The sequence below is a fragment of the Streptomyces sp. B3I8 genome (genome assembly GCF_030816915.1).
Classification (GTDB): domain Bacteria; phylum Actinomycetota; class Actinomycetes; order Streptomycetales; family Streptomycetaceae; genus Streptomyces.
This window is the reverse complement of record NZ_JAUSYN010000002.1, coordinates 3604876-4066248: the sequence shown is the minus strand read 5'-3', so window position 1 is coordinate 4066248 and position 461373 is coordinate 3604876. Positions and strand designations below refer to the sequence as shown.

At 72.1% G+C, this 461373-nt stretch carries 403 protein-coding genes, 3 tRNA genes, 3 rRNA genes and 8 pseudogenes (2 of these 417 cut by a window edge); 173 read left to right on the top strand and 244 right to left on the bottom strand.

The window, feature by feature from the left end; all coding sequences use genetic code 11:
- The 7 genes in view from QFZ64_RS20220 to QFZ64_RS20190 are tightly spaced (at most 32 nt apart) and all read right to left on the bottom strand, a layout consistent with a single transcriptional unit that may run on beyond the window.
- A protein-coding gene (locus tag QFZ64_RS20220) for an NADH-quinone oxidoreductase subunit G (RefSeq protein ID WP_307067729.1) crosses the window boundary here: on the bottom strand, window positions 1-1420 show its 5' portion. The gene continues 1097 nt to the left of window position 1, outside the view; the window shows 1420 of its 2517 coding nt (coding positions 1-1420); its start codon is at window positions 1418-1420; its stop codon lies off the left edge, out of view.
- Window positions 1417-2805, bottom strand: coding sequence for an NADH-quinone oxidoreductase subunit NuoF (gene nuoF, locus QFZ64_RS20215; protein WP_373430638.1), 1389 nt, complete (start codon window positions 2803-2805; stop codon window positions 1417-1419). The genes QFZ64_RS20220 and nuoF overlap by 4 nt, the downstream gene beginning before the upstream one ends.
- Complete coding sequence (nuoE, locus tag QFZ64_RS20210; protein WP_307071784.1) at window positions 2802-3662, bottom strand: NADH-quinone oxidoreductase subunit NuoE; 861 nt, start codon at window positions 3660-3662, stop codon at window positions 2802-2804. The genes nuoF and nuoE overlap by 4 nt, the downstream gene beginning before the upstream one ends.
- A 32-nt stretch (window positions 3663-3694) precedes the next feature.
- Entirely contained in the window at window positions 3695-5017 is a 1323-nt protein-coding gene (locus tag QFZ64_RS20205; RefSeq protein ID WP_307067726.1) for an NADH-quinone oxidoreductase subunit D, read from the bottom strand.
- On the bottom strand, window positions 5014-5913 hold the full coding sequence (locus QFZ64_RS20200; RefSeq protein WP_307067724.1) for an NADH-quinone oxidoreductase subunit C: 900 nt from the start codon (window positions 5911-5913) through the stop codon (window positions 5014-5016). Before QFZ64_RS20200 ends, QFZ64_RS20205 begins: the two co-directional genes overlap by 4 nt.
- Window positions 5910-6464, bottom strand: a complete 555-nt coding sequence (locus QFZ64_RS20195) for an NADH-quinone oxidoreductase subunit B family protein (RefSeq protein WP_307067722.1) — start codon at window positions 6462-6464, stop codon at window positions 5910-5912. Before QFZ64_RS20195 ends, QFZ64_RS20200 begins: the two co-directional genes overlap by 4 nt.
- Window positions 6465-6477: 13 nt before the next feature.
- On the bottom strand, window positions 6478-6837 hold the full coding sequence (locus QFZ64_RS20190; RefSeq protein WP_030379754.1) for an NADH-quinone oxidoreductase subunit A: 360 nt from the start codon (window positions 6835-6837) through the stop codon (window positions 6478-6480).
- Between the two features lie 834 nt (window positions 6838-7671).
- Between QFZ64_RS20190 and QFZ64_RS20185 the strand changes: the two genes are divergently transcribed.
- Window positions 7672-8484, top strand: a complete 813-nt coding sequence (locus QFZ64_RS20185; protein ID WP_307067717.1) for a C40 family peptidase — start codon at window positions 7672-7674, stop codon at window positions 8482-8484.
- 224 nt (window positions 8485-8708) lie between these two features.
- On the opposite strand, the gene QFZ64_RS20180 is transcribed toward QFZ64_RS20185, so the two are convergent.
- The gene (locus QFZ64_RS20180; protein ID WP_307067715.1) at window positions 8709-9998 is read right to left on the bottom strand and encodes a geranylgeranyl reductase family protein; all 1290 of its coding nucleotides are present in this window, start codon (window positions 9996-9998) and stop codon (window positions 8709-8711) included.
- A 205-nt stretch (window positions 9999-10203) separates the two neighbouring features.
- Between QFZ64_RS20180 and QFZ64_RS20175 the strand changes: the two genes are divergently transcribed.
- Window positions 10204-10536 carry a PASTA domain-containing protein gene (locus tag QFZ64_RS20175; protein WP_307067713.1) on the top strand — a complete coding sequence of 111 codons (333 nt, stop codon included), beginning with the start codon at window positions 10204-10206 and terminating at the stop codon, window positions 10534-10536.
- A gap of 66 nt (window positions 10537-10602) precedes the next feature.
- On the opposite strand, the gene QFZ64_RS20170 is transcribed toward QFZ64_RS20175, so the two are convergent.
- Entirely contained in the window at window positions 10603-11298 is a 696-nt protein-coding gene (locus QFZ64_RS20170) for a demethylmenaquinone methyltransferase (protein ID WP_307067711.1), read from the bottom strand.
- 82 nt (window positions 11299-11380) lie between these two features.
- A pseudogene (locus tag QFZ64_RS20165) lies at window positions 11381-11647 on the bottom strand (acyltransferase); the annotation flags it as partial.
- A 409-nt stretch (window positions 11648-12056) separates the two neighbouring features.
- Here QFZ64_RS20165 and QFZ64_RS20160 point away from each other — a divergent pair.
- Window positions 12057-13127, top strand: a complete 1071-nt coding sequence (locus tag QFZ64_RS20160) for a chitinase (RefSeq protein ID WP_307067709.1) — start codon at window positions 12057-12059, stop codon at window positions 13125-13127.
- A gap of 58 nt (window positions 13128-13185) precedes the next feature.
- Here QFZ64_RS20160 and QFZ64_RS20155 read toward each other — a convergent pair whose 3' ends face one another.
- The 4 genes from QFZ64_RS20155 to QFZ64_RS20140 all read right to left on the bottom strand — a co-directional run bounded on the left by QFZ64_RS20155 (window position 13186) and on the right by QFZ64_RS20140 (window position 16670).
- Complete coding sequence (locus QFZ64_RS20155; protein WP_307067707.1) at window positions 13186-13665, bottom strand: hypothetical protein; 480 nt, start codon at window positions 13663-13665, stop codon at window positions 13186-13188.
- 22 nt (window positions 13666-13687) lie between these two features.
- Window positions 13688-14887, bottom strand: a complete 1200-nt coding sequence (mqnC, locus tag QFZ64_RS20150; RefSeq protein WP_307067705.1) for a cyclic dehypoxanthinyl futalosine synthase — start codon at window positions 14885-14887, stop codon at window positions 13688-13690.
- A 102-nt stretch (window positions 14888-14989) separates the two neighbouring features.
- Entirely contained in the window at window positions 14990-15718 is a 729-nt protein-coding gene (locus QFZ64_RS20145) for an A24 family peptidase (RefSeq protein ID WP_373430637.1), read from the bottom strand.
- Window positions 15719-15824: 106 nt separating this feature from the next.
- Entirely contained in the window at window positions 15825-16670 is an 846-nt protein-coding gene (locus QFZ64_RS20140; RefSeq protein ID WP_307067703.1) for a menaquinone biosynthetic enzyme MqnA/MqnD family protein, read from the bottom strand.
- 334 nt (window positions 16671-17004) lie between these two features.
- Between QFZ64_RS20140 and QFZ64_RS20135 the strand changes: the two genes are divergently transcribed.
- Window positions 17005-17208, top strand: coding sequence for a cold-shock protein (locus tag QFZ64_RS20135; protein ID WP_006138897.1), 204 nt, complete (start codon window positions 17005-17007; stop codon window positions 17206-17208).
- Between the two features lie 172 nt (window positions 17209-17380).
- Here the strand turns inward: QFZ64_RS20135 and QFZ64_RS20130 are convergent, their stop codons facing one another.
- Window positions 17381-19264, bottom strand: a complete 1884-nt coding sequence (locus QFZ64_RS20130) for a long-chain fatty acid--CoA ligase (RefSeq protein WP_373430761.1) — start codon at window positions 19262-19264, stop codon at window positions 17381-17383.
- A gap of 669 nt (window positions 19265-19933) precedes the next feature.
- Here QFZ64_RS20130 and QFZ64_RS20125 point away from each other — a divergent pair.
- Entirely contained in the window at window positions 19934-20755 is an 822-nt protein-coding gene (locus QFZ64_RS20125) for a MaoC/PaaZ C-terminal domain-containing protein (RefSeq protein ID WP_307071781.1), read from the top strand.
- On the opposite strand, the gene QFZ64_RS20120 is transcribed toward QFZ64_RS20125, so the two are convergent.
- The 6 genes from QFZ64_RS20120 to QFZ64_RS20095 form a co-directional block, all read right to left on the bottom strand.
- Window positions 20752-21420: a TetR/AcrR family transcriptional regulator gene (locus QFZ64_RS20120; RefSeq protein ID WP_307067700.1), complete on the bottom strand. Its 669-nt coding sequence runs from the start codon at window positions 21418-21420 to the stop codon at window positions 20752-20754. The two genes, QFZ64_RS20125 and QFZ64_RS20120, sit on opposite strands and share 4 nt — an antisense overlap.
- Before the next feature lie 57 nt (window positions 21421-21477).
- Entirely contained in the window at window positions 21478-21834 is a 357-nt protein-coding gene (locus QFZ64_RS20115) for a DUF4229 domain-containing protein (RefSeq protein ID WP_307067699.1), read from the bottom strand.
- A gap of 248 nt (window positions 21835-22082) precedes the next feature.
- Entirely contained in the window at window positions 22083-22607 is a 525-nt protein-coding gene (locus tag QFZ64_RS20110) for a GNAT family N-acetyltransferase (RefSeq protein WP_307071780.1), read from the bottom strand.
- An 8-nt stretch (window positions 22608-22615) separates the two neighbouring features.
- Window positions 22616-23779, bottom strand: a complete 1164-nt coding sequence (gene mqnE, locus QFZ64_RS20105; RefSeq protein ID WP_307067698.1) for an aminofutalosine synthase MqnE — start codon at window positions 23777-23779, stop codon at window positions 22616-22618.
- Window positions 23780-23859: 80 nt separating this feature from the next.
- Window positions 23860-24318 (bottom strand): Lrp/AsnC family transcriptional regulator, encoded by a 459-nt coding sequence (locus QFZ64_RS20100; protein WP_307067695.1) that lies wholly within the window; start codon window positions 24316-24318, stop codon window positions 23860-23862.
- Window positions 24319-24325: 7 nt separating this feature from the next.
- Window positions 24326-25069, bottom strand: a complete 744-nt coding sequence (locus tag QFZ64_RS20095; RefSeq protein ID WP_307067693.1) for a UbiX family flavin prenyltransferase — start codon at window positions 25067-25069, stop codon at window positions 24326-24328.
- A gap of 122 nt (window positions 25070-25191) precedes the next feature.
- Between QFZ64_RS20095 and QFZ64_RS20090 the strand changes: the two genes are divergently transcribed.
- On the top strand, window positions 25192-25848 hold the full coding sequence (locus QFZ64_RS20090; RefSeq protein ID WP_307067690.1) for a rhomboid family intramembrane serine protease: 657 nt from the start codon (window positions 25192-25194) through the stop codon (window positions 25846-25848).
- Here QFZ64_RS20090 and QFZ64_RS20085 read toward each other — a convergent pair.
- From QFZ64_RS20085 to QFZ64_RS20075, 3 genes are all read right to left on the bottom strand, one after another.
- Complete coding sequence (locus QFZ64_RS20085; protein WP_307067688.1) at window positions 25838-26887, bottom strand: zinc-binding alcohol dehydrogenase family protein; 1050 nt, start codon at window positions 26885-26887, stop codon at window positions 25838-25840. The two genes, QFZ64_RS20090 and QFZ64_RS20085, sit on opposite strands and share 11 nt — an antisense overlap.
- Before the next feature lie 72 nt (window positions 26888-26959).
- Window positions 26960-27865 (bottom strand): menaquinone biosynthesis prenyltransferase MqnP, encoded by a 906-nt coding sequence (gene mqnP / locus QFZ64_RS20080; RefSeq protein WP_307067686.1) that lies wholly within the window; start codon window positions 27863-27865, stop codon window positions 26960-26962.
- A complete protein-coding gene (locus QFZ64_RS20075) occupies window positions 27862-29319 on the bottom strand; it encodes a menaquinone biosynthesis decarboxylase (RefSeq protein ID WP_307067684.1) in 1458 nt (485 codons plus the stop codon). The genes mqnP and QFZ64_RS20075 overlap by 4 nt, the downstream gene beginning before the upstream one ends.
- 141 nt (window positions 29320-29460) lie before the next feature.
- Here QFZ64_RS20075 and QFZ64_RS20070 point away from each other — a divergent pair, with 141 nt between their 5' ends.
- Complete coding sequence (locus QFZ64_RS20070) at window positions 29461-29757, top strand: PLD nuclease N-terminal domain-containing protein (protein ID WP_307067682.1); 297 nt, start codon at window positions 29461-29463, stop codon at window positions 29755-29757.
- 73 nt (window positions 29758-29830) lie between these two features.
- On the opposite strand, the gene ccsB is transcribed toward QFZ64_RS20070, so the two are convergent.
- The 7 genes from ccsB to hemL form a co-directional block, all read right to left on the bottom strand.
- On the bottom strand, window positions 29831-30919 hold the full coding sequence (gene ccsB / locus QFZ64_RS20065) for a c-type cytochrome biogenesis protein CcsB (protein ID WP_307067681.1): 1089 nt from the start codon (window positions 30917-30919) through the stop codon (window positions 29831-29833).
- A complete protein-coding gene (locus QFZ64_RS20060) occupies window positions 30916-32862 on the bottom strand; it encodes a cytochrome c biogenesis protein ResB (protein WP_307067680.1) in 1947 nt (648 codons plus the stop codon). Before QFZ64_RS20060 ends, ccsB begins: the two co-directional genes overlap by 4 nt.
- A gap of 3 nt (window positions 32863-32865) precedes the next feature.
- A complete protein-coding gene (locus QFZ64_RS20055) occupies window positions 32866-33597 on the bottom strand; it encodes a cytochrome c biogenesis CcdA family protein (protein WP_307071779.1) in 732 nt (243 codons plus the stop codon).
- 34 nt (window positions 33598-33631) lie between these two features.
- Window positions 33632-34273 carry a TlpA disulfide reductase family protein gene (locus QFZ64_RS20050; protein WP_307067678.1) on the bottom strand — a complete coding sequence of 214 codons (642 nt, stop codon included), beginning with the start codon at window positions 34271-34273 and terminating at the stop codon, window positions 33632-33634.
- An 84-nt stretch (window positions 34274-34357) separates the two neighbouring features.
- Window positions 34358-35686: a hypothetical protein gene (locus QFZ64_RS20045; protein ID WP_307067676.1), complete on the bottom strand. Its 1329-nt coding sequence runs from the start codon at window positions 35684-35686 to the stop codon at window positions 34358-34360.
- A gap of 328 nt (window positions 35687-36014) precedes the next feature.
- Window positions 36015-36710 (bottom strand): histidine phosphatase family protein, encoded by a 696-nt coding sequence (locus tag QFZ64_RS20040; RefSeq protein ID WP_307067675.1) that lies wholly within the window; start codon window positions 36708-36710, stop codon window positions 36015-36017.
- Window positions 36707-38026 (bottom strand): glutamate-1-semialdehyde 2,1-aminomutase, encoded by a 1320-nt coding sequence (gene hemL / locus QFZ64_RS20035; protein ID WP_307067673.1) that lies wholly within the window; start codon window positions 38024-38026, stop codon window positions 36707-36709. Before hemL ends, QFZ64_RS20040 begins: the two co-directional genes overlap by 4 nt.
- A 418-nt stretch (window positions 38027-38444) precedes the next feature.
- Here hemL and QFZ64_RS20030 point away from each other — a divergent pair, with 418 nt between their 5' ends.
- The 3 genes from QFZ64_RS20030 to QFZ64_RS20020 all read left to right on the top strand — a co-directional run bounded on the left by QFZ64_RS20030 (window position 38445) and on the right by QFZ64_RS20020 (window position 40250).
- A complete protein-coding gene (locus QFZ64_RS20030) occupies window positions 38445-38954 on the top strand; it encodes a hypothetical protein (RefSeq protein ID WP_307067671.1) in 510 nt (169 codons plus the stop codon).
- Window positions 38955-39232: 278 nt separating this feature from the next.
- Entirely contained in the window at window positions 39233-39568 is a 336-nt protein-coding gene (locus QFZ64_RS20025) for a YnfA family protein (protein ID WP_307067669.1), read from the top strand.
- A gap of 193 nt (window positions 39569-39761) precedes the next feature.
- Entirely contained in the window at window positions 39762-40250 is a 489-nt protein-coding gene (locus QFZ64_RS20020; RefSeq protein ID WP_307071778.1) for a GNAT family N-acetyltransferase, read from the top strand.
- A gap of 37 nt (window positions 40251-40287) precedes the next feature.
- Here the strand turns inward: QFZ64_RS20020 and QFZ64_RS20015 are convergent, their stop codons facing one another.
- From QFZ64_RS20015 to QFZ64_RS20005, 3 genes are all read right to left on the bottom strand, one after another.
- Window positions 40288-40908, bottom strand: a complete 621-nt coding sequence (locus QFZ64_RS20015; RefSeq protein ID WP_307067666.1) for a DUF4232 domain-containing protein — start codon at window positions 40906-40908, stop codon at window positions 40288-40290.
- Between the two features lie 230 nt (window positions 40909-41138).
- Window positions 41139-42608, bottom strand: coding sequence for a HAMP domain-containing sensor histidine kinase (locus QFZ64_RS20010; protein ID WP_307067663.1), 1470 nt, complete (start codon window positions 42606-42608; stop codon window positions 41139-41141).
- Window positions 42609-42669: 61 nt separating this feature from the next.
- Window positions 42670-43419, bottom strand: a complete 750-nt coding sequence (locus tag QFZ64_RS20005; RefSeq protein ID WP_307067661.1) for a response regulator transcription factor — start codon at window positions 43417-43419, stop codon at window positions 42670-42672.
- 174 nt (window positions 43420-43593) lie between these two features.
- Between QFZ64_RS20005 and QFZ64_RS20000 the strand changes: the two genes are divergently transcribed.
- Window positions 43594-44985: a glycosyltransferase family 4 protein gene (locus tag QFZ64_RS20000; RefSeq protein WP_307067659.1), complete on the top strand. Its 1392-nt coding sequence runs from the start codon at window positions 43594-43596 to the stop codon at window positions 44983-44985.
- Window positions 44986-45097: 112 nt separating this feature from the next.
- On the opposite strand, the gene QFZ64_RS19995 is transcribed toward QFZ64_RS20000, so the two are convergent.
- Window positions 45098-46201 (bottom strand): LLM class flavin-dependent oxidoreductase, encoded by a 1104-nt coding sequence (locus QFZ64_RS19995; protein WP_307067657.1) that lies wholly within the window; start codon window positions 46199-46201, stop codon window positions 45098-45100.
- A gap of 249 nt (window positions 46202-46450) precedes the next feature.
- Here QFZ64_RS19995 and QFZ64_RS19990 point away from each other — a divergent pair, with 249 nt between their 5' ends.
- Window positions 46451-47215 (top strand): SDR family NAD(P)-dependent oxidoreductase, encoded by a 765-nt coding sequence (locus QFZ64_RS19990; protein ID WP_307067655.1) that lies wholly within the window; start codon window positions 46451-46453, stop codon window positions 47213-47215.
- 100 nt (window positions 47216-47315) lie between these two features.
- Here the strand turns inward: QFZ64_RS19990 and QFZ64_RS19985 are convergent, their stop codons facing one another.
- The gene (locus QFZ64_RS19985; protein ID WP_307067652.1) at window positions 47316-48509 is read right to left on the bottom strand and encodes an RtcB family protein; all 1194 of its coding nucleotides are present in this window, start codon (window positions 48507-48509) and stop codon (window positions 47316-47318) included.
- A gap of 245 nt (window positions 48510-48754) precedes the next feature.
- On the opposite strand from QFZ64_RS19985, the gene QFZ64_RS19980 reads away from it, so the two are divergent.
- From QFZ64_RS19980 to QFZ64_RS19970, 3 genes are all read left to right on the top strand, one after another.
- Window positions 48755-49639 (top strand): DUF3558 domain-containing protein, encoded by an 885-nt coding sequence (locus QFZ64_RS19980; protein WP_307071777.1) that lies wholly within the window; start codon window positions 48755-48757, stop codon window positions 49637-49639.
- Window positions 49640-49772: 133 nt separating this feature from the next.
- On the top strand, window positions 49773-50765 hold the full coding sequence (locus QFZ64_RS19975; protein ID WP_307067650.1) for a DUF3558 family protein: 993 nt from the start codon (window positions 49773-49775) through the stop codon (window positions 50763-50765).
- A gap of 177 nt (window positions 50766-50942) precedes the next feature.
- On the top strand, window positions 50943-52283 hold the full coding sequence (locus QFZ64_RS19970) for a DUF2637 domain-containing protein (RefSeq protein WP_307071776.1): 1341 nt from the start codon (window positions 50943-50945) through the stop codon (window positions 52281-52283).
- A 301-nt stretch (window positions 52284-52584) separates the two neighbouring features.
- On the opposite strand, the gene lysS is transcribed toward QFZ64_RS19970, so the two are convergent.
- Window positions 52585-54324: a lysine--tRNA ligase gene (lysS, locus tag QFZ64_RS19965; RefSeq protein WP_307071775.1), complete on the bottom strand. Its 1740-nt coding sequence runs from the start codon at window positions 54322-54324 to the stop codon at window positions 52585-52587.
- Window positions 54325-54459: 135 nt separating this feature from the next.
- Here lysS and argS point away from each other — a divergent pair, with 135 nt between their 5' ends.
- Both argS and QFZ64_RS19955 read left to right on the top strand, forming a co-directional pair.
- Window positions 54460-56247 carry an arginine--tRNA ligase gene (argS, locus tag QFZ64_RS19960; protein ID WP_307067646.1) on the top strand — a complete coding sequence of 596 codons (1788 nt, stop codon included), beginning with the start codon at window positions 54460-54462 and terminating at the stop codon, window positions 56245-56247.
- 212 nt (window positions 56248-56459) lie between these two features.
- Window positions 56460-57392 (top strand): phosphotransferase family protein, encoded by a 933-nt coding sequence (locus tag QFZ64_RS19955; RefSeq protein WP_307067644.1) that lies wholly within the window; start codon window positions 56460-56462, stop codon window positions 57390-57392.
- Between the two features lie 91 nt (window positions 57393-57483).
- Here the strand turns inward: QFZ64_RS19955 and QFZ64_RS19950 are convergent, their stop codons facing one another.
- Entirely contained in the window at window positions 57484-58902 is a 1419-nt protein-coding gene (locus tag QFZ64_RS19950; RefSeq protein ID WP_307067642.1) for a helix-turn-helix transcriptional regulator, read from the bottom strand.
- Window positions 58903-59115: 213 nt separating this feature from the next.
- On the opposite strand from QFZ64_RS19950, the gene QFZ64_RS19945 reads away from it, so the two are divergent.
- Window positions 59116-59928, top strand: a complete 813-nt coding sequence (locus QFZ64_RS19945) for a DUF4232 domain-containing protein (protein ID WP_307067640.1) — start codon at window positions 59116-59118, stop codon at window positions 59926-59928.
- A 106-nt stretch (window positions 59929-60034) separates the two neighbouring features.
- Here the strand turns inward: QFZ64_RS19945 and hemB are convergent, their stop codons facing one another.
- A complete protein-coding gene (gene hemB, locus QFZ64_RS19940; RefSeq protein WP_307067638.1) occupies window positions 60035-61027 on the bottom strand; it encodes a porphobilinogen synthase in 993 nt (330 codons plus the stop codon).
- Between the two features lie 660 nt (window positions 61028-61687).
- Window positions 61688-62167 (bottom strand): ATP-binding protein, encoded by a 480-nt coding sequence (locus QFZ64_RS19935; RefSeq protein WP_307067636.1) that lies wholly within the window; start codon window positions 62165-62167, stop codon window positions 61688-61690.
- A gap of 165 nt (window positions 62168-62332) precedes the next feature.
- On the opposite strand from QFZ64_RS19935, the gene QFZ64_RS19930 reads away from it, so the two are divergent.
- Together QFZ64_RS19930 and QFZ64_RS19925 are read left to right on the top strand one after the other, a co-directional pair.
- Complete coding sequence (locus QFZ64_RS19930; RefSeq protein WP_307067634.1) at window positions 62333-63166, top strand: helix-turn-helix transcriptional regulator; 834 nt, start codon at window positions 62333-62335, stop codon at window positions 63164-63166.
- Window positions 63163-63423, top strand: coding sequence for a DUF397 domain-containing protein (locus QFZ64_RS19925; RefSeq protein ID WP_307067632.1), 261 nt, complete (start codon window positions 63163-63165; stop codon window positions 63421-63423). The genes QFZ64_RS19930 and QFZ64_RS19925 overlap by 4 nt, the downstream gene beginning before the upstream one ends.
- Before the next feature lie 78 nt (window positions 63424-63501).
- Here the strand turns inward: QFZ64_RS19925 and QFZ64_RS19920 are convergent, their stop codons facing one another.
- The 7 genes from QFZ64_RS19920 to QFZ64_RS19890 form a co-directional block, all read right to left on the bottom strand.
- Window positions 63502-64455 carry an alpha/beta fold hydrolase gene (locus QFZ64_RS19920; protein ID WP_307067631.1) on the bottom strand — a complete coding sequence of 318 codons (954 nt, stop codon included), beginning with the start codon at window positions 64453-64455 and terminating at the stop codon, window positions 63502-63504.
- Between the two features lie 362 nt (window positions 64456-64817).
- A complete protein-coding gene (locus QFZ64_RS19915) occupies window positions 64818-65630 on the bottom strand; it encodes an SDR family NAD(P)-dependent oxidoreductase (protein ID WP_307067629.1) in 813 nt (270 codons plus the stop codon).
- A 34-nt stretch (window positions 65631-65664) separates the two neighbouring features.
- A complete protein-coding gene (locus QFZ64_RS19910; RefSeq protein ID WP_307067628.1) occupies window positions 65665-67125 on the bottom strand; it encodes a hypothetical protein in 1461 nt (486 codons plus the stop codon).
- Window positions 67126-67154: 29 nt separating this feature from the next.
- A complete protein-coding gene (locus QFZ64_RS19905) occupies window positions 67155-67757 on the bottom strand; it encodes a guanylate kinase (RefSeq protein WP_307067626.1) in 603 nt (200 codons plus the stop codon).
- Window positions 67754-68359, bottom strand: a complete 606-nt coding sequence (locus tag QFZ64_RS19900; protein WP_307067624.1) for an AAA family ATPase — start codon at window positions 68357-68359, stop codon at window positions 67754-67756. The genes QFZ64_RS19905 and QFZ64_RS19900 overlap by 4 nt, the downstream gene beginning before the upstream one ends.
- Window positions 68360-68463: 104 nt before the next feature.
- Entirely contained in the window at window positions 68464-69414 is a 951-nt protein-coding gene (locus QFZ64_RS19895) for an alpha/beta hydrolase (RefSeq protein ID WP_307067622.1), read from the bottom strand.
- 244 nt (window positions 69415-69658) lie between these two features.
- Window positions 69659-70030 carry a helix-turn-helix domain-containing protein gene (locus QFZ64_RS19890; protein ID WP_307067620.1) on the bottom strand — a complete coding sequence of 124 codons (372 nt, stop codon included), beginning with the start codon at window positions 70028-70030 and terminating at the stop codon, window positions 69659-69661.
- A gap of 95 nt (window positions 70031-70125) precedes the next feature.
- Here QFZ64_RS19890 and QFZ64_RS19885 point away from each other — a divergent pair, with 95 nt between their 5' ends.
- Window positions 70126-70965 (top strand): SDR family oxidoreductase, encoded by an 840-nt coding sequence (locus tag QFZ64_RS19885; RefSeq protein ID WP_307067617.1) that lies wholly within the window; start codon window positions 70126-70128, stop codon window positions 70963-70965.
- Between the two features lie 185 nt (window positions 70966-71150).
- On the opposite strand, the gene QFZ64_RS19880 is transcribed toward QFZ64_RS19885, so the two are convergent.
- The 5 genes from QFZ64_RS19880 to QFZ64_RS19860 form a co-directional block, all read right to left on the bottom strand.
- A complete protein-coding gene (locus QFZ64_RS19880) occupies window positions 71151-72863 on the bottom strand; it encodes a uroporphyrinogen-III synthase (protein WP_307067615.1) in 1713 nt (570 codons plus the stop codon).
- Window positions 72860-73831, bottom strand: coding sequence for a hydroxymethylbilane synthase (hemC, locus tag QFZ64_RS19875; protein ID WP_307067613.1), 972 nt, complete (start codon window positions 73829-73831; stop codon window positions 72860-72862). Before hemC ends, QFZ64_RS19880 begins: the two co-directional genes overlap by 4 nt.
- Window positions 73828-75708, bottom strand: coding sequence for a glutamyl-tRNA reductase (locus tag QFZ64_RS19870; protein ID WP_307067611.1), 1881 nt, complete (start codon window positions 75706-75708; stop codon window positions 73828-73830). The genes hemC and QFZ64_RS19870 overlap by 4 nt, the downstream gene beginning before the upstream one ends.
- Window positions 75705-76535, bottom strand: coding sequence for a redox-sensing transcriptional repressor Rex (locus QFZ64_RS19865; RefSeq protein WP_307067609.1), 831 nt, complete (start codon window positions 76533-76535; stop codon window positions 75705-75707). The genes QFZ64_RS19870 and QFZ64_RS19865 overlap by 4 nt, the downstream gene beginning before the upstream one ends.
- A gap of 311 nt (window positions 76536-76846) precedes the next feature.
- Window positions 76847-77110, bottom strand: coding sequence for a glutaredoxin family protein (locus QFZ64_RS19860; RefSeq protein WP_307067607.1), 264 nt, complete (start codon window positions 77108-77110; stop codon window positions 76847-76849).
- A 224-nt stretch (window positions 77111-77334) separates the two neighbouring features.
- Here QFZ64_RS19860 and QFZ64_RS19855 point away from each other — a divergent pair, with 224 nt between their 5' ends.
- The 3 genes from QFZ64_RS19855 to QFZ64_RS19845 all read left to right on the top strand — a co-directional run bounded on the left by QFZ64_RS19855 (window position 77335) and on the right by QFZ64_RS19845 (window position 80975).
- Window positions 77335-78270, top strand: coding sequence for an HAD family phosphatase (locus QFZ64_RS19855; protein ID WP_307067605.1), 936 nt, complete (start codon window positions 77335-77337; stop codon window positions 78268-78270).
- Between the two features lie 293 nt (window positions 78271-78563).
- Window positions 78564-79337, top strand: coding sequence for an ECF subfamily RNA polymerase sigma factor, BldN family (locus QFZ64_RS19850; protein WP_307067602.1), 774 nt, complete (start codon window positions 78564-78566; stop codon window positions 79335-79337).
- A 360-nt stretch (window positions 79338-79697) separates the two neighbouring features.
- A complete protein-coding gene (locus QFZ64_RS19845) occupies window positions 79698-80975 on the top strand; it encodes a DUF5667 domain-containing protein (protein WP_307067600.1) in 1278 nt (425 codons plus the stop codon).
- Window positions 80976-81044: 69 nt separating this feature from the next.
- On the opposite strand, the gene QFZ64_RS19840 is transcribed toward QFZ64_RS19845, so the two are convergent.
- The 12 genes from QFZ64_RS19840 to QFZ64_RS19785 form a co-directional block, all read right to left on the bottom strand.
- On the bottom strand, window positions 81045-82115 hold the full coding sequence (locus QFZ64_RS19840) for a lysophospholipid acyltransferase family protein (protein ID WP_307067598.1): 1071 nt from the start codon (window positions 82113-82115) through the stop codon (window positions 81045-81047).
- Window positions 82116-82158: 43 nt separating this feature from the next.
- Window positions 82159-83253, bottom strand: a complete 1095-nt coding sequence (locus QFZ64_RS19835; protein WP_307067596.1) for an NAD-dependent epimerase/dehydratase family protein — start codon at window positions 83251-83253, stop codon at window positions 82159-82161.
- A 289-nt stretch (window positions 83254-83542) separates the two neighbouring features.
- Window positions 83543-83641, bottom strand: coding sequence for a 30S ribosomal protein bS22 (locus tag QFZ64_RS19830; protein ID WP_003948845.1), 99 nt, complete (start codon window positions 83639-83641; stop codon window positions 83543-83545).
- A gap of 143 nt (window positions 83642-83784) precedes the next feature.
- Complete coding sequence (locus QFZ64_RS19825) at window positions 83785-83997, bottom strand: helix-turn-helix domain-containing protein (RefSeq protein ID WP_006138960.1); 213 nt, start codon at window positions 83995-83997, stop codon at window positions 83785-83787.
- Window positions 83998-84127: 130 nt separating this feature from the next.
- On the bottom strand, window positions 84128-84940 hold the full coding sequence (locus QFZ64_RS19820; protein WP_373430760.1) for a phosphatase: 813 nt from the start codon (window positions 84938-84940) through the stop codon (window positions 84128-84130).
- A gap of 172 nt (window positions 84941-85112) precedes the next feature.
- Entirely contained in the window at window positions 85113-86285 is a 1173-nt protein-coding gene (locus QFZ64_RS19815) for an acetoin utilization protein AcuC (protein ID WP_307067591.1), read from the bottom strand.
- On the bottom strand, window positions 86236-87519 hold the full coding sequence (locus QFZ64_RS19810; RefSeq protein WP_307071774.1) for an MFS transporter: 1284 nt from the start codon (window positions 87517-87519) through the stop codon (window positions 86236-86238). The genes QFZ64_RS19815 and QFZ64_RS19810 overlap by 50 nt, the downstream gene beginning before the upstream one ends.
- 100 nt (window positions 87520-87619) lie before the next feature.
- Window positions 87620-88381, bottom strand: a complete 762-nt coding sequence (locus QFZ64_RS19805) for a VC0807 family protein (RefSeq protein WP_307067589.1) — start codon at window positions 88379-88381, stop codon at window positions 87620-87622.
- Window positions 88382-88485: 104 nt separating this feature from the next.
- Window positions 88486-89130, bottom strand: coding sequence for an HAD family phosphatase (locus QFZ64_RS19800; protein WP_307067587.1), 645 nt, complete (start codon window positions 89128-89130; stop codon window positions 88486-88488).
- A gap of 61 nt (window positions 89131-89191) precedes the next feature.
- Window positions 89192-89308 (bottom strand): 5S ribosomal RNA (gene rrf / locus QFZ64_RS19795).
- A gap of 89 nt (window positions 89309-89397) precedes the next feature.
- Window positions 89398-92524: ribosomal RNA gene (locus QFZ64_RS19790) — 23S ribosomal RNA — on the bottom strand.
- A 316-nt stretch (window positions 92525-92840) separates the two neighbouring features.
- Window positions 92841-94365: ribosomal RNA gene (locus QFZ64_RS19785) — 16S ribosomal RNA — on the bottom strand.
- Together the 16S, 23S and 5S rRNA genes form the textbook arrangement of a ribosomal RNA operon.
- Before the next feature lie 864 nt (window positions 94366-95229).
- Here QFZ64_RS19785 and trpS point away from each other — a divergent pair.
- On the top strand, window positions 95230-96237 hold the full coding sequence (gene trpS, locus QFZ64_RS19780; protein WP_307067585.1) for a tryptophan--tRNA ligase: 1008 nt from the start codon (window positions 95230-95232) through the stop codon (window positions 96235-96237).
- A 59-nt stretch (window positions 96238-96296) separates the two neighbouring features.
- Here the strand turns inward: trpS and proC are convergent, their stop codons facing one another.
- From proC to QFZ64_RS19765, 3 genes are all read right to left on the bottom strand, one after another.
- Entirely contained in the window at window positions 96297-97109 is an 813-nt protein-coding gene (gene proC, locus QFZ64_RS19775; RefSeq protein WP_307067583.1) for a pyrroline-5-carboxylate reductase, read from the bottom strand.
- A gap of 134 nt (window positions 97110-97243) precedes the next feature.
- Window positions 97244-97825: an EamA/RhaT family transporter gene (locus QFZ64_RS19770; RefSeq protein ID WP_307067582.1), complete on the bottom strand. Its 582-nt coding sequence runs from the start codon at window positions 97823-97825 to the stop codon at window positions 97244-97246.
- A gap of 63 nt (window positions 97826-97888) precedes the next feature.
- Window positions 97889-98236, bottom strand: coding sequence for a peptidase (locus QFZ64_RS19765; RefSeq protein WP_307067580.1), 348 nt, complete (start codon window positions 98234-98236; stop codon window positions 97889-97891).
- Between the two features lie 144 nt (window positions 98237-98380).
- Between QFZ64_RS19765 and QFZ64_RS19760 the strand changes: the two genes are divergently transcribed.
- Entirely contained in the window at window positions 98381-100555 is a 2175-nt protein-coding gene (locus QFZ64_RS19760; RefSeq protein ID WP_307067579.1) for a serine/threonine-protein kinase, read from the top strand.
- 120 nt (window positions 100556-100675) lie between these two features.
- Here QFZ64_RS19760 and ilvD read toward each other — a convergent pair whose 3' ends face one another.
- The 3 genes from ilvD to QFZ64_RS19745 all read right to left on the bottom strand — a co-directional run bounded on the left by ilvD (window position 100676) and on the right by QFZ64_RS19745 (window position 104521).
- Window positions 100676-102529, bottom strand: a complete 1854-nt coding sequence (ilvD, locus tag QFZ64_RS19755) for a dihydroxy-acid dehydratase (RefSeq protein ID WP_307067577.1) — start codon at window positions 102527-102529, stop codon at window positions 100676-100678.
- Window positions 102530-102669: 140 nt separating this feature from the next.
- Window positions 102670-103500: a sugar phosphate isomerase/epimerase gene (locus QFZ64_RS19750; protein ID WP_307067575.1), complete on the bottom strand. Its 831-nt coding sequence runs from the start codon at window positions 103498-103500 to the stop codon at window positions 102670-102672.
- Between the two features lie 91 nt (window positions 103501-103591).
- Complete coding sequence (locus QFZ64_RS19745) at window positions 103592-104521, bottom strand: Ppx/GppA phosphatase family protein (RefSeq protein ID WP_307067573.1); 930 nt, start codon at window positions 104519-104521, stop codon at window positions 103592-103594.
- A gap of 41 nt (window positions 104522-104562) precedes the next feature.
- On the opposite strand from QFZ64_RS19745, the gene QFZ64_RS19740 reads away from it, so the two are divergent.
- Window positions 104563-105477, top strand: a complete 915-nt coding sequence (locus tag QFZ64_RS19740; protein ID WP_373430636.1) for a hypothetical protein — start codon at window positions 104563-104565, stop codon at window positions 105475-105477.
- A 73-nt stretch (window positions 105478-105550) separates the two neighbouring features.
- Here the strand turns inward: QFZ64_RS19740 and QFZ64_RS19735 are convergent, their stop codons facing one another.
- Entirely contained in the window at window positions 105551-107395 is a 1845-nt protein-coding gene (locus tag QFZ64_RS19735; RefSeq protein WP_307067571.1) for a hypothetical protein, read from the bottom strand.
- A 200-nt stretch (window positions 107396-107595) separates the two neighbouring features.
- On the opposite strand from QFZ64_RS19735, the gene radA reads away from it, so the two are divergent.
- Complete coding sequence (gene radA / locus QFZ64_RS19730; protein WP_307067568.1) at window positions 107596-109005, top strand: DNA repair protein RadA; 1410 nt, start codon at window positions 107596-107598, stop codon at window positions 109003-109005.
- A gap of 79 nt (window positions 109006-109084) precedes the next feature.
- A complete protein-coding gene (gene disA, locus QFZ64_RS19725) occupies window positions 109085-110209 on the top strand; it encodes a DNA integrity scanning diadenylate cyclase DisA (protein WP_307067567.1) in 1125 nt (374 codons plus the stop codon).
- Between the two features lie 130 nt (window positions 110210-110339).
- Here disA and QFZ64_RS19720 read toward each other — a convergent pair whose 3' ends face one another.
- Complete coding sequence (locus QFZ64_RS19720; protein WP_307067565.1) at window positions 110340-111155, bottom strand: hypothetical protein; 816 nt, start codon at window positions 111153-111155, stop codon at window positions 110340-110342.
- Between the two features lie 279 nt (window positions 111156-111434).
- Between QFZ64_RS19720 and QFZ64_RS19715 the strand changes: the two genes are divergently transcribed.
- From QFZ64_RS19715 to cseC, 5 genes are all read left to right on the top strand, one after another.
- On the top strand, window positions 111435-112421 hold the full coding sequence (locus tag QFZ64_RS19715; RefSeq protein WP_307067564.1) for an A/G-specific adenine glycosylase: 987 nt from the start codon (window positions 111435-111437) through the stop codon (window positions 112419-112421).
- 390 nt (window positions 112422-112811) lie between these two features.
- The gene (locus QFZ64_RS19710; protein WP_373430635.1) at window positions 112812-113363 is read left to right on the top strand and encodes a SigE family RNA polymerase sigma factor; all 552 of its coding nucleotides are present in this window, start codon (window positions 112812-112814) and stop codon (window positions 113361-113363) included.
- Window positions 113351-114073, top strand: a complete 723-nt coding sequence (locus QFZ64_RS19705; protein ID WP_373430634.1) for a hypothetical protein — start codon at window positions 113351-113353, stop codon at window positions 114071-114073. The genes QFZ64_RS19710 and QFZ64_RS19705 overlap by 13 nt, the downstream gene beginning before the upstream one ends.
- A 156-nt stretch (window positions 114074-114229) precedes the next feature.
- Complete coding sequence (gene cseB / locus QFZ64_RS19700) at window positions 114230-114931, top strand: two-component system response regulator CseB (protein ID WP_307067558.1); 702 nt, start codon at window positions 114230-114232, stop codon at window positions 114929-114931.
- Between the two features lie 21 nt (window positions 114932-114952).
- The gene (cseC, locus tag QFZ64_RS19695; protein ID WP_307067557.1) at window positions 114953-116521 is read left to right on the top strand and encodes a two-component system sensor histidine kinase CseC; all 1569 of its coding nucleotides are present in this window, start codon (window positions 114953-114955) and stop codon (window positions 116519-116521) included.
- Window positions 116522-116575: 54 nt separating this feature from the next.
- On the opposite strand, the gene QFZ64_RS19690 is transcribed toward cseC, so the two are convergent.
- A complete protein-coding gene (locus tag QFZ64_RS19690) occupies window positions 116576-117460 on the bottom strand; it encodes an SDR family oxidoreductase (RefSeq protein ID WP_307067555.1) in 885 nt (294 codons plus the stop codon).
- Window positions 117461-117590: 130 nt separating this feature from the next.
- Here QFZ64_RS19690 and QFZ64_RS19685 point away from each other — a divergent pair, with 130 nt between their 5' ends.
- On the top strand, window positions 117591-118169 hold the full coding sequence (locus QFZ64_RS19685) for a TetR/AcrR family transcriptional regulator (RefSeq protein WP_307067553.1): 579 nt from the start codon (window positions 117591-117593) through the stop codon (window positions 118167-118169).
- A 177-nt stretch (window positions 118170-118346) separates the two neighbouring features.
- Here QFZ64_RS19685 and QFZ64_RS19680 read toward each other — a convergent pair whose 3' ends face one another.
- The gene (locus QFZ64_RS19680; RefSeq protein ID WP_307067551.1) at window positions 118347-119969 is read right to left on the bottom strand and encodes an MDR family MFS transporter; all 1623 of its coding nucleotides are present in this window, start codon (window positions 119967-119969) and stop codon (window positions 118347-118349) included.
- 220 nt (window positions 119970-120189) lie between these two features.
- Between QFZ64_RS19680 and QFZ64_RS19675 the strand changes: the two genes are divergently transcribed.
- Window positions 120190-120765, top strand: a complete 576-nt coding sequence (locus QFZ64_RS19675; RefSeq protein ID WP_307071772.1) for a TetR/AcrR family transcriptional regulator — start codon at window positions 120190-120192, stop codon at window positions 120763-120765.
- A 96-nt stretch (window positions 120766-120861) separates the two neighbouring features.
- Here the strand turns inward: QFZ64_RS19675 and QFZ64_RS19670 are convergent, their stop codons facing one another.
- Window positions 120862-121581: a M23 family metallopeptidase gene (locus QFZ64_RS19670; RefSeq protein WP_307067548.1), complete on the bottom strand. Its 720-nt coding sequence runs from the start codon at window positions 121579-121581 to the stop codon at window positions 120862-120864.
- 1029 nt (window positions 121582-122610) lie between these two features.
- Window positions 122611-125136 (bottom strand): ATP-dependent Clp protease ATP-binding subunit, encoded by a 2526-nt coding sequence (locus QFZ64_RS19665; RefSeq protein ID WP_307067546.1) that lies wholly within the window; start codon window positions 125134-125136, stop codon window positions 122611-122613.
- A 430-nt stretch (window positions 125137-125566) separates the two neighbouring features.
- On the opposite strand from QFZ64_RS19665, the gene QFZ64_RS19660 reads away from it, so the two are divergent.
- Window positions 125567-126226 carry an SCO3374 family protein gene (locus QFZ64_RS19660; protein ID WP_307067544.1) on the top strand — a complete coding sequence of 220 codons (660 nt, stop codon included), beginning with the start codon at window positions 125567-125569 and terminating at the stop codon, window positions 126224-126226.
- Here the strand turns inward: QFZ64_RS19660 and QFZ64_RS19655 are convergent.
- The 10 genes and pseudogenes from QFZ64_RS19655 to QFZ64_RS19610 all read right to left on the bottom strand — a co-directional run.
- Window positions 126205-126543, bottom strand: coding sequence for an Lsr2 family protein (locus tag QFZ64_RS19655; RefSeq protein ID WP_307067542.1), 339 nt, complete (start codon window positions 126541-126543; stop codon window positions 126205-126207). The genes QFZ64_RS19660 and QFZ64_RS19655 overlap by 22 nt on opposite strands.
- A gap of 274 nt (window positions 126544-126817) precedes the next feature.
- Window positions 126818-127360 carry an amino-acid N-acetyltransferase gene (locus QFZ64_RS19650; protein WP_307067540.1) on the bottom strand — a complete coding sequence of 181 codons (543 nt, stop codon included), beginning with the start codon at window positions 127358-127360 and terminating at the stop codon, window positions 126818-126820.
- Between the two features lie 9 nt (window positions 127361-127369).
- On the bottom strand, window positions 127370-127840 hold the full coding sequence (locus tag QFZ64_RS19645; RefSeq protein WP_373430759.1) for a BlaI/MecI/CopY family transcriptional regulator: 471 nt from the start codon (window positions 127838-127840) through the stop codon (window positions 127370-127372).
- 181 nt (window positions 127841-128021) lie between these two features.
- Entirely contained in the window at window positions 128022-128201 is a 180-nt protein-coding gene (locus tag QFZ64_RS19640) for a hypothetical protein (protein ID WP_307067536.1), read from the bottom strand.
- A gap of 46 nt (window positions 128202-128247) precedes the next feature.
- Window positions 128248-128922, bottom strand: a complete 675-nt coding sequence (locus QFZ64_RS19635; protein ID WP_307067534.1) for a hypothetical protein — start codon at window positions 128920-128922, stop codon at window positions 128248-128250.
- 130 nt (window positions 128923-129052) lie between these two features.
- On the bottom strand, window positions 129053-129850 hold the full coding sequence (locus QFZ64_RS19630; RefSeq protein ID WP_307067532.1) for a type III pantothenate kinase: 798 nt from the start codon (window positions 129848-129850) through the stop codon (window positions 129053-129055).
- Between the two features lie 20 nt (window positions 129851-129870).
- Window positions 129871-130917, bottom strand: a complete 1047-nt coding sequence (nadC, locus tag QFZ64_RS19625) for a carboxylating nicotinate-nucleotide diphosphorylase (protein WP_307067530.1) — start codon at window positions 130915-130917, stop codon at window positions 129871-129873.
- A complete protein-coding gene (locus QFZ64_RS19620) occupies window positions 130914-132710 on the bottom strand; it encodes an L-aspartate oxidase (protein WP_307067528.1) in 1797 nt (598 codons plus the stop codon). Before QFZ64_RS19620 ends, nadC begins: the two co-directional genes overlap by 4 nt.
- Window positions 132707-133810: a pantoate--beta-alanine ligase gene (gene panC / locus QFZ64_RS19615; RefSeq protein WP_307067526.1), complete on the bottom strand. Its 1104-nt coding sequence runs from the start codon at window positions 133808-133810 to the stop codon at window positions 132707-132709. Before panC ends, QFZ64_RS19620 begins: the two co-directional genes overlap by 4 nt.
- Window positions 133811-133995: 185 nt before the next feature.
- Window positions 133996-134982: pseudogene (locus QFZ64_RS19610) on the bottom strand (Rossmann-like and DUF2520 domain-containing protein); the annotation flags it as partial.
- 215 nt (window positions 134983-135197) lie between these two features.
- Here QFZ64_RS19610 and QFZ64_RS19605 point away from each other — a divergent pair.
- The 4 genes from QFZ64_RS19605 (at window position 135198) to QFZ64_RS19590 (ending at window position 139149) form a co-directional block, all read left to right on the top strand.
- On the top strand, window positions 135198-136403 hold the full coding sequence (locus QFZ64_RS19605) for a sensor histidine kinase (protein ID WP_307067522.1): 1206 nt from the start codon (window positions 135198-135200) through the stop codon (window positions 136401-136403).
- Between the two features lie 157 nt (window positions 136404-136560).
- The gene (locus tag QFZ64_RS19600) at window positions 136561-137232 is read left to right on the top strand and encodes a response regulator transcription factor (protein ID WP_307067520.1); all 672 of its coding nucleotides are present in this window, start codon (window positions 136561-136563) and stop codon (window positions 137230-137232) included.
- A 140-nt stretch (window positions 137233-137372) separates the two neighbouring features.
- Window positions 137373-138032: an AAA family ATPase gene (locus QFZ64_RS19595; protein ID WP_307067517.1), complete on the top strand. Its 660-nt coding sequence runs from the start codon at window positions 137373-137375 to the stop codon at window positions 138030-138032.
- A gap of 76 nt (window positions 138033-138108) precedes the next feature.
- Window positions 138109-139149 carry an SAM-dependent methyltransferase gene (locus QFZ64_RS19590; protein ID WP_307067513.1) on the top strand — a complete coding sequence of 347 codons (1041 nt, stop codon included), beginning with the start codon at window positions 138109-138111 and terminating at the stop codon, window positions 139147-139149.
- Window positions 139150-139170: 21 nt separating this feature from the next.
- On the opposite strand, the gene QFZ64_RS19585 is transcribed toward QFZ64_RS19590, so the two are convergent.
- Window positions 139171-140322 carry an NADH-quinone oxidoreductase subunit D gene (locus tag QFZ64_RS19585; protein ID WP_307067511.1) on the bottom strand — a complete coding sequence of 384 codons (1152 nt, stop codon included), beginning with the start codon at window positions 140320-140322 and terminating at the stop codon, window positions 139171-139173.
- A gap of 31 nt (window positions 140323-140353) precedes the next feature.
- Here QFZ64_RS19585 and QFZ64_RS19580 point away from each other — a divergent pair, with 31 nt between their 5' ends.
- Entirely contained in the window at window positions 140354-140914 is a 561-nt protein-coding gene (locus QFZ64_RS19580) for a PH domain-containing protein (protein ID WP_307067509.1), read from the top strand.
- A 194-nt stretch (window positions 140915-141108) separates the two neighbouring features.
- Window positions 141109-142377, top strand: a complete 1269-nt coding sequence (locus QFZ64_RS19575; RefSeq protein WP_307071771.1) for a PH domain-containing protein — start codon at window positions 141109-141111, stop codon at window positions 142375-142377.
- 68 nt (window positions 142378-142445) lie between these two features.
- Here QFZ64_RS19575 and QFZ64_RS19570 read toward each other — a convergent pair whose 3' ends face one another.
- Together QFZ64_RS19570 and QFZ64_RS19565 are read right to left on the bottom strand one after the other, a co-directional pair.
- Window positions 142446-143852 carry a hypothetical protein gene (locus tag QFZ64_RS19570; RefSeq protein WP_307067507.1) on the bottom strand — a complete coding sequence of 469 codons (1407 nt, stop codon included), beginning with the start codon at window positions 143850-143852 and terminating at the stop codon, window positions 142446-142448.
- A 253-nt stretch (window positions 143853-144105) separates the two neighbouring features.
- The gene (locus QFZ64_RS19565; protein WP_307067505.1) at window positions 144106-145236 is read right to left on the bottom strand and encodes an esterase family protein; all 1131 of its coding nucleotides are present in this window, start codon (window positions 145234-145236) and stop codon (window positions 144106-144108) included.
- Between the two features lie 566 nt (window positions 145237-145802).
- Here QFZ64_RS19565 and folP point away from each other — a divergent pair.
- The 5 genes and pseudogenes from folP to QFZ64_RS19540 all read left to right on the top strand — a co-directional run bounded on the left by folP (window position 145803) and on the right by QFZ64_RS19540 (window position 149007).
- A complete protein-coding gene (gene folP, locus QFZ64_RS19560) occupies window positions 145803-146663 on the top strand; it encodes a dihydropteroate synthase (RefSeq protein ID WP_307067503.1) in 861 nt (286 codons plus the stop codon).
- On the top strand, window positions 146660-147181 hold the full coding sequence (locus QFZ64_RS19555; RefSeq protein WP_307067501.1) for a nuclear transport factor 2 family protein: 522 nt from the start codon (window positions 146660-146662) through the stop codon (window positions 147179-147181). Before folP ends, QFZ64_RS19555 begins: the two co-directional genes overlap by 4 nt.
- A gap of 309 nt (window positions 147182-147490) precedes the next feature.
- Window positions 147491-147851 (top strand): annotated as a pseudogene (gene folB / locus QFZ64_RS19550) (dihydroneopterin aldolase).
- Window positions 147848-148456 (top strand): 2-amino-4-hydroxy-6-hydroxymethyldihydropteridine diphosphokinase, encoded by a 609-nt coding sequence (gene folK, locus QFZ64_RS19545; RefSeq protein ID WP_307067499.1) that lies wholly within the window; start codon window positions 147848-147850, stop codon window positions 148454-148456. Before folB ends, folK begins: the two are co-directional and overlap by 4 nt.
- Before the next feature lie 53 nt (window positions 148457-148509).
- On the top strand, window positions 148510-149007 hold the full coding sequence (locus tag QFZ64_RS19540; RefSeq protein WP_307067497.1) for a DUF3180 domain-containing protein: 498 nt from the start codon (window positions 148510-148512) through the stop codon (window positions 149005-149007).
- A gap of 38 nt (window positions 149008-149045) precedes the next feature.
- On the opposite strand, the gene folE is transcribed toward QFZ64_RS19540, so the two are convergent.
- The 6 genes from folE to dacB all read right to left on the bottom strand — a co-directional run bounded on the left by folE (window position 149046) and on the right by dacB (window position 157096).
- Window positions 149046-149651 carry a GTP cyclohydrolase I FolE gene (gene folE / locus QFZ64_RS19535; RefSeq protein ID WP_307067494.1) on the bottom strand — a complete coding sequence of 202 codons (606 nt, stop codon included), beginning with the start codon at window positions 149649-149651 and terminating at the stop codon, window positions 149046-149048.
- Between the two features lie 201 nt (window positions 149652-149852).
- Window positions 149853-151889, bottom strand: a complete 2037-nt coding sequence (ftsH, locus tag QFZ64_RS19530; protein WP_307067492.1) for an ATP-dependent zinc metalloprotease FtsH — start codon at window positions 151887-151889, stop codon at window positions 149853-149855.
- A 200-nt stretch (window positions 151890-152089) separates the two neighbouring features.
- Window positions 152090-152650, bottom strand: coding sequence for a hypoxanthine phosphoribosyltransferase (gene hpt, locus QFZ64_RS19525; RefSeq protein ID WP_307071770.1), 561 nt, complete (start codon window positions 152648-152650; stop codon window positions 152090-152092).
- A 76-nt stretch (window positions 152651-152726) separates the two neighbouring features.
- Complete coding sequence (gene tilS, locus QFZ64_RS19520) at window positions 152727-153992, bottom strand: tRNA lysidine(34) synthetase TilS (protein ID WP_307067490.1); 1266 nt, start codon at window positions 153990-153992, stop codon at window positions 152727-152729.
- Window positions 153993-154274: 282 nt separating this feature from the next.
- The gene (locus tag QFZ64_RS19515) at window positions 154275-155411 is read right to left on the bottom strand and encodes a zinc-dependent metalloprotease (RefSeq protein WP_307067488.1); all 1137 of its coding nucleotides are present in this window, start codon (window positions 155409-155411) and stop codon (window positions 154275-154277) included.
- A 101-nt stretch (window positions 155412-155512) separates the two neighbouring features.
- Window positions 155513-157096 (bottom strand): D-alanyl-D-alanine carboxypeptidase/D-alanyl-D-alanine-endopeptidase, encoded by a 1584-nt coding sequence (dacB, locus tag QFZ64_RS19510; protein WP_307071769.1) that lies wholly within the window; start codon window positions 157094-157096, stop codon window positions 155513-155515.
- 798 nt (window positions 157097-157894) lie between these two features.
- Between dacB and QFZ64_RS19505 the strand changes: the two genes are divergently transcribed.
- Both QFZ64_RS19505 and QFZ64_RS19500 read left to right on the top strand, forming a co-directional pair.
- Window positions 157895-158386 (top strand): inorganic diphosphatase, encoded by a 492-nt coding sequence (locus QFZ64_RS19505; protein ID WP_006142076.1) that lies wholly within the window; start codon window positions 157895-157897, stop codon window positions 158384-158386.
- 154 nt (window positions 158387-158540) lie between these two features.
- Window positions 158541-160307 carry a threonine/serine exporter ThrE family protein gene (locus tag QFZ64_RS19500; RefSeq protein ID WP_307067486.1) on the top strand — a complete coding sequence of 589 codons (1767 nt, stop codon included), beginning with the start codon at window positions 158541-158543 and terminating at the stop codon, window positions 160305-160307.
- A 132-nt stretch (window positions 160308-160439) separates the two neighbouring features.
- Here the strand turns inward: QFZ64_RS19500 and QFZ64_RS19495 are convergent, their stop codons facing one another.
- A complete protein-coding gene (locus QFZ64_RS19495) occupies window positions 160440-161141 on the bottom strand; it encodes a TetR/AcrR family transcriptional regulator (protein WP_307067484.1) in 702 nt (233 codons plus the stop codon).
- Window positions 161142-161227: 86 nt separating this feature from the next.
- On the opposite strand from QFZ64_RS19495, the gene QFZ64_RS19490 reads away from it, so the two are divergent.
- Window positions 161228-162106 carry an aldo/keto reductase gene (locus tag QFZ64_RS19490; protein WP_307067482.1) on the top strand — a complete coding sequence of 293 codons (879 nt, stop codon included), beginning with the start codon at window positions 161228-161230 and terminating at the stop codon, window positions 162104-162106.
- Between the two features lie 139 nt (window positions 162107-162245).
- Window positions 162246-162496 (top strand): annotated as a pseudogene (locus tag QFZ64_RS19485) (transposase family protein); the annotation flags it as partial.
- 56 nt (window positions 162497-162552) lie between these two features.
- Here QFZ64_RS19485 and QFZ64_RS19480 read toward each other — a convergent pair.
- The 3 genes from QFZ64_RS19480 to QFZ64_RS19470 form a co-directional block, all read right to left on the bottom strand.
- Window positions 162553-163635: a DedA family protein gene (locus QFZ64_RS19480; RefSeq protein ID WP_307067480.1), complete on the bottom strand. Its 1083-nt coding sequence runs from the start codon at window positions 163633-163635 to the stop codon at window positions 162553-162555.
- A 147-nt stretch (window positions 163636-163782) separates the two neighbouring features.
- A complete protein-coding gene (locus QFZ64_RS19475; protein WP_307067478.1) occupies window positions 163783-165243 on the bottom strand; it encodes an aldehyde dehydrogenase family protein in 1461 nt (486 codons plus the stop codon).
- Between the two features lie 237 nt (window positions 165244-165480).
- Window positions 165481-166305, bottom strand: coding sequence for a helix-turn-helix transcriptional regulator (locus tag QFZ64_RS19470; protein ID WP_307071768.1), 825 nt, complete (start codon window positions 166303-166305; stop codon window positions 165481-165483).
- A gap of 392 nt (window positions 166306-166697) precedes the next feature.
- Here QFZ64_RS19470 and QFZ64_RS19465 point away from each other — a divergent pair, with 392 nt between their 5' ends.
- Window positions 166698-167210 (top strand): ATP-binding protein, encoded by a 513-nt coding sequence (locus QFZ64_RS19465; RefSeq protein ID WP_307067476.1) that lies wholly within the window; start codon window positions 166698-166700, stop codon window positions 167208-167210.
- A 247-nt stretch (window positions 167211-167457) separates the two neighbouring features.
- Here the strand turns inward: QFZ64_RS19465 and QFZ64_RS19460 are convergent, their stop codons facing one another.
- Complete coding sequence (locus QFZ64_RS19460) at window positions 167458-167715, bottom strand: DUF397 domain-containing protein (RefSeq protein ID WP_307067474.1); 258 nt, start codon at window positions 167713-167715, stop codon at window positions 167458-167460.
- A 432-nt stretch (window positions 167716-168147) separates the two neighbouring features.
- On the opposite strand from QFZ64_RS19460, the gene QFZ64_RS19455 reads away from it, so the two are divergent.
- A complete protein-coding gene (locus tag QFZ64_RS19455) occupies window positions 168148-168657 on the top strand; it encodes a hypothetical protein (RefSeq protein ID WP_307071767.1) in 510 nt (169 codons plus the stop codon).
- A 136-nt stretch (window positions 168658-168793) separates the two neighbouring features.
- Window positions 168794-169324, top strand: a complete 531-nt coding sequence (locus tag QFZ64_RS19450; protein ID WP_307067472.1) for a DUF4232 domain-containing protein — start codon at window positions 168794-168796, stop codon at window positions 169322-169324.
- 75 nt (window positions 169325-169399) lie between these two features.
- On the opposite strand, the gene QFZ64_RS19445 is transcribed toward QFZ64_RS19450, so the two are convergent.
- Complete coding sequence (locus QFZ64_RS19445) at window positions 169400-170566, bottom strand: DUF2786 domain-containing protein (protein ID WP_307067471.1); 1167 nt, start codon at window positions 170564-170566, stop codon at window positions 169400-169402.
- Between the two features lie 91 nt (window positions 170567-170657).
- Between QFZ64_RS19445 and QFZ64_RS19440 the strand changes: the two genes are divergently transcribed.
- Complete coding sequence (locus QFZ64_RS19440; RefSeq protein WP_307067468.1) at window positions 170658-171404, top strand: Clp protease N-terminal domain-containing protein; 747 nt, start codon at window positions 170658-170660, stop codon at window positions 171402-171404.
- A gap of 159 nt (window positions 171405-171563) precedes the next feature.
- Window positions 171564-173246 (top strand): bifunctional 3'-5' exonuclease/DNA polymerase, encoded by a 1683-nt coding sequence (locus QFZ64_RS19435; protein WP_307067466.1) that lies wholly within the window; start codon window positions 171564-171566, stop codon window positions 173244-173246.
- 433 nt (window positions 173247-173679) lie between these two features.
- Here QFZ64_RS19435 and argG read toward each other — a convergent pair whose 3' ends face one another.
- A complete protein-coding gene (gene argG, locus QFZ64_RS19430; protein ID WP_307067464.1) occupies window positions 173680-175128 on the bottom strand; it encodes an argininosuccinate synthase in 1449 nt (482 codons plus the stop codon).
- Window positions 175129-175362: 234 nt separating this feature from the next.
- On the opposite strand from argG, the gene QFZ64_RS19425 reads away from it, so the two are divergent.
- On the top strand, window positions 175363-176463 hold the full coding sequence (locus QFZ64_RS19425; protein WP_307067462.1) for an acyl-CoA desaturase: 1101 nt from the start codon (window positions 175363-175365) through the stop codon (window positions 176461-176463).
- A gap of 114 nt (window positions 176464-176577) precedes the next feature.
- On the opposite strand, the gene QFZ64_RS19420 is transcribed toward QFZ64_RS19425, so the two are convergent.
- Window positions 176578-177324, bottom strand: coding sequence for a TetR/AcrR family transcriptional regulator (locus QFZ64_RS19420; protein ID WP_307067460.1), 747 nt, complete (start codon window positions 177322-177324; stop codon window positions 176578-176580).
- Window positions 177325-177418: 94 nt separating this feature from the next.
- Here QFZ64_RS19420 and QFZ64_RS19415 point away from each other — a divergent pair, with 94 nt between their 5' ends.
- The 3 genes from QFZ64_RS19415 (at window position 177419) to QFZ64_RS19405 (ending at window position 182084) form a co-directional block, all read left to right on the top strand.
- Entirely contained in the window at window positions 177419-178876 is a 1458-nt protein-coding gene (locus QFZ64_RS19415; RefSeq protein WP_307067458.1) for an MFS transporter, read from the top strand.
- Between the two features lie 424 nt (window positions 178877-179300).
- Window positions 179301-181301 carry a threonine--tRNA ligase gene (gene thrS, locus QFZ64_RS19410; protein WP_307067457.1) on the top strand — a complete coding sequence of 667 codons (2001 nt, stop codon included), beginning with the start codon at window positions 179301-179303 and terminating at the stop codon, window positions 181299-181301.
- A gap of 159 nt (window positions 181302-181460) precedes the next feature.
- Entirely contained in the window at window positions 181461-182084 is a 624-nt protein-coding gene (locus tag QFZ64_RS19405; protein ID WP_307067455.1) for a histidine phosphatase family protein, read from the top strand.
- Between the two features lie 73 nt (window positions 182085-182157).
- Here QFZ64_RS19405 and QFZ64_RS19400 read toward each other — a convergent pair.
- The 11 genes from QFZ64_RS19400 to bldG form a co-directional block, all read right to left on the bottom strand.
- Window positions 182158-182234: transfer RNA gene (locus QFZ64_RS19400), tRNA-Thr, on the bottom strand.
- A gap of 130 nt (window positions 182235-182364) precedes the next feature.
- Window positions 182365-184050 (bottom strand): alpha/beta hydrolase, encoded by a 1686-nt coding sequence (locus tag QFZ64_RS19395; RefSeq protein WP_307067453.1) that lies wholly within the window; start codon window positions 184048-184050, stop codon window positions 182365-182367.
- 109 nt (window positions 184051-184159) lie between these two features.
- Complete coding sequence (locus QFZ64_RS19390; protein WP_307067451.1) at window positions 184160-185365, bottom strand: DNA polymerase III subunit delta'; 1206 nt, start codon at window positions 185363-185365, stop codon at window positions 184160-184162.
- 162 nt (window positions 185366-185527) lie between these two features.
- On the bottom strand, window positions 185528-188812 hold the full coding sequence (gene tmk, locus QFZ64_RS19385) for a dTMP kinase (protein ID WP_307067449.1): 3285 nt from the start codon (window positions 188810-188812) through the stop codon (window positions 185528-185530).
- 307 nt (window positions 188813-189119) lie between these two features.
- Complete coding sequence (topA, locus tag QFZ64_RS19380; RefSeq protein ID WP_307067447.1) at window positions 189120-191960, bottom strand: type I DNA topoisomerase; 2841 nt, start codon at window positions 191958-191960, stop codon at window positions 189120-189122.
- A 447-nt stretch (window positions 191961-192407) separates the two neighbouring features.
- Window positions 192408-192605, bottom strand: coding sequence for a hypothetical protein (locus QFZ64_RS19375; RefSeq protein ID WP_307067445.1), 198 nt, complete (start codon window positions 192603-192605; stop codon window positions 192408-192410).
- A 332-nt stretch (window positions 192606-192937) separates the two neighbouring features.
- The gene (locus QFZ64_RS19370) at window positions 192938-194473 is read right to left on the bottom strand and encodes a class I SAM-dependent methyltransferase (protein WP_307071766.1); all 1536 of its coding nucleotides are present in this window, start codon (window positions 194471-194473) and stop codon (window positions 192938-192940) included.
- Window positions 194474-194703: 230 nt separating this feature from the next.
- Window positions 194704-195300 (bottom strand): small secreted protein, encoded by a 597-nt coding sequence (locus QFZ64_RS19365; protein WP_307067443.1) that lies wholly within the window; start codon window positions 195298-195300, stop codon window positions 194704-194706.
- 218 nt (window positions 195301-195518) lie between these two features.
- Window positions 195519-197927: a sodium-translocating pyrophosphatase gene (locus tag QFZ64_RS19360; RefSeq protein ID WP_307067442.1), complete on the bottom strand. Its 2409-nt coding sequence runs from the start codon at window positions 197925-197927 to the stop codon at window positions 195519-195521.
- Window positions 197928-198424: 497 nt separating this feature from the next.
- Window positions 198425-198871: an ATP-binding protein gene (locus QFZ64_RS19355; protein ID WP_307067440.1), complete on the bottom strand. Its 447-nt coding sequence runs from the start codon at window positions 198869-198871 to the stop codon at window positions 198425-198427.
- Window positions 198872-198971: 100 nt separating this feature from the next.
- Window positions 198972-199313 carry an anti-sigma factor antagonist BldG gene (gene bldG, locus QFZ64_RS19350; protein ID WP_005475923.1) on the bottom strand — a complete coding sequence of 114 codons (342 nt, stop codon included), beginning with the start codon at window positions 199311-199313 and terminating at the stop codon, window positions 198972-198974.
- Between the two features lie 83 nt (window positions 199314-199396).
- Between bldG and QFZ64_RS19345 the strand changes: the two genes are divergently transcribed.
- A complete protein-coding gene (locus QFZ64_RS19345) occupies window positions 199397-201997 on the top strand; it encodes a DEAD/DEAH box helicase (protein WP_307067438.1) in 2601 nt (866 codons plus the stop codon).
- Window positions 201998-202065: 68 nt separating this feature from the next.
- On the opposite strand, the pseudogene QFZ64_RS19340 reads toward QFZ64_RS19345, so the two are convergent.
- From QFZ64_RS19340 to ssd, 7 genes and pseudogenes are all read right to left on the bottom strand, one after another.
- Window positions 202066-202386: pseudogene (locus QFZ64_RS19340) on the bottom strand (Rv3654c family TadE-like protein); the annotation flags it as partial.
- Window positions 202383-202742 carry a TadE family type IV pilus minor pilin gene (locus QFZ64_RS19335; protein WP_307067437.1) on the bottom strand — a complete coding sequence of 120 codons (360 nt, stop codon included), beginning with the start codon at window positions 202740-202742 and terminating at the stop codon, window positions 202383-202385. The gene QFZ64_RS19335 and the pseudogene QFZ64_RS19340, both read right to left, overlap by 4 nt.
- Window positions 202743-202794: 52 nt before the next feature.
- Window positions 202795-202998: a DUF4244 domain-containing protein gene (locus QFZ64_RS19330; protein ID WP_373430758.1), complete on the bottom strand. Its 204-nt coding sequence runs from the start codon at window positions 202996-202998 to the stop codon at window positions 202795-202797.
- A 266-nt stretch (window positions 202999-203264) separates the two neighbouring features.
- A complete protein-coding gene (locus QFZ64_RS19325; RefSeq protein ID WP_307067433.1) occupies window positions 203265-204110 on the bottom strand; it encodes a type II secretion system F family protein in 846 nt (281 codons plus the stop codon).
- A complete protein-coding gene (locus QFZ64_RS19320; protein WP_373430633.1) occupies window positions 204107-205036 on the bottom strand; it encodes a type II secretion system F family protein in 930 nt (309 codons plus the stop codon). The genes QFZ64_RS19325 and QFZ64_RS19320 overlap by 4 nt, the downstream gene beginning before the upstream one ends.
- 32 nt (window positions 205037-205068) lie before the next feature.
- Window positions 205069-206295: a TadA family conjugal transfer-associated ATPase gene (locus tag QFZ64_RS19315; protein ID WP_307071764.1), complete on the bottom strand. Its 1227-nt coding sequence runs from the start codon at window positions 206293-206295 to the stop codon at window positions 205069-205071.
- A 140-nt stretch (window positions 206296-206435) separates the two neighbouring features.
- A complete protein-coding gene (ssd, locus tag QFZ64_RS19310) occupies window positions 206436-207539 on the bottom strand; it encodes a septum site-determining protein Ssd (protein WP_307071763.1) in 1104 nt (367 codons plus the stop codon).
- Between the two features lie 515 nt (window positions 207540-208054).
- Here ssd and QFZ64_RS19305 point away from each other — a divergent pair.
- Window positions 208055-208888: an HAD family phosphatase gene (locus QFZ64_RS19305; RefSeq protein WP_307067431.1), complete on the top strand. Its 834-nt coding sequence runs from the start codon at window positions 208055-208057 to the stop codon at window positions 208886-208888.
- A 461-nt stretch (window positions 208889-209349) separates the two neighbouring features.
- On the opposite strand, the gene QFZ64_RS19300 is transcribed toward QFZ64_RS19305, so the two are convergent.
- Both QFZ64_RS19300 and QFZ64_RS19295 read right to left on the bottom strand, forming a co-directional pair.
- A complete protein-coding gene (locus QFZ64_RS19300) occupies window positions 209350-210171 on the bottom strand; it encodes an oxidoreductase (protein WP_307067429.1) in 822 nt (273 codons plus the stop codon).
- 89 nt (window positions 210172-210260) lie between these two features.
- On the bottom strand, window positions 210261-211598 hold the full coding sequence (locus tag QFZ64_RS19295; protein ID WP_307067427.1) for a hypothetical protein: 1338 nt from the start codon (window positions 211596-211598) through the stop codon (window positions 210261-210263).
- A 306-nt stretch (window positions 211599-211904) separates the two neighbouring features.
- Between QFZ64_RS19295 and QFZ64_RS19290 the strand changes: the two genes are divergently transcribed.
- From QFZ64_RS19290 to QFZ64_RS19265, 6 genes are all read left to right on the top strand, one after another.
- On the top strand, window positions 211905-214475 hold the full coding sequence (locus tag QFZ64_RS19290) for a SulP family inorganic anion transporter (RefSeq protein WP_307067426.1): 2571 nt from the start codon (window positions 211905-211907) through the stop codon (window positions 214473-214475).
- 264 nt (window positions 214476-214739) lie between these two features.
- Entirely contained in the window at window positions 214740-216701 is a 1962-nt protein-coding gene (gene acs / locus QFZ64_RS19285) for an acetate--CoA ligase (protein WP_307067424.1), read from the top strand.
- Window positions 216702-217050: 349 nt separating this feature from the next.
- Complete coding sequence (gene nhaA, locus QFZ64_RS19280) at window positions 217051-218496, top strand: Na+/H+ antiporter NhaA (RefSeq protein WP_373430632.1); 1446 nt, start codon at window positions 217051-217053, stop codon at window positions 218494-218496.
- 227 nt (window positions 218497-218723) lie between these two features.
- Entirely contained in the window at window positions 218724-219200 is a 477-nt protein-coding gene (locus QFZ64_RS19275) for a phage holin family protein (protein WP_307067422.1), read from the top strand.
- Window positions 219197-220147 (top strand): alpha/beta fold hydrolase, encoded by a 951-nt coding sequence (locus QFZ64_RS19270; RefSeq protein WP_307067420.1) that lies wholly within the window; start codon window positions 219197-219199, stop codon window positions 220145-220147. The genes QFZ64_RS19275 and QFZ64_RS19270 overlap by 4 nt, the downstream gene beginning before the upstream one ends.
- Window positions 220148-220379: 232 nt before the next feature.
- Window positions 220380-220559 (top strand): hypothetical protein, encoded by a 180-nt coding sequence (locus QFZ64_RS19265; protein ID WP_006142024.1) that lies wholly within the window; start codon window positions 220380-220382, stop codon window positions 220557-220559.
- 131 nt (window positions 220560-220690) lie between these two features.
- Here the strand turns inward: QFZ64_RS19265 and QFZ64_RS19260 are convergent, their stop codons facing one another.
- The 3 genes from QFZ64_RS19260 to nth all read right to left on the bottom strand — a co-directional run bounded on the left by QFZ64_RS19260 (window position 220691) and on the right by nth (window position 223887).
- Window positions 220691-221890 carry a MarP family serine protease gene (locus QFZ64_RS19260; RefSeq protein ID WP_307067416.1) on the bottom strand — a complete coding sequence of 400 codons (1200 nt, stop codon included), beginning with the start codon at window positions 221888-221890 and terminating at the stop codon, window positions 220691-220693.
- Between the two features lie 118 nt (window positions 221891-222008).
- A complete protein-coding gene (locus QFZ64_RS19255; protein ID WP_307071761.1) occupies window positions 222009-222707 on the bottom strand; it encodes a CoA pyrophosphatase in 699 nt (232 codons plus the stop codon).
- A 250-nt stretch (window positions 222708-222957) separates the two neighbouring features.
- Window positions 222958-223887 (bottom strand): endonuclease III, encoded by a 930-nt coding sequence (gene nth / locus QFZ64_RS19250; RefSeq protein WP_307067413.1) that lies wholly within the window; start codon window positions 223885-223887, stop codon window positions 222958-222960.
- A 263-nt stretch (window positions 223888-224150) separates the two neighbouring features.
- On the opposite strand from nth, the gene QFZ64_RS19245 reads away from it, so the two are divergent.
- Window positions 224151-224825 carry a Crp/Fnr family transcriptional regulator gene (locus tag QFZ64_RS19245; RefSeq protein ID WP_006142016.1) on the top strand — a complete coding sequence of 225 codons (675 nt, stop codon included), beginning with the start codon at window positions 224151-224153 and terminating at the stop codon, window positions 224823-224825.
- A gap of 151 nt (window positions 224826-224976) precedes the next feature.
- Here QFZ64_RS19245 and QFZ64_RS19240 read toward each other — a convergent pair whose 3' ends face one another.
- The 4 genes from QFZ64_RS19240 to QFZ64_RS19225 form a co-directional block, all read right to left on the bottom strand.
- Window positions 224977-225807 (bottom strand): MBL fold metallo-hydrolase, encoded by an 831-nt coding sequence (locus QFZ64_RS19240; RefSeq protein WP_307067411.1) that lies wholly within the window; start codon window positions 225805-225807, stop codon window positions 224977-224979.
- Between the two features lies 1 nt (window position 225808).
- Window positions 225809-226678: an NUDIX hydrolase gene (locus QFZ64_RS19235; protein WP_307067409.1), complete on the bottom strand. Its 870-nt coding sequence runs from the start codon at window positions 226676-226678 to the stop codon at window positions 225809-225811.
- A 142-nt stretch (window positions 226679-226820) separates the two neighbouring features.
- Window positions 226821-227294, bottom strand: coding sequence for a RidA family protein (locus tag QFZ64_RS19230; RefSeq protein ID WP_307067407.1), 474 nt, complete (start codon window positions 227292-227294; stop codon window positions 226821-226823).
- Complete coding sequence (locus QFZ64_RS19225; protein ID WP_009189813.1) at window positions 227291-227449, bottom strand: DUF4177 domain-containing protein; 159 nt, start codon at window positions 227447-227449, stop codon at window positions 227291-227293. The genes QFZ64_RS19230 and QFZ64_RS19225 overlap by 4 nt, the downstream gene beginning before the upstream one ends.
- 72 nt (window positions 227450-227521) lie before the next feature.
- On the opposite strand from QFZ64_RS19225, the gene QFZ64_RS19220 reads away from it, so the two are divergent.
- On the top strand, window positions 227522-228499 hold the full coding sequence (locus QFZ64_RS19220) for an ArsA-related P-loop ATPase (protein WP_307067406.1): 978 nt from the start codon (window positions 227522-227524) through the stop codon (window positions 228497-228499).
- Window positions 228496-230148, top strand: coding sequence for an ArsA family ATPase (locus tag QFZ64_RS19215; protein ID WP_307067404.1), 1653 nt, complete (start codon window positions 228496-228498; stop codon window positions 230146-230148). The genes QFZ64_RS19220 and QFZ64_RS19215 overlap by 4 nt, the downstream gene beginning before the upstream one ends.
- 106 nt (window positions 230149-230254) lie before the next feature.
- Here QFZ64_RS19215 and QFZ64_RS19210 read toward each other — a convergent pair whose 3' ends face one another.
- Entirely contained in the window at window positions 230255-230593 is a 339-nt protein-coding gene (locus tag QFZ64_RS19210; protein WP_307067402.1) for a WhiB family transcriptional regulator, read from the bottom strand.
- A 535-nt stretch (window positions 230594-231128) separates the two neighbouring features.
- On the opposite strand from QFZ64_RS19210, the gene QFZ64_RS19205 reads away from it, so the two are divergent.
- Window positions 231129-233513: a transglycosylase domain-containing protein gene (locus QFZ64_RS19205; RefSeq protein WP_307067400.1), complete on the top strand. Its 2385-nt coding sequence runs from the start codon at window positions 231129-231131 to the stop codon at window positions 233511-233513.
- Between the two features lie 123 nt (window positions 233514-233636).
- On the opposite strand, the gene QFZ64_RS19200 is transcribed toward QFZ64_RS19205, so the two are convergent.
- Window positions 233637-234104, bottom strand: a complete 468-nt coding sequence (locus QFZ64_RS19200) for a GatB/YqeY domain-containing protein (RefSeq protein WP_307067398.1) — start codon at window positions 234102-234104, stop codon at window positions 233637-233639.
- Window positions 234105-234241: 137 nt separating this feature from the next.
- On the opposite strand from QFZ64_RS19200, the gene QFZ64_RS19195 reads away from it, so the two are divergent.
- From QFZ64_RS19195 to QFZ64_RS19185, 3 genes are all read left to right on the top strand, one after another.
- Window positions 234242-235171, top strand: coding sequence for a metallophosphoesterase (locus tag QFZ64_RS19195; protein ID WP_307067396.1), 930 nt, complete (start codon window positions 234242-234244; stop codon window positions 235169-235171).
- Between the two features lie 123 nt (window positions 235172-235294).
- Window positions 235295-236077, top strand: coding sequence for a Pr6Pr family membrane protein (locus QFZ64_RS19190; protein ID WP_307067394.1), 783 nt, complete (start codon window positions 235295-235297; stop codon window positions 236075-236077).
- A gap of 32 nt (window positions 236078-236109) precedes the next feature.
- Window positions 236110-236183 (top strand) — tRNA-Pro (locus tag QFZ64_RS19185).
- Window positions 236184-236280: 97 nt separating this feature from the next.
- On the opposite strand, the gene QFZ64_RS19180 is transcribed toward QFZ64_RS19185, so the two are convergent.
- The 14 genes from QFZ64_RS19180 to QFZ64_RS19115 form a co-directional block, all read right to left on the bottom strand.
- The gene (locus QFZ64_RS19180; RefSeq protein WP_307067393.1) at window positions 236281-237450 is read right to left on the bottom strand and encodes a site-specific integrase; all 1170 of its coding nucleotides are present in this window, start codon (window positions 237448-237450) and stop codon (window positions 236281-236283) included.
- The gene (locus QFZ64_RS19175) at window positions 237450-237632 is read right to left on the bottom strand and encodes a helix-turn-helix domain-containing protein (protein ID WP_307067391.1); all 183 of its coding nucleotides are present in this window, start codon (window positions 237630-237632) and stop codon (window positions 237450-237452) included. Before QFZ64_RS19175 ends, QFZ64_RS19180 begins: the two co-directional genes overlap by 1 nt.
- Window positions 237625-238971, bottom strand: a complete 1347-nt coding sequence (locus QFZ64_RS19170; protein ID WP_307067389.1) for a replication initiator — start codon at window positions 238969-238971, stop codon at window positions 237625-237627. The genes QFZ64_RS19175 and QFZ64_RS19170 overlap by 8 nt, the downstream gene beginning before the upstream one ends.
- Before the next feature lie 124 nt (window positions 238972-239095).
- Window positions 239096-239407, bottom strand: coding sequence for a SpdD-like protein (locus QFZ64_RS19165; RefSeq protein WP_307067388.1), 312 nt, complete (start codon window positions 239405-239407; stop codon window positions 239096-239098).
- A 24-nt stretch (window positions 239408-239431) separates the two neighbouring features.
- Window positions 239432-239587 carry a hypothetical protein gene (locus tag QFZ64_RS19160; protein WP_006138372.1) on the bottom strand — a complete coding sequence of 52 codons (156 nt, stop codon included), beginning with the start codon at window positions 239585-239587 and terminating at the stop codon, window positions 239432-239434.
- Window positions 239588-239602: 15 nt separating this feature from the next.
- Window positions 239603-239782: a mobile element transfer protein gene (locus QFZ64_RS19155; RefSeq protein WP_307067386.1), complete on the bottom strand. Its 180-nt coding sequence runs from the start codon at window positions 239780-239782 to the stop codon at window positions 239603-239605.
- A gap of 13 nt (window positions 239783-239795) precedes the next feature.
- On the bottom strand, window positions 239796-240527 hold the full coding sequence (locus tag QFZ64_RS19150; protein ID WP_307067382.1) for a DUF2637 domain-containing protein: 732 nt from the start codon (window positions 240525-240527) through the stop codon (window positions 239796-239798).
- 88 nt (window positions 240528-240615) lie between these two features.
- Window positions 240616-241983, bottom strand: coding sequence for an FtsK/SpoIIIE domain-containing protein (locus tag QFZ64_RS19145; protein WP_307067380.1), 1368 nt, complete (start codon window positions 241981-241983; stop codon window positions 240616-240618).
- 5 nt (window positions 241984-241988) lie between these two features.
- Complete coding sequence (locus tag QFZ64_RS19140) at window positions 241989-242336, bottom strand: hypothetical protein (RefSeq protein WP_006138367.1); 348 nt, start codon at window positions 242334-242336, stop codon at window positions 241989-241991.
- A gap of 162 nt (window positions 242337-242498) precedes the next feature.
- Entirely contained in the window at window positions 242499-243320 is an 822-nt protein-coding gene (locus QFZ64_RS19135; RefSeq protein WP_307067376.1) for an integrase, read from the bottom strand.
- Window positions 243317-244168 carry a sigma factor-like helix-turn-helix DNA-binding protein gene (locus tag QFZ64_RS19130; protein WP_307067373.1) on the bottom strand — a complete coding sequence of 284 codons (852 nt, stop codon included), beginning with the start codon at window positions 244166-244168 and terminating at the stop codon, window positions 243317-243319. The genes QFZ64_RS19135 and QFZ64_RS19130 overlap by 4 nt, the downstream gene beginning before the upstream one ends.
- Window positions 244169-244343: 175 nt before the next feature.
- Complete coding sequence (locus tag QFZ64_RS19125) at window positions 244344-244733, bottom strand: ATP-binding protein (RefSeq protein ID WP_307067371.1); 390 nt, start codon at window positions 244731-244733, stop codon at window positions 244344-244346.
- A gap of 97 nt (window positions 244734-244830) precedes the next feature.
- Complete coding sequence (locus QFZ64_RS19120) at window positions 244831-245253, bottom strand: Scr1 family TA system antitoxin-like transcriptional regulator (protein WP_307067369.1); 423 nt, start codon at window positions 245251-245253, stop codon at window positions 244831-244833.
- Complete coding sequence (locus QFZ64_RS19115; RefSeq protein WP_307071760.1) at window positions 245207-245635, bottom strand: Scr1 family TA system antitoxin-like transcriptional regulator; 429 nt, start codon at window positions 245633-245635, stop codon at window positions 245207-245209. The genes QFZ64_RS19120 and QFZ64_RS19115 overlap by 47 nt, the downstream gene beginning before the upstream one ends.
- A gap of 441 nt (window positions 245636-246076) precedes the next feature.
- Between QFZ64_RS19115 and QFZ64_RS19110 the strand changes: the two genes are divergently transcribed.
- Complete coding sequence (locus tag QFZ64_RS19110; protein ID WP_307067367.1) at window positions 246077-247090, top strand: hypothetical protein; 1014 nt, start codon at window positions 246077-246079, stop codon at window positions 247088-247090.
- 249 nt (window positions 247091-247339) lie between these two features.
- On the opposite strand, the gene QFZ64_RS19105 is transcribed toward QFZ64_RS19110, so the two are convergent.
- Entirely contained in the window at window positions 247340-248110 is a 771-nt protein-coding gene (locus QFZ64_RS19105) for a transposase (protein WP_307067365.1), read from the bottom strand.
- 99 nt (window positions 248111-248209) lie between these two features.
- Here QFZ64_RS19105 and QFZ64_RS19100 point away from each other — a divergent pair, with 99 nt between their 5' ends.
- The gene (locus tag QFZ64_RS19100; protein WP_307067362.1) at window positions 248210-248623 is read left to right on the top strand and encodes a hypothetical protein; all 414 of its coding nucleotides are present in this window, start codon (window positions 248210-248212) and stop codon (window positions 248621-248623) included.
- A gap of 558 nt (window positions 248624-249181) precedes the next feature.
- On the opposite strand, the gene QFZ64_RS19095 is transcribed toward QFZ64_RS19100, so the two are convergent.
- A complete protein-coding gene (locus QFZ64_RS19095) occupies window positions 249182-249805 on the bottom strand; it encodes a DUF6000 family protein (RefSeq protein ID WP_307067361.1) in 624 nt (207 codons plus the stop codon).
- Between the two features lie 266 nt (window positions 249806-250071).
- On the opposite strand from QFZ64_RS19095, the gene QFZ64_RS19090 reads away from it, so the two are divergent.
- The 3 genes from QFZ64_RS19090 (at window position 250072) to QFZ64_RS19080 (ending at window position 252115) form a co-directional block, all read left to right on the top strand.
- On the top strand, window positions 250072-250473 hold the full coding sequence (locus QFZ64_RS19090) for a hypothetical protein (protein WP_307067359.1): 402 nt from the start codon (window positions 250072-250074) through the stop codon (window positions 250471-250473).
- 229 nt (window positions 250474-250702) lie between these two features.
- Entirely contained in the window at window positions 250703-251167 is a 465-nt protein-coding gene (locus QFZ64_RS19085) for a hypothetical protein (protein WP_307067356.1), read from the top strand.
- A gap of 609 nt (window positions 251168-251776) precedes the next feature.
- Entirely contained in the window at window positions 251777-252115 is a 339-nt protein-coding gene (locus tag QFZ64_RS19080; RefSeq protein ID WP_167795644.1) for a hypothetical protein, read from the top strand.
- 328 nt (window positions 252116-252443) lie between these two features.
- Here QFZ64_RS19080 and QFZ64_RS19075 read toward each other — a convergent pair whose 3' ends face one another.
- Window positions 252444-253601 carry a hypothetical protein gene (locus tag QFZ64_RS19075; protein WP_307067354.1) on the bottom strand — a complete coding sequence of 386 codons (1158 nt, stop codon included), beginning with the start codon at window positions 253599-253601 and terminating at the stop codon, window positions 252444-252446.
- A 305-nt stretch (window positions 253602-253906) separates the two neighbouring features.
- On the opposite strand from QFZ64_RS19075, the gene QFZ64_RS19070 reads away from it, so the two are divergent.
- Entirely contained in the window at window positions 253907-254155 is a 249-nt protein-coding gene (locus QFZ64_RS19070) for a hypothetical protein (protein ID WP_307067352.1), read from the top strand.
- 576 nt (window positions 254156-254731) lie between these two features.
- On the opposite strand, the gene QFZ64_RS19065 is transcribed toward QFZ64_RS19070, so the two are convergent.
- From QFZ64_RS19065 to QFZ64_RS19055, 3 genes are all read right to left on the bottom strand, one after another.
- Window positions 254732-255505 (bottom strand): hypothetical protein, encoded by a 774-nt coding sequence (locus tag QFZ64_RS19065; RefSeq protein ID WP_307067350.1) that lies wholly within the window; start codon window positions 255503-255505, stop codon window positions 254732-254734.
- 402 nt (window positions 255506-255907) lie between these two features.
- A complete protein-coding gene (locus QFZ64_RS19060) occupies window positions 255908-256102 on the bottom strand; it encodes a hypothetical protein (RefSeq protein WP_307067348.1) in 195 nt (64 codons plus the stop codon).
- 130 nt (window positions 256103-256232) lie between these two features.
- Window positions 256233-256616: a helix-turn-helix domain-containing protein gene (locus tag QFZ64_RS19055; RefSeq protein WP_307067346.1), complete on the bottom strand. Its 384-nt coding sequence runs from the start codon at window positions 256614-256616 to the stop codon at window positions 256233-256235.
- A 125-nt stretch (window positions 256617-256741) separates the two neighbouring features.
- Here QFZ64_RS19055 and QFZ64_RS19050 point away from each other — a divergent pair, with 125 nt between their 5' ends.
- Window positions 256742-257143 carry a RidA family protein gene (locus QFZ64_RS19050; protein WP_307067343.1) on the top strand — a complete coding sequence of 134 codons (402 nt, stop codon included), beginning with the start codon at window positions 256742-256744 and terminating at the stop codon, window positions 257141-257143.
- A gap of 45 nt (window positions 257144-257188) precedes the next feature.
- Window positions 257189-257668: pseudogene (locus QFZ64_RS19045) on the top strand (diadenosine tetraphosphate hydrolase).
- 99 nt (window positions 257669-257767) lie between these two features.
- Here the strand turns inward: QFZ64_RS19045 and QFZ64_RS19040 are convergent.
- Entirely contained in the window at window positions 257768-258235 is a 468-nt protein-coding gene (locus QFZ64_RS19040; RefSeq protein WP_307067341.1) for a hypothetical protein, read from the bottom strand.
- A gap of 277 nt (window positions 258236-258512) precedes the next feature.
- Between QFZ64_RS19040 and QFZ64_RS19035 the strand changes: the two genes are divergently transcribed.
- From QFZ64_RS19035 to QFZ64_RS19025, 3 genes are read left to right on the top strand one after another with little or no spacing between them, the layout of a single operon-like run.
- On the top strand, window positions 258513-260288 hold the full coding sequence (locus QFZ64_RS19035) for a phosphotransferase (protein WP_307067340.1): 1776 nt from the start codon (window positions 258513-258515) through the stop codon (window positions 260286-260288).
- On the top strand, window positions 260285-261538 hold the full coding sequence (locus QFZ64_RS19030; RefSeq protein WP_307067339.1) for a hypothetical protein: 1254 nt from the start codon (window positions 260285-260287) through the stop codon (window positions 261536-261538). Before QFZ64_RS19035 ends, QFZ64_RS19030 begins: the two co-directional genes overlap by 4 nt.
- Window positions 261535-262512 carry a hypothetical protein gene (locus QFZ64_RS19025; protein ID WP_307067336.1) on the top strand — a complete coding sequence of 326 codons (978 nt, stop codon included), beginning with the start codon at window positions 261535-261537 and terminating at the stop codon, window positions 262510-262512. Before QFZ64_RS19030 ends, QFZ64_RS19025 begins: the two co-directional genes overlap by 4 nt.
- Window positions 262513-262540: 28 nt before the next feature.
- On the opposite strand, the gene QFZ64_RS19020 is transcribed toward QFZ64_RS19025, so the two are convergent.
- Complete coding sequence (locus tag QFZ64_RS19020) at window positions 262541-263890, bottom strand: HAMP domain-containing sensor histidine kinase (protein ID WP_307067334.1); 1350 nt, start codon at window positions 263888-263890, stop codon at window positions 262541-262543.
- The gene (locus QFZ64_RS19015) at window positions 263881-264543 is read right to left on the bottom strand and encodes a response regulator transcription factor (RefSeq protein ID WP_307067332.1); all 663 of its coding nucleotides are present in this window, start codon (window positions 264541-264543) and stop codon (window positions 263881-263883) included. The genes QFZ64_RS19020 and QFZ64_RS19015 overlap by 10 nt, the downstream gene beginning before the upstream one ends.
- Window positions 264544-264675: 132 nt before the next feature.
- On the opposite strand from QFZ64_RS19015, the gene QFZ64_RS19010 reads away from it, so the two are divergent.
- From QFZ64_RS19010 to QFZ64_RS19000, 3 genes are all read left to right on the top strand, one after another.
- On the top strand, window positions 264676-265995 hold the full coding sequence (locus QFZ64_RS19010) for an ABC transporter permease (protein ID WP_307067331.1): 1320 nt from the start codon (window positions 264676-264678) through the stop codon (window positions 265993-265995).
- An 84-nt stretch (window positions 265996-266079) separates the two neighbouring features.
- Window positions 266080-267471, top strand: coding sequence for an ABC transporter permease (locus QFZ64_RS19005; RefSeq protein WP_307067329.1), 1392 nt, complete (start codon window positions 266080-266082; stop codon window positions 267469-267471).
- Window positions 267472-267478: 7 nt separating this feature from the next.
- Window positions 267479-268252 carry an ABC transporter ATP-binding protein gene (locus QFZ64_RS19000; protein ID WP_307067327.1) on the top strand — a complete coding sequence of 258 codons (774 nt, stop codon included), beginning with the start codon at window positions 267479-267481 and terminating at the stop codon, window positions 268250-268252.
- A gap of 58 nt (window positions 268253-268310) precedes the next feature.
- Here the strand turns inward: QFZ64_RS19000 and QFZ64_RS18995 are convergent, their stop codons facing one another.
- The 3 genes from QFZ64_RS18995 to QFZ64_RS18985 are packed head-to-tail and all read right to left on the bottom strand — an operon-like array spanning window position 268311 to window position 270860.
- Window positions 268311-268787, bottom strand: coding sequence for a MarR family winged helix-turn-helix transcriptional regulator (locus tag QFZ64_RS18995; RefSeq protein WP_307067325.1), 477 nt, complete (start codon window positions 268785-268787; stop codon window positions 268311-268313).
- A gap of 9 nt (window positions 268788-268796) precedes the next feature.
- Window positions 268797-269897, bottom strand: a complete 1101-nt coding sequence (locus QFZ64_RS18990; protein ID WP_307067323.1) for an alkene reductase — start codon at window positions 269895-269897, stop codon at window positions 268797-268799.
- A gap of 48 nt (window positions 269898-269945) precedes the next feature.
- Complete coding sequence (locus tag QFZ64_RS18985) at window positions 269946-270860, bottom strand: NADP-dependent oxidoreductase (protein WP_307071759.1); 915 nt, start codon at window positions 270858-270860, stop codon at window positions 269946-269948.
- A 148-nt stretch (window positions 270861-271008) separates the two neighbouring features.
- Between QFZ64_RS18985 and QFZ64_RS18980 the strand changes: the two genes are divergently transcribed.
- A complete protein-coding gene (locus QFZ64_RS18980) occupies window positions 271009-272628 on the top strand; it encodes an ATP-binding cassette domain-containing protein (protein WP_307067322.1) in 1620 nt (539 codons plus the stop codon).
- On the opposite strand, the gene QFZ64_RS18975 is transcribed toward QFZ64_RS18980, so the two are convergent.
- Window positions 272544-273173 carry an ATP-binding protein gene (locus QFZ64_RS18975; protein ID WP_307067320.1) on the bottom strand — a complete coding sequence of 210 codons (630 nt, stop codon included), beginning with the start codon at window positions 273171-273173 and terminating at the stop codon, window positions 272544-272546. The genes QFZ64_RS18980 and QFZ64_RS18975 overlap by 85 nt on opposite strands.
- A 147-nt stretch (window positions 273174-273320) precedes the next feature.
- On the opposite strand from QFZ64_RS18975, the gene QFZ64_RS18970 reads away from it, so the two are divergent.
- The 3 genes from QFZ64_RS18970 to QFZ64_RS18960 all read left to right on the top strand — a co-directional run bounded on the left by QFZ64_RS18970 (window position 273321) and on the right by QFZ64_RS18960 (window position 275536).
- Window positions 273321-274235 carry a helix-turn-helix transcriptional regulator gene (locus QFZ64_RS18970; RefSeq protein ID WP_307071758.1) on the top strand — a complete coding sequence of 305 codons (915 nt, stop codon included), beginning with the start codon at window positions 273321-273323 and terminating at the stop codon, window positions 274233-274235.
- On the top strand, window positions 274192-274314 hold the full coding sequence (locus QFZ64_RS18965; protein WP_307067318.1) for a DUF397 domain-containing protein: 123 nt from the start codon (window positions 274192-274194) through the stop codon (window positions 274312-274314). The genes QFZ64_RS18970 and QFZ64_RS18965 overlap by 44 nt, the downstream gene beginning before the upstream one ends.
- Window positions 274315-274591: 277 nt before the next feature.
- Entirely contained in the window at window positions 274592-275536 is a 945-nt protein-coding gene (locus tag QFZ64_RS18960; RefSeq protein WP_307067316.1) for a hypothetical protein, read from the top strand.
- On the opposite strand, the gene QFZ64_RS18955 is transcribed toward QFZ64_RS18960, so the two are convergent.
- Window positions 275505-275717, bottom strand: a complete 213-nt coding sequence (locus tag QFZ64_RS18955; RefSeq protein WP_307067314.1) for a twin-arginine translocase TatA/TatE family subunit — start codon at window positions 275715-275717, stop codon at window positions 275505-275507. The genes QFZ64_RS18960 and QFZ64_RS18955 overlap by 32 nt on opposite strands.
- Window positions 275718-275965: 248 nt before the next feature.
- Here QFZ64_RS18955 and QFZ64_RS18950 point away from each other — a divergent pair, with 248 nt between their 5' ends.
- The 3 genes from QFZ64_RS18950 (at window position 275966) to QFZ64_RS18940 (ending at window position 281014) form a co-directional block, all read left to right on the top strand.
- Complete coding sequence (locus tag QFZ64_RS18950) at window positions 275966-277888, top strand: NAD(P)-binding protein (RefSeq protein WP_307067311.1); 1923 nt, start codon at window positions 275966-275968, stop codon at window positions 277886-277888.
- A gap of 232 nt (window positions 277889-278120) precedes the next feature.
- Entirely contained in the window at window positions 278121-279911 is a 1791-nt protein-coding gene (locus QFZ64_RS18945) for a prolyl oligopeptidase family serine peptidase (RefSeq protein ID WP_373430757.1), read from the top strand.
- Between the two features lie 194 nt (window positions 279912-280105).
- On the top strand, window positions 280106-281014 hold the full coding sequence (locus tag QFZ64_RS18940) for an SURF1 family protein (protein WP_307067308.1): 909 nt from the start codon (window positions 280106-280108) through the stop codon (window positions 281012-281014).
- Here QFZ64_RS18940 and QFZ64_RS18935 read toward each other — a convergent pair.
- The 9 genes from QFZ64_RS18935 to QFZ64_RS18895 form a co-directional block, all read right to left on the bottom strand.
- Entirely contained in the window at window positions 280984-282405 is a 1422-nt protein-coding gene (locus tag QFZ64_RS18935; RefSeq protein WP_307067306.1) for a hypothetical protein, read from the bottom strand. The genes QFZ64_RS18940 and QFZ64_RS18935 overlap by 31 nt on opposite strands.
- Entirely contained in the window at window positions 282402-282998 is a 597-nt protein-coding gene (locus QFZ64_RS18930) for a SigE family RNA polymerase sigma factor (RefSeq protein WP_373430756.1), read from the bottom strand. Before QFZ64_RS18930 ends, QFZ64_RS18935 begins: the two co-directional genes overlap by 4 nt.
- Window positions 282999-283517: 519 nt before the next feature.
- A complete protein-coding gene (locus tag QFZ64_RS18925; protein ID WP_307067304.1) occupies window positions 283518-284666 on the bottom strand; it encodes an aspartate-semialdehyde dehydrogenase in 1149 nt (382 codons plus the stop codon).
- Window positions 284663-285967, bottom strand: coding sequence for an aspartate kinase (locus QFZ64_RS18920; RefSeq protein WP_307067301.1), 1305 nt, complete (start codon window positions 285965-285967; stop codon window positions 284663-284665). The genes QFZ64_RS18925 and QFZ64_RS18920 overlap by 4 nt, the downstream gene beginning before the upstream one ends.
- Before the next feature lie 236 nt (window positions 285968-286203).
- On the bottom strand, window positions 286204-286782 hold the full coding sequence (locus tag QFZ64_RS18915) for a Uma2 family endonuclease (protein WP_307067299.1): 579 nt from the start codon (window positions 286780-286782) through the stop codon (window positions 286204-286206).
- A gap of 80 nt (window positions 286783-286862) precedes the next feature.
- Window positions 286863-288014, bottom strand: coding sequence for a hypothetical protein (locus tag QFZ64_RS18910; protein WP_307067297.1), 1152 nt, complete (start codon window positions 288012-288014; stop codon window positions 286863-286865).
- A 422-nt stretch (window positions 288015-288436) separates the two neighbouring features.
- Complete coding sequence (locus QFZ64_RS18905; RefSeq protein WP_307067295.1) at window positions 288437-289096, bottom strand: DUF5063 domain-containing protein; 660 nt, start codon at window positions 289094-289096, stop codon at window positions 288437-288439.
- Window positions 289089-289688: a recombination mediator RecR gene (gene recR, locus QFZ64_RS18900; protein WP_307067292.1), complete on the bottom strand. Its 600-nt coding sequence runs from the start codon at window positions 289686-289688 to the stop codon at window positions 289089-289091. The genes QFZ64_RS18905 and recR overlap by 8 nt, the downstream gene beginning before the upstream one ends.
- 118 nt (window positions 289689-289806) lie before the next feature.
- A complete protein-coding gene (locus QFZ64_RS18895; protein ID WP_307067290.1) occupies window positions 289807-290148 on the bottom strand; it encodes a YbaB/EbfC family nucleoid-associated protein in 342 nt (113 codons plus the stop codon).
- A 299-nt stretch (window positions 290149-290447) separates the two neighbouring features.
- Between QFZ64_RS18895 and QFZ64_RS18890 the strand changes: the two genes are divergently transcribed.
- Window positions 290448-291191 (top strand): SLATT domain-containing protein, encoded by a 744-nt coding sequence (locus QFZ64_RS18890; protein WP_307067288.1) that lies wholly within the window; start codon window positions 290448-290450, stop codon window positions 291189-291191.
- Window positions 291192-291379: 188 nt separating this feature from the next.
- Here the strand turns inward: QFZ64_RS18890 and QFZ64_RS18885 are convergent, their stop codons facing one another.
- Window positions 291380-293041, bottom strand: coding sequence for a serine/threonine-protein kinase (locus QFZ64_RS18885; protein WP_307067286.1), 1662 nt, complete (start codon window positions 293039-293041; stop codon window positions 291380-291382).
- 415 nt (window positions 293042-293456) lie between these two features.
- On the opposite strand from QFZ64_RS18885, the gene QFZ64_RS18880 reads away from it, so the two are divergent.
- The 4 genes from QFZ64_RS18880 to QFZ64_RS18865 all read left to right on the top strand — a co-directional run bounded on the left by QFZ64_RS18880 (window position 293457) and on the right by QFZ64_RS18865 (window position 297874).
- Window positions 293457-294218 (top strand): GntR family transcriptional regulator, encoded by a 762-nt coding sequence (locus QFZ64_RS18880; RefSeq protein ID WP_307067284.1) that lies wholly within the window; start codon window positions 293457-293459, stop codon window positions 294216-294218.
- Window positions 294215-296767, top strand: coding sequence for a dolichyl-phosphate beta-glucosyltransferase (locus QFZ64_RS18875; RefSeq protein WP_307067282.1), 2553 nt, complete (start codon window positions 294215-294217; stop codon window positions 296765-296767). The genes QFZ64_RS18880 and QFZ64_RS18875 overlap by 4 nt, the downstream gene beginning before the upstream one ends.
- Before the next feature lie 106 nt (window positions 296768-296873).
- Window positions 296874-297524 carry a hypothetical protein gene (locus QFZ64_RS18870; RefSeq protein WP_307067280.1) on the top strand — a complete coding sequence of 217 codons (651 nt, stop codon included), beginning with the start codon at window positions 296874-296876 and terminating at the stop codon, window positions 297522-297524.
- Window positions 297525-297601: 77 nt separating this feature from the next.
- The gene (locus QFZ64_RS18865) at window positions 297602-297874 is read left to right on the top strand and encodes a hypothetical protein (protein ID WP_307067278.1); all 273 of its coding nucleotides are present in this window, start codon (window positions 297602-297604) and stop codon (window positions 297872-297874) included.
- Between the two features lie 104 nt (window positions 297875-297978).
- On the opposite strand, the gene QFZ64_RS18860 is transcribed toward QFZ64_RS18865, so the two are convergent.
- Complete coding sequence (locus tag QFZ64_RS18860; protein ID WP_307067277.1) at window positions 297979-299262, bottom strand: adenylosuccinate synthase; 1284 nt, start codon at window positions 299260-299262, stop codon at window positions 297979-297981.
- Window positions 299263-299451: 189 nt separating this feature from the next.
- On the opposite strand from QFZ64_RS18860, the gene QFZ64_RS18855 reads away from it, so the two are divergent.
- A complete protein-coding gene (locus tag QFZ64_RS18855) occupies window positions 299452-300411 on the top strand; it encodes a diacylglycerol kinase (protein WP_307067274.1) in 960 nt (319 codons plus the stop codon).
- Between the two features lie 21 nt (window positions 300412-300432).
- On the opposite strand, the gene QFZ64_RS18850 is transcribed toward QFZ64_RS18855, so the two are convergent.
- From QFZ64_RS18850 to QFZ64_RS18775, 16 genes are all read right to left on the bottom strand, one after another.
- A complete protein-coding gene (locus QFZ64_RS18850; protein ID WP_307067272.1) occupies window positions 300433-301656 on the bottom strand; it encodes a cytochrome P450 in 1224 nt (407 codons plus the stop codon).
- 145 nt (window positions 301657-301801) lie between these two features.
- Window positions 301802-302503 carry a response regulator gene (locus QFZ64_RS18845; protein ID WP_373430631.1) on the bottom strand — a complete coding sequence of 234 codons (702 nt, stop codon included), beginning with the start codon at window positions 302501-302503 and terminating at the stop codon, window positions 301802-301804.
- The gene (locus tag QFZ64_RS18840) at window positions 302500-303861 is read right to left on the bottom strand and encodes a sensor histidine kinase (RefSeq protein WP_373430630.1); all 1362 of its coding nucleotides are present in this window, start codon (window positions 303859-303861) and stop codon (window positions 302500-302502) included. Before QFZ64_RS18840 ends, QFZ64_RS18845 begins: the two co-directional genes overlap by 4 nt.
- 108 nt (window positions 303862-303969) lie before the next feature.
- Window positions 303970-304911, bottom strand: a complete 942-nt coding sequence (locus tag QFZ64_RS18835; RefSeq protein WP_307067270.1) for an alpha/beta hydrolase — start codon at window positions 304909-304911, stop codon at window positions 303970-303972.
- 108 nt (window positions 304912-305019) lie between these two features.
- Entirely contained in the window at window positions 305020-306420 is a 1401-nt protein-coding gene (gene kynU / locus QFZ64_RS18830; protein ID WP_307067267.1) for a kynureninase, read from the bottom strand.
- A complete protein-coding gene (locus QFZ64_RS18825; protein ID WP_307067265.1) occupies window positions 306413-307255 on the bottom strand; it encodes a tryptophan 2,3-dioxygenase family protein in 843 nt (280 codons plus the stop codon). The genes kynU and QFZ64_RS18825 overlap by 8 nt, the downstream gene beginning before the upstream one ends.
- 168 nt (window positions 307256-307423) lie before the next feature.
- Window positions 307424-307837, bottom strand: coding sequence for a DUF3151 domain-containing protein (locus QFZ64_RS18820; RefSeq protein ID WP_307067263.1), 414 nt, complete (start codon window positions 307835-307837; stop codon window positions 307424-307426).
- Between the two features lie 186 nt (window positions 307838-308023).
- The gene (locus QFZ64_RS18815) at window positions 308024-309505 is read right to left on the bottom strand and encodes an MFS transporter (protein WP_307067261.1); all 1482 of its coding nucleotides are present in this window, start codon (window positions 309503-309505) and stop codon (window positions 308024-308026) included.
- Window positions 309506-309765: 260 nt separating this feature from the next.
- Window positions 309766-309936: a hydrophobic protein gene (locus QFZ64_RS18810; RefSeq protein WP_307067259.1), complete on the bottom strand. Its 171-nt coding sequence runs from the start codon at window positions 309934-309936 to the stop codon at window positions 309766-309768.
- A 185-nt stretch (window positions 309937-310121) separates the two neighbouring features.
- Entirely contained in the window at window positions 310122-311153 is a 1032-nt protein-coding gene (gene fbaA, locus QFZ64_RS18805; protein WP_307067256.1) for a class II fructose-bisphosphate aldolase, read from the bottom strand.
- A 204-nt stretch (window positions 311154-311357) separates the two neighbouring features.
- Window positions 311358-311912, bottom strand: a complete 555-nt coding sequence (gene pyrE, locus QFZ64_RS18800; protein WP_307067254.1) for an orotate phosphoribosyltransferase — start codon at window positions 311910-311912, stop codon at window positions 311358-311360.
- A gap of 10 nt (window positions 311913-311922) precedes the next feature.
- Window positions 311923-312711: an aldose 1-epimerase gene (locus tag QFZ64_RS18795; RefSeq protein ID WP_307067252.1), complete on the bottom strand. Its 789-nt coding sequence runs from the start codon at window positions 312709-312711 to the stop codon at window positions 311923-311925.
- Between the two features lie 208 nt (window positions 312712-312919).
- Window positions 312920-313645 carry an SRPBCC family protein gene (locus QFZ64_RS18790; protein WP_307067251.1) on the bottom strand — a complete coding sequence of 242 codons (726 nt, stop codon included), beginning with the start codon at window positions 313643-313645 and terminating at the stop codon, window positions 312920-312922.
- A 65-nt stretch (window positions 313646-313710) separates the two neighbouring features.
- Window positions 313711-315351, bottom strand: a complete 1641-nt coding sequence (locus QFZ64_RS18785; protein WP_307067249.1) for a polyamine aminopropyltransferase — start codon at window positions 315349-315351, stop codon at window positions 313711-313713.
- 138 nt (window positions 315352-315489) lie between these two features.
- Window positions 315490-316080, bottom strand: a complete 591-nt coding sequence (locus tag QFZ64_RS18780; RefSeq protein WP_307067247.1) for a DUF2617 family protein — start codon at window positions 316078-316080, stop codon at window positions 315490-315492.
- Window positions 316081-316863: 783 nt separating this feature from the next.
- The gene (locus QFZ64_RS18775) at window positions 316864-317313 is read right to left on the bottom strand and encodes a VOC family protein (protein ID WP_307067245.1); all 450 of its coding nucleotides are present in this window, start codon (window positions 317311-317313) and stop codon (window positions 316864-316866) included.
- Window positions 317314-317510: 197 nt separating this feature from the next.
- Between QFZ64_RS18775 and QFZ64_RS18770 the strand changes: the two genes are divergently transcribed.
- Both QFZ64_RS18770 and QFZ64_RS18765 read left to right on the top strand, forming a co-directional pair.
- The gene (locus QFZ64_RS18770; protein ID WP_307067242.1) at window positions 317511-318722 is read left to right on the top strand and encodes a pyridoxal phosphate-dependent aminotransferase; all 1212 of its coding nucleotides are present in this window, start codon (window positions 317511-317513) and stop codon (window positions 318720-318722) included.
- A gap of 114 nt (window positions 318723-318836) precedes the next feature.
- Window positions 318837-320180 (top strand): hypothetical protein, encoded by a 1344-nt coding sequence (locus QFZ64_RS18765; protein ID WP_373430629.1) that lies wholly within the window; start codon window positions 318837-318839, stop codon window positions 320178-320180.
- A gap of 51 nt (window positions 320181-320231) precedes the next feature.
- Here QFZ64_RS18765 and QFZ64_RS18760 read toward each other — a convergent pair whose 3' ends face one another.
- From QFZ64_RS18760 to QFZ64_RS18745, 4 genes are all read right to left on the bottom strand, one after another.
- Window positions 320232-320777, bottom strand: coding sequence for a YbjN domain-containing protein (locus QFZ64_RS18760; RefSeq protein ID WP_307067240.1), 546 nt, complete (start codon window positions 320775-320777; stop codon window positions 320232-320234).
- A gap of 195 nt (window positions 320778-320972) precedes the next feature.
- Window positions 320973-323570, bottom strand: a complete 2598-nt coding sequence (gene clpB, locus QFZ64_RS18755) for an ATP-dependent chaperone ClpB (RefSeq protein WP_307067238.1) — start codon at window positions 323568-323570, stop codon at window positions 320973-320975.
- Between the two features lie 330 nt (window positions 323571-323900).
- On the bottom strand, window positions 323901-324257 hold the full coding sequence (locus tag QFZ64_RS18750) for a hypothetical protein (RefSeq protein WP_307067236.1): 357 nt from the start codon (window positions 324255-324257) through the stop codon (window positions 323901-323903).
- Entirely contained in the window at window positions 324254-324649 is a 396-nt protein-coding gene (locus tag QFZ64_RS18745) for a 5'-nucleotidase (protein WP_307067234.1), read from the bottom strand. Before QFZ64_RS18745 ends, QFZ64_RS18750 begins: the two co-directional genes overlap by 4 nt.
- Before the next feature lie 153 nt (window positions 324650-324802).
- On the opposite strand from QFZ64_RS18745, the gene QFZ64_RS18740 reads away from it, so the two are divergent.
- Complete coding sequence (locus QFZ64_RS18740) at window positions 324803-325747, top strand: helix-turn-helix transcriptional regulator (RefSeq protein WP_373430628.1); 945 nt, start codon at window positions 324803-324805, stop codon at window positions 325745-325747.
- A gap of 110 nt (window positions 325748-325857) precedes the next feature.
- Here the strand turns inward: QFZ64_RS18740 and QFZ64_RS18735 are convergent, their stop codons facing one another.
- From QFZ64_RS18735 to QFZ64_RS18705, 7 genes are all read right to left on the bottom strand, one after another.
- Window positions 325858-326892, bottom strand: a complete 1035-nt coding sequence (locus QFZ64_RS18735) for a helix-turn-helix transcriptional regulator (RefSeq protein ID WP_307067230.1) — start codon at window positions 326890-326892, stop codon at window positions 325858-325860.
- A 458-nt stretch (window positions 326893-327350) separates the two neighbouring features.
- Window positions 327351-328487 carry a sugar ABC transporter substrate-binding protein gene (locus QFZ64_RS18730; protein ID WP_307067228.1) on the bottom strand — a complete coding sequence of 379 codons (1137 nt, stop codon included), beginning with the start codon at window positions 328485-328487 and terminating at the stop codon, window positions 327351-327353.
- Between the two features lie 341 nt (window positions 328488-328828).
- Window positions 328829-329293 (bottom strand): heat shock protein transcriptional repressor HspR, encoded by a 465-nt coding sequence (locus QFZ64_RS18725; RefSeq protein ID WP_307067226.1) that lies wholly within the window; start codon window positions 329291-329293, stop codon window positions 328829-328831.
- Between the two features lie 7 nt (window positions 329294-329300).
- Complete coding sequence (dnaJ, locus tag QFZ64_RS18720; RefSeq protein ID WP_307067225.1) at window positions 329301-330494, bottom strand: molecular chaperone DnaJ; 1194 nt, start codon at window positions 330492-330494, stop codon at window positions 329301-329303.
- A 33-nt stretch (window positions 330495-330527) separates the two neighbouring features.
- Window positions 330528-331232, bottom strand: coding sequence for a nucleotide exchange factor GrpE (grpE, locus tag QFZ64_RS18715; protein ID WP_307067223.1), 705 nt, complete (start codon window positions 331230-331232; stop codon window positions 330528-330530).
- Complete coding sequence (gene dnaK / locus QFZ64_RS18710; protein WP_307067220.1) at window positions 331229-333085, bottom strand: molecular chaperone DnaK; 1857 nt, start codon at window positions 333083-333085, stop codon at window positions 331229-331231. The genes grpE and dnaK overlap by 4 nt, the downstream gene beginning before the upstream one ends.
- A 143-nt stretch (window positions 333086-333228) precedes the next feature.
- Window positions 333229-334353, bottom strand: a complete 1125-nt coding sequence (locus tag QFZ64_RS18705; RefSeq protein WP_307067219.1) for an undecaprenyl/decaprenyl-phosphate alpha-N-acetylglucosaminyl 1-phosphate transferase — start codon at window positions 334351-334353, stop codon at window positions 333229-333231.
- 246 nt (window positions 334354-334599) lie between these two features.
- On the opposite strand from QFZ64_RS18705, the gene QFZ64_RS18700 reads away from it, so the two are divergent.
- The 8 genes from QFZ64_RS18700 (at window position 334600) to QFZ64_RS18665 (ending at window position 345486) form a co-directional block, all read left to right on the top strand.
- Window positions 334600-336888: a (Fe-S)-binding protein gene (locus QFZ64_RS18700; RefSeq protein ID WP_307067217.1), complete on the top strand. Its 2289-nt coding sequence runs from the start codon at window positions 334600-334602 to the stop codon at window positions 336886-336888.
- 256 nt (window positions 336889-337144) lie between these two features.
- A complete protein-coding gene (locus QFZ64_RS18695; RefSeq protein WP_307067214.1) occupies window positions 337145-338593 on the top strand; it encodes an FG-GAP and VCBS repeat-containing protein in 1449 nt (482 codons plus the stop codon).
- Between the two features lie 142 nt (window positions 338594-338735).
- Window positions 338736-340211 (top strand): FG-GAP-like repeat-containing protein, encoded by a 1476-nt coding sequence (locus tag QFZ64_RS18690; RefSeq protein WP_307067212.1) that lies wholly within the window; start codon window positions 338736-338738, stop codon window positions 340209-340211.
- A 165-nt stretch (window positions 340212-340376) separates the two neighbouring features.
- The gene (locus QFZ64_RS18685) at window positions 340377-341726 is read left to right on the top strand and encodes an FG-GAP and VCBS repeat-containing protein (protein ID WP_307067211.1); all 1350 of its coding nucleotides are present in this window, start codon (window positions 340377-340379) and stop codon (window positions 341724-341726) included.
- Between the two features lie 126 nt (window positions 341727-341852).
- Window positions 341853-342908 carry a Yip1 family protein gene (locus tag QFZ64_RS18680; protein WP_307067209.1) on the top strand — a complete coding sequence of 352 codons (1056 nt, stop codon included), beginning with the start codon at window positions 341853-341855 and terminating at the stop codon, window positions 342906-342908.
- Window positions 342909-343532: 624 nt separating this feature from the next.
- Complete coding sequence (thyA, locus tag QFZ64_RS18675; protein ID WP_307067205.1) at window positions 343533-344429, top strand: thymidylate synthase; 897 nt, start codon at window positions 343533-343535, stop codon at window positions 344427-344429.
- Window positions 344426-344974 carry a dihydrofolate reductase gene (locus tag QFZ64_RS18670; RefSeq protein ID WP_307067203.1) on the top strand — a complete coding sequence of 183 codons (549 nt, stop codon included), beginning with the start codon at window positions 344426-344428 and terminating at the stop codon, window positions 344972-344974. Before thyA ends, QFZ64_RS18670 begins: the two co-directional genes overlap by 4 nt.
- Window positions 344971-345486 carry an HIT family protein gene (locus QFZ64_RS18665; RefSeq protein ID WP_307067201.1) on the top strand — a complete coding sequence of 172 codons (516 nt, stop codon included), beginning with the start codon at window positions 344971-344973 and terminating at the stop codon, window positions 345484-345486. Before QFZ64_RS18670 ends, QFZ64_RS18665 begins: the two co-directional genes overlap by 4 nt.
- Here the strand turns inward: QFZ64_RS18665 and QFZ64_RS18660 are convergent.
- Window positions 345461-346411, bottom strand: a complete 951-nt coding sequence (locus QFZ64_RS18660) for a deaminase (protein WP_307067200.1) — start codon at window positions 346409-346411, stop codon at window positions 345461-345463. The two genes, QFZ64_RS18665 and QFZ64_RS18660, sit on opposite strands and share 26 nt — an antisense overlap.
- 8 nt (window positions 346412-346419) lie before the next feature.
- Window positions 346420-347079: an adenylyltransferase/cytidyltransferase family protein gene (locus QFZ64_RS18655; protein ID WP_307067198.1), complete on the bottom strand. Its 660-nt coding sequence runs from the start codon at window positions 347077-347079 to the stop codon at window positions 346420-346422.
- A 312-nt stretch (window positions 347080-347391) separates the two neighbouring features.
- On the opposite strand from QFZ64_RS18655, the gene QFZ64_RS18650 reads away from it, so the two are divergent.
- Window positions 347392-347465: transfer RNA gene (locus tag QFZ64_RS18650), tRNA-Gly, on the top strand.
- A 254-nt stretch (window positions 347466-347719) separates the two neighbouring features.
- Here the strand turns inward: QFZ64_RS18650 and QFZ64_RS18645 are convergent.
- Window positions 347720-347875, bottom strand: a pseudogene (locus tag QFZ64_RS18645) (ATP-binding protein); the annotation flags it as partial.
- Between the two features lie 216 nt (window positions 347876-348091).
- Window positions 348092-348406 (bottom strand): DUF6234 family protein, encoded by a 315-nt coding sequence (locus QFZ64_RS18640; protein WP_307067196.1) that lies wholly within the window; start codon window positions 348404-348406, stop codon window positions 348092-348094.
- 348 nt (window positions 348407-348754) lie between these two features.
- Between QFZ64_RS18640 and QFZ64_RS18635 the strand changes: the two genes are divergently transcribed.
- Window positions 348755-350365 carry an alpha/beta hydrolase gene (locus tag QFZ64_RS18635; protein ID WP_307067194.1) on the top strand — a complete coding sequence of 537 codons (1611 nt, stop codon included), beginning with the start codon at window positions 348755-348757 and terminating at the stop codon, window positions 350363-350365.
- 441 nt (window positions 350366-350806) lie between these two features.
- The gene (locus QFZ64_RS18630) at window positions 350807-352156 is read left to right on the top strand and encodes a hypothetical protein (RefSeq protein WP_307067192.1); all 1350 of its coding nucleotides are present in this window, start codon (window positions 350807-350809) and stop codon (window positions 352154-352156) included.
- A 37-nt stretch (window positions 352157-352193) separates the two neighbouring features.
- On the opposite strand, the gene QFZ64_RS18625 is transcribed toward QFZ64_RS18630, so the two are convergent.
- Complete coding sequence (locus tag QFZ64_RS18625) at window positions 352194-353108, bottom strand: DUF3152 domain-containing protein (protein ID WP_307067190.1); 915 nt, start codon at window positions 353106-353108, stop codon at window positions 352194-352196.
- 165 nt (window positions 353109-353273) lie between these two features.
- On the opposite strand from QFZ64_RS18625, the gene QFZ64_RS18620 reads away from it, so the two are divergent.
- The 3 genes from QFZ64_RS18620 to QFZ64_RS18610 are packed head-to-tail and all read left to right on the top strand — an operon-like array spanning window position 353274 to window position 356145.
- Window positions 353274-353978 carry a response regulator transcription factor gene (locus QFZ64_RS18620; protein WP_307067188.1) on the top strand — a complete coding sequence of 235 codons (705 nt, stop codon included), beginning with the start codon at window positions 353274-353276 and terminating at the stop codon, window positions 353976-353978.
- Window positions 353975-355561, top strand: coding sequence for a HAMP domain-containing sensor histidine kinase (locus QFZ64_RS18615; RefSeq protein ID WP_307067185.1), 1587 nt, complete (start codon window positions 353975-353977; stop codon window positions 355559-355561). The genes QFZ64_RS18620 and QFZ64_RS18615 overlap by 4 nt, the downstream gene beginning before the upstream one ends.
- A complete protein-coding gene (locus tag QFZ64_RS18610; protein ID WP_307067183.1) occupies window positions 355558-356145 on the top strand; it encodes a hypothetical protein in 588 nt (195 codons plus the stop codon). Before QFZ64_RS18615 ends, QFZ64_RS18610 begins: the two co-directional genes overlap by 4 nt.
- 6 nt (window positions 356146-356151) lie before the next feature.
- Here the strand turns inward: QFZ64_RS18610 and QFZ64_RS18605 are convergent, their stop codons facing one another.
- Together QFZ64_RS18605 and QFZ64_RS18600 are read right to left on the bottom strand one after the other, a co-directional pair.
- The gene (locus QFZ64_RS18605) at window positions 356152-356274 is read right to left on the bottom strand and encodes a hypothetical protein (RefSeq protein ID WP_307067181.1); all 123 of its coding nucleotides are present in this window, start codon (window positions 356272-356274) and stop codon (window positions 356152-356154) included.
- Between the two features lie 165 nt (window positions 356275-356439).
- Window positions 356440-356994: a TerD family protein gene (locus QFZ64_RS18600; protein ID WP_307067179.1), complete on the bottom strand. Its 555-nt coding sequence runs from the start codon at window positions 356992-356994 to the stop codon at window positions 356440-356442.
- Window positions 356995-357390: 396 nt separating this feature from the next.
- Between QFZ64_RS18600 and QFZ64_RS18595 the strand changes: the two genes are divergently transcribed.
- From QFZ64_RS18595 to QFZ64_RS18580, 4 genes are all read left to right on the top strand, one after another.
- Entirely contained in the window at window positions 357391-358434 is a 1044-nt protein-coding gene (locus QFZ64_RS18595; RefSeq protein WP_307067177.1) for an acyl-CoA desaturase, read from the top strand.
- 66 nt (window positions 358435-358500) lie between these two features.
- Window positions 358501-358773 (top strand): hypothetical protein, encoded by a 273-nt coding sequence (locus QFZ64_RS18590; protein ID WP_307067175.1) that lies wholly within the window; start codon window positions 358501-358503, stop codon window positions 358771-358773.
- 368 nt (window positions 358774-359141) lie between these two features.
- A complete protein-coding gene (locus QFZ64_RS18585; RefSeq protein WP_307067173.1) occupies window positions 359142-360611 on the top strand; it encodes an MFS transporter in 1470 nt (489 codons plus the stop codon).
- Window positions 360608-361816 (top strand): FAD-dependent monooxygenase, encoded by a 1209-nt coding sequence (locus QFZ64_RS18580; RefSeq protein ID WP_307067171.1) that lies wholly within the window; start codon window positions 360608-360610, stop codon window positions 361814-361816. The genes QFZ64_RS18585 and QFZ64_RS18580 overlap by 4 nt, the downstream gene beginning before the upstream one ends.
- A gap of 23 nt (window positions 361817-361839) precedes the next feature.
- Here the strand turns inward: QFZ64_RS18580 and QFZ64_RS18575 are convergent, their stop codons facing one another.
- Genes QFZ64_RS18575 through QFZ64_RS18565 form a run of 3 tightly spaced genes read right to left on the bottom strand, consistent with a single transcriptional unit; the run spans window position 361840 to window position 366267 of the window.
- Window positions 361840-362556: a response regulator transcription factor gene (locus QFZ64_RS18575; RefSeq protein ID WP_307067169.1), complete on the bottom strand. Its 717-nt coding sequence runs from the start codon at window positions 362554-362556 to the stop codon at window positions 361840-361842.
- The gene (locus QFZ64_RS18570; RefSeq protein ID WP_307067167.1) at window positions 362553-363983 is read right to left on the bottom strand and encodes a sensor histidine kinase; all 1431 of its coding nucleotides are present in this window, start codon (window positions 363981-363983) and stop codon (window positions 362553-362555) included. The genes QFZ64_RS18575 and QFZ64_RS18570 overlap by 4 nt, the downstream gene beginning before the upstream one ends.
- A 7-nt stretch (window positions 363984-363990) precedes the next feature.
- A complete protein-coding gene (locus QFZ64_RS18565; RefSeq protein WP_307067165.1) occupies window positions 363991-366267 on the bottom strand; it encodes an MMPL family transporter in 2277 nt (758 codons plus the stop codon).
- A 666-nt stretch (window positions 366268-366933) separates the two neighbouring features.
- Here QFZ64_RS18565 and QFZ64_RS18560 point away from each other — a divergent pair.
- Entirely contained in the window at window positions 366934-367491 is a 558-nt protein-coding gene (locus tag QFZ64_RS18560; RefSeq protein ID WP_307067163.1) for a universal stress protein, read from the top strand.
- Window positions 367492-367557: 66 nt separating this feature from the next.
- Here QFZ64_RS18560 and QFZ64_RS18555 read toward each other — a convergent pair whose 3' ends face one another.
- Window positions 367558-368844, bottom strand: coding sequence for a serine/threonine-protein kinase (locus tag QFZ64_RS18555; protein WP_307067161.1), 1287 nt, complete (start codon window positions 368842-368844; stop codon window positions 367558-367560).
- A 414-nt stretch (window positions 368845-369258) separates the two neighbouring features.
- On the opposite strand from QFZ64_RS18555, the gene QFZ64_RS18550 reads away from it, so the two are divergent.
- The 6 genes from QFZ64_RS18550 (at window position 369259) to QFZ64_RS18525 (ending at window position 372933) form a co-directional block, all read left to right on the top strand.
- Window positions 369259-370002 (top strand): DUF4328 domain-containing protein, encoded by a 744-nt coding sequence (locus QFZ64_RS18550; RefSeq protein ID WP_307067160.1) that lies wholly within the window; start codon window positions 369259-369261, stop codon window positions 370000-370002.
- Window positions 370003-370087: 85 nt separating this feature from the next.
- Window positions 370088-370630 (top strand): GNAT family N-acetyltransferase, encoded by a 543-nt coding sequence (locus QFZ64_RS18545; protein ID WP_307067158.1) that lies wholly within the window; start codon window positions 370088-370090, stop codon window positions 370628-370630.
- Window positions 370631-370754: 124 nt separating this feature from the next.
- The gene (locus tag QFZ64_RS18540; protein WP_307067155.1) at window positions 370755-371126 is read left to right on the top strand and encodes a sortase-dependent protein; all 372 of its coding nucleotides are present in this window, start codon (window positions 370755-370757) and stop codon (window positions 371124-371126) included.
- Window positions 371126-371770 carry a class F sortase gene (locus tag QFZ64_RS18535; RefSeq protein ID WP_307067152.1) on the top strand — a complete coding sequence of 215 codons (645 nt, stop codon included), beginning with the start codon at window positions 371126-371128 and terminating at the stop codon, window positions 371768-371770. Before QFZ64_RS18540 ends, QFZ64_RS18535 begins: the two co-directional genes overlap by 1 nt.
- A gap of 79 nt (window positions 371771-371849) precedes the next feature.
- Entirely contained in the window at window positions 371850-372341 is a 492-nt protein-coding gene (locus QFZ64_RS18530) for an RNA polymerase sigma factor (RefSeq protein ID WP_307067150.1), read from the top strand.
- A complete protein-coding gene (locus tag QFZ64_RS18525; protein WP_307067148.1) occupies window positions 372325-372933 on the top strand; it encodes a hypothetical protein in 609 nt (202 codons plus the stop codon). Before QFZ64_RS18530 ends, QFZ64_RS18525 begins: the two co-directional genes overlap by 17 nt.
- A gap of 60 nt (window positions 372934-372993) precedes the next feature.
- On the opposite strand, the gene QFZ64_RS18520 is transcribed toward QFZ64_RS18525, so the two are convergent.
- Both QFZ64_RS18520 and QFZ64_RS18515 read right to left on the bottom strand, forming a co-directional pair.
- Window positions 372994-374136 carry a sugar ABC transporter substrate-binding protein gene (locus QFZ64_RS18520; protein WP_307067146.1) on the bottom strand — a complete coding sequence of 381 codons (1143 nt, stop codon included), beginning with the start codon at window positions 374134-374136 and terminating at the stop codon, window positions 372994-372996.
- 207 nt (window positions 374137-374343) lie between these two features.
- Entirely contained in the window at window positions 374344-375054 is a 711-nt protein-coding gene (locus QFZ64_RS18515) for a TetR/AcrR family transcriptional regulator (RefSeq protein WP_307067143.1), read from the bottom strand.
- 156 nt (window positions 375055-375210) lie between these two features.
- Between QFZ64_RS18515 and QFZ64_RS18510 the strand changes: the two genes are divergently transcribed.
- From QFZ64_RS18510 to QFZ64_RS18500, 3 genes are all read left to right on the top strand, one after another.
- Window positions 375211-376248: a medium chain dehydrogenase/reductase family protein gene (locus QFZ64_RS18510; protein WP_307067141.1), complete on the top strand. Its 1038-nt coding sequence runs from the start codon at window positions 375211-375213 to the stop codon at window positions 376246-376248.
- 63 nt (window positions 376249-376311) lie between these two features.
- Window positions 376312-377256, top strand: coding sequence for an RNA polymerase sigma factor SigJ (gene sigJ / locus QFZ64_RS18505; protein WP_307067139.1), 945 nt, complete (start codon window positions 376312-376314; stop codon window positions 377254-377256).
- Between the two features lie 227 nt (window positions 377257-377483).
- Window positions 377484-378725 (top strand): NAD(P)/FAD-dependent oxidoreductase, encoded by a 1242-nt coding sequence (locus QFZ64_RS18500; RefSeq protein ID WP_307067137.1) that lies wholly within the window; start codon window positions 377484-377486, stop codon window positions 378723-378725.
- A 266-nt stretch (window positions 378726-378991) separates the two neighbouring features.
- Here the strand turns inward: QFZ64_RS18500 and QFZ64_RS18495 are convergent, their stop codons facing one another.
- Both QFZ64_RS18495 and QFZ64_RS18490 read right to left on the bottom strand, forming a co-directional pair.
- Window positions 378992-379666: a class I SAM-dependent methyltransferase gene (locus QFZ64_RS18495; RefSeq protein ID WP_307067135.1), complete on the bottom strand. Its 675-nt coding sequence runs from the start codon at window positions 379664-379666 to the stop codon at window positions 378992-378994.
- Complete coding sequence (locus QFZ64_RS18490) at window positions 379632-382868, bottom strand: LuxR family transcriptional regulator (protein ID WP_307067133.1); 3237 nt, start codon at window positions 382866-382868, stop codon at window positions 379632-379634. Before QFZ64_RS18490 ends, QFZ64_RS18495 begins: the two co-directional genes overlap by 35 nt.
- 325 nt (window positions 382869-383193) lie before the next feature.
- Between QFZ64_RS18490 and QFZ64_RS18485 the strand changes: the two genes are divergently transcribed.
- From QFZ64_RS18485 to QFZ64_RS18455, 7 genes are all read left to right on the top strand, one after another.
- Entirely contained in the window at window positions 383194-383856 is a 663-nt protein-coding gene (locus tag QFZ64_RS18485) for a response regulator transcription factor (protein ID WP_307067131.1), read from the top strand.
- A gap of 182 nt (window positions 383857-384038) precedes the next feature.
- Window positions 384039-384716 (top strand): DUF4255 domain-containing protein, encoded by a 678-nt coding sequence (locus QFZ64_RS18480; protein ID WP_307067129.1) that lies wholly within the window; start codon window positions 384039-384041, stop codon window positions 384714-384716.
- Window positions 384713-386827 carry an ATP-binding protein gene (locus tag QFZ64_RS18475; RefSeq protein ID WP_307067127.1) on the top strand — a complete coding sequence of 705 codons (2115 nt, stop codon included), beginning with the start codon at window positions 384713-384715 and terminating at the stop codon, window positions 386825-386827. The genes QFZ64_RS18480 and QFZ64_RS18475 overlap by 4 nt, the downstream gene beginning before the upstream one ends.
- Before the next feature lie 418 nt (window positions 386828-387245).
- Window positions 387246-388847: a phage tail sheath subtilisin-like domain-containing protein gene (locus QFZ64_RS18470; protein ID WP_307067125.1), complete on the top strand. Its 1602-nt coding sequence runs from the start codon at window positions 387246-387248 to the stop codon at window positions 388845-388847.
- A gap of 78 nt (window positions 388848-388925) precedes the next feature.
- Entirely contained in the window at window positions 388926-389369 is a 444-nt protein-coding gene (locus QFZ64_RS18465) for a phage tail protein (RefSeq protein WP_307067123.1), read from the top strand.
- Entirely contained in the window at window positions 389366-389896 is a 531-nt protein-coding gene (locus QFZ64_RS18460) for a hypothetical protein (RefSeq protein WP_373430627.1), read from the top strand. Before QFZ64_RS18465 ends, QFZ64_RS18460 begins: the two co-directional genes overlap by 4 nt.
- Entirely contained in the window at window positions 389893-390060 is a 168-nt protein-coding gene (locus QFZ64_RS18455; RefSeq protein WP_307067118.1) for a DUF6760 family protein, read from the top strand. The genes QFZ64_RS18460 and QFZ64_RS18455 overlap by 4 nt, the downstream gene beginning before the upstream one ends.
- Before the next feature lie 600 nt (window positions 390061-390660).
- Here the strand turns inward: QFZ64_RS18455 and QFZ64_RS18450 are convergent.
- Window positions 390661-391611 carry a hypothetical protein gene (locus QFZ64_RS18450; protein WP_307067116.1) on the bottom strand — a complete coding sequence of 317 codons (951 nt, stop codon included), beginning with the start codon at window positions 391609-391611 and terminating at the stop codon, window positions 390661-390663.
- A 1696-nt stretch (window positions 391612-393307) separates the two neighbouring features.
- Here QFZ64_RS18450 and QFZ64_RS18445 point away from each other — a divergent pair.
- The 8 genes from QFZ64_RS18445 (at window position 393308) to QFZ64_RS18410 (ending at window position 401441) form a co-directional block, all read left to right on the top strand.
- Entirely contained in the window at window positions 393308-393643 is a 336-nt protein-coding gene (locus QFZ64_RS18445) for a hypothetical protein (RefSeq protein WP_307067115.1), read from the top strand.
- Window positions 393644-393728: 85 nt separating this feature from the next.
- Window positions 393729-394160, top strand: a complete 432-nt coding sequence (locus QFZ64_RS18440) for a phage tail protein (protein WP_307067113.1) — start codon at window positions 393729-393731, stop codon at window positions 394158-394160.
- Window positions 394161-394210: 50 nt separating this feature from the next.
- On the top strand, window positions 394211-394963 hold the full coding sequence (locus QFZ64_RS18435) for a LysM peptidoglycan-binding domain-containing protein (protein WP_307067110.1): 753 nt from the start codon (window positions 394211-394213) through the stop codon (window positions 394961-394963).
- The gene (locus tag QFZ64_RS18430; protein WP_307067108.1) at window positions 394963-396867 is read left to right on the top strand and encodes a VgrG-related protein; all 1905 of its coding nucleotides are present in this window, start codon (window positions 394963-394965) and stop codon (window positions 396865-396867) included. The genes QFZ64_RS18435 and QFZ64_RS18430 overlap by 1 nt, the downstream gene beginning before the upstream one ends.
- A gap of 48 nt (window positions 396868-396915) precedes the next feature.
- Entirely contained in the window at window positions 396916-397362 is a 447-nt protein-coding gene (locus QFZ64_RS18425; RefSeq protein ID WP_307067106.1) for a GPW/gp25 family protein, read from the top strand.
- The gene (locus QFZ64_RS18420) at window positions 397362-399320 is read left to right on the top strand and encodes a putative baseplate assembly protein (RefSeq protein WP_307067104.1); all 1959 of its coding nucleotides are present in this window, start codon (window positions 397362-397364) and stop codon (window positions 399318-399320) included. The genes QFZ64_RS18425 and QFZ64_RS18420 overlap by 1 nt, the downstream gene beginning before the upstream one ends.
- A 31-nt stretch (window positions 399321-399351) precedes the next feature.
- Entirely contained in the window at window positions 399352-399951 is a 600-nt protein-coding gene (locus tag QFZ64_RS18415) for a phage tail protein (RefSeq protein WP_307067102.1), read from the top strand.
- The gene (locus QFZ64_RS18410) at window positions 399948-401441 is read left to right on the top strand and encodes a zinc ribbon domain-containing protein (protein WP_307067100.1); all 1494 of its coding nucleotides are present in this window, start codon (window positions 399948-399950) and stop codon (window positions 401439-401441) included. The genes QFZ64_RS18415 and QFZ64_RS18410 overlap by 4 nt, the downstream gene beginning before the upstream one ends.
- A gap of 34 nt (window positions 401442-401475) precedes the next feature.
- Here QFZ64_RS18410 and QFZ64_RS18405 read toward each other — a convergent pair whose 3' ends face one another.
- Together QFZ64_RS18405 and QFZ64_RS18400 are read right to left on the bottom strand one after the other, a co-directional pair.
- Window positions 401476-402237 (bottom strand): DUF4142 domain-containing protein, encoded by a 762-nt coding sequence (locus QFZ64_RS18405; protein WP_307067097.1) that lies wholly within the window; start codon window positions 402235-402237, stop codon window positions 401476-401478.
- Window positions 402238-402446: 209 nt separating this feature from the next.
- Window positions 402447-403820, bottom strand: a complete 1374-nt coding sequence (locus tag QFZ64_RS18400; RefSeq protein WP_307067095.1) for a helix-turn-helix transcriptional regulator — start codon at window positions 403818-403820, stop codon at window positions 402447-402449.
- A gap of 214 nt (window positions 403821-404034) precedes the next feature.
- Between QFZ64_RS18400 and QFZ64_RS18395 the strand changes: the two genes are divergently transcribed.
- A complete protein-coding gene (locus QFZ64_RS18395) occupies window positions 404035-404199 on the top strand; it encodes a hypothetical protein (protein ID WP_307067093.1) in 165 nt (54 codons plus the stop codon).
- A gap of 399 nt (window positions 404200-404598) precedes the next feature.
- On the opposite strand, the gene QFZ64_RS18390 is transcribed toward QFZ64_RS18395, so the two are convergent.
- Window positions 404599-405681 carry a YncE family protein gene (locus QFZ64_RS18390; RefSeq protein ID WP_307067091.1) on the bottom strand — a complete coding sequence of 361 codons (1083 nt, stop codon included), beginning with the start codon at window positions 405679-405681 and terminating at the stop codon, window positions 404599-404601.
- Between the two features lie 146 nt (window positions 405682-405827).
- On the opposite strand from QFZ64_RS18390, the gene QFZ64_RS18385 reads away from it, so the two are divergent.
- Window positions 405828-406754, top strand: coding sequence for a LysR family transcriptional regulator (locus tag QFZ64_RS18385; protein WP_307067089.1), 927 nt, complete (start codon window positions 405828-405830; stop codon window positions 406752-406754).
- Between the two features lie 30 nt (window positions 406755-406784).
- Here the strand turns inward: QFZ64_RS18385 and QFZ64_RS18380 are convergent, their stop codons facing one another.
- The 4 genes from QFZ64_RS18380 to QFZ64_RS18365 form a co-directional block, all read right to left on the bottom strand.
- Window positions 406785-408245 carry an extracellular solute-binding protein gene (locus tag QFZ64_RS18380; RefSeq protein ID WP_307067087.1) on the bottom strand — a complete coding sequence of 487 codons (1461 nt, stop codon included), beginning with the start codon at window positions 408243-408245 and terminating at the stop codon, window positions 406785-406787.
- Window positions 408245-411052 carry a VWA domain-containing protein gene (locus QFZ64_RS18375; protein WP_307067085.1) on the bottom strand — a complete coding sequence of 936 codons (2808 nt, stop codon included), beginning with the start codon at window positions 411050-411052 and terminating at the stop codon, window positions 408245-408247. Before QFZ64_RS18375 ends, QFZ64_RS18380 begins: the two co-directional genes overlap by 1 nt.
- Before the next feature lie 4 nt (window positions 411053-411056).
- Window positions 411057-411428 (bottom strand): hypothetical protein, encoded by a 372-nt coding sequence (locus tag QFZ64_RS18370; protein ID WP_307067083.1) that lies wholly within the window; start codon window positions 411426-411428, stop codon window positions 411057-411059.
- A 67-nt stretch (window positions 411429-411495) separates the two neighbouring features.
- Entirely contained in the window at window positions 411496-412803 is a 1308-nt protein-coding gene (locus QFZ64_RS18365; protein WP_307067081.1) for a hypothetical protein, read from the bottom strand.
- 295 nt (window positions 412804-413098) lie between these two features.
- Between QFZ64_RS18365 and QFZ64_RS18360 the strand changes: the two genes are divergently transcribed.
- On the top strand, window positions 413099-414034 hold the full coding sequence (locus tag QFZ64_RS18360) for a hypothetical protein (protein WP_307067079.1): 936 nt from the start codon (window positions 413099-413101) through the stop codon (window positions 414032-414034).
- 49 nt (window positions 414035-414083) lie between these two features.
- Window positions 414084-414872: an alpha/beta fold hydrolase gene (locus QFZ64_RS18355; RefSeq protein ID WP_307067077.1), complete on the top strand. Its 789-nt coding sequence runs from the start codon at window positions 414084-414086 to the stop codon at window positions 414870-414872.
- 26 nt (window positions 414873-414898) lie between these two features.
- Here the strand turns inward: QFZ64_RS18355 and QFZ64_RS18350 are convergent, their stop codons facing one another.
- Window positions 414899-415855: an SDR family NAD(P)-dependent oxidoreductase gene (locus tag QFZ64_RS18350; protein WP_307067075.1), complete on the bottom strand. Its 957-nt coding sequence runs from the start codon at window positions 415853-415855 to the stop codon at window positions 414899-414901.
- Between the two features lie 103 nt (window positions 415856-415958).
- Here QFZ64_RS18350 and QFZ64_RS18345 point away from each other — a divergent pair, with 103 nt between their 5' ends.
- From QFZ64_RS18345 to metG, 3 genes are all read left to right on the top strand, one after another.
- Entirely contained in the window at window positions 415959-416801 is an 843-nt protein-coding gene (locus tag QFZ64_RS18345; RefSeq protein WP_307067073.1) for a helix-turn-helix transcriptional regulator, read from the top strand.
- Window positions 416802-417267: 466 nt separating this feature from the next.
- Window positions 417268-418779: a VWA domain-containing protein gene (locus QFZ64_RS18340; RefSeq protein ID WP_307067071.1), complete on the top strand. Its 1512-nt coding sequence runs from the start codon at window positions 417268-417270 to the stop codon at window positions 418777-418779.
- A gap of 105 nt (window positions 418780-418884) precedes the next feature.
- Window positions 418885-420501: a methionine--tRNA ligase gene (metG, locus tag QFZ64_RS18335; protein WP_307067069.1), complete on the top strand. Its 1617-nt coding sequence runs from the start codon at window positions 418885-418887 to the stop codon at window positions 420499-420501.
- 263 nt (window positions 420502-420764) lie between these two features.
- On the opposite strand, the gene QFZ64_RS18330 is transcribed toward metG, so the two are convergent.
- The 3 genes from QFZ64_RS18330 to QFZ64_RS18320 all read right to left on the bottom strand — a co-directional run bounded on the left by QFZ64_RS18330 (window position 420765) and on the right by QFZ64_RS18320 (window position 422682).
- Window positions 420765-421460, bottom strand: a complete 696-nt coding sequence (locus tag QFZ64_RS18330; RefSeq protein ID WP_307067067.1) for a hypothetical protein — start codon at window positions 421458-421460, stop codon at window positions 420765-420767.
- 375 nt (window positions 421461-421835) lie between these two features.
- Window positions 421836-422012: a DUF397 domain-containing protein gene (locus tag QFZ64_RS18325; protein ID WP_307067065.1), complete on the bottom strand. Its 177-nt coding sequence runs from the start codon at window positions 422010-422012 to the stop codon at window positions 421836-421838.
- A gap of 31 nt (window positions 422013-422043) precedes the next feature.
- Entirely contained in the window at window positions 422044-422682 is a 639-nt protein-coding gene (locus QFZ64_RS18320) for a TetR/AcrR family transcriptional regulator (protein ID WP_307067064.1), read from the bottom strand.
- Between the two features lie 119 nt (window positions 422683-422801).
- Between QFZ64_RS18320 and QFZ64_RS18315 the strand changes: the two genes are divergently transcribed.
- Window positions 422802-423317, top strand: a complete 516-nt coding sequence (locus tag QFZ64_RS18315) for a nuclear transport factor 2 family protein (protein WP_307067062.1) — start codon at window positions 422802-422804, stop codon at window positions 423315-423317.
- A 63-nt stretch (window positions 423318-423380) separates the two neighbouring features.
- Here the strand turns inward: QFZ64_RS18315 and QFZ64_RS18310 are convergent, their stop codons facing one another.
- Genes QFZ64_RS18310 through QFZ64_RS18300 form a run of 3 tightly spaced genes read right to left on the bottom strand, consistent with a single transcriptional unit; the run spans window position 423381 to window position 424619 of the window.
- Complete coding sequence (locus tag QFZ64_RS18310) at window positions 423381-423602, bottom strand: DUF397 domain-containing protein (RefSeq protein ID WP_307067060.1); 222 nt, start codon at window positions 423600-423602, stop codon at window positions 423381-423383.
- Entirely contained in the window at window positions 423574-423765 is a 192-nt protein-coding gene (locus QFZ64_RS18305; protein WP_307067058.1) for a DUF397 domain-containing protein, read from the bottom strand. The genes QFZ64_RS18310 and QFZ64_RS18305 overlap by 29 nt, the downstream gene beginning before the upstream one ends.
- Window positions 423766-423767: 2 nt before the next feature.
- A complete protein-coding gene (locus QFZ64_RS18300; protein ID WP_307067056.1) occupies window positions 423768-424619 on the bottom strand; it encodes a helix-turn-helix transcriptional regulator in 852 nt (283 codons plus the stop codon).
- 237 nt (window positions 424620-424856) lie between these two features.
- Here QFZ64_RS18300 and QFZ64_RS18295 point away from each other — a divergent pair, with 237 nt between their 5' ends.
- Entirely contained in the window at window positions 424857-425291 is a 435-nt protein-coding gene (locus tag QFZ64_RS18295) for an ATP-binding protein (RefSeq protein WP_307067054.1), read from the top strand.
- Between the two features lie 78 nt (window positions 425292-425369).
- On the top strand, window positions 425370-426263 hold the full coding sequence (locus QFZ64_RS18290; protein ID WP_307067050.1) for a hypothetical protein: 894 nt from the start codon (window positions 425370-425372) through the stop codon (window positions 426261-426263).
- A gap of 66 nt (window positions 426264-426329) precedes the next feature.
- Here the strand turns inward: QFZ64_RS18290 and QFZ64_RS18285 are convergent, their stop codons facing one another.
- Both QFZ64_RS18285 and QFZ64_RS18280 read right to left on the bottom strand, forming a co-directional pair.
- A complete protein-coding gene (locus QFZ64_RS18285) occupies window positions 426330-426707 on the bottom strand; it encodes a VOC family protein (protein WP_307067048.1) in 378 nt (125 codons plus the stop codon).
- Window positions 426708-426784: 77 nt separating this feature from the next.
- Window positions 426785-427582, bottom strand: coding sequence for an alpha/beta fold hydrolase (locus QFZ64_RS18280; protein WP_307067046.1), 798 nt, complete (start codon window positions 427580-427582; stop codon window positions 426785-426787).
- Between the two features lie 188 nt (window positions 427583-427770).
- On the opposite strand from QFZ64_RS18280, the gene QFZ64_RS18275 reads away from it, so the two are divergent.
- The 6 genes from QFZ64_RS18275 (at window position 427771) to QFZ64_RS18250 (ending at window position 433772) form a co-directional block, all read left to right on the top strand.
- Complete coding sequence (locus QFZ64_RS18275) at window positions 427771-429225, top strand: ATP-binding protein (protein WP_307067044.1); 1455 nt, start codon at window positions 427771-427773, stop codon at window positions 429223-429225.
- Between the two features lie 131 nt (window positions 429226-429356).
- Entirely contained in the window at window positions 429357-429926 is a 570-nt protein-coding gene (locus tag QFZ64_RS18270) for a hypothetical protein (protein ID WP_307067042.1), read from the top strand.
- 18 nt (window positions 429927-429944) lie between these two features.
- The gene (locus QFZ64_RS18265) at window positions 429945-431420 is read left to right on the top strand and encodes a peptidoglycan-binding protein (protein WP_307067040.1); all 1476 of its coding nucleotides are present in this window, start codon (window positions 429945-429947) and stop codon (window positions 431418-431420) included.
- A 17-nt stretch (window positions 431421-431437) separates the two neighbouring features.
- Window positions 431438-432175 carry an ABC transporter ATP-binding protein gene (locus QFZ64_RS18260; protein ID WP_307067038.1) on the top strand — a complete coding sequence of 246 codons (738 nt, stop codon included), beginning with the start codon at window positions 431438-431440 and terminating at the stop codon, window positions 432173-432175.
- On the top strand, window positions 432172-433395 hold the full coding sequence (locus tag QFZ64_RS18255) for an ABC transporter permease (RefSeq protein ID WP_307067036.1): 1224 nt from the start codon (window positions 432172-432174) through the stop codon (window positions 433393-433395). The genes QFZ64_RS18260 and QFZ64_RS18255 overlap by 4 nt, the downstream gene beginning before the upstream one ends.
- Before the next feature lie 86 nt (window positions 433396-433481).
- Window positions 433482-433772: a peptidase inhibitor family I36 protein gene (locus tag QFZ64_RS18250; protein WP_307067034.1), complete on the top strand. Its 291-nt coding sequence runs from the start codon at window positions 433482-433484 to the stop codon at window positions 433770-433772.
- A gap of 87 nt (window positions 433773-433859) precedes the next feature.
- On the opposite strand, the gene QFZ64_RS18245 is transcribed toward QFZ64_RS18250, so the two are convergent.
- Complete coding sequence (locus tag QFZ64_RS18245) at window positions 433860-435485, bottom strand: cell wall metabolism sensor histidine kinase WalK (RefSeq protein ID WP_307067032.1); 1626 nt, start codon at window positions 435483-435485, stop codon at window positions 433860-433862.
- A gap of 5 nt (window positions 435486-435490) precedes the next feature.
- Entirely contained in the window at window positions 435491-436255 is a 765-nt protein-coding gene (locus QFZ64_RS18240; RefSeq protein ID WP_307067029.1) for a response regulator transcription factor, read from the bottom strand.
- 352 nt (window positions 436256-436607) lie between these two features.
- Between QFZ64_RS18240 and QFZ64_RS18235 the strand changes: the two genes are divergently transcribed.
- A complete protein-coding gene (locus QFZ64_RS18235; RefSeq protein WP_307067027.1) occupies window positions 436608-436964 on the top strand; it encodes an SH3 domain-containing protein in 357 nt (118 codons plus the stop codon).
- Window positions 436965-437089: 125 nt separating this feature from the next.
- Here QFZ64_RS18235 and aspS read toward each other — a convergent pair whose 3' ends face one another.
- The gene (gene aspS, locus QFZ64_RS18230; RefSeq protein WP_307067025.1) at window positions 437090-438853 is read right to left on the bottom strand and encodes an aspartate--tRNA ligase; all 1764 of its coding nucleotides are present in this window, start codon (window positions 438851-438853) and stop codon (window positions 437090-437092) included.
- Between the two features lie 227 nt (window positions 438854-439080).
- Between aspS and QFZ64_RS18225 the strand changes: the two genes are divergently transcribed.
- Window positions 439081-441300, top strand: coding sequence for a SpoIIE family protein phosphatase (locus QFZ64_RS18225; RefSeq protein WP_307067023.1), 2220 nt, complete (start codon window positions 439081-439083; stop codon window positions 441298-441300).
- Between the two features lie 133 nt (window positions 441301-441433).
- Here QFZ64_RS18225 and QFZ64_RS18220 read toward each other — a convergent pair.
- The 3 genes and pseudogenes from QFZ64_RS18220 to QFZ64_RS18210 form a co-directional block, all read right to left on the bottom strand.
- Window positions 441434-442490 (bottom strand): annotated as a pseudogene (locus tag QFZ64_RS18220) (AI-2E family transporter).
- A gap of 124 nt (window positions 442491-442614) precedes the next feature.
- The gene (locus tag QFZ64_RS18215; protein WP_307067021.1) at window positions 442615-443595 is read right to left on the bottom strand and encodes a pirin family protein; all 981 of its coding nucleotides are present in this window, start codon (window positions 443593-443595) and stop codon (window positions 442615-442617) included.
- A gap of 132 nt (window positions 443596-443727) precedes the next feature.
- The gene (locus QFZ64_RS18210; RefSeq protein ID WP_006138571.1) at window positions 443728-444225 is read right to left on the bottom strand and encodes an SseB family protein; all 498 of its coding nucleotides are present in this window, start codon (window positions 444223-444225) and stop codon (window positions 443728-443730) included.
- A 197-nt stretch (window positions 444226-444422) separates the two neighbouring features.
- Here QFZ64_RS18210 and QFZ64_RS18205 point away from each other — a divergent pair, with 197 nt between their 5' ends.
- From QFZ64_RS18205 to QFZ64_RS18195, 3 genes are all read left to right on the top strand, one after another.
- The gene (locus QFZ64_RS18205) at window positions 444423-446249 is read left to right on the top strand and encodes an acyl-CoA dehydrogenase (protein ID WP_307067019.1); all 1827 of its coding nucleotides are present in this window, start codon (window positions 444423-444425) and stop codon (window positions 446247-446249) included.
- Window positions 446250-446425: 176 nt separating this feature from the next.
- The gene (locus tag QFZ64_RS18200) at window positions 446426-447748 is read left to right on the top strand and encodes a M18 family aminopeptidase (RefSeq protein ID WP_307067017.1); all 1323 of its coding nucleotides are present in this window, start codon (window positions 446426-446428) and stop codon (window positions 447746-447748) included.
- Window positions 447749-447909: 161 nt separating this feature from the next.
- Window positions 447910-448167, top strand: coding sequence for a DUF6458 family protein (locus QFZ64_RS18195; protein WP_030376873.1), 258 nt, complete (start codon window positions 447910-447912; stop codon window positions 448165-448167).
- Window positions 448168-448276: 109 nt separating this feature from the next.
- Here the strand turns inward: QFZ64_RS18195 and QFZ64_RS18190 are convergent, their stop codons facing one another.
- Entirely contained in the window at window positions 448277-450106 is a 1830-nt protein-coding gene (locus QFZ64_RS18190; protein WP_307067013.1) for an NHL domain-containing thioredoxin family protein, read from the bottom strand.
- A 175-nt stretch (window positions 450107-450281) separates the two neighbouring features.
- Between QFZ64_RS18190 and QFZ64_RS18185 the strand changes: the two genes are divergently transcribed.
- A complete protein-coding gene (locus tag QFZ64_RS18185) occupies window positions 450282-450803 on the top strand; it encodes an LURP-one-related/scramblase family protein (RefSeq protein ID WP_307067011.1) in 522 nt (173 codons plus the stop codon).
- Window positions 450804-450880: 77 nt separating this feature from the next.
- On the opposite strand, the gene QFZ64_RS18180 is transcribed toward QFZ64_RS18185, so the two are convergent.
- Window positions 450881-451717 carry a carbon-nitrogen family hydrolase gene (locus QFZ64_RS18180; protein ID WP_307067009.1) on the bottom strand — a complete coding sequence of 279 codons (837 nt, stop codon included), beginning with the start codon at window positions 451715-451717 and terminating at the stop codon, window positions 450881-450883.
- Between the two features lie 229 nt (window positions 451718-451946).
- Here QFZ64_RS18180 and QFZ64_RS18175 point away from each other — a divergent pair, with 229 nt between their 5' ends.
- The gene (locus QFZ64_RS18175) at window positions 451947-452771 is read left to right on the top strand and encodes a maleylpyruvate isomerase family mycothiol-dependent enzyme (RefSeq protein WP_307067007.1); all 825 of its coding nucleotides are present in this window, start codon (window positions 451947-451949) and stop codon (window positions 452769-452771) included.
- A gap of 136 nt (window positions 452772-452907) precedes the next feature.
- Here QFZ64_RS18175 and QFZ64_RS18170 read toward each other — a convergent pair whose 3' ends face one another.
- Window positions 452908-454248: a nitrate/nitrite transporter gene (locus QFZ64_RS18170; protein WP_307067005.1), complete on the bottom strand. Its 1341-nt coding sequence runs from the start codon at window positions 454246-454248 to the stop codon at window positions 452908-452910.
- Window positions 454245-454949 carry a GntR family transcriptional regulator gene (locus tag QFZ64_RS18165; protein WP_307067003.1) on the bottom strand — a complete coding sequence of 235 codons (705 nt, stop codon included), beginning with the start codon at window positions 454947-454949 and terminating at the stop codon, window positions 454245-454247. The genes QFZ64_RS18170 and QFZ64_RS18165 overlap by 4 nt, the downstream gene beginning before the upstream one ends.
- Before the next feature lie 192 nt (window positions 454950-455141).
- Here QFZ64_RS18165 and QFZ64_RS18160 point away from each other — a divergent pair, with 192 nt between their 5' ends.
- Window positions 455142-456080 (top strand): D-alanyl-D-alanine carboxypeptidase family protein, encoded by a 939-nt coding sequence (locus tag QFZ64_RS18160; protein WP_373430626.1) that lies wholly within the window; start codon window positions 455142-455144, stop codon window positions 456078-456080.
- 273 nt (window positions 456081-456353) lie between these two features.
- Here the strand turns inward: QFZ64_RS18160 and QFZ64_RS18155 are convergent, their stop codons facing one another.
- The 4 genes from QFZ64_RS18155 to QFZ64_RS18140 form a co-directional block, all read right to left on the bottom strand.
- A complete protein-coding gene (locus QFZ64_RS18155) occupies window positions 456354-457847 on the bottom strand; it encodes a dihydrolipoamide acetyltransferase family protein (RefSeq protein ID WP_307066998.1) in 1494 nt (497 codons plus the stop codon).
- A gap of 12 nt (window positions 457848-457859) precedes the next feature.
- Window positions 457860-458849: an alpha-ketoacid dehydrogenase subunit beta gene (locus QFZ64_RS18150; protein ID WP_307066996.1), complete on the bottom strand. Its 990-nt coding sequence runs from the start codon at window positions 458847-458849 to the stop codon at window positions 457860-457862.
- 1 nt (window position 458850) lies between these two features.
- Window positions 458851-460242 (bottom strand): pyruvate dehydrogenase (acetyl-transferring) E1 component subunit alpha, encoded by a 1392-nt coding sequence (gene pdhA / locus QFZ64_RS18145; RefSeq protein WP_307066994.1) that lies wholly within the window; start codon window positions 460240-460242, stop codon window positions 458851-458853.
- A gap of 509 nt (window positions 460243-460751) precedes the next feature.
- Window positions 460752-461373, bottom strand: the 3' end of a protein-coding gene (locus QFZ64_RS18140; protein WP_307066992.1) for a protein kinase. Its footprint extends 992 nt past the window's final position; the window shows 622 of its 1614 coding nt (coding positions 993-1614); its start codon lies off the right edge, out of view; it ends in the stop codon at window positions 460752-460754.

Genomic DNA, 461373 nt, shown 5'->3' with positions numbered 1-461373 from the left:
CGTCGCCCTCCAGGCCGACGCCGCCTGCCAGCGCGTCCAGCCACTCGGTCTCGGTGCCCGGCGCGGCCGGCAGCAGCACGCCGCCCGCCTTTTCCAGGCCCCGCGTGGAGTGCGTGGCCAGGGCGAAGACCCGCTGTCCGTGCCCGCGCCAGGCCTTGCGCAGCCGCAGGAAGACACCGGGTGCCTCCTCCTCGGCCTCGATCCCGACGAGGAGGACGGCGGGCGCCTTCTCCAGGGCCGTGTACGTGACGCCGGTACCGTCCAGGCTGTGGCCGTGCCCGGCGATCCGGGCGGCCAGGAAGTCGGCCTCCTCGGCGCTGTGCACGCGCGCGCGGAAGTCGATGTCGTTGGTGTCGAGGGCCACGCGCGCGAACTTGCTGTACGCGTAGGCGTCCTCCACCGTGAGCCGGCCGCCGGTCAGCACACCGGCGCTGCCCCGGGCGGCCCGCAGGCCGCGCGCGGCGACGTCGAGCGCCTCGGGCCAGGAGGCGGGCTCCAGAACGCCGTCGGCATTGCGCACCAGGGGGGTGCTCAGCCGGTCGGGCTGCTGTGCGTAGCGGAACGCGAAGCGCCCCTTGTCGCACATCCACTCCTCGTTGACCTCGGGGTCGTTGGCCGCCAGGCGCCGCATGACCTTGCCGCGCCGGTGGTCGGTGCGGGTGGCGCAGCCGCCGGAGCAGTGCTCGCACACCGAGGGGGAGGACACCAGGTCGAAGGGGCGGGAGCGGAATCGGTACGCCGCCGAGGTCAGCGCGCCGACCGGGCAGATCTGGATGGTGTTGCCGGAGAAGTACGACTCGAACGGGTCGTCCTCGCCGGTGCCGACCTGCTGGAGCGCGCCCCGCTCGATCAGCTCGATCATCGGGTCGCCGGCGATCTGATTCGAGAAGCGGGTGCAGCGCGCGCACAGCACGCACCGCTCGCGGTCGAGCAGCACCTGGGTGGAGATCGGCACCGGCTTCTCGTAGGTCCGCTTCTTCCCGTCGAAGCGGGAGTCGGCCTGGCCGTGCGACATGGCCTGGTTCTGCAGCGGGCACTCGCCGCCCTTGTCGCAGACGGGGCAGTCCAGCGGGTGGTTGATGAGCAGCAGCTCCATCACACCCTTCTGGGCCTTCTCGGCGACGGGGGAGGTGAGATGGGTCTTCACGACCATGCCGTCGGTGCACGTGATGGTGCAGGACGCCATCGGCTTGCGCTGGCCCTCGACCTCGACGATGCACTGGCGGCAGGCACCGGCGGGGTCGAGCAGGGGGTGGTCGCAGAAGCGGGGGATCTCGATGCCGAGCTGCTCGGCGGCGCGGATGACCAGGGTGCCCTTGGGCACGCTGAGTTCGGCGCCGTCGATCGTCAGCGTGACGAGGTCCTCCGGCGGCACCGCGGCCTCTCCCCCGCCCGAAGGGGCATTGGTGGTCACGATCATGCGTGCACCTCCGTGTGCTGGTCCGCCCAGGCCGTCGACCTGGCGGGGTCGAAGGGGCAGCCGCGGCCCGTGATGTGCTCCTCGTACTCCGCGCGGAAGTACTTCAGGGAGGAGAAGATCGGGGCGGCGGCGCCGTCGCCGAGGGCGCAGAAGGCCTTGCCGTTGATGTTGTCGGCGATGTCGTTCAGCTTGTCGAGGTCGGACATCACGCCCTTGCCGGCCTCGATGTCGCGCAGCAACTGCACGAGCCAGTAGGTCCCCTCGCGGCAGGGCGTGCACTTGCCGCAGGACTCGTGGGCGTAGAACTCGGTCCAGCGGGTGACGGCGCGCACGACGCAGGTCGTCTCGTCGAAGCACTGCAGTGCCTTGGTGCCGAGCATCGAGCCGGCGGCACCCACGCCCTCGTAGTCGAGGGGCACGTCGAGGTGTTCCTCGGTGAACATCGGCGTCGAGGAGCCGCCCGGCGTCCAGAACTTCAGCCGGTGGCCGGGGCGGATCCCGCCGCTCATGTCGAGGAGCTGGCGCAGGGTGATGCCGAGCGGGGCCTCGTACTGGCCGGGGCCGGCGACGTGGCCGCTGAGCGAGTACAGCGTGAAGCCGGGCGACTTCTCGCTGCCCATCGACCTGAACCATTCCTTGCCGTTTTTCAGGATCGCGGGAACCGATGCGATCGACTCGACGTTGTTCACCACAGTCGGGCACGCGTAGAGGCCCGCGACGGCAGGGAAGGGGGGACGCAGCCGCGGCTGGCCGCGGCGGCCTTCGAGCGAGTCGAGCAGCGCGGTCTCCTCACCGCAGATGTACGCGCCCGCACCCGCGTGCACGGTGAGTTCGAGGTCGAGTCCGCTGCCCAGGATGTTCTCGCCGAGGTAGCCGGCGGCGTACGCCTCGCGGACTGCCTCGTGCAACCGCCTCAGTACGGGGACGACTTCGCCCCGCAGATAGATGAAGGCGTGCGACGACCTGATGGCGTAGCACGCGATGACGATGCCCTCGATGAGGCTGTGCGGGTTGGCGAACAGGAGCGGGATGTCCTTGCAGGTCCCGGGCTCCGATTCGTCGGCGTTGACAACTAGATAGTGGGGCTTGCCGTCCCCCTGGGGGATGAACTGCCATTTCATCCCGGTGGGGAATCCCGCGCCGCCGCGGCCGCGCAGTCCGGATTCCTTGACGTAGGCGATGAGGTCGTCCGGCGACATGGCGAGCGCCTTGCGGAGCCCCTCGTACCCCTCGTGCCTGCGGTACGTGTCCAGCGTCCAGGACTCGTCCTCGTCCCAGAAGGCCGACAGTACGGGTGCGAGCAGCTTCTCGGGGCCCGTCTCCGGGCCGTCCTCGAACTCGTGCGGGCGGGCGGTGCCGCCGTCCTCGGCTGCCAAGGTCATCACTCCCCCTCCTCGGCGACGGGGCCCGCGGGGTGGGCCGGGTCGGATGCCGATGTGGCCTCGGGCGCGTCGTGCGAACTGAGGTGCTCGCTCGGCGACGGGTCGTGCGGTGCCGCGTTCCCGGGCGCGCGGTCCGGGGTCCGGTCCCCCGGTGTCTCGTGCGGGCCGCCGTCGCGCGGGTGGACCACGCGGGCGGGGGCGGTCTCGCCCTTGGCCAGGCGCAGGCCGGTCAGCGAGGCGTGGCCGGCGCCGCCGGAGGCCGCGACGGCGCCCTCGCGTGCGTCGGGGAAGCCCGCCAGGATGCGGGCGGTCTCCTTGAAGGTGCACAGGGGGGCGCCGCGGGTCGGGGAGACCTCGGCCCCCGCGCGCAGCTCGTCGACGAGACGCCTGGCGCTCTCCACGGTCTGGTTGTCGAAGAACTCCCAGTTGACCATCACGACCGGGGCGAAGTCGCAGGCCGCGTTGCACTCGATGTGCTCCAGGGTGACCTTGCCGTCGTCGGTGGTCTCGCCGTTGCCGACGCCGAGGTGCTCCTGGAGGGCGGAGTAGATCGCGTCGCCGCCCATGACCGCGCACAGCGTGTTGGTGCAGACGCCGACCTGGTAGTCGCCGCTCGGCCGGCGCCGGTACATGGTGTAGAAGGTCGCGACGGCGGTGACCTCGGCGGTGGTGAGGCCGAGCAGCTCGGCGCAGAACCGCATGCCGGTGCGCGTGACGTACCCCTCCTCCGACTGCACCAGGTGCAGCATCGGCAGGAGGGCGGAACGGGAGTCCGGGTAGCGGGCGACGATCTCGCGCGCGTCCCGCTCCAGCCGGGCGCGGACGTCGTCCGGGTAGGGGGGCGCGGGCAGCTCGGGCATGCCCAGGCCAACGCCCTTCGAGGGGGTGGTGGTCACCGGTCGACGCCTCCCATCACGGGGTCGATGGACGCCACGGCGACGATGACGTCGGCGACCTGGCCGCCCTCGCACATCGCCGCCATGGCCTGAAGGTTGGTGAAGGACGGGTCGCGGAAGTGGACCCGGTAGGGCCGGGTGCCTCCGTCGGAGACGACATGCGCCCCGAGCTCGCCCTTGGGTGACTCGATGGCCACGTACGCCTGTCCCGGCGGGACGCGGAACCCCTCGGTCACCAGCTTGAAGTGGTGGATCAGGGCCTCCATGGAGGTGCCCATGATGTTCTTGATGTGGTCCAGGGAGTTGCCCAGGCCGTCCGGTCCCAACGCGAGCTGGGCGGGCCAGGCGATCTTCTTGTCGGCGACCATGACCGGGCCGGGCTGCAGCCGGTCCAGGCACTGCTCGATGATCCTGAGCGACTGGCGCATTTCTTCCAGGCGGATCAGGAAGCGGCCGTAGGAGTCGCAGGTGTCGGCGGTGGGCACGTCGAAGTCGTACGTCTCGTAGCCGCAGTAGGGCTGTGCCTTGCGCAGGTCGTGCGGCAGTCCGGCGGAGCGCAGGATCGGGCCGGTGGCACCGAGCGCCATGCAGCCGGCCAGGTCGAGGTAGCCGACGTCCTGCATGCGGGCCTTGAAGATGGGGTTCCCGGTGGCGAGCTTGTCGTACTCCGGGAGGTTCTTGTGCATCTTCTTCACGAACTCGCGGATCTGGTCCACCGCGCCGGGCGGCAGGTCCTGGGCGAGTCCGCCGGGGCGGATGAACGCGTGGTTCATGCGCAGGCCGGTGACGAGTTCGTAGATGTCGAGAATGAGTTCACGATCACGGAATCCGTAGATCATGATCGTGGTCGCGCCCAGTTCCATGCCGCCGGTGGCGATGCACACCAGGTGCGAGGAGAGCCGGTTGAGCTCCATCAGGAGCACGCGGATGATCGTGGCGCGGTCGGGGATCCGGTCCTCGATGCCGAGGAGTTTCTCCACGGCGAGGCAGTACGCCGCCTCGTTGAAGAAGGGCGTCAGATAGTCCATGCGCGTCACGAACGTGGTGCCCTGGGTCCACGTCCGGTACTCGAGGTTCTTCTCGATGCCGGTGTGGAGGTAGCCGATGCCGCAGCGGGCCTCGGTGACCGTCTCGCCGTCGATCTCCAGGATGAGCCGGAGCACGCCGTGCGTGGACGGGTGCTGGGGGCCCATGTTGACGATGATGCGCTCGTCGTCGGACTTCGCGGCGCTCTGGGCGATCTCGTCCCAGTCGCCGCCGGTCACCGTGTAGACGGTGCCTTCGGTGGTCTCACGTGCTGATGCCGACTGTGTGCTCACGAGTACGACCTCCGCTGGTCCGGAGCCGGGATCTGGGCGCCCTTGTACTCGACGGGGATGCCGCCGAGGGGATAGTCCTTGCGCTGCGGATGGCCCTGCCAGTCGTCCGGCATCATGATCCGCGTCAGCGACGGGTGGCCGTCGAAGACGATGCCGAAGAAGTCGTACGCCTCCCGCTCGTGCCAGTCGTTGGTCGGGTAGACGGGGACGAGCGAGGGGATGTGCGGGTCGGCGTCGGGGGCGCTGACCTCCAGCCGGATCACCCGGTTGTGGGTGAGCGAGCGCAGGTGGTAGACGGCGTGCAGTTCGCGGCCCTTGTCGCCGGGGTAGTGCACGGCGCTCACTCCGGTGCACAGCTCGAAGCGGAGCGCCGGGTCGTCGCGCAGGGTCCTGGCGACGGTGGGCAGGAACTCGCGCTCGATGTGGAAGGTCAGTTCGCCGCGGTCGACGACCGTCCGGTCGATGACGTTGCCGGGGACCAGGCCCTGTTCCTCCAGGGCGCCCTCCAACTCGTCGGCGACCTCGTCGAAGTAGCCGTCCGGGCCGCCGTAGGGCCGGGTCGAGGCGCCGGGGAGCCGGACGGAGCGGACGAGGCCGCCGTAGCCGGAGGTGTCGCCGCCGTTGTTCGCGCCGAACATGCCGCGCTGGACGCGGATCTCCTCGCCGCCCTCGCCGCGCCTGCCGGGGAGGTTCTCGGCGGACAGGTCCTTCTCGGGGTTGGGCGCGTCCGGGGCACCGGCGGCCTTCGAACCGGCGGCGGCCTTCGCGTCGCCCGCGGCGGGCCCGGAGTCCGCGGCCGGCTTGGAGTCCGCAGCGGGCTTCACGTCGCCCGCGGCCGGCTTCGCGTCACCGGGTGCGTTCTTCGCGCCACCCTGCGTGCTGTTCGCGTCGCTCATCGCAGCAGCCCCTTCATCTCGATCGTGGGCAGGGCCTTGAGCGCCGCCTCCTCCGCCTCGCGGGCCGCCTCTTCGGCGTTCACGCCGAGCTTGGAGTGCTGGATCTTCTGGTGGAGCTTGAGGATCGCGTCCATCAGCATCTCCGGACGCGGCGGGCAGCCCGGAAGGTAGATGTCGACGGGGACGACGTGGTCGACGCCCTGGACGATCGCGTAGTTGTTGAACATGCCGCCCGAGGAGGCGCAGACGCCCATGGAGATCACCCACTTCGGGTTGGGCATCTGGTCGTAGACCTGCCGCAGCACGGGCGCCATCTTCTGGCTGACCCGGCCCGCGACGATCATCAGGTCGGCCTGGCGCGGCGAGCCGCGGAAGACCTCCATGCCGAATCGCGCCAGGTCGTAGCGGCCGGCCCCGGTGGTCATCATCTCGATGGCGCAGCAGGCCAGTCCGAAGGTCGCCGGGAAGACCGACGACTTGCGCACCCAGCCCGCGGCCTGCTCGACGGTGGTCAGCAGGAAGCCGCTCGGCAGCTTTTCTTCGAGTCCCATGTCCTATTGCCCCTCAGTCCCATTCCAGGCCGCCGCGCCGCCATACGTACGCGTACGCGACGAAGACGGTGAGCACGAAGAGCAGCATCTCCACGAGCCCGAAGATCCCCAGGGAGTCGAAGGTGACGGCCCAGGGATAGAGGAAGACGATCTCGATGTCGAAGACGATGAAGAGCATCGCCGTCAGGTAGTACTTGATGGGGAACCGCCCGCCGCCGGCCGGCGTGGGGGTCGGCTCGATCCCGCACTCGTAGGCCTCGAGCTTGGCGCGGTTGTACCGCTTCGGACCGATCAGCGTGGCCATGACCACGGAGAAGATCGCAAAGCCTGCCCCGAGGGCTCCCAGTACGAGGATGGGCGCATACGCGTTCACCGCTCCTCGCTCCTCTCAGTCGGCACTGACTGGCGGTTGCGCCGGGCCGGCGGCCCCCTCACGGTCCCCGCTCTCCCCACCTTTTCCGACGAAGATCGCGTTCATGTGAAGCAGGTCACAAGCCCAACTGCCCCGCATCCTATGCCCGAGGGTCTGTGATCTGCGACACGGGGGTCACGACGTACTTTGTGATCTCCACCACCCGGCGAACGATCATGAAGCCGGATGAGCGGTGATCTTCGTACGCGAAGCATCCAGACGATCACCAAGAGGTGACATTTCCGCTCGTCGACGCAGGTCACAGCGTCGACTCCTCTATCAAGCCGTCGCCGTCCAAAGCAAATTGGCGTGCCGCCAGATCCCTTGATAGAGGGGACTGTTCGCGCGGACGGCGAGAGAAGGCGCCCGCAATGGTGACGGAACCGGACATGTGCCCGTATTCACGAGCGGCGCGGCATCGCGGCCGGCCACCACGGGCGCGTCCGGCCGACACCGGGCCGACATCACCGGCGCCCGACCGCCGCCCGGCCGGCATCGGGCCGGGCGCCGCCCGCCGGGCCACCGCACCGGACCTCCCCACTGTGACCTGCGCCACACCGGCGACGAGCGTTCAAGAACCGGGCTTGGCCATCTGCCTCAACCGGTGGTAGGCACTGGGCAATTCGGGCGTAACAACGAAACACCATGATCACGGGCTTGATCGACTGCACCCGCTATGCCCGTTACGGCGTCAATGAGGGGCGACTCGGAGGAATTTCAGGTCTCGATTGAACAACTGTGGCGGAGCACACGTTTCTTGAAGGTATGGAGGAGCCCCTGGTACCGCTTAGACCCATGTCCCACACCGCTCACATACGAAGCCACCGGAAACCCCGCCGCAACGCGTCCTCGGTCGCGGTGCGGGCCGGAGTCGCCGGTGGTGTGCTCAGCACCCTGGCCGTGGCCGGCGCCTCGGCTCAGGCCAGTGCGGCCGAGCCTGTGACGCAGACGATGGAGCTGCCCACGCTCACGGCCGATCTCGCGCAGCAGATCGCGCAGTCCGCGGACGCCACCCAGCAGGCGGCGGCCAACTACCAGCTGCGTGCCGAGCGCGACACCGCCGCCGCGCAGGCCGCGAAGGAGGCCAAGGCCGACCTCGCCCACGCCAAGAAGGTGGCGAAGGCGAAGGACGAGGCCAAGCGCAAGGCGGAGGCCGCGCGCAAGACCGCCGAGGCCGCCTCGCGTTCCTCGGACCGCACCACCCTCGCCACGACCGTCTCGTCGGGCACCAGCACGTCCTCGTCCACGCCCACCGGGTCGGCGGCGGCGGTCATCGCCTTCGTCAAGGCTCAGGTCGGCAAGGCGTACGTCTCCGGCGCCACCGGTCCGTCGGCGTACGACTGCTCCGGCCTGGTGCAGACCGCCTTCAAGCAGGTGGGCATCACCCTGCCGCGCGTCTCGCAGGACCAGTCGACGGCCGGCACCCAGGTCTCGCTGAGCAACCTGCAGCCGGGCGACATCCTGTACTGGGGTGGCGCGGGCAGCGCGTACCACGTCGGCGTCTACGTCGGCGACGGCATGTTCGTCGGCGCGCAGAACCCGTCCAGCGGTGTCGTGGAGCGGCCGCTCTCCTACGACCCGCCGAGCGGTGCGGTGCGCGTGCTCTGAGCGGTTCGCCGCCCACACCACGCCCTCCGCGGCGCGCCACCCGGCGCGTACATGATCCATACGGTCGGAAGCCACCGCCCCTCCCACGGGCGGTGGCTTCGGCTGTGCCGACCCGGACCCCCTCGGGCGCCCCCGGCACCCGGAAGCCCTCCGGGAGCCCCTGAAGGGCCCCCGAAGGGCTTCCCGCGCCTCCTGGGGCCGGCGGTGTCCGGGGAGTTCTCCGCCTACGCCTTCGGGGCCACCTTCGACAGGCCGTTGATGATGCGGTCCATCGCGTCGCCGCCCGTGGGATCCGTGAGGTTGGCGAGGAGCTTGAGGGTGAACTTCATCAGCACCGGGTGGGTCAGGCCGCGCTGCGCGGCGATCTGCATGACCTTCGGGTTGCCGATCAGCTTCACGAAGGCCCGGCCGAGGTTGTAGTAGCCGCCGTAGGTGTCCTTCAGGACCTGCGGGTAGCGGCGCAGCGCGATCTCCCGCTGGGCGGGCGTCGCCCGGGCGTGCGCCTGGACGATGACGTCGGCGGCGATCTGCCCGGACTCCATCGCGTACGCGATGCCCTCGCCGTTGAACGGGTTGACCAGGCCACCCGCGTCGCCGACCAGCAGCAGGCCCTTGGTGTAGTGCGGCTGGCGGTTGAACGCCATGGGAAGGGCGGCGCCGCGGATCGGGCCCGTCATGTTGTCCGGGGTGTAACCCCAGTCCTCGGGCATGGAGGCGCACCAGGCCTTGAGGATCTCGCGCCAGTCGAGCTCCTTGAAGGCGGCGGAGGTGTTGAGGACGCCGAGACCGACGTTGCTCGTGCCGTCCCCCATGCCGAAGATCCAGCCGTACCCCGGCAGCAACCGGTCCTGGGGGCCGCGGCGGTCCCACAACTCCAGCCAGGACTCCAGGTAGTCGTCGTCGTGCCGGGGCGAGGTGAAGTATGTGCGGACGGCGACGCCCATCGGGCGGTCCTCGCGGCGGTGCAGGCCCATCGCCAGGGACAGCCGGGTGGAGTTGCCGTCGGCGGCGACCACGAGGGGGGCGTGGAAGGTGACTTCCTTCTTCTCCTCGCCCAGCTTGGCGTGCACGCCGGTGATGCGGCCGGTGCGGTCGTCGGTGATCGGGGCGCCCACGTTGCAGCGCTCGTACAGCCGGGCGCCGGCCTTCTGGGCCTGGCGGGCGAGCTGTTCGTCGAAGTCGTCGCGCTTGCGGACGAGTCCGTAGTCCGGGTAGCTGGCGAGGTCCGGCCAGTCCAGTTCGAGACGGACGCCGCCGCCGATGATGCGCAGGCCCCGGTTGCGGAGCCAGCCGGCCTCCTCGGAGATGTCGATGCCCATGGCGACGAGCTGCTTGGTCGCGCGGGGGGTGAGGCCGTCGCCGCAGACCTTCTCGCGGGGGAAGGCGGTCTTCTCCAGGAGCAGGACGTCGAGGCCCGCCTTGGCGAGGTAGTAGGCGGTGGTGGAACCGGCTGGTCCGGCCCCGACGACGATCACATCGGCGGTGTGCTCGGTGAGGGGCTGGGGCTCGGTCACGTGGGTCTCCCCGAGTCTCGAGGGTGGAACGCCGGGGCCCGGCGGTGGACAGGGGCAGTCTATTCAGGAGCTTCGGCCGGACCGGCCGAGGGGCGCGACCGACCCGTCGTCACTCTCCGTGGCGATCTGTCACGGTACGGCGCCGGGCACTTCCGGCCGGGCCCCACCCGTGCTTACCCTGGGCGTACCGCTGGGGGTGACAGCCGTGCGAATAACACCCGAAACGCCCGAGGTGCGGGTTCCGCGTCTCGTGGGACTGATGGCCGTGGACGCCCGTGAGAGCGCCGCCGCACAGGGAGTGCTGCTCTCCGCACCCGACCGGCCGGACTTCGCGATGACGACCGTCGTGGACCACGTGGTCCGCCAGTACCCGCCGCCCGGCACCGAGGTCCCACGCGGCACCGTGGTCACCGTCTGGTTCGAGTTCGGCGCGGGCGAGGGCGGCGGCGGTGTTCGGGAGCCGCGGCGCCCGGTCCCGCCCCCCGGCGGGATGCGGCGCGAACTGGACGAGCCGGGCGAATCCCTGTTCATCCAGTGATCCGGTGGGCCCGCGCGACGCGCTCGAAGGACGCGTTCGTCCGGTGAGCGGCCCGGCGGCGGGACCTCACTCCGCCTTGAAGCCCCGGTGCAGGGCCACCACGCCGCCCGTCAGGTTGCGCCAGGCCACCTTGGACCAGCCGGCCCCGGTCAGGCGCGCGGCCAGGGCGGGCTGGTCGGGCCAGGCGCGGATCGACTCGGCGAGGTAGACGTACGCGTCCGGGTTGGACGACACCGTCCGCGCCACCGGCGGCAGCGCCCGCATCAGGTACTCGGTGTAGACGGTGCGGAACGGCGCCCACGTCGGGTGCGAGAACTCGCAGATCACGACCCGGCCGCCGGGCTTCGTCACCCGGTGCATCTCGCGCAGCGCCGTGTCCGTGTCCTGCACGTTGCGCAGCCCGAAGGAGATCGTCACCGCGTCGAACGTGTCGTCCTTGAACGGCAGCCGTGTCGCGTCCCCCGCCGTGAACGGCAGCCAGGCGTGCCGCTGCTTGCCGACCCGCAGCATGCCGGTCGAGAAGTCGCAGGGGACGACGTACGCACCGGTCCGCGCGAACGGCAGCGACGACGTCGCCGTACCGGCGGCGAGGTCCAGCACCTTCTGCGCGGGGCGCGCGTCGACCGCCTTGGCCACCGCCTTGCGCCACACCCGGTCCTGGCCGAGCGAGAGGACGTCGTTGGTGAGGTCGTACCGCTCGGCCACGTCGTCGAACATCGAGGCGACTTCGTGCGGCTGCTTGTTCAGGGATGCGCGGGTCACCCGGCCATTGTGGCAGCACGGACCGGACCGACCCGGACTCGCCCCGGCACGGGACTCACCCCGGCACCGGACCCGGTCCGGTTCACCCCGGCAGCGGCCTCGGCCGCTTCTCCGCCACCACGTCCTCCACGTCCTCCACCCCTCCGCACAGCGGCACGAACACGGCGATCAGCAGCCGGCCGGTGCCGCACATGAACCACTGGCTCTCCAGTGGCAGGTACTTCTCGGACGCGGGTACGTTCCAGAACCGGTCGATCAGCGGCACCGCCAGGATCAGCGCGATCTCGTGCCAGAGACAGACGGTGACCGCCCGCGCGTCGAGGAGGGTCGCGATCCGGTCCTGCCATCGCCCTGCGGCCGGAGGTGTCGAGGAACACGGGTCCCTCGCCGGACCCCCCGTTGCCGCGTTCGCGACGGCGACCGCGCCCGGTGGGCACGACGGCACGGTTTTCGATGGCGGACTCGGATTGCATTCCCCGGACAGTAGAGACGCTTTATGTGCCCCGAACTCTGGACGAGTTGTGAGCCGGCCCAGAAAAATCCCCGGACCTGTCCGTTCCCTGGGTGAAGCGAGCCTTTTCTGTCATCGACGGCACAGCGGCGTGTGCTTCATTTACTCTTCCATTCTTCGGACCGCTCGGAATGCGCCTCCGTTTCCCGGAGACGAGACGGGGATCACCTTCCCCGGGACGGAAACCACCGTTCCCAGGCGGAGTTCACCACCCTGGGCGGAAATCACGAAAGGGGGTGCGTGTGTGATGAGGAGTTCTCCGAGGCCGGCCGTCGGGCTCGTCTGCCTGGTGGCGCCGGCCTGTGCCGGATGCTCCGCCGACGACGGGGCCTCCTCCTCCGGCGCGGGAGGTTCGTCTTCCGGTTCGGGAGGCTTTTCTTCCGGTTCAGGGGGCTCGTCCGCCGGTTCACGGGGCGCGGGCAGTTCGCCGGGCGGGTCCTCGACTTCCTACGAGCCGTACGTGAGTGCCACCACCGCCGTGGGCATGGACACCGCCGGTTCTCCCTCGACGTGCAACCTCGCCTTCGTCATCTCCGACGGCGACGACTGCGTTGCGAAGCGGAACGGCCAGTACACCCTCGGCAACGCGGCGGTGAAGTCCCGCATCGCGGCACTGAAGAAGTCCGGCGCCTCGGTACGGGTCTCCTTCGGCGGGTCCTCCGGGAAGGAGCTCGGGGCCACCTGCGGCAGTGCCTCCGCACTGACGAAGGCGTACGGGGCCGCGCTGGACGCGGCGGGGGCCGCGCAGGCGGACTTCGACATCGAGGGCGACGAGTTGGCCGACTCCGATTCGATCGCGTTGCGGTCCGAGGCGATCACGCTGCTGCAGAAGGAGCGCGCCGACCTGTCGGTGTCGTTCACGCTGCCCGTGATGCCGTCGGGGCTGGAGGCGGACGGTGTGGCGCTGCTGGAGTCCGCCGATGACCACGGGGTGCAGGTCTCCACGGTCGACATCATGACGATGAATTACGGCAGTTCGCACACGGGGGACATGGGCGACTACGCGATCACCTCCGCCGAGGCGGCGCACGATCAGGTGGAGGAGGTGTTCGGGTTGTCGTCGAAGGGGGCGTGGCGGGGGCCGGCACTCACGTCGATGCTGGGGGTCAACGACGTGGACGGGGAGACGTTCACCGTCGCGGACGCGGAGCGGGTGCGGGCGTTCGCGGAAGGGAAGGGGGTGGCGTGGGTGTCGATGTGGTCGGCGTTCCGGGATCAGCAGTGCGAGGACGGGGCGGCGTCCTCGGGGGATGCGGCGACGGATTGCAGTGGGGTGAAGCAGGGGGCGGGGGACTTCGCGGAGGCCTTCTCGGGGTGACGGTTCCCTCCGGGGGGTGCGCGGGCGGGCGCCCCCGCCGGGGCGCCCCCGGTTCGTGTCAGGTGCGGCGGTGGACCAGCCGGCCGGCGCAGATGGTGGCCCGGACCGGGTTCTCGTCCATGACGTTCGCGACGTCCATGACGTTCGTGAGGACCGTCAGGTCGGCCCGGTGGCCCGCGGTCAGTGGAGTCGGGGGACGTGGCGTGGGGAGGACGGTCACGCCGGTGCGGGCGGCGGCTGTGCGGAGTTCGGGGGTGGTGTGGGCGGCCGTGACCGCCACCGCGCCCCGCTTCAGCACCTCGTGGACGCGTTCGCGGGGGCTCGGGGCGTCCGGGAGCGGACCCTCGTGCGTGAGACCGGGGCCCAGCGTGCCGGACCAGCGGCGCACGCGGGCCGCCGGGTAACGGGCCGTCAGCTCCGCGCGTGTGCCGACCGCGGCGATACGGTCGCCCTCGACGGCGACCGCGCCGTCCGCCACCGGCTCCGACTCCGACTCCCAGGTACGGCGCAGCGCGTCCGCCGCGTGGATGGTCAGCACGGGTCCGCGCCCTCCCCCGGCGTCAGTTGGACGCCAGCAGCTTCAGTTCCGGGTGGGCCGTGCCGCCCGCGATCGCCGTGGACGAGATGTGCGAGACGACGCGCTCGTCGACCGGGTCGTTCGCCGGGTCGTCGTGCACGACGAGGTGCTCGTACGTCGTGGCGCGCTGCGCCGGGACGCGGCCCGCCCGGCGGATCAGATCGATGATCTCCAGGCGGTTGGAGCGGTGCTTGGCGCCGGCCGAGGAGACGACGTTCTCCTCCAGCATGATCGAGCCGAGGTCGTCCGCGCCGTAGTGCAGCGACAGTTGGCCGACCTCCTTGCCGGTGGTCAGCCAGGAGCCCTGGATGTGCCGGACGTTGTCCAGGAAGAGGCGGGCGATGGCGATCATCCGCAGGTACTCGAAGAGCGTGGCCTGGGTGCGGCCCTTCAGGTGGTTGTTCTCGGGCTGGTAGGTGTACGGGATGAACGCGCGGAAGCCTCCCGTGCGGTCCTGCACGTCACGGATCATGCGCAGGTGCTCGATCCGCTCGGCGTTGGTCTCGCCCGTGCCCATCAGCATCGTCGAGGTGGACTCCACGCCCAGCCGGTGCGCGGCCTCCATGATCTCCAGCCAGCGTTCGCCGGACTCCTTCAGCGGGGCGATCGCCTTGCGCGGCCGCTCCGGGAGCAGTTCGGCGCCGGCGCCCGCGAAGGAGTCGAGGCCGGCGGCGTGGATGCGGGTGATCGCCTCCTCGACCGTCACCCCCGAGATGCGGGCCATGTGCTCGACCTCGCTCGCCCCCAGGCTGTGGATGACGAGCTGGGGGAACTCCTTCTTGATGGCCGCGAAGTGCTTCTCGTAGTACTCGACGCCGTAGTCCGGGTGGTGGCCGCCCTGGAACATGATCTGCGTGCCGCCGAGTTCGACGGTCTCCGCGCAGCGGCGCAGGATGTCGTCGAGGTCGCGCGTCCAGCCCTTGGCGGTGTCCTTCGGGGCGGCGTAGAAGGCGCAGAACTTGCACGCCGTCACACAGACGTTCGTGTAGTTGATGTTCCGCTCGATGATGTACGTCGCGATGTGCTCGACACCGGCGTACTTGAGGCGACGGGCGGAGTCCGCGGCGGCGCCCAGGGCGTGCAGGGGTGCGTCGCGGTAGAGCGCGAGAGCCTCTTCGGGGGTGATGCGTCCACCCGCGGCCGCACGGTCGAGGACGGGCTGAAGGTCGGCCTTCTCGGTCACCGGGGGTGTCCCTTTCGTCCAGGGGTGGGGGCGGACCGGTCCAGCGTACGCCAGGGGTCCTCCGGGTTGCCCGGGCGCCCTGGGCCGGTCCTCGGGCCGGTCCTACGCCGCGTACGCCCCCATCAGCAGCCCCGCGTACGCGCCCGCGAGCAGGAACGGGCCGAAGGGGATGGCCGTGCGGCGGGTGGCCCGGCGGGCGAGGACGAGGGCGAGACCGTAGAGGCCGGCAAGGAGGAAGCCGGCGAAGGTGCCGAGCACCACCGTCCCCCAGCCGTACCAGCCGAGCACGGCACCGAGGCCCAGGGCGAGTTTGACGTCGCCGAAGCCCATGCCGTCGGGGTTGACCAGGAAGAGCAGGAAGTACCCGGCGCCCAGGACGAGCGCGCCGAGCAGCGCGGTGCGCCAGTGGCCCGCGTGCTCGGGCAGGACGGCCACCGCGCCCAGCAGGGCGGGCGCGAGGACGGCGAGCGGGAGGGTGAGCACGTCCGGCAGCCGCTGGACCCGGAAGTCGACGATCGTCAGCAGCACGCCGGCGGGGGCGAGCAGCAGCCACACGGCGAGTTCGGGGCGGGTTCCGGTGGCGAGCGCGAGCGCCGCGCACGCCAGGGCGGTCACGGCGCACACGAGGGCGCTCCCGGGACCGTACGCCCCGTCCTCCGGGCAGCGCGCCGGGCCGAGCCAGCCGCCGATGCGGTGCCCGCCCGGGCAACGGTCACGCCACGGCTCGCCCGCCGCCACCGACAGGCGGTACGCGAACCGGGGCACCAGGGCGCCCGCGCCCGCCCCCCACAGACCGGCGACAACCACGACCGCCCACCCCACGGCATCCACGCCCCACACAGTAGAGCGCCGGGCGGGGCGGCGGGCGTGGAGCGGCCGGGGGACGGGTGCCGAGGGGCGGTGGGGGCGCCGAAGTGCGGTCGGCCGGTGCGGGCGGTCAGTCGAGCAGGTCGACCTTCACGTCGGCCGGGAAGCCCGTCGTCGGGCCCACCCGGCGCGCGAACTCCGTGACCGCCTCCAGCTGCGGGCCGCCGAAGCGGAAGTCCAGCGTCGTGAAGTACCGTTCCAGCACCTCGGCGTCGAAGGCCTCCCAGCGGGCGGCCTGTTCGGCGACCTTGCCGACCTCCTCCAGGGAGAGGTTGCGGGAGGCGAGGAACGCCTGGTGCACCTGGCGGGTGAGCTCCGGCTCGCGCTCCAGGTAGTCCTTGCGGGCCGCCCATACCGCGAAGACGAACGGCAGCCCCGTCCACTCCTTCCACAGCGCGCCCAGGTCGTGCACGGCCAGGCCGTACTTCGGGCCGTCGTGGAGGTTGGCCCGCAGCGCCGCGTCGCCGATGAGGACGGCGGCGTCGGCCTCCCGCATCATCAGGGCGAGGTCGGGCGGGCAGGTGTAGTAGTCCGGCCGCACACCGAACCGCTCGGCGAGCAGGAGCTGAGCGAGCCGGACGGAGGTGCGGGAGGTGGAGCCGAGGGCGACACGGGCGCCGTCCAACTGCTCCAGCGGCACCTGGGAGACGATCACGCAGGACATCACCGGGCCGTCGCAGCCCACCGCGATGTCGGGGAACGCGACGAGGTCGTCGGCGTTCTTCAGGTACTCGACGAGGGTGACGGGACCGATGTCGAGCTCGCCCGCGACCAGCCGCTCGCTGAGCTTCTCGGGGGTGTCCTTGGTCAGCTCGAAGTCGAGGAGCGTCCCGGTTCTCGCGAGCCCCCAGTAGAGGGGCAGGCAGTTCAGGAACTGGATGTGGCCGACGCGCGGCCGGATGCGAGAATTGTCCACATCGCGAGACTAGACCCCGTCGGCCGAGGGCCGGTTCCTGGGGGTACGGCACCGGGGCCGGCCTGGTACGGGGCGAGTTTTCGGGCCCTCTCGGTCAACCCCTCTACGACACTCTTCAAACATCCGAGTGACGTGATCTTGCTCCCTGTTGCGTCCCGGTGTCTGCGTGCTAGGCTCGCAGCAAGTTGCAGTTTGGTTTCCTTGCAGTACAGAGCCTGCGGAGCATGTAACCGCAGGCTCTCGTCGTTTTCAGACGTATGCAGTTGTGCGGCATTCAGTTTTCACAATCGCAGGGTTCTGGAGCAGGGCGACCCTTTGGGCCCAAGGAGGGCTTATGGCTACCGGAACCGTGAAGTGGTTCAACGCCGAAAAGGGCTTTGGTTTCATCGCCCAGGAAGGCGGCGGCCCGGACGTCTTCGTCCACTACTCCGCGATCAACGCGAACGGCTTCCGTTCGCTTGAGGAGAACCAGGCGGTGAGCTTCGACGTCACGCAGGGTCCCAAGGGCCCGCAGGCGGAGAACGTCACCCCCATGTAAGTCCTCGGCCCGATCCGGACCCGACGAGCAGTACCCAAGGAGCCCCTCGCGCCATCGGCGCAGGGGCTCCTGCCTTTTGCCTCCGGCCGCTGGGCGGGGGCCGCGGGCCCCCGGTGCCACGTGTGGCCGGGGGGCCGCATCGGGCGGGGGCGCCCGGCCGGGGCGCACGGTGTCAGACGGCGTACAGGTCCTCGATCTCCCGGGCGTAGTCCTGGGAGATCCGCGCGCGGCGGAGTTTCATCGTCGGGGTCAGGTGGCCCGCCGCCTCCGTGAAGTCGCCGGGAAGGACGCGGAAGCGGCGGATGGATTCGGGGCGGGAGACCAGGCGGTTGGCCTCGTCGACCGCGCGTTGGAGGACCGCGTGCAGATCGGGGTCGTCCAGGAGGAGTTCCGGCGGGACGCCGTGCTTGCCGTTCATACGGCGCCAGTGGGTGATGCCGTCCCGGTCCAGGGTGAGCAGCGCGGCGACGAACGGGCGGCGGTCGCCGAGCAGCATGCACTGGGAGATCAGCGGGTGCGAGCGCAGCCAGTTCTCCAGCGGTGCCGGGGCGACGTTCTTGCCGCCCGCGGTGATCAGGATCTCCTTCTTGCGGCCGGTGATCGTCAGGTGCCCCTCGTCGTCGAGGGCGCCGAGGTCCCCGGTCGGCAGCCAGCCGTCGGAGGTGCCCGGGACGACCCCGCCGGCGTGCGGATCCCAGTAGCCGCGGAACACATGGGGGCCGGCGAGGAGGATCTCGCCGTCGGCCGCGATCCGCACCCGCGTGCCCGGCAGCGGCCAGCCGACGGTGCCGAGCCGGGGCCGCAGCGGCGGTGTCACCGTGGCCGCCCCGGTCGTCTCCGTCAGGCCGTACCCCTCGAAGATCTGGATGCCGGCGCCGGCGTAGAACGCGGCGAGCCGGCGGCCCAGCGGCGAGCCGCCGCAGATGAGGTACCGGACCCTGCCGCCCATGGCGGCGCGGATGCGGCGGTAGACCAGGGGGTCGTAGAGCGCCCGGGCCGCCCGCAGCGCCCGGCCGGGCCCGCCGGTGCCGTGCTGCCGGGCCTCCGCCGCCTCCCCGTACCGTTCGGCGACGGAGGCGGCCCGGTCGAAGGAGCCGGCCCGACCGCCCGACTCGGCCTTCGCGCGGGCCGAGTGGAACACCTTCTCCAGCATGTACGGGATGGCCAGCAGACACGTCGGCCGGAAGCCGGCCAGGTCCGCCAGCAGGTCCTCGGTGCGCAGGCTGGGCGCGTGCCCGAGGGTGACGCGGGCGCGCAGGCAGGCGACGGCGACCATCCGGCCGAAGACGTGCGACATCGGCAGGAACAGCAGGACCGACGGCTCCTCGCTGTGCTGCGCCCGGAAGACCGGGTGGAGCAGTTCCACCGCGTTGTCGACCTCCGCGAGGAAGTTGCCGTGGGTCAGGGCGCAGCCCTTGGGCCGCCCGGTGGTGCCGGAGGTGTAGACGAGGGTGGCCAGCGAGTCCGGGCCGAGGACGCCGCGCCGGACGCCGACCTCCTGGTCGGGCACGTCGCGGCCCCGCTCCGCGAGCCGGTCGAGGTGGCCCTTGTCGAGGATCCAGAGGTGGTGCAGGTCGGGGAGCCGGTCGCGTTCCGGGCCGAGGGCGGCGGCCATCGCGGCCGTCTCGGTGGCCAGGGCGACCGCGCCGGAGTCCTGGAGGATCCAGCGGGCCTGGAAGGGCGAGGAGGTGGGGTAGATCGGCACCGTGACGAGGCCCGCCGCCCAGGCGGCGAAGTCCAGCAGGGTCCACTCGTACGTCGTGCGCGCCATGACGGCGATGCGGTCGCCGGGGGCGAGTCCCTCGGCGATCAGCCCCTTCGCCACCGCGAGCACCTCGGCGGCGAAGCGCGCCGCCGGCACGTCGCTCCAGCTCCAGCCACCGGACTTGCCGTCGGCAGTCGTACGGCGCCGCAGAACGGTTTCCTCCGGGGCGGCGGAGGCGTTGTCGAAGGGGATGTCGGCCAGCGAGCCATGGGTGACCGTGGCGGCCAGCGGCGGCACCGACACCTCCCGGACGACACCGTCCAGCCGTTTGAGTGTCGGCTCCACCAGCACGGGAGCGCCACCCCGGACGCGATCGGGGTCCGGCACGGCGCCGGACGGACCGGCGTGGTCGGCGTACGGACCGGCGTGGTCGGCGTACGGATCGGTCCGGGCGGCGTACGGATCGGGGCCGACGGCGGCCGGACCGGGGTGGGCGGCGGGCACGGGTGAGACGGGGTGCGGGGTGGACACGAGCGGCTCCTGGGCGTTCGGCGACGAAACACCTCTTGCGTGTGCGGGTACGGGCCGCGGGGGCCGGTGCGTTCACCCCGCGGGACGTGCCACGGCCGGACACGGAGGCGTCACCGGCGTCACCGGCGTCGCGTTCGTGATCGTATTGCGGCGCGGTGTGGACCTTGTGGTGTTTCGGGGGGCGTCCGGCGCCGGGGGTGTGTGCGTTCCACCGTGCGCCGTCCTCTCCCTTCGGCACGCTGTTTCGCGCAAGCCCTTACCGGCGGTAACCTGACTCCTGGGCAAGCCGCCGCGCCCGCCCGCCGCCGACCCTGCCGGGAGCAGCCGGATCATGGCCGGCCGTCGTCCTGGTCGACCGTCGTCTCCCTCCCCGACGTTCCCGGAGATCCCGTGCAGACCACCGACACCGGCCACCCGGATCCCCCCGACCCGACCGGCCCCCGGCACCCCGGCACCCCCGCCGCGCGCCCGGACGTCACCCTCTCCTCCGTGCCCGCGCTCCTCCCGTCGTTCGCCCGCGGGGCGCTGCTCTCGGCGTTCCGCCGGCCCCGGCCGGGCGCCGTGCCGCCCCGGACTCGCCTGGTGGTGCCCGGGGTGCGGATCGACCTGGCCCGGCTCGCCGCGTACGAGCGGATCTGCGGGTTCGCCACCGGCTGCGACGCGTTGCCGGTGACCTACCCGCACGTGCTCGCCTTCCCGTCGGCCATGCGGCTCATGGCCGACCGCCGCTTCCCGCTGCCGCTGCTCGGCCTCGTGCACACCTCGTTCGAAGTCACCCAGCGGTGCACGCTGCGCACCGGCACGGCGTACGAACTGGCCGTGTACGCAGAGGATCTGACGCCGCACCGGCGCGGCACGGAGGTCACCGTGGCGACCGAGGCGCGGGCCGGGGGCCGCCTCGTCTGGGAGTCGCGCAGCACCTATCTGGCCCGGCACCGCACCCCCGCCGCGCCGCCGGACGCCGCCACGCGCCCCGCTCCCCCGCCCCCGCTCCCCGCCACGGCCCAGTGGCGGCTCGGCGCGGACGTGGGGCGGCGGTACGCGGCGGTCTCGGGCGACCGCAACCCGATCCATCTGCATCCGCTCACCGCCCGCCCGTTCGGCTTCCCGCGGCCTCTCGCGCACGGCATGTGGACGGTCGCCCGCTGCCTGGCCGAACAGCCCGTCGCGGAATCGGTGCGCGTACGGGCGGAGTTCAGGGCACCGGTGCCGCTCCCCGGCACGGTCACCTACGCGGGCGACACCACCGGCCGCTTCCAACTCCGCACCGGCGAACGGCTCCACGTCACGGGCACGGTCATGCCACGCTAGCCCGCCCCGACCGGCACCTGTGTCCGCTCCGGCGGGGTCCACGGGCGGCCCTCCATCAGGCCGCCGAGTCCTGCCCAGGCGAAGTTCATCAGCGTGCCGGCGGCCTGCCGGGCCGGGATGCCGGGGGTGGTGTTGGCCCAGGCCGCGAGCGACTCGGCGGCTCCGACCAGTGCCTCGGCGAGCGCGGCGGCCTCCTGCCGGGGCAGTTCCCGGTCGCGGCGGCCGGCCCGGGAGGCGTCCGCGATGAGCTGCGTGACGAACGCGACGATCTCCTCGCGCATCGCGCCCACCTCGGCGGCGAACGGCTCGCCCGTCGTACGGGCCTGGAGGTGCAGCACCGCCCAGCCGTCCGGGTTCTCCGCGGTGTGCGTGAAGAACGCCAGCAGCCCCTCCCAGAGCTGCCGGTCGGCGGGGAGCGTGGGGTCCACACCGGCGCGCACGGCGGCGGTGAGCGCCGCCGCCTCCCGGCGGATGCAGGCGGTGAAGAGGTCTTCCTTGGAGTTCAGGTACAGGTAGACCAGCGGCTTGGAGACCCCGGCGAGGTCGGCGATCTCGTCCATGGAGGCACCGCGGTAGCCACGTCGGCCGAAGGTACGGACGGCCGCGTCGAGCATCTGCCGCTCACGCACGGCCCGCGGCATCCGCTTGCTCTTCACTTCGCCCATGGCCACAGGGTAGTTGCAGAACTCGCGCAGGTGCCCGGGTGCGGCCCGGGCGGGGGTTCAGGAGGTCTGCTCCTGGGCCCGGCCGCCCGGAGCCTGGGGCTGGGCGGGGGCGGTCCGGGTGGACTGGGCGCGGGACCGTACGGCCTCGTCGGCGAGGTCCTCCTGGCTGCGGTTGGCGTCCAGGTTGGCCTTCATCCGGTCCACCCGGCGCACCACGTTCGCGGAGGCCCGGTCCCGCTCGCCCCGCAGCACCACGAAGCTGATGGGCGCGGAGATCACGAGCGCGAGCAGGGCGATCCACATGCCGTTGGAGTCGCCGAGTCCGCGCGGGACGATGCCGGACTCGACGAGACCCCAGACGACCACGAGGCAGCCCGCGAAGATCCCTAGGCGCATCAGCGTGTAGCGGAGCATCTCAACCCACTCTTCCGTTCCGACGTGTCGCGGTCTCGAAGGTGTCGGTGTGCCGGGCGGCCGACCGAACATTCCGGCGCGAACATCGCCAAAGGCGTCGTCCGTGCTCTCCAGTGAAGCACGCGCGCACCCCGGTACCGCAGGCGGGTTCGACGGGCGCCGCCCCGTCGGACAAGGGCCCCGTCGGCCGAGAGTTCCGGTCCGACAAGGGCCCCTCGGGCGAGGGGCCCCGTCGGACAGGGCCCCCGTCAGGCCAGGGCGCGGAGCATCGTGATGTCGTCGCGGTCGTCCCCCGGGCCCACCCGGATCGCGCCGGGCACCCGGCCGACCTCCTTGTAGCCGCACCCTTCGTAGAACCGTTCGAGGCCGGTGCCGCCCCGGCAGGTGAGCCGTATCGCGTCGATGCCGGGCATCCGGCGCACGGCCCGCTCGGCGGCGGCGAGCAGGTCGCGCCCGTGGCCGCGGCCCTGGTGACGCGGGTGGACCATCACCGTGTGGAGCCACACCCAGTGCCGCATCAGCGGGTGCGTGTTGCGGGCGACGAAGGCCGCCGCGACGGTCTCGCCCGCCTCGTCCCGGCCGACGAGGAGCCGGGTGTGACCCTCGGCCATGGCGACGAAGTGCCGCACCAGCGCCGGACGTATGTCCTCGGGCCCCACCGGCGGCACGAAGCCGACCGAGCCGCCCGAGTTCGACACGTCCGTCCACAGGGTGAGCAGGCCGTTGCGGAGGGCGGGCGTGACCTCCGGGTCCAGGGTGAGGTCCAGCGACACGGCCGGCCTCACACCCGCATCGGCTGGGGCTCGTCGCGGCGGGCCGGGTCGGCGCCGTCGTACTCGCGGATGATCTCGTAGCGCGTGTTGCGCTCGACCGGGCGGAACCCGGCGTCGCGGATCAGGTCGAGCAGGTCCTCGCGGGTGAGCTTGTTCGGCGTGCCGTAGTCGTCCGCGTCGTGCGTGATCTTGTACTCGACGACCGAGCCGTCCATGTCGTCCGCGCCGTGCTGGAGGGCGAGCTGCGCGGTCCGCACGCCGTGCATGACCCAGAAGACCTTGACGTGCGGGACGTTGTCGAACAGCAGCCGGGAGACCGCGAAGGTCTTCAGCGCCTCCGCGCCCGTCGCCATCCGGGTGCGTGCCTGGAGGCGGTTGCGGATCTTGCCGTCCTTCATGTCGACGAAGTCGTGCTGGTAGCGCAGCGGGATGAAGACCTGGAAGCCGCCGGTCTCGTCCTGCAGCTCGCGCAGCCGCAGCACGTGGTCCACGCGGTGGCGGGGCTCCTCGATGTGCCCGTACAGCATGGTGCACGGGGTCTTGAGCCCCTTCTCGTGCGCCAGCCGGTGGATGCGCGACCAATCCTCCCAGTGGGTGCGGTGGTCGACGATGTGCTGCCGCACCTCCCAGTCGAAGATCTCCGCGCCGCCTCCGGTGAGGGACTCCAGACCGGCGTCGATCAGCTCGTCCAGGATGTCGGAGGCGGACATTCCGGAGATCGTCTCGAAGTGGTGGATCTCGGTGGCCGTGAACGCCTTGAGGGACACGTCCGGCAGCGCGGCCTTCAACTCCCGCAGCGAGCGCGGGTAATAGCGCCACGGCAGGTTGGGGTGCAGCCCGTTGACGATGTGCAGTTCGGTGAGGTTCTCGCCCTCCATCGCCTTGGCGAGCTTCACCGCCTCCTCGATGCGCATCGTGTACGCGTCCTTCTCGCCCGGCTTGCGCTGGAAGGAGCAGTAGGCGCAGGACGCCGTGCACACGTTCGTCATGTTGAGGTGACGGTTGACGTTGAAGTGGACGACGTCGCCGTTCTTCCGCGTCCGCACCTCGTGGGCGAGCCCGCCGAGCCAGGCCAGGTCGTCCGACTCGTACAGCGCGACGCCGTCCTCGCGGGTCAGCCGTTCACCGGACCTGACCTTGTCCTCCAGCTCGCGCTTGAGCCCGACGTCCATGCGATACCTCATCTCTCCGTGCGGACTGCCGCAGTCCCGGACAACCGTACGCCCGCGCGGGCGGGCCCCCGCGCGGGACCTCAGCTCACCTCTTCGGGCAGCTCGCCCACTCTGTTCTCCCACTTCGTGGAGAGCACGATCGTGGTACGGGTCCGGGAGACGCCCTTGGTGCCGGACAGCCGCCGGATGGTCCGCTCCAGGTCGTCCACGTCCGAGGCCCGCACCTTGATCATGAAGGAGTCGTCTCCCGCGATGAACCAGCAGTCCTCGATCTCGTGCAGGTCCTTCAGCCGGGTCGCCACGTCCTCGTGGTCGACGGCGTCGGAGAGCGAGATGCCGATCAGGGCGGTGACGCCGAGCCCGAGCGAGGCGGAGTCGACGGTGGCGCGATACCCGGTGATCACGCCGGCCGCCTCCAGGCGGTTGATGCGGTCGGTGACACTGGGTCCCGACAGACCGACGAGGCGGCCCAGCTCCGCGTAGGAGGCCCGGCCGTTCTCCCGCAGGGCCTGGATGAGCTGCCTGTCCACCGCGTCCATGCGATCGCTAGCCTTCCGCTGAGTTGGGGTAGTGGGGGTGTTGCGTCGTCGTGCGGCCGCCGCCGAGGTCGCCCTCCCAACGGCGGTAGAGGGTGTGCGGAACGCCCGCCGCGTCCAGGGCCCGTCCGGCGACGAAGTCCACCAGGTCCTGGATGTGCGTCGCCCCCGCGTAGAAGGCGGGCGAGGCGGGCAGGACCGTCGCCCCGGCGTCGTCCAGGGCCACCAGGTGCCGCAGGGTCTGCCCGTTCAGCGGGGTCTCGCGGACGGTGACGACCAGGCGGCGCCCCTCCTTGAGCGTCACGCTCGCCGCGCGCTGCAGCAGGTCCTTGGAGAGCCCGAGCGCGACCCCGGCCACGCAGGCCGTCGACGCGGGCACGATCAGCATGCCCTTGGCGGGGTACGACCCCGAGGACGGGCCCGCCGCCAGGTCCCCGGCCGCCCAGTGCCGTACGGCGCCGAGAGAGGCGGTCCGGTCGGTCTCGGCGATCTCAGCGGCGAACGTGTCGGGCTTGCCGTCGGCGCCCCGGGCCAGCCAGGCCCGCAGGTCGGCCTGCCAGTGCGCGTCCCGGAAGCCGATGCCCGTCTCGTCCAGCAGGGTCAGCCGGGCGGCGCGCGACACCACGAGGTCCACGCTCTCGCCGGCGGCGAGCAGCGCACGCAGCACGGCCGCGGCATACGGGGTACCGGAAGCGCCCGACACCCCTACGATCCAAGGTGTACGCGCCGTCCTGCCTGGGTTGGCTGGGTTCACGACACCGAGCCTATCCGGCGTCGGGAGGTGGGAACCGGACGAGGGGGTCCGACCGTTGACCGGGGGGACGAGTCGGACGACTCACCCGGCGCGTCACTGGAGGATCGCCGGCAGGGGGAGCCATGCGGGGTACGGAAAGCAGGGGCGGCGAAGACGCGTTGCCCGTGTGGTCGCGGGGCGAGCGGGCGAAGGCGGCGGCCGGGCTGATGGCCGGCTGGGTGGCACTGCTGTGGCTGCTGGAGCTCGTCGACGTGGCGAGCGGCCACGCCCTCGACGGTCTCGGCATCGAACCGCGCCGCACTTCCGAGCTGGTCGACGTCGTACCGGCCGCGTTCGTCCACTTCGGCTTCGGGCACGTGGCCGCGAACAGCGTGCCGCTGCTGGTGCTCGGCTTCCTGGCGGCCCTGGGCGGGATACGCCGGTTCGCACTGGTCTGCGCGCTGATCGTCGTCGCCGACGGCCTGGGCGTATGGCTGGTGGCCCCCGCCCACACCAACACCGCGGGCGCCTCCGGCCTGATCTTCGGCCTCTTCGGCTTCCTCCTGGTCAGCGGCTTCACCGAACGCCGCCCCCTGGGCGTGGTGGCCGGCCTGCTGGTGGCCGCCGTCTGGGGCACCTCCATCCTCACCGGCCTGGCCCCCACCCAGACGGGCATCAGCTGGCAGGGCCATCTGATCGGCCTGATATCGGGACTGGCGGCGGCGTTCCTGTTCCGGCGGCGGACACCGGCCGATCAGCGGGCCGGGCGGCTCTTCCAGCGCCGTCGGCTCAGAGGGTGACGACCAGCTTCTTCGCGGACACGCCCTTCTTGAGCTGCCGCAGCGCCTCGGGGATGGCGTCCAGTCCGTGGCCGACGACACTGGCGTCGGGCGCGGCCCGGAAGACGCCGGAGGCGAGCGCGGCCGGGAGGAAATCCGCGTAGATCGCCGGTCCGATCTCATTGTCCTTGAGCGTGCCGCCCCAGATGCCGCTCACCGTGACCCCGAGGCGCGATGCCCGCCGGGCCCCCATGCGGACGAACAGGCTGGGCATGGCCGAGGCGACGCGCTTGCTGCCCGTGGTCCGTGCGGCGACCGCGATGGTGGGCTTGAGTGATCCGTTGCCGATCGCCAGAGTGCCGGCCAGTGGGCTCTCGCCGATCCGCTCCACGAGCTCCGCCACGGCAGTGGAGCTGTTGCGGTCGACGATCTCGGCCGCGCCCAGCGAGCGAACGTAGTCGAAGTTGCGCGGGGACGCGGTCGCCACGACCCGGTAACCGGCATTGCGGGCGAGCTGTACCGCGCTGGAGCCCACGCTCGTCGACGCGCCCCACACCAGCACCGTCTCCGACCGGTCGGCGGCACTCACGGTGGGCAGCGCCAGCGCGAGGTGGTCCTTCTGGAACATGCCCGTCGCCGCGGTCGACAGGGTCAGGGGTAGCACGGCCGCCTGCTCGAAGGGCAAGGTGTCGGGCAGGGGGGACAGCATGTGCTGCATCAGCACGACATAGTGCTGGAAGGCACCCTCCGCGGCCCGGTTCTGCGATTTCTCCACGCCGAACGCATGCCCCAGGACACGATCGCCGGGCTTCACGCGCGTCACGCCCGGGCCGGTCTCGACGACCTCTCCGGCCACGTCCGAGCCGATGACGGCCGGAAACGTCAGCCACGGCAGGACCAGGCGGTAGGCGAGGCCCGGTATCGCGTCGACGGGGTTCACGGCGACGGCCCGGACCCGCACGACGACCTCACCCTGCGCCGCGGGTGTGTAGGCGGCGGGGCCCACTTCGAAGCGCGTACCGCGCTTGGGGAGCCACAGAGCGCTGTTCTGCTCGGTCATCTCGGAGATCTTTCCGTTCGATGGCTGCCGGAGGCGTGCGCCGACGGCGAATGCTGCCCCGCACGCCGGCCGCTACACGGTCAGACCGCGTACCAGCAGATCGAGCAGGGCACAGAGGAAGAGGGCGATACCGATGAAACCGTTGACGCTGAAGAACGCCCGATTCAGACGGGTCAGGTCGTGGGGGCGGACCAGGGTGTGTTCGTAGACGAACGCGCCGGCGACGATCACCAGGCCGAGCCAGAAGAAGGGGCCGGCGTCGGTGGCGAGGGCGAACCAGACGAAGAGGGCGGTGGTGACGGTGTGGCAGGCCCGGGCGCCCCAGATCGCGGCGGGGATGCCGAAGCGGGCGGGCACGGACCGGACGCCGACCTCACGGTCGGTCTCCACGTCCTGGCAGGCGTAGATCAGGTCGAAGCCGCCGATCCAGATGCCGACGGCCAGGCCGAGGATCACCGCGTCCCAGGACCAGGAGCCGCTGATCGCCAGCCAGCCGCCGATCGGGCCCATCGCCTGGGCGAGGCCGAGGATGGCCTGCGGGAAGTTGGTGAACCGCTTGCCGTAGGGGTAGACCACCATCGGGATCACGGCGACGGGGGCCAGGGCCAGGCAGAGCGGGTTGAGCGCCGCGGCGGCGCCCAGGAAGACGACGAGGGCGACGAGGGCGCCGGTCCAGGCGTGCTTGACCGACATCGCGCCGGTGACGAGTTCGCGGTGGGCGGTGCGCGGGTTGCGTGCGTCGATCTCGCGGTCGATGATCCGGTTCGCGGCCATGGCGAACGTCCGCAGCCCCACCATGGCGACGGTGACGAGCAGGAGCCGGCCCCAGTGGATGTTCTCGTCCCACTCGTACATCGCGCTGAGGGAGGCGATGTAGGCGAAGGGGAGCGCGAAGACGGAGTGCTCGATCATCACCAGGCGCAGGAACGCCTTGGTGCGTCCCGGCTGCTGGGGCAGGGCGGCGGAGGCGCTGGTCACAGTCCGTACTCCTTCCACCGGCGGTCGACTCTCGCCGCCGTCTCGGGGTCCGACAGGACCATCTCGGGCCAGCCCCCGTCGCGCGTGTACCCCTCCTCGGGCCACTTGCGCGTGGCGTCGATGCCCGCCTTGCCGCCCCAGAACTGCTGGTAGGAGGCGTGGTCGAGATGGTCGACGGGGCCCTCGACGACGCTGAGGTCGCGGGCGTAGTCGGTGTTGCCGAGGGCGCGCCAGGCGACCTCGTGCAGGTCGTGGACGTCACAGTCGGCGTCGACGACCACGATCAGCTTGGTCAGCGACATCATGTGGGCGCCCCACACCGCGTGCATGACCTTCTGGGCGTGCTTGGGGTACTTCTTGTCGATCGAGACGATCGCGCAGTTGTGGAAGCCGCCGGCCTCGGGGAGGTGGTAGTCCACGATGTCCGGCACGATGATCTTGAGCAGGGGGAGGAAGAAGCGTTCCGTGGCCCTGCCCAGCGGGCCGTCCTCCGTCGGGGGGCGGCCGACCACGATCGACTGGAGCAGGGGGCGCCTGCGCATCGTCACGCAGTCGATCGTGAGCGCGGGGAACGGCTCCTGCGGGGTGTAGAAGCCGGTGTGGTCGCCGAACGGGCCCTCGGGGAGCATCCGGCCGGGCTCCAGCCAGCCCTCCAGTACGACCTCGGCCTGCGCCGGGACCTGGAGCGGAACGGATCTGCAGTCGACCATCTCGATGCGCCGGCCCGCGAGGAAGCCGGCGAACAGGTACTCGTCGATGTCGCCGGGCAGCGGGGCGGTGGCGGCGTAGGTCACGGCGGGCGGGCAGCCGAAGGCGATGGCGACGGGGAGCCGTTCGCCGCGGCGGGCGGCGACCTGGTAGTGGTTGCGGCTGTCCTTGTGGATCTGCCAGTGCATGCCGATGGTGCGCGCGTCGTGCCGCTGGAGGCGGTAGAGGCCCAGGTTGCGGATGCCCGACTCGGGGTCCTTGGTGTGGGTGAGGCCCAGGTTGAAGAAGGAGCCGCCGTCCTGGGGCCAGGTGAACAGCGCGGGCAGCGCGTTCAGGTCGACGTCGTCGCCGCGCAGCACGACCTCCTGCACGGGGGCGCTGTCGCCCTTGACCTTCTTCGGCGGGACGTGCGCCATCGCGCCGAGCTTGCCGAAGGCCTCGCGGACGCCGACGAAGCCGTGCGGCAGTTCGGGCCTGAGCAGGCCGCCGATCCGGTCGGAGATGTCTCCGAACGACTTCAGGCCGAGGGCCTTGAGGAGGCGGCGGTCGGTGCCGAACACGTTCATCGCCAGGGGCATCGCGCTGCCCTTGACGTTCTCGAAGAGGAGGGCGGGACCGCCGGACTTCTGCACCCGGTCGGCGATCTCCCCGACCTCCAGGTACGGGTCGACCTCGGCCTTGATGCGCTTGAGGTCGCCCTCGCGTTCCAGCGCCCGGAGCAGGGAGCGAAGATCGTCGTAAGCCATGCGTCCCAGTATCCGTCACCGGCTAACCTGGGCCCGTCACCGGGGCCGAGACGGTCCCGCCCGCCGCGGCCCGCCGGGTCCCGTCACCGGGGCCCGCACCGCCCCGGCACCGCCTTCGGCCCTCTGGGGGATCGCGCGACCATGCTCAGGTACCTGCCGTTGCTGCTGATGCTGGCCCTGTGGATCTACGCCTTCGTGGACTGCCTGAACACCCCCGAGGAAGAGGTACGAGGGCTGCCGAAGGTGGTCTGGGTGATCGTGATCCTGCTGTTCGGCGAGGTGCTGGTGGGACCGGTGGCGTGGCTGGTGGCGGGGAAGCGGCGGCGGGGCGCCACCGCCGGTGCCGCCGGCGGCGGCCGCTGGGTGGCCCCCGACGACAACCCCGAGTTCCTGAAGTCCCTCGGGGAGGACGGGAAGAAGCGGGACGCGGAGGGCTGAGCGAAAACCTTCGCTCCCCCTCGGGCGCCCCGGCCCGCCCCGTTCCCCGCGCCCCTCTGCCGGGGCGCGGGGCTCACACGCCGGCGTACGAGTGCTTGCCCGAGACGAAGATGTTGACGCCGTAGTAGTTGAAGAGCCAGCAGCCGAAGGCGATCAGGGCGATGTAGGCGGCCTTGCGGCCCTTCCAGCCGGCCGTGGCGCGGGCGTGCAGGTAGCACGCGTAGGCGACCCAGGTGATGAAGGACCAGGTCTCCTTGGGGTCCCAGTTCCAGTAGCGGCCCCACGCGTCGCCCGCCCAGATCGCGCCCGCGATGATCGTGAACGTCCACAGCGGGAAGACGGCCGCGTTGATCCGGTACGCGAACTTGTCCAGGGAGGCGGATGCCGGCAGGCGTTCGAGGACGGACGTGGCGAAACGGCCCGGCGTGCCGCCGTTCGCCAGCTTGTTCTCGTAGGAGTCCTTGAACAGGTAGAGGATCGTGCCGACGGCCCCGACGTAGAACACCGCGCCGCAGAAGATCGCGGTGGAGACGTGGATGTAGAGCCAGTACGAGTGCAGCGCGGGGACGAGCTGGTCGCTCGCCGTGTAGAGCACGGTGACCGCGAGCCCCAGGTCGAGCAGGACCGTGGTGATCAGCGGCAGGCCGAGCCAGCGGACGTTCTTGCGCAGCAGGAGCAGGAGCAGGAAGACGGCGACCGCGACCGTGGAGAACGTGATGTTGAACTCGTACATGTTGCCCCACGGCGCCCGTCGCACCGACAGGGCGCGGGTGAGAACGCCGCTGAACTCGATGAGGAACGAGAGCACGGTGAGCGAGACGGCGATCCTGCCGTACATGTCGCCCTGCTCGTCGCCGCCGTGGGCGCCGGGCCCGTCCGGCACGTCGCGGGAACCGGCCGCGGCGCGGACCACGACCTGCGGGCGGTCCAGGACGGCGGTGCCGCCCGCCGACCGGACGGTGACCGCCGGGCCCTGTGCGCCTGCCGCCCCGGCTCCGTCCGCGGTCAGCGCGTTGGCCGTGCGGGCCACCTTGCTGCGGCTGCCGAACAGCCATTCGGCGATGTAGGCGAAGAAGGCCAGGGTGTAGACGGCCATCGAGGAGTAGATGAGCGTATTGCTGACGCTCGCGAGGTGTTCGTTGGTGGCGGCGAGGCTGTTCACTGCTTCTCTGCCCCTTCAGTGGCGGAAACGGTGGGTCCGGCGGCGTCCGGATCCCCGTCGGAGGTGTCGGCGTCGGACGGGCCGGCGGCGGGGGTGTCGGCGGCGGAAGTGTCGGCGACGGACGTGGCGGCGGCGTCGGAGTCCTGGGCGCCCGCGTCGGGCTCGGCGGGCTCGGCGGCGCCCGGTTCGGCGTCGTCATCGGCCGGGCCGGTCCCGGGCGGCGCCGTCGGAGCCGTCGGAGCCTGCGCGTGGATGCGGGCGGCCAGGTCGCCCAGCTCCTGCGGGAGCTTCGCGGATTCGCTGCGGCCCAGGCCCGCCATCTCCACGACCGTGACGCCGTCGGCACCCCGCACGGCCCGTACCCACACCCGCCGGCGCGAGATGAACAGCGAGGCGGCCAGACCCAGGATCGCGGTGACGGCCCCGGCCAGCGCCCAGACGCTGCCGGGCTCCTGGACGATCTGGAAGCCGGCCCACTCCTTGATGTCCTTCTCGAAGGTGATCGAGCCGTTGCCGCCCGGCAGCTTCATGGTCTGTCCCGGCGCCAGCCGGTCCTTGAAGATGTCGCCGTCGGCGGTCTTGTACTGCTTCGCGTGCGAGGTGTCGAGCTGGTACACGTTCTGCGGGATGCCGGAGTCCGAGCCGAGGCTCCCGTGGTATGCCGTCAGCGCGAGCACCGGATTGTCCAGCGACGGGAACTGGGACACCATCGTGCCCTTGCCGGCGCCCGCGAAGGTCGGCACGAAGAACGCGGCGAAGCCGAGCTGCTCGCTCCTCCCCTGGGCGTTGGTGTAGCCGTCGAGCACCTTGATAGCGCCCTGCGAGGTGACGTTGGAGTCGCTCGGCAGCAGCGGCACGGCCTGGTGGAAGACGACCTTGCCCTTGGCGTCGCGCACGGTGACGACCGGGGCGTAGCCGTGGCTGACCAGGTAGACCTTGGAGTCGCCGATGTGCAGCGGGTGGTTGACCTGGACCGTGGTCTTCTTCTGCACGCCGTCGGCGCCCTCGCGGTAGGTGAGCGCCGCCTCGTACGTGCGCGGGGTGCCCCGGTTGGGGCCGGTGCGCTCGTAGGTGCCGGTGAAGCTCTTCAGGTCGAAGCTGAAGGGGACGAGGTCGTCGGAGCCGAAGAGGCTGCCGGACTTGATGTCGTCGTACTGCGTGGGCGTGTTGGCGAAGCCGTCGCCCTCGATCACCAGCTTGTCGCCGTCGGACTTGTAGAGCTGGCCCCAGGCGAAGGAGACGAGCAGCACGATCAGCGCGATGTGGAAGAGCAGGTTGCCGAGTTCGCGCACGTACCCCTTCTCGGCGGCGACCGCGTCCCCGACGACGTGGGAGCGGAAGCGGCGCCGGCGCAGCGCGTCGAGCGCGGCGGCGCGCACCGTCTCGGGCTCGGCGTCGGTGCGCCAGGTCGCGTACGCGGGCAGCCGGGTCAGCCGGCGCGGGGCGCCCGGCGGGCGGCCGCGGAGCTGGCCGACGAACTGCCAGGTGCGCGGGATGATGCAGCCGATGAGGGAGACGAAGAGCAGGATGTAGATCGCGGAGAACCACACCGAGCTGTAGACGTGGAACAGTCCGAGCCGTTCATAGACGGGCCCGAGCGTGGTGTGGGCGGCCTTGAACGACTCGACCTTGAGCGCGTCGGTGCCCGACTGCGGGATCAGCGAGCCGGGGATCGCGCCCAGGGAGAGCAGGAAGAGCAGGATCAGCGCGACCCGCATGGAGGTCAGCTGCCGCCAGAACCAGCGGGCCCAGCCGGTGATCTCGCGCAGGGTCCAGACGAGGCGGCCCTTGGCGCCGGGCCCGCGGACCCCGCCGAAGGAGCCGGGTACGACGGTGTCGGTGGGGGCGGTGGACAGCTGGGAGCCGGCGGCACCGAGGTCGTGGTCCTCACCGTCCGCGTTGGCCGGCTGCCGTGCCGCGTCGGTGGTCGTGGACTCGCTCATCGATCAGATCCCCACAGTGAAGCCGTTGGACCAGGTCTGCATCTCCTGCACCAGGTGGTCCCAGGCGCCGGTCAGCAGCAGTACCCCCGTGGCGATCATCATGCTGCCGCCGAGCCGCATGACCCACACGTAGTGCCGCTTGACCCAGCCGAAGGCGCCGAGCGCCTTGCGGAAGGCCACGGCGGCGAGCACGAACGGTACGCCCAGACCGAGGCAGTAGGCGACGGTCAGTATGGCCCCGCGGCCCGCGCTCGCCTCGTTGGAGGAGAGGGCGAGCACGGAGGCGAGGGTCGGGCCGATGCACGGCGTCCAGCCGATGCCGAACAGCGCGCCGAGGACGGGCGCGCCGATCAGCCCGGCGGTGGGGCGGCGGTGGAAGCGGAACTCGCGCTGGGTGAGCCAGGGCATCAGGCCCATGAAGAAGACGCCGAGGGCGATCATCAGGCCGCCGAGCACCTTGGAGAGGGTGCCGCTGTACTCCTGGAGCGTCTGCCCGAAGTAGCCGAAGAGCGCCCCGCCGGAGACGAACACCACGGTGAACCCGGCGACGAAGAGCGCGGCCCCGCCGGCCATCCGGCCGCGCCGGGCCTCGGCCAGATCGGTGCCGGTCACGCCGGTCACGTAGGAGAGGTAGCCGGGGACGAGCGGCAGGACGCACGGGGAGAAGAAGGAGACGAGGCCCCCGAGTACGGCGACCGGGACCGCGAGGAGCAGGGCTCCGTTGCGGACCGTCATGTTCGGGTCGGTGGCTGCGGCGAGGAGCACGGTGTCACTTCTCCGCTACGACCGGGTCGAGCATCTCGTGCAGCTTTTCCTCGCTCAGTGGCTGCAGCGTCCGCGCGGCGATCCTGCCGTCCCGGTCGAGGATCAGCGTGGAGGGGATGGCCTGCGGGTTGAGCGTGCCCTTCCGGAAGCGCAGCAGGAGCCGGCCGGCGGGGTCGTACAGGCTCGGATAGGTGATCCCGTGGGCCTTCTCGAACTCGACGGCGGGGGTGGTGCTGGTGTCCCGCGTGTTGATGCCGACGAACTGCACGCCCTTGCTCGCGCTCTCCTTGGCGACCTTGGCGAAGCTGTCGGCCTCGGCCCGGCAGGGCGAGCACCAGGAGCCCCAGACGTTCACGACGACGACCTTGCCCTTGTAGTCGGCGACGTCGAGCTGCTTGCCGTCGATGGTCCTGCCGGACAGGTCGGGCGCGGTCTGGCGGTCACCCTCGCCGGCGGTGTCGATGCCGTCCTTGCCGGCCACGAAGTTGGTGTTCCCCGATCCCCCGGACACCCCGCCGGAGCCGCAGGCGGTCAGCAGGAGTGCCGCGACGGCGGCCCCGGCGCCGGCCAGGGCGGTGCGACGACGGCTGCGACGGCGGCTCACGATGCGGTTCGGGTGCTGGGGGGCACGGCAGGCGGCGGTCATGTGAAAAGTTTCGCATGTCCGTTCCCGGGATCTTCCGCGCCCCCCTCGCGGACGGAAACCCGCATTTCAGGCAGGGTGCGCACGTCAGGCGGCGTCCTCGGAGCCCTTTCCGGTACCCGTACCAGTGCCCTTGCCCTTGCCGGTTCCTGTGCCCTTGCCCGTGCCGGTGTCGTCCTTGAGGAACTCCTTCCAGCCGCCGGCCGGCTTCTGGCCGACATCGAGCGACTGGAGCTTCTCGACGATCTCGGGGCGCTGCACGTCGAGCCAGTCCACGAACTGGCGGAAGGAGACCATGCGCACGTCGGCGCCCTTCTCCTTCTCCCGGGCGATGTGCGTGAACGCCTGCTCGACGGCGTCCATGTAGATGCCGCCGTTCCACTCCTCGAAGTGGTTGCCGATGAAGAAGGGCGCCCGGTTGGACTCGTAGGCCCGCTTGAAGCCGTTGATGTAGGCGTTCGCGGCCTGGGTGCGCCAGCCCGGGTAGTTCGACGGCGGGGCCTTGGTGGAGTTGACGGACTGGTTGGCCAGCATGTTGTAGTCCATCGAGAGGACCTCGAAGCTGTGGCCCGGGAACGGCACGCCCTGCAGGGGCAGGTCCCACACCCGGTTCCGCCGCACGGGCCAGCGCTGGCGGCCGCCGGGCGAGGAGGCGTCGTAGCGCCAGCCGAGCTCGCGCGCGGTCGGGAGCAGGTTGTCCTGGCCGAGCAGGCAGGGGGTGCGGCCGCCGACGAGCTCCTTGTCGTAGTCGAACGGGAGCGAGGGCAGGTCGGTCCAGCCGGTGTTGGTCCGCCACTCCTTGACGAAGGACTTGGCCTGGTCTATCTCGCTGTGCCACTGCTTGGGCGTCCAGTTGGCGACGGTGCCGTGGCCGGAGCAGAAGTGGCCGTTGAAGTGGGTGCCTATCTCGTGGCCGTCGAGCCATGCCTGGCGTGTGTACTTCAGCGTGAGCTTGATGTGCTCGTCGGTGAGGTAGCCGATGTCGGAGGCACCGGGCGCGTTGTTCGGCCCGTGGTACAGGCGCTTCTTCGACTCCGGGAGCAGATACAGCCCGGAGAGGAAGAACGTCATGTGCGCGTCGTGCTCCCGGGCGAGCTTCAGGAAGCGCGGGAAGAGTCCGTTGCCGACCTCGCCGGCGCCGTCCCAGGAGAAGATCACGAACTGCGGAGGGGTCTGCCCCGGCTCCAGCGGCTCGGGCTTGCCGGGCTGGTGCGGCTGGGGACCGGTGTCGGAGGTGGAGCCGTCGCCTATGGGGCGCGCGGTGGGCTTGGGGGTCCCGGACTTCTGCTTCCCGTGCCCGCCGGAACCGGCGGCGTGCCCGGAGGCGTCGTCGTTCCCGCCGCACGCGGCGAGTCCCATCGCCGCAGCGGCCCCCGCGCCGAGCCCGATCATTCCTCGCCGGCTGATGTTCCCCATGGGGCGGCCCCTCGATCTCACTGCACTCAGCTTCCGCTCAGCTGACTCCCAGCTGACACAGAGGTAGAGGGCGGGGGCGAGCCAGGGGTTCCGTTCGGGGGATGATTATCGACCAGTTGTTACGAAAATACGATCATTTGGCTCAACAGGGGACAGGGCGCAGGGCGGTGCCCCCGGCGGGGACGGCGTCCCGCCGGGAGAAGGGCGCGGGGGCGGCTCGGACAACCGGCCCTGCACCGCGCCGCCCGCCCACGCTCGACCGCCCGCGCTCGACCGCCCGGGGGCGCGCCCGGACGGTCGGGCGCGCCCCCGAAACGCTGTCACGCCGTCAGGCGCCGAACGCCTTGGTGTTCCCCTTCGCCCTGGCCCCGGCCAGAAGGTGCGGCGGAACCAGGTCGCGGGCCGGCTCGGTGTAACCCACCGAGACGATCCGGTCGCCCTGGAACGTGAACGTCGTCAACGACGCGAGCGTGCACTGCCGCTTGCGCGGATCGTGCCACAGCCTCCGCTTCTCCACGTACGACCGCAGGGTCCAGATCGGCAGCTGATGACTGACGCACACCGCCTCGTGCCCCCGCGCCGCGTCCCTCGCGGCGTGCAGCGCGCCCATCATCCGGACGACCTGGTCCACGTACGGCTCGCCCCAGGACGGCTTGAACGGGTTGACGACGTGCTTCCAGTTGGCCGGCCGCCGCAGCGCGCCGTCGCCGACGCCGAAGGTCTTGCCCTGGAAGACGTTCTCCGCCTCGATCAGCCGTTCGTCCGTGGCGAGGTCGAGGCCGTGCGCCTTGGCGATGGGTGTCGCCGTCTCCTGGGCCCGCTCCAGCGGGGAGGCCACGACATGCGTGATGTCACGGGTCGTGAGGTGCTCGGCGACCCGCTCGGCCATCTTCCGGCCCAGCTCGGAGAGGTGGTACCCGGGCAGCCGCCCGTACAGAAGGCCGTCGGGGTTCTCCACCTCGCCGTGCCGCATCACGTGCACGACGGTGATCTCACCGCTTCTGTCGTCTGTCGGGGTGCTCATGCGGCCGTGGCCTCCGCTGCTGCTCTGGCCGCCGCCGGAAGGGCGTCGGCGATCCGCTCCAGGGCCCGGTCGTCGTGCGCCGTCGACACGAACCAGGACTCGAAGGAGGAAGGGGGAAGGTGGACGCCCTGGGCGAGCATCGAGTGGAAGAACGCGGTGAAGCGGTACGACTCCTGCGCCCTGGCGTCGTCGTAGTTCCGCACCGGACGGTCGGTGAAGAAGACGGAGAACATGTTGGAGGCGTTCTGCACGGTGTGCGCGACGCCCTCCTTGGTGAGCGCCTCGGTCACCAGCGCCCGCAGTCGCTCGGAGACCGCGTCGACCGTGGCGTACGCCGCGTCGTCGAGGAGCCGCAGCTGGGCGAGGCCGGCGGCGGTGGCGACCGGGTTCCCGGAGAGGGTGCCGGCCTGGTAGACGGGGCCGGCCGGGGCGAGGTGCGCCATGACGTCGGCACGACCGCCGAACGCGGCGGCGGGGAAGCCGCCGCCCATCACCTTGCCGAAGGTCATCAGGTCGGGCTCGACGCCGTCGACGCCGTACCACCCGGCACGGCTGGTGCGGAAGCCCGTCATCACCTCGTCGGAGATGTACAGGGCGCCGTTGTCCCGGCACAGGTCGCGCAGCCCCTGGTTGAAGCCGGGCAGCGGTGGGACGACCCCCATGTTGCCGGGCGAGGCCTCGGTGATCACACAGGCGATCTCACCGGGGTGCGCGGCGAAGGCGGCGCGCACGGCGTCGAGGTCGTTGTACGGCAGCACGATCGTGTCGCCCGCCTGGGCGCCGGTGACGCCGGGGGTGTCGGGCAGGGCGAAGGTGGCGACGCCGGAGCCGGCCGCGGCGAGGAGGGAGTCGACGTGCCCGTGGTAGCACCCGGCGAACTTCACCACCTTCGCGCGCCGCGTGAACCCGCGTGCGAGACGGATGGCGGACATGGTGGCCTCGGTGCCGCTGGACACCAGCCGGACCTGCTCCAGGGGCGCGACCCGGGCGACCATCTCCTCCGCGAGCGCGACCTCGCCCTCGCCCGGGGTGCCGAAGGAGGTGCCGCGGGCGACGGCCTCCCGGACGGCCGCGATCACCTCGGGACGGGCGTGGCCGAGGATCATGGGTCCCCAGGAACACACGAGGTCCACGTATTCCCTGCCGTCGGCGTCGGTCAGATAGGGACCGGTGCCGGACACCATGAACCGGGGCGTACCGCCCACGGCGCCGAAGGCGCGCACCGGAGAGTTCACGCCGCCCGGCGTGACGGCCTCGGCGCGTCGGAAAAGAGTCTGCGAAACTGGGGCTTCGTACGGATAGCTCACATGAGCCATGGTGTCAGAGGCGTCGAAGATCCCGCGGACTGGTGTTTCACCGCACGTTTCGGCGAGCGGCCGTGGGGGAGGTCACTGACACGATGATCGGGTTGCGCGGCGGGGACCACGAGTCCTAGAAAAGCAGTCGGGTGGAGATATGCATCGCGGTGGCGGACTGGGCGAGGGGACCGATGACCGGGGTCCTCGGCGTGCCCGGCGGGGAAGGCACCGACGCGACGCGGAGGAGACGACAGACCAGCAGCAAGCACGACAGACCTCTCAGCCGCCGCAGGCATCTCAACCGTCACAGACTTCTCAACCGTCACAGGCATCCCAGCCGTCGCAGTCGGCTCGGACACAGGGTCCGGAGCCCGCACCGGCGGGGGCTTCACCGGCGGAACCTGAGCGAATCGAGCGGCTGGCGCGTATGGATGGCATGGACCATGCGAACCGTAGGGCTGACCACAGGCCGGATGGATTCGGCGCAGGAAGCGGGAATGGTGGTCGGGTGGGGGTGACGTACAAGTACTTCGGCGCGCCCGACGGCGCCACGGCGGCCCGTGTCCCGATCTCGATGCGCCCCGAGGAGCTCGGCGGGGACGAGCTCGGCATGGGCGGCATGTTCACCAAGATCAAGCCGGAGACCATGGCGGCGATGGTCCTCACCGGCATAGAGGGCGTACCGCTGCACAAGGTCCCCCCGCTCGAACTGGTGGTCCTGCACCCCGACTACGCGGTCGTGAAACTCCCGATGACGGTCGTCGACCCGCTGCGCGGCATAGGCGAGGAGGCGGTCGGCGCGGCCGCCTTCATCTGGTCCACGGTCCCCGACCGCGGCGGCCCCCGCGACGCGTTCAACGTCTACCAACTCCTCCACGAATGGCAGGACTTCAGCCACCGCCTGCACGAGGCGGGACACCAGCCGTACTGCCTGGTGTGGCCCTAGGGGCTTTCGTTCGGATCAGGCCGGCCGGGAGGCGCGGTGCGTCTTCGACCGACCCGAGCGGGGTCCGGTGCGTGCGGCGGCGAGGCGGAGAAGGACGCCAGGGCGGAGCCCCGGCAACCGACGACAACGCCGCACAGGCGCGTGCCGGACCCCGCGACGCCGGAATGATCCAAACGAGAGGCCCCAGGTTCTCGTGAGGGTGCGGGCGGGGTCTTCGGAGCCCGTCCCGGTCGGCTGCCCCGCGCCCACCCCCGTCACCTCCCGGAAAGCCCCCCGCCGTGCTCGTCGCCCGCTCCCTCGCCCTGTTCTGCGTCGCCGCGCTGTTCGAGATCGGGGGTGCCTGGCTCGTGTGGCAGGGGGTGCGTGAGCACCGGGGGTGGGTGTGGATCGGGGCGGGGGTCGTCGCGCTGGGGCTGTACGGGCTGGTGGCCACCTTCCAGAGCGACGACCACTTCGGGCGGGTCCTCGCCGCGTACGGCGGGATCTTCGTCGCCGGGTCGATCGCGTGGGGCGTGGTCGCCGACGGGTACCGCCCCGACCGTTACGACGTGATCGGCGCGCTCGTGTGCCTCGCGGGGATGGCGGTCCTCATGTACGCGCCGCGCGGCGGCTGAGGGTGCGGCTGACCGCGGGCGCGACGTACGCGGCCGGGACACAGGCGGAGCGGTGCGTCGCCGCGTCGGCGTGTGCCACCGTGGACGCATGTCGCACACGAACGACGCCGCGGCGCCGTGCCGCACGCCGCTCACGGAGCACCCCTTCACCGCCGCGGAGCGGCCCGGGACGGCCGCCGTGCGCGTCGTGCCGATGACCGTCGCGCACGCGGGCCAGGTCCTGGCGATCTACCGCGCGGGCATCGACGAGGGTGACGCCACCTTCGAGACGACCGCACCCGCCTGGCCGGCCTTCGACGCCGCCAAGCTGCCCGAACACCGGTTCGTCGCGCTGGACGGGGCGAGGACGGACGGCTCCGGGGCGGTGCTCGGGTGGGTCGCCGTGGCGCGGGTCTCCGACCGGTGCGCGTACGCCGGTGTCGTCGAGCACTCGGTGTACGTCCACCCGGGCGCCCGCGGCCGGGGCGTCGCCTCCGCGCTGCTGCGGGCGCTGATCGCGTCCACGGAGGCGGCCGGGATCTGGACCGTCCAGTCCGGGATCTTCCCGGAGAACGCCGCCAGCCTCGCCCTGCACGCACGCCTGGGCTTCCGCGTCATCGGCGTGCGCGAGCACGTCGGCCGGCACCGCGGGCGCTGGCGCGACGTCGTCCTCGTGGAGCGCCGCAGCCCGGTGGTCGGCTGAGGACCGCCGGCCACGGCCGGTCCCCCGGTGCGCATGTCTACTTGCCGGTGCCGACGGGGTCGACCGTGATCGTCGGGGTGGTGCTGTCGAAGACGCCGACGTTCAGGTGGACGGGCAGCGTCGTGGAGTGGGTCTCGCCCGGCGGGGTGACGACGAGGCGGGTGAAGGTCGTACCGCTGCCGCCGCCGGTGTTCGGCGTGAAGTGCAGGGTGAAGCGGGTCTCCTGGCCCGACGGAACGATCACGTGCGGCGTGCCGAGCTTGCTGCGGGTGGCGCTGACGGTGCCGTCCTTGCCCGCGAGGTCTACCCCGGGGAAGCCCTGCGACGTGCACGACACGGACCCGGTGTTCTTGAGGTTGACGATGAGGGTGCCCTCGCCCATGCCCCCGGACGTGCTGAAGCCGAGCCCGGAGGTCGTGCAGTTGTGACCGGACGAGCGGGACGAACCGACGGCACCGGCACCGGCGCCGGCGGCCGCGCCGCGCACGGACTTCCTGTGCGTGGTGGTCTTGTGGGTGGAGGTCCTGCTGTGGCCGCTCTTGCCGGTGCCGGAGTGCCGGGAACCGCTGTGCGAGGATCCACCGCCCTGGCAGGCGGTGAGCGACAGACCTGCCACGAGGGCCACGGTCACGACGGCGACCTGCTTCTGAGCGCGCATGTTTCTCTTCTCCTTCGAGCGCTTGCGGCACTTCGAGTGCTTTCTGCGCTTCGGCACGGGGATCACGGTTCACGGTGTCGGGAACTCGGCACGTTGGTACGTGCGTACGCATCACTGTGATGCGCGACAGCGCCGGGCAGTTCGCGTCGGCCGGTTTCTGACACGCCCTCGTGACAGACCACTGCCGGATCGCGAACCCCGGTACGGAACAGGGACGTTGCGGGCCGGCCTCACTCACCGCCCGGCGGAGCCCCCGTCACCGTGAAGCCCATGACCGAGCCGCCCCCCTCGCGCCGGTAGGCGAACGGCGCTCCCCCGTGCGACGTCGCCACTTCCCGGACGATCGACAGGCCGAGGCCCGATCCCGGCAGGCTGCGTGCGTCGGCCGTGCGGTAGAAGCGGTCGAAGATCCGGTGCAGGTCCCCTTCCGCCACGCCCGGTCCCCGGTCCAGCACCTCCACCCGGACCGCGCTCGCGCGGGGCGGCGGCGCCGCGTCCGTGCGGGTGGCCCCCCGGTGCGCCGCCCCGGCCACCGTGATGCCGATGGGGGCGGTTCCGGCGCGGTCGAACTTCACCGCGTTGTCGACCAGGTTCGACATCGCCCGCTGGAGTGCCGACGCCCGTCCGTCCACCGTCGTGTCGCCGGTGACCCGGACGTTCACCTCCCGGCCGGTGCGACGGCGGGCGATCACCGCCACGTCCTCCGCGATGTCGCCCAGCGCGACCCGTTGCACCGGTTCGGTGTCCGACTGTCCGGCCGCGAGGTCGACGAGTTCGTTGACGAGGTCCGTCAGTTCCCGGGACTCCTGCGCGAGGTCGGCGACCAGCTCCTCCCGTGCGGAGGGCGGCAGTTCGTCGATGCGGCGCAGCAGCGAGATGTTGGTCCGCAGCGAGGTCAGCGGCGTCCGCAGCTCGTGCCCCGCGTCCTGCACCAGCCGTCGCTGGTCCTCCTCCGACTGGGCCAGCCGGCCGAGCATCCGGTCGAACGAGCGGCCGAGCCGGGCCACCTCGTCGTGTCCCGTCACCGGCACCTGGATGCCGAGCCGCCGGGTGCGGGCCACGTCCTCCGCCGCCGCGGTGAGCCGGACCAGCCGCCGCGTGATCCGCCGGGCCAGCCACCAGCCGAACAGGCCGGACCCGATCACCACGGCGGCGACCAGCGAGACCGTCCGTTTCTGCAGCTCCCGCAGCAGGTCCTCGGTGTCGCTGAACTCCTGCGCCACCTGGACCGCGCCCCGGCCGCCGCCCAGCGAGACGATCGCCACGCGGTAGAAGTCCCCGGCGACCGCGATCTCGCCCTGCTCGACGAGCTGACCCGCGCTCGCGGCACCGGCCATGCGCCGGCCGGTCGCGTCGACGGGCAGCCGGGGTTTGCCGGGGTCGACGACCCCCCCGTCCGGGCCGATGACCTGGATGTCCATCCGGTTGGAGCGGAAGATCGAGGCGCGCGGGCCGTCCCGGTCGGGGTCGTCCTTGGCGAAGTCGTCGGAGTCGAAGCGCTGCTGCCGCACCTGGTTGCGCAGGTCCCCCACGCGCTCCGAGAAGACGGTCTTCTCGTCGAAGCGGACGAGCCGCGCGGCGGCGCCGTAACTGAGGAACCCGATCAGCACGGTGACGCCGGCGGCGACGGCCGCGAACGACAGGGTGAAGGTGGTGCGCAGCGACGACACCCGCCGCCACCGGCCGAGGAGCCGCTTCACCGGGGCCGCCGGTCGCGGGGCCGCCGGTCGCGGACCGGCCGCCGGTCACGGCCCGTGCCCACTAGTCCTCCCTCAGCACGTACCCCACACCCCGCACCGTGTGGATCAGCGCGGGCGCCCCCGGTTCGTCCAGCTTGCGCCGCAGGTAGCCGACGTACACGGCGAGGTTCTTCGAGCCGGGGCCGAAGTCGTAGCCCCAGATGCGGTCGTAGATCGTCGCGTGGTCGAGCACGATCCCGGCGTTGCGCGCGAGGAGTTCCAGCAGGTCGAACTCCGTGCGGGTGAGTTCCAGCTCCCGTTCCCCGCGCCACGCCCGCCGCGCCTGGACGTCCATGCGCAGCCCCGCCGCCGCGAGCTGCCCGCCGCCCCCGCGCTCCGCCCGCACCACCGGCCCGCCGTTCTGCGGGCCCTCGGGCGTGACGGGCGGCCCGCCGTATCCGACGCCGCCCGTGCGCCGCAGCAGCGCGCGCAGCCGGGCGAAGACCTCCTCCACGTCGAACGGTTTGACGACGTAGTCGTCCGCGCCCGCGTCCAGACCGGCGATCCGGTCCGCCGTCTCGACCAGCGCGGTGAGCATCAGGATGGGCGTACGGTCACCCTCCGCACGGAGTACACGGCAGACCTGCAAGCCGTCGATGCCGGGCATCATCACGTCGAGAAGCAGCACGTCGGGCGGGGTGCGGTGGGCGTGCGCGAGCGCCTCCACCCCGTCGGCCACGGCGGTCACCTCGTAACCCTCGAGTGTCAGGGCGCGTTCCAGGGCATGACGGATGGCACGGTCGTCCTCGGCCAGCAGAACTGTTTGGGTCACCCCACCAGTCTGCCAAGGCCACGGCCGGGTACCCACCGGATGGGCCGGGGTGGGGGCGGGCTTCTTACCCGCCTCTCACCGCGAGCGGCCCGGTGGTTTACCTCGCCGGGCCACCGTGTCCCGTACGTCACGCATCGCGCGGCCCCGTCAGGAAGCGCGTCGGGAAGGCACAGGATGAACCGCACGACCAGCACGACGAGCCGGGCCACGGGCACGGGTCCGGCCGCCGGCACGGAGACCCCTACGGGTGCGGGCGCCGGAACGGCAACCCGCGCGGAAACCCGTGTGGAGACCCGTACGGCGCCCCGTACGGCGCCCCGTACGGGTCCGGGCCTGGCGGCCCGGAAGGCCGCCGCCGCGCTGGCCCTCCGCCTGTGGCGCCGCCGCCGTCGGAAGATCACCTTCCTGCTGCACAACGCGTACGCCATCGGCGGCACCGTCCGCACCACCTTCAACCTCGCCGCCGCGCTCGCCGACGACCACGACGTGGAGATCGTCTCCATGTCCCGGCACCGGGACACTCCCCGCTTCGACCTCGACCCGCGCGTCCGCCTCGTCGCCCTGGTCGACATCCGCCCGGGCAGCCCCGACCTGGACGATCCCGCGTACGCCCGGCCGGCCGAGGACTTCCCCGCCACCGAGAAGCGGCACAGGCAGTACTCCCGTCTCACCGACCTGCGCGTGCGCGCCCACCTCGCGGACTGCGACGCCGACGTGCTCATCGGCACCCGGCCCGGCATCAACGTCTACCTCGCCCGCTTCGGCCCCCGCCGCGCGCTGCGCATCGCCCAGGAACACCTGCGGCACGACGCGCACGGCAAGCGGCTGCGCGCCGAACTCGCCCGCCACTACCGGTCCATGGACGCGCTGGTGACGATGACCGAGGCCGACGCACGGGTGTACCGCAGGCGGATGCCGCTGCCCGGCGTGCGGGTGGTGTCGGTGCCGAACGTCGTACCGCCGGTCGACGTGCCGCCGTCCGACGGCACCTCGAAGGTGATCGCCGCGGCCGGCCGGCTCGCCCCGGGCAAACGGTACGACCTGCTGCTGGAGGCGTTCGCCACGGTCGCGGCCAAGGAACCCGACTGGCAGTTGCGCATCTACGGCGGCGGCGACGCCCATGAGCAGCTGGAGACTTTGATCGACGACCTCGGGCTGACCGGACGGGCCCGGCTGATGGGGCCGCGCACCCCGATCGAGACGGAGTTCGCGCGGGCGTCCCTGGTGGTCAGCGCCTCGGACGCGGAATCGTTCGGGATGACGCTGGTGGAGGCGATGCGCTGCGGGGTGCCGGTGATCAGCACGGACTGCCCGCTGGGGCCCGCCGAGATCGTCACGGACGGCGTCGACGGCCGCCTCGTCCCCGTCGGCGACGCCCTCGCCCTCGCCGACGCGATCCTCGATCTCATCGCCGACGACGACCTGCGCCACCGTATGGCCGGGGCCGCCCTCGACAGCGCCCGCCGCTACGACCCCGTCCCGATCGCCGCCCGCTACGACCAGCTCTTCGCCGGCCTCCGGCTGACCCGCGCCCGCCGCGCATGGCGGCGCCGGATCACGCGCTGAGGGGCGCGGCCGAGACACCCGGGCGCGCGATCACCGCGCCGCACGCCCTCCGTCTCCCCCGCCCCGCACGCTCCTGCCCTGCCCGCTCCCGCGCCGCCCGCTCCCATACTGCCTACTCCCGCCCCGCGTCCTCCCGCACCGCGTCCTTCGCCGCCGTGACCAGCGACGCGTGGTCGGGCGCGTCCGGGACTCCCGCCGGGCGCCGGGCCGCGAACTCCTCGCGCAGCACCGGCACGACCTCCTCGCCGAGCATGTCGAGCTGCTCCAGCACGGTCTTCAGCGGCAGCCCCGCGTGGTCCATGAGGAAGAGCTGGCGCTGGTAGTCGCCCGCGTACTCGCGGAAAGCCAGCGTCTTCTCGATCACCTGCTGCGGCGAGCCCACGGTCAGCGGCGTCTGCTCGGTGAAGTCCTCCAGGGACGGCCCGTGCCCGTACACCGGCGCGTTGTCGAAGTAGGGACGGAACTCGCGCACCGCGTCCTGGGAGTTCTTCCTCATGAAGACCTGCCCGCCCAGCCCGACGATCGCCTGCTCGGGCGTGCCGTGCCCGTAGTGGGCGTACCGGCTGCGGTACAGCTCGACCATCCGCCTGGTGTGGTCGGCGGGCCAGAAGATGTTGTTGTGGAAGAAGCCGTCGCCGTAGTACGCGGCCTGTTCGGCGATCTCCGGGGAGCGGATGGAGCCGTGCCAGACGAACGGCGGCACGCCGTCCAGCGGGCGGGGCGTGGAGGTGAAGCCCTGCAGCGGCGTGCGGAACTTCCCCTCCCAGTCGACGACGTCCTCGCGCCACAGCCGGTGCAGGAGGGCGTAATGCTCCACCGCCAGGTCGATGCCCTGGCGGATGTCCTGCCCGAACCAGGGATAGACCGGGCCGGTGTTGCCGCGCCCCGTCATCAGGTCGACCCGGCCGTCGGCCAGGTGCTGGAGCATGGCGAAGTCCTCGGCGATCTTCACCGGGTCGTTGGTGGTGATCAGGGTGGTGGAGGTGGACAGGATCAGCCGCTCGGTGCGGGCGGCGACGTAGCCCAGCATCGTGGTCGGCGAGGACGGCACGAAGGGCGGGTTGTGGTGCTCGCCGGTGGCGAAGACGTCCAGGCCGACCTCCTCGGCCTTCAGCGCGACGGCGACCATGGCCTTGATCCGCTCGCGCTCGGTGGGCGTGCGCCCCGTGGTCGGGTCGGGGGTGACGTCCCCGACGCTGAAGATCCCGAACTGCATGGCCGCTCACCCTCCGGTTTGTTGACGGTTCAACCATACCTCCCCAACGATGCCGCTCTCCCCGCCATTCCACCGCCCGGCACCACCCCACATCCCCCCGAACCGGGCCGCCTATCCTGACGACGACGCACGCCCGGACCCCTGGACCCCGCACCCGTCTCTCACCACACCCGCACCCGCACCCTCGCCCGTACTCGCACCCGCACCCGACACACCCGGCCACTCGCCCCACACCGCGCAGGAGCACCCATGACCTCCACCGCCTCCCGCATCGCCGTCGTCACCGGCGCGAGCAGTGGGATCGGCGCCGCGACGGCCCGGCAGCTCGCCGCCGCCGGCTACCGCGTCGTCCTCACCGCCCGCCGCAAGGACCGCATCGAGGCACTCGCCGCGGAACTGACCGCGGCCGGTCACTCCGCGACGGCCTACCCGCTCGACGTCACCGACCGCGCGGCGGTGGACGAGTTCGCCACCGCCTTCCCCACCCTCGGCGTCCTCGTCAACAACGCCGGCGGCGCCCTCGGCGCCGACCCGGTCTCCACCGGCGACCCCGAGGACTGGCGCCGGATGTACGAGACGAACGTCCTCGGCACCCTGCACATGACCCAGGCCATGCTCCCCGCGCTCACCGCGAGCGGCGACGGCACGGTGGTCGTCGTCTCCTCCACGGCCGGCCACGGCACGTACGAGGGCGGCGCGGGCTACGTCGCCGCCAAGCACGGTGCCCACGTGCTCGCCGAGACGCTGCGCCTGGAGATCGTCGGCACCCCGGTCCGGGTGATCGAGGTCGCCCCCGGCATGGTGAAGACCGACGAGTTCGCCCTGACCCGCTTCGCGGGCGACGGGACGAGGGCCGCGAAGGTCTACGAGGGCGTCGCCGAGCCCCTCACCGCCGACGACGTCGCCGACACGATCACCTGGGCCGTCACCCGCCCGTCCCACGTCAACATCGACCTCCTGGTCGTCCGCCCCCGCGCCCAGGCCTCCAACACGAAGGTCCACCGCGAGCGGTGACGACGAGCGGCCCGCGGCCCCCCAAAAAAAGGGGGGAACCGCGGGCCGCGACCGGTCGGGCGGTCCGGTGTACGTCAGCCCTTGACGCACACCACCTGCCTCAACCCTTCACACACACCACCTGTTTGAGCTTCGCCACGACCTCCACCAGGTCGCGCTGCTGGTCGATGACCTGCTCGATCGGCTTGTACGCACCCGGGATCTCGTCCACGACGCCGGAGTCCTTGCGGCACTCCACACCCCGCGTCTGCTCCTCCAGGTCCTTCGTCGAGAAGCGACGCCTGGCCGCGTTGCGGCTCATCCGCCGGCCCGCGCCGTGCGAGGCCGAGTTGAACGCGGCCGCGTTCCCGAGACCCTTCACGATGTACGAGCCGGTTCCCATGGAACCCGGGATGATCCCGTACTCGCCGGAGCCCGCCCGGATCGCGCCCTTGCGGGTGACCAGCAGATCCATGCCCTCGTACCGCTCCTGAGCCACGTAGTTGTGGTGACAGGAGATCTCCTGCTCGAAGGTGGGCCGCGCCTTCTTGAACTCCTTGCGGACGACATCCTTCAGCAGCGCCATCATCAGCGTGCGGTTGTGCTTCGCGTACTCCTGCGCCCAGAACAGGTCGTTGCGGTACGCCGCCATCTGCGGGGTGTCCGCGACGAAGACGGCGAGGTCGCGGTCGACCAGGCCCTGGTTGTGCGGGAGCTTCTGCGCCACGCCGATGTGGTGCTCCGCCAGTTCCTTGCCGATGTTCCGGGAACCGGAGTGGAGCATCAGCCAGACAGAACCTGTCGTATCCGTACACACTTCGACGAAGTGATTTCCCCCGCCAAGCGTTCCCATCTGCTTAGTGGCACGTTCCTGACGGAATCTGACCGCTTCCGCGACTCCCCCGAACCGCGCCCAGAAGTCCCCCCATCCCGCCGTCGCCAGCCCGTGGAAGCCGGACGGGTCGACCGGGTCGTCGTGCATGCCGCGGCCGACCGGGATGGACCGCTCGATCCGCGAGCGGAGGTGGGAGAGGTCCCCGGGGAGGTCGTTGACGGTCAGGGACGTGCGCACCGCCGACATGCCGCAGCCGATGTCCACACCCACCGCCGCCGGGCACACCGCGTCCCGCATCGCGATGACCGAACCGACCGTCGCGCCCTTGCCGTAGTGGACGTCCGGCATGACCGCCAGGCCCTCGATCCACGGCAGCGTCGACACGTTGCGGAGCTGCTGCATCGCCGCGTCCTCGACCGACGCCGGGTCCGCCCACATACGGATCGGGACTCTCGCGCCCGGTACCTCGACGTACGACATGCCGTCCCCCACTCCTCGAAACTGCTCGATCCCCCGCGTTTCCCCATGAAGGACGCAGAGACACCAAAGCGCAAAAACCGTCGCCGAGTTCGGCGAACCGGACAGCCGACCGGCGCCCACGGCAGCGCGTGCGATAGACATTGTCCGCAGGGGCACCCACCGCGCGGCAACCGAATAACCGCAGGGCACGCCCCACCCCGCCCGCCGGACCCGGCCCGGGGAACCCGACGAGAGGAGCCTTGACCGTGCAGCGGAAGGCGTACGTCCCGGCCGCCGTCGCGCTCCTCGCGGCCCTGCTCGCCGCCTGCACCGGCGGCTCCGGCGACGGCTCGGCCCAGGACGACAAGGCCGGCGGCACCGCCACGTCCGCCCCGGTCGCGCAGCCCGGCAGGTACAGCACCCTCTCGGACGCCTGCACCGTGGCCGACCACGATCAACTCGACGCGCTGCTGCCGGGGTTGAAGCTGCTGACGGACGAGGAGCAGCGCGAGAAGGCGTACGACGGCACGGCGACCCTCACCTACGACAACGACCGTCGCTCCGGCTGCCGCTGGAAGGCGGAGTCCGACTCGGCCTCGGACCAGCTCTACGTCGACTTCGAACGGATCGTGTCGTACGACGCCTCGGTCAGCGACGACGACAGCGCGGCGCGGGTCTTCGGGGAGAAGGCGGACGCGGCGGACATTCCCCGCGACGGTGCCGTCACCTCCGTCGGCCCGAACACGACATCCTCCGGGAGTCCCTCACAGGGCTCCGGCGCGCCCGCCTCCGGGAAGGGCTCCAAGACATCCCAGGGGTCAAAGGGTTCCAAGGGCGCGAAGGGGACCAAGTCGCCCGAGGGGGCCGGCCACTCCGGTTCCGGCAGCCCGGACCCGTCCCCGGGCGCCACCGGTTCCGCGTCCGTGCTGCCGCGCCTGCTCGAGGGTCTGGGAGACGAGGCGTACCTCGACGACGACCTGAGCCCCACCCAGCAGCGCACCGTGACTGTGGTGTTCCGCACGTCCAACGTGATCGTGACGGTCCAGTACGAGGAGCAGCCGACGCGTACCGGCACGGTCGCGGGAAGCAAGGAAATGCAGGACAGGGCCCAGAATCTGGCGCGGCAACTGGCCGACTCCTTCGAGGGGTAGCCGCTTCACGGCGGACGTCGGGGCCCGGGGAGGAAGCGTCCGAACCGGAACCGCGGGCTGTTCCCACCGCGTACCGTGGCCCCTCGGACCTGTTCCGACCGCACGAAGCACAAGCGTCATGAGTGAAGGAACCATGCACCGACCTGCACAGCGAGACCGTCGAGAGCAGCTGCCCGCGGACGGCGCGGGGCACGAGGGGCACGGCCCGCGGGGCGGACGCCGGCCCGGCAGGCTGCTGTGGGGCGCGGCCGTCGTCGTCCCGGCGATGCTGATCGCCGCGGGCTGCTCCTCCGGCTCCTCCGACGACGGTGGCGGTGACGACGCCGCCGCCAAGAAGCCGGCGTCGAGCGCGGCCCCGTCGGACTCCGCCTCCTCGTCGCCCGACACGGTGCGCGAGGCGGCGTACGCGAAGCTGCCGGACGCGTGTGCCGTGCTGTCGAAGAAGACGTTGGAGGACCTTGTCCCGAAGGGCGTGAAGGGCAAGGCGGGCTCGTCCGACGACACGGACGCCCGTGGGAACTGCTCGTGGGACAGCCTCGACAACAACGGGGTGAAGGGCTCGCAGTTCCGCTGGCTGAACGTGGCGATGCTGCGCTTCGACTCGGACGCCTCGCGGGGCGAGGGCGACAAGCGGGCGGGGGATTACTTCACCAAGCAGGTCGCCGACGCGCAGGCGGTCGAGGGCGCGAAGCAGACGAAGACGCAGCCGGTGCCGGGCACGGGCGACGAGGCGACGCTGGTGCGGTACGACCTGAAGAAGAAGGAGGGCGCCTTCAAGCAGCAGACGGTCGTCACGCGCGTGGAGAACGTGGTCGTCACGCTCGACTACAACGGTGCGGGGCTGGCGGGCGACAAGACGCCGGACGCCGACGACCTGGTGAAGCTGGCGGAGAAGGCGGCGAAGGAGGCGGTGGCCTCGGTGACCTCGGCGAACAAGGGCGGCGGTGGGGGCTCGGACGCCGGTGCGTCGCCGGACGCGTCGAAGTCCAAGTCCACGCCGGAGTCGAAGTCGTCGTCGAAGGACCCGGGCGGGAAGGACTCCAAGGACGCGAAGGCCGCGAAGGATTCCGACGGGAAGTCGTCGCCTTCGGCCGGAGCCTCCCTCAAGTCGGCCGCCGACAGCTGAGGTTGCGCGTCTCCTCCCAGGGGCCCGGTCCGGCGCGGACCGGGCCCCTCGCGCATCGGTTCCCGGCGGCTTCCGGACCGGGCGTCCGTTCACCCGCACATGTGTGCCACTCTGTTCCGCGCAACAACACGCACAGGGAGGGGAGTCAGGGTGGCCGCGCCACTGAAGCTGACACGGATGCACCGGGTGCTGATCGGCGTGGTCGTCACCGGTGCCGTCATCATCGCCGGGATCGGCTTCGCGGGTTCGTACGCGGCCGTACGGAAGCTGGCCCTGGAGAAGGGCTTCGGTAACTTCAGTTACGTCTTCCCCATCGGCATCGACGCGGGCATCTGTGTGCTGCTCGCGCTGGACCTGCTGCTGACCTGGATCCGCATACCCTTCCCGCTGCTGCGTCAGACCGCGTGGGTGCTCACCGCGGCGACGATCGCGTTCAACGGCGCGGCGGCCTGGCCGGACCCGCTGGGCGTGGGCATGCACGCGGTGATCCCGGTGCTGTTCGTGGTGTCGGTGGAGGCGGCCCGGCACGCGGTCGGCCGGATCGCGGACATCACGGCCGACAAGCACATGGAAGGCGTGCGGCTGACCCGCTGGATGCTCTCCCCGCTGCCGACGTTCCTGCTGTGGCGGCGGATGAAGCTGTGGGAGCTGCGGTCGTACGAGCAGGTGATCAAGCTGGAGCAGGAGCGGCTGGTGTACCAGGCGCGGCTGCGGTCCCGGTTCGGCCGGGCGTGGCGGCGCAAGGCGCCGGTGGAGTCGCTGATGCCGCTGCGGCTGGCCCGGTACGGGGTGCCGCTGGCGCAGACGGCGCCGTCGGGTCTCGCGGCGGCGGGGATCGAGCCGGCGGTGCTGCCGTCGGTGTCTTTGGCGTCGTCGGCGGCGGCGTCGGTGTTGGAGCAGGGCGCGGGCGAGGGTGCCGTCGCGGGCGCGGCCCCGTCCGGCGGCCGGCGGCCCGAACTGGCGGGTGGCGCCGGGCAGAGGGGCGGTCCCGGGCAGGCGAACGGCTTCGGGCGGCCGGAACCCCGGGGGTACGAGGCGTACGAGGGGCCGGGGGGCTTCGAGGGCTACGAGGAGCAGTTGCCGCCCGATGTCCAGGGCGCCCAGAGCCCGTGGTTCCGGCCGCCGCGCGACATCGACTACCAGGGGGGCTACGACCCGTCGTACGACCCGGCGTACGGGTCCGAGGACCAGTACGAGCAGTGGTACGAGGAGCAGCAGCCCGAGCAGTTCGAGGCGCCGGCGCCGGAGGAGACGGGGAGTTTCCCGATCCCGGCGGGGCCGAACCGGACGCGGGAGCTGGGCGAGGGGGGCGCGTCGCCCGCCGCGGAACCGGACGAGGACTCGTACTACCAGGTGTTCAAGCAGTCGATCAACGGGAGCTATCCGACGCCGCGGGAGTTCGGTGACAACGTGGAGGCGGAGTTCGGCAACCGGTTGGCGGGTGAGGAGGCGAAGCGGCTGGTCACCCGCTTCACCAATCGCCATACGGCGGAGCTGGAGGACGACCACATCGCCTGAGGGCGGTTTTTCTCGCGCCCGCCGCCCCCGCCCTCTTCGTCCCTTCAAGGGGCTCCGCCCCCTTGCACCCCGAGGGAGGCCGCATCATCGGCCAACCGCCGGTGGCACACCCCGTGCGGTTCCCCGCCCCTGAGCCGGGGCTGCGCCGCGTCAGGGGCGCGGGGAGCCGCGCGGCCGGCCACGACGCGTCCGCACCCGCCCGACCCCCACAAGCCTTCGAGCTCCAGGGCGCCCCCACCCCCGGGGAGCAGGGCGCCTTCCGGGCCATGAAGCCCCCCGGAGGGGGCAACACGCCGTACCCCTACTCCCCCAGCAGCGTCCGTACCCGCTGCTGGCCCACCGCCAGGAGCAGCGTCGGGAGCCGCGGTCCCGTGTCCCGCCCGACCAGCAGCTCGTACAGCAGCGCGAAGAACGTGCGCTGGGCGGTCTTGATCTCCGCCGGGAGTTCCTTCGGCGTCGCGTCGGCCGGGAAGCCCGCCTGCACCTTCGGCACTCCGTAGACCAGGTGCGTCAGCCCGTCCAGCGACCAGTGGTCGTCCAGTCCGTCGAGCAGCAGCCGCAGCGACTGCCGGTCCCGCTCGTCGAGCGACTTCAGCCGCTCGGCGTCGGGCTCGGAGCGCACGATCGTGCGCTGGTCGGCCGGGACGTGCGTGTTGATCCACGCCTCGGCCCGGTCGTAGCGGGGCCGGGCCTCGTCCAGGGAGCGCAGCGGGTGCGCCGGGTCGAGGTCGGAGAGGATGCGCAGCGCCTGGTCCTGGTGGCCTGCGGTGACGTCGGCCACCGAGGCGAGCGTCCGGTACGGCAGCGGGCGCGGCGTCCGCGGCAGCTCACCGGCGGCGGTGCCGACGGCACGCGTGTACGCGGCGACGTCCCCCGGCAGCGCGGAGCCGTCGGCGACCTTGGCCGCCAGCCTGTCCCACTCGTCGTAGAGCCGCTGGATCTCCTGGTCGAAGGCGATCTTGAAGGACTGGTTGGGCCGGCGCCGGGCGTAGAGCCAGCGCAGCAGCTGCGGCTCCATGATCCGCAGGGCGTCGGCCGGGGTGGGCACGCCGCCCTTCGACGACGACATCTTGGCCATGCCGGAGATGCCGACGAAGGCGTACATGGGGCCGATCGGCCGCTCGCCGCCGAAGATGCCGACGATCTCCTTGCCGACCTGGAACGAGGAGCCCGGCGAGGAGTGGTCGACGCCGCTCGGCTCGAAGATCACGCCCTCGTGGGCCCAGCGCATCGGCCAGTCGACCTTCCAGACCAGCTTGCCGCGGTCGAACTCGTCGAGCCGGACGGTCTCGGTGTGCCCGCACGCCGTGCAGGTGTACGACAGCTCGGTGGTGTCGTCGTCGTACGCCGTGACGGTGGTGAGGTCCTTCTCGCAGTTGCCGCAGTACGGCTTGTACGGGAAATAGCCGGCGCTGCCGGAGCTGCCGTCGTCCTCGGCGGCGGCGCCGGAACCCTCGGCGGCCTCCAGCTCGGCCTCGTCCAGCTGCTTCTGCTGCGGCTTGGCGGGGGTCTTCTTGGTGCGGTACTGGTCGAGGATCGCGTCGATGTCGCCGCGGTGCTTCATCGCGTGCAGGATCTGCGCGCGGTAGGCGCCGGAGGTGTACTGCGCCGTCTGGCTGATCCCGTCGAACTCCACGCCGAGCTCGGCCAGCGAGGCGGTCATCGCGGCCTTGAAGTGCTCGGCCCAGTTGGGGTGCGCCGAGCCGCGCGGCGCCGGCACCGAGGTGAGCGGCCTGCCGATGTGCTCGGCCCAGGTCTCGTCGACCCCGGGGACGCCGGCCGGCACCTTGCGGTAGCGGTCGTAGTCGTCCCAGGAGATCAGGTGCCGGACCTCGTACCCGCGACGGCGGACCTCGTCGGCGACCAGGTGCGGGGTCATGACCTCGCGGAGGTTGCCCAGGTGGATGGGGCCGGACGGGGAGAGCCCGGACGCGACCACAACGGGTTTCCCGGGGGCGCGGCGCTCCGACGACGCGATGACCTCGTCCGCGAAACGGGAGACCCAGTCGGTGGTCTCGCTGCTCTGAGCCACGTTCGGCACGTCCTCTTGATTTCCGGTCCATTTGATGGGCGTCTCCATCTTCCCATCCCTGGGCGCGACCGGGAAAACCGCTTTACCCCCATGGGATACTGGGCGTGCCCATCCGATCCCTCGAGGAGAACGGCACCCCTTCCTATGACCTCGGTCACGTCCCTCAGCGACTCCGTCCAGCAGCACCTGTCGTCCGCCCTCTCGGCCGCCCTGCCCCAGGCCGCCGGCGCGGACCCGCTGCTGCGACGAAGCGACCGGGCGGACTACCAGGCCAACGGGATCCTGGCGCTCGCGAAGAAGGAGAAGGCGAACCCGCGGGAGCTGGCGACGCAGGTCGTCTCACACATCGTGACCGGCGGCGGCGAGGTGATCGCGGACGTCGAGGTCTCCGGGCCCGGCTTCCTGAACATCACGGTCACTGACGGGGCGATCGTGCGGAACCTCGCGGCACGGGCCGCCGACCCCGAGGGCCGGCTCGGCGTGCCGCGCGCGGAGCGGCCGGGCACGACGGTCGTCGACTACGCGCAGCCCAACGTGGCCAAGGAGATGCACGTCGGCCATCTGCGGTCCGCGGTGATCGGCGACTCGGTGGTCCAGTTGCTGGAGTTCACCGGCGAGAACGTCGTGCGCCGGCACCACATCGGCGACTGGGGCACCCAGTTCGGCATGCTGATCCAGTACCTGGACGAGCACCCCGGGGAGCTGGACCACCAAGCCTCCGAGGTGTCCGAGGTGTCCGAGGCGAGCGGCCAGGAGGCGATGTCCAACCTGGACCGCCTCTACAAGGCGGCGCGCGCGCTGTTCGACTCCGACAAGGAGTTCGGGACCCGCGCCCGGCGCCGGGTGGTCGACCTCCAGGCGGGGGACGCGCACACGCTCGCCACCTGGCAGAAGTTCGTCGACGAGTCGAAGATCTACTTCTTCTCCGTCTTCGACAAGCTGGACATGGAGATCCAGGACGAGGACATCGTCGGCGAGTCCGGCTACAACGACATGCTCGCCGAGACCTGCCGCCTGTTGGAGGAGTCCGGCGTCGCGGTGCGCTCGGAGGGCGCGCTGTGCGTGTTCTTCGACGACGTCAAGGGCCCGGACGGCAACCCGGTCCCGCTGATCGTGCAGAAGTCCGACGGTGGCTACGGCTACGCGGCCACCGACCTCTCGGCGATCCGCGACCGCGTCTTCCGGCTGAAGGCGAGCACGCTGCTGTACGTCGTGGACGCGCGGCAGTCGCTGCACTTCAAGATGGTCTTCGAGACCGCGCGCCGGGCCGGCTGGCTGGGCGAGGACGTCACGGCGCACCAGCTCGCGTTCGGCACGGTGCTGGGCGCGGACGGCAAGCCGTTCAAGACCCGTGAGGGCGAGACGGTGCGGCTGGTGGACCTGCTGGACGAGGCGGTGGAGCGCGCCGCGGCCGTCGTCCGGGAGAAGGCGCGGGAGCTGTCGGAGGCGGAGATCACCGAGCGGGGTGCCCAGCTGGGCATCGGCGCGGTGAAGTACGCGGACCTGTCGACGTCGGCGAACCGGGACTACAAGTTCGACCTGGACCAGATGGTGTCGCTGAACGGCGACACCAGCGTGTACCTGCAGTACGCGTACGCCCGTATCCAGTCGATCCTGCGCAAGGCGGGGGACGTGGCCCCGGCCGCGCACCCGGAGCTGGAACTGGCACCGGCGGAGCGGGCGCTCGGACTGCACGTCGACGCGTTCGCGGAGACGGTCGCCGACGCGGCGGCGGAGTACGCCCCGCACAAGCTGACCGCGTACCTGTACCAGCTCGCGTCGCTGTACACGACGTTCTACGACAAGTGCCCGGTGCTGAAGGCCGAGTCGCCGGCGCAGGTGGAGAACCGGCTCTTCCTGTGCGACGTGACGGCGCGGACGCTCCATCGGGGCATGGCGCTGCTGGGCATCCGGACGCCCGAGCGGCTCTGAGCGACACGGGGTCGCACGGTTCGTACGGGGAGGGGCGGCACCGCGGCGGTGCCGCCCCTCCGTCGTCCCGTACCCGTCGTCCTGGTGGCCTGCCCGCCGTGAGCACGGTTTCCGGCACCCGCGCAAGCGGTTCGGGCACGAACAACCCGGGCGAGCTACACAACTCTTGTTCTCTCCATACGAACGCCGCCGGGAGTCGTAAGCTGCCGCGCATGTTGCCCAAGGTGGACACATTCGACGAACTGGACGCGGTGTGCGCCGACGAGAAACTGGTGCGTGCCGCCTGCCGGGAACTGGTGCACCAACTGGGGCTCTACGGGGCGCCGGTGGTCCACTTCGAGGACGGCTCCCTGCCGGTGTTCGCGGTCGGGGACGACATGGTGTTCAAGTTCTACCCGGGCATCCAGGCCTCGAAGTCCTCCTTCGAGGCGGTCGTGCTCGACCATCTGTGGCGCCAGCTGCCCGTCGAGACGCCCCGCTTGATCACCACGAACGAGTACGTGAACGGCTGGCGCTACGTGATGATGACGCGCCTGCCCGGCATCGACATGGCCCGCGGCTGGCACCGGATCCCGCCCGCCGACAAGGACCGGCTGATCAGTGAGGCCGGCGAGGTGCTGGCCTCACTGCACAAGATGGACATCACCCCGCTGAAAGGCGCCCTCCCCCCGCTCGACTGGGAGGACTTCGTCGCCCAGCGGCGCGTGGAGGCCATGAAACTGCACAGCTCCAAGCCCGTGCCCCGGGTGTGGCTGGAGCAGATCCCCGACTTCCTGAACTCGGTACGGCTGCCCGTCACGGACGAACGCGTGCTGCTGCACACCGAGTTCATGCGCGAACACCTGACCGTCGCACCGCGCGAGAACTGGCGCCTGACGGGCCTGTTCGACTTCGAGACGGCGCTGATCGGCGACCCGGCGTACGACTTCGCCAGCGTCGGCGCGTTCGTCACGTACGGGCAGCCGCGGCAGATGCGGCGGTTCTTCCGGGCGTACGGACGCGATCCGTTCGACCCGGACCAGATGCTGGCGTACCTGCTGCTGCACCTGTACTGCGATCTGCCGTTCTACTTCAGCGAGTTGCCGACCCCCGCGGAGCCGAGGCTGGACATCCTGGCGGAGACGTGGTTCGGCACGAACGGCTGACCGGACGGGTCCGGCCGGCGGGTCAGCGGGCCGGCCGGCCGGCCGGCGGGTCAGCCTGATAACCCCTGCCGGTGCCTGCCGGTGTCGTCGCTCAGGTCGGGTCCTCCACCCGTTCCCAGCCGCCGTCACCGGTCAGCGCGTAGGCGTAGTAGGACTTCTCGCCCGCGCTCGTACGGAACGGGCGGCCGTGGTCGTCGATGCGGAGGGTGCCCTTGCGGGTGCCGCTGGACCAGTCCAGCTCCAGGTACCAGCGGACGTCGTGACCGCTGGTGTGCGCGTTGACGAAGAACACCTCGGGGTCCGACTCGCTCACCCGGTAGGGGAAGTTGCGCTGCCCCCCGATCGGCATGGCCAGCGGATTGCCCTGGTCGAGAGAGACGTCGAAGGACTTGGTGTCCACCCCGCCGCCGCAGCCGATGCCCATCGCGTACTTGGACCAGCCGAGCGGCGGGTTGCTGCTCACCACCCGCACGTGCAGCTCGCGCAGGACCACGGTCTCGTGACCCGTGCCCTGGATGGTGAGGGAGACCATCTGGCTGTCGGCGGCGACCCCGTCGAACGGGGTGATCCAGCCGACGACGTTCTGCTGCACGGGCGGCGGAGGGACGTTCTCCGGGCGGCGGTCCACCAGGAAGGACTGCTCGCAGGGCGCGTCCCAGTAGTACGGGTTGGTGGTCACCGCGAGCGGTACGCCACTGGACTCACCGGAACCGCCGGAACCGCCCGAGCCGCCCGGACCGGCGGCGCGGGACGTGGTGGCCTTCGGTGACGCCGTGTGCTTCCGGGAGGAGGTCGGCGAGGGCGAGGTGCTCGCGCTCCGGGACGCCTTGCGGGTGGCGTGCGAGGGGGAGCGCTCGGAGGAGACGGTGGCCGCGGCTCCCTTCGTGTCCCCGGTCCCCCGGCCGCCGTCGCCCGGCAGCAGGCTGACGAGCAGCGCCACGGCGGCGACGGCGGCGACCCCGCCCCCGGCGAGCAGCGCGGTCCGCCGCGGGCGGCGGGGGCGGGCGCCCGAGCCGGAGCCGGTGGGGGCGAGCCGGGTGACGGGATCGTGGAACTCGGAGACGGTGGAGTCGGCGTCAGGGTTGGCGGCGGCGTCCGCGTCCGTCCCTCCGGGGGCGGCGGTGTCGGGCACGTCCGACGCAGCCGGGGCACTCGCGGTCTTCGGAGCCTCGGCGGGGGCGGCCGCCTCCGGAGCCTTCGCGGCATCCGGCGCCGCAGAAGAAGCTGTCCCCGGACCCGGACTCGTCCCCGTCCCCGCCTCCCCCTTCACTCCGCGCAGCGCGTCCGCCCGCACCCACCGGCGGTGCAGTTCGAGGAGTTCCTCGGGCGTCGCCCGGCACACGCGGGCCAGGCGCTCGACGGGCGCGTACTCCACCGGTACGACGTCACCGTTCACATACCGGTGCAGCGTCGAGGCACTCATGTGCAGTCGTTTGCCGAGCACCCCGTAACTGAGCCCCGAACGCTCCTTCAGCGTGCGCAGCAGTTCGGCGAAATCGTCCCCCGCCACCGTTTCTCCCTCTCCTCGCGTCCCGGACGCGCATTCCAGCCGATCACTGTTCCCCCAGGTCAGGGCCACTCTTGGCGTTCCATTGTCCCGTATCCGGCGGCGGCTGTGGCCACTGGGACGACTGCTGACCCAAGCTGTGGTCATCCAAGCACGCCGCTCCCGGCACCCGGTCGAGCGGCACCCGGTTCCCCCTCGCCCTACAGGAGTTCAGCCATGTCCGCTCGTACCCGCACCGCTTCCCGCACCGCCTCCCGCGCCTCCTTCCGCACCCCCCGCACCCGGCTGCTGGCGGCCGCCACGATCGCGGTGGCCGCGTTCGCCCTGACGGCCTGTGAGGACGGCACCGGTACGCAGACCAGCTCGGCCGGCTCGACCTCGTCGGGCACCTCGTCGAACACCTCGGCGGGCAGCTCCGCCCTGCAGGACACGTCGTCCGGTACCGACGGGTCGGGGACCGACTCCGGTTCCTCCGCCTCGAAGGGTACGAGCGGTGCGAACGCCGGGAGCGGCTCCGCGAACGGAAGCGGTACCCGTGCCTCCGGCTCGGGGGGCTCCGGCAAGGGAAGTTCCGCCTCCGGACAGAGCGCCGGGCAAAGCGCCGGCAAGCAGGACAGCGGCAAGCCCGCGAAGTGCTCCTCGTCCACCGTGCGGTTCACCGCCTCGAAGGTGAACCGCCCGCTCAACCACCTGCTGCTCACCGCCACCAACCACGGCTCGAAGCCCTGCGTCCTGCCCGCCTACCCGATGGCGAGGTTCGGCGACGCCCAGTCCGTACCGCCGGTCATCAAGGCGTCCCAGCCGCAGTCGACGGTGGTGCTGGCCCCGGGCGGCTCCGGGTACGCGGCGGTCGCGCTGGCGTCCGCCGACGGCAGCGGCAGCAACGGCCACACAGTGAAGACCCTGAGCATCCCCTTCGACGACGGCACCATGGGCACCGCGACCCTGCCCTCGGGCGGCGTCTTCGTCGACGACTCGCTGAAGGTGACGTACTGGCAGAGCGAGATGAGCAACGCCCTGGAGCACTGATCAGCCCCGCACGGGCGCGGCCACCTCGGGCCGCGCCCCGGCGCGAGAACGGCATCCCCAGCCCGTCGGCCGAACCGGCCCGGCGAGCGCTTCGCTGTGTGCGCTCTCAGCGCAGCCGGTGGGCGACCTCGACCGCCCAGTACGTCAGGATGTTCCGCGCCCCCGCGCGCCTGATGCCGAGCAGGGACTCCATGATCGCCGCGTCCCGGTCGATCCAGCCCTTCTCCGCCGCGGCCTCGATCATCGAGTACTCGCCGGAGATCTGGTACGCCGCCACCGGCACGTCGCACGCCTCGGCGACCCGCGCGACGATGTCGAGGTAGGGCCCGGCCGGTTTGACCATGACCATGTCGGCGCCCTCCTCCAGATCGAGGGCCAGCTCCCGCAGGGACTCGCCGATGTTCGCCGGGTCCTGCTGGTAGGTCTTGCGGTCGCCCTTGAGGGAGGAGCCGACCGCCTCCCGGAACGGGCCGTAGAAGGCGGAGGAGTACTTCGCGGTGTAGGCGAGGACGGAGACGTCCTCGCGCCCGATCTGGTCGAGGGCGTCGCGGATGACGCCGATCTGCCCGTCCATCATGCCGCTGGGACCGACGACATGGGCTCCGGCGTCGGCCTGCACCTGGGCCATCTCGGCGTAGCGCTCGAGCGTGGCGTCGTTGTCGACGCGGCCCTCGGCGTCGAGGACACCGCAGTGGCCGTGGTCGGTGAACTCGTCCAGGCACAGGTCGGACATGACGATCAGTTCGTCACCGACCTCCGCCCGCACGTCGCGCAGCGCGACCTGGAGAACTCCGTCGGGATCGGTGCCGGCGGTGCCGACGGCGTCCTTCCTGTCCTCCTCGGGCACGCCGAACAGCATGATCCCGGAGATGCCGGCCTCCACGGCCTCGACCGCGGCCTTGCGCAGGCTGTCCCGGGTGTGCTGCACGACTCCGGGCATCGCCCGGACGGGCACGGGCTCCCGGGCACCCTCGCGCACGAACGCGGGAAGGATGAGGTCGGCCGGATGCAGCCGGGTCTCGGCGACCATGCGGCGCATGGCCGGGGTGGTACGCAGACGCCGGGGCCGCGTACCCGGAAAGGATCCGTACGTCGTCATACCATCCACGCTACGCCCGTGGGACCCGTGCCTTTACCGACGCGAAGTCGGGCGGGGCACTCCGGCGGCACCCTTCGGCGTCGCACATCCCACCGTCTCAGCGATTGCCACCCCGGATCGGCCGCGGAGCCCGCCCGTGGAGCTGAGCCCGCAGTCGAGCCAGGGCACGGCCGCGTCCGCGAGCCGGTCCACGTCCCGAAGGAAAGGACGAGCCGGTCGTCGATACGACGCAGCCGGGCGAGGAGCGTGACGGCCTCACCGTGCCGCGGGCTGCGACGGGGCGGGGCGACGGACGGGGCGGCGTCCGCCGCGACCTCGGAGGCGGCCGGGGTGCCCGGGTCGGCCGAAGAGTCCGGGGCAGCCGGGAGTTCCTCGGACCCGCAGGTCACCGGCTCGCCCGGAGCCCCATGTGAACGGTCGGTTGTGGACGGCCAGTCAGGGCCGAGACTGCCCTGCCCGCACACCCCCGCGCCAGCCACCCCGCCGCTTTCACCCACCCGAGTGACACACAGCAGGTTTGGCAGGTGGGAAGGGTTCTTTCCCCCACGTTCCTACTCCTCGACCGCCCGCGCCTCCGTCCACCACACCACCGCATCCCGCGTTTCCGGGCTCCGGTCGGCCGGGCGCCGGTCAGCTCCCCAGCGGGCGGTACTCAGTGCCTCAGCCCCTCAGATTCACCTCCGCCCACACCGTCTTCGACGGCACTGGCCCGCACCGTACGCCCCAGCGGTCGGCGAGCCCCTCGACGAGCAGCAGCCCGTAGCCCGACTCCGCCTGTGTGTCGACGGTCTCCCGGGGGCTCACGGGCAGTTGGTCGCCGCGCGCGTCCGTCACCTCGATGCGGAGCGTCGCCGGTGCGGCGAGCGTCAGCGTGAGGCGGAAGCTGCGGCCCGGCACCCGGCCGTGCAGCACCGCATTGCTCGCCAACTCCGCCACGATCAGCCGGCCCGGGTCCAACGGCAGGTCCCATTCGGCGAGTTGCTCCACCGCGAGCAGCCTCGCCAACCGGGCTCCGCGCCGTGTCGCGGACAACGGCACGGAGAAACGGCGTACCGCCGGTGCCGGTTCCGGTTCCGGTTCCGGTGCCGGTGCCGGTGCCGCCGTAGCGGAATTGCTGGTTCGGGTGATGTCATCACTCATGTCACTCAGCGTGTTCAAACGTGCTTACTCTGTGAAGAGTCGGTGGCCGTGCGGAGCGCGACCGTACGGGCCCGGTCCGGTTTCCGTCCGGTCCGTCCGTGGTGACGGACCGTGCACGGCCGCAGTTGTACACAGAGGTTCGGCGGAGGGCAGGGGCGGTGGGCGATGAGCGACTGGGATGTTGAGCCGGAGGACGACGAGTTCAACGCGGTGATGCGGGCGGTGGTGCGCCAGTTGAAGCTCTGGCGCGAGGCCGCCGGGATGACCCAGGCGGAGTTCGGGACGGCGATCGGGTACGGGCTGGAGCTGGTCTCGTCCGTGGAACGGGGCCGGCGCATCCCGCGCCCCGAGTACCTGGACGCGGCGGACGAGGTCCTGGGCGCGGGCGGCAAGATCTCCGCGATGAAGGGGGACGTGGCAGAGGCCCGCTACCCGAAGAAGGTACGGGACCTCAAAAAGCTGGAGGCCGAGGCCGTCGAGCTGTGCGCCTACAACAACTCCGTGGTGCATGGGCTGTTGCAGACGGAGGAGTACGCACGGGCCGTCTTCGGTGCACGCCGTCCGGCGTTCACCGAGGACGAGTTGGAGCAACGAGCAGCCGCTCGGCTGGGCCGTCAAGCAATCGTCAGCGGCACCACCGGACGGCCCGTATTCAGCTTCGTCCAGTGCGAATCGACGCTGCGGCGCCCCATTGGCGGCAGACTGGTCATGCGCAACCAGCTCGAACACCTGCTGGAAGTGGCCCAGTTCCGTAACGTCGACCTCCAGGTGCTCCCCTTGAGCCTGGAAGAGAATTCGGGACTGGCCGGCTCCTTCCGGCTCCTCAGGTTGAACGACGGCTCCACGGTGGGGCACGCGGAGGTTCAGCACATCAGCCGAGTGATCGCCGACCCGAAACAGGTTCAACTGCTGGAGATCCGCTATGGCAACATCCGTGCTCAGGCGCTCACGCCACGCGAGTCGCTGACCTTCGTCGAGAAAGTTTTGGAGGAGACATGACCTTGGCCCCCGCCCCCAGAGACGGGCACGGCCCCAAGTGGATAAAGAGCGGCTACAGCGGAGCCGATACCCCATCCTGCGTCGAAATCGCCTGGGTCAAGAGCAGCTACAGCACCGACGAGGGCCCCGACTGCGTCGAAGTCGCCCCCATCCGCGGCCGCATCCTCATCCGCGACTCGAAGAACCCCACCGGACCCCGGCTCGCCCTCGCCCCCACCGCTTGGACGGCCTTCCTGCCGTACGCCTCCACCCACTGACGGAGCGCACGTACGGCTGTGCCCGTGCCCCGTCGACGTGGGCACGGGCACGGGCGTGGAACCGGTGACGCGCGGTGGTCAGCGCCCCTCGTGCCCCCACCAGCCACCGTTCCGCTGCGTGACCTCGGCGGCGACCCGCTGGATCGACTTCACGGCCAGGTCCTTGCGGTCGACGTAGATGTAGTGCCCGCTGTTCGCGGCCGTACGGATCGTGCTGCGATACGAAACCCCCATCCACGCGTACTGACCCTTCGTCCAGTCGGCCTCCAACCGGGGCCCGTAGGCCGGGAACTGGGCCAGGTACTGCTGCCCGTGCCGGATGACCTCGGCCGGGATCCACCCCGCCGACCGGACCTTCCCGTCGGGGACGACGAGGTTCTCCGGGTTCTGCCCCTGCATCACGGCGATCGTCTGCGCCCGCAGATCGCCCGCGTCACCGGTGGCCGACTCCGGGATCACCCGGGTCACATCCGCCGTCGTCGTCGACGAGGTGGCATCCATCAGAACCAGACCCTTGACCTTGTCACGGTGGTCGGGAGCGTAACGGGCCGCGATCAGACCACCCAGCGAGTGACCGGCAAGCACGACAGGCGAGTCACCGGACACCCGGTCGATCACCCCGGTCAGCACCCGGCCCGTGTCCGCCATGCTCTGCGGACCCTCCGGCTTGTCACTCCCGCCCTCACCGAGCCGGTCGTAGGAGCAGACCCGGTTCTTGGCGCTCAGCGTCCTCTGCAGGTCCGCCATCGCGCCCAGGCCGTCCCCCAGACCCGCCACCAGCACCACCACCGGCTTACGGTCGCTCTGCCACCCCCCGCAGGACACGTTCACCGAATGCCCCTCCACACTGATCTTCTTCTCCCCGACGAAGGACTCCCCGCGACCGACGTGACCCGTGTGCTTGCCCCACGCCGCGCTCTCGTACGCCGCCCCGCCGCCATGCCCCTTCGCCTGCGCCACACCGGCGTAACCCGTACCGGCGACGGTGCAGCAGAGGGCGGCGACGGCGGTGGCCTTGAGCATGCGGTTCATGGAGTCCTCCGAAGACGAACAGGGAAGCTGGTAGCGAACGGCGGACCCCTTCACCAGGTCCTCGGCCCAAGCCCTGCGGCCATGACTGAACGCTATGAATTTCCCGTCCGGAAGTCGTCACCCCACCGTGGGTACTGCCCGTAGCTCTCCAGGGGGAAGGCACCACCCGTACCTCCACCCCCAGGTCCAGCCCCACCTACGCCACCCGGGGCAGCACCGCACTGCCGATCGGAACCACCGCAGGTCAGGCCGCCCCCACCAACCCCGCCGCCTTTCGCGCCCCACGCTGCCGTCGCGCCCAAGGGACGCCCGGGGGTGCGGTCAGACCCACCGAAGGTGCCGACGCAGTACCCGTTCACCTGTCACGCGGGTCCTGCTCCCGGCGTGGGACCGAGACCGGCCTGGGGCTGGCCGCCGTCCACCGGGATGTGGGCCCCGTTCACGGCGCCCGAGGCAGGTGACAGCAGAAACGTGATCACTCGGGCCACCTCCTCCGCGTTCAGGAGCCGCCCGCTCGGGTTGCGGCCCGCGTAGGCGGCGTAGGTCTCCGGATCCCGCTGACGGAGGCGGTCCCAGCTCTTCCCCGGCAGAAGGATGGATCCGGGGCTCACGGTGTTCACTCGGACCCGGTGGGGGGCCAGTTCTTGGCAGAGTGCCCCCGCCAGATAGATCTCAGCGGACTTGGCAGCCCCGTACTGTGCCGGAAAGCGGGGTTTCCAGCCGGAGATGGACGAGACGAGGACGACGGAACCGCCCGCACGGAGATGCGGCAGCCCCGCCCGTACGGCCCGCACCGCATGGCCACCGTTCAGCTCCCAGGTCGCCTGCCAGTCCTCGCGTGTGGATTCGAGCAGTCCGCCGCCCCGCTTGCCGCCGACATTGGCGACCAACCCGTCGAGCCCGCCGAGCTCACGCCCTGCCCTGTCCGTGAAGTCCTCCAACTCGTCCGGCGCGAGGACGTCCACGGCACCCGTGATCACCCTGCCGTTCTCGCTCCTCAACTCGGCTGCCGCACGCACGAGCCGGTCCGCGTCCCGTCCGCAGAGAGCGACCGAGGCACCTTCCGCCACCAGTAGACGTGCGACGGCGAACCCGAGACCCCGGCTGCCACCGGTGATCAGAAAAGTCCGGTTCCGCAGCCCGTACGTGACCGCGGGCGCGATGTTCTCCTCCATGACTCCAGCCTGTCACCCGGCCACCCGCCGCCTCTCAACGGACCAGTTTGCGGATGACGATGCCCACGATCAGTGTGGTGAACAGCAGGCCCGCCGAGGCGAACGCGACAGCGAGTGCCGTCCACTGGCTCGATTTGAGTTCCGACGGCAGGCCGGTGCCGACGTTCAGCCACAGTGCGAGGGCCAGGAGCAGGGACTTCCCCGCGGACGCCGGATCCGTCATTCCCTGGCCGGGGTCACGCAGCGGGCCGGCCACATGGAGTGCCGCGGCCGTGAGGAGGATGCCCGCCATGAGGAAGCGCGCCGGATTGCGGGCCCGTACGCCCCAGCCGAGGACGCCTCCGACAATGCCGCGGGAGACACTGCGCCGCAGCAGGGGCAGCAGGGCGGCCTCGCGTTGCCGGGTGAGGTAGTAGAGCTGATCCACCTCCCGGTTCCGATTCCGCCTGGCCAGCGCCGAGCGAACCGACTCCAGGGCGGTACCGGTCACTTCGGTGAAGGAACGTTCGAGGAAGGAGACGATCTGGCCTCCGTCCCGGAAGACCTCGCCGGCGAGTTCCATGTCACTGACGCTGGAGGCCGCGTCGAGGCTGTAGCGCGAGCCGCCACCGGGCAGCCCGAGAGTGTCGGTGACCGAGGTTCCCCGGAGGCTGATCACCATGGGCTCCCGCGAGGTCGCCGTCAGGCGCATGACCGTGCTGTTGTCGAGGGCGAGGCATGCGGTCACCTCCGCACGGTCGCGTGCGCTGCCATGGGTCTCCAGTCCCCGCACCTCCACCGGGCCACGCACCGTGCTGTCGCTGATGGTGCTGTGGTCCTCGGCAGGAATCACCAGCCCGTTCACACGTACCGACTCGCTGCACCGCAGCTCCGTCGCCCGCAGAGGCTCGTCCAGACGTACCCGTTGCAGGTTCAGTTCCTGCGCTTCCACGTCTCGCAGGTCCAGCGCGGACAGCCAGAGGTCGTCGAAGGTGATGTCCTCCCGAGCGCGCACGGCGCGGGCGACCACCCGAGGGCGGCCGAGGCGTCCCCCGGTGACCTGGCTCTTCACCGCCAAAGCCGACAGCCGGGCCTGGGTGATGTGCACGTCCCCGCGCAGCGCGTTGATCTGCAGGAGCTCCTCGACCCGCAGGCGCTCCAGCCGGGTGGCACCGCAGGAGTGGAGTGCGGCGGAGACGAGCGAGGTGTCGGTGATGATCAGCTCGCAGCCCATCGGGGTGTTACGGACGGTCAGCCGCCCGATCCTCGAATTCGCCACCAGGACGGCGTCCGCCTCCACATGGTCGATGACCAGTTCGTCGATGTGGCAGGAGCGGACGGTGAGCGTTCCGTCGATGCTGACGCGTTCGAGAGTGACCCGGGCCGCGGAGACGACGTCGAGGAGAAGGTCCGCCTCGACCTCCTCCTGACGTAAGTGAACACTGCGGTCGGCGACGGTACGTTGTCTGCCGATCCTCGCCAGTTCCTCGATGGTGCGGACAGCTCCCACAGGCATCCCCCTCCTGCTTGTGACGGCGTGTTGCGTCAGGTGACGAGGTCCACGGCCGCCCGCAGTTCGTCGGGCAGGCGAGCGGGCACGGCCGGACCGTCGAGAGCGGCCACGACCTTCCGGGCAGCCTGTTCGGGCTCCACCTCGTCGGTGCGAACCACCACATCGAAAAGGTCACGCAGGTCGGAGTCGAGGAGGTCCCGCGCGGTCTCGTCCCAGGCCTTCAGCCGTTTCGCGGTATCGGCGTCGTTGCGCAGCCTGGACCGGGTCTCGCACACCCCTCGTGGCACCCAGAGCAGCACACGCAACCACCTCGTCCCCGTGTCGGACAACAAGGTGCGCAGGTCGGTGACGTTCCCCATGTGCACCACCGGTACCTGTCCGTGCTTCTGAGGCTCCTCGAGGAGACGCCGGTCGACTGCGTAGACATTGCCGTAGCGGCGGGTCTCCACCAGGACACGGTTCTGTGCACGCAGATCGTTCAGCTCGTCCTCGGTGACGAACCGGTACCCGGCCGACCGGCCCGTGCCCTGTTTCAGCTTGGTGAGCAGCTCGAAACGGGGGTCGACGGCGGACAGCGCCGCGGTGACGGTGTCCTTCCCCGCCGTGGGCGGACCGTAGAGGGCGACGGCGGTCATGATCTCTCCCTCAGTGTCTGTGCCACGGACTCGCACTGTTCGGCCAGGGGCCGGGACGCGGTGATGCGGTTGTCGATCACATGATGAGAGACGACCGGGCGCAGATCGAGGTCCATGCCGTTCGCGTACGCCGACCAGTGAGCCAGTTTCCAGGTGTCCCGCGAGGCGTTGCGCGAGATCAGACGTTCCCGCATGGACTCCACGTCGCTGTCCACCCACAGCGCCTCGAACCGGGCACCCAGCCGACGGCACCGCCTCGCCACCCGGCCGGTCCACTGGGTGTCGGCGGCCTCGGCGAGAAAGGGTGCGACCAGGACGACGGAGATGCCGCACTCGAGGTTCTCCCAGGCCGCCTTCATCAGGCACTCGTATTCCAGTGGCCTGACATGCTCCAGATACGCGGGACTGTGCCGGTCGTCCGGGTCACCGCCCATGGCCTGCAGGAGCCGTTCCGTGAGGGGGCGGCTCAGCGTGTCCTTGTCGAGCATCGCCCACCCCGTCGCCGCCGCGAGCAACTTGCCGGCCTCCGACTTGCCCGAACCGGCATACCCCCCGACCAGCGCGAGGGTGAGCCGACTCGTATCTGCGGTTGTGATGGTCACTCGGCCCCTCCCGATAGGTCGTACGTGACGATCTTAGGAGCACGACGCATCTCCTGAGGCGTGTAAACGCCTGCAGCACGGGGGAGTTGGCCGGATCGCTCCCGTCAGCGCCCCTCGTGCCCCCACCGGCCGTTGTTCTGCTGCGTGACCTCGGCGGCGACCCGCTGGATCGACTTCACGGCCAGGTCCTTGCGGTCTACGTAGATGTAGTGGCCGCTGTTCTCCGCCACGCGGATCGTGCCGCGGTGGGACACGGTCGTCCACGTGTACTGACCCTTCGTCCAGTCGGCCTCCAACCGGGGCCCGTAGGCCGGGAACTGGGCCAGGTACTGCTGCCCGTGCCGGATGACCTCGGCCGGGATCCACCCCGCCGACCGGACCTTCCCGTCGGGGACGACGAGGTTCTCCGGGTTCTGCCCCTGCATGACCCCAATGGTCTGCGCCCGCAGATCGCCCGCGTCACCGGTGGCCGACTCCGGGATCACCCGGGTCACATCCGCCGTCGTCGTCGACGAGGTGGCATCCATCAGAACCAGACCCTTGACCTTGTCACGGTGGTCGGGAGCGTAACGGGCCGCGATCAGACCACCCAGCGAGTGACCGGCAAGCACGACAGGCGAGTCACCGGACACCCGGTCGATCACCCCGGTCAGCACCCGGCCCGTGTCCGCCATGCTCTGCGGACCCTCCGGCTTGTCACTCCCGCCCTCACCGAGCCGGTCGTAGGAGCAGACCCGGTTCTTCTCACTCAGCGTCCTCTGCAGGTCCGCCATCGCGCCCAGGCCGTCCCCCAGACCCGCCACCAGCATGACCACGGGCTTGCGCCCCGTCTGCCGCCCCGCGCAGGACACGTTCACCGAATGCCCCTCCACACTGATCTTCTTCTCCCCGACGAAGGAGTCGACCCGGCCCGTGCTGCCCGCGTGGGTCGCCCTGACAGTGCTGCCGTCCGCCCCGCCGTCGTGTCCGGCGGCCTGCGCCACACCCACGTATCCGGTTCCGGCGACGGTGCAGCACAGCGCGGCGACGGCGGTGGCCTTGAGCATGCGGTTCATGGGGTCCTCCGGGAGCGCGGGACAGCGGATCAGTGAACGGTGGGTCCCTTCACCAGGCCCTCGGCCCAGGCGTTGCGGCCATGACTGAACGCTATGTGCGCGCGCCTGAGGACGCGTCACCCCACCGTGGACACCTGCGTGTAGCTCCACCGGGGGACAGCGCCGGTGCGGCGCCGGCCCGCATCGGGCGCGGGACGGGCCCGCCCCCCGCCGTCCCACCGACCCGCACCGCCCTCCCGGCGCGTCATTCCCCGTCGCGTGCCGACAGGCGGTGCGTGATCCGGTCGAACAGCTCCGTCAGCGGCTCGCCGATCTCCCGGCCGAACCCGGTCAGCCCGTAGGTCACCTGAGGCGGTGTCGTCGGCTCGACCTTCCGCCAGACCAGGCCGTCCTGGACCAGCGTGCGCAGGGTCTGGGCGAGCATCTTCTCGCTGATGCCCTGAATGCTCTCCCGCAGCTCGTAGAAGCGGAGGTCGTTGCTCCGCAGGGAGATGAGCACCCAGACGCCCCACCTGCTCGTCACATGGTCGACCATGTCCCTCGCGAGGCAGTCCGTGTGAAACACGTCATAGCGCCTGCCCGCTCCGGCCTGTCTGTGCTGCACGCCTTCCACCATGTCATGAGCTTACCTTCAGGTATGCCCTTACCCAGAGTTAGCCCATCCTCGTAGCGTGCGGACCACATACGAGACACACCATCAAGGAGCTGGACATGATCGTGGTGACTGGGGCCACCGGAAACATCGGGCGGCCGTTGACGCGCACGCTCGCCGCGACGGGCGCGCAGGTGACGGCGGTCTCGCGGCACGCGGCGGCGGTGCCGGACGGCGTCCGCCACCTGGTGGCCGACCTCGCCGACCCGGACAGCCTCACGCCCGCGCTGACCGGCGCGAAGTCGCTCTTCCTGATGCTGTCCGGCGACCTGCACGCGACCGGGGCCGACCCGGCCGACCTCATCGCCCGGGCCGCCGGCAGCGGAGTCCGCCGCGTCGTCCTGCTCTCCACCCTCGGGGTGGTGACCAGGCCCTTCGGCACCACCCGCCTCGCGATGCGGGCGCTGGAGGACACGCTGCGGGAGTCCGGTCCGGAGTGGGCCGTCCTGCGGCCGGGCGGCTTCGCCTCCAACGCGCTGTGGTGGGCCGAGTCCGTCCGCACCCGGCGGGTCGTCGCCGCGCCCTTCGGAGACGTCGGGGTGCCGGTCGTCGACCCGGCGGACATCGCCGAGGTCGCGGCGGCCTGCCTGCTGGAAGACCGGCACACCGGCAGCTCCTACGAGCTGACCGGACCGGCGGTCATCACGCCCCGGGAACAGACGCAGGCGCTCGCCGACGCACTGGGCTCGCCCGTCGGGTTCCACGAACTGACCCGGGAGGAGGCCAGGGCCGGCATGGCACGGAGCATGCCTGCGGAGCTCGCCGACGACACGCTGGACATCCTCGGCTCCCCCAGCCCGGCCGAGCTGCACGTCAGCCCGGACGTCGAGCGGGTGCTGGGCCGCGCCCCGCGCACCTTCGCGGACTGGGCCGCCCGCCACGTCGACGTGTTCCGCTGAGCCCGGAGCCCGGCGGGTCCTCCCGCCGGGCTCGAGCGCATCCCCGCCGGCCGCCGCACCGCGCGCCCACGGCCGCGCCGCCGGCCCCGCACATGGCCGTGCCCCCGTCGTCCGGTCGAACCGGAGCGCGGGGGCACGGCCATGTCGTACTAGGCGTCAGGCGCCGAACGCCGGAGAACCGGCCGTCACGTCGTGGTCGTCGAGCGCCTCCGGCGCGACCCCGGGCGGCGTTCGCTCGGGCGGGTGACCGGGTCGCCCGCCTCCAGCGCCGCACGGCGGCGGCGGGCGCCGAAGTCCGCCAGCGCCTCGGCCAGCTTCTGCACCGACGGCTCGGGCGACATGACGTCCACCCGCAGCCCGTGCTCCTCCGCCGTCTTCGCCGTGGCCGGGCCGATGCAGGCGATGACCGTCACGTTGTGCGGCTTGCCGGCGATGCCGACCAGGTTCCGCACCGTCGAGGACGACGTGAACAGGACCGCGTCGAAGCCGCCGCCCTTGATCGCCTCACGGGTCTCCGCGGGCGGCGGCGAGGCACGCACCGTGCGGTAGGCGGTGACGTCGTCGACCTCCCAGCCCAGCTCGATCAGGCCGGCCACCAGCGTCTCGGTGGCGATGTCGGCACGCGGGAGGAAGACCCGGTCGATCGGGTCGAAGACCGGGTCGTACGGCGGCCAGTCCTCCAGCAGACCCGCGGCCGACTGCTCGCCGCTCGGCACCAGATCCGGCTTCACCCCGAAGGCGATCAGCGCGTTCGCGGTCTGCTCGCCGACCGCGGCGACCTTGATGCCCGCGAAGGCGCGCGCGTCCAGGCCGTACTCCTCGAACTTCTCCCGGACCGCCTTCACCGCGTTGACCGAGGTGAACGCGATCCACTCGTAGCGGCCGGTGACCAGGCCCTTGACCGCGCGCTCCATCTGCTGCGGCGTGCGCGGCGGTTCGACGGCGATCGTCGGGACCTCGTGCGGCACGGCACCGTAGGAGCGCAGCTGGTCGGAGAGCGACGCCGCCTGCTCCTTGGTGCGCGGCACGAGCACCCGCCAGCCGAACAGCGGCTTGGACTCGAACCAGGACAGCCGCTCGCGCTGCGCCGCGGCGGAACGCTCGCCGACGACGGCTATCACCGAACGGCCGCCCTCCGGCGAGGGCAGCACCTTGGCCTGCTTCAGCGTCTGCGCGATCGTGCCGAGCGTGGCGGTCCAGGTGCGCTGCCGCGTCGTCGTACCGCCGACCGTCACGGTCAGCGGGGTGTCCGGCTTGCGGCCCCCGGTCACCAGTTCGCCCGCGGCGGCGGCCACGGAGTCCAGCGTGGTGGAGACGACGACCGTGCAGTCGGAGGCGCCGACCTCGCTCCAGCAGCGGTCGGAGGCGGTACGGGCGTCGACGAACCTGACGTCCGTGCCCTCGGCGTCCCGCAGCGGCACACCGGCGTACGCGGGCACGCCGACGGCGGTCGCGACGCCGGGCACCACCTCGAAGGTCACACCCGCGGCGGCGCAGGCGAGCATCTCCTCGGCGGCGCACGTGTCGAGCCCGGGGTCCCCGGTCACCGCACGCACGACCCGCCTGCCGCCCCGCGCGGCCTGCATGACAAGATTGGCGGCATCCCTGGATGCGGGGACGGCAGCGGTTGTTGACGCATCGTCGACGACCGCCAGTTGAGGTGTGCCCGCGTAGGCGGCGGAGGGGACCGACGCGTCCGCCTCCGTGCGCAGCACGGTGACGCCCGGCGGAGCGTGGACACGCACGACGTCGAGCACGTCCGGCTCGGCGACGAGGACGTCCGCGTGCGCCAGCGCCTCCACGGCGCGCAGGGTCAGCAGCCCCGGGTCCCCGGGGCCGGCACCCAGGAAGGTGACGTGCCCGGATCCGTGGCCTACGGGAAGGTTGGTGGGGCTCACTGTGCTCGCTCCCCCATCAGACCGGCCGCGCCCTTGGCCAGCATCTCGGAGGCGAGTTCGCGACCGAGCGCCATTGCCTGGTCGTGCGTCTCGGGCACGGGACCGGTGGTGGACATCTGCACCAGCGTCGAGCCGTCGGTGGTGCCGACGACGCCGCGCAGGCGCATTTCCTTGTCGATCTGCCCGTCGTCCAGAAGGTCGGCGAGCGCACCCACGGGCGCACTGCAGCCGGCCTCCAGGGCGGCGAGCAGGGCTCGCTCGGCGGTGACGGCGGCCCGGGTGAACGGGTCGTCGAGCTCCGCGAGCGCGGCGGCGAGTGCGGCGTCGGCGGCGTTGCCCGCCGTCCGGCACTCGACCGCCAGGGCCCCCTGGCCGGGGGCCGGAAGCACGGTGTCGACCGACAGGAAGTCGGTCACCTCGGAGGTCCTGCCGATCCGGTTGAGCCCGGCGGCGGCCAGCACCACCGCGTCCAGCTCGCCCTTGCGGACGTATCCGATACGGGTGTCGATGTTGCCGCGGATCGGCACCGTCTCGATGCGCATCCCGTGGTCGCGGGCGTACGCGTTGAGCTGCGCCATGCGGCGCGGCGAGCCGGTGCCGACGCGGGCGCCGTCCGGCAGCTCGGCGAAGGTCAACCCGTCCCGGGCGATCAGCACGTCGCGCGGGTCCTCGCGCCGGGGCACGGCGGCCAGGGTCAGCTCGTCGGGCTGCGTGGTCGGCAGGTCCTTGAGCGAGTGCACGGCGAAGTCGACCTCGCCGCGCAGCAGCGCCTCACGCAGCGCGGCGACGAACACACCGGTGCCGCCGATCTGCGCCAGGTGCTCGCGCGAGGTGTCCCCGTACGTCGTGATCTCCACGAGCTCGACGGGCCGTCCGGTCACCTCACCGACCGCATCGGCCACCAGTCCGGACTGGGCCATGGCCAGCTTGCTGCGCCTGGTCCCCAGCCTCAGTGCCTGCTCAGTCATGCTCGCCCTCGGTTCTTGGCGTTCTCGGTGTTGTTCATGGTGCTGGTGCCGCTCCGCGCGTCCTCGGCGGTCGTGCCGGTGATCCCCGCACTTTCCGCACTCCCCGCGATCCCCGCACTCCTCAGGGCGCCGACCGCGTCGGCCGGGGGCCGGTCCGCGCCGTCCGTCCGGGAGACCCGGGCGACCGTCTCGGGGTCCAGGTCGAACAGGGTGCGCAGCGCGTCCGCGTACCCGGCGCCGCCGGGCTCGGCGGCCAGCTGCTTGACCCGTACGGTCGGGGCGTGCAGCAGTTTGTCGACGACGCGCCGCACGGTGCGGGTGATCTCGCCGCGCTGTCTGTCGTCGAGGTCCGGCAGGCGTCCGTCGAGCCGGGCGATCTCGCTCGCGACCACGTCGGCAGCCATCGTACGCAGCGCGACGACCGTCGGGGTGATGTGCGCGGCCCGCTGGGCGGCGCCGAACGCGGCGACCTCGTCGGAGACGATGCGGCGGACCTGCTCGACGTCGGCGGCCATCGGCGCGTCGGCGGAGGCCTCGGCCAGCGACTCCAGGTCGACCAGGCGCACGCCGCGCAGCCGGTGCGCGGCCGCGTCGATGTCCCTCGGCATCGCCAGGTCCAGCAGCGACAGCACGGGGGTGGGGCGCGGGATCTCGGCCACCGGCTCGGGCAGGCGGCGCTCGGGGATGCGGCCGAAGGCCTCGGCGGCGGCGGCGAGCGCGGCGATCAGTTCGGTGTCGTCCGCGGGGGTGCGGTCCGGGGCGCGGCGGCCGCCGTCGCGGCGGTCCGCGGTGCCCGTGCCCTTGTCGACCCAGACGGCGTGCTGCTCCAGCGTCGCGGCGTCCATGCCGGCGACGGCGGCCTCGCCCGCGACGGAGAACCCGCCGGTGGCACCGGTGGCACCCTGCACGGCGGACAGGTCCAGCGGGCAGTTCTCGTCACCGGCGCCACCGGTCCGCTCGCCGGTGCCGGTGGGGCGCACGCCGGTGCGCACGGATGCCGTCGCGGGGACGGCGGCCAGGACGCGCGGCGAGGGGATCCGGCCCTCGACGGCCGCGGCGATCTCCTGCGCGGTCAGCACCAGGCCGGTCGCACCCGTGCAGGACACCGCGACGTCGGCACGTGTCAGCTCGTCGGGCACCGTTTCCATCGGCACGGCCCACGCGGTGACGTCCGTGTCGTCGCCCTCGGTGAGGGTCCGCGCCAGCCGCTCGGCCCGCTCGTGGGTACGGTTGGCGATCACGACCTCGGCCACGCCGACCCGGGCGAGCGTCACCGCCGCCAGCGAGGACATGGAGCCGGCGCCGATCACCAGGGCGCGCTTGCCGCGGGCCCAGCCCTCCACCGGGGCACCGGCGGCGAGCTGTTCCAGGCCGAAGGTGACCAGGGACTGCCCGGCGCGGTCGATGCCGGTCTCGGAGTGGGCGCGCTTGCCGACCCGCAGGGCCTGCTGGAACAGGTCGTTCAGCAGCCGGCCGGCGGTGTGCAGCTCCTGCGCGGTGGCGAGGGAGTCCTTGATCTGGCCGAGGATCTGGCCCTCGCCGACGACCATCGAGTCCAGCCCGCAGGCCACCGAGAACAGGTGGTGGACGGCGCGGTCCTCGTAGTGCACATAAAGATAAGGAGTGAGCTCGTCCAGACCGACCCCGCTGTGCTGGGCGAGCAGCGTGGACAGCTCGGCGACGCCCGCGTGGAACTTGTCCACGTCGGCGTAGAGCTCTATGCGGTTGCAGGTGGCGAGCACCGCGGCCTCGGTGGCCGGTTCGGCGGCGACCGTGTCCTGGAGCAGCTTGGACTGGGCGTCCGCGTTCAGGGCGGCGCGCTCCAGGACGCTGACCGGGGCGCTGCGGTGACTCAGCCCGACGACGAGGAGACTCATGCCGGCATCACGGCGGGGACGTCCCCGTCGGGCCCCTGCTCGGGGGAGAGAGGCGTCGGCCCGGCGTCGACGGCGGGGGCCTGGTTCCTCGCGGCGCGCTTGGCGACGACCGGCGGCTCCTCCGCGGCCGGCAGGGCGCCGTCGATACCGGCTCCCGGGTTCTCCTCGCCGGCCTTGCGCTGCTCGTGGAAGGCGAGGATCTGCAGCTCGATGGAGAGGTCGACCTTGCGCACGTCGACGCCGTCGGGGACGGACAGCACGGTCGGCGCGAAGTTCAGGATGGAGGTGACACCGGCGGCGACCAGTCGCTCGCACACCTGCTGGGCGGCACCGGCGGGGGTGGCGATGACGCCGATCGACACACCGTTGTCCTCGATGATCTTCTCGAGCTCGTCGGTGTGCTGCACCGCGATGCCCGCGACCGTCCTGCCGGTCAGGGCGGGGTCGGCGTCTATCAGCGCGGCGACCCGGAAGCCGCGGGAGGCGAACCCGCCGTAATTGGCGAGCGCGGCGCCGAGGTTGCCGATGCCGACGATGACGACCGGCCAGTCCTGCGTCAGGCCCAGCTCGCGGGAGATCTGGTAGACGAGGTACTCGACGTCGTACCCCACACCCCGGGTGCCGTAGGAGCCGAGATAGGAGAAGTCCTTGCGCAGCTTGGCGGAGTTGACTCCCGCCGCGGCCGCGAGTTCCTCCGAGGAGACCGTGGGTACCGAGCGTTCCGACAGTGCGGTGAGGGCTCGGAGGTACAGCGGAAGACGGGCGACGGTGGCCTCGGGAATTCCTCGGCTGCGGGTCGCCGGTCGGTGAGTTCGGCCAGTTGCCACGGTGCTCCTGCGGGTAGAGCGGGGCTGCAGGCGGTCGTGTGTCCCCGGACCGCCCCGTCGAATGCAGGCTATGTCTTTGTGAACGCGTGCACAAAGATGGTGTCCGATTTGCCCGCCGAACGTGACCGGGCTCACGCAGGTTTCACGGGCGCGCGGGGAACCGGTGCGGGTGCACACGTGTTCCTCTCCTCCAGAGGGCAAAACCGCACACTCTCCTCGCCGAACCCGCCCCCCGAGACACGAACGCCTTCGATCCTAAGCGACGGAGGCGATGTGTTGGACTGGTCGGTCAGTCACGGGAGTGCGGCGGATCAGCCCAGGGCCTTGCGGAGGCGGTCCTCGTTCACCCGCCAGAAGGTGTGCTGTTCACCGTCGATGAGTACGACGGGGATCTGCTCCCAGTAGCGGCGGTTGAGTTCCTCGTCCTCGGTGATGTCCTTGTGTTCCCAGGGCACGTCGAGATCGGCGCACACCCTGGCGACGACGGCCTCGGCGTCGTCGCACAGATGACAGCCGGGCTTGCGCACGAGGGTGACGAGACGGGCGCGGGACGCGCGCCGCAGCAAAGGGCTCATGCCCCCATCCTCTCTCGCCCCCGCCGCCCGTACCCTTCCCGTCCCCTGGGGCTCCACCCCCGCCCCCGAAGATCGCGCGGTTCCCCGCGCCCTCGAAACGGCGCGCAGCACCCTCCAAGGAGCGCGGGGAACCGCGCAGGCCTCCGCGCCCCCGTAGGGACTCGTTCACGAGTCGGCAACCGCCACGGCGCGGAACGCACAAGTGGACTGGCTATGCTCACCGCATGGCCGCTCTCGGATGGCTCACCCCCCGTAGGCGCTCCGCCACCGCACGGAGCGTGCTGGCAGGCGAGGCCTCGGCGGAGGCCGCGCGCAAGACGTCCCAGGACGCCGGCGCCCCGACCGCCCCCGACCACGAGGAACCGGAAGCCCCGTTTCCCGTCTTCGGCGACGACCGGGCCGCCGCCTTCTTCGACCTGGACAACACCGTCATGCAGGGCGCCGCCCTGTTCCACTTCGGCCGCGGCCTGTACAAGCGGAAGTTCTTCGAGACCCGCGACCTCGCCCGCTTCGCCTGGCAGCAGGCGTGGTTCCGGCTGGCCGGTGTCGAGGACCCGGAGCACATGCAGGAGGCCCGCGACTCCGCGCTCTCCATCGTCAAGGGCCACCGCGTCGCCGAGCTGCAGTCGATCGGCGAGGAGATCTACGACGAGTACATGGCCGAGCGCATCTGGCCGGGCACCCGCGCGCTGGCCCAGGCGCACCTCGACGCCGGGCAGAAGGTGTGGCTCGTCACTGCCGCCCCCGTGGAGATCGCCACGGTGATCGCACGCCGGCTCGGCCTGACCGGCGCGCTCGGCACGGTCGCCGAGTCGGTCGACGGCGTCTACACCGGCCGCCTCGTCGGCGAGCCGCTGCACGGCCCGGCCAAGGCGGAGGCCGTACGGGCCCTGGCGACGGCGGAGGGCCTGGACCTGTCCCGCTGCGCCGCGTACAGCGACAGCCACAACGACATCCCGATGCTGTCCCTCGTCGGACATCCGTACGCGATCAACCCCGACGCGAAGCTGCGCAAGCACGCGCGCCGGCTCGACTGGCGACTGCGGGACTACCGCACCGGACGCAAGGCGGCGAAGGTCGGCATTCCCGCGGCCGCCGGCGTCGGCGCCGTGGCGGGCGGCACGGCCGCCGCGATCGCACTGACCCGTCGCCGCCGGTAACCACCCGGACGGAGAACCCGGGCGGCCGTGCGGACGGCAATTCGCGGCCGCCGCCAATACGTCGGACGTAGGCGAAACCCGATGCCGAGCGGTCACCAAGCGGTCATTCGGTGACACGCAAATGTGTGCGGAAGCGCTACAGAAGCGACGTAATCGATGATTTGAGCAACTGGGCGTAGCGCAGCCTGTACGAAGCGTTATTCTCCTCAGACGCAATCCGGTACCCCTCCACCGCTACGACGGGTGAATGGTTCCGCACTGCACGTGATGGAAGCTCTGCCTCTGGGAGTCCCGTGTACCCACACGTCGGGGTTGACGCCTCGGGCCTGGCTACGCTCCGCGCTACGGTCCTCGACCTGCTGCGCGGTCTCGTCCCCACCGCGTACGCCGTCCCGGCCTTCGCCGCCGCCGCGCCCGCCGGTCCGTGCTACGCACTGGCCGACGGCAGTGCCGCGGTCGGCGGAACACGCGGCCGACCGGGCCCCGCCACGACCGCCCGCCGTCCCGCCGCCGACAGTGACAGTGCCCGCATGATGGATCTCGTGGAACGCGCCCAGGCCGGCGAGGCCGAAGCCTTCGGGCGCCTGTACGACCAATACAGCGACACCGTCCACCGCTACATCTACTACCGCGTGAACAGCAAGGCCACGGCCGAGGACCTCACCAGCGAGACCTTTCTGCGCGCACTGCGCCGGATCGGCACCTTCACCTGGCAGGGCCGCGACTTCGGTGCCTGGCTCGTCACGATCGCCCGCAACCTCGTCGCCGACCACTTCAAGTCCAGCCGCTTCCGGCTGGAGGTCACCACCGGCGAGATGCTCGACGCCAACGAGGTCGCGCGCTCACCCGAGGACTCCGTCCTGGAGCACCTCTCCAACGCCGCCCTCCTCGACGCCGTCCGCAGACTCAACCCCCAGCAGCAGGAGTGCGTCACGCTCCGGTTCCTCCAGGGTCTCTCCGTCGCCGAGACCGCCCGGGTCATGGGCAAGAACGAAGGCGCCATCAAGACCCTCCAGTACCGCGCCGTGCGCACCCTCGCCCGCCTGCTGCCCGAAGACGCCCGCTGACCCCCGACCCCGACCGACACCCCGCACATCCGTCGACGCCCGTCGATGCGAGTCGATCCATGGACGTCGCCCGTCGACGCCCGTCGACGCCCGTCTGCTCCGTCCGACGTCGTACACCCGCCGACGCCCGCACACCGAGCGTCACCTCAACACACCTTTCGTCATCGGCCGGTTGGCCCCGCGGCCGGATCGCCCGCCGTCCGTAACCCAAGTGCCAAGCCGCTCGTTGTGCGGGATACAGGCTCCCTGTGGTCACACCTGACCGACTCTGCTCACCCTTTCGTGTGCAAGCGGTCGGAGGTGTGCAACCCTCAGGACCCCCTGGGGAGTCGACCGTCATGACGAGAGGAGGTGCCGCCAGTGATCGCGAACGTATCGGCGCACCGGCGGGCGAACGCCTTCGCCCAGGCCCTGGAGGAGCTGACCGACCGGGGCCCGGCGGCCGAGCAGCCCGACCTTCCGGACACGGCTCCGACCACGGAGGAGGGCACCGGGCAACAGCGTCTGCTCGCCCTCGCCACCGGCCTCGGCGAGCTGCCCAAACCCCAGCTCGATCCCGAGGTCAAGGTCGTGCACCGAGCCCGGCTCGTGGCCGCGATGGAGGCCATGCTGAGCGAAGGCACCGTCGGGGGCGAGGCAACGGATCCCGCGGTGCCCGAGCAGCGCGACGCCCGCGAACGCGGCGCGCACCGGGCGGGCCCGCTGGGGAGGCTGCGTCCGCGCACCCGGCTGGCCAAGGGCCTCACCGCCGGCGGACTCGGCCTCGGTGTGGCCGCCGCGTCCTTCGGCGGAGTCGCCGCCGCCAGCACGGACGCCCTGCCCGGTGACTCGCTCTACGGCCTCAAACGCGGCATCGAGGACGTCCGGCTCGACCTGGCCGACGGCGACTCGGACCGCGGCCGGGTCTACCTCGACCAGGCCTCCACCCGGCTGAGCGAGGCCCGTCGGCTGATGGAACGCGACCGCTCGGGCCCGCTGGACCACGAGTCCCTCAGCGAAGTCCGCCGCGCGCTCGACGGCATGCGGCACGACGCCTCCGAGGGCCACCGCCTGCTGCACGAGGCCTACGCGCACGACCCCGAGTCCCTGGGCCCCCTGCGCACCCTCTCCGCGTTCTCCCGCTCGCACGGCGAGGCGTGGAGCGAACTGAGCAGACGGCTGCCGGTGCAGCTCGGGGACGTCGCGAGTGAGGTGTCGGAGGTCTTCGCCGCCATAAACGACGAGGTCACCCCGCTGTTGCCGTCGGCCCCGCCGGAGGACGGCTTCGACGACGAGCAGGGCTCCGCCCCCGCCTCGCCCACCGGGTCCGCCCGCAGCGACCACCCGGAGCCCGGCACCGGCCGCGGCAGCGCGCCCGGCGGCGACGGCGGCACCGCCCACAAGCCGGAGCCGTCCTCCTCCCGGGACCGCGACCGTGACCGTGACGAGGGTCTGCTCGGCGGCAGCACCGGCGGCCTGCTCGATCCGCCGCGGCACGGCGCCGTCGCCGGCCCGTCGGCGGGCGGCAGCAAGCACCCGACCATGGAACCCGACGTCACCCTCCCGCCCCTCCTCCCGGGCCTGCTGCCCGGCCTCGGCATCGACAACGAGGGCGACAGGGGCGACGAGAACAACCAGAACACAGAGAACGCGGAGTAGAGAAGAGAGCGGTACGCGCGCGGGGCGCCCCTCGGTCGAGGGGCGCCCCCGTCGTACGTCCTCCTGGGGTCAGAAGAAGACCGACCGCCGCTGCACCAGCAGTTTGTACAGCGTGTGCTGGATCTGCTCCCTGACCTGGTCGGTCAGGTTGAACATCAGCATCGGGTCCTCGGCCGCCTCCGGCGGATAACCGTCCGTCGGGATCGGCTCGCCGAACTGGATCGTCCACTTCGTCGGCAGCGGCACCGCGCCCAGCGGCCCCAGCCACGGGAACGTCGGCGTCAGCGGGAAGTACGGGAAGCCCAGCACCCGCGCCAGCGTCCGGGAGTTGCCGATCATCGGGTAGATCTCCTCGGCCCCGACCACCGAGCAGGGAATGATCGGTGTGCCGTGCTTCAGCGCCGTCGAGACGAAGCCGCCGCGGCCGAAGCGCTGCAACTTGTACCGGTCGCCGAAGGGCTTGCCGAGCCCCTTGAACCCCTCCGGCATCACTCCGACCAGCTCCCCCCGCTCCAGCAGCCGGGCCGCGTCCTCCGCGCAGGCCAGGGTGTGGCCGAGCTTGCGGGCCAGCTCGTTGACCACCGGCAGCACGAACACCAGGTCGGCCGCGAGGAGGCGCAGGTGGCGCCCCGCCGGATGGTGGTCGTGGACGGCGACCTGCATCATCAGGCCGTCCATCGGCAGCGTCCCGGAGTGGTTGGCGACGATCAGCGCCCCGCCCTCCGACGGGATGTTCTCGACGCCCTTCACCTCGACCCGGAAGTACTTCTCGTACAGCGGCCGCAGCAGTGACATCAGGACCTGGTCGGTGAGCTCCTCGTCGTAGCCGAAGTCGTCGACCTCGTACTCGCCGGTCAGCCTGCGCCGCAGGAAGGCGAGCCCGCCGGCGATGCGCCGCTCGAGACCGCCGCCGTCGCCCGCACCGCGACCGTCGCCGAGCCCCGCACCACTGTCGGCGTCCGTCACGGGGGCGTCGCCCTGCGCCCCGTCGGGCACGGCCTTCACCCCGCGGGCCCCCGCGGCCCCGGTCCCGGGCTCCCCGCCGCGCCGGCCGGCCGTGCCTCGGCGCCGCGGCGTGCGGTGCACGGCGGGACCGCGGGACCGGTCGTCGTCGAACGGAATGACCTTGGCGTCCGCCATCGTTGCTGCGCTCCTCGGTTCGCGCTCTGCTGGGCGCTCTGCGTCAGTGGGCGTTCTCGGCGCCGCGCGCCGGGGGACCGGCCGGGGACGGAGACGGGGACCGGCCGCCGCCCAGCGCGGGCAGCGCGGCGATCCGGTCGACGACGCCCGCCACCGTCTCCGGCGGGAGCAGCCCGGGCCCCCGGCCGCGCGCGAAGTCCTCGAAGGTCCCGGCGGTCGTGTACGCGGGGGTGAAGCCCAGTGTGTCGCGCATCTGGTCCGTCGCCACCACCCGGCCATGGGTCAGCAACCGGATCTGCTCGGGCGAGAAGTCCGTCATGCCCAGCGTACGGAAGGCCGAGCCGGCCCAGGTGACCGCGGGCAGCAGCAGCGGCACGGTGGGCCGTCCCAGCCGCCGGGCGCACTGCGAGAGCAGCAGCACCCCCTCGCCCGCGATGTTGAAGGTGCCGCTGTTGAGCGTGGCCCGCCGCTCCTCGGCGGAGCCGATCCGCAGCGCCTCGATCACATCGTCCTCGTGCACGAACTGCAGCCGCGGGTCGTAGCCGAACACGGTGGGCAGCACGGGCAGCGAGAAGTACGAGGCGAGCGGCGAATCCCCGCTGGGTCCGAGGATGTTGGCGAACCGCAGCACGCACACGGCCACGTCGGGGCGGCGCCGCGCGAACCCGCGGACGTACCCCTCGACCTCGACGGTGTCCTTGGCGAAGCCACCGCTCGGCAGCGACTTCGCCGGGGTCGTCTCGGTGAAGACGGCCGGGTCGCGGGGCGCCGAGCCGTACACGTTCGTACTGGACTTCACGACCAGCCGTCTGACCGTCGGCGACTTCTGGCAGGCGCCGAGGAGCTGCATCGTGCCGATGACGTTGGTCTCCTTGACCGAGGTCCGGCTGCCGCTGCCCAGCGGGGTGCCGCTGATGTCCATGTGGACGACCGTGTCCACGCAGGTCTGGGCGAGCACCCGGGCGATGGTCGGCTGCCGGATGTCGGCCCGCACGAACTCCGCGTCGCCCAGGTCGTGCTCGGGCGTGACGGCGTCCACGGCGACGACCCGGTCGACGTCCGGGTCGCGCACCATGCGCCGCACGAACCTGCCCGCCAGCGGACGGGCCACCCCGGTCACGAGCACGACCTTTCCCAAGACCAGTGCCTTCCTTCCGCCGCCGTCGGCTCCGGTACTCCTCGCACGGTAACCCGCGCGTTCCCGCGTACCCCCGCAGGCGCCCGTACCCGCTCGGGTCATCCGATCAGAACCGGACGCCCGCTGTCACGCCCAACCACCGGATCCGGCCGACGAGTCCGGCGAGCCCGCCCGGGACCGGCGTACGGAGACGGCTGTGGCCCCCCGCCTCGGAAGGCAGGGGGCCACAGAACACGCCACGACGCGTCGCGCGCGTCACCGCATCACCACCGCGTACGGCGGATGCGGCCTACTTCTTGTTGCGACGCTGCACTCGCGTGCGCTTCAGCAGCTTGCGGTGCTTCTTCTTGGCCATCCGCTTGCGCCGCTTCTTGATAACAGAGCCCACGACTACCCTCGCTCACTTCTCATCACTCGGTGCTGGGCGCCATGGGCCCATACGACCTACGAGGGGCCAGCCTACCCGCACCGGGCGCCGAGCTTGTAATCGAGGGTTCCGAGGGGTCTCGGACGGTCCGGTCGCCTCCTCGGTCAGGCTGTCTCCACCCCCACGTAGCTGTCCTTGAGGTACTCGTGCACCGCCTGCTCCGGCACCCGGAAGGACCTGCCCACCCGGATCGCCGGCAGATGACCGCTGTGCACCAGCCGGTACACGGTCATCTTCGACACTCGCATCACCGCGGCGACTTCCGCCACGGTCAGGAACTGAACCTCGTTCAGAGGCCTCTCGCCAGCAGCAGCCATGACACACCTGAACCTTCCGCACTCGACGGCCACCGGCTTCCCCTTCCGGTGACTCTTCGTCGTTGCGTGCTCACTCCCCAGACTAGGGGCGGGTGATGCAAGTGGGGAAGAGGGGGATCTCTTCGGCGGCCTACTGTGACAGACACGCTCGATTGAGTACATAGCGAGTAAGCGGCCGGTAGTAAGAGGACCGCGCAGCGTCATCGAGGGGCACGACGACGGACACGCGCCCCTCCGCCTGCCCCACGAAGGGCGCGGGATCGTTGACGTCCGCCGGTCCGATCGCCTCGAACCCCAGCTGACCTGCGCCGCAGATCCATCCGTGGTCGCCGATCACCAGCTTCGGGAGCGGCCCGCCGGCCTCCGCGGCGGCCGCCAGGGCGAGCCGTACGGGCAGTGGTGAGTGCGTGTGCGCGCCGGGCTCACAACCGGCGGCTTCGGCGGCGGGGTCACGGACGCACCCGACTCCCCGTACGTACGCGAGGTTGTAGGTGCGTAGACCGAACCGGGTCGTTATGTCGACACGGCGACCCTGCGCCGGGGTGAGGACAGCACACCCCGCCGTCGACAACGCGTCTGCGAGCGCGACGTAGAAACCGAGGAGCCGGTGCGGGTGACCGGTGCCGAGGAGCACGGGTTCCCGGTGCCGCGCGGCCCGCGCGAGCCGGGCGGCGAAGGCGTGCAGTGCGACGACGGTACGACCGGGGTCGATCACATCGTGGCCGGATGTGCACCGAGGGTCGTCCATAACGCCGCACTTCTCGGCCATGAGCCGCAGCACGTCGCGTTCGTCCCATACCCCTTCGGGATCGATCCCGATCGTCACCCGCGGGTCCCGCACGCCGAAGAGCCGATAACTCCGCAGACTCGCCTCCCGCGACGTCCCCACGACCCCCGCAAGCCCCACCCGCACCAAATAAGCCCGCAACCCCTCGGTGACCACCACGCTACGGAATGCTACGGCTGGGGTGCGGGGATCTGCGCGACCAGCCCCCACCGGCCCGCAGCCGACAACGCACCATGGGGTGGAAGGGGCGAAGCCCCTTGAGGGACGGGAAGGGTCGAGGGCGGCGGGAGCGAAGAACTCCCGGGCGCCCCCCACCGCCATCACCGCCCTACGGCAACAACCCCCGCAACGGAAACACCGCCCGCCGCGTCGCCCGCACCGCCTGGTCCAACCGGTCCGCGGGGTCGTACCCCGCCTCCCAGTCCGCATAGGCCACCGGCCACCGCCCGTCCGTCATCCGCCCCGGCCCCAACTGCCGCGTCCGCGCGTACACCCGCTGCCGCCACCCCTGCGGGATCACCGTCTCCGGCGCGACCTCGTGCCCGGCCGCGATGCCCACCAGATGCGTCCACGACCGCGGCACCACGTCCACGACCGCGTAACCGCCCCCGCCCAGCGCGACCCACCGCCCCTCCGCGTACGTGTGCGCCAGCTCGTGGCAGGCGACCTGCACCGCCCGCTGCGCGTCCAGCGACACCGCGAGATGCGCGAGCGGATCCTCGAAATGCGTGTCCGCCCCGTGCTGCGACACCAGCACCTGCGGCCGGAACTCCGCCACCAGCTCCGGCACCACCGCGTGGAACGCCCGCAGCCAGCCCGCGTCCCCCGTCCCGGCCGGCAGCGCCACGTTCACCGCCGAGCCCTCCGCACGCCCGGCGCCGGTCTCCTGCGGCCACCCGGTCTGCGGGAACAGGGTCTGCGGATGCTCGTGCAGCGAGATCGTCAACACCCGCGGGTCCTCCCAGAACGCCGCCTGCACCCCGTCACCGTGATGCACGTCGACATCCACGTACACGACCCGCTCCGCACCCAGCTCCAGCAACCGCGCGACGGCGAGGGCCGCGTCGTTGTACACGCAGAACCCGGACGCCCCGGCCGGCATCGCATGGTGCAGCCCGCCCGAGAAGTTGACCGCGTGCAACGCCTCCCCGCGCCACACCGCCTCCGCCGCGCCCACCGACTGTCCCGCGATCAGCGCGGACACCTCGTGCATCCCGGCGAACGCGGGATCGTCCAGCGTGCCGAGCCCGTACTTCGTGTCGGCCGCCGCCGGATCCGCGGAGGCCGCCCGCACCGCGGCGATGTAGTCCTCGCGGTGCACCAGCCGCAGCGTCGAATCCCCGGCGGCCCGGGCCGCGACCACCTCCACGTGCCGGTCGAGGCCGAGGGCGTCGACGAGGTCCTTCGTCAGCGCCAGCCGGACCGGATCCATCGGATGGTCCGGCCCGAAGTCATAGCCCGTTACCCGCTCGTCCCACATCAGCCGCGCGCGCCCGCTCATGTCCGTCACCGTATCTGTCCGCGCGCGGCGCGAACGAACGGGCGTACGCGAGCGTCGCCAGCACGAGCACCATCGGCACGCACATGGCACCCCGGTAGCTCCATGCGTCCCCCAGCGCCCCCACCAGCGGGGACCCGACCAGGAAGCCCACATAGTTGAACACGTTGAGCCGTGCGATCGCCGTGTCCGACGCCTCAGCGCCACCCTGCTCGAAGGCCCGCCGCCCGGCCGCCGCGAACGTCCCCGGCACCAGCACGCACAACCCGAGCCCCAAGAGGGTGAACCCCAGCATTCCCACCCAGGCCCCCGGTGCCACGGCCACCACCGCGAACCCCACCGCCGCGACCACCGCGCCGAGACGTACGACGGTCGCGGCGCCGAGCCGCCGCACCCCCCAGTCCCCCAGCGACCGGCCCACCAGGGTCGTCACCATGTACACGTTGTACGGGACGGTCGCGAGCTGCTCGCTGCCGCCGAGCACGTCCTGGAGGTACTTCGCACTCCAGTTGGAGACGGTCGAGTCCCCGATGTACGCGAAGGTCATCACCAGGCAGAACGGCAACAGCATCCGGAAGACGAGAGAACCGCCCCCGGATCCACCCGACGCCGCCTCCGGCTCCGCCGGCGCCGATGGCGCTTCCGGTGCCGGTGCCGGCCCCCCTTCGGACCGCTCCTCGCCGGGCCGCTCCCCGTCGACGTACCACCGGCTACCCACGAACGCCGCCGGCAGCAGCACCAGCACCACCGGCGCGTACGACACCCACAGCGCGAGATGCCAGTGCGCCCCCGCCCAGGCCAGCGAGGCGCCGAGGATGCCGCCCAGGCTGTACGCGGCGTGGAAGCCGAGCATGATGCTGCGCCCGTACGCCCGCTGCAGACTCACCCCCAGCATGTTCATGGACGCGTCCAGCGCCCCGACGGACAGCCCGAACACGGCGAGCGCGACGCCGAGCACGGGCATCCGGTCCCCCGAGCCGACCCCGACCAGCGCCAGCAGCACCACCGGCTGCGACCACCGCAGCACCCGGCTCGGCCGGACCCGCCTGACCAGCTGCTCGGTGCTCACGCTGCCGACGCCCGCGAGGATCGGCACCGCGGCGAGAAAAACGGGGAGCAGCGCGTCGGAGACGCGGTAACGGTCCTGGATGGCGGGGATGCGTGTGACGAGCAGCGCGAAGGCGACGCCCTGGGCGAAGAAGCCGAACGCCAAGGAGGCCCTGCCTCGCCGCAGCATCTCTGTCATGGCGGCGAGCGTAGGGCCCCGGGCTACCGGTGGGTAGATGTGGTGATCGAAGAACTGCGCCGAAGCTCGGCGCGGTTCGACCTGCGGTACTTCACCGGGCGACGGCGGCTGCGACCGGTCCGGCAGGAGCGGCGGAGGCGACGGGAGCAGGGGCCACCGGCGCGGCCGGGGCGACCTGGTCCGTCGTCCGCTCCTCGCCGCCCGCCTCGGCGATCAGCAGGTGCGCCATCGGCTCGGCGGCCACAGCAGCGCTCACCAGGAACCCGAGGACCATCGCGGCGATCATGATCACGGAGCCCAGCCAGACCATGGTGTCCACAGGGATCGTGTACGCCCCGACCACCCGCACCACGCACTCGCCGAGCAGCACCGCGCCCCACACCAGCGAGAACCGCCGCTCGGCCCGCCGGAACGCCGGCGACCCGTCCAGCAGCCGCTCCCAGGCGGCCTCCCGTCCGGCGTCGCCCTTGACCAGCCACGGCTTGAGCGCCGCCGTCATCATCGGCCTGCCCATCCCGACGGAGACGAGGATGCCGATCCCGATCGCGCTGCTCACCCCACTGTCCTTGGCGAGCATCAGCCGCGGGTCACCGCTGAGGTAGCTGAGCAGCACCCCGACGACGTTGACGAAAAGGATCAGGCTCGACAGCCCGTTGAGCTCGCGCTTCTTCACCGCGCCCCACACGGTGCGCACAGCCGGACCGACACTGCTCCAGGCCAGCGCGGCGACCGTGCCGAGGCCGAGGGCGTCCTTGAGGAGGTAGTACGACCCGATGGGCAGGCCGACGTCGAGGAGGAGCGGCGTGAGGTTCGCGAGGGGGCTCCGGCGGGCTGCTGCGGTCTTCGTCGTCATGGGTAAAGCTTCGCGCCGGGGCCCCTTGGGCCGACAGAAACGTTCGTCCGGAGCTCCGCATGACAAATGTCAGCCCCCGACCATGGGCAGGGTCACCCTCCGGCTCATCGCAGCAGGTCGAGCAGCTCCCCCATCTCCCCGAACAGTCGCGTGGCCTCGCCGAGCCGCTCGGGCGGCGTCATCGCGGTGAACCCGTACACGTCCATCCCGGCCGCGACGGCCGCCCGCACCCCGAGCGGACTGTCCTCCACGACCGCGCACCGCTCCACCGGCACCCCCATCCGCTCGGCGGCGTACAGGAAGAGGTCCGGCGCCGGCTTCCCCCGGCCCACGTCCTGCGAGGAGAAGATCCTGCCCTCGTCGAAGAACCGGTCGAGCCCGGCCGCCCGGTGCCCCACCCGGATCCGCTCGTGACTCCCGGACGAGGCCACGCAGTACGGCACCCCGTCCGCCGCCAGCCTGCCCAGCACGGCGTCCACGCCGGCCACCGGCCGCAACTCGCGTTCGAACGCGGCGAACACGCGCGCGTGGAATACGTCGTCGAAGTCCTTGGGCAGCCGCTGCCCGGTCCGCTCCTCGACGAGGTCGTGCACCCGGTGCATCGCGGCTCCCATGTAGTCGCGCAGTGAATCCTCGTAGGTGGTGGGGTGCCCCAGCTCGGTGAGATAAGCGGCGAGAAGTGTGTTGGAAAGGGGCTCACTGTCGACGAGAACACCGTCGTTGTCGAAGATGACGAGGTCATAGCGCATGTACGCCACCCTAAACGCAGAAAACCCCGCACCATGAGGTGCGGGGTTTCCCACAATAATTGTTCGGCGGTGTCCTACTCTCCCACAGGGTCCCCCCTGCAGTACCATCGGCGCTGTAAGGCTTAGCTTCCGGGTTCGGAATGTAACCGGGCGTTTCCCCTACGCTATGACCACCGAAACACTATGAAACACACAACCAGCAACCGGTGACCAAACACGGCCTGATCGTTCGTGGTTTCAGAACCAACACAGTGGACGCGAGCAACTGAGGACAAGCCCTCGGCCTATTAGTACCGGTCACCTCCACACCTCACGGTGCTTCCAGATCCGGCCTATCAACCCAGTCGTCTACTGGGAGCCTTACCCCATCAAGTGGGTGGGAGTCCTCATCTCGAAGCAGGCTTCCCGCTTAGATGCTTTCAGCGGTTATCCCTCCCGAACGTAGCCAACCAGCCATGCCCTTGGCAGAACAACTGGCACACCAGAGGTTCGTCCGTCCCGGTCCTCTCGTACTAGGGACAGCCCTTCTCAAGACTCCTACGCGCGCAGCGGATAGGGACCGAACTGTCTCACGACGTTCTAAACCCAGCTCGCGTACCGCTTTAATGGGCGAACAGCCCAACCCTTGGGACCGACTCCAGCCCCAGGATGCGACGAGCCGACATCGAGGTGCCAAACCATCCCGTCGATATGGACTCTTGGGGAAGATCAGCCTGTTATCCCCGGGGTACCTTTTATCCGTTGAGCGACGGCGCTTCCACAAGCCACCGCCGGATCACTAGTCCCGACTTTCGTCCCTGCTCGACCCGTCGGTCTCACAGTCAAGCTCCCTTGTGCACTTACACTCACCACCTGATTACCAACCAGGCTGAGGGAACCTTTGGGCGCCTCCGTTACCCTTTAGGAGGCAACCGCCCCAGTTAAACTACCCATCAGACACTGTCCCTGATCCGGATCACGGACCCAGGTTAGACATCCAGCACGACCAGACTGGTATTTCAACGACGACTCCACCCGAACTGGCGTCCGAGCTTCACAGTCTCCCAGCTATCCTACACAAGCCGAACCGAACACCAATATCAAACTGTAGTAAAGGTCCCGGGGTCTTTCCGTCCTGCTGCGCGAAACGAGCATCTTTACTCGTAGTGCAATTTCACCGGGCCTATGGTTGAGACAGTCGAGAAGTCGTTACGCCATTCGTGCAGGTCGGAACTTACCCGACAAGGAATTTCGCTACCTTAGGATGGTTATAGTTACCACCGCCGTTTACTGGCGCTTAAGTTCTCAGCTTCGCCACCCCGAAAGATGACTAACCGGTCCCCTTAACGTTCCAGCACCGGGCAGGCGTCAGTCCGTATACATCGCCTTACGGCTTCGCACGGACCTGTGTTTTTAGTAAACAGTCGCTTCTCGCTGGTCTCTGCGGCCACACCCAGCTCAAGGAGCAAGTCCCCTCACCAGACATGGCCCCCCTTCTCCCGAAGTTACGGGGGCATTTTGCCGAGTTCCTTAACCATAGTTCACCCGAACGCCTCGGTATTCTCTACCAGACCACCTGAGTCGGTTTAGGGTACGGGCCGCCATGAAACTCGCTAGAGGCTTTTCTCGACAGCATAGGATCATCCACTTCACCACAATCGGCTCGGCATCAGGTCTCAGCCTCCATGAACGGCGGATTTACCTACCGTCCGGCCTACACCCTTACCCCGGGACAACCACCGCCCGGGATGGACTACCTTCCTGCGTCACCCCATCACTCACCTACTAACCGCTTGGGCCGGCGGCTCCACCACTCCGAGATTGTCCGAAGACGCACCCGGCGGTTTCACGGCCTTAGCATCACGATGCTCGATGTTTGACGCTTCACAGCGGGTACCGGAATATCAACCGGTTATCCATCGACTACGCCTGTCGGCCTCGCCTTAGGTCCCGACTTACCCTGGGCAGATCAGCTTGACCCAGGAACCCTTAGTCAATCGGCGCACACGTTTCCCACGTGTGAATCGCTACTCATGCCTGCATTCTCACTCGTCAACCGTCCACAACTCGCTTCCACGGCTGCTTCACCCGGCAGACGACGCTCCCCTACCCATCACAGCCTCCGTTGGGAGTACATGCTGCAATGACACGACTTCGGCGGTACGCTTGAGCCCCGCTACATTGTCGGCGCGGAATCACTAGACCAGTGAGCTATTACGCACTCTTTCAAGGGTGGCTGCTTCTAAGCCAACCTCCTGGTTGTCTCTGCGACTCCACATCCTTTCCCACTTAGCGTACGCTTAGGGGCCTTAGTCGATGCTCTGGGCTGTTTCCCTCTCGACCATGGAGCTTATCCCCCACAGTCTCACTGCCGCGCTCTCACTTACCGGCATTCGGAGTTTGGCTAAGGTCAGTAACCCGGTAGGGCCCATCGCCTATCCAGTGCTCTACCTCCGGCAAGAAACACACGACGCTGCACCTAAATGCATTTCGGGGAGAACCAGCTATCACGGAGTTTGATTGGCCTTTCACCCCTAACCACAGGTCATCCCCCAGGTTTTCAACCCTGGTGGGTTCGGTCCTCCACGACCTCTTACAGCCGCTTCAACCTGCCCATGGCTAGATCACTCCGCTTCGGGTCTTGAGCGTGCTACTCAACCGCCCTGTTCGGACTCGCTTTCGCTACGGCTACCCCACAACGGGTTAACCTCGCAACACACCGCAAACTCGCAGGCTCATTCTTCAAAAGGCACGCAGTCACGACGTTGAGTGCAAGCACTCAACGCGACGCTCCCACGGCTTGTAGGCACACGGTTTCAGGTACTATTTCACTCCGCTCCCGCGGTACTTTTCACCATTCCCTCACGGTACTATCCGCTATCGGTCACCAGGGAATATTTAGGCTTAGCGGGTGGTCCCGCCAGATTCACACGGGATTTCTCGGGCCCCGTGCTACTTGGGTGTCTCTCAAACGAGCCGCTAATGTTTCGACTACGGGGGTCTTACCCTCTACGCCGGACCTTTCGCATGTCCTTCGCCTACATCAACGGTTTCTGACTCGTCCTGTCGCCGGCAGACGACAGAAGAGAGATCCCACAACCCCCACAACGCAACCCCTGCCGGGTCTCACACGCCATAGGTTTGGCCTCATCCGGTTTCGCTCGCCACTACTCCCGGAATCACGGTTGTTTTCTCTTCCTGCGGGTACTGAGATGTTTCACTTCCCCGCGTTCCCTCCACTTGCCCTATGTGTTCAGGCAAGGGTGACAGCCCATGACGACTGCCGGGTTTCCCCATTCGGACACCCCCGGATCAAAGCCTGGTTGACGACTCCCCGGGGCCTATCGTGGCCTCCCACGTCCTTCATCGGTTCCTGGTGCCAAGGCATCCACCGTGCGCCCTTAAAAACTTGGCCACAGATGCTCGCGTCCACTGTGCAGTTCTCAAACAACGACCAACCACCCATCACCCCGGGAACAACATCCCGAGTGCACTGGGGCCGGCAACCCGAAGACCCAGCCTCACGGCCGTGCCCTCAGACACCCAACAGCATGCCCGACCAGACCCCGCCCGGAGATCACGCGTTCCACACTCCGAAGAGCAGTACTAGCAGCCTCCGACGCCGGAAACCCGGCCGAATAGTCAACGTTCCACCCATGAGCAACCAGCACCGGACGTACGCCGATGTACTGGCCTCTGGACTGCCGAAGCAGCCAAGAAGTGCTCCTTAGAAAGGAGGTGATCCAGCCGCACCTTCCGGTACGGCTACCTTGTTACGACTTCGTCCCAATCGCCAGTCCCACCTTCGACCGCTCCCTCCCTTGCGGGTTGGGCCACGGGCTTCGGGTGTTACCGACTTTCGTGACGTGACGGGCGGTGTGTACAAGGCCCGGGAACGTATTCACCGCAGCAATGCTGATCTGCGATTACTAGCAACTCCGACTTCATGGGGTCGAGTTGCAGACCCCAATCCGAACTGAGACCGGCTTTTTGAGATTCGCTCCACCTCACGGTATCGCAGCTCATTGTACCGGCCATTGTAGCACGTGTGCAGCCCAAGACATAAGGGGCATGATGACTTGACGTCGTCCCCACCTTCCTCCGAGTTGACCCCGGCGGTCTCCCGTGAGTCCCCAACACCCCGAAGGGCTTGCTGGCAACACGGGACAAGGGTTGCGCTCGTTGCGGGACTTAACCCAACATCTCACGACACGAGCTGACGACAGCCATGCACCACCTGTACACCGACCACAAGGGGGGCACTATCTCTAATGCTTTCCGGTGTATGTCAAGCCTTGGTAAGGTTCTTCGCGTTGCGTCGAATTAAGCCACATGCTCCGCTGCTTGTGCGGGCCCCCGTCAATTCCTTTGAGTTTTAGCCTTGCGGCCGTACTCCCCAGGCGGGGAACTTAATGCGTTAGCTGCGGCACCGACGACGTGGAATGTCGCCAACACCTAGTTCCCACCGTTTACGGCGTGGACTACCAGGGTATCTAATCCTGTTCGCTCCCCACGCTTTCGCTCCTCAGCGTCAGTAATGGCCCAGAGATCCGCCTTCGCCACCGGTGTTCCTCCTGATATCTGCGCATTTCACCGCTACACCAGGAATTCCGATCTCCCCTACCACACTCTAGCTAGCCCGTATCGAATGCAGACCCGGGGTTAAGCCCCGGGCTTTCACACCCGACGTGACAAGCCGCCTACGAGCTCTTTACGCCCAATAATTCCGGACAACGCTTGCGCCCTACGTATTACCGCGGCTGCTGGCACGTAGTTAGCCGGCGCTTCTTCTGCAGGTACCGTCACTTTCGCTTCTTCCCTGCTGAAAGAGGTTTACAACCCGAAGGCCGTCATCCCTCACGCGGCGTCGCTGCATCAGGCTTTCGCCCATTGTGCAATATTCCCCACTGCTGCCTCCCGTAGGAGTCTGGGCCGTGTCTCAGTCCCAGTGTGGCCGGTCGCCCTCTCAGGCCGGCTACCCGTCGTCGCCTTGGTGAGCCATTACCTCACCAACAAGCTGATAGGCCGCGGGCTCATCCTTCACCGCCGGAGCTTTTAACCACCACTCAGGAGAGTGGAAGTGTTATCCGGTATTAGACCCCGTTTCCAGGGCTTGTCCCAGAGTGAAGGGCAGATTGCCCACGTGTTACTCACCCGTTCGCCACTAATCCCCACCGAAGTGGTTCATCGTTCGACTTGCATGTGTTAAGCACGCCGCCAGCGTTCGTCCTGAGCCAGGATCAAACTCTCCGTGAATGCTTCCGGGTCATCCCGGTAACACACACGAGAGCGGAACAGCCGGGCGGAATAAGCCCAGCCGTTCACAGCGTCCTCGCTGTGTTCTTCTTCAAAGGAACCTCAACCCGATCGGAAACCGACCAGGTCGGGGTATCAACATATCTGGCGTTGACTTTTGGCACGCTGTTGAGTTCTCAAGGAACGGACGCTTCCTTTGTACTCACCCGAGAGACTCTCTCAGGCTTTCCTCCGGGCGCTTCCCTTCGGTCTTGCGTTTCCGACTCTATCAGACGTTTTCGCTGTCCGATTTCCTCGGTGCTTTCCAGGTTCCCGCTTCCGCGTTTCCCTTTCCGGCGGTTCCGACTTTATCAGATCCTTTTTCGATCCGATCCCCAGTCAGGAGGGGTTGTCTTCCCGGCCGTTGGGCCGTTCCGACTGGTGAGACCTTAGCGGATTCCCCGCTCCCGAAGCCAATCGGGGCCGGTGTCCTGTGCGGACACGGAATCCTCATTTCGCACGCACGCATACCGAAGTAATGACGACGACGCCGTGACAGCGACGTTTCGCCGAGGATCGACAGGTACTTGCGGAATGGCTGTCCGGGGACCGGCCCGAGGGCGGCGCTCACGTTCGGACAGCCCGGAGTACATTACGGATCGCCCCTGGGCCTGTCAACTCCGTGCTGTACGGGGCCATGCGGGCGCCGGTGGGCGTACTCTCGTCCTCATGACCTCGCGCACGTGTAGCCAGCTCTGGTGGGCCGCCTGACGGCGGCCGACCCACGTGCGCGAACCACGGCCGCCGCTTCGGCGGCCGTTCTCGTTTCTCCCCTCCCGGGGGTCGGCCCGCCGGTGCGGCGGCCTCGACCAGGAGGCAGGAGAGATGGCGAGGATCTTCAGCGGGGTCAAGCCGACAGGGCATCTGACACTGGGGAACTACCTGGGCGCCGTACGGCGGTGGGCCGAGGTGGATCAGCATGCGGCCGACGCGTTGTTCTGCGTCGTCGATCTGCACGCGCTGACCGTGGACCACGATCCGGCGCGGGTGCGCCGGCTCAGTCGGCAGGCGGCGACGCTGCTGCTGGCGGCGGGGCTCGACCCGGCGCTGTGCACGGTGTTCGTCCAGAGTCATGTGGATGAGCACGCCCGGCTGTCGTACCTGCTCGAATGCGTCGCGACGGACGGCGAGATGCGGCGGATGATCCAGTACAAGGAGAAGTCCGTGCGGGAGCGGGCGCGGGGCGGCAGTGTGCGGCTGTCGCTGCTGACGTACCCCGTGCTGATGGCGGCGGACATCCTGGCGTACGGGACGGACGACGTGCCGGTGGGGGACGACCAGGCGCAGCACGTCGAGCTGGCGCGGGATCTCGCGGTGCGGTTCAACCAGCGGTACGGGCACACGTTCGTGGTGCCGAGAACGGTGCGGCCACAGGTCGCCGCGCGGGTGATGAGTCTGCAGGACCCGACGGTGAAGATGGGCAAGAGCGACGACGTGGGGCCGGGTGTCGTCTATCTGCTGGACGAGCCGGAGGTCGTGCGGAAGAAGGTCGCGCGGGCGGTCACCGACAGTGGGCGGGACGTGGTGTACGACCGGGAGGAACGGCCGGGGATCGCCAATCTGCTGGAGATCCTCACGGCGTGCACGGGCGGTGCGGACGGGGAGCCGGAGAAGCTGGCGGCGGCGTACGACTCGTACGGGGCGTTGAAGCGGGATGTCGCGGAGGCGGTGGTCGAGGTGTTGCGGCCGGTGCGGGAGCGGCATCGGGAGCTGTGCGCGGATCCGGCGTACGTGGAGGGGGTGCTGCGGGTGGGGGCCGAGCGGGCCCGGGAGGTGGCCCGGCCCCGGGTCGACGCGGCGTACCGGGCGATCGGGTTGCTGCCCGCGGGGTGAACGCCCGCCCCGGACCGGTGCCGCTCGGGTACGGCACCGGTCCGGGGCGGTGGCGTCGGTCAGTTGTTGGTGCCGGAGGCCAGTTCGCGGCTGCGGTCGCGGGCGGCCTCCAGGGCCGCGATCAGGGCGGCGCGGACGCCGTGGTTCTCGAGTTCGCGGATCGCGCTGATCGTGGTGCCGGCGGGGGACGTGACGTTCTCGCGGAGCTTCACGGGGTGTTCGCCGCTGTCGCGGAGCATCGTGGCCGCGCCGATCGCGGACTGGACGATGAGGTCGTGTGCCTTGTCGCGGGGCAGGCCGAGGAGGATGCCGGCGTCCGTCATGGCCTCGACGAGGTAGAAGAAGTACGCCGGGCCGGAGCCGGAGAGGGCGGTACAGGCGTCCTGCTGCGACTCGGGTACCTGGAGGGTCTTGCCGACGGCGCCGAAGATCTCCTCGGCGTGGGCCACGTGGGCGGGGGTGGCGTGGGTGCCGGGGGAGATGACGGACATCGCCTCGTCGACCAGGGCGGGGGTGTTCGTCATGACGCGGACGACCGGGGTGCCGGGGGTGAGGCGGTCCTCGAGGGAGGCGGTGGTGATGCCGGCGGCGCCGCTGATGACCAGGCGGTCGGCGGGGGTGTGGGGGGCCAGTTCGGTGAGGAGGGTGCCCATGTCCTGCGGTTTGACCGTGAGGATGAGGGTGTCCGCGGTCTTGGCGGCTTCGGCGTTGGTGACGGGGGTGACGCCGTAACGGGTGCGGAGGTGGTCCGCGCGCTCGGTGCGGCGGGTGGTGACGAGGAGGTCCGCGGGGGTCCAGCCGGCCCGGATCATCCCGCTGAGCAGGGCTTCGCCGATCTTGCCGGTGCCGAGGACTGCGACTTTCTGGGTCATGGCGTGGGGTGCCCTCCGGGGGTGCGACGCGTCATCGTCTTCGGGGTCTTTGGGCATCTTTGCACCGGGGGTGCGGGGTGGGGGTGGGTGTCCGGTGGGCGGACGGGCGACGGCGCCCAAGGGGGCGCTCGCGCCTATGCCTTGCCCCGGCGTCTGCGGGAGGGGTTGCCGGTGCGGCGGGTCGAGCGCTTCTGGTGGCGGGCGCGGGCGGCCTCGTACTCCTCGCGGTGCAGCGACTCGCCCGGTGCTTCCTTCAGGGAGCGGACGAAGTAGGCCAGGAGGGAGCCGATGAAGCCGATGGCCAGCAAACCCCGGAGCGACGCCTGGCGGTCGGGGTCGGGGCGGCGGGTGAAGGAGCCCCAGGTGTGACCGAACGCGAGCGCGCTGCAGATCGCGAACATCACGACCATCAGCACGCTCACCAGGCTGCCGACGTCGGCGATGCGCAGGCCGTCGTAGGCGAAGCGCAGGACGAAGCTGCCGAGGGCGGCCGCCGCGAGCGAGCCGACGGACACGCCGGCGCGGCGGGCGGCGTAGCCGCGGGGGCCGGCGTCGTGGTCGACCCAGGTGGTGCCGAAGAAGCGGAGGGGCTCGGGGCGGGGGCCGCCGCCGGAGTGGGGGGTGTCTCCGCCGGTCCGGTCGTCCGGGGGTGTTCCGTCGCTCTTGCCGGCGGTCTGCCCGTGCACGCGTTCGTTCCGCCCGTTTCGTTCGCTCACCGGTCGATTATCGCTCCGCCCCTGCCCGTCCCTCGTGGTGGGAGGGGCGGGCAGGGGCCGGGCTCAGGAGCAGCGTGGGGCGACGTAGCCGTCGCTGTCCGTCTTGACGTAGGCGTCGGAGACGAACTGCGCGTTGCCGATGCAGTCCCAGATCTTCGACGTGCCGTAGTAGCCGCTCACCGAGTCGCCCGAACTCTGGCAGATGATCGGGACGCTCGAGCCGGCGCGCAGTGTCTTGACGATGCTGTAGTTCACGCCCGGTCCGCTGCGGACGTGCAGCTCGACTCCGGGGGCGATCGGGTACAACTTGGTCGCCGCCGCCGTCGACGCCACCGCCTCGCCCAAAGGTTCGACGAGGAGTTCGGGCGGCGCTGTCGGTGCGCTCTCCGGTGTGATCTCTTCCGTGGCCATGTGGCCTCCCCCGTACGTGAGTTGAGAATGTTTCACGCCAATCGCTCTGGCGCCGCCGAGGCTAGCAAGCCCCACGGGATTCGTACGTGGCATCGACTAGGCTCGGCGCGTCGTGCATGCGGACGCGAGGCACGGGGGTGACTGATGCCGCCACGGCGCAACGCCGGTACCGAACCGGAAGCGGAGCATCCGGTCTACGCCGGGCAGTACCGGCTGGAGGCGGAGCTGGGCTCCGGTGGCATGGGTGTCGTCCACCTCGCCCGGTCCGCCTCGGGGCTGCGCCTCGCGGTGAAGGTGGTGCACGCCCAGTTCGCCCAGGACCCCGAGTTCAGGGGGCGGTTCCGGCAGGAGATCGCGGCCGCGCGACGGGTCAGCGGCGCGTTCACGGCGTCCGTCGTCGACGCGGATCCGGAGGCCGAGCGGCCGTGGATGGCGACCCTCTACATCCCCGGGCCCACACTCGCCGAGCATGTGAAGCGGAACGGCGCGCTGCCCCCGGCGCGGCTGCGTCGGCTGATGGCGGGACTGGCCGAGGCGCTGCGGGACATCCACCGCGTCGGTGTCGTGCACCGCGATCTCAAGCCGAGCAACGTCCTGCTCGCCGAGGACGGGCCCAAGGTCATCGACTTCGGCATCTCCCGGCCCTCGGACAGTGAACTGCGCACGGAGACGGGCAAGTTGATCGGCACGCCGCCGTTCATGGCACCGGAGCAGTTCCGCAGGCCGCGGGAGGTGGGACCGGCCGCGGACATCTTCGCGCTGGGGTCCGTGCTGGTGCACGCGGCGACGGGCCGGGGGCCGTTCCACTCCGACAGTCCGTACCTCGTGGCATATCAAGTCGTGCACGACGAGGCAGACTTGACAGGGCTGCCGGACGACCTCGCAGGGCTCGTCGCGCGCTGCCTGGCCAAGGAGCCGGAGGACCGGCCGACGCCGGACGAGGTGATGACGGCACTGCGGTCGGTGTCCGCCTCGTACGACACGCAGGCGTTCATACCCGCGCAGCGGGAGGTGTCCGGCCTGGAGGCCGCGGGGGTCGAGCCTCTCGCCGGGGATTTCGGCGAGGACCTCGGCGAGGACCCCCTCCAGGGTTCTGCCGGGGGCCGTGCGGAGGGGCGTGGGCGATCGGCGGGGTGGTCGCGGAGGCGGTCGTGGGTGGTGGGGGGTGCCGTCGCCGTGGTGCTCGCCGTCGTCGGTGGCGGTGTCGGTGTGCTGGTCGGTTCCGGGGCCGGTGAGCACGGCGAGAGCCGGGGCACGGCCTCCGCGGCGGCCGCGGTCCGGCCGTGGGCCGTCCGGTTGCGTGCCCCCGGAGTCACGGCGAGCGGCATGGCGCACTGCGTGGCGGGAGACGGGCGGCTGTACTGCACGCGGGACGGGGTACTGGCCGCCGCCGTCGACCCCGACGACGGGCACACCCTGTGGGTGCGCGCGGGCGGGGCCGGCGCGGGCGCGGGGACCCCGGTGCTGTCCGGCGGGCTGCTGCACGTCGTCGACGCGGGTGGGAAACGGCTGACCGCCCTCGACCCCGCGACCGGCCGGACGCGCTGGAGCCGGGACACCACCCGGTACGCGGGGCGGATCGCGCACGCGGGCGGTGTCGTCCTGCTCACCGGCGACGACTCGGAGGTGACCGCGCTGGACTCGGCGACCGGAGCGGTGAAGTGGCGGCACTCGGTACCGGGGTTGTCGTTGCCCGCGTTCCGGGTGTTCGGGGACGGGCTCGCCTACGTGACACAGAGCGCGGATCCGGACGGGACGACGGTGACCGCCGTGGACCCGCGGACCGGGGCCGTGCGGGCGCGACGGCGGATGGACGGGGCGTTGACCGTCGTCGGGGCGCGGGGCGGGGTGGTGTGGTTCACCTCCACGGATGCCTCGTCGTACACGGACGCGGTGGTGCGGTACGACGGCGCGAGCGGGGATGTGCGCCGGGTGGAGTTGCGGTATCCGTTGCCCGGGGCGCAGGTGGTGGTGCACGGGGAGACGGTGTATCTACTGGCCAGTGGGGGCGCGGTGGTGGCCGTCGAGACGAAGGGGACCGGCCGGCAGAAGTGGCGGTCGGAGACGTCCGTGAGTCTGGCGTCCGCGCCCGTGGTGGCCGGGGGGCGGCTGTGCTTCATGGCGGCGGACGGGCGGCTGCTGGCGGTGGACGCGGAGCGGGGCGTCGTGCTGGGGCAGACGGGGGTGCGGATGGGGGGTGCGCGGGGGGCCCTGCCGGGGGCTTTGGCGGTGCCGGTGGTCAGTGGGGGGCGGGTGGTGGGTGCGGCGCCGGACGGGGTGGTGTTCGGGGTGGGCGTGCGGGATCCCTCCGGGTGGTGAGGGTGGGGAGGGTGGGGTTCGGGTGGGGTTTCTTCGCCCCCGCCGCCCCTACCCTTCCCGTCCCTTCAAGGGGTTCCCGTCCCTTCAAGGGCTCCCGCCCCTTGGACCCCGGGTGCCTGGTCAGCCCAGCTTGGTGACGTCGCGGACTGCGCCCTTGTCGGCGCTTGTGGCCATGGCGGCGTAGGCGCGGAGGGCTGTGGAGACCTTGCGGGTGCGGTTGCGGGGCGCGTAGGTGCCGTCGAGGGCCTCGGCGCGGCGGGCGAGTTCCGCCTCGTCGACGAGGAGTTCGATCGTGCGGCCGGGGATGTCGATGCGGATGCGGTCGCCGTCCTCGACGAGCGCGATCGTGCCGCCGGACGCCGCCTCGGGCGAGGCGTGGCCGATGGACAGGCCGGACGTGCCGCCGGAGAAGCGGCCGTCGGTGACCAGCGCGCAGGTCTTCCCCAGGCCCCGGCCCTTGAGGTACGAGGTCGGGTAGAGCATCTCCTGCATGCCGGGGCCGCCCTTGGGGCCCTCGTAGCGGATGACGACGACGTCGCCGTCCTTGATGGTCTTGGTGAGGATCTTCTCGACGGCCTCCTCCTGGGAGTCGCAGACCACCGCGGGGCCTTCGAAGGTCCAGATGGACTCGTCGACGCCTGCCGTCTTCACCACGCAGCCGTCCACCGCGAGGTTGCCGCGCAGGACCGCCAGGCCGCCGTCCTTGGAGTAGGCGTGGTCGGCGGAGCGGATGCAGCCGCCCTCGGCGTCGGTGTCCAGCGCCTCCCAGCGCTCGGACTGCGAGAAGGCCTCGGCGGAGCGGACGCAGCCGGGGGCCGCGTGCCACAGCTCGACCGCCTCGGGGGACGGGGAGCCGCCGCGCACGTCCCAGGTCTTCAGCCAGTCGGAGAGCGAGGGGCTGTGCACCGAGTGCACGTCCTCGTTGAGCAGGCCCGCGCGGTGCAGTTCGCCGAGGAGGGCGGGGATGCCGCCGGCGCGGTGCACGTCCTCCATGTAGTACGTACGGTCCTTGGCGACGTTCGGGGCGACCTTGGCCAGGCACGGCACGCGGCGCGAGACGGCGTCGATCTGCTCCAGGCCGAACTCGACGCCCGCCTCCTGGGCGGCGGCGAGCAGGTGCAGGATCGTGTTGGTGGAGCCGCCCATCGCGATGTCGAGCGCCATGGCGTTCTCGAACGCGGCGAACGTGGCGACGTTGCGCGGCAGGACCGTGTCGTCGTCCTGCTCGTAGTAGCGACGGGTGATGTCCATCACCGTGCGGGCGGCGTTCTCGTACAGCGCCTTGCGGGCCGTGTGGGTGGCGAGGACGGAGCCGTTGCCGGGGAGGGAGAGGCCGATGGCCTCGGTCAGGCAGTTCATCGAGTTGGCGGTGAACATGCCGGAACACGAGCCGCAGGTCGGACAGGCGTTCTCCTCGATACGGAGGATGTCCGCGTCGGAGATCTTGTCGTTGACGGCGTCGGAGATCGCGTCGACCAGGTCGAGCGTGCGGACCGTGCCGTCGACCAGGGTGGCGCGGCCGGACTCCATCGGGCCGCCGGAGACGAAGACCGTCGGGATGTTCAGGCGCAGTGCGGCCATCAGCATGCCCGGGGTGATCTTGTCGCAGTTGGAGATGCAGACCAGGGCGTCGGCGCAGTGCGCCTCGACCATGTACTCCACGCTGTCGGCGATCAGGTCGCGCGAGGGCAGGCTGTAGAGCATGCCGCCGTGGCCCATCGCGATGCCGTCGTCGACGGCGATCGTGTTGAACTCGCGCGGGATGCCGCCGGCCGCGCTGATCGCCTCGGAGACGATCCGGCCGACCGGCTGGAGGTGGGTGTGCCCCGGCACGAACTCCGTGAAGGAGTTGGCGACCGCGATGATCGGCTTACGGCCGATGTCCGCGCCGGGTACACCGGAGGCACGCATAAGGGCGCGGGCGCCCGCCATGTTGCGGCCGTGGGTGACTGTGCGGGACCTCAGCTCGGGCATCGTCGCTCGCTCCTTCGGAGAGTTATGACTGCGGTCGAGCGTACGCCGGTCATCCAGGTGCCGGGACGGGTTGTCCGGAATGCGGGATGCGTGTCTCGGCCACCGCACTGACCTGGAGCGTCACCCACTGCTGCGGAGCGTCACCCGCGCGGCAGGTCCGCGGTCGAGGCCAGGTGGAGGCGGGTGAAGGCCAGGGCCTCCGCCAGGTCCGCCTCGCGCTCGGCGGCGGACATGGCGCGGCGGGTGTTGACCTCGATCACGACGTGGCCGCCGAACCCGGTGCGCGCGAGGTGTTCGAGCACCTCCGCGCACGGCTGTCCGCCGCGGCCGGGCACCAGGTGCTCGTCCTTCGCCGAGCCCTTGCCGTCGGCGAGGTGGACGTGTCCGAGGCGGTCGCCCATGCGGTCGAGCATGGCCAGGGTGTCGGTGCGGGCGGTCGCGGCGTGGCTGAGGTCGATCGTGAAGTGACGGTAGTCGTCCTTGGTGACGTCCCAGTCGGGCGCGTAGGCGAGCATCTCGCGGTCGCGGTACCGCCAGGGGTACATGTTCTCGACGGCGAACCGCACATCGGTCTCGTCGGCCATGCGCCAGACGCCGTCGACGAAGTCGCGCGCGTACTGACGCTGCCAGCGGAACGGGGGGTGGACGACGACCGTGCTCGCCCCGAGTCTCTCGGCGGCGGCGCGGGCCCGCTGCAGCTTGGTCCAGGGGTCGGTGGACCACACGCGCTGCGTGATGAGCAGGCAGGGGGCGTGCACGGCGAGGATCGGTATGCGGTGGTAGTCGCTGAGTCTGCGCAGCGCCTCGATGTCCTGGCTGACCGGGTCGGTCCAGACCATGACCTCGACGCCGTCGTAGCCGAGGCGCGCGGCGATCTCGAAGGCCGTCGCCGTGGACTCCGGGTAGACGGAGGCGGTGGACAGGGCGACCTTCGTTTCCGTGTCCGGGATCTGCACGGGGGGCTCCGCCATGGGGACAGGTTACGGGGTGCGGTCGGGTGGTGTGCGGGCGCCCGCGGGGTGACGGCGCCCGCTGCGGGGCACCGTCCGGGGCGCCCTTCGTCTACGTCCCCATCTGGTCCAGGCTGCGCAGGATGACGCCCTCCCGCAGCGCCCAGGGGCAGATCTCCAGGGACTCCACGGCGAGCAGATCCATCGCGGCCTCGGCGACCAGCGCGCCGGCCACGAGCTGGTGGGCGCGGTCCTCGGCGACGCCGGGAAGCTCGGCGCGCTCCCGCGTGGTCATCGAGGCGAGCCTCGGCACGCACGCCTCCAGGGACTCCCGTTTCAGCTCGCGCTGCACGTACAGACCCTCCGCGGAGCGGGCCGCGCCGCAGATGCGGGCGAGCTGGCGGAAGGTCTTGGACGTGGCCACGACGTGGTCCGGCGGTCCGAACCGGCTGAACTCGCCGACCGTGCGCGCTATCTCCGCGCGCACGTGCTTGCGCAGCGCGCGGACGTCGTCCGGGGCGGGCGGGTCCCCCGGCAGCCGACCGGCGGTCAGCCGGCCCGCGCCCAGCGGCAGCGACACCGCGGCGTCGGGCTGCTCGTCGATGCCGTAGGCGATCTCCAGCGAGCCGCCGCCGATGTCGAGGACCAGCAGCTTCCCCGCCGACCAGCCGAACCAGCGGCGGGCGGCGAGGAACGTGAGCCGCGCCTCCTCCGCGCCGCTGAGCACCTGGAGCTCGACGCCGGTCTCCTCGCGCACCCGGGCGAGGACCTCGTCGGCATTGCGGGCCTCGCGCACCGCGGAGGTGGCGAAGGGCAACAGGTCCTCCACGCCCTTGTCCTCTGCGGCCTGGAGGGCGTCGCGGACGACGGCGACCAGACGGTCGACGCCCTCCGTACCGATCGCCCCGTCGTCGTCGAGGAGTTGGGCGAGCCGTAGCTCCGCCTTGTGCGAGTGCGCGGGCAGCGGGCGGGCGCCGGGGTGCGCGTCCACCACCAGCAGGTGGACCGTGTTCGATCCCACGTCGAGGACACCGAGTCTCATGGACGCAAACGCTACTGCCGACGGGCACTTACCCTGGAGGCGTGCCAAAGACGAAAAACGCGAAGAGCGGCAAGCGGGGCAAAAAGGCCGGGGCCGCGGTGGGCCGTGAGGCCTCTTCGCCGGTGCGCGAGGGTTCCTCCGACGAGAAGGGGCTCGACTTCGCGCGTGCGTGGGTGGAGTTCCCCGACCCGGCCGACGACGAGCAGGTCTTCCGCTGCGACCTGACGTGGCTGACCTCGCGCTGGAACTGCGTCTTCGGCGCCGGCTGCCAGGGCATCGAGGCGGGCCGCGCCGACGACGGGTGCTGCACGCTGGGGGCGCACTTCTCCGACGAGGAGGACGAGGAGCGCGTCGCCGGTCATGTGGCGAGGCTCACGCCGGACATCTGGCAGCACCACGACGAGGGGCTGCGGGGCGGCTGGGTCGCGGAGACCGGCGAGGACGGTGAGGGTTCCCGGCAGACCCGCCCGTTCCAGGGCTCGTGCATCTTCCAGAACCGTCCCGGTTTCGCGGGCGGCGCCGGCTGCTCGCTGCACATCCTGGCGCTGCGCGAGGGGCGCGAGCCGCTGGAGACCAAGCCGGACGTGTGCTGGCAGCTTCCGGTGCGGCGCACGTACGACTGGATCGACCGGCCCGACGACACCCGCGTGCTGCAGGTGTCGATCGGCGAGTACGACCGCCGGGGCTGGGGCCCGGGCGGGCACGACCTGCACTGGTGGTGCACGTCGGCGACCTCGGCGCACGGCGCGGGCGACCCGGTGTACGTGTCCTACCGGGCGGAGCTGACCGAGCTGATGGGCAAGGCCGGGTACGACCGGCTGGTCGAGCTGTGCGAGGAGCGGCTGGCCCGGGGGCTGCCGCTGGTGGCACCGCATCCGGCGGATCCGGTGTCGGTGGAGTCGGTGTCGGTGTCGGTTTCGGTGGAGTCGGCGGGCCCGGTGGACCCGGCGGTCTGAGCGCATCGCCCTGAGCTCACCCTCCTGCGCGCACCCCTGAGCCCTCCGGGTGGATGCGAGCCCCGCGCGGCGCTCACGGCGCGGGGCTCGCCCCGTCCGCGGGGTCCGTCCGGGGCGTGGGACCGCCGTCGCCGGGCGGTGTGACGGGGGCGGTGGTGCTCGGGGCCGGCGTCGGGTCGTCGGGCGTGGAGCCGGGGCCGGGGTCGGACGCGCCCGGGGTGGCGGTGGGCCGCGGGTGGTGGTGAGGGTGATGGTGGTGGTGCTGGTGGCCGCGGGGCGGCGCCGGGGGGTCGGTGGCCGGGGCTGCGGAACCGGCCGTGCCGTAGCCGTCGATGGTGACCTTCGTGCCGCCGGGGGCGAGCGTCACGCCGGCGCGCCACGGGCCGACGGGCTCGCGCAGGTGGTCGACGTACACCCGTACGGTCACGGACTCGCCGGGCGCGAGGGTGCCGGAGGAGCGGCTCGGATAGAGCCAGGGCGCGGTGGTCCTCACCGTCCAGCGCACCGGTGAGCCGCCGGCGGCCCGCAGGGTGATCAGGGTCGTCGTGCCGCTGCTCTCCGCGTCGACCGTGAGGCGGCCGGCGACGCGGGCGGCGTCCGGTCCGCCGTCCACCACGGCGACGTCCACGTCGGCCGGGCGGCGGCCGGAACGGCGCGGGCCCCGGGATTCCCGGGCTTCACGGGAGTCGCGGCTCACGCGCGCGTTGCCCGCGTTCTCGTACGTGTCCCCCGTGCCGCCGTCGGCCGCTCCCGGGTCCGGGACCTCACCGGCGGTGGCGGGGCGGCCGTCCGTGCCCTCGCCGATCAGCGGGGCGCCCCGGTAGGCGGCCCACAGCGCCAGGACGGGGGCCGCGACGACCGTGGCGACGACCGTCGTGGTGAGCGCCCGGGCGCGCAGGCGTTCGCGGCGGGCCGCGTGGTCGCCGGGGTCCATCGGGAAGCCGCGGCGGTCGAAGCGGGGACCCCTGCCGCGTACCCGCGGGTGGTGGGCCGCCGCCGCGCGCAGGGCGGCGCGGGGTGCGGGCAGGACGGGCAGTTCGTCGGGGGTGACGGTGGCGCCGGGCCAGGTGCCGGGCAGGACGCGTTCGGCGGTGCGGCGGCACCGGGGGCAGTCGTCGACGTGCCGGACGAGCTCGGTGCGCAGCGCGGTGCCGAGGACGACCCGGCGGTCGCCGGTGAGGTGGGCGACGCCGGGGCAGGTGCCGGTCTCCACCACGGCGAGGGCGGCACGGGTGCGTTCCACCTCGCAGGCGGCGGAGGCGAGCAGTTCCCGGGCGGCTGCGAGGTCCTGGCCGAGGACGGCGGCGACCTCGTGGGCGGCGAGCCGGTGGCGCACGGCCAGTTCGAGCGCCTCCCGCTGTTCGGGGGTGGTGCCGGCGGCCTCCGGCCAGGCCAGCAGCGCCAGCTCGCGGCGGCGGCGCTCGCGGGTGTCCGGTGTGAGGTCCGTCGCCCCGGGGGTCGTGGCGAGCGCGGTGGCGGCGCGCCGGTCGGCGGCGTCCCTGGCGGCGGTCGCACCCACGGCGGCGCCCTTGGCCGGGGCGCCCCGGCCGCCGGGACCGGCCGCGTGGGTCGCCGTGCGAGGAGCCGCGTGGGTCGCCGTACGGGTGGCCGCGCCACGGGGACCGGACTCCGCGAGCCGGCGCCGGCAGGCCCAGCGGGCCAGCGCGTACAGCCAGGCGCGGCGGTCGGCGGCGGCCTCCGGACCGTGCCGGCCGCGCCGGTCGGCCACGGCGAGGACGTCGCCGAGGGCGGCGATCGCCGCGTCGTGGTCGCACAGGGCCGACAGGCAGTAGGTGAACAGACCGTCCAGAGGGGGTTCGAGCCGCGTGGAGGGGCGCGCGGACGTGCGCACGCTCCCCTGCGCCTGCGCCGGGCGCGAGCCGGGGGTGTACGTGGAGGTCTCCGGGCCACTGCTCATCACCCGAGCGACCGTAGGCGCCCGCACCCTGTCCGTTCTCACCCCTTCCGCACTTTTACTCCGTACGGGTGAAACGATCCCTCATCCGAGTGCGGGGTGCCGTCCCGGCGGGTTCCTGTGCGGTCGCCGGGGTGGGGGCCGGCCGAGTTCCACCGCGCCTCCCCGGCCCCGCTGTCAGTGCCCCCCGCTACGGTTTCCGCATGGCTGCCCGTACCAAGACCACCAAGGACCGTCCCTCCTACCGCTGCACGGAGTGCGGTTGGCAGACGGCCAAGTGGCTCGGCCGCTGCCCCGAATGCCAGGCCTGGGGCACCGTCGAGGAGTACGGCACCCCCGCCGTCCGTACGACGGCGCCCGGCCGCGTCACCACCTCGGCCCTGCCCATCGCCGAGGTCGACGGCCGCCAGGCCACCGCCCGCTCCACCGGCGTCCCCGAACTCGACCGTGTGCTCGGCGGCGGCCTGGTCCCCGGCGCGGTCGTGCTCCTCGCGGGCGAACCCGGCGTCGGCAAGTCGACGCTCCTGCTGGACGTCGCGGCCAAGGCCGCCGGCCCCGAACACCGCACCCTCTACGTCACGGGCGAGGAGTCCGCGAGCCAGGTCCGGATGCGCGCCGACCGCATCAAGGCGCTCGACGACCACCTGTACCTCGCCGCCGAGACCGATCTCGCCGCCGTCCTCGGCCACTTGGACGAGGTCAAGCCGTCCCTGCTGATCGTCGACTCCGTGCAGACGGTCGCCTCTCCGGAGATCGACGGCGCGCCCGGCGGCATGGCCCAGGTCCGCGAGGTGGCCGGCGCCCTCATCCGCGCCTCCAAGGAGCGCGGCATGGCCACGCTCCTGGTGGGCCACGTCACGAAGGACGGCGCCATCGCGGGCCCCCGCCTCCTCGAACACCTCGTGGACGTGGTGCTGTCCTTCGAGGGCGACCGCCACGCCCGCCTGCGCCTCGTACGCGGCGTCAAGAACCGGTACGGCGCCACGGACGAGGTCGGCTGCTTCGAACTGCACGACGAGGGCATCGTGGGCCTGGCCGACCCCAGCGGCCTGTTCCTCACCCGGCGCGACGAACCGGTGCCCGGCACCTGCCTGACCGTCACCCTGGAGGGCCGCCGCCCGCTGGTCACCGAGGTGCAGTCGCTCACGGTCGACTCCCAGCTCCCCTCGCCCCGGCGCACCACCTCGGGGCTGGAGACCTCCCGCGTCTCGATGGTGCTCGCCGTGCTCGAACAGCGCGGCCGGATCAGCGCGCTGGGCAAGCGGGACATCTACACGGCCACGGTCGGCGGGGTGAAACTCTCGGAGCCCGCCGCCGACCTCGCCATAGCCCTCGCGCTCGCCTCCGCCGCGACCGACACCCCCCTGCCGAAGAACCTCGTCGCGATCGGCGAGGTGGGCCTGGCGGGCGAGGTGAGACGGGTCACGGGCGTGCAGCGCAGGCTGGCCGAGGCGCACCGCCTGGGCTTCACACATGCCCTGGTCCCGGGCGATCCGGGGAAGGTCCCACCGGGCATGAAGGTGCTGGAAGTGGCGGACATGGGGGACGCGCTGCGGGTGCTGCCGCGCTCCCGTGGCCGAGAGGCCCCGCAGGAGCGGGAGGACCGCCGGTAGACTTTGCCCTGGTCTCGCCCGTCCGTACGAACCGAGAGTGCGACACGGAGCGCCCCAGAACCGCGACCGGAGGAGTGCAGTGGCAGCCAACGACCGGGCGGCAGCTCCCGGAAAATCCGGTGGGAGTTCCGGTACCGACGGCCTGATGCGCGCCTCCCTGAGCGCCGTGGCGCCGGGCACGAGCCTGCGCGACGGACTGGAGCGGGTGCTGCGCGGCAACACCGGCGGACTCATCGTGCTCGGCTCCGACAAGACCGTCGAGTCGATGTGCACGGGCGGTTTCGTCCTCGACGTCGAGTTCACGGCGACGCGGCTGCGCGAGCTGTGCAAGCTCGACGGCGGCATCGTGCTCTCCTCCGACCTGTCGAAGATCCTCCGCGCGGGAGTGCAGTTGCTGCCCGACCCGACGATCCCCACGGAGGAGACCGGCACCCGGCACCGCACCGCGGACCGGGTCAGCAAGCAGGTCAAGTACCCCGTGGTCTCGGTCTCCCAGTCGATGCGCCTGATCGCGCTGTACGTCGACGGGCAGCGCCGGGTGCTGGAGGACTCGGCGGCGATCCTGTCCCGCGCCAACCAGGCGCTGGCCACGCTGGAGCGGTACAAGCTCCGCCTGGACGAGGTGGCGGGCACGCTGTCGGCGCTGGAGATCGAGGACCTGGTGACGGTCCGGGACGTCTCGGCGGTCGCGCAGCGCCTGGAGATGGTCCGCCGCATCGCCACCGAGATCGCCGAGTACGTGGTCGAGCTCGGCACCGACGGCCGTCTTCTCGCCCTCCAGCTCGACGAGTTGATCGCGGGCGTGGAACCCGAGCGCGAACTGGTCGTGCGGGACTACGTCCCCGAGCCCACCGCCAAGCGTTCCCGCACGGTCGACGAGGCCCTCGCCGAGCTCGACGCGCTGAGCCACGCGGAACTGCTGGAGCTGTCCACGGTCGCCCGCGCGCTCGGCTACACCGGCTCCCCCGAGGCGCTGGACTCCGCCGTCTCGCCGCGCGGCTTCCGGCTGCTGGCGAAGGTGCCCCGGTTGCCCGGCGCGATCATCGACCGCCTGGTCGAGCACTTCGGCGGCCTGCAGAAGCTGCTCGCCGCGAGCGTCGACGACCTGCAGACGGTCGACGGCGTCGGCGAGGCCCGCGCCCGCAGCGTCCGCGAGGGCCTGTCCCGGCTCGCGGAGTCGTCGATCCTGGAGCGGTACGTCTGAGACCGGCGCGGCACGTCCGGGGTGAGGGGCGCGGCTGCCGCCGGCCCCCGCGCCGGTACGGCCGCACGAAACCGAACGGGGCCGTGCGGGGCCGTGCCCTTCGCCGGGACGAACCGCACGAACCGTACGGTCAGTCCTTGGCCAGGACGAACGACGTCTGCGCCTTGTCGAACCCGGTGGCCTTCGCCTCCACGAGGTACGTGCCCGCCGACGCCTTGCCCGCCTTCGGCGTCGCGCAGTGCGGGGCGCTCGGCTCGCGGTCCCACTTCACCGTGTACGTCGCGCTGCCCTCGGCCGGCACCCGGAAGAGGACGCTGCCGGCGCCCTTGGGGCAGTCGTCGGAGGCCCAGAAGTCGTCGTCCTCACCCGTCTGAGTGATCGTCACCACCACGTGGCGCGGGCCGAGATCGACCTTGCAGTCACCGGCGGAGGTGTTGTGGGCCGTCAGTCGCAGGGTGGGGGTCTGCTCGGGGGCGTAGGCGTTGTGGACGCTGCTGACGGTCAACTTCACCGACCCGGCGGTGCAGTCGGGCAACGTGGAGCCGGCGGGCACCTGTTCGCCGCTGACCCCGCCGCCGCCGGCCGCGCCGCCGCCCTCCGCACCGCCGGCGGAACCGCCGCTTCCGGTGCCCGAGCCGTCGCTGTCGCCGGAGCCGGCCGAACCGTCCGAGCCACCCGAGCCGCCGTCGCTGTCGCCGCCCGACTCGTCGCGGCCGCCCGGGTGTTGGCTGATCGCGGGACCCGAGCTGGAGGGTCCCGGGGTGATCGAGGGCGCGGGATTCTTGCCGTCGCCACCGCCCTCGCTCTTCTTCCCGCCACCTCCGCCGAGGGCGACGATCCATACGACGAGGAGTGCCAGCACCCCGACTACGGCAAGGAGAACGGCCCTCCGACGCCAGTAGATGGAGGAGGGGAGCGGCCCGACCGGATTGCGCAGAGATCCCACGGCCCAAACCTTACGAGAGAACACTCGCCCAACTGGCCGTCACCCGCCGCCCGACGGCAACTTTTCCGGATCATCATCTGTTCCAACGAACCTCGGCCCGCCCGGAAGGGCCCGGACGGGCGCCGACGCGGAACTACGCGGTTGTCCGCGCCCGCGCCGAGCCGCGAGGCCGACACGGCGCCCCGTACCTCTCACCGCGATCCGGTCACGACACCCGGACACCCCGCCGGGGCGACACGCCGCACCACGCCCCCGCCCCGTGGCAGGATCGAAACCGCCATGACAGCACCCACCGCGCACACCACAGACGCCCCCACCGCCGCCTCCCCCACGACCCACCCCATCCCCACCCCCGCCGCGGACCCCACGCCCCCGGCGGCCCCCGCCGTCACCGGGGGACACCTGCACACCCCTGTCATCGCCTGGTTCGAGGCGCACGCCCGGGACCTCCCCTGGCGCCGCCCCGACGCCGGGCCCTGGGGCGTGATGGTCAGCGAGTTCATGCTCCAGCAGACCCCGGTCAACCGCGTCCTGCCGGTCTACGAGCAGTGGCTCGCGCGCTGGCCGCGCCCCGCCGACCTCGCCAAAGAGGCGCCCGGCGAGGCCGTCCGCGCCTGGGGCCGCCTCGGCTACCCCCGCCGCGCGCTGCGGTTGCACGGCGCGGCCGTCGCCATAACGGAACGGCACGGCGGTGACGTCCCCACCGACCACGCCCAGCTGCTCGCGCTGCCCGGCATCGGCGAGTACACCGCCGCGGCGGTGGCGTCGTTCGCGTACGGCCAGCGGCACGCCGTGCTGGACACCAACGTCCGCCGCGTGCTCGCCCGCGCGGTCACCGGCGTCCAGTACCCGCCGAACGCGACCACGGCCGCCGAGCGCAAGCTGGCCCGCGCCCTGCTGCCGGAGGACGAGCACACGGCCTCCCGCTGGGCGGCGGCGTCGATGGAGCTCGGCGCGCTGGTGTGCACGGCGAAGAACGAGAGCTGCCACCGCTGCCCGATCGCCGACCGGTGCGCCTGGCACGTCGCGGGCAAGCCCGCGCACGACGGCCCGCCGCGCCGCGTCCAGTCGTACGCGGGTACGGACCGTCAGGTGCGCGGCCGGCTGCTCGCCGTGCTCCGGGAGGCCGCGCACCCCGTTCCGCAGGCGGCCCTGGACCGGGTGTGGAACGAACCGGTGCAGCGCGCCCGCGCGCTGGACGGTCTGGTCTCCGACGGACTGGTCGAGCCGCTGCCCGGCGGCCGGTACCGCCTTCCCCTGAGCTGAGCCCGCGTCGCACATGAGCTGACCCCGCGTCGCACCCGGGCTCGGCCCGGGGGCGGCCCCCGCCCGGAGCCGGGCCGGTACCGCGATGCGGGCGTTGTTCTCTACCCACGCTTCCCCGTCCCACACCCCACCGACAGCGACGTCACAGTCCACCGTGACGCGGCCCGCCCGTCACCCCCACCACGGATCCCCCCATAGCGGCATTGATCACCCCCTCCCTTTAGCCCACGCTTACTTCCGTTACACAACCGACGGACAGCCGAGCGCCGTCCGCAGGCTTCCTCGGACAGCCTCGTGACAACGCCTCCGTAGTTTTCTTCTCGTACCCGGCGAGGACAGGACGGCCGGAACGGAGAACCGACGACACGTCGGCGCGGGGCGCGGGAGGCGATGGACATGACGCAGGTTCAGGGCGAGGTGCTCGAGTTCGAGGAGTACGTCCGCACACGGCAGGACGCGCTGCTGCGCAGTGCGCGCCGGCTGGTGCCCGACCCGGTCGACGCCCAGGATCTCCTGCAGACCGCGCTCGTACGGACGTACGGCCGATGGGAGGGCATCGCCGACAAGCGTCTGGCCGACGCCTATCTGCGCCGGGTCATGATCAACACCCGGACCGAGTGGTGGCGCGCCCGCAAGCTGGAGGAAGTGCCCACCGAGCAGCTCCCGGACGCCTCCGTCGACGACTCGGCCGAGCAGCACGCGGACCGCGCCCTGCTGATGGACGTCCTCAAGGTTCTCGCTCCCAAGCAACGCAGCGTCGTGGTGCTGCGACACTGGGAGCAGATGACCACGGAGGAGACCGCCGCCGCCCTCGGCATGTCGGCCGGCACGGTGAAGAGCACGCTGCACCGGGCGCTCGCCCGGCTCCGCGAGGAGCTGGAGTCCCGCGATCTGGACGCACGGGCGCTGGAGCGTGAGGAGCGGGAGCGTTGCGCGGCCTAGGACCTGTCCGGGGCAGAGGGATCGGATGGCCCGGCAGGGCCCTCAAGGCGGTGATCGCGGCAGTGGCCGTGATCGCCGCCCTCGGCCTTTTGGTCTCCGCGTGCGCCACGGGCGGGACCGGCGCCCGGGACGAGGGCCCGGCGGGCAGCGAAACACTCGCCCCGGTCTCCTCGCCGTCGCGTTCGGGTCCGGGGGCGCGGTCGGTGCCGAAGCCGGCGTCGCCCTCGGAGTCGGTGCCCGCCCCGGCCGAGCAGGAGAAGCAGCGCGGGATCGCGGTCAAGCTCGTGCTGAGCGACCCCGAGGTCAGTCCGGCGGTGAAACGCCAGCTCAAGCCGTGCGTCGCGGACGAGTACCCGGTGGACGTGTCGTACGGCGGGCTGACCCATGGATCCGCGGACGACATCGTGGTGAACGTGATGACATGTGGAGACGCGGTGGGCGTCGGCGCCTACGTGTACCGCCTGGACGATCATGGGTACGACAATGTGTTCAAGGCGGAGGATCCGCCGGTCTACGCGGAGATCGACCGGGGCGACCTGGTCGTGACCCAGCAGCTGTACCGCAAGGGGGACTCGCTGACCTACCCGTCCAGCGAGGAGGTCGTCACCTACCGCTGGTCGGCGAACCGCTTCGTCCCGCAGTCACGGGTGCGCAACGACTACAGCAACGCGGTGGACCAGGACGCGACAGCGGCGCCCAGCACCGGCTGAGGCCCGGCCACGGGCCAGAGCCCCGGGTCCGCCCGCACGCGGGTCGGGGCAGCAGCACAATGGGCCCACCCGGCCCACCAGGCGAACGCACCCGGCACCACCAGCACCACCAGCACCACCGGACACTCCCACACTTCCCTTCGACCGAGAGCACCGATGCCAGAGCAGACCCATGTCCTGTTCGTGGAGGACGACGACGTCATCCGTGAGGCCACGCAACTGGCGCTGGAGCGTGACGGCTTCGCGGTCACCGCCATGCCCGACGGGCTGTCGGGCCTGGAGTCGTTCCGCGCCCGGCGCCCCGACATCGCGCTGCTGGACGTGATGGTGCCGGGGCTCGACGGGGTGAGCCTGTGCCGGCGCATCCGGGACGAGTCGAACGTTCCGGTGATCATGCTCTCGGCACGCGCCGACTCCATCGACGTCGTCCTCGGTCTGGAGGCGGGCGCCGACGACTACGTGACCAAGCCGTTCGACGGGGCCGTGCTGGTCGCCCGGATCCGCGCGGTGCTGCGCCGCTTCGGGCACGCGGGGGGCATCCGCGGGGACGAGCCGGACGCGGTGGCCGAGGGCGGGGTGCTCACCTTCGGCGAACTGGAGGTGGACACCAGCGGCATGGAGGTGCGCCGCTCCGGGCGCCCGGTGTCGCTCACGCCGACCGAGATGCGGCTGCTGCTGGAGTTCTCCGCGGCGCCGAACACGGTGCTGTCGCGGGACAAACTGCTGGAGCGGGTGTGGGACTACGGCTGGGGCGGGGACACCCGCGTCGTCGACGTCCATGTGCAGCGGCTGCGGACGAAGATCGGCCAGGACCGGATCGAGACGGTCCGCGGCTTCGGCTACAAACTGAAGGCCTGAGCGGGGCGGGGGATGCGGAGGATGTTTCGGCGCCGAGGGCGGTCCGGCGGCGCGGCGGGGGGCGGTGTGCCGCACGCGCGCGGTGCCGCCGACGACGACGGCGTGACCGGCACTGCGGACGGGCCGTACGGTACCGGTACCGATGCGGGTGATCCGTACGTGACGTACCTCGGCGGGCCGGAGTCGCACGGCGCGGAACCGCGCGAGCCGGGCGGGTCCCGCACCGGCGTGCGCGCCCCCGGGGCGCCCGACCTGGCCGCGCCCGGGTCCGGTCCGCGCGCCCTCGGTATGCGTACGGGACTGCGGTGGAAGCTCAGCGCGGCGATCGCCCTGGTCGGCGCGCTCGTGGCGGTCGCCCTGAGCCTGGTGGTGCACAACGCGGCGCGCGTCTCGATGCTGGACAACTCACGCGATCTGGCCGACGAGCGGATCCAGGTGGCACAGCGTATGTACGAGTCCGGGCGCACCCAGGCCTTCGGGGTCAAGGTCGACGACCCGGGCATCCCCCGGGATCTGCTGATGAGGGTCAAGCAGGGCCGGCGGGCCACCTACGTGGCGGAGGGGCTGCACGGGGTGCCGGACATCTGGGCGGCCGTGCCGCTCAAGGACGGCAGGGTGCTGTCGCTGCAGACCACCTTCACGGACCGCAGCGCCAGCGTGATCGACGACCTCGACGAGGCGCTGCTGATCGGCTCGATCGCGGTCGTCCTCGGCGGTAGCGCGCTCGGCGTGCTCATCGGCGGACAGATGTCGCGCCGGCTGCGCAAGGCGGCGGCCGCGGCGAACCGGGTCGCCATGGGCGAGCGGGACGTACGGGTGCGGGACTCGATCGGCGGCGTCGTACGGGACGAGACGGACGATCTCGCGCGGGCGGTGGACGCGATGGCGGAGGCGCTGCAGCAGCGCATCGAGGCGGAGCGCCGGGTGACCGCGGACATCGCGCACGAGCTGCGCACCCCGGTGACGGGTCTGCTCACGGCGGCCGAGCTGCTGCCGCCGGGCCGGCCGACCGAGCTGGTGCTCGACCGGGCGAAGGCGATGCGGACGCTGGTCGAGGACGTGCTGGAGGTGGCCCGGCTGGACGGGGCGTCGGAGCGGGCCGAGCTCCAGGACATCCTGCTCGGGCAGTTCGTGACCCGGCGGGTGGCGGCGAAGGACGCGGACATCGAGGTGACGGTGGTGCACGAGTCGGCGGTCACCACGGACCCGCGCCGGCTGGAGCGTGTGCTGTTCAACCTGCTGGCGAACGCGGCACGGCACGGCCGGCCGCCGGTGCGGGTGGCGGTGGAGGGCCGGGTGATCCGGGTGCGGGACCACGGGCCCGGCTTCCCCGCGGAGCTGCTGGAGGAGGGGCCGAGCCGGTTCCGCACCGGCAGCCCCGACCGGGCCGGCCGGGGTCACGGCCTGGGCCTGACGATCGCGGCGGGCCAGGCGCGGGTGCTGGGCGCCCGTCTCACCTTCCGCAATGTGCGCGCCCCGGGGGCTCCCGAGACGGGCCCCGCCCAAGGGGCGATGGCGGTCCTCTGGCTCCCGGAGCACGCCCCCACCAACACCGGCAGCTACCCGATGCTGCCGCAGGAGGCCCCGTAGGGGACGCGCCGGGAGCCGGGCGGCCGCCGTACCCGCTCCCCGGAGCAGGGCACGTCAGGGCCGGAGGTTGTTCTCCAGGTCCTCCAGGAGGCCGGGGTGGGCCGGCTGCCAGCCGAGGGCCTCGCGGGTGTGGGCGCTGGAGGCCGGCTGGTCCATGGCGAAGATCGGGGCGAACGGGCCGAAGTTCTCGTCCGGGACCCGCTCGACCGGCAGGCCGAGCCGCCGGCCGATGACCGCCGCGATGTCCCGCACCGCGTCACCCTCGTCGGCGACGGCGTGCCAGGACGTGCCGGCCGGCGCCTTCTCTAGGGCCAGCCGGAACAGGACGGCCGCGTCGCGCGCGTGCACGGCCGGCCAGCGCTGGGTGCCGTCGCCCGGGTAACCGGCCACCCCCGAGCGGCGCGCCGCCTCGGTCAGCATGCCGGCGAAACCGCCGTGACCCTGGTCGTGGACCGTGCGCGGCATGCGCACGGCCGAGCTGCGCACACCGCGCGAGGCGAGGTCCAGCACCGCCGTGACCGAACGGGCCCGGCCGGCCACCGGGCCTTCGGTCGGCAGTGGATCGGCCTCGGTGGAGGCGCGGCCCGGCACCCAGGGGGTGCCCGAGACGGTGACGAACGGGCGGTCGCTGCCGAGGAGTTCCTCCCCCAGCGCGGTGACCGCGGCGCTCTCCTCGGCGATGCTGCGCGCGAGCGCGTCCGGGCTGGCGTAGTCGCGTCCGAACGCCAGGCTGATGACGCCGTCGGACTGGGCGGCGCCGGAGCGCAGCACGTCGAGATCCGCCAGCGATCCGCGCAGCACCTTGGCGCCGGCGCTCTCCAGGGCCTTCGTTGAGGCGTCCGAGCGGGCCAGCGCGAGCACGGTGTGACCGCCCGTGAGCAGTTCGGCGACGACGGCGGTACCGATGGTGCCGGTGCCGCCGGTGACGAGGACATGCATGAGTTCTCCCGGAGGAAGACGGTGGATGGGGGGCAGGAACGGCCATCAGCGATGGGACCCTTGTGCCATCACTGAGCCTACAGGGCGATGGGACTTTTGTCCCATCACTCGTCCGCCTATCCTGTCCGTCATGGCCAGATGGCAACCAGGTGCGTCCCAGCGACTCGTCGTCGCGGCCGTCGACCTGTTCACCGAGCAGGGGTACGACGCCACGACGGTGACGCAGATCGCCGAGCGGGCGGGCGTCACCAAGAGCACCTTCTTCCGGTACTTCTCCGACAAGCGGGAGCTTCTGGTCGCGGGGCAGGAGACGCTCAGCAGGCTCCTCGCGGAGGGCATCGCCGAGGCGCCGGCGGACGCGACGCCGCTGCGGGCGGTGGCGGCCGGACTGGAACGTGCCTCGGGCGCCATGGGGACGGCCAGCCGCGAACTCGGCCCCCGGCTGCGGGCGGCCGTGGCGGCCAGCACCGAACTCCAGGAGCGCGACGCCCTCAAGAGCGTCGGCCTCGCCGCCGCGATGACGGCCGCGCTGGTCGCGCGCGGCGTCCCCGAGCCGACCGCGCACCTCGCGGCCGAGCTGGGCGTCCTCGCGTTCAAACGGGGCTACGCCCACTGGTCCGAGAACAGCCGCGAGGACGCTGAGGGCCTGGCCCCCCACGCTCTGGCGGCGCTGGACGAACTGCACGCGGCCATGACGACGCTGGGCTGAGCCGGGGCCGGCGCGTCCGGTGTCCGGCTCGGTCGCGGCGGCCCGCGTGTCCGCCACGCGCGGCCCCCGGCCCGCCACCTCCGCGCAGCCCACTTCGAGCGCCCATACGCGCACCCGCACGCCGAGGCCCCCCGGGTGAACCCGGGGGGCCTCGGCAGACGGAGCTGTGGGAAACGGTCAGACGGCCTCTGCAACCGCCGGCCGCTCCCCGGCGGCGTCCCCGGCCGCCTCCTCCGCCGGCTTCGGGCCGCCGGCTCCCCGCAGCGGCACCTCCTTGACGAACACCGCCGCCACCAGCGCGACCACGGCCACGGCCGCGCCCAGCAGGAACGCCGAGTGCGTACCCGCGGACACCGCGAACTGGTACGCCTCCCGCGCCTGCGCCGGCAGCTTCGCCAGGCTCGCCGCGTCGAGCTGCGCCGACTGCTCGGTCATCTTGCCGCCGAGGTCACCCGCCCGCTCGACCATGACGTCCTGCACCCGGTGGTTGAACAGCGCGCCCATGATCGCGACACCGAACGACGAGCCGAGCGTCCGGAACAGGGTGGCGGAGGACGAGGCGACGCCCATGTCCTTCATCTCCACGCTGTTCTGCGCCACCAGCATGGTGATCTGCATCAGGCAGCCCATGCCCGCGCCGAGCACCGCCATGTAGATCCCGGAGGTCAGCCGGGTCGTCTCGACGTCCATCCGCGACAGCAGGAACAGTCCGACGATGAGCAGCGCTCCGCCGACCAGCGGGAACACCTTGTACCGGCCGCTGTTGGTGGTGACCCGTCCGGCCACCATCGAGACGACGAGCATCGCGCCGAGCATCGGCAGCAGCAGCAGCCCGGAGTTGGTGGCGGACGCGCCCTGCACCGACTGCTGGTACAGCGGCAGGAAGAGGACGGCGCCGAACATCACGAAACCGGTGATGAAGCCGATGATCGACATCAGCGAGAAGTTGCGGTTGCGGAAGATGTGCAGCGGCATGATCGGCGCGGCGGCCCTGGTCTGCCAGAACAGGAACCCGACGAGTGCGGCGACACCGATGCCGATCAGCTCCATGATGCGCGCCGAGCCCCAGGCGTACTCCGTGCCGCCCCAGGTGGTGACCAGCACGATGGAGGTGATGCCCAGCGTCAGCAGCGCGGCGCCGAGGTAGTCGATACGGGTCTCCGCCCGCTTCTTCGGCAGGTGCAGCACGACGCTGACGGCGGCGAGCGCGACCGCGCCGAGCGGCAGGTTGATGTAGAAGGACCAGCGCCAGCCGAGGTGGTCGGTGATGGTGCCGCCGACCAGCGGGCCCGCGATCATCGCGAGCGCCATCACGCCGGCCATCATGCCCTGGTACTTGCCCCGCTCACGCGGCGGGATCAGGTCGCCGATGATCGCCATGACGCCGACCATCAGACCGCCGGCGCCGAGGCCCTGCACGGCGCGGAAGCCGATGAGCTGCCCCATGTCCTGCGCCATGCCGCTGAGCGCCGACCCGATCAGGAAGATCACGATCGAGGTCATGAAGACGCCCTTGCGCCCGTACATGTCGCCGAGCTTGCCCCACAGGGGCGTCGCGGCGGCCGTGGCGAGCGTGTACGCGGTGACCACCCACGACAGGTGTTCGAGCCCGCCGAGCTCACCGACGATCGTCGGCATCGCGGTGCCGACGATCATGTTGTCCAGCATCGCGAGCAGCATCGCGATCATCAGGGCGAGCAGGACGACGCGTACGCTGCGCGGCTGTTTGCCGCCGTCCTCGGCCCCGGATTTCTCGGCCCCCACGGGCCTGTCGGCCGCTATGTCCGCGGTCTCCGCCATCGTCCCCACATCCCCTGCTTGCCACTGATTCCCTCGCACACCGCCGCGTGCGGGTGGTCTTTCGCCGAAGGCCGCTACTTACTTGCCGCCCGGCTAGTTCTTCACACTGCGAGAAGGTACCCTCGTAACTAGCCGGGCGTCAAGTAAGTTTCCCCCGGCCGCCGGACAACCGGCCGGCGGGCAGGTCCGAGGGAGTGCGAGGAGAGTCGGAATGGGCAGCATGGACGGCAACAGGCACCGGCGGCGGGGCGACACCCGTCAGCGCATCCAGGATGTTGCCCTCGACCTCTTCTCCGAGCAGGGGTACGAGAAGACCTCGCTGCGGGAGATCGCCGAGCGGCTGGACGTCACCAAGGCGGCGCTCTACTACCACTTCAAGACCAAGGAAGACATCCTCATCGGCATCTTCGGGGACCTGACCTCGCCGATCGACGAGCTCATCGCCTGGGGCCGGGAGCAGCCGCACACCCTGGCCACCAAGCAGGAGGTCATCCGCCGCTACAGCGGGGCCCTCGCCGACGCCGGGCCGCTCTTCCGCTTCATGCAGGAGAACCAGGCGACGATGCGGGAGCTGCGCATCGGCGAGCTGTTCAAGGACCGGATGCTGGAACTGAGCGGCATCATCCGGGACGACGGCGCCCCGCTGGCCGACCAGGTCCGCTGCATCACCGCGCTGTTCACGCTGCACGCGGGGATGTTCGCGCTGCGGGAGCTCGATGCCGATCCGGAGGACAAGCGGAAGGCGGTCCTGGAGGTCGCACTCGACCTGGTGACGAAGGCGCACAACGGCGGCTGACGGCACCGGCGGTGCACACGGAAACGGCGGTGCGCACGGAAACGGCGTGTGGCGGAGCACAGGGCTCCGCCACACGCCGTTTCCCGTGGGGGGAAGTCAGACGCCCGTGCCGTGCGAACGCAGGAAGGCGACCGGGTTGACCGCCGAGCCGTAGTTCGGGGTCTTGCGGATCTCGAAGTGCAGGTGGGGACCGGTCGAGTTGCCGGTGTTGCCGCTGCGGGCGATGTGCTGCCCGGTGGCGACGACCTGGCCGGGCCGCACGTCGATCCGGGAGAGGTGCGCGTACTGCGAGTACGTGCCGTTGGCGTGCTTGACGACGATCGCGTTGCCGTACGCCGGGCCGTCGCCGGCGCCGTTGCCGCCGGCCTTGACGACGGTCCCGCCGTGCGCGGCGACGACGTCCGTACCGATCGGCACCGCGAAGTCCTGCCCACTGTGCTTGTGCGCCCAGTGGCTGCCGTTCTGGTCGAAGCCGGCGCTGAGCGCGTACTTCTTGACCGGGTCGACCCAGGAGGCGGCCTTCTTGACCGCGGCGGCCTTGGCGTTCGCCTTGGCGGCCTTCGCCTTGGCCTTCGCGGCGGCGGCGGCCTGCTCGGCGTGGGTCGCGGCCTCGGCCTGCGCGGCGGCCTGCGCGCGTACGGCGGCGGCGAGGGTGCTGGACGTCGCGCTGATCGGGGTGGCGGCGACGGTGTCGGCGGCTACCGCGGCTCCCGCACCCAGGACGACCGAGGCGCCCAGGCCGACGCCGAGGACGGCGGCGCGGGTGCGGAGCGAGGACGTACGGGGGTGGCGGCGGAGCGTGGAGCGGAAGGACATCGAAACCTCAGGTGATGGGGGACAGGGCCGTAAGCAGCCACCCGGTGCGCGACGCTTCGGATGCGTCGTCCGGGTGGCTCGTCCTTGGTAACCCCGAGGTGGGCGAATGCCCAAAATCGTGATCTCTTGGGGTGAGTTAGTACGAGAGGTCGACCTCTCGGCTCATTGCCCGTTTTGCGGCTCCGGGTGGGCCCACTAGGGGTCGTAGTACCGTCCGTCGGCCCTGTGCGGGACGTCACCGCGTCGGAGGCCGCCCGGCCGCGCCGATGTGACCCCGGCTACGTGCCCTTTTCTCGCCCCCGCCGCCCCTACCCGTCCCGTCCCCACAGGGGCTCCGCCCCTGGGACCCCCCGTGAGGGCGGGGGCGCGGGAAGCGGACGGAAGAGCTCGGGCGGGCGGGGTGCGCGGGCGGGTGCGTCGTGACGTGCCGCGCAGTTCCCCGCGCCCCTGGAAACGGGGGGCCGCGCAAGACGGCACGAACCGCCGTGCGCCCCCGTGCACCCCGGCCGGGCGGGCCCGCGGGCACCGCCCGGCCCCGGGCGCGCCGCCCGGCAGGAGCGCGCGGTACGCCCCAGAGCCGCGTCGCACGCGCGACGCGGCTCTGGACGCGGCACGCCCCAAGGCGCAGCCGTACGACACAGCCCGCGGTGCGCGCCGCAGGGCGCACCGCCCGGCCCAGGACGCGGCACCCGGCCCAGGGCGGCACGACCCAGGACGCGTCGTACGACACAGCCCGCGGTGCGCGCCCCAAAGCTCGGTGTACGCCCTGGGCGGGGCGCCCGAGTCCAGGGCGTGCCACCTGGCCGGCACACGCCACCCGGCCGGAGCGCGCCGTACACCGCCGAGCGCACCGCCTCAGAGTGAGGGGTATGCCTCAGGGCGCCCTCCGTCCGCCTCGGAGCGCGCCGTACACCGTCGCGCGTGCCGTACACCGTCGCGCGTGCCATGGGGCATGCGAAAAGGGGCTGCCCCGGGACCGAAGTCCCGGGGCAGCCCCCTGTGCCGCTCAGACGGTCGTAGCCCGGAGGGCTACGCCTCCTTGCTCAGGTTCGGGCCGGCGCCGCCGGCTGCCTGCTCGATGGGCGGGGCGTCGGGCAGCGCCGCCTTCTCCTCGCCGCGGAAGGTGAAGGTCGCGGTGTCGCCCTCGCCCTCCGTGTCCACGACCACGATGTGGCCGGGCCGCAGCTCGCCGAAGAGGATCTTCTCGGACAGCGTGTCCTCGACCTCCCGCTGGATCGTCCGGCGCAGCGGCCGGGCGCCCAGCACGGGGTCGTAGCCCTTCTTGGACAGCAGCTCCTTCGCGGACTGGGAGAGCTCGAGGCCCATGTCCCGGTCCTTCAGGCGCTCGTCCACCTTGTCGATCATCAGGTCGACGATCGCGAGGATGTCCTGCTGGGTCAGCTGCGGGAAGACGACGACGTCGTCGACACGGTTGAGGAACTCGGGCCGGAAGTGCTGCTTGAGCTCGTCCGAGACCTTGTTCTTCATCCGCTCGTAGTTGGACTTCGTGTCGCCCTGGGCCGCGAAGCCGAGGTTGAAGCCCTTGGAGATGTCCCGGGTGCCGAGGTTGGTCGTCATGATGATGACCGTGTTCTTGAAGTCCACGACCCGGCCCTGGGAGTCGGTCAGGCGACCGTCCTCCAGGATCTGCAGCAGCGAGTTGAAGATGTCCGGGTGGGCCTTCTCGACCTCGTCGAAGAGGACGACCGAGAACGGCTTGCGGCGCACCTTCTCGGTGAGCTGGCCGCCCTCCTCGTAGCCCACGTAGCCGGGGGGCGAACCGAAGAGGCGCGAGACCGTGTGCTTCTCACTGAATTCCGACATGTCGAGGGAGATCAGCGCGTCCTCGTCACCGAAGAGGAACTCGGCGAGCGCCTTGGACAGCTCGGTCTTACCGACACCGGACGGGCCGGCGAAGATGAACGAGCCGCCGGGACGCTTGGGGTCCTTCAGGCCGGCACGGGTTCGGCGGATCGCCTTGGAGAGCGCCTTGACGGCGTCCTTCTGGCCGATGACCCGCTTGTGGAGCTCGTCCTCCATGCGCAGCAGGCGCGAGGACTCCTCCTCCGTGAGCTTGAAGACCGGGATGCCGGTGGCCGTGGCGAGGACCTCGGCGATCAGGTCGCCGTCGACCTCGGCGACGACGTCCATGTCGCCGGCCTTCCACTCCTTCTCCCGCTTGGTCTTGGCGGCCAGGAGCTGCTTCTCCTTGTCGCGCAGGGAGGCGGCCTTCTCGAAGTCCTGCGAGTCGATCGCGGACTCCTTGTCGCGGCGGACGCCGGCGATCTTCTCGTCGAACTCGCGGAGGTCCGGCGGCGCGGTCATCCGGCGGATGCGCATCCGGGAGCCCGCCTCGTCGATCAGGTCGATCGCCTTGTCCGGCAGGAAGCGGTCCGAGATGTAGCGGTCGGCCAGGGTGGCGGCCTGGACCAGGGCCTCGTCCGTGATGGAGACGCGGTGGTGCGCCTCGTAGCGGTCGCGCAGGCCCTTGAGGATCTCGATCGTGTGCGGCAGGGACGGCTCGGCGACCTGGATGGGCTGGAAGCGGCGCTCGAGGGCCGCGTCCTTCTCCAGGTGCTTGCGGTACTCGTCCAGCGTCGTCGCACCGATGGTCTGCAGTTCCCCGCGGGCCAGCATCGGCTTGAGGATGGAGGCCGCGTCGATCGCGCCCTCGGCGGCACCCGCACCGACCAGTGTGTGCAGCTCGTCGATGAACAGGATGATGTCGCCGCGGGTGCGGATCTCCTTGAGGACCTTCTTCAGGCGCTCCTCGAAGTCACCGCGGTAGCGGGAGCCGGCGACCAGGGCGCCGAGGTCCAGGGTGTAGAGGTGCTTGTCCTTGAGGGTCTCGGGCACCTCCCCCTTGACGATGGCCTGCGCGAGGCCCTCGACGACGGCGGTCTTGCCGACGCCGGGCTCACCGATGAGCACCGGGTTGTTCTTGGTGCGGCGGGACAGCACCTGCATGACCCGCTCGATCTCCTTCTCGCGCCCGATGACCGGGTCGAGCTTGGATTCGCGGGCGGCCTGGGTGAGGTTCCGGCCGAACTGGTCGAGGACCAGGGACGTCGAGGGCGTGCCCTCGGCAGGGCCGCCGGCGGTGGCGGTCTCCTTGCCCTGGTAGCCCGACAGCAGCTGGATGACCTGCTGGCGGACACGGTTGAGATCTGCGCCCAGCTTGACCAGGACCTGGGCGGCGACGCCCTCGCCCTCACGGATCAGGCCGAGCAGGATGTGCTCCGTGCCGATGTAGTTGTGGCCCAGCTGAAGGGCCTCGCGGAGCGACAGCTCCAGGACCTTCTTGGCACGGGGGGTGAAGGGAATGTGACCCGACGGGGCCTGCTGGCCCTGCCCGATGATCTCCTCCACCTGCTGGCGGACCGCCTCGAGCGAAATCCCGAGGCTCTCAAGGGCCTTGGCGGCGACACCCTCACCCTCGTGGATCAGGCCCAGGAGGATGTGCTCGGTGCCGATGTAGTTGTGGTTGAGCATCCGGGCTTCTTCCTGAGCCAGGACGACAACCCGCCGCGCGCGGTCGGTGAACCTCTCGAACATCGTTAATCGCTCCTCAGAGCGGTCAGGCAGTAAGGGGGCTGTCCCCTCCCTGTCCTTCCGCAGCTTAGTCCCGCAAGCGGGGACCGCTCATTCCAACTGCCGACACCGTCGATGGCCTCCTGACCCCGAACGCCGACATCTGCCACAACCCGATGGTGCGAGACGATGTTCCCGCAGGCCAGGCACTTACCCCACTCTCCAGTACGCCGATGGCGAACGTGGGGCGGCCCATTCCGCGCGTCGCCCCCTCCCACTAGGCATGTCTTACCCGCAGGTACTGACAGTCCATGCCGCGGACACCGATTCCCTCCGCTACGGGCGAACAACCTTGCGCGGCACCTCGACCCGAAAGGACGCCCGGAGCGGCACGGAACGTGTGCGCGACGACACCGAGCGTAACCCGCGGCGCCGGTCGGCTGTTGCTCCGGGCATGGCCCCCACCGCCGCCCCGGCCCCCCTTCCGCTCCCCCGCCGGCCACCGGCAGAGGAGCGCTCCGCGGGCGCCACGGGCGACGCGGGCGCCACGGGCGATGCGGGCGCCGCGGACGAAGCGGTGCGCCGGTGGTACGAGAACGAGCTGGGCTGGGCCACGGCACCGGGGCCGCCGGTGCGGCTCGTCACGGGGCTGCGGTTCGACGTCCTGGACGTCCCGCGCGGGGTGGGCGCGGCGGCCCTGCGGCGGCTGGGCCCCGCGTCCCCGGTGGCGCTGCACGGGGACCGGGTGCGGCTGCTGGTGGCCGCGGGCAGCGCGGAGGAGCTGCCGGGGCTGCTGGAGTGGCTGGAGTGGGGCTCGCTGCCCCTGGACCTGCGTGCGCTGGGCGCGGGCGGCGACATCACGGCACCGACACCGGATTCCGCCCCGACTGCCGCCCCGGTCTCCACCCCGGCCGCCGTCGGTTCGCAGGGGGCCGCCGTCTGGTTGCGGCCCCCCGTACCGGGACGCGAGGTGGAGTCGTCGCTGCCGACGCTGTCGGCCCTGGGGGGCGGTGGGGGCGCCCCCGACCTCGTACGGCTGGTGGAGACGGTGGCCACGGAATGCCACCGCGTCCGGCTGCGGCGCGCCGCCGCTCAGCCGTTGGCCTTCTCGTAGGCCTCGCGGATCGTCGCCGGGACGCGGCCGCGGTCGTTGACCTCGTAGCCGTTCTCCTTCGCCCAGGCGCGGATCTGCGCGGTGTCCTGGCTGCCGCCGGACGCCGCGGCGCGCGCCTTTCCGCGTCCGCCCGAGGCACGGCCTCCGGTGCGGCGGCCGCCCTTGACGTAGGCGTCGAGAAGGCCACGGAGTTTGTCCGCATTGGCGGTCGTGAGGTCGATCTCGTAGGTCTTGCCGTCCAGCGCGAACGTCACTGTCTCGTCCGCCTCACCGCCGTCGAGGTCGTCGACAAGAAGGACCTGAACCTTCTGCGCCACTGTATTTCCTTTCATCGAAAACTATGGGGCCGGGGGCCGGCGGCGCCGGCCGCTGTTTCGCACCCCTGTTATATGCAGTACTGCACTACGTCGGAAAGCAAACCGCTTTTGAAGGAAAAACACAAACCCTTGGGCAGGAACCGGGGCCGGGCAAGGGAACGCCGCCGCCTCCGGGTAGCACCGGAAACGCACGCGTATCGGACATAGGGCGCCTGCGCCGCACGGAACTGTGTGCGGGTGCGGAAGCGAGTGACCGGTAGAACCCGGAGAGCGATCACAGATGCAGAAGCATCCGACTGTTGCCCAAGGTGTTCGGTTTCACTCGTTCGAGACCGAGGAACTCCGCGACACCCTCGTCATAGGAGCGTGACAGCTCCGCGTAGACATCCGAGTCCACTGGTGTCTCGCCGATCTCGACGAAGCCGTGCCTGCCGAAGAACTCGACCTCGAAGGTCAGACAGAAAACGCGGCGCACACCGAGCCAGCGCGCGGTCTGCAGCAACTTCTCCAGCAACTGATGGCCCACACCGAGGCCGCGGGCCTGCGGGCCGACCGCGAGCGTACGGACTTCCGCGAGGTCTTCCCACATCACGTGCAGTGCGCCGCAGCCGACGACCTCGGCGTTGTCGTCGCGTTCCGCGACCCAGAACTCCTGGATGTCCTCGTAAAGGGTGACGGTCGCTTTGTCGAGCAGGATGCCGCGTCGCACGTAGGAGTCGAGGAGTCGGCGCACCGCCGGGACATCACTGGTCCTCGCCCGGCGGACGGTGACGGCTTTAACAGCCCCTTCGGGGCTTCCTGGGCTCTTCGCTGGCATGAACGGACGTTATCGCCCGCCGTCCGGACGCCCGGCGCCGGGGCTCTCGTCCGCGCTCTCCTCCGGATCCTCATGGACGCTCTCCCGCGAGCTCCGATCGGACGCCGGCGAATCCGCTGTTTCGGAAGGGGACCGCGATTCGGATTCCCGGGTCCGCGGTCCCTGGGCGATGCGGACGGCGTCCTGGAGGGCCTGCCGCTGTTCCTCGCTCATCATCCCGAAGAACGCGACCAGGGCGGCCGCCGGGTTGTCGCTCTGCGACCACGCGTCGTTCATCAGGGCGGCGGCGTAGGCGGCGCGGGTGGAGACCGCCTCATATCGATAGGCCCGGCCTTCCGCCTCACGGCGCACCCAGCCCTTCTGATGGAGATTGTCCAAAACGGTCATCACCGTGGTGTAGGCGATGGACCGTTCCCGCTGGAGATCTTCCAGGACTTCCCGGACGGTCACCGGGCGGTTCCACTGCCACACCCGCGTCATGACGGCGTCTTCGAGTTCTCCCAAGGGACGAGGCACACGCCGAACCCTAGTGGGGCTTTCCGTAAAAAGCGTGACAAAAAGGGCGTACGACTCGAAAGGGTGAGATTCGAGTCGTACGCCCCAGGACGAGGACGCGGAGGAGGTGACCCACCCGTGTCCGGGCGGTCACCGCGCGGGCGGGTCAGGCGCCGTCGGCGTTCTTGGCGGGCGGCGCGTTCTCGGCGCGCGCGAGCGCGGCGTCGACGGCCGCGTCCTCCTTGTACTTGTTGGCGCCGCCCTGGCTCTTGACCATCGTGACGATCACACCGACGAAGAGAGCCGCCATCACGATGGGCGGCACGAGCGCGGAGAGGTAGTCCATGGATCCAGAGTAGCCCCGGGGCTCTCGCGGGCCGGGCCGGGTGCGGTCAGCCCACGAGGGCCGGCGTGCGCCGCCCCGAGGGGGGCGGGGCGGGCCTGCGCTTCGGGGGGAAGACCTCGCCCGGGGTGGGGACCGGGCGCCGCGGGCGAGTGGCCCTCCCCGGACCGCGGGCCGGGCCGGGCGGCGGGGGTGGGGATGGAGGCGGGGGTGTCCGGACGGGGCCGGGCTTGTCGGGGGCCGGCTCGGCGGGGGCAGGCTCGTCCGGGGCCGGCTCGTCCGGGGCGGGTGCGGCGGGGGTAGGTTCGTCGGGGGCCGGGCGTTCCGCGGGGCCGGGGCCGTCCCCGGAGGCGCGGGCGGCGGGGAACCGGCAGCGGGCCAGGAGCGCGGCGGCGGTGGGATTGCCGCTCAGGGCGCCGAGCGCGGCGAGGTCGTCGCGGCAGGGACGGTGGCCGGCGCGGAGGGCGTCCCGGAGGAGGTCCAGGTAGGCGGCGGCCGTGGCGGGGAGGGCGGCGCGGTGGCGGGCGAGGTCGGCGAGGAGGAAGGCGTGCTGCCGGGCGGCCTCCCGGGTCGCCTCGTCGAGGGACGCGGCGAGGCGACGGCAGCCGTGCCGGTCCTCGGCGGGAACGGGACGGGAGTGGAGGGCGAGGGCCAGGACGCGGCGGAGAACGCGCAGCTCCTCCGCGCCGAACGCCATGCCGCGGTGACCGTGTGGCGTGGGCATGAGGTGACGGTACGCGCTCATCGGACAAAACGGGCAGAAGGGAGGTGTCTGGCGTGCCGTGGCACCGTGCCACGGCCGGAGTGCCCGCACGACCCCGCGCAATGGCGCTGCGCGGGGAAGGCGGGCCCCGTCACACCCGCGGTGTGTTGCGGGCGTGGACCAGGCGGAGGCCGATCAGGGTCAGCCAGGGCTCGTGGGCGTCGATCTCGGCCGCCTCGCCCAGGACCATCGGGGCGAGGCCCCCCGTCGCGATGACGGTCACGTCGTCCGGGTCGTCGGCCAGTTCGCGGGCCATGCGGTTGACGACGCCGTCGACCTGGCCGGCGAAACCGAAGACGATGCCCGCCTGCATCGCCTCCACCGTGTTCTTGCCGATCACCGCCCGCGGCCGGGCCAGCTCGATCTTGCGGAGCTGCGCGCCGCGCACGCCCAGCGCCTCCACCGAGATCTCGATGCCCGGGGCGATCACGCCGCCCACGTACTCCCCGCGCGCGGACACCGCGTCGAACGTCGTCGCCGTGCCGAAGTCGACGACGATCGCCGGTCCGCCGTACAGCTCCACGGCCGCGACCGCGTTGATGATGCGGTCGGCACCGACCTCCTTGGGGTTGTCCATGAGGATCGGCACGCCCGTCTTGACGCCCGGTTCGACGAGGACGGCGGGGACGTCGCCGTAGTAGCGGCGGGTCACCTCGCGCAGCTCGTGCAGGACCGACGGCACGGTGGCGCAGATGGCGATGCCGTCGATGCCGTCACCCAGGTCGTCGCCGAGCAGCGGGTGCATGCCCATCAGGCCATGGAGGAGGACGGCGAGTTCGTCGGCGGTGCGGCGCGCGTCCGTGGAGATGCGCCAGTGTTCGACGATCTCTTCGCCGTCGAACAGTCCGAGCACGGTGTGCGTGTTGCCCACGTCGATGGTCAGCAGCATGGCGTCGAAAACCTGTTCCCTTATTCCGTTTCCGCCGCGCGCAGGTCGAGGCCGATGTCGAGGATGGGCGAGGAGTGTGTGAGGGCGCCGACCGCGAGGAAGTCCACGCCGGTCTCCGCGTACGCCTTGGCGCTGCCCAGGGTGAGCCGGCCGGACGCCTCCAGGAGGGCGCGTCCGTGGACGAGGGCGACCGCCTCCGCGCACTCGTCGGGGGTGAAGTTGTCCAGCAGGATGAGGTCCGCGCCCGCGTCCACGACCTCGCGGAGCTGGTGCAGGGTGTCGACCTCGACCTCGATCGGCACCTCGGGGAACGTCTCGCGCACCGCCCGGAACGCCTGGGCGACGCCGCCCGCGGCGACCACGTGGTTGTCCTTCACCAGGGCCGCGTCCGACAGGGACATCCGGTGGTTGACGCCGCCGCCGCAGCGGACGGCGAACTTCTCCAGGGACCGCAGCCCCGGCGTGGTCTTGCGGGTGTCGCGCACGCGGGTCTTCGTACCCTCCAGCGCGTCCGCCCACGCGCGCGTGGCGCTCGCGATGCCCGACATCCGGCACAGCAGGTTGAGCGCGCTGCGCTCGGCCGTCAGCAGGTCGCGGGTGCGGGTGGTGACGGTGAGCAGCTTCTGCCCGGCCGTCACGCGGTCGCCGTCCTCGACGTGCCGTTCGACCTCGAACTCGTCGGTGCAGACGACGGACAGGACGGCCTCGGCTACGCGCAGCCCGGCCACGACGCCGTCCTCACGGGCGGTGAAGTCACCGGTGGCGCGGTCGTCCTCGGGGATGGTCGCCACCGTGGTGACGTCCACGCCGCCGTCGAGGTCCTCCATGATGGCGACGCCTGCCAGGTCCTCGACCTCGACGGGGTCGAGCCCGGCGTCGGTCAGGAGCTGGGCGAGCGCGGGGTCGAGCCCGCACTCGGCGTAGTCGTGGTCGTCGTGGTCGCCGTGCGCACCACCGGCGCCGCACGCGCAGCCGGCGCCGCAGCCGCCGCTGTCACCCCCGTCACCGACGAGGGGGAGGAGGTCGGGGGTGCCGGGGGTCTCGGGGGTGTCGCTCACGTCGGTCACTGCTCCTGGGGCTCGGTGGTCACGGGGCTCCCGGCGGCCGCCCGGGCGGGGCCCAGGGTCGGCGGGAAGTCCGCGGTGTCGGTGGTGCGGATCGCGAGGGTGCGGCCGGGGGTCAGGGTGACGACGACATGGCGCCGCCAGGCGTCGTCGTCGCGCTCGGCGTGGTCCTCGCGCCAGTGGCAGCCGCGGGTCTCCTCGCGCAGCAGCGCGGCGGCGACCAGGGCGCGGGCCACGCACAGCAGGTTGGTGGCCTCCCAGGTGTCGACGCCGGGCTCGGCCGTCTTGCCGTGCTCGTCGAACGCGGCCAGGGCACCGGTCCGCAGCCGTTCGAGCCGTTCGGCGGCCGCGCGCAGGGAGGCGGCGGAGCGCAGCACGCCCGCGCCCTCGGTCATGATCCGCTGGAGGGCGAGGCGGGCCTCGGGCGGCAGCAGCGGGTGCCCGGGACGTCCGGGCTCCGGCGCGGGAGCGGGGACGGGCACGCGCGTGAGGGGCCCGTCCGCGCCCTCGGCGGCCCGGCCCGCCGCGATGTCGGCGGCGATCCGCTCGGCGTAGACGAGGCCCTCCAGGAGGGAGTTCGAGGCGAGCCGGTTCGCGCCGTGCACGCCGGTGCACGCGACCTCCCCGCACGCGTACAGGCCGGGCACGGTGGTCCGGCCGTGGCGGTCGGTGCGCACGCCACCGGAAGCGTAGTGGGCGGCCGGGGCGACCGGGATCGGCTCGGTGACCGGGTCGATGCCGTGGGCGCGGCAGGCGGCGAGGATGGTGGGGAAGCGGCGCTCCCACATGTCCGCGCCGAAGTGCCGGGCGTCCAGGAACATGTGTTCGGCGCCCTGTTCCTGCATCCGCCGTGTGATGCCCTTGGCGACGATGTCCCGGGGCGCCAGTTCGGCCAGCTCGTGCTGACCCACCATGAAGCGCGTGCCGCCGGCGTCGACCAGGTGGGCACCCTCGCCGCGCACCGCCTCCGAGACCAGCGGCTGCTGGCCCTCCGCGCCCGCGCCGAGGAACAGCACGGTCGGGTGGAACTGGACGAACTCCAGGTCGGAGACCTCGGCGCCCGCACGGAGCGCGAGGGCGACGCCGTCGCCCGTCGACACGGACGGGTTGGTGGTGGCCGAGAAGACCTGGCCCATGCCGCCGGTGGCGAGGACCACCGCGGGCGCGTGGACGGCGCCGACGCCGTCGTGCTGGCCCTCCCCCATCACGTGCAGGGTGACACCGGCGGTGCGGCCCTCGGCGTCGGTGAGGAGGTCGAGTACGAGTGCGTTCTCGACCGTGCGCAGCCCGCGTGCGCGCACGGCCTCGACCAGCGCCCGGGAGATCTCGGCGCCGGTGGCGTCGCCGCCCGCGTGCGCGATGCGGCGGCGATGGTGGCCGCCCTCGCGGGTCAGCGCCAGGCCGCCGCGCTCGGACTCGTCGAAGTGCGCCCCGGTCCCGATCAGCCGCCGTACGGCGTCCGGGCCCTCGGTGACGAGGATCCGGACCGCCTCCTCGTCGCACAGCCCGGCGCCGGCGACCAGGGTGTCCTCAAGATGCTGCTCGGGGGTGTCGCCCTCGCCGAGGGCCGCGGCGATGCCGCCCTGCGCCCAGCGGGTGGAGCCGTCGTCGAGCCGCGCCTTGGTGACGACGACGGTGTCCAGACCGGCGGCCTCGCAGCGCAGGGCCGCGGTCAGACCGGCGACGCCGGAGCCGACGACCACCACGTCCGCGGTGAGGGACCAGCCGGGGGAGGGCGCGTGCAGTCGTATGCCTGTGCTGTTGCCTGTGCTGCTGCTTGTGCCTGTGCTGGTCACGAGGCCGCTCCGCGGTTGTCGGGGGTGCCGGGCGCTCCGGGGGCGGGGGCCTGGAAGGTGAGGGGGAGGTTGTCGATCAGCCGGGTGGCGCCGACCCGGGCGGCGACGGCGAGGACGGCCTCGCCGGTGAAGTCGTCCGGCACCTCGGTGAAGTCGGAGGGGTCGACGAGGGCCAGGTAGTCCAGGACGAGCGGCGGGTCCAGGCGGGCCGCCTCGTCCAGGACGGCGCGGGCGGCGGCGCGCACGGCGGACGGGCCGCAGGGGGTCGCGCGGGCGACGGCGTGCGCGTCGGCGGCGGCCCGGGACTCGCCCAGGGCGTCGAGCGCCTGCGCGCGCGCCGGCGTGGCGGGCACCTCGCGCGCCCGCGCACGCAGCGCCTCCTGCGCGGCGTGCCGGTCGCGGCCCGCGAACAGGGCGCGCGACAGCGCGAGCGCGGTGCGCCGCTCGGCGGCGGACAGGTAGCGGTTCCGGCTGGACAGCGCCAGCCCGTCCGCCTCGCGCACGGTGGGCACGCCGACGATCTCCACGCCGAAGTTCAGGTCGCGCGCCATGCGGCGGATCAGGGCGAGTTGCTGGGCGTCCTTCTGCCCGTAGAACGCCACGTCGGGGCGGGTGAGGTGGAGCAGCTTGGCGACGACGGTGAGCATGCCGTCGAAGTGCCCGGGGCGTACGGCACCCTCCAGGCGCCCGCCCATGGGACCGGCGCTCAGCCGTACCTGCGGCTCGCCGCCGGGGTAGACCTCCTCCGCGGAGGGCGCGAACACGAGGTCCGCGCCGGCCGCCTCGGCGACGGACAGGTCGGCGTCCAGGGTGCGCGGGTAGCGGTCGAGGTCCTCGCCCGCGCCGAACTGCAGCGGGTTGACGAAGACGGTGACCACGACGAGACCCTCGTCGCCGACGTGGGCGCGGGCGGCCCTGATGAGGGTGGCGTGCCCTTCGTGGAGGGCGCCCATGGTCATGACGACGCCGGTGGGGCGGGCGCCGGCGGTGCTGCCGGACGCCGTGCGCTCGGCGCGCAGACGTTCGAGGTCGGCGAGGGTCGGGGCGACGGCGAAGCCCTGCCCGGGGTTCCGGCCGCCGTGGCTGGTGCGGGGGCTCATCGGGGGTCCCCCTCTCCGGGGTGCTCGGGGTGCTCGGGATTCTCGGGGTGCTCGGGATTCTCGGGGTGCTCGAGGTGCTCGAGGTGTTCGGGGTGTTCGCGGTGGTCGGGGTGGTCCGGGCTCCGAGGGTCGTCAGGACCCTCGGGGGGCTCGGGGTGCTCGCGGATCTCCGGGTGCCCGGGGGTCTTCGACTCCCCCGGACCGCCGCCGTTCCCCGTCGCCCCCGGGAGGTCCGTAGGCCCTGGAAGGTCCGCCGTCCCCGGCACGTCCGTCGCCCCCGCGAGCACCTCCAGCAGGGCCTCGGCCGGTTCCGGCCTGAGCAGGCCGTGGGCCAGCGCCCGGTCGGCGGTGGTGCGGGCCATCGCGAGGTAACCCGGGACGGCCGCCGGGGCGTGCCGGCGCAACTCGGCGACATGGGCGGCGACCGTGCCCGCGTCCCCACGCGCGACGGGGCCGGTCAGGGCCGCGTCACCGGAGCGCAGGGCGTTGTCGAGGGCCGCGCCGAGCAGGGGGCCGAGCATCCGGTCGGGCGCCGCGACACCCGCGGTGCGCAGCACTTCCATCGACTGGGCGACGAGGGTGACCAGGTGGTTGGCGCCGAGGGCGAGGGCCGCGTGGTAGAGGGGGCGGCTGTCCTCGGCGATCCACTCGGGCTCACCGCCCATCTCGATCACCAGGGCCTCGGCGGCCAGTCGCAGCTCCTCGGGCGCGGTGACGCCGAAGGAGCAGCCGGCCAGCCGCTGCACGTCCACGGGGGTGCCGGTGAAGGTCATCGCCGGGTGCAGGGCGAGCGGGAGCGCGCCGGCCCGCAGGGCGGGGTCCAGCACCTTCGTGCCGTAGCGGCCGGAGGTGTGCACCAGGAGTTGCCCGGGGCGGACGGCGCCGGTCTCGGCGAGGCCCGCCACCAGCGGGGGCAGGACGTCGTCGGGCACCGTGAGCAGGACCAGCTCGGCACGCCGGAGGACCTCCTCCGGGGCGACGAGGGGGACGCCGGGCAGCAGGGCCTCGGCCCGGCGGCGGGAGGCGTCGGAGACGCCGGACGCGGCCACCGGGCGGTGACCGGCGAGTTGGAGCGAGGCGGCGAGGGCCGGGCCCACGCGGCCGGTGCCGACGACACCGACGGTGAGCCGGGCGGGGCGGTCCCGTGGGTCTGGCTGCTGGACTGTACTCACGCGAGTGGCCTTCCCGTTCCAGTCCGCGAGGGGTACCGGACGATTTCTCGTCATGCTAACGCGATCCCCGGTCCGGGGGCCGCGCCGCCGACCCCGCGGGCCCCTCTGCGATCCCTGGGGCACAGCCGTGTCCACCTTGGGGAGTACGTGCCGGGCTCACGGATCGACCCTCCGGTTGACTCCCGCATACCGCACGGTTCCCTACGCTGGGTTACGTGCAACGCCTCTACGATTTTCTCCGCCGGCACCCGACATGGGTCGACAGCTTCTGGGCCGTCGTTCTCTTCGGCCTGGCCGGTGCGAGCGTGGAGAGCACCTCCCGGCTCCAGGGACACCACGGCGGTTACGCCGAGGCGCTCGCCCTGTCCGCCGTCCTGTGCCTCGTCGTGGCCCTGCGCCGCCGTACGGCGGAGCGGATGCTGCTGCTCACCACGGCCGTCGGCCTGGCCCAGCTGGTGCTGGACGTGGAGCCGACGGCCGCCGACTTCGCCATGCTGGTGATCGTCTACACGGTGGCCGCGAACGGCGCCCGCTGGGCCTCCCGGTTCGCCCTGTCCCTCGGGCTGTGCGCGGCCGCCGTCGGGGAGATCCGCTGGCCGGAGCCGCACACGAGCGCGCTGGGTCACGTGGCCCTCGTCGTCTTCCTGACCGTGCCGTTCGCCCTCGCCTGGGTGCTCGGCGACTCCCTGCGCACCCGCCGGGCGTACTTCGCGCAGCTGGAGGAGCGCGCCGCCCGCCTGGAGAAGGAGCGCGAGGCGCAGGCCAAGGTCGCGGTCGCCGCCGAGCGCGCCCGCATCGCCCGCGAGCTGCACGACGTCGTCGCGCACAACGTCTCCGTGATGGTCGTGCAGGCCGACGGCGCCGCGTACGTCCTGGACGCGGCGCCCGACCAGGCGAAGAACGCACTGGAGACGATCTCCTCCACCGGCCGCCAGGCCCTCGCCGAGATGCGCCGCCTGCTGGGCGTGCTGCGCACCGGCGAGCACGTGGAGGGCGGTGAGTACGTGCCGCAACCGGATGTCGAACAGATAGACGAGCTGATCGAGCAGTGCCGCTCCTCCGGACTGCCCGTCGACTTCAAGGTCGAGGGCACCCCGCGCCCGCTGCCCAGCGGCGTCGAACTGACGGCGTACCGGATCGTGCAGGAGGCGCTCACCAACACGCGCAAGCACGGCGGACCCAACACGGGCGCCAGCGTGCGCCTGGTCTACTTCGACGACGGCCTCGGCCTGCTCATCGAGGACGACGGCAAGGGCGCCCCGCACGAGCTGTACGAGGAGGGCGGCTTCGACGGACAGGGGCACGGACTGATCGGCATGCGCGAGCGGGTCGGTATGGTCGGCGGAACGCTCGACGCGGGCCCGCGCCCGGGTGGCGGGTTCCGCATCAGCGCCCTGCTACCGCTCAAACCGGCCCACTGACACGTGCATGTTTCAGCCAGGGCCCCTTCGGCAGTCCGACAATCCGCCAGGCCGCGATGCGTCGGACTCCGATACGCCAGACTGCAGTGCGCCAGACCTCGACGCGTAAGACCTCAACGCGTCGGACCACCGTCAGGACAGGGGTGAGGACACCACCATGCCGATCCGCGTGATGCTCGTCGACGACCAGGAGCTGCTGCGCACCGGCTTCCGCATGGTGCTCGCCGCCCAGCCGGACATGGAGGTCGTCGCGGAGGCGGGCGACGGCGTCGCGGCGTTGCAGGCGCTGCGCGCCACCGCGGTCGACGTCGTCCTGATGGACGTCCGCATGCCGAAGCTGGACGGCGTGGAGGCCACCCGCCGGATCTGCGCCCAGGCCGACCCGCCCAAGGTCCTCATCCTCACCACGTTCGACCTGGACGAGTACGCGTTCTCCGGGCTGAAGGCGGGCGCCTCCGGCTTCATGCTCAAGGACGTCCCGCCGGGCGAACTGCTCACCGCGATCCGCTCCGTGCACAGCGGGGACGCGGTGGTGGCCCCCTCCACCACGCGCCGGCTGCTCGACCGGTTCGCGCCGATGCTGCCGGAGACGACCGCCCGGCCCCGCCACGAGGGCCTGGAACGGCTCACCGAGCGCGAACGCGAGGTGATGGTGCTGGTCGCCCAGGGCCTGTCGAACGGCGAGATCGCGGCCCGGCTGGTGCTGTCCGAGGCCACGGTGAAGACGCACGTGGGCCGCATACTCACCAAGCTGGGGCTGCGGGACCGCGTGCAGGTCGTGGTCCTCGCGTACGAGACGGGCCTGGTCCGCGCGGGCGGCAACGGCTGACGGCTGACGGCTGACGGCTGACGGCTGACGGCTGACGGCTGACGGCTGACGGCTGACGGCTGACCGTTCTCCCGGGGGTCCGGGTCACGGTTCGGCCGAACGTGGCCGTCCGCCCGGCGTCGTACCACTAGGGTCTGCGCATGCTTCTGTGGATCAACGGGCCCTTCGGGGGCGGCAAGACACAGACCGCGTACGAGATACGGCGGCGGCTGCCCGGCAGTGTCGTCTGCGACCCCGAGCACGCCGGTTTCGGGCTGCTCCGCATGCTGCCGCGCGAGCTGCGGGACGACCGCGGCGGGAAGCGGCTCATCGACGACTTCCAGGATCTGGTGTCGTGGCGGCAGGGCGTCGTGGAGGTCCTCGACGTCGTGCTCACCGGACACGCCGGCGTGGTGATCGTCCCCATGACGGTCACCGACCCGGGGTACTTCACCGAGACCGTCGGCCGGCTGCGCGAACTCGGCCACGACGTACGGCACTTCTCGCTCCTCGCCGAGCGCGAGACCGTAACTCGGAGGCTGCGCGAGCGCGGCCCCGGTCAGTTGCTGAGGCGCGCCACCGGCCGGGGCGGCGGGCCGCACCGGGAGAGCCGGGCGGTCCGGCGGCTCGACCACTGCCTCGAACGGCTGTCCGAGCCGGAGTTCGCCGAGCACCTGTGGACGGACCACTCGACCGTGCCGAAGACCGCCGACCGCATCGCCGTCCTGGCCGGCCTGACGCTCCGCCCGAACAACGAGGGCCGGCTGCGCACCCGGGTGCGCCAGGTGCGGGTCGGCCTCCCGCACGTCCGCCTCGACTGACCCGTCCCGTACGGTCGCGCGTACCGCGCCTGTACGGTCGCGCGAGCGCGCCGCAGCCCGCGCATAGCCTGGGCACGTGAGCGACGAAGCGGCGGACGAGCAGGACGGCCGAGGGGCCGGGCCCGAGTGGCGCGGGTGGCGGGAAGCGGCCCAGGAGGCCCTGTACGGGCCGGCGGGCTTCTACCGGTGTCAGGGGCCCGAGGGGCCCGCCGGGCACTTCCGTACGTCCGTGCACGCCTCGCCGCGCTACGCGGCCGCCGTGGCCCGGCTGCTCGCCCGGCTCGACGCGGCGCTGGACCGGCCCGCCGAGCTCGCCTTCGTCGACATGGCGGCCGGCCGCGGCGAGCTGGCCGCCGGGGTGCTCGCCGCGCTCCCCGGGGAACTCGCCTCCCGGACGCGCGCGTACGCCGTGGAGGTCGCCGGCCGGCCCGAAGGGCTCGACCCCCGCGTCGAGTGGCTGGCCGCGCCGCCCGGAGGCGTCACCGGGCTGCTGTTCGCCAACGAGTGGCTCGACAACGTGCCCGTGGACGTGGCCGAGGCCGACGCGGCGGGCGTACGGCGCCGGGTCCTCGTCCGGCGGGACGGCACCGAACGGCTCGGCGGGCCCGTCACGGGACCGGATGCGGACTGGCTGGAGCGGTGGTGGCCCCTCCCGGGGCCGTCGGGCGACGCCCCGCACACCGGCCTTCGCGCCGAGATAGGGCTGCCCCGGGACACCGCCTGGGCGGCCGCCGTCGGTTCGCTCGCCCGGGGTCTGGCCGTCGCCGTCGACTACGCGCACACCAGGGAGACCCGCCCGCCCTTCGGAACCCTCACCGGTTTCCGGGAGGGCCGCGAGACGCGCCCCGTGCCGGACGGGCTCCACGACCTCACCGCCCATGTCGCGCTGGACGCCTGCGCGGGCCCCGGCGCCCGGCTGCTGACCCAGCGGGACGCCCTGCGCGCCCTGGGCGTCGCCGGCGCCCGGCCGCCGCTCGCCCTCGCCACCACCGACCCGGCCCGCTACGTACGGGCCCTGGCGTCGGCCGGTGAGGCCGCCGAACTGACCGCCCCGGGCGGCCTCGGCGACTTCGGGTGGCTGCTCCAGCCGGTCGGTCTCGCGGACGTGCCCCTGTAGGGGCCCGCGCTGCCGGACGCCCTACTTGTCGATGTCGCCGACCACGAAGAACATCGACCCCAGGATGGCCACCATGTCCGCGACCAGCGTGCCCGGCAGCAGTTCGGTGAGCGCCTGGATGTTGTTGAAGGACGCCGAGCGCAGCTTGAGCCGGTACGGCGTCTTGTCGCCCTTGCTGACCAGGTAATAGCCGTTGATGCCGAGCGGGTTCTCGGTCCAGGCGTAGGTGTGGCCCTCGGGGGCCTTGAGCACCTTGGGCAGACGCTGGTTGACCGGGCCGGGCGGCAGCTCGGCGAGCCGGTCCAGGCAGGCGTCGGCGAGGTCGAGGGCGTTGTGGGTCTGCTCCAGCAGGCACTCGAAGCGGGCCAGGCAGTCGCCCTCCTCCCGGGTGACCACCTTCAGCACGTCCTGGAGCCCCCCGTACGCCAGGTACGGCTCGTCGCGCCGCAGGTCGAAGTCGACGCCGGAGGCGCGCGCGATGGGCCCGCTCACCCCGTACGCGTGCACCGCCTCGGGCGACAGGACGCCGACCCCGCGCGTACGGCCGCGGAAGATCTCGTTGCCGAGCACCAGATCGTCGTAGACGTCCATGCGGGAGCGGACGTCGGCGACGGCGCCGCGCGCCCGCGTGGTCCACCCGGCGGGCAGGTCCTCCTTGAGGCCGCCGACCCGGTTGAACATGTAGTGCAGGCGCCCGCCGGAGACCTCCTCCATCACGTGCTGGATCTCCTCGCGCTCCCGGAACGCGTAGAACATCGGCGTGATGCCGCCGAGCTCCAGCGGGTACGAGCCGAGGAACATCAGGTGGTTCAGCACCCGGTTCAGCTCCGCGAGCAGGGTGCGGAGCCACACGGCGCGGGCGGGGACCTCCATGCCGAGCATCCGTTCGACGGCGAGGACCACGCCCAGTTCGTTGGCGAAGGCCGACAGCCAGTCGTGACGGTTGGCGAGCACGATGATCTGACGGTAGTCACGCGCCTCGAACAGCTTCTCCGCGCCCCGGTGCATGTAGCCGATGACCGGCTGGGCGCTGAGGATCCGCTCGCCGTCCAGCACGAGGCGCAGCCGCAGCACGCCGTGCGTGGACGGGTGCTGGGGCCCGATGTTGAGCACCATGTCGGTGCTCTCCGCGGCGCCGCCGATACCGACCGTGGTCTCCGTCGTGGGAGTCATGGCATCAGTCTCTCGTACGTACGCTTGCGGCATGGAGCTGGGGAGCACCGCGGGCGGCGGCGCGGCGGAGGACGAGGACGGCACGGGCGGGGACGGCACAGGCGATGCGGCTGGTGCGGCCGGCCGCGGCGAGCCTGTGTGGCGCGGGCTGCCGCCCGGACTGCTGCGGATGCGGCGGCTGCTGCTGGCGCTGTGGCTCGGGTCGGCGGCCCTCGGCGCCGGGTTGCTGCCGGGGCTGCTGGCCGGGCCCGGCTGGGCGCTGTGCGCGCTGCTGCCGCTCGCCGCGCTGGCCTGGGGCTGGGTGCTGCTGGGCCGCAACTGGCGCTCCTGGCGGTACGCCGAGCGCGCCGACGACCTGCTGATCAGCCGGGGCGTGCTGTGGCGCGAGGAGACCGTGGTGCCGTACGGCAGGATGCAGCTCGTGGAAGTCACCTCCGGCCCCGTCGAACGGCGGTTCGGGCTGGCGACGGTGCAGCTGCACACGGCGGCCGCGGCGACGGACGCGACGATCCCGGGCCTCGCCCCCGCCGAGGCCGAACGCCTGCGCGACCACCTCACCCGGCTCGGCGAGGCCCGATCGGCCGGGCTGTGACGGGCGAGGGCGCACGGGAGGAGCGCGCGCCGGGTGTACGCGAGGAACGCGCGCCGAGCGTGGGGGAAGAGCGCGCGCCGGGTCTGCGGGAGGAGCGTGCGCCGAGCGTGCGGGACGATCGCCCGCCACGTGGACGGAAGCCTCTCGCGCCCGGGGCGCACGACGGGGCGGGGCACCGGCCCGGCGAGCGCAGGCTGCACCCTGTCACGCCCTTCCGCCGGGCCTGGGCACCCCTCGCCGTCGTCTTCGGCTGGGCGGTGCACGACCCCGACCAAACGCAGCGCCAGCTGGACCGGCTGGCCACCACCACCCTCCTCCTCGCCCTCGCCGTCCTCGTCCCGGCCGCCGCTCTGTACGGCTTCCTGAGCTGGTGGTTCACCCACTTCTCGGTCACCGACAGCGAGCTGCGCATCCGCACCGGACTGCTCTTCCGCCGCACCGCGCACATCCGGCTCGAACGGCTCCAGGCGGTCGACGTCACCCAGCCGCTGCTCGCCCGGGTGGCGGGCGTGGCCAAGCTGCGGCTGGACGTCATAGGCGTCGACAAGAAGGACGAGCTGGCCTACCTGGGCCAGTCGGAGGCCCGTGCCCTGCGCGCCGAACTCCTCGCCCGCGCGGCCGGGTTCGCGCCCGAGACCGCGCACGAGGTGGGCGAGGCCCCGTCCCGGGGGCTGCTGCGGGTGCCGCCCGGCATGCTCGCCGCCTCGCTCGCGCTGACCGTCACCACCTGGGCGACACTGGCCGGCGCGCTCGTCCTTCCGGCCCTGCTGTGGCTCGCCACCCACAACCTGTGGACGGTGCTGGCGACCGCGCTGCCCCTGCTCGGCGCGGCCGGCGCGGGCAGCGTGGGCCGGTTCGCCACCGAGTACGACTGGACGGTGGCCGAGTCGCCCGACGGGCTCCGCATCGACCGCGGACTGCTCGACCGCGCGCACGAGACCGTGCCGCCGGGGCGGGTGCAGACCGTACGGATCGTGCAGCCGGTGCTGTGGCGGCGGCCCGACTGGGTGCGGGTGGAGCTGTCGGTCGCCGGATCGTCCAACACGGTGCTCGTGCCGGTCGCCCCGCGCGAGATCGCCGAGGCGCTGGTGACCCGGATACTGCCCGGCGTCACCGTGCCGGCCGAACTGTCGCGCCCACCGCGCCGGGCGGGCCGCTGCCTGCCGCTGTGGTGGCGCGGCCACGGGCTCGCGGTGACGGACACGGTGTTCGCCGCCCGGCACGGGCTGCTGGGCCGCCGGCTCGCCCTGGTCCCGCACGCGAAGGTGCAGAGCGTACGGCTGACGCAGGGGCCGTGGGCCCGGCTGCACGGGCTGGCCTCGGTGCGCGTGGACAACGGCGCGGGCGGGACCGTCGCCGCCCGGCTGCGGGACGCCGGCGAGGCGGCGGAGCTGCTGCGCGCCCAGGCGGACCGTTCCGGCACCGGGCGCCGGGCCGCGCCGCCGGACCGCTGGATGGCGTGACGGGACGGCCACTGCGTCGCCGTCGCCGTCGGCCGGGGAGAGGCTGCGCCGCCGTCCGCGAGAGGGGGCTACGAGGCCGCCGAGCGCAGTCCCTCGATGTCGATCTGCTCGGTCTCGTCGTGCGCCGTCAGGTCGATGACCTGCCCGGCCCGCACCCCGGGACCGGCCGGCTTGAACCCGGACTCGGCCTCCGCCTTGTGCAGCGCGAGCGCCTCCTGGCCGACGACATCCGCGAGGTCCTCGTTCTGCACGGAGTCCGCCGTGCGCTCGGGGGCCGTCTTCTGGGTGCCGAAGAAGTCGAACCCGCCCTGGACCGATGGCCGTCGGGGGGCCTCGGCCGGTACGACGGCGACCGCCGTGGGCACGGTGAAGTGCCCGGGTCCGGTGGGCCGGCCGAGCGGGGCGCCGGCCGCGGGGGCGGGTGCCGCCGCGTCCGTCGGCCCGTGGACGGCCGTGTCCTGCGCGGGGGCGTCGGCCGTCGCGGCGGCGTCCTCGGCGGACCGCTGCCGGGGGGCGCGGGTCGGCGGGTCGTCCTGGGGACCGCGGTCGTCGTGGGAGTCGCCGTCGGTGACCGGCTCCGCGGGGTCCTCGGCGGTCGCGACCTCGGCGTCGGCGGGTGCCTGGACGGCGTCCTCGGCGGAGCCGTCGGACCCCTGGAGGGCGGTGGCCGTGTGCTCGGCGGACTCGACGGCCTCTGCGGACTCGGCGGACGCGACGGAGGCGTCAGGGGCCGCGCCCTCGGAGGTGTCGGTGTCCTTGTCGTCCTGGGTGTCCTTCGTGTGCTTGGCGTCCTTGGCGTCCTTGGTCAGGGCGCCCGCGCGCGCGAGGCGCTCCAGCGCGGAGTCGGCGCTCCGGAAGAGCGCGCCGCCGGACGGGGAGAACGCCCGGGGCCCCTCGGAAGCCGCCGGTGCCGGCGCGTCGGCCGCGCTCGTGGCCTCCGTCGCCGCCGTGGCCGTCGCCGCCTCGCGCGCGGACTCCGCGGACTCCTCCGTCTCGGACGCCGCCGCCTCGTTCTCCGGCGCCGCCTCGATCTCCAGCAGGCGGCGGCCCTCCAGCGCGCTCGCGCGCTCCGTCTCCGCCGTGGCGTACCGGCGCAGCAGCGCGGCATGCTCGTTGCGCAGCCGGGCCAGCTCGGTGCGCTTGGCCCGCAGCTTGTGCTCCATCTTCTGGCGCAGCTCGCGCGACTCCTCGACGTCGGTCTCGAGCTCCGCGACCCGCTCCTCGTGCCGCCACTCGTCACTCGCCCGCGCACGCGTGAGGTCGGCGACGCGTTTGCCGGCCGCGACGTCCCAGCGGCGCATGACGAACGTGCCGACGACCGTCGTCACCGCGGCACCCGCGGCCAGCGCACGGAGCAGCGCGGTTTCCGTGAACAACCAGGGTCCCACGGCGCAGACGACCGAGACGCCTGCGATCGCCGAGGGGGGCAACAGCCGGTGCAGAGGCGGGGAATGACGGTGACGTCCACGTGGCATGGCCAGAAACTTACCGCGCGTAGGCGAATGATGGTGCCCCGGCCGGTAAAAACACGGCCACACCGAAAGCTTCCTGATGCATCAACCGCCCCAAGGGTGCGGAACGGAAGTGCGGGCGCGGTGCGCGAACGTTCCGACAGCTCCCTCTCAAGATCATTTCTTGGGGTTTCCGTGATCGGCCCACAACGCCCATTCCCGCCCCCGGCACCCCGTGCGACCTGCGGTTCGCCTATATCCGCCTTTTCGCCGCGCATTACCGGGCGCCGAGCCGGCCGCTCATCCAGCGCAGCGTCGCCGGGATCTCCCGGCGCCAGGTGTTGAAGTTGTGGCCGCCGCTGTCCAGGATGATCGACGAGATCCTGGTGAACCCCTTGGCCTTCACCCGCCTTATGAACTCCAGCGTGTCCTTGTAGTTGTTCTCGCCCTCTCGACTGCTGCTGACGAGCAGTGAGGTGTCCGGCGCGGGCAGGTTCTCGAGGCACCACCACAGGTCGGCGCGGTGGCGCAGGTTCCGGTCGCCGCCGTACAGGTCGCCGGTGGTGCGGTCCACGGGTGCCTCGTAGTACGCGGACAGGCCCGCGCCGGCGGCGTAGGTGTCCGGGTGATGGATGGCCAGTTTCAGTGCGCAGTAGCCGCCCGTCGAGTCGCCGACGACGCCCCAGCCGCCGGGTGCGCGGTCCACCCGGTAGTGCGCCACGACGGCCTCGGGCAGGTCCGCGGCAAAGAACGACTCGGCGCGCGGGCCGCCGGGGACGTCCACGCACTCGGTGTCGCGCGGCGGTGCCACGGTGGGCCGCAGCATCACGAGCACCATCGGCCGCATCCGCCCCGCCGCGGCCAGCCGGTGGGCCGTCTGCGGGTAGCGCAGCCCCCGCACGAGCGCCTCGGCCGTGCCCGGATAGCCGGTGAGCACCACGGCGACGGGGAAGGTGCGGGCGCGGTACCGGGGCCGGAAGTACTCCGGCGGCAGATAGACCAGCGCGGGCGTGGCGATGCGGGTCGTGCGGCCGACGATCCGGACGCGCTGGATCTGTCCGTCGGCCGTGTCCGGCCCGGCGGGCCCGTCGACCCCTTCGAGGCCGACGACCCGCAGCGGTCCGTCCGCGCCGCCCGCTCCGCCCGGGGTGTACTCGACCACCACACCCTCGCCCCGTTCCCGGCCGAACAGATCCGCCCAGCTCGCGTAGAAGCCGAAGTCGCGGTTGGCGGCGAGGGCCACGCAGACGAAGAGCGCGAGCTGGGTGGCGAGCAGCAGCCCGACGCGTCCGCCGACGGTCCGCCAGGAGCCGCGGGCCAGCCGGGGCCAGCACCAGACGGTGCCGGCGAACAGCGCGGTGGCGCACAGCGTGGCGGCGATGAGGGTGGTGGTGCCGGTGAGGCCCATCGGCCTCCCTTCGCCTGTGCCGGGTCCCGGGGTGCGCGGCGGAGCGCACCGGGAGGGAACGGAGTGCATCAGGATAGAGGGGGCAAGCCGGACGCCCGCGCAAACGCGTCGGGAGCGGGCACGCGGTGCGCCGACAGGTGCGGGCTCGCCCGGCCCGCGGCACGTACCCGCGGTTGGCCGGCGGCGGCGACCGGCATGCCGCCCCGGGCCGGGGCGATGCGCGGGCGGGCTTCGTCGATACGGCCGGCCTGGCGCCGCAGGGGGAAGGGGTGGACGGACACCAGGTCGAAGGCGCCCGCCGGCGGCGCCACCGCCGCGGCGCCACCTCGACCGCCCTGTCGCAGACCACCGGCATCCCGATCAGGACCCTGTCCCGGCTCGAATCCGGGCAGCGCAGCGCACCGAGGTCGACGCCCGAGGCAGCGGGGCGGCCGATGCTCGCGAGCTCGCGGAACCCGCACGGGCGCGGGCCCGTGGGCGCCCGCGGGTGCGGGAACAGGTGGCCCTCACGCGGTACGCCGCCTACGCGGTACGTCCTCCCCCGGTACGCCGCCTACGCTGAACACATGCGCGAAGAGACCGGGCGGAGCCCCGTGGCTGGACTGCCGACATGGGACCGCTGTGCGGTCATGGGAGTCGTCAACGTGACGCCCGACTCCTTCTCCGACGGCGGCCGCTGGTTCGACACCACCGCTGCCGTCAAGCACGGCCTGGACCTCGTCGGAGAGGGCGCCGACCTGGTCGACGTCGGCGGCGAGTCCACCCGGCCCGGCGCCACCCGCGTCGACGAGGCCGAGGAACTCCGGCGGGTCGTCCCCGTGGTGCGGGGCCTCGCCTCCGAGGGGGTGGTGGTCTCCGTCGACACCATGCGGGCCCGGGTCGCCGAGCAGGCGGTGGCCGCCGGTGCCGTCCTCGTCAACGACGTCAGCGGCGGCCTGTCCGACCCGGCGATGGTCCCCGTCGTCGCCGCCTCGGGCGTCCCCTTCGTCGTCATGCACTGGCGCGGCTTCCTGGAGGGCGGCAACATCCGGGGCGTGTACGGGGACGTCGTCACCGAGGTCGTCGACGAGCTGCACGCGCGCGTGGAGGCCGTCCTGGCCGGCGGTGTCGCGCCGGACCGGATCGTCGTCGACCCGGGACTCGGCTTCTCCAAGGACGTCGACCACGACCTCGCCCTGCTGGCCCGCCTGGACCGGGTCCTCGGCCTCGGCCACCCGCTGCTGGTCGCCGCCTCGCGCAAGCGGTTCCTGGGCCGGGTGCTGGCCGGGCCGGACGGCGCCCCGCCGCCCGCCCGCGAGCGGGACGCCGCCACCGCCGCCGTCTCCGCGCTGGCGGCGCAGGCGGGCGCGTGGGCGGTGCGGGTGCACGAGGTGCGCGCGACCGCCGACGCCGTGCGCGTCGCCCGCGCCGTGGAAGGAGCCCGATGACCGCCCCCCACCTCGACGTCGAACAGGTCGAACAGGCCAACACCGCCTTCTACGAGGCGATGGAACGCGGCGACTTCGAGGAGCTGTCCTCGATCTGGCTGACCCCCTCCGACGTGGGCGTCGACGAGGAGTACCACGACCCGGCCGAGAGCGGGGTGATCTCCTGCGTCCACCCGGGCTGGCCGGTGCTCACCGGACGCGGCGAGGTGCTGCGGTCGTACGCGCTGATCATGGCGAACACCGAGTACATCCAGTTCTTCCTCACCGACGTGCACGTCTCGGTGACCGGCGACACCGCCGTGGTCACCTGCACCGAGAACATCCTCAGCGGCGGCCCCGCGCCCGAGGGCGGCGACGAGCCGGGGCCGCTCGTCGGCCAGCTCGTGGTCGCCACCAACGTCTGGCGCCGCACCCCGGACGGCTGGCGGCTGTGGTCCCACCACGCCTCCCCGGTACTGGCCGAATCCGACGGCGGGGACACCGGGGGAACCGGCGGCGACCCGGACACGACGGCCTGAACGGACACCGTCGGCCGGCCGATGCGGGGTGGATGCCGGGGCACGTCCTTCACACGTACCTTCACATGTCCGTCCACGATCCGGACGTGGGGGGAATCACGGCCCCTCGCGCGGCGGCCGGCCCGTGGGCGTCCTCGCTCGGGCGGGACGGCCGAAGCGGCCGGTTCCGGCCGTCGTCGGGCCCGTGTCCCCGGGCGGGGGTGCTGTCAGTGGGCACGGGTAGATTCGTTCGTGGCCGGTATGCCGCCCGCATATGGCCCCGGCGGCCGTCGCCCGGCCGCTCCGCACCGACCGGCAGGAGTGAGACGCGTGGACCGTGTCGCGTTGCGCGGGCTGAGGGCCCGCGGCCACCACGGCGTGTTCCCCGAGGAACGCGAACGGGGGCAGACCTTCGTCGTGGACGTCGTCCTCGGCCTGGACACCCGCCCCGCCGCCGCGGACGACGACCTGACGAAGACGGTGCACTACGGGATCGTCGCCGAGGAGGTCGTGGCACTCGTCGGGGGCGACCCCGTCGACCTGATCGAGACCCTCGCCGAGCGCATCGCCCGCCGCCTGTCTGCGGCACGAACGGGTCGAGGAGGTCGAGGTGTGCGTGCACAAGCCCGAGGCCCCCCTCACCGTGCCGTTCGACGACGTGACCGTCACCATCGCCCGGAGCCGCGTATGACAGCCTTCAGCCCCGGACCCGGCGACCCTGTGGTCCAGCCCGTGCCCGCCTCGGTGACCGCGCGGGTGGACGCCGCCGACAGCACCCTGCAGAACCCCCGGGGCGCCGTGCTCTCCCTGGGCTCCAACCTCGGCAACCGCCTGGAGACCCTCCAGGGCGCCGTCGACGCCATGGAGGACACGCCCGGCGTCCGCGTCAAGGCGGTCTCCCCCGTCTACGAGACGGAGCCGTGGGGCGTCGAACCGGGCAGCCAGCCGTCCTACTTCAACGCGGTGGTCGTGCTCAGGACGACGCTGCCGCCGTCCTCGCTGCTGGAGCGGGCGCAGGCGGTGGAGGAGGCCTTCCACCGGGTCCGGGACGAACGCTGGGGGCCGCGCACGCTCGACGTCGACATCGTGTCGTACGACGACGCCGTCTCCGACGATCCCGTGCTGACCCTCCCCCACCCGCGCGCGCACCAGCGGGCCTTCGTGCTGGCACCCTGGTACGACGTGGACCCCTCCGCGGCGTTGCCCGGGCACGGCAGGGTGGCCGACCTGCTCGCCGCGCTCACCCGGGACGGTGTGGCGCCGCGCGCGGACCTGGAACTACGGCTGCCCGAGTAGTCGTTAAGGTCTATCGAGCCGGAACGACCGCTCGACACCGACGAAGGGGCACCGTGAAAGAGCTGCGCATCAGGACGCTGGCGGCGGTGTTCGTGGTGGCCGGAGTCCTGTCCTGGGCGGGCGCCCGACTGTGGACGGCGGTGGGCACCCTCCCGGGCGTCCCGCCGGCCGCGCCCATCGTCCTGGCGCTGATCGCCGCGGTCCTGCTGGCCACCGCGCTGTCGCTGCGCTCCCGGCTACGGGCCCAGCGCGAGCGCCGGCCCGAGGCGAAGGGCGTGGACCCCCTGATGGCCGCCCGCTCGGTCGTCTTCGGCCAGGCGAGCGCCCTGGTCGCCGCGCTCGTCGCCGGCATGTACGGCGGCGTGGGCGCCTTCCTGCTGGAGTACCTCGACATCCCCAGCCGACGCGACCAGGCCATCTACGCGGGCGCCTCGGTCGTCGCCGGCATCGCGGTCATAGCGGCCGCCTTCTTCCTGGAGCGCGTGTGCAGGCTCCCGGAGGACGGTGACGACGACAAGAACGACGGCAACGGCACCGCGGCCCCCGCCTGAGGCACCGCCGGTTCCCGCGCCGGGTGACTGCCGACGGCTCAGCGGGCCATGATCAGGCTCATCGCCTCGTTGCGGGTGGCGGCGTCGCGCAGCTGGCCGCGCACCGCCGACGTGATCGTCTTGGCACCGGGCTTGCGGATGCCCCGCATCGACATGCACATGTGCTCGCACTCGACCACCACGATCACCCCGCGCGGTTCGAGGATCTCCATGAGCGAGTCGGCGACCTGCGTGGTGAGCCGCTCCTGCACCTGGGGGCGGCGGGCGTAGACGTCCACCAGCCGGGCCAGCTTCGACAGGCCGGTGATCTTCCCGTTGGCCGACGGGATGTATCCGACGTGCGCCACGCCGCGGAACGGCACCAGGTGGTGCTCGCAGGTCGAGTACACCTCGATGTCCTTCACCAGCACCATCTCGTCGTGGCCCAGGTCGAACGTCGTGGTGAGCACGTCCTCGGGGCGCTGCCACAGTCCTGCGAAGATCTCCTGGTACGCCCGCGCCACCCGGCCCGGGGTGTCCCTGAGGCCCTCGCGGTCGGGGTCCTCGCCGATGGCGATGAGGAGCTCGCGCACGGCGTTCTCGGCGCGCTTCTCGTCGAACTCGCCGATCGTGCTCTCGCCGTCCAGCGTCACCGGGTCCGTCATCTGCTCCCTCGTTCCTGAGCCTGTGACGCGTCCGGGGTCTCCCACGCGTCGTGCGTACCGGCCGCGCGTACGGGGGCGCTCCCGCGCGGCCGTACGACGAAATGCCGCGCCTCCCAGGCTAGAACCTGGGAGGCGCGGCATTTGTTCCGGGCCCGACGGGCGGCCGGCGGACGACCGTCGGGCCCGTCAGAGCCGTGGGACTCAGCTGTCCCGGCGGTCCTCCGGGGCCGGCTCGACCACCGGGGCGGACTCGGCCGCCGTGGACTTGACGGTGCTGATCGCCGTGGCGCCGTTCGCCCCGTTCGTCAGTGCGAGCTCCTTCGGGGAGAGCACCGGCGGGCGGGTGGACGGCGTGCGACGCGAGGAACCGGTCCACGCGGGACGCGGGGGACGCTTGTGGATGGAGGCGAAGACCTCGGCGATCTCCTCCTTGCCCAGCGTCTCCTTCTCCAGCAGGGCCAGCACCAGGTTGTCGAGCACGTCGCGGTTCTCGACCAGGATCTCCCAGGCCTCGTTGTGCGCGTTCTCGATCAGCTTCTTGACTTCCTCGTCCACCAGCGCGGCGACCTCTTCCGAGTAGTCGCGCTGGTGAGCCATCTCACGGCCGAGGAACGGCTCGGTGTTGTCGCCGCCGAACTTGATGGCGCCGAGCCGCTCGGTCATGCCGTACTGGGTGACCATGGCGCGCGCCGTGGACGTGGCCTTCTCGATGTCGTTGGCCGCGCCCGTGGTCGGGTCGTGGAACACCAGTTCCTCGGCCGCCCGGCCGCCCAGCATGTAGGCGAGCTGGTCCAGCATCTCGTTGCGCGTGGTCGAGTACTTGTCCTCTTCCGGCAGGACCATCGTGTAACCGAGGGCCCGGCCGCGGGACAGGATGGTGATCTTGTGCACCGGGTCGGAGTTCGGCGAGGCCGCCGCGACCAGGGCGTGACCGCCCTCGTGGTACGCGGTGATCTTCTTCTCCTTGTCCGACATGATCCGGGTCCGCTTCTGCGGGCCCGCGACCACACGGTCGATCGCCTCGTCCAGCATCTGGTTGTCGATCAGCTTGCGGTCGCTGCGGGCCGTCAGCAGCGCGGCCTCGTTCAGCACGTTGGACAGATCGGCACCGGTGAAGCCGGGGGTACGGCGGGCGACGGCCGACAGGTCGACGTCCGGGGCGACCGGCTTGCCCTTCTGGTGGACCTTGAGGATCTCCAGCCGGCCCTGCATGTCCGGGCGGTCGACGGCGATCTGCCGGTCGAACCGGCCGGGGCGCAGCAGCGCCGGGTCCAGGATGTCGGGCCGGTTGGTGGCCGCGATGAGGATGACGCCGCCCTTGACGTCGAAGCCGTCCATCTCGACGAGGAGCTGGTTCAGCGTCTGCTCGCGCTCGTCGTGACCACCGCCGAGGCCGGCGCCGCGATGGCGGCCGACCGCGTCGATCTCGTCGACGAAGACGATCGCCGGGGCGTTCGCCTTGGCCTGTTCGAAGAGGTCACGGACCCGGGAGGCACCGACACCGACGAACATCTCGACGAAGTCGGAACCGGAGATCGAGTAGAAGGGGACCCCGGCCTCACCGGCGACGGCCCGCGCGAGCAGCGTCTTGCCGGTTCCGGGCGGGCCGTACAGCAGCACGCCCTTGGGGATCTTGGCGCCGACGGCCTGGAACTTCGCCGGCTCCTGGAGGAACTCCTTGATCTCGTGGAGCTCCTCGACGGCCTCGTCCGACCCGGCGACGTCCGAGAACGTCGTCTTCGGGGTGTCCTTGGTGATGAGCTTCGCCTTGGACTTCCCGAAGTTCATGACCCGGGAGCCGCCACCCTGCATCTGGTTCATCAGGAACAGGAAAATGACGACGATGAGGACGAAGGGGAGCAGCGTCAGCAGAATGCCCAGGAAGGGGTTCTGCTTGGACGGCGAGACCGTGTATCCGTCCGGGATCTGCTTGTTCTGGTACTTGTCCTGAAGAGTGTTGGCCAGGTTGACGCCCTGGTCGCCGATGTAGCTCGCCTGGATCTTCGAGCTGCCCTCGACCTTGACGCCGTCCTTGAGCTGGACCTTGATGACCTGGTCGTCACCGGTGGAGAGCTTGGCCGACTCGACCTTGTTCTGGTTGATCGCCTGGACGACCTGGCCGGTGTCCACCGTCTTGTAGCCGCCGGAGGAGCCGACGACCTGCATCAACACGACCACGGCAAGGACGGCCAGCACGATCCACATGACCGGCCCACGGAAGTATCGCTTCACGTCCATCCATACGGAGCGGTGCCGCCCCGTCCCTCCTGCCATAGTGAGTTTGATAGAAGACTGTTCTTCGGACGGTACCCCAGGATTGTCACCCGACGCCGCAGCGCGGGTTCCCGCGATCCCGTCCTCGCATGCTTCAACGGCGGGGACCCCGCAGGGGTTCCCGGCCGTCCCGCGGAAGCCCGCGGGAACCCTGCCGCGCGGGGTCAGCCGCCGTACACGTGGGGCGCGAGCGTACCGACGAACGGGAGGTTCCGGTACTTCTCGGCGTAGTCGAGCCCGTAGCCCACGACGAACTCGTTGGCGATGTCGAAGCCGACCCACTCCACGTCGATCGCGACCTTGGCCGCGTCGGGCTTGCGCAGCAGCGTGCACACCTTGAGGGAGGCGGGCTCCCGGGAGCCCAGGTTCGAGATCAGCCAGGACAGGGTCAGGCCGGAGTCGATGATGTCCTCGACGATCAGGACGTGCCGTCCCTTGATGTCGGTGTCGAGGTCCTTCAGGATCCGCACCACACCCGAGGACTGGGTGCCGGCTCCGTAGGAGGAGACCGCCATCCAGTCCATCGTGACGGGGGTGGACAGCGCGCGGGCGAGGTCCGCCATGACCATCACCGCGCCCTTGAGGACGCCGACGATCAGCAGGTCCTTGTCCGCGTACTCCGCGTCGATCTTCGCGGCCAGCTCGGCCAGCTTCGCGTCGATCTCTTCCTTGGTGATGAGCACCTCTTTGAGGTCGGTGCCCATGTCTTTCGCGTCCACCCGCATCACTTTCGGTCGTCCCACCGGCCATTCCGGGCCACCGCACGACCCCTGCGGAGGGTCCGGTGGGAGGGGCCCGGATTCAGCCTTGCCGAATCACCAGTCTGCCACCCTGGCGACGGACCACGACCCGGCCCGGGAGATTGATGGCCCCCTGACCTCGCCAGGCGGTGACCAGCCGGTCGACCTCCTCGATGTGGCGGGCGAAGAGGGAGCCGCCCGGGGCACCGGCCGCGAGGGCGGCGCGGCGCAGGATGCGGCGGCGCACGGCCGGGGGGAGTACGTCGAGTTTGGCGCATTCCAGCCGTCCGGCGTCGTCCCGTACGCCTTCCTCGGCCTCGCGGGCCCAGGCGTCGAGTGCGTCGGCGTCCTCCCGGGAGAGCCGCGCGGTGCGGGCGAGGGCCTCGACGACGCCCTTGCCGAGCGCCTTCTCCAGAGCGGGCAGCCCCTCGTGGCGGAGCCGGGAGCGGGTGTAGGCGGGGTCGGAGTTGTGCGGGTCGTCCCAGACGGGTAGGGACTGGGCCATGCAGGCCGTGCGGGCGGTCTGCCGGTCGAGCCGCAGGAAGGGGCGGCGGTAACGGCCGGCGGCCCCCGAGACCGCCGCCATTCCGGACAGGGAACGGATGCCGGAGCCGCGGGCGAGGCCGAGCAGGACCGTCTCGGCCTGGTCGTCGCGGGTGTGGCCGAGCAGGACGGCGGCGGCGCCGTGGCGGTCCGCGGCGGCGTCGAGCGCGGCGTAGCGGGCGTCGCGGGCGGCGGCCTCGGGGCCGCCGTCACGGCCGACGGAGACCGCGATCGACTCGACCGGGTCCAGGCCGAGTGCGCGCAGACGTTCGACGACCTCCTCGGCGCGCTGGTCGGAGCCGGCCTGCAGGCCGTGGTCGACGGTGACGCCTCCGGCGCGGATGCCGAGCCGGGACGCCTCGAAGGCGAGGGCGGAGGCGAGTGCCATCGAGTCGGCGCCGCCGGAACAGGCCACGAGCACGAGCGGCCCGGTGCGGCCGGGGCCGAGCGGGGCGGGCACGGCGGGGAAGGCTCCGGGCACGGGGACGGCCGCGGGATGCGCGGGGGCGGGGCCGGCGCGGTGGACGGAGCCGGTGGGACGGGCGGCCTCGGCGGGGTGGACGGCTTCCGCGAGGTGGACCGCTTCCGCAGGGCGTACGGCCTCTGCGGGGCGCGCGGGGGAGGTCGCCGACGCGGTGCGTCCGCCGCCGGCCGGCGGGGCGGGGGCGCGACGGAGGGCGTCGACGCCGTCGGGGGCGCCGGTGGTGGCGTGTTCGGTGAGGATGTCGTGGAGGACGCGGCGGACCGCCAGGCGTATCGCCGCGACCGCGGGGTGGGGACCCATGTCCGGTTCCCTTCATGAAGTTTTCGGGGGGGTTGACCCCTGGTTCGGTCACGCAGAGTGTGTAGATGGTGACAGAACCGGGGCGTTTCCCGAGCATCGCACGCCTTTCCCGGGCCCACGGTCCCTCGGACGGGTGATTGCGGGGGCGTTCCCCTGCCGTCGACCGGATTCGTTCAGGCTCCGGACGAGTGCTGTCAGGACCCGGCAGCCGCTGTCATGACCCGGTCCGGCGCCGGGACCCGCCCCTCCGGTGTCGCCTGCCCGTCGTCCCGCACCTGTCCGTCAGGACTCCGGCTTGCGGTGCACCCGTGCGATCCAGTCCGCCGGTGCGGCGATCTCCGACTTGGTGGGCAGGGTGTTCGGCGAGGTCCACACCCGGTTGAAGCCGTCCATGCCGACCTCCTCGACGACAGCCCGGACGAACCGTTCACCGTCCCGGTACTGGCGCAGCTTGGCGTCCAGGCCGAGCAGCCTGCGCAGCGCGAGGTCCAGGCGGGAGGCGCCCTTGGCGCGGCGCTGCTGGAACTTCTCGCGGATCTCGGCGACGGACGGCACGACCGCGGGGCCGACCCCGTCCATCACGAAGTCGGCGTGGCCCTCCAGCAGCGACATCACCGCGGTCAGTCGGCCGAGGATCTCCCGCTGGGCGGGCGTCTGCACCAGCTCGACCAGGGAGCGGCCGCCGTCGTCGTCCCGCTCGCCCTCGGGGCGCCCGCCGGCCAGGGACTGGGCGGCCTCCCGAATGCGCTCCAGGACCGTCATGGGGTCCATCTCGGTCTCGCCGAGGAAGGACTGGATCTCGCCCTGGACGTGGTCGCGCAGCCAGGGCACGGCCGTGAACTGCGTGCGGTGCGTCTCCTCGTGGAGGCAGACCCAGAGCCGGAAGTCGTGCGGGTCGACCTCCAGTTCGCGTTCCACGTGGACGATGTTGGGCGCGACCAGCAGCAGTCGGCCGCCGCCGTCCTCGCCCGCGGGCAGATCGCGCGAGGCCGGGGCGAAGGTCTCGTACTGGCCGAGGACCCGGGAGGACATGAAGGCCAGCAGCATGCCGACCTCCACGCCGGTGACCTTGCCGCCGACGGCGCCGAGGACCGCACCGCCGGGGGTGCCGCCGCGCCGTTCCTGCATCTTGTCGAGCAGCGGCTTCAGCAGCTCGCGGAAGCCGGCGACGTTGGCCCGGACCCAGCCGGGGCGGTCGACGACCAGGACGGGGGTGTCGTGCGCGCCCGCCTCGCCGAGCCGGGTGAAGCCCCGCACGTGCTCCTCGGAGGCCTTGGCGTGCTTGCGCAGTTCCGCGACGACGGCCCGGGCCTCGTCACGGCTGACCTCGGGGCCCGGCCGCACGAAGCGGGTCGCGGTCGCCACCGCGAGATTCCAGTCGATCATCCCGGACGATGCTGCACCACCGATGCTCGTCATGTGTCAACGGTACGGGAGCGCTGCCGCTGGGGGCAGGTGGAAGCGGGGCGCCCTCCGGCCCCGGGCGCCGCGCCCCCTGTCCCGGGCGCGCCCGGACGTCGTCAGCGCGCGAGGCGGGCGGCGGCGCGGTCGAGGGCGGCTCGGGCGGCGGGCTGGTCCATGGAGTTCTCGGTCAGGAAGGCGAAGGCGAGGAGGCGGCCACTGGCGTCCACGACCGTGCCGGCGAGGGTGTTGACGCCGGTCAGGGAGCCGGTCTTGGCCCGGACGAGGCCGGTGCCCGCGCGGGTGTCGGCGCCCTCGTAGCGGTCGCTGAGGGTGCCGGTGAAGCCGGCGACCGGCAGGCCGGTGAGGACCGGACGCAGCTCGGGGTGGTCGGCGGAACCGGCCAGGACGAGCAGGGAGGTCAGCAGGCGGGCGGTGAGCTTGTCGCGGCGGTCGAGGCCGCTGCCGTCGTGGAACCGCGCGCCCGCGACCGGCAGTCCGAGCTTCTTCACCTGTGCGCCGACGGCCGCGGCACCGCCCGCGAAGCTCCCCGCGCCGCCGGTGCCGAGGGCGGTCTGGCGGGCCAGGGCCTCGGCGATGTCGTTGTCGCTGTTGGTCAGCATGCGTTCGACGACGGCGGAGAGCGGCGGCGACTGGACGGCGGCCAGGGCCTCGGCACGGTCGGTGGCCTCGGCGGAGCCCGCCACGGTGGCCTTCACGCCGTGGCCGCCGAGCAGGGCGGCGAAGCGTCGGGCGGCGGCCTCGGCCGGGTCGGCGGTACGGGTGGCGGGGCCGCTCGCGGAATCGTCCAGGCGGCCCTCGTCGGCCGTCAGCGGGGTGACCTCGGCGAGGTTCTCGTTGACGCCGATGGGGTGCCTGGTGGTGCCGGTGTAGAGGGAGGTGTCGTACGTCAGGGTCACGGAGGTCAGGTGCCGCTTCCTCAGCGCGGCGGCCGTGGTGTCGGCGAGGGTGCGCAGGCTGGCCCAGCCGTCCGCCTTCTTGCGTGCGGTGAGGGTGGGGTCGCCGCCGCCGACGAGGACGACCTTCCGGGTGCCGGGTTCCACGACCGTGCGGGTGGTGAGGCGGTGGTCGGGACCGAGCGCGGAGAGCGCGGCGACGGCGGTGGCGATCTTGGTGGTGGAGGCGGGGGTGAGCCCGGCGTCCGCGTCCTCGGCGTACAGCCGTTCGCCGGTGGTGACGTCGACGACGGCGGCCCCGCGCCGGTCGCCCAGCGAGGGGTCCTCCAGCAGCGGGCCGAGGATGCCGGCGAGGTTCTTGCCGGTGGCTTTGTCGGTTCCGGTGCCCTTGGCGGTTCCGGTGGTTCCCGTGGCTGCGGAGCGGTCGAGGCCGGTCAGTACGGCGACGGCGCTGGGGGCGGGGCGGGGAGCGCCCGGGCCGGAGCCGTGCGGGGCGCCGGTGGCGGCCGCGACGGCGCGCTCCCGCTCGGCGACGCGCCGGCCGCCGGCGCCCCAGGGACCGGCGGCGGTCACCGCACCGGCGGCCACCGCCAGTCCGACGACGACGGCGACCAGGGCGAACCGGGCGGTGCCGGCCCGCGGGGAGCGCGTACGGAGACCGTGCGCGACTCCCCCGAGGCGCGCACGCCCGTCCCGCACGGCGCGCAGGAGATACGGCAGCGCGCCGTGGACGACATCGGCGAGGCGGGCGGCGCGCGGTCCGACGACCGCGCGGACCCGCGCCACGGGTGCGGCCGTGCGGGGCCTGCCGGCTCCCGGAGCGGCGGGGGTGGGCCCACCGGGGGTGGCGGGGGCCGGGTCGCTCGCGGGGTCGGGGGACTTGCCGGCTGCGGGTCCGGCGGAGCCGGGGGCCGGGCCGGCCGCGGGGTCGAGGGTCGCCTCGGCCACGGAGCCGGAGGCCGCCTCGGCCGCTGTCGCGGGCGCCGGGGCGGTCGGGGACCGGGGTGCAGGGTCGCCCTCCGGGCCGGGCCCCGGGGCGGCCGCCTCTCCGCCTCCGTCCGTGTCGCCCCCGCCCGCCGGGACACCGTCCGCCTCCGGCTCTTGAGCCGGGCCGGCCGGATCGGCCGGATCGGCGGAAGCCGACTCCGCGGAGTCCGGCTCCGCCTCGGCCCCCGGGCCGCGGTCCGCCCCGGCGGTCCCGGGCGGGGTGGCGGCGTCGGCCCCTTCGGGGGGCCCGTCGGCCTTCGCTCCGGTGGAGACGTCGGCCCCCTCCGCGGTGGGCCCGTCCGCCGAGATGCCCCTCGGCTTCGACTCCGGGTCCGGCTCCCGGTCCGGATCGGCATTTGTGATTCGCGTCACGAGGGACCCCCCTCGCTCGTGATCCGCGCCACACGCTGTGTCACCGTGCGCTCGGTTCGTGCCACCCTCTGTTCCGGCACGGCCTCCGCGAACCGCGCCGGGCGCGGGTACGCGGCCGGCCAGGCCCTCAGCTCCGGCACGACCACCAGCCCCTTTCGCGATCACACGCAAGCGTGAGGGACACTTAACCACCAGAACTATGTGTTGATCATGGAGGAGCCACCGGTGGAGTTCGACGTCACGATCGAGATCCCGAAGGGTTCGCGGAACAAGTACGAGGTGGACCACGAGACCGGTCGGATCCGCCTGGACCGTCGACTCTTCACCTCGACCAGCTACCCGGCCGACTACGGCTTCGTCGAGAACACCCTCGGCGAGGACGGCGACCCGCTGGACGCGTTGGTCCTGCTCGAGGAGCCGACGTTCCCCGGCTGCCTCATCAAGTGCCGCACCATCGGCATGTTCCGGATGACCGACGAGGCCGGCGGCGACGACAAGCTGCTGTGCGTCCCGGCTTCGGACCCGCGCGTGGAGCACCTGCGGGACATCCACCACGTGTCCGAGTTCGACCGCCTGGAGATCCAGCACTTCTTCGAGGTGTACAAGGACCTCGAGCCCGGCAAGTCGGTCGAGGGCGCCAACTGGGTCGGCCGCACGGATGCCGAGGCCGAGATCGAGCGGTCGTACAAGCGTGCCGAGGAGCACGGGGGTCACTGACCTCCCCGCCCCTCCCCGTCGTACCGAACGGGCCGCGTTACCCCTGTGGGCGACGCGGCCCGTTGGTCTGTCGTGCGCATACTGAGGCGTGCGGGGAGTACCCGTACCGAGGACGCAGTGACCGGGCCGCGCGTACGAGAGGTGGGGCGAACTGGTGGCGGAGGGCGAGGCGGACGGCCGCAAGCCGCAGTCGGACGAGGCGCGCAGCGCGTTCGCGCCCCCGACGACAGCCGCAGCGGGAGCGGGCGGCGCATCGGGCACTGCCGGCACGTCAGGCACGTCAGGCACGTCAGGCACGTCAGGTGACAACGAGTCGTCGACGACGTCCGAGTTCGCCGTCCCCAAGGGCCTGGACGTGCCGCACGCGCCCGCCGGTGAGTCGGAGACCACCTCCGAGTTCGCGATGCCGCGCGGTCTGGACGTGCCGCAGCCCCCGCCCGTCGAGCCCGAGCGGTCCGCGTTCAGCCCCCCGCGCACGTACAGCGCCCGCGATGCCCCGCCCGCCTTCACGCCGCCCACCGGCGTGCCCCTGGTGAAGCTCACCAAGGAGGCGCCCTGGCAGGACCGGATGCGCACGATGCTGCGCATGTCCGTCACCGAGCGGCCCGCCCTGGAGACGGTGCGGCGTGCCGACGAGCCGGGCCCGGCCGTGCCGCGCGTCCTCGACCTCACCCTCCGCATCGGCGAACTGCTGCTCGCGGGCGGGGAGGGCGCCGAGGACGTCGAGGCCGCGATGTTCGCGGTCTGCCGCTCCTACGGCCTGGACCGCTGTGAGCCCAACGTCACCTTCACGCTGCTGTCCGTCTCGTACCAGCCGTCCCTCGTCGACGACCCGGTCTCGGCCTCCCGCGTGGTACGCCGCCGCGGTACCGACTACACCCGGCTCTCCGCCGTCTTCCAGCTCGTCGACGACCTCAGCGACGACGAGACGGAAATCTCCCTGGAGGAGGCCTACGGGCGGCTCGCGGAGATACGGCGCAACCGGCACCCGTACCCCGGCTGGGCGCTGACCGCGGCGAGCGGACTGCTCGCGGGCGCCGCCTCGGTCCTGGTCGGCGGCGGTCTGTTCGTGTTCCTCGCCGCCGCGGCGGGCGCGATGCTCGGCGACCGGCTGGCCTGGCTGTGCGCCGGGCGCGGCCTGCCGGAGTTCTACCAGTTCACGGTGGCGGCCATGCCCCCGGCCGCGATCGGCGTGGCCCTCACGCTCGCGGACGTCGACGTGAAGGCGTCCGCGGTGATCACGGGTGGCCTGTTCGCGCTGCTGCCGGGGCGGGCGCTGGTGGCGGGCGTGCAGGACGGGCTCACCGGCTTCTACATCACCGCCTCCGCGCGCTTGCTGGAGGTCATGTACTTCTTCACCGGCATCGTTGTCGGGGTGCTCGTGGTGCTGTACTTCGGGGTGACGCTGGGCGCCGAGCTCAATCCGGACGCGGCGCTCGGCAGCGTCCAGCGGCCGGGATGGCAGCTCGCCGCCTCCATGCTGCTGTCGCTGACCTTCGCGGTGCTGCTCCAGCAGGAGCGCTCGACGGTGTTGCTGGTCACCCTCAACGGCGGGGTGGCCTGGTCGATCTACGGCGCGATGCGCTACGCGGGCGACCTGTCGCCGGTGGCGTCCACGGCCGCGGCGGCCGGACTGGTCGGCCTCTTCGGACAGCTCCTGTCGCGCTACCGGTTCGCGTCCGCGCTGCCGTTCACCACGGCGGCGATCGGCCCGCTGCTGCCCGGTTCGGCGACGTACTTCGGGCTGCTGGGCATCGCCCAGAACGACATCGACGGCGGCCTGGTGTCGCTCACCAAGGCCGTGGCGCTCTCCATGGCCATCGCGATCGGGGTGAACCTGGGGGCCGAGATCTCCCGGCTGTTCCTGCGGGTCGGCTCGGCGGAGGGACGGCGGGCCGCGAAGCGGACCCGGGGGTTCTAGGCCGTGTCCGAAAAATGGCCTTCGAGAGCCCTTAGGGCCTCTCGTCTGGATCATTCCGGCGTCGCGGGGTCCGGCACGGGTCGGTCGAAGACGCACCGCGCCTCCCAGCCGGCCTGAGCCAAACGAAAGACCCTAGTGGGCGAGATGCTGGAGCCAGTCCTGAAGGAGTGCGGTCTCGACGGGGCGGAGTGGGACGGTAGCTGGATCCGCCCTGCTGAGGGTGGCATCGAGCGCGAGGGCGCGAGCGGCGAGGGTGGAGTCCGGGGCTGGACTCGTGTCGGTGGTCAGGGCGTCGATGAGTGCTTCCCGCATGCGCGGTGAGACCTGCGGGTCGCGTTCGCCCTCGGGGATGCCGATCAGGGAGAGCGTGACGCCGGTCACCGCTGCCAGCGTGAGGTGGGCGGCAAGGACGGGCGGTACTCGTAGGCGGCCGTCGGAGGCGGCGCGGCCGAGGAACGTCATGAGGAGTTCCTGAGCCTCCCGTGCGGCAGGTGGGCGCCGACCGGGGCGGTCGGTGCCGTACATCAGCAGGTAGAGGGCGGGGTGTTCCAGGCCGAAGTCGACATGCATGTCCCATCCGCGGCGTATGCCGTCGACCGGGTCGCCGCTCGACGACAAGGTGTGTTTCTGCGCCACGTAAAGGTCGAAGGCGTGTATGGCCAGCGCCGAAAGCAGCCCGTCCTTGTCACCGAAGAGCTGGTACAAGGAGGCGGCCCGGATACCTGCCGCCGCGGCGACGGCGCGGGTGGACAGCGCCTGGGCGCCCTTCCGCTCCAAGAGCTCGGCTGCGACTTCCAGGATCTGCCTGCGACTGCGGGTCTTCGCATCATCCACAGTTGCAATGCTACGACACCCGGTGTATCACTGATTCGTTCAGTGATACCGATATTCGCGTTGCAGTGATACGGCAGGAGAGCTCGATGAATCGTGTGGGATACGGAGCCATGCAGCTCGCGGGCCCCGGGGTCTGGGGATTTCCGGACGACCCGGAGGCCGCGCGGCGGGTGTTGCGCCTGGCCGTCGAGCTGGGCGTGACCTTCTTCGACACCGCGAACGCCTACGGGCCACGAACGGTGAACCAGCTGATCGGGCAGGCACTGGGACCGATCCCCGCGGGCGTGATCGTGGGCAACAAGGTCGGTGCGGAACGCGGCCCGGACAAGTCCTGGGTCGTCGACGGCCGCCCCGAGACGGTCCGGCGGCAGGTGCATGAGGCCCTTACCGACATGGGAACGGAAGCGAGCGAGCTGACTTACCTCCGACTCGTCGGTGACTCACCCGGCGCGCACCAGGACGTACCGCTGGAGGAGTCGCTCGGCGCACTCGTCCAGCTTCGAGACCAGGGGCTGATCCGCCGCATCGGCCTGTCCGGCGCGTCCCCGCAGATGCTGGCCCGCGCCCAGCAGACGACCCCCATCGCGGCAGTGCAGAACCGCTTCAACCTGCTTGACCGCAGCGGCGTCCAGGTCCTCGCCGACTGTGAGACGCAGGGCATCCTCTTCATCCCCTACTTCCCGCTGGCCGCCGGACAGCTCAGCGGCCACCAAGAGCTGACCGGCCCGGCGGAGCGCCTGGGTGCCACACCGGCCCAGATCGCACTGGCCTGGCTGCTGCGCCGTTCGCCCTCCATGGTCGTCATCCCCGGCACAAGCAATCCCGACCACCTGCGGTCCAACATCGCAGCTTCCGAAGTTGCCGAACAATTGACCGACACCGAGGTCGCGCGCCTGACCGCACTCGTCGACGAGTCGCAAGCGGTCCTCGACCGGCCCACACCCCCCATTCAGAGCCACCGCTGAACAAGGGCCCCGGGAATGTCGTGATCGGCCTCGGCCGCGTCTGACGATCTCCCCAGCCACCGTCTGCCGGGTCATCCACCGCCTGCGTCCGCCACCGGCCCTGGAGCCCGCCCCGCGGCCGGTTGCCGGCGTGGACCGACTGTGGATCGTGGACTGCGCCTACCTCGGCACCGGCCCGGTCGTCCCGCACCGCAAGAGAGCCGGTCGCCCCCTCCTGCGCGGCCAGGAAGAAGACAACGCCGAGCACCGGCGCGTCCGCGCCCGCGTCGAGCACACCTTCGCCCGGATGAAGAACTGGAAGATCCGCGCGACTGCCGCCGGAAAGGAGACGGCCTCCACCACGCGGTCCAAGCCGTCGCCACCATGCACAACCTCGCCATGACACGGTGAAACAACAGGCCAGGCGCCACTTCGGCGTGCCGAAGCCGGACCTTCCGCAACACCCTTCAGTGGTACGGGTGCTGCTGTCGGCGGCCCTGGTCGTAGCCGTACGGCTGCTGCGACTGGTCCTCGTACTGCTGGGGGTACTGCTGCCCCTGGCCGTAGTCCTGGTAGCCGTAATCCTGCTGGTCACCGTAGTGCTGCTGATCGCCGTAGTGCTGCTGATCGCCGTAGTGCTGCTGATCGCCGCCGTGGTGCTGCTGATCGCCATGATGCTGCTGGGTGCCGTGATGCTGCTGATCGCCGTACGGCTGCCGGCCACCGTACGGCTGCTGCTGCCCGGCGTTGCCCATCCCGTGACCGGTCCCGCCGTTGTCGCGGTGGCCGCTGCCGTAACGCTGGTCCTGGTGGGCCGGGGGGACGGCGCGCAGGCGGGTGGTGGCGTCGTCCATCTGCGGGTGCCGGGGGAGGCCGTGGGCCGCTTGTCCGGCCGGTGCCGGCTGGGGCGCTGCCTCGGGAGGGTTCTTCTTCGCCTTGGACCGGGCGCGCAGGAACTCGATGGCGATCGGGACGACCGAGACGAGCACGATCAGGATGAGGATCGCCTCGATGTTGTTCTTGACCGCGTCGATCTTGCCCAGCCAGGAGCCGAGCAGCGTCACGCCCGCGCCCCACAGGACGCCGCCGATGACGTTGAAGGTCAGGAACGAGCGGTACCGCATGCCGCTGACGCCCGCGATGATCGGGGTGAACGTGCGCACGACGGGCACGAAGCGGGCGAGGACGAGGGACTTGGCGCCGTACTTCTCGAAGAACTCGTGCGCCTTGACGACGTTCTCCTGCTTGAACAGCCGGGAGTCGGGGCGGTTGAAGAGCGAGGGGCCGACCTTCTTGCCGAACATGAAGCCCGCCTGGTCGCCCAGGACCGCGGCGAGGCAGATCAGCACGACCGCCGCCCACAGGGGGAAGTCCATCTGGTGCGACGTGATCAGCAGACCGCAGGTGAACAGCAGCGAGTCGCCCGGCAGGAAGAAGCCGATGAGCAGGCCCGACTCGGCGAAGACGACGAGGAGCAGGCCCCAGATGCCGAACGAGTCGAGGAGGTGATTCGGATCCATCCAGCTCGGTCCGAGGGCAAGCGTCTGCACGGTTCCGGGCTCCCGAGGAGTGAGGGGGTACGGCCGCACCGAGAAGGTGTGGCCGGTCAAAGCTATCAACGCAAGGTGTCCCCGCCGGGTTCCACGGGTGTCACCAGGATGCCCTGTGCGCCCCCTGCGACGAATGCGCGGGTCGGCTCAGAACGGGAAGCGGCTGCGGCCGTGCTGCACCGAGATCCACTTCTGCGTGGTGAACGCCTCCACCGTCGTCTCGCCGTTCAGCCGGCCCACCCCGGAGTGCTTCTCGCCGCCGAAGGGGACCTGCGGCTCGTCGTGGACCGTGCCGTCGTTCACGTGGAACATGCCGGTGTCGATCCGCCGGGCGAAGGCCACACCGCGCTCGACGTCCCCGGTGTGGACAGCGCCGCTGAGACCGTACGGGGTGTCGTTGACGAGGCGGACGGCCTCCTCCTCGCCGTCGAACGGGAGGAGCAGCGCCACCGGGCCGAACAGCTCCTGCCTGAGCAGGGGGGAGCCGGCCGGGATGTCGGTGAGGACGGACGGCTCGACGAGGTTGGCCGTGGTCCGCCCGCGCACCAGGGCGGTGGCACCCGCCTCGACGGCCTGGTCGACGGCGCCGGTGAGGGCGTCGGCCTGGGAGGAGTTGATGACCGGGCCGATGACCGTGGCCGGGTCACTGGGGTCGCCGGCCTTGAGGGACTTCACCTTGGCGACGAACTTCGCGGTGAACTCCTCCAGCACCGAGCGGTCGACGAGGATGCGGTTGGCGGCCATGCAGACCTGGCCCTGGTGGACGTACCGGCTGAAGACGGCCGCGTCGACGGCGTAGTCGAGGTCGGCGTCGTCCAGTACCACCAGGGCGCTGTTGCCGCCGAGTTCGAGGACCGTGCGCTTGAAGTGCGAGGCGCAGACCGTGGCCACGTGCCGGCCGACCTTGTCGGAGCCGGTGAAGGAGATCACCTTGGGCACCGGGTGCTCCAGGAAGGCATCGCCGATCTCCGAGATGTCGGTGACCACGACGTTGAGCAGGCCGCCGGGGAGCCCCGCGTCCTCGAAGATCTTCGCGACCAGGGTGCCGCCGGTGACGGGCGTGTCCTGGTGCGGCTTGAGGACGACCGCGTTGCCGAGCGCGAGCGCCGGGGCGACGGACTTCAGGGAGAGCAGGAAGGGGAAGTTGAAGGGGCTGATCACCCCGACGACGCCGACGGGGACGCGGTACACGCGGTTCTCCTTGCCCTCGGTCGGCGAGGGGAGGACGCGGGCCTGGGGGGTCAGCGTCAGGTGGACCGCCTCGCGCAGGAACTCCTTGGCGAGGTGCAGTTCGAAGCCGGCCTTGGTGCGGGTGCCGCCCAGTTCGGCGATGATCAGCTCGGCGATCTCCGCCTCACGCTCCTCCAGGAGGCGCAGGGCTTTCTCGAACACCGCGCGCCGGGCGTAGGCGTTGGTGGCCGCCCAGTCCCGCTGGGCGCGCTCGGCGGCGCGGTAGGCCTGATCGACCTCGTCCACGGTGGCTATCGTGATCGTCGCGAGCTTCTCGCCGTCGTACGGGTTGAAGTCGATGATCTCCCAGGCCCCGGTACCCGGACGCCACTCGCCGTCGATGTACTGCTGAGCCAGGTCCGTGAAGTAGGACGACATGTTCTCCCTCGATCCCCTGTCGCTGCCGTGACAGCCGTCGCAGTCGTCGCAGTCGCCGTCATCCGCTCGACCGATCGGTCGCTCGACGAGTGTTCGATCGAACGTCATCGTACGTGTGGGACTGGGGAGTTGGGAGGCGCCGGGCGGACTCGGGCGGACCGGGCTCGGGCTCGGGAGAGAGGGACCCGGGAGAGAGGGACCCGGGTGCGGGCTCTGGAGAAGGATCCGGGAGCGGGTTCAGGAGAGCTGGAGCAGTCCGCGCAGGAGGTGGCGGCTCTCCTCGGGCGAGGGACTGTCCTGCTGGAGCTGCTTGAGCGCCTGCTCGTACTGGGCGACGTCCTCGGGCTTGTCGAGGTACAGGGCGCTGGTGAGCTGCTCCAGGTAGACGACGTCCGAGAGGTCGGACTCGGGGAAACTGAGCAGGGTGAAGGCGCCGCTCTCGCCGGAGTGGCCGCCGAAACCGAACGGCATGACCTGCAACCGTACGTTGGGGCGCTCGGAGAGGTCGATGAGGTGCTGGAGCTGATCGCGCATCACCTCGCGGTCGCCGTAGGGCCGGCGCAGTGCCGCCTCGTCCAGGACGATGTGGAACTCCGGGGCCTTCTCGGAGACCAGGCACTTCTGGCGTTCCAGGCGCAGCGCCACCCGGCGGTCGATGTCGGCCGCGGCGGCGCCGCGCATGCCGCGGGTGACCACGGCCCGCGCGTACGCCTCGGTCTGCAGCAGACCGTGCACGAACTGCACCTCGTAGGAGCGGATCAGGTGGGCCGAGCCCTCCAGGCCGATGTATGTGGGGAACCAGCTGGGCAGGACGTCCGAGTAGCTGTGCCACCACCCGGCGACGTTCGCCTCCTTCGCGAGGGAGAGCAGGGAGGTGCGCTCCGCCTCGTCGGCGACGCCGTACAGCGTCAACAGGTCCTCGACGTCCCGCGTCTTGAAGCTCACGCGACCCAACTCCATGCGGCTGATCTTCGATTCGGAGGCGCGGATCGAATAGCCGGCCGCTTCCCGCGTGATACCCCGCGACTCCCGCAGACGCCTGAGGTGTGACCCCAGCAGCATGCGCCGCACCACCGAGCCGCTAGTGGACTCCCCAGCGCTCACTTCGTCAGCCCTCCCCAACGGTCTTTCGGACGCGCAGTCTGCCACTAAACCACGACCAGCAGTACTCGTGCGATTACAGAAATGGAAAGCGGTGGCCCGCGGAGCGCCGGGAGGGGCAGGGAAGAGGTGCGTGGGGGCGACCGGAAAGGCCTCTCAGGGCACGGAACGGGCCGTGGGGGAGGAACAGCGGGGAAGAAAGTGACGGAAGAAATGCGTGACAAGCGGTACGGGAGGGTCCATTCCAGGCATCTGCACGTGCATCTGCCCTTGCATCTGCTGTACGCATCGGAAACCATGGTCCCGCGCCACCGCTGCATCGCCACGACCGCGAACACCCGGGAGTGCCTCGCATGGGGACGAATGGATCGACCATGCTCGAGCCCTTACGGCAGGGACTTCCGCCGCTGGACCCCGCGGCCGTGTCCACCGCCACCTCCTGCGGCCTGCCCGCCCGGTACGAAGCGGTGCGCGAGGCACGCCGGTTCACCCGGCGGACCCTCGACCAGTGGGAGCGGGGCGACCTCTTCGACGACGTGTGCCTGGTGGTCTCCGAACTCGTCACCAACGCACTGCGCCACGCGCTTCCGGCGGACCTGCCCGGCGGCGCCGACCAGGCCGCTCCGGTGCGGCTGCACCTGATGCGGTGGGCGACGCGGCTGGTCTGCGCGGTGCGCGATCCCAGCCGGGAGAGCCCCGTCGCGCGGGACGCGGAGGAGGCTGCGGACGACTTCTCGGCGGAGTGCGGACGCGGACTGCTCCTCGTCGAGTCCTTCGCCGACGGCTGGGGCTGGCATCCACTGGCCGGCACACTCGGCGGCAAGGTCGTGTGGGCGATGTTCCGCCTGACGCCTCCGGGGGACTGATCCAGCGGGACCGGTCCCGCTGCACTGATCCCGCTGGACCGATCCCGCTGGACCGATCCCGGGGAGCTGAGCCCGGGGCCACTTGCGGGAGGGTGCGGATTGCCCGAGGGTGCGGGCGGCGGGGCTCAGGAGCCCGGTCGCCCCGCACCCGCGTTCGCTTCCGCACCCGCGTTCATATTCGTACTCGCGTCCGCGACCGCGTTCGCGGCGGGGCGCCGGCGCCCCGCGCGTTCCCGCTTGACGCGTGTCACGCGATCAGATGATCGAACTCGCCGTCCTTGACACCCAGCAGCATGGCCTCGATCTCCGCGCGGGTGTAGACGAGCGCGGGCCCGTCGGGAAAGCGCGAGTTCCGTACGGCCACGTCACCGCCGGGCAGCCTGGCGAACTCGACGCAGGAGCCCTGCGAGTTGCTGTGCCGGCTCTTCTGCCAGGCCACTCCGTACAACTCTGTCGCGGCCATGCCGTTGTACACGTCATCCACGTCGCACACGTCGTGGTCCACAGGTCGCTCCCCGGGTGGTGCATTGGCTGATGTGGCCATTGATGCAGTGGTCAACTGCCCCGGATCATAGCCCCGTTCACCTGCGGATGCATGAGCAGATGCACGTGCACGCGGGGTGTTCCCCCGGTTACAGCTTTTACGGTCCCTTGACTGACCACCGCCCTTCACCCGTCTGCCCAAGACCCCGTCCCACATGCGGCGTCGCTCGATCACTGGCCGGTTTTCCGCCCACGTGAGAGAAGACGTGCGTGATCCCGTCCTCGTTCCCGCCCGAGTCCCGATGTCCGTCCCTCGGCCGGGTGCGGCACACCGAGCGACAAGCCACGACGAACCCGCACAACGCCCCCACCCACCCCACCACCCCCGGCTGGTAACTTGCCGCCCACGCCGCCCGAAGCCGGCATCGGCACCGGCAACCCCCTGGAGGCACTCGTGACGTCGGCGCCCTTTCCCCTCCGCACCACGACGGCCGCGGCCGCGGCACTCGCGGCCGCCCTCGCCCTCGCCGCCTGCACCCACGAGGGCTCGGGCGACAGCGGCTCCGATGCCACCGGCGCCGCCACCTCCACCGCCGCGACCGCGACCGGCTCCGCCACCGCCTCCCCCGGCGGCAGGCCGGGAAAGCTGGAGGGCAGCTGGCTGACCACCGCCGGCGGCAAGGCTGTCGTCCTGGTGGTGACCGGGAAGCAGGCCGGACTGTTCGCCACCGGCGGTACCGTCTGCAGCGGCACGGCCGGCAAGGTGTCCGGCGCCTGGACCGTGCACCTGACCGACTGCCAGGGCAAGGGCGGCGACGACCGGACGACCGGCACGGTGGACTCCGTGACCGCCAAGTCCCTGCGGATCACCTGGAAGGGCGGCGCCGGTACGGAGACGTACCAGAAGTCCGAGGGCACCAAACCGCCCAGCGGTTTCCCCACGTCGGGCCTGCCGGGTTCGTGACGTCGGGCCCGCCGGGTTCGTAGCGGCGCCCGTACGCCGGGGGCGCGCGTGCGGGGCGTTCACGCCTGCGTGATGATCGTGGTCCCGACGCACCGGCACGACTGCCGTGTCACCGTCACGAACGCCGAAGGACCCCATGCGCGCCACCTTTCCTCTCGCCGTGACCGCCCTCGCGGCGGCCCTCGCCCTGACCGCCTGCGGCAGCGGCGGTGACACCGACTCCGACACCGGCTCCGACAGCGGTGGCAAGAACGGCGCCGCCTGCGGCCTTGCCGGGCTGGGCGTCGAGGTCGGCCCGGCCAACGCCGCCCCGGCCGTCGGCGACACGGGCAACCTCCCCGTCACCCTGACCAACACCAAGGCCGACGCCTGCACGCTCGACGGCTTCCCCGAGGTCCGGCTGCTGGCCGGCGACACCTCGTGGACCGTGGCCGGGGACAAGTCCGCGCAGCCCGCGAAGCTGACCCTGCACCAGGACGAGTCGGCGACGTTCACCCTCACCTACGTGCGGGGCGAGGCGGGCGGCAAGGGCGCCGCGGACACCCTGCGGATCGCCCTGCCGGGCGGCTCCGGCAGCAAGACGGCGAAGTGGACGTACGGCGTGGTCGCCGAGAAGGGCGCGGGCCTGGACGCCACGGTGAGCCCCTTCCAGACGGCCGGGGACTGACCTCCGTGCACTGACCGCCGCGCACCGACCCCTTCCGCACGGCCGCGGCAGGGGTTCGGTCCGTCCGGAGCGCCGTCAGCGCAGTGGGCGGTGGCGCTCCACCCGGGCCCGGTCGGCCGCCGCCGTGCCCTGGTGCCAGCCGGCCTCGTCGGAGACACCGCGCAGGCGGGTCGTGACGGTCTTCGGGAACAGGCGTTCCAGGTGCTCCGTCACCGCCACGTCCCTGGCCGCGAGAACCGGCAGCAGATCCCGTTCCCGTCCCCCCTCCCCCGCCGCCTCGGCCGTCTGCTCCCGCGCGGTGGCCGCGAGCCGGTCGCCCATGCGGTGCGCGTACGCGGCCAGGAACGACTGCCGGAACGTCTTCGTACGCTTCCGCCCGCCGGCGCGCTGTGCCGCCTCCGCCGCGGTCATGGCGGCCGTGGCCTGGACCAGCAGCGAAGTGTGCAGCAGCTCGACCACCTCCAGATCGGCCTCGAAGCCGACGACCGTGGAGAAGCCGAACTCCTCGTGCCACACCGCGCGGCAGCGGTTGGCGGCGGCGACCGCGTCCAGCAGGACCGCCTTGGCCGTCTCGTAGGGCGGATCGACCCCTATGCGGCAGGCCCCGGGCGCGTCAGCGCCGCCCGCCCGCACGGTGCCGCCGCCGGCCGCGAGCACGGCCTCGTCGATGCTGTGCCGGGCCATCAACTCCTGCGCCTTGGCGCTGAGGGCCTCCGCCTCCTCCGGATAGCCGGTCGCCTCGGCCTTGGCGAGCAGGGCGCGGATCCGGGCGAGCGTCCGGGAGTCCGACGAGGAGACGGCGGCCCTGCGCGGCGGATCCAGCGGCTCCAGGGCGGGCAGCCCGAGCAGCAGCCGGTACAGCTCCAGGACGGCGGTGGCCCGCGAGAAGCGGTCGGTGCGCGGGAGCGGGGAGCCGTCCGGCCCGGCCGCTTCGGCCACCTCGGCGAGCTGCGCGGCCCAGCGCGGGTGGGGCGCCGGCCGCCGGCCCGCCTCGCCGCGTATGAGCGCCGCCACCAGCCGTACGTGCGTCTCGTCCAGCTCCCGGCGGACGTACCGGACGACATCGGCGGGCTGCCACCCGCGCCGCCAGGCCGCGGCGACGAACTCCTCGCCGCGCCGGGTCAGCTCGGCGTCGGCCGCCGGGTCGGCGGCCAGCAGGGACGCGCCGGTGTCGAGGGCGGCGTCCGTCTCGGCGTAGAGGGCGGCCTCGAAGGCGCGCCCGACGGTGGTCGGCGTACTCACCCCTCGATCGTGACACGGGGGTCCGACAGCGAGCCCCGACAGATGTCAACTTCAGGTTGACACCCGGCTACTGTCAACTTACGGTTGACACATGACGTCGAACTCACCAGGCACACGGTCCGTACGCCTCGACGACCTGATCGAGGCCATCAAGAAGATGCACCCCGACGCACTCGACCAGCTCCAGGACGCGATGCTCGCCGCCGAGCACCTGGACCAGGTGGCCGACCACCTGATCGGCCACTTCGTGGACCAGGCACGACGGTCCGGCGCGTCCTGGACGGACATCGGCCGATGCATGGGTGTCACCCGGCAGGCGGCGCAGAAGCGCTTCGTGCCCAAGGAGGGCGCGGACCTCGACCCCAGCCAGGGGTTCAGCCGCTACACCCCCCGCGCGCGGAGCGCCGTCATGGCCGCGCACGACGCGGCCAAGGCCGCCCGCAACCCGGAAGGCACCCCCGAACACCTGGTCCTGGGCCTGCTCAGCGAGCCCGAGGCCCTGGCGGCGAAGGCGATCGTGGCGCAGGGGGTCACCCTGGACACCGTCCGCGAGGCCGCGAAGGAGGCACTGCCCCCGGCGGCGGACGAGGTCCCGGAACTGATCCCGTACGCCCCGAGCGCCAAGAAGGCCCTCGAACTGACGTTCAGGGAAGCGCTGCGCCTGGGCCACAACCACATCGGCACCGAACACCTGCTGCTCGCCCTGCTCGAACACGAGAACGGCGGGGGTGTCCTGAGCGGCCTGGGGCTGACCAAGGCGGCGACGGAGGCGTACGTGAACGAACAGCTCGCCGCCCTGACGGAGCCGAAGGCGAGGACGGAGCCGACGACGGACTAGACGACGGGGTGGGACGACGGGGGTGGACGACGGGGGTGGACGACGGACCAGGTGTTCCGTCCCCGGTCCCGTTCCCGGAGGTCAGAGCGCTCGCCGCGGCCGGCTCGCACGGCACGAAGGCCGAGGCCGTTGTCGTACCCCCCTGCGACACTCGGGAACGTGACCGGCCACTGGGTACTCGTCCCGGCCGAGGACGGCGGAGCGCGCCTCGCCCCCCTCGGTCCGGACGGGCTGCCCGCAGGGCCCGTACGGCAGGAGACGGACCTCGTGGCGGCGGTCCGCGGCCGCCCGGAGGTCACCCGCTGGGTGTGGCGCTCCACCGCCGAGATCTATCCGCGGCTGCTCGCCGCCGGCGTGCGGGTGGAGCGGTGCTACGACGTGGAGGACGCCGAGACGCTCCTGCTCGGCCACGAGGGCAGGCTGGGCGAACCCCGGTCCGCGGCCGCCGCGCTGGCCCGGCTGCGCGGAACCGCCGTACCCCCGGATCCGCCGGCCCGCCCCGCCGACCCCGGCACCCAGTCCTCCCTCTTCGACGCGCACCCCGCGCGGCAGCGGGTGTCCCTGGAGGACCTCGCCGAGGTGTACTCCGCGCAGCGGCGCCGGACAGACGCCACCTCCCACCCCGACCGGATGCGGCTGCTGATCACCTCCGAGTCGGCCGGCATGCTGATCGCCGCCGAGATGAACGCGGCCGGACTGCCCTGGCGTGCGGACGTCCACCGCGAAGTGCTGCGGGAACTGCTCGGCGAGCGGTACCCCGGCGGGGGCGAGCCGACGCGGCTGGCGGAGCTCGCGGAGGAGGTGTCGGCCGCGTTCGGCCGCCGGGTACGGCCGGATCTGCCGGCCGACGTCGTCAAGGCGTTCGCGCAGGCGGGGATCAAGGTCGGTTCCACCCGGCGCTGGGAGATCCGGTCCGTGGACCACCCCGCCGTACAGCCGCTGCTGGAGTACAAACGGCTGTACCGCATCTGGGTCGCGCACGGCTGGTCCTGGCTGCAGGACTGGGTGCGCGACGGCCGGTTCCGTCCGGAGTTCCACGCGGGCGGCACGGTCACCGGCCGCTGGGTCACCAATGGCGGCGGTGCGCTGCAGATACCCAAGGTCATCCGGCGGGCGGTGGTCGCCGACCCCGGCAAGTGCCTGGTCGTGGCCGACGCCGCGCAACTGGAGCCGCGGGTGCTGGCGGCGATCTCGCGCGACACCGGGCTGATGGAGGTCGCCGCCCGTACGGACGATCTGTACCAGTCGGTGTCCGAACGGGCGTTCTCCGGCGACCGCGGCCAGGCCAAGCTCGCCGTCCTCGGCGCGATCTACGGCCAGACCTCGGGGGACGGCCTGAAGAACCTCGCCGCGCTGCGCCGCCGGTTCCCCCGCGCCGTGGCGTACGTCGACGAGGCGGCCCGCGCGGGCGAGGAGGGCCGGCTGGTGCGGACGTGGCTCGGGCGTACGTGTCCCCCGGCGGCGGGCGCGGCCGACGACGCGGAGGAGGCCGGCATCCCCCAGGAGGGCCCGGAGGGCCCCGTCGGCGGGAGCCGCGGGGTTCCGGGCGACGCCCGCGCGCGGGGCCGGTTCGCGCGGAACTTCGTGGTGCAGGGCAGCGCGGCGGACTGGGCCCTGCTGCTCCTGGCCGCGCTCCGCCGCGCGTGCGCCGGGCTGGAGGCGGAGCTGGTGTTCTTCCAGCACGACGAGGTGATCGTGCACTGCCCTGTGGAGGAGGCGGACATGGTGGTGGACGCGCTCCGGAGCGCGTCCGACCTCGCCACGCGGCTGGCCTTCGGCGACGTACCGGTGCGGGTGCCCTTCACGACGGCGGTCGTGGGCTGCTACGCGGAGGCGAAATGACTCCTTGCGCGGCGCGGCGGGGGCGGGTCCCGGTGCGTCGGCGGGTACGGGTGCCCTGCGCGGGCGCGGCAGGGGGTGGGGAGTTCCCGTGCGTCGCGGCGAGTGCGGGTGCCCTACGCGGGCGCGGCAGGGGATGGGGAGTTCCCGTACGTCGCGGCGAGTGCGGGTGGTACGGGGCTGGTCGCGCAGTTCCCCGCGCCCCTTGAGGTCGGCCGGGGCGGGCCGGGGGTGTGGCGCGACCGCGGAGAGTGCCGGGCCGGGCGCGTGGGTGCGGAGGGCCCCCGGGCCCGGGGGCGCAGGTGCCGGGCCAGGCGCGCGGGTACGGGAAGCCCCGGGCCAGGGCCGCGGGTACGAAAGGTCCCGGGCCAGGCGCGCAGATGCGGAGGATCCCCCGGGTAGGAGCGGCGGGGGCGGAACCCCCGCCGCCGCACCCTCAGTCCGTACCGGACTCCATCGCCGCCCGGTCCAGCAGCTCGCTCTCCTCCGACACCTCGCCCCGCGAGGCGATCGCCTCGGCGCCCCCCGTCGGCATCGCCCCGATCAGCCCCGTCGCGGCCGCCTGCGCCGCCCCGATCAGCGCCGGGTGCTCCGTCCCGACCATCCCGATGCTCGCGTACTGCTCCAGCCGCGCCCGCGAATCCGCGATGTCGAGGTTCCGCATCGTGAGCTGCCCGATCCGGTCCACCGGCCCGAAGGCCGAGTCCTCGGTCCGCTCCATGGACAGTTTGTCCGGGTGGTAGCTGAGCGCCGGCCCCCGCGTGTCGAGGACCGAGTAGTCCTCGCCGCGCCGCAGCCGCAGCGTCACCTCACCGGTGACCGCCGCGCCGACCCACCGCTGCAGCGACTCCCGCACCATCAGTGCCTGCGGGTCCAGCCACCGCCCCTCGTACATGAGCCGCCCGAGCCGCCGCCCCTCGTTGTGGTAGGCGGCCACCGTGTCCTCGTTGTGGATGGCGTTGACCAGCCGCTCGTAGGCGATGTGCAGCAGCGCCATGCCGGGCGCCTCGTAGATGCCGCGGCTCTTGGCCTCGATGACGCGGTTCTCGATCTGGTCGGACATTCCGAGCCCGTGCCGACCGCCGATCGCGTTGGCCTCCATGACGAGGTCGACGGGGGAGGCGAACTCCTTGCCGTTGACGGTCACCGGACGGCCCTGGTCGAAGCCGACCGTCACCTCCTCGGCGGCGATCTCCACCTCGGGGTCCCAGAACCGCACGCCCATGATCGGGTCCACGGTCTCGATGCCGGTGTCGAGGTGCTCCAGCGTCTTCGCCTCGTGCGTGGCGCCCCAGATGTTGGCGTCGGTCGAGTACGCCTTCTCCGTGCTGTCGCGGTAGGGCAGCCCGTGCGCGAGCAGCCACTCCGACATCTCCTTGCGCCCGCCGAGCTCGGTCACGAAGTCCGCGTCGAGCCAGGGCTTGTAGATGCGCAGGTGCGGGTTGGCGAGCAGACCGTAGCGGTAGAACCGCTCGATGTCGTTGCCCTTGAAGGTCGAGCCGTCGCCCCAGATCTGGACGTCGTCCTCGAGCATCGCCCGGACAAGCAGGGTCCCGGTGACCGCGCGGCCGAGCGGCGTGGTGTTGAAGTACGCGCGCCCGGCGGAGCGGATGTGGAACGCGCCGCAGGCGAGCGCGGCCAGGCCCTCCTCGACCAGCGCGGCGCGGCAGTCGACCAGGCGCGCGATCTCCGCACCGTACGACGTCGCACGGCTGGGCACCGAGGCGATGTCGGGCTCGTCGTACTGGCCGATGTCGGCGGTGTACGTGCAGGGCACTGCGCCCTTGTCACGCATCCACGCGACCGCGACCGACGTGTCGAGGCCGCCCGAGAAGGCGATACCGACGCGCTCGCCGGTGGGCAGGGAGGTGAGAACCTTGGACATAGCAAGAGTATGCACTGCTTCGCATTATCATGCAACGCGGATCACTCATCGTGCGCGGCGAAACGCACGCACGGGAAACCGCGCCCCGCCCGCCGACTCCTCCCGGCCCACGTTCCCCCTGGTCAAAGGCGCGAGGGTGGTGAAAACCCCCGCACGCGTCCGGGGGACAGCACTGCTCGGAGACGGGGCCCAGCAGGCTGCCGTACCCGGCCGGTGGTCCACAGACTCGACCGCATGACGATTCCGACGGACAGCCGCCCCGCACTCGGTCCGCCCCTGAGCACGGAAACGGGCACCGCCACCGGCACCACCACGAGCACCGGCACCGGCACCGGCAGTGACTTCGCCCGCCTCTCCCGGCGCATCGCCGAGGCCGGCCTGCTGGAACGGCGCCCCGGCTACTACACCGCGCGCCTGACCCTGGTGACCGCCGCCCTCGCGGCGGGCTGGACCGCCTTCTTCGCGCTCGGCGACACCTGGTGGCAACTGACCGTCGCCGCCTTCCTGGCCTTCGTCTTCGGCCAGATCGCGCTGGTCGCCCACGACCTGGCGCACCGGCAGATCTTCCGGCGCCGTCGGCCGAGCGAGATCGGCGGCCGGCTGTTCGGCAACCTCGGCGTCGGGATGAGCTACGGCTGGTGGATGAACAAGCACACCCGCCACCACGCCAACCCCAACCATGAGGAGCTGGACCCGGACGTCGCCCCGGACATCCTGGTGTGGTCCACCGACCAGGCCCGCTCCAGCCGGGGCCTGGCCCGCTTCGTCGGCGGCCACCAGGCGCTGCTGTTCTTCCCGCTGCTGACGCTGGAGGGCTTCAACCTGCACGTCTCGAGCCTGCGCGCGCTGCGCTCGCCGTCGATGAAGCGGCGGCCGCTGGAGGCCGCCCTGCTCCTGCTGCACCTGACGGCCCTCCTGTCCGCCCTCTTCCTCGTGCTGTCGCCGGGGCGGGCGGTGGCGTTCCTCGCCGTCAACCAGTGCCTGTTCGGCATCTACCTGGGCTGCGTCTTCGCCCCCAACCACAAGGGCATGCCGACGCTCACCGGCGACGACCGCCCCGACTTCCTGCGCCGCCAGGTGCTGACCTCGCGCAATGTGCGCGGCGGGCGGTTCACCGACCTGATGCTGGGCGGTCTCAACTACCAGATCGAGCACCACCTGTTCCCGAGCATGCCGACGCCGCACCTGCGCCGGGCGCGGACTGTCGTCCGCGCGTACTGCGCCGAGATCGGCGTCCCGTACCACGAGACGGGTCTGCTCCAGTCGTACCGCGAGGCGCTGACCCATCTGCACCGGGTGGGCGAGCCGATCAGGCGGCAACGCGGAAGGAAGTGACCGGACAGCCGGAAGACGGCGCCGGCGCCCCGCCGCCGGGGAAGCGGGCGCACTGCCGCCGGGGACGCGGGCGCGGACGCCCCGCCGACGGGCGCGCGGACGCGGGCGCTCGGCTCACGTGTCCTGCCGCGCGCCCCGGAGTCCGTCGATCATCAGACCGAGGGTGAAGTCGAAGCGGTCGGGCACCGTCCCGGCGGTGAGTTCGGCGGCGTGCCGCTTGGTGTGCGGGAACGTGTCGGGCAGCGCGGCGAAACGGCGCATCAGTTCGTCACGGCCGACCACCCAGTGCCCGTCGCCGCTGCCGACCCTGCTGTTCACCATGGAGACTTCGAGGCTGTACGCGTTGACGTAGAGGACGAGCGCGTCGAGGGCCCAGGCGGCGGCCCGCGGCTCGATGCCCCCGGCGAGCAGCAGGGCCAGCATCCCCTCGCTGACGCGGAGCGTGTCGAGGTTGGACGGGGCGGCGGCGAAGGCGGCCCGGGAGATGCCCGGGTAGCGCAGGTACTGGTCGCGGAGCTGGGTGCAGACGTCGATGAGCCGGCGCCGCCAGTCGTCGGGGTCGGGTTCGGGGAGGTCGATCCCGGCGCAGAGACGGCCGATGAGCAGCTCGTCCAGGTCCTCCTTGTTGACCACGTGGGCGTAGAGCGAGGACGGTCCCGTCTCCAGTGCGGCGGCCACCCTTCGCATGGTCAGGGCCTCGTAGCCCTCCCGCTCCACGATGCCGAACGCGGTGTCGACGATGGCGTCGACCGTGATCGGCTTCTTGCGCCTGCCGGGCGCTCCCCGGCGGGCTCCTGGCGTGTCCGGGCCGGCGCCGAGCTGGTGTCGCGCCGCGCGCCGTTCCTGCGGAGTCGGTGGCATGGGCGCAGTCTAGCGAACCCACGAACAGTGTTCCATGAACCAAGGAACGCTGTTCGTCTTGTTACGAACACTGTTCTGCTGTAGAACAGTGTTCGTGTCCACTTCCGAGATTTCTCCTCCGGCGGCTCCCACGCCCGTCCCCTCCGACGTCCGTCCGTCGCGCACCGCATGGCTGGTCCTGGTCGTCGTGGTGCTGGCCGACCTCATGGATCTGATCGACTCGAGCATCGCCAACCTCGCCGGCCCGTCCATCCACGCCGACCTCGGCGGTGGCCAGGTGACGGTGCAGTGGGTGCTCAGCGCCTACACCGCGACCTTCGCCCTCGGCCTGGTCACCTCCGGGCGGCTCGGCGACCTGCTCGGCCGCCGACGTCTCTTCCTGCTCGGCATGACCGGCTTCACCCTGGCCTCACTCGCCTGCGGCCTCGCCCCGAACGCGGCCTTCCTCATCGTCGCCCGGGCGGCACAGGGCCTGTGCGGGTCGGTGATGATCCCGCAGGGCCTGGCCCTGGTGAAGGTCGTCTTCCCGCCGCAGCACCTGCGCAAGGCGCTGACCCCGGTCGGCCCGCTGATGGGGCTGACCATGGTGGGCGGCCCCGTCCTGGCCGGCTGGCTGCTCCACCTGGACCTGTTCGGCAGCCAGTGGCGCTCCATCTTCCTGATCAACGTGCCCTTCGGCGTTCTCGCCGCCCTGCTCGGCGCCCGGGTCATGCCCCGCAGCGGCGGCGAGGACCCGGACGCCCGCCTCGACCTGACCGGCATCGGTCTGCTCACCGCCGCCTCGGCCCTGCTCGTCGTCCCGCTCATCCAGGGCCGCGAACTCGGCTGGCCCGTCTGGACGTACGTCATGATGGCCGCCGGCCTCGCGCTGTTCGCGCTGTTCGCCGTCTCCCAGCGGCACAGCGACCACCCCGTCGTCGCACCCACACTGCTGCGCAAACGAAGCTTCGTCGTCGGCCTGGTGATCGTGGCCGGGTTCTACGCCGCACTCAGCGCGTTTGTGCTGGTCATCAATCTGATGCTGCAGCAGGGCATGCACTGGACCCCACTGCGCACCGGACTCGCCCTCCTCCCCTGGGCCCTCGGCACCGCCGTCGCCGTCCTGCTCGCGGGCGCCGTGCTCGCCGAGAAGCTGGGGCGGGCCGCGCTGCACCTCGGGCTCGCCCTGGCCGTCGTCGGGCTGCTCGCCCTGTGGTGGTCCGTGGCCCACTGGGACACCGGCATCACCGTCTGGAAGCTGACCCCCGCCCTGCTTCTCACCGGCTTCGGCTCCGGACTGGTGTTCGTCCCGCTCACCGACTTCATCATCGGCGACGCCACCCCGGAGGAGGTCGGCACCGGGGCGGGCCTCCTCAACGCCGTCCAGCAGTTCGCCGGCGCGCTCGGCGTCGCCGCCCTCGGCACGGTGTTCTACGCCCGCGCCGGCCACCTGACCCCGCGCTCGGGCCTCACCGCGGCGGAACTGGTGTTCGCCGTCGCGGCCGGGCTGAACCTGCTGACCCTGTCCCTGGTCCGCCTCCTTCCCACGCACCCGCGACAGGCCCACGGCTGAACTCCGCCGGTCCGGCCCCGACGTCCCGGCCCACCGGGGCGGCGGCGGGCGGCCGGTGAAGGGAATGCGGCACGCGAACCGCCTCCCCCGTATTCCAAGGCGCACATTCGACAGGAACACATCCGCCGATCCGCCGCACAACTCGGAAGAAAGAGCGCGACGGCCGTAATACCGGACCGGAAAGCGGCAGACGCACCGGACCGGCAAAGCACGTCACAGCCACTCCGCGAAATACGCCCGAACCATCCGCGAAATCACCCCGGGCCCGTCCGCGATATCACCCGGACCACTGTCCGGCAGGCGCTCGCCGGCGGCGCGCGCCCGTCCGCCCGCACCGCCACGCAGGTCGGTGTGGGGCCGTACGGGGCCGATAGCATGGTTGACGGCCCGGACTCGCCGGACCGCTCGCCGAAGGAGAACCATCGTGTCTGCACCTCGTCCACCTGCTCTGGCCGGCTCTCTCGTCGTCGCGGCGGGGACGACGGCGGGCGAGGCGGTGACCGCCGCGGGCCTGCCGGGAACCGGGCCGACGGCGATCGTGGTGGTGCGCGACCCCGCGGGCCGGCTGCGCGACCTGGACTGGGTGCCGGAACTGGACACCAAGGTCACTCCCGTCGCGCTGGATTCGCCGGACGGTCTGAACGTGCTGCGGCACTCCACCGCGCACGTGCTGGCGCAGGCGGTGCAGGACGTGTTCCCGGAGGCCAAGCTCGGCATCGGACCGCCGATCGAAAACGGCTTCTACTACGACTTCGATGTCGCCAAGCCGTTCCAGCCGGAAGACCTGAAGCGGCTGGAAAAGCGCATGCAGGAAATCATCAAGCAGGGGCAGCGATTCCAGCGCCGGCGTTACGACTCCCTGGAGGACGCCAAGGAGCAATTGGCGAAGGAGCCGTACAAGCTGGAATTGGTGGACCTCAAGGGCGAGGTGGACGCCGAAGAGGTGATGGAGGTCGGCGCCGGTGAACTCACCGCGTACGACAACCTCGACCCGAAGGACGGCCACCGCGTCTGGGGCGACCTGTGCCGCGGACCGCACCTGCCGTCGACCCGGATGATTCCCGCGTTCAAGCTGATGCGGTCGGCGGCGGCGTACTGGCGGGGCAACGAGCGCAACCCGCAGCTGCAGCGGATCTACGGCACCGCGTGGCCCAGCCGCGATGCCCTGAAGGCGCACCTGACGCTGCTGGAGGAGGCCTCGCGCCGCGACCACCGCAAGCTCGGCGCCGAACTCGACCTGTTCTCCTTCCCCGACGAGATCGGCTCCGGCCTCGCGGTCTTCCACCCCAAGGGCGGGATCGTCCGCCGCGAGATGGAGAACTACTCGCGCGTCAAGCACGAGGAGGCCGGCTACTCCTTCGTGAACTCCCCTCACATCACCAAGGGCAAGCTCTTCGAGACCTCCGGTCACCTGCCGTACTACGCGGACACCATGTTCCCGCCGATCGAGATGGAGGGCGCGGACTACTACCTCAAGCCGATGAACTGCCCCTTCCACAACCTGATCTACAAGTCGCGGGGGCGGTCGTACCGCGAGCTGCCGCTGCGGCTGTTCGAGTTCGGCACGGTGTACCGGTACGAGAAGTCGGGCGTGGTGCACGGGCTGACCCGGGTGCGCGGTCTGACGATGGACGACTCGCACATCTACTGCACCCGCGACCAGATGGCCGGCGAGCTGACCTCGCTGCTGCGTTTCGTCCTGGCGCTGCTGCGCGACTACGGTCTCGACGACTTCTACCTGGAGCTGTCCACCCGCGACGACTCGCCGAAGTTCATCGGGAGCGACGAGGACTGGGACGAGGCCACCGAGGCGCTGCGCTCGGCGGCGGCCGAGTCCGGTCTCGACCTGGTGCCGGACCCGGGCGGCGCGGCCTTCTACGGCCCGAAGATCAGCGTGCAGGCGAAGGACGCGATCGGCAGGACCTGGCAGATGTCCACCATCCAGGTCGACTTCAACCAGCCGAAGCGGTTCGGGCTCGAGTACTCGGCGGCCAACGGCGGCCGGGAGCAGCCCGTCATGATCCACCGGGCGCTGTTCGGGTCGATCGAGCGGTTCTTCGGCGTGCTCACCGAGCACTACGCCGGCGCGTTCCCGGCGTGGCTCGCCCCGGTGCAGGTGGTCGGCATCCCGATCCGCGACGACCACGCCGACTACCTCGCCGAGTTCGTCGCGAAGCTGAGGGAGCAGGGCATCCGGGCCGAGGTCGACCACTCCGACGACCGGATGCAGAAGAAGATCCGCACCGCCCAGCAGCAGAAGATCCCGTTCATGGCGATCGCGGGCGACGACGACGTCAACGGCGGCACGGTGTCCTTCCGCTACCGGGACGGCTCGCAGCGCAACGGGGTCCCGCTGGAGGAGGCCGTGGCCCACGTGGTCGAGGTCGTCAGGTCCCGGACCAACACGGGACCGTCGGCCGCGTGAGGCGGACCGTCGCGTAGGGCGGCACCGAGACGGCAGGGGGCCGGGGCCGGGAGATGTCCCGGCCCCGGCCCCGTACCGGGAACCACAGCGCGCGGGTCGGCGTCTCCCCCGGCCCACAAGATCCCCGCACCGCACCGTGCCGCACTGGAGGACTCGCCCATGACCGGTACGGCCGCCCGCCACCTCTACATCACCCGCCACGGCGAGGCTTCGCCCGACGAGAGTGAACTGACGGAAGCGGGCCGCCGTCAGGCCGCCCTGCTGGGCGAGCGGCTCCGGGGCGTTCCGCTGGCGGCGATCCACCACGGGCCACTCGCCCGTGCCGCGCAGACCGCCCGGCTGATCGGCGACCGGCTCGACGGCGTCCCCGTGCGCCCCTCTCCGGCCGCCGGCGACTACGTCCCGTACCTGCCGGCCCGCGAGGAACTACCACCCGAGTCGGCCGACACCTGGCTCGCCTTCCTGGAACAGTTCCCGGCACAGGAGCGCGAAGAAGGGCCCCGGCTCGCGGCGCAGGCGGGCGCGGAGTTCACCGGCACCGTTCCCGGTGACGAGCCGCGCCACGAACTCGTCGTCACCCACAACTTCCTCGCCGGCTGGCTCATCCGCGCCGCCCTCGACGCGCCGAGATGGCGCTGGCTGGGCATCAACCACGCCAACGCGGCCCTGACCGTCATCCGCTACGCCCCCGGCCGTCCCCCGGCACTCCTCGCCTTCAACGACACCGGCCACCTCCCGCCCGACCTCCGCTGGACCGGCTTCCCCCAGGAACTGCGCATCTGAGGGCAACGGACGGGTGCGACGTCCACCGAAACGCGAAACCCCAGCTCAGATCGCTTCTGAGCTGGGGTTTCAGTGGAGCCGCCTTCGGGATTCGAACCCGAGACCTACGCATTACGAGTGCGTTGCTCTGGCCATCTGAGCTAAGGCGGCGAGTCGGCCGTGCGCACTATGGTGCGATCAGCGACGACGGTAAGTCTACACAGTTCCCGGGGGTGCTCCGAACCGCCCCCGCACCGCCCCGCACCGCCCCCGAGCCGCGGCGCGGGGGCGGTGACGGCGGTCAGGTGCAGCGTTTGCCGTCGGTCGGCGGGGTGCCGCGGAGGAGGTAGGTGTTGATCGCGGTGTCGATGCACCGGCTGCCGCGGTTGTACGCCGTGTGGCCGTCGCCCTCGTAGGTGAGGAGGCGGCCGGAGGAGAGCTGTGCGGCGAGGGACTTCGCCCAGCGGTACGGGGTGGCCGGGTCGCGGGTGGTGCCGACGACCACGATCGGCGCCGCGCCCTTCGCCTCGATGCGGTGCGGCTTGCCCGTCGGTTTGACCGGCCAGTACGCGCAGGTCAGCGACGCCCAGGCCAGGCTCGGGCCGAAGACCGGGGAGGCCTTCTCGAACGCCGGGAGCGCCTTGTCCACCTCCTTGGTGGACCGCAGTGCGGGGGGCAGGTCGAGGCAGTTCACGGCGGCGTTGGCGTACATCAGGTTGGTGTAGTGGCCGTCGCCGTCGCGTTCGTAGTAGCTGTCCGAGAGGGCGAGAAGATCGGCGCCGTCCTTGTCCTTCATCGCGGAGGTGAGCGCCTTGCGGAGCTGGGGCCAGGCCGCCTCGTCGTACATCGCCGCGATCACGCCGGTGGTGGCCAGGGACTCGCCGAGCCTGCGGCCGTCCGCTTCACCCGTCGGCAAGGGCTTCGCGTCCAGTCGACGGAAGAACGCCTCCAGGTGGTCGCCGACCTGCGCGGGGGTGGTGCGCGCGGTGCCGAGGGGGCAGTCGGAGCGGCGTACGCAGTCCTTGGCGAAGGACTGGAACGCCGTCTCGAAGCCGGCCGTCTGGTCCTGGTTGAGCCTGCGCGCCGAGAGCGACGGGTCCATCGCGCCGTCCAGGACGAGGCGTCCGACGCGGTCGGGAAAGAGCCCCGCGTACGTGGCGCCCAGGAACGTGCCGTACGAGGCGCCGACGTAGTTCAGCTTCTTGTCGCCCAGCGCCGCGCGGACGATGTCCATGTCGCGCGCCGCCTCGACCGTCGAGACGTGCCGCAGGAGCTTCGGGGCGTGCTTGCCGCAGCCCTCCGCGAACGTCTTGTACGCGTCGACGAGCCCGGCGGTCTCCTTCCCGTCGTCCGGGGTGGCGTCGGTCTGTGTGTACGCGTCCATCTGGCGGTCGGTCAGGCACTCGACGGGCTCGCTGCGGGCGACGCCGCGCGGGTCGACGGCCGCCATGTCGTACCGGGCTCGGACGGAGGCCGGATAGCCGATGCCCGCGAACTGCTGGAGGTAGCCGACCGCCGAGCCGCCGGGACCGCCCGGATTGACCAGCAGCGAGCCGAGGCGCTTGCCCGGACCGGTCGCCTTCTTGCGGGCCACCGCGAGCCGGACGTCACCGGCGGAGGGCTTGTCGTAGTCCAGCGGGGCCTTGACCGTGGCGCACTGGAACCCGGGCACGCCGCACGCGCGCCACGTCGGCTTCTGGTCGTAGTACGAGGTGAGCGTGGCCGGTGTGGACCGGGGGAGCGCGGCCAGGGCGGCCGGCGCCGCCTGCGCCGTGGAGGGCACGGCGGGCGTCGCCGAGTGCCCGGCGGAGCAGGCGGCGGAGAACAGCAGGGCGAGCGCGGCGGCCGGCGGGGTGCTACGGGCCAGGAACCGGCGGAACGGGGCAGGGCCGGGGGCGCGGCCGGAACCGGAGCCGGGGGCGCGGCCGGAACCGGAGCCGGGGACGGGCTGTGGGGGGCGGGGTGCGGGAGGGCGCCTGAGGTGCATTCGACGAGCGTAACCCTGGGTCGCCCTCCGCTCACGAAGGGCGATGAACGCTCCCCTTTCGGGTGAGGGCGTCAACGCACGAATGGTGGGTGTGGTGTGCTCGTCGGAGTCAGCCCGCGCGCAGCGCCATCGTCATCGCCTCCACCGCCAGCAGCGGGGCCACATTGCGGTCGAGGGCCTCCCGGCATGCGCCGATCGCCTCGATGCGGCGCAGCGTGGCCTCCGGGGTGCCGCCGCGGGCGATCCGCTCCAACGCGTCCTCGGCGTCCATGTTGGCCAGGGCCAGTCGGGAGCCGAGCTGGAGGGCCAGCACGTCGCGGTAGAAACCGGTGAGGTCCAGCAGGGCGACGTCCAGGCTGTCCCGCTGGACGCGTCTCCTGCGGCGCTTCTGGTCGTCCTCCAGGTCCTTCATCACGCCTGCGGTGCCGCGTGGCAGCCGACCGCCCTGGGCCGCGCCGAGCGCCGCCTTCATCTCCTCGGTCTCCTTGGCCTCCCGCTCCTCGGCGACCTGCTTGGAGTCCGCCGCGGCCGCGTCGACCAGTTCCTGCGCCGCTCTGAGGCAGCCGCCGACGTCGTCCAGGCGGAGCGGCAGTTTGAGCACGGCCGCGCGGCGGGCGCGGGCCCGCTCGTCGGTCGCGAGGCGGCGGGCGTTGTCCACATGACCCTGGGTGGCGCGGGCGGCGGCGAGCGCGACCTCCGGCTCGATGCCGTCCCGGCGGATCAGCAGATCCGCGACGGCCTCCACCGGGGGCGTGCGCAGGTTCACATGGCGGCAGCGGGAGCGGATGGTGGGCAGAACGTCCTCGACGGAGGGTGCGCACAGCATCCAGACCGTACGGGACGCGGGCTCCTCGACGGCCTTGAGGACCGCGTTCGCCGACTGCTCGTTCAAGCGCTCGGCGTCCTCGACGAGGATCACCTGCCAGCGGCCGTTCGCCGGTGAGGTGAACGACTTGCGGACGGTGTCGCGCATGTCGGCGGCGCGGATCTGGGCGCCCACCGCGGCCACCGTGCTGACGTCGGCGTGGGTGCCGATCAGGGCGGTGTGGCAGCCGTCGCAGAAGCCGCAGCCGGGGGTGCCGCCGAGGGCACGGTCGGGGCTGACGCACTGCAGCGCGGCGGCGAAGGCGCGGGCCGCCTGGTTGCGGCCCGCGCCGGGCGGGCCCGTGAACAGCCAGGCGTGGGTCATGCTCGACGCCTCGGGGGGCGGCGCGTTCACCGCCGCGGCGGTGACGAAGGCGTCGGCGTCGCGGGCGGCGGCGGCGAGCTGGGCGCTCAGCCGCTCCTGGCCGACGAGGTCGTCCCACACGGACATGTGCCGCCGCCTTTCGGATCGTACGGAGGCTGTCGGTACCCATTGTGCGGGTGGGCACTGACAGCGGGGTGCGGGTGGGTCGGCGGAAGGAGAAGGCTCGGCAGGTCGTGGGCCGGGACGCGGCTCCACCCGCGTCCCGGCCCACGACCTGCCGCACCCGTCCTACGACCTGCCCTTCCCGGCGTCGTCCTCGTCGTCCCGCGGGCCCAGGAGTTCGTCGGCCAGGGTGGGGAGGTCGTCCAGGGGGGTCTCCTCGGCCCAGTCGGGGCGTCGGCGGTTGCGGCGACCGCGGCGGGGGGCGGCCTCCTCGGCGGGGACCTGGGGGAGCTCGCGGGTGCGGTCCTCACGCCCGTCGGGACGCGGCTCGGGACGCGGTTCGGGGTGCTCGTCGCGGAAGTAGCCCGGCGGAACCCTGTCCGCCGGGTCCCGGCCGTCCGGGTCGTGCCCAGGCTCCCGGACGTCCCTGCCATCGCCGTCGTCCCGCACCGGCGGTAGTACAGCCGTCTCGTCCGCCGCGCCCGGCGTCACCGCCGGGAGCACCGTCGTCTCGTCGTCCTGCGGCTGCGGGATCTGCGGACGGGGCATCTGGGTGGTCGTCTCGGCGTCGGGCCCCTCAGGAATCACCGGGGGCAGCACCGCCGTCTCGTCCGCGGGGCCGCCCGTGGTCTCGGCCGGATTCACCACCGGGGTCGATACGGTCGTCTCGGCGGCCGACGGGCCCGCCGTGCCGCGCTCCTCGGCCGCTCGCGCGTTCCTCGCCGCCGTCTCGGCCGCCGCCGCGGCCGCCGCCGCCTCCGCGGCCCGGCGGGCCTCTTCCGCCCGCAGCAGCGCGGCCTCCGCCTTGCGCTGCTTCTCCAGGCGCCGCTCCTCTGCCTCGGCGCGCAGCCGCGCCTCCTCCTCGGCCTGCCGACGCAGCCGGTCCTCCTCCGCCTTGCGGCGGGCCTCCTCCTCGGCGCGCACCTTCTCCTCGGCGAGCAGCCGGGCCTGCTCCTCCTCGGCCCTGCGGCGCGCCTCCTCCGCCCGCTGCCGGGCCTCCTCGGCCTGCCGCTCGGCCTCACGCCGCTGGGCTTCCTCCCGCTCGAGGCGCTTGCGCTCCTCCTCCTCGGCGCGGAGCCTGGCGAGCTGCTCCAGGCGCTCGCGCTCCTGGCGCTCCTCCTCCGCCTTGCGGCGCGCCTCTTCCTCAGCCTTGCGGCGGGCCTCTTCCTCCGCCTTGCGGCGCGCCTCCTCCTGGGCCTTCTTCTCGGCCTCGGAGAGGGGCAGCATCCGGTCGAGCCGGTGCCGTACGGCCGTCGTGACCGCCTCCGGCTCCTGGCCGCCGTCGACGACCAGGTAGCGGCCGGGGTCGGCTGCGGCGAGGGTGAGGAAACCGGCCCGCACGCGCGCGTGGAACTCGGCGGGCTCGGACTCCAGCCGGTCGGGCGCCTCGGTGAACCGCTCGCGGGCGGCCTGCGGGTCGACGTCGAGCAGCACGGTCAGGTGCGGTACGAGGCCGTTGGTCGCCCAGCGCGAGATGCGGGCGATCTCCGTCGGGGACAGGTCGCGGCCCGCGCCCTGATAGGCGACGGAGGAGTCGGTGTACCGGTCGGAGATGACGACCGCGCCGCGTTCCAGGGCGGGCCGTACGACGGTGTCCACGTGCTCCGCGCGGTCCGCCGCGTAGAGGAGGGCCTCCGCGCGGTGCGAGAGCCCGGCGCCGGACACGTCCAGCAGGATCGAGCGCAGTCGCTTGCCGACCGGGGTCGCGCCCGGCTCGTGGGTGAGGACCACCTCATGACCCTTGGCGCGGATCCACTCGGCGAGCGCCTCCGCCTGCGTCGACTTGCCCGCGCCGTCGCCGCCCTCCAGGGCGAGGAAGAAACCGTTCGTCGCGGGGATCTGCACGGGGTCGTCCCCGCCGCGCAGGGCGTCCCTCAGATCGAGCCGGAGGGGGACGCCGGAGCGGTCGTCGACCTTGGCGAGAACCAGGGCGGCGACCGGCAGCAGCAGCGCGCCGACCAGCATCAGGGTGAAGGCCGCGCCGCCGTGCGCGAAGACGAATTTGCCGTTGACCAGCCGGTGCGGGCCGATGCCGGCCGCCACCAGCGGGCCGAGCAGCGCGCCCAGCGCCACGAACACCCGTACGACCGCGTGCAGGTGTTCGGTGGTGCGCGCCCGGCGCTGGTCCTCGGTCTCCTGGTCGAGCAGGGTGTGCCCGGTGTTCGCGGCGACGCCGGCGCCGATGCCGGCCAGGGCGAGGAGCAGCAGCACGGTGGTGTCGTCCGGGACCAGCCCGGCGGCCAGCAGTGCCGGCCCGGTGAAGGCGATCGCCAGCGCCAGCAGCCGGCGCCGGGACAGCGCGGGCAGCAGCCCGGGCGCCGTACGGATGCCGACGACCACGCCGCCGGTCACGGCGAGCACCAGCAGCCCGTACAGGACGGGGCCGCCGCCGAGGTCTTTGGCGTGCAGCACGCTCACGCCGACGGCGGCCGCGATCGCGCCCGCGACCGAGGCGCAGGCCAGCACGAGCAGCGGCAGCACACCCGTGCGGCCCTTGTCGGGGACGGCGCTGTTGCCGAGACCCGTGGCCGCCCTCGGGCGGCGCAGCCCCTCCAGCGGCGAGCGTGCACGCGGGGTGCGGGTGTCCGGCAGTTCGAGGGCGGTCAGCACGGAGAGCGCGGCCGCGAACAGGCCCGCGGCGACGTAGGAGGCCAGCGCCGCCTGGTGCTGGTCGAACCACTCGATCCCGGCGCCCAGCAGGTTGTTCAGCAGCCCGGCGAGGACCAGCGCGGCGGCCGCCAACGGCACGGACACGAAGCTCGTGCGCAGGGACAGCCGGCGCAGCGCGTCCATGTGGTCGGGCAGCGGACGCACCGAGGCGCCCTCCGGCGGGGGCGGCGGCAGCAGCGCGGGCGCCGCGCTCTCCTTGCACACCGTCCACAGCCGCTCGGCCATGCCGGTGACGAATGCGGTCACCAGGAGCAGGACGAGCGCGTTGTCCGGGGTCCAGTCGATCCACAGCGGAGCGACGATCAGAAGCGCGACCCGCAGTCCGTCGGCGCCGACCATGGTCCAGCGACGGTCGAGCGGGCCGTCCGGCGCGGTGAGCGTGGCGAGGGGGCCGAGCAGTACGGCGCCGAAGAGAAGCGACGCCAGGACGCGTGCGCCCAGGACGCACGCCACGGCGAAGGCCACCCCGTGGTAGCCGCCGCCGAGGGAACCCCGCACGACCGCCGCCTGGAGGGCGAGCACGATCAGGACGAGCACCCCCAGCGCGTCCCCGACGCCGCCCACGAGCTGCGCGCTCCACAGCCGCCTGAGCTGCGGCCTGCGAAGCAGCGCCCGCACGGCGCGCTCGCGGGAGTCGGCAACCAGGGCGTCGTCGGCTCCGGAGGGTCCGGAGGTGTCGGCGGCCTTGCCGGGGGTCTGGGGGTCCGTGCTGGGGGCCGTTGGCTGCTCGGCTCGCGTCATGCGTTCAGAGTATCGGCAGGCACCGACACCCCGAAGCAGCCACCCGAACGTACGCACGGCCTTCGCATTTACATATGTTTATATGCGAGGAACAGCACGCCAGAGAGCGGGTTCTGACGAGGCGTCAGCCACTTCCGGCGCCGCACGCGCAAGATCCTGCCGGGCGTGGCGCCCCGGGAAACGGCGGGGATCGAGGACACTTCCACGGAGCCGAAAACAGTCCCACGGAGCCAAGGACAGTCCCACGGAGCCGAGAGCAGGCCGACGGGGCCGGGGCATGGCGCCCGGCCCCGCTGCTCCCGCCGCCCTACTCGGCCGAGGCCGTCTTCTTCGCGGTCGTCTTCTTCGCGGTCGTCTTCTTGGCCGTCGTCGTCTTCTTCGCGGCGGTCTTCTTGGCCGTCGTCGTCTTGGCGGCCGTCTTCTTCGCAGCGGCCTTCTTGGCGGGTGCCTTCTTGGCGGGGGCCTTCTTCGCGGTCTTCTTGGCCGGCCCCTTCGCCCGCTTCTCCGCCAGCAGCTCGAACCCGCGCTCCGGGGTGATCTCCTCGACGCTGTCGCCGGAGCGCAGCGTCGCGTTGGTCTCCCCGTCGGTGACGTACGGCCCGAAGCGGCCGTCCTTGACCACGACCGGCTTTCCGCTGACCGGGTCCTCGCCCAGCTCCTTCAGCGGCGGCTTGGCCGCGGCCCGGCCACGCTGCTTGGGCTGGGCGTAGATCGCCAGCGCCTCCTCCAGCGTGATCGTGAAGAGCTGCTCCTCGGCCTGCAGGGAGCGCGAGTCGGTGCCCTTCTTCAGGTACGGGCCGTAGCGGCCGTTCTGCGCGGTGATCTCCTGGCCCTCGGCGTCGGTGCCGACGACGCGCGGCAGCGACATCAGCTTCAGGGCGTCGTCCAACGTGACCGTGTCCAGGGACATCGACTTGAACAGTGAGGCCGTGCGCGGCTTGACGGCGTTCTTGCCGGTCTTCGGGGTGCCCTCGGGGAGCACTTCGGTGACGTAGGGGCCGTAGCGGCCGGCCTTGGCGACGATCGCGCGGCCGGTCGACGGGTCGGTGCCCAGCTCGAAGTCACCGCTCGGCTTGGCGAGCAGCTCCTCCGCGTACTCCACGCCGAGCTCGTCGGGCGCGAGGTCGTCGGGGATGTCGGCGTGCTGGTACTCCTCGGAGTCCTTCTCACCGCGCTCGATGTACGGCCCGTAGCGGCCGACCCGCAGCACGATGCCGTCGCCGATGGGGAACGAGGAGACTTCGCGGGCGTCGATCGCGCCCAGGTCGGTCACCAGTTCCTTGAGGCCGCCGAGGTGGTCCCCGTCGCCGTTGCCCGCCGCGGCCGCGCTGGCGGTGCCGACACTGTCGTCGCCCTCGCCGAAGTAGAACCGCCGCAGCCACGGCACGGCCCGCGCCTCGCCCCGCGCGATGCGGTCGAGGTCGTCCTCCATGCGGGCGGTGAAGTCGTAGTCGACGAGCCGGCCGAAGTGCTTCTCCAGCAGGTTGACGACGGCGAAGGACAGGAAGGACGGCACCAGGGCCGTGCCCTTCTTGAAGACGTAGCCGCGGTCGAGGATGGTCCCGATGATCGACGCGTACGTGGACGGGCGGCCGATCTCGCGCTCTTCGAGCTCCTTGACCAGGCTGGCCTCGGTGTAGCGGGCCGGAGGCTTGGTGGCGTGCCCGTCGACCGTGATCTCCTCGGCGCCCAGCGCGTCGCCCTCGGCGACCTGCGGCAGCCTGCGCTCGCGGTCGTCGAGCTCGGCGTTCGGGTCGTCGGCGCCCTCGACGTACGCCTTGAGGAAGCCGTGGAACGTGATCGTCTTGCCGGAGGCGGTGAACTCGGCGTCCCGGCCGTCGGCGGCCGTGCCGCCGATCCGCACGGTGACGCTGTTGCCGACCGCGTCCTTCATCTGGGAGGCGACGGTCCGCTTCCAGATCAGCTCGTAGAGCCGGAACTGGTCGCCGCTCAGCCCCGTCTCGGCGGGCGTGCGGAAGCGGTCGCCCGAGGGGCGGATCGCCTCGTGCGCCTCCTGGGCGTTCTTGACCTTGCCGGCGTACGTACGGGGGCGCTCCGGGAGGTAGTCGGCCCCGTAGAGCTGGGTGACCTGGGCGCGGGCGGCGGCCACGGCGGTCTCCGACAGCGTCGTGGAGTCCGTACGCATGTACGTGATGTAGCCGTTCTCGTACAGCTTCTGGGCGACCTGCATCGTCGCCTTCGCGCCGAAGCCGAGCTTGCGGCTCGCCTCCTGCTGGAGCGTCGTCGTACGGAACGGGGCGTACGGCGAGCGGCGGTAGGGCTTGGACTCGACGGAGCGGACGGCGAAGCGGGTGTTCTCCAGGGCCGCGGCCAGCGCGCGGGCGTTCGCCTCGTCCAGGTGGAGGACCTGCGCGCTCTTGGCCTGTCCCAGGGAGTCGAAGTCGCGGCCCTGCGCGACCCGGCGGCCGTCGACACTGGCCAGGCGGGCGACGAGCGAGGACGGGTCCGAGGGATCACCGGCGCGGCCGGTGGAGAAGGTGCCCGTCAGATCCCAGTACTCGGCGGAACGGAAGGCGATCCGCTCGCGTTCCCGCTCCACGACGAGCCGGGTGGCGACGGACTGGACACGGCCCGCCGACAGCCGCGGCATGACCTTCTTCCACAGCACCGGCGAGACCTCGTAACCGTACAGACGGTCGAGGATGCGGCGGGTCTCCTGGGCGTCGACCAGCTTCTGGTTGAGCTCGCGCGGGCTGCGCACGGCCTGCTGGATCGCGTCCTTGGTGATCTCGTGGAAGACCATCCGGTGGACCGGGATCTTCGGCTTCAGCACTTCCTGGAGGTGCCACGCGATGGCCTCGCCCTCGCGGTCCTCATCGGTGGCGAGGAAGAGTTCGTCGGACTCGCGCAGCAGCTCCTTGAGCTTCCTGACCTGCTGCTTCTTGTCCGCGTTGACCACGTAGACGGGCTGGAAGTCGTGGTCGACGTCCACGCCGAGGCGGCGCACCTCGCCGGTGTACTGCTCCGGCACCTCCGCGGCACCGTTGGGAAGGTCGCGGATGTGCCCGACGCTCGCCTCGACGATGTAGCCGGGGCCCAGATAGCCCTTGATCGTCTTCGCCTTGGCAGGCGACTCGACGATGACGAGTCGGCGGCCGCCCTGTGCGGTCTCGCTGGTCGGGGACAACTTCGCTCTTCTCTCCGGTCGGCGCAGTGTGGCTCCATCTCCCGGGCCTGTGCCCAGGGGGTGGGTCGTCATGGTGACGCTGCGGAGTGTGACGGTACCTCCCGCCCCCGTGTCAAACGGGAAAAGCCCGCAACGGCCACTCGAACGGTAACCCGACTCGTGCTATTCCTGCCGCCCGGAGTGGGTGACGGCTCCGCGCGGTCGAAGCGGAGCGCCCTCTGTCACTTGCCCGGTGCCCCTTGTCCGGGCCGTTCCGGCGCCCGTACGAGGGGGCCGCCCGGGGCGCGCGACGCAATGCGTACGGTGGCGTAGCCGGTGGTACGTATGACGGCGTACGCAGGGACGTACGCCGTTGTGCGCGCCCGCCGCCTCACCACCGCGTGAGACACCGGGTCACCACGGTGTGCGGCACCAGGGCACCACCACGCGTGGCACCGTGAGGCCGGGTCACCCGTGCCTGAGGCACCAGGCGGCCACCACGAGCGCGGCGACACCGCTGAGGGCCGCGACGGTCGCGGATGCGACGGGACTCACACCGTCGGCGACCGGCTCGCCCTGCCGCCACCGCACGGCGGTCCAGCTCAGCAGCGCGCCCCCGAACAGAGCGAACACCGTCCCCGCGAAGATCGCCGGCCCGCTTTCCATGCCCCGCTCCCCCTGCCGTCCCGGCTCCCGCGCCCGGGTGTCGCATCGGGCCGTCCGGCCCGGCGAGGCGAGGCTGACACGCGGGAGAGACGGCCGACCGGCGGCCGGACGAACCGGGGGTGAACACGGGGCGGCCGGGGGAGAGGGGCACCGGCGGGCCGGGGCGGCGAGGCCGCGGGGGGCCGAGCCGCGGCCGACGCCGCGAACGGGGTCAGTGCGCCCGCGGACCGGGGCGGACCGTCGCGGCGCGAGGCGGGGCAGGCCGCCGCGGACCGGGCGGAACGGATCGTCGCGGGCAAGGCAGGCCGCCGCGGGGCGGCCCCCGCGCCCCGTCAGCGCGCCGGTTCGAGGAAGCCCTGTCCCACCAGCAGTCGGATCTGCGCCGGCGTCCGGTCACGCAGCGCGACCGGATCCTCACCGACGAGCTGGGCGATGGCGTCCAGAATGCGCCCCGCGCTCAGCGTGCCGTCGCACACCCCGGCGAAGCCCGCGCCGACCGTGTCGACCGTGGTGGCCCGGCGCATGCCGCGGTACTGACGCAGCACCACGTGCTCCGGGTCCTCCGCGCCGGGCAGCCCGACCTGCTCCTGGACGACCTCGGAGGCCAGCCGGAAGTGCCCGGCGAGCAGCGCCGCGTCGTCGTGCGCCCGCAGGAAGTCGACCCGGTCGAAGTGCGCCCGTACGACGTCCCCGAGCGGCTGTTCGACGGAATGCGGCCACTCCTCCACGGTCACCGAGGGTTCCGACGCGTCGGACCTGCGCAGGGTGATCCAGCCGAAGCCGACGGCCTTCACCTTGCGCGCCTCGAACGCGTCCAGCCACGCGTCGTAGCGCGCCTGGTACCGGGCCGTGTCGTCGCGGTGGTCGCCCGCGTCCCGCAGCCACAGTTCGGCGTACTGGGTGACGTCCTGCACCTCGCGCTGCACGATCCACGCGTCGCAGCCGCGCGGCACCCACGAGCGCAGCCGCTCCTGCCAGTCCTCCCCCTCCACGTGCTGCCAGTTGGCCAGGAACTGGGCGAACCCGCCCGGGTTGAGCCGGTCCCCCGCCTGCTGAACGAGCGTGCGGCACAGATCGTCCCCGGCCATGCCGCCGTCGCGGTAGGTGAGCCGGGCGTCGGGCGAGATGACGAACGGCGGGTTGGACACGATCAGGTCGTACGTCTCGTCCTCCGCGACCGGTTCGAACAGCGAGCCCTCGCGCAGGTCGGCGGCGGGCGCCCCGGAGAGGGCGAGGGTGAGCGCGGTGATGTGCAGGGCACGCGGGTTGACGTCGGTCGCGGTCACCCGTGTGGCGTGCCGGGAGGCGTGCAGCGCCTGGATGCCGGAGCCGGTGCCGAGATCGAGCGCGGCACCCACGGGTGTCCGGACGGTGAGCCCGGCCAGCGTCGTCGAGGCACCGCCGACGCCGAGCACCACGGACTCCTGGCGGCTGCCGATGCCACCCGCGCCGCCGACCGCGCAGCCCAGGTCGGAGACGATGAACCAGTCCTCGCCGTCGGCCCCTCCGTAAGGCCGCACGTCGACGGTGGCGGCGACCTCGTCGTCGGCCCGGATCAGCCAGCCGGCCTCCAGGCAGGCATCGACGGGCAGGGCGGCGGCCACGCGTGCGCGGGGCACGGGCTGCTGCAGCAGAAACAGGCGTACGAGTGCTTCCAGCGGGCTGTCGCCCCGGGTGGCCCGCAGCGCCGGGACCACCTCATTGCGGGCCAGCGCGGCGTAGGCCGGTGCGCCGAGGAGTTCGAGCAGTCCGTCGGCGGTGAAGGAGGCCGCCCGCAGCGCGTCCCGCAGCGCGGCGGCGACGTCGGGGCGGTCGGTCGAGGGCAGAGGGGCCAGGGGGGCCGGCTGGGAGGTGCTCACGCCCCCCATTGTGGCCCGCACGCCCGCTCCCGCGCCTTCCGCCCGGCGGCGCACCGCCCCCGCCCCTCGCGCCCTCCGTAGACGGCACACCGCATACCCCCGCGCCCCTCGTCGACGCCACGCCTCGGCCGCCGCGCGCCGCCTCCGCCGCGCGCCGCCTCCGACGCACGTCGACTCCGATGCGACATTCACTCCGACGGGACGTCAGCCCCGGGGCGGCCGCGGCGGTGTGGCGGGCGCTATGCCGCCGAAGCCGTCGCCGTGGCCGACGCCGACTTGCAGCTTGCCTGCCTCGCCATCGCCTTGCCGACGTCGCCCTCCTCCAGGTCCTTCAGGGCGTCGCTGCCGCTCTTGCTCAGCTTCTCCAGCTGGGTCGCCACGTCCTTGAGCCCGGAGGCGAACTTCGCCTGGTCCTTGGTGTCGAGGCCCGCGGTCTGCTTCTTCAGGTCGGCGTAGGAGGACGACAGGTTGTCGAGCTCCTTGACCGCGTTGGCCGACTTGGTCTCGCCCTTGTCCACGTTCGGGGGCGCGCCCGCCTTCTGCACGGCCTGCGCCATCGCCTTGTAGGCGTCGGAGATGTCCTGGAAGGCCTGGGAGTCCGTCTTCTGGACGTCGGCCGGCGTGCTGTTGTCCGACGTCTCCTTCTGGATCGCGGTGTTGGCGGCCTCGATCTTCTTCGCCTGCGGCTGGACGCCGTCGCACACCTTCGCGGCCCAGGTGTCCAGTTCCTTGCTGCTGTCGTCGTCGGCGCCGCAGCCCGTGAGCGCCACTGCCAGTACCGCACCGCCGGACAGTGCGGCAGCGAGCTTCTTGTTCACCGGATCGGTCCCTTCCATGGCTTCCGGCCCCGGAACATACACGCCGGACGCGGGGCGACCGGACCGCGGACCGCCTTTATGTACCCCTGTGAAGCCATTTGCACCAAGGCGCCCGCCCGAAGCGAGAGAAGGCTCACGAACCGGCGCGCACCCCCATGCGAGGGGCGGACGGCACGTCAGCACGCGCCGTCCGCCCCTGGGTTGCGACCGCCGCTCACGGCCGTCGGTGCCGCCGCCTACGACACCACCGCGGGGTTCACCGTTTCGCTCACCCGTTCGGCACTCTCGTCCTCGTCCCCGACCGCGATCCCGCGCCGCTTGGAGATGTAGACCGCGACGACGATCACCAGCAACGACAGCAACGCGACGACGATCCGCACGCCGATGTTCTTGTCGTCGCCGTAGGAGAACTTGATGACCGCGGGCGCGATCAGCAGCGCCACCAGGTTCATCACCTTCAGCAGCGGGTTGATCGCCGGGCCCGCGGTGTCCTTGAACGGGTCGCCGACGGTGTCGCCGATGACCGTCGCGGCGTGCGCCTCACTGCCCTTGCCGCCGTGGTGGCCGTCCTCGACGAGCTTCTTGGCGTTGTCCCACGCACCACCGGAGTTGGCGAGGAAGACCGCCATCAGCGTGCCGGCACCGATCGCGCCCGCCAGGAACGCGCCCAGCGCGCCCACTCCGAGCGTGAACCCGATGAAGATGGGCGCCATCACGGCGAGCAGCCCCGGCGTGGCGAGTTCCCGCAGGGCGTCCTTGGTGCAGATGTCGACGACCTTGCCGTACTCCGGGGTCTCCGAGTAGTCCATGATCCCGGGCTTCTCCCGGAACTGGCGCCGCACCTCGTAGACCACCGCGCCCGCCGACCGCGACACCGCGTTGATCGCCAGTCCCGAGAAGAGGAAGACGACCGCCGCGCCCGCGATCAGGCCGACCAGGTTGTTGGGCTGCGAGATGTCCATCATCAGACTCATCGGCGCGCCCGCCCCGGACAGCTTCTCGCCGACGTCCTGCGCGCCCGTGGTGATCGCGTCACGGTACGACCCGAACAGCGCGGAGGCGGCCAGGACGGCGGTCGCGATGGCGATGCCCTTGGTGATGGCCTTGGTGGTGTTGCCGACCGCGTCCAGGTTGGTGAGCACCTGGGCACCCGCACCCTCGACGTCGCCGGACATCTCGGCGATGCCCTGCGCGTTGTCGGAGACCGGACCGAAGGTGTCCATGGCGACGATCACGCCGACCGTGGTGAGCAGTCCGGTGCCGGCCAGCGCCACCGCGAACAGCGCCAGCATGATCGAGGTGCCGCCGAGCAGGAACGCCCCGTAGACGCCGAGCGCGATCAGCAGACCGGTGTAGACGGCCGACTCCAGGCCGATGGAGATGCCGGCGAGGACGACGGTGGCCGGGCCGGTCAGCGAGCTCTTGCCGATGTCCCGGACGGGTCGCCGGGTGGTCTCGGTGAAGTAGCCGGTGAGCTGCTGGATGAGGGCCGCCAGCACGATCCCGATGGCCACGGCGACGAGCGCGAGGATGCGCGGGTCGCCGTCCCTGCCGGCGATCGCCGCCTCGCCGACGCCGTCCAGGTCGGCGTAGCTCGACGGCAGGTAGGTGTAGACGGCCACGGCCACCAGGACCAGCGAGATGACCGCGGAGATGAAGAAGCCGCGGTTGATGGCGGTCATGCCGCTGCGGTCGGCACGGCGCGGCGCGACCGCGAAGATGCCGATCATGGCGGTGAGGACACCGATCGCGGGCACGATCAGCGGGAAGGCGAGCCCTGCGTCGCCGAAGGCGGCCTTGCCGAGGATCAGCGCGGCCACCAGCGTGACGGCGTACGACTCGAACAGGTCGGCCGCCATACCCGCGCAGTCGCCGACGTTGTCGCCCACGTTGTCGGCGATGGTCGCGGCGTTACGGGGGTCGTCCTCCGGGATGCCCTGTTCGACCTTGCCGACCAGGTCGGCGCCGACGTCGGCGGCCTTGGTGAAGATGCCGCCGCCGACTCGCATGAACATGGCGATCAGCGCGGCGCCGAGGCCGAAGCCCTCCAGGACCTTCGGCGCGTCGGCGGCGTAGACGAGCACCACGCATGAGGCGCCCAGCAGACCGAGCCCCACCGTGAACATGCCGACGACGCCGCCCGTACGGAAAGCGATCTTCATGGCCTTGTGGGAGACGGCAGTGAGATCCTTTTCCGGCTCTCCGGCCGCCGGTGTCGCCTCCCGCGCCGCCGCGGCGACCCGCACATTGCTCCGTACGGCGAGCCACATGCCGATATACCCGGTGGCGGCTGAGAATGCCGCGCCGATCAGGAAGAACACCGATCGTCCGGCACGCTGATCCCAGTCGTCCGCGGGCAGCAGCATGAGCAGGAAGAACACGATCACGGCGAAAACGCCGAGCGTGCGCAACTGGCGGGCCAGATAGGCGTTGGCGCCCTCCTGGACCGCCGCCGCGATCTTTTTCATGCTGTCGGTGCCCTCGCCGGCCTGGAGCACCTGGCGGACCAGGACTCCGGCGACCACGAGTGCCGCGAGCGCGACGATCCCGATGATGATGACGATCAAACGATTGTCGTCGGTCAGCACCGCACCGGCGAGGTTGATGGGGTGGTCGAACTGCTGAGGGGTAGAAAGCCCCGCCATTCGTCCTCCTTGACGCTTGGGCTGAGCTCAAGATGTGGACGGATTGTAGGTAGCGAAACCTGATCTAAACAGTGTGCGGTAAACGGAATCGGTCTTGGTTCGCCGATGTTCGCCCATCGGAATGATCGTGAACGGCGTCACGCCCTACACGAAAGAGGTAATGCCTCTAAACCATTGACCGGGGATTTCACCGGATTGCCGCGCAATCGAATGATCATTTCGGCGGCGGAAACACGCCGATCGGTAAATGCTCGTGAATTCCTTCACGCAATCGGCGGAGCGGCACCGGAGCCGTGGCAGGAGGGCCGCGGGCCCGTGGGCGGGACGGTTGAGAAACTACCGCGGAGCTGGGCCAGGACGGCCGCGGGACGGCTGAGGAACTGCGGCGGGACGGCGGCAGAACTGCGGCGGGACGGCGGCGGAGCTGTGGAAACGCCGTGAGGGAGGACCCCGCCGAAGCGGAGCCCTCCCTCACGGGTCAGTCGTGTCGCCGGGACTCAGGGGAGCAGTTCGGTGGGCGGCGGCGCGGTGGGCCAGGTCATCCTGATCCAGCCGCCGTGCTCCCCCGCGGTCACCTCCACGTCGTCGACGAGCCCGCTGATGACGGCGAGGCCCATGTCGTCGTCCTCGCTGTCGGAGTCGGGGTCGTCCGCGCCGGACGTACCGGGGATGCGTTCCACCGGTGACGCGCTGCCCGGGGCCTCGTCGCCCACCTCGATGGAGAACTGTTTCTCCTCCTCGACCAGCACCACGTGCACCGGCGCCTGCACGCCGCTGCTCCGGTGCAGACCGACGGCCCGCGAACAGGCCTCCCCGACGGCGAGCCGGACCTCGTCGAGGACGGCCTCGTCCACTCCGGCCCTGCGCGCCACCGCCGCCGCCACCAGCCTGGCGGTCCTGACGTGCTCGGGCAGCGCGCTGAAGCGGAGCTCAACGGTGGCCATGCATCCCCCTCGGAACTGGGCGTGCTCTCGGGGGGCCGGGCCACTGCGGCCCCGGCCCTCCGCTTCGATCTGCCGTCCGGGCACGGGCCCGGCGACGGTGTCAGTCGGTGGCCGCCACCGCTTCGTCCACCGAGGTGTGGATGGGGAACACCTTGGTGAGACCGGTGATACGGAAGATCTTCAGGATGCGCTCCTGGTTGCACACGAGGCGCAACGAGCCCTCATGGGCGCGCACCCGCTTCAGACCACCGACCAGTACGCCGAGCCCGGTGGAGTCGAGGAAGTCCACGCCCTCCATGTCGACGACGAGGTGGAAACTCCCGTCGTTCACCAGCTCGACCAGCTGCTCGCGCAGCTTGGGCGCGGTGTATACGTCGATTTCGCCACCGACCTCGACGACCGTACGATCGCCGACGGTACGGGTCGACAGGGACAGGTCCACGGATCCTCCAGCACCTTGCTATCGAGCGTTCGTCCTTCGGGTCATCTCGGCATGAGAGCCCTGGGGACGGTTCGCCAGCCGCGATGGCATTCAATCACTTACCGGCAGGCGTGCACGACGCCTTGGGTCCATTGTCCGTCACACCGGTGACACACTCGGGACCGATGGCCAAGAATCACCGATCCGATCGACCCCCGACGGGCACCGCCGGGCGGACCCCGCCGGGCACCGTGCTGGACCGGCTGACCGCCGGGCCGAGCCGGGCTTCGCGCGTCACTCATACGGAGCACTTGCCCCCGCGGGCGGGCCGCCATGCCGTCTGGCCTGACCGGATTCGCGCCGAGGTGCTCGCCGCGGTGCGCGAGTGCGGCATCGAACACCCCTGGGCCCACCAGGCACTGGCCGCCGAACACGCGCTGGACGGCGACTCGGTCGTGGTCGCCACCGGCACCGCCTCCGGCAAGTCCCTGGCCTACCTCGTGCCCGTGCTCTCCCGCCTCCTCGACGGTTCCGAGGCGCCCAACGGCCGGGGTGCCACCGCGCTCTACCTGGCCCCCACCAAGGCGCTCGCGGCCGACCAGCACCGGTCGGTGAAGGAGCTCTCCCAGCCCCTGGGCACGGCCGTGCGGCCCGCCGTGTACGACGGCGACACCCCGCCCGAGGAACGCGAATGGGTACGTCAGTACGCCAACTATGTGCTCACCAACCCCGACATGCTGCACCGCGGGATCCTGCCCTCTCACCCGCGCTGGGCCTCCTTCCTGCGCGCCCTGAAATACGTGGTCATCGACGAGTGCCACACCTACCGGGGTGTCTTCGGCTCGCACGTCGCCCAGGTGCTGCGGCGGCTGCGCCGACTGTGCGCCCGTTACGGCTCCTCCCCCGTCTTCCTGCTCGCCTCCGCCACCGCCGCCGACCCCGCGGTGGCCGCGGGCCGGCTGACCGGGCTGCCGGTGGTGGAGGTGGCGGACGATGCCTCACCCCGCGGTGAACTGGTGTTCGCTCTCTGGGAACCCCCGCTCACCGAGCTGCACGGCGAGAAGGGCGCCCCCGTCCGCCGCACCGCCACCGCCGAGACCGCCGACCTGCTGACCGACCTCGTCGTACAGGACGTGCGCTCGGTCGCCTTCGTACGGTCCCGGCGCGGCGCCGAGCTGATCTCGCTGATCGCCCAGGAACGGCTGGCCGAGGTCGACCGCTCCCTCGCCCGGCGTGTCGCCGCCTACCGCGGTGGCTACCTCCCCGAGGAACGCCGCGCGCTGGAACGTGCATTGCACTCCGGCGAGCTCCTCGGCCTCGCCGCCACCACCGCCCTGGAGCTCGGCATCGACGTCTCCGGCCTGGACGCCGTCCTGATCGCCGGCTACCCGGGAACCCGGGCCTCTCTGTGGCAGCAGGCGGGCCGGGCGGGCCGCGCCGGACAGGGTGCCCTGGCAGTGCTGATCGCCCGCGACGACCCGCTGGACACCTTCCTCGTCCACCACCCCGAGGCCCTCTTCGACCAGCCCGTCGAGTCCACCGTCCTCGACCCGGACAACCCTTACGTCCTCGCCCCGCACCTGTGCGCAGCCGCCGCGGAACTGCCCCTGAGCGACGACGACCTCACACTCTTCGGCCCCGCGTGCGCGGAACTGATGCCCCAGCTCGAGGCCGCCGGCCTGCTGCGCCGTCGTACGAAGGCCTGGCACTGGACACGCCGGGAACGGGCCGCCGACCTCGCCGACATCCGCGGCCAGGGCGGGCGGCCGGTGCAGGTGGTGGAGGAGGGCACCGGACGGCTGCTCGGCACGGTCGACGCCGGCGCCGCGCACACCGGCGTGCACGAGGGCGCGGTCCACCTCCACCAGGGCCGCACGTATCTGGTGCGCTCGCTCGACCTGGAGGACTCCGTCGCCCTGGTCGAGCGGGCCGAGCCGCCGTACACCACCGTCGCTCGCGACACCACGTCGATCTCCGTGCTGGAGACGGACGTCGAGGTCCCCTGGGGCGAGGGCCGGCTCTGCTACGGCTCCGTCGAGGTGACGAACCAGGTCGTCTCCTATCTGCGCCGCCGCGTCCTCACCGGCGAGGTGCTGGGCGAGACCAAGCTCGACCTCCCTCCCCGTACGCTGCGCACCCGCGCGGTGTGGTGGACGGTCACCGAGGACCAGCTCGACGCGGCCCGGATCAACCCGGAGATCCTCGGGGGTGCCCTGCACGCCGCAGAGCACGCGTCCATCGGTCTGCTCCCGCTGTTCGCCACGTGCGACCGCTGGGACATCGGCGGAGTCTCCGTCCCGCTCCACCCCGACACGCTGCTGCCGACGGTCTTCGTGTACGACGGCCATCCGGGTGGCGCGGGGTTCGCCGAGCGCGCCTTCCACACCGCCCGGGAGTGGCTCACCGCCACCCGAGAGGCCATCGCCTCCTGCGAGTGCGAGGCCGGCTGCCCCTCCTGCATCCAGTCCCCCAAGTGCGGCAACGGCAACGAGCCGCTGCACAAGAGGGGCGCCGTACGCCTGCTGGCCGAACTCCTGCGGGGAGGGTCGGGGGGCGAGGACACGGAGCACGGCGACGCCGAGGACGACGACACGTCGGGCGCGCGCACGTCGGGCGCAGGCACGGCGGGCGAGGGCACGGCGGGCGAGGGCACGGCGGTGCGCGGCGCGGAGGGGAGCGCCGGGGCGGTGTCTCCGGCCGGGTAGGCCCCGGGCGGACCCGCGCGGGCCCGCACCCGGACCGTGAACGGCCCCCTCCCCGAAGCCGCCGTCACGTCGGAGACCTCGCCCTCGATCTCACACCGCACCAGCCGCGCGCCCTGCGCCCGTGCCACCCGCCGGGCCGTGTCGCAGGCCGGCCCACCGCCCTGCGTCCAGCGATCCGCGGCTGCCAGCGCGGCGAGGTCAGCGGCACCCGCCGCCCGGTGCCGCACGACCACCGCCTGACCCGCCAGCAGCAGGGCACCGAACACGGCACATACTCCGGCAAGCGCGAAGACCACCCAGACCGCGGCCGAGCCGCGATCACCTCGGGGGCGGCGGGCGTCGCGGTCACTGGGAACCCGCGGGTCGACTCCTCCTCCCTCCGCACTCATGTGCCCACCCCCACCGTCTCCTCCGCCAGGGCCACGGCCGTGCTGCGCAGCTCCAGCGTCAGCGTGTCCGGCCCGGGCGGATGGGCCACCACCGTCACTCGGACGAGGTCGCCCTCCCGGCCCACCGTCACCGTCGCCCCCTCCGGGGCCGCCCGGCGGGCCGTCGCCCGGACCGTGTCGGACGGGTCCTGCCGAGCCGCGGCACGGGCCCCGGCCCGCGCCGCGTCCACGCACTGGATCTGCGCGGACGCGGCGAGCAGCGCCCACATCAGCGCCATCACGAAGAGCACCAGCCCGGGCAGTACGACTGCCGCTTCCGCCGTCACGAAGCCGCGGTCGCGCATCCGGTCCGCCATCGCCCGCCGTACTGTGCCGCGGTCACCCCGTGCGTCCACGGGCCTCGCCCGTTCACATACGGACACTGAGCGCCCGCTTCACGATGTCCTGCAGTTCCCCGGCCACCTGGCCGCTTGTCAGCACCTTGTAGAGCACTGCCGCCAGCCCCACCGCCGCGATAATGCCGACGGCGTATTCGGAGGTGACCATTCCGCTGTCCTGGCGCAGCGTCCGCCGCTCATACAGGCTGCGCAACTCATGCACCGGAGCGCGCATCCACGCCAGCGCCCGCATCCACGTCCGCATCCGCGCCCGCATTTGCGATCGCCCTGGTTCCCGCATCTGTCCTGCTCCGCGCTCCCGTCCTCGTCCTCGGTTTCGTTCGGTCCTGCTCATCTCGACCCCCGTGTCGCTGTCGCTGTGTGTCGTTCCTGCTGCCATTGGCCTGACTGCGGTGTCTCGTCCGTCATCTCCCGTGCACCGCACGGGTCCACGTCGGTGTTCTCGTATCGAGTTCGCGGTTCGCGTCTCGGGTTCGCTCCTCAGGCGCCACCTCCGCTCAACAGTCCGCCGGCCAGTCCGATCACCACGGGCAGAACACCCACCACGAGGAAGGCCGGCAGGAAGAACAGGCCCAACGGCATGGTGATCAGGACACCCGCCCGCCGGGCCCTTGCCGTCGCGGCACGGCCCCGCTCCGCTCGGGCATCCGCGGCGAGGCGGGCCACGGGGACGGCAGCCGGGGCACCCGAATCACCGGCCCTCTCCAGCAGCCGGGCCAGTGATGCCGCACCCGGCAGCTCCGCCAGCTCCCGCCAGGCGGTGGCCGGTTCACCGCCGAGCCGAACCTCGGCCGCCCCGGTCGCCAACCGCTCTCCGACGGGTCCCATGAGAGCTTCGCCCACCGCCTGGGCTGCGGTCACCGGGGTGGCGCCGGCCGCGATGCAGGCGGCCAGGAGATCCGCCGCGAGCGGTAGCTGGCGGGCGGCGAGCGTGTCGTCGGCCGCCGTTTCCCCCGCCCGGGAGCCGGTCCCGGTGCCTCGCTGACGCCGCAGCCGCCACCACCGGAGGGCGGCTCCCGCGAGCAGTCCCGGCAGCAGGCCGCCGACACCCCCGATCAGGGCCCACGTTCCGCATACCGCCCCGACCGGAGGCAGCCACCCCTGCGCCATGTCTCGTACGCGGAGCCCGTACTGTCGTCGGCCCACCGATCTGCGAAGCAGCACCGCTTTCAGCCGTCGCCGCAGTCGCCGTGCGCGCCGCATCCGGGTGAGGGCACGGGCCGACCACCACAGGGCCGCCGTCAGCGCAGACACCGTTCCCAGCCTGTGGACAAGCGGGAGCTCCACCCCCAGCGCCAGGAATCCGGCCATGTACCGCCCGCTCATGCCTCCTCCGCTCCCCGGACGATCCGCAGCGCCCACCACAGCCCCGCGCCTTCCAGCACCGCACCGACGAGCAGGCACATCAGCCCCGGACCGGTATGCAGCACCACATGCAGCGGATCGGCGCCCAGAGCGGTGCCCAGCAGCAGGCCGAGCACGGGGAGTCCGGCGAGCATCACCGCCGTCGACCGGGCTCCCGCCAGTTGGGCCCGCAGGTCGGCTCGCTGGTCGCGCTCCGCGCGCAGGGCTGCCTCCAGCCGGTCGAGCCCGGCGGCCAGCCCCGCGCCCCGGTCGACGGCCACCCGCCAGCAGGCGGCCAGCCCCAGCAGTCCCTCGGCCCCCGGCCCGCGCGCCGCTTCGGTGAGCGCGCCAGGTACGTCGCCGCCGAAGCGGGCCGCCGCCAGCACCGCCGCCCTGGCTCCGCCGAGACCGCCCGAGTCCTGTGCCGCGTGCCGCAGTGCCTCGCCCGGCTGCCGTCCCGCGCGCACTTCACCGGCGAGCGCCGCGCACAGCGCGATGACCGCCTCACCGTTGCGTTCCCGATCCCGTTGCGCCCCCCGGGCCATCCGCACCTTCCGCAGAGCCGGAACGCCGAGCGCCCCGGCCAGCAGCGGGAGTACCGACATGCCGAGCAGCGCCAGCACGATGCCCGCAGCCACCGACCACCACTCGGCGCCGAGCCGGCCCACCCGCGCGAGCACCAACTGCCACAGCTCGGCCCCGGCCCCGGCGCCCCTTCCGGTTCCGCCCCCGGCAGCCGTCTCACCTGCCCCGCCGTCCGCACCGGCGAGCAGCAGCCGGGCCCGCCCGGGGCCGCCGTGCCGCCCGCCGAGCAACCAGGCGGCCGTCCCCGCGCAGACCAGACCGGCGCACGCGGCCACCACGCCCATCCCCGTCACCGCCCCACTCCCCTCATCGTCAGCCCTCATCCCTTGTCCTGCTCCCGCCCCTCACCCGGGCCCTACTCACCGCATCGCACAGCACCCGCTCGTCCTCCGATCCCGGTCTCCGTCGTCGCGTCCTCGCCCGCGCCTTCGCCTTCGCCCTCGTCCACGCCCGCCTGTCGGAGGAGGACTCTCAGCCGCTCCCAGCCCTCCTCCCGGACGAAGGCGTTCCTGCCCCAGCGCAGCGCGGGCACGGTGACCACCCACCCGGCCGCGTCCCGCTCCAGGACGTGCACCTCGGCGATGCGCCGCCAACCGGTGCGGTCGCGCACGAGGTGAAGAACGACCGACAGTGCGGCGGCGAGCTGGCTGTGCAGGGCCGCGCGATCGAGTCCGGCGGCGGTGCCGAGCGCTTCGAGACGGGCAGGCACCTGGGCCGCCGCGTTGGCGTGAAGCGTGCCCGAACCGCCGTCATGTCCTGTGTTCAGAGCCGCCAGCAGGGAGACGACCTCCGGGCCCCGCACCTCGCCGACGACCAGCCGGTCGGGTCTCATCCGCAGCGCCTGCCGCACCAGGTCCGGTAGTTCGACCAGGCCGGCGCCCTCCTGGTTGGCGGGACGTCCCTCCAGCCGCACCACATGGGGGTGGTGCGGCCGCAGCTCCGCGGAGTCCTCGGCAAGGACGATCCGCTCCCCCGGGTCCACCAGGCCCAGCAACGCGCTGAGCAGAGTCGTCTTGCCCGAGCCGGTGCCACCGCTGATGACGTACGACAGCCGGGCGTCGATCAGTGCCCGCAGCAGGCGGTCGCCGCCGGGCGGTACCGTGCCCGCCTCGACCAGCTCGCCGAGGGTGAAGGCGCGCGGCCGGACCACCCGGAGGGACAGACAGGTGGAACCGACGGCGACCGGAGGCAGGACGGCATGGAGTCGGGTGCCGTCCGGAAGCCGAGCGTCCACCCAGGGCCGCGCATCGTCGAGGCGCCGTCCCGCCACGGCCGCGAGGCGCTGTGCGAGACGCCGTACGGCCGCCGCGTCCGGGAAGGTCACCGGCGTGAGCACCAGGCCGCCGCCGCGGTCCACCCAGACCCGATCGGGCGCCGAGACCAGCACGTCGGTCACCGAGGGGTCGGCGAGCAACGGTTCCAGCGGCCCGCTGCCGACCAGTTCGGAGCGCAGCCGCTCGGCGGTGCCGAGGATTTCGGCGTCGCCCAGCACCCTGCCCTGCTCCCGCAGGGCCTGTGCCACGCGTGCGGGGGTCGGTTCGGCCCCGCTCTCGGCCAGCCATCGCCGCACCCCGTCCAACAGTGCGGCATGTCCGGTCTCGGAACGGCGGTCGTCGGCGCGCTCCGTGCCGACGCCACTTCCACGGCCACTGGCCCTGCCGCTCCCGCCTCCGCTCCCGAGGCCATTGCCGCTTCCGCCACCGCTTCGCACGCCGACGCCGTTCACGCCGCCTCCGTCCCGGTCAGGGCCCGGCTCCAGAAGGCCGAGCAGAAGCGGGCGAGCGGGCCTCGCGCCGCCGCTCCGGGCGGTGTGCCCCCGTCCGGGGCGAGGAGTTCCGTCGGCACCTCGCCGGCCAGCGGCAGCCCGAGCAACCGGGCCACCTCACGGTCGTCCAACCCGGGCGCGAAGGGGGCGCGCACCGCAACCCGGAGGTCGCCCAGGACCAGGCCGGCCGCCGACGCCACCCGCCGGGCCGCGGCGATCGCGCGCAGCTCGGCCGGGACGACCAGGAGCCCCAGGTCGACCTGTGCGAGAACCTCGGCGGTGCCCTCGTCGAATCGGCGCGGCAGGTCGACGACCACCGTGCCCCCGCGTCGACGGGCGGCGGCCAGGACGGCACGGACAGCTTCGGGAGGCACCGTCACGGCGTCGCTCCGGTCCCAGCTCAGCACTCGCAGGGCGTGCAGCGCGGGCAGTGACTCCTCCAGTGCCCCGCTGCCCACGCGGCCCCGCGAGGCGGCGAAGGCGGGCCAGCGCAGACCGCGCGCCGACTCACCGCACAGCAGGACGTCCAGTCCGCCGCCCAGCGGGTCCGCGTCCACCAAGAGGGTGCGCCGGCCCTCGCGGGCGGAGGTGACGGCGAGCGCGCAGGCCAGTGTGGAGGCGCCCGCCCCGCCACGTCCGCCGAGCACCCCGACGGTCAGGGCCGGACGCCCCACGCCCTCGGTGACGTCGGCGATGCGGTCGACCAGCCACTGTTCGCCGTCCGGGAGCACGAGGACGTGGTCGGCCCCGATCTCGACGGCCCGGCGCCACACTCCCGAGTCGTCCTGGTCCCGTCCGACCAGCACCACTCCCCGCCTGCGGGTGGCCCCCCGGACCCGGGGCACCGCGTCGTTCCCGACCAGCACCAAGGGCGCCGCCTCCCAGCGTTCCCGGCCCTCGGGCACCGTCGGATGCACCTCGGGCCGGGCACCCGCGGCGGCGCACAGGCGCAGCAGGTCGTCGAGCAGCTCGGTGTCCTCGGTGACGATCAGCGGTCCGCGCTGCCGTCCCTCTGCGCGGTGTGTCCCGTCGTGCTCGATGGTTTCCGTCACGGTCTCCAGCCCCTTCGTCGTCGGGTTCTCACGGCGAACAGCCGATACGAACCGGCCATTGCGTCCGACAAACGACAACCGGCCATGAACTCCGCCGAACTCGCCGCGAGTGGACGCGCTGGAAACACGATGTGGCGCTCCCCGAAATCGTGTGGATCTTGGTCCAAAACGGTGGACAACTCGGCGATTGTGGATATCGCGCTCACCCATATCGGTGAACGGCGTACGACTGTCATACCGCTACACCATGACTACCCTGAGTAGCAAGTCATGCCCATGACAAATAACCCCCGGTTCCACGCAGGGCCGTTGCATCAACCGGGCTCGGAACGAGAAAACCCATCCGGACATGCGACGACCCCCGCCGGGGGGGAGAGCGGGGGTCGTCTCCACGGCCGACTCGGGGGGGGAGGAGTCGGGCCGGGTTAGCACGGTCGCGAACGATCCGTGACTTCCATGGTGTACCCGAAGCCCCTCTCAGGCAAACCAGCCGCGCCCCGCGCTAGCCCGAATGGTGGGCGCATATGCTCGGGCCCGTGGAAAAGCACTCCTCGCCCCGCACAGCGGCCTTCTTTGACCTGGACAAGACGGTCATTGCGAAGTCGAGCACGCTCACGTTCAGCAAGTCGTTCTACCAAGGCGGCCTGATCAACCGCCGGGCCGTCCTGCGTACCGCCTATGCCCAGTTCGTCTTCCTGGCCGGCGGCGCGGACCACGACCAGATGGAGCGCATGCGGCAGTACCTGTCCGCGCTCTGCCGGGGCTGGAACGTCCAGCAGGTGAAGGAGATCGTCGCCGAGACGCTGCACGACCTCATCGACCCGATCATCTACGACGAGGCCGCGTCCCTGATCGAGGCGCACCACACCGCCGGACGCGATGTCGTCATCGTCTCCACCTCCGGTGCCGAAGTGGTCGAACCCATCGGGGAACTGCTCGGCGCGGACCGGGTCGTGGCGACCCGGATGGTGGTGGGCGACGACGGCTGCTTCACCGGCGAGGTGGAGTACTACGCGTACGGACCGACCAAGGCGGAAGCGGTGCGCGAACTGGCCGCCTCCGAGGGGTACGACCTCGCCCGCTGCTACGCGTACAGCGACTCCGCGACCGATGTCCCGATGCTGGAGTCCGTCGGACACCCGCACGCCGTCAACCCCGACCGGGCGCTGCGCCGCGAGGCCGTCGCCCGCGGCTGGCCGGTGCTCGACTTCCACCGACCGGTACGACTCAAGCAACGGCTGCCCGGGTTCTCGGTGCCGCCACGGCCGGCTCTCGTGGCGATGGCCGCGGTGGGAGCGGCGGCGGCCACGGCGGGACTTGTCTGGTACGCCAGCAGGCGGCGCGCGGCAACCGCCTGACGCCTCGGCGGAACACCGGTCTCCGCCCGGCATCGGCCCGTCCGCCTGGCGGCCCGTCCGCCGGCCAAGCCCTCCTCCACTCACCGCCCCCTCATCGCCGCACGCCCGATTCATGAGCTTTTGACGACAAAAGTAAAGAAGCGCGGGCTCCACTTCCCCTTGTCCGGGTCCAGGAGTACAAAGGAATCAACGGACCGCGAGACCGAAGGACATCCGCGAGGATCCCCTTTTGTAACGCTGTTGGTCCCACGGACCGCGCATGGACACCGGGCACCCACGCGACGTCGACCCGTCGATTACGGGCCAGCCGCACCAGGTGACGGGCGAAGTACCCGACCTGATGGGCAACATATCGAGGACGCTTGGTAACCCGGCGCCCATGCCAGCGGCGGTACGATTGTCGTACCGCCGCATTCTTGTGCCCGTACGAGCACGCACATTCCTGCGCGCCGTACGTGGCGTCACGCTGCCCCGCGCTGGAGTGCCTCGCACACCGCCGTCGACTCCCGGGCGCCCAGCTCGACGGCCCGGCCGCAGTGGGTGATCCAAGCGACCATGCCCTCCGGGGTGCCGCTGACGTATCCCTCCAGGGCGGCGACGTACGCCGCCCGGCCCAGCTCGGCGTGGCCCGCCTCCGAGGGGCACACCGCCTTGGGATCCAGGCCGCTGCCGACCAGTACGAGGCGCTCCGCCGCGCGCGCGACGACACCGTTGTACGAGCCGAACGGCCGCAGGGCAACCAGCTCGCCGTGCACGACGGCCGCGGTCACCAGGGCGGGCGCCGAACCGCCCGCGATGACCAGCTCGGAGAGACCGTCCAGACGGCCCGAGACCTCGGCGGCACCCGGGAGCGGCAGTTCGACGAGCGGCTCGTGGACCGGCTCGCCGTCCCGACGGGGACGTCCGACCTCGTCCTCCTCGCTCGCTGCCGCCACCAGGTGCAACCGCGCCAGCACCCTCAGGGGGGACTGCCTCCAGATGGACAGCAGCTGCCCGGCCTCCGCGGTCAGCCGCAGCGCCGCACCGACCGTACGGGCGTCGCCGTCGCCGAAGTCGGTGCGACGGCGTACTTCCTCGAGCGCCCAGTCGGCGCCGGACAGCGCCGCCGAGCCACGGGCACCGCGCAGTGCGGCCTCGGAGGTGATCTCGTTGCTGCGGCGCCGCATGATCCGGTGTCCGTAGACCCGGTCCACTGCCTTGCGCACGGATTCCACGGCCTCGGGCACGCCGGGCAGCGTCGCGAGGGCGGCGAGCGGATCGGCGGTCGCACCTGTCGTACTCATGAGTACGACCCTACGCACCCGGACCGCCCGGACGTGCGGGAGTGTCCTTCTTCACGTCCGGGCGCCCGGCCCGGTGATGCGGCGCCCGCCTAGCCCTTGCTGCTGCGCTCGCCCTTCTCAGCTCTCTCCGCCGGTGCCCCGGGCACCCCCTTCGGTGCCGGGGCCGACCGGTCCGACAGGAAGGAGGCCCATCCCGCCTTCGGGGCCTCGCCCACCTTCAGGCCGCGCAGTTCGGCGAGGACCCGCGGGTCCTGAGCGTCCAGCCAGTCGGCCAGTTGACGGAAGGAGACGCAGCGCACCTCAGGCTTGTTGCACACGCTTTCGACGACCTCCTGGACGGCGCGCATATAGGTACCGCCGTTCCAGGACTCGAAGTGGTTGCCGATGATCAGGGGCGCGCGGTTGCCGTGATAGACGCGGTCGAAGCCCTGCAGGAGGCCGTCGCGCATCTGGTCGCCCCACATCTCCCGCTTGCCGGGGTCGCCCTGGGTGCGAGTGCCCGACTGGTTGACCATGAAGTTGTAGTCCATGGTGAGCTGCTGGTACGAGTGCCCGGGGAAAGGCACGAGTTGCATGGACAGGTCCCAGAGACCTTCCTTCTTGGCGGGCCACACCTGTTCGTTCACGCCGGAACTGTCGTACCGGAAGCCCAGGTCGCGGGCCGCCTTGACGAAGTTCTTCTGACCCTCCAGACAGGGCGTGCGCCCGCCGATGAGCTCCTTGTCGTAGTCGAAGGGCAGCGGAGGCAGGTTCTTCAGGCCGGGGGCATTGGTCTTCCAGGACTTCACGAACGACTTGGCCTGGGTGATCTCGGACTTCCATTCGTCGACCGACCACTTGCCGCCCCCGCCGTCGGGCCCGCAGAAGTGTCCGTTGAAATGGGTCCCGATCTCATTGCCCTCCAGCCACGCCAGACGCGCCTGGGTGGCGGTGTCCCGGATGCCCTGCTCGTCGTTGAAGCCGATGTCCGAACGGCCGGGCGCGTGCTGCGGCGGCCGGTACAGGTCGCGTTTCTCCTCGGGGAGCATGTAGACCCCGCTGAGGAAGAAGGTCATGGTCGCGTCGTTGTCCTTGGCGACCTGACGGAAGCGCGAGAACAGCTTCTGGCTGTCCTCTCCCGCGCCGTCCCAGGAGAAGACAACGAACTGCGGGGGCTGCTGGCCGGGCTTCAGCCGCTCGGGTCTGGGCAGGTGGGGCTGCGCACCCGTGTACGCGGTGGAGCCGTCGCCGAGGGGGCGGAACACGCTGCCCGGAGCGGCCGGCGCACCGGCGCCCTGCTTGCCGCCGGGTACACCGGAACGCCCAGGGGCGCCGGAGGCGTGTTCCCCGGGCGGGGCGTGAGTGGTGTCGGTCGCGCAGCCGGCGACCGCGGTGGCACAGGCCGCGGCGAGTGCGACGCCTGCGGCGATCTTCTGGGTGGCGGCCATCTCCGCCCACCTTCTTCCTTCGTTCGGGGCAAGGCCGGTCGGGCGTGCCGCGGAGCCCGTCCGGCGGGCCGCCGTACGGGACGAAAACCGCGCACGCGAACAGCCCGGTCAAGGTCGCACGCGACTTCGAAGGAATTTGTATGACAAGCCGATGAAATTACTGACTAACCCGCAAGAGTGACTTATTGCGCCACTTGCTCGGATTCCAGCTACTCTCTTTTTTACTTTGCATTACTTTTGATTTGCCGAATCTTGGCAATGCAGTACCCATCGCTGCCAGCCGTGCCTCCAGAGGAGACGACACCCGTGTCAGCCTGCCTGCCCACTCACGCCACCGATCCGAGCCACACCAGGCGCACCCACCCACCACACAGCCCCCCGCCCGCGCCACGCCGCCGGTTCCGCATCGCCGGCGCCGATCTGTCGGCATCGATCGCGGTCTTCCTGATCGCACTCCCGCTGTCCCTGGGCATCGCCCTCGCCACCGACGCGCCCCTGCAGGCCGGCCTGGTGGCCGCGGCCGTCGGCGGCCTCGTCACCGGTCGGCTCGGCGGCTCCCCGCTGCAGGTCAGCGGTCCCGCCGCCGGGCTCACCGTGGTCACCGCCGACCTCATCCAGCGCTACGGATGGCGCGCCACCTGCGCGATCACTGTCCTTGCCGGCTGCGCCCAGCTCCTCCTCGGCTGCCTGCGTGTGGCCCGTACGGCACTCGCGGTCAGTCCCGCGATCGTGCACGGCATGCTCGCCGGCATCGGGGTGACCATCGCCGTCGCCCAGGTGCACATCGTGCTCGGCGGCACCCCGCAGAGCGCCGTGCCGGACAACCTGCGCGCACTGCCCGGCCAGGTCGCGCACCTCGATACTGCCGCGTTGTCGACGAGCGTCCTCACCTTGGGGCTGCTGCTGCTCTGGCCACGCCTTCCGGGCCGCACCGGACGCCTGCTGCGGACCATCCCCGCCCCCCTCGTCGCGGTGGCCACGGCCACCGCGGCCGCCTCGCTGGCCGCGCTCACCCTGCCCAAGGTCGAACTGCCCTCCTGGCGCAACCACGCACTGGCCGGGTTCCCGGACGGCCCGGTGCCCGGCCTCGTCGCCGCCGTCCTCACCATCACGCTGGTGTGCAGCGTGCAGTCGCTGCTGGGCGCGGTCGCGGTGGACAAGCTGGTCGCCTCCCGCACCGGCGCCCACGCTCACGTGGACCGCTCCGACCTCGACCGGGAACTGCTCGGACAGGGCGCCGGCAACATCCTGTCCGGCGCACTCGGCGGACTGCCGATCGCGGGTGTCGCCGTCCGTTCGACGGCCAACGTGCGCGCGGGCGCGGTGAGTCGGAACTCCACGATGCTGCACGGCATCTGGATGGTGGTCGCCGCGCTGCTCCTGGTCCCGGCACTGCAGCTGATCCCCCTCGCCGCCCTCGCCGCGCTCGTCATGGCGGTCGGCATCCAGATGGTTTCGCCACGCCACATCCGCACCGTCACCCGTCACCGCGAGATGCCGGTGTACGCGGTCACCCTCGCCGGTGTCGTCCTCCTCGGTGTCCTGCAGGGCGTAGCCCTCGGCATCGCCGCCGCCGTCGCCGTCGCCCTGCACCGGCTGGCCCGTACCCGTATCACCCACGAGGAGCGTGACGGCGTCCATCATCTGCACGCCCGCGGACAGTTGACGTTCCTCGCCGTGCCCCGACTCAGCCGGACCCTGCATCTGGTGCCACCCGGGGCGGACACGGTCGTGGAGCTCGACGGCTCCTTCATGGACCACGCCGCCTACGAAGCGCTGCAGGACTGGCGCAGACAACACCTCGCACGGGGCGGCTCGGTGGAGCTGACGGGGCGGGCGGGGCCCCGGTTCGCCGAGCCGGTCCCCAGGACACCGGTCTGCCACTGCGGGCCATGGACACCCTGGCGCAACCACCAGTGCGCCCCGGAGTCCGCCACGCGGCCCACAGGTCCGCCGGACGGGGACGGCGGGTCCGCCGGAGAACAGCGCTCCGTCGACGGGCAGCGGGTGACCGACTCACGGGCGCCCGGTGACGAGCGACCGCCCACGAGCGGGCAGTATCAACTCGCCCGAGGCATCAGCGCCTTCCAGCACCGCACCGCGCCCCTGATGCGCGACGAGCTGGCGCGGCTCGCCCGGGAGGGACAGAACCCGTCGCAGCTCTTCCTCACCTGCTCCGACTCCAGAGTCGTCACCTCGATGATCACTGCCAGCGGTCCCGGCGACCTGTTCGTCGTGCGCAACGTGGGCAATCTCGTGCCGATGCCCGGCGAGGAGAGCGGTGACGACTCGGTGGCGGCGGCCATCGAGTACGCGGTCGACGTGCTGCGGGTGCGGTCCATCACGGTCTGCGGGCACTCGGGCTGCGGGGCGGTGCAGGCCCTGCTGGCGACAGCTGAACCGACGACCGCGGCCGACTGGCCGGGCAACTCAAGTGGGCCGGACGGGCCGGACGGACCAGGTGGACCAGGTGGGCCGGACAGGCTCGGTCCGCCGGTTGGGCCCGGCAGGACGGATGGGCCGGGCAGACTAGATGCGGCGCGGACGCCGCTCGGGCGCTGGCTGCGGCACGGGCGGCCGAGCGTGCACCGGATGACCGCCGGCGACAGGCCCGGGGCACGGTTCGCCGACGGGGAGCCCGCCGACATCGCCGAAAGGCTCTGTCTGACCAATGTGGTGCAGCAGCTGGAGCACCTGGCAGCGCACGAGTGCGTGGCCCGCGCCCTGCACGAGGGCTCGCTCGATCTGCAGGGCATGTACTTCCACGTGGGCAGAGCACAGGCCTACCTGCTGAACGGCACGCCGGGGGACGGGACGCGGGAGGGGGTGTTCACCCGGGTGGAGGCCCTGCGGCCCGTCCGGGGCACGCCGGCCTGAGGAGCGGCGGGTCGCACACGGCCCGCCACGCTGGTGAACCGATCACGTCCGCCGCCCGTGAGAACGTGTGGCCCGGCGCCGGGGAGCCGGACCCGGGCCATAGCCTGCACATCACAAGAGGTCTAAACCATTTGTCCGGCGACCCTTGTCATCGGGGGTGCCGGTCTGATGAGCTGTGGCCTGGGACACAACGGACACCCTGGGAAAGGGAGATGTCGTGAGCAACAAAAGCCTGGCCGGCCTTCTGACGGAGGAGATGGGAAAGTGAGCGAGAATCCTTCCCTCTCCAACCTCCTGAAGGAGGAGCGTCGCTTCGCGCCTCCCGCAGAACTCGCCGCGCACGCCAACGTCACGGCCGAGGCGTATGAACAGGCCAAGGCTGACAGACTCGGCTTCTGGGCCGAGCAGGCCCGTCGGCTGACCTGGGCCACCGAGCCGACCGAGACGCTGGACTGGTCGAACCCGCCGTTCGCCAAGTGGTTCCAGGACGGCCGACTGAACGTGGCGTACAACTGCGTGGACCGGCACGTCGAGGCGGGCAACGGCGACCGGGTCGCCATCCACTTCGAGGGCGAGCCCGGCGACAGCCGGACGATCACCTACGCGGAGCTCAAGGACGAGGTGTCCAGGGCGGCCAACGCCCTGCTGGAGCTGGGCGTGCGCAAGGGCGACCGGGTCGCCGTCTACATGCCGATGATCCCCGAGACGGCGATCGCCATGCTGGCCTGCGCCCGCATCGGAGCCGCGCACTCGGTCGTCTTCGGCGGCTTCTCGGCGGACGCGCTGGCCACCCGTATCGAGGACGCCGACGCCCGCGTCGTCATCACCGCCGACGGCGGCTACCGGCGCGGCAAGCCCTCCGCGCTCAAGCCGGCGGTCGACGACGCGGTGGGCCGCGAGGGCACCACCGTGGAGCACGTGGTCGTCGTACGGCGCACGGGCCAGGAAGTCGCCTGGACCGAGGGCCGTGACGTGTGGTGGCACGAACTCACGCAGAAGCAGTCGGCCGAGCACACGGCCGAAGCGTTCGAGGCCGAACACCCGCTGTTCATCCTCTACACGTCAGGTACGACGGGCCGCCCGAAGGGCATCCTGCACACCTCCGGCGGCTACCTCACCCAGGTGGCGTACACGCACTGGTCGGTCTTCGACCTCAAGCCCGAGACGGACGTGTACTGGTGCACGGCCGACGTGGGCTGGGTCACCGGCCACTCGTACATCGTCTACGGTCCGCTGGCCAACGGCGCGACGCAGGTCATGTACGAGGGCACGCCCGACACCCCGCACCAGGGCCGCTTCTGGGAGATCGTCCAGAAGTACAAGGTGTCGATCCTCTACACCGCGCCGACCGCGATCCGAACGTTCATGAAGTGGGGCGACGACATCCCCGCGAAGTTCGACCTGTCCTCGCTGCGGGTCCTGGGCTCGGTCGGCGAGCCGATCAACCCCGAGGCGTGGATCTGGTACCGCAAGCACATCGGCGGCGACCGCACCCCGGTCGTGGACACCTGGTGGCAGACGGAGACCGGCGGCATCATGATCTCCCCGCTGCCGGGCGTGACCGACGCCAAGCCGGGCTCGGCGCAGCGCCCACTGCCGGGCATCTCCGCGACGGTCGTCGACGACGAGGCGAACGAGGTGCCCAACGGCGGCGGCGGTTACCTGGTGCTCACCGAGCCGTGGCCGTCCATGCTGCGCACCATCTGGGGCGACGACCAGCGGTTCCTCGACACCTACTGGGCCCGTTTCGAGGGCAAGTACTTCGCCGGTGACGGCGCCAAGAAGGACGACGACGGGGACATCTGGCTGCTGGGCCGCGTCGACGACGTGATGCTGGTCTCCGGGCACAACATCTCCACCACCGAGGTCGAGTCCGCCCTCGTCTCGCACCCGTCGGTCGCCGAGGCGGCCGTGGTCGGCGCGGCCGACGAGACGACCGGACAGGCGATCGTCGCCTTCGTCATCCTGCGGGGCACGGCGGCGGAAACGGAGAACCTCGTCGGCGAGCTGCGCAACCACGTGGGCGCGACCCTGGGGCCGATCGCGAAGCCGAAGCGGATCCTGCCGGTGGCGGAGCTGCCGAAGACCCGCTCCGGGAAGATCATGCGGCGGCTGCTGCGGGACGTGGCCGAGAACCGTCAGCTCGGTGACGTGACCACGCTCACCGATTCGACGGTGATGGACCTGATCCAGGCGAAGCTGCCGGCGGCGGCGTCGGAGGACTGATCCGGGGCCGGGGTCGGGGCCGGTCCACCTGGTCGGGGCCGGTCCACCTGGTCGGGGCCGGGTGGCCCCGCCCCGACCCCGGCCGGTCCTGTCCGCTCCGGCCCCAGGACCCCACCCGAGCGGGGCCCGCCGGCCTCGGCCGGGACCTTCTGACCGGCCTGCTCGCCCTGCTCAACCCGCCCGATCTGCCCCCGGGAGCCGGGAGTCAGGAGCCGTACCGTGGCCCAAGGGGTGGGTCCTGGGTAGGCTTGTCGGGACACCCTCCACAAGAGCAAAGGTTTTTTCGGGCGCGCCGGGAAGTCTGGTCGGCACGTAATGCGTGCTGCCCACTCACCCGGAGGTCCCCCTCGTGGCCCCGCCCCGCAAGCCCCGTACAGCCGACCAGCCCGTTCGGCCCGGCCGGCCCCGCAACGGTGACCGCAGGTTCCTCGGCCGTCTCTCGCTGCCCGAGCGGAACTACGTCGCCGAGGCCCTGCGCACCGAGACCGTCGGCGGAGTCATCCTCCTTCTCGCCGCGGTCGCGGCACTGATCTGGGCGAATCTGCCCGGTCTCGGCCACAGCTACGAAAGCGTGAGCCACTTCCACTTCGGGCCCTCCGCACTCGGCCTGCACCTCTCCGTGGCGCACTGGGCCGCCGACGGCCTGCTGGCCGTCTTCTTCTTCGTCGCCGGTGTCGAGCTCAAACGCGAACTGGTCGCCGGGGACCTCAAGGATCCGCGCGCGGCCGCCCTGCCCGTCGTGGCCGCACTGTGCGGAATGGCCGCGCCCGCGCTCGTCTACACCCTCACCGCGCTCGTCGGCGGCGGCTCGCTCTCCGGCTGGGCGGTCCCCACCGCCACCGACATCGCGTTCGCACTGGCCGTCCTCGCGGTCATCGGCACCTCTCTGCCCTCCGCGCTGCGCGCCTTCCTGCTCACGCTCGCCGTCGTCGACGACCTGTTCGCCATCCTGATCATCGCGGTCTTCTTCACCGACGGGCTGAACTTCGCCGCGCTCGGCGGCGCCGTCGCCGGCCTCGTCCTCTTCTGGCTGCTGCTGCGCAAAGAGGTACGGGGCTGGTACGTGTACGTCCCGCTCGCCGTGGTGATCTGGGCGCTGATGTACAACAGCGGCGTGCACGCCACGATCGCCGGTGTCGCGATGGGCCTGATGCTGCGGTGCCACCGCCGCGAGGGTGAGGAGCGTTCCCCCGGCGAGCGCATCGAACATCTGGTGCACCCTCTGTCCGCCGGTCTCGCGGTGCCTCTGTTCGCCCTGTTCAGCGCGGGTGTCTCCCTGTCCGGCGGCGCGCTCGGAGATGTGTTCGGGAAACCGGAGACGCTCGGTGTCGTGCTCGGCCTCGTCCTCGGAAAGGCGCTCGGCGTCTTCGGCGGCACCTGGCTGACGGCCCGTTTCACCCGGGCCTCGCTCAGCGACGAACTGACCTGGTCGGACGTCTTCGCGCTCGCCACGCTGGCCGGCATCGGCTTCACCGTCTCCCTCCTCATCGGCGAACTCGCGTTCACCGACGACCCGGTGCTGACCGACGAGGCGAAGGCCGCGGTGCTGTGCGGCTCGCTGATCGCCGCCGTGCTGGCGGCCGTACTGTTGAAGATCCGCAACGCCAAGTACCGGGCCCTGTCGGCGGAGGAGGAGCGCGACGAGGACGAGGACGGCATCCCCGACGTCTACGAGGAGCACGATCCGGCGTACCACTTGCGCATGGCCGAGATCTACGAGGCCAGGGCCGCCGAACATCGAAGGCTTGCCGAAGTGACGGGCGGGGCAGGCGAGGGGGACCACGGTCCGGCATGATCTGACCTGTGCACAAAACGTCGAAACGTCTCCGACGGCGCACGGACGACAGACCGCGCCCCGGGACCCCAGAGACGCGGAGACGCGGAGACGCAGCAACCCTGAGGCCCAGAACTCCAGAGCCCCGCTCAAGAGACCACCCGGCGCCGCACGCAAGCGACGCACGCAAGAGACGCACTCACGTACGACGACCCGACACGACCCACACGACAACAGGGAGACCCTCGATGAGCGCACCCGACGGCAGCCCGGTCGGCGCGGAGCCCAGCATCGGCAGGCTGTTCGCCTCGGCCACGGCGGAGATGTCCGCACTGGTGCACGACGAGATCGCGCTGGCCAAGGCCCAACTCAAGCAGGACGTGAAGCGCGGCGCGCTCTCCGGCGGTGCGTTCTCCGGAGCCGGCGCGGTGCTGCTGTTCTCCCTGCCGATGCTCAACTTCGCACTGGCGTACGGGATCCGCACCTGGAGCCACTGGAATCTGGCTGTCTGTTTCCTGCTGTCCTTCGCCGCCAACGTGGTCGTCGCCGGCCTGCTCGGGCTGATCGGCATGTCGTTCGCGAAGAAGGCCAAGAAGGGCAAGGGACCGCAGAAGGTCGCCGCCTCCGTGAAGGAGACGGCCGGGGTGCTGCAGAACGCCAAGCCGCATCCGCGTCCGGACCTGCCGGACACGCACATCGAGGCTGTGGCACGCTCGTCCTCATGACGGACCCCGCCACACCCTGGTCCCAGCCCGCCTCGGTCGTACGACTCGACGTCCCCGGCGGCGAAGAGGTGATCCACCGGGATGTCGCAGCCAACGGCGCCCGTTTCCACATCGCGGAGCTGGGCGACGGGCCGCTGGTACTGCTGCTGCACGGGTTCCCGCAGTTCTGGTGGACCTGGCGGCACCAGTTGGTGGCGCTCGCCGACGCGGGCTTCCGGGCGGTGGCGATGGACCTGCGCGGGGTCGGCGGCAGCGACCGTACGCCGCGCGGCTACGACCCGGCCAACCTCGCGCTGGACGTCACCGGAGTGATCCGCTCCCTCGGTGAGCCGGACGCCGCGCTGGTCGGACACGACCTGGGCGGCTATCTGGCGTGGACGGCGGCGGCGATGCGGCCCAAGCTGGTGCGCCGGCTCGCGGTGGCCTCCATGCCGCACCCCCGGCGCTGGCGCGCCGCGATGCTGCGGGATCCGAGGCAGTCGGCGGCGAGCGCCCACATCTGGGGGTTCCAGCGGCCCTTCGTCCCCGAGCGCCGACTCACCGCCGACGACGGCGCGCTGGTCGGGCGGCTGATCCGGGAGTGGTCGGGGCCCCGGCTGCCGGACGACGACGCGGTCGAGGCGTACCAGAAGGCCATGTGCATCCCGTCCACCGCGCACTGCGCGGTGGAGCCGTACCGGTGGCTGGTGCGCTCGCTGGCCCGGCCGGACGGTTTCCAGTTCAACCGGCGCATGAAGCGGCCGGTACGGGTGCCGACGCTGCATCTGCACGGTTCCCTCGACCCCGTCCTGCGCACGCGCAGCGCGGCCGGTTCCGGGGAGTACGTCGAGGCCCCTTACCGCTGGCGCCTCTTCGACGGCCTGGGACACTTTCCGCACGAGGAGGATCCCGGCGCGTTCTCCACCGAGCTCATCAACTGGCTGCGGGACCCCGAACCGGACCGGTGAGCCGGTGAGCCGACGCGGCAGCGAGCCGGCACGGCAGCGAGACGACGAGGCGGTACGACGGCCGGGGCGGTACGACCGCGAGGCGTACGGGCATCCGCCGTGTCACCTCACCGGCACGCCCGGTATCCGAACAGGGAACGTCTGTTCGTCGCACAGCCATGTGCCTGACGCATAGGCCAATTGGAGGCCCGCGGGGAGGTTATCGACCTTGGGGCGGGGGCACGGTCGGGGTATGGGCTGGACGCACGACTACAACGACGTAGCACGCAACCGCCGCTCGGCCGCTGGTCCGGGCCCTCATGAGAGGGGCGCCCCGCAGTTGGCGGGCGCCGATCCCCGCGTGGGTATTCCGCACATCCTCCGCCGCCGCGCCCGCTGGGTCTCCGCCCGCCTGCGGCACGCACGCGGCTGACCGACCGGCAGGCCGTCGGACGACCGCTCCGGCCAGTCCGTCGGCCATCCCTCAGCCGGCGGCCCGTCACAACGCGCAACTCGAACGGTCACAACCCGCGGCTCCGGTCGTACAACACGCGGCTCCGGTCGTCACAACGCGCAGTTGTCGCTGTCCACCTGCTGGTTCGCCCTGCGCCCCTGGTCGATGTCCTGTTCGATCTCCTCGGCGGTGAGGGCGTAACCGGTCTCGGCGTCGTCCAGCGACTTGGCGAACACCACGCCGTAGACCCGCCCCTGAGGGGTGAGCAGGGGACCGCCCGAGTTGCCCTGACGCACGGTCGCGAACAGTGAGTACACGTCACGGCGCACGGTGCCGCGGTGGTAGATGTCCGGGCCGCTCGCGGTGATCCGGCCGCGTACGCGCGCGGGCTGCACGTTGTACGAGCCGTTCTCCGGGAAGCCGGCGACGATCGCGCCGTTGCCGCTGGAGGCGGCGGGAGAGGCGAACCGCAGTACGGGCGCGGGCAGGTCGGGCACGTCGAGTACGGCGATGTCGCGCCGCCAGTCGTAGAGGACGACCGTCGCGTCGTACTTGCGCCCCTCGCCGCCGATCTGCACGGTCGGCTCGTCGACCCCGCCGACCACGTGCGCGTTGGTCATGACGCGGCGGTCGGCGAAGACGAAGCCGGAGCCCTCCAGGACCTTGCCGCAACTGCGGGCGGTGCCCATGACCTTGACGATCGAGCGCTTGGCGCGCGTGGCGACCGCGCTGCGCGCCAGGGCCGGGTCGGGCGGCTCGACCTCGGTGATCGGCTCGTTGGCGAACGGGCTGAAGACCTGCGGGAAGCCGTTCTGCGCGAGGACGGAGGAGAAGTCCGCGAACCAGGAGTCCGCCTGCGAGGGCAGGGTCTGCGAGACGCCGTGCAGCACCTTGGAGCCCCGGACCTCCCGGCCGAGCGTCGGCAGCGTGGTCCCCGCGAGCGCGGACCCGATCAACCAGGCGACCAGCAACATCGCCACGACATTGACGAGGGCGCCGCCCGTGGCGTCCAGCGCGCGGGCCGGGGACCAGGTGATGTAGCGGCGGAGCTTGTTGCCGAGGTGCGTCGTCAGGGCCTGCCCGACGGAGGCACAGACGATCACCACTCCGACGGCGATCACGGCGGCCGTCGTGTTGACCTCGGCGCCGTCGGTCGCCTCGTCCCAGAGGACGGGGAGCACATAGACCGCGACGAGGCCGCCGCCGAGGAAGCCGGTCACCGACAGGATGCCGACGACGAAACCCTGCCGGTAGCCCACGACCGCGAACCACACCGCGGCGACCAGCAACAGGATGTCCAGCACGTTCACCGCTTCACGCCTCGCCTCGTCACGTTCCTCTCACCACGAAGTCCGGCCGGTGTTCCGGAACACGAGGCGGCGAGGGACACGGCGTCCCCCGTCGAAACACAGCACGGGTGCCACCCTGTCATGCGCGCCAGTCGAGCGGGACCCGCTTGTCGCGGTCCCAGGGGCGTTCCCAGCCCGCGAAGTGCAGCAGTCGGTCGATCACGCCCGCCGTGAAACCCCACACGAGGGCGGATTCGACCAGGAATGCCGGACCCGTGTGACCTCTGGGGTGCACGGCGGTGACCCGGTGCGCGGGATCCGTGAGATCCGCCACGGGGACGGTGAAGACCCGGGCGGTCTCCTGCGGGTCGACCGCGCCGATCGGGCTGGGCTCCCGCCACCAGCCGAGGACGGGGGTGACGACGAAGCCGCTCACCGGGATGTAGAGCCGTGGGAGGACACCGAATATCTGGACGCCGCGGGGGTCGAGGCCGGTCTCCTCCTCGGCCTCGCGCAGTGCCGCGCGCAGGGGGCCGACGGTGGCCGGGTCGCCGTCCTCGGGGTCGAGGGCGCCGCCGGGGAAGGCGGGCTGCCCGGCGTGCGAGCGCAGGGAACCGGCGCGCTCCATGAGCAGCAGCTCCGGGCCGCGCTCGCCCTCACCGAAGAGGATCAGCACGGCGGACTGCCGGCCGCCGCCGTCCTGCGGCGGCAGGAACCGGCTGAGCTGCGAGGGCCGTATGGTCTCGGCGGCCCGCGCGACGGGGGCCAGCCACTCGGGCAGGCCGTCCCTGACGACACGCGCCGCCTCGCCAGGCCGCCCCCCGCCGGTTCCCGGCAGCGCGGGCCCGGCATCGGCGGCCCGTACTCCCGCGGACCCCGCGTCCGCCGCCTGTGCGCCTTCGGCGCGCACGCCCGTACCCCGCGCCTCCGCGGCCCGCGCCTCCGCGCGTTCCGTGTTCGTGTCGCTGGTGTGTGTCACCGCCACCCCCGTCCTGCCGGTCCCAACGCGTCCGAGGGCTCGTATCGTTCCTCGTGCCGTTCCTCGTGTCCCGCGTGTCCCTCGTGTGGGTGTCCGTCCGGGGCCGCGTTCACCGGGTGGCCCCCAGCGGCGGGGCCGGGACGCCGCCCGCGTCCAGGTACGACTGCGGGGGGTTGAGCCGCTGGCCGGGGAAGCCTCCCTTCTCGTACTTGAGCAGCTTCTTCGCCTTCTCGGGGTCCGTCTCCCCCTCGCCGTACGCCGGGCACAGCGGAGCGATCGGGCAGGCACCGCAGGCCGGTTTGCGGGCGTGGCACATGCGGCGGCCGTGGAAGATCACGTGGTGCGACAGCATCGTCCAGTCGCTCTTCGGGAAGAGCGCGGCGACGGCCGCCTCGATCTTCTCCGGCTCCTTCTCCTCCGTCCACCGCCAGCGCCGCACCAGCCGCTGGAAGTGCGTGTCCACGGTGATGCCCGGCCGTCCGAAGGCGTTGCCCAGTACGACGAAGGCGGTCTTGCGGCCGACTCCGGGCAGCGTGACCAGGTCCTCCAGCCGACCCGGCACCTCGCCGTCGAACCGCTCCACGAGGGCCTTGGAGAGCCCCATGACCGACCTGGTCTTGGCCCGGAAGAAGCCGCAGGGCCGCAGGATCTCCTCGACGTCCTCCGGGTTCGCCGCCGCCAGGTCCTCCGGGGTGGGATACCTGGCGAAGAGCGCCGGTGTCGTCTGGTTGACGCGCAGGTCGGTGGTCTGCGCGGACAGGACCGTGGCGACGACGAGCTGGAAGGGGTTCTCGAAGTCCAGCTCCGGATGCGCGTACGGATACACCTCGGCGAGTTCACGGTTGATCCGGCGGGCACGGCGGACCAGGGCGGTACGCGACTCGGCGGCCACCGCCCGCGGCTCACCGGCCGTCTCACGCGCACCGTCACCGCCCGTACCGGCCGCCCCGCGGGACTCGGCGGAACGCGCCCGTTTCGCCGGTTTCCCCGTACCGCCCCCGCTCTGTTCGCCGTCAGCGGAATCCCGACGTTCAACCACCCGCCCAGCCCCCTTGGCCTGTGCTCTCACCGGCGATTTGGACACCCGGCCAGCCTACGACCCGGCACCGACATCCGCTCCGCTCCCCGGGGCGGCAAGCCTCTAATCGGACCCTGCCCCCCTGCCCGGCACAGGTGTGCGGCATCCTTGTGACAGATCACACTGTTTGGACCGTCCGGCAAAATGGGCAGCAGGGTCCCCTGGTGGACTGATGGGTACCCGGGGGGCAACAGCCCCTGAGCAGGTCGACAAGGAGAGAACTCGTGGACGACGTTCTGCGGCGCGCCCCGCTCTTCGCGGCGCTCGATGACGAGCAGGCCGCGGAGCTCCGCGCCTCCATGAGTGAGGTGACCCTCGCGCGCGGTGACTCGCTGTTCCATGAGGGCGACCCCGGTGACCGGCTGTACGTGGTCACCGAGGGCAAGGTGAAGCTGCACCGCACCTCCCCCGACGGACGCGAGAACATGCTGGCCGTCCTCGGCCCCGGCGAGCTGATCGGCGAGCTGTCGCTGTTCGACCCGGGCCCGCGCACGGCGACGGCCACGGCCCTCACCGAGGTGAAACTGCTCGGCCTCGGCCACGGCGACCTCCAGCCGTGGCTCAACGCGCGGCCCGAGGTGGCCGCCGCGCTGCTGCGTGCCGTCGCCCGGCGGCTGCGCAAGACCAACGACCAGATGGCCGACCTCGTCTTCTCGGACGTTCCGGGCCGTGTCGCGCGGGCGCTGCTCGACCTCTCCCGGCGCTTCGGCGTGCAGTCGGAGGAGGGCATCCACGTGGTGCACGACCTGACGCAGGAGGAGCTGGCCCAGCTCGTGGGCGCGTCACGGGAGACCGTCAACAAGGCGCTCGCGGACTTCGCGGGACGCGGTTGGCTGCGGCTGGAGGCGCGTGCGGTGATCCTGCTCGACGTCGAGCGGCTGGCCAAGCGCTCGCGCTGACGGACGCATGGGATCACGCGGCCCGTAGGCCGGTAGCCCCAGCAGCCCGGTAGCTCCCGTAGCCACGGCAGCTACCGGAGCTACGGGGGTCACGGGAGTTACGGGGGTCACGGGAGTTACGGGAGTTACGGGAGTTACGGGCCCCGAAGGCTCATATCAGTCCGTGTTCGCCCAGGTACTCCAACTGCGCCCGGACCGACAGTTCCGCCGCCGGCCACAGGGAGTGGTCCACGTCCGCGTAGACGTGGGCCACCACCTCGGACGCCGTGCGGTGACCATCCTCGAACGCCGTTTCGACCTGGGCCAGGCGGTGGGCCCGGTGGGCGAGGTAGAAGTCGACGGCACCCTGGGCGTCCTCCAGGACCGGGCCGTGGCCCGGCAGCACCGTATGGACGCCGTCGTCCACCGTGAGGGACCTCAGACGGCGCAGGGAGTCCAGATAGTCGCCCAGGCGGCCGTCGGGATGGGCGACGACGGTCGTGCCGCGCCCCAGGACGGTGTCACCGGTGAGGACGGCCCCGTCGGCCGGGAGATGGAAGCACAGGGAGTCCGCCGTGTGCCCCGGGGCCGGCACCACGCGCAGCTCCAGGCCGCCGACCGCGATCACGTCCCCGGCGGCCAGCCCCTCGTCCCCGAGCCGCAGCGCGGGATCCAGCGCGCGCACCTTTGTCGACGTCAGCTCCGCAAACCTCGCGGCGCCCTCGGCGTGGTCCGGGTGACCGTGCGTCAACAGGGTGAGCGCTATCCGCCGCCCGGCCCGTTCGGCCGTGGCGACGACGCTCCGCAGGTGCGTGTCGTCCAGCGGGCCCGGGTCTATGACCACGGCCAGATCGGAGTCCGGCTCGGCGACGATCCAGGTGTTGGTGCCGTCGAGGGTCATCGCCGACGGGTTGGGCGCGAGGACGTTCACCGCGCGGGCGGTGGCGGGGCCGGACAGGACCTCGCCGCGTGGCCGGCCGGGAAGAGCCGCTGCTTCCGTCATCTCACTGGCCTCCGCCGCTCGGTATCCGCCGGGTGAACTCGTCATGCCCGGGCCAGTACAGGAGGATCTCCTCGTCCCGGACCTCGGCCCGGGCCAGCACCGGCGTCATGTCGCGGCCGGGCGCCGCGGCCAGCGCCTCGGCCGCGGTGGCGTACGGGGCGAGCCGGCGCAGGGTCGCGACGGTGGGCGGCAGCATCAGCAGCTCGCCCGCGTCGTACGCCCGGGCCGCCTCGGACGGGCGGATCCACACCGTGCGGTCGGCCTCGGTGGAGGCGTTGCGCGTGCGCTGCCCCTCGGGCAGGGCGGCGACGAAGAACCAGGTGTCGTAGCGGCGCGGCTCGAACTCGGGGGTGATCCACCGGGTCCAGGCGCCCAGCAGGTCGGAGCGCAGGACGAGGCCCCGGCGGTCCAGGAACTCCGCGAAGGACGTCTCACGGGCGACCAGGGCGGCACGGTCGGCCTCCCAGTCGGCACCGGTGGTGTCGCCGACCACGGTGTCGGGGGTGGGTCCGGCGAGAAGCACGCCGGCCTCCTCGTACGTCTCCCGGACGGCCGCGCAGACGATCGCCTGGGCCTCGGCCGTCCCGTCCACGCCGAGCCGGTCGGCCCACCACTGGCGCGTGGGGCCCGCCCAGCGGACGTGGTGCTCGTCGTCGCGGGGATCGACGCCGCCGCCCGGATAGGCGTACGCACCCCCGGCGAAGGCCATGGAGGTGCGCCGCCTCAGCATGTGGACGGCGGGCCCGTCGTCGGTGTCCCGAAGCAGCATCACGGTGGCCGCACGCCTGGCGGGCACCGGAGCGAGACGGCCGTCCGCCAGCGCACGAATCAGTTCCGGCCACTCAGCCGGAAACCACTGCCCGTTCCCCATGCGGGGAGGCTATCCCGCAACGCGCGGATGTTCGAGACCGACCGGTAGGAAGACCTAACCCACGCCCGCGGGCACACACGCGGGCGTGGGGCATGCGCCCGCGCCCTCTGCTCCCCCCGCCCCGCCGCCACTGCTCCTGTGCCTACCCCTGCTCGCCCACGAGCTCGACCTGGATCTCCACCTCGACGGGCGCGTCCAGCGGCAGCACGGCGACACCCACCGCACTCCGCGCGTGCACGCCCTTGTCGCCGAGCACCTCGCCGAGCAGTTCACTGGCCCCGTTGACGACGCCGGGCTGGCCCGTGAAGTCGCCGGCCGAGGCCACGAACCCGACGACCTTCACCACCCGGGCGATCCGGTCCAGGTCCCCGGTGACCGACTTGACCGCGGCCAGCGCGTTCAGCGCGCACGTCCGCGCCAGCTCCTTGGCCTCCTCGGCGGTGACCTCCGCCCCCACCTTCCCGGTGACCGGCAGTTTCCCGTCCACCAGCGGCAGCTGGCCCGCCGTGTACACGTACGCGCCCGACCGCACCGCCGGCTGGTACGCGGCCAGCGGCGGCACGACCTCCGGCAGGGTCAGCCCCAGCTCCGCGAGCCGGGCCTCGACCGCGCTCACGCCTGCTTCTCCCGCTTCAGATAGGCCACGAGCTGCTCGGGGTTGGGGCCGGGCACGACCTGGACGAGCTCCCAGCCGTCCTCGCCCCAGGTGTCCAGAATCTGCTTCGTGGCATGGACGAGCAGCGGCACGGTTGCGTATTCCCACTTGGTCATGCGGCCGACTGTATCCGCTGTTGTCCACAGCCTCCCGAGTAGCCCGCGCGCGGACTGGTTAGGCTCGAATACGTGAGCAGGCTCCAGGTCGTCAGCGGCAAGGGCGGTACCGGAAAGACCACGGTCGCCGCAGCACTCGCGCTCGCCCTCGCGACCGAGGGAAAGCGCACGCTTCTGGTGGAGGTGGAAGGCAGACAGGGCATCGCACAGATCTTCGAGACACAGGCGTTGCCGTACGAGGAACGGAAGATCGCCGTCGCCCCGGGGGGCGGCGAGGTGTTCGCACTGGCGATCGACCCCGAACTGGCCCTTCTGGACTACCTCCAGATGTTCTACAAACTCGGCGGCGCGGGCCGCGCCCTGAGGAAACTCGGCGCGATCGACTTCGCCACCACCATCGCGCCGGGGCTGCGCGACGTCCTGCTGACCGGCAAGGCGTGCGAGGCGGTCCGCCGCAAGGACAAGCACGGCCGGTTCGCGTACGACTACGTCGTCATGGACGCGCCCCCCACGGGACGCATCACGCGTTTCCTCAACGTCAACGCCGAGGTGGCGGGTCTCGCCAAGATCGGGCCCATACACAACCAGGCGCAGGCGGTGATGCGGGTCCTCAAGTCCGGTGAGACGGCCGTGCACCTGGTGACACTGCTGGAGGAGATGCCCGTCCAGGAGACCGCGGACGGCATCTCGGAGCTGCGCGCGGCCGGGCTGCCGGTGGGGCGGAACATCGTCAACATGGTGCGTCCGGCCGTACTGGACCAGGAGGACCTGGAACTCGCGGGCACGGTGCCGCGCACCGCGCTCGCCAAGTCCCTCTCGGGCGCGGGGCTCGGCGGCGCCCGGCGCGGCGGGCTGGCCGAGCGCCTGGTGGACCCGCTGCTGCAACAGGCGGAGGAGTACGCCGAGCGGTACACGCTGGAGCGCGAGCAGCGCGCCCAGCTGACCGAGCTCGGCCTGCCGTTGCACGAACTCCCGCTGCTCGCCGAGGGAATGGACCTGGCGGGCCTGTACCACCTGGCCAAGGAACTGCGTCAGCAAGGGATCTCATGAGTCCGGACCCGGCCCCCACGCACCGCACCCGGAACGCCGGGGAAGCCCGCCAGGCTCCGCCGGCCGGGAAGGACCCCGAGGCTCCGCCGGCCGGGGCGGAACGCGCCGCCCGCGCCGCGGCCTCCGCGCACGACCTGGCGGCGGCCCGCTCCCTCGAACCCGCGCGCGTCCTGGACGTCGACCCCCTCCTCGACGACCCCGGGACCCGCATCGTGGTGTGCTGCGGCTCCGGCGGCGTCGGCAAGACGACGACGGCGGCGGCCCTCGGCCTGCGAGCCGCCGAGCGCGGCCGCAAGGTCGTCGTCCTGACGATCGACCCGGCCCGCCGGCTCGCGCAGTCCATGGGCATCGACGCGCTGGACAACACCCCGCGCCGGGTGAAGGGCGTCGACGACGCCGCGGGCGGCGAACTGCACGCCATGATGCTCGACATGAAGCGCACGTTCGACGAGATCGTCGAGGCGCACGCGGACCGGGAGCGGGCGGCGGCCATCCTGGGCAACCCCTTCTACCAGTCACTCTCGGCGGGCTTCGCGGGCACGCAGGAGTACATGGCGATGGAGAAGCTGGGGCAGCTCCGCTCGCGCGACGAGTGGGACCTGATCGTCGTCGACACTCCGCCCTCGCGCTCCGCGCTGGACTTCCTGGACGCGCCCAAGCGGCTCGGCTCGTTCCTCGACGGCAAACTGATCCGCGTCCTGCTCGCGCCCGCCAAGGTCGGCGGCCGGGCGGGGATGAAGTTCCTGAACGTCGGTATGTCGATGATGACGGGGGCCCTGGGCAAACTGCTCGGCGGCCAGCTCCTGCAGGACGTACAGACGTTCGTGGCGGCGATGGACACGATGTTCGGCGGGTTCCGCACCCGCGCGGACGCCACGTACAAGCTGCTCCAGGCGCCCGGTACGGCGTTCCTGGTGGTGGCGGCACCGGAGCGGGACGCACTGCGTGAGGCGGCCTACTTCGTGGAGCGGCTGGACGCGGAGCGGATGCCGCTGGCCGGGCTGGTCCTCAACCGGGTGCACGGCAGCGGGGCGTCGCAGCTGTCCGCCGAGCGGGCGCTGGCCGCCGCGGAAAATCTTGAGGACTCCCGCATTGTTGATCAGCGGGACGGGAAAGACAGTCCTCGTAACTCTCCCGAAACACACGGCAGTTCAGGCAGTACGGGCCATCCGGAGGGCCCGGCCGCCGCTTCCGACGAGGGCTCCCCCGCCGGCGGCGAGGACGGCGGCAGGCAGACCGGGGCCCGCGAGGGTACGGACGTGGACGGCGCGGCCGACACGGCCGACGTGGCTGACGCCGCCGTCGACGCGGACGTGAACGTGCGAGACGACGACGTGAACGTGCGAGACGACGGGGTCTCCGCGGACGCAGGCGTGAATGCAGGCGTGGACGTGAATGCGGACGCCGCTGCCCGGCAGCGGCAGTCGGGCACGACGGCCGCCGTCGACCAATTGTCGGCGGGCCTGCTCCGGTTGCATGCCGAGCGCATGCGGCTGCTCGCGCGCGAGCAGCGCACCCGCGACCGCTTCCTCGCACTCCACCCCGAGGTGGCGGTGGCCGAGGTGGCCGCACTGCCCGGTGACGTGCACGACCTCACCGGCCTGCGCGAGATCGGCGACCGGCTCGCGGCCGACGCGGCACCGAACTGACGTGAGCCGGGACCGGCACGACGCCGAGCTGACGTGGGCCGGACCGACGCGGCGCCGAGCCGGCGCGAGGACGGACGCGGCGTAATCCGGCTCCGCTCTCCTCGGCTCAACCCACCGCGGCGTAGTCCGAGTACGTCTCGTCCTCGTCGAGCGAGAGCAGTCCCGCCCCGCGCTCGTACTCCGTGCGCGCGGTCTCCAGCAGACGGCGCCACGAGGTGACGGTCGGTCGCCGGCGCAGCAACGCGCGGCGCTCGCGCTCCGTCATACCTCCCCACACGCCGAACTCGACATGGTTGTCGAGCGCGTCCGCCAAGCACTCCGTGCGCACGGGACATCCCGTGCACACCGCCTTGGCCCTGTTCTGCGCTGCTCCTTGAACGAACAGTTCATCCGGATCGGTAGTGCGGCAGGCCGCCTGCGCACTCCAGTCGGTCACCCAGCCCATACCGGCGCCGTCCTCTCCCGAATCGAGGCTCCCCCACGGCGACGACGGCATATTCACCGCCGCCAGTTGAGGACGTTACGGAAGGTGGGCACGGCGCAACACCCCCAGCGGGCCCAATCTTGAATGGCCCGAACGGACTATGGGGAAGCGGCAGATCACCCGGGGGAGTGAGCTGACGACATGCGTGACTTTCCCGGCAGATCAGGGCAGGTGGGCCGTGCCACAACGGACGCCGGACGACACACGAGGCGGATTCGGACACGCATCCCACAAAAAAGTGGCTGAACGCCGGAACGATTCGGGGTCGCCGGCCGTACTTGATACGTGGGCCTGTCGCTGTGACAGCAGTGAGCAGCTTAGGCCAACGCCTGTCCGCGTGTCCGGCGAATGGGAAGGTAGCCCTTTGGTCCCGTCCGGCCTCTCGTGCTCCGGTCGCCGTCGACCGACCGCCCCGTATGTCACGATCCAGCACTCGAACATTCCGATGGGCGTTCGCTCCCCCGGAACGCTCATCACTTCGGATTAGGCTGCCCCCATGCCAAAGAAGCGCTCGGGCGGGGGCACCTCCCCCACGCAGCAGGCCGCCAAGTTCCTCGGGGTGAGTGTGCTCGCGGGGGCGGTGATGGCCGGCATCGCGCTGCCCGCGGCCGGTGCGCTGGGGCTGGCCGCCAAGGGCTCGGTCCAGAGTTTCGACGACCTGCCGGACAACCTCAAGAGCCCGCAGCTGAGCCAGCGCACCACGATCCTGGACAGCGACGGCGGCCAGATCGCCACGGTCTACTCACGTGACCGCACCGTGGTGGACCTCAAGGCCGTCTCGCCGTACATGCAGAAGGCGATCGTCGCGATCGAGGACTCCCGCTACTACCAGCACGGCGCGGTCGACCTCAAAGGCGTGCTGCGTGCGCTCAACAAGAACGCGCACAGCGGCGGGGTCTCCGAGGGCGCCTCCACGCTCACCCAACAGCTGGTGAAGAACTACTTCGTCGAAGAGGCGGGCAACGACCCGACGAAGGTCGCCCAGGCCACCCAGCAGACGCTGGGCCGCAAGATCCGCGAGCTGAAGTACGCGATCCAGCTCGAGGAGAAGCTCGGCAAGAAGAAGATCCTCGAGAACTATCTGAACATCACATTCTTCGGGCAGCAGGCCTACGGCGTCGAGGCCGCCTCCCAGCGTTACTTCTCCAAGCACGCCAAGGACCTCACGCTCCCGGAGTCCGCGCTCCTGGCCGGCATCGTCCAGTCGCCCTCCGGCTACGACCCGATGAACAACCCGGGCCAGGCCAAGAAGCGTCGCGACGTGGTCCTCACGCGCATGGCGCAGGTCCACGACATCTCCCGGGCCGAGGCCGACAAGGCCAGGAAGACGCCCCTCGGGCTGCACGTGAGTGCCCCGAAGAACGGCTGCATCACGGCCGTCAGGGGAGCCGGCTTCTTCTGCGACTACGTGCGCGAGGTCTTCCTCAGCGACGAGACGTTCGGCAAGACCCGCGCGGACCGCGCCAAGGTGTGGAACCGCGGCGGCCTCACGATCCGTACGACACTCGACCCGAAGGCGCAGGAGTCGGCCCAGGCGTCGATCAAGCAACACGTCAACAAGAGCGACAGCGTGGCCACGGCGGCGACGATCGTCGAGCCCGGCACCGGCAAGATCCTCGCCATGGGCCAGTCCCGTCCGTACGGCTTCCAGAAGAACGAGACGCAGATCAACCTCTCGGTCAACCAGAACATGGGCGGCGGCGCCGGCTACCAGCCCGGTTCGACGTTCAAGCCGATCGTTGCCGCCGCCGCGCTCGAGGGCGGCACACCGCCCACGCAGTCCTACTCCTCGCCGTACAAGATGGAGTACCCGAGCCCGATCTCCGTGTGCGACGGCAAGAAGTGGGTCAACTCCGACGGCACCGAGCTGACCAACGAGAACGAGTCGGAGCACGGCCCGTACGGCATGAAGGAAGCGACCGCCAAGTCGGTCAACACCTACTACGTGCAGCTGATCTCCGACATCGGCATCTGCCCGGTCATCGACATGGCCAAGAAGATGGGTGTGCACCGCGCCGACGGCAACAAGATCACCCAGGCGCCGTCGATCGCCCTGGGCACGCAGGAGATGTCGCCGCTGACGATGGCGAGCGCGTACGCCACCTTCGCCTCCCGGGGCACGTACTGCACGCCCGTCGCGATCGAGGCCATCACCCAGAAGGTCGGCGACAGCAAGAAGTCGCTCCCGGTGCCGAGGACGAAGTGCTCGCGCGCGATGTCGGAGAAGACCGCGGACACCGTGAACACGCTCCTCAAGGGCGTGGTCGAGGACGGCACCGGTACGCAGGCAGGCCTCGGTGACCGCCCCAGCGCGGGCAAGACCGGTACGACGGACTTCCGCTACGCGGCCTGGTTCGTCGGCTACACGCCCAACATGGCGGGCGCGGTGTGGGTCGGCGACCCGGCGCACAAGCGGCGGATGGTCGACATCTCGATCGGCGGCCAGTGGCACGCGAAGGTGTTCGGTGGCGAGGTGCCCGGTCCGATCTGGCGCGACATGATGTCCGGCGCGCTGGCGGGCAAGGAGGCGCCCGACTTCCACCTGGTGAACATCCCCGACGACAAGCGCAAGGGCAACGACGGCAACGGGGACAAGAACGGCAAGGGCCGCGGCCGGGGCGACGGCGGCAACGGGGACAACGACCCCCTGGGCGGTCTGCTCGGCGGCTTCACCAACGGTGGGTTCACCAACGGGGGCGGAGCGAACGGCGGCAACGGCAACGGAGGCCCGGCGGGCGGCGCGACCGCCGGCACGAACGCGGGCACGACCAGCCCGAACCCCGATCCGACGTTCTCCATCCCGAGCGGCTTCTTCCAGGGCCAGGACGGCGGCGGGAACGGCAACGTACGGGGGAACGGCAACGGGGGACAGACCGGGTAGCGCCGGCGCCGCCGACGGGGTTCGGCGCGGTGCCTACTGACTCGTACAGACGAGTGCCCCCAGTACCGACGGGTGCCCTCCTCGACTCTCTCTGAAGTCGAGGAGGGCACCCCTTGCTACGGATCAACCCGCGGCGAGGACCTGCTTGACGAGCGCGGCGACCCGCCCGCCCTCCGCCTGACCGGCCACCTCGGGGTTCACGATCTTCATGACCTGGCCCATGGCCCGCGGCCCCTCGGCCCCGGCCGCCCTTGCCTTCTCGACGGCCTGGACGACGATCTCCCGCAGCTCCTCGTCGGTCAGCTGCTTGGGCAGGTAGACGGCGAGCACCTCGCCCTCGGCCCGCTCCCGCTCGGCCTGCTCCGCACGCCCGCCCTGTGCGAACGCCTCGGCGGCCTCCCGGCGCTTCTTCGCCTCACGGGTGATCACCTTGGTGATCTCGTCGTCGGAGAGCTCGCGCTTCACCGTGCCGGCGACCTCCTCCTTGGTGATGGCGGTGAGGGTCAGCCGGAGCGTGGAGGAGCGGAGCTCGTCTCGCTCCTTGATCGCGGCGTTGAGGTCTGCCTGCAGCTTCGACTTGAGCGTGGTCATGACTCGATTGTCGCAGGTACGAGGAGCAACCCGCCCGTGATTTCCGGGGCGCCCCGCGTCTCCTGCGCGCTTCCCGCGGAACCGGAGTTGTCCACAGGCCGCGCGGACCATACACCGCCGTCTGACACGATGGACTCATGCGCGCGCGATACGGAGTACCCCTGGGAATCACGGCGGTTGCCGCCGCCGGACTGCTCTACTCGGCCGGGTTCGAGGCCCGCTCCTTCCGTCTGCGACGGGTCACGGTGCCCGTCCTCCCGGCCGGGATGCGCCCGCTGCGCCTCCTGCAGGTCTCCGACATCCACATGGTGAGCGGACAGCGCAAGAAGCAGCGCTGGCTGCGTTCGCTGGCGGGCCTGCGCCCCGACTTCGTGATCAACACGGGTGACAACCTCTCGGACCCGGAGGGCGTCCCCGAGGTACTCGACGCCCTGGGCCCGCTGATGGAGTTCCCCGGGGCCTACGTCTTCGGCTCGAACGACTACTACGGCCCCGTGCCGCGCAACCCCGCCCGCTACCTGGGCGAGAAGATCAGCGGACAGCACGGCCTGAACGGCAACGCACCGGCCAAGCGTGTGATCCACAACCCGTGGGAGGACCTCCGCGACGGCTTCGACGCGGCAGGCTGGCTGAACCTGACGAACACGCGCGACACGCTGAAGCTGGAGGGCGGGCTGTCGCTGGAGCTGACGGGCCTGGACGACCCGCACATCAAGCGGGACCGCTACGCGCAGGTGTCCGGCGGTCCGTCGGACGACGCCGACTTCTCCATGGCCGTGGTGCACGCCCCGTACCTGCGGGTACTGGACGCCTTCACGGCGGACGCCTACCCGCTGATCCTGGCCGGCCACACGCACGGCGGGCAGTTGTGCATCCCCTTCTACGGCGCCCTGGTCACCAACTGCGACCTGGACACCGACCGCGTCAAGGGCCTGTCGACGCACACCGCCGAGGGCAACACCTCGTACCTGCACGTCTCGGCGGGCTGCGGCGCCAACCGCTACACCCCGTTCCGCTTCGCCTGCCCCCCGGAGGCAACCCTGCTGACCCTGGCCCCGAAGCAGTAGGACCCGAAGCAGCAGGAAAGAGGGGCGCCGCCCCAGCCCCTCTTTCCTCCACTCACTCTGCACTCGAAACCCGAACAGACCACCCGGATCGCCCCACACCACCCCCCTCCCTAGCGTGAGGGCATGTTCACCCCCCTGCCCCGGGACATACCGGGACTTCCGGCGCTACCGGGCGTGCCCGGCCCCCTGTCGGCCGCCGTCCCGGCCGCCGCGGTGATGACGCCCGTACGCCGCCCCGTGACGGCCGTCTTCCGCCTCCTGATCGCCGCCGCGGCGGCGGCCGGAGTGACGATCGCCCTACTCCACGGCAGCCCGGCCCGGGCCCTGACCTACTTCACGATCCAGAGCGGCGCACTGGCAGCCGTCGTCTTCGCCCTGGCCGCCCAGCGCGCATGGACAGCCCGCCGCTCCCTCCCGCCCGCCCTGACCGGCGCCACCCTGCTGTACACGGCGACAGCGGCTCTGACCTACCACCTGCTCCTGGCGAACGCGTCCCCACCGTTCGCGCTCACGGACACCCCGGCCGACGCGACCGGCTGGCCGGCCGTGGCCGGCCGGCTCCTGCACACGGCGGTCCCGCTCGCGGCCGCGCTGGACTGGCTGTTCCTCACCCCACCGCACCGACTGCGCCCCCGGCACGCCACGGCCTGGCTGCTCTACCCGCTGGCGTACCTGGCCCTGATCCTCACCCGAGGCGCCCTCCTCGCCCCCGGCACCCCAGGCCGCTACGTCCACCCCTTCCTCGACGTGGCATCCCACGGCTACCAGCACGTCCTGACCAACGCCCTCCTCCTGTGCCTGGCCGTCTACGCCCTGGCGATCCTCCTGGTCACCCTGGACCACATCCGCCCGGCCCCCCTGCGCCGCCGCAAAACCGGATTTCGTCTCCGGGCACCGGTGGGCTAAAGTAAACGTCGTCGCCGCGACAGCAGCGACATCGGGGTGTAGCGCAGCTTGGCAGCGCGCTTCGTTCGGGACGAAGAGGTCGTGGGTTCAAATCCCGCCACCCCGACAGCCAAAACAGCAGGTGAGGGCCCTACCGTTCGCGGTAGGGCCCTCACCTGTTTCCGGCTGCGTGTCTATCTGCGTGACTACCGCTTTCCGCGTGTCTACAGCCGCCGTTCCTCCGCACCGAAGATGCCGTCCATGACCACGGCGCCGGTCTGGATCACGGGCCGGATCTGCTTCCGGTAGACCTCTTCCGTCACGGCCGTCCCGGAGTGCCCGACGAGTCGGGAGATCACTTCCAGCGGGACCCCCCGGTCGGACAGCAGGGACACGAAGCTGTGCCGGAGCTCCCTGGGCGTCCACTCGTCGGCGTCGATCCCGTCGACTTCCTTGAGCGCTTGGCGGAAGGCGCGCCGAACGTTCGCGGCGTCGAGCGGTTTGCCGACGGCCGAGGAGAAGACCAGCCCGTGTTCCTCCCACTTCTCGTCAGCGGCGAGCCGGTCCCATCCCTGGTCCTCGAACTGCTGCCAGAGCGCTTCCACGCAGCGCGCCGGCAGCGCGAGCGTGCGCCGGGACTTCCGGGTCTTGGTGTCCCCGCCCCGCCGGACCGAGCGCCACACCGCGATATGCGGAGGTTGCGGCGGGTCGGCGTCCGGCTTGCCCTTGAGGAAGACGTGATCCCAGGTGAGCGCCCGCAACTCCTCGGTACGGGCACCGGTCAGCAGCGCGAGGACGATGTACGCGTACATCGAGGTGCCCTCGGCGCCCTTGAGCACGGCCTCAGCCTGAGCGAAGGTGAGCGCCTTCGAGGGGCGCCCGGCCTGCCCCTGGGGCACCGAGCAGAGTTCGACGACGTTGCGCTTCACCTTGTCCCGAGCCATGGCCCGCTTGACCGCACGGTTGAGGCACGAGTGGATCGCTTGAAGGGTGCGCGTGCTGAGCGCCTTCGCTTTGGCTGCCAGCCAGCGGTCGACGTCTTCCGCGCTCAGGTCACGAAGTTTGCGCGCGCCGAGGGACGGGATGATGTGTGTGTTGCTCAGGATCGCGCACGTCTTCGCCGTGCTGGGGTCGATGCCCACCAGGCCGTACGCGAGCCAGTCCGTCACGGCATCCTTGACCGTGTAGTTGGTGGGCGCGATCGCAAGACCGTCCTCGTGGTCCCGCAGCACCTCCTTGAGCTTGTTCTTGGCCTCGGTCTTGGTCTTGCCACTCCCCCGCTTCACGATCCGCTTGCCACTCGGGTCGAAGCCCAGGTTCGCCGTGGCGATCCACCGTTGCCGCTTCTCGTCCCAGTGCAGGCCGCCGTCACCACGGCTCCGACGCTTGGTCATCAGGCCGCACGCTCCATCTGTCCCGCGATGAAGTCGCCCAGGGCGGAGGCGGGGATGCGCCGGCACCGGCCGATGGTGACCGAGGGCAGGCGACGGGACCGGATCAGGTCGTACACCGTGGACCGGCCGAGACGGAGACGGGCCATTACCTCGGCGACGGTGAGCAGTTCGTCATCACGCACGGTCGGGGTCTCCTTCTACGTCGTGGGAAGCGGAGCGTGAGGACGCGAAGAGGGCTTCCGCGTCCGTGAGGCCAGTCCCGGCGAAGCGCCAGTGCGAGAGGACGAGCACGGTGTCCGGGTCGGGGAGCGGGTGGCCCGCTTCGGCGGCGCGTTCGCGGGTGAGGGCTTCGTTGTGGTCGGCGCGTTCCTGGCGGAGGGCGCCAAGGGTGACGGAGTAGGCACGCGACTTTGTGGAGAAGTGGCCGCGGAAGCCGAGCATGTGGGCCCACTTGCGCAGGCGGAGGTCTTCGAGTTCGGGGAGTGCGCCGAGGTGCCAGCAGGTGAGGATCATCTGCCGGGCGTGGTCGGTGACGCCTGAGCCGATCAGGTCCGTGATCGGGTTGCGGACGGGGCGGTCGAGGGTGCCGGCGGTTTCGGCGCCCTTGGTGGCGTACTTGGCGATGTAGGCGGCAACGGCCCGGCTGGAGAGCTCCGAGGTTCCGGCGAAGTCGGCGGAGCGGATCGGGCGGACGTCGAGCTGTGTACCGAAGCGGAAGGCGTACGCGTGGCCGTCCAGGACGGGCCCGGGTGTCTCGGCGAGGCGGGCCGCCGTGCGGATGGCGTCGGTGAGGAGTTCGGTCGTGGCCCAGGTGGGTGGGGTGTCCTCGGCGCCGTCGGGGCCGTCGAGGCGGATCACGGCGTGGAAGTGGACGGCGCCTCGCCGCTGATACTCGGCGACCTTGGCATAGGAGACCTTGAGGCAGTCGCGCAGCGCGGAGCGGGTGAGGCCCGCGCGGGAGGCGAGCTGTTGGCGCAGGTAGGTGGTGAACCGGGCCCAGAGGGCACCGGCGTGTGCGTTCCACAGGACGGCCGCGCGGTAGTCGTAGCGGTCCGGGTCGAGTGGGGTGCCGAGTGTGGGGTCGTCTTCGGGGTGGGTGCGTCCGCAGCGGCAGCGGCCGCCGGCGGGACGGTTGTGGACGGGGCCGAAGGAGGGGGCGGTGAAGGTGGCGAAGACGCGGGGGTGTTGGGCGACGGTGGGGCCGATGCCCTTGCCGCCGCTCAGTCCGGCGGTGACGAGGTGGAAGGTGTCTTTGCGGTAGATCTCGGCGCAGGCGGCGCACCGGGTGGCGCGGCGGTTGTTGCAGCGGATGAGGAGCTGTCCGGCGGGAAGGTCGCGGTCGACGACTTCCCGGACGATCTCGCCGGTTGCGGCATGGACGTCGAGGCGGTGGCCCTCCATCCGTACGGGCCGCTCGCAGCCGCCCAGGCGCTGGATCTGCCGGGCGTAGGAGCTGAGGTCACCGTGCCGGGCAAGGGCCGTTAGGTTGCGGATGGCTCCGAGGGGAGCCGGGGCGTGCATGTGCGGGTTCCTCCTTGCGGGGCGGCGGGTGTTCGCGGCGTCCGCCCGGCCTGCCTGCCTCTCTGCTCGACTTGTCGAGGGGGCTAGACAGTATGGGTAGGCGAGGCCGGGCGGAGCCGAGGAGTCAGCGGCGGGTGAGCAGGGAGCGGACGACGACGGCGCAGACGGCGACGGAAGCGGCGGTGATGGCGACGGCCAGGAGCATGGAGACCAGGACGGCGCCGACGACCAGGACCACGGCGGTGCCGCCGCCGACGAGGGCGAGGGCGCTGCCGGGGGTGCGCTGCACAGCCGGGCGGGACGAAACCGGGGCGATAGGCGCCGGCGGTGCGACCGGCGAGGCGGCCGGGGTGATGGTGGTCGGTTCGACGACGACGGCGGGCGGGGTGACCAGGCCGGTGGGCTGGGGCATGGTCGGGATCTTGGGCCGGAACATGGGCGGATCTCCTTCCTGGGCGGGTTACTTGACGAAGTTGTCGATGACGGGGGCGAGCAGGCTGTCGGCGAGGAGGTAGCCGCCGAGGAGGAGGGCGGCGATGAGCCACCAGGGCGGGCGGATGAGCTTGACGCCGAGGACTCCGATGCAGAGCAGGGCGAGCCAGAGCGGGACGTTCATGCGGTGGGTCTCCTGTCAGGCGGAGCAGCGGTGGGTACGGGCGGCGAGTTCGGCGGCGGCGCGGCTGTCGTACTCGGCGGAGAAGTCGCAGCGGGGCGCGGTGCAGGCGGCGAGGTGGCGGTGCTTGCCGCGGTCGAGGTAGGTGGCGACGTTCACGGGGCCGATACGGCGGACGTTGCGGAAGCGGCGGTGCATGGCAGTGCTCCTCTCAGAGGTGGGCGGCGACGGAGGCCGTCATGGACGGGGGCAGGCCCAGCCGGGCGCGTACGGCGTCGGGGTCGGCGGGGCGACCGGTGGCGGAGTGGTGTTCGTCGGCCAGGGCCCGAACGCGGTCGACGAGGGCGGGCGGAAGGGTGACGGCGGGAGCGGGCGCCGGGACTGGGGTCGAGGTTGCGGCCGGTTCGGTGGCTGTCTCGGGAGCGGGGTCGGGGTCGGGGTCGGTGGACGGTGCCGGGAGCGCGTCCCGGTCGGTCGTGTCGACGGCGGCCGGGGCGGGAGGCCGTTCCTCGTACGCGTCGGTCGACGGGGCCGAGGAGTCAGGGACGGCCAGCGCTTCCGTGCTGGCGTGCGGGGTGTGGGCGAGGAGCGTGCCGCCGAAGAAGGCGACGGCGGGCCAGCCCGCGACGACGACGCGGAGCGAGGCGGGGACGTGGTCGAGGTCGAGGAGTCCGGCGGTGGCGACGTTGGCGCCGAGCGATGCGGCCAGGGCCACTAGGAACCACAGGCGCGGTCCCCCGGCCGCCTGCCCCGCCCGCTGTGCTTGCCGCATCCGGCGCCAGGCGGCGACCAGCAGCAGGTCGACGCTGACCGGGTAGGCCCACGCCTTCCACCCGCCCTGTCCGGCCGCCGAGGCGAGGTCGTGCAGGTGGGAGAAGGACAGGGCGCCGGCGATGACGGCCTGAACGATCACGGCATCCACGCGGACCAGGTGGGCACGCATCGGCTCCGGTTCCTTCCTGTTTCAGGCATGGGAGGGGTAGGGACATGGCGCGAGGCGGTCACGCCGACCGTGGAGAAGAGGGGTGCGGCTACTCGGTCACCGGGCGAGCGGTGGGCACGGCAGCGGTCGAGGAGGACGGCCCAGCCGCTTCGACGGCGACGGCGGGCCGGAAGGCGTCGAGCCGGGGCAGATCCGGCACCAGGGCGGCGGTGTCCCGGCAGACGGCCGCCGCGTCGTCGAGGGTGAGGTGCGGTGAGCGGACACGGGACCAGCCGCCGGAGGAGTCCCCGACGACGGCGACGCCGGGACGCTCGGCCGGGATGGCGGTCGCGGCCAGCGCGGCCTCAGGGGAGATGTCGGCCAGCGCCATGTTCGCCGACGCTTCGTCGTTGACGCGGTGGCAGATGCGGCCCGAGAGCTGAGCGCGCAGCATTGTGGCGCCCTTGCCCAGTTCGGCGCCGAAGCGCTGTCCGCACACCTCCAGGAAGATGCCGGCCGCGCGGCCGAGCTGGGCGAGGCGGATGAGCTTGGTGACCATCGCGTCCCGCCGCTTCTCGTCGTCCTTGCTCGCGGCCAGGAAGAGTTCGGCGACCTCGTCGACGACGACCACGACCGGCACCGGCCGCGCCGCTTCCGGCAGCCCCCACACGTCCGAGGTGAGCACGGCGTCCGGACCGGCCCCGCTCCGCAGGCCGATGAGCCGGAACCGTGCCTCCATCTCCTCCAGCAGCACGTCGAGGAGTTCGTTCGCCCGGTCCGGGGTGTCGGCGAGCGCGGACAACCGGGGCGCGAACGGCGCCAGTTCGACGCCCCATTTGCAGTCGATGCCGACCAGGACGACCGATTGACGGGCCAGGCCGCACAGCAGGTTGCGCAGGTAGACGGACTTGCCGGACTGCGTGGCGCCGAGGATCAGTTCGTGCGGCACGGTGCGGAAGTCCCGCACGTGCCATACGCCGTCCTCCCGCAGCGCCAGCGGCAGGCACAGCGTGCCGTCCCCCAGCCGGTGCCGGGCGGGCCGCACCTCGGCGAGCACGTCCCAGCCGACGAGCCGCAGTTCCAGCCGTCCCGGTTTCGTGGGACGGACGTGCACGGCGTGGGCGCCCCAGGCGTGCCGCAGCCGGTCGGCCGAGGCGGCGAAGTCCTCGGGAGCCTGCCCGGCCGCCATCCGCAGCCGCATCACGAGCCCGGATCCGGTCGGCCGGGGGAAGGAGTGGCGAGGCGGTACGGGTGCCGCCTGCCGCCCGATCATCCGGGCGGTGGCCCGGCGGACGGCCGAGGCCGGGACCGTCAGGCCGCAGGCGTCCATCGTCGCCCGGTAGGAGACGAGGACCCGCAGCGCGACGGCCGGATACCCGACCAGCCACCAGAACACCACCGGCATACGACGGCGCACCACCAGCAGCACGGCCAGGACCAGCAGCACCGGGAGCAGAACCCGGACGGTGTCGGCCATGGCGATCAACCCTGCACCGACGCCGGGGCGTTGACCATGACCGCGTCCGCCCGGTAGGCGATGCCGTGCCGGGCCCGCCCGCCGAACTCGCTCTCCCACGGCCGGGCCACCAGACCCGACAGGACGACCGGCGCACCCATCACCAGGCCCTCACCGATGCCCGGCTCAGGAACGGTCACCTTGATCATGTCCGAACCGCCGGCCGCGATGAACACCAGCTCCAGCACCATCAGCCGCTGATTGGTCACCGGGTCCACGGCAACCTCACCGGTCTGCCGGTCCCGCACCTTCACCTCAGGCAGCTTCGTCACGAGGAGCGTCGCGGCCGAGGTGTCCACGGGGATCACACGCATTGTCTGTACCTCACTGAGTCGGCGAATCTGCGTACCCCCCTAGACAGCGCAAGGAGGGGCCCGCCCTAACTGTCTAGGGGGGTCGACATTCAAGGTAACCGACGACCCATCAACTGTCTAGGGGGGTATACGGACGCGTGTCAGATCGCGCGCCCGCACGCGCTACGACAGCACCCAGTGAAGGACCGTCGCGTCGTCGCGCGCCTTCCCTCGCGGCCAGCGCCGTCCGTCAGGGTCGCCGGCCTCAGCCTCACGCACGCGCCGGATCAGCTCATCCGGCCCGGAGGAGCTGAGGAGCGCCAACGTCTCTTCCCAGTCGGAGAGTTCGAAGCGGTCGACAAGCCGCGTAGCCCCGTCGCTCAGCAACGTCGCGGACGCCAGCGATCCCAGCGGAACCGTCCCCGTCACTGCGTGTTCTACCACCCCTGGATCAGGACCGGCGATCCAGAAGCCATCCGGCCGATTCCGGAGCCCGGTCAGCGCATCGCGGTACTCGGCGAGCGCGGCGGCATGCTCGGGCGAGCCGGTAGGCAGCTCGTCGACCGGCCCGCGCAGCCGCTTGCCGACCTCGTCCAGGCGCCGGTCGGTGACCACGGTCGTACCGCCGTCCCGGTCGGCCAGGAGCAGGGAGGAGTCACCGAGGACGAGGTACTCCAGAGCTCCCGCGCCGACACGTGCGGCGACGACCGTACTGGTGGGACTGGCCCGGTACGCCAGATCGCACGTGCCCTCATGCAAGGACCGGACGAGGCCGATGGAGTCGGCCAGACACTCGGCGAGCGGCCGGACGGGGTACGCGGTGATGCTGCGCAGCAGCAAGGCCCCGAGCGTCGAGGAGAACCAGGCGACGCCGTGCGTGCATCCGGTCTCCGCCCCGCCGACGCCGGCCCCGTCGAGGAGGACGGCGACACCGGGAGCGGCGGCGGCGAAGTCCTCGTTCTCCCTGTCGGGGCCGGCGGGCAGTGTGGCGAGGGCAGTCCTCACGAGGACGCCTCTTCGTCGTGCCGGTAGAGCGGGCAGAGAAGTTCGACGGACTGCGGTTCGCTGGTCTCCGGGTCGTACTCGACGCCCACCAGCGTGGAGAACCGGCGGTCCCCCACCTGTCCCCACAGCGCGTTGAGGTCGTTGGCGAGCAGCTGCACGACACCGAGGGAGCCTTGCGTGTGAATGCCGGCGATGGCGAGCAGCGAGCCGCCACCGTCCGGGCGCGACAGCCGGCCGAGGTATCCGACGTCGTACGGCCGGGCCGGATCACTGTCCTGTCCCGAACGATGCACGGCGCCGGTCCGGCGGTCCACCACTGTCCAGGGCCCGTCTTCCGCGCGCTCCCAGCGCAGCACCGGATCTTGCGCGTAGGTGTCCCACATCTCCTGAGACATGCGCGGGCCGCAGACGACGACCAGGCCCTCACGATTGAGGTCGATCTCACCTGTAACCGGCACATGTTCCGAGGTGACGCCGAGGCCATACGAGCGCGCCAGGTCCTCCAGCCGCTTGCCGGAACTGACGTCGTCCACGGCGACGACCGTCCGCCCGCGTTCGTCGTCACGCCGCAGCGGAGTGGCAACGGTGACAGCGCCCCGGCCGAGGAAAGCCCCTTCCGGCGCCGGGCCGGTATGGCGGATCTGGTGAATGCGCCCGCGGCTCAGGCCGGCCTTCTCGGCGATCTGCGCGTACGACAGCCCTTGCGCGTGCAGGTCCTGCACCACACGCCGACGGAGGCGGGCCAGCTCTGTCACCTCCTGCTGTGCGTCGGCCAGCCGGGTCGTGACCTCACGCAGGAGCAGGTACGGATCATCAATCGCCATGATCCGTTGCAGCTCGTCCGACATGAGCACACCTCCTAGGAATACCCAGGAGTCTAGGGCCCTAGACGGAATGGGCGGGAGACGCCGACCCGTACGAACGTCGACCACGAAGAACCGGGACCGCCGCCGGGGCACACCCCGAGGACTCACCCGCCACCGCCCACAGCCCAGCCCCGGACTATCACCGGGCGGCGCGCGCTCACGCGCCCTCCCGCGCCAACTCGGCCCAGACCGAACGGCCGTCGGGCCAGTCCTTGACTCCCCAGTCCTTCGCACAGGCGGCGATGAGCAGCAGCCCGCGCCCGCCCTCCTCCTGATTGGTGACGTCGCACAGATGCGGCACACAGGGGCCGCCCTGGTCGACCACCTCAAGGCGGATCAGGTCGTGACCGAAGCCGACGATCACGAGGAACCAGCCGCCGGCCGAACCGCTCAGCGAGTGCCGCACGGCATTGGTCGCCAGCTCACTCACGATCAGGACGGCATCGTCGACGGGGCCCCGTTCGGCGAGCAGGGAGGCCACGAAGTGACGGGCGTGGGTCACCTCCTCGGCGAGACCAGGGAAGGCACGGCACCACTTGGAGAGCATGGGAGAACACCTCAGTTCGTCTAGGGGGCTAGACAGCGTGACGGCAGAGTATTCCCACGCCCGCTCACCGGACTAGGCATCCCGAGGAATTATTCCTCTATGGGGTGACGGTGTCTCCCAGCTCCCGGAACTCCGTCATCATCCGCAACAGCAGCTCTCGCACCTCGCCACCGAAGACCGCCGCCCCCTCGAACCGAGCGAACGACTCCTCGTACGCGGCCACCTCAGCGGAGTCCACCGACACCCGCTCACGGTCGAACGCCTCCACCACGACCGCCCGCCGGTCGCACAGCCTGAACCCATGCCGGGGCAACACCGGCACCGGCCGACGCCAGGGCACAACCCCGAGCCGGACTGTACTCAGACTCTCAACGGCCAGCAGCCGGTCGAGTTGGGCGAGCATCAACGCAGGCGTCCCCGGCCACGTCCGCAACACCGCTTCCGTCAGCACGAACACCGATTCCCGCCCCGGCTCATACAGCACGCTCTGCCGCTCGAAAGTCACGGCCAGCAACAGCACGCCCGACCGCCTCAGGCGTCGAGCCCGGCACACCCTCGAAGACGTGACGGGCGTACTCCGCGCTCTGGAGCATGGCGGGCAGGATGACGCACTGAAACGACCGCACCAGCCGAGCGGACCGAACCTCTTCGTCAACGGCCGCACCGACGGGGGCCCCGTTGTCTGCCGGTTGGCCAGAGTCCGCAGCAGTGGCCACAGCGGCCAGGAGGTCACGCACCTCACGAGCCGTCGACTCATCAAGGCCGAGGGCACCCAAAAGCCGGTCGAGCACATCGAGACTCGGAACCATGCGCCCCGTCTCGACCTTGGACACGGTCGGCTGCCCCACACCAGCACGCTGCGCCAGGGCAGCACCCGTCAGGCCGGCCTCTGCCCGCAGCATCCGAAGACGCCCGCCAAGCGCCCGCATCAGCTCCCGCCGCTCACTCCCCATGCTCAGGGTTCTACACCACCAGGCAGCAGACACCAGGAGCCTAAGCCACGTCGACGGCCGTCAAGCATCTACCGGGACCGGACACACCAACAACCCGTGCCTGATTCAAACTTTCTCTACTGGTTCAAGGCGGCTCGCTCCGCTCCCCGCGCGCGGCCCGGCCCCCGGCCGGGCCTGCGCTCCTGCCTTCGTCCCGCTCCAGCCCGGCCGGCGGCCGGGCCGCGCACCCGGCGTTCAGCCGTCCGGTGTCAGAGATTGGAGCACACCATAGCCAAAGCGCTTGCCTCCTTCCTTACAGGAGACCAAAATATGGCGTCTTGGTGTTGACTGCGTGTTTCACGGACATAGCCATTGGGACTTCGGCAGTCAAAGCGATCAGGTGGTGGATGCATGAGCACGTCCGGGGGAAGCGCCAGCACCGGAGGAAGCGCCAGCACCGGAGGAAGCGCCAGCACCGGAGGAACCACCGGGGGAAGCGCCAGCACCGGAGGAACCACCTCAGCGGAAAGAACGCGAAACTTTTTAGCCGAAGCTCTAGACCCCGAGGCTGCACAGAACGGGCAAAGCCTTCGGCGCATTTCTGCCAAAAAAGCGCTCGCCATATTGGCCGTTTTCCTCGTGGGAATCCTTACGACCTACGCGTACACCCACATCCTGGCCGACGATGCCGCAGAAGTTGCCGATAAAGCGGCAGATAATGTAGAAAAATCTAAACCTGCACTCGACGCACACCTCTCCTATATTCCTCCCGCCGAGCAAGCGGCTGGGGAGGTCGACTATTGGGAATTCGATCGGGTCCTGACCCAGGCGGAAGTCGATGTGATCAATAAGTCGAACGTCAGCGACAAAAAACTCAGGAAAAAGCTCTCCGATTTGGGCGGGCAGCGGGTTCTGGGGCGGCGCGGAGATCCAGAGAATGCACCCCTCCCCTATCTTTCCATGCAGCTCGAGCTCTCCTCTCAGCGCGGTGGCGTAATCACGATTAAACGCATCTATGCGAAAACGATAAAATGCACTGAATCTACAGCCCAATCGGCACTCGTTCCTGCACCGTCCGGGGGTGTCTCTAACAGGGATGGACTGGTATTCGATTTCACCCAGGCTGAAAACCCGGGAGACACAGTCGACGCTACGGATGATGCCTCAGGAAAGCCCTACCTGACAGTTAAGGGGGTAGCGCTGCAAAATAACCTAGAACCTGCATTCATGAATATCTCTGTCGCCTCGGACCGCGGGTGCGAATGGTCCCTTCATTTGAAATACTACGTTCCAGCAGATAATGAGACAAAAGACATTTCCGTCAAGGTTAATAAAGGGAATCCCGCATTTAAGTTCACGCCCTTCGGTGGCGCCTCTCAGCTAATCGCCAGAGACGGCTATGGGAGGTATTCCATTATCCCATAATTGATTGTCAGTAGCGCTCATTTTCGATCTGTTGAATCGAACCCACATGCTTCAGCGGTCGCGCCTGTGGGCACCGTCAGCGCGAGTGGGCAGTCGTGATTGTTCCAGCCGACGGTATTGACTACGTGGTGGAAGCCGGTGAGTGTGCAATGAGACATACGCGCGCCTGATCGCTGGCACTCCCGGCGTCGTAGCTAAGCGTTGTCCCGTAATTGATCACGGTCGTGCTTGCTGACCTGCCTGCTCGGTTCAGCCGGTGATGGTGACGTTGTGGAGGCGGGCGATGCCGAGCATGGCGTGGTGAACGCCGTTGCCCTTCAAGCGGCAGTCGCGGAGGATCTTCCAGCTCTTCATCCGGGCGAAGGCGTGCTCGCCGCGGGCCCTGACCTTGCGGTGAGAGGCGTTGTGTTCCTCTTTCCAACTTGGTAGTTCGGCCCGACCGGGGTCACGGCGGTGAGGGATGATCAGGCCAGTGCCCCGGTAGCCACCGTCAGCGATCACAGTGGTCCGGCCGATGGCGTCCTTCGCTCCGGACAGCTCCCATGCCTTGCAGTCGTTGCGGTTCCCCGGGACCGGTCGGCCGACGGCGACGACCAGACGGGTGTCGGCATCGATGACGACTTGGTGGTTGGTGGAGTACCTGTAGTTCTTCGACTGCTCGGCGATCGTGTGGTCCCGGGTGGGGATTAGGGTGCCGTCGACGATCAGCACCGTGTCTTTCCGGAACCTCGTGCGAGGCCGCAGGGCGAGCAATGGCCCGATGTGGGCGATGATCCGGTCCGCGGCGGACTTGGAGACCCCGAACAATGGGGCCAGCTGCCGCAGGGTGAGGTTCGTCCGCCAGTACGCGGCCACCAGCAGAAATCTGTCTTCCAGCGGTAGGCCCCAGGGCCGGCCTCTGCTCACCGGGTCGGCGCCCTCCCGCCGCAACGCAGTCACAAGTTTCGTGAACTGTCGTGGGCTCAGCCCGGTGAACGGGGCTATCCAGGAGGGTTCCGACGCCGTGATCACACCAGCCACGGCGAGATCGTCTCACCTTGATCATGCTTCGGGGCCCGCAGCCTCTGGCGGGACAGTATCTCGATCGCCCGGACGGCTTCCCCGTGAGATCCTCCGCCCGTGGCTACGGAGACCGAGGTGGGGGAGCTGTTGCACCAGCGCGGCTGGCGAACGGCGTTCACGGTCACTGAAAGGGTAAACGCGTGGGCCGCCCTGGTGAGCGCCATCGAGCGCGGCTACGGCGACGACATCTACGAGTACACCAACGACCTCTACTGCCGGAACTGGCTGCACGAGGCATGGATCCTGCTGGACGAACACATCGTCCAGCTCTGGACCCCGCGGATCAAAGCTCTGGACGACCGGTACAGGGCCGCGACCGTCGACGACGACGGCCAAGCACTCGACCAGTTCCACAGGCTGCCCGGCCCCGACCTGTGGTGGTGGCGCCGACACCCGCGCAGCCTCACCGGAGACCTCGGGCGTTCCCTTCGCTCGGCCGGCGCCATCGGCACCGACCCTGACGCAGCATGACCCTCAGCCTCATGGGCTTACGGGACAACCTTTAGCTGTCGTCGACTGAGCTTCGTGACACTGCCGGAAATCAGTTACTGGCCCGCGAAATTCCGGAGCGGCTCCAACCCGGCTTAACCACAGATATTGCTCCTAAATCGCCTGAGCTTCCCAAGCTGAGGTGGCTCAGGCACCGTCGTCATGTGCCGACCGCCGTTCCCTCCTCTGGTCGACGATCTAGGGCAGCGTGGCTGAGGCCGGTGGGGGTGCAGCGAGGCACACGCGCACCTGCACGGTCGGCTGATCCGCCATCGTGGCTGACTGTCGTTGGCTGAGGCTCGGACAATCCTCGGCCCAGCTCCGCCAAGGAGACGATCGAGGCGAAAGTACCGTGCTATTCGCATGCCAGCTCCTCCGGGGAATCACGGGGGGGCAGCGGGAACTCGCGCCGGGTGCGACCAGGAGTCCAGCACCATCCCGCCGCAGGTCAGCGGAGCTACAGCCGTCAAGAGCCCCGAGCTTCCCAAGCTGAGGGCGCAACGCGCTAGGCGATGGTAGTGACCTCCCTCGGCGAGGGACTCATGTCAGCCTGTCGTGGCAGTGCTTGGCAGCCTCCTCAGCGAAGGCGCAGAGCTTGCCAATGAACTCTTGGTAGCTGTCGGCGACCTCGCCGTCCTTGCTCGGCGGCCCGTCGATCCACTGCTGCCAGAGTCCGTCAGGCGCGAGGAACCGGGCCGCGTAGTCAGCACCGAGCTTGGCGTCGAGCAACAGGAGCGCGCCGAGGACGGCTGTCTGGTCGTAGTAGAGGTCGGGGCGCCGCAGGTAGCGGTCGAGGTAAGCGACCAGCAAGTCGGCGTCGGTCCGGGTGCCGAAGCTGGCCAGAGCGACGCAGTACGCCTGCCCCGCGTAGGGCCCTTCACTAGCGAGCATGAGTTCGCCGAGACGATCCCGGAACTCGGATCTGCCGGCCACGGCGACGAGCCAGGCTGCCGTCTTACGCTCGCGCCACCCTCCGTCGAGCAGCGTGTCCAGTTCACGAGGACTGATCTCACCGGCAGCCTGGCCCAGCTTGCGGAGGAACTTGGTTCGGTTGCGTCCGCTCATCCCGAGAAGGCTGCCGCCAAGTTTGAGGTACCGCCGGTCGGGCGTGACGTAGCGGCGGATCAGCTTGAGCGGCTCTTCCTCATCGTGAGCGCGGCGCATAGCAGCATCCTCGTATGGACGAAGCCGACAGACCAGCAAATTGGCAGGTCGGCCGTCTCAGCCCTGCGTGGCCGTCCGTCTCAGTTTCCTTCTCATTCAACCCCGTTCACGGCCGTTCAGGCGGGACCAGGAGCCGGGTGCAGCCCACGAGCGGGCCGCCCGTGAACCCAGGTGAACACCCCCGAACGACGCCCGCCACCCCACCACCACAGTTGGAAAGCGTGCACCGTGATCCCGGTGTCAGAGCCTGGGCTTACGGTCCAGGCATGGCAACCAGACCATCAGCACGTTGGCGGGCCCGCGTGGAGAGCGAGGCAACCGAACTCGCCGCTGGCACACGGGCCCCGAGCGATGCCTTCCTGTCGGACCTCTTCCCTGAGTCACTGCTGGCGGCGACTGACGGGGCACTGCAGGCGTTCGAGTCGGAGGTGGACCCGCTCCGGAACCAGGACGACGAGCAGGTCTTCGAGGTGATCAAGCGTGTCGTGCTGGCCCTGAATGAGATCAACGAGGACCACGACGGCGCCGGCTTCGAGACCGAAGAGCGCGAGGAGTTGTGCCTCTACATCGATCAGGTCTTGACGGGGCACGGCATCGATGTCCCTGCTCTGGCAGCGAGGCGAGGCATCAGCCGCACCGAGATCACAGATGACTGGCGGGACTGGTAGCCGCTGCTGTACAGCAACGGAATACAGCAACCCCAGCAACCGACGGCGAACGACTCCGGCCCTCAAGGGCCTCCCCGCAGCCTGTATGACCTCCAATGACCGATCTCTCCAGAGCTACGGATCAGAAGGTCATGCTCTCAGCGTCAGTGACGCCGAGGGCAGCGCCGATTTGACACCGAAGTCGGGCCAGCGGCCCACCCAAGGCGGCGAGACGTGATCAGCTTGACGCGTGGAGTCCATCATCGCCAGCGCCATAGCCGTTCTTGGAACCCTGCTCGGGTCGGGGATCACTCTGGCGTTTCAGCAGCGCACCACCGACAGGAGCCATCAGTTCACCCGCCGCGAGAAGCTTCGGCAGGAGCGACTCGATGCCTACTCCGCCTATGCCGGCGCGTTGGTCAACTATCGCCGCTGCCTGGTCCATCTGTGGTTCTGTGAGCATGAGCAGCCACCACCGGAGGACCCCGACGCGGTGCGCATCCGCGCCTACGACTTGCGCTCCAGCGCTCAAGAGGCCCTCTTCCGGGTGCAGATGCTGACGGATGACGATCGGTTGAGTCGGACCGCGGAAGACGTGCTTGCGGACATCACGGACCTGCCCAAGGCGGATGCCAGGGCTGAGCTGGACGAGCTGAGAGCACGCACCCGTGACAACATCAGCCGACTCGTCGGCTCAGCGAAGCAGCACCTTTGAGGTACGTGCACAGGCCCCTGGGCTGATTCCGAGCGCCGACGGACCGCACCACAACCGCACCAGATCGAGCGGGGAACAGCGAGGAACCACGGTGACTGGGGCAACACCCGTCGAGGCCCCGAGCGAACCGTTCATCCAGGTCAGCGCGGAAACCGGCCAAAGGCTCGCAGCTTCCCAAGTTGATGGCTCAGGCATCGTCGTAGCGGCCCGGCCGTCGTAGTCCGCTCTGGTCGACGGCATTGGCAGCGTGGCTGAGGCCGGTGGGGTGCAGCGAGGCACACGCGCGCCTGCTCGGTCGACGCACCCGCCGCCGTGGCTGGCTTTCGTCGGCTGAGGTTCAGACGATCCCATCGAAAGCGCCAGTCCTCAGGCGAGCGCAGCGAAGCTGGGCCGTCTCTGGGCCGTCCGAGGGCGCTCGACAGCGACCGGCAACGACCAACGACGACCATCACGTAGGCAGGGACACCGCTTCTCACCAGCAAAAACCCAGCTCACCAAGATCCCCGACAACACCCAGGGCAAGAAGACACCGATGAGCGAGGGCCTTGACCACATGTGGCCGTTGGTCACGGACGGCTGTCCAGCGGCACAGCATGCGCATCATGAAGTATGGGAATCGATCTGGAGTTGCACTCATCACGGCCGGCTCGTAACTGGCGCAAGTCCCGCGCGACACTTCTGCGGAGCTCCCAAGGGCACGGCGACGCGCTGGCCGATGCGCTCGGCTCGCTGCAGCTCCTTGGAGTACCGGGGAGGCTCACTGCCGTAGATCCGTACGGAGACACGGTGATGAACGAACAAGAGGCCGCAGCCGCTCTCCAGGAGATCCGCGGCCTGACGCAGCGATGCGGTGATGAACGTCAGCTCGCCGCACTGGGCGACCTCGCAACGATGCTGGAAGAGTGCGCGGCTACCCCAGGCAGTTACCTGTGGTTCGCGGGCGACTGAAGCTCGTGCCACGTCCGCTGCGTGAGTGTCTAACTGCGTGACAACGCCCACGAACAGCGGCGGACAACAGCGGACGTCTGTGGACCGTCAGCGCTGCTGAGAGGCCCACCAGGCCAAGGTCAGAAGCTCACCCAAGTTGCTTCGGGACGAAGAGGTCCGTGCCCCAATCGCGCCCGATCGTCGGGGTAACACAGAGAACTACGGTGGCTAGTGGACACCGCACAGCACCACTTCCCCTGGCTATCTGACCTGATCAGGGGCCGTTGCGATCAGGGCGGGCCATATTGAGACTTCACCGACTTGTCTGCGGCTCTGCAACGCGGCGATGTCATCCGTCGAAGCGAGACCACTCGACTGTGGCATCAGCCAGCAGGGCCAGAGCGCTGCGGTGAGTGGCGCCGGCCCACGCCTCGAACTTGTTATCGCCTGCTTCGCAGACGTGCATGACGAGGCCCGGCGCCACATAGAAACGAGTGGGACCCCAAGGCCAGAAGGGGCGCAGCGGAACCGGATCCAGCCGCTTGGTGAGCTGGTCAACCTGTTGTGCCGTGAGTTCAAGGCTGCGAGGCAGCGCCAAGTAGTCCGCGCCCATGGCGGCCTCGAAGAGTGAGAACTGAAGGAGGAAGCCACTGAGCGGCTCCTGTTCGGCGATCGGCCTTTCACTGTCGTCGCAGAACCAAACGGTCGGATCGGTCTCCCCACCGCCGAGCGTCCACAAGAGTGACCAGACGAATCCTCCTTGGTTCTCGACACCGAAAACCATCATTTCCCCACGGTCGTCGGTGCGCAGGGCTGACTCGGGGTAGATCCTGTTCTGCACTCCAAGAGCCGCCGGCCGCTGCACAGCCAGCCGGTAGAGCTGTCTCAAACCATCGGGTATGGGTGCCGACGGCAGTCTGGTGGACGGCGTGTCCGCAGTGTCGGTGACCGGGTACCAGCCTGTGACGAACTGCTCCAGCGCCACCGCGCGGTCGCCAATCACGTGCCGGAGCCAGTCCAGCCCCGGGAGATTCACCGCAGGCAGCGGCGGACGAACCCGGTCAAGCAGGTTCCGGCTCAGGGGCACTTCGAGCCGCACCACGCAGCGGGTGAGTTCGTACTCGGTGCAGCCTGGCCGCCGGGCTGTCCCAACCTGGACAGTACGACCGGCACCGAGGTACAGCAGGCCGTCCTCGACACGGACCATGAGGTGCACGGGCAACCCCTCGTCGACCGCGCCCCATTTCCATGTCCGCCCCGCGAGTCGTTCCGTGACCGGTGCCGGAGCCGGGCCGAACAGACGGACCTCATCCGCGTTCCACACCCCGCTCCTGTTGGGGCCTCTGTCACCCGCCCCGGTGACGATCACGGTTCCCGCCGGACCGATCACGACCGTCGCGCCACCGAACGTGAACCGCTCGGCATCGTCGGCACCACCGACCAGCGCAAACGCCTGCGCCGGGTCAGTCAGCACCCCCACCGGCACCGCAGGAATCTGATCAACCATCCCGATATCTTCCCTTGCCGCCACAGCTGCCAACGGCCAGCCCCAGCAACCGCCACAAGACGACTGGCAGGCACGCCAAAACTTCGAGGCGATCGGCGCGTGCAACGAGTTAGCTCCGCCGTGCCACAAGCGCACCAGACGGGGCGGGGAACGCGGGGCCGTGACAGCGCCGGTGCCCGCCGAGGCCCCCGAAGCAGCCGTACATGCGGCTCAGGGATTGAATCGGCACTGTTTCCCTCAGCTTCCCAAGCTGAGGGCGCACCGTCGGCCTTGACCTCATCGGCCCGGCCTGAGCGGCTGAGTACATGGCCACGGACACCAGCGAGTACGAGAGGTCGATGCCGATCGTGGCAGCCCACATGGCGAAGATCGAGCGGGCGGTCGACCGGACCCGAGCCTCACACGCCGGGCAGCCCTATGCGGCAGTCCATCAGGCGCTTGTCGAAGCGCTGCAAGACGAGGACGCTCAGCATGTCGTCCCGCAGGTGATCGAGGAGTTGGCGCGACAGATCTCTGAAACCCCGGCGAGCCCCCGTCCTGACATCCACGCCTGACATCAACGGCGGCAGACAGCAGGAACCCTGGGCAACCCGCGGCGGCCGCACGCCCCGAGCGTCTGAGTCCCTGAGGCCACGTGGACCGAACTCCTAAAGTGGATGTCGCTTCCCCACCCGGCCCAGCTCGAACGGGCTGGCCCCGCCACAACGGGCCGGCACGAGGGGAAGTCGCCGCCGACCGACGCGTGTCATGCCGACCCTAGGCATGTTGACGGGAGCCGAAGGCCCGACGCTGTTGCGGTACAGCAGCGAAGTACAGCAACCAACGTGACCTCAGCTGGCTGCCAACAACCGTCGATGGCCAACTGACCAGCCCGCCAGACTTCAATGACCTCCCAGCCGAGAGTCGGGACGAAGAGGTCGTGGGTTCAAATCCCGCCACCCCGACAGAGAGACACCGGATCGCCCGGGCTACTCACGTGAGTAGCCCGGGCGATCGGCTATGTGTGTGTCTATTTGTGTGACTACCGGTTCCCGCGTGTCGCGGCGTGCTGGGCCCGGTGACGGCGTGGGGCATGCGAGGTTCACGCCGACGTTCAAGCGGCCCCGGCGGTCCCTGCGACAGCCGCGATCCTAAGCAGCCGCTCCAGCTTCTTCCGCCCGCGTCCGATCAAGCCGAAGGCATCCACCGGGTCCACGTCCGGGGGCAGCGGCGTATCGGTGAGGACATCCGTGAGGGTGTACCGGCCGAGCAGCCATCGCTGTAGTGCGCGCCAGCACCTTTCCGACGGCCCGCGGTACCAGCGACTTGGCGATCCCGGGCAACGCGGCAGCCGGATCCCGCACGGCTCCCACCGCTGACTGCGCGGTGTCCGCGGCCTGTGCGGGTTCCGCCGCTGCGGCGAACTCCTCGCAGGGATTCGGCACCAGGTCCACCACCTTCTCCGCGACCCGGTCGGCGATCCTGCCTTCCGCATCGGCCGCAAGCGTCGGCGCGGACAGCTTCACGTGTTCGGCGACCACGGACCGGAGGAACTCACCCACCATGTCGGCGAAGAACACCTGGTAGAGGTCGCACAGGAGGTCCCAGGCGAAACCGCCGCCCCAGGCACCCGCGCCCATGGCGTCGTCCAGCTCGGGATGCCTGTCCCGGACGTCACGTACCGCCGCGGCCACTGCTCTGCGCACCGCGGCGTCGGCGAGCGTGCCGCCGTTTCCTCCGACCTCCGGTACGAGACGCGCGACGAGCGCATCCGCCGACTCCGCGCCCTCGGTGGCCAGGGTGCTCAAGGTTCCGGCGAGCCGCTCACCGGCCGCACAGGCCGTGTCGTACAACCCGAAAGCCGATCGGTCGGCACGAAGCGTCTCATGCAGGGCAGACAAATGGTCCGCGGCGATCTCCTCCAAGCGCCGATCCGCGTTGTGCGAATCCTTTCGCCAGCGCGCCAGTCGCCTCGCGGCGGAGCTCCAGTGAGCGCCGTTCGGCCCCTTCCACCGCGTGGACGTCCCCACAGCACCCCCCAGCCCGACGGTGTCCCGCCCCGGTCCTCCAGCCATGGCATCAGACCGGACAAGTCACAGGGAGGGCGCGACTCGGCCAGGACGGCTCGGACCGGTCGGGTGGCCGGTCGACCAGTTGGCCGGACGGCTGCTTCGGGGCGGTTCGGGCCGTGGCACGTGCGCTGAACCGTACGGCGCCGCGCGTGCGGCCATGGACGATCGAGTGCCGCAGGCCGAAGCCGGCCGGGACGAGGGCGGGCGACAACCGATCCGTTCCCGCAGCTCCTCTCCCGGACGCCGGCGCGCCGCTCAGCCATTGGGGCCTGCTGTGTCGCGGTCCGTTTGCCGTAGTCCCGCCGTCCTGCTCGGTACCAGGACGGCGAGGGTGCGGCGTGCTTCCCGGCGTAGTGTGCGGCGGCCGGAGAAGGTGGCGGTCAGTGCGAGGACGGAGACCGTGCTGCCGTAGAACATGGCGACAATCGTGGAGAGGAGCCCGACCGTCATCGGGCACGCACCTTTCTTCCCCCGCTCGGCCCGTCCGGTTCGCAGTCCGGTGGATACGGGCGTTGATGCGTTCATATCCACGATACGTGGGGCGTCAAGACCGCTTGTGCGCACGCCCCTTGAGCTTTCCTCAAGCCTCGAAGCTGTCCCGGGCGTGTTCGATGTGGGTGAGGTGCTGGTGGGTCCAGCCGCAGAGGGCGTCGACCGCGACGCGCAGGCCACGGCCCGGCTCGGTGAGGGTGTATTCGACGCGTGGGGGCACGGTGGGGTACACCCTGCGGTCGACCAGACCGTTGCGCTCCAGCATGCGCAGGTTCTGGGTGAGCATCTTGTGGCTGATGCCCTCCACCTCGTTCCGCAGTTCGCTGAAGCGCAGGGTGCGCTCGTCGAGTGCCTCGATGATCAGGAGCGCCCACTTGTTGGCGACGTCCGAGAAGATCTCCCGGGCCAGGGAGTCCGCGCGTCGCAGGTCGGCGTCCTCGGGCAGGCCTTTGAGCAGTTGCTTGGTCACCATTGGGTTCCCCAGTCACAAAAAAGTGCGTTCTTCCAGGTCAGCGCTCACTCTCCTACAGTTCCCGAGTAACTACAAGAGAGTGGGTCGTGAGCGGCCCACTGGCGACTCAATGGAGGACGAGCACTGTGGCCGACAACCATGTCTTCACCTATGACATCCCCGCCGAGAGCGACTTCGGCTACGCGCAGGCGATCAGGTCCGGTGAGCTGATCCACGTCTCCGGGCAGGTCGCGTTCGACGAGGCGGGCGAGTTCCTCCACGCGGGCGACTTCGCCGGACAGCTCGAACAGACCTACGCCAACATGGACAAGGTCCTCGGCCACTACGGCGCCACCCGCAACCAGGTCGTCTCGCAGACCGTGTACATGGTGGGTCTGCGGCAGCACGCCGCCGCGGTGTCGGAGGGCAATCTGAGGTACTTCGGCGACCACCGCCCGGCCAGCACGGTTCTCGGGGTATCCGAGCTGGCCGTGCCCGGTCAGGTGGTGGAGATCAGTGCCGTCGTCGACATGCGGTTGCCCGCGTGAAGTCTCCAGGAACTGGGCCGGGGGCGGCGCATGTAGGTTTCGCCCATGTCTGACGGCCGGCGCACCGATCGGATCGGGGCGGCGCTGCGGGGCGAGAATCCGACCGTGCTGCGACGGCCGGCGTCGGGGTTCGAGGTGATCGGGGACGTGCAGTTCCTGCCGGGCTACTCGGTCCTGCTCGTGGACGAGCCGGGTGTGCGGCGGCTGTCGGACCTGCCGAGGGCGAAGCGGCTGTCGTTCCTGTCGGACATGGACAGGCTGGGCGAGGCGGTCGAGCGTGCCTGTCGGCGGTTGGACCCGGCTTTCCGCCGGGTGAACCTGGAGATCCTCGGGAACACGGACCCGTTCCTGCACGCGCACATCCGGCCACGGTTCGCATAGGAACCGGCCGGTGTGAGGGACAAGCCGGTGTGGCTCCGTCCGCGCGGACGGTGGAGCGACGAGCGGTTCGCCCTCGGGCCGCACCACGACGTGCTGCGGGAGGCGATCGGCAGCGAACCAGACCGGCTCCGGTCGGGCACCTGACCGGTCAGGTGCCCGACCGGTCAGGTGCCCGACCGGTCCTCCGCCGCGCGGGCGAGCACAGCGGTGCCGTGCACCGGCCGCCCGCCGGCCTCGCACATGTCATCGCACCTGACCGGATCCGAGTTCGACGAACCGCCGCAGTTCCTCCCGTACCCGCGCGCCCCGTGCGCGCAGGTCCTCCTCGGTGACGGCGTGGTGGAGTTCCGCCGTCCTGCCCACCAGAACCTCTGCCGCCTCGACCAGTCGTGAGTCGTCGGAGAGGAAGCCGATGCGATACAGCGCGTACCACGCTTCGCCCCGGAGCCGGTAGCTCTCCGTCCGCGCTTCCTGGAGTGCGGACTCCGGCCGTTGCTGGTTCGCGCGGTCCCACCGTACGAATTCCGCCCGTCGGTACTCCATGATGACTCTGGCGAAGTCGCCGTACGCGGCGAGCCGCTGCTCCCGAAGGCGTTCGGCACGTGCGTAGGCCTCGGTGCGGACCGTGGAGCGGCTCTGGAGCATGTGGTTGACCACGGATCCCGCCAGTGTTCCCAGGATGGCGATGGCCGCGGCTATCAAGGACTCCATTTCCCGAGTCAAGCACGGGTGATCCGCAGACGGACGATTACCGCGTCAACCACACGTATACGCAATTCTACTGACAGTGCGTCAGCGCGCGCGTATCGTGGGAAATCGGGGCCGACCGCCATCTCGGGCCCCACTCCGTCGTTCGGCGGGTGTGGTTCTGTAACCGGGGGGCTCGTTGCAGATCGTCGGTCATCATGCGCACCTTTCCAGCGGTGACATCCGCCGCCTCATCGGATGTGTCAGCGCGCTGTCGGGCCCGGCTCCCGGGAGTGAACCGGTGGCACGCCTGCTTCCCGGTGGTTACACCGGGTCCCTCGTGGCGCTGGTGTGGACCGAGCACCTCGACCCACTCGTCCTGAAGGCCGGGCCGCAGGAGCACATGCTCGCCGAGCGCGAGAACCGGGCGGAGTACACCGGCGGCGACCCCTGGCTGACCGAGCGCGGCCTCGACGAGACGTTCGGACCGGTGGAGGTGGAGGTCGAGGCGCGGTCGGAACTGTGGTCCGTGGTGGTGTACCCGTACATAGGCGGGAAGACGTTCGCGGAGATCGGCAATTTCGGTGACTTCGCCGAGCTCATCAGGACGTACCTGTGGAGCCCGAACCGGGACGAGTCCCCGTCCGAGTCGACGTTGCGCGAATGTCTGCGCATCGTCGCCCTGAACCTGGCGGCGAGTACGACTGTCCGCCCGTCGGCGGCCGCTCAGCCCCTGCTGAGGTACCTGCCTCCTCTCCGCTGGGACATGGGCATACTCGCCGCTCTCAACACGGCGCGCTCCTTCTGCCCCGACCTGCCGGAACTCGCCGGATTCCGCGAGTGGTGGGAGGAGAGCATCGCCTCCATCCGGGTCGCTCCCGTGCACGACGACCGACTGCTGCACGGGGACGTGAGGTTCGCCAACGTCCTGGTGGACTCCGTCCACTCCGAAGTGCACTTCATCGACTACGGCAACGGGCGTCGCGGCCATGTGTTCGAGGATTTCGCACGGTTCGAGATCGATCTGCTCTTCCGTACCACCTCGAGGGTCGACGGGGACCAGGCCCTGGACCACACGCAGCTGCTCGACGCGACCGCGCACCTGCTGCGGGACGAGGTCAGCCTGGGTGAAGGCGCGACGACCGAGAACAACCGTCAGATCAAGTGCATCACCCAGTGGCGGCGGATGATGTACCAGTCCCTGCCCCAGATGGCACGGCCCGGGGCCACGATGATGTACCGCTGGTTCCTTCTGCGGGAGTGTCTCAAGCGCACACGATGGACCGCCGGCGCCGCCATGGGGCACGACGAACCGGACGCCGCGTCCCTGATGTATCTCATCTGCGCGCTTCGCCGACGTCTGTCCGGGGACGGGGAGACTCACCCGCGCATCTCGACGGCGCCGCAGGTGCTCGCCTCCGCGCTGCGGTGCCGGGCTGCCTTCGTACCGACCCGCGGATCGGAGCGTGTGGTGAACCAACTGCGCAACGCCTCGAAGAAGGCCGCGCTGGTGGACGCGGCCACCCGCATCTCGACCGTTCGGCTGCTCGCCGAGACCGGGCAGTCCTACCTGTCACCGCGGGGCCAGTTCACCGGGGAGATCCGGGATCTCCTCGCCGCGGGGGGCAGCTTGCAGGTCGCCGTGTGCAGCCCGTACATGCCGGAGTATCTCGGTCTCTCCATGTCCTACATGGAGCACGACGACGGCCCCTACGTACCCGATCCCACCCTGCTCAGGAAGACCGAGGAGAGTCTGGACGGCTTCACTCTCCTGCGCCGGGAGTTCGGTTCGCTGATCGAGCTGCGACTGTGCCGGTTCGCGGTGGGCGCCACCGTGCTGATCACGGAGGAGACATCGTTCTACGAGCCCTACTTCAGAACACCGCGCATCAAGCGCCAGAAGCTGCTCTTCGACTCGTTCGAGTTGCAGTTCGACGTCTCCGGGCTCCACAGCAGAAGCCTGATCGAGGAGACGTTCGCCTTCCACTGGAGGCACTCGGACTCGGTGGAGGACACCAGGGCGAAGACGGAACGGTACGAGACGCTTCGCGGCGCGTTCCTGAAACTGTGGCCGTGACTCCGGCCGCCGCGCGCCTCCAGGGCTCCGTGCCGCCGCTCATCGCCGAGCACGACACCTGGATCACCCTCGATCCCGTGGTCGGCTGCCCCGCGGACTGCGCCTACTGCTACCTCGGCGTCCTCGGCCTGCGCGCCACCAAGCCTGTCGCCCGGGTCTCCCCGCGGGACCTGGCCGACGAGGTCGATCGGTATCTGAACGGCCGGCGTGCCGAGGTGATGGATCCGCTGGACGATCCCACCCCGCTGTGTCTCGGGAACCACACCGACATGATGATGAGCCCGGAGAACCGCCGGGCGACGATCGAGGTTCTCCGGGAACTGTCGCGGCGCATCCCGCCCCGCACCATGGTGCTCATCACCAAGGCGGTGCTGCGAGAGGACACGATCGCCGAGATCGACGCCATCGGCTGGCCCGTGGTGTGGTTCTTCAGCCAGTCGCTCGCCCGCACCGCGGGGATCCCGCTGGAAGCGGGCCGAACCGCACGGCTGGAGGAGACCCTGGCCAACGCCCGGCTGGTGAGCGCGTCGAGGAACCAGCACGCCGTCCACTTCTGGCGGCCGTTCGTGCGTGAACTCCTGCCCGATCCGGCGTCTTTGGAGACGGTCGTCGAGTCCCTCCACGCGTCGGGCATGCGTTGTTCGGTCCTGAACGGCCTGAGACTCGGACCGGGAGTGCCACAGGACGATGCGCGGCTGCGGACGCATCTGGCTGAGACCATGCGAGCCGGAGAGGGCGCGACGGAGGTCTTCGACCGCGAGCGCTGGGGCCAGGCGGTCCGCGCGGGGCGACGGACGGAGTACCCGCTGTACCGGCACAGTTCCTGCGCCCTTGCCCTCGTCCGCTCGGCCCGGGAGCAGTTGGGGACGTGGAACCCCACAGTCTTCGCCGACCGGTGCACCCCGTGTTCGTGTCCGGCGTGGCAGCGTCGGCTGTGCGCGCCGGACGCGCCGGTGGCGGGCGACGGCCTCCTGGGCGGTCCCGCCGCACTGCGGGCGAGGATCGCGCGCTTCCTGGGGATCGGTGAGGACCATGTGCTGGTCGACGAGGCGAGGAAACATATCCATGTCGATGCCGCGGTTCCGGAATTCGACTACAACACGCTATTGCACGCCCTACGCGGCACATTCGTCGTCGCCGCTCGCTCGATCGTATGGCAGCGGGCTTGGGAGAGCGGATGGCCCACCGCGGCGGGGCGACACGCACAGGACGGTTCGGGAACCCCCATCGAAAGTATGGTGCCCAAATGAACAAACTCATCGCGAAAGCACTCCCGTCGCTGTGGAGCGGGATGGACACACGCGTCGGACGACTCAGCCGCATCACCGGTTTCGTCACCGTGTACGGGGAGGAGGACGACCCACGGCTCTCGGTTTTCGCCCGCTTGTGGCATGTCGAACGCGTGGCGCTGGCGGCGCGGTTGATGTGTGACCTCACTGGCGCGGAAGACCTCGGCCGGGTACAGAGGCTGGTCTGGCTGCACGACCTGAACAGATGGCCCTTCGCCCACAACGCCGAACGCGGCAACTTCGACCAGGCCGCCAATGTCGCCGACTACTTCGCCGACGACCGCGGGGTCGACCAGCGCGACCTGCGCGACCTGCGCGGCATCCACGAGAAGGCCGCGTCGGCCCTTTCGCGCGAGGGCGGGACCGTCCTCATGGCCGATGCCCTCACCGGCGCGATCGAGGACATCCTCTTCGCGGTGACAGGGCTCAATCTGCATCCCCGGGTCATTCCCCGGGAGGTGGAGGAGCGGCTGGGATTCTCCCTCCGCGAGAAACGATGGTACGACCTGTGCGAGCGGACGGCCGGGAGGTTCCACGGTTCCGGAAAACCGCAGGTCGACGAGTACCGAGAGGATTTCCACACCCTGTTCGACGCGCTGCTGCGCGACTTCCTCGACCGCCGTGCCGCGAGTGGTCCGACATTGGACGGTGCCGGACTTCTGGGCATTACCAGGTTTATCAGGGACCGTTTCATCGCACCGGTCGTTTTCCCGCTGAACAATGAGAAGGTATGCCATTCCTCCTGGATCAGGGGTCAGGTCGTGCCCTGGTACCTCAAGAATGTGGAGAACGCTCGGCAGCGGCTGCTGGAGATCGACGAGTACCAGTTCGTGTCGGACGTCCTGGCACGTGATGCGCCTTTCCCCGCCTCGCGGTTCGTGGCGGACCTCGGATACGTGTCCCGGGAGACACCCGAGTCGGCGTTCGTCCACTGAAGGCGGGGGGCCGCGGGCCGGTCGGTTCTCAGGGGAAGCGGACGGTGACCACGAGGCCGCCCTCGGGGCCGGGGCGGGCGGTGAGGGTGGCGTGGTGGGCCTCGGCTATGGAGTGGGCGATGGAGAGGCCGAGGCCGTGGCCGGTGGTGGCGGTGCGGGACGGGCCGAGGCGTTGGAAGGGTTCGAACAGGTCGGGGATCCGCTCGGGGGGTATGTCGGGGCCCGTGTTGGTGACGGTCACGGTGCGGGTACCCAGGCGGACGCGGACGTGGCCGCCGGGGTGGTTGTACTGGACGGCGTTGTGGACCAGGTTCGTCAGCAGGTGGCTGAGCAGGACGGGGTCGCCGTGGACGAGCGGTGGGGTGTCGGCGGCGCCCTCCGGTGTGACGTCCAGGTCGAGGCGTAGGCCGCGTCGGGTGGCCTGCGCGGCGAGTCGCGTGGTGACGCGGCGGGCGGTGGCCGCGAGGTCCACGCGTGCGGTGCGGGTGAGGCCGCGGTCGCTGCGCGCCAGCAGGAGGAGTGCGTCGATGAGCTGTTCGGCCTCCCGGTTGGCGTCGAGAAGGTCCTCGCGGACCTCGGCGAGACCGTCCGGCAGCGGGTCGGCGAGGCCGACCTGGAGGCTGGTGCGCTGAACCGCCAGGGGCGTCTTCAGTTCGTGGGAGGCGTTGGCGACGAAGCGGCGCCGGCTCTCGAAGGACTTCTCCAGGCGGTCGAGCATGGTGTCGAAGGTGTCGGCGAGCAGGTGGAGTTCGTCGGGGGGACCGTCGAGCGCGAGGCGTTGGTGCAGGTTCTGTTCGCTGATCCGGCGGGCGGCCTCGGTCATGGAGACGACAGGGCGCAGTGCCCGTCCGGCGAGCCACCAGCCGAGCAGTCCGGCGAGTACGGCCATCACCAGGAGGCCGACGGCCGACCAGAGCACCATCTGGCGCAGCGCGGTCTCCTGGACGGCGCGTACGCTCTGGTCGATCTTCCAGACCTCGGCGACGTCGTACGGCCGTGGGACGACGCCGACCGGCCGTGTGGCGACGCCGACCGGGCGCGGAGTGACGGGGTTCGATCGCGGGGTGGTGGGGTTCGGCCGCGGGGTGGTGGGGTTCGGCCGGGCGGCGTCGGGAGGGACGGGTACGGAGGTGAAGGGGCTGCGGGGGTCGGTGGGGCCGTGGTCGGACCGGGCGATCGCCATTCCCTGTACCTGCTGGTCCGTTCCGTGGCGGGCGAGCAGCACCACGAAGGTGAGCAGGGCGATGCCGGCGGCCAGGAAGAGCGTGCAGATGGCGGCGGCCAGGCGGGTACGGAACGGCAGTCGGCGCAGCGTGGCGCGCGGGCTCAGCAGCGCGGCGCGGGCGTGCGGCAGCGCGGCACGCGGATTCAGTCGCACAGCCGGTACCCCTCTCCCTTGTCGGCGACGATGAGGCCGGGGTCGCCGAGTTTCCCGCGCAGCCGGCTGACGGTCGCGCGGACCGCACTGGTGCGGGGGTCGAGGTTCTCGTCCCAGACGGTGCGGACCAGCTCGTCGTGGTGCACGGGCGTCCCGTCGGCGGCGAGCAGCAGGTGCAGGACCGCGAACTCCTTCGGGGTCAGGTCCAGCGCTCTGCCGTCCACGGACGCCTCGTGCCGTGTCGCGTCCAGGATGAGGGGGCCTCGGCGCAGCAGGACCAGTGGCGGTTTGGGTGCGCGGCGGCTCAACGCGCGTACGCGGGCCACGAGTTCGTCGAAGTCGAAGGGTTTCGCCAGGTAGTCGTCCGCGCCGAGGGCGTCGAGGCCGTAGACCTTGTCGGTGAGCTCGCCGGCCGCGGTCACCATCAGGATGCGCGGCGCGTCGTCGAGGTCGCGCAGCCGTCTGCACACCTCGTCGCCGCTCATCACCGGGAGGTCGCGGTCGAGGACGATCACGTCGTAGGCGGTGTGCAGGCACATCCGCTCGGCCTCGTCGCCGGTCCGGGCGATGTCGACGGCCATCGCCCGGCGGCGCAGCCCGGTGGCGACGGTTCGGGCGAGCACGCGATGGTCCTCGGCTACCAGCACTCTCATGCGGTCATCAGACCAGCAGCGTGTTCGCATCCGGATAAGGAGACGCGGCGGGGTGGCCCGGCCTGTCCTTATGCCGCCGCAACACGCTTATCGGGGTGCAAACAGCGGGCTGCTTCGGTCGTGGTCGTGGACATGAACTTCGTCAAACGCGCCGGGCTGAGCCTGGGGGGCAGGAGATCGAGGACGGCCGCCCTGCTGGGGGTCTTCGTCGTGATCTGCACCCTGCTCCTCGGCGGCTTCCTGTTGCAGGGCGCCTCCGCCCGGCAGCAGGCCGACGCACAGCGGGCCGTGGGCGTCGACGTGACCGTCGGCAAAAAGGGGCTCACCGCGGACCTCGCGGACCGGCTCGACGTCCCGGGCCTGGTGCACCGCTACACGTCGGAGCTTCCCGCACGGGCCGTACCGCGTGGGTTCGCACCGCTGACGTCGAGGGCGCCGAAGCCCGGCGGCACCCGTGACTCACGGCGCGACGGTGAGTCCGACACCCGTGGCGCCGGGGACGCCGGCGGGCAGCGAGAGGGCGGCTCACTGGCCGTGCACGGGGTGCGTGACTTGGGTCTGCTGCTGCCGTTCTCGTACGGCTCGACGAGGATCACCTCCGGGCGTGGCATCACCCCCGACGACGCGGACGTCGCGGTGATCGAGCGGCGCCTGGCCGGGCGGAACCACCTCGCGGTGGGCGACACCGTCCGGATGCGGTCGGCGGACGGAACGCGCACGGCGACGTTGCGGATCGTCGGCGTCTTCCGGGATCCGGCGGACGACCCGGCGCGCCGGGTGCCGCCGCAGGAGTTGCCCGGCAATCTGCTGTACGTGCCGATGGCCACGGCGCGCAGGCTCGGTACCGGCACGGCGACGGTCGACCGGGCCGTCTACCGGATCGGCTCACCGGACCGGGCCGAGCGACTGCACGCCGAGGCCGAGTGCGTCCTCGGCACGGGCGGCTTCGACTTCACGGTCAACGACAAGGCGTACCGGGACCAGGTCCGCCCGATCCAGCGGGTCGGCGCGTTCGCGCGGCTGATCGTCCAAGTGATCGCCCTGGCCGGGGCGTTGATCCTGAGCCTGCTCGTGACGCTGCAGATCCGCGAGCGGCGCGGTGAGCTCGGCGTGCTGCTGTCGTTGGGCGAGAAGAAGTGGAAGCTCGTCGGCCAGCACGCCGTGGAGGTCGCGGCGGTGGCGCTGCCCGCCGTCGCGCTCGCCACGCTGGCCGGCGTGTTCGCCGGACAGCGCGCGGCCGACACCTTCCTCGACCACCGCGACGACACCCACAGCACCGGCGAAGGCACCGACAGCGGGCCCGTCGCCGCCCCGCCGACGGTGCGGGTCGGGCCGGCCGACGTCGGCAAGGTCGCCGGCATCGGGCTGGGGATCTCCCTCGTCGCCACCGTCGTCCCGGGCATCGGGATCCTCCGGCTGCACCCCCGCTCCCTCCTCGTCGACAGCGACTAGCGCGACCCGAGAAGACCACCGCACAAACCACCGCACACCGTTTCACCCATCCGCCGACACGGACTCGGAGAGCCGGCACCCACCATGAACTTCGTCAAGCGCGCAGGGCTCAGCCTGTGGGCCCGCAGGGGCCGTACCCTGCTCACCCTCGCGGCCTTCCTCGTCATCTCCGTGATGGTGCTGGCCGGCATTCTGATCGACGACGCGACGGCCCGGGCCGAGCAGTCGGCCAGGCGCTCCGTCGGCGCCGAGGTACAACTCGACGTCGATCTGGGCTCGTTGGCCGGCCCCTCGGGCGGGCTCCAGGCGCCGCGCATCGACGCCACGACCGTCGACGCCCTCGGCGCACTCCCCCAGGTGCGGAAGTACACGTACTCGACATGGGACCGCGCCCTCCTCAAGGGCCGGTACGAGCTGGTCGGGGGCGGCGCCAAGGACCCCATGGGTCCCGGCGGCACCGCGAGCGTGGGCGTGCTGGACTCCTCGCTGCTGCCCGACTTCCGCAGCGGCAGGTTCACCCTGCTGTCCGGCCGGCACCTCACGGCCGCCGACAAGAACGCCAAGCGCGTCCTGATCGAGGAGCGGCTGGCGAGGAAGAACGGTCTCGAGGTCGGCGACCGGTTGCCGCTGACCGGGAACGACGAGAGGACCACGGCCGACTTCACCGTGGCCGGCGTCTACCGCGACCCCCGGCCCAGCACCGAACCCGAACCCGAGTACGGCGTCAGCCCGGCCGACATGCTGTACGCAACGGTGGGCGGCATCTCCGCCCTCGACCCCGAGGGGCAGAAGGAGAGCGGGCACCCGCAGGTGGGCAAGGCGACCTTCCTCCTCCGCGACGCCGACGACGAGGCCGCGTTCGAGGCCCGGGCGAAGCGGCTCGCGGGCGCGCGACTCGACGGCTTCACCCTGGACGTCAACGACAAGGCCGTCCGGCAGATGACGGGCCCGCTGAACAGCATCCGCTCCACGGCCACCGTGGCCATGTGGCTGATGGGCCTGGCCGGCGCGGCCGTCCTGGTCCTCCTGGTCAACCTCGCCGTCAAGCAGCGTCGCACGGAGTACGGGGTGCTGCTCGCGATGGGCGAACGCAAGGGCAGGCTGATCGCCCAGCAGGCGCTGGAGATCGTCCTGGTCGCCGCCGTCGCCCTCGGTGTGAGTGCGCTGTGCGCCCCGACGCTGACCCAGAGCGCCGGTCAGTCGCTGCTCGGCAGGGAGGCCACGGCGGCCCGGCACAAGCTCGACTCCTGGCAGCCCCCGCGCCCCGGCAGCACCGGACTCGGCGAGGGCATCGACCCGGACGACAGGCCCGTCGAGAACGCCGACCCCATCGGCAGGATCACCGTACGGCTGGATGCCGCCGACCTCACCACCGTGGGCGTCCTCGGCCTCGGCATCGGCCTGCTCGCCACCGCGCTCCCGGCCTCCGCCGTGCTGCGCCTCAGCCCCCGCTCCATTCTCACGAAGGGCCAGTGACCCCGCCATGACCAGCGCCACCGCCACCGCGTCCGCCGCTGCCACCGCCGCCCCGCCCCTCCTGCGCCTGGCCGACGTCAGCCACACCTACTCCGGGGGGCGCCGCAGGACCACGGTCCTCAAGGGCATCGATCACGTCTTCGAGCGCGGCACGTTCTACACCGTCCTGGGCCCCTCCGGCAGCGGAAAGACGACGCTGCTCGGCCTGGTCGGCGGTCTGGACACCCCGACCAGGGGCACCGTCAGTTTCGAGGGGCGGGACCTCACCGAACTGGGCCTCGCCCGCTACCGCAACAAGCACGCGGCGACGATCTTCCAGCAGTTCAACCTGCTCACCTACATGACCGCCCTGCAGAACGTCACCGCCGCCATGGAGATCACCGGCGCCGCTCCCCCGACGGGCAGCCGCCGGGCCCACGCACTGCGGCTCCTGGACTCGATCGGCCTCGACAGGACGACGGCCACCCGCAATGTGCGGCGGCTCTCCGGCGGTCAGCAGCAGCGGGTCGCCATCGCCCGCGCCCTCGCCTGCGACGTCGACATCCTGCTCGCCGACGAGCCCACCGGAAACCTCGACGAGGACACCGCACAGGGCATCGTCGACATCTTCCGCGACCTCGCGCACGAGCAGGGCAAGTGCGTGGTCGTCGTCACCCACTCCGCGCGGCTGGCCGCGAGGTCCGACCGTGTCCTCACCCTGCGCCGGGGGCGGCTCACGGAGCGGGTCGACACGAAGGCCCCGGTGGGCGACCGGCCCACCGGGACCTCAGGAACCGACTGACCCACCAGGGCCTCGGGCACCGACCGGCTCACCGGGGCCTCGGGCACCGGCCGCCCCCTCAGGAATCGACCGACGCCTGGATCTTCCGGGCGAGGGTGATGAACGTTTCGATCTCCTCGGGGGTCAGGCTTTTCGCCGACGCCTCCTCCAGCGTGCGCCACATTCCCGTGATCGGGGCCTCCAGGGCGCGGCCCTCCGGCGTGAGGTGGACGATCATGACGCGGCGGTCGTGGTCGGCGGGGCGGCGGGTGAGGAGGCCCGCCTCCTGCATGCGGCGCAGGGACTTGGAGACGGTGGAGTGGTCCAGGCCGACGGCTTCGAGGAGTTCGGACTGGGTCTGGCCGTCCCGGTCGAAGAGCTGCATGAGCAGCAGCTCCTGGCCGGGGTGCAGGTTCATCCCCCGGAGCAGGGCGGCCGCCCTGCTCCGATGGGTCCGGCCGAGCTCGAACACCGCGTAGCTCAGCCGGCCCTGACGGACCGCGCCCGGGCCCTCCCGGTCGAGTGCCTCCCGGGTGGACTGTGCGGGGTCGGTCATCGCTGCTCCTCAAGCCGACGGGGTGGAAGGGACGGGGAGAGTGGAGAGAGTGGGGTAGTCGGTGTACCCCGCCGCGTCGCCGCCGTAGAACGTCGCCGGGTCGGGGGTGTTCAGCGGCGCTCCGGAGCGTACTCGTTCGGGCAGGTCGGGGTTGGCGAGGGCCAGGGCGCCCACCGTCACCACGTCCGCGCGGCCGGCGGCGATGTCCGCGGCGCGGGCCGGCAGGTCGGCGCCCGCGCGGTTGAGGAGCAGGGCGGTCGGCCACACCTCCCGCAGGCGGTCGAGCAGTTCCTCGTCACCGCCGTGGATCAGGTGCAGGTACGCCAGGTTCAGCGGGGCCAGGGCGCGGACCAGGGCCGGGTACAGCTCGGCGGTGTCCGCCTCGGTGATGTCGTTGTACGGGTTGCCCGGCGAGAGCCGGATGCCGGTGCGGTCGGGGCCGATCTCCTCGGCCACCGCCGTGGCGACCTCGACCGCGAAGCGGATGCGGCCCTCGACGGAGCCGCCGTAGCGGTCCGTGCGGTGGTTGGTGTTGGTCGCCAGGAACTGCTGGATCAGGTAGCCGTTGGCGCCGTGGATCTCCACGGCGTCGGCACCGGCGGCCACCGCGTTGGCCGCGGCCCGCCGGAAGTCGTCGACCGTGGCGGCCACTTCGTCGGCCGTCAGTTCCCTCGGCTCGGGCATCTCCTGCGGGCCGGTGGCCGTGAACATCACGCCGGCCGGGCGGACCGCGGACGGTGCCACCGGCTGCCGGCCGTGCGGGGTGTTGTCGGGGTGCGCGATGCGTCCGGTGTGCATGAGCTGGACGACGAGCCGTCCGTCCGCCGCGTGGACGGCGTCGGCGACCTTGCGCCAGCCCGCGACCTGCTCCTCGGTGTGCAGCCCGGGGGTCAGCAGGTAGCCCTGCCCGTCGGCGGAGGGCTGCGTGCCCTCCGTGATGACGAGGGCGTGCGAGGCCCGCTGGGCGTAGTACTCCGCGTTGAGCTCGGTCGGGACGCCCTCGGGGGTGGAGCGGTCGCGGGTCATCGGGGCCATTGCCAGCCGGTGCGGCAGGTTCATGGCACCGACGGTGGCCGGGGACCACAGGGCGTGCAGGGAAGCGTCGGACATGGGGGACCTCTCCTTGTCGAAAATTCTGTACGAACCGGGCGAAAGGGATCAGGCGACGGTGAGGACGACCTTGCCGCGGCCGTGGCCGGCGTCGATGACACGGTGCGCCTCGGCGGCCTGAGCGAGCGGGAGGCTGGTGCCGACCGTCGTGACCAGCGTGCCGTCGGCCGCCTGCCGGGCCAGTTCCGCGAGCCGCGCGGCCGAGCGGCGCTGCGGGCCGGACTCGAAGTGGACGCCCAGCGAAGCCGCGCGGAAGTCGGCGGTCGTGACGACGCGCTCCGTGCCGCCGAGCAGGGTGATGGAGTCCTCCAGCGCGCCCTTGCCCGCGAGGTCGAACACGGCGTCCACACCCTCGGGCGCCAGTGCGCGCACGCGCTCCAGCAGCCCCTCGCCGTACGTCGTCGCCGTGGCGCCCAGGCCGGTCAGGTACTCCTGGTTGGCCGGTCCCGCCGTGCCGACGACACGGGCGCCGCGGGCGGTGGCGAGCTGCACGGCCAGCGTGCCCATCGCGCCCGCCGCACCGTGCATCAGTACGGTCTCGCCCTCCTTGACGCCCAGCACGTCCAGCACCCGCTCGGCGCCGTCGCTCGCGACCGGCAGGGTGACCGCGTGCTCCCAGTCGAGGCCGGCCGGCTTCGGTGCGAGGTGGTCGGGGGTGGCCAGGGCGTACTCGGCGTAGGAGCCGGTGTCGGACCAGCCCAGCACCTCGTCGCCGACCGCCAGGCCCTCGACGCCCTCGCCGAGCGCGTCGACCACTCCGGCGATCTCGCCGCCGGGGATCGCCGGGAGGGTCGTCGGGAAGACGGCCTCCATGCCGCCGGAGCGGATCTTGCCGTCCACCGGGTTGACGCCGATCGCCCGGATCCGCACGCGGACCTGGCCGGCGCCCGGCTCGGGGGTCTCCACCTCCGTCCGGTGCAGGACCTCGGTGCCGCCGAACTCGTCGAAAACGATGGCCTTCATGTCAGTGTCCTCGCTCATGCCGATGGTGCTCCCGTGCCGGCCACCCATTTATGTGGCCGACCACTTAAAAGTAGCACCGATTATGTGGCTGGCCAAGTATTAATTTGCGGTGCGCCCCGGCGAGGGGTGCGCGTACGCTCCACCGTTCATGGGCCACGTCGAAGCAGCGCACCTCGAGTACTACCTCCCCGACGGTCGCATCCTGTTCGGAGACGTCTCGTTCAAGGTCGCCGAGGGTTCCGTCGTCGCCCTGGTCGGGGCGAACGGCGCCGGGAAGACGACGTTGCAGCGGCTGATCGCCGGGGAGCTGACGCCGCACGGCGGCACGGTCACCGTCAGCGGCGGGCTCGGCGTGATGCCGCAGTTCATCGGCTCCGTCACGGACGACAGGTCCGTACGGGACCTGCTGCTCGCCGTCTCCCAGGAGCGCGTACGCAGGGCCGCGGCCGCCGTCGACGCGGCCGAGCTGCGGCTCATGGAGCAGGACGACGAGGCCGCGCAGCTCGCGTACGCGCAGGCGCTGAGCGACTGGGGCGAGGCGGGCGGTTACGAGGCGGAGAACCTGTGGGACAGGTGCACCACCGCCGCGCTCGGAGTCCCCTACGAACGCGCCCGCTGGCGCGAGGTACGCACGCTGTCGGGCGGCGAACAGAAACGGCTGTGCCTGGAGGTGCTGCTGCGCGGTCCCGACCAGGTGCTCCTGCTCGACGAGCCCGACAACTACCTGGACGTGCCGGGCAAGCGGTGGCTGGAGGAGAAGCTGCGCGAGACCGCCAAGACCGTGCTGTTCGTCAGCCACGACCGCGAACTGCTGGCCCGCGCGGCGGAGCGGATCGTCAGCGTGGAGCCGGCGCCGGGCGGCAGCGACGTCTGGGTGCACGGCGGGGGCTTCGCAACGTACCACGAGGCACGCGAGCGGCGGTTCGAACGGTTCGACGAACTGCGCAGGCGCTGGGACGAGAAGCACGCGCAGCTCCGGCAACTGGTGCTGGACCTAAGGCAGTACGCCGCCCGCAGCGACGGCATGGCCTCCCGCTACCAGGCGGCCCAGACCCGGCTGCGCAAGTTCGAGGAGGCCGGACCGCCGCCGCAGCCGCCACGACCGCAGAAGATCACCATGCGACTGGGCGGCGGTCGTACGGGGGTGCGCGCGATCACCTGCCGCGGGCTCCTCCTCACCGGCCTGATGAAACCCTTCGACCTGGAGGTCTTCTACGGCGAACGGGTCGCCGTCCTCGGCTCAAACGGCTCCGGGAAGTCGCACTTCCTGCGGCTGCTGGCGGGGGAGCGCGTCGAACACTCCGGGGAGTGGACGCTGGGCGCGCGCGTCGCGCCCGGACACTTCGCGCAGACGCACGCCCACCCGGAGCTCGTCGGCCGCACGCTGCTCGACATCCTGTGGAAGGAACACGCGCTCGACCGGGGCAGAGCGGCGTCCGCGCTGCGGCGGTACGAGCTGACCGCGCAGGCCGAGCAGCCGTTCGACCGGCTGTCCGGCGGCCAGCAGGCTCGTTTCCAGATCCTGCTGCTCGAACTGCGCGGCACCACCGCCCTGTTCCTCGACGAGCCCACGGACAACCTCGACCTGGAGAGCGCGGAGGCGTTGCAGGCGGGGCTCAGCGCGTACGAGGGCACGGTGCTCGCGGTCACCCACGACCGCTGGTTCGCCAAGAGCTTCGACCGCTACCTGCTGTTCGGCGCGGACGGCCACGTACGCGAGACGCGGGAACCGGTGTGGGACGAGGGGCGGGTGGCCCGGCGCCGGTAGGCGTCGGGTCCGTCCGCCACGGGGACCGCCGGGACCTCCGCCCAGACGGTCTTCCCGACGGGCTCGCGCGGCGCGGACCCCCACCGGGTCGCCAGCACGTCCACGAGGAGCAGGCCCCGCCCCGACTCGTCCTCGGGGCCCGCCGCGGGCGGGACGGCCGGAGGCCGGTGCGCGGAGTCCGCGTCCGCGACCTCGACGCGGACCAGCCCGGCCGCTTCGTCCATCGCCAGCCGCAGGCCGAAGTCCCGGCCCGGGACCCGCCCGTGCCGTACGGCATTGGCCGCGAGCTCCCCCACCACCAGCGCGACGGCGCACGACGCGTCCGACGCCGACGGGTGGCCCCGCTCCTCCATCCACCGCACCGCCCGACGCCTGGCGAGCCGCGCGCCCCGGGGCGTGGCCGCGTACCGCTCCGCGAGTACGGGCACGTCGGCGAACTGTTCGGCGGGCACGGGAAGTCCGGTGCCCGTGCGCGGTTCCTCGTCCGGCGTCGTCACTTCTGTCAGCACGGTCCGTCCGCTCCGTTCCTGATGGTGCGGCGTCATGGCCGCACGCGTCCTCACGTTCCGTACACAAGAGTGGACGCACAGTCCTACCCTCAGGAAGGTGACAGAGCCTTACCTTTCGGTTCGTAAAGGCTCGCAAGGGACGGAAGTGACGTCTTGGCCAACGGAATTGACCCCAGTGCGTCGATGGCGGCGATGTTCGGCTCCCGGGTGCGCAGACTGCGCCTCGCGGCCGGGCTGACCCAGGCCGAGCTGGGCAGCATGGTGCACGTGGTCGCCACCCGGATCACCCAGATCGAGCGCGCGTCCGGCGCGAAACCCACGCGGGACCTCGCCCGCGCCCTCGACTCCGCCCTCGGCGCGGACGAGTTGTTGGTCGACCTGTGGCCCTACGTCCACCGGGAGGCGTTCCCGGACTGGTCACGGGCGTTCATGGCGCACGCGGAGCGGGCGGTGTCGATCCAGGAGTACGCGGCCTCCGTGATGCCGGGCCTTGTGCAGACCGAGGAGTACGCCCGTGCCGTGCTCCGAGTGGGGCTGACGCTGCACGGCCCGGAGCAGTTGGAGGAGAGACTCACCGCCCGCATGGGGCGGCAGGAACGCCTGGTCGGCAATGACCGTCCGGAGCTGTGGGTGGTACTGGACGAAGCGGTGCTACGGCGCCCGGTGGGTGGACGTGCGGTGATGTGCGCGCAGTTGGAGGCACTTCTCGCGGCTGCGTCGGAGCGCCGGCTCACCGTGCAGGTGCTGCCCTTCAACCAGGGCGAGCACGACATGATGGGCGGCTCGCTGACGCTCCTCACGATGCCGGACGGCTCCCGCGTCGCCTACACCGAGGGAGCGCACCACGGCCGATTCGTCGAAGAACCGACCGACGTCACCGAGTTGGCACTGACTTACGATCGGCTGCGGGCGGCAGCGCTGCCGCCCCTCATGTCGCTCGACATGATCCGATCCGTGAGGGAGGACCACCATCATGGAGCGAAAGTCCCGCCCCGATCTGTGCGCCGCCGCCTGGCGCAGGAGCAGTTACAGCAACCAGGAGGGTGGCAACTGCGTGGAGGTGGCGGACGGATTCCCCCGCGTCGTTCCCGTGCGTGACAGCAAGGTTCCGGGTGGGCCCGTGCTCGTCTTCGGGGCGGGCGCCTGGAGCGCGTTCATAGGTGCGGCCAGGGGCTGACCGGGTCCCGGTCGGCGTCCGTGGGGCGGGGTCACCGGGTCCTTGTGCGCGAGGGCCCGGTGGGCCGCTGACCTCCTGTAAGAACCAGGAACAGAACTCCCCGCCCGCCCACCCTCCCGGCCTCGCCGGGCACTGTCACTCGTCCGGGTGACCGGCTTGCAGCGGCGGGAATCGGGCGGTTACGTTCGCCGCGACAACCGCACACATACGGCGGCCCTCGCCGGGACTGGCATCCCACATGCGAGGGCCTGACCGATCAGGAAGGAACCACTTCCCGATGGCTGTACCCGAGTCTAACGCGCTGCCGCGCGCCCAGGCCGGAGCTCCGACCTCCGGTGTGATCCACGTCCGTACCCGGCTCACCGCCGACTTCACCGTCCTGTCCAACGCCCTCGTGCAGCGGCGTGGCAGCGCCGTCACCGTCGGGGTCGCGGCGTACATCTCCTCCCTGCCCGACGGGCACCCCGTCACCATCGCCGCGCTGTGCGCACACTTCGACGAGGGCGAGATCCTGATCTCCCGGGCGCTGCGGGAGCTCGAAGCCGCCGGGTTCCTGGAGCGGCGGCGGGAGCGGGTGCCTGGGGGACAGATCCGTACGCGGACCTACTTCTACGACGTTCCCGGGGGTGCCGGGCCGCCCGATCCAAAGGGCCCGCCGAAGCCGCTCCGGGGCCGGGCGCGACGCGGGGCGCCCGCCGCACCGGAAGCTCCCACGCCCCGACTCCCCTCGGTCCAGCCCCCGCCCCCCGCCGTCTCCCCCCTCGCCGACGCCGATCCCCGTGCCGTCGACGTGCTGGTGCGGCTGCGCCGGGTCGACCCCCGGCTCGTGCTCTCCGAGCGGGAGGCCGCCCGGCTCGCCCCGGCGGTCGGTGCGTGGCTGGCGGCGGGCCTCAGTCCCGTACGGATCACCGATCTGCTCACCACCCGGCTCCCCGACGCCTTCCTCGGCCGCCCGGCCGGCATCCTCGCCTACCGTCTCCGCGACACCCCGCTCCCCGCGCCCCCGCCCGTCCCCCGCACCGAGGCCGCCCCCTCCCTCACCGTTCACCCCCTCCAGAACTGCGACGACTGCGACCGCGCGTTCCGCAGCCCCCACAAGGGGTGCTGCCCCGGCTGCGACAAGAAGCAGGCGTTGCGTGCGGCCTGTACCGGCTGGGCGTCGCCGTCTGGTTCCGGTGCCGGGGGCGGTGTCAGGTCCGGGGCCGCTGCTCGTCGCGGTTGACGACCGTGCCGGGGATGGTGCGGGGAGCGCCCTCCGGGTCCTCGTCGCGCAGGGCCTTCGACTCGGTCTGGAAGATCCGCGTCGCCTTCCCGGCCGAACGCGTCAGCTCCGGGAGCTTCTTGAAGGCGACGACGGCGATCACCACCAGGAGGATCACGACCAGCTCGCTCAGGCCGAACATCGTGGCTCCCGTTCCGTCGCGCCCTCGACCGGCCGCCTCCGGCCGGTCCCGTCGAAGTGTCGCCGACGCACGCGCCGACGGCAAGGGCGGACCGGCCGGCCCCCGCCCCTGGAACCGGGCGCCCGACTGAGGCAGTCTTTCCCCTCGTGGCGAGCGGCGACGGAACGTACGGGAGGGGTCCCACCGGACCGACGGGATCAACGGGACCGACGGGGCGGCCGACCGGTTCGATCGACGGCGGCGCGCACATGGTGGTGTGCGGGGACGACGGGCTGGCGCACCGGCTCGCCGCCGAACTCCGCGACGTCTACGGGGAACGGGTCACCCTCGTCGTCCCGCCCGCCCGGCGCCTGGCCCGCCAGCCGGTGGTGGGGCGCCAGCGCGGGTCGGCCCTGCTCGACCGGGTGTCCGCGGCCGTGACCCGGGCGGCGGGGAACGGGGGCGGCGGGGCCGGTGCCGGGGGTGACGGCGGCCGGGGCGGGCGCGGGGGCCGGGCGTTCCCCGGACCGGAACCGGGCGGGTCCGTACGGCTGGTGGAGGCGTCCGAGGCCGTCGAGGCCGTGCTCGCCGACGCGGACGTGCAGCGGGCCGCCGCGCTCGCCCTCGTCTACGACGACGACGAGACCAACATCCGCGCCGCGCTCACCGCCCGGCGCCTCAACCCCCGGCTGCGGCTCGTGCTCCGCCTCTACAACCGCCGCCTCGGGCAGCACATCGAGGCGCTGCTCGACCAGGCGGCGGCGCTCGCGATCATCGGCGCGGACGGGTCCGTCGGCGCGGACGACAACCTCGACGCCTCCACGACCGTCCTGTCCGACGCCGACACCGCCGCGCCCGCGCTGGCCGCGACCGCCGTCACCGGCACCACCAAGGTCGTCCAGACGGACGGGCTGATGCTGCGCGCGGTGGAGCGGCAGCCGCCCGCGCCCGGGCAGGTCGCCGACCCCGGGCTGTGCACGCTGGCGCTGCTCTCCGCCACGGCCAACGACCCGGCGGGCGCCGACGGTTCCGAGGAGAGCGGGGAGCACGGGCCCCGGCTGCTGCCCGACGAGGCGGCCGTCGCGGCGGCCACCGGGCGCGGCACCGTCGTCCTGGAGACCGTGTCGTACACCGGGCCCCGGCAGCCCGCCGGGCGCAGCATGGTGCCGTTCGCGCTGCTGCTGTCGCGGCGGCTGCGGTGGTCGTTCGCGGGGCTGGTGGCGTGTGTCGTCGCGCTGGCGGTGGCACAGCTCGCCGTGACCGACACCGGTCCGCTGCGGGCCACCTATCTGACGCTGCTCGACCTGTTCGCCATCAACGACCCGGCGGTGGGCCAGCCCGCCGGGCGGCAGATCCTGCAACTGCTGTCGGGGCTGGTCGGGCTGCTGCTCCTGCCGGTGCTGCTGGCAGCGGTGCTGGAGGCGCTCGGCACGTTCCGCACCAACTCCGGACTGCGCAAGCCGCCGCGCGGGCTGTCCGGGCACGTGGTGCTGCTCGGCGTCGGCAAGATCGGCACGCGGGTGCTGGTGCGGCTGCGGGAGCTGCGCATCCCGGTGGTGTGCGTCGAGGGCGACCCCGAGGCGCGGGGGCTCGCGGTGGCGCGGAGGCTGCGGGTTCCGGTGGTGCTGGGGGACGTCACGCACGAGGGGGTCCTGGAGGCGGCCAAGATCCACCGGGCGCGCACGCTGCTCGCGCTGACCAGCGCGGACACCACGAATCTGGAGGCCGCGCTGTACGCACGGTCCGTGCGGCCGGATCTGCGGGTGGTGCTGCGGCTGTACGACGACGACTTCGCGACGGCGGTGTACCGGACGCTGCGGGCCGCGCATCCGCAGGCGCTCACGCGGAGCCGCAGTGTGTCGCACCTGGCGGCGCCGACGTTCGCGGCGGCGATGCTGGGGCGGCAGATCCTCGGGGCGATTCCGGTGGAGCGGCGGGTGCTGCTGTTCGCGGCGGTGGAGGTGGCGGGGCATCCTCAGTTGGAGGGGCGGACGGTGGGGGAGGCGTTCGCGGCGGGGAAGTGGCGGGTGCTGGGCCGTGACGTGGCCTCCGGCGGTCCGTCGGCGGCGGCGATGTGGGGGCTGCCGTCCTCCCATGTGCTGAGGGCGGGGGACCGGGTGGTGCTGGCGGCGACGCGGAGGGGGCTGGCGGAGCTGCTGGGGAGGGGGCCCGCGGGGACTTCGTCCCCCTGACCCCGGGCCGGGTGCCGCGCGGGGTGGGGGTGGTGGTTCCCCGCCGGTGCGCGTAGGGGTTTTTCCCGTCCCCGCCGCCCCTGCCCTTCCCTTCCCGTCCCGTCCCTCAGGGGGCGCTGCCCCTTCGGGCAGTGTTGTCGTGTCCGTGCCGCGGAGCCGCAGATCAATGCGGTCCCGCGGCCCTCACGGGGCCGGGGCGCGGCAAGATGTACCCATGAGTGAGAGTGACGGCATGGTCGCGTGGGAAATGCGGTTCCGGGCGGCGCGGGTCTCGCTGCCCGACTGGGCGGAGGACGCACCGGACCGCGCGCTGTTCGTGTCGAACGCGACCGGCACGTACGAGCTGTACGCCTGGGACCGGGCCACAGGTGAGCAGCGGCAGGTGACCGACCGGCCGAACGGCACCACGGACGGTGTGCTGTCGCCCGACGGCGAGTGGATCTGGTGGTTCGACGACACGGACGGGGACGAGTTCGGCATCTGGCGGCGCCAGCCCTTCGGCGGCCGTACGTCGGGGTCCGTCGACGAGCCGGCCGCGCCCGGTCTCGCGCCGTCCTACCCCGCCGGGCTCGCGCTCGGGCGGGACGGGCGGACCGCCGTCGTCGGGCGGTCCACCGACGAGGAGGGCACCACGCTGCACCTCGTCCGCACCGGCGAGGACCCCGTCGAGATCTACCGGCACCGCGAGTCCGCCGGCGTCGGCGACCTCTCGCACGACGGGTCGCTGCTCGCGATCGAGCACACCGAGCACGGCGACGCCATGCACTCGTCGCTGCGCGTGCTGCGCCCCGACGGCACCGCCGTCGCCGAACTCGACGACACCGAGGGCGGCACCGTCGAACTGGGCCTGGAGGTCCTCGGCTTCGCGCCCGTCGACGGCGACACCCGGCTGCTCATCGGGCACCAGCGCCAGGGCCGCTGGGAGCCGCTGGTGTGGGACGTGGCCACCGGCGAGCAGACCGACCTCGCGCTGGAACTGCCCGGTGACGTGGCCGCCGAGTGGTATCCGGACGGCTCCGCGCTGCTCGTCTCGCACAGCTTCGAGGCCCGCAGCGAACTGTTCCGCTACGACTTCGCGGGCCGCGCCCTGACCGAGCTGTCCACCCCGCCGGGCACCGTCTCCGGCGCCACCGCACGGCCCGACGGCAGCGTCGAGTACCTGTGGTCGTCGGCCGCCGAGCCGCCGGCCGTACGGTCCACGACGGGCCGCGCGGTGCTCGACCCGCCGGGGATGAGGGCACCCGCCTCCGTGCCGGTGGAGGACGTGTGGGTGGAGGGGCCCGGCGGCCGCGTCCACGCGCTCGTGCAGAAGCCGGCCGGGGCGAGCGGGCCGCTGCCCACCGTCTTCGACATCCACGGCGGCCCCACCTGGCACGACAGCGACGCCTTCGCGGCGGCGCCCGCCGCCTGGGTCGACCACGGGTACGCGGTCGTCCGCATCAACTACCGCGGCTCCACCGGGTACGGCCGCGAGTGGACCGACGCGCTCAAGCACCGGGTCGGCCTGATCGAGCTGGAGGACATCTCGGCGGTCCGCGAGTGGGCCGTCTCCTCCGGCCTCGCGGACCCCGAGCGGCTGGTGCTGACCGGCGGCTCCTGGGGCGGCTACCTCACCCTGCTCGGCCTCGGCGTCCAGCCGGAGCTGTGGACGGTGGGCATCGCGGCGGTGCCGGTCGCGGACTACGTCACGGCGTACCACGACGAGATGGAGGCGCTGAAGGCGATGGACCGCACGCTCCTCGGCGGCACGCCGGAGGAGGTACCGGAGCGCTTCGAGGCGTCGTCGCCGCTGACGTACGTGGACGCGGTGAAGGTGCCGGTGTACATCTCGGCGGGCGTCAACGACCCGCGCTGCCCGATCCGCCAGATCGAGAATTACGTCGACCGGCTGGCCGCACGCGGCGCGGTGCACGAGGTGTACCGGTACGACGCGGGACACGGGTCCCTCGTCGTGGACGAGCGGATCAAGCAGGTGCGGCTGGAGCTGGAGTTCGCGGCCCGGCATGTGGGGGGTGCCCGGTGAGGAGCGCCCCGTGAGGGACGCCCCCAACGCGCGGCGCGTCGCTTCGCGAGAGGCCCCACCGGCCGTCACCCGCCGGACGACCCGCCACCCCCCGGGCTCTCACGCGAAGCCTCGCGCTGCGCGCAGCGCGAGGCAAGGGGGCGGGGGCACCCCCGCGTGCCCCCGCCCCCCGTCCCCGCCGTACCGTTGACGGTGTGTACCGGTTCCTCCTGACCCCCCGCTGGTGGGCGATCAACGTACTCGCCCTCCTCGCCGTCCCCGTCTGCGTCTTCATGGGCTCCTGGCAGCTCAGCCGCTTCGAGGACCGGGTGCAGGACCACCGCACCGCCACGGAGCAGGCCACCGCCGCCAAGAAGGAGGCCGCGCGCCCGCTCGCGTCGCTGCTCCCGGTGGACAAGGCCACCTCCGGCAAGCGCGCCACCGCGACCGGGCACTACGGCAAGCAGCTCCTCGTCCCGGACCGCGAGCTGGACGACCGCGACGGCTACTACGTGCTGACGATGCTCCGCACCGACGGCGGCAAGGCGCTCCCCGTCGTACGGGGCTGGCTGCCCGGCACCGCCTCCGCGACGGCGAAGGCACCGGCCGCGCCCACCGGCGAGGTCACCGTCACCGGCGCGCTCCAGGCCTCCGAGACGCCCGGCGACAACGGCGCGAGCGCGGCGGGCGGCCTGCCCGCCGGGCAGGTCGGCGCGATCAGCGCGGCGTCCCTGGTCAACCTGGTGCCGTACGACGTGTACGACGCCTGGGTCACCCTGGACCGGGCCGACTCCGGGATGACTGCTGTGCCCGCGAGCGCACCCGACGACTCGGGCCTCGATCTGCGGGCCTTCCAGAACCTCGGCTACACCGGCGAGTGGTTCGTCTTCGCGGGCTTCGTCGTCTTCATGTGGTTCCGGCTGCTGCGCCGCGAGGCGGAGTTCCAGCGCGACGCGGCGCTGGGCATCCTGCCGGACGACGGCCCTGGCGGCGGCCCACACGGCGGCTCCGACGGCGGCGGCGGAGGCGAGCCGGAGGACGCGGACGGAGGCGAGCCGGAGGGTGCCGGTGGGGCCGGGCCGGGGCCCGGGGCTCAGGACCCCGCCAGCACTCCCGTCCGGTAGATCGTTCCCGCGCAGGCGTTCGGGACCGTCGCGGTCACCGTCGGCGAGCCCGCCGCCGCCGTGTGGGAGACCACCACGCTGCCGTCGGCCACCCCGTCCTCCCGCAGGAGCTGCGAGGAGAGCGTGCTGCTGCCGCTCGTGGACGACGCCCCCTCGGAGGCACCCGCGGTGCCGTCCGACGCACTCGGGTCGGGCGAGGGACCGGTGCCGGTACCGCCGTCGCCGTCGCCCTGGGTGGGGCACGTCTCCGACGGCACCCAGGCGAACTTCACCTGGTAGGCCATGCCGGGCTTGAGGATCAGCGAGGCCAGTTCCTGGGACGGGTCGGGCAGTGCGGTGGCGGCGTCGCCCGTGACATGGCTGACGACGGTGACGCGCGCCGGGTCCGCCGCGCCCTGAGGGGTCGCGCCGACCGTGCCCGGACCCGAGACCGTGCAGGTGGTGCCGGAGATGTTGGCGACGCGGAACGTGCCGTAGACCACGCCGGCGGCATCGGCCGGGTTGACGCTGGAGGTGGCCCCGCCGAGCTGGGCCGCCGTGCAGTCGGCGAGGCTCGAGCCGGGGGTGGTGGAGCCGCTGCCGGTGGTGCCGCGGCCCTTGCCGGTGCCCTTGCCCTGCTTGCCGTGGTGACCGGAGTCGCCCTTCTCCTTGACGGAGTCGGAGGCGCCGCCGGAGCCGCCCGAGCCGCTGCCCTCGCCCTTGTCCTCGCCCATGCCGCCGTGGGCCTGGGAGGCCTGGCCCGCGATGGAGGGGTCGGCGGGGGAACCGGTCGCCCGGGAGACGTGCACCAGGGCGGGAACGGCGGTACAGGCGAAGAGCGCGGCGGCCGCCATGCCGACCAGGGCCTGCCGCTTGCGGGCCCGCCGGGCGGGCACCGCGCGGCGCAGGTGTTCCAGGGTGCCGTCGCGGGGCGCGATGTCCCCGACGGCGGAGTGCAGCACGCGGCGCAACGCCAGCTCGTCGGACGCGAGCCCGAGCTCGTCGTCGTGCGTGTCGCCGTCCGCGCCCGTACCGGTGCCCTCATCGGTGTTCCTACCGGTGCCGGTGCGGGCGTCCGTGCCGTCGTCGGCGTGGGTCGAGCCGGCGGTGGGTCCGCCGAATCCACCGAGCGCCGCCAGCAGCCGGTCCCGGCCCGCGGCCGTCCCGCCGAAGGCCCCGGAACCGTCCCGGCGCCCGGCAGGACCGCCGTGACCGTCACCGCCGCTGTCGCTTTCGCCGTCGCTCGCGGAGCCGTGCGCCGCGTCGACGGCGTCGGTCCCGGAAGCGGGCGTGGTCCGGTCGGCCGGTTCGTCGCCGGGGGCGGCCGGCCGGCCGTGGTCCTCGGGGCGGTGCTTCACAGTGGGGTTTCCAGCCTGCTGTCCGTCGTCTGGCCTGCTGCCGTACTCGGTCATGCCGGCGCCTCCATGGCGATGCGCAGCGCCGCGATGCCGCGGGAGCCGTACGCCTTCACCGAGCCGAGCGACAGGCCCAGCGTCGCCGCGACCTGCGCCTCCGTCATGTCCGCGAAGTAGCGCAGCACCAGCACCTCGCGCTGGCGGCGCTGCAGGCCCTTCATCGCCTTGATCAGCGAGTCCCGCTCCAGCTGGTCGTAGGCGCCCTCCTCGGCGCTCGCCATGTCCGGCATCGGCTTCGACAGCAGCTTCAGGCCGAGGATGCGGCGGCGCAGGGCGGAGCGGGAGAGGTTCACCACCGTCTGGCGCAGGTAGGCGAGCGTCTTCTCCGGGTCGCGCACGCGCTTGCGGGCCGAGTGGACGCGGATGAACGCCTCCTGGACGACGTCCTCGCAGGAGGCGGTGTCGTCGAGGAGGAGCGCCGCGAGGCCCAGCAGGGAGCGGTAGTGCGCCCGGTAGGTCTCCGTGAGGTGGTCGACCGTGGTACCGGTCGCCACGGCCTCCTCTGTTCCCTCACGCTGGCTCGGTATGCGGGTGGGCCGCGCTGCGGGCATCGGCGCGATCACCGGCATGCCGCCGGGCGCGCCGGACACGCGGGACCGGCGGGGCGGACGCAGGGTCGTGCCCCTCGTCTGTACCGCCGCGGTGAATTCGAGTACCTCTGCTGCCACGCCTGTTGGACACACCGAGGGCCGTCAGGGTTGTACGCGGGTTCGTGTGTGCCGCGTCGCACGCCCGGAAACGGTGCGTGTGCGGGCGCCCCGTACGTCCGACGTGCTTCCCCCGGCGCGGCGGACAGTACGTCCCGTGCCCTCATGCCTACCAGCTCTTCCCCTGTGCTGTGCCCTGCTGCGCTACCCGCCCCCCCTGTAGGGCGAACGCAATGACGCTCCCCGCCGTCCGTGCGGTTGCGACGAGCGGAAAGGGAAATCCTCGTATCCCGGACGGGTCCGGTACAAGTGGTCCGGACCAGGTGGCCCGACCGGGCCACAGGACGCGTACAGATCCTACAAATACTTCTCGGATTGGCCAGCGTATAAGGGCGCCCCGAGGACCGAACGGGCAGGTCGGATGCCCTCACCGACACGCGCGGGGTCGCGTCCGCCGCCGGTCTACACCCGCCCCGCCGCGACGAGTTCGGCGATCTGCACCGCGTTGAGGGCGCCGCCCTTGCGGAGGTTGTCGGCGCACACGAAGAAGTCGAGCGCCGTGGGGTCGTCCAGCGCCCGGCGCACCCGGCCCACCCACGCGGGGTCCGTGCCCACCACGTCGGCCGGGGTCGGGAACTCCCCGGCGCCCGGGTCGTCGCACAGGACGACGCCGGGAGCCGTGGCCAGGATCTCCCGGGCCTTGTCGACCGTGACCTCGTTCTCGAAGCCGGCGTGAACGGTGAGGGAGTGCGCGGTGACGACGGGGACGCGGACGCAGGTGACCGCGATCGGCAGCTGCGGCAGGCCGAGCACCTTGCGGGTCTCCTCCCGCAGCCCGGCCTCCTCCGAGGACCAGCCGTCCTCCAGGAACGTCCCGGCCCACGGCACGACGTTGAGCGCGACCGGCTCCGGGAACGGGCCGGTGCCCTCCCCCACCGCCCGGCGCACGTCCCCCGGGTTGGTGCCCAGCTCCGTACCGGCGACGAGGGCGAGCTGCTCGCGCAGCGTCCCGACGCCCGCGCGGCCGGCGCCGCTCACCGCCTGGTACGAGGAGACGACCAGCTCGCGCAGGCCGAACTCGGCGTGCAGCGCGCCCATCGCCACGATCATCGTGAGCGTGGTGCAGCCGGGGCTGGCGAGGATGCCGCGCGGGCGCACGCGCGCGGTGTGCGCGTTGACCTCGGGGACGACCAGCGGCACGTCGGGGTCCGCGCGGAAGGCGGCGGAGTTGTCGACGACGACGGCGCCCCGCTCGGCGGCGACGGGGGCCCACTCGCGGGCGACGTCCTCGGGCACGCAGAACAGCGCGATGTCGACGCCGGTCAGGGCGGCCCCGTCGAGCACCGCCACCTCGGTCTCCTCGCCGCGGACGGCCAGCTTGCGGCCGGCCGAGCGGGGGGAGGCGAGCAGGCGGATCTCGCCCCAGATGTCGGCACGCTGGGAGAGGATGCGGAGCATGACACCGCCGACGGCGCCGGTGGCGCCGACGACGGCCAGCACGGGCCTGTGCACGCCGGTCTTCTCCGCGCCCGGCTTCCGCGCACCCGCCCCCACGGCCCCGGTGCCGTGCCTCGGAGGGTCGGCTGGGGCGCGTGGGGGGTCGGGGGTCATCGCCCCGTGCCTCCGTAGACGACCGCCTCGTCGCTGTCGGAGTCGAGGCCGAACGCGGTGTGCACCGCGCGCACGGCCTCCGGGACGTCGTCCTTGCGCGTGACGACCGAGATGCGGATCTCGGAGGTCGAGATCAGCTCGATGTTCACGCCCGCGTCGCTCAGCGCCTCGAAGAACCCGGCGGTGACCCCGGGGTTGGTCTTCATGCCCGCGCCGACCAGGGAGATCTTGCCGATCTGGTCGTCGTAGCGCAGCGAGTCGAAGCCGATGGCGTCGCGCGCCTTCTCCAGCGCGTCGATCGCCTTGCGGCCCTCGGCCTTGGGCAGGGTGAAGGAGATGTCCGTCAGCCCCGTCGACGCGGCGGAGACGTTCTGCACCACCATGTCGATGTTGATCTCCGCGTCCGCGATGGCGCGGAAGATCGCGGCGGCCTCGCCCGGCTTGTCCGGCACGCCGACGACGGTGATCTTGGCCTCCGAGGTGTCGTGCGCGACCCCGGAGATGATGGCCTGCTCCACCTTTGGTTCCCCTTGCGATGCGTGCTGTGCCGACTGCGCCGGCTTGATCGGCTCGCTACTCACCCAGGTGCCCTGCAGTCCGCTGAAGGACGAGCGGACGTGGATCGGGATGTTGTAGCGGCGGGCGTACTCCACACAGCGGTGGAGCAGCACCTTGGACCCGGAGGCGGCCAGCTCCAGCATGTCCTCGAAGGAGATCCAGTCGATCTTCCGGGCCTTCTTGACCACGCGCGGGTCGGCGGTGAACACGCCGTCCACGTCGGTGTAGATCTCGCACACCTCCGCGTCCAGCGCCGCCGCCAGCGCGACGGCCGTCGTGTCGGAGCCGCCGCGGCCGAGCGTGGTGATGTCCTTGCCCACCTGGCTGACACCCTGGAAACCGGCGACGATGCAGATGTTGCCCTCGTCGAGCGCGGTGCGGATGCGGCCGGGCGTGACGTCGATGATCCGCGCCTTGTTGTGGACCGAGTCGGTGATGACACCGGCCTGGCTGCCGGTGAAGCTCTGCGCCTCGTGGCCCAGGTTTTTGATCGCCATGGCCAGCAGCGCCATGGAGATCCGCTCTCCCGCGGTCAGCAGCATGTCGAGCTCGCGCCCGGCAGGGATCGGCGACACCTGCTCGGCGAGATCGATCAGCTCATCCGTCGTGTCGCCCATCGCGGAGACCACGACAACCACCTGGTTGCCGTTCTTCTTGGCTTCCACGATCCGCTTGGCGACGCGCTTGATGCCCTCGGCATCGGCTACGGAGGAGCCTCCGTACTTCTGCACGACAAGGCCCACGTGCGCTCCTCGCTCAGTCCGTCATTTTCCACAGTCCGCACACATTTGTGTGCGCTGCGGCCGACTCAGTCTATCGAGCGTCCGAAAAACCCCTCCGGGTTCCCGCATGGTGAGACTCCCCGGCGCCCGTGCAGGAGGGCTCTTTCCCAACCGGGGCCCGGTCACTCGGAAAGTGCCCCGTGTCACAGTCACAGTCACACTCGCGACCACAGCCGCAGCCGCCGGCACACGTCCACTCAGCTGACGAGATCCTTGAGCGGCCCGGTGTCGAGCGTGATCCCCACGGGGTCGGGCAGAGCGACGGCAGCGCCGAAGGGCAGCGTCTCCTGGTGTCGATACCGTCCGCCCTCCGGCTGGTTGAACACGACGACCGAGCAGTCGTCCCGGTCGATGAGCAGGTACACGGGGATTCCGGCGGCGGCGTGACCGTCGGGCTTCTCGACGCGGTCGCGCCGGTGGGTGTCGGAGTCGTGCGACGTGACCTCCACGGCCATGAGCACGCCCTCGGACTCGGACCAGTCGCCGTGCCCCGCCGGGAAACCGAACGGCGCGAGAACCCCGTCCGGACGCGCTCGCCCCTTGCGGTAGCCCTCCACCTTCATCCCCCGGTCACCGTAGAGCCACAGCTCGGGACGATGCTGCATGCAGAGCCTCTGCAGCCAGGCCACGATCTGGTCGTGGTCGCCATCGGTCACCGGCTTGACCTGGACCTTTCCCTTGATGAACTCCAGCCGCACGGTCTCCGGTGCACGGCGTTCCAGTTCCTCGAACTCCTCGACGGACATCTGCGGCCGGTATTCGGTCTCGGGGGTCATGGCGTCGCCTCCTCGACACCATGGTGCCCCGACCGGCGCCTTCCGCACGCGTGTGGTGCCCGCCTTCCCGCCCCCGGCCGTCACGGGTTCCAGCGCCTGGGCGGGAGGCCGTTCGCGATGCGGTCGCGGTTGTCGCGGTAGTGGTAGTGGACGCGGTCCTCGATGGGTACGGGGCGGAAGGTGTCGGGCACGGGGCCGCCCGTCCTCCGCTCCAGCTTCTTCCGCAGGAAGTACGCCGACGCGGTGCCCAGGTGGGCGAGCTCCTCGAAGCCCTTGACGATGTCCTCGTCGGACATCGCGTCGGCCTCCACCTCCCTGCGGCAGTCCTCGCAGATGCCCCGGTCGATCGTCACCGTGCGTTCGTCCTGGTCGCACGTGGCACAGGCCATGATCACCCGGGTCACCTTCGCGCGCGGTTCCCTCTTCTGCGGCGGCATCTTCGTCTCCAGTCGTCGTCGGGCGAATCCGCCCGGGTTGCTGACAGCGGGCGGGAGCCCTTCGGTCAGGGCTCGGGTGACGTCCTTGGGGCTCGCCCCGCGGGACAGCCACTGCTCGACCAGGGGCGCGAGGGAACGGCAGTCGCCTTCGGTGAGTGCCATACGGGCGTCGGCGGCACACACCCCGACGAGGACGCGGTACCCGGCACTCACCGGCTCCGCTTCCGGCTCGGGCACGGGCTCGGGTTCGGGTTCGTCCGGTCCGGCGGCAGACAACTCCGCGGCGACCGCGGGCTCGTCGATGACCGCGGACTCGTCGACGAACACAGGCTCCTCGGCGACCGCCTGCTCCTCGACCCGGGCGAGACCCGGCTCGTGGTCTGGGGTCACGTCCTTGCCGTGCCGCTCCCGTGCGAACCGCGCCCACCACTCGGCCGACCTGCGGGTACGCGACCAGTACGTGCGCGTGACCCACCGCATCGAGCCGCCCTCGGCGGTGATGTGTTCCTTGATCCAACGCAGATGGCCGGCCTCGGTGATCCGGGTCAGCGAGGTGCGCATCGCCCCCTGGCCGTACCGAGGATGCTCCGCCCCCAGCACCTTGTAGCTCATCGAACGGCCGGTGTCGAGGTGGTCGAGGAAGACGGCGATCTCGGCGTCACGCGGGAGCAGATGTGCGAAGTCGGCGTCCGCGTGCGGGTCTTCCTCACCCGCGGGGCGCTTTCCGTAACCCGAATTGGCCATCGGGTGGGACGGGGAGGGGAGGGCGGGACTAAGGTCGGCGTAGGCCACCATCGAAGGGTCTCGATTCGATGCGTAGGTCAGGCCCCGGATTGGTGTTCACAGCACCGCCGGGGCCGACTCATTTCGGTCGGTTGTCGCGAACCTAGAGCCGCCTCACGCACCGAAGCAAGCCGATCACGAAACGTCACTCTTACGAGGTACGCCGCCTCAAGTCACGTTCAGGCTTGGTCGGTTGGTATTTCAAACCAGACCAGAAAACCCAGAAAAACCCATGGGAAGAGCTCGAAGCCCGGAGCGTGGAGCGCGAGGCTCAAGCTCCGGGCCGACCTGCGGCGATGAACACCGACCGGGCGGCCGCCTGACCGCTCCGGGTCGGCGAGCCCGCTGAGCTGCCGACGCCGACCGCGCCCCACGTGGACGCGGCGGCGCTGCACCGGGCGGTGGTCCGGCCGTGCCGGTGAGCGGCGACCGGGTTACACGACCGGGCGGACGCCCAGCGGGGTGGCGATTTCCTCGACCATGACCTTGCCCGCCTCGAACTCCAGGGTCTCGTCGCCCATGGCCTGGTCGGTGTCCAGGCCGTCCAGCTCGTCCAGCGGCTGGTTGAGCCGGACGTGCGCGACCAGGGACTGCAGGGCGCGCAGGGTCGCCGAGGCCGTGGAGCCCCAGTTGGAGAAGTAGGAGAACTGCCACCACCACAGCGCCTCGGTGCTGCGGCCCGCACGGTAGTGGGCCATGCCGTGGCGCAGGTCGGCGATGACGTCGGCGAGGTCGTCGGAGATGCGGGCCGGGACCGGGGCCTTGCGGGGCTCGTAGGGGTCGAAGACCTCCGAGTAGACGTCCACCGGGTCCAGCATCCTGGCCAGGCGCTCGCGCAGGTCGTCGACGTCCGGTTCGGGGCCCGGGTCGGGCTCGTAGCGCTCCTCGGGGAGGAAGTCCGCGTGCGCGCCGAGCCGGCCGCCGGCCAGCAGGAGCTGGGAGACCTCCAGGAGGAGGAACGGCACGGCCGAGTCCGGCTCGTCGCCCCGGGCGACCTCGGTGACGGCGACCAGGAAGCTCTCGATCTGGTCGGCGACCTGGACCGCGAAGTCGTCCGGGTTCTGGGTCTTGGAGTGCAGCGTGGCGTCAGACATCTAGGAGTCGTCTCCCCTCGAAGGCGCGGCCGAGGGTGACCTCGTCCGCGTATTCCAGGTCGCCACCCACCGGGAGGCCGCTGGCCAGGCGGGTGACCTTGAGGCCCATGGGTTTGATCATCCGGGCGAGATACGTGGCGGTGGCCTCGCCCTCCAGATTGGGGTCCGTGGCGAGGATCAGCTCGCTGATCTCGCCGTCCGCCAGCCGGGCCAGCAGCTCCCGGATCCGCAGGTCGTCCGGGCCGACGCCCTCGATGGGGCTGATGGCGCCGCCCAGCACGTGGTACCGGCCGCGGAACTCGCGGGTGCGCTCGATGGCGACCACGTCCTTCGGCTCCTCCACCACGCAGATGACGGCCGGGTCGCGGCGGACGTCACGGCAGATACCGCACTTCTCCTCCTGCGCGACGTTCCCGCACACGGCGCAGAAGCGGACCTTGTCCTTCACTTCGAGCAGCGCGTGCGCGAGGCGGCGTACGTCGGTCGGCTCCGCCTGGAGGATGTGGAAGGCGATCCGCTGCGCGCTCTTGGGACCGACGCCGGGCAGCCGCCCCAGCTCGTCGATGAGGTCCTGGACCACGCCTTCGTACAACGGATGTGCCTTTCCATGTGAGCCCGGTACGAACGGTGCCGGGCTCGGTTCCTTGGTACGTACGGTAGTTGGCCGCCGTGCCTCTTAGTAGGGAGTCAGACGGGGCATAAGAGCGGCGTCAGAACGGCAGGCCGGGGATGCCGCCGCCGCCCAGGCCCTGGGCCAGCGGGCCGAGCTTCTGCTGCTGGAGGGTCTGCGCGTTCTCGTTGGCCGCCTGGACGGCCGCGACGACCAGGTCGGCCAGGGTCTCGGTGTCCTCCGGGTCCACCGCCTTCGGGTCGATCTTCAGCGCCCGCAGTTCGCCGGCACCGGTCACGGTCGCCTTCACCAGACCGCCGCCCGACTGCCCGTCGACCTCCGTGCGCGCCAGTTCCTCCTGGGCCTGGGCGAGGTCCTGCTGCATCTTCTGGGCCTGCTGCAGCAACTGCTGCATGTTGGGCTGGCCACCACCGGGGATCACGATCAGCTCCTGTTGTGTACGGCACGTGTACGCATGCGCGCGGCTCGTGGCCGCGTGCACGCGGCCCGTTTTCCGCTCGGCACGAGCCTACGTGCTCCCCGCCCCCCGCGCCCTGCCACTCTTTCGAGTGAAAAGAACAGGCGCCCTGAATCTGGCCAAGCACCCCTTCCTGGCGGATAAGCGGCGAAACCCTCTCTCCGGCACCCATGGGGCGGTAGGAAGGGGCGGTGCGCGCGGTGCGTCCGTCGCGCATCCGTCGTACGTGGGCCGTCCGTCGGTTGTCCAGGAGGGAGTGCCGGGTGAGTCAGCCGGGAACGCAGCCGGAGGGTCCGCACCGCAGCGGTCGGGACGAGGGGGCCGTACGGCCCTGGCCGGTCGATCTCGCCGGGCGGCCGTTCCCGCAGGGGGACTGGGGCGAACCGGCGGAACGGCTGCACGAGCTGTACGTGTGGGTGGAGCGCGGGGCCCTGGACACCGTCTCGTGGTACCTCGCGGACCGGATCGGCAAGCGGCGCGGGGCGCGGCTGCTGCGGGGCGGGGCGGCGGCGGGGGGCGTGTGCGGGGCGGCGCTGCCGCTGCTCGACGTCACCGGGGTCGCCGACGGGATGGTGCCGTGGGCGTATCTCGCGCTGCTGCTGGGCGCGGCGTGCGTGGCCGGGGACCGGTTCTTCGGCGTGACCTCCGGGTGGATGCGGGACGTGGCGACGGCGCAGGCGGTGCAGCGGCGGTTGCAGGCGTTGCAGTTCGACTGGGCGGCGGAGAGTGTGCGGGAGGTGCTCGGGCCGGCGGAGGGGACGGCGGCGGAGGCGGCGGAGCGGTGTCTGGGGGTGCTGCGGGGGTTCGCGGAGGATGTGGGGGAGCTGGTGCGGGGGGAGACGGCGGGGTGGATGGTGGAGTTCCGGGGGGTGGGGGTCGCCGCGCGGGGGGATGGGGGCGGGGGGTCGGCCCGGGTGGACGCGGCGCCGGGGACGGGCGTCCGGGCGCCGTTGCCTCCGGCTCGGGCCCATATGCCGCGGCAACGTCCGCCGGAGCCGCGTGGGTAGTCGTTCCTGGTTTTTCTCGCCCCCGCCGCCCCTGCCCTTCCCGTCCCGGGGCTCCGCCCCCGGACCCCCGGAAAGATCGCGCGGTTCCCCGCGCCCCTGAGGGGGGCGAGGGGCTGTGTCGATGTGCGGCTTAGCCGCGTGGGCGCGAGCAACCCCCCGCTCACCCGCACCCGCACCCGCCCACGAGGTCACCCCTTCCGCGCGTACGTCAGCGCGTTGCCGTCCGTCGTCGTGCGGCGGAGGCGGCCGTCCGGGAGGAGGGCCAGCTCCGTCGCGGCCCCCGGCGTGCACGACGCCGCCGGTCTCCCGACCGTCACCGTCGACGGCCCGATCGACACCGGCCCACCCGCCACCGGCTTCGCCGCCAGCTTCGCCGTGAACACACAGTGGTACCGCCCGGTCCCCGCCGGCCCCTCCGCCGTCAGCGTCAGCACCCGCTCCCCCACGTGTCCCTGCCGCACGACCAGCCGCCGCGTACTGTGCCCGTTCGCGTTGTCGATGCGCGCCGTCCACGTCCCGACGTAGCCGCGCGGGACCGCTCCGCCCTGCGGGGAGTTCGACCCGGTCGTGGGGGACGCCGACGCCGTACCCCCGTGGAGGCCCCGGCCGCCGCTGTCGCTCCCGCCCCGCATCACCGCCAGCACCGCCCCGCCGGCTCCCAGCGCGACGACCACCGCCACGGCGACCAGCGCGACCGTCGCCCGCCGACTGCTCCGCGGCGCCGGCGGAACGGGCGCGGGCACCGGCCGGCCCCCGTACGGGGACGGCACCGGCCCGCTCCCGTACGGCGACGGCGGTGGCCCGAACGCCGGGTACGCCCCCGCGGGCGTACCCCCGGCCCCGGGCCCAGCCCCGGGCCCTGTCCCGGCGGGCCCGCCCACCACCTGCGTGGGCGTCCGCCCCACCTCCCCCGCACCCGTGTCCACCGGCCCCGGGCTCTCCACCTCCAGCAACCGCACCGCATGCCGCCCGAGCTGCGCCACCAGCGCCCCCGGCAGCCACGGCTCCCGCGTCCGCCCGCCGGTCAGCGTGTCCTCGGCCCCCGTGCGGGCCAGCACCTCCGCCGGCGAGGGCCGCCGCGCCGGGTCCTTGTGCAGGCAGTCCCGCACCAGCCCGGCCAGCCCCTGAGGCACCTTCGTCAGGTCCGGCTCCTCCTGCGCGATGCGGAACATCAGCGCGTGCGCCCCGCTGTCCGCCGCGCCGAACGGGAGTGCGCCGGTGGCCGCGTACGCGAGCAGCGTGCCGAGGCAGAAGACGTCGCAGGCCGGGGTGATCCGGTCCCCGCGCACCTGTTCGGGCGCCATGAACCCGGGCGAGCCGACCAGCGCGCCCGCCCGCGTGAGGCCCTCGTCGCCCGCCGTCTCCAGTGCCCGCGCGATGCCGAAGTCGATGACGCGCGGCCCGTCGATCGTGACCAGCACGTTGGACGGCTTGAGGTCGCGGTGGACGAGGCCCGCCGCGTGGATGTCCCGCAGGGCGCCCGCGAGCCCGGCCGCGAGGTAGCGCACCGAGCTCTCCGGCAGGGGCCCGTGGTCGCGGCCCACCACGCTCTCCAGGGACGGCCCGGCGACGTACCCGGTGGCCACCCACGGGACCTCGGCCTCGGTGTCCGCGTCGAGGACCGGCGCGGTCCAGTCCCCGCCGACCCGGCGGGCCGCCCCGACCTCCTGGCGGAACCGCGCCCGGAACTCCTCCCGCTCCGCCAGGTCCCGCCGCACGAGTTTCACGGCGACCGTGCGGCCCCGGTCGGACCGGGCCAGGTACACCTGCCCCATGCCCCCGGCGCCGAGCCGCGCCAGCAGCCGATAGCCCCCGATGACCTGTGGATCGTCCGCCCCGAGCTGCTCCACCGCCGCACCGTCCTCCCCTCGGCGCCACCGCGCGCGCCCGTGCCCCGAACCCGGCCCGAGAATAGTGCCGGCGCGGTTCACGACCCTCCCGGCCCCGGCTCCGGTTCCCGCCCGCACCCGACCGTGACCGGCTCGGCACACTGTCACGCACCGCGTCCCGCACCCCCACGCACCGGAACCCGCACCCGGACCCCTCACCCCGCGTCCCACACCCCCGCACCCCGCGGCGGGACCGCGCTCGCCCCACGCCCGCCCCGCGGGCGCCGCCGCACCCGCCCCCTCCGGCCACCCGTCCGGCGTAAGGTGACGTGCTCGGAGAAAGGTGCGTGCCTCGCGCGTACGTACGTTTCGCGGACGCACGTCCCCCGCGCGCACTCCGCGCGCGTACCCTCACGCGGATGGGAGCGAGGCCAGCATGCCCGGCATCGGCGGCAACGGCGCCGTAACCCGCAGCACCCTCCGGCAGCAGCTCGCGGACGCCCTCCGCGACGAGGTGCTGGCCGGCCGGCTCCAGCCGGGGCAGGAGTTCACGGTCAAGGAGATCGCCGAGCAGTACGGCGTCTCGGCCACCCCCGTCCGCGAGGCGCTGGTCGACCTGTCCGCGCAGGGGCTGCTGGACGCGGCGCAGCACCGCGGCTTCGCGGTGCGCGCGTACTCCCCGGCGGACCACCGGAGCATGCTCCAGGCCCGCGCCCTGGTCACCGACGGCATCTTCCGCCGGCTCACGGCCACCGGCTTCGACCCGGACGCCGACCCCCGCACGGCCGGCACGCTCGCCGGGGTGCGGCGGCGCGGTGAGGAGGCCCGGCGCGCGGCCGCGGCGGGCGACCTCGGCGTGCTCGTCGGCTACGACGTCCGCTTCTGGCGCGAGCTCGGCGAGCTGTACGGCAACGTCCACCTCACCGACTTCCTGCACCGGCTGCGCGTGCAGACCTGGGCGTGCACGGTGCAGTTGCTGCGCCGGGCGGGCGCCACCGGCGGACCGGGCGCCACCGGCGGACCGCCGGACCCCGGCCGCCCTCCGGGGGCGCCCGTGCCGCACGGGCTGTTCTGGACCGGTTACACCGACCTCGTCGACGCGCTCGCCCGGCGCGACCCGGCCGGCGCGCACTCCGTCGTCACCGCGTACGACACGCATTCCCTGGCCCTGCTGGAACGGCTGGCGGCCGTCGGATGAGCCGGACCGCCGCCCAGGACGTCATAGAGGACATGTCGGCCACCTCCATCGACCTGACGGTCGTCGTGCCCGCGTACAACGAGGAAGAGCGCCTGGCGCCCACGTTGGACGCGATCGTCACGTATCTGAGCAGGACCGCCGGCGCCGGGAACGGCGCGGACCCCCACGCGTGGGAGATCGTCGTCGTGGACGACGGCTCCACCGACGCGACCGGCGAGGTCGTGGCCGGGGCCGCCGCCCGCGAACCGCGCATACGCCTGGTGAGCAGCCCCGGCAACCGGGGCAAGGGCAACGCGCTGCGGCTCGGCGTGCTCGCCTCCCGGGGCCGCCGGGTGCTGGTCACCGACGCCGACCTGGCCGCGCCCATCGAGGAGCTGGACCGGCTGGACAAGGCGCTCACCGACGGCCACGCGGCCGCCATCGGCTCCCGCGCCACCGCCGGCGCCACGATCGAACGGCACCAGCACCGGATACGGGAACTGCTCGGCCGGGCCGGGAACGTGCTGATACGCCAGGTCGCCGTCCCCGGCATCCGGGACACCCAGTGCGGCTTCAAGCTGTTCGACGGCGACCGGGCGCGCGAGGCGTTCGCCGCCTCCCGGCTCGACGGCTGGGGCATCGACGTGGAGATCCTCCAGCACTTCCGCCGCTCCGGCTGGCCGGTCGCCGAGGTTCCGGTGCGCTGGTCGCACCAGCCCGGCTCGAAGGTGCGCCCGCTGGACTACGGGCGCATGCTCGCCGAACTCGCGGTCCTCAGGGTGCGCGCGACGCGCCCGGCCGACCTGCTGGTGCCGGTGCTGTTCCTGCTGCTGTCCTTCGCGCTGTACTCCGGCCGCTGGGCCGACCCCGGCCACCGCTATCTGCCCGACTCCCTCCAGGACCAGAACCAGTGGGAGTGGTTCTTCGCGGTCACCGCCGACAACGTCAGTCACTTGCGCAACCCCCTCTTCACCACCCTCCAGGGCTTCCCGGACGGCGTGAACCTCATGGCCAACACGGTCATGCTGGGGCTGAGCGTGCCGTTCGCCCCGCTCACTCTGTGGCTGGGGCCCGCGGTGTCGCTGGCGCTGGTGATGACACTGGGTCTCGCGGCGACGGCCACCGCCTGGTACCGGCTGATCGTGAAGCGGGTCGTACGGCACCGGGGCGCGGCCTTCGCCGGGGCGGCGCTCGCCACGTTCGCGCCGCCGATGGTCAGCCACGCCAACGCGCACCCCAACTTCGTCGTGCTGTTCATGATCCCGCTGATGATCGACCGGGCGCTGCGGCTGTGCGTGGGGACCCGAGTGGGGCACGACGGGATCGTGCTCGGCGTGATGACGGCATACCAGATCTACCTGGGCGAGGAGCCGCTGCTGCTCACCTCGCTGGGTCTTGTGCTGTTCGCGGGCACGTACGCCGCCCTGCGCCCGGACGTGGCACGGGCGGCGTGGCGGCCGCTGGCGAAGGGGCTCGGCATCGCGGTGGCTGTCTGTCTGCCGCTGGTGTCGTTCGCGCTGTACTGGCAGTTCTTCGGGCCGCAGAGCTACAAGAGCGTGCTGCACGGCGACAACGCGGGCAACAGCCCGCTCGCCCTGCTCGCCTTCGCCGAGCGCTCGCTGGCGGGCGACGCGGACCACGCCAACGCGCTGTCGCTGAACCCGACCGAGCAGAACGCCTTCTACGGCTGGCCACTGGCGCTGCTCGCGCTCGGCATCGTCGTACGGCTGTGGGACAGGGCGCTGGTCAAGGCGCTGGCGGTGACGGCGGCGGGGGCGGCGCTGCTGTCGCTCGGGCCCGAGGTGCGCGTCCCGCTGACGGACACCACCCTGCCGGGGCCGTGGAAGCTGCTCGCGCACCGGCCGCTGTTCGAGTCGGTGATCGAGGGGCGCGTGGCGATGGTGTGCGCGCCGGCGCTCGGCATGCTGCTCGCGCTGGCACTGGAGCGCCTGGTGCCGGAACGCCTGGCGCCGGAACCGGTGGCCGGGACGTCCATCCGCGTCCTCACGGGCGCCCGGCTCGTCGGCCTGGCGGCCGTCGTCGCCGCACTGCTGCCGATCGTCCCGGCACCGCTGAGGACGGTCCCGCGCGAGAAGGTCCCGGCGTTCATCGCGGACGGCACCTACAAGTCGTACGTCCGCGAGGGCGAGAGCCTGGTGCCGGTGCCGCTGCCCGACCCGGGGTACGCGGAGGCGCTGCACTGGCAGACCGCCGCCCACCTCGGCTTCAAGCTGCCGGGCGGCTACTTCAACGGCCCCTGGGGCCCCGACCGCATCGGCATCTACGGCGCCGTCCCGCGCGCCACCTCCAACCTCTTCAGCGACGTCCGCAACAGCGGCACCGCGCCCGACCTGGAGATCCGGAGCTGGCGGCAGCAGGCGCGGGCCGACTTCGCGTACTGGAAGGCGGGCGTGCTGGTGCTGGCCCCCCAGGCAGGCGACGAGGCGCTGCGCAAGACCGTGCAGGACCTGACCGGCGACCCCGGTACGTGGGTGGGCGGGGTGTGGGTGTGGGACCTGGACGGGAAGGGCACCATAACGACCCGGCCGGGCGGCGACGCCCGACCCTGACCGCACACCCTTCGTTAGGCTTTGCCAGGGCTCCCGCATCCTTGCCGAACCCCTGCCGAAGGCCCTCCGAAGGACCGTCCCCCCTTTGATCACGAGGAGTTCCCCGTTGGCCTGTGACCTCTGGCTGGTCCCGCTCGTCGACGTGCTGTGCCACACCCCGGACAACCCCTTCGCCGAGGAACTCGCGCTCTACGACAAGGCGCTCGCCGAGGCCGGAATGGGCCCGGTGCCGGTGTACCAGTACATGCCGGGGCTGTCCGGGGACGTCGCCCCGGTCGCGGGCTTCGACTACGACGCCCTGCACTTCCTGCGCCGGGCGTACCTGCTCCAGGTGTGCGGGCTCGCGGTGACACCGGTGGACGAACTGGGCGGCGACTACGAGCAGTTGCTGGAGATGTTCGAGACGAACGCCCAGCGCTCGCACCTGGTCTGGCACTACGACCACGCGGGGGCGTACGTCCCCGTGGACTTCCCCGTCCCGCTGTCCAACGACGAACTCCTCGCAGGCGGCGGCCCCTTGGGCTCCTCGCTCACCCTGCTGCGCGAACTGGAGGCGGTGGCCCCGGCGATCGGCATCGACCCGGCCAACCCCCCGGCCGCGCCCCAGCCCCCGCCGGGCCCCACGGACCTGGAGGAGCCGGCCCCCGCGCCCCCCTACGACCCCAGCCCCTTCGCCCGCGAACGCCACGTCTGGCTCGGCCTCCACGCGGCGGCGACCCGGAGCCTGGCCCAGGGCTCGATGATCGTCTTCAGCTGAGACGGTGATTTGTCACTCGACGTGTTTGTCCAGTTACTCTCCCGGTCGGCTGATAGGCGCAGGGGGAAGGAGGCATCATGACGGTGATGGCTGAGCGACCGATGACAATGACCGGCACCGATCCCCACAGCTTCGAGGGCATGCTGCACACCCTCGACGACCTGAACGTGCCGGTCGGCTTCAAGGCCGAGATCGTCAGGGGGAACATCGTCTTCTGGGGCCCGTACGCGAAGGGCTACGAGTGCCGCCTCACCAAGCCGTTCGGCGAGAAGCTCCCCCTCCCCGAGCCGTTCGACTGCGTCCTCGACACGACCGGCTTCCACGCCCCGCAGGAGCCCGAGCAGGGCTGACGGGTTGTGCACCCGGCGACGGCTCGGCCGCTGAACGCGGGAGCCGGTGACCGACAACCACTGCTGTCGGTCACCGGCTCCCGCGGGAAAGCGCGGTGGACGGCTCAGATGAACGAGTTGACCTGGATCGTCTCCGTGCGGCCCGGGCCGACGCCGATGGCGGAGATCGGGGCGCCGGACATCTCCTCCAGGGCCTTCACGTAGTCCTGCGCGTTCTTCGGGAGGTCGGCGAAGGTCTTGGCCTTGGTGATGTCCTCGGACCAGCCGGGGAGCGTCTCGTAGATCGGCTTCGCGTGGTGGAAGTCGGTCTGCGAGTACGGGAGTTCCTCGACGCGCCTGCCGTCGATCTCGTAGGCCACGCAGACCGGGATGCGCTCCCAGCCGGTGAGGACGTCGAGCTTGGTGAGGAAGAAGTCGGTCAGGCCGTTGACGCGGGTCGCGTAGCGGGCGATGACCGCGTCGAACCAGCCGCAGCGGCGGTCGCGGCCCGTGGTGACGCCCCGCTCGCCGCCGATGCGGCGCAGTGCCTCGCCGTCCTCGTCGAACAGTTCGGTCGGGAAGGGGCCGGAGCCGACGCGGGTGGTGTACGCCTTGAGGATGCCGATGACCCGGGTGATCTTCGTGGGGCCGACGCCGGTGCCGGTGCAGGCGCCGCCCGCGGTCGGGTTGGACGAGGTCACGAAGGGGTACGTGCCGTGGTCGATGTCGAGCAGCGTGCCCTGGCCACCCTCGAAGAGGACGACCTTGCCCTCGTCGAGCGCGTCGTTCAGCACCAGGGTGGTGTCGGAGACGTACGGCTTGAGGCGGTCCGCGTGGGTGAGCAGTTCCGTGACGGCCTGGTCGACGGCGATCGCGCGGCGGTTGTAGAGCTTGGTGAGGATCTGGTTCTTGACGTCGAGCGCCGCCTCGACCTTCTGGGTCAGGATCGACTCGTCGTACAGGTCCTGCACCCGGATGCCGACGCGGTTGATCTTGTCGGCGTAGGTGGGGCCGATGCCGCGGCCGGTGGTGCCGATCTTGCGCTTGCCGAGGAACCGCTCCGTCACCTTGTCGACGGTCACGTTGTACGGCGTGATGAGGTGCGCATTACCGCTGATCAGGAGCTTGGACGTGTCGACGCCTCGCTCGTTCAGCCCGTTCAGCTCGGAGAACAGGACCGACGGGTCGATGACGACGCCGTTGCCGATGACCGGAGTGCACTCCGGGGTGAGGATTCCGGAAGGGAGGAGGTGGAGCGCGTACTTCTGGTCGCCCACGACGACCGTGTGGCCGGCGTTGTTGCCGCCCTGGTAACGCACCACATAGTCCACGGAGCCACCGAGCAGGTCGGTCGCCTTTCCCTTGCCTTCGTCACCCCACTGAGCACCGAGCAGCACAAGTGCGGGCACGCGCGTACACCCCTTCCGGGCGGGGCATGTCCAAGGTCGGGGGCGTGCACGGCACCACCATGTGCCGCGCACCCCGGCGACCTTGTGTGGCCGCGCACCGTCGGACCCGGATGCCCCGGTATAGACGAAGCCCCTGGCGCAATAGCGCAAGGGGCTCTTGCACAAAGATGCTACCCGAGGAAGCGAGGCATGGCCGAGGTGGCGACTACCGCGATGACTTCCGCGTCCCCTTCCGCGACGTCCGAACAGCTCCTGGTGGTCGTGGACGCGGCCGCCCGGCGCACCGACGGGGAGTCCGTACGGATCGCGAAGGACGTGCTCAGCGCGGGGGCGGCCACCAAGGTGTGCCTGCCGGACGGGCCCGAGGAGTTCGCCCGGGCGCTGCTGCGGCGGGGCGCGCGCCGGCCGGTGGTGGTGGGCGACGACCGGGCGCTGCTGCGGACGGTGGCCCTGCTGCACCGGCGGCGGGAGCTGGCCGGGTGCGCGCTGTCCATGGTGCCGGTGGGCGGCCCGGTCGCGCTGGCGCGGTCCCTGGGGCTGCCGGGGAGCGCGGTGGCGGCGGCGCGGGCGGTGCTGGACGGGCGCGAGCGGCGGCTCGACCTGTTGGTGGACGACAGCGACGGGGTGGTGCTGGGGGGTGTGCGCATCCCGTCCGGGGCCGGGACCGGAGCCGGGGGCTTCCCCGGGGACGGCGGGCCGGAGGACGGATGGGGGTTCGGGGCGGAGGCGGCGGGAGGCGCGGGGAGAGGCGCGGCGGGGGGCCGGCCGCGGCCCTGGCTGCGGACCTGCCGCTCCCTGGTGCGCACGCTCGCGGCCCGGCCGGCCCGGTCCGGCGGCGGGGACCCGCAGCGGCTGCGGGTGGAGGTCGACGGCGAGACGGTGGTGGACCTGGACCAGCCGCTGGAGTCGGTGTCGGTGAGACCCGGCGGCGCGGGGGGTCTCGTCACCGTGGAGCTGCGGCCGGTGTCCCCGGGCGCGGCGGTGGAGACGCTGCGGGCGACGGGGCGCCGGGTCACGGTGTCCGGCGCGGACTTCCACTACCGCGCCGACGACACGGTGCTCTGCGGCCCGGTACGGACCCGCACGTGGGAGGCACGGGAGGGCGCGTGGGGGCTGACGTTGCCGTCGGTGTCGCCTCGGGGCGGGTGACGGGCCGGTGCGCCGCCGGCTTCAGGCGACCTCCACGTGCAGGGCCCGCAGGCCGCGCATCACGAAGTTGGGCCTGCGCTCCGGTTCCGTCGTCGGCCGCAGGGTGGGGGCCCGGGTCAGGAGGGCCGTCATGGAGGCCGCCAGTTCCAGGCGGGCCAGGGGCGCGCCGATGCAGTAGTGGAGGCCGGCGCTGAAGGAGATGTGCGGGTTGTCGCGGCGGGCGAGGTCCAAGGTCTGCGGGGTTTCGAACACCTCGGGGTCGTGGTTGGCCGAGCCGAACAGCAGTGCGAGTTCCGCGCCCCGGGGGATCACCGTGCCGTCGATCTCGATGTCGTCCAGCACCCAGCGTTCGAAGAGCTGGAGCGGGGTGTCGTAGCGCAGCAGCTCCTCGACGGCGGACGGGATCAGGGAGTGGTCCGCGCGCAGGGCGGCGAGCTGTTCGGGGTGACGGAACAGGGCCCACCAGCCGTTGGTGGTGGCGTTGACGGTCGCCTCGTGGCCCGCGTTCAGCAGCAGGACGGCGGTGGAGATCATCTCCTGCTCGGTGAGGCGGTCGTCCTCGTCGTGGGCCGCGATCAGGCCCGAGATCAGGTCGTCGCCGGGGTGCTTCCGACGGGCCGCGATCAGGTCACGCAGGTAGTCGGAGAACTCCACCGACGCCCGTACCGCCCGCTCGGCCGTCTCCCGCGAGGGGTTCAGCTCGTACATCCCGCAGATGTCGGCCGACCAGGGCCGCAGCGGGGCGCGTTCGGACTCCGGGATGCCGAGCATCTCGGCGATCACCGCGACCGGGAGCGGTTCGGCCAGGTCCGTCAGCAGGTCGCCGCCGCCGGCCGCCACCAGGCGGGACACCAGCTCGTCCGCGAGACCGTGCACGTACGGCCGCAGCCGCTCCACCGTGCGCGGGGTGAACGCCTTCGACACCAGCCGCCGGATGCGGGTGTGGTCCGGCGGCTCCAGATCGAGCATGCCGTGGTCGTTGAGGGTGTGGAACGGCTCGTGCTCCGGCGGGGGCGGGGTGCGGCCGAACTCCTCGTGCGAGAAGCGGTGCCGGTAGCTCCGGCCGAGCCGGCGGTCCCGCAGCAGCGCCGCGACGTCCGTGTGGTGCGGCACCAGCCACTGGTCGGTCGGCGCGTAGTACAGCACCCGGCCCCAGGCGCGCAGCTCGGCGAAGGCGGGGTACGGGTCGGCCACGAACCCCGGGTCCCAGGGGTCGAACGCCAGGTCGGACACAACAGCAGCCATGCGGGGACGCTAACCGAGCGGGGCCCGGCCGGCCAGGGGCGGGCCCGTGGGAGTCCGCGGGGTGGCGTCAGCCAGGGGCGGGCCCGTGGGAGTCCGCGGGGTGGCGTCAGCCAGGGGCGGGCCCGTGGGAGTCCGCGGGGTGGCGTCAGCCGGGGGTGACCAGGCGGGCCTCGTAGGCGAAGACCGCCGCCTGGGTGCGGTCGCGCAGGCCCAGCTTCACCAGGACCCGGCTGACGTGCGTCTTGATCGTCGACTCGGCGACCACCAGCCGCCCGGCGATCTCCGCGTTGGACAGCCCCTGCGCGATCAGGACCAGCACCTCCGTCTCCCGTTCGGTCAGCTCCCCGTACGCGCCCGGGGTCGTCGCCGGCGTTCTCGGGGCGTCGGCCAGCCGGGAGAACTCCGTGATCAGCCGCCGGGTCACCGAGGGCGCGAGCAGCGCCTCCCCGGCGGCCACCACCCGCACCCCGTCGGCGAGCTGCCGCGCCGAGGCGTCCTTGAGCAGGAACCCGGACGCCCCCGCCCGCAGCGCCTGGTACACGTACTCGTCGAGGTCGAACGTGGTCAGCACCAGCACCTTCGTCCGCCCGTCGGCCGCGACGACCTCCCGGGTCGCCTCGATACCGTTCAGTTCCGGCATGCGGATGTCCATGAGGACCACGTCCGGGGCCAGCTCCCGGACCCTTTCCACCGCCTCCCGCCCGTTGACCGCCTCGCCGACGACCTCCATGTCCGGCATCGCGTTGAGCAGGACCGAGAAGCCCTCGCGCACCATCATCTGGTCGTCCGCGATCACGATCCGGATCGCGGGACGGTCGCCCGCACCGCCCGCGGTGCCCGCCCTCACGCCTCGCCCCCGGTGCCGCCGGCGGGCGCGGTGGCGACCGGCAGGAACACCGTCACCTCGTACCCTCCGTCCTCGGTCGGGCCGGCCGTCATCCCACCGTCCAGCATGGTGACCCGCTCGCGCATCCCCGTGAGGCCGTGCCCGGCGCCGGGCGAGGGCTTGACCAGGGAGAGCTGCGGCGGCGGATCGTTGACGACGCGCAGTCCGAGCCCGCCGAGGACGTACCCGATCTCGACCCGGGCGCCCGCCCCCGGCGCGTGCCGCAGGCTGTTGCTCAGCGCCTCCTGCACGATCCGGTACGCCGACAGCTCCACACCCTGCGGCAGCTCCCGCACCGCGCCCGTCACCACCTTGTCCACCGGCAGCCCCGCCCCCCGCACATTGGCGAGCAGGGCGTCCAGGTCGGCCAGGGTGGGCTGCGGGGCGTCCGGGACCTCGTAGTCCTCCGCGCGGACGACGCCGAGGACGCGCCGCAGCTCGGTCAGTGCCGCCACCGCGTTCTCCCGGATGGTGACGAAGGCCTTCTCCAGCTCGGGCGGCGGGTTCTCGACCCGGTACGGGGCGGCCTCCGCCTGGATGGCGACCACCGACATGTGATGGGCCACCACGTCGTGCAGCTCCCGGGCGATGGTGGTGCGCTCCTCCAGCAGGGTGCGCCGGGAGCGTTCCTGCGCGGTCTGCGTCTGCTCCGCCGTGACCTGGCGCTCGGCGGTGCGGCGTATGTGCCAGACGGTCACCGCGAGCAGGAGGACGGCCGAAGTGGTCAGCATCTGCGCGGTGTTGGCGGGCTGGTAGTGGTTCCCGGTGAAGAACGGACCGGTGGACAGGCTGTACACCGCGGTCAGCAGCCACATCCACCACGCCGTACGGGGCCGGGTGCGGATCGCGACGACCACGAGCACCGTCAGATGGGACACGAACACACCGACGGGCCAGGGCCAGTCGCTCCAGGCGTCGTCCAGCAGTTCGGTGGCGACCGGGGCCACCGCGAGGGACAGCCAGAAGGCGCCCACCGGCCGGGCCAGCGTCAGCAGCACCGGCGCCAGCACCAGAAGTCCGGCCAGCACGGCCACCGCGCCCCTGTCCCGCGTCGCCCAGAGGACGAGCATCGCCACGGTGCCGGCCGCCGCCACCAGGGCGTGCGGCGTCCGGGCCGCGTACTCCCGGACCCTGCGGGGCAGCCCGCGGATCAGCGGGCCGTCGGCACGCATCGGCGGCAACGGGCGGTAGGCGAGGGCGTCGAGGAACAGGTCCTGCCGCAGGCCCTTCAATACGTCGGCGGCCAGGCGGAGTTCCGGGGTGCGCGCCGTCATCCCGCTCCGCGGTGGAATCACTTGCGTCTGCGTCGTCTCGGTCACAGGGACGACGGTAGGCGGCGGGCGGGGGACCGTCGTCCTCACCGGGAGGGGTCTCCGGGCCTCCCTCTCAAGTACTACCGCTGCCGCCGCGGGGACGCCGGGCCGCGTTCACCACGCCAGTTGGGCGATCTCCTCCGCCACCACCGCGCACGCGTCCGCCGCCGGGTCGATCAGGGGGAAGTGGCCGACGTCCTCCAGCAGCGTCAGGCCCACCACCTCGCCCGCCTTGGCCGCCGCGTCCGCGTACGACTCCGCCACCGCCTGCGGGACCACCACGTCCGTACGGCCCTGCACCAGCGTGGTCGCGATGCCGGTGGGCAGCAGGAGCGACGGGTCCGCGTACGCCCTGCGCAGCGCGAAGTGCTCGTCGCCGCCGAGCAGTTGGCGAGGGGCGCCCTCGCACACCGACAGCTTCTCGGCGACCTCGAAGTCCGCCACCGGAGCGAGGGCGACCACGCCGCGCAGCGGGGCCGGCCGGTCGGTGCGCCAGGCCGCGCCGGCGGGCAGGAGGTGCCGGGCCGCGGCCCACAGGGCGAGGTGACCGCCGGCCGAGTGGCCGGTCAGGACCGTACGGCGCGTGTCCGCCTGCGGGAGGACCTCGCCCGCCAGCGCGGGCAGCGCGTCCAGCGCGGCCGCCACGTCGTCGAACGTCTCCGGCCACCGCCCGGCGACCGGCGTCGCCCCCGCGTCTCCAGGGGCCGGGGCCGGCTGGTCCGTCGCCCCCCGCCGGTACTCGACGTTCGCCACCGCGAAGCCGCGGCGGGCCAGGAAGGCCGCGAACGGGGTGACGTGCCGGCGGTCGTACCGGGACCGCCAGGCCCCGCCGTGCAGCACCACCACGAGCGGGGCCGTTCCCGCCGTCCCGGCGGTACCCGCCGCCTCCGCCCCGGACGGGGCGGTTCCGGCCGCGCCGCGCGGGGCGTAGAAGTCGATCACCTGGTCGGGGTGATCGCCGTACGCGGCCGTGGCGTCCGGTGCGACGGGCGGGTGGGAGAAGGCCGACGCCTCTTCGGCGGCGTCGCGGGCAGCGGCGGCGGCCTGGTCCGGCATGGTCCAACCTCTCAGCGGCAGTGTGGAATTGGGCTCACGTCGGCCGGTGGTGTCCCGGCCGTTGGCCGGGACGGTATCAGCCCCGTGACGTGCGGCCGCACCCGGATGTCACGCTCGGTGAGAGGCGGACGGACGCACCACTCCTCCGTCCGCGTGCCCCTCCGCGTCCCCGTCCGCGTCGCCCTCCACGTCCCTGCCCGCGTCCCCCTCCGCGTCCACGTCCGCCACCACCTCCGCCAGCACCCGCGCCGCCCGCTCCACGTCGGCGAAACCGAGGTACAGCGGGGTGAACCCGAAACGCAGTACGTCCGGGGCGCGGAAGTCACCGACCACGCCGCGCCCGATCAGCCGCCGCATCACCTCCTCCGCGTCCGGGCAGCGCAGCGCCACCTGGCTGCCGCGCTCCGCGTGCGCGGCCGGGGTCACGGACGCCACCCGCCCCGCCGGCAGATACGCCTCGACGCAGCTCAGGAAGAAGTCCGTCAGCGCCAGCGACTTGGCACGCACCGCCTCGATCCTCACCCCCTCCCACACGTCCAGCGCCGCCTCCAGGGCGAGCATGGACAGGATGTCGGGGGTGCCGACCCGGCCGCGCAGGGCGCCGGGCGCCGGTTCGTACTCCGGGCGCATCCCGAACGGCCTGGCGTGCGAGTTCCAGCCGGGCAGGGGCGAGTCGAAGCGGTCCTGGAGCTCCCGGCGCACGTACAGGAACGCCGGTGCGCCCGGACCGCCGTTGAGGAACTTGTACGTGCAGCCGACCGCCAGGTCCACGCCGTGCGCGTCGAGACCGACCGGCAGCGCGCCCGCGCTGTGGCACAGGTCCCAGACGGCGACCGCGCCCGCCGCGTGCACGGCGGCGGTCAGCGCCGGCAGGTCGTGCAGCCGGCCGGTGCGGTAGTCGACGTGGTTCAGCAGCACCGCGGCCGTACGGCCGCCGCGGTCGCGCAGGACGGCGGGAACGTCGTCGGGAGCGACCGGGCGGAGGACGCAGCCGGTCAGCCGGGCGGCGGAGGCGGCGATGTAGCCGTCGGAAGGGAAGGTGGTGGCGTCCACCAGGATCTCGTCCCGGACCGGGCCCCCGTCGTCCCCGGCGTCGCCGCCCCGCGCCAGCCGCACCGCGCCCACCAGCGCCTTGAACACGTTGACGCTGGTCGAGTCGCCCACCACGATCTGCCCGGGGTCCGCGCCGACCAGCGGGGCGATCCGGTCGCCGACCCGTTCCGGCGCCGTCCACCAGCCGCTCTCCTCCCAGGAGCGGATCCGCAGCGCGCCCCACTCCCGGCGTACGACGTCCTCGACGCGCTCGGCGACACCGACGGGCAGCGCGCCGAGCGAGTTGCCGTCGAGATAGACGGCGGCGCCCAGGGGGCCGCCGGGGTCGTCGAGGACGAACCTGGCGCGCGTGCCGGCCAGGTCGTCGTCGGCGTCCAGCTTCCGCGCGCGTACGACCAACTCGGACTCGGACTCGGTTCCGGTCCCGCTCCCGATCCCGGTCGGCGACTCAGACATGGGACCTCGCCGTCCACAGCTCGGGGAAGACGTTCTTCCGCGCGCGCTTCTCCAGCCAGGCGACTCCCGCCGAGCCCCCCGTCCCGGCCTTCGCGCCCATGGCACGCCGGGTGGCGACGAGGTGGTCGTTGCGCCAGCGCCACACCAGCTCGGCGACGTCGGTCAGCACCTCGCCCAGCCGGGCGAGCTCGTCCTCGGGATCGCCCGCGTAGACGGCCGTCCAGGCCCGCTCGACCTCCGGGAACGGCTCGTAACGTCGGGACACGTCACGGCGCAGCACGGACTCCGGGACGGCGTGACCCCGGCGGGCCAGCAGCCGCAGCACCTCGTCGTAGAGGCTCGGCTCCTGCAGCGCCTTCTCCAGCTCGGCGTGGACACGGGGCGCGCCGCGGTGCGGGACCAGCATGGACGCGGACTTGTCGCCGAGCAGGAACTCCATGCGCCGGTACATCGCCGACTGGAAGCCGGAACCCTCGCCGAGGGCGGAGCGGTACGAGTTGAACTGCGCGGGGGTGAGGTGCGCGAGCGGGGTCCAGGACGCGTTGAGCGCCTCCAGCTCCCGTATCGAACGCTTGAGCGCGGCGATCGCGGTGGGGACGTCGTCCGCGGTGCGCAGGGCGTGCGCGGCGGTCTCCCACTCGTGGACGATCACGGTGAACCACAGCTCCATGACCTGGGTCGTGACCAGGAAGACCATCTCTCCGGGATCGTCGGAGAGGGGATGCTGGAGGTGGGTGAGCACGTCGGCCCGTACGTAGTCCTCGTAGGGGGTCGTGCCTTCGAAGTCGAGATGCGGGGTCTCGGGCTCGTGGGGCTCGTGAGCCGTTTGGGACATCGCTGTCTCCTGCAGTACTCCGGGTAGCGGTCCGCCCCTGCCGATGCCGGCACGGGGGCCCCGGTCCCCAACGGCATCCTCCGCAATCGTCCGGAAGCTCGCAAGGTCCGCCCGCGCGGGTGCGGGGGCGGACCCTTCGTGCGAGGCGTGCGGGTGCCGCGCCCCGGATCAGCCGAGCGTCTGCGCCGCCGTCTCCGAGGAGTCCTTCAGGAACTGGCTGCACCGCTCGTACTCCTCCCGCTCGCCGATCGACTCGGCGGCGCGGGCGAGGGCGTGCAGGGCGCGCAGGAAGCCGCGGTTCGGCTCGTGCTCCCAGGGCACCGGGCCGTGCCCCTTCCAGCCGCTGCGGCGCAGGGCGTCGAGGCCGCGGTGGTAGCCCGTACGGGCGTACGCGTACGACTCGACGACGCTGCCGCGCTCGAAGGCCTCGTCGGCGAGGCGGGCCCAGGCGAGGGAGGACATGGGGTATTTGGCGGCGACGTCGGCGGGGGCCGTACCGGCGGCGAGCAGCTCGCGGGGCTCCGGGTCGTCGGGGAGGTGGGTCGGGGGCGGACCCCCGAGGAGGTTCTCGTGAATGGACATGCCTCACAGTCTGCGGGACGGGGCCGTCGGGGGGTGAGCGGGGAGGGGTGGCCGCGGGGCCCGGGGTACCCCCTTGCCCGCGGGCTCATGGCTCGGGGTGGCGGTGTCCGACGGCGCGTGCGGGGTGTTCCGTGATCCCCACGCGGTTCCCCGCACCCCTTCGGGGACGCGTTCGGAGCCGCCGGGTCACGCGGTCCCGCGCCCCGCGGGGGGCACCGGGGGTTCCAGGGGAGGCGTGGTCACGTTGCCGTGGCGGTGGCATTCGGGATGGGCGCAGCCGGGGGCCGGGCGGCGGACCGTCGCCCAGGCCAGCAGTGCGCCCGCCAGCAGGACGGCGGCGCAGATCGGCATGGCGCGGCGGAACGCCGCGTCGAAGGCGCCGGCCGAGCGGTACGCCTCGTCGTCCATGCCGGTCAGCAGCGGCAGCGCGGCCACCGCCACCAGGCCGGCCGCGCGGGCCGCCGCGTTGTTGATGCCGCTCGCCAGGCCGGCCCGGCCGGAGTCCACCGAGGCCAGGACCGTCGCGGTCAGGGGCGCCACCAGGGTGACCATGCCCGCGCCCATCACCAGCAGCGCCGGCAGCACGTCGGTGAGGTACCCCGCGTCCTCGCCCACCCGCAGCATCAGCAGCATCGCGGCCGCGCACAGCAGCGGACCGACGGTGAGCGGGAGCCTCGGGCCGATCCGCTCCGCCAGCGCGCCCGAACGCGCCGAGAACAGCAGCATCAGGGCGGTCGTGGGCAGCATCGCCGTGCCGGCCTCGAGCGGTGAGTAGCCGGACACCACCTGGAGCTGGAGCGCGGTCAGGAAGAAGAAGCCGCCGAACGCCGCGTACACGCACAGTGTCACCAGGTTGACGGCGGTGAACTGGCGCGAGGCGAAGATCGACGGCGGCATCATCGGGTCCGCGGCGCGTCGTTCGACGTACACGAAGGCGATGCCCGCCGCCATGCCCGCGAGCGCGGTGAGCGCGACGGCGAGCGAGCCCTGCCGGGCCTCGACGAGGGCGTACGTCACCAGGGCGAGCGAGAGGGCGCCGAGCGCGGCGCCGGTCAGGTCGAAGCGGCCGTGGACGCGCTCGTCGGACGACTCCGGGACGTGGCGGAGGGCGACGGGGACGCAGATCAGGGCGAGGGGGATGTTGAGCAGGAACACCCAGCGCCAGCCGGGCCCCTCCACCAGCCAGCCGCCGAGGAACGGGCCGACGGCGGCGCCGATGCCGCCGAAGCCGGACCAGATGCCGACCGCCCGCGCGCGGTCGTCCGGGTGGAAGGAGGCCTGGATGAGGGCGAGGGAGCCGGGGGTGAGGAGGGCGCCGCCGATGCCCTGCAGGGCGCGGGCGGCGACGAGGACGCCGGGGGTGGGGGCGAGGCCGCAGGCGAGGGAGGCGACGGCGAACCAGGTCACGCCGAGGACGAAGACGCGACGGCGGCCGTAGCGGTCGCCGAGGGAACCGCCGAGGAGGATCAGGGCGGCGAGGGTGAGGAGGTAGGCGTTGACGGTCCACTGGAGGGCGGTGAGAGGGGCGTCGAGGTCGCGGCCGATGCGAGGCAGGGCGACGTTGACGACCGTGCTGTCCAGCAGGGCCATGCTGGAACCGAGCACCGTGGTCAGGAGGATCCAGCGGGCGGTGGCGGTGGGGAGGTGCGTGCCGGGGGGTGCGGCCATGGGGGGATCATCCCGCAGGGGCGGGGGCTCCACCAGGGGGCTCCGGTCCGGTCCGGAACACCGCACCGGCGTCGGCGCGCGCCGGGACGCGGTGATCGGAGGTGGATCCCATTGCGTACCGGGCCCCGGCTGGGACACCAAGTGCCCGTGCGGGCAAGGTTCACACTCCTCGAGGTCGGCATGCCGAGGGCCCCGGACGGTGTCCGGGGCCCTCGGCATGCCGTGCGTACCGGTGCGCGATGACCGGTGCCCGAGCGGGCCTACCAGCGATACCAGCGGCCCTTGCGGCCGCCACTGTCCGCCATGCGGACGACGAAGCCCAGCAGCCAGACCACCAGCACGATCACGGCGATCCACCACAGGGCCTTCAGCGCGAAGCCCGCGCCGAAGAGGATCAGAGCCAGCAGAAGAACCAGAAGCAGGGGAACCATGGTTATCGACCTCCGTCGCTCCTCGTGCCCCTCAACAGCGGGAACACACAGTCGAAATCACGGGTTTCTTCACGCGACCCGCGGGCATTCGACACAGGTTCGGCCGCCCGGCCCCGGGCGGGCTGTGGAACGGCACCGCCCCGCGTCCCTGACGGGGCGCGGGGCGGGCGGCAGGACGAGAAGAGTTACTTGATCTTCGTGCCCGTGGAGCGGAGGTGGCCGCAGGCCGTGAGGACCCGCTCGGCCATGCCGGCCTCGGCGAGCTTGCCCCAGGTGCGGGGGTCGTAGGTCTTCTTGGAGCCGACCTCGCCGTCGACCTTGAGGACGCCGTCGTAGTTCCGGAACGCGTGGTCGACGACGGGACGCGTGAACGCGTACTGCGTGTCCGTGTCGATGTTCATCTTGACCACGCCGTTCTCCAGCGCCGTGCGGATCTCCTCCTCCGTGGAGCCGGAGCCGCCGTGGAAGACGAAGTCGAAGGGCTGGCTGCCGGCCGGGCGGCCGTACTTCGCGGCCACGCCCTCGTTCAGGTCCTTCAGCAGCTCCGGGCGGAGCACGACGTTGCCCGGCTTGTACACGCCGTGCACGTTGCCGAACGACGCGGCCAGCAGGTAGCGGCCCTTCTCGCCCAGGCCGAGGGCCTCGGCGGTGCGGGTCACGTCGTCGACCGTCGTGTAGAGGGAGTCGTTGATCTCGTGCGAGACGCCGTCCTCCTCGCCGCCGGTCGGGGTGATCTCGACCTCGAGGATGATCTTCGCGGCGGCGGCGCGGCCCAGCAGCTCCTGCGCGATGGCGAGGTTGTCGGCCAGCGTCTCGGCCGAGCCGTCCCACATGTGGGACTGGAACAGCGGGTTGCGGCCGGCCTTGACCCGCTCCTCCGACACCGCGAGCAGCGGCCGCACGTACCCGTCGAGCTTGTCCTTCGGGCAGTGGTCGGTGTGCAGCGCGATGTTCACGTCGTACTTCTCGGCGACGATGTGCGCGAACTCGGCCAGGGCGACCGCGCCGGTCACCATGTCCTTGTTGTGCTGGCCGCCGAGGAACTCCGCGCCGCCCGTGGAGATCTGGACGATGCCGTCGCTCTCCGCCTCCGCGAAGCCGCGCAGCGCCGCGTGCAGGGTCTGGGACGAGGTCACGTTGATGGCCGGGTAGGCGAACTTGCCTGCCTTCGCCCGGTCGAGCATCTCGTTGTAGACCTCGGGGGTTGCGATGGGCATCTGTCCGCTCCTTGTGATGTACGGGTGCGTTCTACGTACTCAGGTCCCTGACCTAGGGGGTGACGTCATCGTCGGCCCCATCCTTCCAGACTCGGCCCGCCGTGTCGGACACCCTGTCCAGCAGGTGGATGCGCCGGGCCGGGCGGGGACCGGCCGGACGGTCGGGCCGGTCCCGGCCGGAGGGTCTCCCGGGGCCGGTCGGGGTCAGTCCAGGCCCAGTTCGTCCTTGCCGTACGCGAACAGGTACGGCACCCCGGCGCCCTCGCGGATCTTCTCGTCGGCGCCCGTCGCGCGGTCGACGATGGTGGCGACAGCGACGACCTCGGCGCCGGCCTCCCGCACCGCCTCCACGGCGGTGAGCGGCGAACCGCCCGTGGTGGAGGTGTCCTCGACGACGAGGACCCGGCGGCCCCTGATGTCCGGCCCCTCGACGCGGCGCTGCATGCCGTGCGCCTTGGCGGCCTTGCGCACGACGAACGCGTCCAGGCGCCGGCCGCGCGCGGCGGCGGCGTGCAGCATCGCGCCGGCGACCGGGTCGGCGCCCATGGTCAGACCGCCGACCGCGTCGAACTCCAGATCCGCCGTCAGGTCGAGCAGCACCTGCCCGACCAGCGGCGCGGCCTCGCCGTCGAGGGTGACGCGGCGCAGGTCCACGTAGTAGTCCGCCTCCAGCCCCGAGGAGAGGGTCACCCTGCCGTGCACCACGGCCTTGTCCTTGATCTGCCGCAGCAGCGCGCCGCGCACGTCGTCCGTCGTCATGGCGCTCAGCTTATGCGGGACGCCAGGTCCAGGTGGTGGCGGCTTCCAGCGGCTCGATGGGGGTGACCAGGCGCGGGAGCGTGTTGAGGCCGTCGGGCGGGCCGGTCTGCGGCTCCACGCACACCGCCTCCTCCTGCTCGTCGTAGACGACGACCCACCGCTCGCGCGACGCCACCGTCAGCGCGAGCCTCCCCGGCCAGGTCAGGGTGACGTCGACACCGTCGGGCATGCCGAAGCAGTCGTCCCAGGGGCCGGGGCGGGGCTCGACGCGGTTGCCGGTGGGCAGGTGGTCGTCGCCGCGTTCCTCCTGCCAGGCGGGGGTGAAGTCGAGGCGGACGTCGCTGCCGTCGAGGGTGCGGTGGAACCAGGGGTGCCAGCCGATCTGGGCCGGGAAGGACGAGTCGTACGTCTCCACGGCCATGGCGAGGGTCAGCGACTCCTCGGTGAGGGTGACGACCTGGGTGACCCGGCCGGAGTACGGCCACGGGTCGGTGAGGTCGTACGTGAGGACGGCCTCGGCGGGGGTGACGCGGGCGGTGGTCCACGGGGCGTTGCGGGCGGTGCCGTGGATGGCGTGGGGCGGGGAGTTGAGGGGGAGTTGGTGGACGGTGGCGCCGTCGCGGAACCGGCCGTCCCTGGTGCGGCCGCACCAGGGGACCATGGGGAAGCAGCCGTAGCGGTCGCCCTGGCGGAGGAGTTCCGTGCCGGCGATGCGGAGGCTGGTGAGGCGGCCGCCGTTGGCCGGGTGGAGGGTGGCCTCCGCGGTGCCCGCGGTCAGCGTGATCGGTTCGTTGCTCACGGGGATGACCCTAGCGGGGGCTGGGGGCGGTCGTTCTTTCCCGCCCCCAGCCCCCTGCTCTCCCCGTCCCCGGGGGCTCCGCGCCCATGACAGGGGTGCGGGGAACCGCGCGGAACGGGACGAAACCCAGTGCCGGGTCCGCGGGGCGGAGCCCTTCGCAGGGACGGGAAGGGTGGGAGCGGCGGGGGCGATGAAATCCGCCTCGCCGTCAGCGCCGTCTGCGCAGGACGCGGGTCATGACGATCGCCGAGGCGAGGACGACCGCCGCCGCGGGGGCGGCCCACCGCAGCACCTCCGCGGACCCCACCGCCTCCGGCGCCGGCACCGGCGCGTACCGCCCACGCGGCGGGGCATGGTCGACCTCCTCCGCGCTCCGCCCGATCATCGTCCGCCGCGCATGCGCCGCCTCGGCCGGCGGCTCGGCCACCGCATCCTCCGGGGCGGGCACGGGCACGGGCGCGGGCGCGGGCCGAGGCGGAGCCTGAGGTTTCGTGGGCCCGGCCGCGGTGTCCGCCGCGGTCCCCCCCGCGTTCTCCGCGAAGCGGGTCAGCAGGCGGGTGCCCGCCGACGCCACCGTCTCCGCGGGCAGTTCGGCGATCCGGCCGGTCGCCGCCGCCGTCCCGGTGAACGCCAGCGTCGTGCCGCCCTTGGCCGGCCGCAGCCGTACCGTCAGGGCGATCCGTACCGTGCCACCGCCGCGGACCTCCGTCGCGTCGCCCTCGATCACGTATGAGCCGTCGTCCCGCCGGACGACCGCGAACGCACCGCGGTAGGTGATGCTGTGTCCCCCGACGCGCACCTTCAGGCGCCCGGCGCCGGGCTCCGCCCCCGCGTCCTGCTGGAACCCCGGCACGGCCCCGGCCGTCCGTTCGGGGTCCGCGAACACCTCGCCGAATCGCTCGGCCGGTACCGGAACGAACACCTCATGCTCCATGCCGGCCGAGCCTACCCACCGCGGCCGGAACGGAACCCGTCGATGCGGCGATTCGCCGGGGCGGGTCAGCCCCCGTAGCGCGGGTGCACCAGTGTCGACGGCTGCAGCCCGGTCACCCGGGTGCGGGCCGCCGCCCGGCGGTCGATCGCCAGGCCCTCCCGGGTGAGCGAGCGCGGCCGCGGTGCCGCCGGGTCGAGCCGCAGCGCCGGGCGAGTGCGCCCGGCCAGGACGAAGCCCCAGTCGGTGTCCCCCGGGGCCGCCCGGTCGGGGCCGCCGGCGGAGCAGGCGCCGCGCCCCTCGACTCGGTACGCCACCGTGCGCAGCCCGGCCGACCGGATCGTCGTGTCCACGGTCCAGAACACCCGGCGGCGGGTGGCCACCGGGCCCGCGTGCACGACGAGCCGGCCGCCGTCCGCGAGGGCGCGGCGGGCCAGGCCGTAGAAATCCTGCGAGTACAGCTTGGTGCTGTCGCTGATGCCGGGGTCGGGGAGGTCCGCGACCACCACGTCGTACGAGCGCGCGGGGATCGCCCGCAGCCGGCGGAACGCGTCGTCCGTGATGACGTGGACGCGGGGGTCGTCGTAGGCGTGCGCGTTGAGGCGGGAGAGGGCGAGGTCCCGGCGGGCCAGGCGGACCACCTCCGGGTCGAGCTCGACGATGTCGACCCGCCGTACACCCGGGTGGCGCAGCACCTCGCGGGCGGCCAGTCCGTCGCCGCCGCCGAGGACGAGGACGCGCGCGTGGGGGCCGTTCATGGCGGGGTGCACCAGGGCCTCGTGGTACCGGTGCTCGTCACGGCCGCTCACCCGGAGCCGGCCGTCGAGGAACAGGTCGAGAGGGCGGCCGTGCTCGCCGCCGGTGAGGACGACCTCCTGGACGCCGGTCCGCAGCGCCACCCGTACGTCCGTGCCGAACACCTCCTGCCGGGCGGCCCGTTCGAAGTCGCCGGCGAGCAGCGCGGCGAGCGCGAGCACGGCGAGCACGGCGATGTCGACGGAGAGGAGGACGCGGCGGGTGCGCCTCGGCAGGTCCCGGCGGAACAGGCCGAGGACGAGGGCGGCGCCGGCCACGGCGTTGACCGCGCCGGTGAGCAGGGCGCCCCCCAGCTGGCCGAGCCGCGGCAGCAGGAGGAAGGGGAAGGCGAGGCCGCCGACGAGGGCGCCCACGTAGTCGGCGGCGAAGAGGTCGGCGACCGCGCCGCCCGCCTCCTGGCGGCGGACGCGCTGGATCAGCTCCATGAGGAGGGGGACCTCGGCGCCGATGAGCAGGCCGATGGCCAGGGACAACGCGACGAGCAGGCAACGGGGGCCGGCCGCCGGGACACCGGCCCAGTCGCCGCCGGACCAGGCGAAGACGGCGTAGAGCGCCATCGCGCTGAGGCCGCCGACGAGGGCGAGGGCGGCCTCCACGGCGCCGAAGCCGACGGCCGCGCGGCAGCGCAGCCTTTTCGCGGCGAGCGAGCCGATGCCCATCGCGAACACCATGACCGAGAGGACGACGGAGGCCTGGGTGACGGAGTCGCCGATCAGGTACGAGGCGAGGGCGACGAGTTCGAGTTCGTACACCAGTCCGCAGGCCGCGCAGATGAACACGCCGGTCAGGACGAGGAAGCGTCCCGTGCCGGGACGTACGGGCAGCGGCGCCCGGCCCGGCTCGCCCCGGCGGGGCGGGGCGCCGGGGGGTGCGGGGGCATACGGGTCGATCACTGACGGAACGCTACCGGGGCGCCGACGCCGGGCCTTGTCACTCACGCGCATGAAGCGGTGGTGAAGTGGTGCGCGGGGAGCGCCCCTTCGAGGGCCCCGCCCCGGCACATGTCGCCCGCGCCGGGCCCGCGCGCCGGTTCAGACGCCCGTGGCCTGGAGGCGGGGGGCGCGGTGGTCCACGGGGAGTCCCGGATGCCACTCGTCCGTCGAGGCACGGGCGGCACGGGTGACCCTGCCCACCCGCGTGCGGGTGGCGACGAGCTGGCCGTCCTGCGGGTACGCGTGCCAGGTGCGCCAGTGGATCTGGCCCTCGTACCGCTGGGCCAGCAACGCCGTGAACGCGTGCGGACTGCCGGGGAAGACGCCGGCCAGGCCGTGCGGATGGTCGGCGACCAGGGCCAGCAGCTCCTGGGCGCGCCCCGCGAACGAGTCCGGGGAGAGCACCTCCACACGGGCCGCGAACTCGTACTCCCAGTCGTCGACCCGTTTCGCCACACCGAGCGGCAGCGGCGTGCTGCTGCCCTGGATGCAGGCGACCGTCTCCGAGCAGTCGCCCTCGGGAGCCTCCAGGAGTACCTGGTGGGAGGCGCCGAGGAGGCGCAACTGCACTGTGGTGTCCGCCAGTTCGAGGTCGAGGGTGGCGAGCGCGGGCAGCGGCCCGCTGTCCAGGGTCCAGGCGAGGTCGGCCGCGCGCGTGTCGGTGTAGGAGGTGTTCAGGGTCGTGAGCATGGATCGGCTCCGCTAGCACGCAAAAGGGGAGGGGCCGGCACACACCTCGGTGGCGCCGGGGAGACCGGCCGACTCGGCCGGCCGGACAGGACATCCGAAACAACCCGGTCCGGAGGAGGTCCGCCCGCGGGATGGCCCGCAGGCGTACTGGGGCTGTTTCGTGATCTAGAGGGAATCATGAACTCTGGGGCCGCCACAGCGTTTTTACCCAACTTCGTGGGGTTTCCATCCCCCCGAGGGCTGCACAGCTCAACTGTTCACGTACGACGCGCGCCCCCGTGCGCCCCTCCCCCTGGCCGGCCGGGCCGCCTCAGCCCCCTCCGCCGCAGCCGCCCCCGCACGACGAACCGCAGGAGGAGCCGCCGCCGCAGGAGTGGCCTCCCCCGCACGAGTGACCTCCGTGACCACCGCTGTGACCACCACCGCTGTGACCGCCCGAGGACGAGTCACCGCTCGAGTCGCCGGCCCACCAGCTGCCGCCGCCCCCGCCTGCCGCGTACCGGGCGGTGCGGGACCGCTTCCCCTTCGCCGCGCCCTCCCGACGCCTCGCGGCGACGAAGACCCAGGCGAACAGAAGTGCCATTACCGCAAGGATGATGCCGAATGCCATGGCGCCACCCTCCCTTCGAATCCCCCATCGGCCCCCGGCAGATCCCCGATCGGTCCGGAGGCCGTCCGATGCCGGGCCGGCCTCGTCGGCGCCCCGGCGTTGTGTGCCCGGGAGATGCCCTCACGCCGCGCGGCCCAAAGCGAAGTTGAGCAACTTCTGAGGGACCGCGGCCCTCAGACGACGTCGAACTCGTTGCCCTCGGGATCCCGCAGGGCGACGGCGTAGAACCCCGTGTCCGGCTCGTCGTTGACCCGCAGCACGCTGGCACCCGCCGCGACCAGCCGTTCCACCGTGCTCCCGACCCGTCGCGCGCGGACGTCCAGGGGGACGTCGCGGCCCCCGCCGACCCTGAGGTCGAAGTGCCACCGGTTCTTGGCGACCTTGGGCTCCGGCACCTGCTGGAACCACACCCTCGGTCCACGCCCCGAGGGATCCACGATCGACTCCGGGATGTCCCCGGCGCCGGGCGGCAGCTCCTCCTCGGGCACCCCCGTCGCCGCCCAGTAGGCACGCCACGTGGCGTGCCCGGCCGGCGGGGGTTCCGGCACGTAACCCAGGGCTTCGGCCCAGGCGGCCACCATCCGCCGCGGATCGGAGCAGTCGATCGTCAGCTGCACCGTCATGTCCGGCACTGTCGCCCCCGTCGTCGTCCCCGTCGTCGTCCCCGTCGTCGTCCCCGTCGTCGTCCCCGTCGTCGTCCCCGTCGTCGGAGCATCCCAGAGGGGTCTGACAGCCGGTCCGCCGTCACACGGGCCGCAGGCCCCCACCGGCGGGCCCCGGGCGCGGGCGGAGTTGAGGAACCCCTCGGGCCGGGCGCAGGATGGCGGCCATGACCTCCCCCGCGCGTCCCCTCCTCAACCGGCGGCTCACCGAGTTCGGCACGACCGTCTTCGCCGAGATGTCGGCACTGGCGCTGAGCACCGGCTCCCTCAACCTCGGCCAGGGCTTCCCCGACACCGACGGGCCCGAGGAGATCCGCGAGGCGGCCGTGCGGGCGCTGCGCGACGGGCGCGGGAACCAGTACCCGCCCGGCCCCGGCGTCCCCGAGCTGCGCGCGGCGATCGCCGCCCACCAGCAGCGGCGGTACGCACTGACGTACGACCCGGACACGGAGGTGCTGGTCACCGCCGGTGCCACCGAGGCGATCGCGGCCGCGCTGCTGGCGCTCGTCGAGCCGGGGGACGAGGTGATCGCCCTGGAGCCGTACTACGACTCCTACGCGGCCTGCGTCGCCATGGCGGGCGGCAAGCGCGTGCCGGTGACGCTGCGGCCGCACGAGGGGCCGGACGGTCCCGTCTTCCGCCTCGACCTCGACGAGCTGCGCGACGCGGTGACCGACCGCACCCGGCTGCTGCTGATCAACACCCCGCACAACCCGACCGGGACCGTGCTGAACCGGGCGGAACTGACCGCGATCGCCGAACTGGCGGTCGAGCGGGATCTCCTCGTGGTCACGGACGAGGTGTACGAGCACCTCGTGTTCGACGGTGCCGAGCACCTGCCGCTCGCGGGATTCCCCGGGATGCGGGAGCGCACGGTCAGCATCGGCAGCGCCGGCAAGAGTTTCTCGTACACCGGCTGGAAGGTCGGCTGGGTGACGGGCACGGCCGCGCTGGTCACCGCGGTGCGGTCGGCGAAGCAGTTCCTGACGTACGTGGCCTCGGGACCGTTCCAGTACGCCGTCGCGGAGGGGCTGGCGCTGCCGGAGTCCTTCTTCGCGGGGCTGCGTGAGGACCTCGGACGGAAGCGGGACCTGCTGTCGGACGGACTGCGGGCGGCGGGCTTCTCCGTGTTCCGCCCGGCCGGGACGTACTTCGTGACGGCCGACGTCCGCCCGCTGGGGGAGAGCGACGGGGTCGCCTTCTGCCGGGCACTGCCGGAGCGGGCCGGCGTCGTCGCGATCCCCAACGCGGTGTTCTACGACCACCGGGAGCAGGGCGCGCCGTTCGTCCGCTTCGCGTTCTGCAAGCGGGTGGAGGTGCTGGAGGAGGCCGTGCGGAGGCTGAAGGTGCTGCGCGGAACCGCCGCCTGACCCGCCCGCACGGCCGGGTTGCCGGGTTGCCGCACGGACTCCGGGTGCGCGCCTCCTTGGGCCGCGTGAGGGACAAAGCGCAGAAATCAGAAGAAATCGTCGCATGGTTCCCGTGTGACCGAGTTCCGCACTCTCGCGCCTCCCGAAGTCCCCGGTGTCTCCGGCTCCGGTGCCTTTGACGTCGCCGATGTCACCGATCCCTCCGGTGCGGGCGGTGCGCTCCGGCTGCCGGGCGGCCGGAGGCGGCCCGGCGGGAGGCTCCGCCGGCCACGGGCGGGGAACCGCCTCACCGGGGCGCCCGCCGCGCTCGCCCTGTTCGTCGCCGTACGGCTGACCGGGGCGCTCCTCGTCCTGGAGACCGCGCGGGGCGCCGGACACGCGCATCCGCTGGCCCTGCTCGGCCGCTCGTGGGACTCGCTCTGGTACTTCGGGATCGCCGCCCACGGCTACGGCCACATCCGCGCCGATCACCACCACGGCGACCTCTTCGTCCGCAGCGACCTGGCCTTCTTCCCGCTCTACCCGGGCCTGGTACGGGCCGTGACCACCGTGCTCCCGGTCGGCTGGGGCACGGCCGGGCTGCTGGTGTCATGGGCCTCGGCGGTGGTGGCCGCGTACGGGATCCACCTCGCCGGACGGCGGCTGTACGGGGGCGCCGTCGCCACCGTCCTCGTGCTGCTGTGGGCGGTGCTGCCGCACTCGGTGGTGCTGTCGATGGCGTACACCGAGCCGCTCCTCACGGCACTGGCCGCCTGGTCGCTGTACGCGGTGCTGAGCGGGCGTTGGGTGGCGGCGGGCGTGCTCGCGGCGGGCGCGGGGCTGGCGCGGCCGAACGGCTTCGCGGTGGCGGCGGCGGTGATCGCGGCGGCCGGCGCGGAGATCTGGCGACGCCGTCCGCACGGGCCCGGGGGCGGGAACAGGCCCGGAACCGGTCCGGAGGCCGCCACCTCCGTCCACAGGCTGTGGACGGGCGCGGCGCTCGCCCCGCTCGGCTGGTGCGGATACGTGCTGTGGGTGGGGGTCCGTGAGGGCGATCCGCTCGGCGGCTACTTCCGCGTGCAGGAGCAGTGGGGCTCGCGCTTCGACCTGGGGCGCGGCTCGCTGGAGTTCGTACGGCACTTCATGGTGCACGCGACCCGCTCCGTGCACCCGCTGACCGTGGTGATCGTCGTCCTGGCGCTGCTGCTGTTCGCGCTGCTGCTGGCGGACCGGGCGCCGCTGCCGCTCGTCGTCTACTGCGGGGTGCTGCTGCTGGTGGCGGTCGGCGGCTCCGGCTACTTCGCCTCCAAGCCGCGCTTCCTGCTGCCCGCGTTCCCGCTGCTGATCCCGCCCGCGCGGGCACTGGTGCGCACGGCGAGAGCCCGGCCGTGGCACGCCGTCCTGGTGGTCGGCGCCCTGACCGGGCTCTCATTGGCCTACGGGGCGTACCTGGTGGTGTTCGCCCGTGCCGCGCTGTGAGCCGCGCCCGGGGTCATCCCGGGGAGCGCGGCCCGGCGCACGGCCGCCGGATCACTCGTCGGTGTCCTCGTCCTCGTCGGCGTCGTCCGCCTGCCCGGCGCCGTCGACCTGCTGTTCGAGGCCGAGCTGCTCGGCGAGCCACCGGTCGAACTCGATGGCGGCGCGCACCCAGCTCACCGTCGAGGAGACGAAGAACTCGAGGTTGATGCCCGTGCCGATCAGCATCTGCGCCTCACCGATGAGACGGACGGTGCCGTCGTCATGGGTGTGGCTGTAGACCTTGGGCCACAGGGTGCGCCGGTTCCAGTCGTCGATGGCCTCCAGCAGGGCGGGCTTCTCGTCGATCTTGTGCGGCCGGTCGTAGAACGTACGGACCGAGTAGACCGCCTGGTCGTCCTCGCCGCGGAACATGAAGTACGTACGGAACTGCTCCCACGGCGCGACGAGGTCTCCCTCTTCGTCGACGAGGTGCTTGAGCTCCATCTGGTCCAGGAGCTGCTTCACGAGGTCCTGATCCGGGACGACGGGGCCGGCCGGCGGCCCGGGCTCGGGCTCCTGGCCCCCGAAGTTCGGAATCGAGGACGGGTCGATGCTCACCGTGTTTTTCCCTTCGTACGGATGCCGCCATCCTCCCTCATGCGGGGAGGGGGGTGGCAACCCCGGGCGGGACATGTCCACCCCTGTCCGCCCCCGGCGCAATGGCCTCATTGGGCCCAATGGCCGCAATGGACACCACCTGGGGCGGACCGCGGGGGTGCCCCTGCGGGCCGCCCGCAGGGGCACCCCCGCGCGCTACAGCGTCTTGCCCGACGCCGGGCCCACGATGAGGCCCTCGCCGGCGCGGTCGACGCGCACGGTGTCGCCGTCCTTGATCTCGCCGGCCAGGATCTCCCGGGCCAGCCGGTCGCCGATGGACGTCTGGACCAGGCGGCGCAGCGGCCGGGCGCCGTACGCCGGGTCCATGCCCTCCACCGCGAGCCAGGCCAGCGCCTCGTCGGTGACCTCCAGGGTGAGCCGGCGCTCGGCGAGCCGGGCGGCCAGGCGGTCGGTCTGGAGCCGGGCGATGCGGCTCAGCTCGTCCCTGGACAGCGCGGAGAACACCACCAGGTCGTCGAGCCGGTTGAGGAACTCCGGCTTGAAGGAGGCCCGCACCACCTCCAGGACCTGTTCCTTCTTCTCCACCTCGCTGGTCAGCGGGTCCACCAGGAACTGGCTGCCCAGGTTGGAGGTGAGGACCAGGATGGTGTTGCGGAAGTCGACCGTGCGGCCCTGGCCGTCGGTGAGGCGGCCGTCGTCCAGCACCTGGAGCAGGATGTCGAAGACCTCCGGGTGCGCCTTCTCCACCTCGTCGAGCAGCACCACGCTGTACGGGCGGCGGCGCACCGCCTCGGTGAGCTGGCCGCCCTCCTCGTAGCCGACGTAGCCGGGGGGCGCGCCGACCAGCCGGGCCACGCTGTGCTTCTCGCCGTACTCCGACATGTCGACGCGGACCATGGCCCGCTCGTCGTCGAAGAGGAAGTCGGCGAGCGCCTTGGCGAGTTCGGTCTTGCCGACGCCGGTGGGGCCGAGGAAGAGGAACGAGCCGGTCGGGCGGTCCGGGTCGGAGATGCCGGCGCGGCTGCGGCGCACGGCGTCCGAGACGGCCCGTACGGCCTCGCCCTGGCCGATGAGCCGCCTGCCGATCTCCTCCTCCATGCGCAGCAGCTTCTGCGTCTCCCCCTCCATCAGGCGCCCGGCGGGGATGCCGGTCCAGGAGGCGACGACGTCGGCGATGTCGTCGGAGCCGACCTCCTCCTTGACCATGGTGTCCTGGGCGACCTCCTCCTCGGCCTCGGAGGCGGCCTCCAGGTCGCGCTCCAGGTCGGGGATCTCGCCGTAGAGCAGCTTGGAGGCGGTGTCGAAGTCGCCGTCGCGCTGGGCGCGTTCGGCCTGGCCGCGCAGGTCGTCGAGCTTCTCCTTCAGCTCGCCGACGCGGTTGAGGGACTGCTTCTCCTTCTCCCAGCGGGCGTTGAGACCGCGCAGCTCCTCCTCCTTGTCGGCGAGGTCGCGGCGCAGCCGCTCCAGGCGGTCGCGGGAGGCGACGTCGGTCTCCTTGTCCAGCGCCAGCTCCTCCATGCGCAGCCGGTCGACGGCGCGCTGGAGTTCGTCGATCTCGACGGGCGAGGAGTCGATCTCCATGCGCAGCCGGGAGGCGGCCTCGTCGACGAGGTCGATCGCCTTGTCGGGCAGGAAGCGGGAGGTGATGTACCGGTCGGAGAGGGTCGCGGCGGCCACCAGTGCCGCGTCCGCGATCTGCACCTTGTGGTGGGCCTCGTAGCGGCCCTTGAGCCCGCGCAGGATGGCGATGGAGTCCTCGACGGAGGGCTCGGCGACCAGCACCTGCTGGAACCGGCGCTCCAGGGCGGGGTCCTTCTCGATCCGCTCGCGGTACTCGTCCAGCGTGGTGGCGCCCACCATGCGCAGTTCGCCGCGGGCCAGCATCGGCTTGAGCATGTTGCCGGCGTCCATCGCGGAGTCGCCGCCGGCGCCCGCGCCGACGACGGTGTGCAGCTCGTCGATGAAGGTGACGACCTGCCCGTCGGAGTCCTTGATCTCGGCGAGGACCGTCTTGAGGCGCTCCTCGAACTCGCCGCGGTACTTGGCGCCCGCGACCATCGCGCCGAGGTCGAGGGCGACCAGCCGCTTGTCCTTCAGCGACTCGGGCACGTCGCCCTTGACGATGCGCTGGGCGAGGCCCTCGACGACGGCGGTCTTGCCGACGCCGGGCTCGCCGATCAGCACGGGGTTGTTCTTGGTGCGGCGGGAGAGCACCTGCACCACGCGGCGGATCTCCTGGTCCCGGCCGATCACCGGGTCCAGGCGGCCCTCGCGGGCGGCGGCGGTCAGGTCCGTGCCGAACTTCTCCAGGGCCTTGTACTGGCCCTCCGGGTCGGGCGTGGTCACCCGGCGTCCTCCTCTGGCCTTCTGGAAGGCCTCCAGCAGCTTCTTGGCGGTGGCGCCCTGCCCGGAGAGCACCTCGGCGGCCCGGCCGCCCTTGGCGGCGGTGCCGATGAGCAGGTGCTCGGTGGACAGGTACTCGTCACCGAGGTCCTTGGCGCGGGCCTGTGCGTCGGCGATGACGGCGAGCAGCTCGCGATTGGGCTGCGGCGGCGCGACGGTGGAGCCGGTGACGCTGGGCAGTGCGGCCAGGGCGCGCTCGGTGCCGGTGCGTACGGCGGCCTGGTCCGCGCCGGTGGCGGCCAGCAGGTCGATGACGTTCTCGTTCTCCTGCCCCTCGAGCAGCGCGAGCAGCAGGTGGGCGGGGGTGAGGTCCGGGTGACCCTCCGACACGGCCCGGTTGCCGGCCGCGTTGATCGCGTCCCGGCTCCTGTTGGTCAGCTCGGCGTCCACGGTCGCGTATCCCTCCTCGAACTCGGTCCTCTGACTAGAGCAACGTCGACAAAGTTGAGTCTACTCCGCTCATGGTGCGGGATGTGAGACGCACGGGTGCGAGAGGTGGGCCACACGGGCGCGGGGGCCGGGACACACGGCTCGCCGGCGCCCCCGGTGAACGGGGACGCCGGCGAACCGCGCAAGGATTCGGCCATCTGTGGGCGATTCGGAGGAAACCCATACCAGGAGAGTTCCCCGCAAACTGCAGCGGCGTCACCGTGTTCAGGTCACGGTGACGCCGCTGCGGGGGGAAGCGCCTGAGCGATCTTTTACGACGGGGGAATCGCGTCAGGCACTGCGGGGGGTGGCCGAAATGGTCCTCAGATCGGGTACCTCGTGGGGGGAGTCGGGAGTGTCGGGGCCGTCCAGCCGGTGGTCGCGCTGGTCGAGGTTGACGAAGATCATGCCGTAGCGGATGGCGCACCGGACCGGCTGCGGCGCCCCCCGAGGCCGTCGCAGACAGCGGTACGCCCGTACGTCCTCGTCCTCGTCACGGGTGACGACGACGGGCTCTCCGAACACGGTCACCATCAACGAGTCACCGGGGTGGGGGATCGCGGTGACGAGGTCGATGAAGTGCCAGCCGGAGCGGTAGGCGGTGGCCATTTCGCGCCGGAAGGACCGGTCGTCGGGCGGAGTGGTCATGCTTCCGCTTCCGTCGGCGCCGACCGGCCGGCATCACCGGGGGAGGCGACCGGCGCTCCCCAGCCGACGTCACCCGGGACGGCCGTGGAGCCCCAGCCGACATCACCGGAGTCCGAGGCCCGCACGACGCCCCAGCCCACGTCACCAGAGGTGCCGGCGGGGGCGACACCCCAGCCGACGTCACCGGGATCGGCGGAGGCCGTCACCCTTCCCCAGCCGACGTCGCCGAGGCCGGCGGACTGCACCGTCGTGGTCGACGCCGAACGGGCAGAGGTGCCCCAGCCGACGTCGAGAGGACCGGCAGCCGCACCACCGGCCAGCGCGACGGCGACGGCGGTAGTGGCAAGCACCGAGCGAAGCATTTTCTTCTTCATGGTCGGCTTCGTCCTCACTTGATGGCTTCCTCTCCCCCCGTCTGAGGAAGACGATGGCTCATTCAGGCACGTCAATGCCACAGACGGGATGCATCATGTTCCTGCACGTTCAGGACCCTGGGGGGTGGAGATTTGCCGACAAAGCGCACAAAACCGACACATCCTCACGGCGTGACAGAACTCTGCCCTGAGGGTTCCCGTCTCTACGCCACCGCACTGAGCTCCGGGCGCATCTCCCGGGCGGAGGTGGAGCCCGCTCCCTGCCTGCTCGAATTCGCGCTCCTCCACCCTGATCCGGACGACGCCGACTGGCTCCGTCCGGTTCCCCCCTCGATCGCGCTCGCCCAGCAGATCCAGCCGCTGGAACGCGAGATCCAGGACCGCCGTCGGCTCACCCTCGACCTCGCGGACGCCTTCCAGCCCTTTCTCGCGCTCAGCGCGCAGAAACCCGCCACCACGCACGCCATCACGGTGCTGGAGGGACCGGCCCGCATCGCCGCCGCGCTGGACGTGGCCGTGGCCGAGGCACGCACCGAGGTGCTCACCGTGCAGCCGGGCGGCAGCCGTCCGGAACACATCCTGAGCCAGGCGCTGGAACGCAGCAAGCCGCTGATAGAGCGCGGCCTGTCGATGCGCACCCTGTACCAGCACACCGTCCGGCACAGTCAGAGCACCTTCGCCTACGTGGACCAGATGGCGGGCGCGAAGATCGAGATACGGACGCTTGAACAGCTCATCGAGCGGCTGATCATCTGCGACGACACCGTCGCCTTCATCCCCGCCCAGGACGACAACCAGGTCGCCCTGGAACTGCGTCACCCCGGGCTCGTGCAGTACCTCATCAAGGTCTTCGAGCACCTGTGGCAGCGGGCGACGCCGCTGATGGACGAGGTGCCCTACGAGTCGACGCCCGAGGGCATCACGGGGGTGCAGCGGTCGATAGCGAAGCTGCTGATCGAGGGGCACGTCGACGAGGCGATCGCGCGCCGCCTGGGCATGAACGTGCGCACCTGCCGCGCGCACATCGCCAAGCTCGCGGCGGCACTGGGCAGCGGCAGCCGGGCCCAGCTGGGCTATCTGATCGCCCAGTCGGGAATCTTGGAGCGCGACCACTGAGGCGCCCGGGGCGGGGCGTACGCCCCGCAGCGCGCCACACGCCCGCCAGTGCGCCGTACACGGGTCCATCGCGCCGTACGCGTCGCGTGGCCGGAGCGCCGTACGCCCGGCTAACGCGCCGTACGCGCGTCTGCCGCCCTGGCGGGGACCGGGAGGAGCCCCGGGGCGCCCTGAGGGCTGTCCAGGCCCGCCTGGGCGATCCGCACGCCCAACTGCGTCCTGCTCGCCGCCCCCAGCGTCTCCGAGAGCCGCGCGATGTGCGCCCGGCAGGTGCGCACGCTGATCCCCAGCCGCTCCGCGACCGCCGCGTCCTGGTGCCCCTCCGCGAGCAGCGCGGCGATGGACCGTTCGCGGTGGGTGATGCCGTCGATGCCGGTCTTCGGCAGCGGCGAGGTGAGCGGGATCGCGAGGCGCCACAGCCGTTCGAAGACGGTGACCAGGTACTCGACGAGCGCGGGGTGGCGCAGTTCGAGCGCCACCGTCCGGTCGGCGTTGGCCGGGATGAAGGCGACCGTGCGGTCGAACAGGATCAGCCGTTCGGTGACCTCGTCGAGCGTACGGGCCTCGGCCGCCTCGCCCACGAGCTCCAGGTAGGTGTGCAACCCCTGCCCGTGCCGGGCGACATGGGTGTACAGGTCCCGCATCCGCACCCCGCGCCGGCGCATCTCCAGCCCCCGGTGCAGTCCTTCGGCCAGTTCGTCCTCGCGCCGGATGCCACCCGGCTGCACCGTGAGCACCTCGGAGACGCACGCCGCGGTCGCCTCGTCCACCGCGGCCCGGATCCGCGGCAGTCCGTCCAGCACCCGGATCGCGGACCGTTCGGCCGGCGGCTGTTCGCGCCCGCCGAGCCCGGCGTACCACTCCACGGCGGCCACCGCCGCGCCCACCCGGGTGCGGCTGGCGCTCACCTCGGCGTGCAGCCCGCGCAGCAGCCGGGTCATGACCTCCTGCGGCGGGGTCGGCACCAGCCAGTCCATGTCGTCCGGATCGGGGTGCAGCAGCGCCAGTTCGACCAGACAGGGCACCGGGTCCGCGTCCGTGCGGGGGATCCGGCCCCGGCGCACGGCCCGGGAGTACACGCGGTGGCCGGCCTCGCACAGGTGGTCAGCACCGTGCGGATGCGTGTCCGTCCCGTGCCCGGCCATCTCCCACCCCTGGCTCCCGCCCTCGACTTCCCGCGCCGTTCCCGGGCTTGTGCAGCGCCCTCGGGTTCCCGCGCAGCGCAACTATGCGCGGACCTGCCCGCCTCCGCAACACGGTCCCTTCACCGACCTGCCCCCGACCGTTCCCGAACAGGCCGGTTTTCCCCTTCCCTCTCACGGCCCGGAGAGTGAAGGGGAAACGGAGGGGCGGGGAGGGGCAGGGAGGGACGGGACGGGGGGGAACGGGACAAGCGTGGAGGAACGTGGCTGAACATGGAGGAACATGGAGGGACAGCTCCGGACAACGCGGAAGCCCGGCGGTCGATGACCGCCGGGCTTCTTGACGAGCCGTCGCGAGGACGGCGCGCAGGTCCGGGACCTAAGGGCTGGCGTTCGGATCAGCTCGCAGACGCGAGGCCGGCGCCGTCGGCCCCCTGCGACCTGCATGCAAACGACAGAATCTAGTTCAGACCGATGTGACCGCACGCCGTCGCGTACTTGGGCGTGCACAGGTCCTTGACCGTGTAGATGCTGTCCTTCAGCACCGTCTCCTCGATGTTGTCCTTGGTCAGGGCGACCACCTGGACCAGCATCGCCGGGATCTTCTTGTCCGTCGGGCTGTCGACCGTGTCGCGGGTCAGCGCGTCGAACTCGATGGAGCGGCCCTGCACCCGCGCCACCGCCATCTCGGCGGCGTTGGTGGCCTCCTCCGGGTACGGCTTGTAGACGCTCATGTACTGCTGGCCCGCGATGATCCGCTGCACGGCCGCCAGATCGGCGTCCTGCCCGGTCACCGGCGGGATCTTGTCGGCGCCGGCCTCCTTCAGCGCGTCGATGACCGCGCCGGCCATGCCGTCGTTGGCGGAGTACACCGCGGCGATGTTGCTCAGGCCGACCTCGGATATCGCCTGCGCCATGTTCCGCTTGGCGTTCTCCGGCTTCCAGTCGACGGTGTCGTAGGACTTGACGATGTTGACCTTGTCCGCGAGCTCGCTGAGCGCGCCCTTCTTGAACTGGCCCGCGTTCGGGTCGGTCTTCGAGCCGTTCATCATGACGATCTTGCTCGTCGCCGCCTTGGTGCCGAGCGCCTCGACGACGGCCCGGCCCTGGACCTGGCCGACCAGTTCGTTGTCGAAGGAGATGTACGCGTCGATCGGACCCTGCGCCAGCCGGTCGTAGGCGATCACGGGGATGCCGGCGTCCTTGGCCTTGCGCACGGTGGGCGCGATCGACTTGGCGTCCACGGCGTCGAGCAGGATGACGTCGACCTTGTCGTCGATCAGCCCCTCCATCTGCGCGCTCTGCCGCTCGGCGTTCTGCCCGGCGTTGGCGTAGACGACCTTGCCCTGGTGCTTGGTCAGGACGCCGACCTGGTCCTTGATGATCGGGTAGTCGAACTTCTCGTAACGCTGGTTCTCCTTCTCCGGGAGAAGCAGGCCCACCGTGATGTCGTTGCCCTTTTTCGGCGTCGCGGAGGCGCTGTCACTGCCCACGCCGTCGATCACACCGCAGGCACTCAGGGACAGGACGGCGGTCGCGGCGGGCAGCACCAGGAACATGCGACGGGCGGCGGTCTTGCGGGCGTTACGAGTGTTCACATCAGGTGCCTTCCGGACAGGGGGCGCGAGTGAGTCATGTGGCTGAAAGCCAACGCGGAGGCGGTACCCACCGTCAAGGAGTACCGGTTAACGACATTGCAACAGCCACCCTGTGAGAGATCGGTGAATGATCAAGGAGCAACCGTGCTTTTGTCCTGCGCGTTGTTCATGCAATCACACCAATGGCCGCGAGTGTCGAGCAGGCACACAACAACACAGAAACAACGGGGAATCGGGGCAAGCCGCCGGACGAAGCACCCCGGACACGCGAAGAGCCGGGAGACCCTGCGGTCTCCCGGCTCTCCCGCCGGACCGGCCCCCCTTCGGGGACCGCGCCTTCGTCAGTCCGTGGGCTGCGGAGGCTGGCGCTTGGGGCGCCACACCACCAGCGCGCTGGTCTGCTGCACCTCCTGGTACGGAACCAGGTCGCGTCGGTACGAGGCGTGCACCGCCGCCTCGCGCTGCCGCATGGTGGCCGCCGCGCCCTCCACCGCCGACTGGAGCTCGGCCACGCGCTGCTGGAGCGCGGCGACCTGGTTCTCCAGTTCGATGATCCGCTTGATACCGGCCAGGTTGATGCCCTCGTCCTGCGACAACTGCTGCACCTGGCGGAGCAGTTCGATGTCGCGGGCCGAGTAGCGGCGGCCGCGCCCGGCGGTGCGGTCGGGCGAGACCAGGCCCAGCCGGTCGTACTGACGCAAGGTCTGCGGGTGCAGCCCGGAGAGCTGTGCGGCCACCGAGATGACGTACACCGGGGTTTCTTCCGTCAGTTCGTACGGATTGCGACGACGGCCGGATGTGTCCATGGCGTCCTCATGCTCCCTTCGCGGACTCGAACAGCTCCGCCCGCGGGTCCTCCCCCGCGGTCGCCTCGCGATACGCCTCCAGCGCGTCACGAGCCTTCCCCGACACGTCCTTGGGCACACTCACCTCGACGGTGACCAACAGGTCCCCGCGCGTGCCGTCCTTGCGGAGCGCGCCCTTGCCGCGGGCGCGCATCGTGCGCCCGTTGGGCGTGCCCGGGGGCAGCTTGAGGGTGACCGGCGGGCCGCCCAGCGTGGGCACCCGCACCTCGCCGCCGAGGGCCGCCTCCGCGAAGGTGACGGGGACCGTGACGGTGAGGTTGTCGTCCTTACGGCCGAACACCGGGTGCTCCCCGACATGCACGACGACGTACAGGTCGCCCGCCGGGCCGCCGCGCTCGCCGGGGGCGCCCTTGCCGCGCAGCCGGATCCGCTGCCCGTCGCTGACGCCCGCCGGGATGCGCACCTGCATGGTCCGCGAGGACTTCGCGCGCCCCGAACCCTTGCAGATCTCGCAGGGGTCCTCGGCGATCAGACCGCGGCCCTTGCAGTCCGGGCACGGGTCGGTCAGCGAGAAGCCGCCGCCGGAGCCGCGCGCCACCTGGCCGGTGCCGACACACGTCGGGCACACGCGCGGTGTGCCGTTCTTGTCGCCGGTGCCCGAACAGGCCTTGCACGGCTGCTGGCTGGACATCCGCAGCGGCACCGTCGCGCCGTCGACCGCCTCCGTGAAGCTCAGCGTGACCTCGGACTCCACGTCCTGGCCGCGCCGCGGCTGGGTACGGGTGCCGGTGCCGGCGCCCGCGCCGCCGCGGTTGAACAGGCCCCCGAAGACGTCACCCAGTCCGCCGCCGAAGCCGCCCTGCGCCCCGCCGCCCCCGCCCTGCGCGCCCCCTCCGAAGAGGTCGCTCAGGTCGAAGTTGAACGTTCCGCCGCCGGCGCCGGGGCCCGGACGGAACCCGCCGTTGCCGAACAGTGCCCGGGCCTCGTCGTACTCCTTGCGCTTCTTGGGGTCCCCGAGGACGTCGTTCGCCTCGGAGATCTCCTTGAAACGTTCCTCCGCCTTGGCGTTGCCCTTGTTGGCGTCCGGGTGGAACTCGCGGGCGAGCTTCCGGTACGCCTTCTTGATCTCGGCCTCGGTGGCGTCCTTGGGGACGCCGAGGACCTTGTAGAAGTCCTTCTCGATGAAGTCCTTGGTGCTCATCCCCGACGTCCCTCCTTCCTTCCGTGTCCGAGCTCAGCCCTCGTCCGGGCCACCGCTCTCCCTGTCCTCGGCGTCGGTGCCCTTGGCGGCCTCGGCCGCCTCGGCGCCCTCGGCGGCGTCGGCCTTGACCGGCTGCGCGCCGGGCTGCGGCTCGGCGACCGCCACCCGCGCGGGGCGGATGGTGCGCTCACCGAGGCGATACCCCGGCTGCAGAATCGCCACGCACGTCGTCTCCGTGACGTCCGGCGCGTAACTGTGCATCAGCGCCTCGTGGATCGTCGGGTCGAAGGGCTCGCCCTCCTTGCCGAACTGCTGCAGACCCAGCTTGGCCGCCACCGTCTCCAGCGACTCGGCCACCGACTTGAAGCCGCCGACCAGCTCCTCGTGCTCCCGCGCGCGCCCGATGTCGTCGAGCACGGGCAGGAGTTCGGACAGGAGGCTCGCGGTGGCGATCTCCTTGACCGTGACCCGGTCGCGCTCGACCCGGCGCCGGTAGTTCTGGTACTCGGCCTGCAGCCGCTGGAGGTCCGCGGTGCGCTCACCGAGCGCGGTGCGCACCTGGTCCAGCTGGGCCGTCAGGCCCGCCGTGCGGTCCGTGTCCCCGGCCGGGGCCGCCGCCCCCTTCTCAGGGGTCCCGGGGGTACCGGGGGCGGCGGCCTTCGGCTCGGCGTCGTCAGAGGTCGCGCCGGAGGGGACGTCGGGCTGCTGCTCATCGAAGCCCGGGGTCTCCTCCGTCACGCGGCACCGTCCTTGCGCTCGTCGTCGACGATCTCGGCGTCCACCACGTCGTCGTCGGCCTTCGCCCGGCCGGCACCGGCGTCCGCACCCGCCTCGGCGCCACCGGCGGCCTGCTGGGCCTGGGCGTCGGCGTACAGGGCCTGGCCGAGCTTCTGCGAGACGGCGGCGACCTTCTCGGTGGCCGTACGGATCTCAGTGGTGTCCTCGCCCTTGAGCGTCTCCTTCAGCTCGCCGAGCGCGGTCTCCACCTCCGTCTTGACGTCACCGGGGACCTTGTCCTCGTTGTCCTTGAGGAACTTCTCCGTCTGGTAGACGAGCTGCTCGCCCTGGTTGCGGGTCTCGGCGGCCTCACGGCGGCGGTGGTCCTCGTCCGCGTACTGCTCGGCCTCCTGGCGCATGCGGTCGACCTCGTCCTTCGGCAGCGAGGAGCCGCCGGTGACGGTCATCTTCTGCTCCTTGCCCGTGCCCAGGTCCTTCGCGGTCACGTGCATGATGCCGTTGGCGTCGATGTCGAAGGCGACCTCGATCTGCGGCACGCCGCGCGGGGCCGGCGGCAGACCGGTCAGCTCGAACATCCCGAGCTTCTTGTTGTACGCCGCGATCTCGCGCTCGCCCTGGTAGACCTGGATCTGCACGGAGGGCTGGTTGTCCTCGGCGGTGGTGAAGATCTCGGACCGCTTGGTCGGGATCGTGGTGTTCCGCTCGATGAGCTTGGTCATGATCCCTCCCTTGGTCTCGATGCCGAGGGAGAGCGGGGTCACGTCGAGGAGCAGGACGTCCTTGACCTCGCCCTTGAGGACACCGGCCTGGAGGGCGGCGCCGATCGCGACGACCTCGTCCGGGTTCACGCCCTTGTTGGCGTCCTGGCCGCCGGTCAGCTCCTTGACGAGCTCGGCGACGGCGGGCATACGGGTGGAGCCACCGACGAGAACAACGTGGTCGATCTCGGAGAGCTGGATGCCCGCGTCCTTGATGACGTTGTGGAACGGCGTCTTGCAGCGCTCCAGCAGGTCCGCGGTCAGCTGCTGGAACTGGGCGCGGGTGAGCTTCTCGTCCAGGTGCAGCGGGCCCTCGGCGGAGGCCGTGATGTACGGCAGGTTGATCGAGGTCTCGGTGGACGAGGACAGTTCGATCTTCGCCTTCTCGGCGGCCTCACGCAGGCGCTGCAGCGCCATCTTGTCCTTGGACAGGTCCACGCCGTGTCCGGACTGGAACTGCTTGACCAGGTAGTCGACGACGCGCTGGTCCCAGTCGTCACCACCGAGGTGGTTGTCGCCGTTGGTGGCCTTCACCTCGACGACGCCGTCGCCGATCTCCAGCAGCGAGACGTCGAAGGTGCCGCCACCGAGGTCGAAGACCAGGATGGTCTGGTCGTCCTTGTCGAGGCCGTACGCCAGGGCGGCGGCCGTCGGCTCGTTGACGATGCGCAGGACGTTCAGGCCCGCGATCTCGCCGGCCTCCTTGGTGGCCTGGCGCTCGGCGTCGTTGAAGTACGCCGGGACGGTGATGACCGCGTCGGCCACCTTCTCGCCCAGGTAGGCCTCGGCGTCCCGCTTCAGCTTCTGCAGCACGAAGGCGCTGATCTGCTGCGGGTTGAAGTCCTTGCCGTCCAGGTTGATCTTCCAGTCGGTGCCCATGTGGCGCTTGACCGACCGGATGGTCCTGTCGACGTTCGTGACCGCCTGACGCTTGGCGACCTCGCCGACCAGCACCTCACCGTTCTTCGCGAAGGCGACGACGGACGGCGTGGTCCTGGCGCCCTCTGCGTTGGTGATGACGGTGGGCTCGCCGCCCTCCAGAACGCTGACGACGGAGTTAGTCGTGCCCAGGTCGATGCCGACCGCACGTGCCATGGTGAGTTCCTCCAGCTGACTTGAGTGCAACGGACTCAACCATGCCAGGGCGCTGCCGCTGAGTCAAGAGAGGTGAGCGGGCTCGGCTCAACTTTCAGGCGGGGGTGGGCTGCAGGGGCCCGCACGCGGGGCCGAGGGGCGCCTCAGAGCTCGGGAGTACGGGCCGGGCGGCGGGTGCGGGTGAGCGGGGGCCGTTCGCGCGGTTCCCCGCGCCCCTTGCCGGGGCGCGGGACTGTGACGAACTGCGGCTCCGCCGCGGGGCGCGGGCGACCACGGACCGCCCGCAGCCGCTTGCCCAGGCGGACCCCCGAGCCACGAGGCGCCCTCCCCAGCAGGCCGCACGCCAGTGCGGCCGTCGCCGCGGCCGCCGCGGCGACCCACGCCGCCAGGGGCGGAGCCCACTCCAGGAACACCAGTACCCCGGGAACCGCCGCCCCCGCGGTCAGCGCGGCGACCACCACGACAACACCCCGGGGCGTGAGCCCCATTCCGCGCAGCCCCCGGGCCACGCGCACCGGCACCACGCTCACCACCGGCACCGCGCCGAGCGCCGCGAGCACGCTCCCGCCCACCCCCGGACCCCGCCCCGCCAGCACCAGCACCGCCACGGCCGCCGGCAGGAACCCGGTGAACAGGGCACCGCCCCGCCCCGCCGTCACCCGCGCGGGCGCCGCGTTGTGCATCAGGAACCCGGTGAGCGCGGCGGCCAGCACGCACAGCAGCGCGGCGAGCCCGTCGCGCACGTCGGCCACCGCGCACACCCCGAGGGCGAACGCCATGACGACACCGGCCGCGCCCATCACCCCGTCGGCGTGGTCCAGGGCCACGCATCCGTGGGCGACGAGCACGATCCAGGCGGCGGCGGCCAGACCGCCCACGACGCCCAGGACGTCGTACGGCACCACCAGGGCCGCCGCGCCGGCCGGCACCGCGTACCGCGACACCCGGCGCGCGACACGCGGCCACCTGCCGCCGGGGCGGTGCCGCGCGGGCCGCAGGTCCTCGGCGAGGCCCGTCGCGGCGACGGCCGCCGCCGCCAGCAGCACCCGCGTGACCTCGCCGCCCAGTCGTGCCGCCCCGCTCCACTCCCCGGCCCCGACCACCGCGCCGACCGTCCCCACGACCGCGAGCCCGCCCACGACAGGCACCCGCCGTCCGCGCCGCCCCACCACCACGATCCCCGCCCGCAGGCCGGGGCCCCGCAGCAGCGCGCACAGCGCGGCGGCGAGGAGAACGGCGGTGGTGGCGGCCACGATCCCGTAGAGCACGGAGCCCACCGTAGGCGCATATGCCGCAATACCGTACGAATAACACGATCCGTTCGTGTGGTCCGTCGGACCGTGCACCCGGGGCGCACCCCGGACACCGTCACGCTCAGGCGCACCTCAGCGACTCAGATCACCCGGCTTCCGGTTACATTGCGAAGCGGGATGCGGGTAGTCTCAGACGGACTGGATAAGTTACCGCTTAGTAATCTCGAGCTCAGTAACGTCGAGGCCGCCCCAGGAGCCCCAATGCAACTCGCCGCGATCATCGTGTCGCTGGTCCTGATCGTGGTCGGCGTGGCACTGTTCGGCCGCGCCCTCCTGCAGATCTACACCTTCATGCGGCTGGGCCAGCCCGTGCCCGCCGGGACCCGCACCGACGCCCCCGCACAGCGCACGGTCACCGTGGCCAAGGAGTTCCTCGGCCACACCCGGATGAACCGCTGGGGCGTCGTGGGCGTGGCGCACTGGTTCGTCGCGGTGGGCTTCTTCACCCTGCTGCTGACCATCGTCAACGCGATCGGGCAGCTCTTCCGGGCCGACTGGCTGCTGCCGGTCCTCGGCGACTGGGCACCGTACAACGTCTTCGTCGAGTTCATCGGCACGATGACGGTCCTGGGCATCCTGACGCTGATCGTGCTGCGCCAGCTCTCCCACCCGCGCAGCCCCGGCCGCAAGTCCCGGTTCGCGGGCTCCAACTTCGGCCAGGCGTACTTCGTCGAGGCCGTCATCCTGATCGTCGGCGTCTGCATCTTCATGCTGCACGCACTGGAGGGCGCCCAGCACCACGTGGACGGCTACGAGGCCTCGTTCTTCGTCTCGTACCCGGTGGTGTCCTGGCTGCGCGGCATGGACCTGGGCACGCTCCAGAACCTCACCTACTTCTTCGCCGGCCTGAAGATCGCCACCTCGTTCATCTGGATGATCGTGGTCGGCCTGAAGACCGACATGGGCATCGCCTGGCACCGCTTCCTGGCCTTCCCCAACATCTGGTTCAAGCGGGAGAGCGACGGCGGTACGGCGCTGGGCGCACTGCAGCCGATGACCTCGGGCGGCAGGGCGATCGACTTCACCGACCCGGGCGACGACGACGTCTTCGGCGTCTCCCAGGTCGAGCAGTTCTCCTGGAAGGGCCTGCTGGACTTCTCCACCTGCACCGAGTGCGGCCGCTGCCAGTCGCAGTGCCCCGCGTGGAACACCGGCAAGCCGCTCTCCCCGAAGCTGCTGATCATGTCGCTGCGCGACCACGCGCACGCCAAGGCGCCCTACCTGCTGGCCGGTGGCGGCAAGTCGGCGGAGGGCGAGGAGAAGGCGTCCGAGGAGCAGCTGAAGGACGTCCCCGCGGCCGCCCTCGCGGAGGCCGGGCGCCCGCTGATCGGCACCCTGGAGGAGAACGGGGTCATCGACCCCGACGTCCTGTGGTCCTGCACCACGTGCGGGGCCTGCGTCGAGCAGTGCCCCGTCGACATCGAGCACGTCGACCACATCCTCGACATGCGCCGCTACCAGGTGATGATCGAGTCCGCGTTCCCGAGCGAGGCGGGCACGATGCTCAAGAACCTGGAGAAGAAGGGCAACCCCTGGGGCCTGGCCAAGAAGCAGCGGCTGGAGTGGACCAAGGAGGTCGACTTCGAGATCCCGGTCGTCGGACGTGACGTCGAGGACCTCACCGAGGTCGAGTACCTGTACTGGGTCGGCTGCGCGGGCGCGCTGGAGGACCGCGCGAAGAAGACCACGAAGGCCTTCGCGGAACTCCTCCACATCGCGGGCGTGAAGTTCGCCATCATGGGCGGCGACGAGAAGTGCACCGGCGACTCCGCCCGCCGCCTGGGCAACGAGCCCCTGTTCCAGGAGCTCGGCATGGAGAACGTCATGACGCTGAACGCGGCGTTCGGCGAGGAGACGGACGACGACGGCAAGGTGACCGCCGAGTCGCGCAGGCCGAGGTCGGCGAAGAAGATCGTCGCCACCTGCCCGCACTGCCTCAACACGATCGGCAACGAGTACCCGCAGCTCGGCGGCGACTACGAGGTCATCCACCACACGCAGCTGCTCCAGCACCTGGTGGACGAGGGCAAGCTGGTCCCGGTCACCCCGGTCGAGGGCCTCATCACCTACCACGACCCGTGCTACCTGGGCCGGCACAACAAGATCTACACCCCGCCGCGCGAGATCATCGCGGGCGTGCCCGGACTGCGCAACGAGGAGATGCACCGCCACAAGGAGCGCGGCTTCTGCTGCGGCGCGGGCGGCGCGCGCATGTGGATGGAAGAGCGCATCGGCAAGCGCATCAACAACGAACGCGTCGACGAGGCGCTGTCGTTGAACCCCGACATCGTCTCCACGGCCTGCCCGTTCTGCCTGGTCATGCTCACCGACTCGGTCAACGGCAAGAAGAACGAGGGCCAGGCGAAGGAGTCCGTCCAGGTCGTGGACGTCGCCCAGCTCCTCCTCACCTCCGTCAAGACCCCGGCGGACGAACCGCCCACGGGCACGGCGGACGGCACGAAGACACCGGAACCGGAGCCGGTGCAGTAGCGCCCCCTCTCTGCGAACACAGCCCCGCGCCCCGTGAAGGGGTGCGGGGCTGTGCCATATGCGGCTCCGCCACCCCAGGAGCGGACGTCACCACAACTTTTCCGAACACGCGTACAACCCTCACACCCCCTCGCCGGTCTCTTGATCGCCGAACCCCGGGTGACGCCGAGGACAACCTCAGGCGAACCCGGGCGATACGGCACCCCATTCACGTGGGCGCCCGCGCGGGCGTCCCGCATGCTCAGGAGAATCCCGCATGCACAAGCGCCTCGGACTCACCCTCGCGACGGCCGCCGCGGCCACGCTGACGGGTGGTCTGCTGACTCTGTCGGCCGCCACCGCGACCGCCGCCCCCACCCCGGGCGGCACCACCGCGGACGCCGACTTCAACGGCGACGGCATCGGTGACGTCGCCACCACCGCCACCCGCGCCTACGTGGACGGCAAGAAGGCCGCCGGCGAGATCGTCGTCCTCTACGGCGGCGGCGGCGAGCACACCACGATCAGCCAGAACAGCCCCGGCGTTCCCGGCGCCGCCGAGACGGAGGACTACTTCGGCTCGGACATCGCCTGGGGCGACTTCGACGGCGACGGCTACGACGACCTCGCGACCGGCGCCGGCGGCGAGGACGTCGGCAGTGACACCGACGGCGGCACCGCCGTCATCCTCTGGGGCTCGGCCTCCGGCCTGCACGGCGGCACCACCGTCAAGGACCCCCGCCCCACCGAGCACGACCGGTTCGGCGGCGTCCTGGAGGCCGCCGACCTCAACGGCGACGGCCACGTCGACCTCGCGCTCGGCACGTCCACCTCCGCCACCGTCGACATCTACCGCGGCGGCTTCACGCGTTCCGGCTCCACCGGCGGCCACTACACGCTCTCCCCGCCGATCCAGAGCGGCGACGGCGACGGCCTGCGCAACCTGCACTCGGGCGACGCCAACGGCGACGGCATCGAGGACCTGGTCGTCAACGGGTACGACTCCGCGGACAGCTACGACGCCAACTACTGGTTCCCCGGCTCCGCCTCGGGCGTCCGCTCCGGCACCAGCCAGAAGCTGCCCGCCGGCTTCGTCACCGACGTGGGCGACACCGACGGCGACGGCTACGGCGACATCGTCTACGGCATCGCCTGGGACAACGGCATCGCGGGCGCGCGCAAGGGCGGCGCCGTCCTGATCGGCCACGGCACGGCGAACGGCCCGGCCCACGGCGACGTACAGTCCTTCGACCAGGACACCGCGGGCGTTCCCGGCGGCGGCGAGACGGGCGACAGCTTCGGCGCCGAACTCGACCTCGGCGACATCAACGGCGACGGCCATCTCGACCTGGTCGTCGGCTCCCCCGGCGAGAACCTCACCGGCGGCACGGACACCGGTGCGGTCACCATCCTCTACGGTGCCGCGGACGGCTCCGGCATCACCGGCACCGGCGCGAGGATGATCGACCAGGACACGCCCGGCGTCCCCAACTCCGACGAGAACGCCGACTTCTTCGGCTCCGACGTCCACGTCGACGACCTCAACGGCGACGGCCTGGACGACGTCGTCATCGGCGCGAGCGGCGAGAACGGCGACAACGGCGCGGTGTACGCCCTGCGTTCGGGCAGCGACGGCTCCCTGACGGCGCCGTCCGGCATCTACCCCTCCACCGTCGGCGTCTCCGGCTCCGGCACCCCGCTCCTCGGCAACAACTTCGCGGACTGACACCGCCGTCGAGCACCTGACCGTCCCGGTCCCACACCTCACCATCCCGGTCGAGTGCCTCGCCACCCCGGTCGAGTACCTCACCACCCCATTCGAAGGGGGCGCCCCGCGTGGGTGCCCCCGCATGCCCTGGAGAAATCGCATGCAGCAGCGTCACAGACTCCTCCTCGCCACGGTCACCGCGGCCGCCCTGACGGGCACTCTGCTCACCTTCGGCGCGGCCACCGCCACGGCGGCCGACTCCACCACCGTCCCGCAGGCCGACTTCAACGGCGACGGCATCGGCGACGTCGCCTTCTCCGCCGCCGGCGCGTACGTCTCCGGCCTGAAGCACGCCGGACAGGTCGTCGTCCTGTACGGCACCTCCACCGGCGTCGACGCCGCCGAGCGGTCCGTGCTCAGCCAGAACAGCGCCGGCGTCCCCGGCGGTTCCGAGGCCGAGGACGCCTTCGGCTCGGAGACCGCCTACGGCGACTTCAACCACGACGGCTACGACGACCTCGCCGTCGGCACCCCGCACGAGAAGGTCGGGGACGACGTCAACGGCGGCACCGTCGCCGTGCTGTGGGGCTCGGCGAGCGGCCTCACCGGCAAGGGCGTCACCGTGCCCGACCCGGCCGTCTCCTCGCACGACCGGTGGGGCAACTACCTCGCCGCGGGCGACTTCGACGGCGACGGCCGCGACGACCTCGCCGTCGCCAACTCCTCCAGCACCATCTACGTCTACAAGGGCGGCATCACCGCCTCCGGCGCGGCCGCCACCGCCCGCACCACCGTGAAGCCGCCCGTCCAGTCCGGCGGCGACACCGGCCCGCTCAACCTCACCGCGGGCGACGTCAACGGCGACAAGAAGACCGACCTCGTCGTGGACGGCTTCGAGACCACCGGCGAGTACGGCTGGAACGCCAACTACTACCTGCCCGGCACGTCGAGCGGCCCGAGCACCGCCGCCGCGAAGAAGCTGCGCCCCGGCGTCATCACCGCGATCGGCGACGTCAACGGCGACGGGTACGGCGACATCGTCACCGGCGCCTACTGGGACAGCAAGACGCCGGACGGCGTCGCGATCCCCGACTCCTCGGACGGCGGCCGGGCCAACATCACCTACGGCTCGTCCACCGGCCCGGACGGCACCACGACGATCACGCAGAACACCGGCAACGTCCCCGGCGGCTCGGAGAAGGGCGACGGTTTCGCCTCCGAGCTGGACCTCGGCGACATCAACGGCGACGGCTACCAGGACCTGGTCGTCGGCACCCCCGGCGAGGACCTGGGCGGCGTCAAGGACACCGGCGCGCTCACCGTGCTGTACGGCTCGGCGAGCGGCCTGGACACCACCTCCGGCACGCAGTACTTCGCCCAGTCCACGGCGGGCGTCCCGGGCAGCGACGAGGAGTACGACTCCCTCGGCCTCGACGTCAAGCTCGACGACGTCACCGGGGACGGCCGCGCCGACCTGATCGCCGGTTCGTGGGAGAACGCGGGCAACGGGTCCGTCCTCTACCTCCCGTCCAACGGCTCGAAGATCGTCACCTCCGGCGGCCGTTCGCTCTCCCCGAGCGCCGCCGGCGTCTCGACGACGGGCACGCCGGACTTCGGGGCGAACTTCGCCGACTGATCGCCGTCGGCCGGTTTCCTCATAACCGCACTTCGACGTAACCGCACGTCACCGTCCGGCACCTCACCGGCCGGCGAGCCGGTCCCCTTCGGCGGCCGGGTCCGCGCACCACGCGTGCGCGGACCCGGCCGCCGTGTCCCACCCCCCCTCTCTCCGGGAGCCCCCGTGCGCCGCACCCGCGCCCTCCTGCCGGCCCTTCCCCTGGTCGCCGGCCTCCTCACCCCGCTCCTCCTGACCGCCCCCGCCTCCGCCGCGCCCGCCGTGCACGGCGACGACTTCGACGGCGACGGCTACCGCGACTACGCCGTCGCCTCGTACGACAGCGAAGGCGGCGGCATCCGCGTCACCTTCGGCACGGCCACCGGTCCCGGCACCAGGACCCAGTACGTCGACCAGTCGAGCACCGGCGTGCCCGGCGCCGACGAGACGGACGACATGTTCGGCGAGATCCGCGCCGCCGCCGACTTCGACGGCGACGGCTACGGCGACCTCGCGGTGGCCGCCCGCGGCGAGGACGTCGACGGCCGCAAGGACCAGGGCGCCGTGACCGTCCTGTGGGGCGGTCCGAAGGGCCTCAAGGGCGGCACCACGCTCCCCGACAAGGCGCCGAAGCAGTCGTACGGCTACATGGGCGACGACCTCGCCACCGGCGACTTCAACGGCGACGGGAAGCAGGACCTGGCGGTCGTCAACGCCGGGAAGACGTACGTCTACCGCGGCCCGATCACCCGCTCCGGCACCACCGGCTCCGTCACGACGCTGGACAGGACCGGCTTCGACTCGAGCCATCTGATCGCGGGCAAGGTCGACCGCGACGGCAGGACCGACCTCGTCATCGTCGGCGCCGCGTTCTCCGGGAGCAGGCAGACCGCCGACGCCTGGTTCATCAAGGGCGGCACGACCCTCACCCCCGGCAAGTCCCTCCAGGTCAACTCCGGTGACGAGGGCGGCGGCGACGGCGTCATCGCCGACTTCGACAAGGACGGCTACGGCGACGTGGCCGTCGGCACCCCCGGCTGGTCCGGGTACAAGGGGCGCGTCACCGTCTGGTACGGCTCCTCCACGGGCCCCTCCTCCACCAGCGCCCGCATCACCCAGTCCACGAGCGGCGTCGCGGGCTCCCCGGAGCACGACGACGCGTTCGGCGACAGTGTGTCGGCGGGCGACGTGAACGGCGACGGCTACCAGGACCTGGCCGTCGGCGTGTACGGGGAGAAGATCGGCGACGTCGAGTACGCGGGCGGGGTGCATGTGCTGCGCGGCGGGGCCCCGGGGCTCACCGGCAAGAACTCGCAGTGGTTCGCCCGCAACAGCCCCGGCGTGCCGGGCGGTCTCGAGACCGACGACAGCTTCGGCGGCACCGTCCGCCTGCGCGACACCGACCGGGACGGCCACGCCGACCTGTGGGTGGACGGGATGTACGGTTCGCTGCGCCTGTCGGGCACGACGTCCGGCATCACGACGACGGGCGTCCTCAAGGCGGACTCCGGTCTGGTGGACGGGTTCCTGCAGTAGTCCCGGCGCCCCCGGCGCTCCGGCTGCTCGCAGCCCTCCACTGCTCCCGGTGCCCCGCTGCCCCCGGTGATCCCGGTGATTTCCCCATTTCCCGCTCCGGGTCCGCCCGTTGGTCACCCCTAGGGGATGTCACAGCTCGGACGCAAAGCCGCCCCGGGGAACGGGGGCCGGGCCCGCGGCGCCCGCGGACCAGGTACGTTCGAAGGCGTGGCTGGATTCAGGATCGGACGCGGCGGCCAGAACGGCCGAGGACCTCAGGCGCGAGGGCAGCAGGCCCCGTACGGACAGCAGGCGCAGGCGCAGGCGCCGCGCGGGCCGAGCGGTGGCCCGGGCCACGGCTACCCGCAGGCCGGGGCGCCGCAGTACGGCTCCGGCCCCGGGCAGCACCCGTACGGCGGCGGCCCGCGGCCGCCCTACGGCGCCGCCCCGCAGCAGTACGGCGCGGGCGGCCCCGGTGGCCCCGACCACGGCGAGCCGGAGTACTTCGGCGACGACCCGCACGGCGGTTACGCCCAGGGCCCGGGCGCGGACCCGTACGCGGCGAACAACCCGGGGCACACCCAGGCCTTCTCCCTCGGGGAGGACCACTACACCCAGGGCGAGACCTACCACGCGGGCCAGGCACCGGCCCCGCCGACCGGCCCCCGGCTGCCGTGGAAGGACCTGCTGCGCGGCATCGTGCTGTCGCCCGACCAGACCTTCCTGCGGATGCGCGACTACACGATGTGGGGCCCGGCCCTCGTCGTCACCTTCCTGTACGGCCTGCTCGCCGTGTTCGGCTTCGACAAGGCGCGCTCGGACGTGCTCGACGCCACGCTGTCCAGCGCCGTGCCGCTCGTCCTGACGACGGCCGTGGCGATGGTGCTCAGCTCGTTCGTCCTCGGCGTGGTCACCCACACCCTGGCCCGTCAGCTCGGCGGCAACGGGGCGTGGCAGCCGACGGTCGGGCTCTCCATGCTGATCATGTCCCTCACGGACCTGCCCCGGCTGCTGGTGGCGATGTTCGCGGGCGGCGACGCCTCGTTCGTGCAGATCCTGGGCTGGGTGACCTGGGTCGCGGCCGGAGCGCTGCTGACCCTGATGGTCTCCCGCTCGCACGACATGGCGTGGCCGAGGGCGCTGGGCGCGTCGGCGATCCAGCTTGCCGCGATCCTGTCGATCGTCAAGCTCGGCACGTTCTGAGCAGCGTTCTCGGCGCGTTCCGGGACTCCGGTCTCGGCACGGTGCGGGACTCCGGTCTCGGCACGTGCCGGGACCACCGACGAAGAGGGGCCCCCGGCGTCACGCCGGGGGCCCCTCTCATCTCGACTCCGTCACCTCTTGTCCGCCGTGACCGGCACCGCACTGCGGAGCCGGGCACACCGTGGGCACCGGACGAGCCGGCCGGGCCCGAGCCGCTCCGCCTGCTGCATCGGGAACGAAACGGTGGTGAACACGTGCCCCTCGGCACAACGGACGACGGTGCGCTCCATCAAGTCGTGCGATCCCTTCCCCAAGACCTGTCCCTGCCTGACGACAAAAGCCACGTTACGGCATGAAAGAGACGCCTCCGCAGGCGGCACCCCGGCCCCGCACGGGACGTCCGAACGGCCCCCACCGTACGCCCCAACTCCCGGGCGCACAGCCCGGTCCGGGAGCTACGGCGCGCCTCTCCGGGGCCAACCCGGACATGCCCGGCGGCAGGATGCGCGGCAGGTCACAGGCCGGGTGTCCGGCTCCGGGTGCGCCGGGGCCCAGTAGTCTGGGGCGGCCGGGGCCACCGGGACGACGAGCTGACACGTGAAGAACGCGAAGAGGGGCAATTCCGTGGAATACGGTGCGTACGCGGACCGCGCGCCCGACGAGCAGTACCGCAGGGTTCTGGGCGCCATCCTGGAGCACGGCATCCCCGTGCCCACCCGGCAGGGTCCCGACGCGCTGACCCTCATGCAGCAGACGATGAGCTTCGACCTGGCGAACGGCTTCCCCGTCATCACGGAGCGCAGCCTCGCCCGCTTCTGGCGCAAGCCCATCGGCGAACTCTGCGCGTTCATCAACGGCGCCCGGACCCTCGACGCGCTCGCCGAGTTCGGCTGCGACTGGTGGGGGCCGTGGGCGAGCGAGGGCAAGACGTCCCGCCGCGGGCTGCCGCCGGGCGACCTGGGCCCGGGATCGTACGGCGGGGCGTTCCACGACTTCCCCACCGCCGAGGGCCCCGGCTTCGACCAGTTCAAGCACCTCGTCGAGCAGCTGACGGAACTCCCGCACGACCGCACGCACTTCGTCAGCCCGTGGATCCCGCAGTACCAGGTGCGCGGCGAGGGAAAGACCCCGAAGACCACGATCTCTCCGTGCCACGGCTGGGTCCACGTCCGCGTCCTCGGCGGGCAACTGCACCTGCACATGTTCCAGCGCTCCGGCGACGTACCGGTCGGCGTGCCGTCCAACATGATCCAGTACGCGGCGCTGCTGCTAATGCTGGAACACCTCACGGGCATTCCGGCCGCCCGCTACTACCACACCCTTTCGGACGCGCACGTCTACGCGGACCAGGTGGACCGCGTCAAGGTCATGCTCGACCGGGAGCCGCGCCGCCTGCCGACGGTCACGCTCAACGACAGCGGACGCCGGGTGACGGACATCCACGACTTCCGCCCCGAGCACTTCGACCTCGCGGACTACGACCCGCACCCCGCCATCGGCTCCATCCCGGTGGCGACATGATCACCTCACTGATCGTCGCCGCCGACGAGAACGACGTCATCGGCCGCGACGGCGACCTGCCCTGGCACATCCCCGGCGACCTGCGGCACTTCAAGCGACTCACGCAGGGCCACGCGGTGGTGCTCGGCCGGCTGACCCACGAGTCGATCGTCGCCCGCCTGGGCCGGCCGCTGCCGCGCCGCACCAATGTGGTCGTGAGCGGTTCGCCGCGCGGGGAGGCGGACGCGGGAGCGGAGGGCGTGCGCTGGGAGCGCTCGGTGGCCGACGCGCTGGCCACCGCCGAGGCCCTGGAGCGGGCGGCCGGCACGGACGAGGTCTGCGTGATCGGCGGCGCGTCCGTCTACCGGCAGGCGCTGCCGTTCGTCGACCGCATCCACCTCACCCGGGTGCACGTGCGGGTGCGGGGCGACACCCGGATGCCCGCGGGCTGGCTGGACGGCTTCACGGAGACGTCGCGCGTCGACGTACCGGGCGAGGGCGAAAGCGAGGGCGACGGCCCGGTGCCACCCCACTCCTTCCTGCGCCTGGAGAGGGTGCAGGCGTGAGCCTGTACTACTTCGGCAACTGCCGCACCGAGGCGCAGCGGGCGGAGATGGAACGGCTCGACGCCGCCGGCGTCTGCCTCTTCTGCCCCGACGTCCTGCGCGCCCACGAGAAGCAGCAGGTGCTGTGGGAGACCGCGCACTGGATGGTCACGCCCAACGAGTTCCCGTACGCCGGAACCCGGCTGCACCTGCTCCTCATCCCCAAGGAACACGTAACCGACCTGCTCGACCTCCCCCCCGCCTCCCGCGCCGACTTCTGGGAGGTCCTGGCGTCGGTGCGCAGCGAGTACGGCCTGAGCCACTACGGCCTCGGCTCCCGCAACGGCGACAGCCGGTACACCGGCGGCACCATCCGGCACCTGCACGTGCACGTGCTGGTCGGAACGGGCGACGAACAGGACGAACGGGACGCAAGGGATGAACAGGACGCGCGGGACGGGGGCGGCATCGCCGAAGCGCCGCCCTTCACCCCGGTCCGCATGAAGTTCAGCTCGACGCCGCACCGGCGGTAGGCGGATCGGATCGCCCGGACCGATCAGACGGATCAGACGGATCGGACCGATCCGCCCGATCCTGCGCCATGTCGACCCGATCCTGCGCCGTGTCGACCCAGACCAGCTCGACGCCGCCCGCCCGCAGGATCTCCTCCCCGTCCAGCATCGCGTACGGCCCGGCGAAGTAGCACGCACGGAACCCCGCCTCGACGACGAGCCGCGCGCAGGCCGGGCACGGGAACGTACTGACGTACAGGTCCGCGCCCGCGAGGACCGTCCCCTCGCTCGCGGCGCCGGCCACGAGGGACGCCTCGGCGTGGATGGCCGTGGACAGGTCCGTCCGTACGCCCCGGCTGAACTCGTTACGCGGGTCGCCATCGATGTAGGGCGAGTACTCGGTGGGGTGGTGATGGTTGTGCGCGACCCGGAGCACCTCCCCGTCACGCGCGGCGACCGCGCCCACCTGGCGCCACCAGTCCGAACTGCGCCCGGCCTCCCGCTGCGCCCCGGCCATGAACCGCCGGTCGAGCGCCGCCCGTGTGATCCGCTCGTCGAACCCGGCGGGCTTCCCCGCGCGGCTCCACTCCCGGTCCCAGCGCAGGAACGTCGACTCGAAGCGGAGCTCGGCCTCGTCCGGGAAGTCGGGACGTGCGGTGAGCAGATGCATGATCTCCTCGTCCGGCAGCACGACGAGGTCGGCGCGGACGGCACCGGCGGCGAGATCGGCCGGCTCCAGCACCCGCACCTCGGTCTCCGGCACGATCAGGCGGGCGTGCCGCGCGGCCCGCTCGGGGCCGAGGGCGCGGATGTCCTTGGCGAGCTTGGGGAACACCTCGGCGAACCCGCGCCCGAGCACGAGGATCTCGTCGGAGTCGGCGTGCCGGGTGAGGAAGTCCTCGTAACCGGCGTGCACGACGGGCAGGTAGAGGATCGTCTGCTTCACCGCGGCGCTCAGTCTCCCGGACCGGACGTCTCACCGTGCCCGTCGTTCCCGCCGTGGACACCGTCGTCCCCGCCCCGGGGGCCGTCGCCACGGTCGCTGAGGCCGAGCTGGATGCGGCGCAGCCGGGCGGAGGTGCTTACGGTCGCCATGCGCTCCAGCACCTCGACGCGCTCGCAGAACTTCGCCTCGAGGTCGGCGATCTCGTCGGCGTCGTAGGTGTCCGCGGTGGCGACGAGCACGTCGGGCCGGACGGCCTCGATCAGGCTCCACCTGGGGTGATCGACCTGCTTGAGGGTGACGAGCCCGACCCCGCGCTGGTGCGTCACCATCCGCAGCCGCTCCATCTCGGGCACGGCGGGCCGGTTCGGTCCCTTGCGCTGCCGGATCTTCTCGTCACTGTCGAGACCGACGATGAGGAAGTCACCGAACTTGCGGGCGGCCTCCAGATACATGGAGTGCCCCTCGTGAATGATGTCGAAGGAGCCGCTGGTCAGCACCACGCGCATCCCGAGGACCCGCAGCGCCTTGACGATCTCGGTGATCCGCTCGTAGTCGCTGACATATCGCAGGTCGAAATTGGATTCGTCGGCGAAGAGATCCTTGCCGAACATCGCGTCCTCGCGCATGAATCCATTGGGCCGCCGGACGTTGTCGAACCTGCTCGTCATTTTCCTCTGGGCCTCACCGGGACGATTGCGGGACGGGCCGGTGTATCACATTCCGCGCACACCCGTCCCGGGCTCAGCCTACCCGCTCGCCGTACACAGCGGCCCCACCGGTCACCGCACAGGCCCCGCGCCCCACAAGGGCCGCCCAGCCGGTTCCCGACATCCGTACGCGCACGCCCCGCCACGCCCCGGACGGGGCGTGGCGGGGCGGATCGACCAGCGGAACGCGAGGCGACCCCGCGCTCTCTGGGCACCGGAAGGATGGGGTAGAGTGAACGAGCACTCGGGCACCGACACCATCCGGCGCCCAGCGCGGGTGTAGTTTAGTGGTAGAACATCAGCTTCCCAAGCTGAGAGTGCGAGTTCGATTCTCGTCACCCGCTCCACAGTTAAGGCCCAGGTCAGAGACCCGGGCCTTTTTGCTGTGCGCTGCCCTCACTGGCCGCGTGCCAGATTCGTGCCAGAAGGCTTGGCGGGAGCCCACTTCGCCGCGGCAGCCGCCCGCGCTTTCCGTGCGGTGGCATCGAGGCCGGCGGCGACGGCTTCCCGCCGCTCGTGAGCGACGTCGCTGCAACGGCGACCGGCCCCTCGACATTCCCGCTGCCGGAGCAGGTGAGGCAGAGAGCGGGGTGCCCTTCCTTCAGGACAAGGACGGCCAAGCATCCACCAGCACGACACTGACCACCCTTCCACGGAACTGGCTCGGCCCGGGCTGCCAGGAGTCGGCGATCGAGTCGACCAGCAGCAGTCCGCGCCCGTGCGCGCCTCGTCCTGGGTGCCGCAGCCCTGGGTCGGCTGCCTCGGGCTTTGGACGCCGCGTTTCCAGTGGTGGCCGTACTCGATGTGTTGAGCCTCGCGCCGATCGTCGTCGTTGTGCTGGGGCGGGGGGGGCGCCCTCTCCACGGGAGCCGCGAGCGCACGCGGCTTGCAGGCTGCGACCGTCTACGAGCAGTCCGTTGCGGTATCGACAGTGGTCGCATACCGTCGCCGAGCCGAGTGAAGTGACGTGGACCTACCCGTGGTCGGCGGAGTAGGCAAGCAGCGTGGCTCCGGCTCCCAGGACGACGAGTTGCATGATGCCGGGGAGACGGCACCGCAGTGCCAGAAGGCCGCCGCCTGTGATGACCGCGCCACCGGCCAGGGTCCACATGCCCCGGAGCGCTTCTTTGGGTGCACTCGGTGGGGCACCGGCGTTGTAGCTGTCGGCCCATCCCGCCATTCCGTATTGGATGACAGCCACCCAGGCGATGACCAGCAGGTCGATCACGAGCAGCACCACGCTGATCGCGACTTGTGCGCCGGCCGACGGCCTGTCACCGGAACTCACGACGACCGCCGTGTCCGCTTGTACCAGTCCGTTGAGTACATGCCCTTCAGCATGCTGTCGTGGCCGGCGCCGTGCATGAGCGCGCGTACTCAGGTCGGTCGGGAGACGGCCTGCGTCGTGACATCAGCATCCGACACGGGCAGCCGCGAACGGCAGCGAACGGCAGCGTGCCGGCGACGGCTCGCTCCTTCTCGGATGCGGCCGGGCATCCCCCGAGCGAGCTACCTGAGGTGTCCTCTGCGGGGTGACGCGCGCGACGGGGGGCCTGTTGTTGACTCAAGTCATCAACACGACGGTGTGGTTGAGCAGGCCGGCCGGTCGGCCGGGCGAGCAGTTGAGGACAGTGCCATGACCACGAAACACAGTTCCGCGACTCACGGTTCCTCCGGAGGCCGCCGGCTCGCCAGGGCTCTGGTGGCCTGCACGGTGGCGGGGACCGCGCTGGTCGCGTACGTCGCCGAGGCCCAGGGCGCGCAGCCGTCCCGGGCCGCCGGTGAGCGCGTCGGTGGGGGCGCGGGGAACGCCGGGATCACGTGGGGCGCGTGCCCGGCCCTGGCCGAGGGGCAGACCCGTGATCCCCGTCTGACCTGCGGCACATTGCGAGTCCCGCTGGACTACCGGCATCCGGGCGGCGCGAAGATCGACGTCGCGGTCTCCCGTCTGTCCACCGCCGCACCCGGCAAGCGGCGCGGCGTCCTGCTGCTCAACCCCGGCGGGCCGGCGCTGGGCGGTCTCGACATGCCCGGCACCATGGCGCCCACCCTGCCGAAGACCGTGCTGGACCGCTACGACCTGATCGGCTTCGATCCGCGCGGCGTCGAACACAGCACCCCGCAGAGCTGCGGCCTGAACGACCCCGGCGTGCCCGGTCTGTTCCCCTATCCGGCAGCGGACGGCTCGATCACGAAGAACGTGGCCCTCGCCAAGGCCGACGCGAAGCGGTGCGCCGACACCGTGGGCAAGAACCTGCGGTACTACAGCACCGCCAACACCGCCCGCGACATGGACCGCATCCGCCAGGCGCTCGGCGAGAAGAAGATCTCCTACTGGGGCCAGTCCTACGGCACCTACCTCGGCACCGTCTACCGGTCACTCTTCCGCAAGCACACCGACCGGATGATCCTGGAAGGCAACGTCGACCCCACCAAGGTATGGGCCGACGAGGTCGCGGACACCTGGGGCAAGGGCATGGCCGACCGGTTCCCCGACGCCGCCCGCGTCGCCGCGGCACAGAACGGCACGCTCGGGCTGGGGGCGAGCGTCGCGCAGGTGACCCGGACCTATCTCGCCCTCGCCGACCGGCTCGACCGGGCACCCGCGACGATCCCGGGCGCACCGGTGCCGCTGGACGGGGCGCTGCTGCGAAACGTGACCTACGGCCTGCTCCTGCACAACGAGACGCTTCCGGTGCTCGCCCAGTTCTGGAAGGCCGCCGACGACCTGGCCCACGGCACCACCACGGCCGCCGACGCCGAGGTTCTCGCGCAGGTGTTCGCCGACACACCGACGTCCCCGGGTGTCCCCGCGGACAACCAGGCCACCATGTTCATGGCTCTCACCTGCGGCGACGCCGAATGGCCGCACGATGTCGACGGTTACGCCGCCCGCACCGCCGCCGACCGTGCGAAGTGGCCGCTCACCGCGGGCATGCCCGCCAACATCTGGTCGTGCGCCTTCTGGGACAAGCCGGCCGAGGCGACCGTCAGGGTCACGAAGGGCGGCCCGCGCAACACCCTGATCCTTCAGAACCGCAGGGACAACGCCACCCCGTGGGAAGGCGGAGTCGGGCTGCGCAAGGCCCTCGGCGACGGCTCCGTCCTCGTCGGCGTCGACAACGGCGGTCACTACGTCTACGACGAGGGCTCCGCCTGCGCCGACAAGGCCACCGTCGACTTCCTGGTCACCGGCCATCTGCCGGGCAGGGATCGCTACTGCACGGACGTCGTCCGACGGAAGTGATCCGCCGGGCGCGGGGGTGCCGCGGCGGCGGGCCGGACGGGATTCCTCCCGTCCGGCCCGCCGCCTTTCACGTACGTCGAGTTGCCTCGTACGCCCTCGGGCGTTCGGTGCCGGACGATTCGGCGGCGGAGACGCCCGCGGGCATCCCGGGTTCCCTGCCTCACGGTCCAGTCCACCGCCGGGGTCGGCCGCGGCATCCGGCCGGTGTGGCGGCCGCGGTGGCAGTCGGGGGCTTCGTACGAGGGCGACCTGTCGTGGCGATGGAGCGCCGCGGGGCTGAAAAAGCCTCTGGTCGCGGCCGTTGAATGCCGTGTGGCGGCCTGCGGCGCCCCGGTACGATCCCTCCGGCGCTCGCACAGCAGTGCGCTCTGCGGCGCCCCGACGGGAGGGGATCACTTGTCTATGTCCTTCGGCGCGAGACCCCGTACGGTCCTTGCTTCGGTGGGGACCCTCGGCCTGGCGCTGGCCGCCGCCGTGTCGCCCGCGAGCGCGGCCGACGGGATACCCATCACGCCGACGCAGCTCTTCAACGGCTACCGACACTGCTCGACCGACGCGGACCACCCCTCCTACCAAGGGGCCGGCGACGGCCTCGTCGTCGAGGGTGTCCCGGGGGTCACCGACTCGGCCGTCAGCCGCCTGGTCGGCGTGCGGTACGAGCTCTGGCCGGTCACCGACCCGACGCGGATCACCACCGTCACCCGGGACCTTTCCACCCCCGGCTTCGAGGCTCCCGCCACCATTGCCTCCAGTGCACTCGCCGACGGTCAGACCTACGCGTGGCGGGCGCGGACGACGGTCGACGAGGCGGCCTCGGACTGGTCGGCCGCCTGTTACGTCACGATCGACGACGTTCGCCCGGCCCACGCGCCCACCGTCACCTCACCGAACTACCCGCCGGACGGCTGGACCGAGGGCGGTGAGCCGGTCCAGTTCAGGATCGGCTCCAACGGGGTCGACGACGTCGAGGGGTTCGAGTTCACCTGGCATCGTGACCTGCCGGTCATCGGCACCGATATCGGTGACCACGGCGTTCCGCAGCCCGTCGACCCCTACTCCGACACCAGATACTTCATACGCGCCGACGCGCTCGGCGGCTCGGCCGCACTGAGCCTGATCCCGCCGAGCGGCTCCGGCGTGATGACGCTGTCGGTACGCAGCCTCGACCGGGCCTACCACGGGTCGGCGGTCACCGACTACACCTTCCGCGTCAGTTCCCCCGCGCCCACGATCACCCCGGCCGTCCCGGATCCCGAGTTCGGCGAGCCGACCGGGTTCACCCTCCGTCCCGACCCCGCGCTCCAGGCGAAGAGCCCCATCGTCGGTTACTCCGTGGAGACCGTCGGAGGGCGGAGCGACAGGACCTTCGACGTCGCGGCGGAGGCGGACGGCACAGCGGCGGTGGAGCTGACGCTGGACGGCATCTACGGCGAGAACGTCCAGGTGACCAGCAGGAGCGCGAACGGCTGGGTCAGCGCTGCGGCCTCGTGGGGCACCACCTACGACACCACGCCCACCGTCGTGTCGACGGCCTACCCCGAGAACGGTTCGAGCGGTGGCGGCTCAGTCACGGGCACCTTCACCTTCGCACCGAAGGTGAAGGACGTCGTGAGCTACACGTACACCTTCAACGACGGTGGGCCGGAGGTCACGGTCCCCGCGGACGCCGACCACACGGCCAGTGTCGACTGGGCCCCGGCCGCGGAGGGCTGGTACGACCTCACGGTCTACGCGACGACCCGCTCCGGCATCCAACTGGCGCCCTACGACTACTACTTCACTGTGAGCTGAGGCGCATCGGCCGGATCACGGGGATGTCGCGCACCCTTCACGCCGGCGGCCCCGTGATGAGGTTGCCGTGTGTGTCGTAGGGCCAGGCGTTGGGGACGCAGCCGTGCAGGCCCTTGATCTGTTGCATCATCACGGGGGCCGGTCTCCCCACGCCGCCGCAGGTCTGGTGGGAGTGGCCGAGGAAGTGGCCCATCTCGTGGTTGATGATCAGGGCCCGGTAGTCGTGGATCGGGCCGGTGAAAGTGTGCGAACCCTCGGCCCAGCGCCTGAGGTTGACCACCACCCCGCCGGGGACCTCGCAGTTGTACTCGCCCCCGGTGTCCTGGCGGATGCCCGCCCAGCACAGGGCGTCCGCCGTCGTCGGGGTCGCGATCTTTATCGTGATGTCGTGCGGTGCTCCCGCGCCCACCAGTTGGAACGCGATGCCGGGGTTGTGGGTCCAGCCCCGGGGCGCCGCGAGTATGCCGTCGATCTCCTTCGCCGCCCGGGACGGGGAGACGTCGAGGCCCGTCTCGACCTGCACGACGTAGCGCAGCGGGCGCGCACCTCTGCCCACCTTCTTCCCCGTGGCACGCGCGGTGGTGAACGTTCCGCTGCCCTTCGTGGGGACCTTGATCCTGCTCGAGCGCGGGGAGGAAGAGGTGGAGGGAGAGGTGGAAGGGGAGGCGGGGACGGAGGGGGCCGAAGAGGTCGGGGTGGGGCGGTGCGCGGGGGTGGTGGTCGTGGGCTGCGGGGCGGGCGTGCCGCTCGACGCGTCGCTGCGCGCTCCTCCCAGGAAGTACGCCGCGGGGACCATCAGACCGAGGACCACCAGCAGGCCGACCAGCAGGCCCGTGCTCCGGCGGCCCCGCCGTCCCCGGCGGCCGGGGGATCGCCGACCGCGCGCCGCGCGGTGGGCGGCCGCGCGGCTGCCGTGGGGAGGTGCGGATCGCCGTTGTCGTGCCGGATGCATGACACGTCAGTGTGAAGAGGCCGAATGATCACACCGAGTGGGTTCTGTCACGGAACGGTAACCGCGCCTCGGGTTGCCCGGCCCGTGTGATCGTTGTGTAACGGCGGAAGGGGGACGGGCCGATGCCGGACGGTCGCCGCCGTCCGATCCGCCTACACTGCGGCAATGCCACGGGTCCTGATCGTCGAAGACGACCACGATGTCCGCAGGGCCCTCCAACTGGGCCTGCGGCACCAGGGACATGAGGTCCTCGCCGTGGGCACGGGTGAGGAAGGGCTGGAGCGACTCGGCTCCTTCCGGCCGGACGTGGTCGTACTCGATCTCATGCTGCCCGGCATCTCCGGCCTGGACGTGTGCCGCCGGGTCAGGGAGCGCGACCAGGTGCCGATCGTCATGGTGACGGCCCGGGGGGACGACATCGACGTGGTCGTGGGCCTGGAGACCGGCGCGGACGACTACGTGGTGAAGCCGGTACGGGCCAGGGTGCTCGACGCGCGCATACGGGCCGTACTGCGCAGGCAGGACGCGGGGCTGCCGGACGGCACCCGCCCCCGGGCGGAGACACACGGCGACCTGGTCCTCGACCGCGCCGGGCTCGTGGTGACGCACCGCGGCGAACCGGTCACCCTCGCCCCCTCCGAACTGCGCCTGCTGCTGACGCTGTCGGCCTCGCCCGGGCAGGTGTTCAGCCGCCAGCAGCTGCTGGAAGCGGTGTGGGAGCACAGCTACCACGGCGACATACGACTCGTGGACGCCTGCGTGAAGCGGCTGCGCCACAAGCTCGGCGAAGGCCGGGAGCCCCGCTACGTGCAGACCGTACGCGGGTTCGGTTACCGCTTCGGCACGTCCGGCACGTCCGGCACGTCATGAACGACGAGCGGACGTCCGCGTCCACGTCCGCGGCAGGTTCCGGTCTCGCGTCCGGGCAGATTCTGCGGACGGTCCTGGCGCGCGTCCCGCTGCCCCTGCGCGGTCTGCGGCCCCGCCTGCTGACCGCCTTCGTCCTGGTGGCCATGGCCAGCGCCCTGGGCACCGGCGCGCTCGCCTTCCGGGAGGCGCGCACGGGGGTGCTCCAGCAGAGCCAGGACGCCGTCATCAACCGGTTCCGGACGAGTGTCGACACCGTGGCTCCCGCCGTCCCCCTGTCCCCGGAGCAGTCGGACCTCCAGTTCGCGGTGAACCAGGTGCTGCGCGACAACCGTTCCTCGGGCTGGCGGGTCATGGCCGCGCACGGCGGCCACCGCGCCGTCGCCCCGAACGCCGGCTTCGTCGAGCCCAGCCCCGAGCTGCTGCGGTCCGTCCGGGGCCGGCGGGCCGCGGTGTTCCAGCGCATGGACGTCGACGGGCGTCCTCTTCTCGTCGTCGGCATGCCCGTCACCTACGCCTCGGGTGCGGACGGGGAGCCCCGGCTCTCCGGGACCGTGATGTACCTGGAGGTGCCCCAGACCGCCGAACTGCGGTACGTCCAGGCCATGGTCGGCGGCATCGAGCGCGCCACCCTGGTGGCCCTCGGCCTCGCCGTCGTGCTGGCGCTGCTCGCCGCGAGCGGTGTCCTGCGTCCCGTACGGGCACTGCGCCGGGCGACGCGCCGGATGGCCGCGGGGCATCTCGACGTACGGCTCGAGGTCACCGGCACCGACGAACTGGCGGACCTCTCCCAGTCCTTCAACGAGTCGGCGGCAGAACTGGAGCGGACCGTGCGCGAGTTGCGGCGTCTGGAGGCCCAAGGGCGTCGCTTCGTGGCGGACGTCTCGCACGAGCTGCGTACGCCGCTGGCGGCGATGTCGGCGGTCACCGACGTACTGGACCTGGAGGGGGAGGGGGAGACCGGTGAGGCGCTGCGGCTCATCAGCGACGGAACGAACCGGCTGAGCGGGCTGGTGAACGACCTGATGGAGATCTCCCGCTTCGACGCGGGCGTGGCCGAACTCAACCGGGACGAGATCGACCTGGCCGAGTCCGTACGGCGCACCGTCGCCTCCCGGTGGCCGCAGGAGCGGGTGGAGATCCGGCTGCCCGAGGCGGGTGCGCTCCGCGCACGCGTCGATCCGCGCAGGCTGGACGTGGTGACGGCCAACCTGGTCGGCAACGCGCTGCGGCACGGGGCGCCGCCCGTGCGGGTGAGCATGGAGGTGCGGGAGGAGGACGGGACCGGCCGGGCATGGGCGGTCGTCCAAGTGGCCGACGACGGGCCGGGCATCGCCGAGGAAGCCCTGCCGCACATCTTCGAGCGGTTCTACAAGGCGAGCACCTCACGGGGCAGGAGCGAGAGCAGCGGACTGGGTCTGGCGATCACGGCGGAGAACGTACGCCTGCACGGAGGCCGCATCCGGGCGGCGAACCTGCCCGGGGGCGGCGCGGTGTTCACGGTCGAACTCCCGCTGCACGACACCGGCACCGGCACCGAGGGCGAAGTCGGTACCGGCGCCGACGCCGGCAGGGGCACCCGGTGAGGGGCGCGCGAGTGGCGGCGCCGCTGTGCGGCATCACGGCCGCGGCCGTGCTCACGGCGTGCGGAGTCCCCCCGTCCGACGTCATCGAGGCCGGTGCGCCGGCGAGCGGAATCGTCTCCCCCAGCCCGGCACCGACCTCGACGCCCGCCACCGTCTCCCTCTTCTTCCTGCATGACGGCAGCCTGCAGCCCTACCCCCGCCGGACCGGCGACGCCGCGGAGATCCGGACCGTCGTACGTCTGCTGTTCGAGGGGCCGACCGGGAACGAGACCGCGACCGCCACCACGCGGCTCCCCCGCCTGAAGGAGGCGCCGCGGGTGACAATCGCCGACGACGGCGACCTCTCCGTCCGCCTCCCCGACGGGACGCCCTCGCTGAGCCGGCAGGCCATGCTCCAGCTGACCTGCACCGTGGCCTACGCGGCTCCGCCGTCCCACGCCGCCTCCCGCCGCCCCACCACGGGAACCGACGCCGGCCGCGCGGCCGGCGACGCCACGGCCGGCAGCATCCATGTGCTCGGGGACGGCTGGACGATGACCCGGTCCGGCCACGCATGCCCCGTCGTGCCCCGCCCGCAGAAGTAGGGGCGCTCAGCAGCGGGCGAGTGCCTCGGCGACGAACCCGGACGCCACCAGCCCGGCCACGAACTCGCCGAGCCACCGCACGGTCTCGGGACGCCGCTCCCTCGTGGTCCCCACGGCCTGCCTGATCATCACGAACGCGGGCTCCAGCAGGCCCAGTTCGGCATGCCGGGCGCCAGGACCCGACGTCGTCGTGCCGCTCGACCGACAGTCGCGCGACCGGCGTGAGGTGAGCGTGGAGCCGATCGACCCGGACCGGTGCGCCGGGGCGGGGGCCGGGCCGTCAGGCGCCCGGAGTCACTGGCGGAGGCGGCCCATCTCGGCGGCGAAGCGCGCCGGGTCGCCGCTGTGGAAGCCCCGTGTCATCTCCCGGAAGCGCCACGCCCCGGACGGCTCGCGGACGAACTCCGCGAACGTGGCGGCCGTGGCGCCGGCGATGCCCGAGAAGTCGTCCGCCATCAGTTGCCGGTATCCCTCCAGGACGATCACGCCACCGTTGTGGATCTCGCCGAAAGTGCGCGGCCCGGTGCTCTGGTGGATGACCACGCCGACCACGACCCGCCCGTAGTCCGACGACAGCCGGTCGAACTCGAAGACCATCTCCTCGACGTATCCGAACCCCATGCCGGTCTCACTGTGCCGCCGCATGTTGATCGTGCCGTCCGGCGACCGGCTCTCGTGGTGCACGACGTAGACCGGCCGGCCGTGGGGGTCGTCGGCCGGATAGGTCGTGGCGACGATGTCGAGATGCCGGGGCGGCTCCCCGTACGGACTCGGATCCCATCGGAGCTTCACCTCGACCTTGCCCAGTCCGTCCCCGGCAGCCCCATTCACCTCGTCGGTCCCCCTCATGCCACCTCGTGCCCTCACATGCCACGGCGAGACGCCCCCGCATGCTGAGTATGCCTCGTGGCCTGCCCTTTGACGCCTCCCCGACGGGTCTCCCCTGCCTGTCCCCTGCCGGCCCTCCCCGACGGGGTCACGGAGGGCCGGGCCGCCGTCCGTCACAGCGCCTTTATACGGCTGACGGTAGATTGGGGCCGCCGAGGGCACCAAGCACGCCGGTTGCGGACCGGCCCCACCCCCGGTGACCACCGGCGGTGTCGTCGACCCGAGCGGAATTCCCGCGAGTCCCGCGAGCCCGAGGAACGGTCATGGCGCGGACGTGTCCCGCCCGCTCCCTCTTTCCCCCACCTCCCTCGGGGACCGCTCCCAGTCATCCCCCGCCTCACAGAGAGTTACCCCACCGTGACCACTGCACCGTCCCCCATTCCGGACTCCGACCGGCGCGGCAGCGACTTCGCCCGGTTGTCGAGGAAGATCACGGAGGCGGGACTGCTGCGGCGTCGTCCCGGGTACTACACGTTCCGGATCACCGCGGTGGCCGGACTGTACGCCGCCGGCTGGACCGCGTTCGTGCTCGTCGGCGCCTCCTGGTGGACGCTGCTGATCGGCGTCTTCATGGCCGTCATGTACGGGCAGGTGGCCCTGGTCGCCCATGACCTCGCCCACCGGCAGGTGTTCCGTCGCCGCCGGGCCAGCGAGGTGTCCGGGCGGATCGCCGGGGCCTGCATCGGGATGGGCTACGGCTGGTGGCAGGACAAGCACACCCGCCACCACGCCAATCCCAACACCGAGGACCTCGACCCCGACATCGGTCCCGACATCCTCGTCTGGACGCAGGACCAGGCCCGTGCCGCCAAGGGGCTGCCGCGGCTGATCGGTAAACGGCAGGCGCTCCTCTTCTTCCCGCTGCTCACGCTGGAGGGGTTCAACCTGCATGTGGCGAGCGGCAGGTCGGTCACCAACCGCTCGCTCAAGCACCGGACGCTCGACGGCGCCCTGCTGTTCGGGCACTGCGCGCTCTACCTGGTCGCCCTGTTCTGGGTGCTGCCGCCCGGCATGGCCTTCGCCTTCCTCGCCGTCCACCAGTGCCTGTTCGGCGTCTACCTCGGCTCCGCGTTCGCGCCGAACCACAAGGGCATGCCGATCCTGTCGCCCGACGACCGCCCGGACTTCCTCCGCCGCCAGGTCCTCACCTCGCGCAACGTCAACGGCGGCCGGCTGACCGACCTCGCGCTCGGCGGCCTGAACCACCAGGTCGAGCACCACCTGTTCCCCAACATGCCCAGCCCCAACCTGCGCGCGGCCCGCGCCATCGTCCGGGAGTACTGCCAGGAGCTGGGCGTGGAGTACACGGAGACCGGGCTGATCGAGTCGTACCGGCTGGCACTCACCAGCCTCCACCAGGCCGGCGCGCCCCTCAGGGAGGCGGCCGGTGCACGCGGCTGACACCCAGGGCCGTCCCGTAGAGTGATCGGCGCTCCGCTCCCGTCGCACACCGACACCGAGGTCGCCATGGAATCCCCCGACACGCCCTCGCACGGCTGGGCCGAGGTACAGGTCACCGCCGCGTCACCCGAGGTGGCACGGCGGGTGGCGGAGGTCGTCCGGCGCTGCTTCGCCACCTCCGAGCAGCGCAGTTACCCCGCCGGTCCCGAGGGCGGGACCCGTCTGGAACTCACCGTGGACACCACCCGCCCGGCGGAGCCGGCCCGCTCCTGGCTGGAGTCGAGCCGCCCGGCCGACCGCACCGACCGGGAGTCCGATCGGGAGTCCGGCCGGGGCTGAGCCGGCCGGGCCGGATACGGGGCCGGTGCGCCGGCCCCTTCCCGGGGTGACGCCACGCGTGTCCGTCATGGTGCGAGCGCACCAGGACGCTGCGGTGGCTGGTCCGGGCGCACCAGGAACGGTCGGGGTCGACGGACGATGCCCGCTCCGGGCACCGGAGGCGAGTGTGGGAGACGCGCGATATTCCGCGCAGCCCCCCTCGCCTCGTGGTATCTGGAGTGATCAGCAGTGGCACGCACCTCTTTACGTGTACGGACCGGGCGCCGATGAGCAGTACGTCGGCGTCCTCGTCTCCCTCTCTCCCTCCCTCTCCCCCCCTCACCCCGCCCGGGCCCGGAGCCGCCGGGCCTCCGGGGCGTCTGGGGAAGGTGCCGATCGCCGCCCTCGGAGTGCTGGCCCTCGCCCTGGGTGCCCTGCAGTCCGTGCTGGACCCCGCGTTGCCGCTGCTGCAGCGGGAGTTGGGCATCACTCCGTCCGAAGGTGCCCTGGTCGGCAACTCGTTGCTGGTCACCGGCGCGGTGGTCGCGCCGGTCGCGGGCAAGCTCGGTGACCGCTACGGCGGCAAGCGGGTGCTGCTCCTGTTGATGGCCGTGGTGTCGACCGGCGGGGTACTGGCCTCGCTGGCGCCGAACCTGCCGGTGCTGCTGGTCGGCCAGGTGATGCAGGGCGTCATGATCGGGGCGCTGCCCCTGTCCTTCATCCTGGTGCGCAAGAACCTCCCGGCCGCCCGGTCGCAGGCGGCGATCGGGCTGGTCCTGGCGCTGTTCACGGGCGGCAGCATGGTCGGCACGCTGTTCGCCGGGCCGGTCGCGGAAGGACTGTCGTGGCACTGGATGTTCGCGCTGCCGACGGCCGTGATCATCGTGGCGGCGCTCGCCGTGGCCCGGCTGATGCCGCACGATCCGCCGGTCCGGGCGGACAGCCCGATCGACTGGCCCGGTGTGCTCCTGCTGAGCGGCGCGCTGCTCACCTTCATGATCGGACTGGTCCGGGTGACGGGATCGGGCCTCGCACCCCTCGCCGTCGTCGCCCTCGTCGTGGTCGTGGCCGGCCTCGTGACCGGATGGGTCGTCGTCGAACGCCGGACGGCCTCGCCGATGGTCGACCTGCGCATGCTGGCGAAGCCCTCGATGTGGCACGCGTGCCTGCTCACCGTTGTCGTCTCCGGCGGCTTCGGCATGACCGCGCTGCTGATCCCGCAGCTCCTGGCCATGCCGGAACAGGCGTACGGATTTGGTGCCGACACCACCGACATCGGGCTGCTCCTGCTGCCCGGCGCCGTCGCCGGATCGCTGGCCGACTCGGTCGGCGGGCTCGCGACACGGCGTTTCGGGCCGCGGGTCGTGGTCGTCGCGGGCAGCGTCGTCGCGGTGGCCACGCTGTTCACCCTGGCGTCGCTGCACTCGGCGTCCTGGCAGCTCGTCGTCGCGAAGGTGCTGACCGCGTTCGCCGCGGGCGTCGGCACCACGGCGCTGCTCGCCGGTGCCGCCACCGACGTCGAGACCGGGGACATCGGCATCGCCACCAGTCTGCTGGTGGTGACGCGCGTGATCGGGGTGGCCGTGGGCGCGCAGGTCGGCGCCACGATCCTCGACTCCGGGGTCGACGGGGCGACGGGGCTGCCCACAGAGTCGTCCTTCGTCACCGGGTTCACCGTGGCCGGTCTCATCGCCGCCGTGTCCCTGCTCGCCGTCCGTCTCACCCGGAGCCGCACCGCGAAACCCCGCGGCGCGGCCACCGGTACGCCCGCCGGCACGCCGAGTGCGCCGGCCGGCACGACGGCCACCTCTCACACCAGTACGCCCACCAGCACGTCCAACAAGGGAGCCCAGGCATGACCACGCACACGTCCGCGAAGCGAAGCGTTCTGATCTCCGGAGCCAGCGTCTCCGGGCCCGCGCTGGCGTACTGGCTGCACCGGTCGGGCAGGTTCGAGGTCACCGTGGTGGAGAAGGCGCCCGCGCTGCGCGCCGGCGGCTATCCCATCGACATCCGCGGCACCGCGGTCGAGGTGGTCCGGCGGGCCGGGCTGCTGCCGCGGCTGCGGGAAGCGCACCTCGACGCGCGCCGCGCCACCTTCCTCGACGCGGGCGGCGAGGTGATCGTCTCGGTGAAGGCGAGCGCCTTGGCCGGCGGGGTGGAGGGGCAGGACCTGGAGGTGCGGCGCGAGGATCTGTCCGCCCTGCTGTACGAGTCGGTGCGCGACGACGTGGAGTTCCTGTTCGGCGACTCCCTCGTCGCTTTCGAGGACTCCGGGCAGTCGGGACAGGGGGTCGACGTCACGTTCCGCAGCGGGCTGCGGCGGACGTTCGACCTGGTCGTCGGCGCCGACGGCATGCACTCGGCCACCCGCGCGGCCCTGTTCGGCCCCGAGGAGCGGTACCACCGTTACCTCGGCTACTGCTTCGCCCTGTTCACCATGGACAACACGCTCGGTCTGGACCGCGAGCTGCTGATGTGGAACACCCCGGGCAGGGCCGCCGCCCTCTACGCCACCGGGAACCCCGACGAGGTGCACGCCTTCCTCACCTTCCACCGCCCCGAGCCGCCGCACGACGCGCTCCGGGACCCCGAGGCCGGGCCGGACCTGGTCGCCTCGGTCTTCGCGGACGCGGGATGGGAGGTGCCCGCCATGGTCGGCGCGCTGCGCGAGGCGGCCGACCCGTTCCTCGACACGGCCGGGCAGATCCGTCTGCCGCACTGGTCCCGGGGCCGGGTCGCCCTCGTCGGGGACGCGGCGTACGCGCCCTCGTTCCTCACCGGGCAGGGTACGAGCCTCGCCCTGGTCGGCGCGTACATGCTCGCCCATTCCCTCCTCGCGCACCCCGACCACACCGCGGCCTTCGCCGCCTACGGGCGCGACCTGCGCGAGTTCGTCGCCCTGAACCAGGGGCTGGTGGACGACGGCGGGGCCAGGCTCTTCCCCCTCACGACCGAGGCCCTGGAGAAGCGGAACACCATGCTGCGCGGCCTGGTCGCCCTGCCCGCCCCGACGCCCCGGCCGGCCCACACGGCGCTCGTACTGCCTCGGCCCGCACGGTGAGCCCCGTCCGCTGACGTCACCGCCTACTGGTCGGGGCCGGCCTGCGCCAGCCCCGTCCGGTAGGCGATGACGACGAGCTGGGCCCGGTCACGGGCCTCCAGCTTCGTCATGGCGCGCTGCACGTGCGCGCGGACGGTGAACGGGCTGAGGAACGTCTGTTCGGCGATCTCGTGGTTGGACAGGCCGGTCGCCACGAGGGCCACCATCTCCCGCTCGCGCGGGGTGAGCACGGCGAGCCGTGCGGAGTCGTGGGGGGTGGCGTCGTCCGGTGTGGCCAGGAAGCGGGCGACCAGGGAGCGGGTCGCGGCGGGCGACAGCAGGGTCTCCCCGTCGGCGATCGTCCGTACGGCCTCCGCGAGTTCCTCGGCCCCGATGCCCTTGCCGATGAAGCCGCCTGCCCCCGCGCGCAGCGCCTGGGCCACGTACTCGTCGGTCTCGTACGTGGTGAGGATCAGGACGCGGCAGGCACGCAGGTCCGGGTCGGCGCAGATCCGCGCGGTGGCGGCGAGGCCGTCCACCTCAGGCATCCGGATGTCCATGAGGACGACGTCCGGGCGCAGTTCCCGGGTGAGCCGCACCGCCTCCCGGCCGTCGCCGGCCTCGCCGACGACCGTGATGTCCTCGGTGGTGTCGAGGAGCATGCGGAAGGCCCCGCGCAGCAGGGCCTGGTCGTCGGCGAGCAGTACGCGCAGCGGTCCGGTCCGCCCGGGCCCCGCGTCGTCCGTTGCCGTGTCGGTCATGGGTGTCCTTCTCCTCGGTGGTCGTCGTCGCCGGGTCGGTGCCGAGGTTCGTCGGCTGTCGGCCGCCGGCTGTCGGTCGTCGGGCGTCGGCTGTCGGCCGTCGTGTCCCTGGGCGGTGGGAGGGGGAGCTCGGCCCTCACCAGGAAGCCGCCCTCCGGGCGCCGGCCCGCGTGGAGGTGTCCGCCGACCGCGGCGGCGCGTTCCCGCATCCCGATGAGACCGTAGCCGGGCGGGCGTTCCGGCACGACGGGCAGGCCCGGCATCCCCCGGGCGCCCCGGGCGCCGTCGTCCGCGACGGTGAGGACCAGGCGGTCGGGGTACCAGTCCAGGCCCACCACGGCGCTCCCGGAACCTGCGTGTTTGGTGACGTTGGTCAGGGCTTCCTGGACGATGCGGTAGGCCGTGAGGTCCAGTCCCGGGGGCAGCGGCCTGGCCGTGCCCTCCTCCCGCGTCGACACCTCCAGGCCGGCGCGGCGGAAGGACTGCAGGAGTGTCGGCAGCCGGGCCAGACCGGGCGCCGGTTCGTCGGGGCCGACCCCGTCCGCGGTCGTCCCCCGGTCGTCGGCCTGGCGCAACAGGCCGACGGTGGCCCGTAGTTCGTCGAGCGCGTGGCCGGTGGTCTCGACGAGTTCGCGCAGACTCTTGCGGGTCTGCTCCGGCCGGGTGTCGAGCAGGTGGACGGCGACCTGGGCCTGCGCGTTGGCCAGGGTGATCTGGTGGGCCACGAGGTCGTGCAGTTCGCGCGCGATGCGCAGGCGCTCCTCGTCCACCCTGCGGCGGGCCTCGCTCTCCCGGGTCTCCTCGGCCCGGCGGGCCCGCTCCTCCGCCGCCGTGAGGTACGCCCGCCGGTTGCGCACCGAGTGTCCGAGCAGACCGGCCACCAGGGGGGAGGCGCCGGCCACGGCCATCCTGCTCGCGTCCCGCCAGGAGAACTCCCCGGACAGCGGGGCCGCGGAGACCAGCAGCACCGCGGCGACCAGCGACACCGCGGTCACCGCGCGCCGTTCGGTGCGCGCGATGACGGTGCAGGTGTAGGAGGTGATCAGGGCGGGCGCCATGAGCAGGGGGGTCATCAGCACGCTCAGCGGCTGCGCCAGGGGCGCCACCGCCGTGGTGGCCGCCAGCACCGCCCGGGGGGTGCGGTGCCGCAGCGGCAGCAGGGCGCAGGACAGCACGGCGAGGACGTAGGCGGCGTGGGGCGGCAGGGACGTGGTGTCGTCGGTCCGGATCGCGCCGCCGAGGAGGCAGAGCGCGAACGCGGCCGCCGTGAGCGCCGCCTCGCGGCGCCGCGCGCCCGGGGAGCGCGGGCCGGCCGGACGCGCGTCGCGGGAGCGCGGGCGGCGGGAGCGCGGTCCGCCGCGCTCCCGCCGCCCGCCGCGCTCCCCGCGCGTCCGGCCGGCCCGGCTCCCGCCGCTGGCGTGTGCCATGTCCGGGTCAGTTCCGGCCGACGGGGAACGGTCCCCGTACCACCGCGTCCGATGCGGCCCGGTCGGGCACCGGGTCGTGCCCGCTCAGGGATTCACCTTCGATGTCCACGTTCGGCAGCACACGGTTCAGCGTACGGGGCAGCCACCAGGCGCGGTGGCCCAGAAGGGCCAGGACCGCGGGCACGATCGCCATGCGGACCACGAAGGCGTCGAAGGCGACGGCGGAGGCGAGCCCGATGCCCATCGTCTGGATGGTCGGGCTGCTCATCCCGACGAATCCGGCGAACACGCTGATCATGATGACGGCCGCCGCGGCCACCACCCGCCCGCTGTGCCGGAATCCGTTGACGATCGCCTCTTCGGGGCTCGCGCCCTGGACGTACGCCTCCCGCATGCGGGTGAGGAGGAAGACCTCGTAGTCCATGGCGAGGCCGAAGACGATGCCGATGATGAGGATCGGCATCAGCGACATGACCGGTCCGGTCTGCTCGATGCCGAACAGGTCGGCCGCCCAGCCCCACTGGAAGACGGCGACGAGGACACCGAAGGCGGCACCCACCGACAGCAGGAAGCCGAGCGCGGCCTTGACCGGGATCAGGACCGAGCGGAAGACGACGAGCAGGAGGAGCACCGCCAGGCCGATGACCACCGTCAGGTAGGGGACCAGTGCGCCGGCCATCGCTTCGGAGATGTCGATGTTCAGCGCGGTCTTGCCCGTGACGAAGACGTCGGCGCCCGTGTCCGACTCGACGCCCGCGGCCTTGTCCCGGAGCGCGTGCACCAGGTCCTTGGTCTCGGGGCTGTTGGGCGCGGTCTCGGGAACGGCGGTGAGGAGGGCGGTGTCCTTGTTCTCGCTGAGCACCGGTGCGCCGACCGACGCGACCCCGTCCACCTTCTTCACGGTCTCGACGACCAGGTCCGTGACGGCGCGGGGGTCCTTGGCCCGCGAGGTGTCCACGACGACGGTGAGCGGGCCGTTGAAACCGGGGCCGAAGCCCTGCGACAGCAGGTCGTAGGCGCGACGCTCGGTGGTCTCCACGGACTTCGACTCGTCGCCGGGCAGGCCGAGTTCGAGGCTCAGCACCGGCGCGGCGACGGCGCCCAGGCCGAGGACGGCGGTGAGCAGCACGGCCGCCGGGCGGCGCAGCACGAACCGCGCCCAGCGGGTGGCGAACCCGGGACGTCCGGCACCGGTGTGTGCCGCCCCGGGGTGAGGTGCGCCGGTGTGCGCCGCGTGCGGGCGTCCGCCCGGCCGGGTGGCCTTGCGCAGGGCGCGGGGCAGCACACGGCGGCCGAACAGACCGAACAGCGCGGGGGTCAGGGTCAGCGCCACGAGCACGGCGAGCGCCACCGCGCCGGCACCGCCCAGGCCCATCCTGGTGAGTTCGGGGATGCCGACGACGCCCAGCCCTGCCAGCGCGATGACGACGGTCGCGCCGGCGAAGACGACGGCGGACCCGGCCGTGCCGACCGCGCGGCCCGCGGCCTCCTCGGGCTCGTGGCCCCGGGCGCGTTCGTCACGGAAGCGGGAGGTGATGAAGAGGGCGTAGTCGATGCCGACCGCGAGCCCCAGCATCAGCGCCAGGATGGCGACGGTGGACGACAGGCCCAGCGGCACCGACAGCGCGGTGACCAGGCCGAAGGCGATGACCACACCCAGCAGGGCGGTCAGCAGCGACAGTCCGGCAGCGACCAGTGAGCCGAGGGCGAGGACCAGCACCACCGCGGCCACCGCCACGCCGACGAGTTCCGTCGTGCCGCCCGGTTCCTCCTCGGAGTCCAGGGCCGAGCCGCCCGTCTCCACGGTGAGCCCCGCGTCCCGGGCGTCGCCCGCGGCGTCCTCCAGGGCGGTCTTCGTCGCCGCGGTCAGGTCGACGGCGTCCACGGTGTAGGTGACCGTGGAGTACGCGATCGTGCCGTCCCCGCTGACCGCGCCGGTGGTGAAGGGGTCGGTGGCCGACGCGAACTGCTTGTTCCCGTCCAGGGAGCCGAGTGCCTCCTCGACGGCCGCGCGGTTGTCCTTCGCGGTGATCCGCTGCCCCTGCGGGGCCCGGAAGACCAGGCGGGCCTCGGCGCCCTGCGCGTTGCTCTCCGGGAACCGCTCGTCGAGGAGGTCGAACGCCTTCTGGGACTCCGTGCCCGGCATGGCGAGGTCCTCGTCCTCCCCGGCCGGCGCCGTCGCGGCGGCGCCTATCGCCAGCACGAGGCCGGCCAGCCACACCACGGCCACGAGCCGGCGCCGCCGGAAAGCCCACCGTCCGATCCGATACAGAAACCTGGCCACCTGTAGCTCACTCCAGACACCGTCGAGCAGGGAAAGACGCGAGGGACTCCCGCGCCTGTCCACACTCGCCTCCGGCACCCCGGCCGGGCATCGTCCGCCGACCCCGGCCCCGCCTGGTCCGGTGGCACCAGCCCCCGCCCCCGCCTGGTGCGAACGGACCAGGCGGGGGCGGGCGCGGCCCGTGGGGGGGTCTCAGCCGTGTTCGGTGGTGGTGGCGAAGTGCTCGGTGCCCAGGACCGTCAGCAGGGCCGGCTTCTCGTGGCTCCGCGTGCCCGGGGTGCGGCGTGACGGCCGGTCGGCTCGCCCTCGCCTGGGTACTCGCCCAGGACGGCGTCACCGCGCTCCCGGTCACCAGGCGGCGCACCTGGCCGGAGCGGAACGTCGCCGCGGCCGGCCTCGCCATCGCCCCCCGGGGAGCTCGCCGCGCTGAGCGCCGCGATCCCGGTGGGGGCGGCGGCCGGGGACCGGTACGCGCCGATCGGCATGGCCGCCATCCAGGAATGAGCCCGGCGGGGCCAGGCCGCCCGGCGGGCGTACCGCCGGGCGGCCTGGCAGGGTGGAGGAGCCGAGCGCCGCGGAGGAGCCGAGCGCCGCGGGGGGGCCGATCACCGCGAAAGGGGCCGAAGGGGCCGACAGGACCGAGAGGACCGAAGGGGCTGAGGGGTCGTGACCGTGCTCGCGTGGCTCGTCGAGGGCAGTTGGCCCGCCTGTGTGGATGCCGCGCGGCGGCACGCGCGGGACGGGGAGGACGTCGTCCTGCTGCACGTCAGCGGGGGCGAGGAACCCGGGGTCGCGCACGGGGCGTTCGCCGGGCTGCTCGGCCGGGGCGGACACGATCCGGGTGCGCGGGTCGCGGAGCTCGGGGCCGGCTCCGCCGGGCGGTTGCTGGACGCGGCCGCCGAGCGGCTCGGCGGGCCCTGCGTGCGCCGGGAGCGGCAGGGGCGGGCCGAGCGCGAGGTGGTGCGGGCCGCGGAGGAGGCAGACCTGCTCGTCGTCGCCCGCGACGGCGACCGCGCCCGGCTGGGGCCGCACAGCCTCGGGCCCGCCGCACGGTTCGTCGTGGACCACGCCCCGTGCGCGGTCCTGCTGGTCTGGCCCGCCCCGGCCCCGGGGCTGGAGACGATGCCCCCGCCGCAGCCCCCGCACGGGCCGCGTCCGCCCCATGGGCCGCGTCCACCGCGACCGCCGCAGCCGTCGGAACCGCCGCACCCGCCACGGCACTGAGGCGCCCGCTCGGGCCGGTCGAAGACGCACCGCGCCTCCCAGTCGGCCTGATCCGAACGAAAGACCCTAGCCGAACCACGCCATGCCGAGCAGCATCGCGCCCACGAAGAGCGCCACCCCGGCGAGCAGCGCCACGATCCGGGTCCGCTGCCCGGCCAGGGCGCCCGCCGCTCCGGAGGGCTGCTGGCGGCGCCGGCCCCGGTGCGCCGAGGAGGCGGGGCCCGCGGTGGCGGTCGGGAGTTTGTACGTCGTCGGCGCCCCCGACTCGGCCGAGGCGCCCGGACCGGACGGTGCGCCCGGGTAGGAGGGCGCGGACCCCGGGCCCGCTCCGTGCCGCGGCCCGGCCCCGGGCGCCGTCGGACCCGCGCCCGACGTCCGCTGCTGCCGCTGCGCCGCTCCCGGCTCCGACCGCCCGGACCTGCCGGACCGCTCGGACCTCCCGGACCGTTCCGCCCTGCCCGGACCGGTGCCGCCCGCCGCGCGCCGGCCCGTCCCCGGTGCCGACGGCCCCGACGGTGCCACCGCCGGAAGTGGTTCCGGCCGGCCCTGCCACGCGCCGCCGTCGAACCACTGGGCGACCTGCCGTGCCGTCGGCCGGTCCTCGGGCCGCTTGGCGAGCAGTCCGAGCAGGTAGTTCTCGAAGGCGGGCGGCAGGTCGACGCCGAGCTCGCGCGGCGGCACCGGCGGTGTGTCGAGGTGGTGGTGCAGCACAGCGACGGGGCTGTCGCCCTTGAACGGAGTTCCGCCGGTGAGGAGTTGGTAGAGCACGCAGCCCAGCGAGTAGACGTCGCTGGGCGGCCCCGCGGACTGGCCGAGCGCCCGCTCGGGGGCCAGGTAGAGGCTGGTGCCGACGATGTGCCCGGTACGGGTGAGAGCGGCGCCCGGGTCGTCCATGAAGCGGGCGATGCCGAAGTCGGCGATCTTCGTGGTGCCGTCGGCGTCCACGAGCAGGTTGCCCGGCTTGATGTCCCGGTGCACGATCCCCTGGTCGTGCGCGACCGCGAGCCCGGCGGCGGTGTGGGCCGCGATGCGCGCGACCCGGTCGGCGGGCAGCGGTCCGTTGTCGCCGAGGATCCGGGCCAGGCTGTCGCCCGCGACCAGTTCCATCACCAGGAACAGACCGCCCTCGTACTCCCCGAAGTCGAGCACGCCGACGACGTTGCCGTGGTGCAGCCGTCCGGCGGTCTGGGCCTCCAGCCGGAACCTGGAGGCGGCGGTCGGGTCGGCGTCCTGGCCGAGCATGAGCTTGACCGCCACGTCCCTGCCGAGCGTCTCGTCGGACGCCCGCCAGACCTCGCCCATCGCGCCGCGCCCGAGGGCGGTCTGCAACCGGTACCGGCCCGCTATCAGCACCTGTGTTCCAACCTCATCCCGTGAGACGCCGTACCGGCGCACGGAAGCCCGCGGGGCCGCGCCCGAGGGTCAGGGGGCGCGCCCGCGGACCGACCGTCCGTCGGACGACTCGATCGCCGCCGGCCATCACGCCGCGGGGCCGCGGGAGGATGGTGGGGGTGCCGGAGCGGTCCTTACCTTACTGGCCCCGGGGGCCTCTCCGATCATGATCCCGGCAGGTGCGGAAGGGATCACACGGCCTCATGTCCCCGCGCGGCGGGATGCCGTGGCCCACCGGTCCGCGAAGCCCCCGCGAACGGCTTCGCCGTACGCGCTGCCGCGGGCGCCGGAGAGTACGCACGCGGCCCCAACCGGTCTGCGCACGCGCCGGGTTGCCGCCCCGCGTCCGCACACCGTGGATGCGAGGATGACCGCGTGAACGAGGAGAGCACACGTACCCCGGCCCTGCGTCCCACCCGGGGCGCGGCCCACTGCGCCGTCGCCGCGCTGGCGCTGGCCGGCGCCGCCTGGACGGCCCGCGCCGGCTGGCAGATCCGGCTCGGCGCCGCGGGCATGCCGGACTCCGGCCCGCCCGACCAGGGCGGCGGCAGCCACCGTCCGCTGACCTCGCTGGAGGACGGCTACCACCTGGTCACCACGGTGGGCGACGCGGCGGCGGTGCTGTGCGCGGTCGCGTTCCTGAGCTGGCTGTGGGCGGTGCGGGACAACGCCCGCGCCCTCTCGGGCGAGCCGCCCCGGTACTCCTGGGTGTGGGTCTACCTCGGCTGGGTGCTGCCGGTGGCGAACCTGTGGATCCCGCGCGGGATCCTCGCCGACATCCACCGCCGCAGCGCCCCCGGCGAGCGGCTGCCGCGCGCGGTGAACTGGTGGTGGGGGCTGTGGCTGGCCGGCACCCTGACCGGCACGGGCCTGATGTACACCGTCTCGACGGACAAGGTCGTCGAGCGCGCCTACGACAACCCCGCCCCGCTGCTCGCCGCCGACGCGGCCGTGGTGGGCGCCGCGGTCGCCGGCATCCTGGTGGTACGGGCCCTCACCGCGGCACAGCGCGGGTCCGACGGACGCGGCGGCACCGCCGGGACGCTCGGCTCTCCCGCCGGCCCCGCCGGCCCGGAGGCCGCCGCCCGCCCCGGCGGACGGGACGCCGCGACCCGCTGACACCCACTCAGGTGCCCCGGCCCACCAACCTCCGCCGGTAACAATCCGGTTGTGCCTCCCGCCCGGCCCGCGATACCCCTGCCGGGTGATACGTGGCGAGAAGATCGGGCTGCGGGCCCGGACCGAGGCGGATGTCCCTGTACTGCACCGCGGGCTGTACGAGGACGTGGTGCACCGCACCCGCGCCGACGACAAGCCCTGGCGGCCGATCGCCGCCGAGTCGGGGCACTCCCCGTTCGCGGTGGGCGAGCCCTCGCCGGACGCGGCGCCGTTCTCGGTGGTGGAGCCGGACTCGGGCGAACTGGCCGGCTCCGCCGTGCTCTGGGGGATCGACACGCACAACAGGTCGGCGCACATCGGGATGGCGCTGCTCCCCGCCTTCCGCGGCCGGGGCCTCGGCACCGATGTCGTGCGGACGCTGTGCGAGTACGGCTTCGCGGGGCGCGGGCTGCGGCGCCTGCAGGTCGAGACGCTCGCGGACAACGCCCCGATGCTGGGGGCGGCACGGGCGGCCGGGTTCACCGTCGAGGGCACGCTGCGGAGCGCCGCCTGGGTGTACGGGGGCTTCGCCGACGAGGTCGTACTGGGGCTGCTCGCCGAGGAGTGGACCGCCGGCCGGGTGTCGTAAACATCGCCCCGAACGGCTTTGCCCGTTCTTTACAACCCGGCGTCGGGGTGCGTCGTCTCTCCGCTCGATTCGTCATACAACCCGTCCGGTTCTTCCGGACGGGACGACAGAAGAGAGCGACACGATGCGCCGAACTGTTCTCAGTGTCCTGGCACTCGCCTGCACCGCCGTACTGGCCGGGACCGTGCAGCCCGCGTTCGCCGACGACAGCCCGACCGCGAAGCCCGCCACCGACGCCACCGTCGCCCCGGCCCAGAAGCCGCGCGACGCCGCCACGCCCGCCCCGGCCGAGAAGCGGCGCGAGGCCGCCACGCCGGCCACCGGCAAGGACGGCCAGGTCCGCGCCGTCCCGCGGGGCGCGGCCGACACCGGCGTGGCGGACACCTCCTCGTCCTCGGACCAGAACGCGCTGGTCGGCGGGGGCGCCGCCGCACTGGTGGCCGCGGGCGGCGCGGCCTTCCTCGTCGTGCGGCGCCGCCGGGCGACCGGGGCGTGATGACCGCGCTCTCCCGGCGCGCCTTCGCCACCGCGGCCCTGGCCCTGCTGCTCACGGCCTGCGGTGGCGGCGGCGAGGGGGTACGCAGCGAGGGGAGTCCGGGCACGGTCCAGGGGGCCGACGCGGGCGGCGAGAGCTCCGCCGGCCGCGACGACACCTCCGCCGGTCCGACCAACGCCGCACGCCCACTCGCGCGTTCCGCCCCCGCGCGGCTGCGGATCCCGCGCATCGGCGTCGACACCCCGGTCATCCGGCTGGGGCTGGCGGCGGACGGCACCGTCGAGGTGCCGCCCGTCACGGCGCACGACCGGGCGGGCTGGTACGACAAGTCGCCGACGCCGGGCCGGACCGGACCGTCCGTCCTCCTCGGCCACGTCACGGTCGGCCAGTACGGTGACGGCGTCTTCCGCCGGCTGTCCGAACTGCACCGGGGCGACCACGTCACGACGCGGCTGAGGAACGGCACGACGGCCGCGTTCACGGTGACCCGCGTACGCACCGTCGACAAGGCGCACTTCCCCACGCAGGAGGTCTACGGCGACGTCGACCGGCCGGAGTTGCGGCTCATCACGTGCGGCGGCCCGCGCTCCGGCGACGGCTACCGCGACAACGTGATCGTCTTCGCGGCCCTCGACGGAGGCTGAGCCGCCGGGTGCCCGGCGGGGCAACGCCCGCCGGGCACCCGGCATCTTCCCCCACGTGCCCCCACGACCCAGGAGAGCGTTGAAACGGTCCCGTGAGAGGGCGGCGTCCGAACTGTTCGCCGCCCTCTATCCGCGTCTGGCCGGCTGGTGCCGCCGTCTCGTCGACGACGACGGGACGGCGCACGAGATCGCCTCCGAGGCGTTCACCCGGCTCTGGGCCCGCTGGACGTCCGTGGACGAACCCCGCGGCTTCCTCTACGTCACCGCGGCCAACCTCGTCCGCGACCACTGGCGCAAACTGGAGCGCGAGCGCCGCGCCGTGCGGCGGGTCACCACGGAGGCCGCGCTGCGCCCGCACACCGAGCAGGACGACCCGTCGGTCCGGCTGCTCGTGCAGTCGCTGCCGGAACGGCTGCGGGTGCCGATCCTGCTGCACTACTACGCTGACATGCCGATCCGGGAGGTGTCCGCGCTGACCGGGCGCAAGGAAGGAACCGTCAAGGCCGACCTCCACGCGGCCCGCGAACTGCTCCGCGTCCATCTGAGGAGGAGCCTTGACCACACGCTTTGACGACGACCCGGAGGGCTTCCGCCGGGCGCACGGTGCGGGTGGCGCGGACGGGCGCGGAGGGGCGGGCGGGCACGGAGGACCGGCGGACGGGTCCGAGGACCCGCTCGCGGTGATCCTGCGACCCCTCACCGCCCACGCCGACCTGCTCGGCCCGCCGCCCGGCCGCTACGAGGAGATCCGCCGCACCGCCGCCCGCCGCCGACTGCTGCGCGCGGCGATCGGTGCCGCGCTGACCTGCGCCGCGGCCGTCCTCGTCGCCGCGCCGCTGCACCTCGGGGGAACCGAGCGGCCGGTCTCCCCGACGGTCCCGCTCGCCCCGCCGCCCGTCACCGACGCCACGCCCCTGCCCTCCGAGCCGGCCGAGCGCCGGACCGCGTCCGACGCCCCACAGGGGCGTGACACCCCCGGCACCGGCCCGTCGGCGCGGCCCGCGGACTCCACGGGCTCGGGCGCCACGAAGGCCACGAGCGAGCCGTCGCAGTCGCTGTCGAAGCGGGCCGCGGCCGACGAACGCCTCAAGGAGAAGCCGCGGTCGCGGACCACGTCCGGCGTGCGGCCGACCACGGCGGCCGGGCGGCCCACCACCCGCTGACGACGGGCCGCCCCTGTCCTTCTCCCCGTTCCCGGCCGGGCCACGGCTTCGGGACGTCGGTCAGGACGTGAGGCCGATCGCGTCGCACTTCGCCTTGTACTTCGGCGTGCAGATGTCCTCGACGGTGTAGACGTCGTCCTGGATCACCGTCTGCTTGATGTTGTCCTTGGTGAGGGCGACCACCGGGACCAGCATCGCCGGGATGCCCTTCCGCGTCGGGCTGTCCACCGAGTCGCGGGTCAGCGCGTCGAACTCGATCGAGCGGCCCTGCACCTTGGCCACCGCCATCTCGGCGGCGCTCTCCGCCTCCCGCTGGAACGGCTTGTAGACGCTCATGTACTGCTCGCCCGAGATGATCCGCTGCACCGCGGCGAGCTCCGCGTCCTGCCCGGTCACCGGAGGGAGCTGGGTGACGCCGGCCTTCTTGAGCGTCTCGATGACGGCGCCCGCCATGCCGTCGTTGGCGGAGTAGACGGCGTCGATGTTGTCGAGCCCGACGGCCGCGATCGCCTTCTCCATGTTCTTCTGGGCGAGTTCGGGCCGCCAGTCGCGGGTGTCGTACGACCCGGCCATGACCACGTTGCCCTTGAGCTCCTCGCGGAGGCCCTTCTTGAGGTGGACCGTGTTCGGGTCGGTGGACGAACCGTTGATCAGGACGACCTTGCTGGTGGCCGCCTTGTCGCCGAGCGCCTTCAGCAGGGCCTGCCCCTGCAGCTGGCCGACGAGTTCGTTGTCGTGCGAGATGTACGCGTCGATCGGGCCTTCGGCGAGCCGGTCGTAGGCGATCACCGGTATGCCCGCGTCCTTCGCCTGTTGCACCTGCGCCGCTATCGCCCGCGAGTCGATGGGGTCGACGAGGACCACGTCCACCTTTTTGTCGATCAGCTCGGCGAACTGCTTCTCCTGCTTGTCCGCGTCGGACTCGGCGTTGCGGGCGACGACCTTGCCCTTGCCATGGGTGAGGGCCGCGACCTGCTTGGTGATGAGGGGCTGGTCGAACTCGTCGAAACGGGCGGGCTTGTGACCGGGCAGCAGGAGGCCGACGGTGATGTCGTCGTCCTTCTTCGCCGCCGACGCGGCACTGCCGTCGCCGTCGCCGACGATGCCGCAGGCGGTCAGGAGCAGGGCGGAAGCGGTGACGGTGCCGGTCAGAACGCCGACGCGGCGGCGGGCGGCGGGACCGTGGGGGGTACGGAGCTTCACTCGAGGGGGCCTTCCGGGCGGGACGGAGATCGCCCCACTGTGGCGTCGGCGGCGCCTCGCCGAACAAGATCGTCAAATTTCGTACGAGATCTTCATCATCGGACGGCATGATTCCGGTTGTTCGGTTCACCGGAGGCCCGGACGTCCGTGCGCGGGGCCCGCAGGCGCGCGGGCCGGTGAGGAGCCGGACCCGCACTTCCCGCGCGCTCAGCCGCCGTTCCCGGTCAGCGCGTCCAGTTCGGCCTCGAAGAGCAGCTCCGGGTCGAACCCCATCCCGGTGAAGTGCCCGGCGAGTTCGAGGGAGAGTGCGCCGTGCAGCCGGGTCCAGAAGGTCAGCGCGCGGTGCAGGGCGGCGGCCGGGACGGACCGGCCGCCCGCCCACTCGCGGTGCTCGTCGAGGTGCCCGGTGAAGGGCGCCCCGGGGGATCCGGCCGGGGGCAGCGCGGCGCAGGCGTCGAGCATGTACGCCATGCTCTCGCGCGCCAGGTCGGTGGTGTCGTCCGGCGCGTGGTAGCCGGGCACGGGGGTGCCGAACACGAGGAAGTAGCGCTGCGGGTCCGCCAGCGCCCACGCGCGCAGGGCGCGTCCCAGCGCACGCGCCCCGGGGGTGGGGGCGGAGGCCGCGCGGAAGGCGTCGGCGAGGCTGCGGTAGGCGTCCCGGACCAGCTCCGTGATCAGTTCGTCGCGGCCGGCGTAGTACCGGTAGAGCGCGGGCCCGCTCATGCCCATGCGCTTGGCGATCGCGTTGAGGGAGAGCCCGGAGGCGCCGGCGGTGGCGATCTGCTGCCAGGCGTGGTCCTTGATCTCGGTGCGGACCTGCGTGCGGTAGCGCTCGCGCGGCGTCGCCCCCCGGCCCGCCGTTCCACGCTCCGCCGTCGCCTCCCCCGTCGTGCCCTCTCCCGTCGTGTCCTGCCGCATGTGCCGCCGCCTTCCCCGGTCCGCGCAGACGTTCAGTTAGAAGCTATCACGACCGCTATTGACACTCCGGACCCGAGAGAGTTACAACCTATAACGAAGAAGAACCTAGCTAACTAGCTAACTCACTCGACTCGCTCACACTCACCGGAGACCGCCATGCGTGCCACAGAGACCGAAGAACTCGTCGAGGTCGTCCTCCCGGGCAAGGTCGAACCGGAAGGACTGCGGGTGCGGCGCGGAACCGTGCCCGTCGCGGGGCCCGGCCAGGTGGTGATCCGGATGGAGGCGACCGGGGTCTCCTTCGCGGAGCAGCAGATGCGCCGCGGCCGCTACTTCGACCAGCCGCCGTTCCCCTTCGTCCCCGGCTACGACCTCGTCGGCACCGTGGCCACGACCGGTCCGGGCGTCGACCCCGGCCTGGCCGGCACCCGCGTGGCCGCCCTGGTCAAGGTCGGCGGCTGGGCCACCCATGTCGTCGTGGACGCGGCGGACACCGTGCCGGTGCCCGAGGGGGTCGACGCGGAGCGGGCCGAGACCATGGTCATCAACGGCATCACCGCCTGGCAGATGCTGCACCGCACGGCACGCGTCCGGGCCGGGCAGACGGTGCTGGTGCTCGGCGCCAACGGCGGCGTCGGCTCGGTCCTGGTCCAGCTCGCGCGGGCGGCCGGCGCCGAGGTGATCGGCACCGCCTCCGCCCGCCACCACGAGGACCTGCGCGCCCAAGGCGTCACCCCCCTCGACTACCGCACGAAGGACCTGGCCGCCCGCGTCCGCGCCCTGGCCCCCGGCGGGGTGGACGCCGTCTTCGACCACGTCGGCGGCCCCGGCATCCTCGACTCCTGGCGTCTGCTCGCCCCCGGCGGCACCCTCGTCGCCTACGGCACCGCCTCCACCCGGGACGACGAGGGCTCCAAGCAGCTGCCCGTCCTGAAGCTGCTGGCCCGCGTCTGGCTGTGGAACGCCCTGCCCAACGGCCGTAGCGCCCACTTCTACAACGTCTGGGCCGGTCACCGGCGCATCGACCGCTTCCGCGCCCGTCTGCGCACCGACCTCACCGAGGTCTTCGAGGCGCTCCGCCGCGGGGACATCAGCGCCCGGGTCGCCGCCCGGCTGCCCCTGACCGAGGCCGCCGAGGCGATGCGCCTCGCGGAGTCGGGGACGGTGGCGGGGAAGGTGATCCTGCACGGGTGACACCACCGCGGGCTCGCACCGGGTCGCGGGGGGCCGTGCGAGGGGGCGACTAGGATCCGGCGCATGGCGTTGACCCCGCGTGAGGTGGAGCGGTTCGAGGCGTGCCGGCCCCGGTTGGGGGCGCTCGCCTACCGGTTGCTCGGGTCGGCCGGTGAGGCCGAGGACGTCGTGCAGGAGACGTTCCTGCGGTGGCAGGCCGCGGAGACCGGACGGATCGACGTGCCCGAGGCGTGGCTGACCAAGGTGCTGACCAACCTGTGCCTCAACCAGCTCACCTCCGCCCGCGTGCGGCGCGAGACCTACGTGGGGCAGTGGCTGCCCGAACCGCTGCTCGACGGGGACCCCATGCTCGGCCCCGCCGACACCGCCGAGCAGCGGGAGTCGGTGTCGTTCGCGGTGCTCGTACTGCTGGAGCGGCTCGCCCCGAAGGAGCGGGCGGTGTACGTGCTGCGGGAGGCGTTCGGATACCCGTACCGGGAGATCGCCCGGATCCTCGGCATCACCGAGGCCGCGGGGCAGCAGCTCTTCCACCGGGCGAAGAAGCACGTCGCGGAGGGCAGGGTCCGCGGCGAGGTCGACGCGGCCGCCGCCCGGCGGGTCGTCGAGGAGTTCCTCGCGGCCGCCACCAGCGGCCGGACCGAGCCGCTGATCCGGCTGCTCACGGACGACGCCGTCGCGATCGGCGACGGCGGCGGGAAGGTGCCGGCCCGCACCAGCCCGTTCGAGGGCGCGGTCGCGGTGGCGAGGTTCATGCGCGGGCTGTTCGCGCCCGGCAAGGGCAAGCGCGCCCTGGTCGGCGGCTCGCCCGGGATCCACGTGGCCACCGCCAACGGCGGCCCCGCGCTCGTGGCGGTGGTCGACGGGCGGGTCGTCGGCGTGCTGTGCCTGGAGATCACCGCGGACGGCATCGCCGCGTTCCGCTCCCAGGCCAACCCCGACAAGCTCGCCCGGGCGACCCGACGGTGGGCGGCCGACGACCACGGGGAGCCGCTGCTCCACGCGTTCTGAGCGGCCCGGGGGCCCGGTTCGGGCCCCCGGGCCGAGCCTGGTCCGAGCCCCGGCCGGACGCACTGTGAGGTGCTTCACAGCGCGGTCCCCGCGCGGTCCTGTCAGGAAACGGCGGGCTGTCCGGTTCAAGGGGCGTAACCACCTCGTCCAGGACCGACCTCGTCCGGACCGGACCTCGTCCAGGACGGGATGCGCCCGGATCAGGAACGCGAGACAGGAGCAGGGACATGCAGCACCGCATCGTCGTCCTCGGAGCCGGATACTCCGGGGCCATCGCCGCCGGACGCCTCGCCAGGCGGCTGCGCCGCGAGGACGTCGCCATCACCCTCGTCAACGCCGAACCCGACTTCGTGGAACGCGTCCGGCTGCACCAGCTCGCGACCGGGCAGGAGCTCAGGCCCCGGCCCCTCGCCGAGATGTTCGCGGGCACGGGCGTCGAGCCGCGGCTCGGGAGGGTCACCGCCGTCGACGTCGACCGCAGGACCGTCACCGTGACCGGCACGGGGAGTTCTCACGGACCCGCCGGCGGCACGGAGGAACTGCCCTACGACTCCCTCGTCTACGCCCTCGGCAGTGGCTGGACCGACCACGGCGTCCCCGGGGTCGCCGCGCACGCCGACGAGCTCGCGAGCCGCGCCGGGGCGCTCCGGCTCCGCGACCGGCTGGCCGGTCTGGAGGCCGGGCGGCCGGTGCTCGTGGTCGGCGGCGGACTCACCGGGGTGGAGGCCGCGACCGAGATCGCCGAGGCCCGCCCGGACCTCGACGTCGCCCTCGCCGCGCGCGGCGGCCTCGGCGACTGGCTCTCCCCCAAGGGCGTCCGGCACCTGCGCAAGGTGTTCGACCGGCTCGGCATCACCGTGCACGAGCACACCGCCGTCACCGCCGTCGCGGCCGACCACGTCACCACCACCGCCGACGGCGGTGACGGTGTCCCCGCCGGCCGCATCCCGGCCGACGTCACCGTGTGGACCGCCGGCTTCGCCGTCCACCCCCTCGTGCGGGAGACCGCCCTGGTGGTCACCGACGGCGGGCGGATCGTGGTCGACGAGACCATGCGTTCCGTCTCGCACCCGGACGTGTACGCCGTCGGGGACGCGGCCATGGCGGCGGGCGCCGGCGGCAAGCCCCTGCGCATGTCCTGCGCCTCGGGCGTCCCCATGGCCTGGCAGGCCGCCGACGCCCTCGCGGCCCGGCTGACCGGCGGCAGGCTCCCGCACACCTCGCTGCGCTACTTCAACCAGTGCGTCTCGCTGGGGCGCCGGGAGGGTCTGATCCAGTTCGTCACCGCCGACGACCGTTCCGTCAGTTCCGCGATCACCGGGCGGCTGGCCGCCTTCTACAAGGAGACGGTCTGCAAGGGCGCGGTCTGGGGTGTCACGCACCCGACCCTCGCCGTCCCGGCCCGCCGCCGCCCCGTCGTGCGCGACCGGACCGCCGGCGAGGACCGGACGGTCCCGGAAGCCGCCTGACCACCCGTACGGGAAGTGCGGAGCGGGCCCGCGCGGCCCGTGCGGGACCGCTCCGCCGGGGTCCACCCGTCCCTCCCCGCCCAGGTGGCGGAGCGTGCGCGGCACGCCTGGAAACGGACGTGTCGTGCTGTGTGTCCGTACGGCCGGCAGCTCCGCCCGTGGCCGCACGGCCTGGGAGCAGTGGGGACGTGGGGGAGTGGGGAAGTTGGAAGGCGACCATGACGGTGAACCCGTTGCGCGACTCCTGTGACCCAAGGGCCGTGAGGTCAGGCCGCCGGTGCCCGCTGGGCCGGCGGTGCCTTCCGCGCCAGCAGGTGAACGCTGCGGAACTGGCGGCGGTCCGTGGGGAGGGGCTCCTGGACCGTTCGGGAGCGTTCGGTCAGGCCGTGGGCGCGCAGGAGGGCGGAGAGGTGGTCGGGGCACCAGCGGTGGGCCGGGGCGACCGCGTGGTCGAAGGCCCGGGTCGGGACGGACGGGTCCTCGGTCGCCCAGAACGAGAGCATGAGGTGGCCGCCGGGGGCCAGTACGCGGGCGAACTCCGCGAGCAGGGCGGGGAGTTCCGGCGGCGGGGTGTGGATGACCGACCAGCGGGAGAGGATGCCGCCCAGCGTGCCGCCGGGGAGGTCGAGCGCTGCCATCGAGCCCACGTCGAAGCGCAGGTCCGGGTGGGCGCGGCGGGCCAGTTCGATCATCGCGGGGGAGGCGTCGACGCCGGACGCCCGCAGTCCCAGGTCCCGTAGATGCGCGGTGACGTAGCCGGGGCCGCAGCCGAGGTCCGCGACGGGGCCGTCGCCGTCCGCACGGACGGTCTCGGCGAAGGCGGCGAGCAGCGCGCGTTCCAGCGGCTGCTCGCGCAGTGACGCGCGGAACATGTCGGCGTAGGTGCCGGCCACCGCGTCGTAGGCGTCACGGGTGGCGGTCAGGGTGTCGGGTGCGGCCATCCTCGTGAGAGTAGTCCCGGTCGGGGCGGCGGGACGCGCAAGCGCCGAGAACGGTCCGGAGCTGGCCCCTGCGGCGGATGCCGAGTTTGCGGTACGTGCTGGTCAGGTGCGTCTCCACGGTGCGGCGGGCGACATGGAGGAGGCCCGCTATCTCGACGTTGGTGTGCCCCTCCGCCGCCAGTTCCGCGATGCGGCGCTCGCTGCCGGTGAGCGCCCCGTAGCCCGTGCGGACGGCGGCCGGTCTGCGGGCGCCGCCCTCACGCAGGGCCGCCCCCGCCGCGTCCGCCAGCCGCGTCGCGCCCCGCCGTACGGCACGGTCCGCCGCCTCGCGCAGGGTCTCGCGGGCATGGGAACGCTCCCCCGCCGCGAGGAGCAGCCGCCCCCGCGCGAGCAGCGCGGCGGTCAGCTCGTCGCCGTCGCCGGCGCCGCCGGGGGCCGTGCGCAGCAGCCGTACGGCCTCCTCGGCGAGGTCCAGGCCGTGCCGGCCGCCGGTCGCGGTGGCCAGTACCCGCAGGGCGCGGCCCACGGTGCGGGGGGTGTTCCACACCCGGGCCAGGCGCAGCTCGTCCTCGGCCAGCACCAGTGCCGCCCGCCGCTCGCCCACCGCGAGTTTGCACTCGGCGAGGCCGGTCCGCCACGGGGTGAGCACCGGGTTGACCTCCTCACGGGCCGACTGGCTCCGCCCGCACTCCAGGAAGTCGTGCGCGGCGCCCACCGGATTGCCGACGGCGGCCCGCAGTACGCCGCGTGCGTACAGGAAGCGGTTGCGCTCCGGGGAGTCCGGGGTGCGGCCGAGGTCCAACGCGGCCGCGAATCGCTCGGCCTCCGCGAGACGGCCGGCCCCGACGAGGGCGAGCACCGTGCGCGCGTCGGCGGTGCGGGGCGCGCGGGCCGGGCCGGCGGCCGGCGCGGAGGGGTTGTCGGGCACCGCGGGGCCGTGGGGCCCGGCGTACTCCGTTACCGCACGCGCGGGGTCGTGGGGCCGCGCGTATTCCGTTCCGGCCCGCGCGTGCTCCGGCGGCAGGTGCTCCGCCGGTCCGTACGCCCCGTCCCCGTGGTCCCCGTACCCGTGCCCCGAGGGGCGGCGCCGCTCGTCCCCGTCCCCGTGTTCCGCGGGCCCGGTCCGCGCCGGGGGGTGTCCGGCCAGGAGGTACCGGGGCAGGACGTGCGTGCCGCGGGCCGCCGCGATGTCGGCGCGCACGTCCCGCACGATCTCGCACACCGGGTGCAGCTCGTGCGGGTGCTGGCCGGCCAGCGCGCGGTCCGCGAGCTGTTCGGCCGAGTCGAAGTCGTCGGCCCACTGGGTGATCTCCGCGGCCGTGCCGAACAGGAACGGTTCGGTCACCGGGTCGGCCGGTTCCAGGAGCAGCGCCCTCAACTGTTCCACCGCCTCCTGCGCCGAGACCAGCCCGGCCGCCGCCGCGTGCCGCACCAGCAGGGCACGGCCGGCCGCGCCGACCAGCTCCGGGGTGTTCCGCACCTGTTCGGACAGCCGGGCGTACGCCTGCCGGCGCAGCACCTGGTCCCGGTCGGACAGCAGTACGGTGGCGGCCCGCACGGCGCCCATCAGGTCGGGGCGGTCGCACAGACCGCCGTCGTCGAGGCCGCGCAGCGCCTCCACGGCGGCCGGGGCGTGGTGGAACCGGGCCAGCGCGGTACCGAGGGCGACGGCCGCGCGCACCCGGTCCGCCGGCTCGCCGGGCAGCCGCACGGCCTCGGTGAGCCGCGTGACGCCGGTGGAACGGCCCGCGCCGGCCCCGGTACCGGCCCCTGTGCCGGTCCGGTCCGGGCACTGGGTGCGGGACAGGGCGGCGGAGCACTCCAGGGAGCCCAGTTCGGTGAGGACCCGCTGCCGCTGCGGATCGGACAGCGGCTCCCGCAGGAGTCGGCGCAGATAGGCCACGGCGGTCTCGACGTGCCCGTCGCGGGCGGCGTCGCGCGCCGCGTCCCGCAGGACGTTCACGGCCCAGTCCCGGTTCGCCGTGCCGGCCCGCAGCAGTTGCCGGGCGACGGCCGCGTTGTCGTCGCCGCGCCGCCACATGGCGTCGGCGGCCGCGAGGTGCGCGGTCCGGCGCCGCGCGGCGGGCCAGCCCTCGAGCACCGCGTCCCGCAGCAGCCGGTGCGCCCAGCGCGGGCGGCCCCACGCGTCGGGGCGGAGCAGCCCGAGCCCGGTCATGGCGGTGAGCCAGCCGACGGTCCGGGCGGCGTCGGCGCCGGTCATCTCCGCGAGGAGCTCGGCCATGCGCCGGGTGACGGCGGGGTCGACGGGTACGCCGGGGCGGGCCGAGCCGTGCGGGGAGGCGGGCGCGGGCGGACGGCCGACGCCGTACGCCCCGGTGCCGTACGCCCCGCTGCCGTCCGCCCCGCTGTCGTCCTCCAGCACCGCGAGTGCCCGGGCGACCTCGGTCGTGCGCACTCCGGCGCACTCCAGCCACCAGGACACCGCGGCCTGGTAGGCCCCCGGGTAGAGCATCGCCGAGGAGTCCGGCACGGTGTCGGCCCCGCTGCCGCTGAGATCCGCCGACAGGGCGTGCAGCAGCAGCGGGTGGCCGGCCGAGGCACGGACGCAGGCCTCCGCGCGGGAGCAGGACACGTTCCCGGCGAGCGCACGCGCCAGGAGCGCCGTGGAACGGCCGGACAGCGGGGCGAGGGTGTGGATGCGGACCAGGTCGGGCGGGAGGGTGTGGGCCAGTCCGGGGGTGGGCGGAGTGATGTCGTACTGGCTGCGCTCGGTCACCAGCAGCAGGACGGGCAGCCGGTCGATGCGCCGGGCGGCCTCCACCAGCCAGCGCCGGGAGGCGGCATCGGCCAGGTGCACGTCGTCCACGGCGATGAGCAGAGGGCGGTCCTCGGCGAACTCCCGCAGGCGGTGCAGCAGTCGGGTGGTCACGACGCGTTCGTCGCCGCCCCGGAAGATCGCGTACTGGCCGGGTTCGAGGCAGCCGGGGACGTCGGGGACGGGGCTCAGCAGGCGCATCAGGGAGGCGAAGTACTGGGCGTCGTCGGAGCGGGCGCAGCGGGCGACCATGACGCGCATGCCGTGCGCGTCGGCGTCCCGGACGGCGGCCTCCAGCACGGCGGTGCGGCCGGTGCCGGTGGCGCCGCGCAGCAGGACGAGGCGGCCGTTGCCGGCCCGGGCCCGGGCCGCCTCCGCCGCGATCAGCTCTGTCACGTCCGTGCGTTCGGTCAACTGTCCGGGCATGTACGCCTCCTCTCCCACGTGTTACACGTGCACCACCGGGTGAATCTCCCCGCAGAGGAAGACGTGCGGGGTCGGGTCATGGTGCCCGGACGTGCCGTACGTCACGCCCGTGAGGAACCCGCTTCCCTGCCCCGGCGGCCAGGGGGAACGGCGCCGCGCGGACCCGGGCGGAGACGGGCGGCGGCCCCGCCGGGGCAGCGTGACTGCGCGTCCGTTCTCGTGGTGTGCCTCGTGGTGCTCCACGATTGCCCCCGCGACCCCCTGCGGCAAGGCTGGACAAGGTCCGCCGAGGAATGGGCGGACCACAAGGCAAGGGGAGCCAGGGATGCGCAGCACGTTCAGTACCACGGAGGCCGACCGGCCGGACCCCGCACACCGGGTGCCCGTCGTCGTGTACGCCCCCGACCCCATCTCCCGGGAGGGCGTGCTCAGTCAGCTCCGCCGCCACCCCGAGCTCGAACTGCGCCCGGAGAGCGGCCCGGGGACCGTCGCCCTGCTGGTCGGCGACACCCTCGACGAGTCCGGCCTGACCCGGTTGCGCCGCGTCGTGCGCGGCGAGGGTGCCCGCGCGGTCCTCGTGGTCGGCGAGATCCGCGAGGCGGAGCTGCTGGACGTGATCGAGTGCGGGGTCGGCGCCATCGTCTGGCGGCACGAGGCGACCGCGCACCGGCTGGTGCAGGCGGTGCTCTCCGCCGCCCGCGGCGACGGCGACCTGCCCGCCGACCTGCTCGGCCGGCTCATCGACCAGGTGGGCACCCTGCACCGGGGCACGGCCGGCCACTCCGCCGCCCCCGCCGTCGGCCTCGTGCCGCGCGAGGTGGACGTGCTGCGGCTGGTCGCCGACGGCCTGGACACCGCGGAGATCGCCGGCAAGCTGTCGTACTCCGAACGCACCATCAAGAACGTGATGCATGGTCTGACCACCCGTCTGCATCTGCGCAACCGCGCGCACGCCGTGGCGTACGCCCTGCGCGAGGGCTACATCTGACGGTTCCCCGGGAGTGAGGGGCGGGGAGCCGAGGCGGGGAGGCGGAACGGGCAGGTCCGCTGCCCCCCGGGACACCTCCCTCTGCCCGTGTCCCGTCCCCGTGGGCGCGGCGGCCGCGGGGGCGGGCGGGCACGATGGGAGAGACCGGCAACGGCGATTCGTACGGCGGTGGGAGCGCGACAGTGATCCACGAGGTGGACGAGGTCCTCAAGGACCTCCTCAGCGGCGGCGCGCTCGCGGGATCCGGCGTCGACATCACGCTGGACGCCCCGACCCGCGACTGGGCCGCCCGCCGCAACGCGCCCACCGTCAACGCCTACCTCTACGACATCCGCGAGGACGTCTCCCGGCGGCACCGCGGACACATCGCCGTCCGTGACGAGCGGAACGTCGTCATCAAGCGCCGGCAGCCGCCGCGCTGGTTCCGGCTGTCGTACCTGGTGACGGCGTGGACCCGACGGCCGCAGGACGAACACCGGCTGCTCTCCGCCGTACTGGCCACCCTGCTGCCCCGCGAGCTGCTGCCCCCGTCCGACCTCCCGGACGCGCTGCGCGAACTGGGGCTGTCGGTGCCGGTGACGGTGGCCGGCGTGCAGAGCGAGTCGCGCTCCCTGGCGGAGATCTGGTCAGCGCTCGGCGGCGAACTCAAGCCGTCCGTGGACCTGGTGATCACCGCGCCGTTCCCGGCGGTGCCGGAGTACGACGCCGGGCCGCCGGTCACCGAGGGCGCGGCCGTCCGCGTGCGCGACACCTCGGGGGAGCCCGGCCCGGAGACGGCACGGACGTCCGGCCCGCCGGCGGAGGAGCGGGCCCACCGCCCGCACCACATCGCGGCGGCACGCGCCGAGCGGATGCGATGACCACGCACACCCACGGTCCCGCGGACCCGGAAGTCCTCGCCGAGCCCGCCGACGCGCTCCTCGTACGGCTCGCGCGGCTGCGGGAGCGGGTCGCCCTGCTCGTCGACCGGCGGTCGGCCGGCGACCCCACGGCCGACGACCCGCTGCGCGGGCTGTACCTCTCGGAGGAGGCCGTCCGCCGGTACCTGGCACACCCCGCGGAGCCCGTGGGCGGCGACGTGCACCCCGGGCGCCCGTACGACGACGCCCCGCCGCTCCCCGCCGACCCGGACGCCGGTCGGGGGGCCGTTCGGGGCGCCGGTCCGGCCGGGCTGCTGGGGCTCGGGGAACTGGACACCGCGATCCTGCTCCTCGCCCTCGCGCCCGACGTGGACCGCTCCTTCGAGCCGCTCTACGGCTATCTCAACGACGACGTCGGCCGCCGCCGCGCCACGGTGGGCCTCGCGCTCGACCTGTGCGGAATGCCGGCGCACCGGGCGGCCGCGAGGGCCCGGTTCCACGCCTCGGCACCGCTGACCGCGCGCGGGCTGCTGGTGGTGGAGGAACCCGAGCGGCCTTTCCTGACCCGGTCGCTGCGCGTGCCCGACCGGGTCGTCGCCCACCTGCTCGGCGACGACACCCCCGACCCGGCGCTCACCCCGCACCTGCGCCCGTTGCCGCACGACGCCCACGATCACCGTGACCCCCATGACCCCGGCGAGGACGCGGAGTTCGCGTCCTTCACCGGCCGGCTGGCCGCCCATCTGGCGACGCCCGGTTCGGACGCCGTCTACCTGCGCGAGCAACGGGAGGGCGAGGGAACGGCGTGCGCGGCCGCCGCCCTGCGCGCGGCCGGGTTCGACGCCCTGTGCTTCGGCGGACCGGACGACCACGTCGCCGCGCTGGTGCGCGAGGCCCGGCTGAGCGGCCGCGCACTGCTCGTCGCGCCACTGCCCGCCGACCCCGGCCCGCTGCTGCGGGAACTGACCGCCGCCCGGGACGTCCCGGTGCTGCTGGCCGACCCCCGCCCGTACGACCCGCACTGGTGCCCTCGTGACCCCCTGGTCCTCCAGGCCCCCGGCCGCAGCACCGGCACGCTCCCCGCCTGGGCGGCGGCACTGACCGCCCCGTCCGACGGCTCCACCGATCCCTCTCCCGACGGCCCCGGCTTCGACCTCGCCGCCACCGTCGCCCCCTACCGTCTCGGCGGGGAGCGGCTCGTGCGGGCCGCGCGGACCGCCCGTGGCCTGGCCGCGTTCGACGGTGTGCCGCTGGCCCCCCGGCATGTGCGGCTGGCCGCCCGCCGGCAGTCCGCGTCCGGGCTGGAGAAGCACGCCCGGCGGATCCGCCCCGACGTCGGCTGGGACGACCTCGTCCTGCCCGCCGCCCCCCTCGCCCAGCTCCACGAGCTCGCCCTGCGCGCCCGGCACCGGGACCGGGTGCTCGGCGACTGGCGGCTCAGCGCCGGCGGCGGCCGGGGCCGTGGGGTGCTCGGGCTGTTCGCGGGCGAGTCCGGCACCGGCAAGACATTGTCCGCCGAGGTCGTCGCCGCCGAACTCGGCCTCGACCTCTACGTGGTCCAGCTCTCCTCCGTCGTCGACAAGTACGTCGGCGAGACCGAGAAGAACCTGGAGCGGATCTTCACCGAGGCCGACCGCACCGACGCGGTCCTCCTCTTCGACGAGGCCGACGCCGTCTTCGGCAAGCGCTCCGAGGTCAAGGACTCCCACGACCGGTACGCCAACATGGAGAGCGCCTACCTGCTCCAGCGGCTGGAGTCGTTCAGCGGGATCGCGGTGCTCACCACCAACCTGCGTGCCAACATCGACGAGGCGTTCACCCGCAGGCTCGACCTGGTCGTCGACTTCCCCTTCCCCGACGCCGGGCAGCGGCTGGCGCTGTGGCGGCACGGGCTCGAGCGGGTGCCGGTGGCCGACGGGACGCTCGCGGAACTCGACGCGCTGGCGGGGGAGTTCGACCTGGCCGGCGGGTCGATCCGCAGCGCGGTGGTGACGGCGGCCTACCTCGCCGCCGGACGGGACGGGGTGGTCACGGCGGCGGACCTGCTGGAGGGAGCGCGGCGCGAGTACCGCAAGGCGGGGCGGCTGGTGCCGGGCGAGGGCTCCTGGTGACGCCCCCGGGCCCGGCCCGGTTCGGTCCCGCGCGCAGTGGATGATCGGCCACGCGTCGGGGCCGCCCTTCGGGAACGTCACCTCCGGGGTCCGCGGCCGGTGGTCGCCGCCGGCGTCTTCACGGGTGTGCTCGCGCACCGGGCCGTCCGGTCCTCGCAGGGACCCCATGACTGCCCCCGTGGACCTTCAGCAGCGTCCGGGACCACCGGTACAAGAGCGGACGGCGGACAGTTCGGGACCCGCCTCGTACGGTCGCGTGCCCCGTGCCCGTGCCCGTGCCCGTGCCGCGGGCGGCGGAAAGTGCGCACTCGCGGGCACACCCGGTGCCCCCACCTCTGCACCGCGGGGCGTACCGCGGCGGCGCTTCGCGCGCGACGGTTGAAGGCACTCTGACTCGTACCCCCAAGGAGCACGGAACATGCCGTCCTATCTGTCGCCCGGCGTCTACGTCGAGGAGGTGGCCAGCGGTTCGCGCCCGATCGAGGGGGTGGGCACCTCGGTGGCGGCCTTCGTGGGGCTCGCTCCGACCGGCCCGCTCAACGAACCGACGCTGGTGACCAACTGGACGCAGTACGTCGCGGCGTTCGGTGACTTCACCGACGGGTACTACCTGGCGCACTCCGTCTACGGCTTCTTCAACAACGGCGGTTCGGCCGCCTATGTCGTACGGGTCGGCGGGTCCGCCGGGGACGCCACGACGGCCGGCGGGTCCTCCCCCGCCGCCGTGTCCGGCTCCGCGGCCCCCGCCGCGCTGCCGCCCGCCGAGCCGCGGCAGCTCGGCACGTTCAGCGTGAGCGCCCTCGCGCCCGGCCGGAACGGGTCGCTGAGCGTCGAGGTCGCCGACCCGGAGGGCGAGGGCCCCGCCGAGCGGTTCAAGCTGATCGTCAAGGACGGCGGCAAGCCCGTCGAGACCTTCGACGTGAGCGCGAAGAAGGGCGGCCGCACCTACGTCGTCACGCAGGTCAAGGAGCGGTCCAAGCTCATCGCCGTGACCGAGGCGGCCCCCGCCGCGCAGCTCGTCCGGCCCGAGAACCAGACCGTGGACCTGCCCGCCGCGCCCGCCGCCGCACCGGCCGTCCCCGACGCCGCGGACCCCGCCGGTCAGGCGCATCCCGGCCCCGCCCAGTACCTCGGCGACTCCGCCGACCGCACCGGCTTCGGCGGCCTGGAGGCCGTCGACGAGATCTCCATGGTCGCGGTGCCCGACCTGATGGCCGCCTACCAGCGCGGCGCGATCGACCTGGAGGCCGTCAAGGCGGTCCAGCTCGGTCTGATCGCCCACTGCGAGCTGATGGGTGACCGCGTCGCGGTCATCGATCCGCCGCCCGGCCTCAACGCCCGTCAGATCCGCGTCTGGCGGCAGGAGACCGCCGGCTACGACTCCAAGTACGCGGCCCTGTACTACCCGTGGATCAAGGTCTTCGACCCGGCCGGCGGCCAGTCCCGGATCATCCCGCCGAGCGGCCACGTCGCCGGTGTGTGGGCCCGCAACGACTCCGAGCGCGGAGTGCACAAGGCGCCCGCCAACGAGGTCGTCCGCGGCGCGGTGGACCTGGAGCTGCAGATCACCCGCGGCGAACAGGACCTGCTCAACCCGATCGGCGTCAACTGCATCCGCGCCTTCCCCGGCCGCGGCATCCGCATCTGGGGCGCCCGCACCCTCTCCTCCGACCCGGCCTGGCGCTACCTCAACGTCCGCCGGTACTTCAACTACCTGGAGGAGTCCATCCTGCTGGGCACCCAGTGGGTGGTGTTCGAGCCGAACGACCACGCGCTGTGGGCCCGTATCCGGCGCAACGTCTCGGCGTTCCTCGTCAACGAGTGGCGCTCCGGCGCCCTCTTCGGCGCGCGGGCCGAGGACGCGTTCTACGTCAAGTGCGACGAGGAGACCAACCCGCCGGAGTCGGTCGACGTCGGCCGGGTCATCTGCGAGATCGGCATCGCGCCGGTCAAGCCCGCCGAGTTCGTGGTCTTCCGGCTGGCCCAGTTCTCCAGCGGCAGCGGCGAGCTGGAGGAGTAGAGGAGCAGACGCTCCCCGCTCCGGTAGTCCGCTGTCCCGTTCCGTCAACTCTCCCAGAAGGCACAGAAGGCACGCGCAATGGATGCTTCCCAGGGTGACGCCCTCACCTCACACAATTTCGGCCTGCAGATCGACGGTGTGATGGTCGAGTACCTCGCCAAGGTCGAGGGTCTCACCATCGAACAGGACGTCATCGAGTACCAGCAGGTCTCCGCGCAGGGCAAGCCGGTCACCAAGAAGATGCCCGGCGTGAAGAAGGCGGGCACCTGCACGGTCGTGCGCGGCCGGACGCAGTCGGCGGCGTTCAACCAGTGGATCACCGAGTCGGTCAACGGCAACATGGCCATGGCCCGCAAGAACGCCTCGATCATCTACATGAACTACATGAACGAACCGGTCGTCCGGTACAACATGCGCAACGCCTGGTGCAACAAGATCGACATCAGCGGCGTGACGGCGGGCGAGGCGTCCACCCTGACCGAGACGGTGACCATCACCTTCGAGGAACTGGTCGTCGAGTGAGGCGAACGGTGGGACGCGGGTCCGCGGACACCACTGTCGCGGACACCGTCACGGCGGCGGACACCGGTCCGGCCGGGGACGCGGCCGGAGGGCCGGCCGAGTCCCCGGCCGGGGGTGCCGTCCCGCCGCCGGCCGCCGGGGCGGAACCGCCCGGGGTGCTGCGCACGGAGTTCCCCTTCCAGCTGCCGCGCGGATACGTCGACGAGCAGGGCACCGTGCACCGCGACGGGGTGATGCGGCTGTCGACCGCGCGCGACGAACTGGTCCCGCTGCGGGACCTCCGGGTGCAGGAGAACCCCGCCTATCTGTCGGTGGTGCTGCTGGGCCGGGTCATCACCCGGCTGGGCACGCTCACCTCGGTGCACGACGGGGTCGTGGAGAACATGTTCGCCTCCGACCTCGCCTTCCTCCAGGACTTCTACCGGCGGATCAACGCCGAGGGCCACACCCGGGCGGCGGTCCGCTGCCCGCACTGCTCGGAACCCTTCGAGGTGGAGCTCGGCGGGAGCCGCCTGGGGGAATCGTGACGTACGCGACCGACCGGCTGTACGAGGAGATCGCGTACGTCGCCTATCACTTCCACTGGAGCCACGAGGAGATCCTCGACCTGGAACACCGGGACCGGCGCGCCTACGCCGACCGGATCGCGTCCCTGGTGACGAGGGCGCGAACTGCCGGGGCGGAGGCCTGAGATGGGGTTCCTGGACCGGGTGAGGCGCACGCGGACCGCGCGGGACGCGCGGGAGACGGCGGCGGGAGGGGTGTCGGGCGGAGTGTCCGGCGGGCCGGAGACGTCACGGCCGGCGTCGACGCCGGCCGGTGCTTCCGCTTCGGCCGACGGGTCCGCGTCGGCGGGTGCGTCCGGACCGGCCGTACGTGCCGAGTGGTCGGCGCTGCCGCCGCTCCTTCCCGCGACGGCGGCACGGACCACCACGGTCGCGGACTCCCGCTTCGGGGGCCGGCTGCCGACCTGGCAGAACCCGTCCTTCTCGGCGACCGCGTCGCCCGCCGTCCTGGACGGACGGGCGGCCGACCGGATGACCAGCGGACTGGCGGCGTCCGCGCGCCCGGCCGCGGCCCCGACCCCGGGCTCCGGCGAACTGCCGGTGACCCGTCCGGTGGCGTACACGGGCGGGCCCCCGGTGCAGCGTTCGGCCGAGCCCCCGCACCTGCCTCCTCCGCATCCGCCCACGCCGGCGCCGGCGCCCATGTCTGCGCCCGTGCCCGTGCCTGCGCCCACACCTGCGCCTGCGCCCGTATCTGCGCCTGCGCCCGTGCCTGTGCCCGGGTCTCAGCCTGCGGCGGCTGCCGCGGGTACGGCGGCGGGCGGGGCGGCGCCGCCGGTCGGCCGGTCGGCGCCCCGGACGGTTCCCGCACCACCGGAACCGTCCGGTCCCCGCTCCCTGACCAGGTCCGCGACCGTGCCGACCGCCGTGCAGCGCAGGGCACTTCCGGCGGTACGGCCGCCCGTGGGCGCGACACCGGCCCCGGCGCCCACCGGTCGTACGGCGGCGGAGCACGGCGCGGGCGCGCCCCGTGACGTGGCGGCCGTGGAGTCCGCGGAACCCGCGCCGGTCACCGCCCGCCCGCTGCCCGAGGCGAGGGGTGGGGAGAGGAACGGGGAGAGGAGGAGTGAGGGCAGAAGTGCGGTGAGGAGCGCGGTGACGGATGTGCAGCGTGCGGTGAAGCCCTCCGTGGACGCCCCGACGGACGCCCCGACGGATGCCGCGCCGAAGCCCGTGGCCGGCCCGGGCGGCACGGCGACCCACCCGCCGAGGGGCGCGACCCACCCGGGAGGCGCGACCCACCCGGTGGGCGGGCCCGCCCCTGTCCCCGCCACGGCCGACGGCCCTGTGCCCGGCGGGCGGCGCGCCGACACCGTCCCGTCCGCCGCCCCCGGCCGGACGCCCTCCCCGACGACACCCGCTGCCGCCCCCCGCCCCGCGACCCCGCGCCCTCCGCGAAGCGCGACGGTGCCGAGGGGCACGGGCGACCCGGCCACGGGCGGGCCCACGTCCTCCACGCGCAGCACGCCCGCCGAGGCCTCGGGGCCCGCCGTGCAGCGGGCGAAGACCGACGCCGGGAGCCCGGCCGCGGGCACTCCCGTGAAGCCTCCCCGCAGGGTGCGGCCGGGACTCGGCGCGCCCCTCGCCCGTACCCCGGAGACGAACCCCTCCGCGCCGGCCCCCCGCCCCGGCGCGGCACCCGCCGTCCAGCGGGCGGCCGGGCGTGCCGGCCTCACGGCACCCGTGGACCGGCGTACGGACGACGGTTCCGCCGCCGTGCCCGCGCCCCGGACCGCGCACCCCCGCCCGCGCGAAGCCACCATGCGCGACGGCGGACGTACGACCACGACCGCCGGTACGGACAGTGCGGCACCCGCCGTCCAGCGGGCGGCGCCGGCCCGGCCCGGTGCGCCCGCACCCGCACCCGCACCCGCACCCGCACCCGCACCCGCACCCGCACCCGCACCCGACAACCCGCGCATCCCCGGTTCCGGTTCCGGTTCCGGCCTCGAAACCCGGCCCACGGTCACCGGCCCCGTAAGGACGGCCGCTCCCGAGGGCGGACGGGCCATCACCCGTCCCGTTCAGCGAACGGAACTGCCCCCGCGGGCCGACGCGTCCGTGCACGTCACCGGTCCCACGGCCGCCGGCCCGGACGGCGGCGGAAGCGGCGCCGCCCCCGTGGCACGACGGACGGCGACCCCCGCCGCCGGTCCCGGTGCGGCCGCACCCGCGAGCCGTCCTGCGACCGCCGGTCCGGTCGGCCCCGTACCGGTGACCCGGCCCACGGCCCCCGTCCCCGGTGCGGACCCCACGCCCCGCACCGGCCCGGCCACCGCCGCTTCCACCGACACGCCCCCCACCGTCCAGCGAGCAACGGTCGCTCGACCCGGTACGACGACACCCGCGAGTTCCCGTACGACCGGTGACACCCGTGCCTCCGCTCCCACGCCCCCCGGCCCCGGTGAGGCCCCCGCCCCCCACGCCGGACGGGCCCCCGTCGTCCGGCGAGCCGCCGAGGTCGCCCGACCCGGCACCGGCACGACGACACCCGCGAGCCGCCCCACCACCGCCGACCGCCCCGGGAACCCGGTCCCCACGACCCCCGTCCCCGATGAGCCCCCCGTCGTGCAGCGGGCGCCCACGGTCACCCGTCCCGGCGGCACCTTCGCACCGGAGAACAGCCGGACGACGTATGGTCCCCCGACCACCCGTCCCCACGCCGGCACGCCCCCCACCCGCCCCACGTCCGGCAGTGACGGGATCCCCGCACCCACACCCACACCCACATCCACACCCGCGTCCACACCCGCGTCCATCGCCTCCGACGGCGGTCGGGGCGGTGTGCTGCCGGTGGTGCGGCGCACGGCCGTGCCCCACCCCGGTGGCGCGCCCGCGCTCCCCGTGCTCGGCGCGGTCACGGTTCCCGTGGTGCAACGTGCGGCAACCACCCGTACCGAAACGCCGGTGTCCGTGCCCGTGGTTCACCGGGCGGAGGGCGGTTCCCCCGCCCCCGCGATCCGGCCGACCGCGCTCCCCGGGGCCGCCACGCCCGGGGCACGGCCGCCGGGCCTGCCCGGGTTCGTCGCACCTGACAACGACGGGCCCGGGCACGGCGGCCCCGCAGGCGGCGGATCCGCGGTACCGCCTCCGGTCGTCCGGCCCGAGGTTCGGCCGTCCGCGCCCGCGGGCCCGGCGTCCGCCCCGCCCGTCGTGCAGCGGATGACGGCCCCGTCGCCGGACACCGTCCGCCGGGCCGGCGCCGATGCGCCTCGCGCCGCCGTTCCGGTGCGGCGTGCCGCGGCCGTCGCCGGCCCGCCGGCGGGTCCGTCCGCGGGTCCGTCCGCGGGTCCGTCCGCGGGTCCGTCCGCGGGTCCGTCCGCGGGTCCGTCCGCGGGTCCGTCCGCGGGTCCGTCCGCGGGCACCCTGCCCGTGGCCACCCGCACCCCCACCACCACCCCCCGCCCCGGCCTCGGCGCCCCCGTACAACGCGCCACCCCGCACAGCGCGCCCCAGGCCCCCGCAGTCGCACCCGCACCCGCGCCCAAGCCGGCGCCCGCACCTCCACCCACCCCCCGAGTCCAGCGACGTGCCGCAGTCCACGCCGTCCCCGACGAGCAGGCGACACCCGCCGACCACCGGGAGCTGACCGACTCCGAGCTGGACGAGCTGACCCACCGGCTGATCGGCCGCGTCACCCGGCTCCTGCGCACCGAACTCCGCATGGACCGTGAGCGCGTCGGAAGACTCCGCGACCCACGCTCCTGACGCCCCGGCGCGCCCCGCACCGAACCCGCGCCCCTCGCCCCGCCCCACAGACCAGCCCCCCGCTCGCCCCAGAAAGGCCCCCGCGATGTCCGAAGAGACCGACCCGGGCTCCACGATCTACTTCACCCTCACCATCGACGGCGAGGAGCTCGGGACCTTCAACGGGTGCGAGGGGCTGTCGTCGACCGTGGAGATCGAGCAGCGGCAGGAGGGCGGCAACAACGGGTTCGTCTGGCAGCTCCCGACCCGTGTCACGTTCTCCCACATCCGGCTGACCCGGCCCCTCACGGCGGAGACGGCCAAGGTCGCCGCCTGGATCTCCTCCGTCACCACCGGCATCAGCCGGCCCACCGCCCAGATCGCGGCCCTGCGCGCCAACGGCTCCGAGGTGGCCCGCTGGGGGCTGATCGACGTGCTGCCGGTGAGCTGGCAGGGCCCCCGGCTCGACCCCTCCGGCCCCTCCGTCGCCACGGAGGTCCTGGAGATCGCCCACCACGGCTTCACCGACACGGACTGAGCGACACGGACCGATCGGCGCGGCGCACGGAACGGAGCGGAGGAACACCCATGGCCAAGGGCCACAACGTCATGAACAGCATCGAGGCACTCGCGGTGAGCGCCGGCATCAGCCTGGCGCGCGCGAGTCTCGCGATCCACGAGCCGCCGATCGGCTACAGCACCACCCCGGGCATGCTGATGAAGACCCTCGAGTTCGACTTCAACCCGGCCGAGATCCGGCTCGCCCGCCGCGCCCAGTGGAAGGCCGCCCCGGCCCAGGCCGTCCGTGACGGCGCACTGCCGGAGTTCATGGGGCCGGAACCGCGCGAGATGAGCATGGAGGTGTTCCTCGACGAGTCCGACGAGCCGGACGACGACGACGTGCTGAAGAAGGCCAGGACGCTGCTGTCCTGCTGCGAGGTGACCTCCCGGAGTCTCGTCGCCAAGCAGCCGTCGCCGCCGTGGGTGGTGTTCCAGTGGGGGGCGTTCTCCACGGCCCGGTTCACCGCGTACGTCAGCTCGGTGGACGTGAACTACACGCTGTTCGGGACGACGGGCGTGCCGATCCGGGCCGCCTGCCAACTGAGCCTGCACGAGATCCCGAACACCACCCAGGGGCAGAACCCGACGTCCGGGGCGCTCACCGCGCAGCGCGTGCACCGGGTCGTCGCCGGGGACTCGCTGCAGTCGCTGGCCTGGCGGGAGTACGGCGACGCCGCCGCCTGGCGGGCCGTCGCGGAGGCCAACGGCATCGACGACCCCACCCGGCTGTCCAACGGCACGGAACTGGTGCTGCCGGCCGCCGAGGAGGTGCGGCGCTGATGGTGCGGGCCGCCTTCTCCAGTGTTCTCGGCGTCACCCTCGACGGCAGGCCGCTGTCGTCGAGGTACGCGCCCCTGCTGGTCGGGGGCTGGATCGACCAGGGCGTCGGCGTTCCCGCCGCGTTCCGGCTGACCTTCCGCGATCCGCGCCACCTGCTGCTGCGCGACCTCGGGGTGGACTTCGGCACGGAGGTGGTGCTGACCCCGATCGCCGACGGCGAGGGGGTGGGCGACCCGCTGCTGACCGGCGAGGTCACCGGCATGGAGACCGACTACGACGGAGTCGGCACCTTCACCGTCATCCGCGGCTACGACCCCGGGCACCGGCTGATGCGCAGCCGCCGCGTGGCCGCGTACCGCAACCAGAGCGCCGCCGACATCGCCCGCCGGCTGGCCGCGCGGGACGGTGTGGCTCTCGGCCGGATCCAGCCGACGAGGACGGTGTACGACTTCATCAGCCAGTCCAACGTCAGCGACTGGGACTTCCTGTCCCGGCTGGCGGACGAGAACGAGATGGTCATGTCGCTGGACGCGCGGGGGAGGTTCCGCTTCGAGCGGCCCGACCCGGCCGCCGGCGCCCCGCCCGTCTCGACGCCCGGCTCGAAGAGCTCGTCCGTGCTCCAGGGCGGTGTGGACATCCTGAGCTGCCGGGCCGCCGTCACCGCCGCGGACCAGGTCGCCACGGTGGAGTCGCGCGGCTGGGACGTGATGACGAAGAAGGAGGTCGTCGGCACCTCCCCCGCGCGCACCAACCCCGGCATCCGCATCGGTACGACACCCGGCGAGGCGGCCACCGCGTTCCGGGGCGGCAAGCTGGTCGAGACCGACCGGCCGCACGACCGCCAGTCCGAGGTCCGTAACGCCGCCGCCGCCCTCGCCGACGACGTCACCGCCGCGTTCGCCGAACTGGAGCTGACCGTGCACGGCAACCCCGAGCTGCGGCCCGGGATGCCGGTCACGCTGACCGACGTCGGCGAGCCCTTCGAGGGCAAGTACACCGTCACGTCCGTACGGCACGTGTTCGGCGACGGACAGCCCTACCGCACCTCGGTCACCGTCAGCGGCCGGCAGTGGCGCTCGCTGTACGGGCTCGCCTCGGGCGGCGCCACGACGGCCGCGCCCCGGCTGCCCGGCGTGGCCAACGCGCTGGTCACCGACGTCGACGACCCGCTGAAGCAGGGGCGGGTGCGGCTGCGGTTCCCGTGGCTGGACGACACCTACGTCAGCGACTGGACGCGGACCGTGCAGCTCGGCGGCCTCGACGGCGGCGGGATCTTCCCGCTGGACGTCAACGACGAGGTGCTGGTCGCCTTCGACCGGGGCGCCCTGGACCACCCGTTCGTCATCGGCGGCCTCTACAACGGCCGGGACACTCCCACCCGGGTCGCCGACGTGCCGCTGCACGACACCGTGCGCAAGAAGGCGAGCCGGCACACGGTCTCCGACCGGGACGGCAACCGCGTGGACCTGCTCAGCCAGAAGACCGGCGGCCGGAAGCAGGGCGTGCGGCTGACCAGCGGCGACGACCGGCTGACGATCACCCTGGACCGTACCCGGACCGAGATCGTCGTCGACAGCGACGGCGACGTCACCATCAGGGGCGGCCGGTCGGTGTCGGTGGAGGCGGGCACCGACCTCACGCTCAGCGCCCGCCGCAATCTGACGATCAAGAGCGGCGGCACGCTCAGCGTCGAGGGCGGCGGCCTGGTCAACGTCCAATCGCTCGGGGGCGCGGTGAACGTGGACGCGCTGGGCGCGCTCAGCCTCAAGGCGCTCGGCGCCACGACGCTCAGCTCCGGCGGCACCGTGCAGGTCAACGCCGTCGCCAACGTCGGCATCCGCGCCGCCACGCTCATGCTGCAGGGCGTGGTGTTGGTCAACAACAAGCCGTATCCGATCCCGTGATGTCGCACCGGACACCGGGCCAGAAGAAGAAGGGCGGGTGGAGCCGTCATGGCCGAGCAGTTCGTCGGATCCGGGTGGGCGTTCCCGCTGCGGATCTCACCGACCGGGGGCATCGCCCTGGTCTCCGGGGAGAAGGAGATCGAGGAGGCGATCCGGCTCGTCCTGGCCACCGCGCCGGGGGAGCGGCCGATGCGCCCCGACTATGGCTGCGCCATCCACGACCTGGTGTTCTCCCCGGTCAACGAGGCCACCGCGGGCCGCGTCCAGCACGAGGTGTTCGCCAGCCTCGACCGCTGGGAGCCGCGCATCGAGGTGCACGACGTCGACGTCACCGCGGGCCCCGACGAGGGGACGCTCCACATCGACGTCCGGTACTCGATCCGCGGCACCAACAATCCGCGCAGCCTGGTCTTCCCGTTCTACGTCATCCCGTCCCACGACGAACCGGACACCGCCGGCCCGTCGCAGGGCACGGCTCCCGAAAGCGACCTGTGATGGCCCTGCCCTCCCCCAACCTCGACGACCGCCGTTTCCAGCAGTTCGTCGACGACGCCAAGCGCTACATCCAGCAGCGCGCCCCGGAGTGGACCGACCACAACGTCTCCGACCCCGGGGTCACCCTCGTCGAGACGGTCGCGCACATGGCGGACCAGATCGTCTACCGGCTCAACCGGGTGCCCGACAAGAACCACCTGGCCTTCCTCGACCTGGTCGGCATCACCCTCTTCCCGCCCTCCGCCGCCCGCACCGACGTCACGTTCTGGCTGTCGGCGCCGCAGGAGGAGCCGGTGCTGCTGCCGGCGGGCACCGAGGCGGCCACCGTGCGCACCGAGAGCGAGGAGGCGATCGTCTTCGCCACCGAGCGCGAACTGGCCCTCGTACCCTGCGCGTTGCGGTATCTGGTGACCCAACGCACCGACTCCCCGGTCACCGACCGCACCACCGACCTCGCCGAGGGCGAGGACGTGCTGTGCTTCGACGAGGCCCCGCGGCCCGGCGACTGCATGCTGTTCGGACTGTCCGCGGCCGTGCCGCACTGCGCGGTGGCCGTGGAGCTGGACAGCAGGGTGGACGGCGTCGGCGTGGACCCCCGGCAGCCGCCGCTGGTGTGGGAGGCGTGGACCGAGGACGGCTGGCTGCCCTGCGAGGTGGACCAGGACGGCACGGGCGGCCTCAACCGGCCCGGCGCGGTCGTCCTGCACGTCCCCGGCGCCCACGTGCTGTCCCGCACCGGCGGCCAGGAGGCCGGCTGGCTGCGCTGCCGGGTCACCGAACCGCTGCCCGGCCAGCCCTTCTACACCACCTCCCCGACCGTACGGTCCGCGACGGCCGACACCCTCGGCGGCACCGCGCCCGCCGTGCACGCCGAGGCGGTGTACGACGAGGCGCTCGGCGAGTCCACCGGCCTGCCCGGCCAGCGGCTGCGCCTCGCCCACGCGCCCGTCGTCGGCGACGACCCGCCGCTGCTGCTGCAGACCGCCGGCCACGACGGCTGGACGGACTGGACGGTCGTCCCGCACTTCGCCGCCTCCGGACCCGAGGACCGGCACGTCACCCTCGACGCCACCACCGGCGAGATCGCCTTCGGCCCCGCCGTCCGCGAACCCGACGGCACGCTGCGGCAGTACGGGGCCGTCGCCCCCAAGGGCGCGGTCGTCCGCGCCCGCCGCTACCGCACCGGCGGCGGCCGCTCCGGCAACGTGGCGCGCGGCGCGGTGCGGGTGCTGCGCTCGTCCGTCCCGTACGTCTCGGAGGTCGTCAACCGGGAGGCCGCGCGCGGCGGCGTCGACGGGGAGACGGTGGAGGAGGCGAAGGTGCGCGCCCCGATCACGCTGCGCGCCCAGGAACGCGCGGTGACCCTGCGGGACTACGAGGAACTCGCCCGCCGGGCCGCGCCCGAGACCGCGCGCATCACCTGCCTGGAGGGCGAGGAGGCCGAGCACGGGGCGTACGCGGTACGGGTCCTGGTGGTGCCGCAGGCGGTGCCGGACCCGGGCGGCCGGCTGCGCTTCGAGCAACTCGTGCCCGGCGACGCCCTGTTGTCCCGCATCACCCGGCACCTCGACGAACGCCGGCTGATCGGCACCAGACTGGCCGTCGGCCCGCCGTTCTACCAGGGGGTGACGGTGGTGGCCACGGTGCACGCGTTCCGGGGCGTCGACACGGACAAGGTGCGCCGCCGGGCGCACGACGCGCTCTACCGGCACCTGGACCCGCTGACCGGCGGCGCCGACGGGAAGGGCTGGCCGTTCGGCCGCCCGGTGCAGTCGGGCGAGGTCTTCGCGGTCCTGCAACGGGTCCCGGGCGTGGAACTCGTCGACGAGGTCACCCTCCACCCCGCCGACCCCCTGACCGGCAAGCGCGGCGAGGCCACCGACCGCATCGACCTGAGCCGGCCCTCCCTGGTGTTCTCCTACGACCACCGGGTCCGCGTGATCGGCGAGGGCATATGAGCCGCCGTCCCCGTCCGGGGAGGGAGACCCCGTGAGAGGCTCCGTCGACGGGCTCGCCTCGTCCGCGCCGCTCGGCCCCACCCTGCCCGCCGTCTTCGCCGACGACGACCTCGCGCAGCGCTTCGTCGCCGGTCTCGACGAGGTGCTGGCGCCGATCCTCAACGTCCTCGACTGCATCGACACGTACTTCGCCCCCGCCCTCGCGCCCACGGACTTCGTCCGCTGGCTCGGCGGCTGGGTCGGCGCGGAGACGGACGGCACGGAGACCGACGGCGGGGCCGACGGCTCCGGTGGTGACCGTGCGGGGGCCGAGGCGCGGTTGCGCGCCGCCGTGGCCGCCGCCGCGTATCTGCACCGCGTCCGCGGCACCCGCGACGGCCTCGCCGAAGCCGTACGGCTCGCGTTCGGGGCGGAGCCGGAGATCACCGAGAGCGGCGCCGCCGCCTGGAGCGGCCGCCCGCTCGGCCCGGTTCCCGGCGAACCCCGTCCCCGGCTGCACGTGCTCCTGCGGCTGCCGCACCCCACCCCCGCGGACGCGTACCGGCTGGACGCCCTCGTCGCGGCCGCGCGCCCCGCCCACATGCCCTACACGGTTCAGGTGACCGCCGCCGAAAGGAACCCGGAGAGATGACCACGCAGAACTGCGCCGAGTGCGGAACCCGCGCGGAACCGGGTCAGTCCTTCTGCGACGGCTGCGGTGCCGTACTGGGCTGGACCGGCCGCGGCCGGAGCGGCGCGGACGGTTCGGACCGCGCGGACGGCGGCGGAGACGGCGGGGGTGCCACCGCCCGGCCCACGCGGTCCGCCCGGCCCTCGCTGCCGACCCGCGCCACGCCGCCGGCCGCACCCTCGCCGGCGGCCGGTGCCGCGGTGACCGACACCCGGTCCGGCGACCCGACCTGGGACGCGTTCTCCCGGGCCGACCCCGCCGACCCGCTCCTGACCCGCAGGCCCGACCCCGCCGCCGCGGCCGAGCCCGCCGAACCCGCCCCGCCCGCGGGCGGCGCCGACCGCGTCGAGCCCGCCGGGCACGCCTTCGCCCCGACCGGCCCGGCCCCGGGCCGCGGGCCCGGGGCCGGAACGGGGTTTGGGTCAGGGCCCGCAGAGCCGCCCGGGGCCGCCGAGGACATCTACGACACCATCCCCACTCCCTCCATGCCCCCGGCCCCGGCGCCGGGCGTCGCGCCGGGGCCCCTACCGGGTCCCGGCCCGGACGCCCTGGCCGACCGGGCCCGTTCGCTGCTGGTGCCCGTCGACGAGCCCGGCCCGCGCACCGCCCCGCAGCCCGGCGTCGCCCCGGTGCTGCCCGGCGTGCCCGTGGCCGACCGCCCCGAGGTGCGGGCCCCCGGGCAGACCCCCGGCGCGCACGGCGGGCCGCCCTGCCCCTGGTGCGCCACCCCCAACCCGCCGGGCCGCCACTACTGCGTCCGCTGCGCCATGTCCCTGGCGGGGGCGGACGAGGAGCGGGTGCGGGAGAGCCGCTCGTGGTGGCGTCGGATGACGGACCGCCGCAACCGCGAGACCCCGTGGGCCGGTGACCGTCCGCGCCTGCGCCGTGCCTTCGACCGCGTCCTGTCCTGGCTGGTCGCCGCACTCGTGGTCACCGGGCTGGTCCTCGTCTGCTTCCAGATCCCGGGCGGCGTCCAGGCCACCCGCGACCACTTCGCCAAGCGGGCCCCGCTCTCCCCGGACGCCGTCAGCGCCTCCCGTTCGTACCCGGGTCACAAGCCCGCGCTCGCGTTCGACAAGCTCAACAACACCTGGTGGGGGCCGGGGGTGGTGGAGTCCGGCAGGGGCGAGTGGATCGAGGCGCGGTTCGCGCAGCCCACCCGCCTGCTGGACCTGCTCGTCACCTCGGGTGTCTCCACCCGCTCCGACGAGCTCACCCGGTCCGCGCTGCCGCACCTCGTCGAGGCCCGGATCACCACGGCCGACGGGCGCACGACCACCCGGACGATCGCCCTCGACCAGGCCGCCGGTCCGCAGCGCCGCGCGTTCCGCGTCCACGACGTGACCGCCGTCCGGTTCACCGTCGAGTCGTCGTACGCGGTCTCCGAGAAGAAGCAGGTGGCGCTGGCCGAGATCGAGTTCTTCGGGCCGTCGAACGCGAGCGGCTCCTGACCCCCTCGGAGGGAAGGGGGCGGGGCCGCCGGGCTCAGCTCGCCGGCTTGGTGATGTCCCCGGCGCCCGGGGTCGCCGGGATCACCGTGGCCGGGGGAGTGAAGTTCGGCGGCGGCGTCAACGGCTGCACGGCCACGCCCGGTTGCGCGGGCGGCGGGGTGAGCTGGTCGCTGGGCAGCTTGGGCGGCGTCGTCTCCTGGAACAGCACCTGGTTGAAGTTGACCAGCCCGGTCGCCTCCAGGATCGTGATGTGGTCGAGGACGGTGATGTTGGCCTGGTTGGCGAGCTGACGGACCAGCGTGTTCTCGGTGTTGGCCCGGATCTTGGCGATCGTCGAGAAGATCTGCCCGTGGGTGACCCGCAGGATGTTGGCGAGGTCGGAGTCGAACTGCTTGCCCTTGTCGGCCTTGAGCGTGGTCACGAAACCCTGCTGCTGTGGGCTCGCCTGGTTGGGCAGCGCGATGTTGAGCTGCTGGGCCACCTTGCGGTCGGCCTCGTCGAGCGTGGCGTGTCCGTTGACCAGGTGCTGCCCGGCGGTCCGTACGGCCGCGGTGGTGCCCTTCGTCAGGGCCAGTTCACCGGCGGGCAGTTCCCACAGCCCGGCCGCGCGCACCTTCACCACGAAGTCCCGGTCGGCCTCGGTGAGCGGCCCGCTCGGGAAGTTGGCGATCACGCGGCTCGGCTGGGAGGCCGTCGTCTGGAACCCCAGCATGGTGGGGTAGGCGATCGCCGCCATGGTGAGGGCGAGAGCGCCTCCGACGAAGAGGGTTCCCGCCGCGCTACGTGAAATGCCCATGGCACCTCTCCTGCTCGCGTCATCGCTCCACCGCGGGCGGAGCCGGACGCCCAGAGATACGGACGGGTCGCGCGGGAACGTCTCAAGAAACGGTAAAATCCGCAGGCCCGTCACGTGTCGCACGTCACACCCGGCACGTCGACCGGTGCCCGGTACACGGACCGGCGCCCGCGGTACGGGCGCGGGCCCCGGCGCGGCGCCCCCGCCAGCTACAGCGGGGGCTGGGCCGGGGCCGGGCCGAGCGTGGTGGTGCCGGGGGCGGTGCGGTGGCCGAGGCCCGTGCGGTAGGCGTCCAGGGCCGCCTCCACCCGGTTGGTGCGGCGCAGCAGGTCGCCCAGGAGCCGGCACAGGTCGGCCAGGTCGCCGGCGGCGCCCGCGCGCTCCAGCAGGCTCAGCGCGCGCACGTAGTGCTCCTCGGCGGTGTCCGTGTCCCGGGCGTCCTCCGCGATGATGCCGAGCAGCCGGTGCGCGGCGGCGGCGTGCACGGCGCCGCGTTCGGGGGACAGGCCGCCGAGGACGCCGTGCAGCAACTCGGACGCCTCCTCGGACCTCTCCCGCCGGTGCAGCACGTCCGCCAGCTCCACCGCGACCTGGCTGCTGTAGAGCGCGGCCCGCTTCTCCGACAGCATGGCGAGCGCCTCCCGCAGCTCGCTCTCCGCCCGCTCCAGCCTGCCGTCCTGCGCGTACAGATAGCCGCGCATCCAGTGGCAGTTGGCCAGCTCGGTACGGATCTGGAGCTGGCGGTAGAGCTCGGCGGCCTTGGCCAGCGAGGTGTCGGCCTCGGCGATGCGGCCTTCCGCGATCAGCGTGCGGGCCACCGAGCGGTGCATCCGGGCGAGCAGCGCCGGGTCCTCCACCTGCGGCGCGAGCGCGAGCGCGAACTCGGCGGCCTGCGCGGCCCGCGCGTGGGTGCCCATGTCCATGTAGGGGCCGATCGCGCTCGCGTACAGCAGCAGCAGCGCGTCCGGGTCGTGCAGACCGGAGCGGTTCAGCTCGTCGAGCGTGGTCTCCAGCAGGTAGCAGGCGTACCGGATCTCGCCCGCAAGGTAGTGGGCGACCGCGCGGCCGCGGACCGCCGGGACCCGGGCCGGCAGCGGCGCCCCCGCGTCGGCCAGACACCGCTCGGAACGCTCGAAGAACTCGCGGGCCTCGGTCACGTCCCCCGTGTCCATGGCGCACTCGCCGAGTCCGAGCAGGGCGGCGGCCTGCTCGGCGGGGAGCGCGTGCTCCTCGGCCTCGGTGAGCAGCTCCGCGTACCGCTCGGCCGCCGCCGACGCCTCCCCGGTGGCCAGCGCCCGCTGCGCGTCGGTCAGCCGCAGCCGCAGGCCGGTGGCCAGGTGGGGCGAGCGGCCGGTGGCCAGCTCCTCGAAGGCCACGCCGAGCCGTTCGGCGATGTGCCGCAGCGCGGGGTCGGAGGCACGGACGCGGCCGGCCTCCAGGGTGGAGATGTACGCGGGGGTGTACGCGGGTTCCGCGAGCTGCCGCTGGGTCAGCCCGCGGGCGGTGCGCAACCGCTGTACCCGCCGGCCGATCACCTCCGGCCGGTCGCGGTCCTCCTGCTCTCCCGCAGCGTGTTCTCCCACAGCCCCAACTCCCCCTGGATCCCTTGTGGTCAGGCTCCCACAGGCTCTACGTTAAGCGCCGTATTAAACACGCTTAACGCAGCACTGTCATGCGACGCCGACCGCCGGCACCGCGCCACCGGCACTGCGGTGCGACGCCGACCGCCGGCACCGTCGCCCGGCCGCTGCCCGCCGTTCGCCCGCCGACCTTGCGAGGTTCCTCATGACCCGAGGCATGTCCGCGCGATACGTCCGAGGACTCGGTGCCGCGCTCATCGCCGTGACCGCCCTCCTCCTGGCGGCCAACGCGGGCCCGGCCGGTGCGGAGCACGACGACACGACGACGGTCCACCAGGTGGGGGACACCGGGGTGTCGGGGGTGTCGGCACCGGGTCGGTGACCGTCGCCGTGCGACGACCGCCGGCGGAACAACGGCCTGCGGGCGACGAGTTCGCCCTGGTCCGCCCGGCTCGCGAAGGGTCCCGCCGGGGACCCGGACGATCACGCCGACGGCCGGCGGGTGGAGAGGGAGGTACACCCGGGTTCGACCCGGGGGTTGATCCCTCGAACCGGGGGCGGCGCCGAGCATGAGGGCATGTCGCAGACGCGCCCGCACATCAGCGTGAGAGAACACCCTCGCGACGAGCGCGAGGTCGATGGTCCGGTCCGGTCCGGGAAGCGGCCCGTGGAAGCATCCGCGTGAGCGGGGCGGGCTGCCTGGCCGGCAGCCGCTGTCCGGCACGGGCCTCGCGTGCCTTCACGGTGGCGACGGGGGCCGGGTCGGCCGCGGGCGGCCCCGTCAGCTCCGTGCCGGGATGTAGGCCAGGCCGTGCGCACCGGGCTCGAACCTGCGGTCGATGTGGATCTCGTCGACCACGGCCGGGGCGGAGGGGTCGGCGATGTCGACGACGCTGAGCGTCGAACTCGCGATCGCCGAGACGTAGACGTAACTCCCGTCGGGCGAGGTCGTCATCGTCAGCGGGAAGACGCCGATGTCGACGTGCGCGACCTGTTCGAGCGTCGCGGCCGAATCCCCGACGTAGATCAGCAGACGTCCGCCGGGGGCGTCCTCGCTCCTGAACGGGTCGATGATCCCGTGTGCGTCGCGGTTGTCCGGCGAGGGAGTCGTGACCTGGCCCACCACGAGGACGTCGTCCGATGCCCAGGCCACCGGGACGACCGCGTCGTCGGTCGGCAGCGTGCGCACGACGCGTCCCCGCGCGGTGTCGATGAGGCGCACACCGGGATCGGCCGCGAGGCGGCCGAGGTTCGCCTTGGGAGCGCAGACGGCGAGGGTCGCGCCGTCGGGGCTGAGTGCGAGCCCCTCGCTTCCCGGCATCGGGATCTTCCGCACGAGCGTGTTCTTCTCGAGGTCGAGGACGCTGACGAAGTCGGCCTCCTTGTTGGTCGAGTACCCGCGTGTTCCCTCGTGGTCGATCAGGTACCAGTGCGGGCCGGCGGCCTCGACGCTGATCCTGTGCAGGATCTCGCGGGTGTCGGCGTCGAGGACGATGACGCCGCCCTCGCCGGCGGGACCCGACTCGACGCTGACGTGGAGCAGGCGCCGCACCGGGTCGAGAGCGAGCCCGTGCGGGCCGTGCTCGGGGCTGGTGTCGATCGTGTCCACGAGCTCGTGCGTGTCGGCGTCGAGCACGGTGATGATCGTGTGACGCCCCTCGTTGGCGTCGTAGAAGCCGCCGCGGTACGCGTGGCTGCAGTAGACGAGCCGGGTCTGCGGATCGAACAGAAGCTCGTGCGGCTCGGCGGGCACGTCGACGACGGCCTTCCGCTCATGGGTGCGGGCATCGAAGAAAGAGATCGTCGGACCGCTCTGGCTGACGACGGCGAACTGGTCACCGGCGGGGTTGCGGGTGAGGGACACGCGTTTGACTCCTCGCGTCGGGGGCTGACCCCCCGAGACTCGCAGCGCCGGCACATTGCAGCAATAGGAAATCTGGCATGCAATTATTGCTCGAAATGAAATACCTCGAAATGAAATACGGAGTGGAACGAGGAGAGGGAACGCGGATGGACGCCAATCTGCTCGTCGCACTCGACGCCCTGCTGCGGACCGAGAGCGTGACCCGGGCCGCGGAGGAGCTCCACACCTCTCCCGCGGCGATGAGCCGCACCCTGGGGCGACTGCGGCAGGTGCTCGGCGATCCGCTGCTGGTCCGGGCGGGGCAGAGCATGACGCCGACCCCGCGCGCCCTGGCCCTGCGGGCGGAGGTGGCCGCGGTGGTCGGGCGTACGGCGGCGCTCCTGACGCGGGGGCTCGCCGCCGACCCGGCGACGCTGCGGACGACCTTCGGGCTTCAGACGAGCGATCTCGTGCTGTCCGCGCTCGCCCCCCGGCTCCTGGAGCTGGCGGACGCGGAGGCTCCTGGGGTGTCGCTGCGCTTCGCCCCCGAAGCGACGGAGGGCGGGCCGGCCCTGCGCGACGGCCGCGTCGACCTCGAGATCGGCGTGCTGGACCACGTGGACCCCGAGACCGAGACCGAGGCCCTCACCACGCTCGCGATGGCACTGGTCGTGCGCGCCGGCCATCCGCTCGCGCGAGGCCGCCTGACCGCGCGGCGCTTCGCCGACGCCGACCACGTGACCGTCAGCCGTCGCGGACGACTGACCGGACCGGCCGATGCCGCCCTGCGGGACCTCGGGCTGCGCCGCAGGGTGGTCGCCGCCTTCCCGAACCACCTCGCGGCGATGAGCCTCGTGGCCCGGACCGAGGTGGTGTGCCTCGTGCCGGTGCTGCCCGGCCCGAAAGGGGCGGCCGCGCTGCGCGAATCCGTGGAACCGTTCGCCGTCGTGGCCCTCGAACCGCCCTTCTCCCTTCCCCCCGTCGAGATCGCGATGGGCTGGCATCCGCGCAACGCGCACGACGGCGGCCACGCCTGGCTGCGCTCCGCGGTGCGGCGCACGCTCGGCACGGGCGACGGTCCCGACGGCGGCTGACCGTGCGGCGGCGCGGGGCCGGCCCGCCCCTCAGTCGCCCAGCGCCCCGCGCAACGCCGTGTCCAGGCGCCGGGCCAGCGTCGCGTCGCTCGGTGGGGAGTCGCCGAACAGGGGTCCCAGGGTCGTCGTGAACGTCTGGGTGAAGGCGCCGTACAGGGGCGTGCGGGGGCGCTGCACCGCGCTCTTGAGCGCGGGCAGGAGCGTGTCGCGGGCGTACGCGGGGCGCCCGGCGCGGTCGCGGGGCATGTGGTCGGCGCCCTCGCCGGTCGGGGACGCGGTGGGCGCGGCGCCGGAGGCGCCCGCCAGGCGGCAGGTCACGTCGTCGTCGGTGTACGCCGACTCGCGGGTCGCCGCGAACCCCGCGTCCAGCAGGCAGCGTTCGCTCTCCTTCCCGGTGAGGAACGCCACCAGCTCGCGCGCCATGCGCGGGCGTTGCGACGACGCCGTCACCGCCAGGTTCTGGCCGCCGAGGACGGCGTGGCCGGGCAGCCGGGTCACGCCCACCTGCCCGGGGCGCAACGTCTCGTGCAACGTGCGGTAGGCGGACGGCCAGTGGCGCAGGAACGCGGTGCTGCCCGCCGCGAAGTCGGCGAGCGAGGTGTCCTCGTGGGAGCGGACGGCGTCCCCGAGCGTGTACAGCTCGTCGGTGCGCTTGCCCAACTCGGCGATACCCGCCATCAGTTCGGTGACGTTGCCGTCGTAGTGGCCGTCCTTGCCGGTGAGCGTGAAGCCCTCGGTGGCGCTGGCGAACGCCTCCAGCGCGTTCACCGTGCGGCCCTCGTACGCGGCGAGCTGGGTGGTCCAGCCCTTCTCGTACCCCTGGGGCGGGTGCAGGCCCACGGCACGGATGAGGGCCTGCACCTGCTCCCAGGACAGGTGCGGATGGGTCAGGTCGCTCTGCCGGACGCCGGCCGCGCGCAGGTAGTCGCGGCGGTAGTACAGCAGGCCGACGTCACTGTTGAACGGCACCGCGTACACCTTGCCGGCCCAGCGGGCGGTGCCCGCCACCGACGGGACGACGTCCTTCTCGATCACACCGTCGGGCAGCGCCCGGACCAGCCGCGCGGCGGCGAACTCCGGCACCCACGTCACGTCCAGGTTGACCACGTCGTAGTCGGCGCTGCCCGACTGCAGCGCCCCCAGCAGCTGGCTGCGCTGGGCGTCGGCGGCACCGGGGAGTTCGACGAGGCGGGCGCGGAAGCCGTCGTCCTTGTGCACGCGGTTCCAGGCGTCGATGAGCTGCTGCCGGACGCCGTTCTTGCCGGTCACGTCCCGGCCGCTGGCCACGACGATGTCGCCGAGCACGTCGTGCGCGGTGTCCTCGGGGGCCGGCCCGCCCCCTCCGGTGCAGCCGGCGAGAGTGCCGAGCAGCAGCAGGAACGGCGCCAGGAGAGCGAGGCCCCGGCGGGGCCGGCGCGTACGGGGCCGGTGCGTACGGGGTCGGGGCGGGTGCCCGGTGGTCCTCCGCCGCACGGTCGTCGGTGCCGTCATCAGTCCTCCCCCGTCCCCGTGCGCGCGACCTCGTCCTTCAGGCCCGCGCCGATGTCCCCGTCGGCGTCCAGACAGCGGCCGCCGCTCGCCTCGGAGATCCGGGCGTCGGGGCGGGTACGGGCGCAGCCGCCGTTGGCCAGGGACACCATCGCCACCGGGATCCCCGTCGTGCGCGCCTCGTTCAGCAGGGTGTCGAAGCGGGCGCCGGTGAGCCGGGTGTCGTCCTCGTCGTCGGTGATGTAGACGATCAGCTCGGGGCGGTCGTCGTCGGTGCCGCGCCCCGCCAACTCCCGCAGTGCGGCGTGCAGCGCCGCGCCCGGATCGGCCTCCGCGTCGCGCACGACGGCGTCGGCGAGGGCCTTCTCCGCGTCGGCGCGGCGGTGCGGTCCGAAGCGCAGCAGCCACCGGTACGACTTCTTCGCGCCGGGCTCGGAGGCGACCCCCCACACCCCGTACTCGTCCCTGTCGCCGAGCCCGCCGAGGGACTGCCTCAGTATGTCGGGGGCGCCGCTCGCGCCCCGCCACCGGCCGTTGTCCATGGAACCGGAGCTGTCCAGGAGGAACAGCACCCGGCCGGGGCCGTGCGCGCCGCGGTAGGCGGCGAGCGCGGACTCCATCGCGGTGGCGGACGCCCCGCCGGGCAGCGGCCCGGGGTCGCGCAGCACGCCGTGCGCGGCCCGGCCGGGGTCGAGCAGGGCGTGTCCGTCGGCGGCGGTGCGGAACCCGGCGGCACCGAGCGCGCGCTGCCCGCCGGCCGGCTCCTTCAGCCAGTCGTAGAAGTTCTCGACCGCCTCGGTGCGGGCCGGTTCGTCGCGGTCGGCGCCGTCCCAGTGGACGTGCACATAGGTGGGCTCGACGGCGGGAACGTCCAGGGGGTACTCGGCGGTCCGGCCCACCCGCGTGGCGTGCGCGCAGCCGACGCCGCCGCGCAGCAGGAACTCGGGGACGAGCGCGCCCGTGCGGCTGTCGGTGGCACCGCTCTCGGGGAGCGCGCACAGCAGGTCGGCGGCGGTGGACGAGGGCGGGCCCGGCTGGGCGACGCGCTGCTCCCCGGCGGTGACGCCGGCCTCCGCCCGGCCGTGCAGGCCGATCGTGGCGAGCAGCGCGGTGTCGGTGAACTCCGGGTCGGGGCGGCGGACCTCGGCGTCCGGGTCGCGGTCGGTGAGGGCGGTCAGCAGGGTGGCCAGGGTCCGGCCGGAGCGGTCGGCGGCGGGGGCGGTGAGCCGGTCGGGGACGGCGAGGACCATCGGGGAGTGGGCGAGCGTGCCGAGAGTGCGCAGCGCGGCGTGGGACTCGGTGTCCCGCTCGGCGGTGACGCGGGCGACGTCGGCGCGGGAGGCGGGCAGCCACACGTCCGGCTGCGCGCCCACGTCGCGCTGGGGGTTGAGGTCCTCGTCGCTCGGGTCCCGCCAGTCCGCGGTCCGCTGCCGCAGCGCGGTGACGACGTCGGCGGCACCCGCGCTGTAGACAGTGATGCCGGTGCGCCGGCAGCCGTCGGAGTCGGTGTTGGCGTCGGAGGTGAGGTAGGCGCCGGCCGCGGCACGGACCGGCTGCTCCAAGTCGGGGTCGGTGAGCACGCGCAGTTCCAGGGGCGGATCGCAGAGGGGGTCGCCGCCGGACGCGAAGAGCGCGTAGCCACCGTAGGAGGTGGCCAGGACGGCGAGGACGAGGGCTAACACGGTGACGGGGCGGCGGAGACCCGGCCCGGTGCCCGTTCCTGTTCCCGTGCCCGCACCCGCGCCCGTGTCGGTGTCCCCGGTCCGGGTGCCGCCGCCCGGGGACAGGTCCCCGTTCCCCTGGTCGTGGCCCGGTCCCCCGCCGAGGTCCCGCAGCCCCCTGCCCAGGCCGGTCAGGGCGAGGGTGACCCGGCCGCTTCGCCGCAGGGCGGTGCGCAGCCGCCGTCGGAACGGCTCGGCCGCGGGCGGCCCGACCACGGGGGCGAGTACACCGGTGCCGGTGCCGGTGCCGGTGGTGGTGGTAGTGGTAGTGGTGCCGGTGCCGGTGGGGGTCCCGGTGCCGGTGGGGGTGGTTCGGCCCGGTGCTTCCGTGATCGGCACCGACGGACCGGTGCCGGGCGCCACCAGCAGCACGTCCCGTTCCGCCGCCGTCCTGCTCTGCGGGTCCCAGGGGTAGTCGCGCAGCGTCCGGTGGTGGGCACGCATGTGGCCGCGCAGCGGCTCCCACAGGTCCTGGAACGTCATCGGGTCGCCGCGGCCGAGCAGATGGACCAGCCGCTCGGTGAACGGCGTCGGACCCGTCTTCGGACCCGCGTCGATGCGGTTGTTGGCCTGGACGCTCATCAGCAGGGAGATCCGCCGCTTGTCCGGCAGCTTCTCCCACACCCGGGCGGCATTGCCCGCGAAGCAGCAATCGAGGACGACCACGACGTGCTGCGCCCGGCTCGTCGCCAGCTCGGTGAGCACGCTGCTGAACGCGTCCGCACCCGGGAACACCGCGTGCTCACCGGCGACCACCCGGGCGTTGCGCAGTTGCAGGAACAGCTCGTCGCCCGCGCTCGGGATCGCCCCGTGCCCGGCGAAGTAGAACAGCAGCAGCCCCTCGGCCTCGCGGACCGCCGTGCGCAGGGCGTGCCCGAAGCGCTCCTGCGGGGGCGAGCGCAGGACGGCGACCTCTTCCTCCGCGAACACCCGGCCCCGGCGCAGCACGTCCTGCAACCGCACCACGTTGTGCTCCACGGCCGGGAGATGGCCGGGCACTCCGTCGGGCTGCGGCTTGGTGTAGGTGTACGAGGACACGCCGACCAGCAGCGCACGGTTGACGTGCCCGCGCGGGTCGAAGGGCTCCACGGGGCTACCGCTCGTCGGTGGTCACCGCGTCGACCCTGCCGTCGGGGGGATCACCGCTCTCGACGTCGCGGCGGTTCTCCTGCCAGGCGTGGAACGCCCGGTCGACGGTGACCGTGACCCGCCGGACCAGTTCACCGGAGGCGCCGCCGACGAACGCGAGGAAGATCTCCATGCCGAGCCCCATGGGGCTGCCCCGTTCACCGGCCGCGGCGGTGTCCGAGCGCACCTGGATGAGCAACGTGCCGTCGCGCACCAGGGCTTCCAGCGGTTGCTCGCGTTCCAGCCAGCTCTTCAGTGCGTCGATGTCGCTCTCGTCGGCGGAACCGGACAGTCGTACTCGGATCCCCTGGTCGGCCACTCCGTCCCCCTCAGCCATGACTCACCATCATGGCACCGCGGACACGGGGTGGGGAGGGGCGTGCCCCGCGCAGTTCCCGCCGCCGTCACCGCGCGTGCTGCACCGACGGCTCGTCACTCGTGGTGTCCTTCTCGGCGGCGGTGCCGACGGCGGTACCGGTGTCGGCAAGTCGTTCGAGTTGCTCGCGGACGTGTGCGAGGGCGCCCGCGCGGCGGCCCGGGACCCGGGTGCGCAACTCGGCCAGCTGGGCGCCGAGTTCACGCGACCGCTCCGCGTCCTCGATCCGCGCCCACTGGTGATGGGCACGGTCCACCGCGTTCTCCACCGCCGGTGCGTCCGGCGCCTGCCGCGCCCACAGGCGGGTCGAGGCGACCGCGAGCCAGGTACGGCAACTGCGCACCGGGTCCCCCGCGAACATCGCGAGGTCCGCCCGCACCTCGGCCCAGTGCAGCGCCTCCTCGGAGGCCGGGCCGTGGACGCCGAGCGCCTCCTCCTCGTACCGCGCGGCCAGCGCCTCCGCCTCCTCGTGCCGTTCCTCCTGGACGGCGGCGGTGATCGCGGCGTGCGGATCGGGCGCCTCCGGGACCGGGGACGGCACGGGCGGCCCGGCCACCGGTACGGGTACGGACGCGGGTGCGATCTCAGCGACCGGCGCCGGTCGCGGCACCGGCACTCCCGCCGCGGGTCCGGACCCGGGTGCGAATGCGGGGCCGGGTGCGGGGCCGGGTGCGGATGCGGGGCCGGATCCTCGCCCGGCCTCCGCGTCCCACGTCAGGACGACGTCCCCGTACGCCCCCGTCTCCTCCGCCAGCCGCGCCAGCGCCTGCTGGTGGAGCTGGGGGAGCGGCGGCCGGTGGCCGCTGCGCAGCAGCGTGGCGACCGCCTTCATGTACGTCGGCGCCGCGACCGCCCGCCGCGGCGGAGGCGGCGCGAGCCGCCCGTACAGGCTCACGCCCGGCCCCGCCGTGAGCGGCCGGGCCGCGAGGTGCTGCCACGCCTCCGGATCGGCGTGCAGGTCGACGACGAGTGACGTGGCGCCCGGCGGCCGCAGCCGCAGCTCCTCGGTGATCCACTGCCACGGGAAGCCGGTGTAGCGCACGGTCGCGGGCGTGGAGCGGGCCAGCGCGACGTGCGGCTGGTGCTGACGCCGGTCGAGCTGGAGCTGGCCGGTGAGGAAGACGGTGAGCGGCCCCGGTGCGGCGGCCGCCGCACGCAACCGGGTCAGCACCGCCTGCGGTTCGAGCGGGTCGGCGAGCTCGACGACGTTGGCGGTCTCCGTGCCGGACAGCACCGCCGGGGCGACCGCCGCGAGGACGGGAAGCACGGAGGCCGCGTCCACGAGGCGCCCCTTGCCCGCCGGTGAGGCCGCGAGGAGCAGCACGGTTCCGGGCATCGTTCCCTCCCCCTTGTCGCATGTGTCCGAGCGCGGGACGCGTGCGCCCGGATGCGTCGGTCACGCAGGTGCACGTACGTCCGTCCAGCACCGTAACCCGCTGCGGGCCCGCGCGGGGGCGTCGGGCCCACGAACATCCGGTGCCACGACCGCCGTCGGACCACCGCGTCCACCTTCCTCGGCCGTCACCGCCCGCCACCCGCCCGCCCCGCTCGGCCGTTCCCACTCGCCGCCCGTCCCCCCGATCGGCCCCGCCCCGCTCGCCGCCCGTCCCCCGCTCCGCTTCGCTGGACCCGTGTCCCGCCGTTCCGCCCGACAGCCGGTTGCCGCCGTCCTCCTCGTCACCGCGTGCCTGCTCGCCCCCCTGGCCGTCCTCGCGGTCTGGGCCACCCACGGCATCGGGGACACCGCCCGCTACGCCGCCACGACGGCGCCGCTGGCCACCGACGCCGAGGTCCGCGACGCCATCGCCGCGGCCGTCACCGACGACATCATGCGGGAGATCGACGTGGGGCCCCCGCTGCGCGACCCCGTGCACACCTACGTGCACGACGCCGTCCGGTCCTTCACCGGCACCGAGGCGTTCCGTTCCGCCTGGGGCACCGCCAACCTCGCGGCGCACGACGCCGTGCTGCGCGCCCTGCGCGACGACGGGGGCCGGACCGCCCCCGTCACCCTCGACCTCGCCCCCGCCACCCGGCGGCTGAAGGAGCGGCTCGTCGACGACCACGTCCCGTTCGCGGAACGCATCCCCGTCGCACACACCCGTATCACCCTGCTTCCCGCCGACCGCCTGACCACGTTCCGGAAGGGGTTCCACGTGCTCGAGTTCGCCGGTTTCTGGCTGCCGCTGGCCACCTTGGCGTGCGCCGCCGCGGGCATCGTCGTCGCGGTGTCCCGGCGTCGCGCGGTGATCGCGATGGGGCTCGGCACCGCCCTCGGTGCCGCGCTGCTGGCGCTCGCCGTCCTCGTCGGCCGTCTGCTGACCCTCTCCGGCCTCCCGGACGACGTCTCGGAGCCGGCGGCAGGCGCGGTCTACGACACGCTCACCGAGACCCTGCGCACGGTCTCCTGGGCCTTGCTGGCCGCCGGCCTCACCGTCGCCGCGGCTGCCTGGCTCACAGGCCGTCACGCCCGTCGCCGGCAGGCACCCCCCGCGTCCACAGCACCCGTCGCGTCCGCGCAGCCGGTTCCGGCCAATCCGCCGACGCGGGCCCCGGTCCGACCGTAGGAACTGTCGTTCGGATCAGGTCTCAGGGCCCAGGCCCTACAGTCGGGCCATGCTCCCGTACCTCGCGCACGAGGACACCGGCCGCTCCGGCGACGATGCCCTTCCTCTCGTCCTGGTCCACGGTCATCCCTTCGACCGCGGCATGTGGGCCCCGCAGCTCGCCGCGTTCTCCGCCACCCGCCGGGTCGTCGCCCCGGACCTGCGCGGCTACGGCGCCTCCCCCGTGCCGGACGCCGACGCCGTCACCCCGCTGTCCGTCTTCGCCGACGACATCGCCGCCCTCCTCGACCACCTCGGCATCGAACGCTGCGTGCTCGGCGGTCTCTCCATGGGCGGCCAGATCGTCATGGAGTGCTGCGCCCGCTTCCCGGACCGGATCGCCGGTGTCGTCCTCGCCGACACCTTCCCCGCCGCCGAGACGGAGGCCGGCCGCGAGGCCCGCAACGCCATGGCCGACCGTCTGCTGCGCGAGGGCATGGGCGGGTACGCCGACGAGGTGCTGTACAAGATGGTCGCGCCGTACGCGGACCCCGAGGTCGCCGCGCACGTGCGCCGCATGATGACCGGGACCGACCCGAGGGGCGCCGCGGCGGCCCTGCGGGGACGGGCGCTGCGCCCCGACTACCGCGAGCTGCTCACCCGGCTCACCGTGCCGGCCCTCGTCGTGGTCGGCGCCGACGACGAGTTCACCCCGGTCTCCGACGCGCGGGCGATGCACGCGGCACTGCCCGACTCGACCCTGGAGGTCGTCGAGGGAGCCGCCCACCTCCCCAACCTGGAGCGCCCCGAGCTGTTCGACGCCGCCCTGGGGAGATTCCTCCTCACGTCCGGCCTCTGAACACCCGGGCCGTCGGCCCCTGCCCCTCAGCCCCTGGACCGCACCCCTTCGAGGAGCTGCTCGGTCGCCGCCCACAACCGTCCCTCGCGGTCCCGGTCGTGGGCGACCGGCCGTACCTCGGTCACCTTGGTCTTCACCACGAACGCGCCGTCGCGCAGCCCCGCCCACCGGTCGTCGAGCACGACCGAGGCCAGCGCCGGGCCGGACCGCTCCGGGGTGGAGACGCCGGGCAGCCGGGCCAGCCCCCGCCCCATCGCCTGGAATGCGGCGGGCGCGCCCCGGCCCAGCCCGCTGCCGGGCATCCACCCCGGCTCGAACACGAGGACGTGCACGCCGGGCGCGGCACGGCGCTGGAGCTCGTGGGCGTAGTAAAGGATCGCCAGCTTCGAGTCGGCGTAGGCGACGCCGGACGCGGTGAAACCCGGGTTCTTCCCGCCGGTGGCGGGCCGGGCGACCTCCAGCGGATCTCGCCACCTGGCCTCGGGAACGCCCATCAGCTTCCGCCAGACATTGGCGCTGTAGACGTTCGAGCCGAGCAGGACGATCCGGGCGGGCGCGGTGAGCGAGTCGAGCAGTTCGCCGATGAGCAGGGCGTGGGCGAGGTGGTTGACGGCGAACGTCAGCTCGTGGCCGTCGGCGGACGGGGTGCGGATGTCGGTCGACATGATGCCGGCGTTGGCGACGAGTGCGCGCAGCGGCCGTACCGCCCCGGCGTCGAGCAGGTCGCGGGCGGCCGTCGCGGCGGCCCGGACGTCGGTGAGCCGGGCCAGGTCGCAGCCGATCTCGTGGACCCTCGCGCCCAGGGCGCGCGCCTCGTCGGCGACCCGGGTGAGGTCCGCGCCGGCGCGGCCCACCAGCAGCAGGTCGGGGCGCTCGGCCGGGGGCCGGCCGGCCATCGCGAGGACGGCGGACCGGCCCAGGCCCCGGGTGGGGCCGGTGATCAGTACGGTTCCGGAGCCGATGCCGGATTCGGTGGTGGTCATGGTGCCGACCCTCGGTCACGGCGCGGTGCCCAGCCAGCCGTCCCGTTGTCCTGGGTCTGCCGGGGCCAGGACAACGCCACGGCGCCCCAGGCACACTGGAACCATGCAGACGTGGGATTTCGGCCGGACGGTACGCCGCTGGCGCGAACGCGTCGCACCACAGGACGCGGGCGTCCCGGTCGGCCGGCGCCGGCGGGCACCGGGGCTGCGCCGGGAGGAGCTCGCCGCGCTCGCCGGGGTCTCGGCGGACTACCTGACCCGGCTCGAACAGGGCCGGGCCACCGCCCCCTCCGCCCAGGTGGTCGAGGCGCTCGCGCGGGCGCTGCGCGTGTCGGCACCGGAGCGGGACCTGCTGTACCGGCTGGCCGGGCACACCGTCCCCGGCCCCGAGGTCGTCCCCGCGCGTCTCGCGCCGAGCGTGCGCCGGCTGCTCGACCGCCTCGCGCACACCCCGGTCGTCGTGTACGACGCGAGCTGGAACCTCGTCCTCGCCAACGAGCCGTACGAGGCGCTGATGGGCCCGACGTCGCACTGGCGCGGCATCGAGCGCAACGCGGTCTGGCGCACGCTCGCCGGGCCCGCGGGCCGGGTCGTGCACACCGCTCGGGAGCAGGCCGACCACGAGGCCCGGCTCGTCGCCGACCTGCGGCTGACCGTCCTGCGCTACCCGGCCGACCGGGCGCTGCGCCGGCTCGTCGGGGCGCTCGCGGAGGCCGCCCCGCGCTTCACGGAGCTGTGGGACGCCGACGTTCCGCCGCCGCTGCCGAGCCCGTCGCGGCGCAAGACCGTGGAGCACCCCGAGGCCGGCCGGATGACGCTCGACTGCGACACGCTCCTGGACGCGCTCGACGACACGCGTATCACCGTCTACACGGCCGAACCCGGCACCCGGGACGCCGCACGCCTCGCGGCCGCGCTGGGCACCACCGCGGCCCTGGTCGAGTAGCCGCTCGACGCCACCCGTACGTCACCCGTCCGGCCCCGCACCCGCGCGTGCCTCCCCCGTCCGGGCGAAGCTGCCGGTGAAGGCATCCACCCGATCGGCCGATCGGCCGCGGGAACGCCGAGCCGGGGGAGGCGCCCCCGTCCGGGCACTCGTCTCCCTCGCCCCGGGCGGCTTCGTCATCCGGTCACTGGCCGGCTCGGACCGGACCCCGGGGGCGACGGCCGGGTGGCGCGGAGGGCGAAGGGGGCGCGCGTACGGGAGTGGGACGCTGACCCGAACGCCGGCCGAACGCACGGTGGCCGTACGGCGATGGGACGAACGCACTGTCGCCCGTACGGTGTTCCGGGGCAGCGCGGCGGGTCCGCTCGTCGTACCCTGCCGAAGATCACCAGCCGTGACCGCTAACCTTACGTGTCCGTCCTGGCCAGGGATTGACGGGCCTCACCTCATGCGAAGGGTTGCGCTCATGGGACTTCTCACTCTTCTGCGGAATGCGTTCGGCCGCTCACGCAAGGAGCGCGGCGACGGGACGGAGAGCGTGACGGCGCAGCCGGAGCGGCTGCCCGCGCAGGAGACGGCACCGGTGGAGGAGCCCGCCGCGGCGGCCCCCGAGGAGCGGGCCCCGGCGCCGAAGGTCCCGTCCCCGGCGACGGAACCGACCCCGGCTCCGGCGCCGGCTGCGACGGCGCACGTTCCCGACCCGCGCCAGGAGAGCCGCGAGAGCCGCGACGAACACGACCTGGTGTCGGCGGCGTTCGACAACATCACGGTCCCCGCACCGACGAAGCCGGCGGACGAGCCGACGCCCGAGGCGGAGCCAGCGCCCGAGGCGGAACCGACGGTGACGGCGGAACCGACGGTGACGGCGGAACCGACGGTGACGGCGGAGCCGACGGCCGAGGCGGTGACCGCACCCGAGGCGGTGACCGCACCCGAGGCGGTGTCCGCACCGGTGGTCGAGGAGACCCCGGCGTCTTCGGCCGAGCAGGCCCCGGCCGCCGAGCCGACGCCGGAACCGGCGGCGGCCGAGGAGCCGGCGGCGGAGCCGGAACCCGCGCCGTCGGAGAAACCGGTGGAACCGGAACCGGTGACCGCCGAGGAGCCGGCCCCCACCGAGGAGCCGGCGTCCGAGGAGCCCGCCACGGCGGAGGAGCCCCAGGCACCCGAGGAGCCCGCCGAGGCGGCGGCCCCCGCGCCCGAGGCGACTGTGGAACCGGCCCCGGAGCCGACCCCCGCGCCGGAGCCCACTCCCACCCCCGCGCCGGACCCCGCCCCCGAACCTGCGTCCGCCGACGCACCGGAAGCCCCACAGGGGAACCCCGCGACACCCGCGTCGCGCATCCGCACGGACGCCCCCGGCCTCACCACCGCCTACAAGGCCGCCGGCACGGCCCTGCGCGCACACGACCTCACCGGCACCCGCGCCAAGGTCCACCTCGTCCTGGACCGCTCCGCCTCCATGCGCCCGTACTACAAGGACGGCTCCGCGCAGGCCCTCGGCGAGCAGACCCTCGCCCTCGCCGCCCACCTGGACCCCGAGGCCACCGTCCACGTCACGTTCTTCTCCACCGAACTGGACGGCACCGGCGAACTGACCCTCGCCGCGCACGAGAACAAGGTCGACGAACTGCACGCGGGCCTCGGCCGCATGGGCCGTACGAGCTACCACGCCGCCGTGGAGGCGGTCCTCGCCCGGCACGCCGAGGAGGCACCCGGCACCCCCGCCCTGGTGATCTTCCAGACGGACGGCGCCCCCGACGCGAAGACCCCCGCCACGCAGGCCCTGAAGGACGCGGCGGCGAAGCACCCGGAGGTCTTCTTCTCCTTCGTCGCGTTCGGCGAGCAGGACAACAAGGCGTTCGACTACCTCCGCAAGCTGAAGACGGAGAACACCTCCTTCTTCCACGCGGGCCCCACCCCCCGCGAGCTCACCGACAAGGAACTCTACGAGGGCGTACTGGCGTCCTGGCGCCCGTAGCCCCACCACCCTCCGGCCTTCGGGGCGGGCGGCGCGGGATACCCCGCACCGCCCGCCCCGAAACGCATGTGAAGCCACCATCTCCGGACCAGTAGGATTTCGACCATGGCGGCCACTGGATCCGAGAAGCAGGGGGCGAAGGCGTACTACGTCTCGACCCCCATCTACTACGTCAACGACGCTCCTCACCTGGGCCACGCCTACACGACCGTCGCAGGCGACGTGCTCACCCGCTGGCACCGTCAGCGCGGCGAGAAGGTGTGGTACCTCACCGGCACGGACGAGCACGGTCAGAAGATCATGCGCACGGCCGAGGCGAACGGGGTCACCCCGCAGGCCTGGGCCGACAAGCTCGTCACGGAGTCCTGGGAACCCCTGTGGGAGCACCTGGACATCGCGAACGACGACTTCATCCGCACCACGCAGAAGCGGCACACCGACCGCGTCCAGGAGTTCGTGCAGGACCTGTACGACAAGGGCGAGATCTACAAGGGCGGCTACGAGGGCCCGTACTGCGTGGGCTGCGAGGAGTACAAGCTCCCCGGCGAACTGCTCGACGGCGAGGGCGAGTTCGAGGGCCAGAAGCTGTGCCCGATCCACAAGAAGCCGGTGGAGATCCTCAGCGAGGAGAACTACTTCTTCCGCCTGAGCGACTACACCGACAAGCTCCTCGCGTACTACGAGGCCAACCCCGGCTTCGTCCAGCCGGAGTCCGCGCGCAACGAGGTCGTGAACTTCGTCCGCCAGGGCCTCCAGGACCTGTCCATCTCCCGCTCGACCTTCGACTGGGGCATCCCGATCCCCTGGGACGAGAAGCACGTCATCTACGTGTGGGTCGACGCGCTGCTGAACTACGCCACGGCGGTCGGCTACAACGAGAACGAGCAGAAGTTCGAGGAGACGTTCCCGGCCGACGTGCACCTGGTCGGCAAGGACATCCTGCGCTTCCACGCGGTGATCTGGCCGGCGATGCTGCTGGCGCAGGGCCTGCCGCTGCCGGGCAAGGTCGCGGCCAACGGCTGGCTGATGGTCGGCGGCGAGAAGATGTCGAAGTCGAACCTGACCGGCATCAAGCCGCAGGACCTGACCACGCACTTCGGCGTGGACGCGTACCGGTGGTACTTCCTGCGTGCCATCGCCTTCGGCCAGGACGGCAGCTTCTCGTGGGAGGACTTCTCCGCCCGCTACACGAGCGAGCTGGCGAACGACTACGGCAACCTGGCGTCCCGCGTGGCGGCGATGGTCGGCAAGTACTTCGGCGGCGAACTGCCGGCGGCCACGGCCGACGGCGAGGCGGAGGCGGCGGTCCACGCCGGCCTGGCGAAGACGGTCGCGACGGCGGACCGGAAGATCGGCGAGGAACTGGACTTCCAGGGCGGCATCCTGGCGGTCTTCGACTTCGTCAAGCAGGTCAACGGCTACCTCACGGAACAGGAACCGTGGAAGGTCGCCAAGGACAAGAGCGACGAGGGCCGGGCCCGCCTGGCCACGATCCTCTACACGGCCGCGGAGTCGCTCCGCGCCATGGCCGTCCTCCTGAACCCGATCATGCCCGACACCAGCCAGAAGCTCTGGGAGTCCCTGGGCGCGGAACCGTCCCTGGGCGCCCTCGCCGACCAGCGCGTCCAGGACGCCGCCGACTGGGGCCGCCTCCCCGCCGGCGCGACGGTCACCAAGGGCGCGGTCCTCTTCCCCCGCCTGGAGGAGCCCCCGACCGCCTAAGTCGGACAGGTCGTACAGCACAGAGGCCGGCCGAACCGTCAGGTTCGACCGGCCTCGTGCGTATCCGCCTCAGTCCTCGCTCTTCGAGCGGGAGCGGTTCTTCACCCAGAAGCCGTACCCGGCCACCGCCGCGATCACCAGGACGACGATCAACGTGACGAACGGGGCGACACCAGCTTGCGAAAACATCGCATTCTCCTTGCCGAGGACTGGAATCCTACGAAATAAACACCACGCGAGCCAGGCCGTCGGAGTGATCCACCCTAATTGAAGACCTTGATGTAACCACCGACGTATCCGCGATAGTCGCCCCAAACACGCTGACGGCCGTCCCAGCTACTACCCGCGCAGTCGGCTGTCCATATGGTTTCAGTCTGGGCGTTATCCGCCGGCTCCGCCGAAATCCACTCGTCGACCACCCCGTGACTGAGCGAGCATCCAGGGATGTACTCATAAGATTGGGCCGTGCCCGGAAGAACCTTGGTCGTGTCCTTTCCCTTCGTCTGGTAGTTCGTCGTCACTTTAGTCGCGGAAATCTTGACGCCGAGAAGTTTGTCGGTATGCGTGTGACTGGCCCACCGTGTCACCGTACTGGCCGCAGCCGAAACCTGGTCCTCCGCAGCAGGGGTCTCGGTGACACCTTCCTCGCTTGTCACCTCGACCACCACGTCGCCCTCAGCAAGCGCGATACGCGACTGCGCCCCAGCCTCCGAGGCCCGCTCGGAAGCCTCAAAGATCTGCCTGTAGATATCTGGATCATTGATCAGCTTGACGAACCGCTCCTTTTCCTCATCGGAAAGGGCCTCGAACTGGATCAATGTTTGCGCAGCTTGCACGTCCCCCTGGTCGGACTGCGCAGCCGTTGCCGTCTCGAACGCGGCAATCTGAGCAGATGTGACACCATCCGCAGCCTGGGCCGCGCTCGGCGAAATAGCGACCCCGAGTCCTGCCAGCACCACACCCACAGGCATCCCTAATCTCTGCACACCGAAAGACCGCATATGACACTTCCCCCTCATTCAGCTCTGACTGAAGACTACGTTGAGTGACAAATACCGGGCACAAATGCACCTCGCACGAGTTTTTGCACCCACGCGCGGACTTGTTCCCCCTCGGCATCGCACTTCACTTATCGTGCACACAACAAACACAGCACGTCAAAGATGTCGCTGTTCATTGAGCTTTTTATGAGTATCGAAAAGTCGCCATGTTGGCCTCGAGAATTCAGCCATTCGTTCGCCAGTTCCGGTCTCCAGCCCAGCCACGCCCGTCACGCCTGTCATCCCTCAACGGCAAGGCTGCGAAGGCTGCCCCCTCGTCTGATGACCGCGATCCTACGGTTCGCTCCGCAGGTGACGGATGAGTTGGGCGAGGGAAGCGGGGCTGACGGCGAGTATCAGCCCGGGCTCGTCGCCCTCGCGGAGGAGCATCCCGGTTCCGCTGTGCCCGAGCTCCACGCAGTCGTCGCCGTCGCCGCCCCCGGAGAAGGACGACTTCTGCCACTCGGTCATGTCGCCGGCTCCTTCGTCGAACGGTGCCGCGTCAGCGGCCGACGGTGGCGTCGCCGCGTAGCGCTCCTGCCACCACCGGGACGAGGTGCTGTTCGATCCGGTCGGCGGGGAGGGTGGCCAGTTCCGTGCCGATGGGGGCCAGGGCGAGCCAGTTCAGCATGCCTGCGGCACACCGCGTCCGGAAGGCGAGTTCCTCCTCGTCGACATCGGGCAGCGTCGGTGCCAGTACCCGGATGACTTCCTCCCGGGTCCGGTCGAACTTCCCGTGCAGCCGCTCCCACCCCTCGGGGGGTTCGATGCCGACGCGCGCCACGGTGCGCATCACCGCCAGGTCCTGCCCGCCGGCCGCCAGCGCCCGCACCATCGGGCGGGCGAAAGCCCCCGCCACCTCCTGGAGCGTCGCCGTGGAGGAGAGGGCTTCGAGTGCGCCGATCTGGGCGTTCAGGTACTGCTCCAGCGCGTGCTCGATCGCCGTCTCGCACAGCTTCTTCAGCGAGCCGAAGTGATAACTCACCGCCGCGACGTTCGCCCCGGCGCGATCCGTGATCTCGCGGAGGGTCACGCCGTCCTGCCCCCGCTGCGAGAGCAGCTCCAACGCGGCCGCCCGCAGCCCGTCCCGTGTGCGCTGCCCGGCCTCCCGGCGCTGGTCCACCTTGTCCACCCGCGTCACGTTACTCCTCCGGACGAAGTATTCAAACAGTCGATTGACAGTTTCGCACACCCTGCCTACAGTTAAAGCAATCGTTTGAATTACTAGATTCGAGTCCAGACCGACCTGGAGGAAACGACATGACCCTGACCGAAGCCGAACCGGCGGAGCTGCCGCTCACCGACCACGACCTGACCGAGCGCGAGAGGACCAACCTCGCGGTCGTCCTGCACGCCTACGACGTGGCCGAGGGCGACGACATGGACGTCCAGGCGTTCGTCGACAGCTTCGCCGAGGACGGCGTCTTCAACGACGTGGTCGCCGGCCACACCTACCGGGGCGAGACGCTCGGCACGGTGCTGCCCCGCATGAAGGGCCTCTTCTCCGACGTCCACCGCGAGCTGCAGCGCATCACCGTGAGCGGTGACGTCGTCAGCATCGAGCTGTCCATCCGCGGCACGTTCGACGGCGAGCTGACGGCACCGACGGGTGGGGTCGTCAAGGGGAACGGCAACAAGGTCGACGTGCCGACCGCCGACTTCTGGTACCTGCGCGACGGCAAGGTCGAGAGGTTCGACTGCTACGTCGGCTACACGAAGATGTACGCGGACATGGGCGTGGACCTCGACTGGTCCTCGGCGGTCGCCCAGGCGTGAACGCGGCACGATGAGGCCCGGCGAGTCACCAACCCGACTCTCCGGGCCTCCCCCTCTGCACCCCTACCGGCTTCCCGCCCGCACATGCCGCAACAGCCCGGCCAGCGCGTCCGCCCGAACGGCAAGCACACGCTCGGGTTCCTCGCTCTCCCTCAGGAGCAACGAGGGTTCCGCCCGAGCCAGTTCCACACACTCGTTACCGGGCCCCCGCCGGAGAACGTGGACTTCTGCCACTCGACGACGATGTCTGCGCCGGTCACTTACGGCCACCCAGGGCGTCCACATGAAGGTGACGGAGCAGCGCGGCCAGGGCGCCGGGTCCGACGCCAAGTATTCGATCGGGCTCGTCGCTCTCACGCAAGAGCGTCAAGCGCTCCTCGGAGGCGAGTTCGACGCATTCGTTGCCGTCGCCCGGCCCGGAGAACGAGGACTTCTGCCACTGCGTCACGACTACAGTTCCTCCGCCACACGATGGATGAACTCCCGCGACCTTGCGGGATCCAGCGATACGGACTCCACCTTACGGAAGAGTGTTCGCATGGCCAGGAGTTGAGCAGCGGCATCGAGGAACACCGATCCGTAGGGTGCGTCCCGCTGCACCGTGTCCAGCGCCGGTACACGCCCACCGGCGTACAGCATCATCGAGCTGGCGCCGGCGAACCCGTCGACATCGAACGGGATCACTCGCACCGAGACGTTCGGGCGATCGGACTCGGCGAGCAATGAGTGGAGTTGGGCCCGCGCCACTTTTCTGTCGGCGACCCGTGTTCGGAGCACCGACTCATGCAGGACGGCCTCGTAGGGAGCGGCCCCCTCCTGGCCGAGTACGGCCCTGCGGCGCATGCGGTGCGCCACCCTGGGCTCCAGCTCGCCGCTCGGGAGCTCCGGCACCCGATAGGCGAGTACGGCGCGCGCGTACTCCTCCGTCTGAAGCAGCCCTGGAACGTGAGCGGTTCCGATCACCCACATGAAGTGGGCGTGATGCTCCAGCTCCGCCAAGTCCTGAAAGGCGGGCGGCAGTACGTCTCTGAACTCCTCCCACCATCCGGAAGTGCGGTCCTGCGCGATCTCCACCAACGCATCAATCAACTCCGCGTCGGCACAGGCGTAGTGGACTGCGAGCCTGCGCACCCGCTCCTCGCTGACTCCCGCGTTGCCAGCCTCGATCTGGCTCATCTGCGCGGGGCTCGTGCCCAGCAGTCGCGCCGCCTCTCGCGACGTCATGCCCGCCGCCTCGCGCAGCTTGCGCAGTTCGGCCCCCAGACGCACCTGCCGGGCAGTCGGCTGAATCCTCGCGGGCATCGCCCTCAGCTCCTCAGTCACCGAGTACTCACACGGGGTTGGACGCCCTCGATCGGGTGTCAGGGTACGCGATCGGCTTGCACCGGCAAAATATTTACCTCTACCGTCGGTGACGCGACGCACACTCTGCGGAATGCCGGGACACCGGAAGCGCACCGCCCCGTCATGCCATGACGGCTGCGGCAGGCCACCCCCGTCGACGCAGGCAATCACCTCACCCCTCAACGGAGTTGCCCCATGCCCGAAAACGGGAACACGGACGCCGAATCCTGGGAGTACTCCCTCTCCGTCCCCAACGATCTCCGCGCCGTCACCGTCAGCCGGCGCACCCTGCGCCTGATCCTCACCCTGCACGGACTGATCGGTCTCGTCGACGCCGCGGAGCTGCTCGCGACCGAGCTGATCAGCAACGCCGTCCGGCACACCGAGGGGCCCGCGGCACTCCGCGTGCGGTACGCCGGCGGCACCCTCCGCATCGGGGCGTGGGACACGGACCCCGAGCCTCCGGAGCCGCCCGACTCCCCGGAGCTGCCGCTCCAGGAGGACGGCCGCGGTCTGCTCCTCGTCCGCTCCTGCGCGGACCACTGGGGCTGGCACACCCTGTCCCGGCACGGCAATCGGGGCAAGTACGTCTGGTGCGAACTGACCACGGGCGTCCCGGTCGTCACCTGAACTCCCACTCGCACCCCGAACGGGTGAACGTCACCGATCACTCGGACGGGCGCCCATGGACCCGCCTAGGTTGCACACATGGTCACATCGACACATGAGGTCTCTCACCGGATCTTTCAGGAACATCCAGAGGTCCTCACCCCCGTCTTCGCGGCACTGGGGCTGCCACCACCGGCCAAGGCCGCCATCGTTGCGCTCACCCCCGACGCCACGGAAATCCGCCCGCTGGAGCGCCGGGTGGACACCGTGCTGAGGGTCGACCCCTCGGACGGGGACGGCTTCATCATCGCCGTGGAGGCCCAGACGAAAAGGTCCCCGGACAAAGAGATGAACTGGGCCTACTACGTCGCGTACCTGTACGCGAAGTTCGGTGTGCCGGTACTGCTCGTCACGGTCTGCCGGAGTCGGTCGACGGCGAAATGGGCGGCAGGGCCTTTCGAGTGCCGAGTCGGTCCGTGGTCGACCCAGGTCACACGGCCCTTCGTGCTCGGCCCGGACAACGTCCCCGAGATCACGGACGAGTCGCTGGTCGCCCGGGAGCCGGCGCTGGCGACGGTCTCCGCCATCGTGCACAGCGAAAGCGGGAAAATTGGCGCCATACTGAACACACTGGCCCACGGAATGCGGTCGTTCGACGCGGCCACGGCGAAGTACTGGTGCGAGTTCGTGGAAGTGGGTCTGGAGGACACTCCGGCTCGCAAGACATGGAAAGGTCTGCAAAAGATGGTCGGCACTTACTTTCCCGGCAGGGGCACGCTCTTCGAGGAGACGTATCTGGAGGGTGAGGCGCGAGGTGAGGCCAAGGGTGTCCTGCGGGTGCTGGAGGTGCGTGGGGTTCCCGTCTCCGACGCCGCCCGGGAACGCATCCTCGGCTGCACCGACCTCGCATTGGTGAGCGACTGGCTGGACCGCGCCGGCACAGTGGAGCACACGGAGGACCTGTTCACCGAGGGGCCACTCGACAACGCCTGAGCCCCCCATCGGTGGTCCCTACAGCTCAGAAGGATCAGCGGCGGCGGGCCCCTTCGATGCGCAGTGTCAGTCCCGGACGAGACAGAAGGGATGTCCTGCCGGGTCCGCGAAGACGCGCCAACTCCGCTTTCCGTCACCTCCGTCGAGGAGCGTGGCGCCCCGCTCCAGGGCGTCCTCCTCGGCTCGGTCCAGATCCTCGACCGCCAGGTCAAGGTGGAACTGCTGAGGGTGGGCGGAGTCCTGCCACTGCGGCGGCCGGTGATCCTCCACGCGCTGAAAGGCCAGTACGAACCCACTGTCGGTGTGAAGTGTCGCCCAGTCGTCGCCCAGCGACCATCGCTGATCCGGCTGGTTCACTACGCCACCGACAAGCGACTGGTAGAACCGGGACAGCTCGAGGACATCCGCGCAGTCCAAGACCACACACTGCAACTTGGCAGTCATGAACGGCAGCGTCTCATGACGTCCGACCGGATTCACAGCTGGAATATCAGCGGTGACGACCAACAGAAGTCACGGGATCAGCCCGCGAGGAACGCGGCCAGGGCCTCCGCCGTCTCCTTCGGCGCTTCGATCTGCGGGTAGTGGCCGGTGCCCGGCGGCACCGTGAACGTGGCGTGGGGGCGGCGTTCGTGGAGGCGGGGGAGGACGTGGGCGCCGTTCACCGGGTCGTCGGGGCCCCATACGAACAGCAGCGGGCCCTCGTACTGTTCGAGTGACGTGACCCAGCGGTCGGAGTGGGTCCGGCGGTCGTCGATGTAGCGGAGCAGGCGGGGGGTCAGGCGCTGCCCGTCCTCGTGGGCCACCGACGTCCACATGTCGTGCAGCACCTCGTCCGGCACGGGCCGGGACAGGACGCCGCGCAGACCGGCGACAAACCTCTTCTCGTCGGTGAGGCGGGCCGGCAGCGGGCCGATCCGGCTGTGCAGGAGACGCTGGAGCAGGACGGGGCGGTGCAGGTCGGCGTGGAGGCCGCCGTTCAGCAGGGCGGTCCTGGTGATGCGGTCGGGGTCGCGCGCCGGCAGCTCCTGGGCGACCGACGCGCCGTAGTCGTGGGCGACCAGCATGTTCTTGCCGATGCCCAGGGACTTCCACAGGGCCTCGACCAGGTCGGCCTGTTCGTGGAGGGAGTACCGGTGGCGGCGCGGCTTGTCGCTCTGCCCGAAACCGAGCATGTCGAGGGTGGTGACCCGGCACCCGGCCGCCACCAGGGCCGGCACGGTCAACGCCCAGTCGTGGGACGACGTGGGGAAGCCGTGCAGCAACGTCACCGGGCGCCCGGCACCGTCCTGCCGGACGAACAGCCGGTACCCGTTCACCTCCGCCTGACCGCCACCGGCGATCCAGTCGGCATATCTCCTGGGTGGTCTCCCCTGTGTCGGCCGGCGACACGGTATCGGTGGGGAGAAGGAGCGGGGGCGAGTTCGGCACCGCACCCGGTGCCGGGCTTGGGTAGATAGAATCTACGTAGATTCGATCTACCTACTGCTACCCACTGGAGCACGCCATGGCCACCCCCTTCGTAGGTCGCCGGACCGAGCTGGCGGCCTTGCGGAAGCGGCTCGACCGGGTCACCGCCACCGGCGCCGGGACCGCCGTCGCCATGAGAGGACGGCGGCAGGTGGGGAAGTCGCGGCTCGTGCAGGAGTTCTGCGACCGGGCCGGGCGGCCGTACGTGTTCTTCACCGCGACCAAGGGCGCCTCCTCCGTGGAGGGGATCTCCGACTTCCTCACCGAGCTGAAGGAGTCCTCGCTCGCCGTCGATCCCGAGCTGTTGCCGACACGCGCGCCCACGAGTTGGTCCGACGCCTTTCGCCTCCTGGCCGCCGTACTGCCGGACTCGCCCTGCGTCGTCGTCCTCGACGAACTGCCGTGGCTCGCCGAGCAGGACCCCGTGTTCGACGGGGCGTTGCAGACGGCCTGGGACCGGCTGCTCGCCGGCCGGCCCGTGCTCCTGCTGCTGCTCGGCAGCGATCTGCACATGATGGAGCGGTTCACCGCGTACGACCGGCCCTTCTACGGCCGGGCCGACAGCATGATCCTCGGCCCGCTCGACGTGGCCGAGACGGGCGACGCCCTCGGCCTGGACGCGGCCGACGCCGTCGACGCGCACCTGGTGTCCGGCGGACTGCCCGGCATCCTGCGCGCCTGGCCGCACGCCACCCCCGCCCTCGACTTCGTACAAGCCGAGTGCGCCGACCCCGCGTCGCCGCTCTTCGGCGTCCCCGAAGCCTCCCTCATGGCCGAGTTCCCGGCACCGGACCAGGCCCGCCGGGTCCTGGAGGCGGTGGGGAGCGGTGACCGTACGCACGCGAACATCGCCGCGACCGCCGGCAGCCGGAGCGGTGCGCTGCCCTCCGGGATACTGTCCCCCCTGCTGCGGCGGCTCACCGACGAGAAGCAGGTGCTCGCCTCGGACGCGCCCCTGTCCGTCAGCCCCGGCAAGCCCGCCCTCTACCGGGTGGCCGACAGCAGTCTGCGCCTCTACCTCGCCGCGCTGCGCTCCGCGCAGGCGCTGTCCCGGCGGGGCCGCCCCGAGGCCGCGTACCGCGTGGTCGAGCGGCGGTGGGCGGCCTGGCGCGGGCGGGCCGTCGAGCCGCTCGTCCGCGAGGCGCTCGAACTGGCGGCCGCCGACGCCGACTTCCCCTGGCCCGACACGGAAGCGGTCGGCGGTTGGTGGAACCGCCGGTTCTCCCCCGAGATCGACCTCGTCGGCGCCGACCGTGCGCCGGTCGCCGGCACCGTCTTCTTCGCCGGATCCGTGAAGTGGCTCGGCTCGCCGTTCGACCGGCACGACCTGGCCGCACTCACGCGGGGTGCCGCCGAGATCCCCGGCTTCGAGCCGGGGCCCGCGCGCCTCGCCGTCGTGTCGCTCTCCGGCACGGCGGATGCGGTGACCGCCGGCGACGCGGTCGGACTGGTGTGGGGAGCGCGGGACGTGGTCGACGCCTGGCGGGACTGAGCCGCGCACCACCACGACGAAGACCCGGAGCCGCGACGGTTCTTGACGGGTTCTTCATGGGTTCTTCATGGGTGGCGTTCTACCTTCGTCGCCGTTCGGTCGGTCGAGCGGGTGCGGAGGAGGTCGTGGGGATGGGTGCGCGGCGGTTCGGGGTGCGGATGTGGGTCGCGGGGGTGGCGGTGCTCCTCGTCGCCGGGTGCGGGGGCGGCGGGGGCGATGACGGCGAGGTCGCCTCGGCGGGGGGCGGCAAGACCTCCGCCGGTGCGTCGAAGAACTCCTCCGGGGAGCTCGCCGACTACGTCGACGCCCAGCGCAAGTGGGTCGACTGCCTGCGCAAGGCCGGGCTGGACGCGCCCGACCCGGACGCCCGCGGCAAGGTCGACCTCGGCGACCAGTCCAAGTGGAAGCGCGACCCGAAAGCGCTGAAGGCGCAGGAGAAGTGCGCCGACCTCAGCGTGCCGGTCCCGGAGAGCGTCGAGAAGGCGCAGCAGCCGGAGCTGTCCAAGGACGAGATCCGCAAGAACGAGAAGTACGCCGCCTGCATGCAGGAGCACGGCGCTCCCGACTTCCCCGACACCGACGACAGCGGTCACTTCCGCGACGTCACCTGGGACTCGGCCACCGCCGGGGCCAAGCGGGCCACCCGGAAGTGCGCCTCGATCATCGGCGTCCCGGCCGACGCGCCCCCGGCCAAGGGCTGACGGGGCGGGGCCGGAGCCATGGAACACCTCACGGAGGAGAACCTCGTCGAGGGAGAGGGCGAAGACGAGGGCAAGGGTGTCGAGGCCGGGATCGCGGGCGGCATCCCGGGTCGGCGGCGGCGCCGGACGCTGCTGATCGGCGCCGGGGTCCTGGCCGTCGCCGTGGTCGTCACCGTCGGCGCGCTGGGCCTCGGCGGGGACGGCGGGGCCGACGAGGGGGCGGCGCCCGGACGCGACAGCCAGGTCGTCGAGGTCACCCGGGCCACCCTCACCGACCGCACCGAGATCGACGGGCAGCTCGGGCACGGGCCCCAGGTGCCCTTCCCGGTCAAGGCCGACGGCACGGTGACCTGGCTGCCGGCCACCGGCACGACCGTACGGCGGGGACAGCAGGTGCTGCGCGTCGACGACCGGCCGGTGGTGCTGCTGTACGGCAGCCTGCCGATGTACCGGGAGCTGGGGGTGCGGCAGCCGGCGGCCCGTACGGAGGAGCACACGGGGGAGGGCGCGTCCGGTGCGTCCGGCTCGTCGGACGGTGGTGCCGATGGTGGTGGGACAGGGGGCGCCACGAATACCGGGACCGGCAGCAAGACGGGTACCACCGGCGACACCGGGACCGCCGGCACCTCCGGCACCACCGGGACCGCCTCCTCCGGTACCACCACCGCCCCGGCGGCCACGCCCCGGCCCCTGCACGGCATGGACGTCAAGCAGTTCGAGTCGAACCTCAGTGCGCTCGGCTACTCCGGGTTCACCGTCGACGAGTCGTACACCGAGCTCACCGCCGCCGCCGTCAAGCGCTGGCAGGCGGACCTCGGGCTGCCGCGGACCGGCCGCGTCGGCGCCGGTGACGTCGTGTACGCGTCCGGACCGGTCCGGATCTCCGGGACCAGCGCCCGCGTCGGGGACGCCGCCTCCGGCAACCCCGTCAGCTACACCAGCACCTCCCGCATGGTCACCGTCAGCGCCCCCGCCAACGACACCGACTGGGCCCGGCGTGGCAGCGAGGTCTCCGTCCAGCTGCCCGACGGGCACGACGTCACGGGCACCGTCGCGAGCCTCGGCTCGTCCGCCTCCGCCTCGTCCGGCGGTGGGGACGAGGGCGCGGAGGGTGCACAGGGCACGGGCGGCGGGGACGACGGGGGCGGCTCGGGCGGCGGCGGGGGCAAGGCCGCCACCGTCTCCGTCGTCATCACCTTCGACGACCAGGACGCCCTCGGCCGGCTGCAGAGCGGCCCGGTCACCGTCCGCCACACGGAGAAGGAGCGGAAAAACGTACTGACCGTCCCCGTCGCCGCGCTGACCGCGCTCGCCGAGGGCGGGTACGGCCTCGAACTCGCGGACGACAGCGGGGAGAAGGGCCAGAAGGGAAGCGAAGGCGACTCCGTGGCCGGCCGGTTCGTCGGCGTGAGGACCGGGCTGTTCGCGGGCGGGCGGGTCGAGGTCAGCGGTCCCGCCGTGCACGAGGGCATGAAGGTGAGGATCCCGAAGTGAGGACCGAGGAGTCCCCCGTGCCCGACGCCGCGTCGCTCGCCGGGGTCGCTCCCGGCACCGTCGTCGCGTTCGAGGGCGTGTCCAAGAGCTACCCGGGCGGTGTCACCGCCGTCGACGGCGTCGACCTGACCGTCCGGTACGGCGAACTCGCCTGTCTCGTCGGCCCGTCGGGGTCGGGCAAGTCCACGATGCTGCATCTGATGGGCACCCTGGACCGGCCTTCCGCCGGCCGGGTCGCGATCGACGGGTACGAGGTCGCCGGGCTGTCCGACCGCGAGCTGTCCGCGCTGCGGGCGCAGCGCATCGGGTTCGTCTTCCAGCAGTTCCACCTCGCGGTGGGCGTTCCCGTGCTCGACACGGTCGCCGACGGGCTGCTGTACACCGGCGTGCCGATGCGCGAGCGGCGGCGCCGGGCCGCGCGGGCGCTGGCGAGGGTCGGGCTCGACCACCGGCTCGGCCACCTCCCGCACCAGCTCTCCGGGGGTGAGCGGCAACGGGCCGCGGTCGCCCGCGCGGTGATCGGCGAACCCGCGCTGCTCCTCGCCGACGAGCCGACCGGCAACCTCGACTCGGCGTCCGGCGCCGCCGTCCTCGCCCTGCTGCGCGAACTGCACTCGGCGGGCACGACGGTCGTCGTCATCACCCACGACCGGGAGATGGCGCGGGAGTTCGACCGCCGGGTGGAGATGCGGGACGGCCGGATCGTCGCCGACAGCGCACGGGCGACGCCTGCGGGAACGGAGGCCGGACGATGAGGCGACGCTCCGGGAGACGGGACGCGGACGAGGCGCTGCGCCCCGCCCGGCTGCGCCCCGCCGACTTCGTCCGGCTCGGCGGCACCGGGCTGCGCACCCGGCCGCTGCGCGTCTTCCTCTCCGCGCTCGGCATCGCCATCGGTGTGGCCGCGATGGTCGCCGTCGTCGGCATCTCCTCCTCCAGCCGGGCCGAGGTCGACCGCCGCCTGGACGCGCTCGGCACCAACATGCTGCGGGTGGCGCCCGGCCAGACCCCCGACGGGGCGACGACCCGGCTGCCCGCCGAGTCCGTGCCGATGATCCGGCGCATCGGCCCGGTCGAGCGGGTCGCGGCGACCGGCGCTGTCAAGGACGCGGCCGTCTACCGCAACGAGCACATCCCCGTGGGCCGCACCGGCAGCATCGAGGTGGCCGCGGCCTGGTCCGGGCTGCTGCCCGCGGTCGGCGGCGAACTGCGCACCGGACGGTGGCTGACGGAGGCGACCGAGGAGTACCCGGCGGTCGTGCTCGGCGCGCAGGCCGCCCGCCGGCTCGACGTCCACACGCCGGGCACCCGGCTGTGGCTCGGCGGCCAGTGGTTCGCCCTGGTCGGCGTGCTCGACCCGGTGCCGCTCGCACCGGAGATCGACGGCTCCGCGCTGGTCGGGCGGCAGGCGGCCCGCACCTACCTGGGCTTCGACGGGCACCCCTCGACGGTGTACGTACGCACCCGCGACGACCGGGTCGGCGCCGTGCGCGACGTCCTCGCGGCCACCGCCAACCCCGAGAAGCCGAGCGGGGTGCTGGTCTCCCGGCCCTCGGACGCGCTGGCCGCCCGCGAGGCCACGGAGTCCACGCTGACCGGACTGCTCCTCGGCCTCGGCTCGGTGGCGCTGCTGGTGGGCGGGGTCGGGGTGGGCAACACCATGGTCATCTCGGTACTGGAACGCCGGCCCGAGATCGGCCTGCGGCGCGCGCTGGGGGCGACCAGCGGGCAGATCCGCGGGCAGTTCGTGTCGGAGTCGCTGCTGCTGTCGGCGCTGGGCGGCCTGGGCGGCACGGTGCTGGGGACGGCGATCACCGCGGTGTTCGCCGCGGTACGGGGCTGGCCGACGGAGGTGCCCGTGTGGGCGACGGCGGCGGGGCTCGGGGTGACGCTCCTGATCGGGGCGGTGGCCGGGCTGTACCCGGCGGTGCGGGCGGGGCGCCTGGCCCCGACGGAGGCGCTGGCGGGGCCGTGACGCCGCGCTGACGGAGCTGCGGAACGGCACAGCTCCGCGCCGCTTCACGCCGCGAGGACGCCACGGACCCACCTCCTCCGCTGATCATGATCTGCGTCACTTGCGTGAACCATGTGCGCGCGAAAAGGGTCTTGCGCCCCGGATGCCCTCGACAAGCGACAACTGAGGTCTCTCCGGGGGACGTCCAGTACATCAGGTCCGACTGGAACGACCGGATCAGCTCGGTGTGGAACCTGAGTTCCGATCAGGTCTGCATCTACACCGATGGCGACTACCGCGGCTACCACTGGAGCATCCCGGCGGGCGCGACGCAGGAACTCCTGTTCTCCTACGACAACGCGGTGTCCTCCTACTCGGTCAGTGGCTGCGGAGGCTGAACCGGCTGATCGACCGAACCCGCCGTCCGCCCTCGCTCGCGGGGAGGACGGCAGGCCGTCGTCGCACCGGCCGGACGGGACGGCGCCTCAGGGCGCTGCCGTCAGCGTCACTGTGAAAGTGGTGCCTCTTCCCACCACGCTCTCCACCGCCACAGTCCCCCCATGGTCCGCGACGATCTGTCTGGCGATGGACAGGCCCAGCCCGCTGCCCCCCGTCGCCCGCCCCCGTGCCGCGTCCGCGCGCCAGAAGCGGTCGAACAGGTGGGGGAGTTGCTCCGCCGGGATGCCCTTGCCCGTGTCCGCCACCCGCAGCACGGCCGCCCCGTCGTGCTGTCCGGCGGAGAGGGTCACCGTGCCCCCGGGCGGGGTGGCGCGCAGGGCGTTGCCGACGAGGTTGCCGACCACCTGCCGCAGCCGGTCGGCGTCGGCGTGGACGTGCACCGGGTACGGCACCTCGGTCCGCAGCGTCACCCCGGCGGCCTCCGCCTGGGCGGTGTGCGCGGTGCGGGCGGCCTCCAGGAGGTCTCCGAGGCCGACGTCGGCCCGGTGGTAGGTGAGCGCGCCCGCCTCGGCCAACGCCAGGTCCTGGAGGTCGTCGACGATGCGCTGCTGGAGCATCGCCTCCTCGTGCAGGGAGTCGAGCAGTTCGGGCGAGGGGTCGACGACGCCGTCGCGCAGCGCCTCCAGATAGCCGCGCAGGTTGGCCAGCGGGGTGCGCAGTTCGTGGGCGATGTCGCCGGTGAGCCGACGCTGGCGTTCCTCGGCCGACTGGAGGGACGCGGCCATGCGGTTGAAGGCCCGGCCGAGCTCGGCGATCTCGTCCCGCCCGGACACCGGCACCCGGCGCGCAAGTTCGCCCTCGCCGAGGCTCCGGGCGGCCGAGGTCAGGGCGCGCACCGGCCGCAGTACGGCCCGGCTGAGCAGCAGCGCGCCCAGGACGGCGAGGAGGGCGACGCCCGCGGCGACGGCCACGGTGGGGGCGGCGGCGAGCCCGGCGGGCGCCTCGCCGCGGAAGCCGAGGCCGACCTGGAGGCGCGGCGGGGCGAGCGCGGCCGTGCGCTCGGCGAAGACCCGGCGCAGACAGGCGGTGAACCGCGCGTCCGTCGTCTCGTCGGCGCAGGGGGCCAGGGCCTGGTGGTCCTCCCCGGCGCGCGGGTCCGCGCCGGGGTCGGAGGCGGCGCAGTGCGCCGTGGGCGAGCCGGCGGTGACCTTGGGGATGCCGAGGGCGTCGGGGCGGGCGGTGACGGTGGCGCCGGCCCGGGTGAGGCAGGTGGCGTAGGCGAGGGCGGAGCGGTACTCGGCGACTGCGGTCACCGTCCGCTTGACCGAGGCCCGCCGCACCGGTCCGGCGGGTATCCGCAGCCGGGGCCGGGGGTCGACGACGACCGGCGGCTGTCCGCCGGGTGCGCGCGGGGTGCGGCCGGCGAGGGCGTCGGAGTCGGCGAGCAGCGTGTCGTTGTCGGTGACGACGCGGATGCGCTGCCCGGTGTCCTTCGCCAGCGTGCGCACGGTGGGGGAGACGCCGTCCCAGGTCCCGTGCGCGAAGCCGTAAGCCTGGAGTCGCTCGGTGATCCGGCTGACGTCCTGGCGGCCGGCCGCCACGGACTCCTTCACCTGGCTGGTGGCCTGCCGCAGGGTCAGCCAGGCGGTGGCGCCGGTGGCGGTGAGCGCGATCAGCGCCAGCAGGGCGAGCACGCGCAGCCGGAAACTCACGGTCCTCACCGCCCGCCGTGCGAAGGCCGGTCCCGGGGGTCCGGGTCCGGCCCTCCGTACGAAGACCGGTCCCGGTACCCGGGATCCGTCGTCGCCAGGCGGTAGCCGCGGCCGTACACCGTCTCGACGTGGCGGGGGCCCCCGCGCCCCCCGTCCAGCTTGCGGCGCAGGTTCATCACGTGGGCGTCGACGGTGCGCTCCAGGACCTGCTGGTCGAAGCCGAAGACACGGTCGATGATCTGGGCGCGGGTGAAGACACGGCCCGGTTCGGCCGCGAGGAGGGCGAGGATCGCGAACTCCTTGCCGGTGAGCGGCACCGGTTCGCCCGCCGCCCGCACCTCGAAGCGGGCGGTGTCGATCACCAGGTCACCCACGGTGAGGACGGCCGGCCGCTCCCCCTCGTCGGGCCGCGCCCGGCGCAGCAACGCCCGTACCCGGGCGGTGAGTTCGCGGGGGCTGTACGGCTTGGTCAGATAGTCGTCGGCGCCCAGGTCGAGGCCGAGCAGCAGGTCCTCCTCGGTACTGCGCGCGGTCAGCAGCAGGATCGGTACCCGGGACTCGGCGCGCAGGACGCGGCAGACGTCGAGCCCGTCGACGTGCGGCATCATCACGTCGAGGACGAGCAGGTCCGGCCGGGACGCGCGGGCGCGGTCGATCGCGGAGCGTCCGTCGGCCACGACCTGTATGTCGTGTCCCTCCCGCTCCAGGTAGATGCGGATCAGTTGCGCCTGTTTCACGTCGTCCTCGGCGACGAGTATGCGAGCGGGCAACGCGACTCCTTCGACGGGGATTCCACAACGTACCGGAAACACCCGGCCGCTGATCAGGGGCGGATACGGACGACTTTCCTCCGCCGACTGCCGGAAAGGGGAATTGCGGAATCCGTGGATCCAGGGCGACCAGGGTGTTCCTCGGGCGTATATTTCCGGCCGTTCCCACCTTCCGGCCGTCCGGTGTCACCCGTTCCACAATGTCACAGGAATGTCCTATTCCCCCTCCATGCCTTTCAGGACACACAACGAAAGGAACTGGACAACCTGTGGCGGAATTATTTCCTCAGCATGAACGAAGTCGAATCGTAGCGGCAGCAACAAACGACAGAAAAACGACGATGGGGGATCAATGAAGCGTCGATTCGCAGTCGTGCTGCCGACACTCGTGGCGATTGCCGCGAGCCTGCCGATCGCACTGGCCACCACGCCGGCCTCGGCGTCCGCGTCCTGCGGCAAGACCGTCGCCGACAAGGACGGCAGCGCCTGGAACAAGACGGCCGACGGGGCCAACGAGCGCAGTGGTTCCAGCACCGGTTGTGCGATCAACGGGATCGCGTACAACACGCAGCGGCTGGACTACCACTGCTTCACCGTCGCGGGCGACTACACCTGGACGTACCTGAGGAACGACTCCACGGGCGTCTACGGCTGGGTCCGCGACGACCTGCTGAGCGACTACGGCAGCGGGGTGTACTGCGGCTTCTGACAGCCGCGGGGACGCAGAATCAGGCATAGAGAAGGGGCGGCCCTGCCGGGCCGCCCCTTCGCCGCACGCCGTTTACCGCGCGCGAGAAAAACGGAATTCCGCGTTGCCGCGCGGGCGCCGAGGAATTACTTCGCCTGCGGCTTGCGCACCGTCAGGTGCAGTTCCCGCAGCCGGGTCTCCTCCAGCTCCGTCGGCGCGCCCATCATCAGGTCCTGGGCGTTGCCGTTGAGCGGGAAGGCGATGGTCTCGCGGATGTTCGGCTCGTCGGCGAGCAGCATGACGATGCGGTCCACACCCGGGGCGATGCCACCGTGCGGCGGGGCGCCGAAGCGCAGCGCGCGCAGCATGCCCGCGAACTCGCGCTCCACCGTCTCGTGCTCGTAGCCGGCGATCTCGAACGCCTTGAGCATGATGTCCGGCTCGTGGTTCCGGATCGCGCCGGAGGACAGCTCGACACCGTTGCAGACGATGTCGTACTGCCAGGCCAGGATGTCCAGCGGGTCCTGGTTCTCCAGGGCGTCCATGCCGCCCTGCGGCATCGAGAACGGGTTGTGCGAGAAGTCGATCTTCCCGGTCTCCTCGTCCTTCTCGTACATCGGGAAGTCGACGATCCAGCAGAATCGGAAGACGTTCTCCTCGAACTGCCCGGCGCGTTTGGCGGCCTCGACCCGCACCGCGCCCATGATCTTCGAGACCTCGTCGTACTCGCCCGCGCCGAAGAACACCGCGTGCCCGGCGGCCAGCGACAGCCGCTTGGTCAGCTCGGCGACGTTCTCCTCGGTGAGGAACTTCGCGATCGGGCCGGTCAGCGAACCGTCCTCGGCGACCCGCACCCAGGCCAGGCCCTTCGCGCCCTGCTCGACCGCGTACTCACCGAGCTGGTCGAAGAACTTGCGGGGCTGGGCGGCGACGTCCGGCACGGGCAGCGCGCGCACGTGCTTGCCCGCGAACGCCTTGAACTGCGAGTCCGCGAAGATGTCGGTGAGGTCGACCAGCTCCAGCTTGGCCCGCAGGTCCGGCTTGTCCGAGCCGTACTTCGCCATCGCCTCGCGGAACGGGATGCGCGGGAACGGCGAGGTGACGTGCCGACCGCCGCCGAACTCCTCGAAGAGTTCCGTCATCAGCCTCTCGATGGGCTGGAAGACGTCCTCCTGCTCGACGAAGCTCATCTCCACGTCGAGCTGGTAGAACTCGCCCGGCGAACGGTCCGCGCGGGCGTCCTCGTCGCGGAAACAGGGCGCGATCTGGAAGTAGCGGTCGAAGCCGGAGATCATCAGGAGCTGCTTGAACTGCTGCGGCGCCTGGGGCAGGGCGTAGAACTTGCCCGGGTTGAGGCGGGAGGGCACGACGAAGTCGCGGGCGCCCTCGGGGGAGGTGGCGGTGAGGATCGGCGTCGCCATCTCGTTGAAGTTCATCGCGACCATCTTGTGCCGGATGGCGGAGATGACCGCCGTGCGCAGCATGATGTTGCGGTGCATGCGCTCGCGGCGCAGGTCGAGGAAGCGGTACTCCAGGCGCCGCTCCTCGTTGACCCCGTCCTCGGTGTTGATCGTGAACGGCAGCGGGGCGGCCGCGCCGAGCAGCTCGACCTCGCCGACCTCGACCTCGACCTCGCCGGTGGGCAGCTCGGCGTTGACGTTCTCGGTGCCGCGCGAGACGACCTTGCCGTCGACACGGACGGTGGACTCCTTGGACAGCTTGTCCAGGGCCTCGTACGCGGGGGTGCCGGGGCGGGCCACGAGCTGGGTGATGCCGTAGTGGTCGCGCAGATCGATGAAGAGGATGCCGCCCAGGTCGCGCCGATTGTGCAGCCAGCCACTCAGCCGGACGTCGGAGCCGACGTCAGAGGCGCGGAGCTCGCCGCAGGTGTGGGACCTGTACCGATGCATCGTCGTTCATCCAGCCTTCGCGGATCGGGGTCGTGACGGGCGGGTCTGCCGCCCGCGACCGCACCGTGGGTGCACGGTGGGGTGTTTCACGTGAAACACCCCCCAGCGTACCGGGCACCCGAGGCCCGCTCTCCCCCCTTCCCGGTGAGGAAGAGGCCGGGACGGCACCGGCGGTACCGCTTCGGCAGCGGTGGCAGCGTCCGATCACTCGTTCCTACAGTGGACGAATGCGCACTGGTGAGCCGCTGCCCGCCGTGGGGGACGTCCTGGAGTCCCTCGCCACCGGGGTGTGGTGCTGGGACGACGCCGAACGTCGCGCCGTCCTCGACGCCGAGACGGCGCGACTGGTCGGGCTGCCCCCGGCGCCCGCCAGGCTCAGCGAGGCCGCGATCCGGGCGCGCTTCCACCCGGCGGACTGGAGCGAGGTGGACGCGATCGTCCAGCTCGCCCTCAGCGAGGGCACCGTCTCCGAGAAGCGACTGCGCGTCATGGACGAGCACGGCAGGGTCCTGCGCATCGTCCGCAGCCGCTCCCGCCCCGTCCCCGACCCGGACACCCGCGGGTACCGCCTGGTCGGCACCTTGCAGGAGGTCGGCGAGGCCGGCCCGCGCGCCGCGGGTCACACCTCCGACCCCGGCGACTGGCGCCGCTCGCGCGAGGCGTTCCTGCTGGACGCCGGGCGCGCGCTCGCCGAGGCCCGCTCCACCCAGGAGGTCCTGCGGGTCGCGGCGGGCCTGTCCATGCCCGGCTTCACCCCGGACGGCCAGGCCGTGTTCGGCATGGAGGGCGACCATCTGACCGTGGTCGGCCACCACGGGCAGGACCCGGGTGAGGAGGGCCCCTTCGTCGACATGCCGCTGAGCACCGACTACCCGGCCGCCGAGGTGATCCGCACCGGCCGCGCCGTCTACCTCTCCTCGCCCGCCGAGTACAAGGCCCGCTACCCCGCCTCCTGGTCGCTCGCCGCCCGCTTCGGCCGCCAGTCGTGGGCGTTCCTGCCGCTCACGGTCGCGGGCAGCTCGATGGGCGCCTGGATGGCCGCGTTCACCTACCCGGTCGCCTTCACCCCCGACGAGCGCTCGGTCCTCACCACGGTGGCCCGGATGCTCGCGCAGGCGCTGTCCCGCGCGGTGGCCGCCGAGTCCGAGCGGGAGCTGACCGAGGGGCTCCAGCGCTCGATGCTGCCCCGGCTCGGCCCGCAGATCCCCGGCATGAGGATCGCCGCCCGCTATGTGCCGACCGGCGGCGGCCTCCAGGTCGGCGGCGACTGGTACGACATGATCCCGCTGCCCGGCGGTGGGAACCGGTTCGCGCTGGTCATCGGCGACGTCCAGGGCCACGACGTGCGCGCGGCGGGGCTCATGGGCCAGCTCCGGATCGCCCTGCGCGCCTACGCCTCCGAGGGCCACCGCCCCGACGCCGTCCTCACCCGCGCCTCCCGCTTCCTGCACGGCATGACGCACGGCGACATGACGCACGGCGACGACGGCTCCGACCCGCGCTTCGCGACCTGCCTGTACATCGAGGTGGACCCGTCGACCGGCATGCTGGAGATCGCCCGCGCCGGCCACCCGGACCCCGCCGTCCGCATGGCCGACCGGACGGTCCTGCTGCGGCCGACCTCGGGCGGGCTGCCGCTCGGCATCGACCCGGACGCCGACTACCCGACCACCCGGCTGGTCCTGGAGCCCGGCGAGACCCTGCTGATGTGCACGGACGGCCTGATCGAGACCGGCGGACACGATCTGGACACGGGGTGGCGGCGCCTGCGCCTCATCCTGGAGGGGCACGACGGCGACCTGGAGGATCTCGCCGACTCCCTGGTGCAGGGCGTGCACGGACCCTCCTCCCACCACAGCACCGGCCCGCTGGCCGACCGCCGCGAGGACGACATCGCGGTACTGCTGCTGTGCCGGACGGGACCGGGGGGCGGCTGCGACGGGGCGGGCGCCGCGGACGGCACGCGGCGGACGGTGCGGCGGGCGGTGCTGGGCGTCGCGCAGGCCGAGCCCGAGCGCATCGCCGGGGCCCGGCACCAACTGCGCGAGCTGCTGCACGACTGGGCGTCGGCGGACCAGGTCGACTCGGCGGTGCTGCTGCTCTCCGAGCTGCTGACGAACGTGCTCGTGCACACGGACGCGGACGCTTTGCTGGTGGCGGAGGTCATCGGCCGCGGCGGCCCCGGCCTTCGCGGCCACCGCCGTACGGTGCGCGTCGAGGTCACCGACGTCAGCGACGATCTGCCGCACAAGCGGGACCCGGGGGAACTGGCGTCCTCGGGGCGGGGACTGGTGCTGATGGAGTTCCTCGCGGACAGGTGGGGGGTGGATCCGCGAGGGGAAGGGAAGACCATCTGGTTCGAGCTGCGGGAGCGGGAAACGGAGCGGGAAACGGAGTGGGAAGGGGAGCGGGAACGCGAACGGGGGCGGGAGCGGGAACGGACCTAGGTCCTGTTGCGAAAGTCCCGCCTGCCCCCGGGCGGACGACGGGACTTTCGCAACAGGCCCTAGCGGTCCGGCCTCCCACGTCGCTCCGTCCCGGGCCCGTGCCTCCTTACGCCGCTCCTGTGTCCCGTACTGCCTACGCCGCTCCTGTGTCCCGTACCTCCTCCGCCCTTCCTCTCTCCCGTACCTCGTGCGCCGCCCCGAACGCCGCCGCCGTCAGCGGAACCGCCAGGAGCAGGCCGAGGATGCCGGCCACCGACGCCCCGGCGGCGAGGACGACCAGCACCACCGCCGGATGCATCCGCACCGTACGGCTCTGGATCACCGGCTGCAGCACATGCCCCTCGATGAGCTGCACGGCGACGATCACCCCGAGCGCCCACACCGCCACCGCGAACCCCCGGTCGGCGAAGGCCACGAGTACGGCCACCGCGCCCCGAGAGGAACGCGCCCAGGTAGGGGATGTACGCGCCCACGAACACCAGCGCCCCCAGCCCGACCGCACCCGGCACCCGCAGTCCCAGCAGCCCGGCGGTGATGAGGGCCGCGTCGATCAGCGCGATGAACGTGGTCCCCCGCATGAACCCCTCCACCGCGCCGAAGGCCCGCCGCGCCACCGCCTCCACGGTGTCGGCGCTGTCGTACGGGGCGAGCGCGCGCAGCCCCCGTACGGCACGGTCGGCGTCGCGCAGGAAGAAGAAGACGAGCAGCAGCGCGAGGAGCGCCGTGGCGACGGTCTCACTGACATAGCCGACCCCGGTGACGACACTCGACACCGCGCTGCCGCTGAACCGGCCGAGCAGCTTGCGTGCCTCGTCGGCGAGCGAGTTCAGCGAGGTCCCGGACGAGCCGAGGCGCCCGGCGACGTCCAGCGCCGCCTTCCGTACCGAGTCGATGATCTGGGCGCCGTTGTCGATCAGCGAGGAGACGACGACGTAGAGCGCGCCGCCCACCACGGCGACGACCGCGATGCAGGTGACCAGCGCGGAGAGCGACCGGTGCAGCCCCGCCCCGACCAGCCGCCGGTGCAGCGGGGCGAGCAGTGCCGCGCCCAGCAGGGCGAGCAGCACGGGGACGACGGCCGGGCGGAACACCGCGCAGAGCCGCACCACCACCCAGCCGACCCCGGCGACGAGCAGCGCCACGAGGCACCAGGCGGCGAACCGCCGCACGGATTCGGGGAGCACCTGCACGCCCCCAGCCGATCACGCACCCGGCGGCTCCGCCCCGCCCGGACCCCCGCTCGGGTGACCAGGGAGGACAGAGAGGGAGGGGGCGGCCCCGGCGGGACCGCCCCCTCCCTCTTCTCGCGCGCGCTCAGCTCCCGGCCGGGCCCTGCTCGGTCATCCCGTGCACCGCGGGGACCGTGCCCAGGCGGCCCTTCTGGAAGTCCTCGAACGCCTGCTGGAGCTCCTCGCGGGTGTTCATGACGAACGGCCCGTAGTGCGCCATCGGCTCCCGGATCGGACGGCCTCCGAGGAGGAGGATCTCCAGGTCCGGGGTGTTCGCGTCCTGCCGCTCGTCGGCGTGGACGGTCAGCGAGGAACCGGCGCCGAAGACCGCGGTCTGCCCGACGTGCACGGGCCGCCGGTCGGTGCCGACACCGCCGCGCCCGGCCAGCACGTACGCCAGCCCGTTGAAGTCCTCCCGCCACGGCAGGGTGACCTCGGCGCCCGGCGCGACCGTGGCGTGGACGAGGGTGATCGGGGTGTGCGTGATGCCGGGGCCCTCGTGCCCGTCCAGCTCACCGGCGATGACGCGGAGCAGCGCGCCTCCGTCGGGGGTGGTCAGCAGCCGTACCTGGCCGCCGCGGATGTCCTGGTAGCGCGGGGCCATCATCTTGTCGGCGGCCGGGAGGTTCACCCACAGCTGGATGCCGTGGAAGAGGCCGCCCGAGACGACGAGGGACTCCGGCGGCGCCTCGATGTGGAGGAGACCGGAGCCGGCCGTCATCCACTGGGTGTCGCCGTTGGTGATCGTGCCGCCACCACCGTTGGAGTCCTGGTGGTCGAAGATGCCGTCGATGATGTAGGTGACGGTCTCGAAGCCGCGGTGCGGGTGCCAGGGCGTTCCCTTGGGCTCGCCCGGCGCGTACTCCACCTCACCCATCTGGTCCATCATGATGAACGGGTCGAGATGGCGGTAGTTGATCCCGGCGAACGCGCGGCGGACCGGGAAGCCCTCCCCCTCGAAGCCGCCGGGCGCGGTCGTCACGGCGAGCACGGGGCGGGCCACCGCGTCGGCCGGGGTGCCCACACGCGGGAGGGTGAGCGGGTTCTCGACAGTCACTGCAGGCATGTCGGTACCTCCTTGTGCGGCAAGTCTAGTTGAATGTTGAACTTCCTGCTACCCGGAACGCGAGAAGCCCGGAGGACATTCCCTCCGGGCTCCGGGTGAACACGCGCGCCCCGCCGGGGGCGCCGGGGTCGTCTATCCGTACATCCGCCGCATCGCGAACTCCACCATCTGCTCGACCGACTTCGCGTCGAACACCATCCGGTGCTCCCCCTCCATGTCCAGGACGAAGCCGTACCCGGTGGGCAGCAGGTCGATCACCTCGGCGCCGGTGATCACGAAGTACTTGGACTCCTTGCCCGCGTACCGCCGCAGCTCCTTGAGCGAGGTGAACATCGGGATGACGGGCTGCTGGGTGTTGTGCAGCGCGAGGAAGCCGGGGTTGTCGCCGCGCGGGCAGTACACCTTGGACGTGGCGAAGATCTGCTGGAAATCCTCGGCGGTCACCTGCCCGGTGGTGAACGCGCGGACCGCCTCGGCCAGCGAGGGCGGCGACGGCTCGGGATACAACGGCGGCGTCTGACCGTAGCCGCCGGGCATCTGGCCACCGGACATCTGGCCGCCCGGCATCTGCCCGGGGATGTCCTGCGGCGAGGCGTACTGCTGCGCACCGGTGTTCTGGTAGCCGTACATGCCCCACAGCGTAATGGGCGCCCCGACCCCTCGAACCGGGGAACGGAAGGAGAACGGAAGGAGAGGGGTCGGCCACACCACGGACCCGGGGGTTGATTCTTATTACCGACGGGTAGCATCATCGGAGCTACTTATCGGTACGTGAACCAGCCGCGAGGAGCCAGCACCTCGCCGAATCCCGCAACGGAGCCGTCGCCATGGGCCACTACAAGCCGAATCTCCGCGACATCGAGTTCAACCTCTTCGAGGTGCTCGGCCGCGACAAGCTGTACGGGAGCGGCCCGTTCGCGGAGATGGACGTCGACACCGCCAGGAGCATCCTCGAGGAACTGACCCGCCTCTCCGAGAACGAGCTGGCGGAGTCCTTCGCGGACGCCGACCGCAACCCCCCGGTCTTCGACCCGAAGACCAACACCGCGCCGGTCCCCGCCTCCTTCAAGAAGAGCTACCAGGCCTTCATGGACTCCGAGTACTGGCGCCTCGGCCTGCCCGAGGAGATCGGCGGCACCACCGCCCCGCGGTCCCTGATCTGGGCCTACGCCGAGCTCATCCTGGGCGCCAACCCGGCCGTGTGGATGTACTCCTCCGGCCCGGCCTTCGCCGGCATCCTCTTCGACGAGGGCAACGAGACCCAGAAGCACATCGCGAAGACCGCCGTCGAGCGGCAGTGGGGCTCCACCATGGTCCTCACCGAGCCGGACGCCGGCTCGGACGTCGGCGCAGGCCGCACCAAGGCCGTGCGGCAGGAGGACGGCTCCTGGCACATCGAGGGCGTGAAGCGCTTCATCACCTCCGGCGAGCACGACATGTCGGAGAACATCCTCCACTACGTGCTCGCGCGCCCCGAGGGCGCCGGACCCGGCACCAAGGGCCTCTCCCTCTTCCTCGTCCCGAAGTACCTCTTCGACTTCGAGACCGGCGAGCTCGGCGAGCGCAACGGCGTCTACGCCACGAACGTCGAGCACAAGATGGGCCTGAAGGTCTCCAACACCTGCGAGATGACGTTCGGTGACAAGCACCCCGCCAAGGGCTGGCTGATCGGCGACAGGCACGACGGCATCCGCCAGATGTTCCGCATCATCGAGTTCGCCCGCATGATGGTCGGCACGAAGGCGATCTCCACGCTGTCCACCGGCTACCTCAACGCGCTGGAGTACGCCAAGGAGCGCGTCCAGGGCCCCGACCTCGCCCAGTTCATGGACAAGGCGGCCCCCAAGGTCACCATCACCCACCACCCCGACGTCCGCCGCTCCCTCATGACGCAGAAGGCGTACGCGGAGGGCATGCGCGCCCTGGTGATGTACACCGCCTCCGTCCAGGACGCCATCCAGGTCAAGGAGGCGGGCGGCGAGGACGCCTCCGCCGAGCACGCCCTCAACGACCTGCTCCTGCCCATCGTCAAGGGCTACGGCTCCGAGAAGGCCTACGAGCAACTCGCCCAGTCGCTGCAGACCTACGGCGGCTCCGGCTTCCTCCAGGAGTACCCGGTCGAGCAGTACATCCGGGACTCCAAGATCGACACCCTGTACGAGGGCACCACCGCGATCCAGGGCCAGGACTTCTTCTTCCGCAAGATCGTCCGCAACCAGGGCGCGGCGCTGAACTCGCTCGCCGGGGACATCAAGAAGTTCCTGGAGCTCGGCACCGGCGGCGAGGAACTGGCGGGCGCCCGCGCGCACCTGGCCAAGGCCGCCGTCGAGCTGGAGTCGGTCGTCGGCCTGATGCTCGCCGACCTGGCCGCCACCGAGCAGGACACCAGGAACATCTACAAGGTGGGCCTCAACACCACCCGCCTGCTGCTCGCCTCCGGTGACGTCGTCGTCGGCTACCTGCTCCTCAAGGGCGCCGCCATCGCCGTCGAGAAGCTGGAGACGGCGTCCGCCAAGGACAGGCCGTTCTACCAGGGCAAGATCGCGGCAGCGAAGTTCTTCGCGGCCGAGGTGCTGCCCGGGGTGACGCTCGCCCGCAAGCTGGCCTCGGACGTCGACCTGGACCTCATGGAGCTCGACGAGTCCGCTTTCTGACGGACCGCCCGCAGCAGGTCGCCACGTCCGCTACGCGGGTGGATCACCCGGTCCGCCCGCTCCGCCCGACGAACCGGTCTGTCCGACGAACCGGTCTGTCCGACCTCCACACCGTCCTCACCAGGGCCCGCTTCCGATCCCGGGAGCGGGTCCTTCGCCGTCGTTAAGGTGAACCCATGCGCACATCCCCCCGCTTCGACCGCGGCCACACCGACGACCTGATGTCCTTCGTGACGGCGAGCCCGTCGCCGTACCACGCGGTGGCGACATCCGCCGAGCGGCTGGAGAAGGCCGGATTCCGGCAGGTCGCCGAGACGGACGCCTGGGACGCGGAGACCCCGGCGGCGTCCCCCGCCGGCACCGGCGGCCGCTATGTGCTGCGCGGTGGCGCGCTGATCGCCTGGTACGTCCCCGAGGGCGCCGCCCCCCACACCCCCTTCCGCATCCTCGGCGCCCACACCGACTCCCCCAACCTGCGGGTCAAGCCGCTGCCCGACAGCGGCGCCCACGGCTGGCGGCAGGTCGCCGTCGAGATCTACGGCGGCCCCCTGATGAACTCCTGGCTCGACCGCGACCTGGGCCTGGCCGGACGCGTCTTCCTCCGCGACGGCTCCACCCGCCTCGTCGACGTCGACCGGCCGCTGCTGCGCGTCCCCCAGCTCGCCATCCACCTGGACCGCTCGGTCGGCTCCGACGGCCTCCAGCTCGACAAGCAGCGCCATCTGCAGCCCGTGTGGGGACTGGGCAACGACGTGCGCGACGGCGACCTCATCGCCTTCCTGGAACAGGAACTGGAACTCACCGCCGGCGAGATCACCGGCTGGGACCTCATGACGTACCCCGTGGAACCGCCCGCCTACCTCGGCCGCGACCGGGAACTCCTCGCCTCCCCCCGCCTGGACAACCTCCTCTCCGTGCACGCCGGCCTCGCCGCGCTGACCGCCGCCGCCTCCGCGCCGGAAAACCTCACCTCCATCCCCGTACTCGCCGCCTTCGACCACGAGGAGACCGGCTCCCAGTCCGACACCGGCGCCGACGGCCCCCTGCTCGGCTCCGTCCTGGAGCGCTCGGTGCTCGCCCGCGGCGGCTCCTACGAGGACCGGGCACGCGCCCTCGCCGCCACCGTCTGCCTCTCCTCCGACGTCGGCCACGCCGTCCACCCCAACTACGCCGAGCGGCACGACCCCACGCACCACCCGCGGGCCGGCGGCGGACCGATCCTCAAGGTCAACGCCAACAACCGCTACGCCACCGACGGTTCGGGCCGTGCCGTGTTCGCGGCCGCCTGCGAGAAGGCCGGCGTGCCCTTCCAGTCCTTCGTCTCGCACAACTCCATGCCGTGCGGCACGACCATCGGTCCCATCACCGCCGCCCGCCACGGCATCCGGACCGTGGACATCGGCGTCGCCATCCTCTCCATGCACAGCGCCCGCGAGATGTGCGCCGCGGCCGACCCTTACCTGCTGGCCAGGGCCCTGACGGCGTTCCTGGAGAGCTGAGCCCGACTCCCCCTCAGGAACCGACCCTTCCTCAGAACGCCTCCGTCGAATCCCCGTTCCGCCCGTGCGCGGCGGACGGGAGCCGGGGTCCCGCATGCCGGTGCGCGCCGGGGGTACCCGAACAGGGCCGGAGGTTCCGGCACGACAGGGAGGGCGATCTCATGGGCCTGGGCGGATGCATCATCCTCATCGCCGTGGGGGCCATCCTCACGTTCGCGACCGACTGGCACATGAACGGTGTCAACCTCGATCTCGTCGGCCTCATCTTCATGATCGTCGGTCTGATAGGGGTCACCACGTTCAGCAGCATCGCCAGGCGCCGCCGCGTCATGGTGCCGCCCACGACGACGGTCGTCGAGGAGGAACGGCACCACCACCATCACACCGGAGACGGCTACAGCGACGGGTACGGGGTCTGACGGCCGCCGGTCTCTGACGGCGTCCGACGGCCGCCGGGCCCGGGGCGCCCGCCGCGCCCCTGCCGTGTTCGGCGCTCGCGGCGCCCGGCGCGCCTGCCGTGCTCGGCGCTCAGCCGGTCCCGGCGGTGTCCATCCCCGCCAGCACCAGCGGCAGCCGGTCCGCGCCGTCCCCGGTGACGCGCACCGGGACACCCCAGTCCTGCTGGTGGACATGGCACGCCGGGTACTCGTTGGCGGCATCGTCGTCGCAGGACGCGGCCATCGCCGAGACGTGCAGCACCCCCTCGGGTATGGAGGGGTCCAGCTCCAGCGTGCGCGCCAGATCCGTGCCCGCGCCCTCGCCCGACAGCAGCAGCTCCGGCGGTGTCGAGGAGACCAGCAGCCGGGTCGAGGGGCCGTAGCGCGTGTCCAGCTTCTGACCGGCCGGCGCCTGGAAGATCACGTCGAGGCGCAGCGCGCCCGCCGCCACCTCCGTCGCCGCCCGCCGCGTGCGGTGCGCCACCGCGTCCACCCGGATCGCCTCCTCGGGCAGCCGCAGCCGGGTCAGCCGGTGCCGGGCCGACTCCACGACCACGATGTCCCCGCCGACGACCACCGCGTCACTGGGCTCACGCAGATCCGTGGCCAGCGTGGTGACCTCGCCCGTCGCCGGGTCGTAGCGGCGCAGCGCGTGGTTGTAGGTGTCGCTGACCGCCACCGAACCGTCCGGCAGCGCGGTCACCCCCAGCGGGTGCTGGAGCAGGGCCTGCTCCGCCGCCCCGTCCCGGTGCCCGAAGTCGAACAGACCGGTGCCGACCGCCGTGTGCACGGCGCCCTCGGTGTCCACCCAACGCAGGGCCGAGGTCTCGGAGTCGGCGAGCCAGAGCCGCTCGGGCGTGGCGGCGAGCCCGGAGGGCTGGGCGAACCAGGCCTCGGCGCCGGGTCCGTCCACCAGCCCCTCGTTCGTCGTCCCCGCCGCGACCCCGACCGTTTCCGACGCGGGGTCGTACGTCCACAGCTGGTGCACGCCCGCCATCGCGATCCACACCCGGCCGCCGAACACGGCCACGTCCCACGGCGAGGACAGGTCCACCTCGCGCGCCGGACCGGAGGAGGGCGAGCCCTGCCACCACTGCCGTCCGGTGCCCGCGAGCGTCGTCACCTCGCCGGTGGCCACGTCCAGGCGGCGCAGCGCGTGGTTGACGGTGTCGGCGACGACCACCGCGCCGTCGTCCAGCAGCGCCAGGCCCTGCGGCTCGTTGAACGCCGCCGCCCCGGCCGGACCGTCCGCGAAGCCGCGCGCGCCGTTGCCGATGCGCCGCACCACGCTCTCGCCGTCCGCCGCCAGCTCCACGAGCTGATGCCGGGTGGTGTCGCTGACCAGGAAGTTCCCCGAGGGCAGCAGCACCGCCTTGCCGGGGAAGCGGAGCGTGGTGGGCTCCGGCTCGGGCGCCACGTACGGCCCGTCCCCCCGGCGCAGGGTGCCCTTGGCCTCGTGCTCGGCCTCCAACTCCTCTACCAGCTTCTCGATCGCGTGCGCGTGTCCCTCACCCGCGTGCTGGGCGACCACGTACCCCTCGGGGTCGATCACCACCAGCGTGGGCCAGGCCCGCACCGCGTACTGCTTCCAGGTGGTCAGCTCCGGATCGTCGAGCACCGGGTGCTCCACTCCGTACCGCTCGACGGCGTCCACCACCGCCCGGTGCTCCGCCTCGTGCACGAACTTCGGCGAGTGCACCCCGATGATCACCACCGTGTCCCGGTGCTTCTCCTCCAACTCCCGCAGCTCGTCCAGGACGTGCAGGCAGTTGATGCAGCAGAAGGTCCAGAAATCAAGGATCACTATGCGACCGCGCAGGTCGGCGAGGGTGTACTGGGTGTCGCCCGTGTTCAGCCAGCCGCCCTTTCCCACCAGCTCGGGGGCGCGGACACGGACGCGTCGGGATGTGCTCTCACTCATGCGTCAAGGGTGGCACGACCGCGCGGAAAGCCTCCGGGCCTGTGGATAACCTCGCGTCCGAAAGACGCCCGGCTGTGGACGTCCGTCGCACCCGGACACGGCGCCCGGGGCGGGGTCCGGTCCGTCCGCCCACTGGCGGCTTTCCGGAGCGGGACGCCGGGGAAGCCGTACGGGTATGAGATTCCTCGTACGCGACCGGCTCCTCGGCATCGGTGACGACTACTGGATCGAGGACGAGCACGGCGCCAGGGCGTTCCTCGTCGACGGCAAGGCGATGCGGCTGCGGGACACCTTCGAGCTGAAGGACACCGGCGGCAACGTCCTCATCGACATCCACCGGAAGATGTTCGCGCTGCGCGACACGATGGTGATCGAGCGGGCCGGCGAACCGCTCGCCACGATCCGCCGCAAACGGCTGTCGCTGCTGCGCAACCACTACCGCGTCACGCTGGCCGACGGGACCGAGCTGGACGTCAGCGGCAAGATCCTCGACCGGGAGTTCGCCGTCGAGTACGACGGGGAGCTGCTGGCGGTGATCTCCCGGCGGTGGCTGCACATCCGGGAGACGTACGGCGTGGACATCGTCCGTGACGACGCGGACCCGGCGCTGCTGATCGCGGTGGCGGTGTGCGTGATCCACCTCGCGGAGAAGGAGCGGGAGGGGAGCGGGGTCGGAGTCGGGGTCGGGGAGGACTGAGAGCCTTTCCCGGTCGCCTCCCCGCGGGCCGGCGGCCGGCGGGGCCGGGCGGCCGGCGGGTCAGGCGGCCGGCGGGGTCAGGCGGCCGGTGGGGTCAGGCCGAGGACTCGGTCCTTCAGGGCCGGGAACTGGTCCCTCGTCCTCGCCACCCTCGCCGGGTCGAACTCGACCGTGAGGACCTCCTCGTCCGGGCCTGCCTCGGCCAGGACCTCGCCCCAGGGGTCCACCACGATCGAGTGACCCGCCTGGGGAACCCCGGCGTGCGTCCCGGCCGTTCCGCAGGCGAGGACGAAGGACTGGTTCTCGACCGCGCGGGCCTGCGCCAGCAGCGTCCAGTGGGAGCGGCGGCGCTCCGGCCAGCCCGCCGGGATCACAAGCGTCTCGGCGCCGGCGTCGACGAGCCCGCGGAACAGTTCGGGGAAGCGCAGGTCGTAGCAGGTGGCCACGCCGATCGTGGTCTCCGGCAGGGTCACGGTCACCAGCGTGTCGCCCGCTCCCATCAGGACGACCTCGCCCTTGTCGAAGCCGAACCGGTGGATCTTGCGATAGGCGGCGGCGAGCTCGCCGGAGGGGGAGAGGACAAGTGACGTGTTGTACAGCCGGCCTTCGGCGGCCGGGCTCTTGGCGGCCGGGCTCCCGGCGGGCTGCGCCGCGCCCCGCTCGGGGATCGAGCCGGCGTGCAGCCAGACGCCCGCGTCGCGCGCCGCCCGGGCCATCGCCTCGTACGTCGGACCGCGCAGCGGTTCCGCCTCGGCGGCGAACGCCTCGTAGGCGAAGGCTCCCGTGGTCCACAGCTCGGGCAGCACGACCAGATCGGCACCCGCCTGTTCCCGTACGAGACAGGCGGCGCGGGCGCGGCGCGCTTCGACCGATTCGTCCTCGTCTACGCCGATCTGGATGAGGGAGGCGCGCACACTACCACCGTCCTGGCATTCGACCCGTCCGTCCGGGCCTACGATCGTCACACGAAAGCACTGCCGGGGTACCCCACAGCAGCGTAACTTAACGGTCCTGGACACCCGCTGACAGACGTTGACACGACGCTGGGGGCCACCGCAGAAGCATTCCGTCCACCGACAACGCCGTCGGCGACCGCCGCCGCCACAACTGCCCGCGCACCGACCGCCCGAGGGGTCCCGTTCCGTGAGTCTGCATCCCACCCTCCAGCCCTACGCCGACGCCTGGACCCACTCGATCGACGCGATATCCGAGCTGGTGCAGCCGCTCGTGGAAGGCGAGTGGAACCGGCGGACCCCGTGCCCGGCCTGGTCGGTCCGCGACGTCGTCTCGCACGTCATAGGGATGGAGTGCGAGATGCTCGGCGACCCGCGGCCGATCCACACCCTCCCGCGCGACCTCTTCCACGTCACCAACGAGCACCAGCGGTACATGGAGATGCAGGTCGACGTCCGCCGGCACCACACCGGCCCGGAGATGACCTCCGAGCTGGAGTACACGATCATCCGCCGCAACCGCCAGCTACGGAACGAATCGCGCGATCCCGGCACGAAGGTGCGCGGCCCCCTCGGCACCGAGCCGACGCTGGAGGAAGCCATGCACCACCGGGCCTTCGACGTGTGGGTGCACGAACAGGACCTGCGCGCCGCCCTCGGCCGTCCCGGGAACCTCGACTCCCCGGGCGCCCAGATCGCCCGGGACCTGCTGCTCGCCCGGCTGCCGAAGGTGGTCGCCAAGGACGCGGGGCTGCCGCCCGGCTCCGCGGTCGTCATCGACGTGCACGGCCCGATCGAGTTCCTGCGCACGGTCCGGGTGGACGAGGAGGGGCGCGGGTCGATAGACGGCGCGCCCTCGCTGGGCCCGGTGGTCAGCCTGACGCTGGACTGGGAGACGTACGTGCGGCTGGCCTGCGGCAGGGTCACGGCGGACGCGGTCGCCGACCGCATCAAGGCGGAGGGCGACCCGGAGCTGACGGCGGCCATCCTGCGGGAGTTCACGGTCACGCCGTAGCGTCACCCGGCGGAACCGGGCGACGTGACACCGGAGGGAACAGGGCGGAACCGCCGGCGGAGGGAGAGCGACCGGGGGCACGCGTGCTCCCGGCGACGCAGCCCTCCGCCCACCGGACCGTGCGACGCCCGCGGGCCTACGAGACGCCCTTCCCCGGTCCGCCGGCGGCGACCGGCACGTGCACGGTCTGCACCCGGCTCGCCACCAGCCGCTCCCGCTCGCGCACCGCCACGCGTCCGCGCAGCCGCAGGATCTGGCTGATGCCGAGCGCCTGGAGGACGAACACCGCGGAGAACGCCAGTGAGTAGTCGTTCCCGGTCGCGTCCAGCAGCACGCCGATCGCGAACAGTGTCGTCATCGAGGCGACGAAACCGCCCATGTTGGTGATACCGGAGGCCGTGCCCTGACGTTCGGCCGGGTTGGCGGGCCGGGCGAAGTCGAAGCCGATCATCGACGCCGGTCCGCACGCGCCCAGCACCACGCAGAGCGCGATCAGCAGCCACATCGGCGCCCTGTCGCCCGGGTACGACAGCGTGGCCGCCCACAGCAGGGCCGTCGCGCCCACCGTGCCGAGCGCCAGCGGCAGCCGGGCCGCGTTGCGCCGGGCCACGAGCTGCCCGTACACCAGTCCGACGGCCATGTTGGACAGCACCACCAGGGTCAGCAGCTCCCCGGCCGTCGCCCGGGACAGCCCCTGCGCCTCGACGAGGAACGGCAGCCCCCACAGCAGCAGGAACACCATCGCCGGGAACTGCGTGGTGAAGTGCACCCACATGCCGAGCCGGGTGCCGGGCTCCCGCCAGGACGCCGCGATCTGCCGGCGCACGTAGGCCGCGCCCTGGTGCGGGACGGGCTGCGGCGCGTGGCCCTCGGGGTGGTCCTCGAGGAAGAGCACCAGCAGGACGAGGACGACGGCGCCGGCGAGCGCGCTGCCCGCGAAGGCCGCCGTCCAGCCCAGACCGTGCAGGAGCCGGGCGATGACCAGGGTGGAGACCAGGTTGCCCGCCATGCCGGCCAGCCCGGCGAGCTGCGCGACCATCGGGCCGCGCCGGGCCGGGAACCAGCGGGTGCCCAGACGCAGCACGCTGATGAAGGTCAGCGCATCGCCGCAGCCCAGCAGCGCCCGGGAGGCGAGCGCGGTGCCGTACGACGGCGAGAACGCGAAGCCGAGCTGCCCCGCGGTGAACAGCACGACGCCGATCGTCAGCACCTTCTTGGTGCCGAGCCGGTCGACCAGCAGGCCGACGGGGATCTGCATGCCCGCGTAGACCAGGAGCTGCAGGATCGAGAACGTGGAGAGCGCCGAGGCGTTCACATGGAACCGGTCCGCCGCGTCCAGTCCGGCCACGCCCAGGGACGTACGGAAGATGACGGCGACGAAGTAGACACAGACGCCGATCGACCAGACGGCGATCGCCCGCCGGCCGCCGGGCGGGTCCCCGGGCAGGCGGACGGACGGGGTGGAGGCCGCGCTCATCGGACCTCTCCCCGGGCCAGGTGGGAGAACCAGCTGACGTGGTCGTGCAGCAGTTCGACGACCTGTTCGGCGTCGCCGTCGCGCAGCGCTTCGAGGATCTGCCCGTGTTCGGTGAGCGTCCTGGTGACCCGCTCGGGGTGGGCGTGCATGGCGGCGACGCCCATGCGGAGCTGGCGGTCGCGGAGCTGGTCGTAGAGACGGGAGAGGATCTCGTTGCCGCCGCTGCGCACGATCTCGGCGTGGAAGCAGCGGTCGGTGACCGCTGCCTCGGCCAGCTCTCCGGCGGCGACCTGCTCCTCCTGCCGGGCGAGCAGTTCCTCCAGCCGGGCGAGGAGCGCGGGCGGCGCGGGCACCGCCTTGCGGGCCGCGTGCGCCTCGACGAGCTGCCGGGTCTCGACGACGTCCGCGATCTCCTGGGCGGAGACGGGCAGGACGAGGGCGCCCTTCTTCGGGTAGAGCCGCAGCAGGCCCTCCGCCTCCAGACGGAGCAGCGCCTCCCGCACGGGGGTGCGCGAGACGCCGGCCTCCTCGGCCAGGCCGCCCTCGGTCAGCAGCGTCCCACCCTCGTAGCGGCGCTCCAGCACACCCTGCTTGACGTGCGCGTACACCCGGTCGGCGGCCGGGGGCCGCTTGCCGGGCAGGGTGGGCGTGGGATGGGTGGGTGGCGCGTCGGGGGCGGTACGGGCGGGCGGCGAAGACATGCGCACAGCATAGATACAACACGTACGCATGCGGTCCGGCGTCCGGAGTGTGGACGCCCGCCGGACCGGTGTGAGGCACACCTCGACAACAGCACATCCTTTTGTGCTACTTACAAGTCTGACGAAGTGGCGGCAGTTTCATCTCGCCGCCCTCCAGGGGCATTTCATCGCATCAGAGTGCGGACGCAGGACATGCGACGCACAGCGGTGCAAGACGACGCAATCGGAGCGTTCACGTTGATTACCGCTATTAGGGGCGCTCGGCTCCGCAGGGCCGCCGCCGCCGTGGTCACCACCGGCGCCGTGCTGACCACCGGAGCCCTCACCGCGGCTCCCGCGCAGGCCGTCACCAAGCCCACGATCACCGCCAAGGGCGGGTTCGTGATGAACAACGGAACCGGCAAGTCCCTGTACACCAAGAAGGCCGACACCCGGCTGTCGACCGGCTCCACCACGAAGATCATGACGGCGAAGGTGGTGCTGTCCCAGTCCCACCTGAACCTGGACTCCAAGGTCACGATCCAGAAGGCGTACAGCGACTACATCGTCCGCAACAACGCCTCCTCCGCCCACCTCATCGTCGGCGACAAGGTGACCGTCCGTCAGCTCCTGTACGGGCTGATGCTGCCCTCGGGTTGTGACGCGGCCTACGCGCTCGCCGACAAGTTCGGCTCCGGCTCGTCCCGTTCGGCGCGGGTGAAGTCGTTCCTCTCCAAGATGAACTCGACCGCCAGGAGTCTCGGCCTGACCAACACGCACTTCGACTCGTTCGACGGCATCGGCAGCGGCAACAACTACTCCACGCCGCGCGACCTGACCAAGCTCGCGAGCAACGCGCTCAAGAACTCCACGTTCCGCTCGGTGGTCAAGACCAAGTCCACCAAGCAGAAGGTGACCACCAAGAGCGGCGGCTACCGCTACATGAACTGGAGCAACACCAACCCGCTGCTCAGCGGCTACAGCGGCACCATCGGCGTCAAGACGGGCTCGGGCCCGGAGGCCAAGTACTGCCTGGTCTTCGCCGCGACCCGGAACGGCAAGACGGTCATCGGCACGGTCCTGGCGTCCTCCTCCGTCGCCAACCGCACCGCCGACGCGAAGAAGCTGCTGAACTACGGCTTCGCCGTCTGATCCGGCGGACGGCGGCCCCACCCGGGCCGCCACCGGGAAGGGGCTCGCCGGCTTCGCCCGGCGGGCCCCTTCCCGCTGTCCGGCCGCCTCGCCACCCGAGGAGTCCCCGGTACGCACGTGGTGGTCGGTCCGCCATGCACAGGGGGCGCCGGTGTACGTGCTCGGCCGGCCCTGACGGGCGGCCGTACCGCGGCCGGAAACGGCGGAAGGAGCGTCGCATCTCCCACATGCGGCGCTCCTTCCGCCTTTCGGCGGCCTACCGTGCCCGGCCGGTCACCCCCAGGTGATCAGCCTCTTCGGGCGCTCCAGGACCGCGGCGACGTCGGCCAGGACCTTGGAGCCCAGTTCGCCGTCGACCAGCCGGTGGTCGAAGCTCAGGGCGAGGGTGGTGACCTGGCGCGGCTTCACCTTGCCCTTGTGGACCCACGGCTGGAGCTTGATCGCGCCGACCGCCAGGATCGCGGACTCCCCGGGGTTGAGCAGCGGTGTTCCGGTGTCGACACCGAAGACGCCGACGTTGGTGATGGTCACCGTACCGCCCTGCATGGCCGCCGGGGAGGTCTTCCCCTCGCGGGCGGTGGCCACCAGTTCGCCGAGGGACGCGGCCAGCTGCGGCAGCGTCTGGGCGTGCGCGTCCTTGATGTTCGGCACGATCAGTCCCCGTGGGGTGGCGGCCGCGATGCCCAGGTTGACGTAGTGCTTGACCACGATCTCCTGGTTGGCCTCGTCCCAGGACGCGTTGATCTCCGGGTGGCGCCGGACGGCGACCAGCAGGGCCTTGGCGATCAGCAGGAGCGGGTTGACCCGCAGGCCCTCCAGCCCGTACTCAGCGGGGGACGCCTTGAGCTCCTCGACCAGTTTCATCGTCCGCGTCACGTCGACCGTCACGAACTCCGTGACGTGCGGTGCCGTGAACGCGGAGCCGACCATCGCCGCCGCCGTGGCCTTGCGGACGCCCTTGACGGGGACGCGGGTCTCCCGCGCGGCGTCGTACGAGACGGCCGGGGCGGGCGGTGCCGCCTGGGGGGCGGCCTGCGGGACGGTGGCCTGCGCGGCGGCCGGGGCCCTGGTCGGCGCCTCGACGGGTGTCGGGGCCGCCGCCTTGTGAACGTCCTCGCGGGTGATGACGCCGTCGGGGCCCGAGGGTGTCACCGCCGCCAGGTCCACGCCCAGGTCCCTGGCGAGCTTGCGCACCGGGGGCTTGGCCAGCGGGCGCCGCCCGCCGTGTCCGTTGAGCGCGGGCGGCTCCGGTTCCGCGGCCGGCTGCCCGGCCTCCGGCCCGGGGACCGCCTCCCGCAGCGCGGTCGCCGCGTAGAGCGTCTCCTCGGCCGGGGCGGCCGGCGGCCCTCCCGGCTGGGGCTTGCGGGGGCGGCGGCGGGTGGCGGACTCGGCGACGCCGTAGCCCACCAGGACCGGCGTGCGGACGCTCGGCGCGGCGGGCTCCTCCGCGGCGGCCGGGGTCGCCTCGGGCGCCTCCTCTCGGACGGGCGCCTGCTCGGCGGCGGCGCCGGCCACCGACACCGCGATGATCGGTGTGCCCACGTCGACGGTGGTGCCCTCGGGGAAGCGCAGCTCGCGCACCACCCCGTCGTAGGGGATGGGCAGCTCGACGGCGGCCTTGGCCGTCTCGACCTCGCACACCACCTGGCCGTCGCTGACCGTGTCGCCGGGCTGGACGTACCACTTGAGGATCTCGGCCTCGGTGAGTCCCTCGCCGACGTCCGGCATCTTGAACTCGCGTACGGACGCGTCAGTCATCGTCGTCACGACCCTCTTCTCTCAGTACGCCAGCGAGCGGTCGACGGCGTCCAGCACCCGGTCCAGATCCGGGAGGTAGGACTCCTCCAGGCGGGCCGGCGGGTAGGGGGCGTGGTAGCCGCCGACCCTGAGCACGGGGGCCTCCAGGTGGTAGAAGCACCGCTCGGTGATGCGGGCGGCGATCTCCGCGCCGGAGCCGAGGAACACCGGCGCCTCGTGGACCACGACCAGGCGGCGGGTCTTCTCCACCGAGGCCTGCACGGAGTCGAAGTCGAGCGGAGAGATCGACCGCAGGTCCAGGACCTCCAGGGACCTGCCCTCCTCCGCGGCGGCGTCGGCCACCTCCAGGCACAGCTTGACCATCGGGCCGTAGGCCACCAGCGTCACGTCCGTGCCCTCGCGGACCACCCGGGCCCTGTGCAGCGGGCCCGGGATCGACTCGGTGTTGACCTCGCCCTTGTCCCAGTAGCGCCGCTTGGGCTCGAAGAAGATCACCGGGTCGTCGCTCTGGATGGCCTGCTGCATCATCCAGTAGGCGTCCGAGGCGTTCGACGGGGAGACCACCTTCAGGCCCGCCACGTGCGCGAACAGCGCCTCGGGAGACTCCGAGTGGTGCTCCACCGCGCCGATGCCGCCGCCGTAGGGGATGCGGACGACGACCGGCAGTTTGACCTTGCCCAGCGAGCGGGCGTACATCTTCGCGAGCTGCGTGACGATCTGGTCGTACGCGGGGAAGACGAAGCCGTCGAACTGGATCTCCACCACCGGGCGGTAGCCGCGCAGGGCGAGGCCGATCGCGGTGCCGACGATGCCGGACTCGGCGAGCGGGGTGTCGATGACCCGCTCCTCGCCGAAGTCCTTCTGCAGCCCGTCGGTGACGCGGAAGACGCCGCCGAGCTTGCCCACGTCCTCGCCCATGACGAGAACCTTGGGGTCCGCCTCCAGGGCCTGCCGCAGCGACTCGTTGATCGCCTTGGCGATCGCCATCTTCTCGGTCTTCTGGTCGGACATCTCACTTGCCCCCTTCCGCGTCCGCGAACGACGCCTGGTAGGCGGCGAACTGGGCGCGCTCCTCGTCGACCAGCGCGTGTCCGTCCGCGTAGGCGTTCTCGAAGATGGCGAAATGGTCCGGGTCCGGCATGGCACGGACCGCTTCGCGCACTCGCCTGCCCAACGCCTCGCTCTCGTCCTCGAGTTCCGCGAAGAACCCCTCGTCCGTGTGGTTTGCGGCGGTGAGGTGGGCGCGCAACCGGGCGATCGGGTCCTTCGCCTCCCAGGCGACCCGCTCGTCGTCGTGCCGGTAGCGGCTGGGGTCGTCGGACGTGGTGTGAGCGCCCATGCGGTAGGTGAACGCCTCGACCAGCGTGGGGCCCTCGCCCCGGCGGGCCCGCTCCAGCGCCCACTTGGTGACCGCGAGGCAGGCAAGGACGTCGTTGCCGTCGACGCGGACGCCCGGGAAGCCGTAGCCCCGGGCGCGCTGGTAGAGCGGCACACGGGTCTGCTTCTCGGTCGGCTCGGAGATCGCCCACTGGTTGTTCTGGCAGAAGAACACCACGGGGGCGTTGTAGACCGCGGAGAAGGTGAACGATTCGGCGACGTCGCCCTGGCTGGAGGCACCGTCCCCGAAGTAGGCGATCACGGCCGCGTCGGCGCCGTCCTTGGCGATGCCCATGGCGTAGCCGGTGGCGTGCAGCGTCTGCGAGCCGATGACGATCGTGTAGAGGTGGAAGTTGTTGCTGTTCGGGTCCCAGCCGCCGTTGTTCACGCCGCGGAACATGCCGAGCAGGTTGGTCGGGTCGACCCCGCGGCACCAGGCGACGCCGTGCTCACGGTAGGTCGGGAACACGTAGTCGTCCGGGCGGGTGGCGCGGCCGGAGCCGATCTGGGCGGCCTCCTGGCCGAGCAGCGACGCCCACAGGCCCAGCTCGCCCTGGCGCTGCAACGAGGTGGCCTCGGCGTCGAAGCGGCGGGTGAGGACCATGTCCCGGTACAGGCCGCGCAGGTCCTCGGGGGTGAGGTCGGCGACGTACGGGTCGTACTCGGCGTTCTCCACCCGCTCGCCCTCGGGCGTCAGCAGCTGGACGAGGTCGTGCTCGTCGGCGGCCGTGCTCGCGGCGGGCTTCCCGGCGGCCTTCTTGGCGGCGCGCGGCTTCGACGCGGCGCGTTTGCCACCGGAGGTCCCGGTGGCGCGGGTGGTACCGGCGGTACCGGCGGTCTTGCCGGCGCGAGTGGTGCGCCCGGTGCTCGCGGTGCGCTTCGCCCCCGCGGTGCCGGTACCCTTGTCCGCCGGGTCGGCGCCCGCGCCGGCCTCGCCGGCCGAGCCGGCCGGCTCGGTGCCGGTGGCGCCGGCCTTGCCTCCGGCGCTGCGTCGCGCCTTGCGCGCGGCAGTGCTCTCCACGGTCACGTGTGCTCCTCCGTCGGTCCGGCTCCCGGGTTCGCCGGGTGCCTGGGGTCTCCCCGGCCCGTTCCGAGCCCGGGAGAGCGGCTCGCCCGCTCCTGTGGGGCGCACGGGGTGGGTGCGGCCCGGTCGGGAACAGGCGTGACAGGTGCCCCGGCGAGCGCCCTGCGGAACAGCACGTTACCCAGTGCTTCACATTTCTGTGAAACCCCTTCTGACCTGCGATTTTGCTTGGGCTTCCAAGTAAATCGAGAAGTCGGGAACAGTTGCTGGTCACAGCCTTGCAGGGGGCCGGAACAAGGGCACGTTATCCCGGTGAGCCGCGTCACGTGAAGAGTTCGCCGCCGGCGGGGTCGATGATCGCGGTCCTGGTGGATGTCCCCCGGAAACCGGAAAAAATCACCCGTTCCACCCGTTTCGGTGGTCCACCCGTTCACAGCGGGCACGACGAGGCCCCGGCCGCGGCGATGAAGCCGCGACCGGGGCCGCTGTCACGCGTGTCGGGCGCCGTGCGTTCAGCCCTCCGCGCCCTCGTCCGAGCCGGCGCCCCCGTCGTCGCCGCCGGCGCCACCGCCACCGGCGCCCGCGTTGCCGCCCGAGGAGGCCGGGGGCGACTCGCCGCCCGCCGGGGAGGACGGCTGGCCGGCCGGTGACGACGCCCCGCCGGCGCCGCCCACCGCGCTGTCGGGCGACGACTCCTCGTTGCCCGGCTGGGACTCGGTGTTCGTCGGCTTCCGGGTGTACTGGTTCGTCGGCTTCCGCGGTTCCTCGTAGTTCGACCCCGCGTTCGACCCGGTGTCCTCGTCCGTGGAGTCGTCGCTCTGCGTGGCCGTCGGCGTCGGGTCGTCACCCTTGTCCTTGTTGGACCGCGTCACCGTCGGCGACGTCTTGGGGTCGTCACCGCCGCCCCCGCCGCCGCCGGAGTTGTTCAGCGCGAGCGCCACACCCGCCACTATGGCGACGACCGCGAGGACCGCGAGGATCCACAGCTTGCCGCGCCCGCTGCCCTGGTTCCCGTGCCCCTCGAAGCCGCCGTCGTCCCCACCGCCGTACGGAGGCAGGATCGGCTGCGGGACGACCGTGGTGCCCGAGTCGGTGGGATGCGGCAGCACCGTCGTGCCGGCGAGGCCGGCGGCC

Bases quoted from the DNA above. Each gene is read 5' to 3' on its own strand.
- QFZ64_RS18600 (WP_307067179.1), bottom strand. From the start codon at position 356,994: ATGAGGGGGACCGACGAGGTGAATGGGGCTGCCGGGGACGGACTGGGC.
- QFZ64_RS18210 (WP_006138571.1), bottom strand. From the start codon at position 444,225: ATGTACGGCTACCAGAACACCGGTGCGCAGCAGTACGCCTCGCCGCAG.
- QFZ64_RS18300 (WP_307067056.1), bottom strand. From the start codon at position 424,619: ATGCCCGCGAGGATTCAGCCGACTGCCCGGCAGGTGCGTCTGGGGGCC.
- QFZ64_RS18580 (WP_307067171.1), top strand. From the start codon at position 360,608: ATGACCACGCACACGTCCGCGAAGCGAAGCGTTCTGATCTCCGGAGCC.
- QFZ64_RS19450 (WP_307067472.1), top strand. From the start codon at position 168,794: ATGCGCGCCACCTTTCCTCTCGCCGTGACCGCCCTCGCGGCGGCCCTC.
- hemB (WP_307067638.1), bottom strand. From the start codon at position 61,027: ATGACGACGTACGGATCCTTTCCGGGTACGCGGCCCCGGCGTCTGCGT.
- trpS (WP_307067585.1), top strand. From the start codon at position 95,230: ATGGCGAGGATCTTCAGCGGGGTCAAGCCGACAGGGCATCTGACACTG.
- QFZ64_RS18420 (WP_307067104.1), top strand. From the start codon at position 397,362: ATGGCCCTGCCCTCCCCCAACCTCGACGACCGCCGTTTCCAGCAGTTC.
- QFZ64_RS18215 (WP_307067021.1), bottom strand. From the start codon at position 443,595: ATGCCTGCAGTGACTGTCGAGAACCCGCTCACCCTCCCGCGTGTGGGC.
- QFZ64_RS20055 (WP_307071779.1), bottom strand. From the start codon at position 33,597: ATGACGGTCCGCAACGGAGCCCTGCTCCTCGCGGTCCCGGTCGCCGTA.
- QFZ64_RS19365 (WP_307067443.1), bottom strand. From the start codon at position 195,300: ATGGAAGGGACCGATCCGGTGAACAAGAAGCTCGCTGCCGCACTGTCC.
- QFZ64_RS18680 (WP_307067209.1), top strand. From the start codon at position 341,853: ATGTCACAGCTCGGACGCAAAGCCGCCCCGGGGAACGGGGGCCGGGCC.
- QFZ64_RS19895 (WP_307067622.1), bottom strand. From the start codon at position 69,414: ATGAACCGCATGCTCAAGGCCACCGCCGTCGCCGCGCTGTGCTGCACC.
- QFZ64_RS18490 (WP_307067133.1), bottom strand. From the start codon at position 382,868: ATGCCCGGACAGTTGACCGAACGCACGGACGTGACAGAGCTGATCGCG.
- QFZ64_RS19930 (WP_307067634.1), top strand. From the start codon at position 62,333: ATGAGCGACTGGGATGTTGAGCCGGAGGACGACGAGTTCAACGCGGTG.
- QFZ64_RS18430 (WP_307067108.1), top strand. From the start codon at position 394,963: ATGGTGCGGGCCGCCTTCTCCAGTGTTCTCGGCGTCACCCTCGACGGC.
- kynU (WP_307067267.1), bottom strand. From the start codon at position 306,420: ATGTCTGAGTCGCCGACCGGGATCGGGAGCGGGACCGGAACCGAGTCC.
- QFZ64_RS19975 (WP_307067650.1), top strand. From the start codon at position 49,773: ATGCACCGACCTGCACAGCGAGACCGTCGAGAGCAGCTGCCCGCGGAC.
- tmk (WP_307067449.1), bottom strand. From the start codon at position 188,812: ATGACGCGAGCCGAGCAGCCAACGGCCCCCAGCACGGACCCCCAGACC.
- hemL (WP_307067673.1), bottom strand. From the start codon at position 38,026: ATGGCTCATGTGAGCTATCCGTACGAAGCCCCAGTTTCGCAGACTCTT.
- mqnE (WP_307067698.1), bottom strand. From the start codon at position 23,779: ATGGACGTCGGGCTCAAGCGCGAGCTGGAGGACAAGGTCAGGTCCGGT.
- QFZ64_RS18165 (WP_307067003.1), bottom strand. From the start codon at position 454,949: ATGTCTTCGCCGCCCGCCCGTACCGCCCCCGACGCGCCACCCACCCAT.
- QFZ64_RS19670 (WP_307067548.1), bottom strand. From the start codon at position 121,581: ATGTCCTTCCGCTCCACGCTCCGCCGCCACCCCCGTACGTCCTCGCTC.
- QFZ64_RS18265 (WP_307067040.1), top strand. From the start codon at position 429,945: ATGGAACACCTCACGGAGGAGAACCTCGTCGAGGGAGAGGGCGAAGAC.
- QFZ64_RS18170 (WP_307067005.1), bottom strand. From the start codon at position 454,248: ATGAGCGCGGCCTCCACCCCGTCCGTCCGCCTGCCCGGGGACCCGCCC.
- QFZ64_RS20115 (WP_307067699.1), bottom strand. From the start codon at position 21,834: ATGCTCCGCTACACGCTGATGCGCCTAGGGATCTTCGCGGGCTGCCTC.
- QFZ64_RS20195 (WP_307067722.1), bottom strand. From the start codon at position 6,464: ATGGGACTCGAAGAAAAGCTGCCGAGCGGCTTCCTGCTGACCACCGTC.
- QFZ64_RS19760 (WP_307067579.1), top strand. From the start codon at position 98,381: ATGCCGCCACGGCGCAACGCCGGTACCGAACCGGAAGCGGAGCATCCG.
- QFZ64_RS18255 (WP_307067036.1), top strand. From the start codon at position 432,172: ATGAGGCGACGCTCCGGGAGACGGGACGCGGACGAGGCGCTGCGCCCC.
- QFZ64_RS18605 (WP_307067181.1), bottom strand. From the start codon at position 356,274: ATGATCAGGCAGGCCGTGGGGACCACGAGGGAGCGGCGTCCCGAGACC.
- QFZ64_RS19470 (WP_307071768.1), bottom strand. From the start codon at position 166,305: ATGCTGCTGGGGTCACACCTCAGGCGTCTGCGGGAGTCGCGGGGTATC.
- QFZ64_RS19265 (WP_006142024.1), top strand. From the start codon at position 220,380: ATGGGCTGGACGCACGACTACAACGACGTAGCACGCAACCGCCGCTCG.
- QFZ64_RS19945 (WP_307067640.1), top strand. From the start codon at position 59,116: ATGTCCGCTCGTACCCGCACCGCTTCCCGCACCGCCTCCCGCGCCTCC.
- QFZ64_RS18500 (WP_307067137.1), top strand. From the start codon at position 377,484: ATGCAGCACCGCATCGTCGTCCTCGGAGCCGGATACTCCGGGGCCATC.
- QFZ64_RS19815 (WP_307067591.1), bottom strand. From the start codon at position 86,285: ATGAGCGGGCGCGCGCGGCTGATGTGGGACGAGCGGGTAACGGGCTAT.
- QFZ64_RS19475 (WP_307067478.1), bottom strand. From the start codon at position 165,243: ATGTCGTCCTACTTCACGGACCTGGCTCAGCAGTACATCGACGGCGAG.
- folK (WP_307067499.1), top strand. From the start codon at position 147,848: ATGACAGCCTTCAGCCCCGGACCCGGCGACCCTGTGGTCCAGCCCGTG.
- QFZ64_RS19110 (WP_307067367.1), top strand. From the start codon at position 246,077: ATGAGCACGTCCGGGGGAAGCGCCAGCACCGGAGGAAGCGCCAGCACC.
- QFZ64_RS18290 (WP_307067050.1), top strand. From the start codon at position 425,370: ATGGTCACATCGACACATGAGGTCTCTCACCGGATCTTTCAGGAACAT.
- QFZ64_RS19130 (WP_307067373.1), bottom strand. From the start codon at position 244,168: ATGTCGGACGAGCTGCAACGGATCATGGCGATTGATGATCCGTACCTG.
- QFZ64_RS19660 (WP_307067544.1), top strand. From the start codon at position 125,567: ATGGCCCCCACCGCCGCCCCGGCCCCCCTTCCGCTCCCCCGCCGGCCA.
- QFZ64_RS19465 (WP_307067476.1), top strand. From the start codon at position 166,698: ATGGGGACGAATGGATCGACCATGCTCGAGCCCTTACGGCAGGGACTT.
- QFZ64_RS18960 (WP_307067316.1), top strand. From the start codon at position 274,592: ATGGCTGTACCCGAGTCTAACGCGCTGCCGCGCGCCCAGGCCGGAGCT.
- QFZ64_RS19885 (WP_307067617.1), top strand. From the start codon at position 70,126: ATGATCGTGGTGACTGGGGCCACCGGAAACATCGGGCGGCCGTTGACG.
- QFZ64_RS19920 (WP_307067631.1), bottom strand. From the start codon at position 64,455: ATGAACCGCATGCTCAAGGCCACCGCCGTCGCCGCCCTCTGCTGCACC.
- QFZ64_RS19040 (WP_307067341.1), bottom strand. From the start codon at position 258,235: ATGGAGTCCTTGATAGCCGCGGCCATCGCCATCCTGGGAACACTGGCG.
- QFZ64_RS18150 (WP_307066996.1), bottom strand. From the start codon at position 458,849: ATGTCCGACCAGAAGACCGAGAAGATGGCGATCGCCAAGGCGATCAAC.
- QFZ64_RS19080 (WP_167795644.1), top strand. From the start codon at position 251,777: ATGGGAATCGATCTGGAGTTGCACTCATCACGGCCGGCTCGTAACTGG.
- QFZ64_RS19800 (WP_307067587.1), bottom strand. From the start codon at position 89,130: ATGCGCTATGACCTCGTCATCTTCGACAACGACGGTGTTCTCGTCGAC.
- QFZ64_RS20040 (WP_307067675.1), bottom strand. From the start codon at position 36,710: ATGAGCACCCCGACAGACGACAGAAGCGGTGAGATCACCGTCGTGCAC.
- QFZ64_RS19370 (WP_307071766.1), bottom strand. From the start codon at position 194,473: ATGGGGGGCGTGAGCACCTCCCAGCCGGCCCCCCTGGCCCCTCTGCCC.
- pyrE (WP_307067254.1), bottom strand. From the start codon at position 311,912: ATGACGACGGACGACGTGCGCGGCGCGCTGCTGCGGCAGATCAAGGAC.
- QFZ64_RS18295 (WP_307067054.1), top strand. From the start codon at position 424,857: ATGCCCGAAAACGGGAACACGGACGCCGAATCCTGGGAGTACTCCCTC.
- QFZ64_RS19810 (WP_307071774.1), bottom strand. From the start codon at position 87,519: ATGCTGCGGCGAGGCAGGGCCTCCTTGGCGTTCGGCTTCTTCGCCCAG.
- QFZ64_RS18495 (WP_307067135.1), bottom strand. From the start codon at position 379,666: ATGGCCGCACCCGACACCCTGACCGCCACCCGTGACGCCTACGACGCG.
- QFZ64_RS18655 (WP_307067198.1), bottom strand. From the start codon at position 347,079: ATGACGAGCAGGTTCGACAACGTCCGGCGGCCCAATGGATTCATGCGC.
- QFZ64_RS19275 (WP_307067422.1), top strand. From the start codon at position 218,724: ATGAGCGCACCCGACGGCAGCCCGGTCGGCGCGGAGCCCAGCATCGGC.
- hpt (WP_307071770.1), bottom strand. From the start codon at position 152,650: ATGCGGGTGGACGCGAAAGACATGGGCACCGACCTCAAAGAGGTGCTC.
- QFZ64_RS18340 (WP_307067071.1), top strand. From the start codon at position 417,268: ATGGGACTTCTCACTCTTCTGCGGAATGCGTTCGGCCGCTCACGCAAG.
- QFZ64_RS19305 (WP_307067431.1), top strand. From the start codon at position 208,055: ATGCTCGGGCCCGTGGAAAAGCACTCCTCGCCCCGCACAGCGGCCTTC.
- tilS (WP_307067490.1), bottom strand. From the start codon at position 153,992: ATGGGTCCCCACCCCGCGGTCGCGGCGATACGCCTGGCGGTCCGCCGC.
- QFZ64_RS19645 (WP_373430759.1), bottom strand. From the start codon at position 127,840: ATGACGCGGGTGTGGCAGTGGAACCGCCCGGTGACCGTCCGGGAAGTC.
- ftsH (WP_307067492.1), bottom strand. From the start codon at position 151,889: ATGGACGTGAAGCGATACTTCCGTGGGCCGGTCATGTGGATCGTGCTG.
- QFZ64_RS20100 (WP_307067695.1), bottom strand. From the start codon at position 24,318: ATGGACGCGGTGGACAGGCAGCTCATCCAGGCCCTGCGGGAGAACGGC.
- QFZ64_RS19635 (WP_307067534.1), bottom strand. From the start codon at position 128,922: ATGCCCACGCCACACGGTCACCGCGGCATGGCGTTCGGCGCGGAGGAG.
- QFZ64_RS19585 (WP_307067511.1), bottom strand. From the start codon at position 140,322: ATGACTCCCACGACGGAGACCACGGTCGGTATCGGCGGCGCCGCGGAG.
- nuoE (WP_307071784.1), bottom strand. From the start codon at position 3,662: ATGCCCGAGCTGCCCGCGCCCCCCTACCCGGACGACGTCCGCGCCCGG.
- QFZ64_RS19985 (WP_307067652.1), bottom strand. From the start codon at position 48,509: ATGTCGTACGTCGAGGTACCGGGCGCGAGAGTCCCGATCCGTATGTGG.
- QFZ64_RS18570 (WP_307067167.1), bottom strand. From the start codon at position 363,983: ATGGCACACGCCAGCGGCGGGAGCCGGGCCGGCCGGACGCGCGGGGAG.
- QFZ64_RS18635 (WP_307067194.1), top strand. From the start codon at position 348,755: ATGACCACGAAACACAGTTCCGCGACTCACGGTTCCTCCGGAGGCCGC.
- QFZ64_RS19395 (WP_307067453.1), bottom strand. From the start codon at position 184,050: ATGCACCTCAGGCGCCCTCCCGCACCCCGCCCCCCACAGCCCGTCCCC.
- QFZ64_RS19205 (WP_307067400.1), top strand. From the start codon at position 231,129: ATGCCAAAGAAGCGCTCGGGCGGGGGCACCTCCCCCACGCAGCAGGCC.
- QFZ64_RS19335 (WP_307067437.1), bottom strand. From the start codon at position 202,742: ATGGCGGACCGGATGCGCGACCGCGGCTTCGTGACGGCGGAAGCGGCA.
- QFZ64_RS19390 (WP_307067451.1), bottom strand. From the start codon at position 185,365: ATGTCCGTGTGGGACGACCTCGTCGGCCAGGAGCGGCTGAGCGCCCAG.
- QFZ64_RS18475 (WP_307067127.1), top strand. From the start codon at position 384,713: ATGACCACGCACACCCACGGTCCCGCGGACCCGGAAGTCCTCGCCGAG.
- QFZ64_RS19805 (WP_307067589.1), bottom strand. From the start codon at position 88,381: ATGACGACGAAGACCGCAGCAGCCCGCCGGAGCCCCCTCGCGAACCTC.
- QFZ64_RS19095 (WP_307067361.1), bottom strand. From the start codon at position 249,805: ATGCGCCGCGCTCACGATGAGGAAGAGCCGCTCAAGCTGATCCGCCGC.
- QFZ64_RS18355 (WP_307067077.1), top strand. From the start codon at position 414,084: ATGCTCCCGTACCTCGCGCACGAGGACACCGGCCGCTCCGGCGACGAT.
- QFZ64_RS18190 (WP_307067013.1), bottom strand. From the start codon at position 450,106: ATGAGTGAGAGCACATCCCGACGCGTCCGTGTCCGCGCCCCCGAGCTG.
- QFZ64_RS18695 (WP_307067214.1), top strand. From the start codon at position 337,145: ATGCACAAGCGCCTCGGACTCACCCTCGCGACGGCCGCCGCGGCCACG.
- QFZ64_RS19420 (WP_307067460.1), bottom strand. From the start codon at position 177,324: ATGCCACCGACTCCGCAGGAACGGCGCGCGGCGCGACACCAGCTCGGC.
- QFZ64_RS18950 (WP_307067311.1), top strand. From the start codon at position 275,966: ATGGTGGTGTGCGGGGACGACGGGCTGGCGCACCGGCTCGCCGCCGAA.
- QFZ64_RS18310 (WP_307067060.1), bottom strand. From the start codon at position 423,602: ATGTGGACGCCCTGGGTGGCCGTAAGTGACCGGCGCAGACATCGTCGT.
- QFZ64_RS18905 (WP_307067295.1), bottom strand. From the start codon at position 289,096: ATGTCTGACGCCACGCTGCACTCCAAGACCCAGAACCCGGACGACTTC.
- QFZ64_RS19235 (WP_307067409.1), bottom strand. From the start codon at position 226,678: ATGGGGAACGGGCAGTGGTTTCCGGCTGAGTGGCCGGAACTGATTCGT.
- QFZ64_RS18395 (WP_307067093.1), top strand. From the start codon at position 404,035: ATGTCCGCGCGATACGTCCGAGGACTCGGTGCCGCGCTCATCGCCGTG.
- QFZ64_RS20090 (WP_307067690.1), top strand. From the start codon at position 25,192: ATGCGGGGTACGGAAAGCAGGGGCGGCGAAGACGCGTTGCCCGTGTGG.
- QFZ64_RS18775 (WP_307067245.1), bottom strand. From the start codon at position 317,313: ATGACGGTGCAGCTGACGATCGACTGCTCCGATCCGCGGCGGATGGTG.
- QFZ64_RS18820 (WP_307067263.1), bottom strand. From the start codon at position 307,837: ATGTCCATTCACGAGAACCTCCTCGGGGGTCCGCCCCCGACCCACCTC.
- QFZ64_RS20000 (WP_307067659.1), top strand. From the start codon at position 43,594: ATGAACCGCACGACCAGCACGACGAGCCGGGCCACGGGCACGGGTCCG.
- aspS (WP_307067025.1), bottom strand. From the start codon at position 438,853: ATGCATCGGTACAGGTCCCACACCTGCGGCGAGCTCCGCGCCTCTGAC.
- QFZ64_RS19195 (WP_307067396.1), top strand. From the start codon at position 234,242: ATGCGCGCGCGATACGGAGTACCCCTGGGAATCACGGCGGTTGCCGCC.
- QFZ64_RS19345 (WP_307067438.1), top strand. From the start codon at position 199,397: ATGGCATTCAATCACTTACCGGCAGGCGTGCACGACGCCTTGGGTCCA.
- QFZ64_RS18825 (WP_307067265.1), bottom strand. From the start codon at position 307,255: ATGTCCCAAACGGCTCACGAGCCCCACGAGCCCGAGACCCCGCATCTC.
- QFZ64_RS19025 (WP_307067336.1), top strand. From the start codon at position 261,535: ATGAACAAACTCATCGCGAAAGCACTCCCGTCGCTGTGGAGCGGGATG.
- QFZ64_RS18350 (WP_307067075.1), bottom strand. From the start codon at position 415,855: ATGACCACCACCGAATCCGGCATCGGCTCCGGAACCGTACTGATCACC.
- QFZ64_RS19905 (WP_307067626.1), bottom strand. From the start codon at position 67,757: ATGACCGCCGTCGCCCTCTACGGTCCGCCCACGGCGGGGAAGGACACC.
- QFZ64_RS19490 (WP_307067482.1), top strand. From the start codon at position 161,228: ATGAATCGTGTGGGATACGGAGCCATGCAGCTCGCGGGCCCCGGGGTC.
- QFZ64_RS18995 (WP_307067325.1), bottom strand. From the start codon at position 268,787: ATGACCGACCCCGCACAGTCCACCCGGGAGGCACTCGACCGGGAGGGC.
- QFZ64_RS19515 (WP_307067488.1), bottom strand. From the start codon at position 155,411: ATGACGAGCATCGGTGGTGCAGCATCGTCCGGGATGATCGACTGGAAT.
- QFZ64_RS19745 (WP_307067573.1), bottom strand. From the start codon at position 104,521: ATGAGACTCGGTGTCCTCGACGTGGGATCGAACACGGTCCACCTGCTG.
- QFZ64_RS18815 (WP_307067261.1), bottom strand. From the start codon at position 309,505: ATGGCCGCACCCCCCGGCACGCACCTCCCCACCGCCACCGCCCGCTGG.
- QFZ64_RS19855 (WP_307067605.1), top strand. From the start codon at position 77,335: ATGGCCGCTCTCGGATGGCTCACCCCCCGTAGGCGCTCCGCCACCGCA.
- QFZ64_RS18615 (WP_307067185.1), top strand. From the start codon at position 353,975: ATGAACGACGAGCGGACGTCCGCGTCCACGTCCGCGGCAGGTTCCGGT.
- QFZ64_RS19075 (WP_307067354.1), bottom strand. From the start codon at position 253,601: ATGGTTGATCAGATTCCTGCGGTGCCGGTGGGGGTGCTGACTGACCCG.
- QFZ64_RS18975 (WP_307067320.1), bottom strand. From the start codon at position 273,173: ATGACGCCGCACCATCAGGAACGGAGCGGACGGACCGTGCTGACAGAA.
- QFZ64_RS18205 (WP_307067019.1), top strand. From the start codon at position 444,423: ATGGGCCACTACAAGCCGAATCTCCGCGACATCGAGTTCAACCTCTTC.
- QFZ64_RS19325 (WP_307067433.1), bottom strand. From the start codon at position 204,110: ATGAGCGGGCGGTACATGGCCGGATTCCTGGCGCTGGGGGTGGAGCTC.
- QFZ64_RS18380 (WP_307067087.1), bottom strand. From the start codon at position 408,245: ATGACGGCACCGACGACCGTGCGGCGGAGGACCACCGGGCACCCGCCC.
- QFZ64_RS18725 (WP_307067226.1), bottom strand. From the start codon at position 329,293: ATGGACACATCCGGCCGTCGTCGCAATCCGTACGAACTGACGGAAGAA.
- QFZ64_RS18880 (WP_307067284.1), top strand. From the start codon at position 293,457: ATGCCCGGCATCGGCGGCAACGGCGCCGTAACCCGCAGCACCCTCCGG.
- QFZ64_RS20135 (WP_006138897.1), top strand. From the start codon at position 17,005: ATGGCTACCGGAACCGTGAAGTGGTTCAACGCCGAAAAGGGCTTTGGT.
- QFZ64_RS19675 (WP_307071772.1), top strand. From the start codon at position 120,190: ATGGACGGCAACAGGCACCGGCGGCGGGGCGACACCCGTCAGCGCATC.
- QFZ64_RS19840 (WP_307067598.1), bottom strand. From the start codon at position 82,115: ATGGCGGACGCCAAGGTCATTCCGTTCGACGACGACCGGTCCCGCGGT.
- QFZ64_RS18925 (WP_307067304.1), bottom strand. From the start codon at position 284,666: ATGACCCCCGACCCCCCACGCGCCCCAGCCGACCCTCCGAGGCACGGC.
- QFZ64_RS19215 (WP_307067404.1), top strand. From the start codon at position 228,496: ATGAGTCCGGACCCGGCCCCCACGCACCGCACCCGGAACGCCGGGGAA.
- QFZ64_RS18855 (WP_307067274.1), top strand. From the start codon at position 299,452: ATGGCCGAGGTGGCGACTACCGCGATGACTTCCGCGTCCCCTTCCGCG.
- QFZ64_RS19750 (WP_307067575.1), bottom strand. From the start codon at position 103,500: ATGGCGGAGCCCCCCGTGCAGATCCCGGACACGGAAACGAAGGTCGCC.
- QFZ64_RS18315 (WP_307067062.1), top strand. From the start codon at position 422,802: ATGACCCTGACCGAAGCCGAACCGGCGGAGCTGCCGCTCACCGACCAC.
- QFZ64_RS19010 (WP_307067331.1), top strand. From the start codon at position 264,676: ATGAACTTCGTCAAACGCGCCGGGCTGAGCCTGGGGGGCAGGAGATCG.
- metG (WP_307067069.1), top strand. From the start codon at position 418,885: ATGGCGGCCACTGGATCCGAGAAGCAGGGGGCGAAGGCGTACTACGTC.
- QFZ64_RS18195 (WP_030376873.1), top strand. From the start codon at position 447,910: ATGGGCCTGGGCGGATGCATCATCCTCATCGCCGTGGGGGCCATCCTC.
- QFZ64_RS18370 (WP_307067083.1), bottom strand. From the start codon at position 411,428: ATGGCTGAGGGGGACGGAGTGGCCGACCAGGGGATCCGAGTACGACTG.
- QFZ64_RS18410 (WP_307067100.1), top strand. From the start codon at position 399,948: ATGACCACGCAGAACTGCGCCGAGTGCGGAACCCGCGCGGAACCGGGT.
- QFZ64_RS20060 (WP_307067680.1), bottom strand. From the start codon at position 32,862: ATGAGCGAGTCCACGACCACCGACGCGGCACGGCAGCCGGCCAACGCG.
- QFZ64_RS18955 (WP_307067314.1), bottom strand. From the start codon at position 275,717: ATGTTCGGCCTGAGCGAGCTGGTCGTGATCCTCCTGGTGGTGATCGCC.
- QFZ64_RS20050 (WP_307067678.1), bottom strand. From the start codon at position 34,273: ATGACCGCCGCCTGCCGTGCCCCCCAGCACCCGAACCGCATCGTGAGC.
- QFZ64_RS19160 (WP_006138372.1), bottom strand. From the start codon at position 239,587: ATGAACGTCCCGCTCTGGCTCGCCCTGCTCTGCATCGGAGTCCTCGGC.
- QFZ64_RS19955 (WP_307067644.1), top strand. From the start codon at position 56,460: ATGTTGCCCAAGGTGGACACATTCGACGAACTGGACGCGGTGTGCGCC.
- folP (WP_307067503.1), top strand. From the start codon at position 145,803: ATGCGCGAAGAGACCGGGCGGAGCCCCGTGGCTGGACTGCCGACATGG.
- QFZ64_RS19320 (WP_373430633.1), bottom strand. From the start codon at position 205,036: ATGAGGGCTGACGATGAGGGGAGTGGGGCGGTGACGGGGATGGGCGTG.
- QFZ64_RS18270 (WP_307067042.1), top strand. From the start codon at position 429,357: ATGGGTGCGCGGCGGTTCGGGGTGCGGATGTGGGTCGCGGGGGTGGCG.
- QFZ64_RS19355 (WP_307067440.1), bottom strand. From the start codon at position 198,871: ATGGCCACCGTTGAGCTCCGCTTCAGCGCGCTGCCCGAGCACGTCAGG.
- QFZ64_RS18235 (WP_307067027.1), top strand. From the start codon at position 436,608: ATGAAGCGTCGATTCGCAGTCGTGCTGCCGACACTCGTGGCGATTGCC.
- panC (WP_307067526.1), bottom strand. From the start codon at position 133,810: ATGAGCCCCCGCACCAGCCACGGCGGCCGGAACCCCGGGCAGGGCTTC.
- QFZ64_RS19210 (WP_307067402.1), bottom strand. From the start codon at position 230,593: ATGGGCTGGGTGACCGACTGGAGTGCGCAGGCGGCCTGCCGCACTACC.
- QFZ64_RS19070 (WP_307067352.1), top strand. From the start codon at position 253,907: ATGGCCACGGACACCAGCGAGTACGAGAGGTCGATGCCGATCGTGGCA.
- QFZ64_RS19240 (WP_307067411.1), bottom strand. From the start codon at position 225,807: ATGACGGAAGCAGCGGCTCTTCCCGGCCGGCCACGCGGCGAGGTCCTG.
- QFZ64_RS18970 (WP_307071758.1), top strand. From the start codon at position 273,321: ATGGCGGCGATGTTCGGCTCCCGGGTGCGCAGACTGCGCCTCGCGGCC.
- QFZ64_RS18345 (WP_307067073.1), top strand. From the start codon at position 415,959: ATGCAGACGTGGGATTTCGGCCGGACGGTACGCCGCTGGCGCGAACGC.
- QFZ64_RS19300 (WP_307067429.1), bottom strand. From the start codon at position 210,171: ATGAGTACGACAGGTGCGACCGCCGATCCGCTCGCCGCCCTCGCGACG.
- QFZ64_RS18435 (WP_307067110.1), top strand. From the start codon at position 394,211: ATGGCCAAGGGCCACAACGTCATGAACAGCATCGAGGCACTCGCGGTG.
- QFZ64_RS19650 (WP_307067540.1), bottom strand. From the start codon at position 127,360: ATGCCAGCGAAGAGCCCAGGAAGCCCCGAAGGGGCTGTTAAAGCCGTC.
- QFZ64_RS19165 (WP_307067388.1), bottom strand. From the start codon at position 239,407: ATGTTCCGGCCCAAGATCCCGACCATGCCCCAGCCCACCGGCCTGGTC.
- QFZ64_RS19180 (WP_307067393.1), bottom strand. From the start codon at position 237,450: ATGACCAAGCGTCGGAGCCGTGGTGACGGCGGCCTGCACTGGGACGAG.
- QFZ64_RS19090 (WP_307067359.1), top strand. From the start codon at position 250,072: ATGGCAACCAGACCATCAGCACGTTGGCGGGCCCGCGTGGAGAGCGAG.
- QFZ64_RS19680 (WP_307067551.1), bottom strand. From the start codon at position 119,969: ATGGCGGAGACCGCGGACATAGCGGCCGACAGGCCCGTGGGGGCCGAG.
- QFZ64_RS18275 (WP_307067044.1), top strand. From the start codon at position 427,771: ATGGCCACCCCCTTCGTAGGTCGCCGGACCGAGCTGGCGGCCTTGCGG.
- QFZ64_RS19555 (WP_307067501.1), top strand. From the start codon at position 146,660: ATGACCGCCCCCCACCTCGACGTCGAACAGGTCGAACAGGCCAACACC.
- QFZ64_RS18285 (WP_307067048.1), bottom strand. From the start codon at position 426,707: ATGACTGCCAAGTTGCAGTGTGTGGTCTTGGACTGCGCGGATGTCCTC.
- QFZ64_RS18470 (WP_307067125.1), top strand. From the start codon at position 387,246: ATGCCGTCCTATCTGTCGCCCGGCGTCTACGTCGAGGAGGTGGCCAGC.
- QFZ64_RS20020 (WP_307071778.1), top strand. From the start codon at position 39,762: ATGACCGTCGCGCACGCGGGCCAGGTCCTGGCGATCTACCGCGCGGGC.
- QFZ64_RS18750 (WP_307067236.1), bottom strand. From the start codon at position 324,257: ATGACCACTCCGCCCGACGACCGGTCCTTCCGGCGCGAAATGGCCACC.
- QFZ64_RS19690 (WP_307067555.1), bottom strand. From the start codon at position 117,460: ATGCATGTCCTCGTCACCGGCGGCACCGGCACCATCGGTACCGCCGTC.
- QFZ64_RS20120 (WP_307067700.1), bottom strand. From the start codon at position 21,420: ATGGGCGAAGTGAAGAGCAAGCGGATGCCGCGGGCCGTGCGTGAGCGG.
- QFZ64_RS18465 (WP_307067123.1), top strand. From the start codon at position 388,926: ATGGATGCTTCCCAGGGTGACGCCCTCACCTCACACAATTTCGGCCTG.
- QFZ64_RS19145 (WP_307067380.1), bottom strand. From the start codon at position 241,983: ATGGCCGACACCGTCCGGGTTCTGCTCCCGGTGCTGCTGGTCCTGGCC.
- QFZ64_RS19630 (WP_307067532.1), bottom strand. From the start codon at position 129,850: ATGCTGCTGACCATCGACGTGGGCAACACGCACACCGTGCTCGGACTG.
- QFZ64_RS18325 (WP_307067065.1), bottom strand. From the start codon at position 422,012: ATGACCGAGTGGCAGAAGTCGTCCTTCTCCGGGGGCGGCGACGGCGAC.
- hemC (WP_307067613.1), bottom strand. From the start codon at position 73,831: ATGACTGAGCAGGCACTGAGGCTGGGGACCAGGCGCAGCAAGCTGGCC.
- argG (WP_307067464.1), bottom strand. From the start codon at position 175,128: ATGTCCAAGGTTCTCACCTCCCTGCCCACCGGCGAGCGCGTCGGTATC.
- folE (WP_307067494.1), bottom strand. From the start codon at position 149,651: ATGACGGACCCGGTGACGCTGGACGGCGAGAGCACGATCGGCGAGTTC.
- QFZ64_RS19715 (WP_307067564.1), top strand. From the start codon at position 111,435: ATGACAGCACCCACCGCGCACACCACAGACGCCCCCACCGCCGCCTCC.
- QFZ64_RS18935 (WP_307067306.1), bottom strand. From the start codon at position 282,405: ATGACCGAGTACGGCAGCAGGCCAGACGACGGACAGCAGGCTGGAAAC.
- QFZ64_RS19825 (WP_006138960.1), bottom strand. From the start codon at position 83,997: ATGGCTGCTGCTGGCGAGAGGCCTCTGAACGAGGTTCAGTTCCTGACC.
- QFZ64_RS18910 (WP_307067297.1), bottom strand. From the start codon at position 288,014: ATGGTGGCCTACGCCGACCTTAGTCCCGCCCTCCCCTCCCCGTCCCAC.
- QFZ64_RS19735 (WP_307067571.1), bottom strand. From the start codon at position 107,395: ATGAGCAGTGGCCCGGAGACCTCCACGTACACCCCCGGCTCGCGCCCG.
- QFZ64_RS19200 (WP_307067398.1), bottom strand. From the start codon at position 234,104: ATGACCACGCTCAAGTCGAAGCTGCAGGCAGACCTCAACGCCGCGATC.
- QFZ64_RS18250 (WP_307067034.1), top strand. From the start codon at position 433,482: ATGATCTGCGTCACTTGCGTGAACCATGTGCGCGCGAAAAGGGTCTTG.
- QFZ64_RS19995 (WP_307067657.1), bottom strand. From the start codon at position 46,201: ATGCAGTTCGGGATCTTCAGCGTCGGGGACGTCACCCCCGACCCGACC.
- QFZ64_RS20030 (WP_307067671.1), top strand. From the start codon at position 38,445: ATGGACCATGCGAACCGTAGGGCTGACCACAGGCCGGATGGATTCGGC.
- QFZ64_RS19000 (WP_307067327.1), top strand. From the start codon at position 267,479: ATGACCAGCGCCACCGCCACCGCGTCCGCCGCTGCCACCGCCGCCCCG.
- QFZ64_RS19375 (WP_307067445.1), bottom strand. From the start codon at position 192,605: ATGGAAAGCGGGCCGGCGATCTTCGCGGGGACGGTGTTCGCTCTGTTC.
- QFZ64_RS19270 (WP_307067420.1), top strand. From the start codon at position 219,197: ATGACGGACCCCGCCACACCCTGGTCCCAGCCCGCCTCGGTCGTACGA.
- QFZ64_RS18185 (WP_307067011.1), top strand. From the start codon at position 450,282: ATGAGATTCCTCGTACGCGACCGGCTCCTCGGCATCGGTGACGACTAC.
- QFZ64_RS19935 (WP_307067636.1), bottom strand. From the start codon at position 62,167: ATGAGTGATGACATCACCCGAACCAGCAATTCCGCTACGGCGGCACCG.
- dnaK (WP_307067220.1), bottom strand. From the start codon at position 333,085: ATGGCACGTGCGGTCGGCATCGACCTGGGCACGACTAACTCCGTCGTC.
- QFZ64_RS18810 (WP_307067259.1), bottom strand. From the start codon at position 309,936: ATGGTTCCCCTGCTTCTGGTTCTTCTGCTGGCTCTGATCCTCTTCGGC.
- QFZ64_RS18385 (WP_307067089.1), top strand. From the start codon at position 405,828: ATGGACGCCAATCTGCTCGTCGCACTCGACGCCCTGCTGCGGACCGAG.
- QFZ64_RS19055 (WP_307067346.1), bottom strand. From the start codon at position 256,616: ATGGTGACCAAGCAACTGCTCAAAGGCCTGCCCGAGGACGCCGACCTG.
- cseC (WP_307067557.1), top strand. From the start codon at position 114,953: ATGTTTCGGCGCCGAGGGCGGTCCGGCGGCGCGGCGGGGGGCGGTGTG.
- QFZ64_RS19595 (WP_307067517.1), top strand. From the start codon at position 137,373: ATGCTTCTGTGGATCAACGGGCCCTTCGGGGGCGGCAAGACACAGACC.
- QFZ64_RS19060 (WP_307067348.1), bottom strand. From the start codon at position 256,102: ATGACGGTCGGGCTCCTCTCCACGATTGTCGCCATGTTCTACGGCAGC.
- QFZ64_RS20185 (WP_307067717.1), top strand. From the start codon at position 7,672: ATGTCCCACACCGCTCACATACGAAGCCACCGGAAACCCCGCCGCAAC.
- QFZ64_RS18575 (WP_307067169.1), bottom strand. From the start codon at position 362,556: ATGACCGACACGGCAACGGACGACGCGGGGCCCGGGCGGACCGGACCG.
- proC (WP_307067583.1), bottom strand. From the start codon at position 97,109: ATGACCCAGAAAGTCGCAGTCCTCGGCACCGGCAAGATCGGCGAAGCC.
- QFZ64_RS19910 (WP_307067628.1), bottom strand. From the start codon at position 67,125: ATGCCTGTGGGAGCTGTCCGCACCATCGAGGAACTGGCGAGGATCGGC.
- QFZ64_RS19870 (WP_307067611.1), bottom strand. From the start codon at position 75,708: ATGAGTCTCCTCGTCGTCGGGCTGAGTCACCGCAGCGCCCCGGTCAGC.
- ilvD (WP_307067577.1), bottom strand. From the start codon at position 102,529: ATGCCCGAGCTGAGGTCCCGCACAGTCACCCACGGCCGCAACATGGCG.
- QFZ64_RS19640 (WP_307067536.1), bottom strand. From the start codon at position 128,201: ATGGACTACCTCTCCGCGCTCGTGCCGCCCATCGTGATGGCGGCTCTC.
- QFZ64_RS18425 (WP_307067106.1), top strand. From the start codon at position 396,916: ATGGCCGAGCAGTTCGTCGGATCCGGGTGGGCGTTCCCGCTGCGGATC.
- argS (WP_307067646.1), top strand. From the start codon at position 54,460: ATGACCTCGGTCACGTCCCTCAGCGACTCCGTCCAGCAGCACCTGTCG.
- QFZ64_RS18590 (WP_307067175.1), top strand. From the start codon at position 358,501: ATGGAATCCCCCGACACGCCCTCGCACGGCTGGGCCGAGGTACAGGTC.
- QFZ64_RS18735 (WP_307067230.1), bottom strand. From the start codon at position 326,892: ATGGCCGGGCACGGGACGGACACGCATCCGCACGGTGCTGACCACCTG.
- QFZ64_RS18875 (WP_307067282.1), top strand. From the start codon at position 294,215: ATGAGCCGGACCGCCGCCCAGGACGTCATAGAGGACATGTCGGCCACC.
- QFZ64_RS18945 (WP_373430757.1), top strand. From the start codon at position 278,121: ATGGTCGCGTGGGAAATGCGGTTCCGGGCGGCGCGGGTCTCGCTGCCC.
- QFZ64_RS19015 (WP_307067332.1), bottom strand. From the start codon at position 264,543: ATGAGAGTGCTGGTAGCCGAGGACCATCGCGTGCTCGCCCGAACCGTC.
- QFZ64_RS19330 (WP_373430758.1), bottom strand. From the start codon at position 202,998: ATGCGCGCTCCGGTGCATGAGTTGCGCAGCCTGTATGAGCGGCGGACG.
- QFZ64_RS18985 (WP_307071759.1), bottom strand. From the start codon at position 270,860: ATGAAGGCCATCGTTTTCGACGAGTTCGGCGGCACCGAGGTCCTGCAC.
- QFZ64_RS20160 (WP_307067709.1), top strand. From the start codon at position 12,057: ATGAGGAGTTCTCCGAGGCCGGCCGTCGGGCTCGTCTGCCTGGTGGCG.
- QFZ64_RS19115 (WP_307071760.1), bottom strand. From the start codon at position 245,635: ATGCTGCGGGCAGAGGCCGGCCTGACGGGTGCTGCCCTGGCGCAGCGT.
- QFZ64_RS19570 (WP_307067507.1), bottom strand. From the start codon at position 143,852: ATGCCACGTGGACGTCACCGTCATTCCCCGCCTCTGCACCGGCTGTTG.
- sigJ (WP_307067139.1), top strand. From the start codon at position 376,312: ATGGCGTTGACCCCGCGTGAGGTGGAGCGGTTCGAGGCGTGCCGGCCC.
- QFZ64_RS19600 (WP_307067520.1), top strand. From the start codon at position 136,561: ATGCCGATCCGCGTGATGCTCGTCGACGACCAGGAGCTGCTGCGCACC.
- QFZ64_RS20200 (WP_307067724.1), bottom strand. From the start codon at position 5,913: ATGAGCGACGCGAACAGCACGCAGGGTGGCGCGAAGAACGCACCCGGT.
- QFZ64_RS19925 (WP_307067632.1), top strand. From the start codon at position 63,163: ATGACCTTGGCCCCCGCCCCCAGAGACGGGCACGGCCCCAAGTGGATA.
- QFZ64_RS18200 (WP_307067017.1), top strand. From the start codon at position 446,426: ATGCGCACATCCCCCCGCTTCGACCGCGGCCACACCGACGACCTGATG.
- QFZ64_RS18835 (WP_307067270.1), bottom strand. From the start codon at position 304,911: ATGCCGGACCAGGCCGCCGCCGCTGCCCGCGACGCCGCCGAAGAGGCG.
- QFZ64_RS20075 (WP_307067684.1), bottom strand. From the start codon at position 29,319: ATGGCTTACGACGATCTTCGCTCCCTGCTCCGGGCGCTGGAACGCGAG.
- QFZ64_RS20045 (WP_307067676.1), bottom strand. From the start codon at position 35,686: ATGGGGAACATCAGCCGGCGAGGAATGATCGGGCTCGGCGCGGGGGCC.
- QFZ64_RS19125 (WP_307067371.1), bottom strand. From the start codon at position 244,733: ATGCTCTCCAAGTGGTGCCGTGCCTTCCCTGGTCTCGCCGAGGAGGTG.
- QFZ64_RS18670 (WP_307067203.1), top strand. From the start codon at position 344,426: ATGATCACCTCACTGATCGTCGCCGCCGACGAGAACGACGTCATCGGC.
- QFZ64_RS19405 (WP_307067455.1), top strand. From the start codon at position 181,461: ATGACCGGTACGGCCGCCCGCCACCTCTACATCACCCGCCACGGCGAG.
- QFZ64_RS19765 (WP_307067580.1), bottom strand. From the start codon at position 98,236: ATGGCCACGGAAGAGATCACACCGGAGAGCGCACCGACAGCGCCGCCC.
- QFZ64_RS19295 (WP_307067427.1), bottom strand. From the start codon at position 211,598: ATGGCCGCCACCCAGAAGATCGCCGCAGGCGTCGCACTCGCCGCGGCC.
- QFZ64_RS19860 (WP_307067607.1), bottom strand. From the start codon at position 77,110: ATGAGCCCTTTGCTGCGGCGCGCGTCCCGCGCCCGTCTCGTCACCCTC.
- QFZ64_RS19360 (WP_307067442.1), bottom strand. From the start codon at position 197,927: ATGGCGGGGCTTTCTACCCCTCAGCAGTTCGACCACCCCATCAACCTC.
- QFZ64_RS18535 (WP_307067152.1), top strand. From the start codon at position 371,126: ATGACCGCGCTCTCCCGGCGCGCCTTCGCCACCGCGGCCCTGGCCCTG.
- QFZ64_RS18440 (WP_307067113.1), top strand. From the start codon at position 393,729: ATGTCCGAAGAGACCGACCCGGGCTCCACGATCTACTTCACCCTCACC.
- cseB (WP_307067558.1), top strand. From the start codon at position 114,230: ATGCCAGAGCAGACCCATGTCCTGTTCGTGGAGGACGACGACGTCATC.
- QFZ64_RS19990 (WP_307067655.1), top strand. From the start codon at position 46,451: ATGACCTCCACCGCCTCCCGCATCGCCGTCGTCACCGGCGCGAGCAGT.
- QFZ64_RS19890 (WP_307067620.1), bottom strand. From the start codon at position 70,030: ATGGTGGAAGGCGTGCAGCACAGACAGGCCGGAGCGGGCAGGCGCTAT.
- QFZ64_RS20085 (WP_307067688.1), bottom strand. From the start codon at position 26,887: ATGACCGAGCAGAACAGCGCTCTGTGGCTCCCCAAGCGCGGTACGCGC.
- QFZ64_RS18790 (WP_307067251.1), bottom strand. From the start codon at position 313,645: ATGGAGCATGAGGTGTTCGTTCCGGTACCGGCCGAGCGATTCGGCGAG.
- QFZ64_RS18770 (WP_307067242.1), top strand. From the start codon at position 317,511: ATGGCGGCCATGACCTCCCCCGCGCGTCCCCTCCTCAACCGGCGGCTC.
- QFZ64_RS18990 (WP_307067323.1), bottom strand. From the start codon at position 269,897: ATGTCCGACGCTTCCCTGCACGCCCTGTGGTCCCCGGCCACCGTCGGT.
- QFZ64_RS18690 (WP_307067212.1), top strand. From the start codon at position 338,736: ATGCAGCAGCGTCACAGACTCCTCCTCGCCACGGTCACCGCGGCCGCC.
- QFZ64_RS19425 (WP_307067462.1), top strand. From the start codon at position 175,363: ATGACGATTCCGACGGACAGCCGCCCCGCACTCGGTCCGCCCCTGAGC.
- QFZ64_RS19225 (WP_009189813.1), bottom strand. From the start codon at position 227,449: ATGACCAAGTGGGAATACGCAACCGTGCCGCTGCTCGTCCATGCCACG.
- QFZ64_RS18405 (WP_307067097.1), bottom strand. From the start codon at position 402,237: ATGGGCATTTCACGTAGCGCGGCGGGAACCCTCTTCGTCGGAGGCGCT.
- QFZ64_RS18915 (WP_307067299.1), bottom strand. From the start codon at position 286,782: ATGACCCCCGAGACCGAATACCGGCCGCAGATGTCCGTCGAGGAGTTC.
- QFZ64_RS18850 (WP_307067272.1), bottom strand. From the start codon at position 301,656: ATGGCTGCTGTTGTGTCCGACCTGGCGTTCGACCCCTGGGACCCGGGG.
- QFZ64_RS19150 (WP_307067382.1), bottom strand. From the start codon at position 240,527: ATGCGTGCCCACCTGGTCCGCGTGGATGCCGTGATCGTTCAGGCCGTC.
- QFZ64_RS18980 (WP_307067322.1), top strand. From the start codon at position 271,009: ATGGGCCACGTCGAAGCAGCGCACCTCGAGTACTACCTCCCCGACGGT.
- QFZ64_RS18485 (WP_307067131.1), top strand. From the start codon at position 383,194: ATGCGCAGCACGTTCAGTACCACGGAGGCCGACCGGCCGGACCCCGCA.
- radA (WP_307067568.1), top strand. From the start codon at position 107,596: ATGGCTGCCCGTACCAAGACCACCAAGGACCGTCCCTCCTACCGCTGC.
- QFZ64_RS19140 (WP_006138367.1), bottom strand. From the start codon at position 242,336: ATGCGTGTGATCCCCGTGGACACCTCGGCCGCGACGCTCCTCGTGACG.
- QFZ64_RS18700 (WP_307067217.1), top strand. From the start codon at position 334,600: ATGCAACTCGCCGCGATCATCGTGTCGCTGGTCCTGATCGTGGTCGGC.
- QFZ64_RS19665 (WP_307067546.1), bottom strand. From the start codon at position 125,136: ATGTTCGAGAGGTTCACCGACCGCGCGCGGCGGGTTGTCGTCCTGGCT.
- QFZ64_RS19685 (WP_307067553.1), top strand. From the start codon at position 117,591: ATGGCCAGATGGCAACCAGGTGCGTCCCAGCGACTCGTCGTCGCGGCC.
- QFZ64_RS18365 (WP_307067081.1), bottom strand. From the start codon at position 412,803: ATGCCCGGAACCGTGCTGCTCCTCGCGGCCTCACCGGCGGGCAAGGGG.
- QFZ64_RS19155 (WP_307067386.1), bottom strand. From the start codon at position 239,782: ATGCACCGCCGCTTCCGCAACGTCCGCCGTATCGGCCCCGTGAACGTC.
- QFZ64_RS19970 (WP_307071776.1), top strand. From the start codon at position 50,943: ATGCACCGGGTGCTGATCGGCGTGGTCGTCACCGGTGCCGTCATCATC.
- QFZ64_RS19190 (WP_307067394.1), top strand. From the start codon at position 235,295: ATGTTCACCCCCCTGCCCCGGGACATACCGGGACTTCCGGCGCTACCG.
- fbaA (WP_307067256.1), bottom strand. From the start codon at position 311,153: ATGCCCATCGCAACCCCCGAGGTCTACAACGAGATGCTCGACCGGGCG.
- QFZ64_RS19170 (WP_307067389.1), bottom strand. From the start codon at position 238,971: ATGCACGCCCCGGCTCCCCTCGGAGCCATCCGCAACCTAACGGCCCTT.
- QFZ64_RS18515 (WP_307067143.1), bottom strand. From the start codon at position 375,054: ATGCGGCAGGACACGACGGGAGAGGGCACGACGGGGGAGGCGACGGCG.
- QFZ64_RS18225 (WP_307067023.1), top strand. From the start codon at position 439,081: ATGCGCACTGGTGAGCCGCTGCCCGCCGTGGGGGACGTCCTGGAGTCC.
- QFZ64_RS19580 (WP_307067509.1), top strand. From the start codon at position 140,354: ATGGAGCTGGGGAGCACCGCGGGCGGCGGCGCGGCGGAGGACGAGGAC.
- QFZ64_RS18780 (WP_307067247.1), bottom strand. From the start codon at position 316,080: ATGCTCACGACCCTGAACACCTCCTACACCGACACGCGCGCGGCCGAC.
- QFZ64_RS19440 (WP_307067468.1), top strand. From the start codon at position 170,658: ATGACGTCGAACTCACCAGGCACACGGTCCGTACGCCTCGACGACCTG.
- QFZ64_RS19710 (WP_373430635.1), top strand. From the start codon at position 112,812: ATGGACATGACGCAGGTTCAGGGCGAGGTGCTCGAGTTCGAGGAGTAC.
- QFZ64_RS18160 (WP_373430626.1), top strand. From the start codon at position 455,142: ATGCGACGCACAGCGGTGCAAGACGACGCAATCGGAGCGTTCACGTTG.
- QFZ64_RS18540 (WP_307067155.1), top strand. From the start codon at position 370,755: ATGCGCCGAACTGTTCTCAGTGTCCTGGCACTCGCCTGCACCGCCGTA.
- QFZ64_RS20015 (WP_307067666.1), bottom strand. From the start codon at position 40,908: ATGCGCGCTCAGAAGCAGGTCGCCGTCGTGACCGTGGCCCTCGTGGCA.
- QFZ64_RS19005 (WP_307067329.1), top strand. From the start codon at position 266,080: ATGAACTTCGTCAAGCGCGCAGGGCTCAGCCTGTGGGCCCGCAGGGGC.
- QFZ64_RS19915 (WP_307067629.1), bottom strand. From the start codon at position 65,630: ATGGAGGAGAACATCGCGCCCGCGGTCACGTACGGGCTGCGGAACCGG.
- QFZ64_RS18625 (WP_307067190.1), bottom strand. From the start codon at position 353,108: ATGCATCCGGCACGACAACGGCGATCCGCACCTCCCCACGGCAGCCGC.
- QFZ64_RS18620 (WP_307067188.1), top strand. From the start codon at position 353,274: ATGCCACGGGTCCTGATCGTCGAAGACGACCACGATGTCCGCAGGGCC.
- dnaJ (WP_307067225.1), bottom strand. From the start codon at position 330,494: ATGAGCACCAAGGACTTCATCGAGAAGGACTTCTACAAGGTCCTCGGC.
- QFZ64_RS18865 (WP_307067278.1), top strand. From the start codon at position 297,602: ATGACGGTGATGGCTGAGCGACCGATGACAATGACCGGCACCGATCCC.
- QFZ64_RS18510 (WP_307067141.1), top strand. From the start codon at position 375,211: ATGCGTGCCACAGAGACCGAAGAACTCGTCGAGGTCGTCCTCCCGGGC.
- QFZ64_RS19565 (WP_307067505.1), bottom strand. From the start codon at position 145,236: ATGGGCCTCACCGGCACCACCACCCTCATCGCCGCCACGCTGTGCGCC.
- QFZ64_RS20070 (WP_307067682.1), top strand. From the start codon at position 29,461: ATGCTCAGGTACCTGCCGTTGCTGCTGATGCTGGCCCTGTGGATCTAC.